The organism is Paenibacillus paeoniae, from assembly GCF_003388735.1.
Classification (GTDB): Bacteria; Bacillota; Bacilli; order Paenibacillales; family Paenibacillaceae; genus Pristimantibacillus; species Pristimantibacillus paeoniae.
This window is the reverse complement of record NZ_QUBQ01000002.1, coordinates 170,938-632,310: the sequence shown is the minus strand read 5'-3', so window position 1 is coordinate 632,310 and position 461,373 is coordinate 170,938. Positions and strand designations below refer to the sequence as shown.

352 protein-coding genes, 2 pseudogenes and 2 riboswitches (1 of these 356 only partly in view) are annotated in these 461,373 nt (G+C 49.2%); of the genes and pseudogenes, 267 read left to right on the top strand and 87 right to left on the bottom strand.

Annotated features, from left to right (window positions below; all coding sequences use genetic code 11):
* The first annotated feature begins 33 nt into the window (after positions 1–33).
* From DX130_RS15095 to DX130_RS15065, 7 genes are all read left to right on the top strand, one after another.
* Positions 34–1,707 carry an alkaline phosphatase gene (locus DX130_RS15095; RefSeq protein WP_116047230.1) on the top strand — a complete coding sequence of 558 codons (1,674 nt, stop codon included), beginning with the start codon at positions 34–36 and terminating at the stop codon, positions 1,705–1,707.
* A 97-nt stretch (positions 1,708–1,804) separates the two neighbouring features.
* Entirely contained in the window at positions 1,805–2,542 is a 738-nt protein-coding gene (locus DX130_RS15090; protein ID WP_240644522.1) for an ABC transporter ATP-binding protein, read from the top strand.
* Positions 2,539–3,801, top strand: a complete 1,263-nt coding sequence (locus tag DX130_RS15085) for an ABC transporter permease (protein WP_116046721.1) — start codon at positions 2,539–2,541, stop codon at positions 3,799–3,801. Before DX130_RS15090 ends, DX130_RS15085 begins: the two co-directional genes overlap by 4 nt.
* A 15-nt stretch (positions 3,802–3,816) precedes the next feature.
* Positions 3,817–4,806 (top strand): hypothetical protein, encoded by a 990-nt coding sequence (locus DX130_RS15080; RefSeq protein WP_116046720.1) that lies wholly within the window; start codon positions 3,817–3,819, stop codon positions 4,804–4,806.
* Positions 4,807–4,892: 86 nt separating this feature from the next.
* Positions 4,893–5,336: a MarR family winged helix-turn-helix transcriptional regulator gene (locus DX130_RS15075; RefSeq protein WP_116046718.1), complete on the top strand. Its 444-nt coding sequence runs from the start codon at positions 4,893–4,895 to the stop codon at positions 5,334–5,336.
* A gap of 62 nt (positions 5,337–5,398) precedes the next feature.
* Positions 5,399–5,953: an NADPH-dependent FMN reductase gene (locus DX130_RS15070; protein ID WP_116046717.1), complete on the top strand. Its 555-nt coding sequence runs from the start codon at positions 5,399–5,401 to the stop codon at positions 5,951–5,953.
* Between the two features lie 394 nt (positions 5,954–6,347).
* Positions 6,348–6,815, top strand: coding sequence for a hypothetical protein (locus tag DX130_RS15065; RefSeq protein WP_116046715.1), 468 nt, complete (start codon positions 6,348–6,350; stop codon positions 6,813–6,815).
* A gap of 16 nt (positions 6,816–6,831) precedes the next feature.
* Here DX130_RS15065 and DX130_RS15060 read toward each other — a convergent pair whose 3' ends face one another.
* Positions 6,832–7,605, bottom strand: a complete 774-nt coding sequence (locus DX130_RS15060; RefSeq protein ID WP_165861298.1) for a MerR family transcriptional regulator — start codon at positions 7,603–7,605, stop codon at positions 6,832–6,834.
* A 230-nt stretch (positions 7,606–7,835) separates the two neighbouring features.
* On the opposite strand from DX130_RS15060, the gene DX130_RS15055 reads away from it, so the two are divergent.
* Positions 7,836–8,600 (top strand): SDR family NAD(P)-dependent oxidoreductase, encoded by a 765-nt coding sequence (locus tag DX130_RS15055; RefSeq protein WP_240644521.1) that lies wholly within the window; start codon positions 7,836–7,838, stop codon positions 8,598–8,600.
* 17 nt (positions 8,601–8,617) lie between these two features.
* Positions 8,618–8,977, top strand: coding sequence for a Lin0512 family protein (locus DX130_RS15050; RefSeq protein ID WP_116046709.1), 360 nt, complete (start codon positions 8,618–8,620; stop codon positions 8,975–8,977).
* Between the two features lie 70 nt (positions 8,978–9,047).
* Here the strand turns inward: DX130_RS15050 and DX130_RS15045 are convergent, their stop codons facing one another.
* Complete coding sequence (locus DX130_RS15045) at positions 9,048–10,244, bottom strand: acyltransferase (RefSeq protein WP_116046707.1); 1,197 nt, start codon at positions 10,242–10,244, stop codon at positions 9,048–9,050.
* Between the two features lie 105 nt (positions 10,245–10,349).
* On the opposite strand from DX130_RS15045, the gene DX130_RS15040 reads away from it, so the two are divergent.
* The gene (locus tag DX130_RS15040) at positions 10,350–12,278 is read left to right on the top strand and encodes an FAD-dependent oxidoreductase (RefSeq protein WP_240644520.1); all 1,929 of its coding nucleotides are present in this window, start codon (positions 10,350–10,352) and stop codon (positions 12,276–12,278) included.
* A gap of 236 nt (positions 12,279–12,514) precedes the next feature.
* Here DX130_RS15040 and DX130_RS15035 read toward each other — a convergent pair whose 3' ends face one another.
* The 3 genes from DX130_RS15035 to DX130_RS15025 form a co-directional block, all read right to left on the bottom strand.
* The gene (locus DX130_RS15035) at positions 12,515–14,371 is read right to left on the bottom strand and encodes an ABC transporter ATP-binding protein (RefSeq protein ID WP_165861297.1); all 1,857 of its coding nucleotides are present in this window, start codon (positions 14,369–14,371) and stop codon (positions 12,515–12,517) included.
* Entirely contained in the window at positions 14,368–16,158 is a 1,791-nt protein-coding gene (locus DX130_RS15030) for an ABC transporter ATP-binding protein (RefSeq protein WP_116046704.1), read from the bottom strand. Before DX130_RS15030 ends, DX130_RS15035 begins: the two co-directional genes overlap by 4 nt.
* Positions 16,159–16,320: 162 nt before the next feature.
* Complete coding sequence (locus tag DX130_RS15025; RefSeq protein ID WP_116046702.1) at positions 16,321–17,157, bottom strand: aminoglycoside adenylyltransferase domain-containing protein; 837 nt, start codon at positions 17,155–17,157, stop codon at positions 16,321–16,323.
* Positions 17,158–17,416: 259 nt separating this feature from the next.
* On the opposite strand from DX130_RS15025, the gene DX130_RS15020 reads away from it, so the two are divergent.
* A complete protein-coding gene (locus DX130_RS15020; protein WP_116046700.1) occupies positions 17,417–18,100 on the top strand; it encodes a TIGR00266 family protein in 684 nt (227 codons plus the stop codon).
* Positions 18,101–18,178: 78 nt separating this feature from the next.
* Here the strand turns inward: DX130_RS15020 and DX130_RS15015 are convergent, their stop codons facing one another.
* Positions 18,179–18,934 (bottom strand): exodeoxyribonuclease III, encoded by a 756-nt coding sequence (locus tag DX130_RS15015; RefSeq protein ID WP_116046699.1) that lies wholly within the window; start codon positions 18,932–18,934, stop codon positions 18,179–18,181.
* A 30-nt stretch (positions 18,935–18,964) separates the two neighbouring features.
* A complete protein-coding gene (locus tag DX130_RS15010) occupies positions 18,965–19,357 on the bottom strand; it encodes a DUF4190 domain-containing protein (RefSeq protein ID WP_116046697.1) in 393 nt (130 codons plus the stop codon).
* A gap of 124 nt (positions 19,358–19,481) precedes the next feature.
* Here DX130_RS15010 and DX130_RS15005 point away from each other — a divergent pair, with 124 nt between their 5' ends.
* Both DX130_RS15005 and DX130_RS15000 read left to right on the top strand, forming a co-directional pair.
* Positions 19,482–21,239 carry an ABC transporter ATP-binding protein gene (locus DX130_RS15005; RefSeq protein WP_240644519.1) on the top strand — a complete coding sequence of 586 codons (1,758 nt, stop codon included), beginning with the start codon at positions 19,482–19,484 and terminating at the stop codon, positions 21,237–21,239.
* On the top strand, positions 21,236–23,005 hold the full coding sequence (locus DX130_RS15000) for an ABC transporter ATP-binding protein (protein WP_116046696.1): 1,770 nt from the start codon (positions 21,236–21,238) through the stop codon (positions 23,003–23,005). Before DX130_RS15005 ends, DX130_RS15000 begins: the two co-directional genes overlap by 4 nt.
* 109 nt (positions 23,006–23,114) lie before the next feature.
* Here DX130_RS15000 and DX130_RS14995 read toward each other — a convergent pair whose 3' ends face one another.
* The 3 genes from DX130_RS14995 to DX130_RS14985 form a co-directional block, all read right to left on the bottom strand.
* Positions 23,115–25,352 (bottom strand): MMPL family transporter, encoded by a 2,238-nt coding sequence (locus DX130_RS14995; protein ID WP_116046694.1) that lies wholly within the window; start codon positions 25,350–25,352, stop codon positions 23,115–23,117.
* A 77-nt stretch (positions 25,353–25,429) separates the two neighbouring features.
* Positions 25,430–26,806 carry a sensor histidine kinase gene (locus DX130_RS14990; protein WP_116046692.1) on the bottom strand — a complete coding sequence of 459 codons (1,377 nt, stop codon included), beginning with the start codon at positions 26,804–26,806 and terminating at the stop codon, positions 25,430–25,432.
* A complete protein-coding gene (locus DX130_RS14985) occupies positions 26,803–27,483 on the bottom strand; it encodes a response regulator transcription factor (protein ID WP_116046690.1) in 681 nt (226 codons plus the stop codon). Before DX130_RS14985 ends, DX130_RS14990 begins: the two co-directional genes overlap by 4 nt.
* A 133-nt stretch (positions 27,484–27,616) precedes the next feature.
* Between DX130_RS14985 and DX130_RS14980 the strand changes: the two genes are divergently transcribed.
* The 8 genes from DX130_RS14980 (at position 27,617) to DX130_RS14945 (ending at position 39,886) form a co-directional block, all read left to right on the top strand.
* Complete coding sequence (locus tag DX130_RS14980) at positions 27,617–29,491, top strand: LTA synthase family protein (protein WP_116046688.1); 1,875 nt, start codon at positions 27,617–27,619, stop codon at positions 29,489–29,491.
* Between the two features lie 122 nt (positions 29,492–29,613).
* Positions 29,614–30,993: an MATE family efflux transporter gene (locus DX130_RS14975; RefSeq protein WP_116046686.1), complete on the top strand. Its 1,380-nt coding sequence runs from the start codon at positions 29,614–29,616 to the stop codon at positions 30,991–30,993.
* Positions 30,994–31,095: 102 nt separating this feature from the next.
* A complete protein-coding gene (locus tag DX130_RS14970; protein ID WP_116046685.1) occupies positions 31,096–32,496 on the top strand; it encodes an aldehyde dehydrogenase in 1,401 nt (466 codons plus the stop codon).
* Between the two features lie 291 nt (positions 32,497–32,787).
* On the top strand, positions 32,788–33,759 hold the full coding sequence (locus DX130_RS14965; RefSeq protein WP_116046683.1) for an ABC transporter permease: 972 nt from the start codon (positions 32,788–32,790) through the stop codon (positions 33,757–33,759).
* Positions 33,760–33,791: 32 nt separating this feature from the next.
* The gene (locus DX130_RS14960) at positions 33,792–34,688 is read left to right on the top strand and encodes a carbohydrate ABC transporter permease (RefSeq protein WP_206098825.1); all 897 of its coding nucleotides are present in this window, start codon (positions 33,792–33,794) and stop codon (positions 34,686–34,688) included.
* A gap of 69 nt (positions 34,689–34,757) precedes the next feature.
* Positions 34,758–36,434: an extracellular solute-binding protein gene (locus DX130_RS14955; protein ID WP_116046682.1), complete on the top strand. Its 1,677-nt coding sequence runs from the start codon at positions 34,758–34,760 to the stop codon at positions 36,432–36,434.
* A 114-nt stretch (positions 36,435–36,548) separates the two neighbouring features.
* On the top strand, positions 36,549–38,117 hold the full coding sequence (locus DX130_RS14950; protein ID WP_116046680.1) for a response regulator: 1,569 nt from the start codon (positions 36,549–36,551) through the stop codon (positions 38,115–38,117).
* Complete coding sequence (locus DX130_RS14945) at positions 38,114–39,886, top strand: sensor histidine kinase (RefSeq protein WP_165861296.1); 1,773 nt, start codon at positions 38,114–38,116, stop codon at positions 39,884–39,886. Before DX130_RS14950 ends, DX130_RS14945 begins: the two co-directional genes overlap by 4 nt.
* Positions 39,887–40,854: 968 nt before the next feature.
* Here DX130_RS14945 and DX130_RS14940 read toward each other — a convergent pair.
* The 7 genes from DX130_RS14940 to DX130_RS14910 form a co-directional block, all read right to left on the bottom strand.
* The gene (locus DX130_RS14940) at positions 40,855–41,706 is read right to left on the bottom strand and encodes a carbohydrate ABC transporter permease (RefSeq protein WP_116046679.1); all 852 of its coding nucleotides are present in this window, start codon (positions 41,704–41,706) and stop codon (positions 40,855–40,857) included.
* 12 nt (positions 41,707–41,718) lie between these two features.
* A complete protein-coding gene (locus DX130_RS14935; RefSeq protein ID WP_116046677.1) occupies positions 41,719–42,627 on the bottom strand; it encodes a carbohydrate ABC transporter permease in 909 nt (302 codons plus the stop codon).
* A gap of 77 nt (positions 42,628–42,704) precedes the next feature.
* Positions 42,705–44,057, bottom strand: a complete 1,353-nt coding sequence (locus DX130_RS14930; protein WP_206098824.1) for an extracellular solute-binding protein — start codon at positions 44,055–44,057, stop codon at positions 42,705–42,707.
* A 249-nt stretch (positions 44,058–44,306) separates the two neighbouring features.
* Positions 44,307–45,146 carry a PRD domain-containing protein gene (locus DX130_RS14925; RefSeq protein ID WP_116046676.1) on the bottom strand — a complete coding sequence of 280 codons (840 nt, stop codon included), beginning with the start codon at positions 45,144–45,146 and terminating at the stop codon, positions 44,307–44,309.
* 17 nt (positions 45,147–45,163) lie between these two features.
* Positions 45,164–46,696 carry a PTS transporter subunit EIIC gene (locus DX130_RS14920; protein WP_116046674.1) on the bottom strand — a complete coding sequence of 511 codons (1,533 nt, stop codon included), beginning with the start codon at positions 46,694–46,696 and terminating at the stop codon, positions 45,164–45,166.
* A 157-nt stretch (positions 46,697–46,853) separates the two neighbouring features.
* Complete coding sequence (locus DX130_RS14915; RefSeq protein ID WP_116047219.1) at positions 46,854–47,762, bottom strand: DMT family transporter; 909 nt, start codon at positions 47,760–47,762, stop codon at positions 46,854–46,856.
* 206 nt (positions 47,763–47,968) lie between these two features.
* The gene (locus DX130_RS14910; RefSeq protein WP_116046673.1) at positions 47,969–48,871 is read right to left on the bottom strand and encodes a 3'-5' exonuclease; all 903 of its coding nucleotides are present in this window, start codon (positions 48,869–48,871) and stop codon (positions 47,969–47,971) included.
* A 175-nt stretch (positions 48,872–49,046) separates the two neighbouring features.
* Here DX130_RS14910 and DX130_RS14905 point away from each other — a divergent pair, with 175 nt between their 5' ends.
* Positions 49,047–49,859, top strand: coding sequence for an undecaprenyl-diphosphate phosphatase (locus DX130_RS14905; RefSeq protein WP_116047218.1), 813 nt, complete (start codon positions 49,047–49,049; stop codon positions 49,857–49,859).
* Positions 49,859–51,040 (top strand): MFS transporter, encoded by a 1,182-nt coding sequence (locus DX130_RS14900; protein WP_116046671.1) that lies wholly within the window; start codon positions 49,859–49,861, stop codon positions 51,038–51,040. The genes DX130_RS14905 and DX130_RS14900 overlap by 1 nt, the downstream gene beginning before the upstream one ends.
* A 174-nt stretch (positions 51,041–51,214) precedes the next feature.
* On the opposite strand, the gene DX130_RS14895 is transcribed toward DX130_RS14900, so the two are convergent.
* On the bottom strand, positions 51,215–51,706 hold the full coding sequence (locus tag DX130_RS14895) for an SdpI family protein (RefSeq protein ID WP_116046669.1): 492 nt from the start codon (positions 51,704–51,706) through the stop codon (positions 51,215–51,217).
* A gap of 122 nt (positions 51,707–51,828) precedes the next feature.
* On the opposite strand from DX130_RS14895, the gene DX130_RS14890 reads away from it, so the two are divergent.
* On the top strand, positions 51,829–53,052 hold the full coding sequence (locus DX130_RS14890; RefSeq protein ID WP_116046668.1) for a multidrug effflux MFS transporter: 1,224 nt from the start codon (positions 51,829–51,831) through the stop codon (positions 53,050–53,052).
* Positions 53,053–53,287: 235 nt separating this feature from the next.
* Here DX130_RS14890 and DX130_RS14885 read toward each other — a convergent pair whose 3' ends face one another.
* On the bottom strand, positions 53,288–53,962 hold the full coding sequence (locus tag DX130_RS14885; protein ID WP_116046666.1) for a class I SAM-dependent methyltransferase: 675 nt from the start codon (positions 53,960–53,962) through the stop codon (positions 53,288–53,290).
* 277 nt (positions 53,963–54,239) lie between these two features.
* Complete coding sequence (locus DX130_RS14880; protein WP_116046664.1) at positions 54,240–55,424, bottom strand: winged helix DNA-binding domain-containing protein; 1,185 nt, start codon at positions 55,422–55,424, stop codon at positions 54,240–54,242.
* A 152-nt stretch (positions 55,425–55,576) separates the two neighbouring features.
* On the opposite strand from DX130_RS14880, the gene DX130_RS14875 reads away from it, so the two are divergent.
* The 8 genes from DX130_RS14875 to DX130_RS14840 all read left to right on the top strand — a co-directional run bounded on the left by DX130_RS14875 (position 55,577) and on the right by DX130_RS14840 (position 67,268).
* On the top strand, positions 55,577–56,245 hold the full coding sequence (locus tag DX130_RS14875) for a bifunctional 2-keto-4-hydroxyglutarate aldolase/2-keto-3-deoxy-6-phosphogluconate aldolase (protein WP_116046663.1): 669 nt from the start codon (positions 55,577–55,579) through the stop codon (positions 56,243–56,245).
* Positions 56,246–56,362: 117 nt separating this feature from the next.
* Positions 56,363–57,748: a class II fumarate hydratase gene (fumC, locus tag DX130_RS14870; RefSeq protein WP_116046661.1), complete on the top strand. Its 1,386-nt coding sequence runs from the start codon at positions 56,363–56,365 to the stop codon at positions 57,746–57,748.
* A 258-nt stretch (positions 57,749–58,006) separates the two neighbouring features.
* Positions 58,007–59,941, top strand: a complete 1,935-nt coding sequence (locus DX130_RS14865) for an ABC-F family ATP-binding cassette domain-containing protein (RefSeq protein WP_116046659.1) — start codon at positions 58,007–58,009, stop codon at positions 59,939–59,941.
* 181 nt (positions 59,942–60,122) lie between these two features.
* Positions 60,123–60,758: a fumarylacetoacetate hydrolase family protein gene (locus tag DX130_RS14860; RefSeq protein ID WP_116046657.1), complete on the top strand. Its 636-nt coding sequence runs from the start codon at positions 60,123–60,125 to the stop codon at positions 60,756–60,758.
* 881 nt (positions 60,759–61,639) lie between these two features.
* The gene (locus DX130_RS14855; RefSeq protein WP_165861295.1) at positions 61,640–62,344 is read left to right on the top strand and encodes a response regulator transcription factor; all 705 of its coding nucleotides are present in this window, start codon (positions 61,640–61,642) and stop codon (positions 62,342–62,344) included.
* Between the two features lies 1 nt (position 62,345).
* On the top strand, positions 62,346–63,734 hold the full coding sequence (locus tag DX130_RS14850; protein ID WP_165861294.1) for a sensor histidine kinase: 1,389 nt from the start codon (positions 62,346–62,348) through the stop codon (positions 63,732–63,734).
* Positions 63,735–63,825: 91 nt separating this feature from the next.
* A complete protein-coding gene (locus DX130_RS14845) occupies positions 63,826–64,512 on the top strand; it encodes an ABC transporter ATP-binding protein (protein ID WP_240644518.1) in 687 nt (228 codons plus the stop codon).
* Positions 64,509–67,268 (top strand): ABC transporter permease, encoded by a 2,760-nt coding sequence (locus tag DX130_RS14840; RefSeq protein WP_116046652.1) that lies wholly within the window; start codon positions 64,509–64,511, stop codon positions 67,266–67,268. The genes DX130_RS14845 and DX130_RS14840 overlap by 4 nt, the downstream gene beginning before the upstream one ends.
* A gap of 106 nt (positions 67,269–67,374) precedes the next feature.
* Here DX130_RS14840 and DX130_RS14835 read toward each other — a convergent pair whose 3' ends face one another.
* The 3 genes from DX130_RS14835 to DX130_RS14825 all read right to left on the bottom strand — a co-directional run bounded on the left by DX130_RS14835 (position 67,375) and on the right by DX130_RS14825 (position 71,999).
* Entirely contained in the window at positions 67,375–67,812 is a 438-nt protein-coding gene (locus DX130_RS14835) for a Dps family protein (protein WP_116046650.1), read from the bottom strand.
* A 1,183-nt stretch (positions 67,813–68,995) separates the two neighbouring features.
* Positions 68,996–70,966, bottom strand: coding sequence for a glycoside hydrolase family 15 protein (locus tag DX130_RS14830; protein ID WP_116046649.1), 1,971 nt, complete (start codon positions 70,964–70,966; stop codon positions 68,996–68,998).
* 4 nt (positions 70,967–70,970) lie between these two features.
* The gene (locus DX130_RS14825) at positions 70,971–71,999 is read right to left on the bottom strand and encodes a LacI family DNA-binding transcriptional regulator (protein ID WP_116046647.1); all 1,029 of its coding nucleotides are present in this window, start codon (positions 71,997–71,999) and stop codon (positions 70,971–70,973) included.
* Between the two features lie 521 nt (positions 72,000–72,520).
* On the opposite strand from DX130_RS14825, the gene DX130_RS14820 reads away from it, so the two are divergent.
* The 4 genes from DX130_RS14820 to DX130_RS14805 all read left to right on the top strand — a co-directional run bounded on the left by DX130_RS14820 (position 72,521) and on the right by DX130_RS14805 (position 77,725).
* Positions 72,521–73,828, top strand: coding sequence for a sugar ABC transporter substrate-binding protein (locus DX130_RS14820; RefSeq protein WP_116046646.1), 1,308 nt, complete (start codon positions 72,521–72,523; stop codon positions 73,826–73,828).
* Between the two features lie 81 nt (positions 73,829–73,909).
* Positions 73,910–75,223, top strand: a complete 1,314-nt coding sequence (locus DX130_RS14815; protein WP_116046644.1) for a carbohydrate ABC transporter permease — start codon at positions 73,910–73,912, stop codon at positions 75,221–75,223.
* A gap of 2 nt (positions 75,224–75,225) precedes the next feature.
* Positions 75,226–76,065 carry a sugar ABC transporter permease gene (locus DX130_RS14810; RefSeq protein ID WP_116047214.1) on the top strand — a complete coding sequence of 280 codons (840 nt, stop codon included), beginning with the start codon at positions 75,226–75,228 and terminating at the stop codon, positions 76,063–76,065.
* A gap of 4 nt (positions 76,066–76,069) precedes the next feature.
* Complete coding sequence (locus tag DX130_RS14805; RefSeq protein WP_116046642.1) at positions 76,070–77,725, top strand: alpha-amylase family glycosyl hydrolase; 1,656 nt, start codon at positions 76,070–76,072, stop codon at positions 77,723–77,725.
* Between the two features lie 132 nt (positions 77,726–77,857).
* On the opposite strand, the gene DX130_RS14800 is transcribed toward DX130_RS14805, so the two are convergent.
* From DX130_RS14800 to trxB, 4 genes are all read right to left on the bottom strand, one after another.
* Positions 77,858–79,129: an MFS transporter gene (locus DX130_RS14800; protein ID WP_116046640.1), complete on the bottom strand. Its 1,272-nt coding sequence runs from the start codon at positions 79,127–79,129 to the stop codon at positions 77,858–77,860.
* A gap of 238 nt (positions 79,130–79,367) precedes the next feature.
* Positions 79,368–80,303 (bottom strand): LacI family DNA-binding transcriptional regulator, encoded by a 936-nt coding sequence (locus DX130_RS14795; protein ID WP_165861292.1) that lies wholly within the window; start codon positions 80,301–80,303, stop codon positions 79,368–79,370.
* A gap of 94 nt (positions 80,304–80,397) precedes the next feature.
* Positions 80,398–82,350, bottom strand: coding sequence for a glycoside hydrolase family 13 protein (locus DX130_RS14790; protein WP_116046637.1), 1,953 nt, complete (start codon positions 82,348–82,350; stop codon positions 80,398–80,400).
* A gap of 234 nt (positions 82,351–82,584) precedes the next feature.
* Entirely contained in the window at positions 82,585–83,526 is a 942-nt protein-coding gene (gene trxB, locus DX130_RS14785) for a thioredoxin-disulfide reductase (RefSeq protein WP_116046635.1), read from the bottom strand.
* A 241-nt stretch (positions 83,527–83,767) separates the two neighbouring features.
* On the opposite strand from trxB, the gene galU reads away from it, so the two are divergent.
* From galU to DX130_RS14770, 3 genes are all read left to right on the top strand, one after another.
* Complete coding sequence (gene galU, locus DX130_RS14780) at positions 83,768–84,652, top strand: UTP--glucose-1-phosphate uridylyltransferase GalU (protein ID WP_116046634.1); 885 nt, start codon at positions 83,768–83,770, stop codon at positions 84,650–84,652.
* Between the two features lie 151 nt (positions 84,653–84,803).
* Positions 84,804–86,054 carry an FxLYD domain-containing protein gene (locus DX130_RS14775; RefSeq protein ID WP_116046632.1) on the top strand — a complete coding sequence of 417 codons (1,251 nt, stop codon included), beginning with the start codon at positions 84,804–84,806 and terminating at the stop codon, positions 86,052–86,054.
* Positions 86,055–86,067: 13 nt separating this feature from the next.
* Positions 86,068–87,180, top strand: a complete 1,113-nt coding sequence (locus tag DX130_RS14770) for a S1C family serine protease (RefSeq protein WP_116046631.1) — start codon at positions 86,068–86,070, stop codon at positions 87,178–87,180.
* A 44-nt stretch (positions 87,181–87,224) separates the two neighbouring features.
* Here the strand turns inward: DX130_RS14770 and DX130_RS26485 are convergent, their stop codons facing one another.
* Positions 87,225–88,241, bottom strand: coding sequence for a hypothetical protein (locus DX130_RS26485; protein ID WP_165861261.1), 1,017 nt, complete (start codon positions 88,239–88,241; stop codon positions 87,225–87,227).
* A gap of 206 nt (positions 88,242–88,447) precedes the next feature.
* Between DX130_RS26485 and DX130_RS14760 the strand changes: the two genes are divergently transcribed.
* From DX130_RS14760 to DX130_RS14740, 5 genes are all read left to right on the top strand, one after another.
* Complete coding sequence (locus DX130_RS14760) at positions 88,448–89,773, top strand: extracellular solute-binding protein (protein WP_116046629.1); 1,326 nt, start codon at positions 88,448–88,450, stop codon at positions 89,771–89,773.
* Between the two features lie 67 nt (positions 89,774–89,840).
* Positions 89,841–90,734 carry a carbohydrate ABC transporter permease gene (locus DX130_RS14755; protein WP_240644517.1) on the top strand — a complete coding sequence of 298 codons (894 nt, stop codon included), beginning with the start codon at positions 89,841–89,843 and terminating at the stop codon, positions 90,732–90,734.
* Positions 90,735–90,753: 19 nt separating this feature from the next.
* Entirely contained in the window at positions 90,754–91,584 is an 831-nt protein-coding gene (locus DX130_RS14750; protein ID WP_116046628.1) for a carbohydrate ABC transporter permease, read from the top strand.
* 27 nt (positions 91,585–91,611) lie between these two features.
* Positions 91,612–93,453 (top strand): cache domain-containing sensor histidine kinase, encoded by a 1,842-nt coding sequence (locus DX130_RS14745; RefSeq protein WP_165861291.1) that lies wholly within the window; start codon positions 91,612–91,614, stop codon positions 93,451–93,453.
* A 31-nt stretch (positions 93,454–93,484) separates the two neighbouring features.
* Entirely contained in the window at positions 93,485–94,660 is a 1,176-nt protein-coding gene (locus tag DX130_RS14740) for a response regulator transcription factor (protein WP_116046624.1), read from the top strand.
* Positions 94,661–94,727: 67 nt separating this feature from the next.
* Here the strand turns inward: DX130_RS14740 and DX130_RS14735 are convergent, their stop codons facing one another.
* Positions 94,728–95,339: a superoxide dismutase gene (locus tag DX130_RS14735; protein WP_116046623.1), complete on the bottom strand. Its 612-nt coding sequence runs from the start codon at positions 95,337–95,339 to the stop codon at positions 94,728–94,730.
* Positions 95,340–95,781: 442 nt separating this feature from the next.
* Here DX130_RS14735 and DX130_RS14725 point away from each other — a divergent pair, with 442 nt between their 5' ends.
* The 7 genes from DX130_RS14725 to folE all read left to right on the top strand — a co-directional run bounded on the left by DX130_RS14725 (position 95,782) and on the right by folE (position 100,221).
* The gene (locus DX130_RS14725; protein ID WP_116046620.1) at positions 95,782–96,204 is read left to right on the top strand and encodes a GNAT family N-acetyltransferase; all 423 of its coding nucleotides are present in this window, start codon (positions 95,782–95,784) and stop codon (positions 96,202–96,204) included.
* Between the two features lie 303 nt (positions 96,205–96,507).
* Complete coding sequence (locus tag DX130_RS14720; RefSeq protein ID WP_116046618.1) at positions 96,508–97,068, top strand: DUF402 domain-containing protein; 561 nt, start codon at positions 96,508–96,510, stop codon at positions 97,066–97,068.
* Positions 97,065–97,592: a signal peptidase I gene (gene lepB, locus DX130_RS14715; RefSeq protein ID WP_116046616.1), complete on the top strand. Its 528-nt coding sequence runs from the start codon at positions 97,065–97,067 to the stop codon at positions 97,590–97,592. The genes DX130_RS14720 and lepB overlap by 4 nt, the downstream gene beginning before the upstream one ends.
* Before the next feature lie 15 nt (positions 97,593–97,607).
* Entirely contained in the window at positions 97,608–98,042 is a 435-nt protein-coding gene (gene rnhA, locus DX130_RS14710; protein ID WP_116046614.1) for a ribonuclease HI, read from the top strand.
* A gap of 3 nt (positions 98,043–98,045) precedes the next feature.
* Complete coding sequence (gene queG, locus DX130_RS14705; RefSeq protein WP_116046612.1) at positions 98,046–99,194, top strand: tRNA epoxyqueuosine(34) reductase QueG; 1,149 nt, start codon at positions 98,046–98,048, stop codon at positions 99,192–99,194.
* A gap of 176 nt (positions 99,195–99,370) precedes the next feature.
* The gene (locus tag DX130_RS14700; RefSeq protein WP_116046610.1) at positions 99,371–99,592 is read left to right on the top strand and encodes a YneF family protein; all 222 of its coding nucleotides are present in this window, start codon (positions 99,371–99,373) and stop codon (positions 99,590–99,592) included.
* 35 nt (positions 99,593–99,627) lie between these two features.
* Positions 99,628–100,221 (top strand): GTP cyclohydrolase I FolE, encoded by a 594-nt coding sequence (folE, locus tag DX130_RS14695; RefSeq protein ID WP_116046609.1) that lies wholly within the window; start codon positions 99,628–99,630, stop codon positions 100,219–100,221.
* A 94-nt stretch (positions 100,222–100,315) separates the two neighbouring features.
* Here the strand turns inward: folE and DX130_RS14690 are convergent, their stop codons facing one another.
* The gene (locus DX130_RS14690; RefSeq protein ID WP_116046607.1) at positions 100,316–101,386 is read right to left on the bottom strand and encodes an alpha/beta hydrolase; all 1,071 of its coding nucleotides are present in this window, start codon (positions 101,384–101,386) and stop codon (positions 100,316–100,318) included.
* A gap of 311 nt (positions 101,387–101,697) precedes the next feature.
* Here DX130_RS14690 and DX130_RS14685 point away from each other — a divergent pair, with 311 nt between their 5' ends.
* Positions 101,698–102,441, top strand: coding sequence for an IclR family transcriptional regulator (locus tag DX130_RS14685; RefSeq protein WP_116046605.1), 744 nt, complete (start codon positions 101,698–101,700; stop codon positions 102,439–102,441).
* A gap of 121 nt (positions 102,442–102,562) precedes the next feature.
* Here the strand turns inward: DX130_RS14685 and acnA are convergent, their stop codons facing one another.
* The gene (acnA, locus tag DX130_RS14680) at positions 102,563–105,277 is read right to left on the bottom strand and encodes an aconitate hydratase AcnA (RefSeq protein ID WP_116046603.1); all 2,715 of its coding nucleotides are present in this window, start codon (positions 105,275–105,277) and stop codon (positions 102,563–102,565) included.
* Positions 105,278–105,550: 273 nt separating this feature from the next.
* Here acnA and DX130_RS14675 point away from each other — a divergent pair, with 273 nt between their 5' ends.
* The 7 genes from DX130_RS14675 (at position 105,551) to DX130_RS14645 (ending at position 112,454) form a co-directional block, all read left to right on the top strand.
* Entirely contained in the window at positions 105,551–106,810 is a 1,260-nt protein-coding gene (locus tag DX130_RS14675) for an amidase domain-containing protein (RefSeq protein WP_240644516.1), read from the top strand.
* Positions 106,811–106,856: 46 nt separating this feature from the next.
* Positions 106,857–108,029, top strand: coding sequence for a D-alanine--D-alanine ligase (locus tag DX130_RS14670; RefSeq protein ID WP_116046601.1), 1,173 nt, complete (start codon positions 106,857–106,859; stop codon positions 108,027–108,029).
* 96 nt (positions 108,030–108,125) lie between these two features.
* The gene (locus DX130_RS14665; RefSeq protein WP_116046599.1) at positions 108,126–108,443 is read left to right on the top strand and encodes a hypothetical protein; all 318 of its coding nucleotides are present in this window, start codon (positions 108,126–108,128) and stop codon (positions 108,441–108,443) included.
* Between the two features lie 3 nt (positions 108,444–108,446).
* Positions 108,447–109,469: a UV DNA damage repair endonuclease UvsE gene (uvsE, locus tag DX130_RS14660; protein WP_116046598.1), complete on the top strand. Its 1,023-nt coding sequence runs from the start codon at positions 108,447–108,449 to the stop codon at positions 109,467–109,469.
* A gap of 2 nt (positions 109,470–109,471) precedes the next feature.
* Complete coding sequence (locus tag DX130_RS14655; protein WP_116046596.1) at positions 109,472–110,290, top strand: sulfite exporter TauE/SafE family protein; 819 nt, start codon at positions 109,472–109,474, stop codon at positions 110,288–110,290.
* Between the two features lie 131 nt (positions 110,291–110,421).
* Positions 110,422–111,276 carry an inositol monophosphatase family protein gene (locus DX130_RS14650; RefSeq protein ID WP_116046595.1) on the top strand — a complete coding sequence of 285 codons (855 nt, stop codon included), beginning with the start codon at positions 110,422–110,424 and terminating at the stop codon, positions 111,274–111,276.
* Positions 111,277–111,299: 23 nt separating this feature from the next.
* Positions 111,300–112,454: a PQQ-dependent sugar dehydrogenase gene (locus DX130_RS14645; protein ID WP_116046593.1), complete on the top strand. Its 1,155-nt coding sequence runs from the start codon at positions 111,300–111,302 to the stop codon at positions 112,452–112,454.
* Positions 112,455–112,757: 303 nt separating this feature from the next.
* On the opposite strand, the gene DX130_RS14640 is transcribed toward DX130_RS14645, so the two are convergent.
* From DX130_RS14640 to DX130_RS14630, 3 genes are all read right to left on the bottom strand, one after another.
* Positions 112,758–113,240 (bottom strand): GNAT family N-acetyltransferase, encoded by a 483-nt coding sequence (locus DX130_RS14640; protein WP_116046591.1) that lies wholly within the window; start codon positions 113,238–113,240, stop codon positions 112,758–112,760.
* 18 nt (positions 113,241–113,258) lie between these two features.
* On the bottom strand, positions 113,259–114,569 hold the full coding sequence (locus tag DX130_RS14635) for a glutamate-1-semialdehyde 2,1-aminomutase (RefSeq protein ID WP_116046590.1): 1,311 nt from the start codon (positions 114,567–114,569) through the stop codon (positions 113,259–113,261).
* 118 nt (positions 114,570–114,687) lie between these two features.
* Entirely contained in the window at positions 114,688–115,767 is a 1,080-nt protein-coding gene (locus DX130_RS14630) for an LCP family protein (RefSeq protein ID WP_116046588.1), read from the bottom strand.
* 267 nt (positions 115,768–116,034) lie between these two features.
* On the opposite strand from DX130_RS14630, the gene DX130_RS14625 reads away from it, so the two are divergent.
* From DX130_RS14625 to DX130_RS14525, 21 genes are all read left to right on the top strand, one after another.
* Positions 116,035–117,063 carry an ABC transporter ATP-binding protein gene (locus DX130_RS14625; protein WP_116046586.1) on the top strand — a complete coding sequence of 343 codons (1,029 nt, stop codon included), beginning with the start codon at positions 116,035–116,037 and terminating at the stop codon, positions 117,061–117,063.
* On the top strand, positions 117,060–117,854 hold the full coding sequence (locus DX130_RS14620; RefSeq protein WP_116046584.1) for an ABC transporter permease: 795 nt from the start codon (positions 117,060–117,062) through the stop codon (positions 117,852–117,854). The genes DX130_RS14625 and DX130_RS14620 overlap by 4 nt, the downstream gene beginning before the upstream one ends.
* A gap of 6 nt (positions 117,855–117,860) precedes the next feature.
* Entirely contained in the window at positions 117,861–118,652 is a 792-nt protein-coding gene (locus DX130_RS14615; protein ID WP_116046582.1) for an ABC transporter permease, read from the top strand.
* Between the two features lie 82 nt (positions 118,653–118,734).
* Positions 118,735–119,202 (top strand): thioredoxin-dependent thiol peroxidase, encoded by a 468-nt coding sequence (gene bcp / locus DX130_RS14610; protein WP_116046580.1) that lies wholly within the window; start codon positions 118,735–118,737, stop codon positions 119,200–119,202.
* A 980-nt stretch (positions 119,203–120,182) separates the two neighbouring features.
* Entirely contained in the window at positions 120,183–121,685 is a 1,503-nt protein-coding gene (locus DX130_RS14605; protein ID WP_116046579.1) for a polysaccharide deacetylase family protein, read from the top strand.
* A 171-nt stretch (positions 121,686–121,856) separates the two neighbouring features.
* On the top strand, positions 121,857–122,900 hold the full coding sequence (locus DX130_RS14600) for an AAA family ATPase (protein ID WP_116046577.1): 1,044 nt from the start codon (positions 121,857–121,859) through the stop codon (positions 122,898–122,900).
* Positions 122,897–124,216, top strand: a complete 1,320-nt coding sequence (locus tag DX130_RS14595; protein ID WP_116046575.1) for a DUF58 domain-containing protein — start codon at positions 122,897–122,899, stop codon at positions 124,214–124,216. Before DX130_RS14600 ends, DX130_RS14595 begins: the two co-directional genes overlap by 4 nt.
* Positions 124,203–126,953 (top strand): transglutaminase domain-containing protein, encoded by a 2,751-nt coding sequence (locus DX130_RS14590; RefSeq protein ID WP_165861290.1) that lies wholly within the window; start codon positions 124,203–124,205, stop codon positions 126,951–126,953. The genes DX130_RS14595 and DX130_RS14590 overlap by 14 nt, the downstream gene beginning before the upstream one ends.
* A gap of 308 nt (positions 126,954–127,261) precedes the next feature.
* Complete coding sequence (guaA, locus tag DX130_RS14585; RefSeq protein WP_116046572.1) at positions 127,262–128,800, top strand: glutamine-hydrolyzing GMP synthase; 1,539 nt, start codon at positions 127,262–127,264, stop codon at positions 128,798–128,800.
* A gap of 244 nt (positions 128,801–129,044) precedes the next feature.
* Positions 129,045–130,046, top strand: a complete 1,002-nt coding sequence (locus DX130_RS14580; protein WP_116046570.1) for an AI-2E family transporter — start codon at positions 129,045–129,047, stop codon at positions 130,044–130,046.
* Positions 130,047–130,391: 345 nt separating this feature from the next.
* Complete coding sequence (locus DX130_RS14575; RefSeq protein WP_165861289.1) at positions 130,392–132,155, top strand: stalk domain-containing protein; 1,764 nt, start codon at positions 130,392–130,394, stop codon at positions 132,153–132,155.
* A 110-nt stretch (positions 132,156–132,265) separates the two neighbouring features.
* The gene (locus DX130_RS14570; RefSeq protein ID WP_116046567.1) at positions 132,266–133,117 is read left to right on the top strand and encodes a helix-turn-helix transcriptional regulator; all 852 of its coding nucleotides are present in this window, start codon (positions 132,266–132,268) and stop codon (positions 133,115–133,117) included.
* A gap of 121 nt (positions 133,118–133,238) precedes the next feature.
* Entirely contained in the window at positions 133,239–134,210 is a 972-nt protein-coding gene (locus tag DX130_RS14565) for an N-acetylglucosamine kinase (protein WP_240644515.1), read from the top strand.
* Positions 134,211–134,283: 73 nt separating this feature from the next.
* On the top strand, positions 134,284–135,591 hold the full coding sequence (locus DX130_RS14560) for a 6-phospho-beta-glucosidase (RefSeq protein ID WP_116046566.1): 1,308 nt from the start codon (positions 134,284–134,286) through the stop codon (positions 135,589–135,591).
* Between the two features lie 184 nt (positions 135,592–135,775).
* Complete coding sequence (locus DX130_RS14555) at positions 135,776–136,765, top strand: alpha/beta hydrolase (RefSeq protein ID WP_240644514.1); 990 nt, start codon at positions 135,776–135,778, stop codon at positions 136,763–136,765.
* Positions 136,766–136,990: 225 nt separating this feature from the next.
* Positions 136,991–137,389 (top strand): GntR family transcriptional regulator, encoded by a 399-nt coding sequence (locus tag DX130_RS14550; RefSeq protein WP_116046564.1) that lies wholly within the window; start codon positions 136,991–136,993, stop codon positions 137,387–137,389.
* Positions 137,390–137,391: 2 nt separating this feature from the next.
* Entirely contained in the window at positions 137,392–138,501 is a 1,110-nt protein-coding gene (locus tag DX130_RS14545) for a DUF1648 domain-containing protein (protein ID WP_116046562.1), read from the top strand.
* A 264-nt stretch (positions 138,502–138,765) separates the two neighbouring features.
* Positions 138,766–138,866: riboswitch (purine riboswitch) on the top strand.
* 121 nt (positions 138,867–138,987) lie between these two features.
* Positions 138,988–140,334 (top strand): NCS2 family permease, encoded by a 1,347-nt coding sequence (locus DX130_RS14540; RefSeq protein WP_116046561.1) that lies wholly within the window; start codon positions 138,988–138,990, stop codon positions 140,332–140,334.
* A gap of 108 nt (positions 140,335–140,442) precedes the next feature.
* Positions 140,443–141,213: a LamB/YcsF family protein gene (locus DX130_RS14535; RefSeq protein WP_116046559.1), complete on the top strand. Its 771-nt coding sequence runs from the start codon at positions 140,443–140,445 to the stop codon at positions 141,211–141,213.
* 13 nt (positions 141,214–141,226) lie between these two features.
* Positions 141,227–141,973: a 5-oxoprolinase subunit PxpB gene (gene pxpB / locus DX130_RS14530; RefSeq protein WP_116046558.1), complete on the top strand. Its 747-nt coding sequence runs from the start codon at positions 141,227–141,229 to the stop codon at positions 141,971–141,973.
* Positions 141,970–142,983, top strand: a complete 1,014-nt coding sequence (locus DX130_RS14525) for a 5-oxoprolinase subunit C family protein (protein ID WP_165861288.1) — start codon at positions 141,970–141,972, stop codon at positions 142,981–142,983. The genes pxpB and DX130_RS14525 overlap by 4 nt, the downstream gene beginning before the upstream one ends.
* A gap of 58 nt (positions 142,984–143,041) precedes the next feature.
* On the opposite strand, the gene DX130_RS14520 is transcribed toward DX130_RS14525, so the two are convergent.
* Both DX130_RS14520 and DX130_RS14515 read right to left on the bottom strand, forming a co-directional pair.
* On the bottom strand, positions 143,042–144,121 hold the full coding sequence (locus DX130_RS14520) for a phosphodiester glycosidase family protein (protein ID WP_116046554.1): 1,080 nt from the start codon (positions 144,119–144,121) through the stop codon (positions 143,042–143,044).
* Complete coding sequence (locus DX130_RS14515; RefSeq protein ID WP_116046552.1) at positions 144,118–144,549, bottom strand: hypothetical protein; 432 nt, start codon at positions 144,547–144,549, stop codon at positions 144,118–144,120. The genes DX130_RS14520 and DX130_RS14515 overlap by 4 nt, the downstream gene beginning before the upstream one ends.
* A gap of 325 nt (positions 144,550–144,874) precedes the next feature.
* Here DX130_RS14515 and msrA point away from each other — a divergent pair, with 325 nt between their 5' ends.
* The 3 genes from msrA (at position 144,875) to DX130_RS14500 (ending at position 147,900) form a co-directional block, all read left to right on the top strand.
* The gene (msrA, locus tag DX130_RS14510) at positions 144,875–145,843 is read left to right on the top strand and encodes a peptide-methionine (S)-S-oxide reductase MsrA (protein WP_116047206.1); all 969 of its coding nucleotides are present in this window, start codon (positions 144,875–144,877) and stop codon (positions 145,841–145,843) included.
* 14 nt (positions 145,844–145,857) lie between these two features.
* The gene (locus DX130_RS14505; RefSeq protein ID WP_116046551.1) at positions 145,858–146,475 is read left to right on the top strand and encodes a nitroreductase family protein; all 618 of its coding nucleotides are present in this window, start codon (positions 145,858–145,860) and stop codon (positions 146,473–146,475) included.
* 177 nt (positions 146,476–146,652) lie between these two features.
* The gene (locus DX130_RS14500) at positions 146,653–147,900 is read left to right on the top strand and encodes a TraB/GumN family protein (RefSeq protein ID WP_116046549.1); all 1,248 of its coding nucleotides are present in this window, start codon (positions 146,653–146,655) and stop codon (positions 147,898–147,900) included.
* Between the two features lie 59 nt (positions 147,901–147,959).
* Here DX130_RS14500 and DX130_RS14495 read toward each other — a convergent pair whose 3' ends face one another.
* Positions 147,960–149,243, bottom strand: a complete 1,284-nt coding sequence (locus DX130_RS14495; RefSeq protein WP_116046547.1) for a glycosyl hydrolase family 18 protein — start codon at positions 149,241–149,243, stop codon at positions 147,960–147,962.
* A gap of 241 nt (positions 149,244–149,484) precedes the next feature.
* A riboswitch (purine riboswitch) is annotated at positions 149,485–149,583 on the top strand.
* 291 nt (positions 149,584–149,874) lie between these two features.
* On the opposite strand from DX130_RS14495, the gene purE reads away from it, so the two are divergent.
* The 20 genes from purE to DX130_RS14395 all read left to right on the top strand — a co-directional run bounded on the left by purE (position 149,875) and on the right by DX130_RS14395 (position 173,927).
* The gene (gene purE / locus DX130_RS14490) at positions 149,875–150,360 is read left to right on the top strand and encodes a 5-(carboxyamino)imidazole ribonucleotide mutase (RefSeq protein ID WP_116046546.1); all 486 of its coding nucleotides are present in this window, start codon (positions 149,875–149,877) and stop codon (positions 150,358–150,360) included.
* Positions 150,357–151,568 (top strand): 5-(carboxyamino)imidazole ribonucleotide synthase, encoded by a 1,212-nt coding sequence (purK, locus tag DX130_RS14485; RefSeq protein ID WP_116046544.1) that lies wholly within the window; start codon positions 150,357–150,359, stop codon positions 151,566–151,568. The genes purE and purK overlap by 4 nt, the downstream gene beginning before the upstream one ends.
* Positions 151,569–151,575: 7 nt before the next feature.
* Positions 151,576–152,871 carry an adenylosuccinate lyase gene (gene purB / locus DX130_RS14480; protein WP_116046542.1) on the top strand — a complete coding sequence of 432 codons (1,296 nt, stop codon included), beginning with the start codon at positions 151,576–151,578 and terminating at the stop codon, positions 152,869–152,871.
* A 16-nt stretch (positions 152,872–152,887) separates the two neighbouring features.
* On the top strand, positions 152,888–153,787 hold the full coding sequence (locus DX130_RS14475; RefSeq protein WP_116046540.1) for a phosphoribosylaminoimidazolesuccinocarboxamide synthase: 900 nt from the start codon (positions 152,888–152,890) through the stop codon (positions 153,785–153,787).
* A gap of 581 nt (positions 153,788–154,368) precedes the next feature.
* The gene (purS, locus tag DX130_RS14470; protein ID WP_206098834.1) at positions 154,369–154,614 is read left to right on the top strand and encodes a phosphoribosylformylglycinamidine synthase subunit PurS; all 246 of its coding nucleotides are present in this window, start codon (positions 154,369–154,371) and stop codon (positions 154,612–154,614) included.
* A 3-nt stretch (positions 154,615–154,617) separates the two neighbouring features.
* Complete coding sequence (purQ, locus tag DX130_RS14465) at positions 154,618–155,313, top strand: phosphoribosylformylglycinamidine synthase subunit PurQ (RefSeq protein ID WP_116046537.1); 696 nt, start codon at positions 154,618–154,620, stop codon at positions 155,311–155,313.
* Entirely contained in the window at positions 155,291–157,534 is a 2,244-nt protein-coding gene (gene purL, locus DX130_RS14460; protein ID WP_116046535.1) for a phosphoribosylformylglycinamidine synthase subunit PurL, read from the top strand. The genes purQ and purL overlap by 23 nt, the downstream gene beginning before the upstream one ends.
* Complete coding sequence (gene purF, locus DX130_RS14455; protein ID WP_116046533.1) at positions 157,519–159,000, top strand: amidophosphoribosyltransferase; 1,482 nt, start codon at positions 157,519–157,521, stop codon at positions 158,998–159,000. Before purL ends, purF begins: the two co-directional genes overlap by 16 nt.
* A gap of 45 nt (positions 159,001–159,045) precedes the next feature.
* Positions 159,046–160,089: a phosphoribosylformylglycinamidine cyclo-ligase gene (purM, locus tag DX130_RS14450; RefSeq protein WP_116046531.1), complete on the top strand. Its 1,044-nt coding sequence runs from the start codon at positions 159,046–159,048 to the stop codon at positions 160,087–160,089.
* On the top strand, positions 160,089–160,703 hold the full coding sequence (gene purN, locus DX130_RS14445) for a phosphoribosylglycinamide formyltransferase (protein WP_116046529.1): 615 nt from the start codon (positions 160,089–160,091) through the stop codon (positions 160,701–160,703). Before purM ends, purN begins: the two co-directional genes overlap by 1 nt.
* A 116-nt stretch (positions 160,704–160,819) precedes the next feature.
* Positions 160,820–162,367, top strand: a complete 1,548-nt coding sequence (gene purH, locus DX130_RS14440; RefSeq protein ID WP_116046527.1) for a bifunctional phosphoribosylaminoimidazolecarboxamide formyltransferase/IMP cyclohydrolase — start codon at positions 160,820–160,822, stop codon at positions 162,365–162,367.
* A gap of 37 nt (positions 162,368–162,404) precedes the next feature.
* Positions 162,405–163,670: a phosphoribosylamine--glycine ligase gene (gene purD, locus DX130_RS14435; protein ID WP_116046525.1), complete on the top strand. Its 1,266-nt coding sequence runs from the start codon at positions 162,405–162,407 to the stop codon at positions 163,668–163,670.
* Between the two features lie 995 nt (positions 163,671–164,665).
* A complete protein-coding gene (locus tag DX130_RS14430) occupies positions 164,666–165,745 on the top strand; it encodes a polysaccharide deacetylase family protein (protein WP_116046523.1) in 1,080 nt (359 codons plus the stop codon).
* Positions 165,746–165,768: 23 nt separating this feature from the next.
* Positions 165,769–167,238, top strand: coding sequence for a VCBS repeat-containing protein (locus DX130_RS14425; protein ID WP_116046522.1), 1,470 nt, complete (start codon positions 165,769–165,771; stop codon positions 167,236–167,238).
* Positions 167,239–167,242: 4 nt separating this feature from the next.
* Positions 167,243–168,064 (top strand): response regulator transcription factor, encoded by an 822-nt coding sequence (locus tag DX130_RS14420; protein WP_116047204.1) that lies wholly within the window; start codon positions 167,243–167,245, stop codon positions 168,062–168,064.
* The gene (locus DX130_RS14415; RefSeq protein ID WP_165861287.1) at positions 168,061–169,464 is read left to right on the top strand and encodes a sensor histidine kinase; all 1,404 of its coding nucleotides are present in this window, start codon (positions 168,061–168,063) and stop codon (positions 169,462–169,464) included. The genes DX130_RS14420 and DX130_RS14415 overlap by 4 nt, the downstream gene beginning before the upstream one ends.
* A gap of 342 nt (positions 169,465–169,806) precedes the next feature.
* Positions 169,807–170,640, top strand: coding sequence for an alpha/beta hydrolase (locus tag DX130_RS14410; RefSeq protein ID WP_116046519.1), 834 nt, complete (start codon positions 169,807–169,809; stop codon positions 170,638–170,640).
* Between the two features lie 314 nt (positions 170,641–170,954).
* Complete coding sequence (locus DX130_RS14405) at positions 170,955–172,034, top strand: DUF3048 domain-containing protein (RefSeq protein WP_116046517.1); 1,080 nt, start codon at positions 170,955–170,957, stop codon at positions 172,032–172,034.
* A 261-nt stretch (positions 172,035–172,295) separates the two neighbouring features.
* The gene (locus DX130_RS14400) at positions 172,296–172,907 is read left to right on the top strand and encodes a DUF47 domain-containing protein (protein WP_116046515.1); all 612 of its coding nucleotides are present in this window, start codon (positions 172,296–172,298) and stop codon (positions 172,905–172,907) included.
* Positions 172,908–172,931: 24 nt separating this feature from the next.
* Positions 172,932–173,927 (top strand): inorganic phosphate transporter, encoded by a 996-nt coding sequence (locus DX130_RS14395; protein ID WP_116046513.1) that lies wholly within the window; start codon positions 172,932–172,934, stop codon positions 173,925–173,927.
* Positions 173,928–174,007: 80 nt separating this feature from the next.
* Here DX130_RS14395 and DX130_RS14390 read toward each other — a convergent pair whose 3' ends face one another.
* Positions 174,008–174,565, bottom strand: coding sequence for a tyrosine protein kinase (locus DX130_RS14390; protein ID WP_116046511.1), 558 nt, complete (start codon positions 174,563–174,565; stop codon positions 174,008–174,010).
* A gap of 229 nt (positions 174,566–174,794) precedes the next feature.
* Here DX130_RS14390 and DX130_RS14385 point away from each other — a divergent pair, with 229 nt between their 5' ends.
* The 12 genes from DX130_RS14385 (at position 174,795) to DX130_RS14325 (ending at position 187,146) form a co-directional block, all read left to right on the top strand.
* Positions 174,795–175,085, top strand: coding sequence for a YerC/YecD family TrpR-related protein (locus DX130_RS14385; RefSeq protein WP_116046509.1), 291 nt, complete (start codon positions 174,795–174,797; stop codon positions 175,083–175,085).
* 14 nt (positions 175,086–175,099) lie between these two features.
* Positions 175,100–175,873: a sirohydrochlorin chelatase gene (locus DX130_RS14380; protein ID WP_116046507.1), complete on the top strand. Its 774-nt coding sequence runs from the start codon at positions 175,100–175,102 to the stop codon at positions 175,871–175,873.
* Between the two features lie 26 nt (positions 175,874–175,899).
* The gene (locus tag DX130_RS14375) at positions 175,900–176,808 is read left to right on the top strand and encodes a diacylglycerol kinase (protein WP_116046505.1); all 909 of its coding nucleotides are present in this window, start codon (positions 175,900–175,902) and stop codon (positions 176,806–176,808) included.
* 39 nt (positions 176,809–176,847) lie between these two features.
* A complete protein-coding gene (rlmD, locus tag DX130_RS14370; protein WP_116046503.1) occupies positions 176,848–178,320 on the top strand; it encodes a 23S rRNA (uracil(1939)-C(5))-methyltransferase RlmD in 1,473 nt (490 codons plus the stop codon).
* Positions 178,321–178,717: 397 nt separating this feature from the next.
* Complete coding sequence (locus tag DX130_RS14365) at positions 178,718–180,034, top strand: DNA cytosine methyltransferase (protein WP_116046502.1); 1,317 nt, start codon at positions 178,718–178,720, stop codon at positions 180,032–180,034.
* Positions 180,035–180,106: 72 nt separating this feature from the next.
* The gene (locus DX130_RS14360; RefSeq protein WP_116046500.1) at positions 180,107–181,699 is read left to right on the top strand and encodes an ATP-binding protein; all 1,593 of its coding nucleotides are present in this window, start codon (positions 180,107–180,109) and stop codon (positions 181,697–181,699) included.
* Between the two features lie 16 nt (positions 181,700–181,715).
* Entirely contained in the window at positions 181,716–183,881 is a 2,166-nt protein-coding gene (locus tag DX130_RS14355) for a Z1 domain-containing protein (RefSeq protein ID WP_116046499.1), read from the top strand.
* A gap of 18 nt (positions 183,882–183,899) precedes the next feature.
* Positions 183,900–184,880: a PD-(D/E)XK motif protein gene (locus tag DX130_RS14350; RefSeq protein WP_165861286.1), complete on the top strand. Its 981-nt coding sequence runs from the start codon at positions 183,900–183,902 to the stop codon at positions 184,878–184,880.
* Positions 184,873–185,175: a hypothetical protein gene (locus DX130_RS14345; protein ID WP_116046495.1), complete on the top strand. Its 303-nt coding sequence runs from the start codon at positions 184,873–184,875 to the stop codon at positions 185,173–185,175. The genes DX130_RS14350 and DX130_RS14345 overlap by 8 nt, the downstream gene beginning before the upstream one ends.
* Positions 185,176–186,218: 1,043 nt before the next feature.
* Complete coding sequence (locus tag DX130_RS14335) at positions 186,219–186,407, top strand: Spo0E family sporulation regulatory protein-aspartic acid phosphatase (protein WP_116046494.1); 189 nt, start codon at positions 186,219–186,221, stop codon at positions 186,405–186,407.
* Complete coding sequence (locus DX130_RS14330; RefSeq protein WP_116046492.1) at positions 186,404–186,706, top strand: hypothetical protein; 303 nt, start codon at positions 186,404–186,406, stop codon at positions 186,704–186,706. The genes DX130_RS14335 and DX130_RS14330 overlap by 4 nt, the downstream gene beginning before the upstream one ends.
* 221 nt (positions 186,707–186,927) lie before the next feature.
* Entirely contained in the window at positions 186,928–187,146 is a 219-nt protein-coding gene (locus DX130_RS14325) for a hypothetical protein (RefSeq protein ID WP_276310896.1), read from the top strand.
* A gap of 93 nt (positions 187,147–187,239) precedes the next feature.
* Here the strand turns inward: DX130_RS14325 and DX130_RS27455 are convergent, their stop codons facing one another.
* On the bottom strand, positions 187,240–187,467 hold the full coding sequence (locus DX130_RS27455) for a S26 family signal peptidase (RefSeq protein WP_420818527.1): 228 nt from the start codon (positions 187,465–187,467) through the stop codon (positions 187,240–187,242).
* Positions 187,467–187,604 carry a S26 family signal peptidase gene (locus DX130_RS27450; RefSeq protein ID WP_420818526.1) on the bottom strand — a complete coding sequence of 46 codons (138 nt, stop codon included), beginning with the start codon at positions 187,602–187,604 and terminating at the stop codon, positions 187,467–187,469. Before DX130_RS27450 ends, DX130_RS27455 begins: the two co-directional genes overlap by 1 nt.
* Positions 187,605–188,017: 413 nt before the next feature.
* On the opposite strand from DX130_RS27450, the gene DX130_RS14315 reads away from it, so the two are divergent.
* Positions 188,018–190,618, top strand: coding sequence for an outer membrane protein assembly factor BamB family protein (locus DX130_RS14315; RefSeq protein WP_116046488.1), 2,601 nt, complete (start codon positions 188,018–188,020; stop codon positions 190,616–190,618).
* A gap of 515 nt (positions 190,619–191,133) precedes the next feature.
* Here the strand turns inward: DX130_RS14315 and DX130_RS14310 are convergent.
* Positions 191,134–195,378, bottom strand: a complete 4,245-nt coding sequence (locus tag DX130_RS14310; RefSeq protein ID WP_116046486.1) for an InlB B-repeat-containing protein — start codon at positions 195,376–195,378, stop codon at positions 191,134–191,136.
* A gap of 365 nt (positions 195,379–195,743) precedes the next feature.
* Here DX130_RS14310 and DX130_RS14305 point away from each other — a divergent pair, with 365 nt between their 5' ends.
* Together DX130_RS14305 and DX130_RS14300 are read left to right on the top strand one after the other, a co-directional pair.
* Positions 195,744–196,157 (top strand): hypothetical protein, encoded by a 414-nt coding sequence (locus tag DX130_RS14305; protein ID WP_116046485.1) that lies wholly within the window; start codon positions 195,744–195,746, stop codon positions 196,155–196,157.
* Between the two features lie 230 nt (positions 196,158–196,387).
* Positions 196,388–196,609 carry an S-layer homology domain-containing protein gene (locus DX130_RS14300; protein WP_240644546.1) on the top strand — a complete coding sequence of 74 codons (222 nt, stop codon included), beginning with the start codon at positions 196,388–196,390 and terminating at the stop codon, positions 196,607–196,609.
* Between the two features lie 216 nt (positions 196,610–196,825).
* On the opposite strand, the gene DX130_RS14295 is transcribed toward DX130_RS14300, so the two are convergent.
* Positions 196,826–197,467, bottom strand: a complete 642-nt coding sequence (locus tag DX130_RS14295) for a hypothetical protein (protein WP_116046481.1) — start codon at positions 197,465–197,467, stop codon at positions 196,826–196,828.
* A gap of 583 nt (positions 197,468–198,050) precedes the next feature.
* Positions 198,051–198,806, bottom strand: coding sequence for an SDR family NAD(P)-dependent oxidoreductase (locus tag DX130_RS14290; RefSeq protein ID WP_116046479.1), 756 nt, complete (start codon positions 198,804–198,806; stop codon positions 198,051–198,053).
* Between the two features lie 219 nt (positions 198,807–199,025).
* On the opposite strand from DX130_RS14290, the gene DX130_RS14285 reads away from it, so the two are divergent.
* On the top strand, positions 199,026–199,913 hold the full coding sequence (locus DX130_RS14285) for an AraC family transcriptional regulator (protein WP_116046478.1): 888 nt from the start codon (positions 199,026–199,028) through the stop codon (positions 199,911–199,913).
* Between the two features lie 538 nt (positions 199,914–200,451).
* A complete protein-coding gene (locus DX130_RS26210) occupies positions 200,452–200,643 on the top strand; it encodes a hypothetical protein (RefSeq protein ID WP_133297933.1) in 192 nt (63 codons plus the stop codon).
* 387 nt (positions 200,644–201,030) lie between these two features.
* On the opposite strand, the gene DX130_RS14270 is transcribed toward DX130_RS26210, so the two are convergent.
* Complete coding sequence (locus DX130_RS14270; protein ID WP_116046472.1) at positions 201,031–201,588, bottom strand: hypothetical protein; 558 nt, start codon at positions 201,586–201,588, stop codon at positions 201,031–201,033.
* 136 nt (positions 201,589–201,724) lie between these two features.
* Between DX130_RS14270 and DX130_RS14265 the strand changes: the two genes are divergently transcribed.
* The gene (locus tag DX130_RS14265) at positions 201,725–202,333 is read left to right on the top strand and encodes a TetR/AcrR family transcriptional regulator (RefSeq protein ID WP_116046470.1); all 609 of its coding nucleotides are present in this window, start codon (positions 201,725–201,727) and stop codon (positions 202,331–202,333) included.
* Positions 202,334–202,343: 10 nt separating this feature from the next.
* Here DX130_RS14265 and DX130_RS27445 read toward each other — a convergent pair whose 3' ends face one another.
* The 3 genes from DX130_RS27445 to DX130_RS14250 all read right to left on the bottom strand — a co-directional run bounded on the left by DX130_RS27445 (position 202,344) and on the right by DX130_RS14250 (position 204,814).
* Complete coding sequence (locus tag DX130_RS27445) at positions 202,344–202,520, bottom strand: LuxR C-terminal-related transcriptional regulator (protein ID WP_116046468.1); 177 nt, start codon at positions 202,518–202,520, stop codon at positions 202,344–202,346.
* Positions 202,521–202,984: 464 nt separating this feature from the next.
* Positions 202,985–203,926 (bottom strand): aldo/keto reductase, encoded by a 942-nt coding sequence (locus tag DX130_RS14255; RefSeq protein WP_116047203.1) that lies wholly within the window; start codon positions 203,924–203,926, stop codon positions 202,985–202,987.
* A gap of 48 nt (positions 203,927–203,974) precedes the next feature.
* A complete protein-coding gene (locus DX130_RS14250; RefSeq protein WP_116046466.1) occupies positions 203,975–204,814 on the bottom strand; it encodes an oxidoreductase in 840 nt (279 codons plus the stop codon).
* 160 nt (positions 204,815–204,974) lie between these two features.
* Here DX130_RS14250 and DX130_RS14245 point away from each other — a divergent pair, with 160 nt between their 5' ends.
* The 7 genes from DX130_RS14245 to DX130_RS14210 all read left to right on the top strand — a co-directional run bounded on the left by DX130_RS14245 (position 204,975) and on the right by DX130_RS14210 (position 213,355).
* On the top strand, positions 204,975–205,361 hold the full coding sequence (locus DX130_RS14245; RefSeq protein WP_116046464.1) for a MerR family transcriptional regulator: 387 nt from the start codon (positions 204,975–204,977) through the stop codon (positions 205,359–205,361).
* 556 nt (positions 205,362–205,917) lie between these two features.
* Positions 205,918–206,505, top strand: a complete 588-nt coding sequence (locus DX130_RS14240) for a DUF6985 domain-containing protein (RefSeq protein ID WP_240644512.1) — start codon at positions 205,918–205,920, stop codon at positions 206,503–206,505.
* Between the two features lie 277 nt (positions 206,506–206,782).
* Positions 206,783–207,745, top strand: coding sequence for a helix-turn-helix transcriptional regulator (locus DX130_RS14230; RefSeq protein WP_116046463.1), 963 nt, complete (start codon positions 206,783–206,785; stop codon positions 207,743–207,745).
* 109 nt (positions 207,746–207,854) lie between these two features.
* Entirely contained in the window at positions 207,855–208,481 is a 627-nt protein-coding gene (locus tag DX130_RS14225; RefSeq protein ID WP_116046462.1) for a type 1 glutamine amidotransferase family protein, read from the top strand.
* Positions 208,482–208,783: 302 nt separating this feature from the next.
* Positions 208,784–210,193 (top strand): TQXA domain-containing protein, encoded by a 1,410-nt coding sequence (locus DX130_RS14220; protein WP_116046460.1) that lies wholly within the window; start codon positions 208,784–208,786, stop codon positions 210,191–210,193.
* Between the two features lie 241 nt (positions 210,194–210,434).
* A complete protein-coding gene (locus DX130_RS14215) occupies positions 210,435–210,632 on the top strand; it encodes a hypothetical protein (protein WP_116046458.1) in 198 nt (65 codons plus the stop codon).
* Positions 210,633–211,054: 422 nt separating this feature from the next.
* Positions 211,055–213,355 carry a glycoside hydrolase family 97 N-terminal domain-containing protein gene (locus tag DX130_RS14210; RefSeq protein WP_116046456.1) on the top strand — a complete coding sequence of 767 codons (2,301 nt, stop codon included), beginning with the start codon at positions 211,055–211,057 and terminating at the stop codon, positions 213,353–213,355.
* 168 nt (positions 213,356–213,523) lie between these two features.
* On the opposite strand, the gene DX130_RS14205 is transcribed toward DX130_RS14210, so the two are convergent.
* The 3 genes from DX130_RS14205 to DX130_RS14195 form a co-directional block, all read right to left on the bottom strand.
* Positions 213,524–213,976 (bottom strand): HEAT repeat domain-containing protein, encoded by a 453-nt coding sequence (locus DX130_RS14205; RefSeq protein ID WP_116046455.1) that lies wholly within the window; start codon positions 213,974–213,976, stop codon positions 213,524–213,526.
* A gap of 129 nt (positions 213,977–214,105) precedes the next feature.
* Positions 214,106–215,848 carry a sensor histidine kinase gene (locus tag DX130_RS14200; RefSeq protein WP_116046453.1) on the bottom strand — a complete coding sequence of 581 codons (1,743 nt, stop codon included), beginning with the start codon at positions 215,846–215,848 and terminating at the stop codon, positions 214,106–214,108.
* Positions 215,845–217,428: a response regulator gene (locus DX130_RS14195; protein WP_165861284.1), complete on the bottom strand. Its 1,584-nt coding sequence runs from the start codon at positions 217,426–217,428 to the stop codon at positions 215,845–215,847. The genes DX130_RS14200 and DX130_RS14195 overlap by 4 nt, the downstream gene beginning before the upstream one ends.
* A gap of 282 nt (positions 217,429–217,710) precedes the next feature.
* Here DX130_RS14195 and DX130_RS14190 point away from each other — a divergent pair, with 282 nt between their 5' ends.
* The 5 genes from DX130_RS14190 (at position 217,711) to DX130_RS14170 (ending at position 226,216) form a co-directional block, all read left to right on the top strand.
* A complete protein-coding gene (locus DX130_RS14190; protein ID WP_116046450.1) occupies positions 217,711–218,679 on the top strand; it encodes an ABC transporter permease in 969 nt (322 codons plus the stop codon).
* Positions 218,680–218,713: 34 nt separating this feature from the next.
* Positions 218,714–219,655: a carbohydrate ABC transporter permease gene (locus DX130_RS14185; protein ID WP_420818522.1), complete on the top strand. Its 942-nt coding sequence runs from the start codon at positions 218,714–218,716 to the stop codon at positions 219,653–219,655.
* Between the two features lie 148 nt (positions 219,656–219,803).
* Positions 219,804–221,417, top strand: a complete 1,614-nt coding sequence (locus DX130_RS14180) for an extracellular solute-binding protein (RefSeq protein WP_116046448.1) — start codon at positions 219,804–219,806, stop codon at positions 221,415–221,417.
* A gap of 120 nt (positions 221,418–221,537) precedes the next feature.
* Positions 221,538–223,634 carry an alpha-galactosidase gene (locus DX130_RS14175; protein ID WP_116046446.1) on the top strand — a complete coding sequence of 699 codons (2,097 nt, stop codon included), beginning with the start codon at positions 221,538–221,540 and terminating at the stop codon, positions 223,632–223,634.
* A gap of 29 nt (positions 223,635–223,663) precedes the next feature.
* Positions 223,664–226,216 carry a glycoside hydrolase family 97 N-terminal domain-containing protein gene (locus DX130_RS14170; protein ID WP_116046445.1) on the top strand — a complete coding sequence of 851 codons (2,553 nt, stop codon included), beginning with the start codon at positions 223,664–223,666 and terminating at the stop codon, positions 226,214–226,216.
* Positions 226,217–226,253: 37 nt separating this feature from the next.
* Here the strand turns inward: DX130_RS14170 and DX130_RS14165 are convergent, their stop codons facing one another.
* On the bottom strand, positions 226,254–227,147 hold the full coding sequence (locus DX130_RS14165) for an AraC family transcriptional regulator (protein ID WP_116047199.1): 894 nt from the start codon (positions 227,145–227,147) through the stop codon (positions 226,254–226,256).
* A 154-nt stretch (positions 227,148–227,301) separates the two neighbouring features.
* Here DX130_RS14165 and DX130_RS14160 point away from each other — a divergent pair, with 154 nt between their 5' ends.
* The 5 genes from DX130_RS14160 (at position 227,302) to DX130_RS14140 (ending at position 237,463) form a co-directional block, all read left to right on the top strand.
* The gene (locus DX130_RS14160; RefSeq protein WP_116046443.1) at positions 227,302–230,652 is read left to right on the top strand and encodes a DUF5107 domain-containing protein; all 3,351 of its coding nucleotides are present in this window, start codon (positions 227,302–227,304) and stop codon (positions 230,650–230,652) included.
* Between the two features lie 298 nt (positions 230,653–230,950).
* Positions 230,951–231,916, top strand: a complete 966-nt coding sequence (locus tag DX130_RS14155; RefSeq protein WP_116046441.1) for an aldose epimerase family protein — start codon at positions 230,951–230,953, stop codon at positions 231,914–231,916.
* A 15-nt stretch (positions 231,917–231,931) separates the two neighbouring features.
* Positions 231,932–234,241, top strand: coding sequence for a glycoside hydrolase family 95 protein (locus DX130_RS14150; RefSeq protein ID WP_116046439.1), 2,310 nt, complete (start codon positions 231,932–231,934; stop codon positions 234,239–234,241).
* A gap of 374 nt (positions 234,242–234,615) precedes the next feature.
* Complete coding sequence (locus DX130_RS14145) at positions 234,616–236,763, top strand: ATP-binding protein (RefSeq protein ID WP_116046437.1); 2,148 nt, start codon at positions 234,616–234,618, stop codon at positions 236,761–236,763.
* Positions 236,726–237,463, top strand: a complete 738-nt coding sequence (locus tag DX130_RS14140; RefSeq protein WP_240644511.1) for a response regulator transcription factor — start codon at positions 236,726–236,728, stop codon at positions 237,461–237,463. Before DX130_RS14145 ends, DX130_RS14140 begins: the two co-directional genes overlap by 38 nt.
* Positions 237,464–237,555: 92 nt before the next feature.
* On the opposite strand, the gene DX130_RS14135 is transcribed toward DX130_RS14140, so the two are convergent.
* Positions 237,556–239,013: a chitobiase/beta-hexosaminidase C-terminal domain-containing protein gene (locus DX130_RS14135; protein ID WP_240644510.1), complete on the bottom strand. Its 1,458-nt coding sequence runs from the start codon at positions 239,011–239,013 to the stop codon at positions 237,556–237,558.
* Between the two features lie 558 nt (positions 239,014–239,571).
* Between DX130_RS14135 and DX130_RS14130 the strand changes: the two genes are divergently transcribed.
* Positions 239,572–239,871 (top strand): hypothetical protein, encoded by a 300-nt coding sequence (locus DX130_RS14130; protein WP_116047195.1) that lies wholly within the window; start codon positions 239,572–239,574, stop codon positions 239,869–239,871.
* Positions 239,872–240,130: 259 nt separating this feature from the next.
* Positions 240,131–242,179 carry a serine hydrolase domain-containing protein gene (locus tag DX130_RS14125; protein ID WP_116046434.1) on the top strand — a complete coding sequence of 683 codons (2,049 nt, stop codon included), beginning with the start codon at positions 240,131–240,133 and terminating at the stop codon, positions 242,177–242,179.
* A gap of 161 nt (positions 242,180–242,340) precedes the next feature.
* On the opposite strand, the gene DX130_RS14120 is transcribed toward DX130_RS14125, so the two are convergent.
* Complete coding sequence (locus DX130_RS14120) at positions 242,341–242,913, bottom strand: hydrolase (RefSeq protein ID WP_116046432.1); 573 nt, start codon at positions 242,911–242,913, stop codon at positions 242,341–242,343.
* Positions 242,914–243,263: 350 nt separating this feature from the next.
* Between DX130_RS14120 and DX130_RS14115 the strand changes: the two genes are divergently transcribed.
* The 12 genes from DX130_RS14115 to DX130_RS14060 all read left to right on the top strand — a co-directional run bounded on the left by DX130_RS14115 (position 243,264) and on the right by DX130_RS14060 (position 260,004).
* Positions 243,264–244,289: a LacI family DNA-binding transcriptional regulator gene (locus DX130_RS14115; protein WP_116046430.1), complete on the top strand. Its 1,026-nt coding sequence runs from the start codon at positions 243,264–243,266 to the stop codon at positions 244,287–244,289.
* A gap of 33 nt (positions 244,290–244,322) precedes the next feature.
* On the top strand, positions 244,323–246,581 hold the full coding sequence (locus DX130_RS14110) for a DUF6259 domain-containing protein (protein WP_116046423.1): 2,259 nt from the start codon (positions 244,323–244,325) through the stop codon (positions 246,579–246,581).
* Positions 246,582–246,663: 82 nt separating this feature from the next.
* Positions 246,664–248,016, top strand: a complete 1,353-nt coding sequence (locus DX130_RS14105; protein WP_116046422.1) for an extracellular solute-binding protein — start codon at positions 246,664–246,666, stop codon at positions 248,014–248,016.
* Positions 248,017–248,125: 109 nt separating this feature from the next.
* Positions 248,126–251,062: an extracellular solute-binding protein gene (locus DX130_RS14100; RefSeq protein ID WP_240644509.1), complete on the top strand. Its 2,937-nt coding sequence runs from the start codon at positions 248,126–248,128 to the stop codon at positions 251,060–251,062.
* A 59-nt stretch (positions 251,063–251,121) separates the two neighbouring features.
* A complete protein-coding gene (locus DX130_RS14095; protein ID WP_240644545.1) occupies positions 251,122–252,015 on the top strand; it encodes a carbohydrate ABC transporter permease in 894 nt (297 codons plus the stop codon).
* Between the two features lie 4 nt (positions 252,016–252,019).
* Positions 252,020–252,889 carry a carbohydrate ABC transporter permease gene (locus DX130_RS14090; protein ID WP_116046419.1) on the top strand — a complete coding sequence of 290 codons (870 nt, stop codon included), beginning with the start codon at positions 252,020–252,022 and terminating at the stop codon, positions 252,887–252,889.
* A gap of 16 nt (positions 252,890–252,905) precedes the next feature.
* The gene (locus DX130_RS14085) at positions 252,906–254,363 is read left to right on the top strand and encodes an NHL repeat-containing protein (protein WP_240644508.1); all 1,458 of its coding nucleotides are present in this window, start codon (positions 252,906–252,908) and stop codon (positions 254,361–254,363) included.
* The gene (locus DX130_RS14080) at positions 254,344–254,964 is read left to right on the top strand and encodes a Yip1 family protein (RefSeq protein WP_116047192.1); all 621 of its coding nucleotides are present in this window, start codon (positions 254,344–254,346) and stop codon (positions 254,962–254,964) included. Before DX130_RS14085 ends, DX130_RS14080 begins: the two co-directional genes overlap by 20 nt.
* 19 nt (positions 254,965–254,983) lie before the next feature.
* Entirely contained in the window at positions 254,984–257,530 is a 2,547-nt protein-coding gene (locus DX130_RS14075; protein ID WP_116046416.1) for a DUF5696 domain-containing protein, read from the top strand.
* Positions 257,531–258,430 carry a carbohydrate ABC transporter permease gene (locus tag DX130_RS14070; protein ID WP_116046414.1) on the top strand — a complete coding sequence of 300 codons (900 nt, stop codon included), beginning with the start codon at positions 257,531–257,533 and terminating at the stop codon, positions 258,428–258,430. It begins immediately after the preceding gene.
* A gap of 19 nt (positions 258,431–258,449) precedes the next feature.
* Positions 258,450–259,445, top strand: a complete 996-nt coding sequence (locus DX130_RS14065; protein WP_338068641.1) for a carbohydrate ABC transporter permease — start codon at positions 258,450–258,452, stop codon at positions 259,443–259,445.
* Between the two features lie 370 nt (positions 259,446–259,815).
* Positions 259,816–260,004 (top strand): aspartyl-phosphate phosphatase Spo0E family protein, encoded by a 189-nt coding sequence (locus DX130_RS14060; RefSeq protein ID WP_116046412.1) that lies wholly within the window; start codon positions 259,816–259,818, stop codon positions 260,002–260,004.
* A 78-nt stretch (positions 260,005–260,082) separates the two neighbouring features.
* Here the strand turns inward: DX130_RS14060 and DX130_RS14055 are convergent, their stop codons facing one another.
* Entirely contained in the window at positions 260,083–261,441 is a 1,359-nt protein-coding gene (locus DX130_RS14055) for an Nramp family divalent metal transporter (protein ID WP_116046411.1), read from the bottom strand.
* A 298-nt stretch (positions 261,442–261,739) separates the two neighbouring features.
* On the opposite strand from DX130_RS14055, the gene DX130_RS14050 reads away from it, so the two are divergent.
* The 5 genes and pseudogenes from DX130_RS14050 to DX130_RS27440 form a co-directional block, all read left to right on the top strand.
* Entirely contained in the window at positions 261,740–262,003 is a 264-nt protein-coding gene (locus DX130_RS14050) for a hypothetical protein (protein WP_116046409.1), read from the top strand.
* Positions 262,004–262,335: 332 nt separating this feature from the next.
* Positions 262,336–262,959 (top strand): hypothetical protein, encoded by a 624-nt coding sequence (locus DX130_RS14045; protein ID WP_116046408.1) that lies wholly within the window; start codon positions 262,336–262,338, stop codon positions 262,957–262,959.
* Positions 262,960–263,197: 238 nt separating this feature from the next.
* Complete coding sequence (locus tag DX130_RS14040) at positions 263,198–263,836, top strand: TetR/AcrR family transcriptional regulator (protein WP_116046406.1); 639 nt, start codon at positions 263,198–263,200, stop codon at positions 263,834–263,836.
* Positions 263,837–263,880: 44 nt separating this feature from the next.
* The gene (locus DX130_RS14035; RefSeq protein WP_116046405.1) at positions 263,881–264,672 is read left to right on the top strand and encodes a VOC family protein; all 792 of its coding nucleotides are present in this window, start codon (positions 263,881–263,883) and stop codon (positions 264,670–264,672) included.
* A 150-nt stretch (positions 264,673–264,822) separates the two neighbouring features.
* Positions 264,823–264,909 (top strand): annotated as a pseudogene (locus tag DX130_RS27440) (hypothetical protein); the annotation flags it as partial.
* 124 nt (positions 264,910–265,033) lie between these two features.
* Here DX130_RS27440 and DX130_RS14030 read toward each other — a convergent pair.
* Both DX130_RS14030 and DX130_RS14025 read right to left on the bottom strand, forming a co-directional pair.
* A complete protein-coding gene (locus tag DX130_RS14030) occupies positions 265,034–266,647 on the bottom strand; it encodes a response regulator (protein WP_116046403.1) in 1,614 nt (537 codons plus the stop codon).
* Entirely contained in the window at positions 266,644–268,455 is a 1,812-nt protein-coding gene (locus DX130_RS14025) for a cache domain-containing sensor histidine kinase (protein WP_165861283.1), read from the bottom strand. The genes DX130_RS14030 and DX130_RS14025 overlap by 4 nt, the downstream gene beginning before the upstream one ends.
* A gap of 136 nt (positions 268,456–268,591) precedes the next feature.
* Here DX130_RS14025 and DX130_RS14020 point away from each other — a divergent pair, with 136 nt between their 5' ends.
* From DX130_RS14020 to DX130_RS13905, 23 genes are all read left to right on the top strand, one after another.
* Positions 268,592–269,470 carry a carbohydrate ABC transporter permease gene (locus DX130_RS14020; protein ID WP_116046399.1) on the top strand — a complete coding sequence of 293 codons (879 nt, stop codon included), beginning with the start codon at positions 268,592–268,594 and terminating at the stop codon, positions 269,468–269,470.
* A gap of 1 nt (position 269,471) precedes the next feature.
* Positions 269,472–270,308, top strand: a complete 837-nt coding sequence (locus DX130_RS14015) for a carbohydrate ABC transporter permease (RefSeq protein WP_116046398.1) — start codon at positions 269,472–269,474, stop codon at positions 270,306–270,308.
* A 145-nt stretch (positions 270,309–270,453) separates the two neighbouring features.
* Positions 270,454–271,725 carry an ABC transporter substrate-binding protein gene (locus tag DX130_RS14010; protein WP_206098833.1) on the top strand — a complete coding sequence of 424 codons (1,272 nt, stop codon included), beginning with the start codon at positions 270,454–270,456 and terminating at the stop codon, positions 271,723–271,725.
* A 22-nt stretch (positions 271,726–271,747) separates the two neighbouring features.
* Complete coding sequence (locus DX130_RS14005) at positions 271,748–272,698, top strand: sugar phosphate isomerase/epimerase family protein (protein WP_165861282.1); 951 nt, start codon at positions 271,748–271,750, stop codon at positions 272,696–272,698.
* 140 nt (positions 272,699–272,838) lie between these two features.
* Positions 272,839–274,017: a Gfo/Idh/MocA family protein gene (locus tag DX130_RS14000; RefSeq protein WP_116046393.1), complete on the top strand. Its 1,179-nt coding sequence runs from the start codon at positions 272,839–272,841 to the stop codon at positions 274,015–274,017.
* Positions 274,018–274,402: 385 nt separating this feature from the next.
* On the top strand, positions 274,403–274,972 hold the full coding sequence (locus DX130_RS13995; protein WP_116046391.1) for an SF0329 family protein: 570 nt from the start codon (positions 274,403–274,405) through the stop codon (positions 274,970–274,972).
* Between the two features lie 99 nt (positions 274,973–275,071).
* On the top strand, positions 275,072–275,734 hold the full coding sequence (locus tag DX130_RS13990; protein ID WP_116046390.1) for an MBL fold metallo-hydrolase: 663 nt from the start codon (positions 275,072–275,074) through the stop codon (positions 275,732–275,734).
* 355 nt (positions 275,735–276,089) lie between these two features.
* Entirely contained in the window at positions 276,090–279,245 is a 3,156-nt protein-coding gene (locus DX130_RS13985) for an S-layer homology domain-containing protein (RefSeq protein ID WP_116046388.1), read from the top strand.
* 182 nt (positions 279,246–279,427) lie between these two features.
* Positions 279,428–279,832 carry a MerR family transcriptional regulator gene (locus tag DX130_RS13980; protein ID WP_240644507.1) on the top strand — a complete coding sequence of 135 codons (405 nt, stop codon included), beginning with the start codon at positions 279,428–279,430 and terminating at the stop codon, positions 279,830–279,832.
* Positions 279,833–280,000: 168 nt separating this feature from the next.
* Positions 280,001–281,101 carry an MBL fold metallo-hydrolase gene (locus DX130_RS13975; protein WP_116047188.1) on the top strand — a complete coding sequence of 367 codons (1,101 nt, stop codon included), beginning with the start codon at positions 280,001–280,003 and terminating at the stop codon, positions 281,099–281,101.
* 39 nt (positions 281,102–281,140) lie between these two features.
* Positions 281,141–281,272 (top strand): hypothetical protein, encoded by a 132-nt coding sequence (locus tag DX130_RS27225; protein ID WP_276310895.1) that lies wholly within the window; start codon positions 281,141–281,143, stop codon positions 281,270–281,272.
* A 263-nt stretch (positions 281,273–281,535) separates the two neighbouring features.
* A complete protein-coding gene (gene hisD / locus DX130_RS13965) occupies positions 281,536–282,852 on the top strand; it encodes a histidinol dehydrogenase (protein ID WP_116046385.1) in 1,317 nt (438 codons plus the stop codon).
* 29 nt (positions 282,853–282,881) lie between these two features.
* Positions 282,882–283,463 carry a DUF4256 domain-containing protein gene (locus tag DX130_RS13960; RefSeq protein WP_116046384.1) on the top strand — a complete coding sequence of 194 codons (582 nt, stop codon included), beginning with the start codon at positions 282,882–282,884 and terminating at the stop codon, positions 283,461–283,463.
* A gap of 172 nt (positions 283,464–283,635) precedes the next feature.
* Entirely contained in the window at positions 283,636–285,591 is a 1,956-nt protein-coding gene (locus tag DX130_RS13955; RefSeq protein WP_165861281.1) for an AraC family transcriptional regulator, read from the top strand.
* 963 nt (positions 285,592–286,554) lie between these two features.
* A complete protein-coding gene (locus tag DX130_RS13945) occupies positions 286,555–287,196 on the top strand; it encodes an NAD(P)H-dependent oxidoreductase (protein ID WP_116046379.1) in 642 nt (213 codons plus the stop codon).
* A gap of 96 nt (positions 287,197–287,292) precedes the next feature.
* Positions 287,293–287,670, top strand: coding sequence for an ArsR/SmtB family transcription factor (locus DX130_RS13940; protein ID WP_240644506.1), 378 nt, complete (start codon positions 287,293–287,295; stop codon positions 287,668–287,670).
* Positions 287,671–287,684: 14 nt separating this feature from the next.
* Positions 287,685–288,134: an SRPBCC family protein gene (locus DX130_RS13935; protein ID WP_116046378.1), complete on the top strand. Its 450-nt coding sequence runs from the start codon at positions 287,685–287,687 to the stop codon at positions 288,132–288,134.
* A gap of 963 nt (positions 288,135–289,097) precedes the next feature.
* Positions 289,098–289,682, top strand: coding sequence for an RNA 2'-phosphotransferase (locus tag DX130_RS13930; protein WP_116046377.1), 585 nt, complete (start codon positions 289,098–289,100; stop codon positions 289,680–289,682).
* Positions 289,675–290,472, top strand: coding sequence for a TatD family hydrolase (locus tag DX130_RS13925; RefSeq protein ID WP_116046375.1), 798 nt, complete (start codon positions 289,675–289,677; stop codon positions 290,470–290,472). The genes DX130_RS13930 and DX130_RS13925 overlap by 8 nt, the downstream gene beginning before the upstream one ends.
* A 189-nt stretch (positions 290,473–290,661) precedes the next feature.
* Positions 290,662–291,108: a hypothetical protein gene (locus DX130_RS13920; protein ID WP_133297931.1), complete on the top strand. Its 447-nt coding sequence runs from the start codon at positions 290,662–290,664 to the stop codon at positions 291,106–291,108.
* A 451-nt stretch (positions 291,109–291,559) separates the two neighbouring features.
* Positions 291,560–292,744 (top strand): bis-aminopropyl spermidine synthase family protein, encoded by a 1,185-nt coding sequence (locus DX130_RS13915; RefSeq protein ID WP_116046372.1) that lies wholly within the window; start codon positions 291,560–291,562, stop codon positions 292,742–292,744.
* 124 nt (positions 292,745–292,868) lie between these two features.
* Positions 292,869–293,123 (top strand): DUF7667 family protein, encoded by a 255-nt coding sequence (locus DX130_RS13910; protein WP_116046370.1) that lies wholly within the window; start codon positions 292,869–292,871, stop codon positions 293,121–293,123.
* Positions 293,124–293,366: 243 nt separating this feature from the next.
* Positions 293,367–294,296 carry an alpha/beta hydrolase gene (locus DX130_RS13905; RefSeq protein WP_116046368.1) on the top strand — a complete coding sequence of 310 codons (930 nt, stop codon included), beginning with the start codon at positions 293,367–293,369 and terminating at the stop codon, positions 294,294–294,296.
* Positions 294,297–294,313: 17 nt separating this feature from the next.
* On the opposite strand, the gene DX130_RS13900 is transcribed toward DX130_RS13905, so the two are convergent.
* On the bottom strand, positions 294,314–295,903 hold the full coding sequence (locus DX130_RS13900; protein ID WP_240644505.1) for a histidine kinase N-terminal 7TM domain-containing diguanylate cyclase: 1,590 nt from the start codon (positions 295,901–295,903) through the stop codon (positions 294,314–294,316).
* A 236-nt stretch (positions 295,904–296,139) separates the two neighbouring features.
* Between DX130_RS13900 and htpG the strand changes: the two genes are divergently transcribed.
* From htpG to DX130_RS13870, 6 genes are all read left to right on the top strand, one after another.
* The gene (htpG, locus tag DX130_RS13895) at positions 296,140–298,020 is read left to right on the top strand and encodes a molecular chaperone HtpG (RefSeq protein WP_116046366.1); all 1,881 of its coding nucleotides are present in this window, start codon (positions 296,140–296,142) and stop codon (positions 298,018–298,020) included.
* A 238-nt stretch (positions 298,021–298,258) separates the two neighbouring features.
* Entirely contained in the window at positions 298,259–299,299 is a 1,041-nt protein-coding gene (locus DX130_RS13890; protein ID WP_116046365.1) for a hypothetical protein, read from the top strand.
* A gap of 221 nt (positions 299,300–299,520) precedes the next feature.
* Positions 299,521–304,053, top strand: coding sequence for a non-ribosomal peptide synthetase (locus tag DX130_RS13885; protein WP_240644543.1), 4,533 nt, complete (start codon positions 299,521–299,523; stop codon positions 304,051–304,053).
* Between the two features lie 16 nt (positions 304,054–304,069).
* Entirely contained in the window at positions 304,070–315,028 is a 10,959-nt protein-coding gene (locus tag DX130_RS13880) for a non-ribosomal peptide synthetase (RefSeq protein WP_116046362.1), read from the top strand.
* Positions 315,029–315,049: 21 nt separating this feature from the next.
* Positions 315,050–326,896, top strand: coding sequence for a non-ribosomal peptide synthetase (locus tag DX130_RS13875; protein ID WP_116046360.1), 11,847 nt, complete (start codon positions 315,050–315,052; stop codon positions 326,894–326,896).
* Between the two features lie 16 nt (positions 326,897–326,912).
* Positions 326,913–327,737 (top strand): cupin-like domain-containing protein, encoded by an 825-nt coding sequence (locus DX130_RS13870; protein WP_165861280.1) that lies wholly within the window; start codon positions 326,913–326,915, stop codon positions 327,735–327,737.
* Between the two features lie 147 nt (positions 327,738–327,884).
* On the opposite strand, the gene DX130_RS26700 is transcribed toward DX130_RS13870, so the two are convergent.
* Positions 327,885–328,481, bottom strand: coding sequence for a hypothetical protein (locus DX130_RS26700; protein WP_206098823.1), 597 nt, complete (start codon positions 328,479–328,481; stop codon positions 327,885–327,887).
* A 110-nt stretch (positions 328,482–328,591) separates the two neighbouring features.
* Positions 328,592–329,176 carry an ATP-dependent Clp endopeptidase proteolytic subunit ClpP gene (clpP, locus tag DX130_RS13860; RefSeq protein WP_116046356.1) on the bottom strand — a complete coding sequence of 195 codons (585 nt, stop codon included), beginning with the start codon at positions 329,174–329,176 and terminating at the stop codon, positions 328,592–328,594.
* Positions 329,177–329,355: 179 nt separating this feature from the next.
* On the opposite strand from clpP, the gene DX130_RS13855 reads away from it, so the two are divergent.
* Entirely contained in the window at positions 329,356–330,075 is a 720-nt protein-coding gene (locus DX130_RS13855) for an RNA polymerase sigma factor (RefSeq protein WP_116046354.1), read from the top strand.
* Between the two features lie 69 nt (positions 330,076–330,144).
* Here DX130_RS13855 and DX130_RS13850 read toward each other — a convergent pair whose 3' ends face one another.
* The 3 genes from DX130_RS13850 to DX130_RS13840 all read right to left on the bottom strand — a co-directional run bounded on the left by DX130_RS13850 (position 330,145) and on the right by DX130_RS13840 (position 336,103).
* Positions 330,145–331,062 carry a helix-turn-helix transcriptional regulator gene (locus DX130_RS13850; protein ID WP_116046353.1) on the bottom strand — a complete coding sequence of 306 codons (918 nt, stop codon included), beginning with the start codon at positions 331,060–331,062 and terminating at the stop codon, positions 330,145–330,147.
* Positions 331,063–331,116: 54 nt separating this feature from the next.
* Positions 331,117–332,658, bottom strand: coding sequence for a gluconokinase (gene gntK / locus DX130_RS13845; protein WP_116046351.1), 1,542 nt, complete (start codon positions 332,656–332,658; stop codon positions 331,117–331,119).
* A 70-nt stretch (positions 332,659–332,728) separates the two neighbouring features.
* On the bottom strand, positions 332,729–336,103 hold the full coding sequence (locus DX130_RS13840; protein ID WP_116046349.1) for a DEAD/DEAH box helicase: 3,375 nt from the start codon (positions 336,101–336,103) through the stop codon (positions 332,729–332,731).
* 425 nt (positions 336,104–336,528) lie between these two features.
* Here DX130_RS13840 and DX130_RS13835 point away from each other — a divergent pair, with 425 nt between their 5' ends.
* The 8 genes from DX130_RS13835 to DX130_RS13795 all read left to right on the top strand — a co-directional run bounded on the left by DX130_RS13835 (position 336,529) and on the right by DX130_RS13795 (position 344,700).
* Entirely contained in the window at positions 336,529–337,962 is a 1,434-nt protein-coding gene (locus DX130_RS13835) for an MDR family MFS transporter (protein WP_116046348.1), read from the top strand.
* A gap of 56 nt (positions 337,963–338,018) precedes the next feature.
* Positions 338,019–338,909, top strand: coding sequence for a class I SAM-dependent methyltransferase (locus DX130_RS13830; protein ID WP_116046346.1), 891 nt, complete (start codon positions 338,019–338,021; stop codon positions 338,907–338,909).
* 478 nt (positions 338,910–339,387) lie between these two features.
* Positions 339,388–339,669, top strand: coding sequence for an ArsR/SmtB family transcription factor (locus DX130_RS13820; protein WP_116046343.1), 282 nt, complete (start codon positions 339,388–339,390; stop codon positions 339,667–339,669).
* Between the two features lie 77 nt (positions 339,670–339,746).
* Positions 339,747–340,814: an LLM class flavin-dependent oxidoreductase gene (locus DX130_RS13815; protein WP_116046342.1), complete on the top strand. Its 1,068-nt coding sequence runs from the start codon at positions 339,747–339,749 to the stop codon at positions 340,812–340,814.
* A 129-nt stretch (positions 340,815–340,943) separates the two neighbouring features.
* Complete coding sequence (locus tag DX130_RS13810; protein ID WP_116046340.1) at positions 340,944–342,116, top strand: MFS transporter; 1,173 nt, start codon at positions 340,944–340,946, stop codon at positions 342,114–342,116.
* A 189-nt stretch (positions 342,117–342,305) separates the two neighbouring features.
* Positions 342,306–343,064 carry a DUF4184 family protein gene (locus DX130_RS13805; protein ID WP_116046339.1) on the top strand — a complete coding sequence of 253 codons (759 nt, stop codon included), beginning with the start codon at positions 342,306–342,308 and terminating at the stop codon, positions 343,062–343,064.
* A 162-nt stretch (positions 343,065–343,226) separates the two neighbouring features.
* Positions 343,227–343,682, top strand: a complete 456-nt coding sequence (locus tag DX130_RS13800; protein ID WP_116046337.1) for an RrF2 family transcriptional regulator — start codon at positions 343,227–343,229, stop codon at positions 343,680–343,682.
* Entirely contained in the window at positions 343,675–344,700 is a 1,026-nt protein-coding gene (locus tag DX130_RS13795) for an LLM class flavin-dependent oxidoreductase (RefSeq protein WP_116047183.1), read from the top strand. Before DX130_RS13800 ends, DX130_RS13795 begins: the two co-directional genes overlap by 8 nt.
* A gap of 350 nt (positions 344,701–345,050) precedes the next feature.
* Here DX130_RS13795 and DX130_RS13790 read toward each other — a convergent pair whose 3' ends face one another.
* Complete coding sequence (locus DX130_RS13790; RefSeq protein WP_420818521.1) at positions 345,051–345,695, bottom strand: M15 family metallopeptidase; 645 nt, start codon at positions 345,693–345,695, stop codon at positions 345,051–345,053.
* Positions 345,696–346,063: 368 nt separating this feature from the next.
* Between DX130_RS13790 and DX130_RS13785 the strand changes: the two genes are divergently transcribed.
* Positions 346,064–347,332 carry a TraB/GumN family protein gene (locus tag DX130_RS13785; RefSeq protein WP_116046335.1) on the top strand — a complete coding sequence of 423 codons (1,269 nt, stop codon included), beginning with the start codon at positions 346,064–346,066 and terminating at the stop codon, positions 347,330–347,332.
* 193 nt (positions 347,333–347,525) lie between these two features.
* Positions 347,526–348,422 carry a S41 family peptidase gene (locus tag DX130_RS13780; RefSeq protein WP_165861279.1) on the top strand — a complete coding sequence of 299 codons (897 nt, stop codon included), beginning with the start codon at positions 347,526–347,528 and terminating at the stop codon, positions 348,420–348,422.
* A 242-nt stretch (positions 348,423–348,664) separates the two neighbouring features.
* Here the strand turns inward: DX130_RS13780 and DX130_RS13775 are convergent, their stop codons facing one another.
* Positions 348,665–348,976, bottom strand: a complete 312-nt coding sequence (locus DX130_RS13775; protein WP_116046332.1) for a thioredoxin family protein — start codon at positions 348,974–348,976, stop codon at positions 348,665–348,667.
* A 334-nt stretch (positions 348,977–349,310) separates the two neighbouring features.
* On the opposite strand from DX130_RS13775, the gene DX130_RS13770 reads away from it, so the two are divergent.
* The 9 genes from DX130_RS13770 to DX130_RS13730 all read left to right on the top strand — a co-directional run bounded on the left by DX130_RS13770 (position 349,311) and on the right by DX130_RS13730 (position 366,435).
* A complete protein-coding gene (locus DX130_RS13770; RefSeq protein ID WP_116046331.1) occupies positions 349,311–350,093 on the top strand; it encodes a TerC family protein in 783 nt (260 codons plus the stop codon).
* A gap of 35 nt (positions 350,094–350,128) precedes the next feature.
* Entirely contained in the window at positions 350,129–350,719 is a 591-nt protein-coding gene (locus tag DX130_RS13765) for a thymidine kinase (RefSeq protein ID WP_116046329.1), read from the top strand.
* 156 nt (positions 350,720–350,875) lie between these two features.
* The gene (locus DX130_RS13760) at positions 350,876–358,342 is read left to right on the top strand and encodes a glycoside hydrolase family 3 N-terminal domain-containing protein (RefSeq protein ID WP_116046328.1); all 7,467 of its coding nucleotides are present in this window, start codon (positions 350,876–350,878) and stop codon (positions 358,340–358,342) included.
* Positions 358,343–358,595: 253 nt separating this feature from the next.
* Positions 358,596–360,401 (top strand): sensor histidine kinase, encoded by a 1,806-nt coding sequence (locus DX130_RS13755; RefSeq protein ID WP_116046326.1) that lies wholly within the window; start codon positions 358,596–358,598, stop codon positions 360,399–360,401.
* Complete coding sequence (locus DX130_RS13750; RefSeq protein WP_116046325.1) at positions 360,394–361,467, top strand: response regulator transcription factor; 1,074 nt, start codon at positions 360,394–360,396, stop codon at positions 361,465–361,467. The genes DX130_RS13755 and DX130_RS13750 overlap by 8 nt, the downstream gene beginning before the upstream one ends.
* A gap of 123 nt (positions 361,468–361,590) precedes the next feature.
* Positions 361,591–362,883 (top strand): ABC transporter substrate-binding protein, encoded by a 1,293-nt coding sequence (locus DX130_RS13745; protein WP_116046323.1) that lies wholly within the window; start codon positions 361,591–361,593, stop codon positions 362,881–362,883.
* Positions 362,884–362,926: 43 nt separating this feature from the next.
* Positions 362,927–363,808 (top strand): carbohydrate ABC transporter permease, encoded by an 882-nt coding sequence (locus DX130_RS13740; RefSeq protein WP_116046322.1) that lies wholly within the window; start codon positions 362,927–362,929, stop codon positions 363,806–363,808.
* Between the two features lie 47 nt (positions 363,809–363,855).
* A complete protein-coding gene (locus DX130_RS13735) occupies positions 363,856–364,713 on the top strand; it encodes a carbohydrate ABC transporter permease (RefSeq protein WP_116047178.1) in 858 nt (285 codons plus the stop codon).
* 45 nt (positions 364,714–364,758) lie between these two features.
* Positions 364,759–366,435, top strand: coding sequence for a glycoside hydrolase family 5 protein (locus tag DX130_RS13730; RefSeq protein WP_338068642.1), 1,677 nt, complete (start codon positions 364,759–364,761; stop codon positions 366,433–366,435).
* Between the two features lie 59 nt (positions 366,436–366,494).
* Here DX130_RS13730 and DX130_RS13725 read toward each other — a convergent pair whose 3' ends face one another.
* Entirely contained in the window at positions 366,495–368,132 is a 1,638-nt protein-coding gene (locus tag DX130_RS13725) for a helix-turn-helix domain-containing protein (RefSeq protein ID WP_116046319.1), read from the bottom strand.
* On the bottom strand, positions 368,122–369,939 hold the full coding sequence (locus tag DX130_RS13720; protein ID WP_116046317.1) for a sensor histidine kinase: 1,818 nt from the start codon (positions 369,937–369,939) through the stop codon (positions 368,122–368,124). Before DX130_RS13720 ends, DX130_RS13725 begins: the two co-directional genes overlap by 11 nt.
* 259 nt (positions 369,940–370,198) lie before the next feature.
* Here DX130_RS13720 and DX130_RS13715 point away from each other — a divergent pair, with 259 nt between their 5' ends.
* The 9 genes from DX130_RS13715 (at position 370,199) to DX130_RS13675 (ending at position 381,653) form a co-directional block, all read left to right on the top strand.
* Entirely contained in the window at positions 370,199–371,545 is a 1,347-nt protein-coding gene (locus DX130_RS13715; RefSeq protein ID WP_165861278.1) for an extracellular solute-binding protein, read from the top strand.
* 107 nt (positions 371,546–371,652) lie between these two features.
* Positions 371,653–372,537, top strand: a complete 885-nt coding sequence (locus DX130_RS13710; RefSeq protein WP_116046314.1) for a carbohydrate ABC transporter permease — start codon at positions 371,653–371,655, stop codon at positions 372,535–372,537.
* 17 nt (positions 372,538–372,554) lie between these two features.
* Entirely contained in the window at positions 372,555–373,373 is an 819-nt protein-coding gene (locus DX130_RS13705; RefSeq protein WP_116046312.1) for a carbohydrate ABC transporter permease, read from the top strand.
* Positions 373,374–373,670: 297 nt separating this feature from the next.
* Entirely contained in the window at positions 373,671–374,555 is an 885-nt protein-coding gene (locus tag DX130_RS13700) for an ABC transporter permease (RefSeq protein ID WP_240644541.1), read from the top strand.
* Positions 374,556–374,592: 37 nt separating this feature from the next.
* On the top strand, positions 374,593–375,495 hold the full coding sequence (locus tag DX130_RS13695; protein WP_206098822.1) for a carbohydrate ABC transporter permease: 903 nt from the start codon (positions 374,593–374,595) through the stop codon (positions 375,493–375,495).
* A gap of 81 nt (positions 375,496–375,576) precedes the next feature.
* Complete coding sequence (locus DX130_RS13690; protein ID WP_116046307.1) at positions 375,577–377,235, top strand: extracellular solute-binding protein; 1,659 nt, start codon at positions 375,577–375,579, stop codon at positions 377,233–377,235.
* 93 nt (positions 377,236–377,328) lie between these two features.
* A complete protein-coding gene (locus tag DX130_RS13685) occupies positions 377,329–378,888 on the top strand; it encodes a response regulator (RefSeq protein WP_165861277.1) in 1,560 nt (519 codons plus the stop codon).
* A 27-nt stretch (positions 378,889–378,915) separates the two neighbouring features.
* Entirely contained in the window at positions 378,916–380,673 is a 1,758-nt protein-coding gene (locus DX130_RS13680) for a sensor histidine kinase (protein WP_116046304.1), read from the top strand.
* 101 nt (positions 380,674–380,774) lie between these two features.
* Entirely contained in the window at positions 380,775–381,653 is an 879-nt protein-coding gene (locus DX130_RS13675) for a DUF72 domain-containing protein (protein ID WP_116046302.1), read from the top strand.
* Positions 381,654–382,559: 906 nt separating this feature from the next.
* Here DX130_RS13675 and DX130_RS13670 read toward each other — a convergent pair.
* From DX130_RS13670 to DX130_RS13660, 3 genes are read right to left on the bottom strand one after another with little or no spacing between them, the layout of a single operon-like run.
* On the bottom strand, positions 382,560–383,714 hold the full coding sequence (locus DX130_RS13670) for a DHHW family protein (protein WP_116046300.1): 1,155 nt from the start codon (positions 383,712–383,714) through the stop codon (positions 382,560–382,562).
* A 21-nt stretch (positions 383,715–383,735) separates the two neighbouring features.
* The gene (locus tag DX130_RS13665) at positions 383,736–385,130 is read right to left on the bottom strand and encodes an MBOAT family O-acyltransferase (RefSeq protein WP_116046299.1); all 1,395 of its coding nucleotides are present in this window, start codon (positions 385,128–385,130) and stop codon (positions 383,736–383,738) included.
* Positions 385,131–385,145: 15 nt separating this feature from the next.
* On the bottom strand, positions 385,146–385,742 hold the full coding sequence (locus tag DX130_RS13660; RefSeq protein WP_240644503.1) for a DUF4358 domain-containing protein: 597 nt from the start codon (positions 385,740–385,742) through the stop codon (positions 385,146–385,148).
* Between the two features lie 263 nt (positions 385,743–386,005).
* On the opposite strand from DX130_RS13660, the gene thrC reads away from it, so the two are divergent.
* Positions 386,006–387,406 (top strand): threonine synthase, encoded by a 1,401-nt coding sequence (gene thrC, locus DX130_RS13655; protein ID WP_116046297.1) that lies wholly within the window; start codon positions 386,006–386,008, stop codon positions 387,404–387,406.
* Positions 387,407–387,480: 74 nt separating this feature from the next.
* Here the strand turns inward: thrC and DX130_RS13650 are convergent, their stop codons facing one another.
* Positions 387,481–388,353, bottom strand: coding sequence for an AraC family transcriptional regulator (locus tag DX130_RS13650; RefSeq protein ID WP_116046295.1), 873 nt, complete (start codon positions 388,351–388,353; stop codon positions 387,481–387,483).
* 153 nt (positions 388,354–388,506) lie between these two features.
* On the opposite strand from DX130_RS13650, the gene DX130_RS13645 reads away from it, so the two are divergent.
* The 7 genes and pseudogenes from DX130_RS13645 to DX130_RS13615 form a co-directional block, all read left to right on the top strand.
* Positions 388,507–389,565 carry a Gfo/Idh/MocA family protein gene (locus DX130_RS13645; RefSeq protein WP_116046294.1) on the top strand — a complete coding sequence of 353 codons (1,059 nt, stop codon included), beginning with the start codon at positions 388,507–388,509 and terminating at the stop codon, positions 389,563–389,565.
* Positions 389,562–390,419 (top strand): sugar phosphate isomerase/epimerase family protein, encoded by an 858-nt coding sequence (locus DX130_RS13640; RefSeq protein WP_116046292.1) that lies wholly within the window; start codon positions 389,562–389,564, stop codon positions 390,417–390,419. The genes DX130_RS13645 and DX130_RS13640 overlap by 4 nt, the downstream gene beginning before the upstream one ends.
* Positions 390,420–390,474: 55 nt before the next feature.
* Positions 390,475–391,365 carry a sugar phosphate isomerase/epimerase family protein gene (locus tag DX130_RS13635; RefSeq protein WP_116046291.1) on the top strand — a complete coding sequence of 297 codons (891 nt, stop codon included), beginning with the start codon at positions 390,475–390,477 and terminating at the stop codon, positions 391,363–391,365.
* Positions 391,366–391,482: 117 nt separating this feature from the next.
* The gene (locus DX130_RS13630) at positions 391,483–393,204 is read left to right on the top strand and encodes a methyl-accepting chemotaxis protein (protein WP_116046290.1); all 1,722 of its coding nucleotides are present in this window, start codon (positions 391,483–391,485) and stop codon (positions 393,202–393,204) included.
* 188 nt (positions 393,205–393,392) lie between these two features.
* Complete coding sequence (locus DX130_RS13625) at positions 393,393–394,325, top strand: manganese-dependent inorganic pyrophosphatase (protein WP_116046288.1); 933 nt, start codon at positions 393,393–393,395, stop codon at positions 394,323–394,325.
* Positions 394,326–394,436: 111 nt separating this feature from the next.
* Positions 394,437–394,736 (top strand): DUF6509 family protein, encoded by a 300-nt coding sequence (locus DX130_RS13620; protein WP_116046287.1) that lies wholly within the window; start codon positions 394,437–394,439, stop codon positions 394,734–394,736.
* Positions 394,735–394,842, top strand: a pseudogene (locus DX130_RS13615) (aldehyde dehydrogenase family protein); the annotation flags it as partial. The gene DX130_RS13620 and the pseudogene DX130_RS13615, both read left to right, overlap by 2 nt.
* 53 nt (positions 394,843–394,895) lie before the next feature.
* On the opposite strand, the gene DX130_RS13610 reads toward DX130_RS13615, so the two are convergent.
* Both DX130_RS13610 and DX130_RS26475 read right to left on the bottom strand, forming a co-directional pair.
* Positions 394,896–395,540, bottom strand: a complete 645-nt coding sequence (locus DX130_RS13610) for a metal-dependent hydrolase (RefSeq protein ID WP_116046285.1) — start codon at positions 395,538–395,540, stop codon at positions 394,896–394,898.
* A gap of 123 nt (positions 395,541–395,663) precedes the next feature.
* Positions 395,664–395,825 carry a hypothetical protein gene (locus DX130_RS26475; RefSeq protein ID WP_165861276.1) on the bottom strand — a complete coding sequence of 54 codons (162 nt, stop codon included), beginning with the start codon at positions 395,823–395,825 and terminating at the stop codon, positions 395,664–395,666.
* 192 nt (positions 395,826–396,017) lie between these two features.
* On the opposite strand from DX130_RS26475, the gene DX130_RS13605 reads away from it, so the two are divergent.
* The 3 genes from DX130_RS13605 to DX130_RS27220 all read left to right on the top strand — a co-directional run bounded on the left by DX130_RS13605 (position 396,018) and on the right by DX130_RS27220 (position 397,985).
* Complete coding sequence (locus DX130_RS13605) at positions 396,018–396,386, top strand: ArsR/SmtB family transcription factor (protein ID WP_116046283.1); 369 nt, start codon at positions 396,018–396,020, stop codon at positions 396,384–396,386.
* Positions 396,387–396,637: 251 nt separating this feature from the next.
* Positions 396,638–397,720, top strand: coding sequence for a cation diffusion facilitator family transporter (locus DX130_RS13600; RefSeq protein WP_116046281.1), 1,083 nt, complete (start codon positions 396,638–396,640; stop codon positions 397,718–397,720).
* 139 nt (positions 397,721–397,859) lie between these two features.
* The gene (locus tag DX130_RS27220; protein WP_276310894.1) at positions 397,860–397,985 is read left to right on the top strand and encodes a hypothetical protein; all 126 of its coding nucleotides are present in this window, start codon (positions 397,860–397,862) and stop codon (positions 397,983–397,985) included.
* An 8-nt stretch (positions 397,986–397,993) separates the two neighbouring features.
* Here DX130_RS27220 and DX130_RS13595 read toward each other — a convergent pair whose 3' ends face one another.
* Both DX130_RS13595 and DX130_RS13590 read right to left on the bottom strand, forming a co-directional pair.
* Positions 397,994–399,115 (bottom strand): ABC transporter permease, encoded by a 1,122-nt coding sequence (locus tag DX130_RS13595; protein ID WP_240644502.1) that lies wholly within the window; start codon positions 399,113–399,115, stop codon positions 397,994–397,996.
* 4 nt (positions 399,116–399,119) lie between these two features.
* On the bottom strand, positions 399,120–400,049 hold the full coding sequence (locus tag DX130_RS13590) for an ABC transporter ATP-binding protein (protein ID WP_116046280.1): 930 nt from the start codon (positions 400,047–400,049) through the stop codon (positions 399,120–399,122).
* Between the two features lie 223 nt (positions 400,050–400,272).
* Between DX130_RS13590 and DX130_RS13585 the strand changes: the two genes are divergently transcribed.
* The 14 genes from DX130_RS13585 (at position 400,273) to DX130_RS13525 (ending at position 417,385) form a co-directional block, all read left to right on the top strand.
* Positions 400,273–401,202: an EamA family transporter gene (locus tag DX130_RS13585; protein ID WP_116046278.1), complete on the top strand. Its 930-nt coding sequence runs from the start codon at positions 400,273–400,275 to the stop codon at positions 401,200–401,202.
* 101 nt (positions 401,203–401,303) lie between these two features.
* The gene (locus DX130_RS13580; RefSeq protein WP_116046276.1) at positions 401,304–403,034 is read left to right on the top strand and encodes an ABC transporter ATP-binding protein; all 1,731 of its coding nucleotides are present in this window, start codon (positions 401,304–401,306) and stop codon (positions 403,032–403,034) included.
* Positions 403,031–404,935: an ABC transporter ATP-binding protein gene (locus DX130_RS13575; RefSeq protein ID WP_116046274.1), complete on the top strand. Its 1,905-nt coding sequence runs from the start codon at positions 403,031–403,033 to the stop codon at positions 404,933–404,935. The genes DX130_RS13580 and DX130_RS13575 overlap by 4 nt, the downstream gene beginning before the upstream one ends.
* A gap of 15 nt (positions 404,936–404,950) precedes the next feature.
* Positions 404,951–405,082, top strand: a complete 132-nt coding sequence (locus tag DX130_RS27215; protein ID WP_276310893.1) for a hypothetical protein — start codon at positions 404,951–404,953, stop codon at positions 405,080–405,082.
* 267 nt (positions 405,083–405,349) lie between these two features.
* A complete protein-coding gene (locus DX130_RS13570; protein ID WP_116046272.1) occupies positions 405,350–405,922 on the top strand; it encodes a hypothetical protein in 573 nt (190 codons plus the stop codon).
* Positions 405,919–407,421 (top strand): methyl-accepting chemotaxis protein, encoded by a 1,503-nt coding sequence (locus DX130_RS13565; protein ID WP_116046270.1) that lies wholly within the window; start codon positions 405,919–405,921, stop codon positions 407,419–407,421. Before DX130_RS13570 ends, DX130_RS13565 begins: the two co-directional genes overlap by 4 nt.
* A gap of 268 nt (positions 407,422–407,689) precedes the next feature.
* Positions 407,690–407,872, top strand: a complete 183-nt coding sequence (locus tag DX130_RS13560) for a YezD family protein (protein ID WP_116046269.1) — start codon at positions 407,690–407,692, stop codon at positions 407,870–407,872.
* A gap of 177 nt (positions 407,873–408,049) precedes the next feature.
* Complete coding sequence (locus DX130_RS13555) at positions 408,050–408,982, top strand: AEC family transporter (RefSeq protein ID WP_116046267.1); 933 nt, start codon at positions 408,050–408,052, stop codon at positions 408,980–408,982.
* Between the two features lie 170 nt (positions 408,983–409,152).
* Complete coding sequence (locus DX130_RS13550; RefSeq protein ID WP_116046266.1) at positions 409,153–409,734, top strand: PadR family transcriptional regulator; 582 nt, start codon at positions 409,153–409,155, stop codon at positions 409,732–409,734.
* A 2-nt stretch (positions 409,735–409,736) separates the two neighbouring features.
* Positions 409,737–411,566, top strand: a complete 1,830-nt coding sequence (locus DX130_RS13545) for an ABC transporter ATP-binding protein (RefSeq protein WP_240644501.1) — start codon at positions 409,737–409,739, stop codon at positions 411,564–411,566.
* Between the two features lie 294 nt (positions 411,567–411,860).
* A complete protein-coding gene (locus DX130_RS13540) occupies positions 411,861–412,553 on the top strand; it encodes an ABC transporter ATP-binding protein (protein ID WP_240644500.1) in 693 nt (230 codons plus the stop codon).
* Positions 412,528–413,556: an efflux RND transporter periplasmic adaptor subunit gene (locus tag DX130_RS13535; protein WP_165861275.1), complete on the top strand. Its 1,029-nt coding sequence runs from the start codon at positions 412,528–412,530 to the stop codon at positions 413,554–413,556. Before DX130_RS13540 ends, DX130_RS13535 begins: the two co-directional genes overlap by 26 nt.
* A gap of 76 nt (positions 413,557–413,632) precedes the next feature.
* Positions 413,633–416,509 carry an ABC transporter permease gene (locus DX130_RS13530; RefSeq protein ID WP_116046262.1) on the top strand — a complete coding sequence of 959 codons (2,877 nt, stop codon included), beginning with the start codon at positions 413,633–413,635 and terminating at the stop codon, positions 416,507–416,509.
* A 3-nt stretch (positions 416,510–416,512) separates the two neighbouring features.
* Entirely contained in the window at positions 416,513–417,385 is an 873-nt protein-coding gene (locus DX130_RS13525; protein WP_116046260.1) for an ABC transporter ATP-binding protein, read from the top strand.
* Between the two features lie 111 nt (positions 417,386–417,496).
* Here the strand turns inward: DX130_RS13525 and DX130_RS13520 are convergent, their stop codons facing one another.
* The 3 genes from DX130_RS13520 to DX130_RS27210 are packed head-to-tail and all read right to left on the bottom strand — an operon-like array spanning position 417,497 to position 419,760.
* Complete coding sequence (locus DX130_RS13520; RefSeq protein ID WP_116046259.1) at positions 417,497–417,745, bottom strand: hypothetical protein; 249 nt, start codon at positions 417,743–417,745, stop codon at positions 417,497–417,499.
* A gap of 43 nt (positions 417,746–417,788) precedes the next feature.
* Entirely contained in the window at positions 417,789–419,147 is a 1,359-nt protein-coding gene (locus DX130_RS13515; RefSeq protein WP_116046258.1) for an MATE family efflux transporter, read from the bottom strand.
* 19 nt (positions 419,148–419,166) lie between these two features.
* Positions 419,167–419,760, bottom strand: a complete 594-nt coding sequence (locus DX130_RS27210; RefSeq protein ID WP_116046257.1) for a maltose acetyltransferase domain-containing protein — start codon at positions 419,758–419,760, stop codon at positions 419,167–419,169.
* A gap of 124 nt (positions 419,761–419,884) precedes the next feature.
* Here DX130_RS27210 and DX130_RS13505 point away from each other — a divergent pair, with 124 nt between their 5' ends.
* Complete coding sequence (locus tag DX130_RS13505) at positions 419,885–420,766, top strand: helix-turn-helix domain-containing protein (RefSeq protein ID WP_165861274.1); 882 nt, start codon at positions 419,885–419,887, stop codon at positions 420,764–420,766.
* Between the two features lie 63 nt (positions 420,767–420,829).
* A complete protein-coding gene (locus DX130_RS13500; RefSeq protein ID WP_116046254.1) occupies positions 420,830–421,189 on the top strand; it encodes a winged helix-turn-helix transcriptional regulator in 360 nt (119 codons plus the stop codon).
* Between the two features lie 55 nt (positions 421,190–421,244).
* Here the strand turns inward: DX130_RS13500 and DX130_RS13495 are convergent, their stop codons facing one another.
* The 3 genes from DX130_RS13495 to DX130_RS13485 form a co-directional block, all read right to left on the bottom strand.
* Positions 421,245–421,772, bottom strand: coding sequence for an NAD(P)H-dependent oxidoreductase (locus DX130_RS13495; protein WP_116046252.1), 528 nt, complete (start codon positions 421,770–421,772; stop codon positions 421,245–421,247).
* A 162-nt stretch (positions 421,773–421,934) separates the two neighbouring features.
* Positions 421,935–422,942, bottom strand: a complete 1,008-nt coding sequence (locus DX130_RS13490; RefSeq protein ID WP_116046250.1) for an aldose 1-epimerase — start codon at positions 422,940–422,942, stop codon at positions 421,935–421,937.
* A gap of 125 nt (positions 422,943–423,067) precedes the next feature.
* Positions 423,068–423,400, bottom strand: coding sequence for a LytTR family transcriptional regulator DNA-binding domain-containing protein (locus tag DX130_RS13485; protein WP_240644499.1), 333 nt, complete (start codon positions 423,398–423,400; stop codon positions 423,068–423,070).
* Positions 423,401–423,564: 164 nt separating this feature from the next.
* On the opposite strand from DX130_RS13485, the gene DX130_RS13480 reads away from it, so the two are divergent.
* The 3 genes from DX130_RS13480 to DX130_RS13470 all read left to right on the top strand — a co-directional run bounded on the left by DX130_RS13480 (position 423,565) and on the right by DX130_RS13470 (position 426,470).
* Positions 423,565–424,659 (top strand): lactonase family protein, encoded by a 1,095-nt coding sequence (locus DX130_RS13480; protein ID WP_116046247.1) that lies wholly within the window; start codon positions 423,565–423,567, stop codon positions 424,657–424,659.
* 132 nt (positions 424,660–424,791) lie between these two features.
* Entirely contained in the window at positions 424,792–425,964 is a 1,173-nt protein-coding gene (locus DX130_RS13475; protein ID WP_240644540.1) for an MFS transporter, read from the top strand.
* 59 nt (positions 425,965–426,023) lie between these two features.
* The gene (locus DX130_RS13470) at positions 426,024–426,470 is read left to right on the top strand and encodes a hypothetical protein (protein ID WP_240644498.1); all 447 of its coding nucleotides are present in this window, start codon (positions 426,024–426,026) and stop codon (positions 426,468–426,470) included.
* 67 nt (positions 426,471–426,537) lie between these two features.
* On the opposite strand, the gene DX130_RS13465 is transcribed toward DX130_RS13470, so the two are convergent.
* Positions 426,538–427,800 carry a BaiN/RdsA family NAD(P)/FAD-dependent oxidoreductase gene (locus tag DX130_RS13465; protein WP_116046244.1) on the bottom strand — a complete coding sequence of 421 codons (1,263 nt, stop codon included), beginning with the start codon at positions 427,798–427,800 and terminating at the stop codon, positions 426,538–426,540.
* Between the two features lie 94 nt (positions 427,801–427,894).
* On the opposite strand from DX130_RS13465, the gene DX130_RS13460 reads away from it, so the two are divergent.
* The 10 genes from DX130_RS13460 to DX130_RS13420 all read left to right on the top strand — a co-directional run bounded on the left by DX130_RS13460 (position 427,895) and on the right by DX130_RS13420 (position 436,410).
* Positions 427,895–428,740: an alpha/beta hydrolase gene (locus tag DX130_RS13460; protein ID WP_165861273.1), complete on the top strand. Its 846-nt coding sequence runs from the start codon at positions 427,895–427,897 to the stop codon at positions 428,738–428,740.
* A 31-nt stretch (positions 428,741–428,771) separates the two neighbouring features.
* Positions 428,772–430,451 carry a two-component system sensor histidine kinase NtrB gene (locus DX130_RS13455; RefSeq protein WP_116046241.1) on the top strand — a complete coding sequence of 560 codons (1,680 nt, stop codon included), beginning with the start codon at positions 428,772–428,774 and terminating at the stop codon, positions 430,449–430,451.
* Between the two features lie 54 nt (positions 430,452–430,505).
* Positions 430,506–430,646, top strand: coding sequence for a hypothetical protein (locus DX130_RS26470; RefSeq protein ID WP_165861272.1), 141 nt, complete (start codon positions 430,506–430,508; stop codon positions 430,644–430,646).
* Positions 430,630–430,806 carry a DUF3905 domain-containing protein gene (locus tag DX130_RS27435; protein ID WP_420818525.1) on the top strand — a complete coding sequence of 59 codons (177 nt, stop codon included), beginning with the start codon at positions 430,630–430,632 and terminating at the stop codon, positions 430,804–430,806. The genes DX130_RS26470 and DX130_RS27435 overlap by 17 nt, the downstream gene beginning before the upstream one ends.
* 175 nt (positions 430,807–430,981) lie before the next feature.
* Positions 430,982–431,416: a BrxA/BrxB family bacilliredoxin gene (locus DX130_RS13445; RefSeq protein WP_116046240.1), complete on the top strand. Its 435-nt coding sequence runs from the start codon at positions 430,982–430,984 to the stop codon at positions 431,414–431,416.
* 13 nt (positions 431,417–431,429) lie between these two features.
* Positions 431,430–432,239: an ammonia-dependent NAD(+) synthetase gene (gene nadE, locus DX130_RS13440; protein WP_116046238.1), complete on the top strand. Its 810-nt coding sequence runs from the start codon at positions 431,430–431,432 to the stop codon at positions 432,237–432,239.
* Between the two features lie 244 nt (positions 432,240–432,483).
* Positions 432,484–433,548 (top strand): DUF4198 domain-containing protein, encoded by a 1,065-nt coding sequence (locus DX130_RS13435; RefSeq protein ID WP_116046237.1) that lies wholly within the window; start codon positions 432,484–432,486, stop codon positions 433,546–433,548.
* A 3-nt stretch (positions 433,549–433,551) separates the two neighbouring features.
* Entirely contained in the window at positions 433,552–435,672 is a 2,121-nt protein-coding gene (locus DX130_RS13430) for a copper resistance CopC/CopD family protein (RefSeq protein ID WP_116046235.1), read from the top strand.
* Between the two features lie 53 nt (positions 435,673–435,725).
* Positions 435,726–436,124, top strand: coding sequence for a holo-ACP synthase (acpS, locus tag DX130_RS13425; RefSeq protein ID WP_116046234.1), 399 nt, complete (start codon positions 435,726–435,728; stop codon positions 436,122–436,124).
* Between the two features lie 58 nt (positions 436,125–436,182).
* Positions 436,183–436,410 (top strand): hypothetical protein, encoded by a 228-nt coding sequence (locus tag DX130_RS13420; RefSeq protein WP_116046232.1) that lies wholly within the window; start codon positions 436,183–436,185, stop codon positions 436,408–436,410.
* 200 nt (positions 436,411–436,610) lie between these two features.
* On the opposite strand, the gene DX130_RS13415 is transcribed toward DX130_RS13420, so the two are convergent.
* Complete coding sequence (locus tag DX130_RS13415) at positions 436,611–436,967, bottom strand: c-type cytochrome (protein WP_240644497.1); 357 nt, start codon at positions 436,965–436,967, stop codon at positions 436,611–436,613.
* Positions 436,968–437,089: 122 nt separating this feature from the next.
* Here DX130_RS13415 and mutY point away from each other — a divergent pair, with 122 nt between their 5' ends.
* The 3 genes from mutY to DX130_RS13400 all read left to right on the top strand — a co-directional run bounded on the left by mutY (position 437,090) and on the right by DX130_RS13400 (position 440,274).
* A complete protein-coding gene (gene mutY, locus DX130_RS13410; protein WP_116047168.1) occupies positions 437,090–438,295 on the top strand; it encodes an A/G-specific adenine glycosylase in 1,206 nt (401 codons plus the stop codon).
* 23 nt (positions 438,296–438,318) lie between these two features.
* Complete coding sequence (locus tag DX130_RS13405; RefSeq protein ID WP_116046230.1) at positions 438,319–438,954, top strand: bifunctional 4-hydroxy-2-oxoglutarate aldolase/2-dehydro-3-deoxy-phosphogluconate aldolase; 636 nt, start codon at positions 438,319–438,321, stop codon at positions 438,952–438,954.
* A gap of 132 nt (positions 438,955–439,086) precedes the next feature.
* Positions 439,087–440,274: a transglutaminase domain-containing protein gene (locus tag DX130_RS13400; RefSeq protein ID WP_116046229.1), complete on the top strand. Its 1,188-nt coding sequence runs from the start codon at positions 439,087–439,089 to the stop codon at positions 440,272–440,274.
* Positions 440,275–440,347: 73 nt separating this feature from the next.
* Here the strand turns inward: DX130_RS13400 and DX130_RS13395 are convergent, their stop codons facing one another.
* Entirely contained in the window at positions 440,348–441,496 is a 1,149-nt protein-coding gene (locus DX130_RS13395) for a virulence factor (RefSeq protein WP_116046227.1), read from the bottom strand.
* A 218-nt stretch (positions 441,497–441,714) separates the two neighbouring features.
* On the opposite strand from DX130_RS13395, the gene DX130_RS13390 reads away from it, so the two are divergent.
* The 4 genes from DX130_RS13390 (at position 441,715) to DX130_RS13375 (ending at position 447,287) form a co-directional block, all read left to right on the top strand.
* Positions 441,715–442,806 (top strand): MBL fold metallo-hydrolase, encoded by a 1,092-nt coding sequence (locus DX130_RS13390; protein WP_240644496.1) that lies wholly within the window; start codon positions 441,715–441,717, stop codon positions 442,804–442,806.
* Between the two features lie 241 nt (positions 442,807–443,047).
* Positions 443,048–444,667 (top strand): ABC-F family ATP-binding cassette domain-containing protein, encoded by a 1,620-nt coding sequence (locus DX130_RS13385; RefSeq protein ID WP_116046226.1) that lies wholly within the window; start codon positions 443,048–443,050, stop codon positions 444,665–444,667.
* Positions 444,668–444,934: 267 nt separating this feature from the next.
* A complete protein-coding gene (locus DX130_RS13380; RefSeq protein ID WP_116046224.1) occupies positions 444,935–445,852 on the top strand; it encodes a cation diffusion facilitator family transporter in 918 nt (305 codons plus the stop codon).
* Positions 445,853–446,204: 352 nt separating this feature from the next.
* Positions 446,205–447,287, top strand: a complete 1,083-nt coding sequence (locus tag DX130_RS13375; protein WP_240644495.1) for a C40 family peptidase — start codon at positions 446,205–446,207, stop codon at positions 447,285–447,287.
* A 69-nt stretch (positions 447,288–447,356) separates the two neighbouring features.
* Here the strand turns inward: DX130_RS13375 and DX130_RS13370 are convergent, their stop codons facing one another.
* Positions 447,357–447,998 (bottom strand): YqaA family protein, encoded by a 642-nt coding sequence (locus DX130_RS13370; protein WP_116046222.1) that lies wholly within the window; start codon positions 447,996–447,998, stop codon positions 447,357–447,359.
* Positions 447,999–448,353: 355 nt separating this feature from the next.
* On the opposite strand from DX130_RS13370, the gene DX130_RS13365 reads away from it, so the two are divergent.
* Positions 448,354–449,553, top strand: a complete 1,200-nt coding sequence (locus DX130_RS13365; protein ID WP_116046221.1) for an MFS transporter — start codon at positions 448,354–448,356, stop codon at positions 449,551–449,553.
* 677 nt (positions 449,554–450,230) lie between these two features.
* On the opposite strand, the gene DX130_RS13360 is transcribed toward DX130_RS13365, so the two are convergent.
* Both DX130_RS13360 and DX130_RS13355 read right to left on the bottom strand, forming a co-directional pair.
* Positions 450,231–451,646, bottom strand: a complete 1,416-nt coding sequence (locus tag DX130_RS13360) for an NAD-dependent malic enzyme (protein WP_116046219.1) — start codon at positions 451,644–451,646, stop codon at positions 450,231–450,233.
* Positions 451,647–451,737: 91 nt separating this feature from the next.
* Entirely contained in the window at positions 451,738–452,850 is a 1,113-nt protein-coding gene (locus DX130_RS13355; RefSeq protein WP_116046218.1) for an MGDG synthase family glycosyltransferase, read from the bottom strand.
* A 166-nt stretch (positions 452,851–453,016) separates the two neighbouring features.
* Between DX130_RS13355 and kapB the strand changes: the two genes are divergently transcribed.
* A complete protein-coding gene (kapB, locus tag DX130_RS13350) occupies positions 453,017–453,415 on the top strand; it encodes a sporulation phosphorelay system protein KapB (RefSeq protein ID WP_116046216.1) in 399 nt (132 codons plus the stop codon).
* Here the strand turns inward: kapB and DX130_RS13345 are convergent.
* On the bottom strand, positions 453,412–454,758 hold the full coding sequence (locus tag DX130_RS13345; protein WP_165861271.1) for a stalk domain-containing protein: 1,347 nt from the start codon (positions 454,756–454,758) through the stop codon (positions 453,412–453,414). The genes kapB and DX130_RS13345 overlap by 4 nt on opposite strands.
* Before the next feature lie 321 nt (positions 454,759–455,079).
* On the opposite strand from DX130_RS13345, the gene gltB reads away from it, so the two are divergent.
* From gltB to DX130_RS13330, 3 genes are all read left to right on the top strand, one after another.
* Positions 455,080–459,684 carry a glutamate synthase large subunit gene (gltB, locus tag DX130_RS13340; protein WP_116046213.1) on the top strand — a complete coding sequence of 1,535 codons (4,605 nt, stop codon included), beginning with the start codon at positions 455,080–455,082 and terminating at the stop codon, positions 459,682–459,684.
* A 186-nt stretch (positions 459,685–459,870) separates the two neighbouring features.
* Positions 459,871–460,791: an ABC transporter ATP-binding protein gene (locus DX130_RS13335; protein WP_116046211.1), complete on the top strand. Its 921-nt coding sequence runs from the start codon at positions 459,871–459,873 to the stop codon at positions 460,789–460,791.
* Positions 460,784–461,373, top strand: partial view of an ABC transporter permease gene (locus DX130_RS13330; RefSeq protein ID WP_116046209.1) — the 5' portion only. The gene runs 205 nt beyond the window's last position; only the first 590 of its 795 coding nucleotides appear in the window; it begins with the start codon at positions 460,784–460,786; its stop codon lies off the right edge, out of view. Before DX130_RS13335 ends, DX130_RS13330 begins: the two co-directional genes overlap by 8 nt.

The window sequence follows — 461,373 nt, the reverse complement described above, 5'->3', positions numbered from 1 at the left end:
AAAAAGGCAGTACGCACGATTCTCGCAGGCTTTATGGCATTATCCGTTCTATCGGCATCAACGGTATCCGCTGAAGACGTGGCTCCGGTCAAAGCCTCCCCATCGAAGAATTTGATCGTACTCATCGGCGATGGCATGGGTCCTGCGCAAGTGAGCGCGGCACGCAACTATCTGATGTACAACAAAGGCATTGATCATCTGACGCTCGACAGCATCTATGTCGGACAAGCGACGACTTACGCGGACCGCGGCGAAGATGGCGGCACCATCGTATCCGGTGTCGTGACAGATTCCGCTTCTGCGGGCACAGCTTTTGCGACGGGCAACAAGACATATAATGCAGCAATCAGCATTTCCAATGAAGATGTGGCCGTTCCCTTCGCTTCTGTTATCGAAGCGGCTGAGCTGGCTGGCAAGTCGACAGGCCTTGTTACTACGGCACGCATCACACATGCAACGCCCGCTGTTTATGCTTCCCATGTAAGAAGCCGCGACAACGAAGTGGCTATCGCTTCGCAATATCTGGAGAGCGGCGTAGACGTGCTTCTGGGCGGCGGCAGCTCCTTCTTCCTGAGCAAGGATGAGAAGGGCAAACGCTCCGACAAGAGCATCATCGCAGATTTTGAATCGAAAGGCTACGCTTATGTAAGCGACAAAGCGGGTCTTAACGCATTGAACGCTGATAAAGGCAAGGTGCTGGGATTGTTCGGCAGTTCCCACGTCTCTTATGTGCCTGACCGTACGGATGCGGTTCCTACTTTGGCTGATATGACGAACAAGGCGCTGAGCATTTTGTCCAAAGAAGAAAAGGGCTTTGCTGTCATGATCGAAGGCGGACGTATCGACCACGCTTCCCATGCCAACGATTTCCCGACAACGGTGCAAGAGGTGCTGGACTTCGACGCTGCGGTTAAAGTAGCGCTGGATTTCGCGAAGAAGGATGGCAACACTTCCGTTGTGATCACAGCCGACCATGAGACAGGCGGCTTGTCCCTGTCCCGCGACAATATCTATGAGCTGAACCTGGACCTGTGGGACCAGCAGAAAAATTCTTCCGAATTTATTGCAGGCAAGCTGAAAGAAGCTAAAACGATCGCAGACGTAAAGGCGATTGTACATGCCAACACGTGGATCAAGGATTTGTCGGATGAAGAAGCAGCATACATCCTGGCAGGCGACGGTTCTTCCTATGCACAAGAGGGCGGCTATAACGCGGTTATTAGCAAAAGACTGCTGATCGGCTGGAGCGGTCATGGCCACTCCGCAGTGGACGTAGGCGTATGGGCATACGGACCAATCGCGGATTTGGTGAAAGGCCAAATCGACAATACACGCATCGCAACAGCATCTGCAGAAATCATCGGCGTAGACCTGGCTGATGCGACGGCTAAGCTGCAAGCTAAGTACCTGTATCCGAAATTCAAAGTGACAAGAGACGGTCAAGTGCTGTATCCTGCAAAAGCGCTAGCCGAGACACTTGGCGCGAAAGTAGCATGGAGCGAATCGACACGCACAGCATCCATTACACATGGCGGGAATACGTTGACGGTTCATTTGGACACGAAGAAAGTAACAGTGAATGGAGCTGCATCCAGCCATGCAAGCGATGTGGACAACGGCAAGCTGTACTTGCCGCTGGAAGCCTTCAACGCACTGACTGGTCAAAACATGAAGTGGGACACATTGTCCGAGAGAATCGTAAAGTAGCAACAAGCTCAGAAACAGGGTAGATCACAAACAGGGGAGCATCGCTCTCCTGTTTGTTGTTTGGATCGGCAAGGGAGCTAAGGCAGGGGGGAGCGGTATGTCAGATATGATTAAAGTAAAGGGCTTGCAGAAGTCATTCCGGCATCAGCATGGCACGCAGCTCATTATTGATATGGAGGAATGGTCGGCAAAGAGCGGCGATGCAATCGCATTGCTTGGCCCAAGCGGCAGCGGAAAGAGCACATTTCTTCATTTGCTAGGCGGCGTGTTGCCCATAGACGAAGGCATACTTGAGGTAGGCGGGCAAAGCGTTAGCGGGATGAGAGAATCGGAGCGGGATGCTTATCGGGCCCGCTTGGTCGGCTATGTCTTTCAAGACTTTTATCTTATGCCGTCGCTGACCGTCCGCCAGAACGTCGAGCTGGTGCTGCCCCGCGGGCTTGGAAAAGCGGAGCGCGACGGGCTGCTGGAGAGCTGGTTCGAGCGGGTTGGGCTGCTGGAGAGGATGAACCAGCTGCCGTCCAAGCTGTCCAGGGGCCAGCAGCAGCGGGTGGCTATCATCAGAGCGATGATTAATCGTCCGCCGCTCATACTGGCAGATGAGCCGACAGGAAGTTTGGATTGGGAGACGGCTGCGGATATTATGGGGCTGCTGCTTGATATATGTGCGGAGAGCGGATCGACGCTCGTAACGGTGACGCATGATCGCCATTTGGCGGAGCTGTTCAAGACGAAGCTCGACTTCGCTAGCATAAACCAATGCCTGAGCGTTCATCAGACTGGTCTGACGCCAATCGATAGTCGTATATCTGAGGCTGGAGGTGTCAGGGCATGAGCGGCTGGACCTATGTATGGAGCAATATGAAGCATCGCGCATTTCTAACGGTGTTGACCGTCATGGCTGTCACTATTACAGTAGCCTTGTTTTCATTGCTGCTAATGAGCAAGGACGGTGTGGAGCAAGGTGCCCGGAAGGGCTACGGACCATTCGAGCTGGTTATTGGCGCGGATGGAAGCGAGTCACAGCTCGTATTGAACACGTTCTACCGGGTAGGCGCGCCTACGGGCAATATTCCATTGCAGCTGTTGGATGAAATCCGCAGCAGCGGAGAAGCGGACACGGCATTCGGCATGACGACTGGCGATAGCCATAACGGTTTTCCGATTGTAGGGGTAGATCCGGCTTATTTTATGACACGTTACGAGGATCGGACGCTCGCTGCCGGGAAGCTATATAGCGGTCAAGGTGAAGTTACAGTGGGTGCGGCTGCTGCCAAAGCGTTGAATCTGAAAGTCGGTGATTCCTTCAGCGGAGCGCATGGACTGGTAGCCCATGCTTCTGGAGGACATATAGATACGGGACATTCGGAAGATGACCATGACGATGAGGAGCATGAGGAAACTTCCGCTCACATGGATCATGCAGGTGACGCTCATGAAAGTTTTCTTTATACGGTCGTTGGTATATTGCCCAGGCTGAATACGGCAGATGACCGGGCGATCTTCACGACGATGGACTACGCATGGGCGGTGCATGCGACGGATGAAGCCCATCGCGAAATTACAGCGATCATGATCAAGCCGGGGTCGCTGCTGGGCGCACAGTCGCTGAAGCTTGAATATGACGCTCTCGACAACGTTCAGGCAGTCTACTCCAGCAAAGCGGTTGCCGATGTGTTGAATGTGATGGACAGCGGATCGCAGCTCCTAATGATCGTTATGCTGATTTGTGCGCTTCTTGCTGCGTCTACGTTGCTGCTGGCGCTAACGTCTTCTATACAGGAGCGGAAGCGGGACGTAGGCTTGCTCCGTCTAATTGGAAAGTCGAGGGCTTATATCTTATCGTGTCTGATCGGGGAAGGGATTGCATTGACAGCAGCGGGCATCGTGCTGGGGCTGGCATTGAGCAGATTGGCGGCATGGTGGCTGGGTGACTTCATGTTCACGGAAACTGGCGTTCAAGTGCAGCCTTTGCAGATGGCTTCGAACGAATGGCAATTGATTGCAGTCGCTTTGCTTCTGGGTTTAGTCGCCTCTGTTGGACCTGCATTCCGTGTGTATCGGACAGATGCACTCACATTATTCAGAAATTAAGGAGGGGCATGGATAATGAATTATCGCAATCGTATAGTTCGGACTGGCATGGGAGTGCTGGCCGCGTTAATTATGCTGAGCGGCTGCGGAGCAGCCAAGCCCGAAGGGGGCGACGCTGCTTCTTTTGGTGATGCAATTGTTTATGCTGATGGGGAAAGCGCTGCTGGAGCAAATGGAGATGCTGGCGACGCGTTCAAAAGTGACAGCGATGAGCACGCTTCTGGTTCTGACGAGCCCCCTGCTAATGAAGGGGATGAGCAAGTCGGCTCAACGCAGCCTGGCAAGGATGAAATCCAGACTAATGGAAGCGCTGAGGACGCGGTGGATGATGGGAAGAAAAACAGCTCTGCCGATACGGAAACGGGTGCCAAGCATGCTGGTGAGGGTAAGAGTCAGGATGCTGAAGGATCAGATGTGAAAGCACCTGCGGACTCAAAGCCGGGCTCGGGCCATTCAACGCAAGCAGACGTAAACCCAGGCAACAAGACAAATGCAGGGACGGCGAATCAAGGAACAACTGGCAAAGCGGATGAATCGGCAGGCAAAGGGGCTGGCACTGCAGGGAAGCCAGGCTCTGCGAATGGAACGAAAGGGGAGCAGTCTGTTAAGTCCGGGGGGACGTCCTCCAGCAAATTTGCGCAAATTGGATGGAATGATTTTTTCGATAACGGGGATCAGACAACGCCGTCAGACCGATTCTGGGATTTATCCGAAGAGCGGAAGTCGGTTCAAATTAAAGGGTTTATGGGCGAAGTGCTTTCGTTTAACCAAAATTGGTTTCTGCTTATTCCCGAGCCTGGAGCGGAGTGTCCATTCGACAATGGGGACGAGACGTATTGGAACAAAATTATGATCGTATTCGTGAAAGACGGCTCCAAATTACGCTATACGTCAAAGCCGCTCAAGCTGACGGGGCGTTTGGATGTTGGCGTCAAAGTGGACGAATCCGGCTATAAAACGATGTTCCGCTTATATGATGCCAAGTTCGAAGAAATAAAGGAGTAGGGGACGCTGTTTGTTGACAGAGAGTTATTGCATCTGGCATACTGGCGAGAGATGATTGATATATCAACTAAATGAGGCGGTATGCGATGAGCGAGCAAGGGACAGAGCATGTCGGCGTGATGATTCATACGATTGACCTTGAAATAACGAATTATTTGAAGCATCGTCTTGGCAAGTTTCAGCTTGCGCCCGAACAGCATTTGGTGATGGCTTTGCTGCTCAAGCAGCAAGGCTTGACTCAGAATGAGATTGCGGATCAGCTCCGCAAGGATAAGTCTAGCATGACCCGTATGCTGGCCAGTTTGGAGAAGAAGGGCTTCATTAAGAGAGAGGGCTGTCCGAATGACCGTCGCTGCATGAAGGTTTATTTGACGGATGAGGGCGAGTCCCTTAGAGGTTATATCGATATGATCACAGAGACGACAAAGGAACAATTCGAACGTGATTTCTCAAAGGAAGAGAAGGAAGAGCTTATTCGCTTGCTTGCGAAATTTCGGATGAATGTCCAGTCCGCTGACCGGAAATCGTAGTCCTTGCTATCCGACTTGAAGTTGATCGATCAGCCAGATCATACATGATGGAGGGAACCAAGATGAAAGTAGCAGCAATTATCGGCAGCGTCCGCAAAGAGTCATACAACCTGAGTTTGGCCCGTCATATGCAAAAGCGTTACGCTGGTCGTCTCGATATCGAAATTGTAACGTTGAATGAAGTTGAAATGTACAACCAGGACATTGAAGCGGTGCCTCCGACGGGCATTCAATCTGTTGTAGATAAAGTGAAGCAAGCGGATGCGGTACTGTGGGTTACGCCTGAATACAATGGTTCTATCTCCGGCGTTCTGCATAACGCGATCGATTGGTTGTCCAGAGGCGAGAGAGTGCTTGTAGGCAAACCATCCATCATCGCAGGGGCTTCCATGGGGCTTCTCGGCACGGTGAAAGCGCAAATGCATCTTCGCGATATTCTCTTCGCTCCTGGCGTGAACTCGCCGCTGCTGCCTGGCAACGAAGTATACGTAGGCGCAGCTCACGAGAAATTCAATGCAGAAGGCGAATTGACGCATGAGCCTACCATTGCGTTCCTTGATCAAGTGGTGAACAACTTTATCGAGTGGCATGGACGCCATGCGAAAGGCTTCAACTAATAGAGGAATCCCCCCATTCATCCGCACATCGCTGCGGATTGGATGGGGGATTTTTTTTACAGCGGATTGCGAAGTAAGCTATTGTCCTCGCTCGTCTTGTTGTTCTTCTGCGTACGATTCGATACAAGGTTGACGATTAGAAGGAGCAACAGCCAACCTCTTATACCTAAAGTGATCCCTCAAAAAATAAAGCTACTCATCCATCTTTTGGATGGTAAAATTGTAAGTATTAGGTTCGCTATGAACATAGCTTCTTTATTACGCCATTTTTTAGCATTCTATATAAATTCTTGACGAACCTTGCCGATTAACAAGGAGAGGTTTGTTTTTGTATGCGGCTTTTTGACGGCATATGAACAGGTGTGCATATTAATGAACAGGGGAGCATCTAACCATGAATTTTTTGGAGCAGCTTGCGTATGAATGGTATTCGTATTCGGGATATTTCGTCAGAAGCAATATTAAATATGATAAGCGTCCAAATGGAGGATATGGCGGGGAGATGGACGTCGTTGCATTGGACTACAAGTCCAACAAGCTGATTCATGTGGAAGCCTCGATGGATGCCGATTCCAATGCGATACGAATAGAGAGATTTACCCGGAAATTTGCTATATCCATCGAAAAATACAATCTGTATCTAAATACGGAAGTGTCGACGGTCGAGCAAATTGCTATTGTGGGCACCGCGAAATCCAACATTGATTTCGGGAATGGCATCAGGCATCTCACGATTCCAAGCTTCCTAAACTACATTACCAGGGAAGTAAAAGACATTGATCCCATGAAAGCTGCGATTCCGGAAGGCTATCCTATTCTGCGAGGCATTCAATTCTCGAACTACTATATTTTCAGAGAATAGTGCTAGGGTTGAATGACTACAGCATGCCGTTTTTTCTCATAAAAAAGTCATTCGCCTGATGGAGCCATTGCTCTTCTTCGGGCGTGAACGGCGATGGCATCATGGCCTCCAGCTCCTTCAGCTGCTCCTCGTTAATTTCCGATAATACGGTCAGGTCTTGGACATTCTCGGTGCCGACGTAATTCAAGCTGATCTTTAGCTGCTCGGCTATCAGTGCCTGTACTTCCGGATCGTCGATAGGCCTGCCGAAGAGGCGCTTCACTTCATTGACCATCTTTACATATTGTTTGTCCAACTGCTCTTGCTCTTCGAACGGCTTGTCGAACAGCTCGTGAACAAGAGCAGGCTCCAAAAATTGCTGCAGCCATTCGCGCTGCTCATCTTCGGTCTGAATGCTTTGAATAATGCCGATCATAGTTTGGCTGTCGACTTCCTTCTTGTTCTCGAGCAGCGTGGCAGCTCTAGTAATTGCCTTAATAGCTATATCAATTCGCCTGCGCTGTTGCTCCAGCGCTTCCTTCTGTGCGCGGAACGATTCCAGCAAGCTGGTGTCGAATCGGGGATGCTGCAGCAGCGCTTGAATATCTTCCAGGCTGTAGCCCAGAAACTTCATAGTAATGATCTTTTGGAGAGCGACGATGTCGTCATCTCCATAATGCCGATGCCCGCTCTGGGGGTCCTTGTAAGCTGCGAGCAAGCCGATCTCGTCGTAGTAATGAAGCGTCCGAATGGATAAGCCTGTAATCTTGGCCAACTCTCCAACGGTGTAATGTTTTGATGAATTGTTCATATTCATCTCCCTTTCCTTTATATGGATGTGGCATGACTCCATCATAGCTCCTCACGTAACGTGAGGTGCAACTTTTTTTTGAAAACCGGGCTTACAGTACAGACCCGGCAACCATTGGCGCTGGCATTATGATCCCCGCAAAATGGCTCCGCGAACGATCCTTATGATAAAATATGCGTATCCGTAACTTATTGAAGGAAGCGTAAGCGAGAGATAAAGGAGCGATGAGATTGAAGGGGCCAAATTTCAGTATAGAAGGCAAAATCGCTATAGTTACAGGTGCGAGCAAAGGGATCGGCTATGGGCTGGCGAAGGCACTTGCAGCCTCCGGGGCGATTGTAGCGGCAACAGCTCGCAAGAAGGAGGACCTGGCTTCACTAGTGGATGAAATCCAGAAGGCTGGTGGGAAAGCGGCGGCTTATGCGCTGGATGTTCGGCAAGTTGCCGGGATTAAGGAGACCTTCGGACAGATTGCGGCAGACTACGGGCGCATTGATATTCTGGTCAATAATGCGGGACTTGGCGAAGGAATGCTGGCAGAGGATGTAACGGAGGAATATTGGGACGATATGCTCGACGTGAATCTGAAGGGCGTGTTTTTCTGCTGCCAGGCGGCAGGGAAGTATATGCTGGAGCAGGGCTATGGCAAGATCGTTAACGTTAGCTCACAAGTCAGTATCGTTGGGATTCCGGAGGGCGTCGCCTATTGCGCGTCGAAGGGCGGCGTGAACCAGCTGACGAAAGTTCTGGCACTGGAGTGGTCAAGCAGAGGCGTCAATATTAATGCTGTTGGTCCCACATTTATTTATACGCCTGGAACGGCGGAGAGACTGGATACTCCAGACTTCCGCGACAATGTACTCTCACGCATTCCGGCAGGCCGCATCGGATCGATTGATGACGTAGCCGGCGCTGTCATCTACCTAGCTTCTCCTGCCGCTGATTTGGTGACAGGCACGCTGCTGCTAGTAGACGGCGGCTGGACATCGCAATAAGGAAGGAGGAATACCCGATGGAGCAACTCATGTTCGTGGAGATCGGAATGGGCATTGACCTGCATGGGCAAAATGTGACGAAAGCGGCCGTTCGTGCTGTGCAGAACGCGATTCACCATAACTCCATGCCCGGCATTCGCACCGTCTTGCCCCACGGTGATTTGAACCGGATGAAAGTGAATGTGCGGCTGGCCGTCCCTGCCGATAAGGAGAAGCTGGACCTGGATGAAGTACGGGAAAAGCTGCCATATGGACAAGTGACATTCGAGGTAGTAGACGGAGGCATGCTGACGACAAGCGGTATCGTGCTGCCAGACAAGCAGGATGCGAATGATCTGGCTTATGTCGTTATTGCTTCGGTAGAGGTGGGATACTAATCCTTCTCTGAGCTGTCATAGAACATCCGGCTCGCGATGATGCGAGCCGGATTTTTTGGTGCGGCGACGGTTATAAGCCGGTTGAAGCGGCATTCGATTTTACGGGATGGGCAGAGAGCGCGGGCAGCTCGTTTTTGCCGAAAATAAGACTGGATACAGCAGGCAGGAAACGATGCGCGAGCCGTACCGTCAACCATGAACCCCCTAGCGCGAGCAGAAATCCGCCTGCATACCATAGATGCAGCAGCATCTCCGATGCGTCTGCCGGGCGAAGCTGGCGGTAAGCGGCCAGAAACAGCGGGTGGATCAGGTAAATGCCGAATGAAAGCGCGCCAAGCTCCCTCATTTTCGTCAACCAGAAGCGATTTGGCGTAATGGAATGGATTAGCCTGGAGGCCGCCCACAGGAACAGAAGCCCCGAGAGCATCGTATAGATGTTCCACAACAAGGTATAGACGTAGGTGGGCCGAACGGTGGCATGTATCCGCAAATCTAGCCATACGCCCACATGCCATAGTCCGGCAATCAGCCATAGGCACCAGAAGGCTGCAAGTGCCCATTTTCGCATAGCAGAGACGGCAGCTTGTCGGTTAACGGTCCATTTTTGGATAGCGGGATATCGAATACCCCAGTAAGCGCCCAGCATATAAAAGCTTATGTAGGATAATGCCCAGCTGCTTGCGCGTTGGATGTCGAGCCACTCGTTCAAGCCTACAAAAAGCCATTGGAGAAGCAGTCCAAGCGGAATAATCCACGGCATATATCTAGGCCAGCGCTGAAGCGACCATAGAACGAGTGGAAATAAGAGATAGAATTGGATGCTGATAAAGACGAAGTACAGATGAGAATAAGCGTCTCCTGTCATTAGCTTTGCTGTAAAATCATAGAGAAGATTAGGCGGAAGGGCGGTAGGATCGCGGGTAACGATCACCAATAAGTAGTAGATTGTCGAAAATACAAGATATGGTATAATGATGTGAATCAACCTCTTCTTGTAAAAGGAAAGGATCATTTCCTTCGACATGGGGCGGCGATAATAATTGAAAAACAGGACAAAGCTGCTCAGGAAAATAAACACGGGCGTACCAAATTTCAGAAATATATTGATGAAGTTATAGATGGAATAAGAATTTGGATAAGCTAGCATCTCGATTGTGGAGAAAGAAGTCGCATGTACGGCAAGCACGCCGATAATAGCAATCGCGCGCACAAGGTCGATTTCAGATAATCGGCTTCCTTTTGCTTGCTTGACTATGGCAGGGTCCATGATTGTCTCTCCTAATAGAGTAATAGATTTCCAGATAAGCCTTAGACCCATTATTGGATAAAGAGTTAACTTTAGTCAAGAGGTTGCATAGAGGGAGGCATTAGGTTGAGGAGAAACAGGAAGTTGGCAGCCGCTGTCGTTGTCCTAGTTATCTGCTTGCTGGCGGCAGGGGCCACGGCGGGGTGGATGCTGTACAAGAAGAAAGGCGATACGCGCAATTCGCATCCCAGGCAAGCGCTGATTAAGGTGGAGTCCGTTGAAGTGCTAAAGCCATCTTATGATGTGATTGTGGCGGGTACCGATCCGGAAGGGATCGTAGCGGCCTTGTCCGCTGCTCGCAACGGATTATCAGTTTTGTTGACAGACGGACGCGAACGGGATATAGTGGGCGGCCTTATGACGATGGGATGGCTTAATTCGCTCGATCTGAATTATGCGCCGGAGCAATCCAAGCTGTCGGACAAGCATCAATTTTTGAACAAAGGCATATTCCAGGAATGGTATGACCAGATTGAAGGGACATCATTCGATACGCATACAGCAGCCAATGTGTTCTACAGAATGCTGCTGGCGGAGCCAAATGTTGATCTGCTGTTAAAGGTCCAGAGCATGGCGCCTATCGTGGAGCGATCCGGCGAATCCAAGCGTATAACCGGCTTAAGCCTTGTGACCTCAGAGGGCATTGCCAAGCAAGTTAAGGCTGCCGCCGTCATCGATGCCACGCAGGATGGAGATATTGCCGCCGCTGCGGGCGTACCCTATACGATCGGACGCGCCGATGTCGGCAGACCAGACGCGCAGATGGCGGTAACGCTAGTATTCCGGCTAAGCGGCGTCACGCAAGAGGTATGGGATTCCTTCGCGACGGTCGGCGATGGAACAGGCATCGACAAGATGAGCGCATGGGGATTCATGGCAGCTCGGGATTATGTCTCGTCCAATCCGGATCGGGTTGGCATCCGAGCGCTCAACATCGGCAGGGAGAACGACGAGACGGTGCTTATTAATGCCATGCACATCTTTGATATTGATCCGCTGGACCCGGCGTCCGTACAAGAAGCGCTGGAGATCGGAAGCAAGGAAGCGCCGCTCATTACAGATTATTTGCGCAAGACATTCAAGCAGTTGGCGAATGTCGAGTTTGCGGGAACGGCGCCGGAACTGTACGTTCGCGAGACGCGGCATATACACGGCGAATACCGGCTGTCTGCGGTTGACGTCGTAGATAATCGGGATTTCTGGGATGCCGTTGCTTACGGTTCGTACAGGGTGGACATGCAGCGGATCAACTCCGTAGACAGAGGGGCTATTATCGTGGCGCCCAAGCAGTATGGCGTTCCGTTCCGATCGCTTGTACCGCTGGAGATTGATCAATTGCTTGTTGTAGGACGGGCAGCCAGCTTCGACAGCATTCCGCACGGAAGCGCCCGCGTTATTCCGCTGGGAATGGCAACAGGTCAGGCGGCAGGCGAGGCAGTCAAGTTGGCAGCGGAGAAGGGAATGACTTTCCGTGAATTGTCGAAGTCCGAGGGAGCGATTGCCGAACTGAGGGATCGGCTTACCGAGAAGGGTATGGACTTAACATGGGCCAGCTTCAAGCAGCCGGACTATACGAAGCATAAGCATTACAAGGGATTGCTGGCGGCGGTCAGCATGCTTCTGACATTCGGCGGCGATTTTAACGAAGCGTTCCAACTGGATGCCGAGGCGAAGGCAGGACATTTCTCGAACAGCATGTTGATGGTGAAGACGATTCATTCCGATTTCTTCTCAGGCAATCCTTATGCAGCGTTAGAGGGGCTGGAGGAGCCAGGTCAGGTGCCGCTCACTTTGGAACAGCTTGCTTATACAGCTGCTGTTACGGCAGGTGTGGAAGTTAATCGCGATTCCGCGCTGGATGAATTAAAGAAGCGCGGGTGGCTGACGGAAGAGACGATCGGATCTATTGCCAACCCGAATAACCTGACATACGGAGAGACGTTCTCTCTCGTGCGGGATATAGTTCAATATTATGTTGGAGTTGTATATGAATGAACGAATAGCCTTGGGCCGATCGATGGCTCAGGGCTATTTTTTTCTGTGCGGCAAGTCTCCAAATCATGCAAGGAGCAGGACGAACATTCGATGGGGAGGGACATGTGTCGGTATTGCCCCCTCTTGTAAGCGAGCTATTAAGGTTAATCCGGAACCGTATAAGCGGAGATATGCAGCTTGGCGGCAATCTCCTGGGTCGAAGCGACCCGGAAGTATACAGTCCCGGTTGTCGGACGTTATGCGGAGTGCAAGGCCGTTTCACGGCTGCCATCCATTTGCCTCCAAAGGCTGCGATAGAGTCCATCTTCCCGGTGCAGCAGTTCGGCATGCGTTCCGGTCTCGACGATGGAGCCATTCTCCATCGCGACAATCGTATCGGCTTCTTGAACTGTCGTCAGTCTGTGAGCGATGACGAGCACGGCACTTCCGCGTTCTTTGGCCCGCTTGAGTATGGCTTCCATGACCTTGCGCTCCGTCTCCAGATCCAGCGCGGAGGTCGCCTCATCGAAGATCCAGACAGGTCGGTCTGCTAGTACAGCTCTGGCAATAGCGAGCCGCTGCTTCTGGCCCCCGCTTAATGAATTGCCATGCTCGCTCATGACGGTATGATAGCCGTCTGGCAGCTCATGAATGAAGGTATGGGCTTCAGCAATCGTCGCCGCTTCGATCAACTCTGCCTCGCTTGCTTCCGGCTTCGCCAGCAAGAGGTTATCCCGGATCGACCCGGCATATAGATAAGGGCGCTGCGGCACATAGGACACATATTGTCGAGCCTGCTCGGCGCTCTCCATCGTCGCCGCTCCACATACCTCTACGGTGCCGGAAGCAGGGAAGAGCAGCCCTGCCCCAAGCTTGGCAACTGTCGACTTTCCTGAGCCGCTTGATCCTACTATAGCCATAAACGATGCAGGTTTGAGCGAAAGTCTGAACTGGTCAAGCAAAGGAGGGCTTGGCGTATTATCTTCCTCTGCCGCTTGCTTCTCAGCTTCCTGTATTCCGGCATGCTCATCGTAGCCGAAGCTTACGTTGTGCCAAGTCAGGCTGGCTTCCTGGACTGCGCCGGCTGCTGGCATTACGCTCTCCTTATCGAGCTCGCGCTCCGGTTCTTTCTCTGCATTCCATATGCTGGCGATCCGGATGGCGGCTCCTTTTGATTCCTGAATTTCTCCCCATAGTTTTCCGAGTGAAAGCAGCGGACCGTACACTCTCCAAATAAGAATGAAGAAAGCCATTAGTGCTCCGATATGAATTTTGCCCTCTACGGCTAGCCAGGCGACGACAAGGATCGTTCCCCATGCAATTAGCAAAGCGGATGTGTCCGACAGGGTCTGGACAAGCAGTTGCCACCACATTCTGCGCATATACAGCTTGTTAAGCTTTTTGCGCTCCCGGACGAAGCGCTCGCTCATCCAGTCCTGGACATCAAAGGCTCGCAGCATATCCATGCTCTGAAGGGCGTCCTGCTGACACTGCTTCATCACGCTTTCCTGATCGGCCACACGCTTGCCGATGTTCATGAGACGGTTGCGCAGGAGATGGCTGCCTAGCAGACAAAGCGGCATCAGCAGCAGGACGCCGAGCGCAACCTGCCATTGCAGCGTGAACATATAGATGCAGGCAAAGAAAAGCATTAGAATTTGAGTGCCCATGCTGTTGAAGATTGTGGCAAGCAGGGAGGTGACTTTGTTCGAATCCCAATAAATACGCTGCTGCAGGTCGGCCGAATGCGAGGCCTGCGCTTTCTCAAGCGGCAGCCGCTGCGCATGATCAGCCAATTCGAGCGCAACATTGCGGTGCAGGATGCTGATTTGGTTTTGCTTCAAATAATGTCCGATCAGTCCCAATACAGTTAGTGCAAGCAGGGCGACGTTAAAGCCGATAAGCAAGTATTTGACCTTGACCAGTTCGCCCGTCTCCAAAAAATCAAAGTAAAATTCCATCATCATCGGAATAATCAAGTGTATGACCATATCGGTCAGACAGAGCAGGATCGCCAGTATGAATAACATCCGGCTGTTGCCGAGCCGGCTCCAAAGGAGCGGAATAAGTTCCCGAATACGCGGGGTGGCGCTAATTCGCGGTGCTTGTTTCATTGGGCAATCCTCCCTTCCGTATCGGTGTCCTGCCATTCGCCTGCTTGAACGAGGGCGGCATAACGGCCTTGCTGATGCATTAACTCCTGATGTGTGCCGGATTCCACGCACTGGCCGTCTTCCACGTAGAGAATACAATCTGCATCCCGTATGGTAGAGAGACGATGGGCTACCACAATAACAGTGCGGCCTCTCGCAATGGTTCGCAGCGCTTCTTGCATGGCCGCTTCATTGGCGGCATCGAGGGCGCTTGTGGGTTCGTCAAGCAGTAATACGCGGGGATTGCGTATGTAAGCCCGCGCCAAGGCAAGCCGTTGTTTTTGCCCGCCGGAGAGCCGTCCTCCGCCCTCACCTAGACGATGCTCATATCCGCCTGGCAATTCCTCGATAAATGTATGCGCATTGGCCAGCATGGCCGCTTGTCTAATCTCTTCATCACTGGCATCGAGCTTGCCGATGCGGATATTGTCTGCGACGGAGGCGTCGAGGATGACAGAGTCCTGCGGCAAGTAAGCCGCCAACTCCCGCCAGTCCTTCCAGTTGCCTTCATGAAGCGGAGTCGAGCCATACCGGATTATGCCACCATCTGGCGGATACAGTCCGAGCAGCAGTTTTAACAGCGTGCTCTTACCGCTTCCGCTGGGGCCTACGATCGCCGTCTTATGTCCGAAGCGGAAGGTCGCAGAGAAGTTCTGAAGTACAGGCTTGTCGCCATAACGAAACGTACATTCTTCAAGCCGGATGTCCGCTTCTTCTTGCCAAGCCGCTATTTTTTGGACGATGTCGGATCCTTGTGCCCTGGAGTCTGAGTCTGCGGGCTGTTCTGCCAATTCAAGCACGCGACCCGCATGGGCGATTGCATCCTGGACGGCCGCCCACGTGTTGGCTATGTGGGCAAGCGGGAAAATGATTCGTTCATAGGAGAGAATGAAGGCTGCGATCGCACCGATGCCCAGCGTGCCTTGAACGACCATCCAGGCTCCCATGCCGAAAATATAGGTTTGTCCGAGGAGGAATCCGACCACAATGGAGGAGTTCGTCACAGCACGGTACATCTCGGTTCGAAGCCAGCGCCGTCTCGTTTTCTCTACCTGCTGTACCCACTTCCTATTAAAATCTGACCGCTTGTTGAAGCTGCGGGTAACCTCCGCGCCTTGCAACTGATCAAGCAAAGCGGCATCCGTCACAGCCTGCTCCGTGTTCGTTCGCTCCTGGTTCAGACGAATAGGCTTGCCAAGCAGGTTGCTGAGCAGAGGGATAAGCAGAGCAATGACGATTGCGCCCGCCATGAGCTGCCAGGAAAGCACGGTCAGGTAAGCAAACAAGAAAACGATGGACAATACGTTTTGCAGAAGCTCCGGCAGTTTCTCATTCATGCCGGTCTGGGCGCTTTCCGCTGACTGATTCATTCGCTGTAGCTTATCGCCGGTATGCCAGCTATTATATTTGGCCAGACGCATGAGAAACAATCCATTTAAAATATCGCGTTGCAGATTGAGCGTTGTTCGATTGGATAGGCGCTGCATCAGGAACGCTTTTGCGAACGAGATGATGAGCTCGGCTGCGAATATGGCTCCGAACCAAAGCGCCGCCGTCGATAACGCGTTTCCGTCCAGTGCATAAGCCGCATCGAAGAGCTGCCTCATAGCTTCAGCCCAGCCGACCGGGAGGAGCGATGCGAAAATTGCGATCAAGCTGACGCTGGCATAGGAGAGCCAATGCTTCTTTGCGCGTCTTAGCATATGAATAATGATAGATAGGGATCTCTGCTTCGATGAAGTATTCAAATTCGCACCTCCGAAAGTGTTCTATAACCAATAATGTCATAAATGGGAAGAACTTAATAGCCCCTTCGGAATGAATGAACCTACATCTTTAGGCGGAGGTTATGGGTAGTTGAAGCAGGATTTTGCATTGTAATTAGGCTAATATACATATATAGGGCAGCATTAATCGGTATGTGAAAGCGGACAAGAGGTCAGAAGCACTGCCCGCAGCTCATTCCAATCCGAGATCGGACATGGATAGGAGTCGATTGTTCCTTTATAAATCTCCATTGCTCCGCTAACAATGGGACGAAGCTTTAGCGGAAGACGGGAGACCGCCCATTCCGCAGCTTCCAGCTTGGAATAGATCAAACTTTCCTCGCGATAAGAGCAGATACGTACTAGTGTCAGGACGCCCAACGCATCCGTCGTATGCACAGTCCGATCTTCCTCATCCTGGGATATATATGAAGTCATCTGATCTTCGGCATCGCTGCGAAGCGAATCCCAGAAGTCGGAATGTGGCACAGCTGAGGATATGACGGCAAGTGGAGGACCGTACAAGGCGACGCCAAGCTGCCGGGTAAGCGTAACATGGCAAGCCAGATCGGGATCGGTGCGTTCTCCATCATATTGCCAGAATTCACGATTTCCCCAGTAGGCCATATCAGCATACCGTTTTCTCCAAAAGTCGCTGAAATGAAATTGATAGGGAGCAGGATGTCTCCATAGCTTCAGATCATGATGCACCACAAAGCTGATTTCGATCGGTGCCGGCGTACGGTGGAAGCTAAGAAAAGCGATCATAAGCCGTTCTTTTTCATCAAGCGTTAGCGGGCGATTGATGACGGCAAGCATATCGAGATCGCTGCGTCCGGAATAATAAGCGCCGAGACATAGCGAGCCGTGCACATACAGGCCAACCAGCGCATCTCCCAAGTAATCTTTTATATAGTTGTTGATGATAAGGGCTTGACGCCTAATGTCCGGTGGACTGTTCTCCCAGTGGGAACCTTGCATGATTAGTTTTCTCCTTTTTCTTACGGTGACTGCAGCCGAGCGACCGAATGACAAATGATAATTTGAACTTTAAGGCAAGTGGTTCTAACCACGCAAGGTAAAACAAACGCTATAGTCAATCTCTACCTTGTCTGGATGACAGTCTAGACATACAATGAAAATAAATACACGTGTTCGTGTATATCGTTTATACTGAATCTGCATCAGGATGAACACAACAAACATTGATCTATAGATACTATTGAAGGAGGGAGATCGCTTGCAGTACGAGGTGCTGAACAAAGGAGCCTTTGCCATGCTTCGTCTGAAGCTTGAGCAAGGCGAACGTGTGAAGGCGGAATCCGGGGCCATGGTATCCATGTCCACATCGCTTGAGCTGAAAGGAACGACGGATGGCGGCATCATGCGAGGGCTGGGCAGAATGCTTAGCGGTGAGAGCTTCTTCTTCCAGGAAGTGAACGCTATGCGGGGCGGAGGCGAGCTGACGCTGGCTCCCAAGACACTTGGCGATATTGAGGCTGTGCAACTGGACGGCTCCTACACATTGCTAGTGCAGAAGGACGGATTTCTGGCAGGGACAGACGGAATAGAAGTCAGCACCAAGATGCAAAACTTGAGCCGAGGCTTGTTCTCGGGCGAAGGTTTTTTTGTAGTGGAGGTGAGGGGGCGCGGAACAGTGTTTCTGTCTTCCTTCGGCGCGATTCATGAGGTGAAGCTGGGTCCGGGTGAAGAGATAGTCATTGATAACGGACATCTTGTTGCCTGGCCGAGTACGATGGCTTACAGTATCGAGAAGTCCTCGAAGGGTTGGGTATCCAGTTGGAAGAGCGGAGAGATGCTGGTTTGCCGATTCCGCGGTGAAGGGACTATTCTTATCCAGAGTCGTAACCCCGGAGCCTTTGGCAATTGGATACAACGATTTATCCCTACTTCATCCAGCTAACCTTCAATAGGCATGACAAAAAGGTCCCTCTTCATCCAGACGGGTACGACCAGTCTGCATTCATGAAGAAGGACCTCTTTATTCGAGAACCAGACCAATGGGGCAATGATCGCTGCCCATTACAGAAGCATCAATGCGGGCGTCAGCTATTTTCGAGGCCAGCCGCTCCGAGACAAGGAAGTAGTCGATACGCCAACCGACATTTCGCTCCCGTACCTTAGGCATGTACGACCACCAGGAATAGGCGTCCGTCTGATCAGGATGGAGATAGCGGAACGAATCGACAAAGCCAGATTCCAGCAGGCGCGTCATGCAGGAGCGTTCCTCTGCGGTGAAGCCGGAATTGCCATGATTGGACTTGGCGTTTTTCAGATCGATTTCCTGATGGGCGACATTAAGGTCACCGCATAGGATAACGGGCTTGCGGCTATCGAGTTCCTTGATGTAACCAAGGAAGCGATTCTCCCATTCGAGTCGATAGTCGAGTCGAGAGAGGTCACGCCGCGCATTAGGCGTATATACATTAAGCAGGTAATAGTCTTCGAATTCGAGTGTAATGACCCTGCCTTCGAACTCATCGTTTTCTTCCAGGCCGTACCAGACCGATAGCGGCTCTTTTTTGGTGAAAATCGCTGTGCCGGAATAACCTTTCTTCTCGGCATAGTTCCAATATTGGCGGTACTGATCTCCAAGCGGAAGCTCAATCTGTCCAAGCTGGAGCTTTGTCTCCTGCAGACAGAAGAAGTCGGCATCGCTCGATGCGAAATAATCCATAAATCCTTTATTTACGCAGGCTCGAAGACCGTTCACGTTCCATGATATAAATGTGGTCATCGGGTAAGGCTCCTTCTTGAATAATGCCATTTAGTAATAATAGCTGCTGCTTTCTGAAGCGAAAAAGGCGATTGCCAGTAATATGATCAGCAGGACAATGCCCCAAAGAATGGTGCCGATGATGCTGCAGACCATTCCGGCGATAGCAAGTCCGCGGCCTTGCTCCTGATTGCCAGAATTTTTAATCTCTTTCAGCGAGAGAGTGCTGAGGATGATGCCTACGATGCCGGATAGAAAGCCAATATAAGGAACAATGATCGAGCAGATGCCAAGAATCAAGGCCGCAATTGATTTGCCATTCGTTTTGGGCTGCTGATAATAAGGTTGAAAATGCGGGGGCTGCTGATAGTTCTGCTGTTGCTGCGAGTAGCCGCCCGATTGATAGTGTTGCTGCTGTTGATCGTTATTCGGATAGTGACTCAAATCGGTTCCTCCTTTTGTCTAACCAGGCGAGTATCGTCATTGACGCCTAATCTGTAAAAATCATATCAAACATGTCTATTGCATACAACAAATTATTGTCAGGCAAGAGAGGAAAGGAATGGTCATGAAGAAGAAGGCAGGGACGGAAGCCGTCAATCATTATTATAGTATGTTAAGTCGCTATTTGCTGCCCCAGAGATCAACTTTGATTGGACTCGCCCTATTATTGTTCATCTCCATAGGGTTGCAACTGGTCAATCCCCAAATTATTCGATTCTTTATCGATACGGCTCAGTCGGATAAGCCGCTGGAGCTGCTTATGTACGCGGCACTTATCTTTATTGGTTTTTCTTTAGTAGGGCAAGTCATCAACGTTATCGCTACATATGTAAGCGAGAATCTGGCATGGCGCACCACGAATAAGCTCAGAGGTGACTTGGCGGAGCATTGCCTCCGGCTTGATATGTCCTTCCACAAGTCGAATACTTCCGGGTCTCTTATAGAACGGGTAGACGGGGACGTAAATGCGCTGGCGAATTTTTTTTCCAGCTTTATTATTCATCTTGCCGGCAACCTGATACTGATGATCGGGATTATTGTGCTGCTGTTCCGCGAAAATATATGGATTGGAGCCGGGATGCTGCTGTTCGTCGTATTCGCGATATTCATTATCCAATGGATTCGGAAGTTTGCGGCTCCCGTCTGGCAGCAATGGCGAGGTGTGAATGCAGAGTTCTACGGGTTTATTGGCGAGCACCTGGAAGGTACAGAGGATACTCGTGCCAATGGCGCGTCCGGGTTCGTCATGCGTCGGTTCTATTCGCTGCTTCGCCGCATGCTTCCGCTTCGTAGGAAAGCGTTCCTGGGTTTCGCTTCGATGTGGATTACGACGATTATCATCTTTGCGCTCGGCAATGCCATGGCTTTTGCGATTAGCGCCGTACTATGGAAGTCGGGAAGCATAACACTTGGAACCGTTTATTTGATTTTCTTCTATACGGAGCTGCTGGCGAAGCCAATCGAGAAAATCAGGACACAAATTGAGGATCTTCAGAAGGCGGACGCAAGCTTGCAGCGGATTAAGGAGTTGTTCGCGCTCCAGCCCAAGGTGCTGGACGGTCGAGGCGAATCGCTCCCGGACGGGCCGCTTGCCGTACACATCGACAACCTCACCTTCGGTTACGACGAACAGCCAACGCTCTCGAACTTGGATATTCAGTTGAAGCCAGGCGAAGTATTGGGCTTGCTCGGACGAACGGGCAGCGGCAAGACGACGATCGGCCGACTGCTGCTTCGGTTCTACGATCCGCAACAGGGCAGCGTTAAGCTTAGCGGAGTTGATATTCGGGATTGCCGCTTGTCGGAAGTCAGAGACAAGGTAGCCATCGTCACCCAAAATATCGAGATTATTCAAGGCAGCGTCAGAGACAATCTGACCTTTTATAATGAAGAGATTCACGATGAGAAGATTGTAGAGGTATTGAGTGATTTGGGCTTGAGCTCTTGGTATGAGGCGTTGCCAGAGGGGCTTGATACGCGGCTTGACTCGGGAGGCGGCAGCTTGTCTGCCGGGGAGGCACAGTTGTTGGCCTTTGCGAGAGTGTTCCTGAACAACCCTGGTCTTGTCATTTTGGATGAAGCCTCATCACGTCTTGATCCCATTACTGAGCATCGACTGGAGAAGGCGATTGACAAGCTGCTGCGCGAGCGAACTTGTGTCATTATTGCACATCGTCTCGCCACGATTCAGCGGGCGGACCGCATTGTGATATTGGAGCAAGGGCGTATGGTGGAATCCGGCGGCCGTGCCGAATTGGCAAGCGATCCGACCTCAAGATTCAGTCGTATGCTGGCGGCAGGATTGGAGGAGGTGACGGTATGAGTTCCTTTCAATTTATGATGCGTTTGATCGGCTATCGGAAGGGCTGGTATATAGCCAATGCCTTGATGTGGACGATTATTTATTTGATGCCCATTTTCCCTGGCCTTATTATGAAGATGTTTTTTGATTCCCTTGAGCTGAGCGGCGCTGCCGCAATCGGCACGGGGACGATTATTGCCCTGCTGCTTGGGGCCGCGATGGCAAGGAGCGCCAGTATATGGATCGGTTTTATAACGGATGTGAATTTCCGTTTCCGTATGGGTATGCTGCTTCGTCGTAATCTATTAGAGCATGTGCTGAAGGAACCTGGGGCCAAGGCAATCCCTTGTTCGCCAGGCGAGGCTATTAGCCACTTTCGTGACGATGTTGATCAGTCGGAGGAAGCGGTGAGCTGGTCAGTCGATGTGTTTGGCATGACATGTTTTGCAGTGGTATCCTGTTTTATCCTCGTTCGGATTGATGCGCAGATGACGATGCTGGTATTCTTGCCGCTTGTGCTTATAGTTATTGCAGCCCAGCTTGCGACAACAAGATTGCAGAGGTATCGCTCCGCAAGCCGCGAAGCGACCTCCCAAGTGACGGGAGCCATTAGCGATATGTTCGGCAATGTACAGGCTATTCAGGTGGCTGGAGCGGAGAAGCGGGTCGTAGACCGCTTCCGCGCGTTGAATGACACTCGCCGCAAGACGATGCTGAAGGACAAGCTGATGACAGAGGGGCTCGATTCGATTTTCTCCAACACCGTTAACTTGGGAACCGGTCTCATACTACTGCTGGCGGGTACCAAGATGCGCGGAGGAGAGTTTGCTGTTGGCGACTTTGCGTTGTTTGTCTATTATTTGACCTTCGTCACGCAGTTTATCGCCAACTTCGGCAAGTTTCTGACGTACTTCAAGCAGATGGGTGTTGCGATATCACGACTGACCTGGATATTGCAGGGGGCTCCGGCCAAGCTGCTGACGGCATTCAAGTCACTACATCTTCGCAAAGACAATAGTGCGGCAGATCCCCATTCAGAGTCGTTGTCATCTAGCGAGAAGTTGCAGATGCTATCTGCGCAAGGGCTGACGTACCGATATCCCGAGACGGGAAGAGGCATTGAGGGCATTGATTTTCAGTTGAAAAGAGGATCGTTTACGGTCGTGACCGGACCGATCGGCTCAGGCAAAACAACGCTTGTCCGCGCACTGCTTGGATTGCTGCCGAAGGATGCCGGTACGGTATGTTGGAACGGCAAGCCTGTGGAAGATGCGGGTTCGTTCTTCGTTCCTCCGCGAAGCGCCTATACCGCTCAAGTGCCAAGGCTCTATAGCGATACCTTAAAGGAGAATATTCTGCTGGGGCAGGCCGAGCAGGGGGATCAATTGCAGCGGGCCATTCATACAGCGGTTATGACCGAAGACTTGGCAGGCTTGCCGCTCGGACTTGGGACTGTGATAGGTCCGCGTGGCGTCAAGCTGTCGGGAGGTCAGGCTCAACGTACGGCAGCGGCAAGAATGCTCGTTAGAGAAGCAGAGTTATATGTGTTCGACGATCTGTCCAGCGCGCTGGATGTGGAGACGGAGCAGAAGCTATGGGCCAGATTATTCCAGGAGCGCGGAGATGCGACTTGTCTTGTGATCTCGCATCGAAAGGCTGCGCTTGCGCAAGCTGACCATATTCTGATGATGAAGGACGGGCAAGTGGAGGCGGAAGGGAAACTGGAGGATCTCCTAGCTTCAAGCGAATCGTTCCGCCGGTTGTGGCAAGGCGACGAAAATCATTAATCGACGCTAATAGAAACATAAGAAAGCCGCTTCGCGGCGGACGATTAGATCGTCTGCACGAAGCGGCTTTCTTTTGAATGGAGCAACAGCTGATGGAAACAGCCTGCATTTAAGACCGTTCAGAATGGGATGGGCTCGGTTTAAGTTTTACCGAATGAGAGATGGATAGCCGGTTGCGCATGAGTACCAACAGAGAGGGCAGCAGCATGCCGCGTACGACAAACGTATCCAGCAAGATGCCAATTGCCATGATGAACCCGAATAAGAAAAGCTCCTGCAGCGGCTGTGTCATGAGTACGCAGAAGGTGGCTGCCAATATAATGCCTGCGGACGAGATGACGCTGCCTGTACGCGATACGCCGACTCTTACGGCTTCCCTCCAATCCCGCTTGCGCGATTCCTCTATAATGCGGGATACCAGCATAATGTTGTAGTCAACGCCCAGCGCAATCGAGAACACAAAAGCGTAAAGAGGAAGACGGTAGCTGATTGTGTCATACCCCAGTCCATAGTGCAGAATAGCCCAACCGATGCCGAAAGAAGCGACGTAGGAAAGCAGCATCGTACCCATCATTGTAAGTGCAATCCATATAGACCTGGCCTGGAAGATCAGCATGACGGTAATGAGTACGATCACAATCGAGAATACGACGATAGTGTCTTGCCGGTTCATGTCCCGCACATCGAGCTGCTGCGCAGTGGCTCCGGCATAGTGAAGCTTCGCGCTTCCTGGGCTGAAGCCGCTGCTCTGAAGCATATCGTCGCTTGTGTCGCGAAGCTGCTTCACGGTTGACAGAGCTTCTGCTTCATAAGGATGCTCGGTCAGCGTCAGCTCCAGCTTGATCGCCCCTCCATCGCTCGACAAGAAGTCGCGCGGCAGGGAAGCCGCGTCGCCGGCTGCGGCGATGGCTGCCGGATCAGGCGTCAAGCTCTCCACGCCGTTCACAGCTTTTATCCGGTCGCCAAGCGCTCTGAGACTGTTCAGCCATTCCTCCGACGGTTCAATCTTGCCGCTGCTCTCCAACAATACGGTTACAGGAGCCAGCCGTCCTTTGGGATAGTGTTCCTCCAGAAGCTCGAAGCCTTGTCGGGAGGAGAGTTCTTGAGGAAAGGATTTCATCAGATTGAATGAAAAAGAAATGCTTGCCACATTGGCTGCAGCGAGCAACATGAATATTGTAACGCTGATGGCCGTGAATGCGGATCGTTTGGTCACGAAGCGCCCGATCGCTGACCACAGTCCTTCGCGATGCTTAGCAGGGGATACCAGCTTCGGCTTGAACGGCCAGAAGGCGGCTCTGCCTGTAAGCGTGAATACGGCAGGAATAAGCGTCAGTCCGCCCAGTAACAGGACGACCATCGCGATCGCGAATACCGGAGCGAAGTAGTGGTAGGGCTGGAAGACAGCGGCGAAGAGAGAGATGACGGCCAGCAGCACGGTTCCGCCGCTGAATAGAATCGGCTCGCCGACGCCCGTCATCGCGGCCTTCATGGCATCGTGCTTGGAAGCAAGTCGTGCCAGTTCCTCGCGATAGCGGGAGACTACAAACAAACAATAGTCAGTCAGGACGGCGAAGAGAAGGATCATCATAATGGAGATGGCTTGCTTATCCACTACAATCCAGCCATTCGAAGCGGCAATGCCGATCACCCGATCAACGACGCCGTATACGATGCCGGCAATAACGAGCGGGAGGACGGCCAGCAGCGGTGAACGATAAATGATGACCAGTATGACCAGAATGAGTGCAACAGTCGAGAAAAGCAGGACCATATCCGCATTCTGGAACAGCTTGGTCGTATCTGCAGCAATGCCGGCTGGTCCCGTCACTTCCAGACGCATCCCGTGAAGGCCAATGGAATCCGCATAGCCCCGTATTTCGTCCAGCGTAGCGCTGATTGCCTTGGAGTCGGCTCCTTTCTGAAGCGCGGCGCTCAATAGCATCGTGCTGCCGTCCTCGGCATACAAGCGCTTTTGAGTTTCTTCCGGGAATAAATGATAAGGCATCGCGCCTGCGAGATATTCTGGTTTCTGATCGGAAGACAGCCACTCGCTTATCGTTGAGATGGCAGTCCGTTGTTCTTCCGTTAGGGCGGAATCGTCATGAAATAGCAATAGAGCAATAAGTCCGTCATTGGAAGGGAAATGCTCTTGTGCCAATGCGCGAGCTTCGGCAGAAGGCGTATTCAGGTGAATACTGTCTTCGCTGCTGCTGATTGCGTGTTCTCTGGAGCCTGGAGCTAGCGCAGACAGTATAATGACAAGGGCCAGCCAAATGATGAGAATCGACAGGCTGCCCTTGCGGCTGCTGACGACGCGAGCCAATCCATAAAAAAAGGAATGCATGAGTATACGTAATACCTCCTGTTCTAGCGATATGGCTCATCGTAGAACAGGAATATGAACGATGGATGAACGGAGTATTACAATTGGGGGAGCGTTACGGTAAAGCTTGTTCCTTTGCTCGGCTCGCTGCTTACCGTAATGGTGCCGCCGTGCAGCTCGACGATCTTGCGGCTGATCGACAGACCCAGGCCGCTGCCTGAATGCGAGCGACCTCTTGACTGGTCTGCTTTGAAAAAACGGTCGAAGATGTATGGAAGCTCCTCCTGCGATATGCCGATCCCTGTATCGGAGATGGTGACGACGACAGCTTGACGAACGTTGATGTCTATCGTAATGCAGTCGCCGGGACGGGTGAATTTCATTCCGTTCCCAATCAGGTTCATCCATACTTGATACAGCAAGTTCTTATCGGCGGCAATCATCACTTCCGGAAGCTCAAGCGCTAATTCGAGCTGCTTCTTCGACCATTGCCATTCCGTCATGATCAACACCTGGCGAATCTGCTCATCTAGCCGAAAAGTCTCTCTCTGAATCAGTGCTGTTTCCTTGTCCAGAGCTGCAAGGGTAAGAAGCTGCTTGCTGAGTGACGATAATCGTCCCGATTCCATATGGATAATGTTCAAATAATCGCGCTGCTCCTCTGCTGAGGTCTTGTTGTCCAGGATCGCTTGGGCGAAGCCTTGAATAGTCGTGACTGGCGTCTGGAATTCATGCGACACATTAGCCACGAATTCCTGCCTCATGTCGTCCAGCCGTTCCAATCCCTGAGCCATATGGGAGAAGTCTCTCGCCAGCTCGCCGATTTCATCTTTGCGCTTTACGTCCAGCTCGATGCGGTAGTCGCCTCCGACGATTTTGCGGGTGGCCGCCTTCAGCGCTTTTAGCGGCTTCACAATCGTGCGGGTCAGAATGACAATAAGGGCTAGAATAAGAAGGAAGGCATGACCTAGCAATATGGCTAGAAGAATACGAATTTCGCCTAGCTGTTGCAGCAAGTTTGGACGGAGGAACATGGCGTAGACCCCGTCCTCGGACTGAAGCGGTATACCGACAGTATTGCGAATGCTGTTCTCGAAGTAACCGATAATTTCCAGAAAACGTCTTTCGCCTTGCAAGCCCAGATACGTTTTTCCGGCGAATACGGATTCCGCAATCGCAGGATCAAAGGCGGTATGCTTGAATGGCGCTCCGTAGATGTGTCCCGTTAAGTTCTCATCTACCAAATAAATCTGAAATCCCATGGCGCCCACGCGGTCAAAGTATGCATCAATATCCATATCCGGGGCTGCTTCGTATAAATCGCGAACCTGTATAGCAACAGGCAGCAGTTGATCTTCGTTGTAGGTTTTCAGGCGGTTGGCATAATAAGCGTTGGCGATAAATAGGGCGAGTACGGAACTAATAGCTGCAATCAGAATAAAGATAGCGACAATTCGGACATAAAGCGTCTTCATCCTACAGGAGCCTCGAGCTTATAGCCGATGCCTCTCACCGTCTTAATGACTACATCCTCGCATATATCGGCGAACCTCTCGCGCAGCCTCTTAATATGGACGTCGATGGTACGGCTGTCGCCCCTGTAGCCTTCTCCCCATACCAGCCGCAATAGCTGCTCCCGGGTAAACAGCTGTCCGGGATGGGCGGCAAGCTGGGCCAACAGCTCGAACTCTTTGAGCGGGAGCTGAAGCGGCTCGCCGTTAACAGTGATTTCATAGCTTCTGCGATTGATGACCGTATTCCGAAGAGTGATCAAATCAGATGATACCATCTGATAGCGGCGAAGAAGCGCCTTCACGCGAAAGAGCAGTTCCTCCGGCTCGAAGGGCTTCACGATATAATCGTCCGTTCCGGAGCGAAAGCCTTTTGCTTTGTCCCGCTGCTCTCCCTTGGCAGTGAGCAGGATGACTGGAATATCGTAGTAACGGCGGATTTCCTCGCATAGCTCCCAGCCGTTCTTCAGCGGCAACATGACGTCGACTATAGCCAAATGCACCGGCGTATGCTCAAGCAGCCTTGCCGCTGCTGCTCCATTCTCCGCTTCTTGCACGGAATACCCTTCCTTCCGTAAGTAGAATCCTAGAAGCTCACGAATGTGCGGATCGTCATCTGCCGTCAAAATATGAACTTTCATGGTGAGGCCTCCTATCATTCCCTATTTATTTCTCTCTCAAAATACGTTAATATAGTGTTAACATTTGTGCTGCGTGAGACCGTCAATTGGGACGGTTTTTCTTTTTGGCAAGGGATTATAGGGAGTGAGAACAATGAACTCAATATTGAACGTTTACCGCAAAGCGCCCTTCTGGACAACCTTTATTCTTATTATGTTGAAAATGACCTTATTTCGTCAATTTACCTTTGATGGGGTACAAGTAGGCCGCTTGCTGTCTGATGCGGCAGCGGTGCTGGTGCTCCTGTGCGTACTTGAGCTTATCACAACTTCGAGATGGAAGACGCTGGTCATGGGCGTCTGCAATGCAATCCTTTCATTTATTTTATTTGCATGCTCGGTTTATTTCTCTTTTTTCGGCAGCATTCCGACCTATACGGCCCTGCATGGTCTGGGTCAGGTTGGACAAGTTAAGGATAGCGTCGAATCGGCGATCGAATTGAAATTTTATGTTCTGTTTTTGGATTTGGCTATTCTGCTCGTCTTATACTTGTTGTCGTTCTGGAGTAAAGGCGATAAGTCGGCAAGTCGGCCGGCAGCAAAACCTGTGTATGTCGGTGTAGCGCTAATGATTGCGATCGGCGCTTCATTCTTCTATATTCGTTCGGACCTCGATATTCCTAACGAGCTTGTGCAGGCGGAGCGTCTGGGCGTATTGAATTATCAGGTAGCTACGGCAATGAAGGAGAAGAACGAGAACGACTTAATCAAGCACGGGTCTGCCTCAGAGACTAGACAGGCGCTGGAGCAGCTGGAAAATAGCTTTTATGGCAGCGCGGTGGAAGCCGGCACTCCGAACTATTATGGCGTAGCCAAAGGAAAAAACGTCATTGTTATCCAATTGGAGTCGTTCCAGAATCTGATGATCGGTCTGAAGGTGAACGGGCAGGAGGTAACTCCCGTTCTGAATGATCTGATTGCCAATGGAAGCTTCTACTTCCCGAAGACATTCCAGCAGATCGGACAAGGCAACACGTCCGATGCCGAGTTTATTTCCAATACCGGCATTTATCCAACAGGGTCGATTGCGATGTCCAAGGGGTATGGGGATCGGGAAATTCCTAGCATGCCGCGTTTGCTGGCGGAGCACAATTATGTTTCCAATACGTTCCATGTGAACGATGTTACGTTCTGGGATCGGGATAAGCTATATCCTGCCCTTGGCTTTGACAAATATTACGACAGACCATCGTTCAAGGATGATAAGTTCAATGGCTTTGGCGCTTCTGACGGGGAGATGTACCGTGTAGGACTGGAGAAGCTGACAGAGCTTCATAACCAAGGGAAGCCTTTCTATGCGCAATTCATTTCGACGTCTAGCCATCATCCATTCTGGGTGAAAGCAGATTTTCTGAACATCAAGCTGCCGACGGAATTGAGCGGCACACAGATGGGGCATTATGTGACAGCAATCAATTATACCGATAAGGCGCTTGGTGAATTTATCGAACAATTGAAGGAAAAGGGCATCTGGGAAGATACGATTCTTGTCGCGTACGGAGACCATTTTGGACTGCAGATCAAGGAAAATGATTCGGATTGGATTGAAGAAGTGCTGGGCGTGAAGTACGATGATCAGGCTAGCCGCTTCAACATTCCGTTGCTCATTCATGTTCCGGGAGTAGAAGGCAAGACGATGGAAGGCGTAGCGGGACAGGTCGATATGATGCCGACTGTAGCCAATCTGCTCGGCATTTCCTTGAAGGAAGAAGATCATACCGTCTTCGGCAAGGATTTGTTGAATACGAAGAAGAATGTGATTGGCATGAGATATTACATGCCGACAGGATCTTTCTTTAACGATGATATTATGTTCGTTCCTGGCAAAGGCTTTGAAGACGGCACAGCTATTGACTTGAAGACACTGGAACCTGTAAAGGATTTCAGCAAGTACCGTGCAGATTACGATTACGTACTGGAGCTCATGAAGCTGTCGGATGAATATATGAAGCTGCTGCCAAAACGTTAACTCGCGTAATAGCAAGCGAACGAAGCACCCTCCGACGTATGAATTGGAGGGTGTTTTTGGTATGTTTTCGATAACCAACAGATTGGCATGAAGCAGCATTTTAGACATAAAGGGGAATGGATATGTATCATGCAGAGACATGGAGCGAGAAAACAGGGCTCCTTTTCAAAATATTATGGCCGATTTTGGTGACTCAACTAGGTCTCTATGCTATGAATCTAACCGATATCATCATGTCGGGCTGGGTGAGCAAGGAGGATCTGGCAGGCGTTGCGATAGGCTCAAGCCTGTGGATGCCTATTATTACAGGGATTAACGGTATTTTGCTGGCGGTAACGCCGATTGTGTCGCAGATGATCGGTAGCGGCAAGCGGAATGGAATTGCCAAGTTTATTAGCCAAGCCCTGTATGTCTCGTTGATTGTGGCGCTGACGGTCATCATAGTTGGCTCCTTCTTATTTAAGCCAGTGATTGGTTTGATGGGCTTGGAAGATAAGGTCGCCCATATTGCCTTTTATTATTTGATTGCGCTGTTGTTCGGCATTGTACCGCTATTTGCTTCGAATGTGCTGCGGTACTTCTTTGACGCACAAGGCTTTACTCGAATCTCGATGTTTATAACACTGCTAGCCGTTCCGTTTAATGTCTTGTTAAATTATGTGTTCATATTCGGGAAGTTTGGTGTTCCTGCTTACGGCGGTATTGGTTCGGGATACGCTACAGCGATTACGTATTGGCTCATATTCATTATTAGCGTGGTTATGACGTTCAAGGTGTCTGCTGTACGATCCTATAGGCTGTTCATCGAGTGGGCTGCACCTTCTTTGAAAGTCTGGAAGGAAATTTTAACGATTGGCATACCGATTGGGCTGGGTATCTTTTTTGAAGTGAGCATCTTCTCTGTCGTTACGCTGCTAATGGGGCTGCTGTTCGATACGGGGACAATTGCTTCGCACCAGATCGCATTAAGCTTTTCGTCGCTAGTATTTATGGTGCCGCTGAGTATATCCATGGCTCTTACGATCGTTGTCGGTTATTCCGTTGGAAGCGGGAAGATGAAAGCTGCCCGGCAGTACAGCCTGCTTGGAGTAGGCGGTGGCGTAGGACTTATGGGCTTATCCGCATTCGTATTGTTTTTCCTGCGCGAGCCGATTGCATACCTGTATACGCAAGATTCGGACGTAGCCAAGCTGGCCGCCCAATTTCTGATTTTTGCGATCTTCTATCAGATTTCGGATGCGGCGCAAGCTTCGCTGCTTGGTGTACTTCGCGGCTATAAGGATGTACAGAAGCCGTTCCTGATTGCCTTTGTCTCTTATTGGATTGTGGGGCTGCCTTCCGGGTATTTGCTGGCAGTCTATACCGATATGAACGCTTACGGTTTCTGGGCGGGCATTATAATCGGACTTACATTTGCAGCCGTAGGTTTCCTGCTGCGGCTTATGCGTGTGCAAAAGGGGCTTCAGGGTGGGAATGGGTCAAACGTCATCGAAAGTGTATAAGAGGGGCAACTAGTCAAGGAGCATGGAAGGAATTGCAATGTCCCGCGGAGAATCCAACTAGTAGCGTAAGAGGACTAGCGACGGATGAGGGGGACAAGGGATATGACAGGTAATCTCGGAGTAACGGAAATGTTGGAGCAGCATAAACAATTTTTTCGGCTAGGTGCAACTGCAGATGCGGCTTTTCGGATTGCACAGCTGAAGAAGCTGAAAGCGGCTATCCATCTTTATGAGCGGGACTTGCTGGATGCGCTATACAAGGATTTGCGCAAGAGCGAGACGGAAGCCTACAGCTCGGAGCTTGGGCTTGTGCTGGGCAGCATCTCCTATATGATTAAGCATCTCCGCAAATGGATGAAGCCGAAAAAGGTGAAGGCTCCCCTGCATTTGTTCGGGACGAAGAGCCGGATTATTTCGGAGCCCTATGGAACGGTTCTGATTGTGGGTCCGTTCAATTATCCGGTCCAGCTAGTGCTGGAGCCGCTGCTTGGCGTTATTGCGGCGGGCAATTGCGCGGTCATCAAGCCATCTGAGACTGCGCCTCATGTATCGGGAGTCATTGCCCGTATGATAGGAGATACATTCGACTCGTCCTATATAAGGGTTGTAGAAGGGGATAAGGACGTGACGTCGGAGTTGATTCATGCGCCCTTTGACTATCTCTTTTTCACGGGTAGTGTCGCTGTCGGGAAGATCGTGATGGAAGCTGCGGCCCGCAATTTGGTTCCGGTTACGTTGGAGCTTGGCGGCAAGAGCCCGGCCATTATCGACGGGACCGCAAATCTGGAGCTGGCGGCAAAGCGCATTGCATGGGGCAAATGGATGAACGCCGGTCAAACTTGCATCGCCCCGGATTATCTCATTGTTCATGAGTCGGTGAAGGAGCCTTTTATTCGCAAGCTTCGGGAAGTTATCCGCTCCTTTTACGGAGATGATCCGCAGGCAAGCACTGATTACGGCCGAATCGTTAATGATCGGCAGTTCGATCGGCTCGCGACGATTCTGCAGCAGGATCAGGGTGGGATCGCACACGGAGGCCGCACCGACCGAGATGATCTTTACATAGAGCCTACTTTGATTGAAGCGGGAAATGCAGCAGATAGCAAGATTGCGGCTGCTTCCATGGAGGATGAATTGTTCGGCCCGTTGTTGCCGGTGCTGACCTACTCTGATCTCGAGGACGCAATAGGACTAGTACAGAAAAAGCCTAAGCCGTTGGCGCTTTATGTGTTTTCGGAAGATCGCAACGTGCAGAACCGCGTGATGGGAACGTTGTCCTTCGGGGGAGGCTGCGTGAATGATACGCTTTCGCATCTTATTAATCACCACCTTCCTTTCGGAGGTGTTGGCCATAGCGGTATTGGCGGCTATCACGGCAAACATAGTTTCGATCTGTTCTCCCATCGGAAGAGCGTACTCAAGCGCACGACCAAGTTCGAGCCGGGCATTCTATTTCCGCCATATGAAGGCAAGTTGAAGCTGTTCCGCAAAGTGTTGAAGTAGACCCTGTTCTTTGGTTTCTCTCGAGTCATATGTTTATGATTCTATTCAACGATTGGATAAACCGCAGTCCATGACGGAAATTGCGGTTTTCTAGTTTTTCATATCCGCTTGTGTCAAAACGTGGCTTCTAGGCTGACATTGCGGGAAGTTGTTATATTTTTCTGGGGCAATATGACTATCTTTTATACATAATCGTTGTAAAGTATCATTTTTTGTTGATCAGGCAAATAGTATCCCTCCGAAGCTGTCCGTTACAATAAAACTATCAACTATGCAGCAAGGAGGATACAAATGGCGCAAGCAACAACAGAGCAACGCACGCGGTTGGAACAACAACCAAAGCCTAAAAAGAATATTTTCGTGCGCTTCTTGAAGCAATGGGATATTCAGCTTATGGTATGGCCGGGTATTTTGCTCATTTTCGTCTTCGCGTATTTGCCGATGTACGGAATTTTAACCTCATTTATGGATTACAACATTTTCACAGGTGGCAACATATGGGCTAACCCTTGGGTAGGATTCAAGCATTTCCAAATGTTTTTTGATTCACCCGAGTTCTATAATGTTATGCGCAACACCATTGTAATCAGCTTACTGAAATTTGTAATTGGCTTCCCTGCTCCGATTATCTTGGCACTTATGCTGAATGAAATCAGGCATATGATGTTCAAGCGTATCGTACAGACAGTTACGTATCTTCCACATTTTATGTCGTGGGTAATCGTAGCTGGCCTCGTTATGTCGATGCTATCCACGGAGAACGGCAGCGTAAACATGCTGCTCAAATCGGTTAATATGATCGATGAGCCTATCAACTTCCTCTCCATGAAGGAGTACTTCTGGTCGATTCTGATCTCGGCTAACGTATGGAAGGAAATCGGCTTTGGCTCAATCGTATACTTGGCGGCAATCTCAGGCGTCGATCCGCATCTCTATGAAGCGGCTGATATCGACGGTGCAAGCAAATTTAAACAAATTTATCTCATCACAATTCCGACAATCATGCCGGTTGTTATTATCTTCATGATTCTGTCGATTGGTAACCTGTTGAACGCAGGCTTCGAGGATATCCTCTTGCTCGCGAATAACCCGGTATTAAGGCCGGTCTCAGACGTTATTGATACGTATGTCTATCGCGTAGGTTTGTCCAACTTCCGCTATTCCTATGCTACAGCGGTGGGGCTGTTCAAGGCTGTTATCAGTATTGGATTGCTCACGATGGCGAATTACATTGCTCGCAGATCAGGCAACAGCTTGTGGTAGAAGGAATTTGACGAACAAGGAGGCGAACAGCTTTGGCGCGATTGGGATTTAGCGATAAACTCATGATGATTTTTATCTACGTATTTTTGATTGTACTTTCATTCAGCGCATTCTATCCATTCTGGAACGCGCTTGTCGTATCCTTCAACTTGGGTATTGATACAACTAAAGGTGGCGTTACGTTCTGGCCAAGGGTTTTCACTTTGGAGAACTACCAAATTGTATTTAAGGATGATCGACTCATTAATGGTTTCTTTGTATCGGTTTCCCGTACAGTTGTCGGCACGATTACGGCCATCCTGATGACCGCGATTCTGGCTTACGGTATGACAAGACGTGAGCTGATCGGCAGAAACTACTTTATGTTCTTCTTCGTATTCACGATGTACTTTGGCGGCGGCCTCATTCCGTCGTACTTGCTCATCAGCTCCTTGGGCCTGATGAACAAATTCCTGGTTTTCATTATCCCAGCGCTTATCAGCGTATGGAATATGATCATATTCAGAACCTTCTTCAAGAGCTTGCCTTTAGGTCTCGAAGAATCGGCTCAAATTGACGGCGCGACGAACTGGGGAATCTTTTTCCGAATTGTACTTCCGCTCTCCGGTCCTGTTATTGCAACTCTATCGTTGTTTACAGCGGTTGCGCACTGGAATGACTGGTTTACTCCAAGTATCTACATCACGAATGAGAATTTGATTCCGATTCAGACGATGCTGCGCCAGATTTTGAATGCGAATATCGTAACGGATATGGCAAGCAATATGGATACGGCATCCATTGCCCGTCTTGACCAAATGAGAACCATTACAACCAAATCACTCACCATGGCGACGATGATGGTCGCGACTCTGCCAATTGTAATGGTGTATCCATTCGTTCAGAAGTACTTCGTAAAAGGCGTGCTTATCGGCTCGCTGAAAGAGTAGTATTCCGTTGGTTTGAGGCGGCTAACCGCTTTGGACATAAAAAAAGTTTACGAGAGGGGTAGTACAAGCATGACGAAAGCTAGAAAGACAACGATGCTTATCGTATCCGCAATTCTTGTGCTTGCAACAGTACTTGCAGGCTGCAGCTCTGACTCGAAGAACAAACCAAGTCCTTCGCCGTCGAGCAATGCTACTAACACACCGAGCAACAACCCTGAAGAGCCGGCTTCTGACGTATGGGAGTTTGGTTCCGAGGCGCTTGAGTTCTCTATGTATGGCCACTACAGCTGGTACGACGTTCCTGCATGGGACAGCACAGTTGCTGGCAGATGGTTGAAAGAAAATAAGAAGCTTAACATCACTCCAATTTCTGCTGGTGGCAACCCAGAGCAAAAATTGAGCACAATGATCGCTTCCAAATCGCTTCCTGACGTAATGTGGATGGACCGCGGCGCTGACGTTGAAAGACTTCGCGAAGCTGGCCAACTGGTTGCATTCGACGATTACCTGGACAAATACCCTAACCTGAAAACATGGATGGGTAAAGACCTTAACCTGCTTCGTTCTTCCGATGGCAAGCTTTATCAGTTCCCTAACTGGTACACTGGCCGTGCGAACGGTAACGCTGGTTATGTAATCAACAAAAAGATCTACGACGAGCTGGGTCAACCTAAGTTGGAAACAACTGACGACCTGTACAACTACCTTGTAGCTGTTAAAGCTAAATACGGCGACACTGTAGTACCATTCGATCCAGACCTTGCAAAAGATAGCCAAGGACTTGGCGTACTGTATACAGCATTTAAGGAAAATGCTTCGTACACACATCTTCATGCAAACGTACGTGCTGTACCACAAGGCGACAACTTGACTTCCCTGTTCACGGATCCAACGTTCCGTGAAGCACAGAAGTATATCGCTAAGCTTTACAGAGAGAAACTGATCACTCAAGATGCGTTCACGCAAACTCGTGACCAAATCGAAGAGAGAATCATGCAAGGTCGCGTTGCAGTATATGCTGGTGCAAACCCAACAGTTGTTGCAATGAATGCACACCAAGAAATGGTTAAGAAAGATCCTGAATCAGGTTATTTCATGATCTGGCCTATCCACAAAGAAGGTTTGGATAAAAACAAAATCTTCCCAGGTACTTACACGGCACTTGGTTGGAACGTAAACGTTATTACGAAGGCTGCAAAAGATCCAGAGAAAATCTTCGCATTCCTTGACTGGTATACTGGTCCAGAAGGTCAATCCCTGTTGTTCTTCGGTCCTGAGGGCAAGAACTGGAAAGGTTTCGACTCTGAAGGTCACCCGATCTTCACTGACGACTACAATGCTGAAGAAGTTCTAGAGCTTCAAAAAGCACATGACCCAATCATGTGGAACGGTAACACTGGTTTCATCGATCCAGCGAAAATGAAATACGAAAGCAAACTGCCAGCTCATGAACAAAACTGGGCTGCTCGTTACCAAAGTGAAATCACATGGCCTACTCAATCCAATGCTACTGAGTTCATCAACTTGGTACCACAACCGGACAGCGAGCTGGGTATCGTGAAGCAACGTGTAGATGATATCTATACTCAAGCTTACGCTCAATCCGTAATGGCTAAAGACGATGCTGAAGTTGAAAGCATCCTCGACAAAGCGGAAAAAGACGCTCAAGCAGCAGGCTACGGTGAGTTGCTAGAATGGCGTACTGTTGAGTGGAAGAAAAACATCGAAATTATCGCTGGTGGCTAATTAAAAAATGTTGTCCGAAAGGGTATACTATAATAGTATACCCTTTTTGGATTATGGCTTAGTCCGAATCCATTACTATTCGTGATACTAGCCGAAGATCTGGAGATGATGCTAATGTACAAGGTGCTGCTGGTCGATGATGAAATTCTCGATTTGAAAGGGATGCAGACATTTATTCCTTGGCAGGAGCTTGGCATGGAAGTTTTCGCAGCCGTAACGAACGGTTTTGCGGCAAGCGAAGTGATAGAGAGAGAAAAAATTGATATTCTCATTACGGATGTTCGGATGCCGAACATGTCTGGTTTGGAGCTGGCGCGTAAAGCGCTTGATCTGTATCCAACTATTAAGATCATTTTTGTAAGCGGTTATCAAGACTTTCACTATGTCAAGCAAGCGCTGTCGCTGAATGCATGCAGCTATGTCGTCAAGCCGATGGACGATAATGAATTAATTGAATCTCTGCGCAAGCTTCAGGTTGACCTGAATGAAGAACGCAAGCAGTTAGAGACGGAGCAGCTTTATAAACGGATGTTCCCTATTGTAAAGACGGAGTATTTGCTTCAGTTGCTTGAAGGTACCTGGGACAAAGAATCGATAGATTCACTGCTGGATAATTACCAATTCAATCAATTGAAATGGCCTGTTCGTGTGGTCGTAGTGGAACGTGATGATTGGATGCGCAAGCGGAATGTTGAAGAAAACTTCGATGAAACCGAGTTGTCCAACGCTTTTTGGAATGGCCTTTTTTCTTTATGCAAAGATTTGGACATCCTACATTACTGCAGAGTAACGGATAAACGGATGGCGCTCTTAATCGAAAACGGCATGGAATTGGACAAGCTCAGAGATAAGTTTAATGAAGTGTCAGGTCCAACACCAATTTCGGTGACGACAGGCGTAGGTGGCGCAGTATCGCAAATAACGGAGTTAAAGGATTCCTATCGCAAGGCGCAGACGGCACTTGATTATAAGGTTTTTTATGGTAAAGGGAAAATCATTCATCATGATGCTGTTCAATCCACGCAAATGAAGGATGTACAAAGTCTTGATATTCAGCTTGACGCATTGTTCGAAGCGATGACGAACTATGAATTGGTAAAGGTTCATGACGAACTGGAGATGCTCTACAGTCTGGCTAATAACATGAGATCCAAGTTTACGATACAGAACTTTACGATGTTTTTGCTCATGAAGCTTGATGCGTATTTACAAAAAATGAACGAAGATCTGTTCCGAATGCTGAACCTGGATTTGGGCAGTTTGGATATATTGCTGCGTTACGAGACCATGGACGAGATTCATTCGTGGCTTCGCTATCGAGTGTATGAGCTGTCAGAGATGCTTCAAACGAAGAAGCATAAGAAGAATTGGAAGCTGGTTCAAGATATTGTTGATGATGTAAAACTGCGGCTGCATGAAAACATCACGCTTAAAGATGTAGCCGAGAAATATTCATTCTCACCAAACTATTTGGGACAGATTTTTAAGGAAGAAATGAAGACCAACTTTAGCGATTATGTATCCATGCTAAGAATGGAGAAGGCCGGTGAACTCTTGGTCAATACGAACTTAAAGGTATATGAAATCGCGAACTTAATCGGCTACCGCTATCTGCCTTATTTCAGCCGCCAATTCAAAGACTATCATGGCAAAACGCCGTTAGAGTATAGAAGAAAGCTATGAAGATGATCCGCAAATACCGCTACTTACCGTTCGGCTATAAGCTGATGCTGTCTTATTGTGTCTTTATTATTATTCCGGTAATTGTCATCAGTTTTTTCGCTAACTCTGTATACGTGAAGTCGATTCGCGAACAGCTTGAGAGCAGTGTGCATGGTACAGTCAGCCAAATGATCGATAATGTATCCTATAAAGCCGGGGACGTTATCCGTGTATCGAATTTTTTCTACTTTGACTATACGATCGCTAGACAGCTTCGTAATTTTGAAGAGGGCTGGGTCGGTTATGAAGCTACGACTAACTTCTTTTATCCGAAGATAGAGGCTTATAAGCAGGCGTCGAGTGTAAATACGTGGCTGTCGATTTATTTGCATAACAAGTTGTTCTCAGAGATGTATAGAAATTACCAAGGGAACGATCCGCTGAGGGGCAATTCGGACAATCCCTATGATATTTATCATATCGACCGTATCCAGAAAAAAATATGGTACCTGAACCATTCAGAAGAATTATACGGTGAGACGATGGTGTGGAAGCAGATCGAGGACGATACGAAGTTCGGCCGCATCTCGCTCCTTCGCAGACTCGTAAATATGCAAATATCCGGGAAGCTTCAAGAAATAGGCTTTATTCGTCAAAGCGTGTATTTGTCCGATTTGTTCCAGGCGATTGATTATACGAAAATTGGCAGCGATGCGACGATTTATATTATTGACGAAGACGAGAGAGTTAAGATGATATCCGGTCCATCAAGCTATCGGTCGGGCGATGTATGGGATGCAACGGATTTCAAGGACTACATGGTCATTGAAAATGTCGTCCCATCGTTGGAATGGAATGTCGCTGCAGTTATTCCGAACACGATCTTCCAGGAGAAGATCAATGAAGTTCGGTTGTTGACCTTTATTATTTGCTTGATCTTTACAATCGTTTATTTTGTATCCGGAGCGCTCTTATCTAATTATTTCTCCAGGAAAGTAAACAAAATTGTATCCGTTCTGGATTCCTTTCAGGAAGGTAACTTTCATAAGCGGACGAACTTCAAAGGAAATGACGAGTTTAGCCAAATATCCCGTGCGCTCAATGAAATGGGGCAAAATATCGGCGAGCTGATTCACAAAGTTTATGTGGCTGATCTGGATAAGAAAGAGGCGGAGCTGGATATGCTGCAAGCGCAGATCAATCCGCATTTCTTGTACAATACGTTGTCTTCGATTAGCCGTCTGGCCAAATTCGGCGAGTTGGATAAGCTGCAGCGTATGGTCATCGATTTGGCGAAGTTCTATCGTTTGTCTCTGAATGAAGGGCGTATAATGCTGCCGATTGGCGAGGAATTGGAGCAGGCGAAAGCCTATATTAACATCCAGAAGATCAAGTATGAGGAACGAATGGGTGTCACGTTCGATATCGATCCGCAGATTCTTCAGTATTCCACGATCAAGCTGATTATTCAGCCGTTTATCGAGAATGTATTGGAGCATGCATGGTGCGGCGACCGCATTCATATGCGCATCGTAGGCGAGATGGAGGATAATCATATCGTGTTCAAAATCATCGACGACGGTGTCGGCATCAGCGCTGATCTGCTAGAGCAGATGAATGATCCGGAAGAGAGCATAAGCGTGGGTTATGGCATTCGCAACGTGAATCAAAGAATCAAGCTGTATTATGGACAGGCCTTTGGCGTTAGTATTTTCAGCCGACTGGGGATTGGTACGACGGTACTCATTCGCATTCCGACAGAAAAGCCTGCAAACTTGAAAATTAATTAATGGTCGACGTTGAATAGATAAGCAACACAAAAGAAGCCCCCTCACGAAATGGTAGCTAGAAACGCCCATTTCCAAGGTACGGCTTTTTTTGCTGTTCGTTTGACCTCCATAAGACCATTTAAGTCGATCTCATCGATCTAAATCGCACACGTGACCTCCATAAGACCGTTTAAGTCGGTCTCATCGACCTAAATCGCACGGATGACCTCTATAGACCATTTAAGTCGGTCTCATCGACCTAAATCGCACGGATGACCTCCATAAGACCGTTTAAGTCGGTCTCATCGACCTAAATCGCACGGATGACCTCCATAAGACCGTTTAAGTCGGTCTCATTGACCTAAATCGCACGGATGACCTCCATAGACCATTTAAGACGGTCTCATCGACCTAAATCGCACACATGACCTCCATAAGACCGTTTAAGTCGGTCTCATCGACATAAATCGCACGGATGACCTCCATAGACCGTTTAAGTCGGTCTCATCGACCTAAATCGCACGGATTCCATAGACCATTTAAGTCGGTCTCATCGACCTAAATCGCACACGTGACTTCCATAAGACCGTTTAAGTCGGTCTCATCGATCTAAATCGCACACGTGACCTCCATAAACCGTTTAAGTCGGTCTCATCGACCTAAATCGCACACGTGACCTCCATAGACCGTTTAAGTCGGTCTCATCGACCTAAATCGTACACGTGACCTCCGTAAGACCATTTAAGTCGGTCTCATCGACCTAAATCGCACACGTGACCTCCATAGACCGTTTAAGTCGGTCTCATCGACCTAAATCGCACACGTGACCTCCATAAGACCATTTAAGTCGCTCACGTCGACCTAATTCGCCTCTACAAACATGCCTGCCACTAAACTAACAGATCAGGAACTATTACTAAAAAAGCAAGTAATCAGAAAAACGGTTGGTTGCGCAGGCTACAGATTCAGACACTGTATAGTTGCATGGTTTATTTGACAGCGCCTGCCGTTATGCCGCCTGTAATTTGTCTCTGGAACAGTGAATACAGGATGATGATCGGAACCATGGAGATGACCAGTCCTGCGAAGAGAGGGCCCCATTCTGTACGGTATTGCATCTCGCCCTGCATAACGGCGATACCGACAGGTAAGGTATAGATCTTCTTCAGCGGGTCATTCATAATGACCGTACCCAAGATGTATTCGTTCCAAATGGTCAAAATGTTCATGATGGCCACCGTTATCAGTCCCGGCTTTGAGAGCGGAAGCATGATCCGGAAGAACGTGCCTGCCTCCGAGCTTCCGTCGATGGCCGCGGCTTCCTCCATTTCCTTCGGCAGTGACTTGTAGAAAGCGACTAGCACGAAGATTCCAAATGGAAGTGCGCCTGCGCCATAGACGAGTATGAGGCCAAGGAGATTGTTCGTCAGTCTGATGCTGTCCAAGAGGAAGAATAACGGAATCAGACTCAGAATTAGCGGAATCATCATAGCCGACACATAAATAAAGTACAGGACACTGCTGCCTTTGAACGGATACCGGGCGATGACATAAGCGGTCATGGCCGAGAGCAGCACGGCAAGCGTCGTAGCTGCAAAGGTGACGCCTACAGAATTCAAGAAGTATACGCCGAATTTATATTCTGTCCACACGTAGGAGAAGTTGGACCACTGAAGCGGGAACTCTGGCAGCACCCAAGGCTTGTTGCCATAGAACTGTTTGTTGTCCTTCAACGATGAGAGCAGCGTCCATATGAGTGGATACACGACTGCGACTGTCCATATCAGGAGCAGCAAGCGGACGACCCATGTGACGAGCCATTCTTTTTTGGTCAGTTTCATTTGCAAGGCCTCCTACATTTCGATCGTTTCCCGCTTGAGCAAGCGGTTCAGTATGAGGGACGTAATCAGCGTCAGCGTCAGAATGAGCACGCCGATAGCGGAGGCATATCCCATATGGTATTGCTGGAAGCCGATTTGGTACAGATAGGAGCCCATAACTTGCGTTGAATTGTCGGGACCGCCCTCAGTCATCAGGAAGATGATAATGAAGGAGCCATTCAGTGTTGTGATAACGATATGGATGATAGATACTTTCATCTGCTCCCAGATAAGCGGAATGGTAATATGTTTGAACTGATGCCACCTGGAGGCGCCGTCGATACCTGCAGCCTCGTACAGCGACTCAGGAATGTTCATGATCGCGGCCATGAGCAGAATCATATAGAAGCCTATACCGGCCCATACAGCAGGTGCTAGAATGGACCACATGGCTGTATTAGTCTGGCCTAGCCATACGGTCGTAACGGCTTCACTCGTGAACAGGGAAAGAAAGGCATTAAGAAATCCGATATCGGATGGGTTATAGATATACCTCCATAGGACGCCGATAACAACGACAGAGATCAGGTTAGGAAAGAACAGAATAACCCGGAACACACCGGTTCGCTTGATACTCATACGAGTCAGCGCTACCGCCAGAAAGGTTGCAATAGCCAATATGAATACCACTTTCCAAAATACGAGGAAGTAGTCGTTGAAGATGGCTGTGCCGATAATGTCGTCCTTGAGCATTCTCTTGTAATTATCCAGACCGATAAACGTCATATTGCCTGAATATCCAGACCACTTGAATAAGCTGATGTATAGGCCTCTTAGCATCGGATAAGCGGTAATCACACTGAACAGGATGAAGGTCGGCAATATAAATCCCAGAATGAACAGGGAACGTCTCAGTCGATAGGATGTTGGTTTGGCTGTCATGGCTTACACGCCCCTTGTGAAATCATTATGCGGGCAGGGAGGAGAGAACCTGCCGCTGCCCGCCATGCAATCCAATATTATCTAGCCGCTGCTGCTGCCTTCTCCAGTCGGTCGCCCCACTCTTCCGGCGTGATGCGTTTGTCCAGCAAGGCGATGATGCTGTCTTGCAGAGCCGTCTCTACATCGGCATTCACGATCAAGGCTGGCGCTACGACCAGATTATCGCTGTTGAAGTAGTTCATAGCTGTCTTCACGACCGGTCCGGCTGTAGAGTTCTCCAGGTCTGCCTTCACGTTCATGATGGCGCCTGTCATCTCAGCCCAATCTACCGCGAATTGCTTCGTGAAGATGAACTCGAGGAACGCTTTCGCTGCTTCCTGATTTTTGGCTTTTGCTGCGATAGCTACAGAAGCAGTGTAAGGAATGGCTACATATTTCTCGCCTTTGTCTTGCATAACGGATGGAATGAAGTCGAACTCAAAGCCTTCCGGCACATCTTTGCTCATTTCATTCTCCAACCACAGTCCATTCGGGATGAATGCCGCTTTATGCTGGAGGAATGCCATTTGGGAGTCGGTATGGTTCAGCGCAATCGCGCCCGGATCGACAAAGCCGGCGTCGCGGACTTGGACGATTCTGTTCAGAGCCTTCATAACCGGCTCACTCTTGAAGATGCCTTCCTCCAGGCTTGCCATTCTGGAGATGATGGAAGTGTCTCCGCCGTTAGCCGCAACGATTGCGGAGTTGACCAAACCGCCGTTGATGTAGTAAGGGTAGACGCCTGTATGGATGTACGGGGATACGCCAGATGCTTTGATCTTTTCGCTGACAGCCATGAAGCTCTCGAAGTCAGTTGGAGTGTCCCAGCCTTGTTGTTTGAACCATGCTTTGTCGTAGAACGTTCCCCATGAACCGAATACGAGCGGCAGTGTAAAGTTCTTGCCACTGTAGTCCGTTGGCCCTGCGATAGCGATGTCGAGAATTTTTTCTCCGTCGCCGTTCGTTGCGCCTTTCAGGAAATCGGTTAGATCCAGCAGTTGTTCGTCCGTTACCATTTGAGCCTCGTTGGAGCCTGCGCCGTCGATGTAGACGAAATCCGGCGGGTTGCCTTGAATCCAGCGTGGTCTCATTTGATCGTTGATTTGGGAGCCTGCGGTCTGCTTAATGTTAAGATTCGGGTTCTGTTTCTGGAACTCCCCGATTACATGCTTCCACCATGTGTCGCCGTAGCCGCCGACAAAGTATTGAATTTCAAAGTCGCCTGTCAATCCTTCAGATTTGCCGCTGTCATTGCCGCCGTTGCTGCTTCCTTGGTTGGTGCTGCTTGGAGCGGGCTTCTCTTTGTTAGCGCCTGAACAGGCTGCCAGCATGCTGAATGCCAGCGTCAGAATCAAAGCGATCAGGATGGACTTGTTTTTCCAAGTGTTCATAGATTCAATCTCCCCTTAGATATGTTTGGTGTGGAAAACGCTTGCAATGCGGATTGGTCATGCTGCCTGTGTACCTGTACGATCACGATCCTCCCTTCCTCACGTCAAAAAAGGACATTAGAAACGAAGCGAGTCTTGCCTGCTTCGATAACTAATGCCCTTTCGGTAACACATTATCGTGAAATGTATGAGGTTTTACGAGTCAAATACTAATAAATAATAACTAATCTGTCAATCATTTATTTTTTATCATGGGTGCTCGCGTTGATTCAGACGTTCAATATGCAAGGTGAGAAAGCCGATTTCATCGTCAGGAACGGGCTTTTTAAGTTGCTCCTCCAGAATGGCGCTAAGCGTAAGGGAGCGGCTGTAGGACAGCGGATATTCGATCTTGATTTTGTGCAGGAGCGGGTTTTTAATATGCGCTTCCTTGCGGATGCGATCTATTAATCCCTTTAAATGCGAAAGAAAACGGATGGAGGAGAAGGAGTCGCTGAATACGAGGCCAAGCTCCTTCGCTTCGTCCATAATTGTGGCGACAAGTCTGACCACAGCAAGCGTTTCAGTGCCGCGCTCACGGTTGCGCGCGCCATGAAAATGCATGGCCAAAAATGCGATCTCGTCCTCGGGGAGTCCGGCGTCCAGCTTATCATTCAAGTAACTGACTGCTTCGGCAGCAACGTCGTATTCGTCTTTATACATCAATCTGATCTCATACGAGAAGGGATTCGTAATGAGGACACCCTGGCGACAGCGCTCAATGGCAAAGTTGATATGGTCGACGAGCGCGGCATGAATCCGCTCGGAGAACTCGCCCTCCAGCCGCTGCTGGGCCATGGCGATGACCTCTTCCGTTACGCCTACGATACGGGTATCGACATTGTTCAGGATTTGCTCGTAGTGTTCGATGGTTTCCATAGTATGCAATAAAAACTCCTGTGAAATTTGGGATTCGGCGATGGCCATGCCTGGCTGCCGTTTGAAGCCGATTCCTTTGCCGAACGCAATGGAATTTTTGCCGGAGGATAGCTTGGTCATCACGACATTGTTGGAAAGCACATGAATGATCTTTCTTTCAATTGCGGTCATCTTTACTTACCCTCCAATCACTCTGGGTTATGGTTGACTTGGGCTTTCAGAATCTCTTCCTTGATCAGCTCGGAATCTGTGCCGAAGACGACATGAACCCCATTTTTTCCAATGCGGATGATCCCGGCCGCGCCTAGTTCACGAAGCTTCTGCTCCTGGACCAGGCTGGGATCGTGAAGTGTCAGGCGCAGCCTCGTAATACAAGCATCGATATCGATCATATTCCCGTATCCGCCGATCAATTCCGTCACTTCTGCAGCTTTGTAGACAATCAGCTTGATATTGGGTGTTCTGAGCGCCGTGACGACCGGTATAGAGCCAGAGGCCGCCGCCTCAGAGACAGCCTCGTGAAGAGGCTGGGATGAAGGGACGGATGATAGGAGATTCCCTTCCGCAAGCGCTTCCGTTTTGTCGTCGGCTCTACCTGGCGTAGCAAAGTTAAAGGTGCGAATCAAGATGTAGAATACAAAATAATAGAGGATAAAGTAGGCTGCTCCAATCGGAAATACCAGCCAAGGATTCGTCGACTGGCTCCAGTTGATGGCGAGGTCAATGAAGCCGGCGGAAAACCCGAATCCAACCTTAACCTCCAGCAGGTGCATGATCGTCATAGATAAGCCTGTCAGAACGGCATGAACGATGAATAAGGCAGGAGCTACCAGCATAAAAGCGAATTCAATCGGCTCCGTAATGCCCGTCAGGAACGAGGTTAAGGCAGCGCTTAGCATGATGGACATGATGACCTTGCGGTTTTCCGGCTTTGCGCATCTCGCCATTGCGATAGCGGCGCCCGGCAGGCCGAACATCATGATCGGGAAGAAGCCAGTCATATACGTGCCCGCTGTAGGATCACCTGCGTAAAACCGGGTCAGATCGCCCTGTGCGATCTTGCCGCCGGCTTCCGCGAATTCACCAATCTGGAACCATAAGATATGATTCACGATGTGATGGAGTCCGGTCGGAATAAGCAGGCGGTTAATGGTGCCGTACAGGAACGTTCCGATGCCGCCAGTCGATTCAAGCCACAATCCGAAGCCGGTAATGATGTCCTGTATCGGCATCCAGATGAAGCCGAGCAGTCCCCCGAGCACGGTCATGGTAAGTGCTGTAATGATGGGCACAAAACGTCTGCCTGCGAAGAAGCCCAGCGCCTGAGGCAATTGAATATCTTTGAAACGGTTGTACAAATATGCGGTAATGCCACCAGTAATCAATCCGCCGAGTACACCCATCTGCATATTGGTTTCCGCCAGATCATTCGTTTGCATGATTTCGAATGTGCGCATGACTTCCTGGAAAACCATGTAACCGAGTGCGGCGGATAATGCAGCGACGCCTTTCCCCTGTGTCAGGCCAATCGCGATGCCGATGGCGAAGAGCAGGGGAAGATGGTCGAAGATCGCCCCACCAGCCGCTTCGCAGATCGCCGCAAGCTTGATCAGAAAAGGGTGCTGGAACTCAATCTTTCCGAAGCGGAACAATATCGCAGCCGCAGGCATTACTGCAATGGGAATCATGAATGAACGTCCGATGCGCTGAATATAACTCATTTGTTGGTATTCACCCCATTTTATGTAAGAAAAAAAGGCATAGCTCAAGAATGCTATCTCTTCTTGAACTAATGCCCATGCGGTAACACGTTCGGAATTTTATTCGATTATTCACAAAAATTATACAATTTTGTTCTCGTTTCTGTCAAAGCAAACTTCATGATTCAGATGCGGGAACAGAGCGATTGGACTTCTCGCCATAACGAAGAAACAACCATACGCCAAACAAAATAAATACTCCTGCTCCAAGCTGATAGGCGGTTAACGACTCCTTCAGCAGCAGCCATGCCAGCAGAGAGGCGATGACGGGCTCGCCAAGCACGGACATGGAGACGGCGGTTGCATTCATATATTTCAGCAGCCAGTTGAACAAGTAATGCCCGAAGAGCGTAGGGATGATAGCGAGAAGCAGGAAGATACCCCATTCGGAAGCTTCATAGCCGGTAAAGGCATTGCCTTGCGCCACATTATAGACAGCCAGGAAGGACGCCGCGAAGGCGAATACCCAGAAATTATAAGGAAAGGCATCTATACCTTCACGCAGCTTCTTGCCAATGAGCATATGGAGCGCAACGGCGATTGTGCCGAAAAAGGAGAGAGCATCTCCATAGAGTGCCGTCCCGGATAACTGAAAGTCTCCTGCGCCAATGACAATGGAGCCGGCAATGGCGATGCCCATTCCCCATAACATCATCGCGTTCGCCTTTGCTCGGAATAGCCAGTAGGAGCCCAGCATAACCATGAGCGGCTCCAGCGTCAGGATGACGGTGGAGCTGGCTACGGTCGTATAGCGGAGCGAAGCCATCCACAGCAGAAAATGAAGGGCAAGCATAGCCCCGGAAACGGCAAGCCAGCCCCACTGCCGCTTACTCAGCCGGAAAAGCGACGAGCGATACTTCCATACAAAGGGCAGAAGCAACACATTCGTCAGATAGAGTCGGTACATGGCAATAACAGCTACATCAGCCTCAGACCACCGGACAAAAATAGAGGAAAAAGATATCGCTACAATACCGACCAGATACAGAAACTCAATACCGGTAAAGCTTTTCAAACGGCGTGTCATAGATGTTACTCTCTCCAGTCGTTGATCAATAGTTGTATAAGGCACAACGAAGATCATACTCCCGCAGCCTTTCTGCTGTCAAAGATAATTTTGCAGATAAGAACAGGCGTTATTGACTACCTTAACCGGGCAAAAAGAAAGCTCGCGAATGCGCCACTGTAGGCATATTCGCGAGCTTATTGCGCTGAGAGGAAGAGAGGATATCCTTAAGCCTTGTTTGAATCAGAGGCATCCGAAGAGGAAGCAGAAGGGGAGCGGTCATCCGGCTGACTTAAGCCCTCTGTATCGGATGTGTGCTCTGTGTGCTCTCGTACAGATTCCTCGGTTGGCAAGGCAGCATCTTCTTTCTCCGGCTTGTTCGCCTTCTTCTCCAGTTCCGCAAGGAAATAATTCTTCAACTCGGCTTCCTTGCGAGGGTCTTCCAGCTTCACTTTATCCTTCAGAACATGCTCAAGGAACGATTCCCATGTCGGCTCCAGCTTCTGGGAGCGAAGAAGACGGATGGAATTCTTAACCAGCCTGCGCTCCTTGGCATTTGTATACAAGTCTTTGTAATGTTGCGTATAGCTGAAGTCCAGCTCTTTATATACGCTGCGCAAGATATCGGCCGTCATGCGTGCATCATCCAGCGCGCGATGGGCCGAGCCGTCCGAAGACAAACCAAGCTCGGCTAAGGCAGCCTCGACGCTTACGTCGTTGGTCAATCCCTTGATACGGATATACCCTTTGAGCAAATCGTAGTAAGGTGTGGCGAGCCAGTAGGCATCGTCCATCTTATGCATGCGCGTATCCAGCACAATCCGCTTCAAGTCTTCGCCGCCCCAAGTGAAAAGCAGGGGTTGCTCGCTTTTGCCAAGCCATTCAAGAAATTGGCGTATGACTTTGGGAAATCCGGATGCCGTATTAATGGATTCCTGCGGGATACCCGTTTTTTTCTGAATAAATGAGTTCAGTTTGGAAAAGTAGACCGGTTTGATGAATGCGGTAAATTCGTCTATAGGTTGAAGAGAGGCGTCCAGGCGTACAGCCCCGATCTCAATCACTTCCATGGGCAAATCGCTGGCGAATTTGCGACCGTTAAATTCAATGTCCAACACGATGTAATCCAATTCGATAACCTCCGCTTAGTGACGTGCACTATACATTTTAGCAGATTTGCGCCATGAATGCTTAGCCTTGACATCGCAATGTGACAGTATTGTAATTTCAATGGCTATTGAAATCGTATATACTAGGAACGGTAGAAAGCTTAAGAGGCAGAGAGTGGAGGAAGCGAAAAAGCATATGGAACAGGTTATTTTGTGGCTGAAGTATTTGGTGCTGGGCGCGGTTCAAGGCTTTACGGAGCCGATTCCGATCTCGTCGAGCGGACATGTAATTATTGCCCGGGAGTTAATGGGCATGGAGCAGGAAGGTCTTTCATTCGAGGTGTTTCTAAATACGGCATCCTTGATCGCGATTTTATTCATCTATCGGGCGATGATCGGTCGACTCATCGTGAATGGATATCGATTCATTCGTACTCGCAAAGGGGAGTACAAGTCGGACTTTATGTTTATCGTTTACGTTATTCTGGGCACAATTCCTGCTGGATTAATCGGTTACCTCTTCCAGGATCACATCGAGCGCATCTTCTCCCACGCGAAAGTGGTGGCGATATCGCTGCTGGTGACGGGCCTAGCCTTGTGGCTGATACGTAACTTGCGAGGAAAGAAACGCGAAGGCGATCTGAGCGCGAAGGATGCGATCATCGTCGGCTTGGCACAGGCAGTAGCGCTTATTCCCGGCATTAGCAGATCCGGCTCGACCGTAATCGCTTCGATTGCGGTAGGCATGAGACAAGAGACGGCATTGCGCTTCTCCTTCATGCTGTATATTCCGATCAGTCTGGGCGGTGTCGTATTGGGGCTGAAAGACTTCTCCAGCGATCCGATCTCGTCATCATTGGTTGGCCCTTACGCGATCGCCTTCTTGGCTTCGCTTGTCTTAACTTATTTCGCAATGAAGTGGCTGATGAACATCATGGAGAAAGGCAACTTGAAATATTTCGCCTATTATTGCTTTGCGGCAGGTATTTTGTTGCTTCTATTCTTGTAATGAAGGGATCCTACAACGTCATTAAGGCGTTTAACTTCTTCATCTATGGCGCTTTGTCAGTATACAGCACGTTTTTTGCCCTATATTTGCAAAAGATCGGATGGTCAACGCTGGAGATTGGCACGCTGCTCGCAGGCGGCCCTATCGTATCGATCATCGCTAATCCACTATGGGGCTACTTAAGCGACCGATTCCGGAACATTCGGTTAGTTATTCTCATTATGATGGCTGGCGCAACGGTCATTATGCAAGTCGTGTTTCTCACCCAATCGTATACCGTCATATATACAGCGATGCTGTTTTTCTTCTTCTTCCAAATGCCGATGTTCTCGCAGACGAACAGTCTGATTCTGAATGCAATTGAGGGAACGAAGTACAAATTCGGCTCATTCCGGTTATGGGGTTCGATGGGCTGGGCCGTTCTGGCGGCTGCATCAGGACCGATCATCGGAGTGATTGGCGTGGAGCGGCTGTGGATTTTATATACGGCCATGATGGTTATTTCTATTGTATTCGCGTTTGGCTTGCCGAAGGGAGAGTCCAAGATTGTCGTCAAGACAGAGAAAACGAACTACCGCTCTATTTTTGCGAATCGGGCGTTTCTGTTCTTCCTCCTCTTGGGACTTGTATTGTCCATCCCCAATTCGATGAACCATACTTTTATCGCCTTGTATATCGCCGAGCTTGGCGGACAAGCCGACATGATAGGGTGGGCGGCGTTTTTCTCTTCGATATTCGAAATTCCGGTGTTCCTGCTGCTGGATCGCTACTTGAAACGAAATACGAAGACGATGATTTTCTGTATGATCTTCATCAGCGTGTTATTCATCATTAGATGGGCGTTGATGGCGGGGGCGGCCAGCGGCATGCAGATCATATTCGTGCAATTGCTGCACTGTGTGACGTTCGGTGGATTCTATTACATCGGCACGCAGCTCACAGCCTTGCTTGTACCGGCGCAATATCGCGCATCGGGACAGGCTGTGTACGCACTGATCTATGGAGGCATCTCCGGAATGGCGGCTGGCGTCATCGGCGGCTGGTTGTTCCAGAACATGGGCGCCCAGTCGATGTATATCTCGGGTGTGATTTTGGCGGCGATCGGCGTAGTTGGTTTTGCCGCTTTGTATGTCATGGTGCGCCGCTCTGGCGTAGCAGCGGAAGGCACGGCCGCTGGATAACCTGTCTGAACGAAAATAAGCTCGTCTCTCCCGGCGTGGGAGCGGCGAGCTTATTTTATTGGAGAATTGTGGGATGGAAGTCTGCGCACTTAGGTTAATTGCATTCTATCTTGCGGTGCGCTTTTAAGATCGCAGTATGAATTGACCAGTGCTGATTCGATTCAGGGTTTCTGTTCATTCTTTGGCTATTCGGACGGTGAAATAAATGATGGTACCAAAAATAACGATGAGCGCAGCGGGCATTAACCAGCCTAAGCCTCCGGATTGACCTTGAGCGGTACGAATAACATTCCATAAAATGAAGCCGAAAAGCAACGAGATTTGGAACTTCATCCAGGCAATCAATTGAATGGAGAGACGGTACTTTTGCTCAGCGTTTTCTTTAGTTAGCGCGACGGGATAGTTGAAATGATGAGGAATTTTGCGCAGCAGTGTAAGTCCGCCATATAGGAGAAGTCCAACAATCGGAAGAATCAGGGAGATACCTTTGCTGCCCCATCCGTCAGGCTCTCCAACTGCGTTGAAATGAATGGGCACTTGTGCCGGAAGCTCCGCCCATACGACAAATAAATAGATTACAGGCAGCAGCAAAGCAAGCAGCGACAACCCATCGAGCAGCCATTCAAACTTCGTCTTAGGAATGCGTATGATTGGTCGATCGGTCATGAAATCACCTCTTTCTGGGAAATGTATGATTCCCTCTACGCGGTTGTCAGATTAAAGTTTCAGGAGTACAATTGGACTTATGTTTTTTGTGCTGCTATAGAGAAGAGAGAAGGGTTGCTATCATGAATACCGCAAAGTCTGCCCTTAATCAGGCGACAACTACACCAGTCGGTCGATCCAAGCGGTTATGGATTGCGTTAATATTAGGAGCGCTGTCCAGTATCGGACCGCTATCCATTGATATGTATCTGCCTGCGCTGCCTGCGCTTGCCGGAGATCTCGGAGCTTCGGCTTCAATCGCGCAGCTCAGTCTTACCGCCTGCTTGCTCGGCATTGCGCTAGGGCAGCTGATTGTCGGACCTATAAGTGATGTGATAGGGAGAAGAAAGCCGCTTCTAATTGGTATTGCCGTCTATGCGGTCGTATCTTTGTTATGTGTTATTTCTCCGAATATATGGTCATTTATCGCCCTTCGGTTCATGCAAGGTCTTGCCGGTGCGGCGGGTATTGTCATTGCCCGTGCGAGCGTGCGGGACTTGTATTCCGGAGTAGAGTTGACGAAGTTTTTTGCCTTATTGATGCTTATTAACGGGGCTGCCCCGATCCTCGCTCCAATGATTGGAGCAGAAATATTGAACTTCACTTCGTGGAGAGGCGTATTCGCGGTTCTTAGCGTATCCGGACTGCTGATGTTGGCTGCGATCTACTTTGGTATGAAAGAGACGCTTCCGATGGAGCGCCGTCAGTCCGGAGGACTTGGGAATACGCTTCGGATCTTCCGCAAGTTGACGGGCGATCGCGTCTTCATGGGATATGCCACGACGCAAGGTTTTATGATGGCAGCGATGTTCGCGTACATTTCGGGCTCATCCTTCGTGCTTCAAGAAATCTATAACGTTACGCCAAGAACGTACAGCTTAATCTTTGGTCTGAACGGGATCGGCATTATTATTGCCAGTCAAATAGCTGGGCGTCTGGCAGGAAAAGTGGAAGCGCGCAAGCTGCTAATTAGCGGACTCGCGATGGCGGGCTGCGGCTCTGTGCTGCTGCTTGTGACTGCTTTTATGAAGCTGGATCTCACGATGATGGTCGCGGGCTTCTTCTTGGTCGTATCCAGCCTGGGCATTACATCCGCTACCACCACTTCGCTGGCGCTGCAGGATCAGGGGCAAACCGCAGGCAGCGCTTCGGCCTTGCTCGGTATGCTGTCCTTTATCTTCGGCGGCCTTGCTGCGCCGCTCGTAGGATTAGGCGGTGAAGGCACAGCCGTGCCGCTCGCCATCGTCATGTCATCGCTCGTGCTGGCTGCCTTCATCTGCTACGCGTTGCTGACGAAACGGAAGTAGTTGAAGTGAAAAATAATGTGATAAAGTAAAGACAATCAGAATGAGCCGCACCGGTAAAGGTGCGGCTCATTCTGATTGGTAGCGGGGGAGCGATGTGTGATACGTTTAATCGTCCGCTCAAGTTGGAATGGTCAAGATGGCGAATTAGTGTCGTGAGAAACGCTTAATCGTCTGACAGCGCTCAGAATGGCGAAATATCTCTGTGAGAAACTCCTAATTCCTCTACCCACTAACCTCAAATCCTAGCCACAAACACGGTGAACTCACGGTTGCGGTATACGCAATCGACCTCAGCGAAGCCAGCATCGCGCAGCCATTGCAACTGGTCGGTGAGCGTGGCATCGATGTCCAGTAATCTGCGTTTCTTCGAAGCTTCAATATCTTCCGGATCCAAATCGGTGGCGGTTACCGACTCCACCCATAACCGCTTGAACTCAGCGACGAAAGCGGGAGAGGAACCGGCTGCCTGATCTGCATTGACGAACACTCCGCCGGGTTTAAGCAACGAGTGGATTTTTCGGAATAAGACCTGCTTGTCTTCATGAGTAAGATGGTGGATGGAGAGTGACGATACAACAGCATCATAAGTACGTCCGAATTCATAAGTTAAGTAGTCCGCAGCAATATAGGTTAGGTTGTCATTATCTGCAAACCTTGCTTTGGCTTTCTCCAGCATATCCTCGCTGAAATCGACCAGCGTCACTTGCGCACCGGGATATTTGTTGAGCATCATGGCGGACAGCCTTCCCGTACCCGCGCCTAAATCCAGAATAAGAGGCGAATCGCCAGCTACTTCCGTCCAGGTAACCGCAGCACCGTAGAAATCCTGATAACAGGGGATTAGCTTTCCGTGTTTATCATCATAGGTTGGCGCGGCTTGATCAAATTGCTTTTTTACGTTATTCTCCATGTTAAATCCTCCTCGTCTTTTGAAAGCTTTTAACTTCAGAAAAAGGACTGGCCGTTACATGTCGAATCGATTCGATACCTTCATCATAACTGTATAAAACTCATAGTTGAAATATATAAAACTAATAAAATATATAGTTTATAACTATAAACAAACTAATAGCAGCCTCGCTACCGCATTGATTCATAAAGTCAATACAATAACAAGTCTGCGATCTGAAAAAGCGTTTTACATGTGTCAATGCTGTATAGGATAGAGCACTATTCAATCCCGTTGATCAACTCTCAGCATCAACCTCAAAATAATGCTGCTTGTCCGGTGCGGCGAAACGAAGCAAGCGCACTCCTTCCTCCCGAAGCGCCACGAGATCGTCATCGCTGACCGGTTCGAAAGGCTGGAGTCGAAGAGTCGCCGCGTCTTTGTTTTCTTCGATCGTCCAAGTACCGCGCACGAAGCCATCTGTCAGAAACGTCGATCTGACCAAGCCGTTGATCGTAATAATTTTAGACTTATAAGCTGCGGGCATAATCCGCTTACGGTCATAGTAGGAGAGCAGCATGTTGTCAAATTCGGATAGATAACGCGGTGGAGCAGGCGTATCCTCTGGTGGAAGCGGGGCACCGGGCAGATCATACAGCTCGTTGCCTGCTTCGTCCTTGAAGCATTCGAGCTCCGATGACCATTCCTCGATATAAGGCTTTAGCCTGGTCAACCCCGACCACACCTGCATATCTTTGATGGAGGCGGGTCCGAACGCACCCAAATACCGAAACAACATCGACTTAATAGCGGCGTCCGTGTCGCCTCGAGCTGTGCCTGCGAGGTTAATTGTGCACACCTTGGTGATTCCCTCACTCGTTTGATGATCACGCCCGCTCGCGAGCCAATGAGCTAGAGGCACGTGTCTGGCAGCGCCGCCTTGTCCCCAGAGTCCCCGGGGCGGGATTTGAGCGAGCGGTACGAGATTGCGTGCCGTCGACGAGAGGACGGAAGGTTCATGCTCCGGCCAATACTGGTGCAGATGCTTGCCCAGCTCTTCAAAGGTAACGGCATTTTCTGTAGCGTAGCTAATGGTTTTTACAGCCAGTTGAGTCAGATCCACACCGTGCAGCTTTTTGCCATTAAAGCTATTGATCGTGCGCTCCATCATCGGGGTAAGTGCCGCCCGAAATAATCGGGCATCCCGCGCGGACACCAGATGGATCGTTGATCGCATCAAAGCGATGCGAATGGCTTGTCGGCCAGCCAATAATTTCACAAGTGACCCTGGCTCGAAGTTCTCCAATCTGCTCCACAAAGCGTAATAGGGTGGCATTGGCGCTTGAGATTGAATGCCGGCCAGATGTTCGATTGCTTCAAGCGGCGAGATTCGGCTTCGCTGCAGCAACAGCTGGCGTTCCAGCAGAGCGCGGTTTAATCTTTTTAATGAAAGTGTGCGGTTAGTCGGAAGTAAATCGCCCATTATCCATCGCATCCTCACCTATCGTTTTTCCACGGCATGACAAGTTCCGCAAGTCTTTCGGATTGATGCGCTTCCCGAAAAGGTCTATAATGGGCCGTAGGTTAAGTCTATTATCGAACAAAGAAGCACATAAAGGGAAGAGGGATTGGATCATGAAAAAGCTTAGAGTATTGCAGCAACTGACGGAAGCGGGAGTTGTTGCGGTTTTGCGCGCAGATTCGGCGGAAGAAGTAGCGGAGATGGCCCGTCGTGCCATCAAAGGCGGAATTAAAGCGATTGAAATTACGATGACGGTGCCGTTCGCGCTTAGAGCGATTGAGCAATTGTCCAAAGAATATTCCAGCGACGTATCGCCGGACGCTGATAACTACGCTATTATCGGCGTTGGTACTGTCCTTGATCCGGAGACGGCTCGTGCTGCAATCTTGGCTGGAGCAGAATATGTCGTAGCTCCTGCACTGAATGCTGATACAATTAAGCTTTGCAATCGTTATGCGATACCGGTTATGCCAGGTACGATGACGATTCAGGAAATTCAGACGGCACTTGAGCTGGGCGTTGATGTCGTGAAGCTGTTCCCAGGCAACCTGTACTCGCCAAGCGTCATCCCATCCATCAAAGGTCCGATGCCGCAAGCGAACATTATGCCAACAGGCGGTGTATCGCTGGATAACCTGAAGGATTGGATCAAGGCTGGTGCTGTTGCAGTCGGAATCGGATCGGATCTGACGAAGGAAGCCGTAAAAACGGGAGACTTCTCCATTATTGAACAGAAATCTGCTGCTTATGTTACAGCATACCGTGAAGCGAAGGGCATCTAGCCCTTCCTTCCACGGATGAGTCTTGGGAGCGCTTGCTTCCAATGGCGATTAGCGTTATAACAGAAACAGATGTATAAAGCTGGACTAATCTTAATAGGTAAAGGAGTCGTTTGTTGAATGGATTACCGTATTGAGAAGGACACAATGGGCGAAATCAAAGTTCCTGCGGACAAGCTATGGGGCGCGCAAACGCAGCGCAGCTTGCAAAACTTCAAAATTAGCGGCGAGCGCATGCCGATCGAAGTCGTATACGGAATGGCGATCGTGAAAAAAGCGTCCGCGTTTGCCAACCACAAGCTGGGCGTTTTGGACGAAGAAAAAGCTGTCGTAATCGGTGAAGCCGTCGATGAGATTCTAAGCGGCAAGTGGGACGAGGAATTCCCACTCGTCGTCTGGCAGACTGGCAGCGGTACGCAAACGAACATGAACGTGAACGAGGTTGTCGCTCGCCGCGCCAACCAATTGCTTGAGGCAAGGGGCAGCGACACGCGCATCCACCCGAACGATGACGTGAACCGTTCCCAAAGCTCCAATGATACATTCCCTGCGGCCATGCATATTGCCGGCGTCATCGCGGTAGAGGATCGGCTGCTTCCGGCGCTGGACCTGCTGAACGGCACGTTGTATGCGAAGGCAGAGAAGTTTAACGATCTGGTTAAAATCGGCCGTACCCATCTTCAAGATGCGACTCCTATTACGCTTGGCCAAGAAATTAGCGGCTGGTACTCCATGCTGGACAATACGCGCGCGATGCTGATTCAAAGCGTCGATACGATGCGTGAGCTTGCTCTGGGCGGCACTGCGGTGGGCACGGGACTTAACGCGCACCCGGACTATGCTATTGCGGTTGCTGAGGAAGTAACGGCGCTGACAGGCAAAAAATTCATCACGGCGAGAAACAAGTTCCATTCCTTGACGAGCCATGACCAAATGGTCTACACGCACGGCGCAATCAAGGCGCTGGCTGCGAACCTGATGAAGATCGCCAACGACGTCAGATGGCTGGCAAGCGGTCCACGCTGCGGTATCGGCGAGTTGACGATTCCGGAGAACGAGCCGGGCAGCTCCATCATGCCGGGCAAAGTAAATCCGACGCAAAGCGAAGCGCTGACGATGGCTGTATGCCAAGTCATCGGCAACGATGCGGCAATCGGCATGGCGGCAAGCCAAGGAAACTTCGAGTTGAACGTCTTCAAGCCGGTCATTCTGTATAACTTCATTCAATCCGTAGCCTTGATGGCAGATTCGATGATTTCCTTCAACGACAACTGTGCGGTAGGCATCGAGCCAAATGAAGAAGTAATCAAGCGCAATCTGGATCAGTCGTTGATGCTAGTTACAGCGCTGAACCCGCATATCGGCTACGAGAATGCGGCGGCAATCGCGAAGAATGCCCATAAGAAAGGTCTGACGCTGAAAGAATCGGCGATCGCAAGCGGCCTTCTGACTTCGGAGCAATTCGATGAGTATGTTCGTCCTGAGAACATGATCGGGAAACGCTAATCATAAACGATAGAATAAGCTAGTGGCCATCTCCTGAAGCGTAATGCTTTGGGGGATGGTTTTTTTTGAAAATGGGTGTGTCGCCCAGGGCATGTTGATGGTTTCAGCTCGGATGCTCCTATACTGTGCGCAGCTCCGAGCGTGCGGTGATTGGTTCTTTCATTGGCGGAGTATGCGGTGCGGAAGAAAGACGATCTGTGCTATGATACAAATAGCCGGATTTTACGGCTCTATTACGGGGTAAAGTAGGGTAACGACATGCATTTATTATCAGTTGAACATATATCAAAAACCTATGGCGAAAAAGTACTGTTCCAGGATGTAACGTTCGGCGTAGAGGATGGCGACAAGATTGGTATCATCGGCGTCAACGGAACGGGGAAATCGACGTTTCTGAACGTTATTGCAGGCGTCGACCAGGCCGATTCCGGCTCCATCTCCATCGGTAACCGGGTTGTCGTGCGGATGCTGGCGCAGGACCCGCTGTTCCAGCCCGGTGAGACGGCGTTGGAGCATGTGCTGGGCGGCGATTCGCCGCAGCTCAAAGCTGTACAGGGCTATGCAGCAGCGATGGAGGCTATTGCGCTGAATCCTGAGAGCGAAGCGCATCAGGCCGCGCTTATTGCCGCGAACCAGCGCATGGATGAGCTGGAGGCTTGGCAGCTTGAAAATGAAGCGAAGACCGCGCTCTCGAAGCTCGGCATCCAGCAATATGATGCTAAGGTTGATACGCTGTCAGGCGGCCAGCGGAAGCGGGTTGCGATGGCGGCGGCGCTTCTGCTGCCGTCCGATGTGTTAATCCTCGACGAGCCGACCAACCATATCGACAATGATTCTGTCGCATGGCTGGAGGGGATGCTTCAGAAGCGCAGAGGCGCACTGCTGATGATTACGCATGACCGGTATTTCCTCGACCGTGTCAGCAACCGGGTCATCGAGCTTGATCGCGGAGAAGCGCATTTCTATCAAGCCAACTATAGCCGCTTCCTGGAGCTGAAGCTGGAGCGGGAGGAGCGCGAAGCCGCTTCCGAGTCGAAGCGTCAAAACTTGCTCCGCAATGAGCTTGCATGGATTCGTCGCGGCGCAAAAGCACGGACGACGAAGCAGAAAGCGCGCATCGACCGCTTCGAGACATTAAAGGCGGCAGGACCGAAAGCTTCGGACGGCAAGCTTGATCTATCGGTTGCCTCTTCGAGGCTAGGCAAAAAAATCGTAGAGGTCGAAGTGATCTCGAAGGGCTATGGCGATCGTACGCTAATTCGTGACTTCAGCTACATAGCGGTACCTGAGGATCGTGTCGGCATCGTAGGCCGGAACGGGAGCGGCAAGTCGACGCTGCTTAGACTTATCGCGGGCAAGCTTGCGCCTGACTCCGGCACGGTAGAGCTTGGTACCACGGTTAAGCTGGGCTGGTTCTCGCAGGAGCGTGAGGAGATGGATGATACGCTTCGAGTCATCGAATATATTCGCGAGGAAGCGGAACAGGTAAAGACGGCAGACGGAACGACTATCTCAGCGGGGCAGATGCTGGAGCGTTTCTTGTTTTCTCCAACGATGCAGTGGACGCCGATCGCCAAGCTGTCGGGTGGAGAGAAGCGCAGACTGCAGCTTCTGCGCGTCTTGATGAGCGCGCCCAACGTGCTGCTGCTCGATGAGCCGACGAATGATTTGGATATTGCGACGCTCACCGTTTTGGAGGATTATTTGGATGACTTCCCCGGCGTCGTGTTCGTGGTCTCCCATGACCGTTACTTCCTGGATCGTACGGTAGAGAAGATTATTGCTTTTGAGAATGGCGTCATTACGCATCATACGGGCAACTATTCGGACTATCAAGCCGGTGCGGAGAAACGGGATCAGGCAGAACCCGCAGCAGGCAAGACAGGAGCTGGCAAAGTTGCAGCGGCGTCGGGACAGGGCGAAGCGGCAAAAGGGCAGCCAAGAGAACGGGCGCTTAAGATGTCATACAAGGATCAGAAGGACTTTGAGGCGATCGATGGCTGGATTGAAGACGCTGAGGGCGAACTATCCCGCATAGCCGCAGCGATGGAGGCAGCCAGCAGTGATTCTGCAAGGCTGCAAGAGTTGTCTGCTGAGCAGCAACAGGCAGAAGAGAAGCTGGAAGCGTTGATGGATCGTTGGACGGAGCTCAATGAGCTTGCGGAGAAGATTGAAGCTCAGAAACGCGGGTAGTAGGAAGATAGGCAAAACGTGTGGATGGAAGGGGCAACCGACCAGGTTTGATCGCCGACGTGTGACCGAGCACCGCGTGCCTGATGATACCGCGCGCCAGGAGCACGTGGTGCGGAAAAAAGCGGTGAGCCTATGAGGAAGAGATTGTACACATTATGAACGACAGGGTGGTCATACGGACGTGGCAAATAATACAAGCATTCGGAACATCTATTGCATTGGCCGGAATTATCGGCTGCATGCGTTGGAACTTGGCAATGAAGTGCCGGAGGAGCCGCTCGTATTTACGAAGCCATCCCATGCGGCAACGGCGATGAATGGCAACGAGATCGTATTGCCCGCTCATGTCGGCGAGGTGCATTTCGAGCTGGAGATCGTGCTGCGCGTAAGCGAATCTTATCGTCCCGGAGCAACGGATAGCGAGTGCTTCGACGCGATGACGCTTGGACTGGACATGACGCTGCGCGATGTGCAATCTAAGCTGAAGGCGAAAGGCCAGCCTTGGCTCCCGGCCAAAGGCTTCAAAAACTCCGCTCCGCTTGGACGCTGGATTCCGTATCCGGGTGAAGCTGCACTTGCGGAGAGTACATTCAAGCTGGTGCGTAATGGAGAGGACGCCCAAGTTGGCTGTTCCAAAGACATGCTGTTCGGCATTACTGAGCTGGTACACTATATTGAGGAGCATTACGGCCTTGGAGCCGGAGACCTGATCTATACAGGCACGCCTGCCGGTGTAGCGGCGCTGCATGATGGCGATGTGCTGGAAGCGATCTGGGCGGGAGAGAAGCTTGGCGATTGTCGTATCGCAATGCGGTAATGCGGAATAGAGGAATACTGGAATACTGAAATAGCGGAAGATTAAATGTGGTGAGAATAAATGACCGGTCGATTCATCGACCGGTCATTCTGTTGAGAAGTCCCCTCCCAACACGCAATAATTTGAGAATACCTGAAGTGGCCTGACATAGAGCCAGGAGCTGGGTTTTGGTAATGGAAACTGTCACTGACGGCGATTGAGATGACGCTATCTTTATGAGGTTGGTTGTAGTTTTTTTAATCGGTTCAACGCCTTAATCTCCTTTATGTGTTTTTGGGAGGCGCTCTAAGTCGGTTTCAACGCCTTAATCTCCTTGATGCGCTTCTCGGGTGCGCATTAAATCGGTTTCAACGCCTTAATCTCCTTGATGTGCTCTCGGATGCGCATTAAGTCGGTTTCAACGCCTTAATCTCCTTCATGTGCTCTCGGAGGCGCTCTAAGTCGGTTTCAACGCCTTAATCTCCTTCATGTGCTCTCGGAGGCGCTCTAAGTCGGTTTCAACGCCTTCAGTCTGGAGAGAAGCCTATTATTTTTTATCAAATGAGAGAAACAAAAGGTGGTTATAAGTTTCGTAATCTGAGCTTCGTAATCTGAGTTTCGTTATTACAAATTAATTCTCAGTGCTTAATTCCCAGAACGGTTTACATTAATTTCCCTTTGCAAGTGGAGTCCTCCCACTCTATAAAAATAAGGTGTCGAAAAGTCCATATGACTTTATCGACACTCTGGCCGGTCGATTCATCAACCGGTTATTTTTGTTGTTCTGTGAGAAAAGAGCTCTGCGGCTGCGCCCCTCAGCCAGCGCAATACTCCGCCCCCTTAATGACAGCTTGCAAGACTTATGCAATAATTTACCTGTCTACAGAAAGGAGCTGGATCTGGTGCATATCGTATGGATTGAAGATGAGCATGCCCTGCTGCAAGAATGCGCGGATTATCTCCGCAGGGAGTCGATTGAGGTAACCGGAGCAGTTGAGTTTGAAGAGGCGCGAACCGTAATTGAGCGCTCGCGTCCGGATTTGCTATTGGTGGACTGGACGCTGCCCGGCGAGATGAACGGTATTGATATATGTAAATACAATTTGAAGCACTGGCAGCTTCCCCTTATTATGGTGACCGCCAGAGGCGATGAATTCGATAAAGTGCTGGCTCTGGAGCTTGGAGCCGATGATTATTTGACCAAACCTTTTGGACTGAGGGAATTAAGTGCCCGAATCAAAGCCGTGATGCGACGAGCAAGCCAAGGCGGGCGAAGCCTAGATCCCGGTATACGGGAGGAGAAGGTACTGCGCCGAGCGGAACTGACCCTGGATATGGACCGCTTCCTTGTCCAAAGAAACGGTGAGAAGCTGGAGCTGACCCGGACCGAATTTCTGCTGCTGTGGAAGCTCGCCTCATATCCGGGACGAGTATTCACAAGAGCGCATCTGATGGATGAGGCGCTGGGCGAGGGCTATATTGGCTACGAGCGGACGCTTGACTCTCACATACGCAACCTTCGCCGCAAGCTGGGCGAGCATGAATCGGACTCGCCGTTCGTACAGACCGTATATGGAGTCGGCTACCGATTCGCCGAGGGGAACTGAAATGTCAATTGCGGACCGGAGCGGGGAGAGGCATCTGACGATAGGAATGAAGAATGAACGGATCAAGAGAATGTTGCTGATCGGAGTGAGTCTGGCGGCAGGCTTGGCCATCTTCCTGCTCACGCAAGCTGCGCTTCGCAGTTGGCATAGCGACGAGCTGCAACGGATTGCGTTGTTTTGGAACGGCTATGCCAAGCTGTATATCGAGGAGAGCGGCGGTTGGAATGGACTACAGGAGCGGCTGCAACTGGATGGCTACATGTATGCCGGACAGTCCTCGATGTCGATCAGCTTCTATGAAGGCGCAAAGCCGGAGAAGCCTGTAGCGGAAGTGAAGGGCGAAGGAATGGCGTTTGCAGAACGCAAGATGCCCGTGTTGACGGATGGAGGAGTTGTCGGCTATACGGTTGTTCGTATGTCGACATCTCTGCAAACGTATGGGTATGTCCTGTTGGGGGGAGTACTGACTGCGCTGCTAGTCGGCTTTGCAGGCTTGTGGCATAGGAGACGTCTTGCAAGGTCGCGCGAGGAGTTAGCTTATGAGGTGGCTTATTCTTGCTTGAAGCAGTTGGATACGACGGAAGACAACCAAGCAACAGGCAGATTCATTGAGGATATTAAAGCGCAGGGAGCGATGCGGAAGGGTGCGGAAGCGGCAGTTGCAGCCGTTCACGAGGCGATCGGAGACTTGAAGGTGCGGAAAGAGAAACTGGAAACGGTTCGGCGTACAATGGTAGCTGATATTGCTCATGAGCTGAGAACGCCAATTGCCATTATGCGAACCAAGCTAGATCATGCGATTGGGGCAGGAGAGGCTCTTCCGCTGGAGAAGCTGCTGCCGCTTCATGATGAGACGATCCGATTAACGCGCCTTGTGCGCGACATGCAGGAGCTTGCGCTGGCGGAGAGCGGACATTTGCCTCTGTCTAAAACATGGTTTTCACTGACGGAGCTGGCTGGCGATGTGTTGGAGACGCTCGCCGTTCAGGACGACCCGTCTCTTGTCGAAACGGAATGGTCCTGCAGCGGAGACATTCGGGTATACGCCGACATAAATCGGATCAGAGGCGTGTTAATCAATCTGATCGGTAATGCGTTCCATCATGCGAAGAGCAAGGTGTCGGTCCATGTGGGCTTAAGCTCACTTGGTGATGTGTATGCAAGCGTAAGCGATGACGGACGCGGTATTGAGGAGGAAGAACGCAAGCGTGTATTCGACCGATTCTACCGGGGAGAGACGCATCGCGACCGCCGCCGCTCATCGGGGCTGGGCCTGGGTCTTGCGATTGTCAAGGAATTGATAACGGCCCACGGCGGGGTGGCCGAGGTATCCAGTGTCTATGGAGAGGGCACGACTTTTACGATCACCTTGCCTGTCTTTGCCGAATGACAAATCTGCACAAGTTCTGCATATTGGCTTCATCAGGTATGCATATCTTTTTGCTAGAGTAGAGGCATATAGAGGATAGAGGTGAGCATGCATGTTGATCCGGGTATCGGAAGTATCCAAAACGTACGGTAAAGGTGAGGCGGCGACGAGGGCGCTCAGGGACGTCTCGCTGACAATCGCTAAGGGAGAGACCGTTGCAATAACAGGGCCGTCCGGCTGCGGCAAAACGACGCTGCTTCATCTGTTGGCAGGACTGGAAGAGGCCGAGAAAGGCGAGATCTGGGCGGGCGAAGCTCTGATTACGCAATTGGATGACCAGGAGATTGCGAAGATCAGGCTGTCTCGCATGGGCTTCGTCTTTCAGACCTATCATCTTGTGCCAGTCTTGACGGCTTGGGAGAATGCCGCATTGCCGCTTATTGCATCGGGTGTATCTACCAAAGAGGCACGTACGCGGGCAATGGAAGCGCTGAAAGAGGTTGGCCTGGCAGATAAGGCGCATCGGTATCCCTCTCAATTATCGGGCGGACAAAACCAGCGGGTCGCTATTGCTAGAGCAATCATAGGCAAGCCCAGTATTATCTGGGCGGACGAGCCGACTGGCGCACTGGACAGCGATACGGCCGATCAGATCATCGGTCTGCTGGAAATGCTGAATCGGCATTACGGCACAACGCTTGTCATCGTCACTCACGATCCGAAGGTAGCCGATCGCATGTCAAGAATTATTAGGCTGCAGAACGGAAGGATCGTCCATGACGGAGGCGCTGCGTTATGATTGATTCCAGCATCGTATGGCGGATGGCGCTGGGCAATTTGCGCAAGCATTGGAAGGAGACGCTGCTCACGGTATTCGCGGGATCGATTGGAGCCATTCTGATCGCGATCAGCTTCGTGAACTACACGTCTGTTCAGCAAAGCGGCAAGGACTGGATGGAGACAAGACTTGGCCCAATTGACTGGCGCATTGTCCCGGAGAACCCGGATAGCGGCGAATTTACAACAACGGAAATAGGAGCGATACGTAATCGTATCAAACAGGAACGATCGTTTTTCATGCTGCCGTATGTTGCGGCGGAAGCCGCTCTTGTCGCTCAGGAAGCGGATGGGGGCGGTGAGGGACGCGCGCTTAAGTCGGTCATGCTGATGGGGTTTCAGCATGAGGATGCCATCCGGGCGGATCCGCAGCGGGCAAGGCTGTGGGGGAGCGGTCTCGGCGACGATGAGCTTATCCTGAGCAAGCGGATGGCGGACCTGCTAGCCGTCCGCAAGGGAGATGCGGTGAAGCTGGTATCAGGTGAACAGAGCTTGCTGATGCGGGTCAAGGATATTGCGAATGAGCAGGGACTGACCGGTTACCGGGATTCGGGAAGGTTTGTCGGGAACGCCATTGCTACGGAGAAGACGATCCGTATGCTGAAAGGGGACTTGAAGTCTACCAGTTATCCTGCTATTTTAATGGGCAACCATGATTTGGCCAGGTCTAAAGCCGGCATGTTCTATCTGAACGAGGTCAAGTATCAAATCCAGACGATTAAAGTGGAGTATCAAAATAAAGTAGCGAAAATGAATCTATCTATCATCATGGGGCTAATAAGCGCGGTTGCGATTGTATCCAGCCTGCTTTTTATGAGGCAGTCGCTTATTATGGTTGCAGATTCCAGGCGCGAGATGTACGGCATGTTCAGAGCCATTGGTATGCCGAAGCGCAGTGTCGGCATGATGTTTCTAGTGGAAGCTTTTATCCTTTCATCGCTGTCGGCTTCGGCAGCTGTCATTGTCGGAATGGGAGCGGGTTATGGACTCGTACGTTTATTCTATCAATCCTTTAGCGACCAATTATCCCGCATGACGGGGGAAATCATTCCAATCGAGCCTCATCTTACACTTGGAGGAGCAGTAATCGTATTCGGGACCATCTTCTTGTTGCTGGTCATTGTATCGTTAATGGCAGAAGCCAAAGCAAGCCGATTCAGCGTTGTCGAGACACTGCGCGGAGAGACGCCTGAGGAACATTCGGGCGGACGCCCGATGCGCTACGGGAAGAAAGTGATGCTTGGCCTCGGTATTTTTATGACTATTTCACATTTATTGATGGTTTTTGTAGCTCCGCCGAGCTTGGAGGGAGGGGCTAGCCTATTGTGGATTGTGCTGTTCTGGATTGCGTCTTGTTGCACAGTGCTGTTTTTGGCTATCCGAATGCTGAGGCTGCTGGAAAAACCAATGATTATGCTGCTGTCTTTGATGGGCATACCACGGATTTCCGCCATGCTGGCTTTCAAGTATCCAAGGGTGCACGGGGGAAGAACCTATACGATCGGACTGCTGTTTGCGCTCGTTATGATGATTGTTTCATTTACCGTTGCCATTACGTCCATCGTTATGAGCTCCAACGATGTGAACCGGGTGGATCAGACGATATTTGGTTACGGTGGATATGCGGTTTATCAGCATGAAAGTGAGCGAACAGCTCTAATGAATATGGCCTCGGAGGATAAGGGGATTTCAGATAAGCTGACCGGCATGACTTATGTAGAGCCCTTTATGATCAGTTTTGTGAAAAATGGAGCGGCGCAGGCTGTTGTTCCGGTATCGGAAGATTTGTTGCGCGGACCTGAGCTGCCGCTGCTCGAACGATCTGGTGCGTTCAAGAGTGACCGCGAAGCGTGGGAGGCGGTAGCGGCCGATCCTTCGTATATCATTTTGCCGTCCTCCTATTTGGGAAACACGACGTTTTTTCCTGATGTGGGGCCACTAAAAGCGGGAGATACGTTCACGTTCCCGGTCTATGAAAATAAGCTGCGAGGGCTGAAAGAGGAATGGACACCCGTCTACGAAAAGGCATTTACGATAGCAGGCATCATTCAAGGTGTAGCTGGCCGAATCCATGTGAGCGACCTGTACGGGGTCACGTTTGTGAACCCGGCAACAGTAGAAGAACTGAAGCCCTTCGGATTTAAGTGGGTGAATCAAACGGCGAAAGGATACGTGCTGTTCCGCTTTGATCATACGAACATCTCATTGGCTCAGGAGCTTGAAAAGAGGTTTATATTGAACGGTTTTATGAGATTTACCGTGCCGTATGTCAACAATAGCGCCGAACAACTGATGAATAAGCAGCTTAGTGTGGCGTTTATCGGTTTTACCGTTTTTTCGGGATTAATCGGCTTGATGGGGCTTGCCATTATTCAGTATAGGGCGGTAAAGGAGCGGAGCAAAGGGATCGCCATGATGCGTTGTGTCGGAGTGGCGGGCAAACAAATTTATTGGATGTTTGTAGTTGAGGGCTTTGTTATTGGCGCAATTGGATTATTGTCGGGCTGGGCGATCGGGGCAACCGGAAGTCGGTTGTTTATTGAAGCAACGATGAAGGATCAGCCTTCGTATGAGCAAGGGGCAGTTAACTATCCACATGAATGGATTTTGCTTATTTTGACCGGGCTGCTCATCGTCTCGCTGTTGATGAATATCGCACCTGCGAGAGCAGCGCTGAAGCTGAAGGCGGCGGATGCGCTTAGGATGAAAAACGAGTAAGGATGAGGGATAGTAGATCACTCGAAAAAGGGAAGGCGGGCCAGTGTGATCTGGTCCGCTTTCCCTTTGGTGGATGCCTGACTGTAGGCGGGACATTCGCTCTTGTTTATCTGCCGTTAAATGCGCTCAGCATCCAGACATGTTTCTCCAGAGACGTATGGATCGCGAGCAGCATATCAGCTGTCGTCTCGTCTCCGGAATGCTGCGCCACCTCCATGCCTTGCTTCAACTCGTCGATAATGACGGTGAAGTCATGGATCAGTTGGTCTACCATCTCGACGGCTGTTTCGTTGCCTGTCGCTTCTTTGATACTGGACTCTTCCAGATAGTCGCTCATTTTGGCGATCGGTTGACCTTTTACCGCAAGGAGACGCTCTGCAATCTCATCAACATGAAGTGCCGCTTCTTCGTAAAATTCCTGGAACTTGGCATGCAGCGTGAAAAATTGCGAGCCCTTTACGTACCAATGGTAGTTGTGGAGCTTAATATATAGGACGCTCCAGTTGGCGATTTGACGGTTTAGAGTAGATTGTACAGTATGCATAATGATCATCCTTTCGGTTGGTGAAATATTAAGTTTGCTGTTGCTTCGACCGCCGTTCAATGCGCTTTATATTCCGTTCTCCCGCTAGTTTGTGCCAAATGAAGGAGGGGAATACAAGTGTGATGAACGAAACGAATGAACCTTTAATTGATGAATTTAGATCAATTCCTTGTTTATAATTATTACAAAATAATAGTTATTTGTCAAGGGTGAGTGGCAGCAGCACTTTTTAAGGATAACTAGTTGGTTGGACACGTTTTATTGTTTACCCCAATGGATGGGCTTTGAAACGGCGGGAGGCAGCGATGAATGGTTTTGGGATACTGGTTGAGGTAGAAAGGTTGAAGTGGTTGAGGAAAAATGGTTGAGGAAGAATGCATAGGAGGGTTGTTGTGCCTATACTGAAACGAAGCTGCAACCTTGTTTTTCATAAGCAAGGTTGCAGCTTCGTGAGCTTAGTATGGGGTGCTATACTCTTATCACACATTTGGTACAAATAAGTTGGTGTGATCGCCTTGCATGGTGCTCGAGTGCAGATTTGACGATTTAAGTCGGTGTGAACGCCTTGCATGGTGCGCGAGTGCAGATTTGACGATTTAAGTCGGTGTGAACGCCTTGCATGGTGTGCGAGTGCAGATTTGACGATTTAAGTTGGTGTGAACGCCTTGCATGGTGCGAGAGTGCAGATTTGACGATTTAAGTCGGTGTGAACGCCTTGCATGGTGCGCGAGTGCAGAGTTGACGATTTAAGTCGGTGTGAACGCCTTGCATGGTGCGCGAGTGCAGATTTGACGATTTAAGTCGGTGTGATCGCCTTGCATGGTGCGCGAGTGCAGATTTGACGATTTAAGTCGGTGTGATCGCCTTGCATGGTGCGCGAATGCAGAGTTGACGATTTAAGTCGGTGTGATCGCCTTGGATGGTGCGCGAATGCAGAGTTGACGATTTAAGTCGGTGTGAACGCCTTGCATGGTGCGCGAGTGCAGATTTGACGATTTAAGTCGGTGTGATCGCCTTACATGGTGCGCGAGTGCAGATTTGACGATTTAAGTTGGTGTGAACGCCTTGCATGGTGCGCGAGTGCAGATTTGACGATTTAAGTCGGTGTGAACGCCCTACTTGTTGAGCAGGTGCTGGCTTCAGGGGGATTAGGTCGACCTAATCCCCTTAAATCGCTCACAGCTTAATTTGCAACCGTCCCTGCCGCAGACACTGCTTTTTCCTCGGCTTCAGCAAGCATGAAGATGGTGAGTACGAACATGGCATGCGACCAGGTCAGCGGTACGACCCAAGCAGTCTCGCCGGTCACTTTGTCAATTTGCTCGGGCAACAAGCCGACCTCAGTGCGATGGGCAACCGCCCAGTCGAGCAGCTTGCGCGCGGCTGCCAAGTCGCCAGTTGCCACACGATAGTGGGCAAGCCATAGCGTTGTCAGAATCCATGGATTGCCGCCGATGTAGATGTCGTCCTCGTAGCGCTTGATGCCGCCTACACCAGGTACGGTCAATGCCGCTTCAATCGTATCGGCAGTACGGCGCATGCGTTCATGCTCCGGTGCTACCGCGCCGAACGGAACAGCGATGCCGAGCAAGCTGATATCGATGATCGGGTCATGCTTCAGGACATGCTTCGCATAACCCTTGTCCAATTGCTCGATATGGCCGCTTAGGCCGGAGGCGATCGCAGCTTCGTATTTGTCCTCGCTTACTTTCAAATTCAGACCGCGATAGAAGCTGCTCCCTTCCTCGTTCCAGCATTCATCCATTATGACGAATGCGACACGGGCTGCAGCGCTTCGCCATTCCTTCGCCAGCTTAGAGTGGCCCAATAGCTCAGCGAAGCTCGCTGCGGACGTTAGGCCGCCATATACGGCCGCAGAGGAGTACGTGTGGGAAGCTTCGCGCTCCTCCCAGAGATCGATGCTTGGCTTCGGCAAGCCGCTCTCTTCCTCGATGAAGGACAGCAGGAATCCGGCGCCTCTTTCTACAGACGGCCATACTTCGTTGGCGAAAGCGAGATCCTGCTTCTCGATATAATGCTGCCACATGCCCCAAAGGATGGAGGAGCCTTCATCAATTTGCAGCCCCCACGACGGGGCAAGTCCGCCATCGTGATAATGGCGCTGCTGCCACGAGCCGTCGGGCGATTGTGCCGTCAAGGTCCAGGCATAGAAGCGGTCGGACAGCTCCGAGAGCCCTGCCTTATCGAGCGCAGTCGTAATGAACGCCGCATCGCGGCCCCAGCAGAAGGAATAGCCGCCGCAGCGCTGGAAGTTTTCATCGAATTCGGGAGCGGCTATAATGCTTCCGGTCTTCTCGTCAGACATGAGCTTGAACATGAGTACAGAACGCTCATACAGTTCTTTAATATCCTCGCCTTCAATTGGACAAGGCGCTGCCGCATCGACAAAATCATTCCAATAGCCATTTGTCAAAACCAGCAGCTCTTCGCTAGTTTTTCCTTTGGCAGCCGCCAATTCCTCCAGCGCCTGCTCCTCATTGCGTCCAGCCGCAATGTATACAGGGATTGTGACACTCTCTCCCGGCTGCAAATCCGACACATCCCATGACATTGCGCCATCAGGACGCATATCGATCTTATTGCCATTCAACTCGCCGAGTTGCACTTCATCCCAGGATAGTCCGGCCTGGAACTTTGCGCATACGTTTGCACTTGAAAGCGCAAAAAAGTACCCGTTACGGAAATGAATCAAGGCATCCGCTGATGGCTGGAACATCGTTGTATTGTAGAGTCCATTTTCACTGATGAGGAAGCAGGAGTGAAGCAGGAAGCGGAAGCTAACCGTCTCTTCTCCCTCATTTCTGAAGGTATACTGACGCACGATAACGTTGCCTTCCGGCACGGCGAAATGCAGGCTTTCCACCGAAATCGGCTGCTCGGAAGAACGAGCGTCTACTCGAAGCACGTTGCTGCGCTTGACATATGCAGTGTCATGCTGCCAGCCATCCTGTTCGCCGTCGAACCATGTGAGCGCTTTACCTTCTACTTGCAAACCGACACGCATGGCGTCGACATGCTGCGGCGTATCAATGTTCGGCCACCAGAGACGATACATTCGTCCAGTCCGGCCGAGTGATGCCAGAAATGATGAATTGCCAATAATGGCGTCCACTAAAAAAGGTTTGTTGTTCATGTGTTTAGCTCCTTTTGTGTACAGCTTGTATGGAGGAATCCCGTACAATTAGCCGGTGAGGGATGATCATGCGCGGCTGATGGATATCTTCTCCCATGATGCGTCTAATGAGCAACTGCGAGGCGGTATATCCCAATTGGTAGGTACCGATGTCAATGGAACTGATAGGCGGTGTAGCCAGCTCGGATAATGCGATATTGTTAAAGCTTACGAGACTAATGTCATTCGGTACGGAGTAGCCAAGCTCATTGAGCCCGCGAAGCACGCCGAAGCCGACCACATCGTCGATGACAACAAGTCCGCTTGGCCGCTCCGGCAAGCTCATCATGAAGGACATGGCGCGATAGCCGCTTTGCTGCAGAAATTCGCCTTCGACAATCCATTCGGATCGCATAGCAAGTCCGGCATCCTTCATCGCTTTTCGGTACCCGGCCATTCGATCATGCGATACGGTCAAATTGGGCGGTCCGCTGACAAAGCCGATCCGCTCATGTCCTTGAATAATCATATGTTGGGTTGCATCGTAGGCTGCTTGTTCATTGTCATTGTCCACCGAGAGAATATTTTGGTGGCCTTCCGAGCGGCCGATCAGAACGGTAGGAAAGTTATGATTGTTTAATATATCGATGAGAGGGTCATTCGTTCTTGCCGACAACAAAATAACGCCATCGACTCTGCGGCCAAAAACAAGGCGAGAAATCGTTTCGTTCTCATCTTGTGGAGAAGTGGCCGCCGCAAGCAGCATATCGTAACCCGCTCTCGTGGATTGCGTCAGAATACCGCGCAACAATTCGCCGAAGAAGAAGTCTTGGAAGAGTTCCTCTGCAGGACGCGGAAGCATAATGGCAAGCGTCCGTGTCGACTTGGACACGAGGCTTTTCGCCATAAGATTGGGGTGATAGCCCATCTCATCCATAATTTTTTTTACTTTCATAGATGTCGCTTTACTAATTCGGGGATGGTTCGAGACCACCCTGGATACCGTGGAAGGCGACACTCCTGCAGCCTTCGCTATATCTTTTATTGTAACCATCTTGCGAGCCCCCACTCGAGCAACCTTAATTGACTGCGCTAATAATGAATATTATGTTCATCCTAATGCAACTTTTGCTCATATGTAAATATATATCTTGGAGCCATCTTTCACAAATGACAAAAAACTGAGTAAAAGAGAGGAAAACAAAGAAAAACGAAGCGAACCTAGAAAAGTTGATTGAAAATGAACTGTGCAAACGTTTTAACAAATGACATGGCATGTTGTATATTGATTACACGAATAGAACGCTTTCAAACGGTGATATTTCCAAAAAGCAAGCGATTTCAATACTCGACATATTGAAATTCGCCATTTTTTGAGAAAAGTGTACAAACGTTTGCGCATTTTGCACGCATGAGATTCTGAATGAACAGGAGAGCTTCACAGAGCTTCTCATGCTGAATCGCATAAGATGCGGGGGAATATCGCATTTTAAGGATAGAAACGTTTGTGGCTGTGACAGAAAGAAAGCGAATTCATTCGATCATATCCACATATTTGGGAAGGGGATCACTAGAATGAAAAAATGGTTTGTTATGACGCTGATCGTTGCTTTGTTCGTTGTTGCAGCTTGCGGCAATGGGAATAAAGGAGGCAATACCGGAACGAACACTCCGAGCAACCCCGCAACGAACGCTCCTACGAATAACGCTGGCGGCGAGGACGACGAAGAGCTTGCACCTGAGCCTGGCGCAAAGCTGCTCGTATGGGAATCCAAAGAAGAGCGTCCATTCGTGGAAGCTATCGCAAAGGAATTCACAGAGAAATATGGCGTTGAAATCAAGTTCGAAGAACTGGGCGCTGGCGATCAAGTCAACAAGCTGATTTCCGACGGACCGGCAGGCCTTGGCGCCGACGTTGTGCTGTTCCCTCATGATAACCTTGGTAAAGCGGTATCCGCTGGACTTGTGCTGCCGAACGACTATTTCGGTGAGGAGTCCAGCAGCGAAAACTCCGAGCTTGCCGTTAATGCGGTATCCTATGATGGCGTGTTGTACGGCTACCCGCGTTCGGTAGAGACATATGCACTGTTCTATAATAAAGCGCTAATCCCTGAAGCGCCGAAAACGTTTGAAGAAATTGTTGAGTTCGCAAAAACATTCAACGAACCGAAGAGCAACAAATACGCCTTAATGTGGGAAGTAGGCAACTTCTACTTCAACTATCCGTTCATCTCCACTGGCGGTTACGTATACGGCGACAATGGCCAGAACAAAGACGACATCGGCTTGAACAACGAAGGCGCAGTTGCAGGTATGGAATTTTACGGTTCTCTGAAAAATATCCTTCCTATGAACTCTGGCGATATTACGTATGACATCAAAAAAGGCTTGTTCACTGGCGGAACGTTGGCACTCGACATTAACGGCCCGTGGACAATCGCTGATTACAGAAATGAAGGCATTGATTTCGGTGTAGCTCCGCTGCCAAGCATCAACGGCAAGCCGGCTTCTTCCTTCTCCGGCATCAAAGCATGGTACGTCAACAGCTTCTCGGATTATCCGAATGCGGCTCGTCTGTTCGCTCGCTTTGCATCCACGAAAGAAGCACAGCTGAAAGACTTTGAAATTACGGGCGCGCTTCCAGCGAACAAAGAAGCAGCCGCTGATTCTAGCGTCCAAAGCAATGAAATTGTAAAAGGCTTCTTGCAGCAGTTCGAGCAATCGACGCCAATGCCGTCCATTCCAGAGATGGGCAATGTATGGAGCCCGATCGCTGCGGCGTTCTCCGATGTATGGAACTCCGGCAAAGGTGCGAAAGAAGCACTCGATAATGCTGTACAGCAAATTAAAGACGCCAACAATGGCGCTAAAGCAGCTCAATAAGACGATGAAGCATCGCGATCACCCGTCGATCCATTCGGCGGGTGAACCGATGTCTACATGAAAGGAAGGGAGCCAGGCGGTATGAATCGTCATCGCGGCATTGCGGCTACTTTGTCTGTTCTCTTTATGGGACTTGGCCAATTGTATAACCGCCAGATCATAAAAGGCTTGTTTTTGATAGCTGTCAAAGCGGCAGCTTTATTCTACTTTATACCTAATCTCGGCAAAGCGATTTGGGGCGTTGTGACGCTAGGGGAAAATACTCAAAGACTTGAGGTTGTCGGAAAACTCACCGTCCGTGTGGCGGGAGACCATTCCATTTACTTGTTGATCAGTGGACTTATTACGATTTTTGCGCTGTTTGTTTTTCTGGTTATCTACATCATGAATATCCGCGATGCGTATCGTACGGGAAGCCAACGAGACAATGGGGAGATGCCTGCAACGTTCAGACAGTCGTGGGCACATATGACGGATAAGAAGTTTCCATATCTGATGCTGTCGATTCCCGTAATCGGTGTTCTATTCTTCACGATTATGCCGATTATCTTCATGATCATGCTGGCGTTCACCAACTACGCAGCGCCTAATCATATTCCGCCGAAGTCTCTGGTGGACTGGGTCGGATTTGATACGTTCTTGAACCTGCTTACGCTGAAAACATGGAGTAAAACGTTTTTTGGCGTATTTACCTGGACCATTATATGGGCAATCATAGCGACCGTTACTACGTATTTTGGCGGTATGCTTGTCGCATTGCTGGTAGAATCCAAGGGTATTCGTTTCAAAAAAATGTGGCGCACAATCTTTATTTTGCCCTATGCCATCCCGCAATTAATTTCCTTGCTGGTGATGCGGAATTTGTTCAACGGCCAATTCGGACCGATTAACCAATATTTGAGTTACTTTGGACTTGGCAAGCTGCCATGGCTGACTGATCCTTTCTGGGCGAAAGTAACGGTTATTATGGTTAACATGTGGGTGGGCATCCCGGTTTCCATGGTTCTGATTATGGGCATTTTGACCGCGATTCCTAGAGATATGTATGAAGCCGCTGATGTGGATGGCGCAACAGCCTTCCAGAAGTTCAGGATTATCACGATGCCGTTCATTCTATTCTCGACGGCACCGATTCTGATTACGCAATTTGCCGGAAACATCAACAACTTCAACGTCATCTTCTTGCTTACGAACGGTGATCCGGTCAAAGGCGATTATCAATATGCAGGCAGTACCGACTTGCTCGTTACCTGGCTGTATAAGCTAACGCTGAACAATAGCCAGTTCAATATGTCCGCGGCTATCGGCATTATTATATTCATCATCGTGGCATCGCTGTCGATCTGGAGCTATCGCCGGACGAAATCGTACAAAGAGGAGGATATGATCCAATGAAAATGGGACGGAAATCAGGTACCGCGTTGCGTCTGACCTTCAGCTACATCATACTCATCCTGATTGCGGTCTGCGCTTTATATCCGGCTGTATGGGTTCTCCTCTCCTCGCTTCGTCCGGGAACGAGCTTGTTCAGTGAAACGCTTATACCTGAGAAATTTACGTTTGTTCATTATAAAGAGTTGTTTACGAATCAAAGCTTTAAATACGGCGTTTGGTACTTGAATACGCTGAAAATTGCTACGCTGACCATGGTCTTTTCCACGATTCTGGTTACATTGTCCATGTACGCGTTGTCCAGATTCCGCTTCCGCGGGAGAAAGTCTTCGCTTACGCTTATGCTCATTCTGGGTATGTTCCCGGGCTTCATGAGCATGATCGCGATTTTTATCGTATTGCTTCAATTGAATTTGCTCGACACGCATGCGGCGCTTATTCTGGTGTACTCGGCAGGATCTGTGCTTGGCGGCTTTGTGGTGAAAGGTTTCTACGATACGATTCCGCGCAGTCTTGACGAAGCGGCCCGAATTGACGGCGCCACACATCTGCAGGTGTTTCTGAAAATCATGCTACCGCTGTCAAAGCCGATGCTGACGTATGTCGCGCTGACGACATTTACAGGGGCTTGGGTCGACTTTATCTTTGCTCGTCTCGTATTGCGGAGCAAGGAGAATTGGACGCTGGCAGTCGGCATGTGGGATCTCGTCAACTCTTATCAAAACAGCAACTTTACGTTGTTCGCAGCCGGCGCGGTGTTGATCGCAATTCCGATTACGCTGTTGTTCGTCTTCCTGCAGCGCTTCCTGGTGCAAGGTCTGACATCCGGCGCTTCGAAGGGATAACGGAATGAAGCGCCATGGGAGAAGGTTGCTGACCGCTTGTCTTCACGCAGGTCTAGTATTTGTTCTGTTGACAGGCTGTGCAAGCGGTGAGAACGTAGGGCCAAGCGGTTCTAATGATGGTTTAATTGAAGGAAGCAGTAATCCGTCATCGGTTGTGCAGACAGGTTATGATGTCGATGAACAGCCGTCGCGGATTTATTATGAAATCTTCGTCCGATCATTCTACGATAGTGACGGGGACGGAATAGGGGATTTGAACGGGGTAACGGCGAAGCTTGATTATTTGCAGGAGCTTGGTGTCGGGGGAATTTGGCTCATGCCGATCAACGAGTCGCCGAGCTATCATGGATACGATGTAACGGATTATTATGCGATAAACCCCGAATACGGCACGTTGGATGATTTGAGACGGCTGTTGGACGAAGCGCATAAGCGGGATATCAAGGTTATTATGGATCTTGTCGTCAATCACTCCAGCAGCGAGCATCCTTGGTTCAAGGAGGCGCTTGCGGATGGGAGCAGTCCTTACCGCAACTGGTATTCCTTCGCTGAAGCAGGAGATAAGCTGCAGACGGACGGAGCGGTAGACGGCAATCCATGGCATAGCTATGGCAGCCAGCGCTATTTGGGCATCTTTTGGGGCGGCATGCCGGATCTGAATTTTGACGAGCCGAAGGTTCGCGAGGAAATGATCAAGATCGGCCAATATTGGCTGGAGCAAGGCCTCGACGGCTTCCGGCTTGATGCGGCCAAGCATATTTACGGCGACTTCAAGTCAACGGTCAACTCACCCGAAGTTCAGGCAGCCAACAAGAAGTGGTGGCAGGAGTTTCGGGCGGGCATGAACGAAGTGAATCCGGATGCCTATTTAATAGGTGAAGTGTGGGATTCGCTCGCCATCATCGCACCGTATTTCGATCAGGCGCTGGATTCTGCGTTCCACTTCGATCTGGCCGATAAGCTGATCGGCGCGACGCGCAGCGAAAGCGATCCCGATCTTGCCTTTTCGCTGGAGCGGGCGTACAAAGTGTACGAGAAGTCATCGGGCGGCACGTTCGTAGATGCCCCATTCTTAAGCAATCATGACCAGAATCGGGTGATGAGCGAGCTGCGCGGTAATGCAGACCATGCGAAGATGGCGGCGGCGCTGCTGCTGACCTTGCCGGGTACTCCCTATGTGTACTATGGAGAAGAGATAGGCATGCAGGGGATGAAGCCGGATGAATATATCCGCGAGCCAATGCTGTGGCACCGCGATCCGGCAGGGGGAGTAGGGCAGACGTCCTGGATCGCATCGAAGCATCATAAGGAAGCGGGAGATGTATCTGTCGAGGCGCAGCTTGGCCAAAGCGGTTCGCTTCTGGAGCATTACCGGACATTGATTGGCTGGCGCAATGATGAAGCGGCTCTTCGCAATGGCACGATCGGGGAGTATAAGCTGGAGCCGGTGAACGGTAAGCTAAGCGCATTTGTTCGCGTTACGAAGACGGAGCGTGTACTCGTCATTCACAATCTGTCGAGTGAAGCGCAGACGGCGGAGCTGGCAGCGACTGCTGCGTATGGCGAGTTTACTCAGCTTACACGGAGTACGGCAGCAGATGCCAAGCTCAGCGGGACAACTTTGACGATACCGCCTTATAGCACTGTTGTGTTGAAGTAACGTTGAATGAAGAAGGGCATTCCCGATGATGTGGGAATGCCCTTCTGTCATGAAGCAGCTTACAGATAACTGCGATTATTCATTTTGAATGGGCCATCATACTGGTTATTATCGGTTCGTTTAGTTCGCTAGCTAACTGTACTCTCGCATCGATCGCAATCCCATATAAGCTGCGATGCCTGCGACTAACATGGCTGCACCACTATACATCATAATAATGGCCGGCCCGAAGCTATCGGACAAAGCGGAGAAGACGGCAAGCCCAACAGGCGGTGCGATGCTCGTCAGTGTGCCAAGCAGGCCGAATACGCGGCCTTGCAGGGAGGGATCGATGGCGACTCTTAGCAAAATAAATAGGATGGTCGTACTGAATGAGAACAGCACGCCAACGAGCCCGATAAGAGGGAGCGCCGCGGCTGCGGTAGGAAGCCATGATATCGCAACAAATAATGGCCCCATTAGTGTAATACTAATCAACGCGAGCTTACCGCGATGACGTATCCGCTTGTCAAACTTCATAATGATGATTGAACCAAGCACATAACCAAGAGGGATGCAGGCTTCGAGCAGGCCGAAGACGAATGGCGAGGCTTGCCATACTTGCACCGCCATAACTTGAATTAGCATAAACGTCGACAGAAAGAAAAACATGACGAGCGGTAGCAGCGCCACAACTCCCCGAATAAACCGGTTATGCCATACCACGCGGAAGCCTTCGATAAAATCGGTGCGAAACGACGTTTTTTCCCTGTCCTGCCGCTCAGGAGCTGCATATGGGAAGCGGCCTGCGAACAAGAGCAGCATGCCGGACAAGAGGAAGGTGGAGGCGTCGATGGCTACGGCAAAAACGCCCCCGAACATAGCAACCGCCGTACCTCCCGCGGCGAAGCCTGCAATGCGAATCAAGTTATCGGATACGCTAATGGCGGCTACCGCTTGTGCAACGCCCCTCTTTCCGACAACTTCAATTAAAGAAGCTTGGAACGCTGGGCCGCGGAATGCTCCGGCCAAGGCGACGATGGCGGTCAGCAGCAGGATGAGAAAAAACGGGATATCAGGGAGCGCCATGCACAAGGCAATTCCTCCGACGATGATGAAGCGGAACAAGTCAGTCGCAACCATCAGACGGCGGCGATTCACGCGGTCTGCCACCGTACCGGCGATGGAGCCGAAGAGCATGCTGACGACCAGATGGGTAATGAGAACAAGCGACATCAGCTTGGCGCTGCCAGTCGTCTGGAGCACCCACAGGTTCAGCGCAATGCTGTGAAAGGTATTGCCTAGCAGAGATAAGCTGTAGCTGGCGAAGACAGTCCGGAATGTCCGGTTGCGCCAGATGCTCACTTCCTCGGGCGCCGATTGAATGGGATGATGGTCAAGCACGATTCTTACTAATTCCGACATGAAAGCCCCTCCTAATGGTTTATTTAACTATGAGAGAAATGAAGGTCAAATCCAAGCTTAAACGTTTAAGTTATTATGAAATGATGCAGAGCTTGGCGTGCTCTGCATGAGGTTTGGGTATGATTTCTGATGTGAACAGGGAGTAGTGAACAGGCGATGCATAAGCTAATAGCTGATTCGTGAGTCGAAGGAGCGAGTTAAGGTCTATAGCCGGTTCAAATGCTATAGAATAGTGCTTTCAGGTAAGCGGCCGTATAAGGATGCTCTTGTGGGGCGGGCCGGAATAGCTGTCGTTCCGCAGGGACTGCATAAGCTCCAGCGCCGCAAGATGTTTCCGATCCTCGAACAATAGGGAGGAAGAGCTTGGAAGCGAGCGGAGCAATTCCGGCGTTCCCGCCGTACAGATGACGGTGTAGCGGGAAGGGGCCATCCACCGGGAAGCGAGCAGACCGACGTATTCGTTCAGGATGAGACCATCTCCCGTTTGCCTAGCGAGAAAGGGTTGAAGCTGCTCCTCCGTCTCCAGCACAAGCACTTGGGATGTAGGCAGGGAGAGCAACGCCGTCAGTTGGGCAGCAGCGTCTATGGAGCCGCGGTCAGCGACAAGGAAACGGCAATGCTGATTGTTCCGTTCAATTGCGGTTAATGCTGCTCGTTCATAATCATACTGAACACGATAAAATAGCGGATCTTCAATATGACTGTCTATGGCGACAAGCGGTACTCCGGTAGGGAAATGGCGGGATATTTGATGAAAGGTATCCTGCACCGCCCCGAGTACAAAGACGGCATCCAGCTTTCGTTCCGCGATAATAGCCATATTAGGGGCTTTGGCATCCAGACTGGATAAGACGACGTGATAGCCGAGCGAGGTCAGCTCCCTTTCCATCGCATCGATGAACGGAGAATAGGCGGCGCGCTCCCACCATTGCTCATCATGACGGCGGATGACGAGAATGCCCGCAAGTCCGGATTGCCGCTTAATGAGTGAGCGAGCCGCCAGATTAGGTACATAGTTCAGCTCGCTTGCAGCATCCAGCACGCGCTGCCTTGTTTCTTCAGGTATCGTCTGACCAGATACGTTGTTCAAAACATAGCTGACCGTAGCAACCGATACCTGGGCTGCTTTGGCGATATCCTTCATCGTTGCTTTTTTAGCGCCGGATTGGTTCATGAGCATAACTCCATTCATTGACTTAATCGTTTAAGTTGATTATGGCATAGGGCCGTCTTGTCTGTCTATGACAAGACGGCCCTTTAAAAACTGCTTATTTTTGCGTTAGAACGATATAGCCGTAGCCGCCAAGCTGCAATTGGAGCTGTCCGTCTCTGTTTGTCTCAAGCTCGGTGCCCTTTGCAACGGCTTCTACATTAGAGTGAAGCACGGTCCACTTCGAGGAGCCTAAGCTTGCGGGCAGGTTCGTTGCTTGAGCGGAAGCTCCAGCAACTGCCGTTGCTGCTGCAAGAGCCTCGTCTTCAGCAATGACGGTAGCAGCAACGGATGCTGTATCAGCAGCCGCTTCAGCAGCGGGGGCAAAGCCGCGGAATGGAATCGTATGCGCTGCTCCTGCCGACTCTACTGCCGAAGGGATCGTAAGATCGAGCGTTGCTTCTGCCTCGCGCGCATTAAGGGCAATCAGGATACGCTCTCCGTCCGAGCGACGCTCGTAAGCGAGCAGCCCGTCCTCTTGACCTGCATATGCGAAAGCCAGATGGGTCGAGCGAAGCGCCTCGGAATTGTGGCGCAAGCCGATCGTATCCTGATAGAAGCGGAGCAGCTCCTGATCCTGATCCTCCTCATCCCATACCATGCATTTGCGGCAGTCGGGGTCGCCTCCGCCGTTCATGCCGACTTCGTCACCGTAGTAGAGGCAAGGCGTGCCGGGGTATGTGAACTGGAACAGAGCCGCCAGCTTCAGCTTGCCGATATTGTCCCCGCAGATCGTCAGCAGTCTCGGCGTATCGTGGCTGTCCAGCAAATTGAAAGTCGCTTCCGTTACTTGCTGCGGATAGGCGGCAAGCTGCGTTCCAATCGTATGGGCGAATGTTGAAGCGTCAATCGTGCCGTAAGCGAAAAAGTCCAGCACGGCATTTGTGAACGGATAGTTCATGACGGCATCAAATTGGTCGCCTTGCAGCCAAGTCATGGAGTCATGCCAGATCTCGCCGAGAATGTACGCCTCCGGATTAACCGACTTGACGACTTGGCGGAACTCGCGCCAAAATTGATGGTCGACTTCATTGGCTACATCCAAACGCCAGCCGTCGATGCCGATTTCTTCGATCCAATAACGGGCTACCTCGAAGAGGTACGCTTTCACTTCCGAATTCTCCGTATTGAGCTTTGGCATAAGCGGCTCGAATGCGAAAGTATCGTAGCTTGGCACGCCGTCTACAACTTGAAGCGGCCACTCTCTGACGTGAAACCAGTCCGCATACTTGGATTGCTTGCCGTTCTTCTGCGCGTCCACGAATGGAGCGAAGGTTCGCCCGGAGTGATTGAACACCGCATCGAGAAGCACACGAATGCCGCGCTTATGACAGGCGTCCACCAGTTCCTTCAATTTCTCATTGCTGCCGAATTGAGGATCGACCTTCAAATAATCTTGCGTGTCATATTTATGGTTCGTCGTTGCTTCGAACAACGGCGTAAAGTAGATGGCATTAATGCCAAGGCTGCTTAGATGATCCAGATGGTCGATAACCCCTTGCAGATCTCCGCCGAAGAAATTGCTTGGCGTCGGCTTGCCGCCCCAAGGCTCTACGGTTTCCGGATTAAGCGAAGGGTCGCCGCTGGCGAAGCGCTCCGGGAAGATTTGATAGAAGACAGCGTCCTTCACCCATGCCGGCGGTTCGAAAACATCTACTGGATTGATGAAAGGGTAGTCGAAAAACGTATTGGGATTGTCCGGAAGCTCGCGAACAAATTCCTTTTCGGTCATAATGATCGTTTCCTCGCTGCTATGAAAACGGAAGGCGTAGCGCAGTCGGCGGAATGGCGGCTTAACGGAAGTTTCCCAATAATCGAATTTCTCATCAGAGCTAAGCAGGCGCATATCCACAGAAATGACCGTTTGATTCCAGGCGTACTTGTCACCTACAATGGCTTCAACGCGATTAACATCATTACGTTTGGAACGGACACGTAGGTGGATGGTTTGCCCGTCGTAGGCATAGGCCCAATTTTGCTTGGGGCGATGATACATAGCTTCTAATAACATGATAGTTCCCCTTCCGAAAGTTAGTGGAAAAACGAAAAAAGGCACAACCTCCGCTTACTCAGCCGAGGTTGTACCTTTTCCTGAAAATGTTCAGCGCCGCTCTCGAGAAGCGTATATCGAACAATAGGTATGCGGTAGCAGTGCCTTTATATTTTGAACTCTCAACGTGTTTAATTATACATGAATTGCACATTTAACGCCAGTAGCTTGGGCGAAAAAAATCAGGATTTTTGATCAAGAATGAACCGCTTCATGCGCTGCCGCTTCCAAATACCGCTCGCAGTCGAGTGCCGCCATGCAACCGCTGCCTGCTGCTGTAATGGCTTGGCGATAAATATTGTCCTGTACGTCGCCGCAAGCGAACACGCCGGGAATATTTGTCTCCGAGGTGCCAGGCTTAACAATAATATAACCTTGCTCATCCGTCGTAACCTGGCCGCCGAGGAATCCGGTATTCGGCGTATGACCGATCGCTACAAATACGCCATCCGCCTGGAGCAGCTCTTCTTCGCCGGTTTCGTTATTGCGGACACGGAGTCCCTGAAGTCCGTTCTCGCCGCCGACCACTTCCAGCGGTGTACGATTCAGGCTCCAGGAAATTTTGTCATTCCCGCGGGCGCGGTCCTGCATGATCTTGGACGCGCGCAATTCCTCGCGGCGATTAACAAGCTGTACATCCGTTGCGAAGCGGGTCAGGAAGCCGGCTTCCTCCATGGCGGAGTCGCCGCCGCCAATGACGATGAGCTTTTTGCCGCGGAAGAAAAATCCATCACAGGTTGCGCATGTGCTGACGCCGCGCCCCAGATTTTCCTGCTCGCCAGGGATGCCCAAGTATTTGGCCGATGCTCCAGTTGAAATGATGATGGATTCCGCTTGCAGTTGACCAAGCCCTTCAACCTCCAGCGTATAGGGGCGCTTGCTGAAGTCGACGCTTTTCACAGAGCCTGTTTTGAACGTTGCGCCGAAGCGTTGCGCTTGCTTGCGCATATTGGACATAAGCTCGCTACCCAATATGCCGTCCGGGAATCCAGGGAAGTTCTCCACTTCCGTTGTCGTGGTCAATTGTCCGCCAGGCTGCCAGCCTTCAATAACAAGCGGCTCCATATTCGCACGGGCCAGGTAGATAGCTGCTGTCAATCCGGCAGGGCCGGTTCCGATGATTATAGTTTTGTTCATGGGATAATCCTCCAATGTGGGAATGGAATAATGAGTTGAACATTTGTATAATCTAAACCTATTATAAACTGTAACGAATGTCAATACAGTTCATCCAACCTTCATGATCAAGCTGGGGATAAGCGGAAATAGGGGGGACTTTCTAATAAGATAGGCGCCTTCCAATGGCCCTGGCTTAGCAGAAATGATATGATAGTTGAAAGCAGCAACTCTTAAGTGAAGAGAGGAGCATGTCGTAGCCATGACGAACAAAATCAGAAAAGCGGTCATTCCAGCGGGCGGTCTCGGCACAAGGTTTCTCCCTGCGACGAAGGCGCAGCCGAAGGAAATGCTGCCTCTCATCGATAAGCCGGCCATTCAGTATATTGTAGAGGAAGCCGTCGAGTCCGGCATCGAGAGTATTGTCATCATTAGCGGCCGGCATAAGCGTGCCATTGAGGATCATTTTGACAAGTCAGTGGAGCTAGAATCGGAGCTTGAAGCGAGGCATAATGAAGAAATGCTTTCCGTTGTGAAAGCGATCTCCCAATTAGCTGATATTTATTACGTTCGTCAGAAGGAACCGCTTGGGCTTGGGCATGCGGTGCTGTGCGCAAGGCGCTTCATCGGAGACGAGCCGTTCGCCGTGCTGCTGGGCGACGATATTCTGACTTCGGAGAAGCCCTGTCTGAAAGAAATGATGGATGAGTATGAGCAGTCGCAGTCTTCAATTGTTGCCGTTATGGAAGTGCCGTGGGATCAGACTCACAAATACGGCATTGTTGATATCGAGCAAGGAAGCCATTCCTTCGCTCCCGTTAGAGATATTGTGGAGAAGCCGGGCCCGGGTCTGGCGCCGTCCAATTATGCGGTTGTTGGCCGTTATGTGCTTCATCCCGCGATCTTTGGCTTGCTGGAGGGGGCACAGCCTGGCAAGGCGGGCGAAATTCAGCTGACCGACAGTCTGCAGGAGTTGAACCGTACCAATGGCCTCCAAGCTTTCCGCTTTGGCGGGCGTCGTCATGACGTGGGCGATAAGCTCGGGTTCGTGCAGGCGACGATCGATTTTGCTCTGGAGCGGGAAGACTTGGCTGCGGATGTGCGAAAATATATGCTTGAGCGACTGGGACAAATGAGCAAAGGTTAAGGATAACAGGCGTCGTCTTCCGATCTCCTAATCGAGGACGGCGCTTATTTTATCTTCCACTATTTTAAAATGGAGATTATTTACTATTTGTTATAAAATAGAGTCTGTATTCATAGAGAGAAGAGAAGATAGGACTGGGAGTTGAACGCAGGTGTATTGCCATCATTGCGTAAGAAGCTATACGGAGGATGCCAAATATTGCAGTCAATGCGGTAGAAGGCTCTATTCTCATAGAATTATAGAGGCAGTCCACTGGGAAGAAGCGCTCTCCGAAGGAGCAGCGTCGCTTGAGCTAGCGGGAGAAGCTGCTGTCATAAGCGGACAGTCTGTACCGACTGAAGGCGAGAGCAAGCGCGGCTTGACTTGGCCGCTTCCGATTGGGCTTGTCTTGCTTGCCTTTCTCGTCACCACCTCTGTCTTTCTCTATTATCATTACGAGAAGAATGTGAACGAGACCGTGCTCCGGCTTCAGTCGGAAGCGAGGACGGCCGCTCTGAGCGGCGAATACATAGTAGCGCTTGAGAAGCTGGAGGATGCCTTGGAGGCCCGTCCCAAATTCAATGCGCTTGCTGCTGATGTAGAGATTATTGGACATGTGCTGGAGCTTGAGCGTATGATCGCCCAAATCGGGACGAGGCTCTCCGTAGGAATGACGGATGAGGCAGAGGCTGGCCTGAATCGGCTGAAGACCGAGTTTGGGGGCCATAAGGAGCCGATCTACGATAAGCTTAGAGAAAAGCTGGACGAGCTTAATATGAAGCTGACGCTTCTGAAGCTTACGAAAGAGTACGAGGCATTAACGACGGTCAAAGAGCTTGGCGAGATGCTCAACGTCGTGAATGGATTGATTGGAGAGGAAGCGGCAGAGCTTCGCCAGCAAATCGTCGGCTCTATACGAGACATTACGGCAAGAGAAATCGAGCAGCTGCTGGTTAGGAAAAATTACACCGGCGCCATTTCTGCCGTCAATCGTTCTCTGGCATGGGCGAGAGAGGATAAGGAGCTGCTTGGTCTGCTCAAGAAGATCAAGGATGAGCAGGCCAGATATGAGCGACTGGAGCAGCAGCGGATTGAGCAAGCCATGCAGCGAGCGGCTGAGGAAGACTTGATCAATCGAACGGCTGCCGTCGAAGTGATCAGTCTGGAGAAGACGCTGGATGAATTCGGCGATCTGACAATTGAAGGAACGCTCAAAAATATTGCTACAAGAGCGATCTATTCCGTAGCGGTAGAGGTCATCGTCCAGTCGAAGGATGGAGATGTGCTCAGCAGAGGAAAAGCGACTGTAACGCCGGAATATATCGAATCCGGGGAGCTTATGACATTCACGACAACGGTCTACGGCATTTATTCAGAAGATACGAATATTGTGGTGGACAAAGCAGAGTGGTATCTGGATTAGGAGGGGTGGCAGAATGAACAAAAAATTATGGATCGGCATTCTGGGCTCCCTTCTTATCTTAGGAGCGGGCACTGCTGCCGGCTTCGCTGTCCGGACGGAGATGCCCAAGCAACTGGAAGGCTCTCCTTTGCTTGCTGTGGGTGAAGTGAAGAAGCTGCTGAAGGATGTCATCTTCGAGACTCAAAAGCTCGTTGTCATGATAGAGACGGATACCGGATCGCAAGGCTCTGGATTTCTCTACAACCATGAGGGGGATTTGATTACGAATGCCCATGTCGTATCGGGCGTGAGACACGTGAGGGTGAAAACGTCGGATGCCCGCGAACTGGATGGCGAGGTTATCGGCATCAGCACAGATACGGATATAGCTGTGGTGCGTGTGCAGGAATTGGCCGGAGTGGAGCCGCTTTCGCTTGTGAAATATGAGCGTGGGGAAGTAGGAGACGACGTGCTGGCTGTCGGCAGTCCGCTTGGATTTCAGAATACAGTAACAACCGGTATCATTAGCGGTGTCGGCCGCAGCTTCCATATTGAGCCGTATACGTATAGTGATCTTTATCAGATTTCGGCGCCTATCGCACCGGGCAATAGCGGCGGTCCGCTTGTTGATATGAAGACCGGCGCTGTGCTAGGCATTAATTCGGCTGGTTTGGAGGAAGGGACGATCGGCTTCAGCATACCGATATCCGCCGTGCTGGCAATGGCGGAGGGCTGGTCGCGGGAGCCGATGGAGATGCTGCCGAATCTATCGCTTGCAGAGGATAGAGAGGAGCATCAGAAGGAGGCAACGCTGGAGCAGCTTGCGGACTATTTGGTCCGGCATTTCTACGACAGCTTGAACAGCCGCGACTATGTGTACGCCTATTCCCTGTTGGGCGGCACTTGGAAGGAAGGCACGAGCTATATCAAGTTCCGCGAAGGATATCTTACGACGCGCAATGTCGTCATTGACAACCTGCATGTCTCGAACAGTGGCGATGAGGCGACGGTTACAGCGGTGTTGTCCGTAGATGAGCGTAAAAATAGCGAAAACGTGCTTAGCAAATACCAGGTAACGTACAAGGTCGGCTATGAAAATGATCAGCTTAAGCTGCAGTCCGGCAAAGGGAAAGCGATACGCAAATAAGGTAAACGCCGAGAGCGCAGGCTCTCGGCGTTTTTTTGTTCTGATTATCGGTATATGATATCTATCGCAACTGTGTCGGATGGCTGGATGGGCAGATTAAGCGTAGTGGACGGTATAATACGACCGTTCAATCGCAGCTGATAACCGATATTGCCGGAAATCGGATATCCGCTAATGGCAGTGATAGTGCTGTCGGCAGCGAACGTAATGACGCCGGATTGGGCCAATGCGCCGCCTATGGTCAGGCCTGGACGGAAGCCGATGGTATAGCTGTTCGAGATCGCGGGATAAATATTCCCACCGTTCACAACAACCGATATGAAGCCCTGCTGTACGGGTCCAGGCGGACCGGGAACAGGAATAGGTACTGGAATCGGGAGCGGCAGGGCGAACGGTCCTCCCCACGGTCCTGGGCCCCAAGGACCCGGACCCGGCCAAGGTCCGTGATGGTGTGGATGATGGGGCGGGCCAGGGTGATGCTGTCCATGGTGTCCTGATCCATGCTGCCCTGATCCATGGTGTCCAGAACCCTGATGTCCAGAGCTATGCTGCCCTGATCCATGCTGCCCAGAACCTTGATGTCCAGAGCCATGCTGTCCGGGAGGATGCGCAGGCGGCCGGGAGTCCGGCAGCTCTAATGGCCTCGGTCCGTGGTGTCCGCCAGAGCCCGGCCCGTGAGGACCGCCCGGTCCTCCAGGCCCCCAAGGTCCATGACCGTGAGGTCCGCCTGGTCCAGGCCCCCAAGGTCCATGACCGTGAGGTCCGCCTGGTCCAGGCCCCCAAGGTCCATGGCCGTGAGGTCCGCCCGGTCCAGGTCCCCAAGGTCCATGACCATGAGGTCCGCCTGGTCCAGGCCCCCAAGTCCCCGGTCCCCAAGGCCCTGGTCCCCATGGTCCTAGTCCAGGTCCCCAAGGTCCCGGGTAGTAAGGTCCCGGCAGAACGCCGGGTATAGGCAGCAGTGCACGTTCTCCGCCGCAGCCGCAGCCGTTCTTCACGGTGTAAGTCTGTGCCTGTTGCGGAGGTACAGGCAATTCATTGGTCGTGTCGTAAGTATCCGTCATGCGATCCTTCCATCTCCTTCAACATTGGGCGTTTATACTCCTGCATCTTATGCGGCATCCCTAATCCGGTGTGCTTAACTGATCATGTCCGGAGAACAATATAGAAAAATTCAACACAAGAAGTTGATTTTTTGTATTTCGAAGCAGGGGGCTAAAAGGGTAGAGTAATACTTGTAAGCGATATCAACTCGAGGGGGATTTTAAAAATGAAAAAAAGACGCGCGATCAGCTTGGTGCTCGCAACAGCACTGACCTTTACGCTTGCCGCATGCGGAGGCGCCAAAGAGCCAGGCTCGACCAATAAACCGGCTGACGGAAAGTCGGAGGGCAAAAAAATAACACTGACTCTCCAAACTCTGCAAACGGACAAGTCGACTCCTCAGTATCAAGTGGAAGAAATAATCGTAAACAACTACATGAAAGAAAACCCGAACGTCAAAATCGAATGGGATCGTCTAGATACGGAGCAGCAAAAGGTTAAGCTGAAAACGCAAGCAGCTTCCAGCGAAGTAGCTGACATTACGATGGTTAACCCGGGCGCGCAGCTGCAACCGTTCGCGAATGGCAAAGTGCTTGCTCCGCTGAACGATCTGCTAGACGACGCCGAGCTGAAAGGCACGTTCCTGGAAGGCGTACTGGAATACTACTCCTTCGACGGCAACGTATTCGCACTTCCTTACAACATGAACCTCGCAGGCATTTTCTATAATAAAGAGCTGTTCGAGAAAGCTGGAGTACCGGTGCCAACGACATTCGAAGATCTCGTCGCTTCGGTTCCGAAGTTCAAAGAAGCCGGCATTCCAGCAATGATGCTGGGCGGCAAAGACAAATGGCCGCTATCCTTCATGTTCACGAACGTATTGCAGCGTGTGAACGGCGGACCGAAATTCCTGGATGAAGTTGTAGCTGGCAACAAGCAATTCACGGATCCGGTATTCGTGGAAGCTCTGCAAAAAACAAAAGAGCTAATCGATGCAGGCGCTTACCAAGAGGGCGCAGCCACGTACGACAACAATACGGCTTCCCAGCAGTTCCGCGACGGTAAAGCAGCTATGTACTTCATGGGTACATGGGAAATTTCCTCCATTGACGCATCCGAGACGGTAAGCGGCAAAGTTGGCTTCCTGCCATTCCCGACAGTAGGCGGCAAAGGCGATTCGAAGGATTATGTTATTGCACCGGGTACAGCTTATGCACTGGGCGCAAACAGCGATCATTTGGATGAAAGCAAGAAATTCCTGAAATACTTGCTGATTAACTACCCGAAAGTGGCATTTGACAATAAAGCGGCTGTAGGTCTGGCTCAAAAAGTGGACGGCGACTTCAAGGCTGCTGGCTACTCCGATCTGGCAGTTGACGCTATGCAACGCTTTAATGAAGTTCAAGGCGGCGACATGAACTTTGACAATGTGATCGAGCCGGCTACGACTCAAACTCATCTGACAGGTCTGCAAAGCTTGCTGATCAAAGATGTGAACGTTGAGGAGTTGGCAGCTGAGCATCAGAAAACATGGGAATTGAACAAAAAATAAAGAGGCGTGACACAAAGGGAGCCGTGAGGTTCCCTTTGTGGCTCCAAGCGTATGGGAGGGTAAGCTAGTGAACGGAGTATTGAAAGTAGGCAAATGGACTTTAGCGGTGTTCGTCCTTCCCTGTCTGTTGTTTTATCTGGCGTTCGTATTTGCGCCAATTATGGTATCTGTCTATTACTCCTTAGTGGAATGGGCAGGAATGGGCGATCAAGTATTCGTCGGACTGAACAACTACAAAGTATTGTTCACGCAGGACCCGATCTTCTGGCCGTCCGTGTTGCGGACGCTTTATATCTCGCTCGCATCGTTGCTGCAGGTACCGATTGCTATCGTAGTCGCTATTCTGGTCAGCCGCTATGTCAGACGTCCGAATTTCCTCATTTCGAGCTATTTTCTTCCGGTCATATTGTCCGTTGTCGTCATCGGTCAATTGTGGAAGTCGATCTATAACCCTGCATCGCTTGGGGGTATGCTGAACCAGATGCTCATTAAGTTCGGATTGGAGTCATGGACAAAAACATGGCTTGGAGACACCGACTGGGCGATTTTTGCGCTCTGCTTCGTTATTTTCTGGCAGTACATCGGCTATCATGTGTTGATCCAATTTACCGGCGTGCAAAATATTTCGAGCGATATCTACGAGGCTGCCAGCATTGACGGGGCGGAAGGCTTCAAGGCCGACCGTTACATTACGCTGCCGCTGCTCTCGCCCGTTATTAAAATTTCAGTTGTTCTGGCCGCTATCGGCTCGCTCAAAGCCTTTGACCTGATCGTGGTCATGACGGGCGGAGGACCAGCCAATACGACAGAGGTTATCTCGACGCATATGTACTACATGACGTTCAATTCCTTCAAATACGGATATGGAAGCGCAATTTCTACTTTCCTGGTCGCCTTCTGTCTTGTGATGACGGTATTGTTGAATCTGGCGTTCAAGCGCGCGGAAGAAGCCGCTTCTTAGAGAAAGGAGAATGACGAGGATGGATTTCCGAATTGCAAGGCGCGCGGGCGCATGGATTTTTATGAGCATATTGGTCGTTACCCAGCTGTATCCGCTGGTTTGGCTTTTGCTGTATTCGTTTAAGACGAGCAGCGAGATTGTCTCGGGGCAATTCTTTGCCTTGCCGAAGAGGTTTATGTGGGAGAACTATGTAGATGCATTTACTTCGGGCAATTATTTGAAGTATATTGGCAATAGTATATGGGTGACGGGCATTACACTCGTGCTTACGCTTGTGCTTAGCGGAATGGTATCTTATGCCATTACCCGATTCAAATGGCGTTACGGCAACATCGTGATGCTGGTATTCTTGGTCGGCATCATGATTCCGATCCAGTCGACCTTGCTGCCTTTGATGGTCATTTTCAAAAATATGAGTATCCTGAACACGCATGCTGCTATTATCATTCCATATGTCGCCTTTTCCATACCGCTTGCGGTATTTATTCTATCGGGCTTCCTGAGAGGAATTCCGCATGAAATCGAAGAATCCGCCATGATCGACGGAGCTTCTATCTATCGGATCTTTTTCAGCATTGTGCTTCCGATTACGGTTCCGCCGATCATGACCGTTACTATACTGACTTTTATCTCCATCTGGAATGAATACATTATTGCGGCTACCTTCCTGTCGGCAGATTCGCTCAAGACACTGCCATTCGGCGTGAACAGCTTTGTGGGGCAGTACACGGCGAATTATGGCTCCATCGGGGCATACCTGGTGCTTGGAGCGCTGCCTGTCATCACGTTCTACTTCATCCTTTCGGACAAAATCACGAAAGGCATGGTGGCAGGAGCCGTCAAAGGGTAAGCGGCCCGTATGCTGGGAGGCAACGCTTTGTTGGGAATTCGACTGAATACGTTTCGCGCGCGTCTCTTATTATGGATATTATTGTCTACGCTCACTTTGTTGATCGTTCTGACCGGCGTTTTTTATCAATACACAGCTCAACAGATCGATATGCGAGTCGGCGAAGCCGCGCAGCGGAACGTGTCTCAAGCGATGGATAACTTCTCGTTGCTTGCCAGAGGTTATGACAGTCTGACCAAGTCGATTATGAGCAATGCGGAAATTCAACGCTTGCTGTCTCGCGAAGAGCCGACGGTCATGGATGAGTTCAATAAGCAGCTGCTCATGATGGGGGCGCTGGGAACGATTTATTACAGCTATAACGATGTGAAGAGCATTCATATTATTTCACCGGTGGGCAATGTATATAGTTATGAATCGACCACGCACAAAATTAACCATAGCTTCATGAAAAGCGAATGGCTGAAGGAGCTGCGCGAATCGGATGGCTCGCTCGTGTGGGGCGGGATGCTCGGCGAAAGTTCTTTGACGATCCGGGAAGAGCAAGAGGACCCTGTCTTCACTTTCGGACGTGTCATGACGAATCTCTATACGACAAGGCCGCTTGGCATCCTCGTCATTGAGGCGGACCCGCGTACCTTCATTTCTTCGATGAACAATCTGATGATCAAGCCTGAGAGCCGATCCTACGTCTATTCGGCATCAGGCTCCCTGCTTGTCACCTCGCATCCGGATGAAGAGCAGGCTCCTGTGGAATTCATGGATTTGGATCGTTTTCCGTTCATGGAAGATGCAACTGACGCCAGCGATAAAGATCGTCTGATTGTGACAGCTATGGACCCCAAGCGGGGGTGGAAGCTGCTATCGGTCACGCCGAAGCCCGTTGCTAAGGTCGAGCAGGCTGCGGCGAACCGATATTTTGTCATTGTATCGGTTGTCATTGTGATTGCCGCCATCGTCATTGCATTTCTGTTGTCCCGCTCGGTATCCAAGCCAATCAAGTCAATCGTGCAGGAGATGAGACGAGTGGAACGGGGGGACTTGAGTCCGCAATTGCATACTCGCGCTTCCTATGATGAGATTAACTATATGAACGAGCATTTCAACCGGATGGTTAGTGAAATTAACGGGCTGGTAGAACGCAATAAAATCGCTACAGCGAGTGAGAAGAACGCCCAGATTCATGCGCTGCAATCACAGGTCAATCCGCATTTTCTCTACAATACACTGGAGATGATCTACTGGCTGCTCGATGAGCAAGAGAACGAGAAGCTGGCCAATCTGATCAACTCGCTCTCCCGCATGTTCCGCTACAGCAGCGATTGGCGCAGTTCAACAGCCATGCTGAAGGAAGAATTGGAGCAGATTCATTACTATATGACCATTATTGGAGCCCGGTCTGACGGACGCATACATGTGGTGCACCGGGTGGATGAGGATTTGATGGATACCCTTCTTCCTAAGATGACGCTGCAGCCGCTTATTGAAAACGCGGTGATTCACGGGTTGTCAATCAAGTCGGGCGAAGGAACGATTACGATAACGGCAAGCGGGGAAGGGCAGACGGTTTTTATCCAGATTCACGATGATGGCGTAGGCATCCCTCCCGAGAAGCTGAAGGAGCTGCAGCTATCTCTGAAGCGTGCGGAACGGCTGGAGTGGAGTCAATTGAAGGAGGAAGAGCGCCAAAGTCTGAGCGTGGAGCCTGCCATCTATGGCGAGTCGCAAGGCTCCGGAGCGGGATTCCTGAATGTGCACCGCAGGCTTGTGCTGGAGTATGGGGCAGGGTATGGTCTGCGAATTGAGAGCGAGGAACAGGCAGGCACTACCGTAACCGTCATGGTGCCTTCGATCATGTCTAGAGCATAGCGTTACTTAAGTTCGTCAAGGGGGGAGAGGCATGCATATACTCATCGTTGACGATGAAAGGACGATCCGGGAAGGGTTGAAACGAACGATTGGCAGCGTGTTTCAGGACGTCAACGTCAGTACGGCTGCATCGGCGGATGATGCGCTCCAATTACTTCTTCGCGAGCACATCCATGTCGTCTTCCTGGATATTATGATGCCGGGCATGAATGGCCTCGAGCTGCTCGCAGAGGCGCGTCATACCCATAAGGGAATCAAATGGATCGTCGTATCGGCTTATTCCGAATTCGCCTATGCGCAGGAAGCGCTGCGATTGGGGGCGAAGGATTACATACTGAAGCCGTTCGGCAGGGATCAGGTTGTCCAATCGGTTACGACGCTGCTGGAGGAGTGGAGGCTGGAGAAGGCCAAGCCTACGGGCAGGGGATTGCTGGAGCAGAATCTGAACTATTTGCGCGAGGCTGTGTTCCGCAGATGGGTACAGGGGCTGGACATTGGAAATTTTGACCTGCGATCGATTCGGGAGGAGCATGAGCTGTTTCATCTGCTGGCGATTAAGCTCAATAGCAACCCGGAGCTGACGCTGGGCAATTTCATCGTAGAGAATGTGACGGCCGAGCTGATCGAACGGCATGGGAAAGGATTTCTCGTTAATCTGGACGGCGATTTCCTCGTCGGTGTCATTACACTTGCGGGAGATATGAGAGGCGAGGAATTCAAGCAAGAGGCAGTGAAGCAATTGGATCGTTGCCTGCAAGTCCCTTACCAATTCTATATGAGTGAGCTGCTGCTCGACTTCTATTCCATTCCAGAGGAGATTCGCAAGTTTCATAAGACGGATAAGGAAGCGGAGGCCGACGAGGATCATGTCCCTGCAGGCAAAAGCGATGTGATCGACATTGCCATTCAATATATGAAAAGCAACTTCCAAGAGAATCTGTCGCTGGAGATTGTTTCCTCCGTTGTGTATTTGAATCCCGTCTACTTCAGCAAGCTTTTCAAGCAAAAAACAGGAACCGGGTACAAGGAATATGTAACGAAGCTGCGGATGGAGAGGTCGGAGGAATTGTTGAGCGATCCTGAGTTGTCGATCACTCGGATTGCAGAGCTTGTCGGTTATCCCGATGTACGCCATTTCACACAGGTGTTCCGCAAACATTATGACTGTACGCCCAGTCACTTTCGTGCAGAGAAGTCGAACATCTAATGGATGCTTACAGCAAAGAAAAGCCTCCTTCCGCTTAGCGGAATGGAGGCTTGTTTGTATGGTTCGATTATTTAACGGCAGCTTCGTAACGCTTGCCAACTTCGTCCCAGTTCACTACGTTCCAGAAAGCTGCAATGTAGTCAGGGCGTTTGTTTTGGTAGTTCAGGTAGTAAGCATGCTCCCATACGTCCAGACCAAGGATTGGCGTTTCGCCTTCCATGATTGGGCTGTCTTGGTTCGGAAGGCTGTATACTTTCAGCTTGCCGTTCGCTACAGCTAGGAATGACCAGCCGCTGCCGAAACGAGTTGCAGCCGCTTTTGCAAAGTCAGCTTTGAACGCTTCGAAGCCGCCCAGCTCGCCCTCGATTGCCGCTGCAAGTGCGCCAGTAGGAGCGCCGCCAGCGTTAGGAGCGATTGTTTCCCAGAACAGGCTGTGGTTCGCATGGCCGCCGCCGTTGTTGCGCACAGCTGTACGGATGGACTCAGGCACGCTAGCCAGGTCGCCGATCAGCTCTTCGATCGATTTGCCTTGCAGCTCAGGAGCCGATTCCAGAGCAGCGTTCAGGTTCGTCACGTATGCGTTATGGTGACGTCCGTGGTGAATTTCCATTGTAGTCGCATCGATGTGCGGCTCAAGTGCATTGTGTGCATAAGGCAAAGCAGGTAGTTGATGTGCCATTATTATTACCTCCCGAATATGTAGTTGGACAACTCCATTATCCCTTATCGGAGCGAATAAATCAACATTTATGTTGAAAAAGTCGCGGGCCGTTGCGGGCGGTTATGCAGGGCTCTCTATAAGCCCGCAAAGTAGCGTCTCCTATTCAATAGACAATTATGCGTCTGGCGAAACAGGACAACGTAAACAAGGAACGATTGGCGCAGGATCGGAAGCATTGTATGGAATTAGCTCTTCAGAACGGCAGCTGCATTTGGGAGAAAATATTATGAATTAATAGGATTAATAATTATGTAAGCGTTTATTATTAAGCGCTTACATGAAAAAAGGGGCGATTTTAAACATTTTTTAAAGAATTTTAAAGAAAAAAGAAGGAATACGTATCATTTCGTCGTATTATATACGGGTACGAGACTATGACATGGTAGAAGGTGTTAATTGAATGAATGTTCGTTCCTTCCAGTTGTCCGACTACAAACCGCTTACGGAACTGCTAGAGGAAGTTCTGACAACGGAATGTTATGAGCAAACGATGGAAGCATTTGCTCGTCAATTATCATGGGATAGCGATCTTGTTCTTGTCGCTGTCAAGGATTCAGAAATCGTAGGCATGATTATCGGCACGATCGATAACAACAAAGGCTATTACTACCGAATTGCGGTATCGCCCGAGCATCAGCGAAGCGGCGTAGGCAAAGGATTGGTAACCGCTTTGCGCCAGCGCTTCGTTCAACGCAATGTATCCAAGATTCTGATTACGGCGGACGAGCATAACGAACCGGTTCTGCCGCTCTATGAATCAATGGGTTTTGCAACCTCGGATTTTTTCCGGGCGTTCCAAAAGCTTAGTATCGTAACAGGTTAGATAGAGATTGTTATTCATTCGTGTTTTACATGGGCATATCTGTAAGGCCATTGCATTTGGCTTGCGGATATGCTTTTCTTATTACTATAAGAGGTTGTTCAAAAAGTCCACTTTTGATTTTGATCACGAAGGGGATCGGGAAGCTGACTCGACATCGAATATGGCATTCAGCCGGAACTTTCGGTGCTCACGTAGCCTCCACTACGCTCCGCTCCTCATTTCCTGGCTTCATCCCATCTTCTCGGTGCTGAAAACCGGACTTTTTGAACACGCATTATAAGGAATTTGAGGAGCACGAAAGGTATGGAATCCGTATATGAACCCTGCATCATCAAAAGCTTCAAGCATGATGGTCATATTCATCGGCTTTGGCAGCAGAATTGGATCGTGCCAAGCCATTTGCTCATAGAAGAACATCAAGAGGAATCCGTTATCGTCCTCATTAACCGGCAGACGCCGATACAGGAATCGGATGGGAAGCAGTGGGTAAGCCGGGTGCCGGCTGTCTCTTTTTTTATCCCAGGACAATGGTTTAATGTCGTCGCGCTGCTTGAACGGGGTGGCGTACGTTATTATTGCAATATCGCATCGCCTCCTTATCTTCATGAAGGCACTCTGACTTATATCGATTATGATCTGGACGTAATCCGGACGGCCGACGGCAACCGACATATCGTCGATCAGGATGAATTTGAGCTGCACAAGCAGCAGTACCATTATCCGCAGTCCGTTCTTCTTAAGGTAAGGGAGGGCATGAACGAGCTGCTGGGGCGTGTCGAGCGCGGCTCTTCTCCTTTCTCGGACATAACGGCTGTCACTTATTACAAGCAATGGCTGTCGTGCTGCAATGAGGTGAGTGAATGAGTCTAAAGACTATGCTGCTGGACTGGGTGAAGACGATTGTCATCGCCATTGCTATCGTATTGTTTCTTCATTATTTTGTTTTCCATCTGTCTACGGTCGAAGGGCATTCCATGGAGCCGACCCTTCAGGAGAAGGAGTGGCTGTACGTCAACAAATTTGTCTATCTGTTCGGAAGTCCCGATATTGGCGATGTCGTTGTGCTGAAGGACCCGTACGTTGCGGAGGACGGGAAGCGTCTGCTTGTGAAGCGCGTCGTAGGCAAGGAAGGCGATCGAATCGAGATTGCGGGAGGACAGCTGTACCGGAATGGAGAACTCGTAGACGAGAGCTATACGGATACGATGATAGAAGGAGAAAGCTACGGACCCGTTGTCATTGGGAAAGGACTATATTTTGTGCTGGGAGACAATCGGCATGAGCGGGCGAGCCTGGATAGCAGAAGCTTCGGTCCCGTGCAGAGCGATTGGATTACCGGCAGGGCTGACTTTATTGTGTGGCCGCTCAAAGAAATCAAAACGCTGTAGCAGGAGGTGCGGAAGTTGAAAGATGTGATGATCTATACGGACGGCGCCTGCTCAGGCAATCCCGGTCCCGGTGGATGGGGGGCTATTCTGTTCTACGGCGCGCATAAGAAGGAAATCTCGGGCGGAGAAAAGGCGTCGACGAACAACCGGATGGAGATTCAAGCGGTCATAGAGGGGCTCAGGCTGCTCAAGGAGCCTTGCAGAGTGCATGTATACAGTGATTCCGCTTATGTCGTGAATTGCTTCCAGAAGGGTTGGATTCACGGCTGGCTGCGCAATGGCTGGAAGAACAGCAAGAAGGAACCCGTGGAGAACCAGGATTTGTGGAAGCAGCTATGGGAGCTGATGAAGCTGCATACGGTGGAGTATGTGAAGGTGAAAGGCCATAGCGATAATGAATACAATAATCGATGCGATGAGCTCGCACGAGAAGCGATAAAGCGGTTATAGCCTATGAATTACGACTGGATTAAGCTAAAGCAGGAAATGAAGGACGCTGCCAAGGAGCTGGGTATCGATTCGATTGGCGTTGCGTCGGCAGAAGTATTCACAACGTTGAAGGCCCGGCTCATCCGGCACCGGGAGTTAGGGAGAGAGTCGGGCTTCGAAGAGCCCGATCTGGACAAGCGCACCGATCCGTCGCTTCTCTTCGACGATCCGCAGAGCATCATTGCGATTGCAATTGCTTACCCCTCCAAGCTGATGGATCCGCCGAAGTCCGAGCCTGGCGCCAGGAGAGGCATTATGGCGAGGTCGGCATGGGGCGAAGACTATCATAAGGTGCTTCGCAACCGATTGGAGCGGCTTGAAGCTTGGCTGAGAGAGCGCGTGCCGGAGACCCGGGTGGAGAGTATGGTCGATACGGGCGCCCTGTCTGACCGTGCTGTAGCGGAGCGGGCAGGGATCGGCTGGAGCGCAAAAAATTGCGCCATTATATCGCCCGAATTTGGTTCCTGGATCTACCTGGGCGAGATGATTGCGAATTTGCCGCTGCCTCCCGATCAGCCCATAACGGAGAGCTGCGGAACATGCACCAAATGTATCGATGCCTGTCCGACCGGAGCGCTAGTCGGACCGGGTCAGTTGGATGCGAAAAAATGCATCTCCTTCATTACACAGACCAAAGGCATGGTGGAAGACGAATATATGCGCAAGATCGGCAATCGGCTATACGGCTGCGATACCTGTCAGGTCGTCTGTCCCGTGAATCGGGGCAAAAACTGGACGCATCAGCCCGAGCTGCAGCCCGATAATGAGCTGGCGAAGCCGTTATTGGTACCGATGCTGACGATCGGGAATCGGGAGTTTAAGGATATGTACGGATTCACCTCCTCGGCCTGGAGAGGCAAGAAGCCGATTCAACGGAATGCGGTCATCGCACTTGGCAACTTTAAGGAGAAGACGGCTGTTCCCGATCTGATCGGCGTGCTGAAGCATGATCCGAGGCCTGTGCTTCGCGGGACGGCGGCGTGGTCGCTGGGCAGAATCGGCGGGGAAGAAGCTGCCACGGCACTGCATGAGGCGATGCGCGGGGAGAGCGATGCGGAAGCGCGCGACGCGATTGCTTCTGCGATTCATATGCTGGCTTCGGAGCAGGAATAACGTACCGCTAATCGAGCCATTCGCCCTGATTTGTATGCCTGGGGTATGGCTTGATTTTTTCTGTATGATGTCGTGTTTGATTCGTTGCGGAACAAGCACGAACATGCTATGATACAGGGATGTTAGGTTCAAAATGATAATCTATCGACAAATATTGAAAGGGCTAGGTGACATAGATGGCATGGTATAATATCGTAATCCCTATCGTAACGCTGATCGTCGGTGCTGTAGGCGGCTTTTTTGTAGGCGTATTCTATTTGCGCAAGCAGCTCGAGAAAATGCAGAACGATCCTGAGATGATTCAGCGCATGGCTAAGCAAATGGGGTATAACCTGAATAAACAACAAATGACGCGTGCCCAAAATATGATGAAAAATCAAAAACTTCCTCGCAAATAAGAATTATTGGAGGAGCCGGAAGGAGCGGAAGACGAATGGCGGGCAGAAAAGACTACGTCAATTCGAAGGTATCGGACAACCGGGAGCAAATTGAGTTTCATGTGAAAGAAATTTTGAAGCTGATCGGGGAAGATGTAGAGCGTGAAGGCCTGCTGGATACACCTGCACGCGTAACTCGTATGTACGAAGAAATATTCGCCGGTTACGAAGTAGATCCTCGCGAGGTGCTTGGCGTTACGTTTGATGAACAGCATGAAGAGCTGGTTATCGTCCGGGATATCGTCTACTACAGCCAGTGCGAGCATCACATGGCTCCGTTCTACGGTAAAGCGCATATCGGTTATCTTCCTAGCGGCAAGATTGCCGGGCTTAGCAAGCTGGCGAGACTAGTAGAAGCTGTTACTCGCAAGCTTCAGGTACAAGAGCGCATCACATCGCAGATCGCCGACATTCTGGATGAAGAGCTTGCGCCTCATGGCGTTATGGTCGTCGTGGAAGGCGAGCATCTCTGCATGTGCGCCCGCGGTGTGAAGAAGCCGGGAAGCAAGACGGTAACCTCTGCCGTACGCGGAGAATTCCGCTCAAGCTCTGCACTTCGTTCCGAGTTTCTGGCTTTGCTTAAGCAATAGATCATTATGATTACTTAAACAGCAAGCGAGCATGCCTTCCTACTCCGCAAGATGCGGTCAGGAGGGCATGCTCGTTTTTATGCTATCGTAATTATTATTCATGGCTCTTGGTTCCCACTTGTCCGTCCACTTGACTGAGGAAAAGCGCGGTGCGCTGGACATACTCCCGAGGGTGGGCTCGGAACAGCAACTCATGCTGTCCGTCCTGCACAATCCAGGATCGCGATAGGGCGTTGCTCTGATTCGCAGCGATGGCTTCAGCTATATCGAAAGGCGCTTTCACATCATTTGTTCCATGAATAATATAGAGGGGCATATCATAGGGCGTGCCGACAACTTCTTCAGCGGGAATGGAGCCGAAGCTGCTTCCTGTCCAAAGCGGTATCATCGATTCGATCAAGGGCAGCGAAGGGAATTTCGGCAGCGGAACAAATTGATTAAGATTATCAAACAAAGCCTCTGAGCTTGGAATAAAGAGACTATCAAGAATCATCGCATCAATGTCGTCTGTCAAAAGCGCGGTCTGCAGTGCTGTGCCGGCACCCATGGAGAAGCCCCATACGACGACGTCTTCAGCGCCTCGTGACTTGGCGTATTCGACAGCCGCAAGCAGCTGCTGGGATTCTTCTCTCCCGCCTGTTGCAGGAGCCTTGTAGTGCTTGGAAGCATAACCGTAGTCAAAAAGCAGCACATTATATCTCAAATCGTGCAGCAGTTTCGTCAAGTCGTACATGGGTACCCAATTTTCCTCGCGATTGGCCCCATATCCATGGCTGAATATGACCGTTCTGGCGGAATATACGTCTTGCTCGCCGTCTGCAGCAGCAGGGACATACCAGCCGCTGACGGTTGTCTCGCCGCTGTGACTAGGGAACACAACATCCTCATAGGTTGTGCCGATTGCGTCCTGCGGATTCGATGACAGCGGAGCAACGTAAGGATTAGCCAGCATCCAGGCCACATAACCGTGAAATACGATGATGGCAATGAGGATGGTCGCAAACAGGGCGGCAATAGCAGCGAATAGGAGATGCTTGCGTCTCCCGCGGGTCTTCTCCCGAAGAAGAGCTGCGACCGAATCGGTCTGCATGAGGGGAGCGGGCAGCGCCGGATGCGCAGGAGCGAAGCTCTCCAGAGGGCGTGTCGTCGTGATCGTGGTGTCCATGCTAGCATCCCCCTTGTCGAAATCTATCATGAAAGCGTTATCGTATCGTCTACTATTAATGGTAGTAAAGTCCCGGCAGCCTGTCAATTCGTTTCATTCGATTGTAAGGGCTCTGTAATCGATCTGTAATGTTGAGAAGCTGCTTTACGATTGCTGATCGAATGAGGTATACTAATTGAGAATCAATTTCAATAGTTTTGAAAAAGGGTTTCAGACGGTGAAACTCGAAATGTAAGATATAGATTTAAGAATAGATCCTAACAGGATGCCAATAAGGGGCTTAATCAGAAAGAACAAGGAGGTGCTGAGAGTTGGAAGAGGGAAAGTCTACGGTCCGGGCAGTGGATCGCGCGCTTGATATATTGCTTTGCTTCACATCGAAGACAGACTGGGCGATGACGGAAATTGCGGAGCATGTCGGTCTTCATAAGAGTACCGTACATCGAATGCTCGCTACGCTTGAAGAGAAGGGATTCATTGAGCGTGACCGGGAGACAGATCGCTATCACCTGGGCCTCAAAGTATGGGAGCTGTCTGCGAATCTGTCGCGCTCGGACGATCTGGCCACGATCTGGCTTCCTGAGATGGTCAGACTTCGCGATCAATTGGGCGAGACGGTCAGCATCTACGTGCGGGATGGCGCAGAGCGGATCAGGCGTCAGGCCGTTCAGAGCAACCAGGCGGTCAGAAGGGTTGCTCCTGTAGGCGTCAGATTGCCGTTGTATGCGGGCGCCTCCAGCAAGGTACTTATTGCCTACGCTGATCCAGCGACGCAAGAGAGCATCTTGGAGGCACCGACATGGCCCTCTGCCATTGAGATGGAGCCATATAGACAGCAGTTGCAGGAGGTTCTGGCTCAAGGGTATGCGACTAGCTTCGAAGAGCGGGAGGAGGGAGCAGCAGCGCTATCCTCGCCAATCTTTGACCGGTCGGGCGCTATGATCGCTGCCTTGTCCGTATCCGGTCCCGCTAGTCGGCTGAAGATTTCCACGATGCGCGACTATGCGCCCGTTATGATGGAATCGGCTAGACGAATGGGAACGATGACACGTTAATCATGGTGAGGAGTATCTTCTCGATGTACAAAAAACTCCGTTCCTTCGCATAAGCGATGGAACGGAGTTTTTGTATAGCGGTGACAGCGGCAGGGCGAAGCCGAGCAGCTATCCGCAATTATTATTGCATATTGGCGATCATTTGACGAAGCACCGTTTGCAGGATGCCGCCGTTACGGTAGTAGTCTACGTCAACGAGGGAGTCCAGACGAACGATAGCCAGGAATTCGAAGGTCGAGCCGTCTTCGCGAGTAGCCTTAACGGTTACCGTCTGACTAGGCTGAACATCGTTGGAAAGTCCGGAGATGTCGAACTTCTCTGTTCCTGTAATGCCAAGTGTCTTCCAGCTTTGGCCCGCTTGGAACTGAAGCGGAAGTACGCCCATGCCTACCAGGTTGGAGCGGTGAATACGCTCGAAGCTTTCTGCGATAACGGCTTTTACGCCAAGGAGGTAAGTACCTTTGGCAGCCCAGTCACGCGAGCTTCCTGTGCCATATTCTTTGCCGGCAATAACAACAAGGTTTTTGCCTTCTTCCTGATACTTCATGGAAGCGTCGTAGATGGACATGACTTCGCCGGTAGGCAGGTAAGTCGTTACGCCGCCTTCCGTGCCCGGAGCTACTTGGTTACGGATACGGATATTCGCGAATGTACCGCGCATCATTACTTCATGGTTACCGCGGCGGGAGCCGTAGGAGTTGAAGTCCTTGCGATCTACGCCGTTGTCGATCAGGTATTTGCCGCCTGGGCTATTAACCGTAATGTTGCCGGCAGGGGAGATATGATCCGTTGTAACGGAATCGCCCATTAGCGCCAGTACGTTAGCTGCAGGAATATTGGCAATGTCATTCAGCTCGGAGCCAAGGCTCTCGAAGAATGGAGGGTTTTGGATATAAGTGGACTTCGCATCCCACTCGTAGCTTTCGCCTTCCGGTACGTCGATGGCGTTCCAACGCTCGTTTTGCGTAAATACGTTCTCGTACTTCTCGTTAAACATTTCTGGGTTCAAGGATTTGGCTACAGCTTCCTTGATCTCAGCGTTTGTCGGCCAGATGTCTTTCAGGTATACAGGCTGTCCGTCTTGGTCGTGTCCGATTGGATCATTAGCCAAGTCGATGTTCACTGTTCCTGCCAGCGCATAAGCGACAACAAGCGGAGGAGAAGCCAAGTAGTTCGCTTTCACTTGAGCGTGAACGCGGCCTTCGAAGTTACGGTTACCGGATAATACAGCCGCTACCGTCATATCGTTGTCTGCGATCGCTTTGCTTACTTCGTCAGGAAGCGGACCGGAGTTGCCGATACAAGTCGCGCAACCGTAGCCTGCAAGGTGGAAGCCAAGCGCTTCAAGCGATTCAAGCAAGTTTGCTTTTTTCAAATATTCCGTAACGACCAGGGAGCCTGGCGTCAGGGAGCTCTTCACGTAAGCTGGCTTAGTCAGGCCACGCTCAACGGCTTTTTTCGCCACGAGACCTGCGCCCAGCATTACGCTAGGGTTGGATGTGTTCGTACAGCTTGTGATCGCAGCGATCACAACTGCGCCAGTGCCCATTTTGGACTGAACGCCGTCATTGTGCTGTACAGGAACCACTTGCTCGATCTTCTCATCGGACAGGCCATAGCCGCCTTTGTCGATCGGCGTGCGGATAATACTGTTGAATGCTTCTTTCATCGCAGTCAGCTCTACGCGGTCCTGCGGACGCTTCGGTCCAGCCAGGGAAGGCACGATTGTCGACAGGTCAAGCTCGATGACGTCGGAGAATACAGGATCTGGCGTAGCATCGGTGCGGAACATGTCTTGTGCTTTGTAGTAAGCTTCAACGAGCTTGATTTGCTCTTCTTGGCGGCCAGTCTGGCGCATGAAGTCAAGCGTCTCGCTGTCAACCGGGAAGAAGCCGACTGTAGCGCCATACTCTGGAGCCATGTTGGCAACCGTAGCGCGGTCAGCCAAGCTGATGTTGGACAAGCCTGGGCCGAAGAACTCGACGAACTTGCCTACAACGCCTTTTTTACGAAGTGTTTCTGTAACCGTCAGAGCCAGGTCAGTCGCTGTGGAGCCTTCTGCCAGGCTGCCTGTCAGCTTGAAGCCGATAACCTCAGGCATAACGAAGTATAGCGGCTGGCCAAGCATGCCGGCTTCCGCCTCGATGCCGCCTACGCCCCAGCCCACTACGCCAAGACCGTTGATCATGGTGGTATGGGAGTCCGTACCTACCAGGGAGTCCGGATAGACGACCGTCTCGCCGTCAATCGTTTTCGTAGCTGCCACGGATGCCAGGTACTCCAGGTTAACCTGGTGAACGATACCAGTTCCAGGAGGAACAGCGCGGAAGTTATCGAATGCGGTTTGTGCCCAGCGAAGGAAACGGTAACGCTCTTCGTTACGCTCGAATTCTACTTTTGTATTGTATTCCAGAGCTTCTGGAGTACCGAAAGCATCAACCATGATCGAGTGGTCGATAACGAGATCGACAGGGACGAGCGGGTTGATTTTCTTCGGATCTCCGCCGGCTTTCTTCACCGTGTCGCGCATAGCGGCAAGGTCAACGACAACCGGTACGCCCGTAAAGTCTTGAAGCACGATACGTGCAGGAATGAATGGAATTTCTTTGTCTTCGCGACCGTTAGCCCAGTTGGCAAGCTGCTTCACATGCTCAGGCGTGATGGCGCGTCCGTCGAATTGACGTACCGCTGCTTCCAGCAATACTTTGATTGAGAAAGGAAGCTTGGAAATGTCGCCAAGGCCTTGCTCTTCCAATCCGCCTAGACGGTAGTAGGCGTACGATTTGCCGCCCGACTCCAGCGTTGTGCGAACAGAATATTGATTTTGTTTAGACATCGCTATTCTCCTTTTCGTGTGCAAAGATTGTTGTTTCATTAGACGAAACACGATTTCAAAAACCTTATGTTTCTAGTATAACGTTAAAAGCAGGGGTACGTAAAGTCCCATGTTAGCCTTTCTCCGCTTATGCCATGCCCCGATTAGAGGTTCCTCGCTTACAGAAATATCACATGAATGGTCGTGTGTCTTCATATAATGAAGCAGTCAATCCTTGCCGCAGGGGCGTTCAGGCAGAAAGCGCCTACGCCAGGCAGAATCGGAGGGAACACGATGTCCAAATCAAGTAGCCGCCCATCCGCAGGCGGACGGAAGAAGCGCGCGGAGCGTGTGCCCAAAAACCGTGCCGCCGCGCCATCTACTGTGCTTGAACGGGAGTGGAAGCCAGCGGCCCCCGCCGCCTCTGTCCGAATGGAGCAAAGTGCCGGGCACGACATTCATGAGACACGTCCAAAACCAACAACCCTCATACAGGCATCCCCTCCGCGCGTTCATATTGCCGGAGACCGTGAGGAGTGGAAGTCCTCCATCCATCGATATGTCAGTCTTTATAATCAAGCTGAGACGGAACAGCATTCTCGCGTGCTTACCGATTATATGACTGATCTAGTCCACGGTCACAGGCTAACGAGCAGGCTGGAGAGGATGCGCGAGCGGGATTTGCTGCGCGGCGCTCTGTCCGCCGGCAGCGAGACGAAGGCGGAGCTTGTGCGGGTGAACGAATCCGCAAACGAAGTGTCCGTGCTGTTGAAGCTGCATGTAAAGCGCAGAGTAGAGCAGGGCGGGAGTTATTATATGGAAGAGCGTTATGAATACGAGCGGCTGTGGCTCTCTGCATCAGGCCGTCATTGGGATGTGCTGCAGGTCGAGCCGATCATTGCGGAGCGCAGGCCTCGCTTTGGTGTGTCGACGCTTGATTGGCACTCGGAGTCGGATTCGCCTTCGCATGACGAAGTCTACCTCATGCCGTCATTACCCTACTTAAATTATGACCTAATGCCTCCATTCAAAAACCGGATTACCGGCATTCGCTACAGGAGAGATTTGGCTGCGGCCTATGCGGACAGATGGTGGAATGACGGGAATCCATCCTATGAGCTATTCGACGTGAATTGCACGAATTATGTGTCCCAGTGTATCTTTGCAGGCAATGCCCCTATGAACTATACTGGTAAAAGGGGAAGCGGATGGTGGTACAAGGGACGAAGCAAAGGCGAGGAATGGTGGAGCTACAGCTGGGCGGTCTCGAACGCGCTGACCCAATATCTGTCGACTGCGCGCAAGTCAGGTCTTCGGGCCGAGCAAGTGCAATCGGCCGATCAATTGCAGCTTGGCGATGTCATTACATATGACTGGGCCGGTGACGGAAGGTATCAGCACAGTACGATTGTGACGGCCTTCGATGCAACCGGTCAACCTCTTGTAAACGCTAATACGGTTGCCAGCAGGCATCGTTATTGGGATTATCGGGATTCTTACGCTTGGACCCAAAGAACTCGTTACCGTTATTTTCATATACCCGATCTACTTTGAGCATGTAAGCTTGTAATGGAAATTATATTATACCGGAGGATAGACTATGGGGAGCAAAGCAAAAGTCGGACTCGTGTACGGAGGGAAATCCGGAGAGCACGAGGTTTCGCTGCAGACGGCATTCGCTGTCATGCGCGAATTTGATTACAACCAATACGAAATCAAACCTTTCTATATTACGAAACAAGGCGAATGGAGAAGCGGTGAGACGTTTCTGGCGGCGCCTGAATCGGTGGAATCGCTGCGCTTCGGAGATGTACAGGGCGCAACGTCCAGCCATTCGCTTGCCCCATTGTTCAGCGCGTTGGACCAGTCAGCCTTAACCGCTCTTCCGGCGGCAGGTCAAGCAAAGATCAGTGGACAACCGGCGGTGACCGAACAGAGGAGCGAGAGCGTGGATGTCATGTTCCCGCTCCTTCACGGCACATTCGGAGAAGACGGCACCATCCAAGGCTTATTCGAGATGGCCAACGTTCCTTATGTCGGAGCAGGAGTTCTGGCTTCTGCTGTAGGGATGGACAAGATTATGATGAAGAAGGTTTTTGCGCAGGAAGGCTTGCCGCAATGCATCTATCGTCATTTCAATCGGACGCAATGGGAGAAGGATGCTTCCTTCTTTGTGATGGAATGCGAAATTTCCCTTGGTTATCCGTGCTTCATTAAACCGGCCAATCTGGGGTCCAGCGTCGGCGTATCCAAGGCGAGGAACCGCGAGGAATTGATCGCGGCTGTCAATTACGCATTCCAATTCGACCGCAAGGTCATTGTGGAGGAATTTGTTGATGCGCGCGAGATTGAAGTCAGCGTGCTGGGGAACGATGAAGCAAAGGCGTCCCTTCCGGGCGAGATTGCTCCATCTAATGAATTTTACGATTATAAGGCCAAATATATTGATGGCAAGTCCACAATGGCCATTCCGGCGGAGCTGTCTCCTGAATTGACGGAATCAGCCAGGGAGATGGCCGTCCGTGCTTTCCAGGCTATAGATGGATCGGGGCTGTCTCGCGTCGACTTTTTCTTGCGGAAGGAAGACAATCAACTGCTGATCAATGAGGTGAATACGCTGCCGGGCTTTACCCCATTTAGCATGTATCCGCTGCTGTGGCGCGAGACAGGCGTTTCCTATAAGGAGCTTTTAAGCACGCTGATTCATTTGGCGCTTGAGCGGCATAGGGACAAGCAGCGAATCGATTTTACGGGAGAGTCGCTTAAAGGCTAAGACGTATGTTGGTTTCGAAACAAGCCGCGCAATGCTCCCGACAAGGAGTCTGTTGCGCGGCTATGCCATTATAGAGTGAAGAGAGGATGAAGTTGCATGGGATTTCAGACGGAGTTTAATTCGGTATGCAAATTCAAGTCGGAGCAGGAGCTATATGAATTGTTGGAATACGGCAAGGGTAAAATGGTAAAGAGCGGATTCCGCGTCTATCCGACGGGACAGAAGGTCATTGCCTACACGCCTAATAACGAGGCGATTGCGATTGTGCGCATTTCGGCTTCGATAGCAGAAATCAACTTTCAAGGCGAAGAAGTGACACAGGTCGAGATGGGGCTGGTGCGCAAGCTTACGGATGAAGAGGCGCGGGTGCAGACTGCGCTGGCATATGAGATGTTTTTCGGAGAGCGGGGCTAACGTATGATAGTCAGATTCGGCTTCGTGGCCATGACCCTGTTGCTGGAGAACGTCTCCCCATCCCGGACAATGACGTACAAAACGTTGTCCGGGATGGACGATCGGGAAGCTGGCCTGAGGCGGCTTGAGCGAATTGCGGAGGAGAATCTGGCGAGCACGCTGCGCATTTTGAAGCATAGCCATGCTCATGAAATTGCGATGTACCGTTTTTCATCCAAGCTGATTCCGCTTGCTACCCATGAAGGGGTGGCGGATTGGGACGCTTACGCGCCCTTGGCACCGTCCTTTCGGGATGTTGGCGATTACGTGAAGAAGACCGGAATGAGAGTGTCGTTCCATCCTGATCACTTCTGCGTATTCAGTACGCCGAGACCGGAGGTGCTGGTGAAATCGGAGCTGGATTTGGAGCATCACGTCCGCATGCTTGAGCTTATGGAACTGGACGAGCGAAGCAAGTGCAACATCCACATGGGCGGCGCCTACGGCGACAAGATCGTCTCCGGCGCCAGATTCATCGAGCAATTCGGCGCATTGTCCGCACGCATCAGGAACCGGGTTACGCTGGAGAATGACGACAAGACATTCAATGTCGCAGAAACGCTGGCAGCCGCAGAGACGGTTGGTGTCCCGATGGTGCTGGATATCCATCATCATGCCGTCAATACGGGCGGTATAGAGGAGGACGAGCTTCTAAGCGGCTTCTGGCCTCGTATTATGCGCACTTGGGAACTGGAGCGTAAGCGGCTTGGTCTTGCTAAAGAGAGCGATTTGCCTCCGAAAATTCATGCATCCAGTCCGAAAAGCTTGTCCGACCCCAGAGGTCATGCCGATTTTGTGGAGGCTGAGCCATTGCTCCGGTTTCTGAAGGGGGCTGCACGAAAGGCTTCAGCGGTCGATTGCATGCTGGAGGCGAAGAGCAAGGATGCTGCTCTGCTTCGGCTTATGGAGGATATGAAGGAGCTCGAGAAGAGAGGTGTAGGAGTTAAGGTCTTGGACGGAGCAAGCGTCGAGATTTCTCCTGATTAGCTATGGAATGGATATTACTCGTCTTATTGGGCGTTGTAGCGGCCATGTTCGGCAGCATTGTTGGGCTGGGAGGCGGTATTATTATCGTTCCCGCTCTGTTGTACATCGGCCCGTCGCTTATTGGAGCCCCTATCGACCATGCGGTTGCGGTAGGGGTATCTCTGTCCGTACTCGTTGTGACAGCGCTTGCATCTACGGTATCCTATGCTAAGCGGGGACTTGTAGATAAGCGGAGCGCATGGTTGTTTTTTGCGACGAGCGGACCGGGAGCCTTGGTGGGTGCAGCTATAACGGGCATGCTGCCGATGGGCGTGTTTCAGCTCGGATTTGGCATTTTTATGTTCGGTATGGCTGGTTTATTGATTGCTCGGGATTATATGAAACCGTTTACGAAAGAGTGGCCGATTAAGCGAGAGCTGATCGATGCATCAGGTGTTCGACACAGCTACAGCTATGGAATGCTGCCAGCGCTGGCTATCGGATTTGGCGTTGGCCTTATATCTGGACTGTTCGGAATCGGGGGCGGGTCGCTGTTCGTGCCCTTGATGGTATTATTGTTCCGGTTTCCGGCGCATGTGGCGACGGCCACGTCTATGTTTGTTATTTTTCTCTCGTCCATATTGGGAAGCGGCATGCATGTCGCGCTCGGGGAGATGAACTGGCTGCTCGTATTGGCCCTTGCTCCCGGTGCATGGATAGGCGGGAAGCTGGGTGCATACATAGCGATGCGCATGAGCGGGAAGGGGCTGTTGTGGCTTCTTCGGGTAACGCTGCTCGCTTTGTCGGTTCAGCTGATTTGGGAAGGAATCGCTCATTGGTGAGGCCCGATCTTTAGCGCAGCAGGCGAAACGCAGCACGGGCAATCTACGTATAGAAATAAGATAGATGTATTGTTGCAAATTCATAAATGATAGTGGGATGCCAAATTGTTAGGCAAGGAGAGTGATTGAAAGTGACGGAAGGGAACAATGCCTTCGTGGTTGGAAGCAAGAGCTTTACTGCTGTTGCCATTAATTGCGCAGCGAAGGCCGGGGAATGGATCATGACCAAGCTGGGCAATTACGCCAGCCTTGAAATAAAATATTCGGAGCACGACCTTGTAACTGAGGTGGACAAGGGTTCCGAGCGGCTTATCCGTAAGCTGATCGGTACACATTTTCCCCACCATTCTTTTCTGGGGGAGGAAGGATGCGAGCCTGGTCCGGAAGCTTCAGCGAAGGCGCTGGAGGAGGCACAGGATTCGGAATACTTATGGATTGTGGACCCTATAGACGGCACGACTAATTTCGTGCACGGCTTCCCTTTCTTCTGCGTGTCTATTGCCCTCGCTTATCGAGGAGAGGTCATCGTTGGCGTCGTGTACGACCCTATAAAGGATGAGCTGTTTATTGCTGAGAAGGGCAAAGGCGCTTACGTGCATGGCAAGCGAATGCAGGTAGCTGAGGATGCATCGCTGAAGGAAAGCTTGATCGCTACAGGATTGCCTGCGGAGAGGGAGTATGCACTGCCGCTTAATTTAAAGGGAATCAGTGAACTGGCCCCTCAGGTACGCAATTTGCGAGTGGCGGGCTCGGCCGCGCTGCATTTGGCCTATGTCGCCTCAGGACGACTGAGCGGTTTTTGGGAGATCGGACTGAATAGCTGGGATATGGCAGCAGGCGTGCTGCTTATTCAGGAGTCGGGCGGAGTGGTGACGGATACGAGCGGGGCGCCGTATACGCTTGGCGTACGCGATGTTGTAGCCAGCAACGGGTTATTGCATAAAGAGCTGGTGGAAGCATTGAAGAAAGCGGAAGCGGCGGAGTAGATTCGGAAAGGGAGGTCGATGGGATGAGCATTCGTCTGGTGAAGCTTGGGGCAGTTCTATTGCTGCTGTTTGTTACGCTAATTGCGTGCAGCGGTACAGGAGATAAGCCTAGTGAAGGGAATACGATACAAGCACCTGTCGCTACGGATCAGAAGTCGCCAGTCGTCTCCAATCCGGAGGAGCCTAACTCGTCTGAAGGGGCAAAAGAATCGTCCCCAATTCAGATTAGCGCTGGTCTTCGCATACCTTGGTCGATTGTATGGGATGGCGACGATATTTATTTGAGCGAACGGGAAGGCAATATCGTTCAAGTAAAGGATGGCGAAATCAAACGCCAAGCGGTGCGCCTCGGCAAATCCGTTCATCATGACGGAGAGGGCGGGTTTCTAGGCTTGCTGCTCGCTCCTGATTTTCACGATTCGGGACTTGCTTATGCCTATCATACTTATCGCGGATCAGAGGGTACGATGAACCGGGTTGTTCTGCTAAAGCGGGAAGGCTCGGAATGGGCAGAGGAACGGGCATTGCTGGAGGGCATTCCGGGCGATATGTACCATAACGGCGGACGAATGGCCTTTGGTCCTGACGGCATGCTTTACGTGACGACGGGGGATGCGCAAGTGACCTCGCTATCCCAGAATAAGGACAGTCTGGCCGGAAAAATCCTTAGGATGACGCTGGAAGGCGGCGTTCCTGACGATAATCCGATTCCAGGTTCTTATATGTATTCATACGGTCATCGCAATCCGCAAGGACTGGCGTGGACGAAGGATGGCATCATGTACAGTACGGAGCACGGGCCATCGGGCAGGCCGGGCGGACATGATGAGATTAACCGGATTGAGCGGGGCGGCAACTATGGCTGGCCTGTCGTCATCGGGGATGACCATTCAGAGGGAATGATTGCGCCGCTCTATCATACAGGTGATGAAGCGATCGCGCCGTCCGGTACGATTATCGATGACCAAGGCAGACTACTCATTGCTGCACTGCGCGGTGAAGCAATCTATCGTTATACGCCGGAGAGCGGTGAAATAGAAGCGATTCATGAAGGAGAGGGCCGGATACGCGACCTGGCGCTGAGGAATGGGACTTTATATTTCATAACGAATAACCGTGATGGTCGCGGTCAGCCATCCAGTACGGATGATCGACTTATCGCTATACCGTACCAATAGCAAGCTGCAAACGATAGAAGAAATAGAAAGAGACGCTGACCCCAAAGTAGGTATGTTTGCTTAAGGAGACAGCTCGCTTGATAAAAAATCATACGAGAAAAAGAAATAGCGATTCGGGGTAGTTCTCCCTGTCTCGCTATTTCTGCTTTCCGTTTGTTTGCCGCCTTCTTCCCTTTTGGGGCGATTCCGAGCATTTAGCATTGCTCTGCGATACTTTTTCGGTTTTCTGTCCTTTTGGCGCAATTAGTAGTGTGTGGCACGGCTATTCCGGATTTTGGGACAGACCCTTTCGTCCCTTGCTGATTAGGACTCAATTCTCTTGTACATGAAGATGTCATCTACGTACTGGCCGTTAAGGAAAAACTCTTCTATCAGCCTGCCCTGTATGTGGAACCCGCATTTTTCATAAAAAGCGATAGCAGACGTGTTGGTTGCCAGAACGCGCAGGGACAGCTTGCGCTTGCCGTGCTGCTTCCCCCAGTCATAAGCTGCATCCAGCAGCAGTCTTCCGGCGCCTGCTCCTCTGAATTGCGAGTCGACGCCAATGGCCAGTGTAATTACATGGATGTTCGAATCCATCTTGCCTTGTTGAAGACTAACGTAGCCGCAAAGCTGACCGTCGCACAGGGCCACAATCTCAGAACCGGGCGGATTGAACTTCCCGTATTCCTCTGGACTGTCCCAATGAATGGGGAGCGGTGAGTTTTCTTCGTTCCATAACACATTGTTCAGTTCGACTAGAGATGGAAAATCATCAGCTTCGGATAAGCGAGTGATAATAGTCATGTTGGATACATCTCCTTTCTATAGTGCAGCCATAGCGCGTTCCGCTGCTTCGATAGTCGCTTCAATATCCTCATCCGTATGAGCAATCGTCAGGAACCAGGCCTCGTATTTGGAAGGGGCAAGATTAACACCCTGATCCAGCATCAAGCGGAAAAACTTGCCGAACCGCTCGCCGTCGGTATCCAGCGCTTCGTCGTAATTCGTGACGGGATGATCGCAGAAGTGAGCGGAGAAGGAGCCGCGGATCTGATTGATCGTCAGCGGGATGCCATTCTTCTTGGCTGCCGCATGTAGGCCATCAGCCAGCTTCGAAGCGAGCCGATCCATTCGGTCATAGATGCCTGCTTCCTGCAGCACCTCCAGACAAGCGATGCCTGCGGAGATGGATGCAGGATTGCCGGCCATTGTGCCTGCCTGATAGGCAGGACCAAGCGGGGCCACCTGCTCCATAATATGGCGGCGTCCGCCATAGGCGCCGATCGGCAGCCCGCCGCCGATGATTTTGCCCAGCGCCGTCAAGTCTGGTTCGATTGCCGCATGGTCGGCGAAAGCGTGATAGGTTTGCGACGAGCCGTAGTGGAAGCGGAACGCGCTGATTACCTCGTCATAGATGACAAGCGCCCCGGCTTCGCGGGTCAGCTTGCACAGGCCTTCTAAGAAACCTTCATGCGGCATGACCATACCGAAGTTGCCGACAATCGGCTCTACCATAACCGCTGCCGTGTCGTCGCCCCAACGCTGTAAGGCTTGCTCTAGGGCGGCCAGATCGTTGAAGGGCACCGTAATGACTTCGTTTGCGATGCTGGTCGGGATGCCTGCGCTGTCCGGGATGCCGAGCGTGGAAGGGCCCGAGCCTGCGGCTACCAGAACGAGGTCGGAATGACCGTGGTAGCAGCCGGCGAATTTAATGATTTTGTTGCGTTTGGTATAGGCTCTGGCTACCCGAATAGTCGTCATAACCGCCTCTGTACCGGAGTTTACGAATCGCACCTTGTCCATCGAAGGAATGGCTTCCTTCAGCATGTGGGCCAGCTTGATCTCAAGCTCCGTCGGGGTGCCGTAGAGCGTCCCGTTTTGTGCAGCGCGTACGATAGCTTCTGTAATATGGGGATGGGCATGTCCGGTAATAATAGGACCATAAGCGGCCAAATAATCGATATAGCGGTTGTCATCTACATCCCAGAAATAAGCGCCTTCGGCACGTTTCATGAATACTGGAGCCCCTCCGCCTACGGCTTTGAATGAACGGGAAGGGCTGTTTACGCCTCCTACAATATGCTGCAGAGCCTCCTCATAGAGAAGCTCGGATGTGGGTCTATGTTTGGACATGACGATCATTCCTTTCGGTGTGCAAGCATTCTTTCAACTTAACTAGTTTAACCGAATCGGAGAAAGAGAAAAAGAAAAAGAGCACGGGATGTGCTCTTTTTCAAAAATAGATGATGAACTACCTGCTGCTTACCGCGCTGCCTGTGCTTCCCGATACGCCGCCGCCGCTTGCGGAGGTGCCGGCATTACTGCCATTCTCGTCAGGCGTCTCGGATGGCTCCGGAATCGAATCGTCCTTGGAGAGTACTTCCTGTACGTATCCCAGGAGCGCATCGGTGTCCCTAATTCCGATGACAGATGCGCCGGCGACTATTTTCTCTTGTACCAGCTCCATTGGCGGGATTTGTGCGGTGCCGCCTACATGGCTGTCGAGGCCAAGCTGAGCTAGCTTCAGCATATCGGATACACTCAGATTCGTTTCGATATAAGGCGAAATGCTGTTCAAAATTTCCTTCATGCGAATCAGGTTCCACGTGGACTGAAGCTCACCGGCTAGAGCCTTTAGGAAATTGCGCTGGCGCTCTGTCCGTGTGTAGTCGCTCATTGCGTCGTGACGGAAGCGGACGTACTGAAGCGCTTTGTCGCCGTCAAGCAATTGATAGCCTTTTTTCAAATTAATATCGTAGCGGTTTTTGTCCGCATTGTCTGTGTAACGCATGTCCTTTTCAACCTCGAAGTAAATGCCGCCGATCGTGTCGATAAGCGATTTGAATCCTTCAAAATCGGTATAGACAAAATATTGAATTTCAAGGCCGAGCAGATCGCCAACCGTCTTCATAGCCAGTGATGGTCCGCCTATCGTAATAGCGGAATTAATTCGTCCTTTGAAGCCTTTTTCACCGTAAGTATCCCGCAGGACAGAGAATAGATGGGCTTTTTTCGTAACGGGATCGAAGGAAGCAACCAATATAGAGTCCGAGCGCGCTACTTCGCCTTCTTTCGCATCACGCGCATCTCCACCGAGAAGCATGATGTTGACTCGCTCTTTGCCTTCCCATTTTGGAATTTCGACTGTTTTCTCCGGTTCTATGCCTTTGAATATCGATTCTTCCGGGTCCTTTTGGAAGCTATCCAGCCCGCTGATGATACCGGCGCCCCAAACGGCAGCTCCCGCTAGAAGAAGCACCACAACGACAGAGACGCTTATCCAAATCCACTTCCAATTGTTATTGTCTTTGCTGCTTGACCGTGTACGCATTGCGTTCGTTGGTCTCCTTTCACTCTACGCCGATTAGAATTGTTTCGTCTTCGATAGTGTCTGCCTGCTAGAGTACTACATATCCGTATCCTGGAATGGAACCTTGGGATCGGTTTAGCACAGTTTACGCATCGAGATAACTGATGTATGATTACATATCATAAAATTATAAAGCTCAGGACCAACCTGATGCAAGTTTTATCAATTAGGGAACAATATAGTCGCTATTTCCCAGGAAATGTCGAAGCGAGAGGAGCTGTTAACAGTATGCTGGCGATAGACGTTAAGGATCTGCGCAAAGAGTTTCGCGTACAAAAAAACCGCGAAGGCTTATCAGGCGCACTCAAAGATCTGTTTAAACGTGAGTATAGAGAAGTAAGGGCAGTCAAAGATATTTCATTCCAAATTCCGCAAGGTGAGATTTGCGGTTACATTGGAGAGAACGGAGCGGGCAAGTCAACTACCATTAAAATGCTGACCGGCATTCTTGTGCCGACTGCGGGCGAGCTGAAGGTGAACGGCTATGTGCCTTATAAGGATCGCGAAAAGTTTGTAAATGGCATTGGTGTCGTATTCGGTCAGCGATCGCAGCTATGGTGGGATATTGGCGTTATCGAATCGTTCCAACTGCTTCGCAAGGTGTATAGAGTACCGGAGGCCGACTTCCGCAAGCGGCTTAACAATCTGGTGGAACGGCTGGAGCTTGGCGATCTGCTGAATCGTCCTGTCCGGAAGCTAAGTCTTGGACAGCGGATGCGCTGTGAGCTTGTGGCATCACTGCTGCATAATCCCTCTATCCTGTTCTTGGATGAGCCGACCATCGGCCTTGATATTGTGGTAAAGACGGAGATCAGAGATTTTCTGATGCAGATGAACCGAGAAGAAGGCACGACCATTCTGTTGACCACGCATGATTTGCAGGATATTGAAGCACTGTGCTCGCGGGTTATTATGCTCGACGACGGTCGTGTTATCTATGACGGCGGATTGGACGAGCTGAAGACGAAGTGGAGCAAAGGGCGGGAGATCCAGTTCCAATTCGCCAATCAGACGCCAATCGCGAAGCTGAAGCAATTAACGGAAGGCATCAACGTGGGCTGGACGATCGAAAACGACGTAACGGCCAAGCTGTTCGTTCCGCATGAAGTAAGCGTTTCGGAGGCGATGGCGAGAGTCGTCGGCGGAGCGGATATTCGCGACATTAAAATATTTGAGACGAATACGGACGAGATTGTCCGGGGCATCTACCAGTCGGGTTCGGCAGATGTTGCTAAGAAGGAAGTCGCCACGTCATGATGAGCGCGTATTTCGATTTCATACGAATCCGGTTTCTGATGATGCTGGCTTACCGGGTCAACTATTACAGCGGGATTATTATTTATGCCATTAATATTGGTGCTTATTATTTCTTGTGGCAGGCCATCTACGGAAGCCAGGATACGCTAGCTGGCTTTACCGTGGCGCAGATGACAACCTATATCGCCGTATCATGGATGGCACGTGCGTTCTACTTCAACAATCTCGACCGCGAGATTGCGAATGAAATTAGGGACGGCAGCGTAGCGGTGCAATTGATCCGTCCGTATAACTATTTGTTTGTGAAGATGATGCAGGGCTTTGGAGAAGGGTTGTTCCGACTGCTGCTCTTTATGGTGCCTGGCTTGTTCATCGTCTGTCTGATTTTCCCGGTATCACTACCTACAGATCCGAAGGTATGGCTGATTTATCTCGTCATGCTGTTTCTAAGCTTTCTGATCAACTCCCAGATCAATATTATGACCGGCCTGTTCGCGTTCTTCGTGGAAAATAACGAGGGCATGATGCGGATGAAACGTGTCATGGTCGATCTGTTCTCCGGCGTAGTTGTGCCGATCGCGTTTTTCCCCGGCTGGCTGTCGGGCATTATGGAGTGGCTGCCGTTCCAGGCCATCACCTATTTGCCCAGCTCGTTCTTCACCGGCAGAACGCCGCTTGAAGAGGCGGGGAGCGTTATATTGCTGCAGCTGTTCTGGTTCTTGCTGCTGCTAATTCCGATCTGGCTGACATGGCGTTCAGCGCGCAAGCGTCTGTTCGTGCAAGGAGGGTAACCGAGAGTGAGATATGCATCGTTATTTTGGGAGTACATTAAGAACTACGCCAAAACCCGGCTTACCTATCGTGCCGACTTCTGGATCGAGGTGATCTCCGATCTGCTGTTCCAAGGGATGAATCTGATCTTTATTCTGATCGTGTTCCAGCATACGGCTTCGCTTGGCGGATGGTCAGAGCTTGAAGTGGTATTCGTCTATGGCTTCTTCATGATTCCGTACGGCATCTTCGGCACACTGTTCAGTATCTGGAACTTCAGCGAACGCTATATCGTAAAGGGAGAGATGGATCGGGTTCTGACTCGGCCGGCTCATAGCCTGTTCCAGGTGCTGTTCGAGAATGTCGATCCGCAATCGCTGATTGGTTCGCTCGTTGGCGCAGGCATTATGGCGTATTGTTGGGGGCAGATGGGACTGCCGTTCAGCTTCATGGATTTAGTCATGCTGTTCTTGTTCATTATCGGGGCGGTCTTGATCTATGCGGGCTTGTATACGGCGCTCAATGCGATTTCGTTCTACAGCGACGCGCCGACGGGCATTGTACCACTCATGTACAACATACAAAACTATGGCCGATATCCCGTTAATATTTACAATAAAATTATCCGTTTTATGCTGACCTGGCTGCTGCCATTTGCTTTTGTCGGCGTTATTCCGGCTTCTTATTTCCTGGAACAGAAGAGCGATGATCTTTCCCAGTTGGCGCTGTTAACCCCGGTTATGGGCTTGATCGTATTCGGGCTGGGTCTAGCTTTCTGGAATCATGGCGTGAAGCGATATCGCGGAGCGGGTTCATAGCACGCAGAGCGGGGACCAGCCAAGCGGTACAGGGTCCTGGCCAAGTGGAGCGGGGTCATAGCAATAGGAAGGAGAGCACGCAATGTCACTTGAATTGGGGAAAAAAGCACCAAAGTTCAAGCTTCCTGCTTCAAATGGGGAGACGGTATCCCTTATCGATTTGAGAGGGCGCAATGTTGTCATCTTTTTCTATCCGAAGGATATGACGGCGACCTGTACGGTGCAGGCTTGCGATATGCGAGACGTCTACTCGGAGTTTGTCGATGCGAATACGGTTGTCCTTGGCATAAGCGGGGACAGTGTCAAATCGCATTTGAACTTTATTGCGAAGAAGGAGCTGCCTTACTTGCTGCTGGCTGATGAGGAGCATCGGGTATGCGAGCAATACGGCGTATGGCAGCTGAAAAAACTGTACGGTAGAGAGTACATGGGCATCGTTCGTTCTACGTTCCTTATTGACGCCAAAGGCAATCTTGTGCGCGAGTGGCGCAAGGTAAAGGTGAACGGACATGCTCAGGAAGTGTTGGAAGCGGCGCGAAGTTTGAAGTAACTTACTCTTCCATGGCTATTAGCTGGTAATTAGCGGTTGTGCTTACTGCAAGCTGCCCTCTGCTGCCGTGGGGAGTAATATCATGTAAATAAGAGCGAGATTCGACGTTGTAACAGCGTCGAATCTCGCTCTTTTTGTTTAGTAAGTAGTATGAGGGTGGGACAGCTTGAGGGTGTGAGCGCAGAGAATGAGCGTGTGGCTGCGGAAAAGTAGTTAGGTCGTTGAAAACGACTTAGATACTCCGATGTGGCGTTCGAACGGTAATTAGGTCGCTGAGAACGACTTAGATGCACGGATGTAGCGTCCGAGCGGTGGTTAGGTCGTTGAAAACGACTTAGAAGCACCGATATGGTGTTTGAGCGGAAGTTAGGTCGCTGAGAACGTCTTAGATGCACGGATGTAGCGTCCGAGCGGTGGTTAGGTCGTTGAGAACGACTTAGAAGCACCGATATGGCGCTCGAACGGTAATTAGGTCGCTGAGAACGACTTAGATACACGGATGTAGCGTCCGAGCGGTGGTTAGGTCGTTGAGAACGACTTAGAAGCACCGATATGGCGCTCGAACGGTAATTAGGTCGCTGAGAACGACTTAGATGCACGGATGTAGCGTCCGAGCGGTAGTTAGGTCGTTGAAAACGACTTAGAAGCACCGATATGGTGTTTGAGCGGAAGTTAGGTCGCTGAGAACGTCTTAGATGTTCTGACGAGCAGTAGGATGGGAGTTAGGAAAAACGATAATTAGCTCGATTAATCAATAGAGTGATGAAATAAGTCGTCAAAATGGGCTGAGGCGGATTAATAGGGTGAAGCAATGTGTGAAAACAAGTCAGATAACAGCGTGTGAACGTTGAAGAATAGGCGTGGGAGTAGGCTTTTGGCGTTAGTGCGAAATATGATAATTAGTGGCATTTACTAGAGGCTTGTTTCATATACTCTATCAATTCGAATAAGAACCATTTTGATGATAGAGAAGGGTGGAAATGACGATGCAACGAGTAGTGAAAGCATCCATTTGTGCGGCAGTATTTTGGTTTGGTGTGATGGAGTTTGGTGGCAGTCTGTTGTACAAAAGTGAAGCGGCTCGCAATTTGGAGCATTCCAGCTATGTCCAGACCGTCTCCCACCAATATGATGCGCGTCCGTTGCTTGGGGAACCGTCCTCCGGTGAGGTTCAGGGGAATCGGGAGCCTATTGAGGCTAAAAACGGGAAGGAACAACTGATCTTGCTCTCCAGAGGCAAGAAAGCCGATATCGGTAACATTCCACAAAAAAATGGACATATAGAGAACGACAGCGACGATCGGTCGGTTACTCAAGACGGCAGTGTCAGCAACAAGGCGGAAGGGGGCCATAGCAACCATGGAACGACAGGCGAGGGAGACAGTGTTAATCAGACCTCCAAAACAGCGAATCAACCCTCCGAGCCGGAATCTGCGGTAAACAAAAAAGTTATCTATTTGACGATTGATGACGGTCCGAGCAAGCACACGCCTGAGGTACTTGATATTTTGCAGCGCGAGGGGATAAAGGCGACGTTTTTTGTACTGGGCGAGCAAGTGGAGCGCAATCCAGACATAGCCAAAAGGATCGTAGAGGAAGGCCATGCCATCGGCAATCATACGTACGATCATCATTATGATAAGCTTTATGGCAGCTTTTCTGAATTTGCCAAGCAGGTGATGCGGACCGACGATGCGATCTATGCCGCAACGGGAGTGCGGACGACGTTGGTTCGGGCGCCGGGTGGCACTTATTCGAACTTTGATCAAGGTTACTTTGATGCGCTGGGAGCAGCAGGATATCGCGTACATGATTGGAATGTGGATAGCGGTGACTCCAAGCGTCGAGGCGTTCCGTCTTCGGAGATTATGGCGAACATTAAAAAGTCCAAACTGCCTGACACACTTAATGTGCTTGTCCATGACAGCGCAGGCCATGAAGAATCCGTAAAGGCATTGCCTGCCATTATTCACTATTACAAACAGTTAGGATTTTCATTTGAGACCCTTGACCACAACGTGAAGCCTATACAATTCCAATTGGCAAGCAAGTCGAAATGGGCGAGAGGGAAAGTGAAAGAGGGAGATAAGACGGCGATTGTCCAATTCGGCAAAGCGCTCGACGCAAGCGGTGCGCGTCAACAGTGGGCAGATAAAGAGCCTTCTCTCATTGTTCATCGCGGCGAGGAGTCCTTGGTGCTCCGGGCAGGGCAATATCAACTCATTAAAGGCTCTATCCATGTTCCGCTTATGGAACTGGTGGAATGGATGGGAGGAGCTGCTGAGCAAGATGAGCAATCCGGAGTTGTGGAAGCAAGTCTGTCAGGTAAAAAACTGTTCTGGATGATGGATTCATGGCCGCCGTCCGATCATGAAAGTGCACGTCCAGAGGTGCCATTGCGGTCCATGCTTGGACAGTTCGGCATTGATATTGAGGATTATGCGATCACGAAGGATCGACGCGAGGTCTGGATCAAACAATAGAGGATTTGAGAATTAGATAGGTAAAAGCGAGTTTGAGAATTAAAGAAAGAATGGGAGAGTGGCAATTGAGGCGTTTTTATGGGACAGAATACGAATCTAGCAGGTCTAAAGGGTGATAAAGCTGGCGACACTGAAAAATAGATAGATTTATTTTTCAGGAGGCGAGAGTACATGATCACTTCCCATTTATATGAGGGCCATGAAGACAACCCGCGACCGGAGCATGCGATTCATTGGGCCGAGCCGCCGCAGACGCTGCTTCGCCGGCTATTGCACAAGGTAGATTCGGTGCTGCTGGGCAAACAAGATACGATTAAATATACGCTGACAGCTTCGCTGGCAGGCGGGCATGTGCTGCTGGAGGATGTGCCGGGCGTTGGCAAAACGCTGCTGGCGGGTGCTTTTGCGCGTGCGGTTGGCGGTGAGTTCAAACGGATACAATTTACATCCGATATGCTGCCTGCGGATGTGATTGGCGGCGTCGTATTGGATACGCGCACCCAGGACTTGGTCTATCGGCCGGGGCCAATTATGGCCAATGTCGTGTTGGCAGATGAGATTAACCGTGCTTCATCACGCACGCAATCAGCGCTGCTGGAAGCGATGGAAGAGCGCAGAGTAACCATTGAAGGCAAGACGAGAAGGCTGCCTGTGCCATTCATGCTTATTGCTACACAGAACCCGCTTAGCTTTGAAGGAACGAGTAGCCTGCCGGAAGCTCAGCTTGACCGTTTTATGATGAGATTATCGATCGGTTATCCCGGTGTGGAGCATGAACAACGTATGCTGGAGCAATATGCCGATGGAAAAAGACTGGAGCCAGAGCGGCTGCGGCCGGTCGTCGCTGTACAGGAATGGCTGCAAATGCAAGCCGAAGCGAGGCAAGTTCATGTCCATCCCGCACTTATGCGCTACATGGTAGCAATTGGCGAAGCGACAAGAAGATCACCGGACGTGTTGCTTGGGCTAAGCCCACGCGCGCTTAGGGATTGGCTTCGCGCATCGCAGGCTCATGCCTATGTGGAGGGCAGAGGGTATGTCATTCCCGATGATTTGCTTGCTGTATCCGAGCCAGTGCTGGCTCATCGCATGGCGTTGCGCGCCGGGTCCGCTCGTCAAGGGGGAAGCGCTGCGGCGCTGATCCGCCGTATTACGAGAGAGACGCCGTTTCCGAAGGAAGTATCCCCCGGCTCAGGAAGAGGGAGACGGCCATGACAAGCGGTGTCCGATACCGTACGAGATGGGCGGCGTGGACGGTCTTGGTAGTCGGGCTGATAGGCGCGGGGTTTGCGGCTGTCATCCGGGGCGGGGCTGTGGAGTGGTTTATGTTTGTATTATTAGCTGGCATAGCGGCTTTAAGCGGCTGGTTGCCGCTAGCAGCTTCCAGAAGCATAACGTTAGAACGCCTGGTGTCCGAGACGGAATTAACAGCCGGAGAGTCGGTTCAAGTCTCTTTGCGCATAGAGCGTATGTGGCGAATCCCGATGGTGTGGATAGCAATCGAGGAAAGTGTGAGGAATACGAGTTCGCTGGGTGAACGGACCGTTCCTTATACTACGGTCATAGCTCCGATGTTCGGCAAAAGGGCCGCTTTGCACTATTCGATCAAGGAACTGGCGCGCGGTGTTCATCAGTTTGGTGCAGTTACGGTTACTTGCGGCGATCTCTTTGGGCTGACAGCCTTTCGAAAAGAGATATCGCTTACGACGGAGTTCGTTGTGCTGCCTTCATTGCCGCTGTATGAAGAAGGGGGACTGTTTCAGCCATCGGGTCAGGGGCAATCGGACTCGTCCGCATATGCGGTGTCTGCCAGAGGAGGCGGCGAAGGTACGGATGCGTACGCGGGGTTGTTGGGCAAAGCTGGGTTGGGGCCGGATAGCCGTCCCTATCGCGAAGGAGACTCGCTTCGGCATCTTGATTTCAGAGCGGCGGCAAGAGGGCGCGGCATGTATACCAAGCTGTATGATGGCGATGAGACTAGGACGGAACGGTTCGTTGTCGTGGATTCATTCAAGGCATCTTTTAAAGGAGACAGCGGACTCTTCGATGCTTGTATTAGCCACGCTTTGCTTGATGTTCAGCAAAACGTAGAAGCGGGCGCCGCTGTCAGGCTGTATGCGGATGAATGGACTTATCATGTATCGGGAGTCTCTGGCCACGAACAATTGGCTCGAATGTCAGAGCTGAAGCATATGCTCGCTCGCTTGACCCCTTCGGAAGTGGGGTCGGAATGGCCGGGAGTTGCCGATTTGGATGAGGACCAAACTAGCAGGGATCGTGTGTTAACCGTGTATTCAGCGGACTGGCATCATGCGGGGCGCTGGCTGAAGCTGGCGGATCGTGTCAGCGAATGGGGCTGTACGCTGGAGTTGTATTGGATATCGAGAAGCGCTGTTCCGTCATATGCCATGCGAGAGACGGGGCGTCTTCTGGAGGCAAGCGGCATGGACTGTTACTGGCTGCATGTTACGCAAAGCAAGGAAGCGTGGACTTCCGCCGGTAAGGGGGAAGACGCCTATGCTTTGGGATAAAGGAGGGGGTCGCTCGGCCTCAGAGGATTCCATCTTCTTCAGATTCATGACGAGCCTGCTGTTGTTCGGCTTGCTGGCGGAATGGCTGCTTCCATGGACGACCGCCGGAGAGTGGCCGGTTATCTATCGGCCTGTGCCTTTGCTTGCTGTCATCGGTTGTATATTGGCGGCTGGCATATTCCGTATGAAGGGCTTTTGGTCCGTTGTGGTACATACGGTGCTAATAGTGCTTAGTTTAATGTGGCTGTTCAAAAGCCATGATCAGAGCATGATGGAATGGATAGTGAGCTTCCCTGTTCTTATAGGCGAGCAAGTAGCGATGATTGTAAAAAGCGGGCTATGGGTCATGTCGGGAGAATTACGGACATTGATGTTATTCGTAGGTTGGGCGATGCTTGCGCCGGCCTTGCAGTCTTTGATTTGGCTGCGCCAGGCGGCGCTTGGGATCGCTGCTGTGACCATCGTTTACTTGCTGACGCTGCATGCTTGGCTTGGCATGGATGTGCTGGGGGGGCTGATTCGCGCAGCGGCAGAAGGGCTGCTGCTGTCAACGATCGTATCGTTGCCCAGGGCCAGACGTATTTTGGACGCGGGTATGGAGAGATTGAAGCAAGTGGAGGGGAAATGGTTAGCCGGCTCCTTGTTCACTTTGATTATTATCGTCGGTATCGCGCTGCTTGCTGCAGGAGGCAAAGAGCGGACGATGGAGCCGGCGCGATGGACGTCCTCTGTGACGGAACGGCTGGAACGCGGCATCGCTTCGCTAGGTCGTGATGGAGGCAGTGTGACGACGCTTAGAGGGATGAATTCCACAGCGCTAGGCAGCGGTCTGACCGGCTATGGCTTTGATGATACAGCTTTGGGCGGGGCGATAAGCGATCAAGCGAACGTAGTATTTTGGGGTTACTCTCCTCTGCGTACTTATTGGCGCGGCGAGGCAAAGGCGGTCTATGACGGGAGAGGCTGGAGCAACTCTGATAGCGAGCTTGGATTGCTGCCGGTTCGGATGAAGGATGAACAAGCAATTTCGGACGCAACAGCCGGAGAAAAAGGGGAGCGTAATTCGGGTGCGGTGAAAAGCGAGTTCATCTCGCAGACGATTATGTGGGATCGTCCAATTCCTGCTATGCCGATCTTTATGTCGGGAATCGAAGGCAAGGTAACGGAGCTGATCGCCTCTGACCCGCGGCGGAAGCTGAGCAGCTATGCGGTTAATGAAAAGCTGGATGCTTTTTATGCACAGTCGGAAATGGTTAAGCTGGAGCAATATACGGTACAAAGCCGGCTGCCCGTCACGGACGCAGAGACATTGAGAGCTCTGGAGCCCGATTCGGAGCTTGCGCAAGGACAGGGGGGTGGAGGGAAGGAGCTGGCGGAGGAAGAGCTGGAGCCCTTCCTCCAACTGCCGGATACATTGCCTGACCGTGTTCGCGCGCTGGCCTCGGAAATTGCAGGTGGCGGGGTTACAAGCCGTTATGATCGAGCGAAGGCGATCGAGCAGTATTTGAAGTCTTCGTACCGTTACTCCAAGTCGGAAAGCCAGATCCCGTCTGTTGGCGAAGATTTTGCAGATCATTTTCTGTTCGAGCAAAAGAGCGGGTATTGCGTCCATTTCTCGACTGCGATGGTGGTGATGCTTCGAGCGGAGGGCATACCTGCCAGATGGGTTAAAGGGTTTGCGCCAGGCACGCCAGTTAGCGAAGAGAATGCCCGGAAAGCAAGCGGAAGCGCAGCAAAACAAGCTGCGCAGCTCTACGAAGTGAAAGGCACGGATGCCCACGCCTGGGTAGAGGTGTATTTCCCAGGCGCAGGCTGGGTGCCGTTTGATCCGACGCCGGGTTATGACGGCGTCGCCGGGGTTGCTTTCGCTGCCAATGGTTTCAGCGGCGGGCAGGGTATTGCGGCAGCGGCGGGGAGCGGTGCCGCTGCCGGAAGCGCTGCGACCGGCGCGGGCAACGCCTCGCTGGTCGAGCGCCTGGAGGCGGCTGCGGAGAGAAGCGCCGCAGCCATCTCCCGCGGAGCGCGCGCCGCCATGGGCGCAGCGGCGCAAGCTTGGGACCGCGCAGCGGAGGCGCCGATTGCGGCTGCCGCGGCGGTGCTTGTTGCGCTGGCGCTAGTCGCCGCCGCGCTTATTGGCGCGCAGCGGCAGCAGCTGCGCCTGCTGCTGGCGCTGCGCCGCTATCGCGCGGCAAGCGCCGAAGTAGCGGCGCTTGCCCGCGCATCAACTAAGGATGAAGCAGAGGACATTCGTCCTGCTTCATCAAACGATCCCTCGGCGTGGAGCGAGAAGAGGTCTTCAGCTCCATTGTCATGGAGTGAAGATGGAGCAGGGAGCCTCGGGCCAAGAAGACCAAGGGCCGCTATCGCGGCTATAGCTGCCGTGGAGTGGCAGCGCAGCAGTTTGATCGATGTCGCAGAAGCTTCTCTCGAACTGCTGTGGCACAGGCGCAAAAAACTTCTGCGCAACAGAAACGAAGAGCTGGAGCAATTAACTGACGCGATTACGATCCGCGAGTTAGCCCGTTTGTTCAGCTTGCGTATGGATGCGGAGACGGGGCTGGAGTTAAACAAACTGTCTATGTGGCTAGAAGCGGCAAGTTTTGGTGCGCCGGGGCAGTTAGCTAATATGCCCGCATACGAAGAACTGCGCGCCGTCTGTACGAAGCTTTCTGCTTGGAAGGACACTAAGCACGACAAGAAGCAATCATCACCCATGTTCACTGGCGACGCTCAGTAGCCAGGTAGCCTGAACTTAAAAACTGTCCCATCGTTCCTTATTGTTGACGGGGCAGTTTTTTTGTAGGGCAGCTTGGAGGAGCGGCACACAGATGTATACGAACAACAGATCCATTCCAGAGACGGCGATATCATCATTACATACACCAAAAACGCACCATATTTCGGTAATCAATCCAACTTGGCAACAACGAAGGCAACCGCCCGATAGTCAAAATGGTCATCTTATAGAAATGGCAAGTTATATCGCCTTGACTCCCTCGAAGGGCCTTATATATAATTACTACATCAATTGAGGGAGGCTCGGTAATGACGAAGCAAAATGAAATGATCGTTGTTCTTGATTTTGGAGGACAATACAACCAGCTGATTGCACGCCGTATTCGCGATTTGGGCGTATATAGCGAGCTGCTGCCTTACAACACGTCGGTAGAACGGATCCGTGAATTGCAGCCTAAGGGCATTGTGTTCTCGGGAGGACCGGCAAGCGTATATGAAGAAAATTCTCCACTCGTCGACCCGGCGATTTATGATCTGAACATTCCAATTTTCGGAATCTGCTACGGTATGCAGCTGATGTCCCATCAGCTGAACGGCAAAGTCGAGCGCGCAGGCAAACGCGAATACGGCAAAGCAGAGGTTGAATTCATAGAGGGCAGCCACATCGCCCATGGCCTTGACCGTGTCCAAACGGTATGGATGAGCCACAGCGATCTTGTTATCGAGCCGCCTGCCGGCTTCAGCATAGATGCGAGCACGGAGCATGCTCCGATCGCGGGCATGAGCAATGCAGACCGTAAGCTGTATGCGGTACAATTCCACCCGGAAGTGCGTCACTCCCAGTTCGGCAATGAGATGATCCGCAACTTCCTTTATAATATCTGCGATTGCGATGGGGATTGGACGATGGAATCCTTCATCGATGATACGATACAAGACATCCGCAACCAGGTAGGCAACAAAAAAGTGCTGTGCGCGCTTTCCGGCGGCGTAGACTCTTCAGTTGTTGCGATCCTGCTTCATAAAGCAATCGGCGATCAACTCACTTGCATGTTCATTGACCATGGTCTTCTCCGCAAAGGTGAAGCTGAAGGTGTAATGGAGACATTTGTGGGCAAATTCGATATGAAAGTGCTCAAAATCGATGCGAAAGACCGTTTCCTTGGCAAGCTGAAGGGCGTCGAAGATCCTGAGCAAAAACGTAAAATTATCGGCAACGAATTTATTTACGTGTTCCAGGAAGAATCGGATAAGCTGGACGAATTTGAATTCTTGGCGCAAGGTACGTTGTATACGGATATCGTAGAGAGCGGTACAGCTACTGCCCAAACGATCAAATCGCATCACAACGTAGGCGGGCTGCCTGAAGATATCAAGTTTACACTTGTTGAGCCGCTTAAGGCTCTGTTCAAGGATGAGGTTCGTAAAGTCGGCGAAGAGTGCGGATTGCCTGAAGCTATCGTATGGCGTCAGCCGTTCCCAGGTCCGGGTCTTGCGATTCGCGTACTTGGTGAAGTGACGGATGAAAAACTCGAAATCGTACGTGAATCCGATGCTATTCTGCGCGACGAGATTGCGAAAGCGGGACTGGATCGCGAGATCTGGCAATACTTCACGGCTCTTCCTAACATGAAGAGCGTTGGCGTTATGGGCGATGCTCGTACGTATTCCTACACGGTAGGTATTCGTGCTGTTACGTCCATCGACGGCATGACAGCGGACTGGGCGCGTATCCCTTGGGATGTGCTGGAGAAAATCTCCGTTCGTATCGTCAACGAGGTCGACAACGTCAACCGTATCGTGTACGACGTGACTTCCAAACCGCCTGCGACCATTGAGTGGGAGTAGATCAACCATCTACATTTTTCAAACCTGTCATATGCTTTGCAATATAAGCTGTATGACATCAAACTCAGTCTCGAATACGCTCCTTTATCTGCACGGTTTAGCAGATAAAAGAGCGTATTTTTTAAAAAGAAGGCTTTTAGGAACAGATGAACATTGCGCACGTAAGCAGTATAATAAAGCTACATATAAGTAAAAATAGTTTATAACCTATTTGGAAAATTGATGCGAGAAGTGAGGAAGGCTAATGGTATTTTTAAGAGAGTTTTTTACCCATCACATTGTGAAGAGAATAATGTTTTTAGCACTAGTTGCGATGCTGCTATTTATTTTTAGGAGTATGATCAATTTACTGCTTCTATTATTCCTCGTTACGTTTGTATTGGGGCGCTTAGAGGGATTTATTACAAAGAAACTCTCTCGCTTTTTTCCTGTCTCTCCTGTAGCAGTAAATATTGTACTGTACGTGCTCCTTATTTCAAGCATAGTCATTGGCTTTTTAAATTATGTGCCTAAGCTCGCGAATCAAGTTGCAGACATGTATAACTACACCATCCGTTTTCTCAATTCACCGCAACAAAATGATGCTGCTCAGATGATTGTCGCTATGCTTGAGAAGCTGGATTTTCAAAAGTATTGGGGCAGCACAATCAACTATGTTTTAAAGCTTGGCAAATGGGTTGAAATGATTCTTTTTGTCATTGTCCTAAGCTTCTTTTATTTAATACAAAAAAAGAAAGTTACTCAGTTTACAGAGAAATTTCGTGATAGCAAAGTAGGCTGGCTGTATAAAGAATTTGAATATTTCGGTAGAAAATTCACATCTTCTTTCGGTAAAGTAATCGAAGTGCAGCTCATGATTGCCCTGTTTAATACGGTTTTAACCATCATTGGTTTATGGATATTAGGTTTTCCGTATCTCTTTGCACTTACCATTATGGTGTTCCTATTAAGCCTCATCCCTGTTGCAGGTGTTATCATTTCTTTCATTCCAATAGGTATTATTGGATATCAAATTGGCGGAATTACATTGGTTATTTGGACAATTGTGATGATTGTCTTTATTCATGGAGTGGAGACTTATGTTCTAAATCCAAGACTATACGCTCAAAAAACAAAATTGCCTATGTTCTATACGTTTATTATTCTTATATTTGCACAGCATTTCATGGGCATATGGGGACTGATTATCGGAATTCCAATCTTTATGTTTTTGCTTGATGTGCTCAATGTTGATCAATCTACTTAGAACGATAGATGGCAAGCAGCACAAATTATGCATCTACTGCAGCAATGAGTGATGATGCAAAAATATTCATGTATCATGATGCCACCACCAGCGACGATCAAGTGAGAATAGTATATATCCATTAACTTTACACCCTCTTTTATTTGCTAATGAGCAAATAAAAGAGGGTGTTTCTAATGTGGAAAAAAAGAAGATCAAAGTTTTGGTCGAAATTTATGAATCGTTATCCAATGTTTCACGAAAATGCTCGACTTTAAGCAACATCAATAATTTTAAAAATATCCATCATATGCCGATAAGAAGATAGGATGAAGGAAACTAACAAGCATAATGGAGGAGAAGGTAATGAAGAAGTTATGGATTGTATTAGTAGCTGTACTATTGTGTACGCCGCTTTTGCAACACGCAAATGCCAGTGAAAAGGTTATTACTGTTTATATTGATGGAGTGAAAGTCAACTTTAGCAGTGATCCTATATTAAAAAATGGAACGACATTTGTGCAATTCAGACCTATTTTTGAAACGCTTGGATATGAGATAGCATGGGATCCTGCAAAAAAACGAATTACTGCTCATAATGATGAGACTGAAATGATTTTGACAGTGGGCAGTACATCCGTAGCCATTAATGGAGTCGTTAAGGAGATCAAAGACCCGCCTTACATTACAAAAGGGAATACGCTAGTTCCTGTCAGATTTATTAGTGAATACAGCGGGAAGCTCGTGAAATGGGATTCGATAAAAAGAGAAATTAAAATCACATCAAATGATGATCAAAACAATATTGCTTGTAAAACGCTAACCAATTGCATAGATTTGGGTAATGAAAAATCGGTAAAAGAGATGCTGAAACCAAATACAATCGTTACCCATAAACAATTTGAATTGTCGGTAAAGAATGATAGAACGGTTATAGCCAAATTATTAATTACACATGGATATGATCTTAGAAAATTATCGGTAGAAGAACAAAAAACACTATTAAAAATAGCTTTAGATAATCGTTTCTTTGACACGATGTCAATGTTAATAGAAAACGGCATATATGTTGATCTTGAGTTGAATTATTTAACAAGTTCTGCGCTTGTAATGGCGATTAAGAACAAAGACAAGGAAATGGTCCGTTTGCTATTAAGCCATGGTGCAGATCCGGCCAAAAAGTATTCAAACGGAACAGGGAAAGAAATCAACAACTTTTACTTCACGCCAATGAACCTGGCTTATGAAATGAAAGAAATGGATATTTATGATCTGTTAGCCCACAAAGCAAAAACTATGGCTGAAGTTCCGGTTCCAAATGGAGTTTCGGTGAGAGATATCAAGGAGCTTAGAAATTATTTGGATGCGTATCATACTAGGTTAAGCACAAATTTAGGTATTGTGAGATTGGGGTATTCAATTGATGAGAATACGAGTAGACTTTACTTGTACGATATTAAAGTTAATTTTTCAGGCGAGGTTTTGGTCGATAATAAACTTGAAACAGGCATGAACCATATTGCCATTGAGAATATATTCGACAATATAAAATTTACAGAAACACAAAAAGTGGAGTTCTTTAGGCAATTAAGAGAGTTTACGGAGGACACAGCCAAAATAACGATGGCATGGATGCCGGGCAAAAAAATAACGGGAGGTTTCTATAAATTCACTTCCTATGTCCCCCAAGGTATACCTATTGAACTACGTCAACTTGCTCTGGAAGTATACGGTTCCTCTATTAATCAATTTTTGACCTGGTCAAACTATACGCCTGACCAAGCGTATTACTACCATGAAACAGAAATAAGTGATTTTCACTGGTATGGTTTTCTTGATGATCAAAATGTAACGACAGATGTTCCCTTAAAGAAGATTTCTATTCCAGCCGGAAATTATAAAATAGCAGTCGGCGAATCATTAGCTATCCCTTATCAATTGTTGCCTGAAAAAGCAACCGATGTTGAATTGGTATGGGAAAGCTTTTATCCGCATATTGCTAGTGTAGATTCCAATGGGGTCGTTGTAGGCTTAAAAGCAGGGCTAGCCTCAATTAAGGTTTATTCAAAGCACGATCCCGGAATTTTTGCGAACTTCCTTGTATGGGTTGGAGATCCGTTGAAGATGTAGTCAAACTATACTTTTGAATTTTTGAGCTTGAACGAGCAGCCATGGCTCCTCCGGCCACTCCTCTGCTATAATGAAGTAATTGCAGGCATACTAACAGGAGGCACCATTTCATGAAGCTGTCACCAACCGTTGTCCGGGATCATATTGATTTGCCGCAAGGCTTTCCGATTCTTGTGTCGCAAACCGAAGGTGTAAGTCCGCCGTTCCAGCGGCTGCATTGGCATACTCCATTGGAAATCAATTTCATCTATAGCGGAAGCGGCTATTATCTGATCAACGGCGGCCGGTATGACTTCCGGCAGGGAGATATTGTTCTGATTAACTCCAACGATCTTCACCGGGCTGTGGAGACGGAGTCGCTTGTGATGGGTATCGTCATGTTCGATCCTGCCTATCTGGCGCTGGAGCAGCGGTACGATACAGAACTGCTGGTTCCATTCCGCGAGATGGGCTTCCGATTCGATAATGTACTCAACAGAGATCATCCCGAACTCATGAAGCTTTGGTCGCTGCTGGCAGAGATGAGGGAAGAGTACTTGCGCAAGGAGCCGCATTACGAAGCGGTCGTTCGGGCTCAACTTGTTCGATTCCTGGCGTACGTTAACCGATATTTCTCCAAGGATGCCGGCAATGGTTCGCTCCATGCAAGAGGTACGGAGACGATCCGGAACGTGCTGCATGAGATGGAAGTGAGAATGGATCATCCATGGACACTGAAAGAATTGTCGGATCGCGCGCATCTCAGCACCTCGCGATTCAGCTCGCTATTTACGCAAGTTGTTGGCACCTCACCAATGGACTATCTGATTCAGCTTCGGTTATCGAAGGCGGTGGAGCTGATTGAAACCACCGATGGGAAGATCATTGATATTGCCTCGGAATGCGGATTCCGCAATTTGTCGAATTTCAACCGCTTGTTCAAGCAGCATATCGGGAAGCTTCCCTCCGAGCTAAGGATATAAAACAGTAAAATAGTATTAGAACATCGTTCTTTCTTATTAGAGAGACGGTGTTTTTTGTTTTATGATAAGTACAGTAAGATAAAAAGCTGACGAAGAGCAAGTTATCGAATAGCTAAGGAGCGTGGAACATATTATTTTTCTTGGTATAGACGCAGGAGGCACCAAGACGCATGCCTTGCTGGTAGACGAGAAGGGTAAGGTGCTTGGCCAAGGCCTCAGCGGCAATGGCAATCATCAGACGGCGTTTGAAGACGCGCGCACCAATATCGAATCCGCATGTAATGCTGCATTGAGTGAAGCAGGCATCACGAAAGAGCAAGTGACTTTTGCCTATTTTGGCCTTGCCGGAGCGGATCGCGAACCGGATTACAACATTTTAAGACCAATGATTGCTTCATTGGGGTATGATAGACATGCGATTGCATGCGATACAATGATCGGCATGAGAGCTGGCACTAGCCGCTCGCACGGCGCGGTTATTATTAGCGGGACAGGCTTCAACGCCGCTGCGCGCAATGCGAATGGCGAAGAATTGCAATATGGCGGCTTCGGCTACTTGTTCGGCGACGGACAAGGCTCGGGCTCCGATCTGGCTGTACATGCATTCCGTACGGCAATCAGAAGCTGGGAAGGACGCGAGGAATATTCCATCCTAACCAAGCTGGTGCCTGAGACGCTAGGCTATGAATCGGTACAAGCGATGTACGACGACGCGCTGGACAACGGCAAGCGTCCTCCAAAGGATCTGGCGAAGCTGGTATTTGAAGCGGCGGGCCAAGGCGACGCGGTTGCGATTCGCATTTTGCGCGAAGCTGGATTCGAGCATGCCAATGCGGTCAATGCGTTAATTAAACGTCTCGGCATGGAAGAGGATACGTTCGATGTTGTGCTGATCGGCAGTGTGATGTCGCGCGGCAGTTCGCCGCACATGGTTGACGCGATCAAGGAAGCAGTGGCTAAGACGGCTCCGAATGCCAGCATAGTAAGGCTGAATGTTGATCCTGTTATCGGCGCCGTTATGAGTGCGATGGACAGCAGCGGCGTTAAGATCGACGACGCTACGGATGCAACACTGAGAAGCATTACTTTTTAATAACAAACAACAGTCACCCGCAACTATAGATGCCAGGGGCACAAACCACATTATTAAGGGAGGCAACACTGATATGTCTAACAAAAAAGCATTGAAAATCGCCGTTATTGGCGGCGGCTCTTCTTACACACCGGAAATCGTAGAGGGCTTTATCAAGCGTTACGACGAAATGCCTATCCGCGAGCTTTGGCTCGTTGATATTGAACAAGGCAAGCACAAGCTTGAAATTGTAGGGGATTTGGCAAAACGCATGGTTAAAGAGGCTGGCCTGCCAATCGAGGTTCACCTGACGCTGGATCGCCGCGAAGCGATTGCAGGCGCAGACTTCATTACGACGCAAATGCGTGTCGGATTGCTGGAAGCTAGAAAGCGCGACGAGCATATTCCAATCTCGCACGGTGTAATCGGTCAAGAAACAACAGGCCCAGGCGGCATGTTCAAGGCGCTTCGTACCGTTCCGGTTATTCTGGATATCTGCAAAGATATCGAAGAACTGGCTCCGGACGCATGGCTATTCAACTTCACGAACCCTGCTGGTATCGTAACAGAGGCTGTTCAAAAATACAGTAAAGTTAAAACAGTTGGCCTATGTAACTCGCCAATCAACTTCTACAAGTTCCTGGCGAAGGAATACGGTGTAACTGAGCGTGACGTATTGCCGGAATTCGTAGGCATCAACCATCTGCACTGGGTAACGGCTGCCTATGTAAACGGCGAAGACAAGCTGCCTGAGCTGATCGGCAAAGGCCGTGAGTACACAGCTTCGAACGTAACAGCATTTGACTGGGATGCTGATTTCCTAAGCTCGCTTGGTTCGATTCCGACATACTACCTGCGTTACTTCTACATGACTGACAAAATGCTGGAAGACATGAAGGAATCGATGGAGAAAAACGGCACGCGCGCTGACGTTGTAAGCCGTGTGGAGTCCGAGCTGTTCGAGCTGTACAAGGACGTTAATCTGAAAGAAAAGCCGAAGCAATTGGAGCAACGCGGTGGAGCTTACTACTCCGAAGCTGCGGTTAACCTGATGCATTCCCTTTACACGGACAAACGCGATATTCAGACGCTGAACGTTCGCAATGGCAACATCATCGACTTCTTGCCAGAGGACGCAAGCATTGAGGTTAACTGTGTCGTAACGGCGCAAGGACCAATCCCGATTCCACTGCAAAACGTGCCTGCGCATGTGACAGGCCTGCTGCACGCTGTGAAGACGTATGAGTCTTTGACTATCGAAGCAGCTATCTCCGGCGACAAAGGCATCGCACTGCAAGCGTTGGTTCACCATCCGCTTGTACCAAGCGTATCCGTAGCGAAAACGCTGCTTGAAGAGATGCTGGAAGCAAACAAAGAATACCTGCCTAACTTCTTCAAATAATATAAACCTTTAATGGGCTGACCTGAAAGCGGCGAATAGCTGGCTTTCGGGTCAGCCTTTTTTTAACGAATGATTACAAGTTGGTGACATGTTTATGGAGAATCGGATACATCTTGCAGGTATGCTTGGCTCTTGATGAGATTCACAGGAGTCCAATAAGAAGCATCCATAAGGAGGAACTTTCATGTTCACGCTCAAGAATGTATCCACTCCATTATACAGCCACAAGGACAAGGCAGTAGAATGGCGCCTGAAACAAGGGATATGGGGATCTATCTGCATCACGTTGCTGTTCCTATTGATAACCGCTGCGCTTGCAGGTTGTGCCATTGCTCCGGCAAACCCGGACAATCCGTCCATTCCGAACGGTGAGACATCAACTCCGAACCTACCGGACGAAGAAAAGGAGACGGTATCTCCGCCTGCTGAAGAAGCTAATATTCCATCGAATCCGCCGGTCGAGTATAAGACGGCTTGGCCGGACTTAACGGTTACTTCGTCCAGCGGGCATCTGGTCAATAGTTGTGTTCCGGACAGTCTTAGGGACAAGGCAACCACACTGACGACCAGCGACGGGGTGCATCTATCGGCGCTTGTACTGGGCAGCGGCACCAAGGGAGTATTGCTTGCCCATGAGCAGGGCTATAATATATGTTCCTTTCTTGATATGGGGGTGGAGCTTGCCGATCACGGCTATCTGGTCGTTATCCCGGAATACCGCGATCATGGCGCCTCTCAGAGCACGGGAGACACCCAGCCCATTGACCTTGATGCAGACGCTGCGCTGAGCGAACTCGCCCGGCTTGGCGCGGAACGAGTCTTTCTGGCGGGGGCATCGTGCGGCGGCTCCACGGCTATCATCGCAGGCGTTCGTCAAGAGCTGCCCATTGAAGGCTTAATCATTCTCTCTTCGCCTGCCCAGTGCGGTTCTCATGATGCCATACCGGGCGTCAAAGAGATAAAGGTGCCATCCCTGTTTGTTTTTTCGCCTGGCGACTACGGCGGTTCCATTGAGAAGCATGTGCGTCAGCTGTACAAAGCGTCCGGAGCAGCCGATAAAACATTGATTGTGGATAAGAGCGGCTACCACGGAACGGATATGTACCATAGAGGCGAAGAAGGTGAAAAGCTGAGAAGCGAGCTTATCTCGTTTATTAAGGCGGCATTGGATTGAGACAAGCGTCCCGTTCGTTAAGAGCAAGCATAGGAGAGCGCTACACTAAATGGCGAGCAAAGAACGAAGCAAAAGGCGATGGTCCTGAACGTATAGGACCGTCGCCTTCTTCTGTATAAGTACAATGTATGCCGATCTGTCTTTTGATAAAAAAGGTTATTGCGTATATTCGTTATAGTTGTTATACTTGAAATATAACAGACAAACAATTGAGGTGATGAGACTTTGATGCTTGATATCGATCTCCAGTCGGAGACACCGATTTATACGCAGCTGGTTAATGGCATTATTGAAGGCATTGCCAGAAGACAGCTGCTGCCCGGTGAAGCGTTGCCTTCGGTCCGATCACTGGCTGCCGATCTTGGCATTAACCTGCATACCGTCAACAAAGCCTATCATCTGTTGAAGCAAGAGGGCTATGTGCAGATCAATCGGAAGCAAGGGGTCGTGATCGAGCCGGATGCTTTCCCACCTGCAGACGAAGCGTTCAAGGATCGACTTGCCCGGCAGCTTCGGCCGCTGCTCGCGGATGCGATCTGCAGAGGCATGACGAAGGCTGAACTCGAAGCAGTATGCTCGGCTGTATACGATGATATGAGAGCTAATGAACAGGGAGGCGTTTAAAGATGAATGATGGATGGATGATGATACTGGTATTGACGCTCATGTTGCCAATCGTTTTTATATCGACGGTTATCCCGTTTCTTACCCGGCGGATTGAGAGTTTCGGCGTAACGGTGCCGGAGGCGGCGCAGCAGGATCCGGATATTAAAGGGCTCCGCAATCAGTTTTTATGGCTAAACGGGAGTGTAGGCGTCCTTCTTACGGCTTCTCTGTTTTTCCTATCTAGCGGAATGTCGGATGAAAAGAAGTGGAGTATAGTGCTGCTGGCGCATGTATTTGGATATCTGATCTTCTCATTTGCGATGTATCTGAAAAATCATTATGCCGTCAAGCGTATGAAGTCCAGCAAAGGATGGAAAACGGAGAGTGTGCAGCGTGTCGTTGTAAGCACGAAATTTCGTAATTCCAAGCTCACGCTTTCGAATTTTTGGTTCGCTCCCCATGTGCTTCTCATTTTGGCGACGGTGCTGATATGCGTATTGTATTATGATCAGTTCCCTGCGCAAATTGCGATGCAATACGGTATAGATGGTGAAGTGACGCGCAGCGTAGAGAAAAGCTATATGGCTGTCATGTGGCCGGTTATCGTGCAATCCTTCTTGCTCATTGTATTTCTATTCTGCAATTACGCGATCAGCCTTAGTAAGCAGATTGTGGAGGGGAGCGATCCTGAAGGCTCGTTGGCCCGCAATATCAAATTCCGCAGAATATGGTCTGGTTATATTATTTTTACCGGCTTTGCCGTTATGGCCCTTATGGCTCTGTTTCCAATTGGTCAGCTGCAAGAGTGGAGTATTAACGCAACGATGATTGCGACATTCAGCATTGTCGGCTTTATTACGATCTCGTCCATTGTCCTCTCCTTTGTTACCGGGCAAGGGGGCAGCAGGCTGAAGCATTCGTCGGATCATCAAGGCCAGACGGTAGCGACGCAGGATATGGACCAATATTGGAAGATGGGACAAATTTATTTCAATCCCAAGGATCCAGCAATCTTCGTCGAAAAAAGGTTCGGAATCGGATGGACGCTCAACTTTGGCAATAAGCTGGGCTGGTTGTTTATCATCGTCATCGTGGGACTGTCGATTTCACTGCCTTACATTATTGAATAACATATAAGCCCGCAGAAGCGCTCTTCTCGCTTTCGAGTGAGAGGATGCGTCCTGCGGGCTTTGTCGGCTCTATCAGTAGTATATGACGGTTTTAGGAGGGGGATAAGCTTAGTCCGACATGGAATAGGGATAAAAAAGCATGACTTTTGTTGAAATACGATTGAAAACGCTCTTTTTACGAATGATTGTAGAAATTCCATGGTGAATATTCGTGAAAAATGTTGACAAAACGTTCACATTCTCTTTAAAATTGATTACGGATAACAACAACCGCATAGAACTTTTCGTATAATCTCAAGAATCGGCTTGAGAGTCTCTACTCGATCACCGTAAATGATCAGGCTACGAAGAGAGTGGAAGCCCATCGCAGCGGCCCTGCGCATGGCGTTTCCCCTTTTTGCAGAGCCTAGTCGAAATGCGCATTCCAGCATTTGAAGCTAGGTTTCTTTGTTTGTTCCAACACAATTTTGGGAGGGTATTATCAAAATGGAACGTTTCTTTCGATTGAAGGAACTGGGAACAAATGTCAGAACTGAAATTATGGCGGGGCTGACGACTTTCATGACGATGGCCTACATACTAGCTGTCAACCCGGCAATCTTGACGCCGACTGGCCTGGACTGGACAGCGGTCTTCCTGGCTACGGCGCTTTCCGCAGGTATTTTCACCATCGCAATGGGTTTATTCGTAAACTTCCCGGTTGCTTTGGCGCCAGGTATGGGTCTTAATGCATATTTTGCTTCCGTCATCTTGGCTTCGGCCGCTTCGGATGTTCCGATTTCTCCGGCTATGGGACTTACAGCCGTCTTTATTTCCGGTATTCTCTTTATCATCCTTACCGTAACACAGGTTCGCCAGTTGTTAATTACAGCTGTACCGGACAGCTTGAAGCATGCGATTACGGTCGGTATTGGTCTATTCATCGCTGTAATCGGTCTTAAAAACAGCGGACTGATGACGATTATCGCATTCGACAACGGAGATACGCTGATCTCCCTTGGCAGCTTCCATAATGAAAATGTTGTGTTCACGGTCATTGCGATCGCGTTGATTGCGATTCTGATGGTGCTGCGCGTGCCAGGTGCCATCCTATTCGGTATTCTGGGTACGACGATTATCGCACTAATCTCGGGTCACGTGAACATTAGCGAAGCGTTAAACGGCAAGACTTGGATTCCTGACTTCTCCACGATGAACGTATGGCATTTCGATTTTGCCGGCGTACTGGAAGTAGGTCTGATCACCGTCATTCTTACCTTTACGTTTGTTGAATTGTTCGATACATTCGGCACACTTGTCGGCACGGCAAACCGCGCAGGCATTATGAAGAACCCTGAAGAAGGCAAGAAACGCGTAGGCAAAGCGATGATGGTTGACGCAATTGGCGTTGGCGGCGGCGCTATTCTCGGTACAAGCACCGTAACGGCTTTCGTCGAGAGCTCCGCAGGTATCGCGCAAGGCGGCCGTTCCGGTCTGACGGCTGTGACGACGGGCATCTGCTTCCTGCTTGCGATCTTCCTCTCTCCTCTTGTAGCGTTGGTGCCAGGTACAGCTACGGCTGCTGCACTGATTATCGTCGGCGTGCTGATGATGCAATCCGTGAAGGAGATTGACTTCTCCGATATGGTCTATGCAATTCCAGCGTTCCTGACATTCGCTATGATGCCTTTCACGTACAGCATTGCAAACGGCATTTCCTTCGGTATCGTTTCGTACGTACTGTTGGCGGCTGTAGCCAATATTGCTGGCAAAGGCAAATACAAAATCCACGTGCTTATGTGGATACTAGCCATTCTGATTATCGCTCGCTACGCCTTTATGGGCAGCGAATAATAGAGTTTGGCAGAGGCAGCGCTGGGCCGGCGCTGTCTCTTTTTTTTATGCGGGTAATGCCATACGTTATAATGAAGGAAGACGATGGGCAGGAGTGATGGGGAGAGCATGAACCGTATAGATTTGAATTGCGATATGGGAGAGAGCTTCGGCGCCTATCGATTGGGGCAGGACGAGATAATCATGAAGCATATATCTTCGGCCAATATAGCTTGCGGCTTCCACGCAGGAGACCCAGGCACGATTAGAAGAACGGTCCAGCTTGCTATGAGCTGCGGGGTAGCCATTGGCGCGCATCCCGGCTTGCCTGATCTGGCGGGCTTCGGGAGACGGAGAATGGAGATTGCGCCGCGTGAAGCTTTTGAGATGACGGTGTATCAGATCGGGGCAGTGCAAGCTTTTGTTCGAGCGGAGGGCGCTACCCTTACGCATGTGAAGCCTCATGGCGCGCTGTATAATATGGCGGCTCAAGACGAAGCGCTGGCGGAGGCGATCGCCGAAGCCGTGTACAAAGTAGAGGGAAATGCGCTGCTGTATGGGTTGGCAGGAAGTGCGCTTATTCGTGCAGCGGAGAAAATAGGTCTTACGGCTGCTCAGGAAGTGTTTGCAGATCGTTCCTACGAAGCGGACGGTACCTTGACTCATCGGTCGCTGCCAGGGGCCGTTATTGCCGATTCAGCCGTTGCGGCGTCACAGGCTGTTGACATGATCGTCAAGGGCCAAGTAATGACGAGGCAGGGAACTCCGCTAGCGCTTCAAGCGGATACCGTATGTGTGCATGGAGATACGCCTGAGGCGGTTAAGCATGTACTGGCATTAAGGGAGGCGCTGAGTAAAGCGGCCATTGGGGTCCAGCCACCCGGCAAGCTGCTGCGATAAGGGGGAGTTTTTCATGAATCAAAGCCTGAACGATTCGTTTTTGCCATTGGGAGATTCAAGCGTACTTATTCGTAAGGGAACAACCATTGATAAAGGTACACATCGATGGATTATGTCTGTCATGCAGCTTCTTGAGGCTCAGCGATTCGATGGGATGATCGAATGTGTGCCGGCATTCGCCTCTATTGCCGTTCATTACGATCCTCTTGTCGTATGGCGCAGCCGATCGCTGCAGGAAAAAGGACATGCGTCGGTATATGAAACGGTATGCAAGCGTTTGGAGCAGTGTCTATCCCTTTTGTCGGAAAAAGAGGACAATAGATTGCCGGAACGAGTCGTTACGATCCCTGTCTGCTACGGGGGCGATTACGGTCCTGATCTGCAGGAGGTTGCCGAGCATTGCGGGTTATCTGCTGAAGAGGTTGTCTCGCTTCATACAAGCGGTTCATACAGCGTCTATATGATTGGGTTTGCGCCGGGTTTTCCATATTTGGGCGGTATGCCGCCCAGTATCGCTGCGCCTAGACATAAGACGCCGAGAATCGTCATACCGGCCGGAAGTGTCGGCATAGCGGGTGCGCAGACGGGTGTATACCCGCTGGCAACGCCCGGCGGTTGGCAGTTGATCGGCAGAACGCCGCTCCCCCTATTCCGGCCGGACCAGCAAATTCCGAGCTTGCTTGAAGCGGGAGATCATGTGAGGTTCGAGGCGATCAGCGAGCAGCAATATAAGGAATGGGAAGGGGCAGAGCAGCTATGAGCTTGACGGTGCTAAAGCCCGGACTGCTGGCGACCGTGCAAGACCTTGGACGCTACGGCTATCAGAAGTATGGCGTTGCAGTAGGCGGAGCGATGGATGAGCCGGCGGCGCGAGTCGCGAACTGGCTCGTCGGCAACGAGGATGCCGAAGCTGTGCTGGAGCTTACTTTGACTGGTACGGAGCTAAGGGTAGATCAGGATATGTGGCTCGCTGTATGCGGCGGCGATATGGGAGCCCGGACGGATGCTGGAGAAGTCGTACCGCTATGGCGTCCGGTATGGATAGCCGAAGGAACGATTCTGTCGTTCCGTCACTATCAATCCGGCTGTCGAACGTATGTGGCCATTGCCGGAGGGTTGGAGGCAAATGTGAGCATGGGCAGCCGCAGCACGTACTTGCGCGGAGCAATAGGCGGCTTGGATGGCAGAACGCTGGGAACCGGAGATCGCCTGGAGATCAGACAGAGGGGTAGAGAAGCTTTGGCGATTGATAAGCTGGAGGTATCGTCATCGGGCAGGTTGAAGTGGCCGTTATGGCATGCGGGCGGATTTGCGGTCGCCCCAAGAGAGGTGCATACCGTACGGCTGATGCAGGGCGAGCATCAGAATCTGCTGACAGCCGAAGCACTTCGGAATTTGTATCATGAGGTATTTCGCATTGGCCCTTCGTCTGACCGTATGGGATATCGTCTTCAAAGCGAACGCAAGTTGAAATTCGGAGAGCAGGCATCGGAACTTATAACCGAACCTGTCGTCCATGGCACGATTCAGCTGCCGCCGGACGGGAATCCGATCGTGCTGCTGGCTGATCGGCAGACAACAGGCGGATATCCGCGCATCGGCCAAGTCGCATCGGTCGATATTCCGGTATTCGCCCAGTTGAAGCCTGGAGATCGCATCCGATTTTATTCGGTTACGCCTATCGAGTCCGAGCGGTTAAAGCTGGAGTCAGAGCTGGACATGAATCAACTGCGCACGATAATCGCTTTAAAGCTGCATCATAAAACATAAGGGCGGAGTGCCTGGCCGGAGAGCTTGTTGATTCTCTCCGGACCGAGGCGTTCCGCCCTTATTTGAAGAATAAGAAGTGCGTCGGCAGCTTTCGCAGCTTGCCGCCGTCTGATGGTTTGTTAATTACTTTGCCATTAAAGATAAGGGAAGAAGATCCGCCGCCGTCGAGATTATAGGCATCTATTGTGCCGTATCCTCGAAGCAGCGTCTGCAATTCGGCGAGCGTAGCGCCGGAGCTGCCAGCTTCATTGTAGCCGTCTGTTACTAGCAAGAGGAGCTGATCGTCCTTGTAATTGGCGATAACAGTCCTTGGCGCACGCTTTGGACTCGTCTGCCACTTGGCTGGAATCTGCTGCGACACGCCTCCTTTTAACAAGACCGGTACGAAGGAAGCGCCGAATTTCGGTTTTTTGGCATCCAATTGATCCTTGCTTGCAAACAGGCCGCCGATCAGCTTGTTCTTCTCACTCAACCCCACGAAGAAGAGATCGGAATAGGAAGCTTGGAAGCCGGATACATATTCGCCATCCGCAATCGTGGTGCTCAGCGGATATCGCTTGCCGCCGCCGTCCGCGAAGCCGCCGGCATTGACGCCGACCGCCGCTTTATGCTGCTTGACCGCGTCCAGTGTGGTCATGGACGTGCCGATTTCTGAGCCGCCCATGACCATTTTCATCGCATCATCCGATTTCAGCTGGATTTTGACCGCATAGCTCCGGAAATTGTCATTCTTGAGATAGAAGAGCTGGGCTCTCAGCTTGTCGGAATTAATAGTAGCTGCGGGCTTGCCAAGCTTGGCTGTTATGTTGTTGTCATAGATTTGAAGAGGACGTTTGGCTTGAGCGGTTGCCGTCTTGGCGATCGCATTCATTTCCGCATTGGTTTTGTTGTACAGCTCGATCTCCGTCTTAATCGATTCGCTGGTATGTACGGCGGTGTCTCTTGCCTGGTCAAGGCCTGCTGCAGCTTCATTCATATACACGCGGTCTGGAGCATGCTCCTCCGCGCCAGGCTCGGTGATGCCGCCTTGCGTCAACTCGATAGCTATCGTGGAGAAGAGCAGCCATAGCAGTATGCCGATAAAGGGAGAAAGCGCCAGCAATGCTGTACGGTTCAATGTTTTTACGGTTATGTTCATTTGAGGACATCCAAGCTTTTTTTCAGTTCGTTCAACTGTTTCTTCACTTCATTAAGCTGCGTATACAGCTTGTTGCTATTATCCGTTTTATTGTCGGCATTATCCTTCGTGAAGGTAAGAAGCTCGTTAAGCGCATCTATCTTTTCTTTCAGCAGCGCAATCTCGCCTGCATACGTGGACTCCAGAGCAGTTAGCCGGGAATCGTAGGTCTTCTGCATATCGGCGATTTGGGCCGAGGTCTGCCGTTCGATATCGGCGGTGATATCGCGCTGCAGCTTGTCTGTATAGAGCTTGGCGCCCAGCAAGCCGCCTCCGATCAATAGAATCCATATGCCGATAAAGATCAGTAACGGGGCCTTTCCTCTTTTCTTGCGTGTGCCCGTGGACTGACGGCTTACAGTTGCACTATCTACTTGCAAATCATTCATTGTGTTCATTCACCTCTTTATTCTGTCAATTCGGGTACGCTGTGATGGATGAACGAACGTGAAACGGGATGTCCTTATGAAATGCGGCCGCACCTTTACACGGCATAATCATCTGTCGCTGCTTGTCCATCTCTACTACTAACGACAAAAAGCGGCAAAAAGGTTGCGAATGTCATCCTATTGTAACAAACGGCAGGATGGCTGTCGCCACCAACGGACAACTTGACGGAAGACAATTATTGGTTATGCGAGAATTGCTTTTTTGTAGGGCGCGAGTTCGTGTTGTATAATGAAAGAGTTAAGCATGAAATGCCAAATGGAAAGGATGATCCTCATGGGACAGCAAAATAAAGAGTTGGCCATGTTCGCGGGAGGCTGCTTCTGGTGCATGGTTACGCCGTTCGAGGAAATGCCGGGTATTCTATCCGTCGTATCAGGTTATACGGGCGGACATACCGTCAACCCAACGTACGAGGAAGTATGCTCCGACACGACTGGACATACCGAAGCCGTACAGATTGCCTATGATCCTTCTCTGTTCTCATACGAGCGGCTGCTCGACATCTTCTGGCGTCAGATTGATCCGACGGATGCAGGAGGACAATTCCATGATCGGGGCTCCTCTTACCGGTCTGGAATCTATTATTATACGGAAGAACAGCGTCAACAAGCGGAAGCATCGAAGGGAGCTCTTCAGTCCAGCGGCCGTTTCGATAAGCCGATCGTGACGGAGATCGAGCCTGCCGGAGACTTTTATCCCGCTGAAGATTATCATCAGGACTACCATAAGAAAAATCCGTACCGTTATAAAATGTACCGCAAAGGCTCCGGTCGCGACAGCTTCATCGCAAGCAATTGGAAGCTGAAGAAGGATCTTGGCGAGTTGAAGAAGAACCTGACACCGATTCAATATGAAGTGACGCAAAATAGCGGCACTGAACGTCCGTTCACCGGCGAATATTGGGATCATATCGAAGAGGGCATCTATGTCGACATCGTATCGGGCGAACCTCTGTTCAGCTCCAAGGATAAGTACGATGCAGGCTGCGGCTGGCCTAGCTTCACGAAGCCATTGCAGAAATCGGCTGTAACTGAGCATTCGGACAATAGCCATTTCATGGTCAGGGTTGAGGTGCGCAGCCAAGAAGGCGACTCCCATCTAGGTCATGTATTCGATGATGGACCCCAGCCAACCGGACTTCGGTATTGCATCAATTCCGCATCCTTGCGGTTTGTATCGAAGGATAAGCTGGAGGAAGAAGGGTACGGTCAATATCGCTCGTTATTTGAATAAAGGGAGAGACGGAAATGACTACAACAGATTTAGGGGAGCTTCATATCAAGGCGAACGCAGTAGGGGTGCTGGACGCTATCCGAGGCCGCCGTTCCATCGGCCGGCTTAAGCCGGATGCTGTAGAGCGGGAGATTATTGAAGCGTTATTGGAGGCGGCGTCCTGGGCGCCGAGCCATCATAATACACAGCCTTGGCGTTTTGTCGTTATGACGGGAGAAGGAAGATCGCTGTTAGGCGAGGGCTATGCCAGAGTAACAGCAGCGAATGTGCCTGAGCTGGAAGGCGAGGAGCTTGAGGAGCGGCTGCGGAAGGAACGTGTGAAAGCGAATCGTGCGCCTGTTGTCATTGCAGCGATTTGTTCTCCGGCTGACGACCCGAGAGCGGTTCGCGAGGAGGAGCTTGCGGCTGCGCAGGTCGCGGTGCAGAACTTGCTGCTTGCCGCGCATGCTTACGGACTTGGCGCCATCTGGCGCTCGGGAGCGCCGATGTTCCATCCGCGTATGAAAGAAACGTTCGAGCTTCGTGAGGATGAAGAGCTTGTCGCATTCATCTATCTGGGTTATCCCGATATGACTGCGCCAGAGCCAAAGCGTACGCCGGTTACGGACAAGACGATTTGGGTGCAAGGATAAGCGTAACGTTAATAGGTCGTGTGACAAAGGGCTTCGCCGAGTGCGGGGCTCTTTTTTTTGAACACCACTATACAAAACTATAGCTACCCTTCCATTTAATTCCTCGGTATAGTTAGAGGTGGTGTTGCTACTTTTGGAGCAAGACTATTATCCTATTAAAGAGAAAGTAGGCATCAAATGAAAAAGTTTATTTCTATTCTTATTGCCATCGTTATGGCACTCAGCTTTGCAACGGGCACTCAAGCCGCTTCGAACCCATTATCCATTTGGGTAGACGGCGAGCAAGTACAATTCGGCTCTAATACGCCGATTGTGGAGAAAGGCACCACGCTAGTTCCAGTTAGAATGCTTCTGGAGAAGCTGAGCTTCAAGATTGACTGGAATGAAGAGAACCGCGTCGTAACGGCGACAAGCACTAATCCTAGAAATCAAGCAATCATCAGCTTGCAGATTGACCATACAACAGCATACGTCAACAGCCAGCCACAGCAACTGGCGGTAGCGCCTAAGATTCAAAACAAAGCGACTTATGTGCCGCTTCGCTTTATTGTAGAAGCAACAGGCTATGAGATCGATTGGAATGATGCAGAGCGTAAAATCTCCATCGACACCATTCAGGAAAGCCGCGGCTTCATGTGGAAGGTTGAGAAAGGCGGCAATACCGTCTATATGCTCGGCTCTATCCATGTAGCGAACGAAGCGATGTATCCGCTCAGAGACGAAATTATGGATGCTTTCATGGAAGCCGATCATCTAGCACTGGAGATTGACTTTACTTCGGAAGAAAATATCTCTGACTTTCTCAATAGTATAAGCACTTATAATGATGGGACGACGCTGCAAAATCATATCTCAGCTAAAACGTATCAATACGTCGTCGAGTTGCTAACGGACCTGGGCTACCCAACGTATGCGCTCGATCAATTTAAGCCATGGTATGCATCCATGCTTCTTGACGCCGAAAGACGAGAAGATAGCGAATATAAGTCAGAGCTTGGCATTGATGACTACTTCATGAAGCTTGCGGAAAAATCGAAACTGCCTATTATCGGTCTGGAGTCTTCCAAGTCCCAACTGAATATGCTGAACAACTTCTCGGATCGTATTCAAGAGGAGATGTTGTTTGGTTCTATCGTTAGCTTCTATGTCGAAGAAGAGCCAGTGAAAGATTTGTCCGATATGTGGATCGACGGAAACCTCGACATGCTTACTGATATGGCTGTACAAACTCAGAAGAGCGATGCGGAGTATTACAAAGCGATGCTGCAAGACCGCAACGTGCTGATGGCTGAGAAGATCGACGCTTTCCTTAGCGGCGACAAATCCGAAACTTATTTTGTCGTAGTTGGAGCGCTCCATATGGTAGGCGAGCATGGACTGGTTCCTTTGCTTGAGCAGAAGGGTTATACCGTAACAAGAGTATAGACAATTGAAGGGCCGACGGCAGATGATGCCGCGGCCCTTTTCTTTTTGAGGGAATAGACTTACACCAGCTTCTTGATGGTGAAGTTTTCACCAAGGACGAACCAGTTTTGCGGGAAGTTGACGCCAAGCACCCAATAACTCACGCCCCGCAGTTTATAGGCTTTGACGATATCGAACTTGGCTTGCACGCTGCGGGCATCCTCGTACCAGACGACATGCTCCCTGCCTTCCTCGTCATAATAATGATAGTAAGGAGACTGTGACTCCTCGTCATAACGAATCGTAGCCCCATACTTGGCGGCGCGGTTGACGGCTTCGTACGGACTGACCGTCGGGGCCCATCCGCCTCCTTGCACGTAAGGCAGCTTCCAGTCATAGCCGTACAGGGGCATGCCCATCACAATCTTCTCCGAAGGGATGACGGAAAGAGCGAAGTTCAGCACTTTGACGACCTCGTTCAGCGGAGCAACCGCTCTTGGCGGACCGCCGGACCAGCCCCACTCATAGGTCATGAGGATCACGAAGTCAACAATTCTGCCGTGTGCGGCGTAATCATGCGCTTCATATAAGGTCCCCGTTTGATTTGCTGAAAGTTTGGGGGCAAGTGCCGTAGATACTTGTAAGTTGTAAGGATGGAGGGCATCGACTAAACGCTGCAAAAATTCATTGTAAAGTTCGCGATCAGCCGGGGGCACATATTCGAAGTCGACGTTAATGGCGAGGTAGCCCTTCTCTCTCATCACATTCAGTATGTTAGCGATTAAGGAGGACTGATAGTTGGAATCAGAGAGAACGGCGTGTGCAATATCGGGCTTGAAGGTTCCATTCTCGAAATTAGTAATGACCATCATCGGAGCAACCCGCTTGCTATATGCGGCGTTGATTATAGCTGAATCGTCGAGCGGGGTAAGCGAGCCGTTCATCTGCACTCTGTAGCTGAAAGGGCTGAGGTAGGTAAGATAATCGCCGATTTGGTTGACGAGCTCAATGCCATTGCTGCCCAACTTCTCGGTGTAGGCGTTCACTTCTATGATGGGCTTGGCAGCCTTTGGAATGGTTAATAGCTGTCCGGGCATGATAAGGGCAGGATTTGTAAGATGATTGGCTTCCACAAGTTGCCTGATGGATACACCGTACCGCTGCCCAATTTTCCATAAAGATTCGCCAACCAGCACTTTATGCTGGAGTCCGTCGCCAGGAGACGGGATGATGACGGCCTGGCCGATGACAAGCGGGCTTTGCGCCGTGAAGCTATTTGCGGCATAAATATGCTCAAGCGGCACGTCATACCGCTGCGATAGCTCCCATAACGAATCCCCTTTTTTGACCGTATGGATCTGCATACGAAACCCTCCCAAAAATTGCTCTCTACTTTCATCTATATTCACCAATGCAGGCTCGTAGTCATAAAGATCAAAAAGGGATGATTTAAGCAAGCTACCGTTAGTGTTGACAACTAATTACAGTTTTCACGGCTTTAAAACGACTAAAAAACGAACTTTAACAATTGATCTCCTTTTAATGTTCGTATTTTGTTGACAGGCTAGTGACGATTCGATAAACTAGAATAGGTTTGAGGCGGAACATGCCGCCCATTCGTATTCTCGTATATATTCGGGGCAGGCCCGAATGTCTCTACCCGGAACCAGTTATTTCTGGACTACGAGTTTGAATAATCTACATGTGTTAGCTAGAGGTGATCAGTCATCTATGCACCCCGATTGCGGATGTATGGAGGCTATATATCGCCAGAACGTATCGATCCGCAAGCCGATAGAGGGGTTGCTCTCATCAGGAGCAGTTTTTGCTGTTTATAGCGGGCGCGTACAGGGCAAATGTAGCATTCATTCATTTGAAGCTTTCCTTAAAGGAATGTTTCCTCGAGAGGTCCTTGGCATATCGTCGTTAAGATTGCTTGGGGTCTTTTTTATTTGCTTATAAGATAATCTCAATAAAGAAAGTGGGTTTGAGCACATGTCTGCTAAGGTGGGCGTCATTATGGGCAGCAAGTCGGATTGGGACACAATGAAATTAGCCTGCGACGTTCTGGAGGAATTGAATATTCCTTATGAGAAAGGGGTCGTCTCGGCGCATCGTACGCCGGACCTTATGTTCGAATATGCGGAGTCAGCTGCGGAGCGCGGACTTAAGGTCATTATCGCGGGAGCAGGCGGCGCCGCTCATCTACCCGGCATGGTCGCATCAAAAACGACTTTGCCGGTTATTGGCGTTCCCGTTAAATCTTCGAATTTGAACGGTCTGGATTCCTTGCTGTCAATCGTACAGATGCCAGGCGGTATCCCGGTTGCGACTGTTGCGATTGGCAATGCAGGAGGCACCAATGCAGGCTTGCTGGCAGCTCAAATCCTGGGCGCTTTCGATCCGGCAATTCAAGATCGTGTGCAAGCGAGACGCGATCGCATTAAGCAGGAAGTGCTGGAAAGCAGTGAAACTTTATGATCGAAGGCACGGATAACGTGAGCAGGGAAGCTGCTGCTGAGGCTGCCGCTTCATCGAATGCCGCAACGATTCTCCCTGGAGCAACTATCGGCATACTTGGCGGCGGTCAACTGGGCAGAATGCTTGCGAACGCTGGCAGTGCGATGGGCTACCGATTTGTCGCACTCGATCCCACTCCGGACGCTCCGATGGGACAAGTTGCTGACCAGATTGTTGCCGCGTACAACGACAGAGACGCTGCTCGCGAGCTCGCAGCCCGCTCGGACGTCATCACATACGAGTTCGAGAATGTGGACGCGGATGTAGCGGCTATGCTGATGTCGGAATCCTATGTTCCGCAAGGCAGCGAATTGTTGTATACGACGCAGCACCGTCTTCGCGAGAAGCGGGCGATTGAAGCGGCAGGCGTACAAGTCGCTCCCTATAGCGAGATTAGCAGCGTGGAAGAGCTACGTGAAGCGGTAGAGCGATTCGGTACGCCATGCGTACTGAAGACGGCGACAGGCGGCTATGACGGCAAAGGACAATGGGTGATCCGCGATTCCTCGGAATCGGATGAAGCGTTCGCGACTTTGTCCAAAGCAGGAACGCAGCTTGTTTTGGAGCAGTTCATCGACTTCGCGATGGAGATATCTGTCATTGCGGCGAGAAGCTCCAAAGGGGAAATAAAAGCTTTCCCGCCTGCGGAAAATATTCATGTGGAAAATATTTTGCATCTTTCGATTGTGCCTGCTCGGCTGGAGGATAGTGTGCTTCGCGAGGCAGAGCGCCTTGCGATAAGACTGGCAGAAGGACTTGGCGTCGTTGGCCTGATCGCGGTGGAGATGTTCGTGACGCGAGATGGCGAGCTCTATGTGAACGAGCTTGCGCCGCGCCCGCATAACAGCGGCCATTATACGATGGAAGCTTGCCGGACGTCGCAGTTCGAGCAGCATGTAAGAGCCGTATGCGGCTTGCCGCTTGGCGACACAGCGCTGTTAAGCCCCGTCGTTATGGTGAATGTGCTGGGCCAGCATGTAGAGCCTTTGCTTGAGAGATTGGCCGTGAGAGACGAGGCGGCAGAGCGGCTGAATGTGGCACCGAAAGTACATTTGTATGGAAAAAAAGACGCCGTGTACAAACGGAAGATGGGGCATGTGAATGTGCTTGCTGAATCGACGGAAGCGGCGCTTGATTGGATAAACGAAACTAAGATTTGGAAGGTGTGAAGGTTCAATGTTAGAGCGTTACAGCAGACCGGAAATGAGAGCGATCTGGACCGAGGAGAACAAGTTCAAGGCATGGCTGGAAGTTGAGCTTTGCGCATGCGAGGCATGGGCGGAGCTGGGCATTATTCCGAAGGAAGACGTAGTCGCGCTTCGCAAATCGGCAAGCTTCGATATCGACCGTATCTATGAGATCGAGCAAGAGACGCGTCATGACGTAATCGCGTTCACACGCGCCGTGTCTGAAACAGTAGGACCTGAGCGCAAGTGGGTTCACTACGGACTGACTTCAACCGACGTTGTCGATACGGCAACGGGCTATCTGCTTCGCCAAGCGAACGAAATATTGCTGAAGGACATTGAGCGCTTCATCGCTATCTTGCGTGAGAAGGCTATCCAATACAGGGATACACCGATGATGGGACGTACGCATGGCGTACATGCGGAGCCAACGACTTTTGGTCTGAAAATGGCACTGTGGCATGAAGAAATGAAACGTAATCTGGAAAGATTCCAACATGCGGCGAACGGCGTGCAATTCGGTAAAATGTCCGGCGCGGTAGGCACTTATGCCAATATTGATCCGTCTGTTGAGCAATTCGTCTGCGAGAAGCTGGGCATTACGGCTGCTCCGATCTCCACACAGACGCTGCAGCGTGACCGTCATGCCGAATATATGGCGACGATCGCTCTAATTGCGACATCGCTGGATAAGTTTGCAACTGAGATTCGCGCTTTGCAGAAGAGTGAATTCCGCGAGGTGGAAGAGCCGTTCGCGAAGGGTCAGAAGGGCTCGTCCGCGATGCCGCATAAGCGCAACCCGATCGGCGCTGAGAACATGTCCGGCCTGTCCCGCGTTATTCGCGGCCATATGCTGACAGCATACGAGAACGTGCCGCTGTGGCATGAGCGCGATATCAGCCACTCTTCGGCGGAACGCGTTATTTTGCCGGATGCTACGATGCTGCTGAACTACATGCTGAACCGTCTGGGCAACATCATCCATAACTTGACCGTTTTCCCGGAAAATATGAAGCGCAATATGAGCGCGACGTACGGTGTGCCATTCTCCGGACGAGTCATGACGAAGCTGATCGACAAAGGTCTCAGCCGCGAGCAGGCATACGACACGGTTCAGCCTCGTGCGATGCAGGCTTGGGAGGAGCAACGCCAGTTCCGCTCTATCATTGAAGAAACGCCTGAAATTACATCGGTGCTTAGCGCCGAGGAGATTGACGATTGCTTTAACCCGACATGGCATCTGAAGCATGTTGACACGATATTTGCACGTTTGGGCTTGAACTAAGGGGGAGTTGGAGTTCATGGCTGTTCAATCGCAAGCTTTGTCCACCGCTGTGGATTATGTGAAAGCTCCGCTTGTCTACAAAGGCAAGGTACGCGAGCTGTACGATTTGGGAGAACACTTTCTGATCGTTGTGACGGACCGTATCTCCGCATTCGATTATGTGCTGGAGCCGGCGGTGCCGGACAAGGGCAATGTGCTCAATCGGTTGTCCGCATTCTGGTTCGACGTTACGAAGGAGATGCAGACGAACCATGTCGTGCACACAGACGTGGAGCTGCTGGGCGATGTTGTTACTGCGCCTGAACTTCTGAGGAACCGGATTATGGTGACGCGCAAAGCAGAACGCATCGATATCGAATGCGTCGTGCGCGGCTATATAACGGGCGGCGGCTGGAGGCAGTATGAGGCGACATCGGCAATCAACGGCATCGAGCTGCCCGAGGGCCTTCGCAAAAACGAGCGTTTCCCGGAGCCGATCTTTACGCCTGCTGCCAAGAACGACGTCGGCCACGACGAGGACATCTCGTTCGAGCGGATGAGCGAGCTGGTGGGAGCCGATCTGGCTGCTGAGCTTCGCGATCGCAGCTTGGAGCTATATCGCTTCGCGCATGAATATTGCAAGGAACGCGGCATCATTCTAGCGGATTGCAAATTCGAGTTTGGACTTATTGATGGCAAAGTCATTCTGATTGACGAGATTTTCACGCCGGATGCCTCGCGCTTCTGGTCCGAGGGCAACTACGCGTTCGATGTGGAGATTGACAGCATGGACAAAGAGCCGGTCCGTACTTACCTGCTTGGCTCCAATTGGGACCGCAACAGCATGCCGGATCCGCTGCCGGAGACAGTCGTCATCGCGACGACTGCCCGCTATCGCGAGATCTACCGCCGCTTAACTGGCGGCGAGCTGAAGTAGTCATTGGCGTCGGAGTGCTGTTTGACACGGTGCTGGCATGGCTGCTTCGGCCGGAGCGCTGAGCCGAGAGCTTCGGCTCGTAGGTGGATATTCAGTTACTTTCCGTTAATTAAGTCGGTCAGACCGACTTAAAAGTTACAGAGACACGGGTAAGAGTCGAATAGGTCGATACAATCGACTTAACTGACTCAGTGCGAGCTACAGTAGTGAATTAAGTCGGTCAGACCGACTTAAAAGTCACAGAGACACTGGTAAGAGTCGAATAGGTCGATACAATCGACTTAACTGACTCAGTGCGAGCTATAGTAGTGAATTAAGTCGGTCAGACCGACTTAAAAGTCACAGAGACACGGGTAAGAGTCGAATAGGTCGATACAATCGACTTAACTGACTCAGTGGGAGCTATAGTAGTGAATTAAGTCGCTCATACCGACTTAATGAAATCGGCGAGTCACATCAACTAGCTATAAGTCGATTTCATCGACCTGCCTTGCACTGATGAGCAAAGCAGCGCACCAAGCTGCAATCGTCCCGCAAGCTATAGGAATACTTATCCAAAATTCAACCATACTCAGGAGGCAATTATGAAGGCAACCGTCTACGTCACGATCAAGGAAAACGTATTGGACCCGCAAGGAACAGCAGTACAAGGCGCGCTACATTCCATGGGTTTTGCAGAAGTGGGCAAAGTGCGCATCGGCAAATATCTCGAGGTTGAGCTAGACACGAACGACCGCGCTGAAGCCGAGGCACGCCTGAAGGAAATGTGCGAGAAGCTGCTGGCCAATACAGTCGTAGAAGATTATCGCTTTGAGCTGGAGGGATAAGACATGAAGTTTGCCGTACTCGTATTTCCAGGCTCCAACTGTGACATCGATTGCTACAAAGCAGTAGAGTCCACCATCGGCCAACCGGTTGATTATGTGTGGCATACTGCAACAGACTTGTCCGCCTATGATGGGATTCTAGTGCCGGGCGGCTTCTCCTATGGCGACTACCTTCGTTGCGGCGCAATCGCGCGCTTCGCGAACGTGATGAATGAAGTGAAGAAGGCGGCTGAGCAAGGCAAGTTCATTCTCGGCATCTGCAACGGGTTCCAAATCCTGACGGAAGCAGGCTTGCTCCCGGGCGCCCTGATTCGCAACAATGGACTTAAATTCCGATGTCATAACACGCCTCTTGAAGTGGTGAACAACGCAAATCCATTCACGAACCAATTCTCGCAAGGCGAGATTATCGATATTCCTATCGCTCACGGCGAAGGCAACTACTACTGTGACGATGCGACATTGGCTGAGCTGAAAGCGAACAACCAAATCGTATTCCGTTACGCAGGCGATACCAATCCGAACGGCTCCGTCGACAAAATTGCCGGCGTTAGCAACAAAGCGGGCAACGTAGTCGGCATGATGCCGCATCCAGAGCGCGCGGTTGATCAATTGCTCGGCTCAGAAGACGGCAAACGGATGTTTACATCGATTTTGAATGCATGGAGGGAACAACATGGCGCAGCAGTTAACGGCTAAGGAGCCGACAGCGGAACAAATCGCAGATCAACGCATTTACACGCAATTCGGCGTGACAGACCATGAATATGAACTGATTTGCGGATTTTTGGGCCGCAAGCCGAACTACACGGAGATTGGCGTATTTAGCGTCATGTGGTCGGAGCATTGCTCCTACAAGAACTCCAAGCCGATCTTGAAAAAGTTCCCGATCACAGGCCCTCGCGTCCTGATGGGACCTGGCGAAGGCGCAGGTATCGTCGACATCGGCGACAACCAAGCGGTCGTGTTCAAAATCGAATCGCATAACCATCCCTCGGCGGTTGAGCCGTATCAAGGCGCTGCTACTGGCGTGGGCGGTATCATTCGCGATATCTTCTCGATGGGCGCGCGTCCAGTAGCTTTGCTGAACAGCTTGCGCTTCGGCAACCTGAAGAATGACCGGGTGAAATACCTGTTCGAAAATGTAGTCAGCGGCATCGCAGGCTACGGCAACTGTATCGGTATTCCGACGGTCGCAGGTGAAGTCATGTTTGACGAGAGCTACGAGGGCAATCCGCTCGTTAACGCGATGTGCGTAGGCTTGATCGATCACGATAAAATCCAGCGCGGCGTCGCCAAAGGTGTAGGTAACCCTGTATTTTACGTCGGACCGGCTACGGGCCGCGACGGTATCCATGGAGCGACATTCGCATCGGTCGAGCTGTCCGAGGAGTCCGAGGAGAAGCGTACGGCTGTCCAAGTTGGCGATCCGTTCATGGAGAAACTGGTTATGGAAGCAACGCTTGAACTGATCAACTCCGGCATCGTGCTTGGCATCCAGGATATGGGCGCAGCAGGCCTGACATGCTCCAGTGCGGAGATGGCTTCGAAAGCAGGCAACGGCCTTGAGCTGTATCTCGACGAAGTACCGCAACGCGAGACGGGCATGACGCCTTACGAGATGATGTTGTCCGAATCGCAAGAGAGAATGCTGTTCGTTGTTGAGCCGCGGCATGAAGAGCAAGCGAAGGAGATCTTTGATCGTTGGGGCATCATTTGCGCCAAAGTAGGTAAAGTAACGGATGACGGACGTCTTCGCTTGTTCCATCAAGGTGCAGAAGTGGCTGACATGCCGGTCACAGCACTTGTTGACGAGTGCCCGGTATACAACAAGCCTTCTGAAGAGCCTGCTTACTTCCGCGAAAGCGCATCAATCGATACGGCTGATTTTGCGGAAATTACCGACCTGAACGGCGCTCTTGAGAAAGTGCTGGGTTCCCCAACGGTGGCGAGCAAAGAGTGGGTTTACAACCAATATGATTATATGGTTCGTACAGCAACGGCTGTTCAGCCAGGCTCCGACGCAGCTGTCGTAACAATTGACGGTACGCGCAAAGCGCTGGCGATGACAACGGACTGCAACGGACGTTACGTATACCTTGATCCAGAGATGGGCGGACGTATTGCTGTTGCGGAAGCAGCGCGCAATATCATTTGCTCCGGTGCAGAGCCGCTCGCGGTTACAGACAACCTGAACTTCGGCAGCCCGGAGAAGCCGGAAGTGTTCTGGCAGCTGGAGAAATCCGCCGATGGCATGTCCGAGGCTTGCGTGGTGCTGGATACGCCGGTTATCGGCGGCAACGTCAGCTTGTATAACGAGAACGCAAAAGGCGCGATCTACCCGACGCCGGTTATCGGCATGGTAGGCCTTGTGCATGATCATGACCATATCACGACGCAAAAATTCAAGTCCGAAGGCGATGTTATTATCCTTGTCGGCGAGACAAAAGCGGAGTTCGGCGGCAGCGAGCTGCAATACGTATTGAACGGCGCTGCTTCCGGCAGACCGCCAGTCATTGATCTGGCCCTTGAGAAAAACGTACAAGGCGCAGTCCTTGGCGCGATTCAAAAAGGTCTGGTCGCTTCGGCGCATGACTTGTCCGAGGGCGGCATCGCTGTCGCATTAGCTGAGTCTTGCATCAGCGGCAGCATTGGCGCGAGCGTATCGCTTGCAAGCGATCTGCGTCCTGACCATCTTCTATTCAGCGAATCGCAATCCCGCATTCTGCTGTCGGCTAAGCCGGATCAAGCGGACGCTTTGACAGCTTGGTTGTCGGAGCAAGGCGTGACACATGCGACTATCGGAACTGTATCAGGTAGCAGCCTGACCATTAACGTCAATGGCAAAGCCGGCGTCAACGCACCGGTACAACAACTGGAGAAGGTCTGGAAGGATGCGATTCCATGTCTCATGAAATAAAGTCTGCTCCAGTACTCTGGACAGGCGATCATTATAATGAAGGCATCGGCCGTGACGATATTTTTGACAAGCTGCGTGAGGAGTGCGGGGTGTTCGGCGTGTTCGGACATCCCGACGCTGCTGGCCTTTCGTACTATGGCCTTCACGCTCTGCAGCATCGGGGCGAGGAGAGTGCAGGCATCTGCACCGCGGATTCGAAGGACAGCGGCAAGTTCAATTACTACCGGGGCATGGGATTGGTGAAGGAAGTGTTCACCAAGGATCAGTTGGAGCTTCTCTCTGGCGATCGCTCTATCGGACATGTCCGCTATTCCACTGCTGGTGAAAGCCGGCTGAGCAATGCTCAGCCGCTGATCTTTCGCTATCGCGACGGTGATCTTGCAGTTGCGACGAATGGTAATATCGTCAATGCGCCGGAGATTCGCCGCGAGCTGGAGATGAGCGGCTCTATCTTCCAAACGTCCAGCGACACGGAAGTTATCGCGCATTTGATCGCTCGCTCGTCCAAAGATTTTGTGACAGCGGCTAAGGAAGCTTTGCAGCGTATCGTGGGAGGATTCGCATTCCTCATCATGACGAACGACAAGCTGCTGGTCGCTTCCGACCCGCATGGTTTGCGACCGCTGGCTATGGGCCGTCTTGGCGACAGCTACGTGTTCTCTTCCGAGACATGCGCATTCGAGACGATCGGCGCAGAGTATGTGCGTGACGTACAACCTGGCGAGCTGTTGATTTTGGATGACAGCGGCCTGCAAATTGAACGATACGCAACGATTGAACGCCGCGCTACTTGCGCGATGGAATATATTTATTTTGCCCGCCCGGATAGTGATATTAACGGCATCAACATCCATTCCGCACGGAAGCGGATGGGACAACAGCTGGCCATCGAGTCCTTCATGGACGCGGATATCGTAACCGGCGTGCCGGATTCCAGTATCTCTGCTGCAATCGGCTACGCTGAGCAGACGGGCATTCCTTATGAGCTTGGACTGATCAAAAACAAATATACAGGACGCACGTTCATTCAGCCGTCCCAAGAGCTGCGCGAGAAAGGCGTCAAGATGAAGCTGTCCGCCGTCCGCAAGGTCGTGGAAGGCAAACGCGTCGTCATGATCGACGACTCCATCGTTCGCGGCACCACTTCCCGCCGCATCGTGAACCTGCTGCGTGAAGCGGGAGCGACTGAAGTACATGTGCGCATTACGTCGCCTCCGTTCAAAAACCCATGCTATTACGGCATCGACACGCCGGATCGCAAGGAATTGATCGCTTCGTACCGTACGATTGAGGAGATTCGCAAAGAGATCAACGCGGATTCGCTGGCGTTCCTAAGCGATAATGGATTCGTTGATTCTGTCGGCGGCAACGAGGGCGCCTACAATCGCGGGATGTGTCTCGCTTGCTTCGACAATGACTATCCAACGCCGGTGAACGAAGAGTCGGAGAAGAGTTGCAGCTGTTAACAGGGATAATTTCATGATTGATATACACTAAAGGAGTGGACCCATTTGTCAGAAGCGTACAAAAAGGCCGGCGTTGATATTGCCGCAGGCAACGAAGCCGTCGAACGGATGAAGAAGCATGTGAAGAGAACGTACCGTCCTGAAGTGATGGCGGAGCTGGGCGGCTTCGGCGGTCTGTTCGGCCTGAACAAGGATAAGTACGAGGAGCCGGTGCTCGTATCGGGAACGGATGGCGTTGGCACGAAGCTGATGCTGGCTTTTGCGATGGACAAGCATGATACGATCGGCATCGATGCGGTCGCGATGTGCGTCAATGACATTATCGTACAAGGCGCGGAGCCGCTCTTCTTCCTCGACTATCTGGCATGCGGCAAGGTTGTGCCGGAGAAGATCGAAGCGATTGTCAAAGGCATCTCTGAAGGCTGCGTGCAAGCCGGTTGTGCGCTGATCGGCGGAGAGACGGCGGAAATGCCGGGCATGTATTCCGTAGACGAATATGATATGGCAGGGTTCACGGTCGGCATCGTCGACAAGAAAAAAATGATCGACGGCTCCACAATCAAGCCGGGCGACGTCGTATTGGGCTTCGCTTCAAGCGGCATCCACAGCAACGGCTTCTCGCTTGTTCGCCGTCTGTTGCTGGAAGAAGCGGGCTACTCGCTGGAGCAGCAGGTGGACGAGCTGGGCGGAGCAAAGCTGGGCGACGTGCTGCTTGAGCCAACGCGCATCTATGTGAAGCAAGCTTTGGCGTTGATCGAGAAAGTTAACGTTAAGGGTATGGCTCATATTACAGGCGGCGGCTTTATCGAGAACATTCCGCGTGTCCTGCCTGAAGGCGTAAATGTGGAGATTAATTACGGCTCGTGGCCAATTCTGCCTATCTTCGACTTGATGCAGAAGAAAGGCAGCATCAGCAACCGCGATATGTTCACAACTTTCAATATGGGTATTGGCCTGGTTATTGTCGTTCCGGAAGAGCAAGCGGAGCAAGCGCTTAGCGTTGCAGCCGAGCTTGGCGAGAAAGCGTACCGTATCGGTACCGTTACGGAAGGCAGCCGGATCGTAACGTTCCAAGGAGCTGACGTGTAATGGCGGCGCTTCGCATCGCGATATTCGCGTCGGGACAGGGAACGAACTTCCAGACGATTGCCGATGCGGTGCGGGAGGGGAAGCTCGATGTCACAATCGAGCTTCTTGTTTGTGACAAGCCGTCTGCTCCCGTCATCGAGCGGGCGTCGCAAGCGGGAGTAGACGCCTTTGTATTCAAACCCAAGGATTACCCGTCGCGCGAGGCTTACGAGAGTGAGATTCTGGAGGAGCTGCGGGCACGTCAGGTGGATCTGATTGTCCTGGCCGGCTATATGCGCATTCTGACTCCTACGCTGGTGGAGCCTTTTATGGGCCGCATGATTAATATCCACCCGTCGCTCCTGCCATCATTCCCAGGCATGAATGCCATTGGACAAGCGCTGGAGCATGGCGTGAAGATTACAGGCGTCACCGTTCATTATGTCGATGGCGGTCTTGATAGCGGTCCGATCCTTGCACAGACGGCTGTCGCGATTACGGAAGAGGATGACGAGGCTTCGCTTACCGTCCGGATTCAGGCGGCTGAGCGGGAGCTGTATCCTGAAGCGATCCGGCTCATCGCGCAAGGCACCGTCACGATCGAGGGTCGCAGAGTGGCCGTTGGCAAGCGCTAATAGCATGTATGGGTTGGTTCGTCAGTAATACCCGAAAGCAAAGCTTCAAATGAGAGGCTATTCGATAAATGAAAGAACATCATATCCAATTGGTCAAATAAAAGGAGGACATTGGCGTGGCTATTCGCAGAGCGTTAATTAGCGTTTCCGACAAGACGGGCATTGTAGAGTTTTCCAGAGAGCTTGCGAACCAAGGCGTTCAAATTATTTCGACAGGGGGCACGTTCAACCTGTTGCAAAAGGAAGGCGTACCGGTCATCGGCATCTCCGACGTTACTGGTTTCCCGGAAATTCTCGACGGACGCGTCAAGACGCTTCATCCGGCTGTCCACAGCGGACTGCTGGCTGTGCGTGACGACGAAGAGCATCAGAAGGCGATGAAGGAGCTTGGTCTGGATTACATCGACCTTGTTATCGTCAATCTGTATCCGTTCAAAGAAACAATCGCCAAGCCGGATGTGACTTATGAGGACGCCATCGAGAACATCGATATCGGCGGTCCGACTATGCTTCGCTCCGCTGCGAAAAACCACGCGTTTGTAACGGTTGTTGTGGATGCTTCCGATTATGCTTCCGTACTGGAAGAAGTGAAGGAGCAAGGCGATACGACGCTCCAGACGCGCAAGCGCCTCGCGGCAAAAGTATTCCGCCACACTGGATCTTACGATGCGCTTATCGCCGATTACCTGTCGAAGCAGACAGGCGAGCCGCTGCCTGAATCGTATACGGTTACCTACGAGAAGGTACAGGATCTTCGTTATGGAGAGAACCCGCATCAGAAGGCTGCCTTCTACCGCAAGCCGCTTGCCGCTTCCGGCAATGTGACGACGGCGGAGCAGCTGCACGGCAAAGAATTGTCCTATAATAATATCAATGACGCCAACGCGGCACTGGCTATTCTGAAAGAATTCGATGAGCCGGCTGTTGTGGCGGTTAAGCATATGAATCCTTGCGGCGTAGGCATCGGTGCAACGATCCATGAAGCCTACCAAAAAGCGTATGAAGCGGACCCGACGTCCATCTTCGGCGGTATTGTAGCGGCGAACCGCACAATCGGCGCAGATACGGCTGAGCTGCTGGGGAGCATCTTCCTGGAGATCATCATCGCGCCTGACTTTACACCGGAAGCGCTGGAGATTTTGACGAAGAAAAAGAATATTCGTCTGATGAAGCTGGGCGAGCTGAAGGCAGCCGCTGAGCGCAAGCCGGAATGGCTCGTAACTTCGGTAGACGGCGGCATGCTCGTACAGGAGAGCGATGTGCATAGCCTGACAGAGGCCGATCTGAAAGTGGTCACGAACCGCAAGCCGACAGAAGAAGAAATGAAGCAGCTTCTATTCGGCTGGAAAGTCGTTAAGCACGTGAAGTCCAATGCTATTCTGCTGGCGAAAGGCGATACCACGGTAGGCGTAGGCGCAGGCCAAATGAACCGTGTAGGCGCAGCTCGCATTGCCATTGAGCAAGCCGGAGAGAAAGCTGTTGGCTCTGCACTGGCTTCCGATGCGTTTTTCCCAATGGGAGACACGGTGGAACTGGCGGCAAAAGCAGGCATTACAGCGATCATTCAGCCAGGCGGCTCCATTAAGGATGAGGAATCCATCGCTGCGGCTAACGCGAACAATATCGCAATGGTGTTCACAAGCGTAAGACACTTCAAGCACTAAGAGAAGTTCCGTTCAATTATTTGGGAGGTTTGCGAACATGCGTATTTTGGTTATTGGCGGCGGCGGACGCGAGCATGCGATTTGCTGGGCATTGAAAAAAAGCGAAAAGGTGAAGGAGCTGTTCTGCGCACCGGGCAACGCGGGCATCGGGCAAATCGCGGAATGCGTGCCGCTGGCTGTATCTCAATTCGACGAATTGACTCAGTTTGCAAAAGAAGCTTCGATCGACCTCGTATTTGTAGGTCCGGATGATCCGCTGGCAGATGGCATTGTGGACGCGTTCGAAGCGGCGGGCATTCCGGCTTTTGGACCGGATAAGAAAGCGGCTGAAATCGAGGGCAGCAAAATCTTTATGAAAAATCTGCTCAAAAAATACAATATCCCAACGGCCAAATACGAGACGTTCACGGAGTATGAGTCGGCGCTGGCTTATTTGAAAGAGCAAGCGACTCCGATCGTCATCAAGGCAGACGGTCTTGCAGCAGGCAAGGGTGTGACGGTCGCAGCAACGATGGAGGAAGCCGAGAAGGCGCTTCGTGAGGCGATGGTGGACAAGGTGTTCGGCGACGCTGGCAACCAGATCGTGATTGAAGAATTCCTGGAAGGACAAGAGATGTCCATTCTGGCGTTCGTAGACGGCGAGACGGTAAAGCCAATGGTGCCGGCGCAAGACCATAAGCCAATCTTCGATGGCGACAAGGGTCCCAATACAGGCGGCATGGGTACATACACGCCGCTGCCGCATATCGAGCAAAGCATCATCGACGAGTCAATCGTCAACATCATTAACCTGACAGCCAAAGCGATGGTGAGCGAGGGACGTCCGTTCCGCGGTGTACTGTTCGCAGGCCTGATGATTACGAAGGACGGTCCGAAGACCATTGAGTTCAATGCGCGTATGGGCGATCCGGAGACTCAGGTTGTATTGCCAAGACTGAAGACCGATTTGGTAGATATCGTGCTTGCGGCTATGAACGGCAGATTGGCCGATCTCGATATCGAGTGGAGCGATGAGGCGGCAGTGTGCGTCGTAGCGGCATCTGAAGGCTACCCGGCAACTTATCCGAAGGGCCGCGTCATTACGGGCATTGCCGACGCGGAAGCACAGGGAGCGCTTGTGTTCCATGCAGGCACAGCATTGAAGGACGGAGAATTGGTCACAAGCGGCGGACGCGTGCTTGGTATTGTCGGCCTCGGCCGCGATATCGCAGAAGCTCGCGCAAGAGCTTATGAGGCAAATAGCGTTATTCAGTTCGAAGGTAAGCAGAACCGCACGGATATTGCCGCGAAGGCGCTTGTCTAACGCATATCACAAACGAATAAGGGACTTTTAAGAAAAGCTCGTTCTTTCCTGATTTCAGGAGAGAATGGGCTTTTCTTGTGAATTATTGCATGGTCTGCAACTTTATTGGTCGTTAATAGGTTCTAAGGAGAGGAGCACCAGTCTACACAATTGAACATGTTTCTTAACCTACAATGAAGGGAGATGAAATAAGGCTTAACCTACTAATCCGTGCTTGATAGTCAAGCTATCAATCGATCGCGGTTAAATTTTACGAAAATGTCTGCTTTATAGCGGTGTGTCATCGCTATTTTCACATCGGCGAGGGCAACAAGTGCCCTAATGGTCACCGTAGTCCGTTAGAAGCGAAAATGCAGCAAAATGAGATGATAACGGTCACGGATGACCCTTACAGGCTGAAAAGGGACGATTGCGGGGAAAAACGTTTTCTAATGGCCGCGGATGTCCTTTAGGATCGGGAGTATGTAAAAATCAGCCTCTAAAGGTCAGCGGTGACCGTTAGAGTTAGATGCTGGCCCTTTCTGTATTTGGAAGACAACCTATCTTTCGTCGTTGTGATAGACGAACTCTGCATCGTCTATGCAGAGAATACTACGAATGCACTGACTCAATCACCTGCTCTTCTGTCACAAGGAAAAGTGCTCATGCAACAAGCTATTTTTGATTTGATTTTCAATTAGTGCATGCGGATTGGGCAAAAGAACAAATTAAAGAATTTAATTATGAAAAAAAGAAAAATGATGGAGCCTCAGAAACTGAAGATGATGTTGTGAGTCATTTTATGAGTCATAGTATGATTTATTTAATTGGTGATTAACAGGCGTGTGATTGCGTATGGCGAACAACTGAAAATGGCGGTGACAAAAAGGTCCGAGCTCTCGTGCAGCAGTGGGACCTTTTTGTCATTTATTCCCGAAAGGTGTTACTAATTTGTAACTCTCTCATTGTTCTAATTTACTATGATAGATGTATCAGCGGAATAGAAGGTGAATGAGATGAAAACAAGAAGAAAACAACATCGCAGACTGGCAGCTTTCATCATTATGGTCGCAATTGTCGCTTGGGTTGGAGGATGTACGGCAGGAAGCTCATTTGGATTATCGGCCATCATACCTTCGAAGGAAAAAGGCTCGCAGGTTATTGGAGAGCATGCATCGGGAGGGGGAAATAACGTTGACAAGGGAGGCACGACCATTGGTTACGTGCCCGGAGAAAATAAGGGAAATGGCAGTAAAGGACAATCAGGTGAGCAAGGCGGAAACACGGAGAAGCCTGGAGATGATGGAAGCAACGGTCATCAAGGGGAGCAAGGGACAGGAAACAAGGATGGGCAAGGCAAGGATAACAACGAATATAATGACCCTGATGAAAAGGGCGGAAGCACTGGCTCTGGATCAGAAGGGAATGAACATAATGGCAATACCGCTGGCAATCAGAATGGAGAGGGAACGACGGGCGGCAAAGATGACGGCAAATCTGTCGTCACACCGCCAGGAACGGAAGAGAAACGCGTCGCGCTTACGTTCGACGATGGGCCGGATTTGAAGTATACGACAGCGATTCTGGATATTTTGAAGGAGAAGGGTGTCAAAGCGACTTTCTTTGTAGTAGGCACACAGGTGGAGAAATATCCGGAAATCATGAAACGCATGGAAGATGAAGGCCATGCGATCGGCAATCATTCACAGTCTCATAAGGATCTTAGCAAGCTGGGCAAGTCAGACATTCTATCCCAAGTCAGTCTTGCCGACAAAGCGCTTCACGACGCTTTGGGCTGGACACCGACACTATTCCGCGCACCGTACGGCGCTGTATCAGATACGCTGAAAAAAGTGATGAAGGAACAAAATCGCCGATTAGTGGGCTGGACAGTCGACACACGGGACTGGGCAGGCACGTCTGTCGCTGATATGAGAGAGATGATTCGAAAAGGAACAAAGGCTAATGGTATAATATTGATGCATTCATTCGGTGGGAAACATATACGCAATACGGTGGATATGCTTCCGGGTGTAATCGACGATCTTCAGAAGATGGGATATACGATGGTCACCGTTGACGAGATACCCCACTAGCCGCCAATTGAAAAGGAGACTCCATGGAGAAGCGCTTCCGGCATCAGAAAATAGATTCACGTATCAGGAGCGGGAGCCGGTCATCCCTGCTCCTCTTCGCGTTGCTTGCGCTTGCGTTTGTTGCTGCAGGCTGCAAATATACGGCAGCTCCGGCGGATTTGCTGCAGAAGCCGGCTATTGCAAAGGATAAAGAGGAGCTGTCTGCTGCCATTGAGAAGGCGTTGCCGCGGTTCAGCATGCTGATGATTCCTCATCGAGACGACTACAAGGAAGCGATCCGATTGCTGGACCTCAATGGCGACGGCATCGATGAAGCAGTGGTCACCTACTACAATGAATACAGTACGCCTGAGATTGTTGTGCTGCGGCAGACGGAATACGGCTGGCGTCAGTCTGTTCTGGTGGAGCAGCCGCTCGCAAGGGACATCGCTTGGCTCAAGCTGGTGGATATGGACCGCGACGGGGAGTACGAGCTGCTAGTTGGCTGGATTGGAGCGTTCGACAGTCCTAATGTGCTGGAGCTGTATTCGTTCAATTCCAAAGCGGTGCGCAACGACAAGGGCCGACTGACGCTGAAGCCGATTCAGTCGTTGCCGTACAGTCAGGCGGAGGTCGGCGATTTGATCGGCAACAGCAGGCAAGAGCTTGTCGTCATCGATTCGCTTGGCACAAGCGGCGAGTATGAGATGCCATCGCATTATTTGAGCATATACTCCTGGCAAAAAAACACGCTGAACCGTGTACTGAATATGTCACTGCCACAAGGAACCAATGCGTTCGAGCGTCTGCTTGTAGGCAGAGTGTCGGAGTATCATAACGGCCTCTTGCTTGAAGGAGGCACAGGCGCCCATAGTACGCTCACCTATATGTATGCTTGGGAGAACGGGGGGCTGAAGCTGGTTTATCCCAATGAAAGTCGCGGTCTGGACGGCTTGAGCGGAAGGCCTACTGTCAGCGGAGATATGAATGGAGATGCCATCCTAGAGCTGCAATGGACGAAGGAATCGCCTGGCTTTGAGGAAGTGCCCTACGCGGACAGCATCTGGATGAATGAGTGGGTGCAATGGGACGGGAAAGACGATTTTGAATTAGTTGCGGAGCAATTCCTTGATTATACGTATGGCGTGAAGCTGGATATACCAGAGGAGTGGACGGGAACCTATACCATGAACAGGCCTTCGGCGGCATCGTATGGCATTGTTACGTTTCACTACTGGAATGAGGCTGCGAGGCTAAAGGCGGAGCTGGCTACGCTGTATGTCGTCCCGATCAAGCAGTGGGGCAACGTGGAAGCGGCCTGGAAGGAAGAGCATCGGTCTTATCGTCAGATTGCGTTGGACAGCGGCAATGTCTATCTGGTTTCGTTCGCAGCAAACGTGCCGGATTCGCTCCTGGAAGGGGACAAGGAGATTTGGCTGAATATGAAGAAGGTTGAGATGCAATTCTCTTCCTACTTGAAAATAGTGCATGATGACAGAGATGAATGGCGGTGAAACAATGCGTATCTTGTTGCTGGAAGATGAGGAGTCTATACGCGGGTTTGTTCGAATTAATTTGAAAAGAAACGATATGGAAGTGACGGAAGCGGAGAACGGGGAGGACGCGCTTGCGCTGGCCGACTCGGAAGGGCCATTCGATATTGCGCTGCTGGATGTCATGCTGCCCACGATCGACGGCTTCGAAGTATGTGAGCAACTGCGGACAAAGTATCCCCGCATCGGAATCATTATGCTGACGGCCAAGTCGCAGGAAGAGGATAAAATTAGGGGACTGGAGCTTGGCGCAGATGATTATGTGCAGAAGCCGTTCAGTCCGGGAGAATTAATCGCCAGAATTAAGTCGCTTCATCGCCGCATGCACGCCGATGTATTGCCAGCCCACGATACCGCTGAGCCAGGTGGGGCAGAAGTGAGCGAAGCCGGATTGGCGGAGCAGCCAGGAGGAAGCAGCAGCGTCTCTGAGCAGCGCAGCGGGCATGGGGCGGATATAAAGAAACTGTACGTGGAGCGGGAGCTTGTGAGCGGTCGCTTCCGGCTGTCGATCGCGGAGAGAAGACTGTGGAAGAACGAGGAAGAAGTGATTCTGACACCTACAGAATGGACGCTTGTGCGGCTGCTTATGGAGCGGGAAGGAGAGAGCGTCAGTCGAGACCATATTCTGACCGAGGTCTGGGGACGCTATTATGTAGGCGACTTGAAGGTCGTAGACGTCAATATTCGCAGAATTCGGCAAAAAATCGAATTCAATCCCTCGGTGCCGTCTATCATTGAGACGGTATGGGGGTATGGCTACCGCTGGAAACGGAGCGTGCCGGAATGAGAAGCGTTCAGACCCGGATGGTTTGGAGCTATTTGTTGCTTATTGTGCTGGTCGTCAGCGTGCTGGGTGCAGCCTTCGCAGCTTTGATGTGGAATTATTATTATGGCAGCGCGCAAAGCTCCGTCAAGCAGCGGGTGGAGTCGGCAATGGCTCTGCATAGCCGGTCATTGTCTTCCTTGACGCTGCAGGATCAAGCGGATTATTTGCTCCAGTACATGTCAGAGGGAGGACCTACCCGCATTCAATTGCTGAATAGCGCAGGCGAGCTGCGCATTGATTCGGATGGCTTCTCACCCAATATCCGATACACGACAGGCGACGTCAGGTCGGCGGCTACCGGTGAGGTGGGAAGCTGGACAGGGGTGGACCCCTACTTCGGCCAACGGGTCATATCGGTGACGGCCCCTCTATGGAACGAAGCGAGAGTAGTCTCAATGATTCGATATACGTCCTCGCTTCAGCAGGTGGATGACATGGTTGCTCAGCTTATTCGGATGACGTTCATTGTAGGCGTCGCGGTCGTTCTGTTGTTCCTTGGTTTGAGCCTGTTCCTGGCTCAGCGAATTGTCATGCCCATTCGGGAGCTCACAAGAGCAGCCCGCTATATGGCGGAGGGCGATTGGTCTAAGCGGGCAATGAAACGAGGCGATGATGAGATCGGGCAGCTGGCTGAGACGTTCAACACGATGGTGAGTGAGCTGAACAAAAGGGAAAAGCTCAAAAACGATTTTATCTCTTCTATCTCCCATGAGCTACGCACGCCTCTTACCTCCATTAAGGGCTGGAGCGAGACGCTTAAGGAAAGCGAGCCCCAAGAGGATGACGAGGAAGTCAAGATGGGCCTCTCGATTATTAGCAAAGAAACAGAGAGGCTTGCGGGTCTGGTTGAGGACCTGCTGGACTTTTCGAAGCTGTCGGCAAGTACGATGGAGCTTCACACGGAGACGCTGGATTTGAACGGACCCGTCAAGGAGACGGTCCGTCAGCTTGCCGTACGCGAGGAAGGGACGAAGGTTAAGCTGATCGCATCCTATGTCAACGGTTCGCTCGTTGTGAATGGAGATGCGAACCGTCTGAAGCAGGTTATTATTAACCTGATCGACAATGCGTTCAAGTTCACGCCGGCAGAGGGAACGATTCGAGTATCGACCACCCTGGAAGGGGGATCGGCGGTTGTGACAGTGAGCGACACAGGGAGCGGAATTGCAGGGGAAGATCTGCCGCATGTGATGGAGAAGTTCTACAAGGCGAGCAACAGCCACGGCGGTTCAGGGCTCGGACTGGCAATTTCGAAGGAGATCGTCGAGCTCCACGGCGGCAGGATGTCGATTGACAGCGAACGTGGAGCCGGAACGATTGTAACGATTCATTTGCCGCTCTTGCAGAGGGATGACGGCTAGCCGCGCTATTCTTTATAGAACAGCAGCTTGCGGTTTGCGATGACGTAGATGACCGCAATCAGAGCTCCTGCTCCTAACATAATGGACAGCCAATTTTCTTTGAGCCAAGCAACCCAGGGGGGCATATAACACCTCCGTATAAGATGGACCTCCTCAATGGGAGGTCCTGATTTATGGGAAAAGCCGAGGAAATCTTCTCTAGGTTACCCCTTTTTACTAATGCGATATGCAGAAGTTATTCTTAGCATTGACAGTGAAAACGATCGATGTTACTATAGCTTTAGTTAATTCATAGTATACGGGTAGGAATTATTGTATATATAGGAAAGCGGAGGTATGGACATGGAGAAGCAGTTGATCTTACGACATGAGGGATTGGAGCTTACGGCAACGCTTCACTATCCAGTAGAGGTCGAGAGCAAGAAGGGCAGCAAGGATTCGGGCAAGCGGCAAGCGATCATTATCTGCCATGGCTTTATAGGAAGCCGAGTCGGCGTTGATCGATTGTTCGTGAAGACAGCAAGGGCGCTGGCTGAGCAAGGCTCCTTCGTGCTGCGATTCGATTATGGCGGCTGCGGCGAGAGCAATGGCGATTACGGATCGCTTGGCTTCGACGCTATGGTGGACCAGACGAGAACAGCTATTGATTATATTGCCGGCATGGACTGCGTGGATCCCCGCCGCATCGTATTGCTCGGCCACAGTCTGGGCGGCGCCATATCCATAATGACTGCGGTTAAGGACAAACGGGTTAAACGGCTAGTGCTGTGGTCTCCAGTCGCTTATCCATTCAACGATATTGTACGAATTGTCGGACGGGGCAGCTATGACGAAGCAGTCCAATCTGGCAGCACCGATCATGCCGGCTATACGCTGCAGCCGGTCTTCTTCGATTCTCTTATGCAGCATCAGCCGTTCCAGTCCGCGACACGCTTCGGCGGAGAGGTACTGTTGGTCCATGGCACAAGCGACGAGCTGATCCCGGTCGATTACAGCTTCCTGTATCAGAAGGTGTTCTGGACGCGCAGCGAGGGGCTGTGCGACAAGGAAATTATATTCCAAGCCAACCATACGTACTCCAGCCGCCCGCATCAGGAGGAAGCGATTCGGGTCACCACGGAATGGCTGGAGAGACTTGACCGCCAGCAGCAAGAATGGCATCACTGGTCTATCTAATGACGACTGCAATAATCCGAACAATCCCAAGACGCGTCTTCCTTCTGGAGGGCGCGTTCTTCTGTAGGCAGCGTCGTAGAGATGCACTTGTACTTTCAGTTGCAGGGAATTGAGAGCTGTAAATCGATTTGCCTGATGGAGTTTTCGTTGGGAGATGGAGGGAATTAACTCGGTTAATGGAATTTTAATCAAATAAACCGTAATTTTGTCGAGACAAGCCGCATCATTCTATGATTAAATAAAAATGAGGTGTAAGCGGATTCGAAAGTGCTGTGTGATGTCCTACTATTAATCTAGTAAAGGCGGGTTATGGAATGAAATTCGGATTGCGAACTTCTACGGCTGCCGCACTGGCAAGCCTCTTCTTGTTATTGGCGGCATGCAGCGGCGACAAAGCGGCTATTACGAATCCTACTGATTCGCCTGCCCCCATTGAGACGGAATTGCCAAGTACGGAGCCGACGCCGAAGCCGTTCTCTGCCCCGCTAACTGGCGTGGAACGAGATGATGAAGCTAAGGATCGTCCCATTGCGGTATTAATCAACAACTTCTCGGCAGCTCGACCGCAGTCAGGTCTGACCAACGCGGACGTGGTGTGGGAGGTTCTGGCCGAGGGAGGCATAACAAGGCTGGTAGCGGTCTATCAAAGCACGGATGCTATGGAGGATACGGTTGGACCCATTCGAAGCAATCGGGCTTATCTGATCGATATCGCGGATACATACGGCGCTGTAATGGTTCATGCTGGCGGCAGTCCAGAAGCGTATGGCATTCTACAAAAGCAAGGAAAGCCGTATTTGGATGAAATTACGAACGCAGGACCTTACTACTGGCGTAGCAAAGAGCGAAAGGCCCCGCATAATCTGTACTCCAACTTGGAGAAGATGCATCAAGGTGCGGAGAAGAAAGGCTATAAGAACGATCTTCCAGTTGCGACGTATCCGTTCACAGCGGAAGGAGCCATTACGGGAAGCGCAGAAGCTGCTGCGGAATCGGCTACAAAAATCGACATAACCTTTTTGATGCAAAGCTATAAGGTAGGATATCTGTATGACGAAGCAACCGGACTTTATAAAAGAAGCATCAATGACGAGCCTCATATTGATCTGAACAATAATGAACAGCTTAGCGCCACTAATCTCGTCGTGTTCGAGACCGGTCACAAGACACTGGACAACGTCGGCAGGCTAGCGGTAGATCTGCAATCTGGAGGAGCAGGCTATTTGTTCCAAAAGGGCAAACGAATCGATATCGAATGGGTTCGCAGTCCCGATGGCATGGTTCGATTCAGCAAGGATGGCAGCGAGGTTCCGTTCTTGCCGGGTAAGACGTACATTCACATTGTACCGAATAAGCCGGCCCTCGCCGACCATGTGGTTCTAAATCAGCAATAATTAGGATGCAATGGGCAATACTAAGAACGAAGCGAGTTTGCCTCGCATGCGTTCTAAAGATCGGCGCGAAGATGCGATCCCGGACGGGATTGCATCTTTTTTCGTCATTTTGGGACAAAAATATATTTTTTTATTGTTAAGGTTCAAGAAATATGATTAAATTTTTCATGAACGTTTACACTCCGTTAACAATTCGGTAGTAAACTGATTCAGGTATGTGTCACAGACAGCTTAACATTCTAAGTCGATAAGGGGATTGACATGTTCAAGAAGAAGGATATTTTCTTTAAAACGCTCGAAGAGATGGCAGACACAATAGTTGAGGCGACGGAATACTTTGCGAAAGGTGTATCCGATTTATCTGACGTATCGGCTTTCGCCAAAAGAATGAAGGAATTCGAGAGCCAGTGCGATCAGTACACGCATACGATACTGAAGGAATTGAACAAGACGTTCATTACACCAATCGAACGTGAGGACATTATGGCACTCACGACTTCCCTTGACGATGTACTGGATGGTATCGAGGCATGTGCTTCCCGATTCGAAATGTACCACATCCGTGAGAAAGACGAGTACATTACGTTGTTCGCGGACGTTATCGTACGTTCTACGCATCAGATCAAGAGCGCAATCTACCTGTTGACACAGAAAAAACTACTCGCGATCCGCGAGCACTGTATCGCTATTAATGAGCTTGAGAATCAAGGCGATGATGTGCTTCGCGTGTCGATTACGACATTGTTCGCTAACGTAAAGGATCCAATTGAGCTGATCAAGCGCAAGGAAATCTATGAAAGACTTGAGCAGACGACCGACTACTGCGAGGATGTAGCCAATACGCTGGAATCGATCATCATGCGCAATAGCTAACTTTAGGGAGTAGGGGTCGTCATTATGGAATTGTATATATTATGGATCGTTGTTTTTTTGGCGCTTTCGTTTGACTTTATTAACGGGTTTCACGATACAGCCAATGCGATTGCCACATCCGTATCTACTCGTGCGCTGAAGCCAAGATTTGCGGTATTGATGGCCGCTGTCATGAACTTCCTCGGCGCGCTTACCTTTACGGGTGTCGCCAAGACGATCGGAGGCGGCGTTGCCAATCCTGCTGACCTGGAGTTCGGGGTCGAAATTGTCATTGCTGCGCTTCTTGCCGCAATCGTTTGGAATTTAATCACGTGGTGGTTCGGCATTCCTTCGTCCTCCTCTCATGCGCTGATCGGCTCCCTTGCCGGAGCGGTTATTGCGGGTGCAGGGATGGGCTCGATCAATGCATCGGGTTTTACCGATATCTTGAAAGCTCTGCTCATATCGCCGCTGATCGCTTTTGCAGCAGGTTTTATCCTCATGTGGGTGCTTAAACGCGTATTTGCGAATGCCAGTCCGCATACCGTGAACAAAGGCTTCCGCTCTGGTCAGGTCATTACAGCCATGTTCCAATCGTTCTCGCATGGTACGAATGACGCGCAGAAGGCAATGGGTATTATCGTATTTGCCCTTGTTGCGGCTGGCGTTCAGACGAATATGGACGTTCCGCTGTGGGTTAAGCTCTCGGCAGCGACAGCTATGGCGCTGGGAACTTCCGTGGGCGGCTGGAAGATTATCAAGACGATGGGAACGAAGATTTTCAAAATCGAGCCAATTAACGGATTTGCCGCAGACATGGGCTCTGCAGCTGTTATTTTGACCGCGACGCTATTCCATCTTCCTGTAAGTACAACTCATGTCATTACCTCGTCCATTCTGGGCGTAGGCAGCGCCAAGCGGTTCTCCGCAGTGCGTTGGGGAGTAGCAGGCCGAATTCTCGTTGCTTGGGTCATTACGATTCCAATCACCGTATTTCTTGCTATGATTTTCTTCTGGATTATTAAAGCGTTGTTCTTGTAAAATCGGACTTCGTAAGAAGACGAAGGACAGCTGCTCCCAGGTATGGGCGCAGCTGTCCTTCTTGCGTGCTTCTGAGGAGCTTAACGTTTTCGTCTGGAGCCGCGCCTTCTGCTGGTCGTGCCGCTCTTGGATCTTCCGCTGCCGGTACCGCTTCGGCGGCTCTTGCGCCTGCTCGGTCTGCGCTCACTGCTTGAGCCGCCGCTGCTTTCCTTGGATTTTTTGCCGAATGTGCCCATAAATACTTTCGCCAGCGGAGCCATCTGCGTGATGCTGCCGACAACCTTTTGAACTTTGGTGATGGTAGTTAGTATGCCGTCCAGACCGCCCATCCGGTCGACAAAGCCTTTGATTTCATTCAGATTGGCAAGACTGGTCAGATTAGAAAGCGAGAAGCCCTTCTTCGGCTGCACCTCCAGTGTCTGGCTCGGCGGTATAACGGCCGGCAGCAGGCTCGGGCTTGCCTGTGTCTGCGAGATATGGACGTTTTGCGGCGGTGTGGCATCGCCGGTATGATGAAAGGCTTCTTGCTGCCCGTTGTAAGGACGGCTTAACGGATTTTGCCCTTGCTGCTGCGCATAATCCTGGTTGCGCCCAGCGCCTCCACGATTGCCGACGCCGGGATATTGATGATAATTCAAGGAGATCACAACCCTTTTTTTAATAGTCTATGGGATAGGCGATACAGTGGATTGGACGAATGCCCGGATTTGGAATAAAATTATAGATATATGCCCTGTCGCAGGATGACAATGCCGCATCAGACGGGCTTTCTTCTTACATCCTATAAAGCGTGAATACGGTAACGTTTGAAAAATAATCCTTAAACCTTTACAATGATAGCAATAGTACTCATGGGAGTGAATGCGAATGCAGCTGAAGAAGCTGAATGATAAAGCAATAGACCAATTATTTGAAGCCATCCTTACATTGAAATCGGTTGAGGAATGTTATGTTTTCTTTGATGATTTGTGTACGGTTAATGAGATTCAATCGTTGTCCCAACGACTGGAGGTAGCCCGTATGCTTGGCAAAGGCAGCACCTATAACCAGATCGAAGCGGAGACGGGTGCCAGCACAGCGACAATCTCGAGGGTTAAGCGTTGTCTGAACTACGGCAACGATGGATATAAGATGACATTAGAGAGACTGGGCCGCTAGGGGAAGGGCTCCATATGAATCCCGGCATTCTGGTCGTTAGTCACGGTTCCAGGGAAAATAATTGGGTTAACCTTTTAGATGAAGCCGTACGCCAAGCATCGGGCAGCATGAACGTGCCCGTTGTTTCTGCGTTTCTGGAGATCGTCGGAGGAAGACTTATTCAGGATGGTATAGACGAGCTAGAGAAACAGGGAGTAACGGACATGTTCGTACTCCCGTTATTCGTTTCTTCCGGCAGCACCCATGTCGATGAGATCGGTCAAGCGTTTGGATTTTCCCCGTTGACTGATTTTGAAGGAGACTTGGGTTTGTTTCGTGTGGAGGCGAATGTGCATTACGGCTCCCCGATTGACGATGACGAAGACATCGCAGAGATGCTGTGGTCGCATATTCAGGAGCTGTCGACGTGCCCGGAACGGGAGGCCGTGCTGCTGATTGGCCATGGCAGCAAGGAGCCTGTCTTCCATGAGCGTTGGCAGACCGGATTGTCCGGTCTTGCCGAGCGTGTAGGGAGGCGCGGCGGATTCCGTAAGGCGGATTATGCGATGCTGCTGCCCGATCAAGCAGCGGGCAAGCTGGATGCGCTCCAGCAGCAGAGTGAAGTCGATGATGTCATCGTTGTACCTGTTTTTCTGAGTCAAGGATATTTCACGAATAAAGTAATACCCGCAAGGCTTCAAGGATTAGCCTACCGGTACAACAGCCGCGCCATGCTGCCTCATCCAGCTATCGAGAATTGGCTCAAACGGCAGATGACCGACTGGCTGTCCCGAAACGGTTATTGCTAGTGTTCCATAAGGAGGAGCGAGTTGCAATGAAACGCGCGAGGCTAATCTATAATCCGACATCCGGAAGAGAAGAGATGAAAAAACGGCTCCCGGATATTTTGCAGCGGCTTGACCAAGGCGGTATTGAGGCGACCTGTCATGCTACGATTGGAGAAGGTGACGCCACGCTTGCTGCTGCCGATGCGGCGGATCGAGGCTATGATATGATCATCGCGGCGGGCGGCGACGGGACGCTCTATGAGGTCATCAACGGTCTGGCGAATAAGCCGAACCGTCCGCCTCTGGGCATACTGCCTGTCGGAACAACGAATGACTTTGCGCGAGCGACGGGCATTCCGAAGCATTGGGAATACGCATGCGATCTCATCATCGGCCAATATACAAGACCAGTCGATGTGGGCGTGGCGAATGAGCGTTATTTCATTAATATTGCCGGCGGCGGATCACTAACAGAGCTGACCTATGATGTGCCAAGCAAGCTGAAGACGATGGTTGGGCAATTGGCTTATTATATGAAGGGTCTGGAGAAGATGACACGTCTGCGTCCGACCGAGCTGAAATTTGTGGCAGAGGGCGTCGGTGAATTTCACGATGAGTTTATGATGTTCCTGATCTGTAACAGCAACTCCGTAGGGGGCTTCGAGCGTCTTGCACCGGATTCCAAGCTGGATGACGGCTTGCTCGACGTGCTGCTGATTCGGAAGATGAACTTGGCGGAGTTTATCCGGCTTGTTACGCTGGCTCTTCGAGGCGAGCACTTGTCAGATCCGCATGTCATTCATTTGCGCACGAATAGTCTGAAGGTAACGACACCGGATTACGTACAGATTAACCTTGACGGTGAATACGGCGGCGTATTGCCAGCCCACTTCTCGGTGCTGCCTTCGCATCTGCGTATCTTCGCAGACGAGACGGGTGTATCGACGTACCGTTAATAGGACAGTCCATAGCAAGCTAGAGAGAACGGAGAAATTATGACTAGAAAATCTGGAAGAAGCGCGAGGAGCGTAAGACCGACTAAGGCGAGCTACAACACTCCGTTTCAAAAAAATGAAGAAGTCACAGTCGACCTGGTCGGCCTGACACATGATGGTGACGGGGTGGGCCGGGCGAACGGCTTTACCCTTTTTGTTCAGGGAGGGCTTCCCGGCGAGCAGGCGCGCGTGCGTGTTATGAAGCTGAAGAAGCAATACGGCTACGCTCGCTTGCAGGAGCTGGTGAAGGCCAGCCCGGATCGCATTAACCCGCCATGCGATATCTACAAGGAATGCGGTGGCTGCCAGTTGCAGCACTTCGACTATGAAGCGCAGCTAGCCTGGAAGCGGCAGCATGTCATCGATAACTTGACGCGCATTGGCAAGCTAAGCGTGGTTGGTGAGAAAGACGCTCAGGATGGCGTTATCGTACATCCGACCATCGGTATGGATGATCCGTGGCGCTATCGCAACAAGGCGGCTGTGCCTGTCGGTGCGGCAGGGGAGAATGGCGAGCTGGTTGCCGGCTTCTACGCGCGCGGTACTCACCGCATTATCGATATGGATGATTGCCTGATTCAGCATGAGCATAACGACGAGGTCGTTCGCGTCGTGAAGAAGGTTGCGCGTGAGCTGCGTATCCAGCCGTACGATGAATCGACGGGCAAGGGTGTCCTGCGCCATATTATGGCTCGGACCGGCGTTGTGACGGGCGAGATTATGGTCGTGCTTGTGACGAACGGCAAGAGGCTGCCTCGCCAGCCGGAGTGGATCGAGCATCTGCGCGCTTCGCTGCCGGGACTGAAGAGCATCGTGCAGAACGTGAACGAAGAGCATACGAACGCGATCTTCGGTGATGAGACACGCGTCCTGTGGGGAAGTGAGTTCATCTATGATGAGCTGGATGGGATTCGATTCGCGATCTCGGCGCGCTCGTTCTATCAGATCAATCCGGCTCAGACGGTGGCTCTGTACCGCAAGGCGGTGGAATATGCGGCGCTTAGCGGCAAGGAGAGGGTCATTGACGCGTATTGCGGCATTGGTACGATCTCGCTATTCCTGGCGAGACAAGCCGGCCATGTCTACGGCGTCGAGATTGTGCCGGAGGCGATCGAAGACGCGAAGCGCAACGCGGCGCTGAACGGCATCGATAACGCCAGCTTCGAAGCGGGTCCCGCCGAGGTCGTCATGCCTCGCTGGCGCAAGGAAGGCGTAGAAGCCGACGTCGTCGTCGTCGACCCGCCGCGCAAGGGCTGCGACCCGGCGCTGCTGGAGACGATCCTCGCGCTCCAGCCGAAGCGCGTCGTCTACGTGAGCTGTAATCCATCCACGCTAGCGCGTGATCTGCGCATCCTGGAGGATGGTGGGTATAAGACGGTGGAAGTGACTCCGGTGGATATGTTTCCTTGGACGGTTCATGTGGAGAGTGTGGCTTTGTTGGAGCGGGATGGTATAGAGGATGAGAAGGTTTGATGTACAAGGGATTCATGTTGTACAGTTTTTCTAAAATGAGTGTAACAGGACGATTTTAGAGAGTTGCCTTAAATTTGCCGTAAACTGTAGAGAGAGCAGAGTAAAAGTGAATAAGGGAGAATGAAGAAGCCGACGTTGGATGACCACTATCCAAACGTCGACTTTTCATTTTTTAATATTATTTATTGATTGTAGCAGCATAACTCTATAAAATAAAAGTATACGAACTCCAGTTCGATTTTTATCACCGATTTTAATAACTTTTTTAAAATGCGTTGATTGTACAGGAATTATGAGGAAAATGTAGAATTATGTAATTATCCATCTCTGTTGAGTTTTTTGCTCTGGAGAGAGAAATTTATACTTCTTCTGAATAAATTAATGGCGGTGGAAATAAATGAAATTCATAGATTTATTTGCAGGTTTGGGTGGGTTCAATTTAGCATTATCGAAGGATGGTCATGAATGTGTATTTGCATCAGAAATTGATGAAGGTTTAAGAAAAATTTATTTACAAAACCACGGTTTATTACCTGGGGGAGACATAAAAGCAATTAAAGCTAAAGAAGTACCTGAACATGATATTTTATGTGGTGGCTTTCCCTGCCAGCCGTTCTCAAAAGCTGGTGAACAAAATGGCTTTAAAGATGAAAAATCAGGAGATCTTTTTTATCATATTATCAAGATATTAAGACTACGTAAACCAACTTATATTATGCTTGAGAATGTTGCAAACTTTGAACGACACGATGATGGCAGGACTTGGATAATTGCCAAAAAAATTCTAACTGATTTAGGTTACGAAGTAGACATAAAAAAAATATCTCCACACTGGTTTGGGATACCCCAGATACGTGAACGTGTTTTTATAGTTGGGAGCAGAAAGGGACTTGCTCACTTTACATGGCCAGAAAAGCAAATTGGTGAGAGGGAGATTACAATTAGGTCTGTACTTGATTCCTTACCAGCTGGCGCTAGATATTTATCTGACCAAGTAATTAGGTGTATTGCTGCATGGCAACTGTTTCTTGATACTTATCCTGAGACTGTAAATCTTCCTTCGTTTCCAATCTGGTCAATGGAATTTGGCGCAACGTATCCATTTGAAGAAGAGACCCCTTGGAAGATGGGTGCTGAAAAACTTAGAAGGTATTTGGGGGCCCATGGCAAGTCTCTAGAATCCCTAACTGATGAGGAACTCTTTTCAACTCTCCCGTCATATGCACGGACAAAAGAAGATAAATTTCCTGACTGGAAAATTCGTTTTATTAAACAAAATCGTCAACTATATGAGGACAATAAAGAATGGATTGATGAGTGGCTCCCGAATATTTTAGACTTTCCTTCAAGTTTTCAAAAGTTTGAATGGAATTGTAAGGGTGCAGAAAGAAACCTAACTAACTTAGTATTGCAATGTAGAGCATCGGGACTTAGAGCCAAATGGCCGACTACTTCACCTTCTCTAGTTGCAATGACTGCCACACAAGTCCCTATAATTGCCTGGGAAAATAGATATATGACTCCAAAGGAATGTGCCCGGCTTCAAAGCATGGAGGATTTGAGATATTTACCAGAGGGGTTAACATCTGCATATAAAGCTCTAGGCAATGCTTTAAATGTTGAAGTAGTTCATAGAATTGCTCGATCTTTAATATTAGAGGAAGAAAAAGAAAACGCTAATCCTATATCAAAGCAGCAGATACAGGCTGTTTAAAGATACGATGGGGTAATTTTGAGAATTAATCTTTCTTTTTTTATTGGAATAATTAGAGAGAAGGTGTGCTTAATGGCGAAGATTAATATTCGTCCCACTAGTGCTGTTTATGCAACATATAAGCGACTTAGTTATCAGCCATGGACGGCTATTGCAGAATTTGTGGACAATTCCACACAAAGTTATTTTGACCATAAAGAAGAATTATTGGCATCATCGGACTTCCAAAAATTAGCTATTAATATCTCTTATGAGAGTAACGCTGATGGTAATGACATTTTAACAATTACGGACTCTGCATTTGGGATGGAATGGGAAGATTTTGAGAGAGCAATAATCTTGGATAAGACACCTCAAAATACGGAGGGGCGGAATGAATTTGGCATGGGGCTAAAAACTGCTGCATGTTGGTTTGGGAAAAAATGGAGTGTTGTTTCAACTCAGTTAGGTTCAGAATTTGGATATAGCGCAACTATTGATGTAGATAAGCTAAGGGACGAGAGTATTGATGAAATAGACGCAGATATTTTTGAAGCTAATACTTCTGAGCACTATACTATAATTAAAATAGAAAACCTGAATAAAAAGCTTACAGCTCCTCGAACGGTTTCAAAGATTAAAGAACTTTTGGGTAACATTTATAGGCATGATTTAAGAAGTTGTGAGGTAGTTATTACTTATAATGGAACAGAATTAAAATATATTGATCCCGTTATTTACGAAGAAGAGTTGGCTGACGGTAGTGTGGAACGCTGGAAAAAAGATATTGATTTTAGTATAGACCATGAAGGAAAAGAACTTACAGTTAAAGGGTTTATTGCAATTAGAATACCTGCCAGTGTAAGAGATGCTGGATTCACCCTTCTTAGAAGAGGGCGGGTTATTGTGGGAGGACCAGAAAAGAATTACAGGCCGATAGAGCTTTTTGGCGATTCAAATTTATACCCATCCCAGCGGCTTTTTGGTGAACTTCATATGGATAACTGGCCTGTCACGCAGGCAAAAGACGACTTTGACTGGCATACAAGTGGTTTGGAAGAAAAATTTATAGAAAAGTTACAAAAATATTCAAAGCCTTTTCGGGCAAAGGCAGAACAAATTCGGGTACGGCAACGAGTCCAAACAACAGATGTTATTGGGAAAGTTGTTGAGGGGTTAAAAAAAGCTCATATCATTCAGCAAGTTAGCGTGGAGCCTTTTATAGGCGCAAGTAGTGAGATTGCATCTTCAGAAAATTCAAATTCCAAATCAGATAAGGATCTTAATCAAACTGAAGCAAGTAATATGAAACGCGATGTTAATGAAAGCGCTATCGATAGAGGTTTAATAATTAGTGGACCAACTAGTTATCAAACAAATTTTGAATACATGAAAATTAAATATACTTTCATCGTTGAGTTTGAAACATCTAACCAACTGTCTCCATGGGTTACCTTGTCTAAATCGATGGATGAAGTATATAAAATTAAATTAAATATGAGGCATACCTTTTTCAAACCATTTATAGACAATAAAGAGTTCAGTGTGGTTATGACGAAATTAGTAATTGCAATCATTTTAGCAGAAATTGAGGCTCTTAAAATATCACACGATGGGCGAGTAGAGGCAAGTTCAATTAGAAATAAAATGAATAATATTTTGGCGGATCTTGCATTACAATCTTAGAAAGGAGGCTTCATTGATGGAAAATACTATTGAAATGAAAATAAAAAGTAATCATAATAACTGGCCTATTATTTCTGATGGTTTTTTTCGTAAGAAGATGACAGAACAATTGATTAAGGATGAAATACCTTTAAATGCCATAGATAAAATTTTTCAAAATTCAATAAATATCCTTTCGAATTGTCCTAATCCTAAAGATGAGGCTCCAAATTCAAAAACTGGGATCGTAATTGGAAAGGTACAGAGCGGAAAAACGTCAAATTTTATCTCATTGATGGCTTTAGCTTTCGACAATAACTACGATATTATTGTGGTCTTAGGTGGTACAAAGAATATACTTTTAGGACAGAATGTAGCACGGATCAGCTCTTACTTTAGCAACATTCCAGTAGAAAAACTAGTGATTTTGGCTACAAACGCAAATGAATCTATTCTTAATCCAGCAGCGATAAAACAATTTATAATTGAAAAGAGAAAAGTTGTAATAGTTGGTTTAAAAGGTAGGGTTAGAATAAATACAATTACAAGGATTTTTTCTGACCCTATATTATGCAATGTTCCAACATTAGTCATTGATGATGAGGGGGACCAAGCAACACTTAATACGCAAGTATCTCGTAACTCTATGAGTGCAACATATGAAGCAGCTGTTACCCTAAAGGAACGTCTAAAGAGACATTGCTTTTTATCTATTACTGCAACTCCACAAGCAAATATTCTAATAAAAACATGTGATCAATTATCGCCTGATTTTGGTTCATTGGTATACCCAGGAGATGATTATTGTGGACTAGAAGAATTTCATGGTGAGAATCAGGATACCTACATTAAATTAATTCCTGACAGTGAGCCAAATATTTTAGAAGATATGGGTTTGCCCATCTCCTTCTACAAGGCCCTTGCTACTTTCTTTGTCGGTGGTGCAGTTAGAAGATATCGTGCAGATAGTGGTAATCATGCTATGTTAATTCACCCGAGCCAGCGGAAATTTGACCATCAAATTGTATTGAGAAAAGTAAATAGTGTACTAAATGAATGGACGGATATAGCTCGGACTAAGCTCGAAGGCATAGATGATATATCATATCAAAGTCTTTTAACTCATTTATATAATGCTTATCTTGATTTCAAAAATGATGGAGTAATACTCCCAAGTTTCAATGAATTAGAGAAGAATATTCTGGAGTGCATTGTAATGTGTCCGGACGCTCATATTTGTAACGGGGATGAAGACGCAAGTGAGAATTCAAGATTTTACAAAATTAATATCTTTGTAGGCGGTAATTTAGTTGAACGTGGATTAACAATCAAAGGTTTAGCAGTAACGTACATTATTAGACGAGCACGTGGAGTATCAAATGTAGATAACACAGAACAGCGAGCAAGGTGGTTTGGTTATAAACGCAGTTTTCTGGATGTGTGCAGAGTTTTTACAACACAGCCTATTAAAGATGACTTTTCATCTATATTAGAACATGATGATGACCTATGGGCAACAATTGAACGTGCGGAACATAGAGGAATTCCTTTTAAGGAGATACCTCGAGTTTTTGTTTTAGCTAACAAAATGCTTACTATGACTCGAAAAAATGTAGCTAAAGCTGAACGATTTAGTTTTTCTGAATGGAATAAACAAGATTTACTCTTGTTAAATCGCTCAAGTGTAGAACGTAACATCGCGTATATTAATGATTTTAGAGAAAAGCATCATGATTTAATTGAGTTATTAAATCATCGCGGAGTAAATAAACATGTATTGATAAAAGGATTAAATTTCTTTGAAGTTAAAAATAGTTTATTAGGAAACTTGTTTTTTCCACAGAGTAGCAATTTAGATAGTGCCTTTTTCAATAAACTGGAGGAAGCAATAATAAAGAGTGAAATTAATCCCGTGGTTGATATCTTATGGATAAGAGACAAAGAGCATGAAACTCGTACTATAAGTAGTACAGGAAAAATAAATCAATTATTCCAAGGTAGAAACTCTACTCCAGGAAGTGAGACTTACTACCCAGGAGATAGTAGCATGGTTTCTGTCTCAAGAAGTGGAGTAATGCAGTTACAGATACACTTTATCAGACCCAAAAATATGCCTGAAATAAATTACTACAGCCCTGCTTTTGCGCTTTATGTGCCAGTTCAATATGCTGAAAAAATGGAGCGACTAGTTGGACAAATATAAAAGATAGGAGGAGAAAATGTGAATACTGAACTTATTTTAAAACAGATAAATGTACTTCAAAGTACTAATCCATTTGACAAATTCGTTCTGTTTCGAATACCTGATATATCTTCGAATGTCTATTATGGTATTAATAGTAGTAAGAACCTTGTTTTTGTAATAGAATCTACAAATCCACAAATGAGTTCCCAAATGCAGAGTACAAAAAAGTTATTTTTTAGTTCGAATACTAAATGTGAAATGATAATAAGTGATGCAACGTTTGAAAAAACAGTTCATATTCTTACATGCTTGAGTGAAGTACAAGAAGAGCAATTAGCATTTATACGACTAACAGAAGCCTTTTCAAAACATCTTGTTTCAAATAATTCATATATGTTGAATGAACTTTTTTCTGCTTTGGTAAGCCTATTTGATCAGGGTAGAAAAACTGCTGACATTGAATTACAAGGAATGTATGCTGAACTTTATGTTATTAAATATTTTTTTAATTTAGGCATTAATATAAGTTCCTTTTGGCAAAAAAATAATAAGATGAACTTCGACTTTACAATTAATCGTATCAAGCGGATGGAAGTTAAATCTACAACACAAGGGACTAGAATTCACCATTTTAAGCATGAACAATTACTATCAGAATTATATGATATCGTGATTGTTTCCTGTCTTCTACGAGGCGATGATGCGGGATTATCATTGTATAAATTAATTCAAGAGGTGAGAGCAATTGCAGCAGAGGATTTTAAAACGCTGCTTTATATTGAACAGTTAATTAAAAATATTCCTGAAGAAGTCCTTAGCGGATTCATGTATGATGAAATCTATCTTGAAAATAATATCCGTTTTTATCCAGCCTCCAGCATTCCTAAATTTAATGAGGCCCAGCCAGAAGGAGTAACTCAAACGGAGTATAATTCTAATTTAAGCACATCTTCGCCTCTTTCTCCTCACTTAGTAATTAAATGGCTTTATGAAAGGGGGGAAGTGACAGATGTTTAAGACGTTTGATTTATTTGATCACCGCAATCTAGATGATTTAATTCCAGAAATTATGTATTATTATTTATTTCAAGGTCTTAGCTTGACTCAAATTGAATTAAAGCTTTTTAAGACGGAAAACTACAAAGGTTGGTTAAGTAAAACGTTTTTAAACTATTATAGCATAGATACGGAGGGGGATAACAAAGGCATTTTTGAAGGAAAGACTATTCCAGATGTAGTGGAAGAATTATATAATAGTTCCAATGTTGCTCATGTAGGGGTTGCCAGACTTCTAAAAAATAAATACATGTAGAAAGTGTGTAATGAGGCCTCTTTTCTGTAAGAGTCATAGTTATACGTAGTAGGTGGATTTCAATTCTTTTTGAATCTCTTAATTATTCCTTAGAGGGCTGATAGAAACTATTGGTCTAACCAGTTGTAATAACTAGTCTTAAGATGCTGGGAAACCACTAACCCAACGTCTTTTTTTCTTTTGCATCAATGTAAACAGGGTTCTAAACTTGTCGGCAGCGGTTTGACCGTAGATGTACATCGTCGTGGTGATACTGTCGTGTTTTAGCAGTTTCTGCAATGACCTTGAATGTTGATATGCAGGGTAGATGGTGTATGGCGCAGATCGTGGAAGCAGATACAGCGCAAGTCATATTTTAGACGAAGCCGCGAAACTGGTAAGGGAGTTTGTGATGAAACGACGTCCCTACTACTTGACAGAACACGAACTAACGTTTATTATCCTCGCTCTTACAGTCCTTCCAACCATATTCTATATTGTCCAACTCATTCATTCGGTAGGCATATTGGTTATGCTATTTCACCAGATCCGCGAAGAGTTGTGATATTTTTTGGATTTTCTGGTCTACACTTTGCTGGAGCAGCGAGGTATCCAGTCGAAATGCCTCCATTCCAGTCTGTATATATCGGGGGAATTGATCTTAAATGTACTTCTCGTTCATTGTTAAGGATGGCAGATCGTATTGCGCGATGAATCAAGTGATTGTAGAAATGTTGTCATTACTCCGTTTTCTCTCCTAGCATTTCACCTACATAAATTTCTAAAGCCTTGGCGATGATTAATATTTCATAGTCTTGAACAAGTTAATGCTGGCCTTCCAATCGTGAAAGGCTGGTTGGACTGATATCTAGCCAATCTGGCCAAGGCTCCATCCCTTTAAACCTTACGTATTGAAGACTTGTGGTCCGATAATATTTTATTGTTTTAATGCGATATTCGCATTAAAACAATAGTGTCTTTTCGTACAATTAGTAAACGCGAGGAGACACATAATGAAGCATCCAAAAGAACCTCCTAGCAGATGAGAAAAAGGAGGTTAATCAATGATCTATTTGCATAAAAGAATAGAGCAGGAAAGGCGCAAGATGAATACGCTTGGTGAAGCGTTGATTGAACAAGTTATTCCTTTGTCTGAACATGAAGAGCTTCTAGCCATTAGTCGCAAAGTAGATAAGTTAATGCTGCGACTACATCTAACAGAAGGACACTACGCGAGGAGGAAAACGCCTTGAAGCTTCCGACATGGTTTAAAAGTGTCCTGCAAAGCAGACTGGATGATGTTTTTGCTCGCGTAGCACTGGATCCTGAGTTTAGGAGAATACGGGAAGAAAAGGACTTGGCATTTCAAAGGCTATTTTCAGATCCAACTATTATAAATAAACCAGAATTCTCTGAATGGGAAGATATAAGTCATTATAAGCAAGAAATAGAGAATGAATACTTGTACTGGCAGGGGATGCAGGACGGAGCACAGCTTGCATATGTCATCATGGCGTTGATTATGGATGATGAACAGGAGAAGGAAGAATAAGATTATTAATGAAGGAACTGCCCTGTTTGAGCAGTTTGTACATCAGGTGTTTTTGGGGAGTAAATAATTTTACAATGAAATCCAAGGTGTTGCTAGAAAAAATCTCATTATGAAGGAGATAATACCGGCGATTGATATCCTTGCTGATGAACACAGTCGTTTTCAGTCCATACAAGCGATCAGCGGCGTGAAAATTATAGGTTCAGAAGCAATGGAATAAAATCCTTAATGCGTCACTTAAGCGCTACACCTCGACGCCGCAGAAGACAATCTCGAGCTCCAGCCGAAGCGCCTACGTCCGCTGCAACCCGTCCACACTCGCGCGTGATCAGCGCATCCTGGAGGATGGCGGGTATAAGACGGTGAAAGTAACTCCGGTGGATATGTTTCCTTGGACGGTTCATGTGGAGTGCTATGTGTCTCTAGTAAGAACGCAGTGATGTAGAGCCACATTTAACCTACTCGTTGAAGTTCTATTTCACGAAATCATCGACTCATCTCGTTAACAGAGCGAAGCTGAAATAGTAAAAAGTTTACCTTAGATCCCTTTTATCAATTAAATGCGTTGAAATTTTTAAAACTACCTTCCCTATCAACTTTTCTTTATGCACGAAAGGGTTAGCCCACAAATGAGAGTCCGAACTTTCATTACGGTTGTCACCTAAAAAAAAGTATTTGTTTTCGGGGACTGTAATCGGACCGAATTCATACTGAATTGGCTCGTTTAAGTAACTTTCCAATACTTTTACACCATTATGAATCAGTACTCTGTTCTAATTTCAATCACATCACCAGGAATTCCTATGAGTCTGTATACATACCTTTCGTTAACTTTCTCGGGTATAGGTGGATAAAATACAACAATATCACCAAACTGATAATCATCCATCCATATTATTTTCTCAACAATAAAGTCTATTATTTTTTACAGTGCCAGTTTCCGTGTAAACCTGTTACCGTTAGGCTTGACGACTTTCTTCCTGGCTTAACGAGCAAAGGCCTCTTCGCACACAAGCAAACAGGCAACATATCTTCATTCTGACGCGTCTATTGAATAGGTGATAACGACGAAGCAAAACGGATTTCCGACTTACTTAAGCGAGAAAAAGAGCGAATTAACGGCTCGATGCTGAACAGAAAAAAGGGAAAAACGTTCAGAAAAGAGAGCGGGAACCCCCTATGGTTGACTCCTAGCCGGAAATTGGTTCATCGGAATGGCAAATTACGTTCGAGCGAATGGATTGCATATGAAAGAGGGCATTTCTTAGCAAGCTCTAAGTATTAAATATAACGTTGGACGGAGGCGCGGTGATGGTGCATATCAGGTGGATTGCGGTTCTAATGATAGGGTTGACGGCAGCGGCCTTAGCCGGAGGATGCGAGGACAAGCGACCTGCGGCGGACGACCCGATTGGCGTCCGGCCGGATATGACATTGCGGGATGGTCAGGCGGATTGGGAGCAACCGTTGCAGTCTTCGGCAGTAGAGGGCAGTGCGCTGCGAACGACAGCCCAAATCAGCCGTCTTCTCCATGCTGGGATGACGCAGCAGGAAGCCACGCGACAATTGGGCCCGGCTTATGATGCCTATACGTTGAGCGATTACCTGAACGGACAATGGATCGAAGTCGATGTATGGCGCTATGATTACGCGAATAAGGATTACCGTTTTGATTTTCGGGAGGGTGAGGGCCTGATTACGCCGGATTTAACCGCATTTCAGAATGACGTGCTGCAGGCGCAATTGTTCCTTGAATGGTCCAAAGAAGGCAAGCTGATCTATGCGGTCTTATATTATGAAGACGCGGACGGCAATGTACATAACTATATTCCGGCCTTCGGAAATTTACCCGGGTCATCGTCGGAGGACAGCCGGCTGGCCGCCAAGAACGGGATCAAGATCGGACAAACCGTCGGCGTGAAGCGCAATGGAGCGGCGTACGACCTGAAATCCGCGCCAACGCCGCAGTTTGCATTCCTGACAAGCATGTCGGAATCGTATCAAATCAAATCGTTGATGGCGCACTTCGCCGAGTTGGACCTAGAGGGTAGCCGCGGTTGGGTGCCTTTATGGTATCTGACCGAGAAAGCGATGGAAATCAGAGAGATCAAACCGCAACGAATGATTATGACCGGATCGGGCACGGCGGAATGGTACCCGAATTCGGGGTTGTCCGTGGCAGAACTGGTGCAGGGGGATTCCATCTATATCTTTGAAGAGTACGGTGATTATTATGGCGCCATCGCGCCGTTGTCGAAGAAAGCCGGCCAATCTCCCGGATTGGTATGGATCAAGAAGTCACTCTTGCGATCAGATGATGAGGCGGGCAGCCGATATACGCCGCTCTTGTCCGCAGACACAGAGCTTGATTCCACCTTGCTGGAAATAGCCGTGAACAGCCTGTTGCGGCTTGGGGAGTCCAAGAAGCACATTCGCGAAGTGTTCGGCGAGCCCCATTTTATCGAGACTTCTAATAATGTGATGTCTACTGGCGAGCCGATGAAGACGCTGGAACAATGGCGGTATGAACATGCAGACACGCTGCTTGTCGTGACGTGGGATGAAGACGGGGGACTTCGCGATTACGTCTTTGAAGCAGAGGATGCCGAGCATCCATCCATCGCATCGCGTAGACTCGATTGGCAATGGCGCGTTCAAAGCGATATGGCGTACAATTTCCTGATTGGGCAGGCGGGAAAATTGCTGCTCATCGCCGGTCATGACGGCGGATTCAGCGGGATGCATTACGACTCCAACTTGTATGCGGTTAATCGTCACTCGGGCGCGAAGGTATGGCAGGTCGATCTGGATTACAGTCTCATGGGCTATGTGATGTCTGAGAATGAGAAGCATATCGCCTTCATGAGCTATGATTCCAATCCTAAATATGAGGGGAAGACGATCTACAGAGTCCATGTGATCGACACGCAGACCGGGAAGAAACGCTGGGAGAAAGAACTGCGATATGCGACCGATAAAGACCGGGTTTGGGGCATCGGGATCGCCGCAGCCGGGCAGACGCTGGCTGTAGGCGTGGAGCTTGGCGATGACTCCGGCGGCAGGCGAGGGAAAATTGAGACGTGGGAGATGGATAGCGGTGAACCGATGTGGGAGCGCTCCTTCGATCAGGCCGTCTATCTGCATACCGGCTACTTTGCCGAGTCGCGCTTGCTGGCTCAGATCGGGCAGTCCGGACTCGATGGCGGCATTAGCGCGGGTGTGATCGGGCTTGACCCGATCAGTGGCAAGACCGCATGGACGAACAGGAAGAGGGAACTCAGAACCTTACACGGTCTTGACGGTGACGGGCGGAACTTTAAGCCGAGAACCGGAGAAGTATGGACGTTTTCTGGAGACGCGTGGGTGCTGACCGAAATCGCAACAGGCAAGGCGAAGCTGAGTTTGCCTTACGAAGAAGGCCATTATATGTACTCCCCTATCAATGACCGGTATATCCTTCAGGTGAAGTCGCGGGACGGTAAGCCCTTGCACTTGAGCGGGGACACCGCTACGTCCCTAATTGAAACCAAGAGCGGCGACGCGATCTGGACGGTTAACGGCAGCGGGTGGCGCGGAAAAGTGGACGGCGGCTATATCTATTATTCGATAAACGAACACGTTCGAATGGCGCAGCTTGCGACAGGCAAAGTCATTTGGGAGGCGGATGTAAACAGCATTGCTTTTGTGCCTTATCGGGACTATTTGCTTGTCAACAATCATGCCGGGGATGTAGTCGCCTTGAACAAGGCCGACGGGTCGATTGCCTGGAGACTGAGCGATGCCAGAGCAGGCGGGATTGATTCGCCTTATCCGTATTTCGAGTACGGGATGATCACCGGACTGGACGGCGTAATATATCTGGGTTCAAGCAATGGTTACTTTACGAAGGTTGCGAATTTTGACGCTGAGTGATGGATTCGCTCAGATCAAACGGATTATATCGCACAGTCGCTTTCAGATACCTATCTATTGATTTCCTTGCATATGAATTCGATATAAGTGAATACCCAAGGCGTCTGTCCGACGGTGCTGCTTGCGAATGATGCGTGAGTTATACAAGTTGCGGTTTTCGTCGGACAGACTCCTGGAACATCCTCTTATTGCGAAGCTGATGTAATGAAGAACGATAGTTAATAATTAATCACTCTTATCATAGACGGATTTTTATTGTTTAAAAAGCATATGACGAAAGTGTCAACACTATGGATAACACACGGAAAGATGCCACTGTCTTTGTTGCTGTTACTTCCTTTATAATCATCTCTGTGGTATCCCAGTTATTCGCATATAGGAGAATAAAACTTTAAGGCATCTAGAAAAAGCAATTCCTCGCCCAGCCCTTTTATTTTGGTACTTTCCGGACAGCCCCTATTTTTGAATTCATGTCGTTATGGTCGAAATGAAAGATCCTTGATCAAACCGGCTTACTAAACCTCTTGTGCGACTTCTTGCTTTAGCTGCAATGCCCTGTACATCATTGCGACAAACTGCGCGCGCGTAACGGGTTCATCCGGGTTGAATTTGCCGTTATCGCCTAGTAAAATCTCTAGTTCTGCTAATGCAGCGACATAAGCATAGCTCCAATGCGTAGATGGCACGTCTTGGAATGGACTTGTTCCGCTTAACTCGATCTTAAGGGCAAGCGCCACAATTTTTGCCATCTGCGCCCGTGTTACGGGTTCGCTTGGATTAAATCTGCCATTTGTTCCATCTACGATTCCGGCTTGCTGCAGTAACGCGATGGCTTCATAATTCGCATGGTTAGGCGATACATCAGAGAACGATTCCAATTCACGTACGGGCTCGAGCTCGAAAGCACGCATGAATATCAGAGCCATATGTTGTCGCTGAATGGATTCATTCGGTTTAAACGAGCCATCTGCGTACCCCGTTATGATACCTTGACTAGCCAATTCCTCAATCATTTCTTGTGCCCAATGTCCCGAGATGTCTTTAAATTTCACAACCGGCTTCGGATCTGGTGTCATGACTGCAATCCATTTCGCATACAATGTGGTGTTTGTTGTCACACGATCCTTTTCATAATCCCACTTTTGGGTCAATGCTGTATCGTGATACCAGCCTCCAAAAATAAATCCTTCCTTAACTGGTGTTGGAAGCTCCGTTAACTTTGAATCATTCACAATAACGAGACTGCCTATAACGTCCGCGCCATTTGTTTCAAAATGTACCGTATAACGAAGTATTGGCGGTGGCACATAGCCCCCAGAGGAATTATTCGCAGTCCACTTTGCATACAACGTCGTATTCGCCGTGACCCGATCATTGTCGAAGCTCCATTGGTTTGTTAATGTAATTTCTTTATACCAGCCACCAAATGTAAATCCCGACTTCGTTGGTACATCAGGCTCTGTTGCCCATTCATTGTATGATTTCGTCTGATTTGCCACGACATTTCCTCCATCGGACTCAAAAGACACTGTATAATGATTCATTTCCCAGGTTGCATACAGCGTGACATTAACTGTGCTTATCGTAAAAGTATCATTGGCGACATAGCTTGTCCCGCTTCCATCTGCTTCAGTATTCCAACCAATAAACGTAAATCCAGTCTTTACGAGACTTCCTATATGATTAACGACTGAAACGGTATTCCCGGTTTCATAAGTTTGAATATCAACGGGTACAAGCCCTTCCGTAGCTCCATTTCCGTCGTAGCTTACTCGATATTTGAAGATACTGAACGTAATGGTGATTGAATTACCTGCTTCATCCGTAACGATAAGCACATAGGAGCCCTCGGCGCTCACAGTCGAGCCGTTTATAAAAACGTTGCCGTTTAATGTTGCTGTCCCTTCATTAAAGGCAATTGTTCGCAAGGAGCCATAGCTCTCTCCATCCGCTACGCCCGTAACGATTGGCGCAGTGTTGTCCAGTGTTATACTTGATTGATCCAAACCTGTATTTCCTGCCCGGTCAATGAAACGAACATAAACCGCCTTGTTGCCATCGCCTGCCGGCAGCGTATAGCTCATGCTTGCGCTAAAGGCCTGTTCAGATGACCACGTAAGGTTATCATTGGAGAACTGTACGCTTACCACATCCGTTACACCTGCTCCTAAAGTGAAATCAAGCGTCACTTCTTGGTCTGTTGCATAAGTAGCTCCTCCATTAATCGCCACTGTTCCTGTTGGCGGTTCCGTATCTAACGTCACATTTGAGCTGTATACAGGGGATTCATTGCCTGCATGATCAATGAGACGAATGGTAATTGCCTTCAATCCATCTGTGCTACCTACGTCTATCTGGAAACTGCTCGTATAAGCAATTGTCGTTGCTGTTCCTCCGTTGATGCTATAGCGAATATTTGCAATATCCGTTACGCCTGCATCTGGCGTTATATCCACGATAACATTCGAATCAATCGTGTAGGCATTGCCATTATTGACGGACACCGCACCTGTTGGAAGCGTGCGATCAAGCGTTACGTCCAACGTAAGCACGGTTGTATTCCCTGCCAGGTCAGATAAACGAACCTGTAAAGTTTTCACGCCATCCACTGTTTCCTGCAGCGTATACGACTGTGGACTAGCGCTATAGGCTGCTAAAGCACCGTAAGCTAGACCTGTCTCACCAAACTCCATATAATCGGCATTACTGCTTGATACCGTAAATGATACGTGAAGTGAATTCGTTATACTTGGTGTTAAAAGCGTTATCGTACCTGTCGGCGCTGTCGTGTCCAGTACAATACTTGCTTGAGCCGTGCCCGTATTTCCTGCCCGGTCAATGAAACGAACATAAACCGTCTTGTTGCCATCGCCTGCCGGCAGCGTGTAGCTCATGCTTGCGCTATAGGCCTGTTCAGATGACCACGTAAGGTTATCATTGGAGAACTGTACGCTTACCACATCCGTTACATCTGCTCCTAAAGTGAAATCAAGCGTCACTTCTTGGTCTGTTGCATAAGTAGCTCCTCCATTAATCGCCACTGTTCCTGTTGGCGGTTCCGTATCTAACGTCACATTTGAGTTGTATACAGGCGATTCATTACCTGCATTGTCAATGAGTTGAAGAGTAATTGCCTTCAGTCCATCTGTGCTGCCTACATGGATGGTAAAACTGCTTGTATACGCAATTGTAGTTGGTAATCCTCCGTTGATACTGTAGCGAATACTCGCTATATCCGTTACACCAGCATCTGGTGTTATATTAACGTATACGTTGGCATTATTTGTATAATCACTACCATTATTCACAACGACCGTACCAGTTGGCACTGTTGTATCCAAAATAATACTGTCTTGTATTATGGTAATATTATCTGCTCGATCGATTAAACGTACATACACCGTTTTATTTCCATCTCCTACTGGTAACGTATAGCTTTTTATGGGACTAAAGGCTTCAACTCCTGACCAAGAACTATTGTTATCAGAAAATTGTACCCCTACCACATCTGTTACACCGTTGCCTAAAGATAGATTAAGCGTTACTCCAGAAGTAGTTGTATACACGTTGCCATTATTAATAACAATAGAGCCTGTTGGCACTTCGGTATCCCGTGTTATAGTTCTTTCATATTCAATGGATGCGTTCCCTGCACCATCAACTAACTTAAATTTTAAAACTTTATCTCCATCATTATTTCCTATTGATAGCATAAAGCTTGGTACATAAGGCATCTGTGTAAATGGGTTTCCGTTAACCGAATATTGGATATGCGTGATATCAGTTACTCCGGCATCTGGACTTATTGAAATAGATACAGCCGAACTATTCGTGTATTGGTTGCCTAGATTTACAATGATCGTCCCTGTCGGGGGAGTCTTATCTATTCGAAATTGTACGGTTTTTTGTTGGCTGCCAGCCGTGACGGTTAACGTATAGGCGCCTTCACTGGAGACTGCCGTTCCGCTTACAAAAGGACTACCATTTAATGTTGCTGTTCCTGCATTAAATTGAGGCGTAACATTCGTGTTGTAAAGACCGCCGTCCGTCACGCCTGTTATTTCAATAGTAGGGAGTTGTGAATACGAAATAATTAAATACGGACCCAAAGTACCATTGCCTACATTCGTTTCGGTCATCTGAATATAATGTTCAAGATTGTTGATTCCATTACTAGCCGCTTCTTGAGCATTCATTCCCGATAAAATAAAGGTTGCTTTAGGATTAGCCTTCAAGGATTCATCTACTATGTAGCTGGTAAAATTAAAGGGAGCTAGCGTAGGTTTTAGTAGGGGGGCATTATTGGCTAATATTCTTGTTTGTGTAGAACCCGAAGTTGGAGCTGGCGGCGAAGTTATATTGCTATCCTGGGTCCAGCTATGATTGGTGCTCGTAGAAATCTTTAGCGAAAAATTAGTTGTTGGTTGTAAATTGCCGCCTGATACAGGAATATATAGACTGGCCGTTTCAATCTCGTATCCTGCAGGGATTGGCGGTAAATCATACTTAAGCAATACTTGAGCCTCCACAGGAACACCAAATGTTCCCCGATAGCCAACATCCAGATATCCGAGATCTCCATTCTCATAAATCAAGCTAGCATTAATACCCTCGTAAATGATCGTTGTATCTTCAGATGCAAAGATAGGTGTTGGAGGTATGTTAGCTGAAGCTACGCTTTGACTATTTAAAAATACGATAATTGCCATACAGAAGATTACGAGTAGCATGCTTCCTCTGGAAACAAACTTTTTGCCCATCACATGTTCTTCCTTTCCGTATTAGAAATATTTTCAATGATTCGTATGAAGTGGTCATCTTTTTTCTTCCTGCATAGAGTTAATTCGCAAAATTAACACAATTTTAACCATATTTCGACATATCCTTAATTACTATACTTCATAATTTATTCTTTTCATAGAGTTAGCTTTCATTCCTATTGGCGCGGACATAAAGTTTTCTTTACATTTCATATATGGAGCAATCCATCATGATAAATTAGAAGTAATATTTGTAGGTTTTTGACGAAGAAGAGTTAGCTGTCGTGGGAGACGGCAGAAGCAGCTGTGTGCTTGGGCCAAGGCATCGTTGCATATGACGATATTTGTAATTAGGGGGAAATGGCGTGAATGTAAAATCTGTGCAGCTGGTCAGTGATTATTTCAAAGCGAGGCAGCAAGGCAAGGACGCTCATGCGACGAATGATCAGACGCGTTTGGCATCTATTCGAAATATACTCATACAGGGAAAGATGCTGCGCACCGACGAAATGGACTACTTGCAGCGAAAGGATTCTACTTTATATAATCAAGCAATCAGCCTCTCGATGGAACGCCAAGCGTATAAAGACGCATTGCAGCAAAGTCGGAGCAAAGCGGATGCGAGTTATTACAAAACCTTCAAGCTGATGCAGATTGCTGGGCAACTGAAGCATGGTGGTTCCGAGGAGCAGTTGATGCGCGTGAACTCGATTCAGGAAGCCCATCGCGAGTTCATTCGATCGAGCAAGTATGCCTCGCTGAGGTCAGATGGGGCGTAACTGCCAGTGAATGGTTAATAAGCTCCAGTTGAGCAGCGACAAAACAGGAGCGGATAAGGCATCCCTCGTTGATTATTTGCGTTAACTTTGCTTATCCACACATGTGAAGTGCGTAGTGTCAATAAATCGTATTGACGAATAACGGGACGCTTAAAGCGCGTCAATATCTAATAAAAGCCTAGCCCTCATTTCGTCCAGATGCAGAAATAACGCGCGCAGAGATGGCAGTGATGATCGCGTATGCGCTAAAGTTGACGATCGAAGAGAATGAGCCAACCGGCTTTACAGACGAAAAGAACATCCCGTCATGGGCGAAAGGTGTGGCGGCGGCAATGAAGAGGCTTGGCATTATGCAAAGACAAGTAGCAAATAGATTTGATTCTGATGCGAAAGCAACCAGAGCTGAAGCAGCAACCATTCTGTTGAGAATGTTGGAGCAACAGAATAAATAGTTTAACTAATGGCGGGTTACACTGAAGGTGGTTCACCAAACTGCCTCAGGGTAACCCTTGCTTTTTCGAGGAAGGTTGATACATGCCGGACGAAGTTAACAGTAAATCAACGTTTCAATAAGCTGATCAGATACCGTTACCTTGTTTACCCTAATTAAATAATAGCCCGCCAACCATTAGGTTTAGCGGGCTTCAAACCTTTAATTAAAGAGGGAGTTAATCTGTAAGAAAGTCTGGTTCATCTTCTAGACGATAATCCCTTTGTGGTGGATTCTTTTCATTTTCTTTCATGATCTCCTTGATTTGTTTATTTATTTTATTAAGTTTAAATCCATATTCATTATTTGATTCACTTTCTATTGACTTGTTATTATTTATTGAAAACTTGCCTTGTGCTTGACCTACTACATAATAGCCAAAATCATCCCTGTCAGGGCGTGTTCCTTTTTGGCTAGTTAAGAAAACGATAACGTCCTCACCCATTTTGAAGCTGGGTATAGAATGTGAATCAATACTAAGAATTGTATCGTTTGTTTCTCCGCCAATAGTCCGAACCTCGACTTGCACTTCTGGCTTACCTTTGTATACCTGAGTTACTTGAATGAATGTATCTGTTGCCGGGAAACCCATATAATCCGTTTGTACTTCTTGTGATGTGACTGTTCCTCTAATTATCACATCTGCTATTTCTACTAAAGAGTGTTTATCCCGTTTTAGAATACTTACATCAGTAGAAACAACATTTTTATCAATTACGTTTTTATTTTTATCAATTACGTTTTTATTTTTGTCTATTCCGCAAGCGACTGCAATTAACATAATAAGTATGATAAGAATTATTCCACTTACTTTTTTCATAATTTATAACCCTCCTTTTATTCTACCATCTAATAAATGACTCAAATGCTCGATAACAAGACCATCTATCCTTGAATTATAAGCATATACTATTCCCCAAAAAGTAGTAAAACCCTCATAACCAGTAGTGATGGTATTGCTACCATTTTGACTGGGGGCAGTGTCTGTTGTACTTTAGTCAATTCACATGTTAAACGCTTCCAGTTCCTTTTTAGTTTCTATTAATTTCAAAAATATAAAAAAATGGAATCTAAAGAAGGGGACGTGAGCAGTAGAAGTTAAAAGGGAAAGGACAACTAAAGAAACTAATGATATTCGTTAGCGAATCAACCCGCTGTTCTTGAGTTAGGGCAGATACTTTGGAAATGGCCTGAGTCATTTAATCAGCAGACCATTGTTACTGCGAGGCTATTTGGAGAAAAGGAAAAACTATAGGTTAGTTATGGAGCCCCCGAAAAATTATAGGAAATATCTTTGAAGCAAGACGTCACCTTCGGCGTCATAATGAACAAATAGCGGCCTAGGGATCAGTTCCCGTAAGCCGCTATTTTTTAGGTTAATTCACATGGGGAATACCGAGTTCTTACAGCAAATGTCCGCCAGACACTTCAATGTCCTGTGCTGTAACCCAGCTGAAATCGTCGGATAATACGTTCACAATGACCTTCGCCATATCTTCGGGTTGGCCGATTCGTCCAAATACAGATTGCTCAGCCAGCGGCTGAATGAATTCAGGATGTTTATCGAATACTCCATCACCAAAATTGCTGTGCGTAGGACCAGGCGAAATTGCGTTGACCCGAATTTGTCGAGGTGCAAGTTCTTTGGCGATGTAGCGAGTCCAAGTTGAAAATGCTGCTTTTAACGAGCCATAGGTGGAGTATCCTGGGAATGATTGGTTTTTAGACGAACTCGTAGTATTTACAATGGCTCCGGCATCATTCATGAATCCGACAAGTTGTTGTGTCAAAAAAATCGGTCCTTTGAAGTTCGTATTCAGAATCTTGTCGAAGTATTCTTCGCTCATCTCAGTAAACATCATTGGCCCACCGATACCGCCATTATTAACCAAGTAATCAAATGTTGTTCTGTTCCAAATATCTTTGAGGCTCTTTTTTACTTCTACAACAAAACCTTCGAAGGTTGATATTTGAGTCAAATCCAGCTTCAATGCGAATGCCCGAACTCCATGATTCTTCTCAATTTCCTTAACGACAGCTTCTGCACGATCCTTATAGGAATTGTAGGTGAGAATGACGCTAATTCCGCGCTTGCCAAGCTCAAGAGCCGTCGCTTTTCCAATGCCATTACTTCCGCCGGTTACAATTGCAATTTTCATAAAGATCCTCCTTAATAATGTGTTCGATCTGAATTCAATTTTAGTCGGATCTGTTGAATCAATATAGATCTAATAATGCCTTTTGATTGCCTAAAAGCACCTCGTTACTGTTATATTAACCTGTATTATTGCTTATTTATGTAACATGAAGTGCCTAAAAATGCCGTGGTGCTTCAGAGTTGTGTTGAGGGGCAAGAAGTCATGTGATAACATAAGGACATGAATAAAGTACTTGATGAAATCATTGAACTAATGCAAGGCGCGGACACTCGACAAATTGAAACTGGAGTACCGGGGTTAAGTAAGATTAAGGGAGACATTCCAGCACATCAACTCGCAGCGCTCTACGAGCCGATGATAGGTTTTACGGTCCAAGGAACAAAGATCCTTTCAATCGGAGAGCGTAGCATTAACCTGAATGGACCATCCTATTTTGTGTTACCGGTACATGTTCCTGCAACTGCCAGTGTACACCCAGATCGCGATGGACGGCCTTACATGTCCCTTGGTCTTAAATTGAATCAGAATGTTCTTCAGAGTTTGTTAAGGGATCTTCCTGACAATTTAATACCAACTGCTTCTGAGCATTTCGCAGCTTGTGAAATAAACGTTGAATTTATGGAGGCATGGCTGCGCTTATTAAGATTATCGAAAACAACAAGAGATATTCCAGCTCTTGCACCGGCTTATGAGCGCGAAATTCTTTACCGCGTTCTAATGGGACCACAAGGAGGGTATCTGAGGCAATTTGGTCTGAGGGAAAGTAATTTATCCAAGATTTCTCAGGTTGTAAAATGGTTTCGTCATAATTTTACGAGGTCAATAGATATTGGCGAGATGGCATCAAAATCCGGCATGGCTATCAATACCTTCCATCGTCAGTTTAAAAAGGCAACGGGTTTAAGTCCTATTCAATTTCAAAAGCAATTAAGGCTATTGGAGGCAAGAAACCTCATTGCATTCGAAGGCTATCCAGTAGCCAGCGCCGCATATCATGTTGGGTATCAGAGTCCCTCACAGTTTAATCGAGAGTATTCTCGCTTCTTCGGTTCATCTCCAGCCAGGGACACGGAGAACCTAAGACGAATCGAAAGTATGAGGGATTAGATAGTTGGCGTATTTTTTTGTACAACTCCACACATGTGGAGTGCTTAATATTGATGGTGCTAAAAGAATAACTGAGATGTGACAGTAGAGCTCATAGCCATACAGTGTGAAACGCATCACAAACACCTTAAGTAGTCAGCTGCCATCAATGCCTAAGCGCGTTCCAGTGCTCCTCATGAATGTGTTTGTTCTCGCCGTGAGCCATGTTTCAGACTGGTGATGGTAACAGTATGGCCACGCTCCTAGACGCCCCGAGTCCACTCAAGAACAAACGTACTCACGCCAAACCAGCGCTGTCGGATCTCACAATAAAAGCGTTCATTCTCTAAGGGACCGAACCGCGCTGGGCCATTTGTCGCTTAGGCAGGTTACGGGGGCGTTGCCTTTTGCGGTACTCTCGGTCATTTGTTTGTCATCGTAGAAAATACGACAGGTAATGAAACTAGCCGAAGGGGATGCTGTGGCTGAAATTTTCGCGGACTTGAAGTTGAATGGTTTACTATAGTCAACTGAGAGCTCAAGAGTATAGGGAAGTGCTATGTCGGCTTCTTCTCGCGAGTCCGTGCCGTCTCGCGTTGTCAATTCGACGGAGACACTATCCGCAGTGGGTGCATCGCTCTCGATGACGTACTTCACGATGCCGCTCTTAGCCACGGATCCGCTGCATCCGAGCAGAGAGATCGCCATCGTGACAGTGACGGCCCACCTTGCTGCACACCAAATCATATGAATTGATTTACTTATTCTGGCTGAGGTTCTCATGAAATCTATCCTTTCAGGAAAAGAATCATCTAGTCGGTCGTCCTACTGAATTCGTTACCACATTAACATGTTGACAGGAACATCATTTATGGCCGTTCCGTTTCTCTTTAGAACGAAGATACATACCGTAAATTACAAATCCAGCTCCGAAGATGAGCAGGAATCGTCCCGTCCCTGGAAGGTTTGAGAGGATGAAATGGTTGCTTTCGTTTTTTTTTTTTGGCATAAATTGGAGTATCGTACCAGTGATGAGAAAGATTGTACCCCAAATAAACTCAATACTGCTTTTGCTCATTGTATCTACTTCCTTTCATATAAATTGTGATGCGCCAAACTAAAGTGACATCAGTCATTTTCAGTCATTGTTTTTATGCCGGATAGGTGCTTTTTTGGGCCAAACAAAATAGGCGATGGTAATTAACAGATCGATGCCCAATACCCGTGACCACCAACGTATCGTACTCGTTAGTGCTTCGGTTCGTTCCGGGTCCTGAACTAGGTAAATGAGTCCGAACAGGCAGCCTATACCAATTGCGTACGCAAGAACATGTTTGAGCCAGCTCTTTAAATAATGACGTGCATAGTCATTCCCATAGCGTTTGATCGGTTTATCTCCCTGTTTGACGATATAGTAGCGGAATCGTTCGTCTGCCCATGCAATTATGCTTTTGCCGAAAACGATGGATACACCGATATAGACGGCTGCAATCGCATGCGCGGGTGTTGCAATAGAGCCACGATACAGGTCAAATCCTGTAATAATAAGCAGAATTAAATCAATTATGGGAGTAAACGCAAGCAGAAGGAAGCCTAATCGTTCCTTGCGCAGCAGGTACCGTACCGTTAAACCTAGAATGATGACAACCCAGAAAGCAACCTCGCATGACACAATCATCCAAGCAACAAAATTCAATAAAACACCCCTATCATAATACACACGATTAATACACGTGTATTATTTGAATTGAAAAAAGTATATCATCTGCACTCAAATAATACAACTGTATTATTTAGTTGTGTGTAAAAGTTACCTTTGCTACAATGGAGACATGACAAAAATTGTAGATCACGATCAAAGAAGATTACTAATTGCCGAGGCTACTTTGCGTATTATCAGACAGATGGGCATGAAAGGAGCGACCGTTAGAAATATTGCTCAGGAGTCGGGCTTGTCGCTTGGCGCCTTGCGCCATTATTTCTCGACCCAGGATGAGTTGCTTAATTTTTCCATGAGGTTGGTGAAGGAGCGGGCAACAGTTCGTATTAATGAACTTGTCTCTATAGACATGCCGCTGTTTCAAAAGGTGCTGCGGATTTTGCTGGAACTGTTACCTACAGATGACAACAAGCTGGCAGAAATGGAGGTGTGGTTTGCATTCACAGCTCATTATAGAAGCAGTGGCACCACATATGACGCGCAGCACGATGGCGTGCAGGACCTTGTTGAGCGTCTGCTTCATAGCTTGAAAGAGTCGGGATTGCTGCGGCCTGAACTTGACTATACACTGGAGACGGAACGGTTATACGCTTTTATTGATGGCATAGCGCTGCACGCATTGCTGGATACGAAGCGAGTAGATTATGAACGAATCGTAAATGTGGTGACCTATCATATGAAATCTATCTGTACTGAAGAATCTTTTCTTCTTGAAAGATAAACATTTTTCTTTAACTGAACAATCCCCGCACATGGAACCTAACGGTATTTGGCGACATGTTCAATGCTTCCGTAATTTGGTTTCTTGTGTAACCTTTGACTAGAAGATTCAGCACCACTTTTTCGGTACGGGTTAAAATCCGATTCAGCTCTGCAAGTCTTAGTTGGCTGATTGCAAGGTCTAACATAGTAGTTTCATATTACATGAATACGGTAGGTACTGATAAAACAGCATTTACCGTATTTCTGTCATCCAATAAAATTTCAAAAATCCTTTGTTAATGTGGCTTAAGTTGCCCCCTTGCAATTTTTTTATATTAAGCATACAACACATGTGGAGTGCTTAATATTGATGGTTGGAAAATGAGGTGTGGCAGTATTGCTCAACACGTCTATAAGTCAGTTCATTGAAACTGTGGGCTAAGCGGCGATAATGGATAGGAAATCAACGGATGGGAAACAGTATGGGATCGTAAGATAATTTATTCAAATGGAAACATTACAAGGTGGAGATGATCCTATTAGCAGTACTTCGGACCTGCCTCTATAGTAATTGGCGACTCATCTTGAATGTGTTTGTAAAAATCAAAAAAACTCCTATATAGGAGTTTTTTTGATAAGCAATGTTAGCGCATGAATGGCTACTATAAATTTAGAAACGCCCCCCGGCAGCGAAGCCTTTTGGAGAAATACGATCAATTTCTTCGAAATCCGCTGGAGTAAGTTGAACCTGCAGAGCGTCAAGATTCTCCTTCACCCGATCTATTCGCTTTGTACCAGGGATTGGCACAATGAAGTCTCCTTGGGCGAGCAGCCATGCCAATGCAAGTTGAGCAGATGTACACCTTTTTTTTGAAGCCATCTCTTCAATCAGCGTTGCGACTTCCACATTTTTAATGAAGTTATCGCCTTGGAACCGTTCATAATGCCGCCTATAATCATCCTCTGCCAAATCCTCGAACTTCTTAATTTGTCCTGTTAGGAATCCCCGTCCCAGCGGACTATAAGGTACAAAGCCAATTCCCAATTCTTTGAGAACCGGAAGCACTTCATCTTCCACTTCTCTACTCCATAAAGAATACTCCGTTTCCACTGCAGTAATGGGATGAATGGCATGCGCACGACGGATGATATCAGCAGGTGCTTCGGATAGACCGATAAAACGAATTTTCCCATCTTTGACCAAGTCGGCCATCGTTCCAATGGTTTCTTCAATAGGGGTATTCGGATCGTAGCGGTGTTGGTAATAGAGGTCGATGTAATCCAATCCGAGATGGTATAAGCTAGCATCCACAGATTTTTTGATATACGCCCGATCACCTTTGGGCCCCTGGGTATGCGTTACACCAAATTTCGTGGCAATTACCGCTTTATCCCGTCTATTCTTAAGCGCTCGCCCTACCAGCTTCTCGTTTTCTCCAAACCGCTGCTGAGAAAATTCACCATAAATATCCGCTGTGTCAAACATAGTGACGCCGATATCCAGCGCCTCATGAATCACGCGAACCGATTCCTCGTTATTCGGCATCATCATGGTTCCAAGGCCCAATGCTGAAACCTCTAATCCCTCACGCCCAAGCGTTCTTTTCTGTATAGCTTCCGAACTCATCCAGTCTACCTCCTAGAAATAATAATTTGGTAATTAAATAAAATCTGTGGATGTACCAAGAGTTTCCCATTCAGTCAAATCTTTTTGAACATTTACGATTTTATTGTTAGCTACATCATAGGCATCCTGTCCAAGGAAAAGATGTACGGGTGGATGCTCTGACTCTGTTACTTTGATCAATACATCCATCGCTTTTTCTGGATCACCGGGTTGGTTCTTATCAAAATCTTTCAGAAAAGCTTCTTGTCCATCCCGCATGGTTTTATAATCGTCAATTAGGTTTGTGGTAGTTCCACTAATTGAGCCCTCAGAGAGGAAATTCGTACGAAAATACCCTGGTTTAATGGCAGTTACATGAATTCCGAATGGCTGAAGCTCTTGAGACAGTGCCTCACTAATCCCATCTACGGCAAATTTAGTTGCTCCATAAATACCACCTCCCGCAAAGCCATAAAAACCACCTACGGAAGAGAAGTTAATAATATGCCCAGATCTTTGCTTTCGCAATTGAGGGAGTGCTTGCCGTAAAACGTTAAGTGTACCAAACACATTAATTTCAAAGTTTTTACGGACTAATTCATCCGGAACCTCCTCAATAAATCCTATTTGACCATAACCGGCGTTATTGACGACGACATCAAGCCCGCCAAAATGTTCAATTGTTGCAGAAATGGCTGTTTGGACTTCCTTCTCATCTGATAGGTCGAGGTTTATAGGAAGAAAGCGATCATGGCTTCCGACTACTTTTTCCAAGTCAGCTTTGGTTCTTGAGGTTGCAGCTACTTTATATCCTTGCTCTAATAGCTTTCTGACTAGTGTCAATCCCATTCCCTTGGAAGCACCGGTTACAAACCAAATCTTATTACTGCTCAAAATTCTTCATCTCCCTTTCCTGATCCTTGTTTTGGATTCTTTATAATCATATCTGTTAAAGTATTGTCTAAGTCAAATAGGCCATTATCGTTGAGTAAATAGTCATAAAAGTGTAAAATTTGTTAGAGTAACTATAACTATTAAGGAGTGTGATAAATAAATGGCCTATACCATCAAGGATATTTCAACAAGAACAGGGATAACAGCTCATACACTGCGTTTCTATGAAAAACAGGGAGTCCTGCCTTATGCAGAACGAACTGAACAAGGAATCCGAATGTTTGGCGAGTCAAGTATTGAGTGGATAGAAACAATTTTGGCGCTGCGTTCGACTGGAATACCTTTAGCTGAATTAAAACTATATGTAGATTTATATAAAGAAGGGGATAGTACTCTAAAAAAGCGAAAAGAGATAATGAACGATCACAAAGTAAAAGTCGAGGAACAAATACATCAGTTAATTAAAACCTTAGGAAGAATCAACTACAAAATGGCATTGTATGACGTACAATTGGAAGAATTGGAAAGGTCGTCTTGCACTTTGTGATGTTATGCAAAAAATAGCATCTAGCGATTATTATCGAGTCTGCTTCTACCAAACAAGCGATTTGGATTTACCCGAAGCTAGTATTGAAACGGCATTCTTAGATGAAGCAGGACGCGTCATTAGCTCGGTCATGATGGCCGTAAATTTTCGTGTGAGAAAGGGAGCGTTTTGAGCTAGCCAATAATTGGAGGTTCCATCTGTGATATAGCTTCGCCCTTTCTCGTTCCCTCAGCCATCGGAATTTTCTCAATCCTTGAACAGGGTCAGAAACAGGGCATTCTCCGGGAAACGGATATCATATTATGTTGTCAACTTGTCACTGAAATGATCAACTCTGTCATAAAAGGCTATTTGGCAGGAATTCCTCAACAAGTGCCTATAAAGTGATCCTTAACGTCCAACAAGTGGTTCGGCGCCAGATTTCCCTGCTGAAAATCACAGATGGCTTTTCAAATATAAGCACTCATCCCATGTAGAGTGCTGTGTGTTGCTGGTGAGAGAGTAGTTGTGAATAGCAATCAAAGTCATCTCACAGCCTAAAGGGGTATAAATGAGAATGTCGAATCTACTGCAAAGTAGTTTCCATCAGTTATCGTTTTATCGCTACTATTATTTTTGGAGGGAATATCCGATTAATAGAAAATTTCATTTAGAGAATGTTGGAAAAGAGGATGACATTTACGCATCAAACGGAGAAGCTACTTCAGGATTCGGCTTGTTTGTTTTGTCTAATGAACGCATTGAATACCATTTTAGAGAGGAGGACATGAGTTTAGACGAAGCGGAGTCTTATATCGAAAATTTTTTAAATCATTTACCCGATGAAACGGTCGACGAATTATGTGAAAAAATGTGCGTTTGGAAAGATCATATACTGACAGATTGTTATCCAGATATGAAATGTCCAAATGGTTTGGCGGATGCTCAAGGCAGAGATATCCTACGTTTTATTTCAGTAAGCGATATTTATATCTACAGAAATCCTTATGATAAAAATGATCCCCTATTTGGAGCAAGCGTTTCGGCTGGTATGGAATGGGATTTTGAAGATGGTATTGAAATTATTATCAAAGCCAAGGAAGTTCTTGAAGTACGTGAGTTTCTAGGTTATGGGGAACATGCAATTTGGAAAGAAAACGACTAGGTGCAGACCATAATCATGCGGTCATATTGATGGTTCGAAAATGAGATGTAACAGGTTCGCTCAAATGTAATGTTGATGAAGGTTTAGAAGACTTAACTCAGCTGAGAGAGCTTCGCTGGCAGCGATGAGGTCAGGGGTTCGATCCCGCTAAGGTCGACCATACACGATAAACGCACGTAGTCCGTCGGGGCTGCGTTTTTCAACATTGGGGCGTTCCGTGTGTTAAAGTATTTGTTAGAATTTAAGTATAGTGTTAATCAAAGGTGAGGGTTATGTTATGCCAAAAAACGATAATATGCTAACTATTCTATGGATGTTGAATTCAGGAGAGAAATGGACGGCAAAACAAATATCCGAAAAGTTAGAGATAAATATAAGGACAGTTTATCGTTACATTGATGCTCTATGTGCCAGTGGTGTCCCTATCATATCTGACGCAGGTCACAATGGCGGATATAGCTTACTGCACAAATTTATCAAATCTCCCCTGCTATTTAGTATGGATGAAAAAAAGACACTGCTTCATGCTGCACTATTTGCAAAAGAAGCTGGATATCCTTTGAGTGAGACATTAGAGAATGCAACATCCAAGTTAAAAATGTATTCGAATCAGGAGCAGGAAAGTATATTAAGCCATCATATAGCTGGATTTGAAGTCATAAACCGCAGGGGATATCCTGCGGTGCAGCCGGTATTATTGGAATTGGAGCACGCTGTAGCAAATGAATGGTCTGTAGAAATTTCTTATCGCAACAGTCGTGATAAGCAATCTCAAAATAGGGTAATAGACCCCTATGGTGTGGTTAACTGGAACAATAAGTGGTACACCGTTGCATTTTGCCACTTACGGAATGAGATTCGCAGCTTTAGGGCAGAACGAATTCTGAACATCACACGCACGTCATTCTCATTTAGGCGTCCCAATGAGTTTTCAGCGCGTACTTTTTTTATGAAAAATCTGTTGCCAGAAGTACTAGGTAAATCGGGATTAGTTTCCGTAATTATAAGTGGCAGGGAAGAGGCGTTAGATGATTTATGCATGCATTGGTTTTTAGAGCATCATTTGCAAGAGCGAACTTCAACGCAAGCAAACTTTTTACTAGAGGAAGAAATAATGTATGCACATATGCCTTACATGATTTTATCTTACGGGAAATCCATTAAAGTAATTGAACCACAAAGTCTAAAGGATAAGCTTGTGGCTGTTGCTTCAGAGATCATGGAATATTATCAAGCGTAACAACTTCACTGACAGTAGCTGTCAGTGAAGTTGTTTTATTATAAAGATAACCACTCATTATAGATGAAAGGTTGCTGTTACCTAACGAACTTTATGAGGAGAGCTGAAAATGAATAGTAAAGTATATCTTTATGTGTTTGATACCATGTCCGATTGGGAAATCGGTTATTTAACCGCCGAACTGAACTCTGGAAGATACTTCAGACAGGGGCTGGCTCCAGTAAAAATAGTCACCGTTGGATTAGAAAAGACTCCAGTAACTACAATGGGCGGATTGAAAATAATGCCTGATGTTAAAGTGGATGAGTGCAGCATTAAAAGCATAGATGCCCTAATTTTACCTGGTGGAAATACATGGACAGAAGCTGTTCACGCACCCATATTAAAAATTGCCGAGATGTGTTTAAAGGAAGGGATAGTAGTTGGAGCAATTTGCGGTGCTACCATAGGACTTGCTCAAGCAGGATTGTTAGATTCACGTTGGCACACAAGCAATGATTTGGCCTACCTTAAAATGATTTGTCATTCTTACACGGGCGAAGAATATTACAAGATGGAATCTGCTGTCACCGATGAGAGATTGGTCACTGCATCCGGAGTAGCTCCATTAGAATTTTCTGTTCATGTTTTAAAAGTGCTAGATGTATGTTCTCCCAAAACATTAGACGCTTGGTATCGTCTTAACAAAACTCATGAACCTAAATACTTCTACGAGCTAATGAGCTCAATCCAATGACAGCATAGGGATACAACAACACATGTGAAGTGCAGTGTATCGCTCGTGAGCAAGTAGTTCAGAGCCGCATCCCAGCATAGCAATGAATTGGTTTACTTCCATTAGCAACTTCAATTAGTCCGTGTGTTATTTGTATTTTTTGGAATATCGAAGAAGGTGGAATACATATCAAACCATTAATTGTTAATCATATTCGATAAAAGCATTCAAAAAACGATATCGATAACCGATATAAATAATAACAGAACACTTTCTAGAAGTGTTCTGTTATTTACTATGATCATAGAAGGGAGAGCTGTCAAATGAGTAACATAAAAGTGAAGTTAACCGTATTTCTGATTATTCTACTAGGATCAACCTCATTTCAATTTATCCAAGCAGCTCCTCAAGCTGTTGATAAGTTTGAGGTCGTAGAGTATTGGTTTCCTGATGTGCTAATGTACCCTATCATTGTTTTAGCTGAAAATAATAACGGGGTTTATGAAAGAAGGCCGAACGGAGCAGGTCTTCCTGACGGCATTTTAGCTTATTGCTTTGATAGGTCGAGTGATTATCCACTTACGAAATATCTTCACGGTTATCGTGCCGATGAAGAGTTCTTTTCGCCTCTTGAAGAAATTAATAACTACTCCATTAACGGAAGGGCGATTAATGGGGATATGATAAGAGCGATTCTACTCAATGGTTTTCCAACGAAAAGTGTTGCAGATATACAAGCGGCCACTGGTATTACTGGTTTGGACGACAGCATGGCACTTCGGGCCACGCAATTTGCCATTTGGCATTACACGAATGGAGCAACTTTGGCTAACTGGCGTATTCAGCATTTTCCGCCAACACAAGCGGGAGAGGATTTGTTTAATTACTACATCAGTTTAAATCCTATGGGTCCAACGTATGCAGAAACGGATGTAAATGTATTTGATCAGCAATTATCATTTGATGCGAGTGATAACCTTGTTGTATCGGTATCTTATAAAGCGACAGAGAAGAACTATGATGGAACTGTCATTTTACCATCAGTCCAACTAGATAGTGCTACGGGGGCTAGATATCCAAATGCCACTGTAGTTGAATCAATGTACAACAATGTAAGTCCTGACAGTAGGACGATTACGATTACAATCGCTAACGGTGATTATGATAATACGGCTTCGAATGTAGATATTGGACTCCAATTTATGCTGCGTCAATCTGTCAACGATGTGTTCGTCACTTCGTCAGTGAAATATGCCGATGATGTTCAAGATTTAGGTGCGTTCGCAGTCAATGTATTGGATGTGCAAAGGAATATGCTATTGAACTTTAATATTCCCGTGACGCCAACGCCAACGCCGACGCCAACGCCGACGCCAACACCGACGCCAACACCAACACCAACGCCAACACCGACACCAACGCCAACACCGACACCAACAGAAGAACCAGAACTAGTAGGAGAGCCAACACCAACACCAACGCCAACAGAAGAACCAGAAATAGTGGAAGAGCTAACACCAACACCAACGCCAACGCTAACAGAAGAAGCAGAACTAGTAGAAGAGCCAATACCAACGCCAACACAATCTGCACTGACAATCGAGCAGGAAGAAATAAACGTCCTTCCTAAAACGGGTGAGGCAAGTAAAGCTTTATTTTATGTTGTAGGAGCGGTATTTATTGTCGCAGCTTTGTGGTTATTAAGAAGAGGAGATAGCGTGGGTAGAGGTTGAATAAATGATGTGCTTTGAAAAAATAGCCGAAAGCTACTCGAAAGAGAACTGATGGAACTAGAGACCTTGAAGTAATGGCAGAATTGATGTCAAGTTACAGGCTTAGCAAAGCTCAAAGATCCTCCTGCATTAAACCCTTCTTAAGGAAAAAAAACCTTTTACAACCACTTTCAGTGCGTTATAATATAATCACCAAATAGCTTGTGCCGCTTATCAAATAGTAGATATTGGAGGTATGGTCATGGTCAATCGCAATAGAAATAGGTTTTCCATAGCCCTCAGCACGGCTCTAGTCGTGTCTATACTGGTTACAGGCAGCATACTTAATGTTCAAAGTAAAACAACAGTTTCAGCAACGGATCAGTCTGCTACAAATCAGACTACGATAGTGTTGGAGAAGTCAGCAGGAGCTAAAAAGGTTGAAGTTATTAAAGGATAATTGTTAATGAAATAACATATTAAACGGCGAAGACAGCCTTGCATTCATGAGGGCTGTCTTTCTATTTCCCCAGAATTCATGTCAATTAACATCTAACGCTCATATAAGATTGTTCGTTTCCGATAGATTTCAGAGGAAATTATTATGGAATCTCTCTCTTTGTTCCACCGATAATAGAGTTAGGTGATCGGTCTTAGGTGTGAAAAGGAGGGGGTAAAAATGAAAGCGCTTGCCCAACTAACCCTTGCAAAACAACCTAACAAAATTACTTTCCTACGGACCGATGCTTTGACTTTATAGGGCATTCGTAGATGATCAGCCAAGCTTCCGAAAAATCTGGTCTTTCTTAGCAGCAAGTTTGCACGGTTCGATTGGTTTTGGTACTTCTTTAGCTTTGAGCGATTAATTGAGGAGGAAAAAGAATGTCATTTAAGAAAGCAGTAAGTCTCATACTAGTATTGACTATGATCTTTACGTTTGTTCCTTCAGCCTTTGCCATTGATACAGGAACGGAGTACTCCACATCCTCGCCTGATGGCTCACTCACGGCGACTATGTACTTGGAAGGTGGGGGATTATACTACACCATTACAAAAAATGGTGCGACAATCGTCGAAAAATCGCGGTTGGGCCTAAAGACCAGCGATACGGACTTCTACTCGGGAATGTCATTCGTATCCACCAGCACAACCTCTTGGAACAATACTTATTCTATACCGGGCGGCAAAAAAAGTGAAAACCAAGATAACGCGGTACAAAGGGAATATGCCGTGTCGAAAGGCTCGGCTCAGCTTATCATATACATGAGGGTATATGATGATGGATTCGGTTTCAGATACGCTATTCCTGGGATGGGAGAGGCTTTCATCGAGAAGGAATATACCGAATACAATTTCCCTAACGGGACAGGCGGATGGGGTCACCCGCCAGTAAATACTTACGAGGGAACTTGGCAGTATTACAGTCCCACAGCGTTAAATACCAGTACGATTTCAATGCCTTTTTTGGCCTCGATTAACAACAACTCTTATTGGGCTTTATTTACCGAAGCGAATGTATTTAACGCTGACGGGACTTATTGCCCCTCGATTCTCACCGGGAGCGCAGGACAGAACATGAGATTTTCCTGCGGTGCCGACCAAGCTTTGTATGGAACACAGATTCAGGTTGCTTTGCCTTTTCAGAGTCCCTATCGGGCAGTGATAGTCACTGACAATCTGAATGATCTGGTCAATTCAACCCTGGTGCAAAACCTGAACCCGGAGTCAAAAATCGATGACACCAGTTGGATAAAACCGGGTATCTCAGCATGGTCTTGGTGGAGCGAGGATTATTACGGCGACCCGAATGTGCCTGAAGGCTATCGTGAAGTGCCTTATTCCTACGAACGACAAAAAGATTATGTGGATTTCGCAGCTTCAATGGGATGGGATTATGTTTCCGTTGACGCCGGATGGGTGAAATGGACTGACGGTACGATCGAGGATCTAGTCCAATACGCCGCGACAAAGGATGTGGGCATATTCATATGGGCAAGTCCGTATGTCCATACCCCATATGGCGCGAGCAGGATGAATCTGCGTAAATGGGCGAGCTGGGGCATTAAAGGAGTAAAAGTGGACATGACGGCTAATGAATCGCAGGTCGGAATGAGCTTTCTGGAGACGGTAGCTGATTATGCTGCGGAGCTTAAGCTTATGGTATATTTCCACAACTCCACAAAACCGGGCGGAGAAGAGCGTACTTGGCCTAATGTCATAAGTTCGGAAGGGGTGCTTGGCTCCGAGCGCTATAAATTGTATTGGCCGCCGGCTCCAACCGCTGCACACAATACCACGCTTCCGTTCACAAGAAACGTGCTGGGTTCAATGGACTACACACCGGTTGCTCTTAGCAACACGAACAAAAACACAACACAGGGTCACCAATTGGCGATGTCTGTTGTGTATGAATCCAAAATTCAAAACTATGCCGACTCCATAGACATATACGCAAATTGGAAAGGTACGGAGCTTCTGCGGGTTGTGCCTGCCTCATGGGACGAGACAAAGCTCCTTGACGGTTTCCCGGGGACTCACGCTGTTATGGCAAGGCGAAGCGGTTCGGATTGGTATATCGGGGCGATGACCGTCGGCGCGAGGACCATAACGATTCCTCTTTCAAGTCTTAACCTTGATCCGGGCGACTACACGGCTTATGTGTATAAGGACGGAGCGACAGGAGAATCCATCACTAAAGAAATAAGTACAGTGACAGCCTCTTCAACGCTGACGATTCCTCTTCTAGCAACTGGAGGAGCCGCGGTTTTGATTTCAAAGACTACCGTACCAAGTATGCCTGATGATCCTTATACTTACTATGAAGCGGAAAGCGCTACTCTTACCGGTTCTGCCAATGTTGTAAGCTGCGTCAATTGCTCGAACGGCTATAAAGTTGGCAACATGGGCAGTAATGCAGGCGCTGTGGAATTTAATGTGACCGTACCAACAGCGGGTACTTACAAAGTGAAGATAAATTATCTGGCAGTGGGCGAGAGGTGGCCCAACTACAGTCTGAATGGCGGCCCTAACACATTACTTAAAATTAGGCTGGATTCAGGAAGCTGGAATGTTGTTCGAAGTCATGTTACAACGATGAACTTGAACGCCGGTAGCAATACGATTAAGTTATCCTATCCGAATTGGGGCGCTGAAATCGACAACATCGGAGTTCTGATACCGTAGGCAACTGACAAAAGGGGCCAATAAGCCCCAAAAATAAAAAAGCTGGACGAGAAAACGTAAAGTTTTCCGTCCAGCCTTTTTGTGTTTCTGCTTTTGCAGGCATGCAGCGAGGCGGAGGCCCGCCATTATTTTAGGCAGGTTGTGGGCTAATATCCCCCGACTTGGCGGCTATCTTCTAGCAGGCGTCTCCCAAATTTCACGAAGCCAGGAGTCGAACTCAGCACCTTTGTCGCCCTCGTAAGTATCATAAATATCCAGACGCGTCTTTTGCAGTTTTTCCTTAAATTGCTCGAAGGTGTGACCAACAGGTAGGCTTTTCTTAATCCGGAGCAAAATTTTGTTGAGGCCTTTAAACAGCTCGCCCTTATTTTTGGCAGGCATTTGCACATCTTCACCCAACTGCTTCAGCTTGCGGTATGCGGCTTCGCGTACCTGGAACACTTGATCACCTGTCAATACATGCTGCAGCAACTTAATGGTAGGGGCTGTATCCCAGTTCCCTAATTCGTTCACCGCATTCAGTCTTTCTCTCCAGCTTCCCGTTCGATTGGAAGCTCGTTTGAGCTCCTCGAAGTTTTCCGGCAGTTCGCTAATTGCTCCAGCATTATGGTTGTTTGTCAACGTTTAATCTCCTTAATCATCGCCATCTCGGCAGAATGATGAATGTTAGTTATGTGAACACCATTATAGCACGAACTTGACTATACTACTCCTATGAAGCCGATTGACCAGCCTAAAAATCACATTTACTCAATTTTGCTGTTGCAAAGGCAGCATAATGGTAATTTTTGTGCCCAATCCAGCTTCACTATGAATGGTTACACCGTAGTTTTCTCCATAAGCAAGCTGCACACGTTCATGAACATTTTTGATGCCATATCCTGCTTTCGATTCTGAGGATAACAGTGTTTCTACTTGTTCAGAAGACATTCCGCAACCGTCATCTTCTACTTCAAGTAAGAGCGCTGGGACACCAACGTGCATGGATTGGTAGACACGGATGGAGATTTCCAGACATTGTTGATCATCATCTATGGCGTGATTAATGGCGTTTTCGACAAAAGGCTGCAACAACAATTTTATCGTTTCATAGGTTGACAAGCTTTCGTCAACTTCCCAGCGTTCAATAAAGCTATCCTCAAAGCGCATATGCTGGATGGCGAGATAGTGCTTGGTAAGGGCGATTTCTTTTTCCAGCGTAATATATTGATGCCCCATATTTAGCGATGTTTGATAAAATCTTGCGAGATGGTTTACAATTTTGCTTACTTCAATATCATTATTTTGGATGGCGAGAGAGGAAATGCCTGACAGCGTATTGTACAGAAAATGCGGATTGATCTGGCTTTGCAAGGCATAAAGTTCCGCATCGCGCTTGGCAAGTTCCTTGACATACAGCTTTTCAATCAAATCTTTGAGACGTGTGCTCATCTTGTTGAAAGCCGCGCTTAATTGACCAATTTCATCCTTGCTGGAATCAGTGAGCAAGGGGGTGAAATTTCCTTGCTCGACTTGCGCTGCTTGACGGTTTAATTTACGCAGGCGGAGCGAAAGGTATTTGGCAATGACAATGATCATTAAGATGGATAAGACAAGACTAAAAAGCGCAATGACAACAATTTGCATAGCGGTTTGACGAGATGAACGCATGATTTCGTCAATGGGTGTGAGAGAAACGGTTTTCCAACCATGAAGCATGGTGTTATACACAAGCAAATGGGGATCTCCGTTAATGGTGACAACCTCTTGATTGACGGACAACTCAGGGCCGATGGCTGCGCTGAATGACAGGTTTAAAAGCGATTTATCAGATGCTGAGATAATTTGATTTTTTTCATTGAGCAAGTAGACACTTTTGTTCTGCTCTTCTTTTTCGATTAACTTGTAGAGTAATTCTTCATAAAGACCGATCGTCACCATGCCGTAAAATTGGCTTTGTGTATTAAAGTTGAGAATACGCCCAAGATAGATCACATTTTTCCCATTTTTGTCCTGAATCACGTTACTGAATATATTGTTGCCGTAGGTTTGTTGTAATTGAATTAAGTACTCAAGCGGTAAATTTTCAAGTGTAATATGTTTGAGAAACAGACCATCCTCCGGAAGCGTTTTATTGTCTACATAAAGGTTGATGCTGGCAATGTTGTTGTTCGCAGTAAGCAAGCTGTATAAGAGTCCATCGATATATCGGTAAGCTTCGACAAAAGAATAGTCATTTGTATAAGTTTGCGTAAGATAGGCTTGTAAGGTTTCATCTGTATAAATCAGAGATGAAATTTGGCGAAGATTATTCAAGTGAGCGTTGACATTACTGCTGATTTGTTGGTTGCTGCTAGACATATTTTCATAAGTCAATTCGAGCAGCCGTTGCTCCGTACGATCATAGAAGAAAACCGTAATAAATATAAGTGGGGTGATCGTGACGGTAAGAAATATGACCAGCAACTTCTGCAGCAAAGACGAATTGTTGAACAGCTTTTTCAATGTCTTCATGTTCGTTGTCTCTTTTTGGCGTGTGTACGGTATTGGTTAGGGGTGAGCCCCGTGCGTTTGAAAAAGACAGAGCCGAAATAGGACGGGCTTTCATAGCCGACTTGTTTGGCAACCTCATGAATTCTATGATTGGTTTCCTGCAGCATGAGGCAAGCATGATCCATGCGGATCTGAGTTACATATTCGAGTAATGTTTTTCCGGTAACATCTTTAAATATCGTTCGGAGATAGTTGGGTGAAAGGTAGATGAGTTCAGCAAGCACATCAATCGAAATCACCCCTCCATAATTTTTTTGTATGATATCACATACTTCGTTGACAATCTCGATATGTCGATCGACGGGAGATGCTTCCAGCTCATCCATCATAATGCTCAGTAATTGCCGCATGTGTGTCTTCATAGATTGCATGCTTTCCATCAGGGAAAGGCGCTCTAAAAATTTGGAATCGCTTTCAAATATTTCTTGCAAAGGACGGTTGTTAGCCGCAACCGCAGACAGTACCGCATTAAATACGGAAACGCTGTCTACAAAAACTTGACTGATATTTCCGGGTGGCAGACCACCATCAAAAAAGTCATGGAGCCATTCTTCCACTTGGTCTCTGCGATTTTGTTGCACGGCGGCAATCAAGTGCTCTGTTCTGGGAAATGGTTCCTTGCGCAATATGGCGTGCATGTTCTCCCAGTTGTCATGGATCAGTCCTGTGCCGTGAATAGCAACCAGTTGATTGCGTGTTTGCAGCATCTTTGGCCATTGTTTTGTAAAGGAGAGCAGGGTTTGCGGGTGGTCTGTCAGGAATAGGGATATCCAACGTTGCGCATTCGCTGACTGATCTCTCCAATGCGTAAACACGGTACGGTCTGATTCCTTTGTGACGAAAAGCCATTGGCCATCGCGCAGTTTGGTCAGTACACCGGGAGAGTGGCTGGACAATCCGGCGATGAAAAATTCTAATCTTTCCACAGTGGAAAAATCACCGGAAGGCGCGTCGAATACAAGCGGATTCTCTGCGAGCAGAGTATATTCGTCTATACTGATAAATACAAAGTGGAATGTTTTGTTATCCGCAGGAAGATGCAAATAGTGGTTGTATACAGCAGTAACTTCGTCCGCTAAGCCGGAGAGCAGATTACCCCCGATTTGAAGAAGTTCACGCAGGTATTCTCCCGACGTTAATAAGGTGGAATTGAATCGATTTTTCTGCTCTTCACAACGTTGACGAACCATCCTCATCGTGGCAGCCAGTTCTTCGTGGTCAATGGGCTTCAGCAAATAGCCGCAGGCACCATGTTGCAGTGCGGCACAAGCATATTCAAATTCATTGTATCCGCTTAGAAAAACAATTTGAATGTTAGGGAAGCGAGTATGAACTTGTTTACAGAGTTCAATGCCGTCCATGACAGGCATTTTCACGTCGGTAATGAGAATATCCGGTTGCAGGGACTCTATTTTGCTCCATGCATCTCGTCCGTTGCTGGCAGTGGCAATGACACGGCAGGACATTTGTTCCCAATCTATATAATTTGCAAGAGTGTCTAAAGTGAGTCGTTCGTCATCAACTAAAATAATCGTGTACATAGATCCTCCTTGCATAATCATATGTCGTTATAGATGATAGCTTTGCTTAGAACAGAGTATAAGTTCCAATGTAGGCAATGTCAATTGAAATAGATCGGGTACATTAGCCCTCATCTAATTGAATAGGCGGGGCTATTTGACGTTGCTTTTTAACTAAAACACTTGCTATTGTGATAGTTCGTTTTATTGTGATAGAAATCGGAAAATCGTGATATAGCGATACCATACAAGATTTTATATGATGAATTCATAAACTTAAATTGGAGATAAGGAGGCGGGAGAATGGAAGTTGAGATGGATAGAAGCAACAAGAAAATTCCGTTTCTTAAACATCCTACAATTAAAAAAATGGTGCGACAGCGATATTTTTATTTGCTTCTAATTCCGGGAGTTGTATGGGCAGCATTGTTTGCTTACGCTCCAATGGTTGGTTTGTACATGGCATTTGTAGATTATCAGCCGACGTTAGGGGATTTCTGGGGCTCGCTTTTTAAAGCGGAATTTGTGGGATTACAGTGGTTCCAATACTTCTTTTCAGGACAAGATTTTTGGATCGTGATGCGCAATACGTTGGTATCGAGTGTGTTAACGCTCTCGATAGGGTTTATTCTTCCTATTATCATTGCCATCATGCTGAATGAAGTAAGAATAACCTGGTTCAAACGGACGGTCCAAACAGCCTCCTATTTACCGTTTTTTATTTCATGGGTTGTTGCTGCAAGTATTGTGATTACCTTGTTGTCCGCTGAGGGACCTGTCAATCAGCTGCTGATGAAAATCGGATTTATAGAACAGGGTATTTTGTTTATGCAGGAAGGCAAGATGTTCTGGATCATTATAGCCCTTTCGAATGCTTGGAAGGATATGGGTTACAATTCCATCATGTATATGGCTGCTATCGCTGCCATTCCAACGGAGTTGTTCGAAGCTGCGAAAGTGGACGGAGCCAATCGTTTGAAGCAAATCTGGCACATTTTACTGCCGATGCTGCGGCCTACCATTATTATTCTGTTGATTTTGAACATCGGCAACTTGATGAATACCGGATTTGATCAATATTTCTTACTTGGTAATTCACTGAACCGATCCTATTCTGATGTCATTGATACCTATGCGTTCCGTTATGGCATTCAGAATGGCATGTTCTCCTATGCAGCTGCTGTAAGTATGTTCAAATCAGTTATAGCCTTTATTCTGGTGATAACGGTAAACCAAATATCTAAAAAAATGGGCCAAACGCATCTGTTCTAACCATTGTGCATACGGCTGGGAGAGGAATGGAAAAATGAATAATGAAGTTGCACGGTGGAACAAGACAGGCGCTAGAAGCAAGTGGTCACAGCGCTATACGCTGGCAACCATTACGGGGAATATGATCGTTTACGGATTTTTATTGTTATTGTTCATTGTTACATTCTTTCCGTTCTGGCATATTTTCATATTGTCCCTGAATGATGCTTCTGACCCAACATACGGACAATTTATGCTGTGGCCAACCGAATTCAGCCTCGACAGTTACAAAACGGTTTTGAAGGATTCAGAAATTTTGAATTCCATCGGAGTGACGGTCGCTCGAACGGTGATTGGAGTGCCTCTTACGCTGGCTTGCATTTCCATGCTGGCTTACTCGCTAAGTAAAAGAGAACTGGTAGGCTGGCGCAGCATTAATTTATTTTTTGTATTTACGATGTATTTCAGCGGCGGATTGATTCCCACTTACATGGTCGTTCGCAGCTTGAATCTGATCGACAGTTTCTGGGTTTTTATCTTCCCCGGGATTATGAGTATATTTTGGATGATATTAGTTCGCACCTACATGGAGGGTTTGCCCAAAGAAATGGAGGAAGCGGCACAACTAGAAGGTGCAAATGACATTCAGATTTTTTTAAAAGTCATTATACCTGTATGTATTCCGGTACTGGCTACGATCACCTTGTTTTCAGCTATTGTTCATTGGAATGCATGGTATGATTCTTACATTTACACCTATAATCCTAATTTGAAAACGTTATCAGCTGTTTTGGTGAAAATTCTGAATCAATTCCAGACCAATGACATGTTAAGTGCGGCACAGCAGCTTGCCAATGAACAGCGTAAGATGCCGGTATCCAGCGAGAGTATCCGTATGACTGTTACGATGGTAGCGACATTGCCCATCATTCTTATGTATCCATTACTGCAAAAGTATCTCCTAAAAGGAATGCTTATTGGGGCAGTAAAGGGCTAAGCGTTACTAATCAAAGATTGTGCTTTCGCCCATATCCCGAATCTGACATACGGTTCAGGTTATGGTTGAAATATATATCCCCCTGCATAAGCAGAGGGAAGCAAGTTGGAAGCTCAAGAAGCTATTTCATTCATAGGAGGGTATCAGAATGAGAAAAAGAATCGTTATGGCAGCGCTACTTGCATGCACTATGCTTATGAGCGCATGCAGTACCGGAGACAAAAATGAAAACGTTCCCAAAGGGGGAGAAGCAAACGGTACAACGAAGAAGCCTATTACATTAACGTTGTTTGACAAAAATGTGGGCGATCCGTTTACTAACCCTGTTGCAAAAGAAATTACAGAACGTACAGGTGTTTTTATTGAGATTCAGCAACCTACCGGTAATCCGGATGAGAAACTGAATTTGATGTTAGTCAGCGGAGATTTGCCTGATATTGCTGTCATTGACAGACGTGAAGCAACCATGAACAAATACATTGCCGGTAAAGCATTGATTCCGCTGAATGATTTGATTGAGGAGCACGCTCCGAACATCAAGGCGCGTTATGGTGACGTGCTTTCCAAAAGCGTCTATGAGGATGGCAAAAATTATTACTTGAACAACTGGTACGGCTTGGATCCAGATCCAAACTGGGCAATCAATATGCGTATGGATATCCTTGAAGAGTTCGGATATGGCGAGCGCGCATTGGCCGGAGATTCCTTTACACAGGATGAATTTCTGGACTTGCTAAGAAAATTTAAAGCGAAATATCCAACTGTAGACGGAAATCCTTCTATACCGATGACCGTGAACGCCGATCATATGCCTACTATCATTGGTTCATTCAAGGCGATGTATGGGATGAAAACGTATTATGAGAAAGATGGCCGGCTTGAGTTTATAGTAAGAGATCCGCGTTACTTAGAAATGATAAAGTTCATCAACACTCTTTATGCAGAAGGGTTGCTTGACCGTGAATGGGGCATCAATAAAGCTCAAAACTATGAGCAGAAAACAGTCAGCGGACGTGTGTTTGCGACGGCGGGCGGTATCGTGAATGAAGCCAACACGGCATTCCGCGCTCAACACGGCGAGGATACCAATCAACTGTTCTACGGGTTTAAAGTAACGGCCCCAGGCGTTGATCCGGAAAAAACAACATTTGGACCTCGCAGCTCCTTGGGTTGGGACGGTATTGGTATTACAGTAGCGAATGAGCATCCGGTAGAAACGATCAAATTTCTAGACTTCCTTGCAAGCGAAGAAGGTCAGTATTTGCTGATGTGGGGTAAAGAAGGCATGAACTGGAATATAGAGAACGGCGTTCATGTACCGACGCAAGAAGCGCTCGATTCCATTAGAGCTGACTGGCAAGAATTCTCAAAAACAACAGGCGCACGAAAATGGACATGGATGGTTAAGAATGGATTGGGCGAAGACGGCACTCCTTATGACTTAATGTTCCGTTACAACAGAGATAATGTGAATCAACATGCACTGAAATCAATGGAAGGTTCCACTTGGGATACTGCGCTTTATGATGATCTAGGTCCAAAGGGAGGCTCACCCGACGCATTGAGTGAGCAAAAAATCAAGGATATTATCGACAATAGCTTCTCCTCTATGGTGTATGCAAATTCACAGGGTGAAATTGACGGTATGTATGCAAAAATGATTACTGAGCTAGAAGCCAATAATGCAGTGAAGATTGAAGATATTTATACAGCTAACTACAAGGTTCGTATGGATTTGTACAACGCTGCCGAAAAGAATTAAGCATGTAGCAATTCAAGAAAGTTTCGCTATGATGACGGGGCGGAGTGCGACAAGTTGTACCCTGCCCCGTGTATTTTAATCTAGGAGAATGTGAATTCGCTTTCTAAGGAGACATATAAGATGGCTATAATCATAGGAAAAAACAATGTTTTTTTGTTAAACACAAGAAACTGCTCGTATAGCTTTAGTGTAGATCAGGAAGGACTCTTGCGGCATCTCTATTGGGGTGCACGCATAGATTCGGTTGAGGATTTCAAGAATGAGCCCTATATATGGGAGCAAGGTTTTCATCCCCTCAATGATGTCAAGCGAGAAGAATGCTCCTCTTTTGGAACCATGCGGTTCAAAGAAACTTCTTTCAAAGTAACGTTTGCCGATGGTGTCAGAGATTTTCGTTATCGTTATGCGGGGCATACGATTGACAATGACGAACTCACCGTGATTCTGGAAGATACGGTATATCCGCTTCAAATGTCCTTGCACTACAAGGTGTATGAAGAGGTAGATATTATTGAAAAGCGTCGCACCGTGAAAAACAGTGGAACCGAAGTCGTTTCTGTGGAGCGTTTGCATTCGGGAGAATGTTCGTTGCCTGGAGCAGGTTGGAATCTGAAAAACTTTAACGGCATGTGGAATGCTGATTTTGATGCTTTCGAGCAAAAAATTACGGGCGGAAAAACGGTGTTGGAAAGTCTGCGCGGTGCAACGGGTCATGTAGCGAATCCGAGCTTTGTTCTGCATCAAAATGCGGGAGAAACATACGGAGAGGTCTATTATGGGGCACTGGCATGGTCAGGAAATTTCAAAATCGTATTGGAGCAAACACCCTACGAATATTTAAATATTTTGGCGGGGATGAGTGATACCGACTTTGAATGGCGATTGGCAGGCGGGGAAGCTCTGGAAACACCGGCTCTGTATCTGGGGTATTCACCGGATGGGTTTGACAGAATGTCGAATGCAATGGGCGAGTTCTCACGGGCATATGTCATGCCAAAGCCGTTGGCAGATAAGCCGCTTTCCGTTTTATATAACTCCTGGGAGGCCACCTATTTTGATGTGAATGAACAGGCGCAGCTTCAGCTTATCGAAAAGGCTGCACAAATCGGTGTAGAGCTGTTTGTCATGGATGATGGATGGTTTGGACAGCGCAGCGATGATCATGCGGGGCTCGGAGATTGGGGAGTAAACACAGTGAAGTTTCCAAACGGACTGGCTCCCCTGACCCAAAAGCTGAAGAGCTACGGCATGCAATTTGGTTTGTGGATTGAGCCTGAGATGGTGAATCCCGACAGTGACTTGTATCGCGCTCATCCGGACTGGGTGTATCATTACGCAAGTCGTCCGGTGATGGAAGGGCGTTACCAGTATATGCTTGATCTGACAAGGCAAGATGTACAGGATTATATCATTGCGGAGATTGATCGGTTGCTTACGGAGAATGATATCTCCTATATCAAATGGGATATGAACAGAGGGATAAGCGAGGTTGCTTCTGCTGTGTTGGATCGCAGTGAATTTAAAACCATTTGGTATCGGCATACGAAGGGGTTTTATCATATTATTCAATCGTTAAGGGCGCTGCATCCTGAGGTAGAGTGGGAAGCTTGTGCAAGCGGCGGCGGCCGCGTGGATTATGGCGCTATGCCATACTTTGACGAATTCTGGCCAAGTGATAACACGGATCCTCTGGACCGCTTGTCTATTCAAGAAGGGTATAGCTATCTATATCCAATCAAATATATGCGCGCCTGGGTGACGGATTCAGGAAGCAATGGCAAACGCGCCATGCCGCTGTTGTTCCGATTGCATGTCTCCATGTGCGGTGCGCTTGGCATTGGACTTAATTTGAATGAGAGTACGGTAGAGGACATGGAGCTTCTGAACAAATATGTGGCGCTCTATAAAGAAGTTCGTTCCATTATTCAGTTTGGGCAATTACACCGCTTGGCTTCGTTACCGGTGGATGGATTGCAGGCCGTGCAGTACGAGAATGGAGAAGAAAGCGTATTGTTTGCATTCCTTGATCATCCCTCTCGCTGGCGCACAGCATTTACGATTCGTCCAAGAGGGCTGGATGCGAAAACTAGTTATCGGGTCGACATAGAAGGGCAGCAACAGCAGAACTATTCAGGCGCGTTTTTGATGAACAATGGTCTCACGATTACACTTAACCATGATTATGCAAGTTGTATGGTGCGCTTGTTGCCGGAATAAAAAATACGAATGGACAGGGGATTGCATCTATGTGGAAACTGTATTCGCCTAATCATGCTATTAGTTTCACAGTGTTTGAGAATGCCGAGAAGGAATTATGGTACGCGGTTGAGCGCAATGGCCAAGCGGCAATTGAGCAAAGCAAGCTTGGCTTTGAAAGTGATTTGGAGGATTTCACAGGAGGCTTTCGTTTTGTAAAGGAAGCTCGTGCTGTTGTTGACGAGAACTATTCCATACCAGCGGGTAAAAAAGCAGTTTATGAGAATCATGCGAATGAGATGATGCTAGAGTTCCAGTGTGGCGCTTATACGTTTGTACTGTGCGCGCGTGCTTATGATGATGGGGCTGCTTTCCGCTATCAAGTACTGTCTAATGAAGAAAAACCGATGAAAGTATTACGTGAAGCAACAAACTTTAATTTGGCAGAGGCCTACAATGAATTGTGGCTGCAGCATTGGGTGAACAGTTATGAGGGTACCTATGACCGTACCGGCTGGGAAGACAAAGAAGGCAGAGATTACGGGATGCCAAGCTTGTTCCACGCTGACAATGGCGGCTGGGTCATGATTACAGAAGCAGAGGTATACAACACGGATGGCAGCTATTGCTCTTGTCATTTGCGCGGAGCCGGAGAGCGAAGCATGTCCTTGGAATTCGCTCCGGAAGAAATGGGGCGACCGCTCTCCTGTAAACTTCCGTTCGCCTCTCCTTGGCGCGTCATTGTGGTGACAGACGACTTAAACGAATTGGTGAATACAACCATCAACTATAACTTGAATCCGCCTTCTGTCATGGAAGATACAAGCTGGATCAAGCCGGGGCGTTGTTTATGGGGTTGGTGGGAATATATGAATAGCGCACAGCTATATACAGAGCAAAAGCGCTTTGTAGATTATGCGGCAGCGGTCGGATTTGAAGGACTCACCGTGGATGCGGACTGGGATATTACGTGGCTGAAAGAGCTGTGCGATTATGCCCACTCGAAAGGGATAGTCGTATGGCTGTGGAGCGCCATGCAGTATATCGACACCCCTGAAAAAGCGCAAGAGAAAATTCCGTTGTGGGCAAGCTGCGGGGTAGACGGGCTTAAGGTCGATTTCTTCCAGAACGATTCTCAGCATACGATGTGGCAATATGAAATGATTGCAAACTTAATGACGGAACATCGGTTGATGATTAATTTCCATGGGTCAACCAAATGTATGGGCGAAGGACGCACATGGCCGAACTTTATGACGGCAGAAGGGATTATGGGAATTGAACATTATATGTGGAGCGGCTTGCCGGACGCAAGGCACAATTGTACGGTTCCGTTTACACGCAATGTCATCGGTCCGATGGATTATACGCCGACCGGATTCTCGAACAAAAACCGCAATACCACGCTAGGGCATCAAATGGCGCTTTCCGTCGTTTATGAATCAGGCGCGGCCCATATTGCAGCATCCATTTATTATTTGGAAGCATGGAAAGGGACTGATTTTTTACGCCGCATGAAGCCTGTTTACGATGAGATCAAGGTGTTGTCTGGTTTTCCAGGCCATCATGCAGCCATTATGCGCCGTTCCCAAGAAGATTGGTTGATTGGCTGCATTACAGACGAAGCGATGATCCTGCGTCTGAGTATGGATTTCCTGCCTGAAGGTGAGTTTGAAGCTGATATTTATGAGGATGACTACAGCGGCGAATTGATGAAAGTGAAGCGCATCAAAGTGACTTCTTCTGATGTTATAGAGCTTCCACTGCTGAAAGGCGGCGGTGCCGGCATTTATATCACAAAAGAAATCTCTGACCTGCCAAAAGGGATTTGTTCCGGTTACATGAGTGATGCAAGAACCGAGTACTTGGCAACAGCGGGACAAACTCGGCAAGGCAGCGAGCCAGTCGTTTATGAGAATGAACAGGAAGCGGTATTGCTGAATGGCAGCCTTGTGTTTTCAGTGAAAACAACGGATACGCCTCATACCATAAGACTGTTCTATGCAGCAACAGAGCCTTGGACACTGCGAGTCAGTGACGGAATCAACAAAGTGGACATGGCCATGCCGCAAAGCGGCTCTAATAAAATATTCATGACCAAAGATGTAATATTTCCTTTCTCTGGCGGCGAGTGCGCGTTGGTCTTGGAGCGTATTGCAGGAACGGTGCCGGCTTTGGAAAGAATCCATATTATTGATAACAATCCGCCAAGAGAATGGTATGTTCCTGTTGGAAAAGGCAGCCTGAGCGGTGGCGCAGAATTTGTGTTGGACGCAGCAGGCGCGGAGAAGGTTACAGGTCTTGGCAATGGTGGCGAGCTTAAGTTTGACCGTATTATGGTGCCTAGGGATGGCTATTATTTAATGCGCTTTGACTACTGTGCAGGGGAAAGCAGAGACCTCAGCATAGAGCTTAACGGAGGAGCGCATACGTACAAAACCAATTTGCACAGCACAGCCGGCTGGGGCTTCCCTGTTTGGGATATCAAAGATCAGCGTGAAATTCGCATCTGGATGCAAGCGGGCAGCAATACATTCCGTCTATACCATGATGAAGGCCGGGCCGTTCATATATACGGTTTTGCTATTATTGCAGATGAGTAAGAAGGCTTTGACGTAAGCGGGAAAAGAATGGGGGAAGTCACCCCTTTCGTGTATTTCGATACACGAGGGGAGCCTTCCCCATTATTTTTTTGAAGAGTCGTGAGAAGTAATAGGGATCCTGAAACCCGAGGCGAATGCTAATTTCCTTAATACTCTGCTCGGTCAGGTCCAGATATTGGCATGCGAGTTGAATCTTAAGTCGTAAATAGTAATCGATGGGGGAGTAGCCTGTCGTTTTTTTGAACACATGCGTATAATGCGGAACCGACAAATGGGCTTGATCCGCTAATTCTTGTAGGGATATATTCTGCTCCAAGTGATCGCTCATGAATTGGAGCGAGAGCTCCAGATCGTGCTTTTTCTTCTGCTTCCCTGGCACATGGGGTTGTTGCTGCGAGAATCGTATGAGCGCCGCGAGATGAGATGCCAGTTGCGAGACATAAATAATGCGGTTGAGGGAGTAGCCTTTCTGCAGAAGATCATAACATTGATGAAACAGCTCGATGATTTTGGCGGAATTTTCAACGGATACCTGTGTTGGTATCGTATATTGATCTATGCCTTCAAAGAAGGAATCGGCATTCTCTCCTTTCATATGAAACCAATAAATAGTCCATGGATTGGTTTCCGAGGAGCCGTATTCATGGGGCATATTTGCTGGGATAACCATGACGGAGCCTTTCTGCAGGATCTGTTTCTTCTGACCACTCAGGCTAACCCAGCCCTCACCAGCCATACAATACATAACGATATAAGCAGCGCTGCCCGCAGGACGTTCACGGTAGTGATGCAGTGCCTGCGGAAAGTAGCCTATATCGGTTATATACAGTGGACGAATGAGCGGGTGAGTCGCGTATTCGGCAATAATATCATCAGGCAGCACAATCAACTTTTGGGACATGAATCCGTCTTGTTTTTTCATAGTATCCATAATATACACTATGCTTTTTCCAGAAACGCTTGTCAACTCTTAAACGCAACTAAAATCATAATATAATCCATCATCTTCATTTGATAGTGAATGGTCTTGAGTGATGAAACCTCGTAGGATAAGAGTAACGAATATACATCTTGTATACGAAGGGATGAGCGAATTGACACAACAAGACGAAGTTAAGGTATGGGAAGAAAGGATTGAAATTCCTACTTATGAAGTAGGGGAGCCAGATAAAAATCCGATGTTTCTGGAGAAACGCGTCTACCAGGGGAGTTCAGGCCGAGTCTATCCTCATCCAGTTATTGATAAAATCTATGATGATAAGGTTATGAAGCCCTATCAAATGGTGTACCTGGAAAACGAATACGTTCAAATTCAAATGATGCCTCAAATTGGCGGACGAATTTATAGAGCGATCGATAAGACGAATAACTATGATTTTGTCTATCACAATCAAGTGATCAAGCCTGCATTAGTTGGTCTGATTGGACCATGGATCTCAGGCGGTATTGAATTTAACTGGCCGCAGCATCACCGTCCCAATACGTATGGACCTGTTGAATACAGCATAGAGGCCAACGAGGATGGCAGTAAAACGGTATGGGTAGGCGAAATCGACCGGATGTACGGTACGAAAGTAACAACAGGCTTCACGCTGTACCCTGGAAAAGCTTACTTAGAGATCCATGCGCAAATGTACAACCGCACACCGGAGCCTCAGACGTTCCTATGGTGGGCGAATCCGGCATTGGCTGCCAATGATCATAGTCAATCGGTATTTCCTCCCGATGTACATGCCGTATTCGATCATGGGAAACGTGATGTATCCAAATTTCCAATTGCAACCGGAACGTACTACAAGATGGATTACTCAGAAGGCGTTGATATTTCCAAATACAGTAATATTCCCGTACCTACATCCTATATGGCTTATCAGTCAGATTACAATTTTATTGGCGGCTATGATCATAAAGTCCAGGCAGGGCTGCTGCATATTGCGAATAAACATGTCTCGCCAGGCAAGAAGCAATGGACATGGGGGCATGGCGAATTTGGTCAAGCATGGGATCGTAATTTAACAGATGAAGATGGTCCTTACATTGAGCTAATGACCGGTGTCTACACAGACAACCAACCCGATTTCACATGGCTTCAACCGTATGAAGAGAAGAGCTTTAAGCAATATTTTATGCCATACAAACAAGTCGGCATGGTCAAGAACGCTTCTATTGATGCGGCTGTGAATTTGGAAGTGACCGGTCAACAAGCGACCGTACATGTCTATGCAACCTCGGTATTCGAGGATGCGCATGTCATTCTCAAAAGCGCTCGTCAAACGTATTTGGACAAGACGCTTAAGCTTTCACCCGTTGATACATTCTTGGCTGAAATGGAGATCGATAAGAATGAACTTGAGGAAGATTTAATCCTTACGGTCTTAACTGCAAGTGGCAGAGAACTGATCTCGTATCAGCCGAAGCCGAAGGGAATCGAGCAAACGCCAGCTCCGGCGAAAGCGATCGGCGCGCCGGAAGAGTTGAAGAATACAGAGGCTTTATATTTAGCAGGTCTTCACTTGGAGCAGTATCGTCATGCTACGTATGAGCCTGACGCTTATTATTTGGAAGGATTAAAACGTGATCCAGACGATATTCGCCTGAATAACGCATACGGATTATTGCTGCTGCGCAGAGGGCTGCTGGAAGAGAGTGAAGTGTACTTTAGAAAAGCGATTGAGACGTTGACTCGCCATAATGCAAGACCTTATGACAGTGAGCCGTTCTACAACTTAGGGAAAACCTTGAAATGGCAAGGCCGCTTGGAGGAAGCGTTCACGACATTCTATAAGGCAGTCTGGTCCGCAGCATGGCAAGCAACCGGGTATTATGCGCTAGCGCAAATTGCTAGTGAGAAGCAGCAATATGAAGAAGCGCTTGAACTGATTGACCGTTCTCTTACGATGCAGCAACGCAATTACAAAGCTCGTAATCTGAAGAGCGTTATTCTGAGAAAACTCAATCGTCTGGCTGAAGCAAAGGGGCTGACAGAGGAAACCATACGTCTTGATCCGATTGAATTCGGTTCAAAGAATGAATTGATCTACATCTATGAGCAATCCGGCAATCAAGAGCAAGCAGATCAAGCGAAGCAAACATTAGTGAACCTGATGCGGGACGACGCGCATAACTATATTGCGCTTGCACAGGATTATGCGGATGCTGGGCAATATGTCGAAGCGCTGGATGTATTAGGCCGCATTGCTGAACGTACAAGCGGCAACGTGTATCCAATGGTTCGTTACTATCAAGGGTACTTGAACATGAAGTGTAACAATCCCGCTGCATGTGATTCCTATTATGGCCTTGCGGAGGAAGCGAATCCTGCGTATTGCTTCCCCAACTCGATTCAGGATTATGTCGTATTGAAGCATGTGACAGCATTGCGCGAGAATGATTCAAAGGCACCCTACTATCTCGGCAACTTGTTGTTTGATAAGAAGCGACATAATGAAGCTGTATCCTGCTGGGAGAAATCCGTAGCGTTGAATGATACATTTGCAACCGTATACCGTAACTTGGCTTTAGCTTATTTCAATAAAAAGCATCATTCAGATGCAGCGCTTACTGCCTTAGAGAAAGCATTTGCTCTGAATACATCCGACGCTCGAGTATTTTACGAGCTGGATCAATTGTATAAGAAGCTTAATTATCCATCGGAGCAACGATTAGCCCAATTGGATCAATACAAGGAATTAGTGATCATCCGTGATGATTTGTACCTGGAGTATATTACCTTGCACAACGCCTTGAGCCGTCATGAAGAAGCGATTGCGTTGATTATGAATCGCAACTTCCACCCGTGGGAAGGCGGCGAAGGTAAAGTGCCGACACAATATGTGTTAGCGCGAGTAGAGTGGGCGAAGAAGCTGCTAGAAACAGGCCAAGCGATGGAAGCAATAGAGCAATTGCTCGCAGCGAAGCAGTACCCGTTGAATGTGAATGAGGGGAAATTAGAAGGGGCCCAAGAAAATAACATCCATTATTACTTAGGTCTCTCTCATCAACAGCTTGGAGAAGAGGAGCAAGCTATGCAGTATTTTGCGGCAGCTTCCCAAGGGTTGGATGAACCGACAAGCGCGATGTACTATAATGACCAACCGCCGCACATGATTTTCTATCAAGGTGTTGCTTTACGTCAATTGGGTCATGAGAAAGCGGCTCGCAGCCGGTTCAACAAGCTAGTGGACTATGGAGAACAACATATCTTCATCGATCAAAAGATTGATTATTTCGCAGTATCTTTACCAGACTTCCTGGTATTTGATGAGGATCTGAATAAGAAGAATCATATCCATTGTTACTACATGATGGGGCTGGGTCATTTAGGTCTTGGAAACCAAGCAGAAGCGGTGAAGAACTTTAAGCTGGCACTTGAACTCGAGCCGAACCATCAAGGTGCTGCCATTCATATGGAGCTTGCGCTTCAGGGTGCTTCATAAATTAATTATGCTCAAGAACGCTGTTGAACCGCGTTCTTGAGTGATTTTTACTATAATCCAAAATATGCAAAGCTGCCTCTACATACGGTCGTTCCTCAAGAATGTCTGTGATAGAGGTTTTCTCACCACATAAGAATTTATAAGTTTCGGGGTGACGAAATATAAAATTCTTATTGGCGATAAAACCTACCGATGCTTACGAAGTGAGTTTGCTTTGCAAACTTTCAGGTCGCTCATCTACGAAAGGCCTCGATAGGGGTTTTCTCATATTTATCAGAGGAGAAAGGGGAAAGCAACCATGTTGCAGTGGAAACAACATCAGATGGATGACCAAGTGGTATGGACAGGTACGAACTCAATCATAGAACTCACGATTGCTGCTAATCTAGGGAGCAAAGTCATTTCATTGAAAAATCTGAAGACTGGAAGAGAATGGTTATCGAGATCAGATAACCCGCTTGGCAACAATGGGTATGCGAGTTCATTCGCAGATAGTGACGGCAGCGGCTGGGATGAGATGTTCCCGACGATTAATGTATGCCAGTATCCGGAATTTCCTTGGCAGGAGGTACAATTGCCTGATCATGGAGAGGTGTGGTCGATTCCTTGGCATGTCATCGCACATGAAGGAAAACTCAGTTGCGATGTATATGGGGTGAGGATGCCGTATCATCTGAAGAAAACCTATTCGTTTACGAAAGAACAGCGATTACGGATTGATTATTCGGTTCTAAATCTTAGCCCATTTCCCTTTTCGTTCTTATGGGCAGCCCATCCGCTGTTTCAAGTTGAAGAAGGGATGGAAATGATAGTACCCCGCGAAATGAATACCATTGTTGTCTCCTATTCACAAGATGGTCGATTGGGCCAGAGGGGAGATGTCCAGAAGTGGCCAATCCCCTATGGGGATCAAGAACAGATACGATTGAACGTGGTGGAAGCGGCCACGGCTCGCACGGCAGAGAAGTATTATTTTCAAGGTGAGTTGCCCGAAGGGAAGGCCTCGCTTTTCGACCCGGTTACAGGAGAACAGTTAACGATGCTATTTCCAAAAGATAAGGTTCCTTACCTGTCCATCTGGGCGAATGCTGGCGGATATCAGGGACAGTATCATGTGGCGATCGAACCGGCTACCGGCTTCCTGGACGATTTATCTTATGCAATGGAGCACAAGTCTGTTGCTGTTGTAGAAGCACACGGTACTTATGAATGGTTTTTGGAAATCGAGTTGGCGACTGGAATGCACGATTCAGAGTATAGATAACAAGGAGAGTGCACTATGAGTAAATATAAACTATGGTATAGACAACCCGCCTCGAAATGGTCAGAGGGACTTCCTCTCGGAAATGGAAGAATGGGTGCTGTCATTTATGGGGGCGCAGATTCAGAGACATGGAGCATGACTGAAGTAACCTACTGGTCGGGACAATCGGAAGCAACCATTACCCCGTCTAAGGGGAAGGCTGACCTTGAAGAGATGAGAAAGCATTTTTTTGCGGGAGACTATCCAACAGGAGATAGACTTGCCAAACAAGTGTTGCAGCCGAAAAAAATGAATTTTGGAACAAACCTGCCCCTGTGTGATATAAAGTTTCATTTCGAAACGGTTGTTGATTCCGATAGCTTCATGCGCGAGCTGGATTTGGATGAGGCTATTTCGCATACATCCTACAAGGTGAATGGCCATACCATCCGACGTGAAGTTTTCGCTACACATGCGGATGATCTCGTGGCTTCCCGTTTATGGGGAGATCATCCGGGTTCGGTTTCTTTCACGTTGGGTATCGAAGGGCGTACAGAAGCCTTCCAAACGGAGACAGTGAACAACGACACCCTAACATTCAGAGGCCAGGCTACGGAGCAAGTACACAGTGATGGTACATGCGGCGTATGGAGTGAAGGTCTCATAAAGGTGGTAGTATCCGGCGGCACTCTCCGCAGTGAAGCGGGAGGGCTGGTTGTATCGGGAGCCGATGAAGCCTGGGTGTATTTTGCAGTGAATACGGATTACCGAAGAGAAGCCCCTTGGGAGGAAGATGCCAAGCGCCAAGTAGAAGGAGCACTTGCCAAGGGATATTCACAGCTTAGAGAGGATCATATATTGGACTATCGTGAACTTTATGCACGAGTTGATCTGGATTTGGGTACGTCCGCACAATCCTCTCTGCCTACGAATGAAAGAATACAGTTGTTCAAACAGGGGCAAATCGATGATCCTGATTTGTTTGTTTTATTTTTTCAATATGGCAGATATTTGACGATTGCAGGCTCGCGGGCGGACTCTCCATTGCCGTTGAACTTACAGGGAATATGGAATGATGGTGAAGCTTCTCGTATGGAGTGGAGCTGTGATTATCATTTGGATACGAATACGGAAATGAATTATTATCCCACCGAAATAGCCAATTTGAGCGAATGTCATCTGCCATTAATGCGTTATATTGAGGAGCTTTCGCATGCAGGACGTTCTACTGCGAGTAATTTCTATGGCAGCGAAGGCTGGGTAGCGCACGTATTCTCGAATGCATGGGGATTCACGGCACCAGGATGGGACACGTCATGGGGACTTAATGTGACCGGCGGGCTATGGATTGCTACACACCTGATGGAGCATTACGACTATACGCTAGATCGTACATTTTTGGAAGGGCAAGCTTATCCCGTGTTAAAAGAGGCAGCTGCTTTCTTCCTGGATTATATGACGATTCATCCCTCCTACGGTTGGTTGGTTACTGGGCCATCCAATTCACCTGAAAATCATTTCTATCCAAGCAATAAGAGTCAGGGTGTTCAGCAATTATCGATGGGATCTACCTTGGATCAAGTGCTAGTTCGTGATTTGTTTACCTTTTGTTTGAAATCAGCACAATTATTAGACAGAGATGTGGAGCTGCAGAAGCAGTTAACGGATGCCATAGCGATTTTGCCTCCATTGCAAGTAGGCAAGAAGGGGCAGCTGCAAGAGTGGTTGGAGGATTATGAGGAAGCACAGCCAGAGCACAGGCATTTGTCGCATTTGTTCGCATTATATCCTAGTAATCAAATCACTCCACAAGGGACGCCGGAATTGAGCGCTGCCTCAAGAGTTACGTTAGAGAACAGAATGCTGCAAGATGAACTAGAGGATATTGAATTTACAGCCGCTCTATTTGGCCTCCATTTTGCCAGATTGCATGACGGGGATCGTGCGCACAAGCATATTGGACATTTAATCGGTGAATTATGTTTTGATAATTTATTAACGTACTCCAAACCTGGGATCGCAGGTGCGGAGACGAACATTTTTGTTATTGATGGCAACTATGGCGGGACTGCTGCGATCGCAGAGATGCTGCTACAGAGTCATAATGGAGAAATTCATTTGTTGCCTGCACTGCCAGAGGTTTGGTCGAGGGGATCGATCAAGGGATTGCAAGCGAAAGGCAACATGGAAGTGGATGTGTCCTGGGAGAATGGCCAATTGGTAGAAGCGACCATTTATTCGCATACCAAAGGCAGTATATTCATACGTTTTGGGAATGATAGGATATTTGTCAATCTGGAAGCGGGAGGTACATACTGCTTCAATAACCAATTGCATATGGTCTAGAGATTTAGTAAAAAGACACAGTAAGAGTGAACACGGACTACTGCCCCCCTTTAATGGACATTTAGAAAAAGCCCTACCCAACTCTCCTAACTTTAATTTAATGTGTTCATATAAGTGCTGAACCTCGACGCCGCTGAAGGTGTGTTTCTCGTAGAAAGTAGTAGTAAAAGGCTGTGTCTTCTTGCATACAACTTGGATTTTCACGTTAATGAACCCGTCCGAGGGGACGGGTTTTTCTTATTTTCAAAAAAAGACCTCGTCGTGTTGTTTGTGTTCAACGCCTCGCAGATATTTGCAGGGTACATTTCCCTTTAATGATGTTATTATTTAGATAATCATTATTGCGAATTTTGTAGATTGGAGTCGAATTCATCATGAGGGGTATTCTCCGATTCGGTTCTCGTCCTATCTTGCTTTATATAGCTGCTGCAATTGTTGTGGGGTTGGTTGTAAGCTATGCCGTCATCTCTGCACCGGACTCCCCTAAATTCCAAAGTGAAGAAGGCATTCTGGATATAACGCAGGTTCATGTCAGTGAGAATCCGATAAAGTTAAACGGGGAGTGGGCTTTTTACTGGCAAGAGCTGCTGTCGCCTGAGGACATACAGATTCGTTCTACAAGGGACGGAAATCATGACCACTGGATTAGCATCCCGAGCTCCTGGCTAGGCTATCGATTAGATGGTCAGCAACTGCCCGGTACAGGCTTTGCAACCTTTCGGGTGGTCATAGAGCTTAGCGAGCAGGATAGGAATGAGCGACTTGCTCTACGGCTGCCTACCATTTTTCATGCGTATAAATTATGGGTTAATGATGAGCTGTTGGAAGAAGTTGGTGTTGTTGGTCAGGACAAGAGTGGCGCGACACCGCTTCTGTCAACGAAGCTGGTGTTCTTCCAGCCCGAGAATGATAGGGTGGAGCTGGTTATGCAAGTAGCCAACTTCCATCATAAGCGAGGCGGCATCACCAAGTATATAGAGCTTGGCGGCAGCGATGTGTTAACGGTCAGGACAAATCTGAGAATCGCCGCTGAAATGTTCATCACCGCAAGCCTGCTAGTGATTGGCGTGTATCATCTGCTGTTGTTTGTCCTGCGACGCAAAGACAGGGCTACATTGTATTTTGGTCTGTTCACCCTGTTGTTCGGTATCCGGTCGTTGCTGGTTGGCGAGCTCATGATTACACAATTGTTTCCTCATTTTCCGTGGGAATTGCAGTTCAAGATCGAGTATTTGATTCTTTGCATCGGTGGTTACATCATCACAAAGTATTTTGATTACATTTTCCCGAATTATGTGTCGCGATGGTTTCGTCTTGGCAGCCGGATCGCAACTGGCACACTCTGTCTAGTTGTTGCGGTGACCCCTGCACTAATCTATTCAAAAATACTACTGATTATCGGTGTGATCGTTGTTCTGCACATGGTGTATCTGATGGTTGGGCTGGTCCACTCGGCTGTGCGGCGTAAAGAGGGAGCGCTGATCTTCCTGTTGGTGTCGGTGGTTGCTTTAGTTACGGTTATCAACGATTTTTTATATTACAACGAATGGTCGCTCATTGGAAATACATCTCCGCTTGGTCTGTTGGTATTTACGATCGCGCAGATGATTCTGCTCTCTTCAAGATTTACGAGGGCGGCATCGAACGAGGAGAGAATTGCACGAGAGCTGCAGGACGCTAACAACAAGCTGACTGAAATGAATATGAATTTGGAGAGGACCGTGCAGGAACGTACACAGGCCTTATCCGCAGCTCACAATGATCTCCGCACTTCGTATGACCGGTTGCTTCACTCCGAGCAAGGGAGGAAGAAGCTCCTTGCCTATATTACGCATGATCTGCGTATGCCGTTGTCCAGCATGCTTGGTTATGTAGAAGCTGTGCAGGACAGGGTCAAGCCGGAACGTAATGAACAGTACCTGAAGTATATCCGGGATAACACGATAAGAGTTAACCGCATGATCGAGGAGTTGTCCTTCTTGTCGCTTTTGGAGACGGGACAAGTCTCGTACCGAATGGAGCCGGTTTATGTGAGTCACTTCTTGCGTGGCTTTTATGAACAATATGAGCTGGTCGTGCGTGACGCAGGGCTCAATCTCATACTGGATATCGGAGATGCGGAAGATCAACGAACTGACTTGCCTGTTGTCGAGATGGATGCGCAAAGATTAGAGCAGGCTTTGTTTAATCTAGTGTCGAACGCGATGAAGTTCACCTCTAATGGTGGGCTGGTGCGTATTGCTCTGGCTGTGGACGAGGTGAATGATACCCGTTACACCATAATTAGCGTACAAGATTCTGGCATGGGTATTCCTCCAGATCAGCTTGAGCAAATCTTCGATCGCAATTATAAGTATGATCGACCTGGCGTGGAGAAGGAAGTAGAGGGCAACGGGCTCGGGCTGGCGATTTGCAGGGAAATCGTACAAGCGCATGGAGGGACGGTTCGAGCGGAGAGCGACGGCAAGTCGGGATCGATATTCTATGTATCGCTTCCTTGTATTGTACATGAAGGAAGGTGACAGCGTCGTGAACGCTCATAAAATATTGATCGTCGATGATGATCCCCATATATGCGAGATTGTTCAGGTATATTGCGAGAGGGAGGGTTTCATATCATCCTGCAGTCATAGCGGGACAGAAGCCATGAAGCTGCTCCCGTCCTTCGAGCCGGATTTGATTGTACTGGATGTACTGCTGGCTAATGAAAACGGCATTGATTGGTGTATGAACGCACGCAGTTATACGAATGCGCCGATCGTCTTTCTGAGCAGTCTTGAGGAAGACGAGGTGAAAATTAGTGCATTATCCTATGGCGGCGACGATTATGTGACCAAGCCGTTCAGTCCGGGAGTACTCATGGCCAAGATCAAGGCTCATCTTCGCAGAGCGTCGACGGGCAGAAGGGAACAACTGCTGGAGCTGCCAGGTTTGACGCTGGATTTCTATGCACAATCCGTCATCATGGGCAGTGAAGCTATCTTTTTATCGAAAAAAGAGTTCAGTTTACTGTCCTATATGGCACAAAACGTTAATCGTGTGGTCAGTGTCGATGCGTTATTTCAGCTTATCTGGGGAATGGATAGTCTGGAGGATACGAGAACGGTCGCTGTACACATCAGTAATTTACGCAAAAAAATCGAGACTGATCCTGCCAATCCTGAGAGAATCATAACGATTCGAGGGAGCGGATATATGTTGGTTGTTAAACCTAGAGATTGAATTCATTCATAAATAGCGGCGCAGGGATCACCTCCCTTACGCCGCTATTTTTCCAGAAAATATGATTTTCTCGTTCGCGAGCGGTCTTCAACTCAAGGTTGAATAAGCAAACGGTCAACAACATTCTGGATATCTTGTTTAGTAGACATTGGCGTTGTGCCAAATTGACCGGATCTGCTATCCTGATAGGCCCAACGAAGTTCAGCTAAGATTTCATCAAGGTTCGAAGCTGTCACTCCGGTTATACCAGCAAGGGTGAACACTTGTAAGGTAGGAGCAATTTCACCGCGGAAAGGATTTAAATAATCATAGATTGCAGTTACCATAAGTGTCTCAATAGTCTCGCTGACAATCGCTTGAATTTGTGACAATGTTCTTGGATATGGTGCTGAATCGATTTCCAATGAGATTTTAATGGCGGCTAGATGCTCTAGTGTGACACCCGTAACACCTGCATCGCCAAAAGTCGTCACATTCACATCGGTCCAGTTACCGGATTCCGACGCTTCATTGATGGAATCCAGTGCCGATTTCGGTACGCTAATCGTGTACGACGCTGACAAGATACCACTGTCTCTCTTACCGTTTTGTACGGCAAGAGCTTTAACCGTCATTGCCCTATCCACTACGATCGGAGCGCTATATACGAGGCCATTCGTCCTCGTCGGCGTGCTGCCATCTGTTGTATAGTAGATCGTTGCGCCCCCCGTTGCGCTAAGCGATACTTGCGTATCTGACACGACAGCACCGCCTGCAGGAAGCGCGGTAGGAGTCTCAACGGTAGCTTGTACTGGCGGCGAAGTTGGATACCAAATCTGCTCTTCCTGCTTTTCCTTTTCTTCTTCCTTCTTTTTCTCTTCTTCCTTCTTCTTTTCTTCTTCCTCTTTCTTCTTCTGTTCTACCTGTGCTACGTATTGCCCCTTGGCTTCATATGAGCCTAGCACAAGCAAATCGCGCGTTGCGTTGGTCGTACCGCCGAACTTACCGTCGGCGTCATTGGACAGCACTTTCAAATTCAGCGCAAGCGCAACATATCCTTTCGCCCAATCGGATACCGTGGCGTCGTTAACGCCTGGCGTGGTCTTGGCGTCCGTGTCCTTGCCGAGTCCGCGAATAAGGAACGTCGCGAGCTGCTCCTTCGTCACTTTACCGGCAGGGTTGTAGCTCCCCTCGCCATAACCATCTGTAATGCCGGCAGCTTTAACAGCCTCGATATAAGGCAAAGCGTAACCGTTAGATGGGTCATCGGCTTTGACGTCTTTGAATGAAGAGGTCGTTACGCTCGTATCCACCTTCAAATCGAAAATCGACGCTGCAACCTTGGCGAATTGCGCCCGGTTCATCTCTTCTTTGAGACCGAAATTGCCTTCGCTCACACCGTCGAATACACCAGCGGAGATCAACGCATCGAACTTGGCTTTCGTTGCAGCATCCAGATCCTTCAAGTCTGTAAAGTCGGCTGAAGTCTTCGTTGCGCCTGCTGCAAAGCTGACGGAAAGATGAAAGCATAGCAGCACCGCCATCAATAATCCTACCATTTTTTTCCTCATCGTTTGTCCTCCTGAAGTATGATATCGAGTTTCCACCTTCAATCTTATCATGGTTGATTAGTCCATCTATGAAACATAAAGAAAACTTTAAGTTCGCGAAGCTGTTATATACAGTCGTTCAGGAAATAGTGATGAATTTGCGCCTTGGCAATGATTAATATTTATCTAGCCCGACTGTTTGCAATCTGGCCAAGAATTCCTTTTGCTTCATGAACCGATAATATTTTGTCGCCAGGAGTACTGTTAATTGTTGATCAGAAGAAACTAATAGTTGACATGTATTGAGGATATATTAAAGAGCGGCGGAGAAACCGACTTTTTTGTTCAGTATCGTATAATGTTAATTCCTGAACAGTAATATGACGATCAATTTAGGAATAGGTATTCCTTAATTACATATGAAAAATGAAGCTATTTAAGCGGTCAAAGGGAGTTTTCCTCAAAACGAAGCAACAGCTTGTACCTCAGTTGTTTTTCGAGAGCAAAAAATTGTACAATGAAATCCAAGGCGTTGCTTGCAATACTCTCATAAAATTTATTGTGAAGGAGATCGTACCCATGAACTTAAGAATGGAACAACTGGAACGTAGGCTGGTCGAACAACATCATAAAGATTTGTTCCTGCAAACGAAACATACTTTGGCTGCGATTGATGTCCTTGCTGATGAACACCGTCGTTTTCAGTCCATACAAGCGATCAGCGGCGTGAGAATTATTGGTTCAGAAGAGGCATTATTTTATGAGACACTGACACAAGTCAAGGAAACCATCGTTGTAACACTTGAAAAAACGCTTGATGATCTTGAGCATAAAGGTGATAAGCACTACAGTAATAACTTCAAGGACGGCGTAGAATAATCGTCGCTTCTGTCTATTTCATCAATGAATTGATCAGGCTCCTGCTGTTGGCAGGGGCCTTATTTTTATACATGTGGGATGCTTGCCTTAACACAAGCTTAACTGACTTATACATATGCAGATAGAATTAAGGTTAACTTTAATAGCGCGTAAGACTGGAATGCTAGAATACGGTAAGAAAGGAGAATCAGTACAAGCTGGAAATGAACCATGCAAATTCGTAATCAATCAAAATACGAGACAGAAGGATGTGTGTGACATGAAAAAACGAATCATTTGGACGCTTGCAGCGGCTTTAGTGCTGACCCCGCTTATTCCTACAGGAGTAATGGCTTCCAGCAGTACAGTTTCTAATTCTGTAAAGACACTAGATCAGATTGCCTCCGAGAAGGCAGTAATTATAACGGAATATGGGGTACCCAGCGTCCAGTATGCCTTGATCGACAATGGAGTGATCAAAGTATCGGGACAAACAGGATTTAACGACATAGAAGGAAAAATTCCTTTAACGAAGGAAACCATCTATGGTATTGGCTCTACGAGCAAAGTGTTTACTGCGGCAGCAGTCATGAAATTAGTAGATGAAGGCAAGATCAATCTAGATACTCCCGTCGTTCAATATATTACGGATTTCAAGATGGAAGATGATCGTTATAAACAGATTACCCCTCGTATGTTGTTGAATCATTCATCGGGTTTCCTAGGTTCTAGTTTAACTAGTGCATTTCTATTTGATGATCCAGACACCTACGTACATGATACCCTGCTTGAGCAATTGTCTACACAGAAATTAAAAGCAGCGCCTGGAGCTTTTTCGGTTTATTCCAACGATGGATTCACGCTGGCAGAGATTTTGGTAGAAAGAGTAAGCAAAATGACATTCACCGCATTCATTCAACATCATTTTGCTGCACCACTGGGTATGAAACATACTATGACGCCACAAAATAAAGTGGATTCAGGCCAATTTGCCGGACTTTACTCTCCCGCATATGAGGGTCAGCTGCCAAATGAAACGACCAATGCGATTGGAACAGGCGGAATCTATTCTACTGCGGAGGATTTGGTTCGATTCTCTCAGCTCTTTACTGGGCAGAGACCAGATGTACTTTCTATCGAATCAGCAAAGGCAATGGAGCAAGAAGAGTTTAGAAGGGGATTTTGGCCTAAAGACGGGGATAACTCGATGGACTTCGGACTTGGCTGGGACAGCGTGCGATTATTCCCGTTTAATGATTATGGCATAAAAGCGCTTGTTAAAGGTGGAGATACACAGATGTATCATGCCTCCCTTGTCGTGCTTCCAGAACAGAACATGGCTGCAGCAGTCATTTCCTCAGGCGGGAGCGCGGCTATTAATCAATTGCTGGCGAGTGAACTGCTCCTTCAGGCGATGAAAGAGAAGGGCACCATTAAAGAGATTAAACCGGAAAAATCATTTGGAAAGCCGGTTAAGGCTGACATGCCAAAGGATATCGAGAAGTACGGCGGAAATTACAGTACGCAAGGCGATCAGTGGAATGCGGCTATTAAAGACGGAGAGCTCGTTCTGACAGGATTGACTGCTCCGGCTCAGACATTTATTTACACCACGGATGGAACTTTTGTCGATGAGGATGGCAGTACAAAGGTTAGTTTTGTAAAGGAAAGCAACGGACGTACTTATTTCTGGATGAGCCAGTATATTTCGGTTCCTGAATTAGGGCAGCTTGCGTACTCCGAATACAAAGCAGAGAAATTAGAAGGCGCAGCATTGAATAAAGAAACAGCAGATGCGTGGGCAAAAAGAGAAGGCAAGTTCTACTTTCCAGTTAATGAAAAATTCACTTCCACCGCCTATATGAGCTTGAATCCACCAATGATACAGACAAACGGTGGGCATTTCAATGATATGAAAATTACAGGTCCAAATACTGCCGAGAGCAAGCATCAAATTCCTGGCGTAGCAGGACGAGATGCATTGAATATTCTTTTCTATGAAAAAGACGGTAAAGAGTACCTTACAGCAACATCATCCGTGTATATGAGCGAGGACGCAGTAAAGCCGCTCTATAACGGCCAATCGTCAAAAGCTACGGTACAAGCTGATGGTTATGCCAGATGGTTCAGCATTCCAGAAGCAGCTGCTGGCAAGAAAATGGTAGTTGTGATGCCGGAAAAGGGTGCTTTTATGGTATACGATGAAATGGGAGCACTGGTCAATAATACGGTCATTAGCGGTAAGAATGAAGTCGTGTTGCCTGCGAATGGATATATCGTATTTGCCGGAAATGCGGGCTCTTCCTTCGGTATTACGCTAGTGAAATAGAGAATAGATTAACATAGACTACTCATATACAATTTGGGGGCTGTTCCAAAAGTCATGATGACGGAGGAACGCCCCTTTTTCCATATTGTCAGCACCTTAAACCAAAACAGCAGAAAAGCAGTTTTGGTTTATTGATCCGGAATTGTTTCCTTGTTTCCAGCTCAAGCTTCCGCAAGGGCTGAAAGGATTTCCTGTGTAGTGCGAGTACGTCCGATACGTGGGAAAATATAGTTTTTTACGTGATCGTGCTCTGCTTGGGAAAATCCGGTCATGGCATCGATCGCCAATATGAGCTGATACCCATGCATGAACGCTTCGCGGGCTGTTGTATCCACGCCTAACCCAGTGGCAATGCCGCATAAGACTATGGTGTCGATTCCCCGGCGTCGCAATTGTAGATCCAACTCCGTTCCGTAAAATGCTCCCCACTGCTTCTTAGTAATGATATGGTCCGTCTCGGTGACCCGCAATCCAGGGACGATTTGATCCCATCCCTCAGGCAGATTTAGTGGTGGCGCAGGGGAATCGAGCTTGGGTCGCGGGATATCCTTTAGATCCTTGCTCGATACCCGGATCAGAGCAACCATTGCGTCTAACTCACGGAAAGCATCTGCCAAGGCTGCTGCGTTAGATATCACCTTCTCGGCGGAATAAGGTGCATATTGATTGCCAATCCAATTTTGCAAATCGACTACAACCAATGCTGTTTTTTGTGGATTCAACAATTTTTCCATTTGGTATGTTCTCCTCATTAAATAAATTCGACAATCTTTAGAAATCTGAAACAGTTGGTATAAGTAGTATTGTAAATAATAATGTAATGACTATTATATCCAGTAAGGTACTCTATCTTACATTTGTGTTCGGAACTGATCATCCTACGCTCAACTCGGACATTTGTTGAAGAGCATCCCGATTAAAAAACATGAAAAACAGACATAGGAAATTAAAATGATGAAACGTTTTATTAAATGATTGACACCTTAAAAGCGTAGAATGTATAATCACCTTATCCTCAACAAGACCATACATAATGAAATGATGATAAAACGTTTTATCAAATATTGGATAAAAGGAGAATGAAATGTATCAAGATTCAAAAACAACGATTAAATCCATTGCAAGTGAAGCAGGCGTCTCGATAGGTACCGTATCCAATGTAATGAATGGGACAGGCCGTGTGGCGGAAGAGACGATTCTTAAGGTTAAGCGAATTGCCAAGGAACGCAACTACATACCGAACAGCTCCGCCCGCAATTTGAGAGCGAAAAAATCACATCTCATTGCGCTGATCGTCCCTTTTTTGGAAAAGTCGACGATCCACGATTCGCCATTTTACTGGGAGCTGGCCACGAGTATCGAATCCGGTGTGCGTGACCACAATCTGCATGTCATTTTTACCGGACTGGATCATGATCAGGATGTTTCCTTTGTGCGTGACCGCAACCTGGATGGAGTAATTGTAATCGGTACAAGCGACGATTCGCCGATCGTCTCACAGCTCAAAAGCTACGGCGTGCCACTCGTGGTGCTGGACAGTTATTTGTCCGATCCGACAGTACATCAGGTACATCTGGACGATCAAATGGGCGGTTATGTGGGCACCAAGCATTTAATCGATCTCGGTCATAGGCGTATCGCCTTTGTAACGGATTTACTGCTGGACAGAGGGCTGAACTACATGCGCTGGCTGGGTTACAAAACAGCCTTGGAAGAGCATGGTATTTCTTATGACTCGAATTTGATCATTGAGAGCAATCTGTCTTTTAATAGCGGCTATCACGCTGCGCAGCAGGTCTTTCAAAAAGGGCAGGATGTAACGGCCGTATTTGTATTGTCAGATGTTACCGCTATCGGTCTAATTAAAGGGCTTAATGAGCTCGGCTATTCGGTGCCGGAACGCATGTCGGTTCTAGGTTTTGACGATATTCGCGTTACAGAATTTTCCGCTCCTCCGTTAACGACCATTAATCAAAACATCGTAGATAAAGGACAGCAGGCTACGCGGTTGTTAATGAATCAGATTGAAGGCATAGAATCGGTCCAGAAAAATATCGTTCTTCCAGTGACGCTTAAAGTACGGCAAAGCACAGCCCGCATTAACGGCTAGTGCCGATGGATAGGAAGAACAAGGAGGCGACTCATGCACACAGCATTGAAAAATCGCATATTGCTCTATTGTTTTTCGCTAGTGCTCATTATTTTGATGACAGGATGTGAAAGCAAGATGGTTTTTGATCAAAGCGATGAGCATGTGGTGAAATTGCAAAATGATTATTTTGAAATCGCTTTCTCCAAAGCCCGTGGTGAAATTATATCCATTAAGGAGCAAGGGCAGGAAGAGGCAGTGTCGGCAGGGAACAGAGAGGGAGCGCTTTGGAAAGCGTTCCTCTCCGATGGGCGAACGATCAGCAGCAGCGATTACGAGCACCATTTCAACTATCACTGGGAAGATAAGGGCAAACGGCTTGTGCTGGAGTATGAGGGCGAGCTGGCCGTGAAGGTAACGATTGAGCCGACCGAGGAGAAGGCCATATATATGCAGGCCTCAGTGGATAATCGTACGGATCGAGTGCTGCAGAGATTCAGTCTTCCACACGAGCTGTCGATTGCAGCTGAATCGATAGAAGATGGACTCGTGCCGTTAATGCCGGGGGCGCTGCTCTCCAGAGGATATTTTGACGCTAGACAGACCTTCAGCGCATTATATCCCGGTGTCATGTCAGCCGATTACGTCGGCGTACGTGCTGCGGTTGGACGCTTGTCCGTGTACGGGATTAAGGGTGATGTACTGCAGCCGGTGCAAATCGGATTCCGGCTAAGCCCGACGGACCCGACGCAGGCTAGCTTCATACGAGAGTTCCGAACGGAGGCGAAGACGACATGGACCTCACCAAAGGTGGCTATCCGGATTGGAGAGGATTATCCAGAGGCGATCACAGGCTATCGAATCGATAACGGCTTTGACAAGTTTGACAGCTTGCAGGAAAAACTGGGATCGAAGTATCAGGCGTACATGGAATCGGCGATGTACAAGCTGGATCTGGAGCGGGTTGGCCTGACCTTTGAGGAATTGATGCCGCAAGTGATTGACCGGATCGATATACCGGGCATGGTGCATCCGGTAGCGTTCCAGCAGCGCGGACATGATCAGAACTATCCTGACTTTGTTCCAACGGACGAACGGTGGGGGACAAATGAGTCATTCAAGGCTTTTACAGCTTATGCACAGCAGCGGGGCAATCTGGTTGCGCCATACACCAACTTCTCCTGGTGGGATGTAGATTCGCGCTATGTCAACGACCTGACGGCTGATGAGCTTAGGGCCATGATGGTATCTGGGGATGATGGTCAGCCGGTGATTGAGCAGTATGGACCGCACCGGGGCTACGTTGTTAATCCGCATCATGAGCAGGTTAAGCGAATCATTGCTGAACAGCATGATGTATTGATGAAGGAGATCGGGCTGGACGGCATCTTTGAAGATCAATGGGGAGCGCGAACTGCGCCGCTGGACTGGAATCCGAATAGACCGGAGAATCTGGATGCGTCAACCGCATACTTTGAAGGGGTGCTGGAGCACGCCCGGACGCATAAAGAACATCACTTAATGACAGAAGTCGGCATTGATATCCTTGCGGAACATGAAGTCGGATTCATGGGAACGAATTACTTATGGGATATGTCCGGCTTTCGGAAAGAGACTGCCCCATACACCCAGTACTACCCTTTGATGGGGATATTGGCTAGAGATAAAGTGTTGATGTATCAGCATGATCTGGCTGCGGAGACGTGGACGGACGACAAGGAAATGTTCAGGTGGAACCTGGCCCAGGGCTACTTGCTAAGCGGAGAAATAACCGGACCGTCGAGCTTTGAGATTAATCCTTGGCTGAATCTGATCGGCACATTCCAAAAGTATGCGCTTTCACGTTATGCGGATGAGCTGGTTAGCAGTTTTGAGCCGGCAGGAGACGGATTGACCAAAACGGACTTTGATACCTTTGAGGTTATGGCCAACTGGAATGAGAAGGCAGCGGCCCAGTGGGGCAGCAATGTCATCTCCCCTGGAGGTGCAGCGATATTGGCCAAGGACGGTTCTGTCACCGGCGGGGTGTTCGATTCTTACAATGGCAAGTCGCTTGATGCCAAGGAGCATTATATACTGGAAGTCCGTTCGGAAGACAGCATCAAAGTGTTTCAGCCGGTCGGATGGGCGACAAATCTCACGATTTCATTGCCGTCAGCCTGGAAGGACGCCCATATATCCGCCTATACCTATGCGGATAGTTATATAGGCGAAGTGGAGGGCAAGGTCGAAGGCTCGACTATTACTTTCAAATATAAATCGCTCCATAACCAGAGCAGTGTTGGGTATTACCAAATTACTAAAAAGGGCTAAGCAAGGTCTCTACCGGCGGCTTTCTTCTCGCAGGCCGCCGGTTCAGATAAATATAGGCATAGAGAAAGGGAGGAAGTAAGAAATGAAAAAGACAAAGAAAGTTGCCAGTCTGTTATTGTTGCTCAGTCTTGTGTTTGTGGCCGCGTGCAGCGGCTCCTCAAAGCCGGCTCCTACGTCGTCATTGGCACCAAAAGCCACTGAAGCGGCAGAGCCAAATGAGGAAAAGGAAGAGCCTGCCTACGATCTTAAAGGCGATAAAATTAGGCTCGCTATGTGGTGGGACGGCGCGCCGGTAGCCGGAACAGAACTGGGTGACCGCAATATTGAAAGACACAATGAAATTAAGAAAAAATACAATGCAGAAATCGAATACATCAATATTCCGTGGGGAGAGCTTGAAGAAAGAGTAACGTCCACGGTTATGGCGGGCGAGCCGTTTGCGAATATGGTTCGTCTGGACCTGAAGTGGATGCCTGGCCTGGTGGCGGGCGGCTACTTGACTCCGCTTGATGAATTTGTAGACGTTAGCCAGGAATCGCTGCTTCCTGATTCTGTAAAGAGCGTTGGCAAGTTTGGAGGCATGCAATACGGCTTCGTAGATACGTTTAATCCAAGCAGCGGCATAGTGTACAACAAGCGCATGTTTGCGGAAGCGGGTCTGCCAGATCCATACGAGCTGCAAGAGAAGGGCGAATGGACTTGGGAGCAAATGCTGAGTGCAGCGAAAGCACTGACCAAGGACACAGATAATGACGGTGTAATCGATCAGTATGGACTGAGCTTTGACCAAGCGGTTGCTGCGGAACACTTTATTTTGTCTAACAACGGTAAAATCGTTGATGCTGACAATGGAGCAGTAGCATTTGATTCCTCGGAATCCATGGAAGCGCTTCATTTCATGAATGAATTGTACAACGTGCATAAAGTCGTGAAGCGCAATGAGGGCAACGACTGGCTCGATCCGAAAAACTTCTTTACCCAAGGTCAGGTTGCCATGACGCAGGCAGGCGTATGGGAAGGCGAAGAGCGGATGAAAAACATGACCGACGAGTGGGGCTATGTGTTCTTCCCGAAAGGTCCGAAGGCAAGTGACTATGTCGTTCCAGTTACGATAGCAGACATGTTCTTTATTCCGAAGGGTGCACCTCATGCCAAGGAAAGCTATGAACTGTGGAAAGACCTTGTGCTGTGGGATTCCCTGAACGAAGGCTACCAGGATTTCCTGGAGACGAATCTGCCAGATGAAAATTCAATCAAAACAGCGCAGGCAATGGTCAACAAGGGACGTTTTGAGGGCTGGAGAGGCTATCGGTTTGAAGGAGAGTTTATTGAAGCCGTCCTCAATATTTCTAACGGAACAGAGCCGCCGGCTACTGCTGTAGAGCGTATCAAACAGGTTGCCCAAGGCAAGATTGACGAAATTCTGAAGAAGTAGTTATTGAAATGATAAGAGCCCCGGACCATACTTTGCCTGACATGCAGGCATAGGTTATGGGGCTCTATTTTGTTCTGATTATGTAATGAATGAGGGGCGTTGCAAACGTATGAAAAGTATGTTGAACCGATCCATGCGCTTTTGTTGTCTCGTCCTCCTGATCACATCCATCCTCATGCTGTCGATCGGATCGGACACCCGAAATGAGCTGTATGCAGAGGGCAGCGAGGCTGCGAATACGGAGACGGACGATTTCGTTTCATTTCGCAAGGACGGATACGATTTCTACCTGCGCGAGCATGAGCAGCAGCCGCGTCCACAGCAGCAAATCATTATTCCGGCCGATTCATACAGCCATGCCGAGGGGATGACGGTAGAGAAGCTGCATGATTATGAAGGAGCTGCTGCGCCTTCGATTTTGACCGGCGAAACAGGTTCGGTCAGCTGGGACATCGACGTGCCGCAAGAAGGCATGTACAACATTGGGTTAAGTTACTTCCCTGTAGCAGGCAAAAGCTCGGCCATTGAGCGCGAGTTGTTGATTGACGGGCAGTCGCCATTTGAAGGCGCGCGCACGTTGACCTTCTCCCGTGTTTGGGTCAATACCAAGTCTGAAATTGAACGCGATAATCGCGGCAACGATCTGCGCCCGGGCCAGATGGAGAAGCCGATGTGGATGGATGTAACACTCAAGGATCATCAGGGCTATTACAATGAGCCGTATCTGTTTTACTTTTCCGCAGGACGCCATACTCTTACGCTTGTTTCATCGCGCGAGCCGATGGTCATTGGAGATTTGATGCTCTTTCAGGAGGAAGAAATCCCATCTTATGACGATGTGCTCAAAGCCTATGAGCAGGCGGGGTACCGCAAAGCGGAGCAGCAATTGATTAAAATTCAGGGACAAGATGCGCTGCGCAAATCTGACCCAACACTATACCCGATAAATAACCGAAGCAGTCCTTCGGTGGAGCCCTACGACGTATCCAAAATTCGCATGAATACAATTGGCGGGTTCAACTGGCGGATGCCATCACAGTGGATTGCCTGGGAAGTGGATGCGCCGGAGGATGGACTCTATGAAATTCATTTGAAGGTGAAGCAAAATATGCTTCGCGGGCTGTATGCTTCCAGAAAGCTTTATATTGACGGAAAAGTGCCTTTCCGCGAAGTGGAGAGTGTAACGTTTGATTACGATAATCTGTTTCAAATGAAGTCGCTAGGCGATGCTGACCCCTATTTGTTCTATTTGACAAAGGGAAAGCATGAAATCAAGCTGGAAGTTACGCTCGGGACATTGGCGCCCCTGCTGCGACAAGTGGAGTCTAGCGTCCTGGAGCTCAACACTATATATCGTAAAATTCTGATGGTGACCGGCGCTGTGCCGGATCGATTCCGAGACTACAATCTGGATAAGCAAATTCCGGATATGATCGAGGTGTTCGAGCGTCAGAGCGAGCAGCTGTTTGATGTGGTCAACACGCTGAAGCTTCTGACAGGGGAGAGCAGCGACCGCGTTGCTATATTGAATACCATGGCCCACCAGCTTGACGGCATGGCGCAAAATCCGGAATCCATTCCACGCAGATTGGAAATGTTCAAGGTCAATGTCGGCGGCCTGGGCACCTGGATTCTGCAAGCGCGCGAGCAGCCGCTGGAGATCGACTACCTGCTTGTCACCTCGCCGGGGCATAAGCTGCCAAAGGCAGAGGCGTCTTTCCTGGGTAGAATGTTTCACGAGGTATCGGCGTTCTTCCACTCATTCAAGGAAGATTATAATAGCATCGGCGATGTGGTGGATGGAAAACAGGCCGTCGAAATCTGGATCGGAACCGGCCGCGACCAGGCACAGGTGCTGAAGGCGATGATTGACGATACCTTTACGCCGCAGACGGGTATTCAGGTCAACCTGAAGCTTGTCAATATGGGTGTCCTGCTCCCGGCGACCTTGAGCGGACAGGGTCCCGATGTCGCTATGCAGATCGGCAACGATGTGCCGGTCAACTATGCGAGCCGCAAGGCGGTGCAGGACTTGACGATCTTCCCGGACTATGAGGAGGTGGCGAGCCGGTTCAAGCCTAGCGCGCTCGTGCCTTATGCTTTCGAGGAAGGTGTCTATGCGCTGCCGGAGCAGCAGCTGTTCAGTATGCTGTTCTTTCGCAAGGACATTCTGGAAGAGTTGGGATTATCCGTTCCGCAAACCTGGGATGATGTCTATGCCATGATTCCTGTTCTTCAGAAGCATCATCTGGAGTTTGCATTGCCGCTCGCCCAGCCGGTTCAGGGCCAAATCGCCATGAATCTGGAGCCGAATGCGACGCTTGCGATGCTGCTCTATCAAATGGACGGGGAATTCTATTCGCCAAACCATCAATACAGCGGTTTGAATAGCGAAGTGTCGATGCAGGCATTCAAGAAATGGACCGAGTTCTATACAAATTATAAATTTCCAGTGCAGTTTGATTTCCCTAATCGCTTCAGAACCGGAGAGATGCCGATTGGCGTCGCTGATTATACCTTCTATAATCACTTGTCGGTATCGGCGCCGGAAATCAAGGGATTGTGGGACTTTGCGCCGATTCCGGGCACGGAGCAAGCGGACGGCACAATCCGGCGCGATGTCGCAAGCGGCGGAACCAACGTCATCATGCTCCAGGGCAGCGAGCAGAAGGAAGCTGCATGGGCATTTATGAAGTGGTGGACCGACAAGGATGCACAGGTGCGCTTCGGCCGAGAAATGGAAGGGCTGATGGGTGCGGCGGCACGTTATCCGACTGCGAATGTTGAAGCGTTGGAGCAACTGCCATGGCCAGTTAAGGATTATCTCTCCTTAAGCGAACAATGGAAATCGGTTCGCGCAATTCCGGAAGTGCCGGGCGGCTACTTTACGGGCCGTCACCTCGATAATGCATTTCGCGAGGTGATAACCAACGGCATGAATCCGCGCGAGGCACTGTTTGATTACGTACGCTATATTAATGAAGAAATTACATTGAAACGCAGAGAGTTTGGCCTGCCGGCAGAAGGGGAGGAAGTTGCTCGATGAAGTCGTCCGATACATCTGTCGTATCATCCGGCAGTCCTGTCGGCAAACCGATAGGAAAGATGGCGCTGCTGCTTCATGATATCAAGCGTCAGAAGCATTCTTATATCTTACTGGCTCCTTATTATCTATTGTTCTGTTTGTTCACGGTGCTGCCGGTCGTTCTTTCGTTTTTGATCAGCTTCACTCATTTTAATATGCTGGAGTTTCCGCGCTGGGTAGGGTGGCAGAACTATACCAGGCTGTTTTTGGAGGACGACGTCTTTTTGATCGCTTTGAAAAATACGCTGCTGTTTGTCGCCGTTACAGGGCCGCTCAGCTATATCATGTGTTTTATTTTTGCCTGGTTGATCAACGACTTGCCGCCTAAGCTCAGAGCATTCGTGACGTTAATTTTTTATGCGCCATCGATTTCAGGCAACATCTATTTCATCTGGTTAATTATTTTCTCAGGTGATATGTACGGTTACTTGAACGGCTTTCTGATGAAGGCGGGCTTTGCGGATGAGCCGATCCTGTGGCTGCAGGACCCCCAGTATATCCTGATCATTATTATGATCGTACAAGTATGGCTAAGTCTGGGAACCAGCTTTCTCGCATTTATTGCCGGCCTTCAGAACGTGGATCCATCACTCTATGAGGCTGGCGCAATGGACGGTATTCGCAACCGCTGGCAGGAGCTGTGGTTCATTACGCTGCCGAGCATGCGTCCTCAGCTGATGTTTGGCGCGGTCATTCAGATTACCTCATCCTTTGCTGTGGCGGAAGTATCGATGAACCTTGCCGGCTTTCCGAGTGTACAGTATGCCGGTCATACCATTGTCACGCATCTGATTGACTATGGCTCTATCCGGTTTGAGATGGGCTATGCTTCAACGATTGCCACGGTCCTGTTTGCCATCATGCTCGGCACGAACCTGCTGACACAAAAGCTGCTCAAAAAGGTAGGTGAATAACAGCATGAAAATTCTCTCGTCGCTCAGGGGAAAGACGAAGGTAAACCGCTCCGTGTGGGGCAATGTGTTGTTGTTTCTGTTTCTCGGGGTATTCGGGTGCTATATGGCGCTGCCACTGGTCTATTCGATCAATAATGCATTCAAGCCGTTGGACGAGCTGTTCTTGTTCCCGCCGCGCTTTTTTGTCCGCAATCCGACGATGAGCAACTTCTCAGATTTGTTTCACCTGCTTTCTAATACGTGGGTACCGTTTCTGCGTTACGCCTTTAACACAGTATTCATAACCATGGCAGGCACGATCGGCCACGTCCTGCTGGCTTCAGCTGCCGCTTACCCGCTGGCTAAGCACAAGTTTCGCGGCACGAAAATCCTATTCTCGGTTATTGTGCTTGCACTGATGTTTTCGCCGCATGTTACCGCTATTCCGAATTATATGGTTATTGGCAAGCTTGGCTGGATCGACACCTATTGGGCGATTATTATTCCAGCTTTTGCATTTCCGCTTGGCCTGTATCTGATGAAGCAGTTTATGGAGCAGATACCGGATGCCTTGCTGGAGGCCGCCAAAATCGACGGCGCCAATGAATACCGCATTTTCTGGACCATTGTTATGCCGCTGGTCAAGCCAGCCTGGCTGACGCTGACCATCCTGCTGTTCCAGCTTCTATGGGGAACGGATGGAGGCACCATGATTTACAGCGAAAATCTGAAGACGCTGAACTATGCGCTTGGCCAGATTGTGGCTGGCGGCATCGCGAGAGCGGGAGCGGGCGCTGCCGTAGCGCTGCTGTTGATGTCTGTGCCGATTCTTCTATTTATATTTACGCAGTCCAAAATTATCCAAACCATGGCGACATCCGGCATGAAGGAATGATGAGGGAGGGATGAACATGAATCAAAAGGTTTGCTTACTCATGCTTGCCCTGATCATTGCTTTAAGCGGTTTGGAGGCGCCGGCGGCGCAAGCCGCTGGTGCTCAAGACTACATGTATTCCTATTGGGGTGAATCGGTTCCTGGGCCCTCGGCGTATGTGCCAAGCCGGACCATCGACGGCCGCACGCTGGGCGTAGGGCCGCTCAGCGGGCCGTCCGATTTGGTTGCAGCTGACCGCATCTACATCCTTGATGCAGGCAACAACCGAATTGTAATGGCGAACCGTGACTGGAGCGGAGTGAAGGTCATCGATTCATTCGTGCGAGACGGGAAGCCTGACCACTTCCGCAATCCGCAGGGCATATTTGTAACCGGTCAAGGCATGATCTACGTAGCGGATACCGAAAACCACCGGGTGGTGCAGTTGGATAAGGATGGCTCCTTCGTCCGGACCATCGAGACGCCTGTATCGGATGTATTGCGCAAGGGATTTGAGTTTTTCCCGGTCAAGGTAGCCGTCGACAAGGCCAATCGGATGTACGTAGTGGGACGAGGCGTGTTTGACGGATTGATCGAATTTGATGCCGACGGCAAATTCACCAAGTTTACAGGCGCTAACCGCGTAAAGGTAGACGTATTAGATTATTTCTGGAAGTCGCTGTCGACTAAGGCGCAGCGCGAGCGGCTGGAGCAATTTATCCCGGTTGAATTCAGTAATCTGGATCTGGATGCCGAGGGCTTCATTTATACGACAACCTCCGAGAGAGGCTCGCTTACGCCAATCAAGCGTCTTAATCCAAGCGGAATCGATATATTGCGCAGAGAGGGCTACTATTCGCCGCAAGGCGATCTGGAGTACACCTACACCAGCAACGGCGGCAGCTCCATCTTTATGGATATTGACGTAAATGAGTATGGCGTATACAGCGCGCTCGATATCAAACGGGGTCGTATCTTCACCTACAGCGACGACGGCGACCTGCTCTATATCTTCGGCAAGCTCGGCAAGCAGGAGGGTACGTTTAAGGTTCCTGTCGCTATCGAGCGGCTGGGTGAGGACATTATGGTGCTGGACCGCGATTTGAACGAAATTACGCTTTTCGAGCCTACGCTGTTCGGACAGCGCGTCAACGCTGCTGTCCAGCTCTATTATGAGGGCCGCGAGCAGGAGTCGGCGCAGGCTTGGGAGGATGTGCTTCGGCTGAATGCCAATTATGAAATTGCGTATATCGGTATCGGCAAGTCGCTGCTCAGGCAGGAGAAGAATGAAGAGGCCATGCATTACTTCAAGCTGGGTATGACACGCAGTTATCACTCCAAAGCATTTGAGCGCCACCGCAAGGATGTGCTGCGCGACCACTTTGGCAGCGTCTTGTCGGGAATCAGCGTGCTTGTGCTGTTGATTGTATTCTATCGGATTGTCAAAAGAAGAAGGAAAGCGAGGTTGGATGCCCATGTCCATGGAACTTCTTAAGCAGTCGTTTTATGTTATTTTTCATCCGTTCAATGGATTCTGGGAGTTGAAGAATGAAAATAAAGGCAGGCTGACCCTTGCGCTTTCCTTGCTGTTCCTACTTGCCATCAGCAATATTCTGAATCGTCAGTTGGCCGGATTTCATGTCAATTTCAACCGCCTGTCAGATCTCAACAGCATTGAAGAGCTGCAATTTGTCATTCTGCCCTTTGTATTGTGGTGTGTGGCTAACTGGTCTCTTACAACGCTCATGGATGGCGAAGGCAAATTTCGGGATATTGTGATTGCAACAGGCTACTCGCTGCTTCCGTTCATTCTGATTTATATCCCACTTACGATTATAAGCAACTTTATTACGCTGAAGGAAGCGACATTCTATTATTTGATGCAGAACATTGCATTTATCTGGTTTATATTTCTATTGTTTGTCGGTACGATGAACGCGCATCAGTATACGGCTGGCAAAACGGTGGTTACGATGCTGCTGACACTTGTTGTGATGGGGATTATTGTATTTCTCGGTCTGCTGTTCTTCAGTCTGGTGCAGCAGATTACGAACTTTATCACCACCATTTACTACGAACTTATTTTCAGGGTTTAGGACAGGAGGTGCTATGAGCATGAACCGCATGAAGATGCTGTCTAGTCTGCTTGTCCTTGCTATTCTAGTCAATTTACTGATACTTGGATCGGTCATGGGCGACGGCGAGGCCGTTGCAACGAATCCGACAGAGTCGGTCGAGACGGTGGAGCAGGCAGTTGCACAGCCCATAGACCCCGTGTCGGGCATGAGAGTAGTAGCGGAAAATGAATTTTTGACGCTCTACTTCGATACGGAGACGACAGAGGTGGCTGTTAAAGACAAAAAGTCGGATTATGTGTGGCAGTCCAATCCGCCGCAACGGGAAGAGGATGCCATTGCTTCGGGACCCAATAAGGCTAAGCTCAGTTCTCAGCTGACGCTGGCGTATTACAACGCGGCCGGACTGATGCGGGAGTACGACAGCTTCACCGACAGCGTTCGCGAGGGACAATTTGAATCGGACATCAAGGACGGCGTGCTGAGCGTCCATTATACGATTGGCGATATGTCTCTGGGCATTGATGTCGTTCCAAAGCGAATCAGCGTGGAACGCATGGAGAGTAAAATATTGAGCAAGCTGCAGGACGAGAGTGTCCGCAGAGATGTGCTCAAGCGCTTTAAGCTTATTGAAGCTGAGCAGGTCTATGAACGCAGAGACAACGGCATCCAGGAGGTTCATCTGAAGCGATTGATGAATGTTTTTGCCGAAGTGGATTACACGCTGGAGGATGTACGGCAGGATAATGCTGACAATGGCTTTAATTCGGAAAATGTGCAGGAGAAGCCGCTATTTAGCGTGACGGTAGAGTACCGGCTGGACGGACCTGATCTGCTGGTCACTGTTCCGGGGGACAAGCTCAAGGGCCCGTCGGCGTATGTGCTGCAATCACTGCGGCTTCTGGAATATTTCGGTGCAGCCGGCCAAGCGCGTCAGGGCTATATGTTTGTGCCGGACGGTTCGGGGGCATTGATCCATCTGAACAACGGCAAGCTGAAAGCCGACCGTTATCAGGCGGCGCTGTACGGCACGGACAATAGCCGCTACCGGATGGAAAACAGGCAGTATGACGAAGTTTCGCGCCTTCCTGTTTTCGGCTTGAAGCAGGACGATAATGCCTTTCTAGCCATCATTGAGAAGGGCGATGCGCTGAGCTCGATTGAGGCGGATATTAGCGGGCGACGCCATGCGTACAACACTGTATTCTCCAGCTATCAGCTGACGGCAAAGGATGAGCTGACGCTGACCGGCAACGCGACGACCCAGACAACGTCCATCTTCCAGACCGCCCGCTATGAGGGGGATATCCAGGTTCGTTACGGCTTCTTGTCCGGCGATTCCGCCGACTACTCGGGCATGGCGGCTATGTACCGCGATTATCTGGTCAATCAGCACCAGCTGGATCGGCTGCCGGAGGGAGAAGATCTTCCGTTCTTCTTGGAGCTGGTCGGAGCCATTACGAAAAAGAAATCAATGCTTGGTATACCGTACCAGTCGTTGGAGCCGCTTACGACTTTCAAGCAGGCACAGGAGATTATGAACCAGATGAAAGAGGACGGAATCGGCAATATTCAGCTGCGCTACACCGGTTGGTTCAACAAGGGCATTAACCATAAAGCGCCTTCCAAGCTATCGGTGGACAAGCCGCTTGGCGGGGCGCGCGGGCTGGCTGAGCTGGCGGACTACGCCAGTGAAAATGACGTCAGGCTGTATCCGGATACGGCTTTCTCGACGATTTACGGCAAGTCTAACGGCTTCAGCCCATCCAAGGAAGCGGCTCGATTCATCAACCGCAGTCCGGTCAAGCTGTATCCGTATTCCCGGGCTACCTATGAGTGGGACAAGACGGCCGATCCTTATTACATTCTGTCGGGAAAAGCGCTCCCGGACTACGTACAGTCCTTTATGAATCAGTATGAAAAGCAGGGCATCAGTGGCCTGTCGCTGCGTGATCTGGGACGCGATGTCAACGCGGATTACCGAGACAAGGGAATCGTGGATCGTCAGCAGACCAAGGATATGATTAGCGAACAGATCGCTGAGATTGACCGGAGAGTAGAGCATGTGATGGTCGTTGGTGGCAATGCGATGTCCCTTCCGTACGCAGACAGTGTCGTCTTTGCGCCTTTGACATCGAGTAAATTCGATATTACAGATGAGAGTGTGCCGTTCTACGGCATGGTCATTCATGGCTATATCGATTATGCTGGCGAACCGCTAAATGTGATGGAGGATCAGAATGTGCGCAAAAATATGCTGAAGCTGCTGGAGACAGGAGCAGGCATCTATTACCAATGGTATTATGCGCCATCGCATGCCGTGAAGGAGACGCGCTTCAACGACATGTTTGCTTCCCATTACGGCGACTGGATCGCAGAAGCGGCAGACCTGTACCAAGAGCTTAGCCCGATGCTGCGCGATCTGCGTGCGCAAACGATCGTCCGCCACGAAAAGCTGGCTGAAGGCGTGTTCGAGACGACCTATGAAGGAGGCGCATCCTTCATTGTCAATTACAATAAAGAGGCCGTGCAGATTAATGGGGCGCGCGTCGAGGCGTTAAGCTACGTGCAGAAGGGGGGAGCATAGATGGCCAGGACTCGTTTGACACAGAACCAGCGGAAGGGCAGAATGGGCATTTTGTTCCTCGCCCCTTGGTTAATCGGTTTTATACTGCTGTTTGCGCTGCCGATTGGAGAGTCGCTGCGCTACAGCTTGAGTCAACTGGAGATGACCACCGAGGGCATGTCGATGAATTTTATCGGATTCGATAACTTTCAGGCGGCGTTTACGCAGCATCCCTCCTATAATCGCGTATTGACGGAAGCTGTTATTGATATGGTAGTCAATGTGCCGCTCATTATCTTTTTCAGCCTGTTCTCAGCTACGCTGCTGAATCAGAAGTTCAGAGGACGCGGGCTGGCCAGAGCGATTTTCTTCCTGCCGGTTATTCTCGCATCAGGAGCGCTGCTGGGCGTAGAAGGCGGAGATATTTTGCAAAATGTGATGCAGTCGGCTAACAGCCAGCAAGGAGACAGCATGTCTCTGTTGAAAAGCTTCGAGCTGGAGCGGATGCTGATTGAATCCGGAGCGAACGAATCGATCGTTTCCTATTTGACGGACGCCGTCAACCGGATCTACGAAATTATCAGCCGTTCCGGGGTGCAGATTCTGATCTTCCTTGCCGGCCTGCAGTCGATTTCGCCTTCGCTCTATGAAGCTGCCAAAATTGAAGGTGCGACAGGCTATGAGGCGTTCTGGAAGATTACGTTTCCAATGATTAGCCCTCTTATTTTGACTAACGTTATTTACACAGTTATCGACGCCTTCTCCAGCAGTCAAATGACCGTATTAATTCAGGATACAGCCTTCAGAACTTTCCAGTTTGGACTAAGCTCCGCTATGTCCTGGATTTATTTCTTGTGCATATCCATTATCTTGTTCATCATGTACTCGCTTATTTCGAGAAAAGTATTCTACTATGACTAATGTATAAGAGGTGAGGCTAATGGAGCCAATGCAACAAAAGTCCGTGACAGCTGTCAACCGCAGCGCCTGGCTGACGCGTTTTATGACCGGATTTCTGTGGAAGCTTGTGCGTCTGGTGCTGCTTGTCGGTATCTCTTACGTCATCCTTTATCCGATTATCCTGAAGATATCGATTGCCTTCAAGGACAAGCAGGACCTATATAACAAAACGGTAGTGTGGATTCCCAAAAACTTCACGCTGGATAATTTTAAGCTTGTTCTGCAAGTAATCGATTATCCAAAGGTGCTGCTGAATACCGTTCTGCTCTCTGGCGGCACGATGATATTGCAGATGATTACCTGCGCACTGGCGGGCTATGCGTTTGCGAAGCTGAAGTTCAAGGGAAGCAATCTCTTATTCATCCTGGTTGTTTTCACCATTCTGGTACCTCCGCAAACGATTATGGTACCGACCTATGCGCTCTACAAAAACTTTGATATTTTCGGCATTATTGAGCTATTTACCGGCAAACCGGGCATTAATCTGATCGGGACGTACTGGCCGTTCATTATTTCCTCGGGGCTGGCGATGGGACTCAAAACGGGGTTGTTTATTTATATTTTCCGACAGTTCTTTCGCGGTATTCCGAAAGAAATTGAAGAGGCGGCCTATATGGACGGAGCGGGCATTCTGACGACCTTCTTGCGGGTTATGCTGCCTAATGCGGTACCTGCTATTGTCACCGTTATGCTGTTTGCGTTTGTCTGGCAGTGGAATGATACGTACTTTTCGACGCTGGTGCTGATCAATCCTGATCTGATGTCGGCCAAGGTAGCGACCGTAGCCGGTCAGATTGCCTCGTATCTTGCTACGGAGGCGGGCATGGTAACCAGTACGGGCAATATAGATCCGTTCTATCTGTCCATGCTGTCCAATACGCTGATTTTGCTTGCTATTCTGCCGCTTGTCGTCATGTATTTCTTTGCGCAGCGCTACTTTGTAGAAAGCGTGGAGAGAACGGGGCTTGTAGGCTAAGTTTGACAAAACACGGAGCCGCATCGATTCATGTCAAGGCGCATGGAGTCGTGCGGCTCTGCTTGTTTAATAGTCTAGATAGCTTTCGAATATCGCATGACATGTATGGCTTAACCTAATAATCCGTTCTTCACAGTCAAGCTACCCATTGATGGCGGTTAAATACTAAGGGAATGCCAGCTTTCTTGCAGCCCGGAACTTGTCATTGCTATTTCATATCGGTGAGGGGTAACACGTGTGCTTATGGTCACCGCAGTCCAACCTTGATTTATTTCGTCAAGAACTGATTTTTGTTTGGAGACAAATTTATACCTACAATTTCGGGTACTGGGTGCCTGCGTTGCTCAGATGAGAAAAGGGAGGCTACATAATGGTCTATTTGCATGAAATAATAGAGCAGGAAAGGCGCAAGATGAATACACTTGGCGAAGCATTGATTGAACAAGTTATGCCCCTGTCTGAACATGAAGAGCTACTGGCAATTAGTCGGAAGGTAGACCGATTAATGTTGCAATTACATCTAAAAAAGCACGGAAAATCAGGTAAACACGATGGATGAAGAGGCAAAAGCCTTTAAGCTTCCGACTTGGTTTAAACTGTCATACATGGCTTCAGTCAGAAGATACCGTTACAGAAGTTAACCTAATTCATGACCGGTAATGAGGATGTATGCGACTAGAAAAATATTTAAAGTTACAATGATCACAGTAGAAAGCCAAGATAATAATTTAACCCATTTTCGGTTTGCAAACTCGCCCATCTTCCTTTTATCGCTTGTAAATAAGACGAGTGGAATTACGGCAAACGGCAATTGTAAACTGAGCACTACTTGGCTCCATAAGAGTAAATCCCCTGTCCCCTTTGACCCGGCAATCCATGTAACAACAAAGGCAGGCACGACTGCTATTAATCGAGTAACGATCCGACGGAGCCAAGGAGAAATTTTTAAGTTTATAAATCCCTCCATTACAATTTGCCCTGCTAATGTTCCGGTGATGGTTGAATTTTGACCAGAGGCAAGCAAAGCAACCGCAAATAATGTACTTGCGATACCTATACCTACAGTTGGGCTTAACAGCTCATAGGCTCCTTCAATTTCAGTCACATTCAACCCGATTCCGTGGAAAGCAGCTGCGCCTAGAATGAGAATGGCGGAGTTGATCAAGAAGGCGAAAAATAATGAAATGTTGGAATCCCATACCGAAAACTTCAAGGCTTCTTTTCGTCCTTCTTTATTTCGTTTGTATTGTCTGGTTTGCACGATGGATGAATGCAAATAAAGATTATGCGGCATAACTGTTGCTCCTAATATTCCTAGAGAGATAAACAGCATCTCTGGATTTGTAACAATTTCAAATTTCGGTACATAGCCGCCTAGTAACGCCGTTATTTCTGGTTTTGAGAAGATGACTTCAAAAACGAATACAACGAATATTGTCGCCATTAATACGATGATGAGGGATTCAATAATACGAAATCCTTTCTTCTGTAAAAGCAACAAAAGCAGCACATCCAGCGTTGTAATTAAAATTCCGAGTAATAAAGGTATCCCGAATAGTAAATGAAGCGCAATGGCTGATCCAATGACTTCTGCCAAATCACATGCAATAATCGCAACCTCTGATAAAATCCAAAGAATAAAGGCCGTTTTTATGCCAACGGCATCTCTAGTCGCTTGGGCTAAATCTCGACCCGTCACAACTCCTAATTTCGCTGCCAATGACTGGAGCAACATCGCAATTAAATTTGAAATTAAAATAACGGATAATAAGGTGTAGCCAAAACGTGCCCCTCCTGCAATCGATGTCGCCCAGTTGCCAGGGTCAACATAACCTACAGCCACTAAAGATCCCGGCCCGGCAAAAGCAAAAAATTTCTGCCAAAATCTCGCTTTGTTTGGAATGCGGATGGAATTATTAACTTCCTCCAAGCTTACAGTAGAGCTATGTCGGAGCCATCCTATATCTGCCTTGGTTTGCTCATCTTGACCATTCATTGTAACAGCACTCCCTCACAATGCTTAAATGTTTCCCTAGGTAAACTCTTTTTGTGGTAACCAAATATTATTCCTATGAGAAACTAATTGCAAGTGTTTTTTTATCGATCAGGAAATAACCGCTAACTAGTAGTTATAAGTATGTATTTTGCCCGAAGCCAACATTTTAATGACGACCATAAATATCCATTAGAGAAGCAAGCAAAGAGAGTGAACGGCAACCTGTCCATTCCAAATGAATGGTCTCGCATAAGATGTATGGAACTTATTTGAGATAATGGGGAAGGGGTGGGGGATTATGAGAAAAACGCAAGCTAAGGGATTTGAAAACCAAGTTTATTCGAATCGAGTTGTGAGGTCGGAATTCGATAAAAACTGGAGAACAACGGTGAGTAGAAGCGGGTATGTCATCTATACGGCAACCAGAAATCAGGCCAAAGTAACGGTACTGCTTAGCACCGGGGCAAGTAAATTACTCATCTTCAACAAAGGAGGCAAAGTTCTAGTTGGTTCTGGAGGAACCAGTCATTATAGTAAGCCGCATATTGCCAAGGATCTTTAAGTAAGTATAAATTCTGATAAAGTCTAAGCAGTCACCCCGAGAATCAAAAGACATCTCTACAGCTTTATGTTTCAGAAGTTGATGTTTTTATTGTGTTATCTATAATAATATGTATACTAGCATCATTTGTTTTTTATATATCCTTTTCCCAAGATAAAGATACTTAGAATTAAGTACTCCAAAAGTAAGCATTCAATTGCTCAATTGAGCGATTGAATGCTTACTCTGATTTTCGGACATTCACTATAGGGTCGAAAATGAAGATTGGAATGGTTAATTATAGATATGCATCCATTAAAGTGAAATGCCTAAACGATAAAGGAGAAAAAGGGATGACCATAATCGACAAATTAGCAACGTTACTTAATCGCAAAGACGAAGCTCCTAACCAGGAGCTGGCGAGAGATATTGCCGAACGAGAAGATAGAGAAGCTGTAAGAGAGCACATTGATCACTTATCTAACCAGGACAAGAACATTCAGAGCGATTGTATTAAAGTCCTCTATGAAATTGGACATCTCAATCCGTCTTTAGTTGCTGAATATAGCAACGAATTTGTTGCATTGCTTGATCATAGGAACAATCGACTGGTTTGGGGCGCTATGACAGCACTAGATGCGATAATTCTTGAAAATCCGGAAGTCATCTATGCTGCGCTTGAAAAAATTGTTGATCATACAGACAAAGGATCGGTAATCACCAAAGATCACGGAGTGAATATTCTGATTAAGCTTTGTTCTGTCCAACCATATGCGGATCATGCATTCGCCTTACTCATCGAACAGCTTAAGAGATGTCCCACAAACCAACTTCCCATGTATGCGGAGAATGCCATATCCATCGTTAACGATCAAAACAAAGCACTATTCACAAAGACGCTAATTTCACGACTCGACGATATTGAAAAAGAGACAAAACGAAAACGAGTAGAGAAAGTGATTAAGAAATGGAGTTAATGCTATCGTTTCTCCTACGCGAAAACAATCATCCGTTTCATGAATCCTGACTGTAACCGGACCCCAGTGCAACGAAGAGTCTTCCAACCGCCTGAACAGCGGAATGAAGGCTCTTTTGTCATTTTACTGGACCCGAAAGGGCGACCGCGAGAAGAGTTGTTTAGTAAACAGACTGGAATAGCGGCAGGTTGGTATGATAAAATAACGTTGTTATCTTTTTCGAGTAGAGGTGCGAACTATGAGCAAAAAAGCTGAGCAGACGGAAAAAAAGCTGCTTCAATGCGCAAAAGACGAGTTTCTGGAGAAAGGCTTCTTGGGGGCGAATGTACGGTCCATAGCCCAAAGAGCCGGAATGACGACAGGCGCCATTTACCGTTATTACGAAGATAAAAACGCGATGTTCGAAGCCATAATGAAGCCCGTGTTGGATGAATTCGATGTTTTGTTCCAGGAAGCCTCAAGCGTTCAATCCGAGTTATTGGACAACAACGAGCTGGAGTCGAGAATGCCCGTTGCATCGCGTAGGCTGCTTGAATTCGTCGACTATATGTACCAACGGTTTGATGAATTCGATATGTTGGTGAACGGCTCGGCAGGCTCGTCCCTGGAGAATTTCGCGGAGAAATGGATTGAAGCCGACATTGAAGCAACGCGACTTTATATGGAAAAACTCGTGGCTATGGGACTGCTGCGAAATGATCCTTCCATGCGTGTTATCGCCATTTTTGTCAAACAGGGCTATTGGGCTATATTGGAAGTCGTTGCGTCCAGAATGACCTACGAGGAAGCGATGGACTACATGCGCTATCTGATTCCCTTTTTGCATGCGGGCTGGAAGACTTTGCTGGAAGAAGGGGAAGAAACAGCCCCGAATTAAAGGAAATTGCGACAACGAGCAAAAAATCGAAGGGAGAATATAGCATGAGCACATTTGCAATAGGGCATGTATTAATCAAAACCAACCGCTTAAAGCAAACCGCAAACCGTTATGAAAGTCTGGGCTTTACGGTAACCTACCGAGTATCGCCTGAGAAAGCTCACAATGCGTTCATTTATTTTCGGGACGGCTCTTTTCTTGAATTGTTTAATCCCAAGCCGATTAATCTGGCCGACAATCTGATTCTCGCATTGCTTAAGCTTCTTCGACCCATTAATCCGGCTATGATCAAGCGTTATATGCACTACATCGCAAGCAAGGAAGGGATTACGGACTACGCCTTGGATAGCGTGCCTGTTGAAGAGGCTGAGGTTAATCTCGAAGTAATCAAGCAAGCCGGTGCGCGGGTGGGCAATAAAATCAAGCTAAGCAAAAAACTGCCCGATGGCATCAAGCAAACGTGGTGGATTTCGGTATTCGAAGAATATACGATGCCTTTTCTAATGAGTGCCTACGATCCTCCGATTGCTTGCCTGGAGCATGAACTTGCTCATCGCAATGGCGTGCATGGCATCGACTGTCTGGTGATCGACGTGCCGGATCTTGAGGCATGGATATTACAATATGAACCGCTTCGGCCCAAGGTCAATCGCTCCCAACAAGGAAATCAATGCGAGCTGATTTTTGAAAAACAACATAAAATCATCCTTCGCAAGTCTAATGAATACCGAATGGCGGAAATTCATTTGATAACTTCCGATTCGCTTGACGAAGACTTGGTCATTCAACCTCAGGAGAGCCATGGAGCGACCCTTGTCCTCAAGCAACGGCCATAACGCAAACTTTTTTCAATCAGCCCATACATTTGATTCAAAGAAGAGTGTTGCCGATAGAGGCAGCGCTCTTCTTTTTTCATGCAGGGAGAAATTTTTCGGGATTTGATCGTGTTATTGCTAAACATGTCGGAATAGAATTGCAATCATGAAGATAATCCTGACCGACAAACAGGCTTAAACCTTGCTGAGCAATATGGTTTGGACGGGATCATTGCAGTGACGAATTGCTTTATCTTTTAAGATTTTAGACGCTTAACATTTCGCTAAAAGAATGTCAGTTGATTTATGAAAACTTACCTCTACCACAACCTTATACTCTATTAATGGCAAGAAAATTGAAGACTAAGCAAAAGGCTCGGTTTTATCTTCTGAGATTATTTTCGTTTCGGTATTGATTCGGCGACTTGCCGACCGCTTTTTTGAACACTTTGCTAAAATACTTCTCGTCTTGGTACCCGATCATTTGCGATATTTGAACCATTTTGTATTGCGGGTTAAGCAGTAGCAGCTTCGCTTTCTCAATCCGGATGCTCTCGATAAATTCGGAAATATTTTTTTGGAACTGCTGCTTGAACTTTCTCGAAATATATTCGCGGCTCAGAAAGAACCGGTCCGACAAATGTTTAAGCGTAATATCTTCCTGATAATGTTGTTCAATATATTCAGCAATATTAAATACGGTATTGTTCTCCTTCTCCAGATGGTTGAATAGTAAGGCCGAAATCGTCAGCATTTCTTGCGTAAATTGATCTCGCCAGTGATGCAGCTTCAGACGGCCCCGTTCGTCGAGAGGAATCGCAAATGACTGTGAGGCCAGTGTGTCAGGCAGCGATTGCGGCTTGATTCCTTTCAACAGTCCCATCTTCAAGCTCGTATATTCATGCCACCACAGCTCCAATTCCTCGGTCGAAATATGGGGCAATTGCAACAGCGATGCAATCCAATCCGTTATAGATGCCCGAATCTGCTCGGTGTTATTGCTGCGAACGGCAGTTTGAATATTGGCCTTGAAGGAATCGAAGGAAATCGCCGGTACTTTGACAGCTTCGTGACTTGCATATTTATGAACCCATATGCCTTCGCTCATCAAGTTGCGCTGCTTGAGCACGCTGCGGGCTTCCATATACGAGTTCATTAATTCGGAAGGGAGGCTCTTCATAGTGCCGATTCCGATATGGAACAACTCTCGAAGCACTTGCTTTATTCCGTCGTTTATCCTCATTAGCACATCATAAGCCGCGTCATGATTGTCCCAAAAGATAACAAGCAGCTCATTGCTGGTACCCCAAAACCTGAACGCATATCCCATTCGTGCCTCTCTCAAGTATTCGTTGGCAATATTGGCAAGCGTATAAAACAACATGTCCATATTATTCGAATATTTGTTCCGAAGTGACTGTGACATCATGTCAATGTTCAAAATTGCAATCATACCTTGCTCTCTTGTATGTGAAAATCCAAACTCGGACTCCAATTGATTGGACATGGAATCATACACCTTTGGGTCCTGAATCATGTTGGAAAATACTTTGTCCCAATAAACTTGCTTGATTTGGTTTATCTCCATCACACGCGCTTGTTGCCGGTTCCGAAGCTGCTCCTCTTCAACCCAGTTTTCGACGGCTGTCCTGAACGTTTCTTCCAGCTGTTGCGGATCGATCGGCTTAAGGAGGTAGTCCATCCCACCGAATTTCATCGTATGTCGCACGAAATGAAAGTCGTCATGTCCGCTGATGACAATCGTTTTACTTCTCGGGGCGTGCCAATGGATCCATTCCAACAAGTCCATACCATTCATGAGGGGCATCATCATATCGGTGAATATGAACTCCGGATTTTCCATACTAATCAGTTCCTTCGCCTGAATGCCATTGGCTGCTTCCAGTACAGTATGGACTTGATAGCGCTTCCAATCCACCAAAATTTTGATGGCTTCCCGAACATGTTTCTCATCATCCACAATCAACGCTTTCATACGGAATCTCCCCCTTCCGATAACGGAATCTGCAGCGTTACCTTCAGCCCCCCAGAGCTGCCAGGCTGCACAAGCATCTGCGCATCTTTACCGCTATTCAGTTGCAATCTCGACTGTACGTTCATCATTCCGATCTGTTCCGACTGTTGGCCGTCCAATGCATGCTGCGGACGGTTTAGCGCGGATTGAATAAGCTTCAGCCTATCCTCTTCGATGCCCACTCCATTATCTTCTACCGTAATCTCCAACTTGTTTTGATCAACCAGTTTGCAAGCTATCATCAGCAAGTTATCGCTGGTCAGAGAGTCGGCAAACCCGTGCTTGAAGCAATTCTCGACTAGCGGTTGAATAATCATCTTCGGGATTTGAATAGAAAGTGTATCGTCATCCGCTTGAATGTCAAATTGCTGTTTGCCGTCAAAACGCTGCTGCTGTAGCGCTAAATATGATCTGACATGATCGATCTCCTTCTTGAGCGGAACAAAAGTTTCATTCGTATTCATCGTGTATCGCATCATCTTTCCAAGCGAAGAAATAAGACCGTAAACCTTCTTATCGCCATGCTGCAACGCCAACGTACCGATCGATTGCAATGCATTGTTCATGAAATGGGGATTTACTTGTGCCTGCAATGTTTTTAGCTGCTGCGTCTTGTTTGACAACTCCCAGCGGTATTCACGAATAATCAAATGGTTAATACGTTGCATCATCTGACGGAATCGTTTCGACAAGATCCCGATTTCATCGGTACGATTGCTGTCAAAATGTACATCAAGCTGCCCGATTTCAATTTTGCTGATATAACGGATCAATTGCTTGATTGGCGCTGTGAAACGAAAGGAAATATAGACAGTTGCGATAACCGCAATGACAAGAAAAAGCGTAATAATTAAGCTGTTTATTAAGGTGCTCATTCGAGCGTTCTGGTACAAATATTCATATGGAACACGTTTAACGATTGTCCAACTCACATCCGGAGTCTCAACCTTCTGATACATATGAATTCCTTTAAAGGAGCTGCTGTTGTATTCATAATGACCTGATTGTCCAGGCATATTAATCGCTTCGCTCACCCAGTCTTCATTCATACGACCGCTCGCTTCATTCGGTTCGGAGGAATAAATGACGCCTCCAGTTTGATCCACAATATAGAACTGTTCATGACCTTTATTAAATAACATGCTGCTGATTTTATCAATGGCTTCGGTCGTCACGTCAATGGAGATGAAGCCCATAATATCGGGAGACGGCGCATTCAAAATTTGCCGGTGGAATGATATGACGTTCTCGGGAGTATCGAAGGAATTGTTGAATCCATAGTGGTGACTGGTATGTGTCGCATCCATACGTACATGGTCACCCGTCTCAAACTTGGGGTCATACGTCTGGGATGCCATTTTTCGTGGCAGGCTGTTGGCGACCCGAAATGACTTGTCCTGTTTTTCAAGATACAAGTAAATCGAGTGAATTTCCTCCGTCGTGTTATAGATGAACAGCAGATTGCTCTCTATTTCCTTATCGTATGCGAAACCACTGGCGCCGGTCAGGATAATGTTGTACAGGCTGTTCGTGATGGAGGGGTTGCTATAAATGAGCAGAGAGGCCTGATTGAGACGATCCAGATAATTGAGCAGGTTGGAGGATCCTTGATAGATCAGTTTTGTATTGTTTTGGATCGATTCCTTTTTGAACGCCTCTTTCGTATAGACATACGAGATGATTATGGAACAAGTAATTGGAATGATGATGGAGAAGAGCAGAAAGACGATTAGTTTATTGCGAAGACTGCCACGAATTAATTGTATCAACTTCATCACCTCGCTAGATCAATAAATTCCACCTATTACATCACATTAGTCTGTGTTGCTTAACAGGCGCGACCTCTATAATCAAATTCATGAACGGTCGCACTATTGCAACGAACCAAAAGAGAGGAGGGAAACTATGCGATTCAATCGTTCTGAAATGCAGCAACAGCTCGTATTCGTAGGACCAGCGTTGTTATTCTTCACCCTGATTGTACTTGTGCCGTTTCTGCTAAGCATTTATTACGGTATGACGAATTGGAACGGCGTCAGCTCAACCGTAACGTGGGCAGGGTTCGACAATTACAAGCAGATTATAATGCACGACACTGATTTTCGCAATTCATTCTGGTTCACGGCGCGCTACAGTGCAGTGACGGTCATATTGATTAACCTGATCGGACTGTCGCTTGCATTGCTTTTGACCAAGGCGCTTAAATCACGTTATCTGCTGCGAAGCGTATTCTTTATGCCAAATGTCATAGGCGGCATTTTGTTGGGGTATATCTGGCACTTCATATTTGTGAAGGGCTTCGCGTCAGTAGGCGAATGGACGAACATTGGGTTGTTCCAGCTGCCTTGGCTAGGTACTTCGTCAACCGCTTTCTGGGGGCTTATTATCGTGACGGTATGGCAATATTCCGGCTATTTGATGATTATCTATATCGCGGCGCTGCTCAATATCCCTAAGGATCTTAAGGAAGCCGCACAAATCGACGGAGCATCCCGACTGCATATGCTGCTCAGAATTACCTTGCCGTTAATTATGCCCGCATTCACGGTCTGTTTCTTCCTAGCTATCTCCTGGTCGTTCAAGGTGTTCGATCTCAATTTGTCGCTAACTGGCGGCGGACCGTTCAACTCCACCAAATCGGTAGCGCTCAATATTTACAACGAAGCGTTCCGCAACAATCGGTATGGGCTTGGCACCGCGAAAGCGCTCATCTTCTTCGTTGTCGTTGCGCTAATCACTATCCTGCAAGTGAAATATACGAAGAAGAAGGAGGTGGAGGCTTAACGTGGAAGAAATAACGCGTTATACTGCGCGCAAGTTGGCGCTGGAGGTGCTCGCTTGGGCTGTTGCTTTACTTTTTCTCATCCCGTTTTATTTCATTGCCGTCAACTCGGTAAAATCAATCGGGGATCTGCTGACGAATGCCGTAGCCTGGCCGAAGTCCTTTCATTGGAGCAATTTTGTCCGTTCGTGGGAGCTTATTGGATTCTCCAAGGCGTTCATGAATTCCTTGCTGATTACAGTGCTGAGCAACGTCGGATTGATCGTCATCAGTTCGATGGCCGCTTATCGCATGGTGCGCCGTGCGACCCGTTGGAACTCGTTGCTGTTCACCGTATTCGTCGCAGCGATGATTATCCCTTTCGAGTCGGTAATGATTCCGCTTGTTAAAGTTATGGGGGAGCTCGGACTGACAAACAACAGGTTCGGACTTATTGTAAGCTACTTCGGCTTCGGAGTGTCGCTCAATCTATTCTTGTACCACGGCTTCATTAAGTCCATACCGAAGGAGATCGAAGAAGCGGCTGTTATTGACGGTTGTACGCCATATGGGGTGTTCTGGCGCATGATCTTCCCATTGCTTAAGCCGATGTCGATTACAATTGTGCTGCTGAACAGCCTGTGGATATGGAATGATTTCCTGCTTCCCCTGCTCGTATTGTTCGACCCGTCCATCAAGACGATCCCGCTTTCGATCTATACCTTTATCGGTGAGCGAACGAAGCAATGGGACTTGGTGCTGCCTGGACTCGTCATGAGTATCATCCCGATGCTTGCCTTCTTTCTGCTCATGCAGAAGTATATTATTGCGGGTGTCATGAGCGGTTCGGTGAAAGGATGAGGGGGTGGTCACAAAACACATTCAATTGTTTAAAATTATGCGTTTGTTTTCAAAGGTCTATTCGTACAATAGAAAAACAGAAGACATATTGCAGAGGTGATAGCAATTGCGGAGAAGTAAAAGGTATCCAATCCTAATTGGAATTATGTTGTTGATCACGGTGCTATTGGCGGCATGCGGGCAAAATAATGCGGCAACCGGCGAGTCGGGCGGTACAGAAGGCGGAGAGAAGAAAGTTACGATTCGATATTTATCGTTCGAAGTAGAAATTGCCGAACAACTGTCGAGGATGTTTAAGGAATATGAAGCACTGAATCCCGGCGTAACCATTATGTTCGAGACGATTGGCAGCGGTGCTGATTCTGCTTCGGCCTTGCGGGCCAAGTTCAATTCCGGTAATGAGCCTGATATTTTCCAGAACGGCGGTTATTCCGAGTTGGATCTGTGGATTGACCATCTGGAGGATTTGTCGGACGAGCCCTGGGCGAAGAATGTTGTCGAAATGGCGCGCGAGCCGATTACACGGGATGGAAAGCTGTACGGCCAACCATTGAAGGTAGAAGGCTACGGCTTCATTTACAATAAAGATCTTTTTAAGAAAGCGGGCATTACGAAGGTTCCGGAGACGTTGGCTGAATTAGAAGAAGTTGCAAATCAACTGCAGAATGCTGGTATCACTCCATTCCTTAACCCTTACGGCGAATGGTGGATAATCGGCAATCATCTTGCGAATATCCCGTTCGCGTATCAAGAAGATCCGAATTCTTTCATTAAAGGATTGAATGAAGGCACGAAATCGTTTGCCAGCAATGAAGTGTTCAATCAATGGCTGGATCTTGTTGATCTGACTCTGAAATACGGCAACAAAAACCCGCTTCAAGTCGATTACAATACGCAATTGACCGAATTTGCAACGGGAAAAGCCGCGATGACACAGCAAGGGAACTGGGCGTCGATTCCGCTGCTGAAAGCGAATCCGGATCTCAACATCGGCTTTCTGCCTATGCCAATTAACAATGACGCGGCAAGCATGAACAAATTGCCTATCGGCGTGCCAAATTACTGGGTTCTGAATAAAAAATCTGATCCTGAAGTGAAAAAAGCCGCGAAAGCACTGCTCAACTGGATGGTTAGCAACGAAGAAGGCCAGCATTATCTAATGAGTGAGTTCAAACAGATCCCAGCCATCGAAACGGTTCGAGGCGATAAGGAAGTTCTTGGACAGCTTGCTGGTGATGTTATGCGCTATATGGATGAAGGCAAAACGATTAGCTGGAACTGGTTCAAGTTCCCAGCGGCGGAAGCGACCAGCCATTACTTTGCGGATGCGCTTCAAGCGTATTCTGCAGGAAAGATGACAAGGGAAGAGCTGTTGGCAGCATTCCAAAACGCATGGAAGAACTTAAATAATTCTTAATTTAAATGGGAGGATGTTAACAATGAAATTAGGATTCTATGGGGAATATTCGGAGGAGACGGTACGCTTTGCGGCCGAAGTTGGATTCAAATGCATGGAGCTATCCGCCTGGCCGGATTCTTCGCTCAATGCCGACACCATTACGGACAAGCGTCTCGCAGAAATTCAGAAGGATCTGGAGAAACACGATATTGAAGTATCAACGCTCGGCTTCTATCCTAATTACTTGGACCCGAACAAGGAGGAAAGCGAGAAGGCGCAACGTTACTTCCTAAATGTGCTGAAGCTCGCGGAGCGGATGAACGTACCAGTCGTATCGACATTTGCCGGCAGAGATCCTTATAAGTCGGTCGTGGACAATATTCCAGCATTTAAGGAAGTGTTCTCTAGATTCTGCGAAGAAGCGGAGAAACGGAATATACGAATTGCGATCGAGAATTGTCCAATGGTCGAAAACTACAAGCTTCAACACTCGTTAAATATTGCTCATAGCCCTGAAGTGTGGGAAGTGATGTTCCAAGAGGTTCCTTCGGATAATTTGGGACTTGAAATCGATCCGGCGCACATGGTATGGCAAGGCATTGATTATGTGCAGGCGATTCGTGAGTTTGGTCACAAAATTTTTCACGTACACGCAAAAGACGTCGAAATATTGCATCACGTTAAAGCGCGTACTGGACAATACGGTACGTTATTCACTAAGGCGGACGGTCTCGGTCATGGATGGTGGCGCGGGAGAACGCCAGGATGGGGCGACGTTAATTGGCAAAAACTGATTTCAGCGCTCATCGAAGTAAACTATAAAGGCAATATTGATATTGAACATGAAGACGATGTATTTGTAAAGAATATTGAAATTGCTGAAATCAAGGAAGAGTCCGATATTGTGAAGCAATATGCCAAGGACAAAAGTGCACTCATTCTCGGGTACAGACATTTAAGCAGGTTGATTCCTTCGGCAGCGATAAAGTAATCGGACAATACTCCCATAACTGTCGCTTGTCACCGTAAAAGATCCGGATAGGACGAGGAAATAAGAAGTGGTGCATCGAGGGGAGAGTGATTATCCCCTCTTTGCAATGTCTCGCTAGCATGTAAGGGGAGGTTGTTGGGATGAAAATTAAAGCAGGCGTTATTGGTACCGGATTTATAGGCGAAGCGCATATCGAAGCACTGCGCCGATTGGGCATGGTTGATGTAGCGGCTATTGCAGGATCAAATTCTCGGCGTGCTGGCGAGAATGCCGAACGACTGGGTATCGCGCAGGCCTATGGGGACTGGAGAGAGCTAGTTCATGATCCGGCAATTCAGGTCGTCCATATATGCACGCCCAACCATCTGCACTTTGAAATTGCCGAGGCGGCTCTCCAGAGCGGAAAGCATGTGATCTGCGAGAAGCCGCTTGTATTTCATGCGGATGAAGCAAGGAAGCTGATCCGTCTCGCCGAAGACCGCGGACTTGTTGGCGCCATACACTTTAACCTTAGATATTATCCGCTCGTTCAACAAGCGCGTGCTATGATGATCAAGGGTGAAATCGGTCGCATGCTTGCGTTCGGCGGCTCCTACCTGCAGGATTGGTTATTTCACGATACAGATTACAATTGGCGGATTGAACCCGGAATTGGAGGTCCCTCGAGAGCTATGGCGGACATCGGCTCGCATTTACTCGATCTGGCGGAATATGTGTCCGGAGAACGCATTAAGGCAGTGTGTGCGCAGCTTGCGAACTTCCATCCCATACGTAAGAAGCCGCTTCAAGCGGTAAAAACTTACACGGTGTCAGAGATGAGCGACGGTAATGGCGAACTGCTGTCGAATGAGCCTGAATATGAAGAAATTCCGATTGGAACGGAGGATTATGCATCCGTTCTGTTGGAATTCGAGAGTGGAGCACGGGGAAGTGTCACTGTAAATCAGGTAGCTGCAGGCAATAAAAATCAGCTAAGATTCGAAATTAATGGCTCTGCATGCTCTGTCGGCTGGCAATCTGAAAATCCGAACGAGCTATGGATCGGTTGGCGCGATCGTCCGAATGAACGTCTGGTGAAAGATCCGCAATTAATGGATGCCAGCGTTAAATCCACAGCCTCGTATCCCGGCGGTCATAGCGAAGGGTTTCCGGATACGAGCAAGCAGTTGTTCAGGCAAGTGTACGACAACATAATGCGAGAGGATTACAAGCATGGTGTCAAACCTGCTTTTCCGACATTCGAAGACGGTTTGCGCGAAATAGAACTATGCGATGCGGTGTTGCGCAGTGCAGAGTCGCGGCAGTGGATGAATGTGTAGCGGTAGCAGATTTCAGGTTCTATTATAAGCATAACCAATTGAGATGTCCCACAAATCAACTTCCCATGTATGCGGAGAATGCCATATCCATCGTTAACGACCAAAACAAAGCACTATTCACAAAGACGTTAATTTCACGACTCGACGATATTGAAAAAGACACAAAACGAAAACGAGTGGAAAAAGTGATTAAGAGATTGAGTTGATTCTATCCTGTTTTAATCAAGAGGGCTGTCTCATTAAGCAGGCAAACCTGCCTGAAATGCACCCCTTGGAATAGACATTGGAACCCCCTTTCCGATGAAATGCTAGGGGGTGTATTTTTTATGCCGGCAAAGAAAGGTCAGAAATAAGGTATAATGGATAAAAAACATCGGAGGATTTCATGTCCTGGAGCAAATTGAAGCAAAATCTGGAGAGTTTTCTCTGCCCTGCATTAGATGGAAAGGTTGAATACAGTTCCACCAGCTACCGTTATGTAGCTGATAAAGCGGGGCTTTGTTATATTACGGTAGATAAAAAAAACATACTCAATATGAGCGATAAATCTAACGTAATTAAATGGTACCAGTCGGAGCAGGAAGTAAAGAATGATTCAGATATCTATATTCCGATTAGCGATGAAGAAATCGAAGCGATCAGAAAAGCTATGAACGGAAAAGTTCCTGAGGATCGTCTAAAAGTAATGGCCAGAAGTAAAAAAAAGTCCGAACTAGCAAAGGAACTCTTGTCAGCGCAGTCTACACTTAGCAAATCCAATTTTACAGTTGTAGCTACAAAGTTTTTAGCTACCTCTATAGAGGAAAGTATAGAGAGCAAGGATATCTTGTTGAATATTCTAGCTTTGGTGGACAGACGAGTTGGGAAAAAACGAATTATAAACATGTCCGATACGATAAAGTTAAAGCATCCCATTGTACAGTATTTTTATGAACTGCGGCTTAGTACGTTTTGAAAATAAACCATTTATTCACCAAGAATAGAATGGTTCTGAACTTATAGTTCGGATGCGATAGTACGGTTCAGAAGCATTATTTTATGGAGGTTCAAGATTATGGAAGTATCTTCGGGTGTAGCAATGCTTCATCTAGATTTTCAAGGGATTATTATTCACCCCACTCTATTGTGGGATCAAGAAAGTGCTGTATTAATAGACACTGGATTCCCAGGGCAAATGGAAGATTTACGCGTCGCCATGGAAAAGGCAGGAGTGCCGTTCGACAACCTAAAAGTTGTCATTTTGACGCATCAGGATGTAGATCATATAGGTAGCCTCCCTGAGCTTTTAAAGGAATCCGGCCATGATGTAAAAGTATATGCACACGAGTTAGATAAGCCGTATATTCAGGGGGAGCTACCTCTTATAAAGGATGGTCACCTTGAGAATCCTCCAAAGGGCAAGGTGGATGAAACTCTGATAGATGGGCAAGAACTGCCGTTTTGCGGCGGAATTCGCGTCATTCACACTCCTGGGCATACTCCCGGTCATATCAGCCTTTATTTAAGGAAAAGTAAGATTCTCATTGCCGGGGATTCGATGTACAGTGTAGACGGGACTCTCGGGGGAATTCATGTTCCGACCACACTGGATATAAATGAAGCGCGTCTTTCTTTGGAAAAATATGTCGACCTTAACATTACATCCGTAATTTGTTATCACGGGGGACTAAGTAACGTAAATGTAAATGATCAGATATGGAGACTTAGCCAAGGATAATGGGCATTCTATACAAGTAGAGTGCTGCGTGTTACTAGTACATGTAAGCCACATTGACCAGTCAAATCGAAGCTCAGGCGTAGTTAACGCTTGGGCTTTTTGTGTGATAGAGAACTTTAGTAGATTTTATTGCGTTTGTACTACTTTCGTATGACTCTTTTTTCTTCCGCACTCACTATACTGAAAGACGATGCAGGTTCACAGGCTCAGTAATCGTTTCGAGCGGTGGAAAGGAAGCAGTCGTATTCACTCGTTCGGCTGACTGAATACATCATTCATCTTGCGGCACCGCCAACATGAGAGAAGAAGTTGGCAACCACAAGAAAACTATTAATTTATAATGGGAGCGTAAAGAATGAAATGGATGCAGAGATGGAATTACTTTATGAAAAAGGCAGTAAGTACAATTCTCGTTTTGACGTTACTGGTCGGTACACATTCAGTGGCTTGGGCTGATGGAGGGAGTGGAGTTATTCCGATTACTCAAACTCAACAAATTTTGCTTGATCGCCCCGTCGCTATAGAGATAGACAACGGAGGCAATATGTATGTTGCAAATTACGGTAACCACCAGATTGTTAAATTGGACAGTAACGGAGGCTTTCTTACCGAGTGGGGGGGATTAGGAAGCGGAGATGGTCAGTTTAATTATCCAAGTGGAATCGCATTTGATAACAATGACAATGTCTATGTAGTGGATAGGGAGAATCACCGAATCCAAAAATTTGATTCGGAAGGCAATTATCTCACTAAGTGGGGAAGCCGTGGTACCAATGATGGGGAGTTTTTCAGTCCAGTAAATATCGAGATTGACCGCAGCGCTAATATTGTCTATGTTACGGATCGGGATAACCATAGAGTTCAAAAGTTTGATTTGAATGGTCAATTTTTGGGCAAATGGGGAAGCCAAGGCAATGGAGCTGGGGAATTCAATCGACCATATGGTGTTGCGATTGATCAGGATGGGATTGTTTATGTAACCGAAAGTGAAAATCATCGCATCCAAAAATTTGATGCGGATGGCACTTATATTAGTCAATGGGGAAGCCTAGGTGTTGGAAATGGTCAATTTAGGTATCCTTTTGATATTGCGATAGACAATAGCGGCTATGTCTATGTTCCTGACGCTCAAAATAATCGAGTCCAAAAATTCGATTCCAACGGTGCCTATATTAGTCAATGGGGAAGCTCCGGCAATGGAGATGGTCAGTTTAATTTTCCTAACAGTGTGGGAGTAGATAGCAGTGGTCATATCTATGTAACGGAAGCCAGTAACCATCGGATCCAAAAATTTGATCCGAATGGAGTCTATCTGGGTAGATGGCCCAGAAGCGCACCGTTGATTACACCTGACAGCGTAACTTTCGATAAGAATGAGGCAGGGTCACACTACCGGGATGTTAACGTGATCTTGGAAACAAACGGTCATATCCTATCCAGTATTCTGAACGGAACCGTAACGTTAATCGAAGGAAGCGATTATCTGCGAGCGGGAAATACGTTCACGATCAAAAAGGAATATTTGACAGCATTGCCGATCGGACAGGTCGTATTGACATTTGATTTTAGCACAGGAACTCAGCTGCCTTTCACGATAGACATTAGTAACTCGACGCCACTACCGGAAGCGCCTCACTTGCAGCCCGCTATTGCTGGTGATGGGCAAGTTAGCTTGAATTGGAATTCTGTAGATGATGCTACGAGCTATAAAATTTATCAAAGCTTGAGTAATTCTATGAATGGAACCGAAATAGGTGAGGTGGGCGGTTCAGTGTACGATTATACGGCTACGGGATTGGCAAATGGGACGACTTACTATTTTACAGTTAAGGGAGAGAACGTCCAGGGAGAAGGTCCTTCCTCCAATATCGTAAGTGCAACTCCGTTTACCGTACCAGGAGCACCAACGAACGTTGCGGCTGTGCCAAGTGATCGTCAAGCGACGCTTACCTTCGATGCACCGGTGTTTGACGGAGGCAGTCTAATAACAGATTATGAGATTACCGTATACCCGGGAGGACAGAGCGAAAGCGGAGCTAGCAGTCCGATAGTTGTTACGGGTCTGACGAACGGGGAAGCATACACGTTTACTGTAAAGGCGATCAATGCCGCAGGCAGCAGTGTAGAGTCGGCGGCTTCCAACAGCATCAAGCCTGTGGCGCCAACACCGACACCAACACCGACACCAACACCAACACCAACGCCGACACCGACGTCAAAGCCCATCAACCCAGAGTGGCCGGTTACAGAAGTGGACTTACGGATGAATGGGAAAGAGGCGGCAGCAGGAACAGTGTCGGTAACCCGATCGACACGAGAAGGCCGCACTGAACTTGTGATCATACTGAATCAGAGCAAGCTAGCGGAACAATTGGCGAATGTGGATCCAGGAGCTGTAATAGAGGTTGGGGTTGGCGGTCAAATAGATGCCGAGGTCTACCTCGAGCTAGGTGGAACACAGCTTGAATACTTAAATGAAAAACAAATTGTGCTGGAGCTTCAATCTCCTAAAGGTATCTATCGACTGCCTGTTGGAGCGATTGATCTTCATCGCATTCATGATGAAGCGGGCAAGCCAATTATGATGTTGCAGGAGTTGCAAGTGCGTATGGGTGTGGCAGAACCGGAGGAGGCCTTGCTGAATTTTGCTGTGAAAGCAGGGGAAGAGAATGGCATGACTCTCCTTGCAAAGCCAGTCAGCTTTACTTTGTTGGCTTACCACGGAGACAACCAATGGGAGCTAGCGGAAGATCGTTTTGTGCAGAAAATGATCAAGCTGCCGGACGGCATACTACCCGATCAAGTGACGTCAGCCATCGCTTTGGAAAAGGATGGAGCGATCAGGCATGTGCCGACGAAGATGTTGACGGTAGACGGCAAGCGATACGCAGTTGTAAGCAGCTTAACAAACGATACCTATGTCTTAATGTCTCATTCACTTACGTTTAAAGATGTACAGGCTCAATGGGCAAAATCTGCAGTGAATGAGTTGGGAGCGCGACTCATTATACAGGGAGACAGCCTGGGGCTCTTCCATCCAGAACACGAAATCACACGTGCCGAGTTTGCAACGATTCTCGTAAATGGCTTAGGACTGAAGATGAAAGGGGAGCCATTATCACCTTATTCTGATGTACAGCCCTCTGCTTGGTACAGTGATGTAATCCAAATCGCATATGAGTACGATCTTATTTCTGGATTTGAGGATGGTACATTTCGTCCAGAAGGTAAGCTGACACGAGAGCAAGCGATGAAGATACTCTCTAATGCAATGAAATTGACAGGGGTGAGTGTCAAACTCCCTGCACAAGTCGAGGAACAGCTATTGGCAGCGTTCAACGACGCCCATGAGGCTGGGGAATGGGCACGGAGCAGCATTATAGACAATCTTAAAGCTGGCATCATCACGGGGCGAGACAGCCATACACTTGCTCCAAAGGCATTCATCATGCGTGCGGAAGTTGTGGTTATGATTCAGAGACTATTAAGAGAGTCTGAGCTTATTGATTAAAAAAAGCTAACGCAATTCGGCGAATTGTGGTTGTGTACAGCCACGGTTCGCCTTCACCATGTAAATCCACAACCGCATGAGGTTGTGGATTTTTGCTTACCTGGACCTATAAATTTATAATATTGTGTACTAAAATCTAATGAGGTAAGTAGAAGTAATCACTTGAAATGAGGGAGAACGAATTGTTTACCATAAAGGAAGCATCGGAAAAATTAAATTGTCCTGCACATACTATACGTTATTATGACAAAGAAGGGCTGCTGCCCAATATTCGCAGGGACAACAAAGGCAACCGCCTGTTTGATAAGAGGGATTTGGACTGGATTCGATTAATGACTTGCTTCCGAGCTACGGGAATGAGCATTGCGGGAATCAGAGAAATTGTCGAACTTGCCATGCAGGGAGAAGCGACGATTGCGCAGAGAAGGGCTATTTTGGAAGCGCATCAAGCTGAGATCGTAAAAAAGCAGCAGGTATTGAGCGAAGCTTTTGAAGCGGTAAGTCAAAAGCTGGAGATTTACAATAACGTTCAAAACGGCAGTCCGGAAGAGAGTTTTCTTGAGTATATAGAGAAGCTGGATGAGTAAGTGAATAATGTTTTGAAGTAAATACTAGCGAAAAGCTATTGACTTAAAGTGAACTTTAACGTTTAAAATGTAGGTGGTTTGTAATAAATAATCCATAAGGATGGAGATGCGGTGCAATGGAACAGGATGTTCAGTTATGCAACAAATAGAAAGTTGGGATCAAAGAGAATGAAATTATTCATTTTAGTCGCTATTATCGCTGTTGTCGCATTGGTCATTTATCTGATCCTCAATCATTATCCTCCGCTTGGCGGCAAAAGCTCAGCAGAAAGTCAAAAAAGAATTCAGGCATCCCCGCAGTTTAACAACGGGAAGTTCCAGAATCAAATTCCAACGCCGATGGACTATAGCTTAAAGGATACCACCGATGCGCTGATCAAAACGATAAAAGGCACTCCGAACAGCAGGCCAAAAGGAAGTATGCCTGTCGAGCCATTTGATTCGAAAGCCTTCACGGAAAATGAGGAAGATCAAGTGATCTGGTTCGGACACTCCACGTTATTGCTGAAGGTGGGTGGGGTGAAGCTATTGATAGACCCTGTTTTCAGTCCATATGCCTCCCCTGTCCGTTTCTTCGGTCCGAAACGCTACAGCGACAATCTGCCGGCAGAGATAGAGGATTTGCCTGAACTGGACGCCGTCATTATATCTCATGACCATTATGATCATCTGGACTATGCGTCCATCCGTAAGTTGAAAGGAAAAGTGAAACACTTTGTTGTTCCGTTAGGAGTGGCTGGACATCTGACGAAGTGGGGAATCGATTCTGACCGTATTACGGAACTTGATTGGTGGGACGAGCATCCGATTCATGGGGTGACGTTAACCAGTACGCCAGCAAGACATTTCTCAGGGCGGGGAGGCAGCGCTGCCGGGGCTACACTATGGAGCTCCTGGGTGATTGACAGCGGTCAAACACGAATATACTACAGCGGGGACAGTGGATACGGGCCGCATTTCAAGGAGATTGGAGATAAGTTCGGACCGTTTGACCTCACTCTTATCGAAACGGGACAATATGACGAGAAGTGGGCGAATATTCATATGACTCCCGAAGAGTCGCTGCAAGCTAACCTGGATGTGCAAGGCAAAGCCATGATCCCTATCCATTGGGGGGCTTTTACTTTAGCGCTGCATAGTTGGACAGACCCTATAGAGCGAGCGACACGGGCAGCTGAGCTTCAGAACGTTGTATTAGCCACACCTAAAATAGGTGAAATCGTAACCACAGGAGCATCGGAATATTCTTCTGTAAACTGGTGGGAGTAGCTTTCAGGCCTATCGTAATGACCCAAAGTGGGCTCACGGATGAGTGTTTTATTGTACCCGTCGTTCCTTGTAATCGGCATTCAATTGACTCCACTTGCGTTGGCTGCTTTCTTTCAAGTTACTGCGTGGGCGCTGCCGATGAACTGGTGCTTAAGGAATCAAGAAAGTTAAAGAACCTCTTTACATATATTGGATTGCAATATATACTATGTCCAAGTGTGGCTTAGGGGGATAACGGAATGAACCGTTCATTGTTTGTATTAACCAAATCCTATAACCATCATCACAGTTAGGCGTTTGTATTACGGATTTTTTTCCGTAGGTACAAGCGCTTATTGGCGCTATACCTACGGACTTGAAGCATAGAGTCATGTAGGTGTTTTTTTATCCTGCATGGCTCTTTTTGTTTTATTAATAAACGGGGGTTGAATGAAATGAACAATCAAAGAATCGTATTCAGAGTTCCAGAACAGAATGAACAACTTACAGAACGTTTCAAAACACATAAGACGCTATTCAACAGAGATGTACTTCATGGAGTTTTATCCATTTTCGATGAGGTGGCCCATAAGGGCGATGAAGGAATCAGAAGTCTCACAAAGAATTATGATGAGATTGATTTGGAGGAACTGGTTCTTTCACATGATTATGTTGAAGGGTGCATTGCTTCGCTTTCACCATCATTACGTGCAGCTATAGAACAAGCAATAAGAAATGTGGAAGATGCAAATTTAGCTATGTTACCGAAAACGTGGGAAAAGGAAATTAGACCTGGAACCGTAATCGGTGAACATGTGGTTCCTTTAGACTCGGTAGGCATATGGATACCAGCAAGGAAAGGACCGTTAATCTCTACTGCAATCATGCTGGTTGTAGCGGCAAAAACAGCTGGTGTTAAGAAAATCGTTGTAGGGATGCCGCCAACAAAGAATGGACTTGGGGATCAAGGCACGGTAGCTGCAGCCAAGCTTGCGGGAGCAGACCAATTTGTGATTGGCAACGGAGTATCCATCATTGCTGGGTTTGCACAAGGTACGGATTCCATTCCGGAAGTTGATGGGATTTTTGGGCCGGGACCAGGTGGAATTGCGGCGGCAATGAGTGTAGCTATGACATATGGCAAAAAGAGTGTATTAGGCCTTGGTCCGACTGAATGTATCATTTTCGCAGACGAAACTGCCGATCCGTTGAAAATAGTCTATGATTTAATCAATGAAGGGGAGCATGGTCCCGATTCTTCTTCAATTTTGGTTACAACCTCAACAAACCTTGCTCAAGAAGTAGAAGCTCTCCTTTGGAAATGTATGAATGAAGTCGATGAAAAACGAAGGCTATACTTGCAAAATGTTTTTGGTGTTAACGGTAAGGGAGCAATTGTTATAGCATCAGAGGATGACGAAGCTTTTGATTTTATGAATGGGTTTGCACCGGAACACTTGATGATCGTATGTGATAAAGAACTTGAAAGTCGTACGATGGCGCGCATAAAGAATGCAGGTGAAATTCTTATCGGCGAATATACCCCTTTTTCTGCAGCCAACTATGGGATAGGAATTACAGCCGTATTGCCGACTAACCATTTTGCAAGAGCCTTTTCGGGTGTGACATCTAAGGATATGGTCAAGTATTCAACAATCGGGAAACTGAGCAAGGATGCTTTACAAGAAATTTATCCGATAATAAAGGAGATGGGGAATTACGAACAATTGCCTTGTCACGTAAAAGCGGCTGATATAAGGTTGTTTGAGTAGGGGAATACACATAAGAAGGAGAATCACACATGTCAAATAAATACGAAGTCGGCAACAAAACGGAGTTCACGCCGGAAGAACATGAAGGACTGCTGAAAGCATTAAAAGCCCGCTTTGAGAAAAATATGCATCGTCATGAAGGTCTCACATGGGCTGATATACAAGCAAAGCTCGAAGCGCATACGGAAAAGCTGTGGTCGCTCCATGAAATGGAGAAGTCCGGCGGCGAGCCGGATGTCGTTGGCTACGAGGAGAAGACGGACGAGTATATTTTTTACGATTGTTCGCCGGAAAGTCCCAAAGGCCGGAGAAGTATCTGTTATGACCGCGAAGCACTGGAATCAAGGAAAGAGCATAAACCGCATAATAATGCTGTTGAAATGGCGGCAGACATGGGCATTGAGCTGTTAACGGAGAAGCAATACCAGGAGCTTCAAGAGCTGGGGAATTATGATCTCAAAACATCAAGCTGGGTAGTTACGCCTGCTGCTATTAGAAAGCTTGGCGGAGCTATCTTCTGTGATCGGCGTTATGATACAGTCTTTGTTTATCACAATGGAGCTGAATCTTATTATGCTGCAAGGGGATTCCGCGGCTCGTTAAGGGTCTAGGCCTGCGGGGAAATATGAAAAGAAAGAATACAACGATCCGTCGGGAGCTTACCTGGTGGGTCGTTTGTCTATGCCTTGTACAAGCAAATAGCGAGTGCATGGAGCTTCTGTTTTAGGTATCATTAAGAATGATAAGTAAGAGTAAGCAAATCGAATGCTTGGTGGTGAAGGCTTGGACTGGAATCAACACGCTTTGCTATGGAATCATGCTCTGATTCGAATGATGGATATACGATTTTTAACACTGCCCCGAGGGTCTGAGCCTTACATCTACCGATTGCCGGCAAGCGGCTTCATGTATGTAGCTAGCGGGCAAGCGAAAGTCCATGCAGAGGCTGATACTTACCAGGTAGAACAACATGACCTGCTGCACGGAGGTAAAGGGATAAGGCTTGTCATTGAGCCCGATGAGGAATGGTTTTCTTTTTATCTGATATTGTACAAAGCTACGCTCACGTATCCCCGCAGCCGACAAATACATCGTTTGTATGCAGAGATCAGACCGTTCGATATTCCTTACGTTTGCTCGTTGACATCGACATCTTTGTTGCAAGGCCTTCTTGCCGATATGATCCGGCATTGGCAGCATCCATTGCCAGTTTATAAGCTAAAAGTGAAGGCTTCATTCTATCAATTTGTGTTCGAATTGATGCGAATGTTAGATGAACAGGAGAGAGAAGGAAGCAAGCCTGATCTGGTTGAGCTGACTGTGCGCTATTTGCAGGAGAATTATCAGAAGTCGATTACGATGGACGAGCTTGCAGTAATGTTCAACTGCAGTGTCTCGCATTTGTCTCGAGCATTCAAGCATCAGATGGGAGCAAGCCCCATTCATTATTTGATTCAAATACGGATGGAGCATGCCAAGGAATTGCTGCTGGGCAGCAAGGCCAGTCTGAAGACCATCGCTGATCGAATTGGCTATCCCGACGGTTTTTATTTTAGTCGCATGTTCAAAAAGCATACCGGCTATTCACCCCAGCATTATCGTAATCTGTTTACGGGGACGACGGATATGCATCCTGTCCCGTATTCTCCATTCAATAAAGCAGGAATTGATATGGAACAGGGCAGCTTCTCGCAGTATACTGAGAATTATTATCAGTACATACAAGGAGAGAAGCAAATGAAAAAGATGTATACGAAACCCTCAACTGTCGCAATGACGATGCTACTGTGCTTTGCTTTATTGCTCGGGGCTTGTCAGTCGACGGCTAACAACGCAGCAACGAGCACCATACAGGGCTCATCTTCTCCTGCGGCACGAGAAACTGCTGCTGCAGGAGCAGTGGAGGAGCCGGCGACAACGCGGATCTACAAGCATCTGGATGGCGAGACGGAAATTCCGTTAGAGCCGAAGCGGGTATTCACCGATCTGAAGGTGGGCCAAATGATGGCATTGGGCGTCAAGCCAATTGGCAGCGCCACTTATCCTTTGCAGACCGGCTTTATTAATAGCGAAGGCATTGAAGATGTGGGTATATATCCTCTGAATCTGGAGAAACTGGCTGCTCTGGAGCCGGATTTGATTATTTTGACGGAAGCCTGGCGTGATGGAGGGGGCTATGAGGTATTTAGCAAAATTGCTCCTACAGTGGTCATTCCGAACCATGCTGAAAGCATGGCCGACGAGCTTCGAATGTTCGGGGACCTATTAGGCAAGAAGGAAGAAGGCGAACGTTGGTTGGCTGATTTCGAAGCGAAGGTAAAGACCGCCAAGGAGAAGGTTGACGCTGTTATAGGAGGGGAGGAAACCTTCACAATCCTGAATGTTCGTAAGGACGCGTTCTTTATATACGACGATGTGAATATGGGTGGGTCGATCATTTATAAGTATCTGGGCTTGAAGCCTCTGGAGAAGGTGCAAGCTGATGTCCTCGACGGTGAGGTGTGGGAGGTTTCTGCCGAGGTCGTTCCCGAATATATCGGTGACCATCTACTGCTGGCGACCAATAAGGACGCGGGGGAAACACTTGAGCGCTACGAAAAATTGTGGACCAATACGTCTGCGGTGAAGAACGACAAGGTATATCAAATTGATTTTGAGCAGTTCCTGCTTAGCGACCCCATTAGTCTGTCTCATCAACTGGATATTATAACGGATTTGTTGGTAGAAAAAAATAAATAGTAACTGAGCTCTGTTTTAATAACCAGTCGCCTGTAATCAATCGGTGACTGGTTATTTTGCTTCGTTTGAAATACAAGTAATTGCCAATGAATGTATCCATGTCTCTTTTTTTACAGTATCGTGTGAATCGTCTATACTGATCGTAGACACTAATGTTCTAAACTCTCTAACGATTTTTCGACGTTGTTTTTATTAGATCGTATGGCGTTGTTGTTATTAGAAAGGACGGGTGTTTTTATGAACAAAAAACATTTCATAATAACTGTGTTATTGTCCCTATCCAATACGACAATTCTTTCTCTGTTACTCCAGCAACTATTCAAGTAAACAAAGTTCTATACGGTGAAACAGATGAGCAATCCATCACGTTACTGCAGCATGGTACTAGGGATGATGAATTTGATCGCATTAGAATGGTTAATCCATCAGAAGAAGTACTCCTAATTCTGAACAGAACAGAAGCAGGACCGTATTGGTCATATAACTTCGAAGATGGCGTTTGGATTATAAATAACGGAAAAGTAAAGTCACTATCCCAACAAGAAGCACTAACGTCCGGAAAACCGGAACAAGACTTGAAGAAATTCGTAGCTAAAATAACTGCAGCAGCTAAAAATAAGAAAATACCCATAACCTCCGAATAATGTCTTTGCTTTTCTAGAGAAGGATCGTCATGCTGGTGAAAAACCAGACGTTGACGATCCTTTTTTTTGTCATACTTCATAAGCCTGTTACTGCTTGACAATCGATTAAATCCGCCCTATACTTAACCACATAGTTAAATAACCAAAAGGTTAAATAACTGATTGGTAAAATACCGATCTAGTTGTTGGATTAGTCTCAGTGAAAGAAGGAATGGAGGAGACAATTCGGAAGAAACATGAGGCACGTATAGCGAAAGGTTACTTTTTTTGATTGTTTTTGATTATCCCACACTAAAAAATGAAGGCAGGTAATTTCATTATGACAACCGTTCTATATATCACAGCTAATCCCAATAATCATGAAACATCTTATAGCATGGCAGTAGGAAAAGAGTTCGTACAGGCTTATCAATCCGCAAATCCAAATGATGAAGTTGTACATCTGGATCTATACAAAATGGATATCCCTGCCATTGATGCCGATATTATTAGCGGGTGGGGCAAGCTTGGGGCAGGTACTGGTTTTGATCAGTTAACGGATGCAGAAAAAGCGAAAGTAGGCAGGCTAGGTGGACTGGTTGATCAATTTGTCGCCGCAGATAAATATATTTTTGTAAATCCGATATGGAATTATTCATTTCCTCCCGTTATGAAAGCCTATATTGACTCCATTTGCGTTGCAGGCAAAACCTTTAAATATGTTCAAGATATAGGTCGGGTTGGTCTGTTGAGAGATAAAAAGGCGGTTCATATACAAGCGAGTGGAAGTGTTCTATCTCCGGGTTCAGCTCTTGGGGATTTTGAAATGGGGCATCGCCACCTGAAGGCTATTATGGAGTTTTTTGAGGTTCCTAGCTTTGAAGGGATCTTCGTTGAAGGTATGGCGGCAAATCCAGATCATGCGTCTGAGATCAAAGAAAAAGCAGTCCAACAAGCGCGTGAAGTTGCTCGAAGCTTCTAACGATTGCAAACAAGAGCCAACGAGATTCAGGTATCTACCTCGATCCGTTTGGCTCTTTTTTGTGCCTATCTAGATGGATAATGAGGGGATATTTTCTTGACATTAGATAAAAACCTGCCTAAACTTAAACGTATGGTTAAATATGACGATGGAATGTTAAATGATGTTTTCCAAGTTCTCTCGGATCCGACGAGAAGAGAAATTATAAAAAGTCTAGCCGTTGGAGAGATGACGGTTATGAATTTAGCTAAACCTTTTCAGATGTCACTGCCAGCCGTTTCTAAACACTTGAAGGTGTTGGAAAAGGCGGGCTTAGTTTCGGTTCGAAAGGAAGGGACGTATCGGTATTATTATCTAAATCCAAAGCTGGTCGAAAACGCTCACGAGTGGTTAATGGACTTGAGGAAGTTCTGGACTGCGCAAGTGTATAACCTTGAACATTTTTTGGATAATCAATCTAAAGAAGACGAGTAACGGAGGCACGATTAATGATATCAGCGTCGAATGGGAAGTTCTTTCTTCAGCTTGAACATGTATATAACGCGAGTAAGGAAAGAGTGTTCCTGGCTTGGACGAAGAAAGAACAGTTGGGTCAATGGTGGGGACTGACAGGCTTTACGACGACCATTGAACAAATGGACGTTTCAGTTGGAGGGAAGTACTTGTTTCATATGACAGCTCCCAATGGCAAGGTTCATACTTTGGAAGGTCGATATGTTGAGATCATTCCGAATGAAAAGCTGTCGTTTACTTGGAAATGGCTGAATGAAGGAGTCGATTCGGAGGAAACGCTTGTTACAATTGATTTTGTCGAGATGGACAATAAGACAGAGCTTGTGATTACGCATTCCAATTTCTCCACGATGAAAGTGGCGAAAAGACACGATAATAATTGGACAAATTCGTTGGAGCGCGGCTTGTGCAACTACATTAATTAACGTGTAGCGCACCCTCTAATACAACTCAATTAAAAATCGCTCATGCTGAAACGGCATGGGCTATTTTTGTTGGGATTTAATCAAGTAGTACAGAAATTAGGGAATATAATTACCGATTGTATTGAAATTGTAGCATGATCAATTAAATGGTAAAATTAGGTTATGAGGAGACCAAGCGATTACTAAAGTATACAGTCCCCATGCATTCGGCCTATTAGGAATGACTAGGACTGGAGATATGATTGGAGAGTTGTCCGTTGCGAAGAGATCATTATCTGCCGTTAATGAAGCATTCCCGATTGAATATACACATGAAATAAATGAAAACTTGCTCTATGTGGTGTATAAAGTTGAAACTGATAGAGCAGGCACTGATTAATGGTGGCTTACCGGACGCGTAATGTTTGCGGCAAAAGCCTTATCGCATAAGGATTTTGAACACATTAAAGCTGGTGTGTCGCTTTCAGAAATTAGGAAAGTTGATCCAATGACCAACCAATATAGACCTCAAGATGTTGAGCCATATCAAGCACAACTGTACGATGAAAACCTTTAAAGCTCATCATTTATTAACTGACGGCATACTGATTGTCTGGTACGAGCGCAATAGGCAATAGGCAAGAGGAAGAATTTGTTGTATCCAACGTAGAATTTAATGATTCTTCGGAGATTGCTTCTACTTATCATACGGGTACATTGCGCATTGAAATAAACGCAGCCGATTTCCCGCAATAATCGGGGTAATAGGGTCATAATCTATATGGTGATTTTGACGAGAGAACAGTTTTTATTAGATTAAGGAGCGAGATAGCCCCACGCTTCTTTTTTAGTCCTAGCATATTCAAAGCATTGGAATATTTAAATCTAACCAAACATTCCCGTTCTTATTCCAATCGGAAAGGCTATAATGCATTTAATAGCAATCGGTAATTGAGAATTAGAACTAGAAAGCGAAGTGATCATATGTTGGATCAAGCTAAGGAGAAATCCTTAAGTAAATTGATAAGCAAGATGCTGAGACATACGCCTGAGGAATTCGGGATTGTTTTGGATCAGGAGGACGGATCGTGTTCAATAGACACATTACTGACAGCGATACAAGCTCAGCCCAAGTGGGCGTGGATTGTACAGGAACATATCGAGCAAGTCGTAAGTCAATCCGAGAAACAGCGTTTTGAAATGATAGATGCTCGTATCAGAGCAAGGTACGGACATAGTCACGATAGAGTCAGCTATGCTCCAGCCGATCCGCCGAGTATTCTCTATCATGGCACCAATAAGAAAGCTCTAGCGTCGATTTTGAAAGAAGGGCTGAGTCCAATGAACAGGCAGTACGTACATATGTCGGAAGGCACACATTTTGCGATTGTGGCGGGGAGCAGGCGAGGCGAGTTAGTAATGCTTGAGGTGGATACGTTAAGCGCCAAACAATCGGGAATTACGTTTTACTATGGGGGAAATGAAGTATGGTTAGCGGATCATATACCGGCAGCCAGTTGCTCAGTTATGAAAGGAACGAAAGAAAAGGAGGAGTCGATTCATGAATGATCCCAATCTTCATCCGATTATGGATATCGGAGTCAACTTAATGCATCGTTCATTCCATCAAGACCGTGAGCAGGTTGTACAGAGAGCGATTGAGCAGGGGGTTACACCTCTGATCATTACAGGTACGAGTGTAAGAAGCAGTGTGGAGGCAGCACGTTATGCAAGCCAATATCCCGGGAAGCTGTACGCCACTGCGGGCGTGCATCCGCATGATGCCAAGAGCTGCACAAACGAGACGATTGCGAAATTAGGAGATCTTGCTGAAACGCCGCAGATCGTGGCTATTGGTGAATGCGGTCTGGATTACAACCGGGATTTCTCGCCGCGTGATGTTCAGCGCAAGTGGTTTGCGGAACAAATTCAGTTGGCGAAAGAGCTCAACATGCCGCTGTTTTTGCATGAGCGCGATGCTTTCACAGACTTTATAACAATTCTGAAGCAGCACTCCGTGTCAAAAGCAGTGGTTCATTGCTTTACGGGCACTCAGTCTGAGCTTAAAGCTTACTTGGATATGGGCTTCCATATCGGCATTACAGGCTGGATTTGCGATGAACGAAGAGGCAGACATTTGCAGGCACTCGTGCGTATGATCCCGTTGAATCGCTTAATGATCGAGACGGACGCGCCGTTCTTGACCCCGCGGGACTTGAAAGAAAAATTAGCGGACGGACGGAACGAGCCGTCGATTCTACCGCATATTCTTCATACCGTTGCACGGTGTATCGGCAGACCTGTAGAAGAGGTTGCAGAAGCAACGACAGAGACAACAAAAGCATTTTTCCGCATTTGACGTTGTATGTTGGGGAGATATTTCCAGAGCTTTTGTGATGGCAAGCCAGTCCATTCCCCAATTCGCTCTTCTAAACTAAGTCGATTTTCCCATGATCGCCTAACTAATGGGGTATAAAGACCGCTGTCCCTAGCGAATAGGAAATCTAAAATAACCTAATCGCTATTGTATTCTTTGCATGCTTTAGTCATGACAGAGGTAGATAAGTTGACGAGACAGTTGGAGAAATTAAATGAAAACAAAGACGATAGCGAGTGGCTGCATTATATTCAGAGGTTGTATGCGCCAGTCTGGCCCATTATTGTGTTAGCTTTAATGGTTTTGTTCATTTATATGGTCTTCAAACTTGTGAACATTGGGCAAACTCTATGGGTAAAAACAAATCTCTTGCTTTTGGGCATTACGATATTAATTGCTATAACCATTGCTATAAGCATAGTGTCCTTTTTTGTGAAACGAGAGCTAGGCAAGCAAGGGGCGACGCGATGGGCTGTTATTGCATTGATTATTTTTTCTCCCGCGCTTATCTTTGTCATAAACCGTATAGATGCTTCTATTTATGTATTCGTTGTTCAGGTGATAGGGCTGGCCTACATCTTCAATAGCAAAAGACCACGAGAAGTCATACTACCTTAATTCCAAAGTTGACTCCATCAAGCAAAGTAGGATAACATAAAACTAATTCCCACTAAGGAGAGAGTTTATGAATCAGGTCGTTCTTAACTAACCAAATTCCATATTAGAGGTATTACGCAGGCTAGATGGACCTTATGCTCATTTTGAGGATGGTTTATTTATTCATGGTCATGCTGATGCTTCGGAATTAGTTAAGAACAACGGATTATTCTAAACCTTAGGGGACGCCTATACCTATGCGCCTTTATCCGTACTGTTTTCAGTGCGGATTTTTGCGTTTTGGGGAGTTTATATAGGTATCGCAATATAGGGCAGGGATGACGAATGTTCATCCCTGCCCTTTTTGCGTTTCACACAAAAAAGGGAGTGATGATATGTCAGTGTTAATTGTGCGAACGAAAGTAAAGCGGAGAACAGCCATTTTTATATACGAGTCAGGAGGATGAAAAGAATGAAAAATTACGTGGAACAAGTGAATGAACGGATGACACTGCAAGAAGGGACGCAAGTGGTTGAGCAATTGCTGCTTGAGAGCTATTTGCACCCCGGTATATCTACGAAAGAGTTAGCGAGAAAGACGCTGCTTCCCGTTCCGGTAGCTGCTGCCGTCAAGCGGGAGCTGATCAAAACGGGGGCATTGATTCAGGAGCGCGGCGTCCGGTGTACGGGAGAGGGAGCGGAATGGATTGAGCGGGAGTGGGGATATGAGGGACTTGACCGTTCCTTTCATCAGGCTCTGCTCCAGAAGACGGAGTGGGATGATGAGCTGAACGCCATATTGGCAGAGCTGGAGACGCTGTTCCCGCTGCGTCCAACCGTAGATGTGCGCATCGATCAATCCAAGTGCACGCCTGAAACAAGCTTGCGCCGTGCTATCCTTTGTCTGAAGCAGCATTCGCTAATTGGCAAACGAATATTGTGCATTGGCGACGATGACTTGGTTAGCGTAGCGATTGGATTGCTGCTCCAGAGGTTATTTCCGAGTGGTGGTCATACAGCGACAACAATCGATGTGATGGATATCGATGATCGGTTTATTCGTTACATTGAAGAGGTGGCGAAGGAGTATCATCTGCCTATTCATTGTCACCGGGTCGACTTCAGGGAGCAGCTTCCGCTTAAACTATGTGGTCAATATGATGCTTTCTTTACCGATCCGCCATATACACTGCAGGGCATGAGCTTGTTCGTGTCGCGCGGCATTCAGGCCATGAAGCGGATAAAGGGTTTGCCGATCTTCCTATCTTTTGCGCATAAATCGCCGACTTTTATGTTGGCTATGCAACGAGAGTTTGTTCGTATGGGTCTAACAGTCTGCGCGAACTTCCCTCATTTCAACGAATATGAAGCAGCCGAGATGATCGCGAACCGCAGTCAAATGTTTATCCTGCGTACGACGGATCAGACAGAGCCAGAGCATATCGGGATATTCACCGACGCGTTGTATACTGGCGAAGTCAGACAGACGCTGCGAACCTATCAATGTAAGCAATGCGCACAGCAGATCTATGTTGGTATACATGGACAGATTTCAACGATCGAGCAGTTGAAGAATGAGGGCTGTCCCTCCTGCTCCAATGATACGTTCGATATGATCGAGAAGCGGGCGGTATCCGAATTTAAGGATTTCACCTAACGCTACAATTCTAGCTTCTATAAGATTCTTTTAGAATAAAACGCCAATCCATGAATGAACATCGTCAGACGGGCTATCCTGATAGTATTGGCAGGTAATCCGGTATGAAGGTAGGGTGGGAAATATGATTGGCATTCACTCGGCTCACCGCAGGCTTGCGGAGCTTACCCTTAAGGCGAAAGCAGCAGGCGGGAATTACGATCGATTGTCTGCGGTTGAAAAGCAGGAATTGGCTCATTGCTTGACGGTGAATCTGGAGCTGGTCCGTAAGCTTGATTCATTGAAGTCGCTAGCTTTTGTAGCTTATGAACAAGGAGATATGGTATGGCATAATGAGATCTGCGAGAAGCTCGATGAGATGGAGGCTAGTTTATTGTAAGGGGCTGCAACTGCAAAGTCCTCCAACTGCAAAGTCCTCCAGCATCCCATTGGCGTTCTCTCCAGCTCCGAATTTGACCCTCAGATGCTTCATCAGATCGATCGCAGTGAAGAACGAAGTGCGCTTAAGTTTGTGGCTAACTGACTGAATGGCAGGTTTCTATAACTTGCTATTCGGTCAGTTCTTTCTTTATCATGAAGAATACAGGCAACAGATTATATAAAGACAAGAAGGGTGTTGCAAATGTTCATCACGATAATTGTGCTCCTATTGGCTGCTGTCATCGTTGGGGCCAGCTTTTATTTCTATAATGTTGCCATTGCACGTGCCGACAAAAGCTTCCTGAGCGGAAATCCGGATCTTGAGGTTGGCGCAAGCGCCGAAAACCCTTATGAGCGCAGCGAACAATGGTGGGAGGATCAGCTATTCCAGGAATGGCATATGGAGTCAGAGGATGGACTGCGCTTGCACGCCTATTATTTGAAGGCGAAGCAGCCGTCCGATCTAACAGTCATTATAGCCCATGGTTATTCCGGTCATGCTGCATTGATGAGTAATCTGGCTCAAATGTACCATGAGAAGCTGGGCTGCCATATCCTGCTGCCGGATGCCAGAGGGCATGGACGGAGTGAAGGACGCTATATTGGTTTTGGCTGGCCGGAGCGAAGGGATTATGTAGGCTGGATTAGAGAGGTCATCGCTGCGAACGGAGAGAATTCGCAGATCATCCTGCACGGTGTATCTATGGGAGGGGCGACAGTTATGATGACCAGCGGCGAATCACTGCCTTCCCAGGTTAAGGCGATCATTGAAGATTGCGGCTATACATCAGCGAAGGATCAGCTGGCTTACCAGTTGAAAAGGATGTACAGGCTCCCGTCCTTCCCGTTAGTTCAGACCACAAGTCTGGTAACCAAATGGAGAGCGGGCTACAGCTTCGGCGAAGCATCTGCGCTAGAGCAGGTGAAGAAGTCAAAGACACCGACTCTGTTCATTCACGGTGATACGGACCTGTTCGTTCCGACGGCTATGGTGAAGGAGCTGTACGAGCATGGCCCGGAGCAGAAGGAACTGCTTATCATACCGGGGGCCGGTCATGGGCTGGCCAGACATACGGATCCGGAAACCTATGATCGTATCGTGAGCAGCTTTATTGCAAGTCATACCGTTTAACCGACTTCGTGCTGCGATTAAGAAGAAATGGGCTGGGACTGGGTTAGAGACTGGTTAAAATTAGCGGTACGAACCGTGTTTCGGCCATTTCGCTTTGCCTCATATAACGCTGCATCTGCCTCGCGCAGCAAATTCTCCAAGCTGTCATAGTCGTGTTCGGCCGTCGTTACACCGAAGCTTGCTGTGACGGTAAGCGGCCCATGCGAGGAGGCTAGCGGTGCAGCAGGCAATGCTTCGCGAATCTGGTTCGCCAAGCTAACCGCCTCTTCTAGAGTATAACCTGGCAAGCCTACCACAAATTCTTCTCCGCCATAGCGGCCAAATAGAGCATCTTCAGGCAGAAGAGTGCGGCATGCTGTAACGGCATGTACAAGGACGGCATCCCCGGTATCATGTCCGTAGGAGTCGTTGAATTGCTTGAAATAATCGATATCGAACAGAACAAGTGAGGCGGGCTGCCCTTGAGAAGCAGCAGCTTGCAGCATGGCCCTTGCTCTACGAATGAACTGCGCGCGATTGTAGATGCCGGTCAGGCCGTCATAATAGGCCTGTTGCCTCAACTGTTCTTGCAGGCGGTAACGTTCGGTGGCATCAATCAGCATGAGCAGACTGCCGACACTATCACCGCGTTTTCCTTTAATAACGGATGAGCGAACTTCATAATCCGAGCTTGAATGCTGGAGCTGCCACTTCACATGTCCTTGAATACCGCCTGCTTCCCGTTCAATCGGGAACTTGCTTCCAGACATTCTCACCCATAGCTTATCTAATGTATCTCCAATCATGGATGCTTTCAATTGCGGCAGCATCCGCTGCGCTGCTCCGTTGTAATCGACCAGCTTTTCGGACAAATCAAGCACAAGAACGCCTTCCGCCATGCTTTCGAACAGGCTTTCCTTTGCAATCGGCGAAATTCTGAGCATATGCGTGGACATCATAGCCCAGATATACATGGTGGAGGTTATGCAGAGTACAAAAGGCACAGGATCCATCCCGTCAGGGGTTATGCCCATCAAGTAGAGGAAGGATGCGATCATCGGCACAAACTGTCCGCTAATCAGCGTGAAGAGCTGAAGGCGATAGGCGCGATTCGTTTTCCTCCACTGGCGAATGAGCAGCAGTCCACCTGCAAGCAAGCACCCGAATGTAAAGGCGCCTTGAACAATATACCATTGGCCAATGACGACATCGGCCATCGGGGTCGGCGAATTTTCTCTCAAATAGACAAGCTTGTAGAAGAGATGATGACGCTCGTTGGTGGCGGCCATGAATAGAGTGATGGTCGGTATAACAAATAAGGAATAGGTCAGAAGACGGGGCAGCACCGCTCCGATATAGCGGAAGACGAGCAGCAGCCCAAGTACAGGAGCGAAGCCGATGCCGATATATTCGACGACGATCCAGCGCTTGATCTCCTCAAGCGTATCGCTGGCCAGCTCGAAGGCAAAGGCGAAGATATAGACGGCTTGCAGCGCCGTCAGTAGAATTAGGTAATGGGAGCCCGGAATGTCCTTTCTTTTGTATACCGAATACAGGCACAGAAAGATGCTGAGCACCCCGGATATGGCGACGAGCGTAATATAGACGGTAATGCGAGATTCTATCATAATCAGGCTCCATGTCTTTGGTAGGATCGCCGCGATAAATTGTCGAACCGAGTTGCAAATTGTCGGCAGCTCTATCGTATCATAAGATGTGTACAGGCTGTCAAAGCTTGAAGGAAATAACACGGAGAGCCGCTAAAAAGTTGACATCTTTTTTCCGGTTATGGTATATAAAAAGGTAGAATTAGCACTCTGACAATAGGAGTGCTAACGATCAGATTGAAAGGAGCAAGTGAGCAATGGCTAAAAAGCAATTTAAAGCAGAATCCAAACGGTTGCTAGAGATGATGATCAATTCGATCTATACGCAGAAGGAAATTTTTTTGAGGGAGCTAATCTCCAATGCGAGCGATGCGATCGACAAGATATATTACAAAGCATTATCCGATGACAGCCTCGTATTCAACAAGGAAGACTATTACGTAAAAGTGGCAGTCGATCCATCGAAGCGCACACTGACGCTGACCGATACGGGTATCGGCATGACGCAGACTGATCTGGAAAATAATCTGGGCGTCATCGCGAAGAGTGGTTCCCTTGCGTTCAAGAAAGAGAACGAAGCGAAGGACGGCCATAACATCATTGGCCAATTCGGCGTCGGATTCTATTCCGCATTCATGGTGGCTGACGAGGTTATCGTTACGTCCAAGGCGCTTGGCAGCGAAGAAGCGTACCGCTGGACGTCAAAGGGAGCGGACGGCTACACCATCGTGGCTGCAGAGAAGGATAGCGTCGGTACAGAGATCGTATTGAAGATCAAGGAGAATACCGAAGACGAGCAGTATGACGAGTACTTGGAGTCGTACCGCCTGCGCGCCATCATCAAGAAATACTCCGACTTCATCCGTTATCCGATCAAGATGGATATGACGAACCAGCGTCCGAAGGAAGGCAGCGAGGACGAACTGGAGGAAGTAATAGAAGAGCAGACCGTGAACAGCATGGTGCCGATCTGGCGCCGCAACAAAAACGAGCTGACGGAGGATGACTATTCCGCTTTCTACAACGAGAAGCGTTACGGCTTCGACAAGCCGCTGAAGCATATTCACATTAGCGCGGACGGCGCTGTTGTCTACAACGCGATCCTGTATATTCCGGAGAATACGCCTTTCGATTATTACACGAAGGAATATGCCAAAGGGCTGGAGCTTTATTCCAATGGCGTGCTCATCATGGATAAGTGTGCGGATTTGCTTCCGGATTACTTCAGTTTTGTGAAAGGAATGGTCGATTCCGAGGATCTCTCGTTGAACATCTCCAGAGAGCTTCTGCAGCATGATCGTCAACTCAAGCTGATTGCGAAGAACATCAAGAACAAAATCAAAGGCATGCTCCAAAGCATGTTGAAAGACGAGCGCGACAACTATGAGACCTTCTACCAGGCGTTCGGACGCCAATTGAAGTTCGGTGTGTACAATGATTACGGCGTAAACAAAGGCGATCTGCAAGACTTGCTGCTCTTCACTTCCTCGAAGGAGAAGAGGCTGGTTAGCCTGGATGAGTATATTTCCCGCATGCCTGAAGATCAGAAGTACATTTATTACGCAACAGGTGATTCCATCGACCGGATCGAGAAATTGCCGCAAATCGAGCTGGTACTCGACAAAGGGTATGAAATTCTGTACTTCACGGACGATATTGACGAATTCGCAATCAAGATCATTGCGAATTACAAGGAGAAGGAATTCAAGTCGGTATCCAGCGGCGATCTCGGTATTGAGTCCGATTCAGAGGATGACAAATCCGAAGCGGAGCAAAATGATAATAAAGAGCTGTTCGAAGGCATGCTGGCCCAGCTTGGCAGCAAAGTTGTCTCCGTCAAGGCGTCGAAACGCCTGAAGAGCCATCCGGTATGCTTGTCCTCCGAGGGCGAGCTGTCCATCGAGATGGAGAAAATCTTGAAGGCAATGCCGGACAGCGGCAACATGAAAGCTGACAAAGTGCTGGAGATCAACGTGAATCACGAAGTGTTCCAATCTTTGAAGAGAGCGTACGGCAACGACACAGAGAAATTTAATCTCTATACCCAATTGCTGTACAATCAAGCGTTGCTGATCGAGGGCTTGACCATTCAAGACCCTGTTGAGTTCACGAACGATATTTGCAAAGTAATGGTGTAAGCCTGCCCAAAGCGATAGATTGCATCGCGATCTTGACGGGCTTCCCCCTTGTTGGGTATTGTAAGAGTACAAGAAAACTAAATAATGCAAGCCGATTGGTTTTGAACGTGTTACCGAAAGGGCATCAGTGATGAAACGAGTTTTCATTTCTGATGTCTTTTTTGCATGATTCAAACCTGCGGCGTAAGTCAGACAGCTCAGTCCTAGCATCCGTCATCCGCGAATAGGAGGAAATTGCTTGTCTACAAAAAAACAGCTGCCTATCCATCTTAAGCCCGAAATCGTCTGCTACTCCTCTCACGCCAAAATCTTGTCCATCCTGGCTACCGACGATTGCTTCAAAGGCTGGTTTCACAACAACTACATTCATATGTGCTGCCAAAAGGACTTCAAGACCGGGAATGGCATTCATCTCGATTTTTATATGGGTCCCGCCAAGGATTTCACTTTTTACCCCATTAACCCCTGGCTCTTCTCGCAGGTGATCAAGAAGGATCTCCTGAATGGCATGACGGATAATGTGGTTGATTTTGTTATCCAATGTATTGATTTGGGTTACTATGTTGACATTCATCTAGACCAATATCATCTTCCCAAGGATGAGGAATACGGCCATGAACCCACTCATTTTTATCATGACACCTTAATTTTTGGCTACGACAGAGAGCAAAGATCATTCGATATTCTAGGGTATACGCCTTTCTTCAGAGCGGAGAAGGTATCCTTCGACCAATTCGAAAAGGCATACCGGGATTGTCCTGTGGAGCGTTGGTATACCGTGTTCTATTTGTATTCGTACCAGCCGATGCCGGACTCCCGGAAAAGCCGAGAAGGGCTGGATGTGCCTCTGATCAAAGAATCTCTGGAGAGCTACTTGGGCAGCCGGAATATAAGCAGACAGTTTGCGATGATTGAATTCGAGTATCGAGACTTCGCTTACGGCATGGAAACCTACACGTATTTGCGCAAGAACTATGGAACAGGAGAATATTGGGGGGATATCCGTCCGATGTACGCGCTCTGGGAACATAAGAAGTGTATGCTGCAGCGTATCGAGGTTTTATATGAGAGAGGACATCTGAGCACGATCGGATACGAAGCTAGCAAGAAGGAATATGAAGAAATCAAGCACCTGACTGAGCTAATCAAGCAAGCCCAACTGAAGTCGCTTATGCTGGAGGATTTCTCCCTTATCGAGAAGAAGTTCGATACGCTGATATCGGAGATCGAGGAGCGGGAGGGCAACGCGCTGGTACGGTTAATCGAATCGTTGGATTAATCAGTTGTCTATCATCTGGCGATATATACATTGATAACAAGAATTGGAAAGTGTATAGTGAAATGGCAAGATTATATTATGCGTGTCACTCCGCCTGGAGGCATTAGCAAAGCAACCATTCCTGAGAATGATGGCTTTGCTATTTTTATTTTTAACTCCGTACATTCCCCATGAGCTGACAGAACGAATATTCAAGAACAGGAAGCGAGGACTTGAATTCGATGCTGGATTGGAAACGATACCCTTTGTCACATGCACAGAAGAGAGTATGGTATACCGAAAAGCTCCACCCCGGTACTTCAATCTATACGGTACCTGCAACCCTTAGGCTCACACAGACCGATCGCGACATTGATTATTCCCGAATGGAAGAGACCTACCGGCACTTTATGGTGCAGACGCCGAGCTTGCGCATTCGAATTGCAGAGCGCGGAGAAGACGAGCCAGAGCAATATGCGGTTCCGTTCAACGGCGCGCCACTGACTGTGCTGGATGGTGCCAGGCTCGATATCGAGATGTGGCTTCGGGAGCAATCACGCAAGCCCCTGTATGCAGAGCATGCTGATCTTTGCGCATTCACCTTAATAAAGCTGACTGATCGGGAATGCATGGTTTTTATGCGGATGCACCATTTGCTATGCGATGGCTACACGCTCGATTTAATGGCTAGACGATGGATTGAACTCTACCAGGCATTGATGGAAGGAAGAGAAATCATAGAAGGTGGAGGCGCTTCCTACAGTCATTTTCTGGACGCGGAAGCCGACTATGAACGATCGGACAAGTTTCAGCAGGATCGCAAATTTTGGCTGGCGGAATGCTCGGACCTACCTCAAGTTCCATACTACTGCCCATCCTCTGCTTCTACGACAAGCGCTCGCTTCACCAGATTGCTGTCGAGCGAGAGGAGTGATGCGATCTTCACGTTTTGCAGCGACAATGGCATTACTCCCTACTCTATGTTTATTTCACTCCTGTTTCTGCTGCAGTCCAAATTATGGAGAACGAATGATCTCGTTCTTGGAACCCCTTATGCCAATCGCATGCGTGATGAAGAGAAGTCGATCATTGGCATGCTGGTCAGCACCATTCCGTTCCGTATGACCCTGGATCGGCAGATGCCGATTGTTGCTTTTATGCAAAGTGTTGACGATAAGAAGAAAAATATCGCCAAGCATCAGCAATATCCGTTTAATCTTCTTTATCAGGAAGTAAGAGGACTGACGGCAAACCATGATCCGATGTTCCGGGTGTCCATGGAATACCGCGCAAGCGGTCTCTATCAGACAGATCATATCAAATACGAGCTCTTGCATATTTTCCCCGACGAAGAAGAGAATGAGCTGGTGGTCCGAGTGAACCATCATAGAGACAAAAATCGGTTATGCATGGAAGTGGACTACAAAACCGAGCTCTTCACCAAGAGCGATATTGAACGTCTGCACGATCAGCTTTTATTCCTGGTAGACCAGACTCTCAATAACCCGGATATGCTTCTGGAGGCGATGAGCATTTGCCTGCCTCAGGACGAGGCCCAGATTGCCGGATTTCATGGTACCTCTGCGGCGAGCGTCCAACCGGCGACCCTTCACGGACTGTTCGAGAAGCAAGCGGCATTAACGCCGGAATACGAAGCGATCATCTGCGGCGATGAGCGATGGACGTACAGGAGATTGAATGACACGGCGAATCAGCTCGCATGGACGTTGAAGAAGCATTACGCAATGGCTCCCGACCGGAGTGCGGCGGTGCTGATGAACCGATCTCCTCTCATGATTGCCACTTTGTTGGCTGTTATGAAAGCAGGGGGCTGCTATGTTCCCATCGATCCCGATTATCCGGACGAGCACATTCGCTTTATATTGCGGGAATGCGAGCCGCAGGTGCTACTGACCGACACGGCGAATGTCGGCTCTATAACAGAGGGGTTCCCGACCTGCCTCCAGGTGGAAGAGGCTTCCGCGTATGACCGTGATGCCTCAGAGCCGCCGCAGTTGGCCGCTCCCGGACATTTGGCGTATATCATCTACACTTCTGGCTCCACCGGCCAGCCCAAAGGGGTCATGATTGAGCATGGCTCGATCTGCAACGCTCTGACATGGCGGGTTAAGGAATACGCTCTGTCCCCCGACGCCAGAGCCCTGCAATTGTTTTCATATGCCTTTGACGGCTTTGTGGCTAGCTTATGGACGCCGCTCCTGTCAGGCGCGGCTGCCGTTGTATTACGGCAGGATGCTGCCAAGGATGTACTGTCCATTCGCGAATCGATACGGGCGGAGCATATCACACACCTCATCACGACTCCTTCCTTATATAACGCCTTGCTGGAAGACTGTACACCAGACGATATGGCGACCTTGCAGGTCGTTACCTTGGCAGGGGAGAAGCTTGCTTCCTCACTCGTTGCCAAGAGCAAGCAATTGTATCCCAGTCTTGAGTTAACCAATGAATACGGTCCGACGGAGAACAGTGTGGTCTCCACGTTCTATCGTCATCTAAAAGCTGATGACCTCCTCCCAATCGGCAAGCCGATAACCAATGTGATTGTACGTATTCTCGATCAGGATGGCCAACGGCTGCCGATGGGTGCTGTTGGCGAAGTTGCTCTAGAAGGTCCGGGGCTTGCACGAGGCTATCAGGCTCGCCGCGATCTGACGGAAGAGAAGTTTGTCCCTTCGCCGTTTCGCCGCGGAGAGAGGATGTACAAGACGGGTGACCTCGCCAGGTGGCTGCCCGATGGAAACCTTGAGTATATAGGAAGAGAAGACGATCAGGTGAAAATCAGGGGATACCGGATTGAGCTGCAGGCGATCCAGAGCAGATTGCTCGATATAGCAGAGATACAGGAGGCGATCGTGACCGCGCCCGAGGCGGGTGGTCAGCGTCAGCTATGCGCCTATGTGAGACTGACTGAGCCGATAGGAGAACAAGCAATCAGAAGTCGCTTGGCGGAATCGCTGCCCAGCTATATGCTGCCAGCATTCATCCTGATTCTGGATCAGTTCCCGCTGTCCCCTAACGGGAAGATCGCTCTGAAGCAGTTGCCCGCGCCTTCAAAGGACAGCCAGGAGAGCGGCCGTATCTACCGGGAGCCGGTAACGGAGGTCGAGAAGCACCTTGCCCGAATTTGGAGCGAAGTGCTGGGAGTCGAGGGAATCGGAGTGGAGCACCACTTCTTTGAGTGGGGCGGGGATTCCATTAAAGGCATGCAGATTGCGTCCCGCCTGCACCGGGCAGGCTACAAGCTGGAGATGAAGGATATGCTCCAATATCCAACGATTGCCGCCGCAGCCTCTTACGTGAAGCCAGTGGCCGCATGGGCCGATCAAAGGCCGGTTGTCGGGGAGGTTCCGTTGTCGCCGATCCAGAGATGGTTTTTTGAGAAGCGATTCCATGACATTCACCACTGGAACCAGTCCTTTATGTTCGCTAGCAAGGAAGCTCTGGAGCCCGAGCTAGCAAGGAGTGTGTTGAAAAAACTGGCCGAACATCATGATTCGTTAAGAATGGTCTATCCGGACAGCGGCGCCTATGACGGGCGGCAAGTAAGCCGAAGTCCCGACTCAGAAGCATTCGAGCTGACGGTCATGGATCTGAGAGGAAGACGTGACTTCTCGGCATGGATAGAGCAGGGGGCAGATCGGCTGCAAAGATCATTGAGTCTGGCCCAGGGACCGCTTGTCCATGCCGCAATCTTCCAGACGGATGAAGGGGATCATCTGCTGCTGGTGGTTCACCATCTGATCATGGACGGGGTATCATGGCGCATTCTGATCGAGGACTTTATCGAGGGATACGAGCAGGCGCTGCAAGGCAAGCCCTTGGAACTGCCTGCCAAGACACTCTCGTTCCAGCAATGGGCATCTTGGCTTCAAGACTATGCCTATAGCAGTGAGCTGCATAGGGAACTGCCCTATTGGGAGGAGATAGCCAGAGGGTGCAGAGAGGAAAGGCCGCTTATTCAGCCGCTGAGGGATGATTGGCAGAAGGATGCATGCAGGCTGGAGGTCCGTTTGTCAGAAGAGGATACGGGGCTGCTGCTGCGAGGGGCGAATCAGGCATACCGGACGGAAGCAGTGGAGCTGGTGCTGTCAGCGCTTGGTCTGGCGCTTAGAGCATGGAAGGGCATACGGGAGCGGATTGTTCTGATGGAAGGCCATGGGCGCGAGTATATAGGGCGCCATGCGGACGTATCTAGGACGGTAGGCTGGTTCACCTCCATCTATCCCATTCGGCTCGAAGCTTACGCGATGGATGACGTATCGGGCCAAATTCGAGCAACCAAAGAGATGCTGCGCAGCGTGCCTAACAAGGGAGTCGGGTATAGTGCACTTCGTTACTTAGCCAAGGAGCAGGCTGTGAGGAGCTCATTAGCGGCACAGCCGACGATTGGCTTCAATTACTTGGGGCAGTTCGACCAGGAATTCCGCAGCGACAGATTCCAGCCCTCTTCCTATAGTACAGGGACCGCGATAGGCGGCGACAACAGGCGTACCGAACCCATTGAAGTAATCGGGATGGTCGTGGACCAACGATTGAAATTTGAGATTGGCTATAATCGCAAGCTGCACGATGTGGAGGACATGGAGAGATTGGCAGAGAGCTTCCATTCTATGCTGAAGCAAGTTCTTCATCACTGTCTGGGCTTGGAGGAGAGCGTGCATACGCCAAGTGATTTCTCCGCAATAGGATTGACCTCAAGAGATATGGAACAGGCTTTTCTTATGCTTGAGCAAGGCGGAATTTTCAAATAGGATGTGATGTGAATCGATGGAACTGAGTCGAGATAATGTGAAGGACATGTACCATTTGACTCCGATGCAGAAAGGGATTTTTTATCATTATTTAAGGGATAGGCAGTCACTGGCTTATTTTGAGCAAATGACCCTATCACTAGCGGGTTCCATAAGTTTGGACAGGCTTCAATTAAGTTTTCAGGCATTGGTAGAGAAATATGATATGTTTCGAACTGTTTTTTTGCATCAAGGATTGGAGCAGCCGCTGCAGGTGGTCATGCATAAGCGGATTTGCGGCTTGGCCTATGAGGACGTGTCGCATCTACCCCTTCCGGCAGCGGACGAGTACGTAAAGGACTATCAAGAGAGGGATCGGCTTCGGGGCTTCGACCTGTCCAGCGATGTGTTGATTCGGGCAGCGTTGATTCGTACCGGGGAAAGTGACTATCGGCTTCTCTTAAGCCATCATCATATTCTAATGGACGGTTGGTGCGTGCAGCTTGTGCTTGGCGACCTGTTCGGCCATTACCGCAGGCAGCGAATGCTACAGCCTCAGTCGATCGAACGATCCTATTCTTTCAGCGAATATATCAAATGGCTGGGCAAGCGGCCCGTGTCGGAATCACTAGACTATTGGGAGAGGACCTTAAGCGGCTACGGGCAACAAGCGACACTACCCAGACGGATGAAACAAGAAGGAACTTATCGGCAGGAACGGATTTCACTTACATGGGATCGGGAGGTCACAGCCGCTTTAAAGGAAACGGCAATGCGGCATCGCGTAACAGTCAACCATGTCATGCAAGCATTATGGGGATTGCTGCTGCAACGGTATGCCGGGACTGACGATGTTGTGTTCGGTACAGTCGTCTCCGGCAGGCCGCCGGAGATTGAGGGTATCGAGCAGATGGTAGGACTCTTTATTAATACCATCCCAGTCCGAATGAAGAGCGAGCCTGGAATGTCATTCTATGAGTTGGCCGCTTCTGTTCATGGGCAGCTTAGCGGATCGCAAAATCATCATCATGTGTCTCTGGCGGACATTCAGCAGCGCACGGGCTCCCGACAAAGCTTGATTGACCATCTGTTTATCTTTCAAAACTATCCGTTAGATATGGACGCGCTATCCGGAGATCCGGATGAGACGGGGTTCCGAATCTCCGGCATGGACGTATTCGAACAGACCCATTACGATTTGCACGTCATGGTGCGTGCAGAGGAAGAGACATCGATTCAATTGACCTTTAACTCCAATGTCTATGATCCTGCAATGATGGTATTGGTGGGGGAGCATTGGCTTCATACGGCCAAGCAGATCATATTGAATCCATCTATCAAGGTAGAAGAGCTGGACCTGCTTACGGCAAATGACAGGACGAGATTATCCGAATTTCAAGGTGTCCTTTCGCCAATAGAACCAAGAAGTACCGTGCATGGTCAAGTTGAGGCACGGGCTCTGCTTGCTCCCGAGTTGACCGCTGTCGTCCAGGGCGATCGCCGCATTACTTACAATGAACTGATCCGGCGTGCATCGGTATTGGCTGCGGAATTGCGCCGTCAAGGCATGCAGCCCGGCAGTGTCGCGGGCATCATGATGGATCGTTCTATTGAATTTGTTATCAGTATTATAGCTGCGCTGAAAGCCGGAGGCGCGTTTCTTCCGATTGAAGCGAATCTTCCACAGGAGCGCATTCGCCATATGCTGGAGGATTCCGGATGCAGCTTCGTGCTTGTATCGAATCGTCAGCCAGAATCGATGCCGGTCCTGAACGATCGAACCATCATTCGTGTTCCTGATGCCGGCGCGCATCTAGTTGAACTTGTGGAATGGGATGATTGGAAGGAGGAAGAACGTTCCGCTTTCGAGCTGTTTAATGTCATCTATACGTCGGGAACGACGGGGCAGCCGAAGGGCGTAATGCTGGAGCATCGGACCATGCTCAATCTGCTGCAGTCCCAGAACGATCTTTCGGGAATCGACTTTAGCGGTAAAGTGACTCAATATGCGGCAAACAGCTTCGATGTATGCTATCAGGAAATATTTTCGGCGCTTGCCGCAGGCGGAGAACTGCATATTGTGCCGGATTCGATGAAAAAGGATTTGCCAAGCTTGTTTGCGATGGTGCAGCGGGAAGAGATCGGAGTGCTGTTCCTTCCCTCGTCGCTTGTGAAGTTTGCAGGGCAAGACAGCGGAGTGCTGGACCTGCTTCCTGTCTGTATTGAACATATCGTGGCAGCAGGAGAACAGCTCATTGTTGGAAGGCAGCTTCGGCAGTGGCTTAGGCATAACGGCGTACGGCTGCATAATCATTACGGTCCTTCGGAGACGCATGTGGTGACGATGCTTACGCTTGAACCGAAGCAGGACATCTCCGAATTGCCGCCGATAGGAAAACCTATCCATAATACGCGCGCCTATATAATGGATACGGATTACAAGCAGCGTCCAGCCGGTGTACCCGGAGAGCTATGGATCGCTGGCGATAGTGTAGCAAGAGGGTATATGAATCGCCCGGATCTGACAGAGCAGCGTTTTTCTCCCGATCCGTTTGTGGGGGGCGCTCGCATGTACCGGACGGGCGATCTTGCCCGCTGGCTGCCGGATGGCACGCTGGAGTACCTGGGCCGAATGGACGATCAGGTGAAAATACGCGGATTCCGCATTGAGCTAAGCGAGGTAGAGCGCGCGGTGCTGCATGTGGAGGGTGTCAGCGCTGCCACAGTGCAAGCCTATTCAGATGCATCCGGCGAGCGGTCTCTTTGTGCTTATTACAAGTCGGAAGCTCCGATTCCAGTCAGCGATTGGAGAGTCGGGTTATCCCGTACGTTGCTTGAACCTATGATTCCGGCTTACTTCATACGAATGGATAGCATACCCGTGACTCTGAACGGCAAAATCGACAAGCGAGCGCTTCCGAAGCCCGCAGAACATGAGGAGAGGCTAGTCGACTATGTTCCTCCGACGAATGAGACAGAGAAGAGCCTTGTACACATATGGCAGGATGTGCTCGGGAGCGAGTCGATTGGCATTGACGATCATTTTTTTGATTGCGGAGGACATTCGCTTAAAGCTATGCGTGTCATAAGCCGTATCCATCAAATCATGAATCGTACAGTACCAATCTCGGCTTTGTTCGAGCATGAGACCATTCGGAAGTTAGCTTCTTATATGAATGAGGCATTACAGGAACGATTCCCGGCATCAGAGGGAATGAACGAATCAGCAAGAAGGGGAGAGTCTGCCAGTCCATCCATTCGCGAAGCGCCGAAGCAGGCTTATTACCCTGCAACCTCTTCGCAGAACCGGATCTATGTATTAAGCGGAATGCAGGAGAATTCGACGGTGTACAACATTCCTAGCGCTTTGCTGCTGGAAGGGACAGTTGAGAGCGAACGGCTGTCGAAGGCGCTTGCGGCGCTTGTCCGGCGTCATGACATTCTGCGTACGGCGCTGGTTATGCAGGAAGGGGAGCCGGTACAGGTGATCCAGGAGGAAGCAGAGCTGGTGCTGGAGGAGATCGCTGGCGAAGGGCGAAGCGAAGAGGAGCATATCCGGTTATTTCTGCGGCCGTTCGACTTGTCGCAGGCGCCGCTTGTGCGGGTCGCGCTCGTCCATTTGGGGCAGGCGCGCAGCCTGCTGCTGACGGACATGCATCACAGCATTGCCGACGGGGTCTCGATGGGCATCTGGGCGGAGGAGCTGATGCAGCAGTACGACGGCGGGCCGGAGCGGGCCAAGCCGCGCATTCAGTACAAGGATTATGCGATCTGGCAGCAGGAGCAGCTTGCCGGCGAAGCGATGCAGGCGCAGGAGCGGTACTGGCTGTCGCAGTTCGCCGGGGAGCTGCCGGTGCTGGAGCTGCCGACGGACAAGCCAAGGCCGCCTCTCCGCAGTTTCGCGGGCGACCGGATTACGTTCAGCTCGGGAGCAGAGCTGGGCGGCAAGCTGAAGCGGCTGGCGGAGGAGACGGGTGCGACGCTGCATATGCTGCTGCTCGCAGCGTACAACGTGCTGCTGTCGCGGTACACGGGACAGACGGACATCGTCGTCGGCACGCCGGTCGCAGGCCGGGATGCGCCAGAGACGGAAGGTTTGATCGGCATGTTCGTTCATACGCTGGCGTTGCGCAATAAGCAAGAGCCAGAGCAGACATTCCGCGCCTTCGTGGAGAAGGTGAAGCGCCATGCGCTGGAGGCTTATGAGCATCAGCATTACCCGTTCGAGAAGCTGGTAGAGCGGGTGCAGCCACAGCGGGACATGAGCCGTCATGCGCTGTATGACGTCATGCTGGTTGTGCAGAACATGGAGCTGCCGCCTTACCGGCTTGGGGGCTTGAAAGTCACGCCGTATCCGGTGGAGATGAAGGTGGCTAAGGCGGATCTGACGCTGGAGGCGTGGGAAGCGGAGGGTGAAATTCGGTTTACGCTGGAATACAGCACGGCGCTGTTCGAGCGGACGACGATGGAACGCTGGAGCGGCCATCTCTTGCAGATGCTGGCATCGGCAGCGCAGAGCCCAGACGCCAAGCTGATGGATCTGGAAGTGCTGAGTGAAGAGGAAAGAATGCTGCTGCTGGAGGGGTTCAACGCGACGGAGGCATCCTATCCGAGGGAGAAAACGCTGCATGCTTTATTCGAGGAACAGGCGTTACGGACGCCAGGCCATATTGCGGTGGTGCACGGTGAAGACAAGCTCACTTATACGGAGCTGCATCACCGGGTAGTCAGCCTTGCAGCGGAACTCCGAGAGTACGGGGTAACAAAGGGAACGCTGGTATGTGTACTGACGGATCGTTCGGTCGGAATGATCGTCGGACTGCTGGCAATCTTGGAGGCGGGAGGCGCATACGTGCCGATCGATCCGGATTATCCGGAGGAGCGGATTCGCTACATCCTGGAAGATAGCGGAGCCAGCTTGCTGCTTGCACGAAGCAGTCATGATCTGACGCAGGTGCTGCCCATCGGGATGAACATATTGGAGCTGCGGGAGGATGGCCGATCGGTAGAACGGAAGGCATGCTTGGACGTCGATGAGCGCCGATTATCTTGTTCGGAGGATCTCGCTTATGTGATCTATACATCGGGTACGACAGGCAAGCCGAAGGGCGTCATGATTGAGCACCGGAATGTGGTGCGTCTGCTGATGAACAGCGGCAATCGCTTCGACTTTGGCGATACGGACCGCTGGACGATGTTCCACTCCTATTGCTTTGACTTCTCAGTCTGGGAGATGTACGGAGCTTTGCTCTACGGAGGAAGTTTGCATATCGTGCCGAAGCCGGTAGCGCAGGACCCGCAAGCGATGGCGGAGCTGCTTGAACGAGAGGGCATTACGGTGCTGAACCAGACGCCGACAGCGTTCTATCCGCTTATCCAGGCGATGAGCGAATCTGCGGCGAGGAAGCTGGCGCTGAGATACGTCATCTTCGGCGGCGAGGCGCTGACTCCGTCCCGATTGAAGCCGTGGCGAGAAAGCTATCCGGGTATCAAGCTGGTGAACATGTACGGCATTACAGAGACGACAGTCCATGTCACTTACCGAGAGCTGGAGGAGGCGGACATGGAAGGGACCGCCAGCCCAATCGGAAAGCCGCTGCCGACCCTGCGCGCGTATGTACGGTCACCAGAGAATGGCGGGCTGGCTCCAATCGGGACGGCAGGCGAGCTGTATATAGCGGGCGAAGGGGTCGCAAGAGGTTATCTGAACCGGGCAGAGCTGACGGCCGAACGATTCTTCCCCGATCCGTACCGGCCCGGCGAGCGGATGTACCGGACGGGCGATCTGGCCAGATGGCTGGCGGACGGGACGCTGGAATACAGAGGGCGGATAGACGATCAGGTGAAAATCCGGGGACACCGGATTGAGCTGGGCGAGGTGGCGGCGCAAGTGCAGCGGGAGCCGGGCATTCGCGGAGCAGCAGTCATCGCCATCCGGGATGCATCGGGGCAGCAATCGCTCTGTGTCTATTATGAGGCGGAAGAGACGATGCCCAAAGGAGCATGGAGGCGGAGCTTAGCGCAAAAACTGCCGGAGTATATGTTGCCGGGCTATTACGTGCGAATGGACCGTATTCCGCTGACCTCTAATGGCAAGGTCGATCAAAAGGCGCTGCCAATGCCGGAGGATGCTGCCGAGCAGGATGATGTTTACGAGCCGCCTGGAAACGAGACAGAAGAGCAGCTGTGCCGTATTTGGCGCGACGTGCTGGGCTTGAAGCAGATTGGCATAGAGGATCATTTCTTCGAGCTCGGCGGCCATTCACTAAAAGCGATGAACGCGATAACGCGTATACAAGCTGTGTTCCGCAAAACGATTCCTTTGCAGGAGTTGTTCAGGAAGCCTACCATCAGAGAATTGGCTCACTATTTGGATCAAGTGGAGAGCGGGGAACGGAAGGCAATCTTATCGGCGCAGCCAAGGCCTTATTATCCGCAATCGTCGGCGCAGAAACGGATTTTCGTAATCAGCCAGCTGGAACAAGAAAGCTTTTTATACAACATCCCTAGCGCTCTAATGCTGGAAGGGGCGGTAGAAAGCGAGCGGCTGTCGAAGGCACTTGTGGCGCTTGTCCGGCGTCATGATATCCTGCGCACAGCACTGGTCATGCAGGAAGGAGAGCCGGTTCAGGTGATCCAGGAGGATGCTGAGCTGGTGCTGGAGGAGATGGACGGCGATGGACGGAGCGAGGAGGAGCATATCCGATTATTTCTGCGGCCGTTCGACTTGTCGCAAGCGCCGCTTGTGCGGGTTGCGCTCGTTCATCTGGGGCCTGCGCGAAGCCTGCTTCTGACGGATATGCATCACAGTATTGCCGACGGCGTCTCGATGGGCATCTGGGCCGAAGAGCTGATGCAGTTGTATGATGGCGGGCCGGAGCGGGAGAAGCCGCGCGTTCAGTACAAGGATTATGCAGTCTGGCAGCAGGAGTTGCTCGCCAGCGAAGCGATGAAGGCGCAGGAGCAGTACTGGCTGTCGCAATTCTCCGGGGAGCTGCCGGTGCTGGAGCTGCCGACGGACAAGCCAAGGCCTCTTATCCGCAGCTTCGCGGGCGACCGGATTGCGTTCGGCTCGGGAACGGAGCTGGGCGGCAAGCTGAAGCGGCTGGCGGAGGAGACGGGGGCGACACTGCATATGCTGCTGCTCGCAGCGTACAACGTGTTGTTGTCGCGTTACACGGGGCAGACGGATATCGTCGTCGGCACGCCGGCCGCAGGCCGGGATGCGCCAGAGACGGAAGGTTTGATCGGCATGTTCGTTCATACGCTTGCGCTGCGCAACACGCAAGAGCCGGAGCAGACATTCCGCTCCTTTGTGGAGAAGGTGAAGCGCAATACGCTGGAGGCCTATGAGCATCAGCAATACCCGTTTGAGAAGCTGGTGGAGCAGGTGCAGCCGCAGCGGGACATGAGCCGTCATGCGCTGTATGACGTCATGCTGGTCGTGCAGAACATGGAGCTGCCGCCTTACCGGCTTGGGGGCTTGAAAGTTAAGCCGTATCCGGTAGAGATGAAGGCGGCGAAGGCGGATCTTACGCTGGAAGCTTGGGAAGCGGAGGGCGAAATCCGATTTGCACTGGAATACAGCACGGCGCTGTTCGAACGGACGACGATAGAGCGCTGGAGCGGCCATCTCTTGCAGCTGCTGGCATCGGCAGCGCAAAGCCCATACGCCAAGCTGAAGGATTTGGAAGTGCTGAGTGAAGAGGAAAGAATGCTGCTGTTAGAAGGGTTCAACGCGACAGAAGCCCCCTATCCAAGGGGGAAAACGCTGCATGCCTTGTTCGAAGAGCAAGTCACCCGAACGCCTTCGCGTACGGCAATTGTCTTCGGGTCGGAACGGATCAGCTACGAGGAGCTGAATGCGCGATCCAGCCGGCTTTCATGGGAGCTTAGGCGGCAGGGTGTGCGCAGAGGAGCGACGGTCGGCGTGCTTGCAGAGCGCTCGGCAGACTTGATTGTCTCATTCCTTGCCATCTTGAAGGCAGGGGCCGCTTATGTGCCGATCGATCCTGATTATCCGGCAGGGCGAATTCGCTATATATTGGAGAATTCCGGGGCCAGCTTGTTATTGGCCCGAAGCGGACATGAAGCGAAGGCTATGTTGCCCGCTGCCTGCAGACTGCTAGAACTTCATGAGAAGGGCGAAAACGGGGATGCGATCTATGAGGCGTCCAGCTGGAATGATGATGTGGCCTATCTGCAGGCTGCTGCGGTAGAAGCCGTATCCGATGATACAAGCGTGATGACCGATTTATATGAGGAAATAGGGGATACATGCGGTCCAAGCGATCTTGCTTACGTGATCTACACGTCGGGTACGACAGGAAAGCCGAAAGGCGTCATGGTCGAGCATCGCGGTATCGTCAATACGGTATGGTGGAGAATACGCAGCTATGCATTTGGCATAGACAGCGCGGTGCTGCCGCTACTGTCAGTGGCATTCGATGCCTTTGCCGCAGAGCTGTTCGCACCGCTGCTATCGGGTGGCAAGGTAGTGCTGCTGTCACAGGAGCAATCACGTAATCAAGACTCAATTCAACTGCATATCAGGCAAGAGGGCATCACCCATATAACCGCGACGCCAAGCTTATTCGAGGCTATGCTGCATGATCTTGATTTGAGCCGGATCTCCCTGGACACGGTTGTGCTTGGCGGAGAAGCTGCTCGTCCCGGACTGATTGCCCGTTTTGCCGGGACAGGGATCAAATGCTACAACGAATACGGACCAACGGAAAATAGCGTCGTCACCACCTTCGCGCCTATTGATCCGACGTCTGTGAAGATGTCGATCGGCAAGCCGATTGCCAATACACGCGTCTATCTGCTGGATGCATACGACCGACTAGCGCCAATCGGCGTGATCGGGCAACTGTGTGTAAGCGGAGCGGGACTTGCCAGAGGTTATCATCGTCTCTCCGAATTAACGGAAGAAAAATTCGGTTCCCATCTTTATCTGGAGGGGGAGCGGCTATATCGAACAGGTGACCTGGCCAGGTGGAACGAGAAAGGGGAATTGGAGTTTTTCGCCCGATTGGATGAACAGCTCAAGATAAGGGGACACCGGATAGAAACGGGTGAGATTGTACAGGCTCTATTAAGCTATTCTACTATTCGGAACGCGGCTGTGAGTGTCAGAGAAGAAGGGGAGAACCGAATTCTCTGCGCCTATTATGTTTCGGCAGAGCTGCTTTCCGAAGAGGAAGTGAAGCGTTATCTGTCCAGTGAGCTGCCCTACTACATGGTTCCTGCTCATTTAACGAGGCTGGACCGAATTCCGATGACGCCAAACGGCAAGGTGGATCATCAAGCGTTGCCAAGTCCGAACATTAGCAGAGCGTCTTCACCATCAGCGGCTGACTTGACTGAAGAGGAGCGACTATTGATTTCCGTGTGGGAGAACGTGCTGGGACTAGAGGGCATTCAAACGAATGAAAACTTTTTTGAATTGGGAGGAGACTCCATCAAGGCTATCCAAATTTCGTCCCGGTTGAAAACAATGGGCTTCAAGCTGGAGGTCAGAGATATTTTCCTCCGTCCTGTCATCCGTGAGCTGGCAGGTCATGTTAGAGCCTCTGATGGGGATATGGATCAGCAGGCAGTTACAGGCGAAGTGCCGCTTACTCCTATTCAGCATTGGTTCTTCCGGCATGGCTTCGCGCAGGAGGCGCATTGGAATCAGTCGATGGTTCTGCGCGGCAAGCAAGGGTTTGATCCGGATAAGGTAGCTGCCGTGTTCCAGCGTATGACCGAGCATCACGATGCGCTGCGCATGACTTATTCACGGGCGGATGGAAAAGTGACGCAATGGAGCCGGGCAGCCGATGCGCAAGGCTATACGCTGAGTATCTGTGATTACAAGGGACTGGGCTGGCAGCATGAGCGAATGGAAGCAGCCGTGAATGAATGGCAGGCGAGCTTCGATCTGGTGGGCGGCCCGCTTGTGCGATTGGGTTTATTCCAGACGGATGACGGCGATCATCTCGTCATCATTATTCATCATCTGGTTGTCGATCTCGTTTCCTGGACAATTATTTTGGATGATTTCGCAGCCGGTTATGGAGGGGCAGTGAGAGGCGAGCGCATTCATTTCCCGGCCAAGACACATTCGTACCGTTACTGGGCGAAGCAGCTTGAGCAGATGGGATCTGGCAGACGGCTTGCTAGAGAAACCTATTATTGGGAGAAAGTAGACCGATTAGTGAAGCAGACGCTGGGCTCGCCTGGCGAGCTGGTTGCAGACCAGCTGCAACGCGGGGAATCGGGACATGTCTCTGTTGCACTTCAAGCAGAAGAGACGGACCTGCTGCTGAAGAAGATTCATCACGCTTATGGCACGGTTGTCCAGGATATTCTGCTGGCTGCCTTGGGTACAGCAATCACCCATTGGTCGGGTTCAGAGGCGGTTGCGATTGAATTGGAAGGGCATGGGCGCGAATTAGGGATACCGGACGTGGACGTGTCGCGTACGGTCGGATGGTTCACTGCAGCCTATCCCGTCGTCTTACGGGGGGGAGAGCCGCATAGGTCGGTACCGGAAACGAAGGAGATGCTGCGACAGGTCCCTTACAAGGGAATCGGTTACGGCATTCTGAAGTATCTGACTTCAAGGGGAACCCCTGCGGAAGAGGGTATGGGAAGTCTCGCTCCGCGCATCAGCTTTAATTATTTCGGACAGCTGGACCAGGATATGCGCTCGGACTGGTTCGAGCCTTCCGCCCTGCCAATGGGACATATGATCGGGGTTCAAAACAAGAGGACACATGAGATTGATCTGAATGGAGCTGTGCGGAATAAGCAGCTGCAATTCCAAATCGGTTACGATTCCAGCCGGTATATGGAAGAGTCGATACAGCGGCTTGCGGCTTGTTACAGGTCCTCGCTGCTAGCGATTATCGAGCATTGCATGCTGCAAGGAGACGCTGCTGCCAGGCCTATAAGCGACGAGGAGCTGTCTATGGATGATCTAACGGCTATTCTGGATGTGTTGGACTAACGAATCGTGAGGTGAAATGAGATGAAGACAAACGCGATAGAGAGCATTTATTCCCTATCCCCAACTCAGGAAGGCATGCTGTTCCATTCGGTGATGGAACCGGATTCCCAAGTCTACATTCAGCAAATGATCTTTGCTGTGAGGGGTCGTTGCGACCGCGATATGTTAGAGGAAAGCCTTAATCTGCTCATTCAGAAGCATGATATATTAAGAACCTCTTTTATCCATGATCGTGTGCAGAAACCGAGACAAGTATTGCTGAAGGAAAGGAGAACCGCCGTCCCTGCTGTAGATTTGCGTGGGATGTCCTCTGAGGAAGCCGAAGCTGGAGCCGATCAATATGCGCTCAACGATCGCGAACGCGGATTTGATCTCGCCAAGGATGTATTGATTCGCGCAGCCTTATTGCAGCTAGGGGCTGATCGTTTCCGAATCGTGCTTTGCCATCACCATATTGTAATGGACGGCTGGTGTATCCAGTTGATCTTGGACGATTTATTCGGTTTCTACCGTGAGCTAGCAGCGGGCCGGCGGATTGCGATCACACCGTCGGTTCCCTACAGCGAGTATATTCATTGGCTGGGCACCAGGTCGGCAGATGATGCTCTTGACTACTGGGATAGTTACTTGGACGGATTCGACCAGTCGTCCGGCATTCCAATGCTGGAGCTCAGTCCGGTCCATCATCGCGAGTATGAGCAAAGCCATTGGCAATTCGTTTGGAGCGAGGAGAGCACGGATAACCTGGTGAGGTTAGCCAGAACCCACCAGGTCACGATTAATCATGTCCTTCAAGCGATATGGGGCGTGCTGCTTCAGAAGTACAACGACACACGCGATGTAGTATTCGGCTCTGTCGTATCGGGTCGACCTACCGACATTGCAGGCATTGAGCACATGATCGGCTTATTCATCAATACGATCCCTGTACGGGTAAAATCCGATCAAGGGATGACTTTCCTGGACCTGCTCGACAGGGTAAGAAAAGGGAGCGTCGCTTCGGAACAGTTCGATTATGCTTCGTTGGCGGATATTCAAGATTTGTCGGCACTCAAGCAGCAACTGCTCGATCATATTTATATTTTTCAAAACTATCCTCTGGAACTGGATACGGCAGAGCAATCTGCCCTTTCCGGGCTCTCCTTCACCGTAGACGATATTCAAACCTACGAACAAACCAACTACGACCTCAACATTATGATTGCGCTTCATAAGCAAATTACCGTCAGACTTATTTATAACCGGCACGTGTATAAAGAGCGTCAAATGAAGGCAATTGAAAGCCATATGACCGCTATCATGAATCAGATTATGACTAACCCCAATATAGCTGTTGAGCGGATTGAGCTATTGACGGCTGAAGAAAGCGAATGGCTGAAAGCCTGGAATGCAGGCGCGATGGCAGACTTAAGTCTATCCCGCCTTGTACACAAGCAATTTGAGGAAATGGCTGATCGGCATCCGGACAAACTCGCAGTTATATTCGAGGGCAAAAGCGTGACCTACCGGCAGCTTGACGAGGAGTCCAATCGGATCGCGGCCTTTTTTGATGAGCGGAAGGGAGAGCCCGGGGAGGGGCCGGTCGGCCTATGGCTGGAGGGATCGGTCCATGTCCTGGCTGCGATGCTTGGCTGCCTGAAAGCAGGCGTCCCTTATATTCCAATCGATCCCTTATTCCCAGAGGAACGAGTGGCATCTATTATCGAGGACTCCGGAATGGAGTTGATGATATCCAGCAAGTCCAATATCAAATCGTTGAACAGGCTTCAATGGCAATGCCCTTCCCTTCATAGCTACTTATGTCTGGATTCCCTTCATATCTATGACGAGCAGGAGCGGGTAAATAATGAGCTGATGGAACGGGAGCTATGGGAGCATGTGGGAGCTGAGGCTGCGGATGATATTTCAGGGGGAGGCTGGCTAAGCAGCTATACGGGCGAACCGCTTGGAGAGGAGGAGATGGAGGAGTTTTCCGTTAATGCCTTTCAGAAGTTGCAGCCTTACTTGAGAATGGACTCGCGCGTGCTGGAGATCGGCTGCGCCACGGGACTAACGATGTTCCGGATCGCCCCCCATGTCGGCAGCTATGTAGGTACGGATATGTCGGCAGCCACTATTGAGAGGACAAGGCGCAAGGCAAGGGAGTTGTCCCTGTCCCAAATAGAGCTGCATACCCTGGCCGCACACGAGATTGGCCAATTGCAAGGGCAACGCTTCGATATCGTTATATTGAATAGCGTCATTCAATATTTCCATGGCCATCAATACTTCAGAGGAGTGCTGGAGCTGGTAATCGGATTGATGAAAGACGAAGGCGTTATTCTGGTCGGCGATGTGATGGACATGGACAAGAAGCCTGAGCTGCTCGCTTCTTTGCGTGAGTACAAGCAACAGTATCCTCAGGCGCGTACCAAACTCGATTACAGCGAGGAGCTATTCCTCCCGCGAGCTTATTTCACGGATCTGGTTCACAGCTTGACCGGGCTCCGCTCGGCTCGCTGTTCGAATAAAATCCATTCGATCGGCAACGAGCTTACCCGGTTCCGTTATGATGTGCTGCTGGATATCAACTTCAAAGCGGATAAGGAAATCGAAGGGAGCAGGCATAAATGGCAATACGACCGCAATGCGATCGCTCCCTATTCTGCCCAAAGGGTTCATCGCCCTATCGCTTCTGATCAGCTTGCTTATATCATCTATACTTCAGGATCTACCGGCAAGCCAAAAGGAGTGATGATCGAGCAGCAGCCGTTGAGCCGATTTTTGGCCAGCATGGTGCAGGCGCTGCCGATTGAGGACCAGGAAGCAATCCTATGTCTGACCACGCCCGCTTTTGATATTTTCACAGTGGAGTCGCTGCTTCCGCTTGCCTATGGCATGACGGTTATCGTTGCGAATCAAGAGGAGCGGTATGATGCCCAAGCACTGAATCGGCTGCTGCAAGCGCATCCGGTTACGATGGCTCAAATGACCCCGACGCGCATACATGCTTTATTGCAGGAGGGAGCGAATGATTGGATGCTGCGCCTGGAGCTGCTGTGTATCGGCGGCGAACCGTTTCCCCATTCGCTGCTTCATGGCATTCGCAAGCATACAACGGCGAAAGTATACAACATGTACGGCCCTACGGAGACGACGGTATGGTCGACCTCGCGATTGCTTGATGATGAGAAGGAGCAAAGATATATAAGCATCGGCCGTCCGCTCGCGGGAGAGACCGCCTATATCGTGGATGCAAGCGGTAATCTGCAGCCGCCAGGCATCGTCGGAGAGCTCTATATAGGAGGAACCGGGCTTGCTCGGGGTTATGTGAATATGCCGGAGCTGACCTCCGAGAAATTTGTATCGCTTCCCGCAGCAGGCGAGAGGGCGTACGCGACAGGAGATCTTGCGCGCTGGCGCGAGGACGGCTTGCTGGAATGTTTGGGACGGAAGGATCATCAGGTCAAGGTGCGGGGTTACCGAATCGAGCTTGACGAGATCGAAGGCAAGCTGAGAAAGATGAGCGAGCTGCAGGAAGCGGCAGTGCTGGCTCATAAGGATGAAGCGGGCGAGACGGAGCTGTACGCCTATGTTGTAGCCAAAGGCGAGTGGCAGCCTTTGGAGTGGCGAGAAGCCTTGCGTAAGGAGCTGCCGGATTATATGCTTCCAACGCACTTTGTCAGGCTCGATGCGATGCCTACAACCGTCAGCGGCAAGCTGGACCGCAAGGCATTGCCGGGACCGGATGGCAGGGGCAATCAAGCTGTAGATTATGCCGCCCCGGAGACGGAGATGGAGGAGCAGCTTGCGCACATCTGGCAACAAGTGCTTCAAGTATGGCCGCTGGGGATTGATCATAGCTTCTTCGATTGCGGGGGCCATTCGCTTAAGGCGATGCGTGTCGTCAGCCGCATTCATCAGACGATGAATCGTGCCATTCCAATCTCGGCCTTGTTCGAGCACAGCACGATTCGAAAGCTTGCCAGGCATATGGAGGAGACCGAACAAAATCGAGCTCTTCAGGCAGAGGAAGCTGAGCTGTCAGAGCGGAAAAACCAGCCGATTCTGAAAGCATCAGAGCAGGCATTCTATCCCGTTACGTCGATGCAGAAACGGCTGTACGTACTGAGCGGGCTGGAAGGAAGCTCGACGGTCTATAACATCCCGAATGCCTTGCTGCTGGAAGGGACAGTTGAGAGCGAACGGCTGTCGAAGGCGCTTGCGGCGCTTGTCCGGCGTCATGATATTCTGCGCACGGCGCTGGTTATGCATGAAGGGGAGCCGGTACAGGTGATCCAGGAGGATGCTGAGCTGGCGCTGGAGGAGGTTGCCGGCAAAGGGCGGAGCGCGGAAGAGCATATCCGGCAATTCCTTCGGCCGTTCGACTTGTCGCAAGCGCCGCTTGTGCGGGTTGCGCTTGTTCACTTGGGAAATGCGCGCAGCCTGCTGCTGACGGACATGCATCATAGCATTGCCGACGGGGTCTCGATGGGCATCTGGGCGGAGGAGCTGATGCAGCAGTACGACGGCGGACCGGAGCGGGCGAGGCCACGCATTCAGTACAAGGATTATGCGGTCTGGCAGCAAGAGCAGCTTGCCGGCGAAGCGATGCAGGCACAGGAGCGGTACTGGCTGTCGCAGTTCGCCGGGGAGCTGCCGGTGCTGGAGCTGCCGACGGACAAGCCAAGGCCGCCTCTTCGGAGCTTCGCGGGCGACCGGATTACGTTCAGCTCGGGAGCAGAGCTGGGCGGCAAGCTGAAGCGGCTGGCGGAGGAGACGGGTGCGACGCTGCATATGCTGCTGCTCGCAGCGTACAACGTGCTGCTGTCGCGGTACACGGGGCAGACGGACATCGTCGTCGGCACACCGGTCGCAGGCCGGGATGCGCCGGAGACGGAAGGCTTGATCGGCATGTTCGTTCATACGCTGGCGTTGCGCAATAAGCAAGAGCCAGAGCAGACATTCCGCGCCTTCGTGGAGAAGGTGAAGCGCAATGCGTTGGAGGCTTATGAGCATCAGCATTACCCGTTCGAGAAGCTGGTAGAGCGGGTACAGCCACAGCGGGACATGAGCCGTCATGCGCTGTATGACGTCATGCTGGTTGTGCAGAACATGGAGCTGCCGCCTTACCGGCTTGGAGACATGAAAGTCACGCCGTATCCGGTGGAGATGAAGGTGGCGAAGGCGGATCTGACGCTGGAGGCGTGGGAAGCGGAGGGTGAAATTTGGTTTACGCTGGAATATAGCACGGTGCTGTTCGAGCGGACGACGATGGAACGCTGGAGCGGCCATCTCTTGGAGCTGCTGGCATCGGCAGCGCAGAGCCCAGACGCCAAGCTGAAGGATTTGGAAGTGCTGAGTGAAGAGGAAAGAATGCTGCTGCTGGAGGGGTTCAACGCGACGGAGGCGTCCTATCCGAGGGAGAAGACGCTGCATGCTTTATTCGAGGAACAGGCGTTGCGGACGCCGGGCCATATCGCGGTGGTGCACGGCGAAGAGAGAATCAGTTATGTGGAGCTGCAAGAGCGTGCAGCCAAGTTGGCTTCGGACCTAAGAAGCTGCGGCATCAGACGGAAGTCGCTTGTAGGGGTGCTGTTAGACCGCTCGGTCGGAATGATTGTCGGGCTCTTGGCGATCTTGAAGGCGGGAGGCGCATACGTGCCGATCGATCCGGATTATCCGGAGGAGCGGATTCACTACATCCTGGAAGATAGCGGGGCCAGCTTGCTGCTTGCGCGAAGCGGAAGTAATCTGCAGAACGTGGTGCCTGCCGGCTGCAACTTGCTGGAGCTGCTTGCGGATGGTCAGATCGGGGGGCAGAACAGTAGCGCTTCACCAGTATGGGAAGATGTAGTCGCGTTGCAAGCCGCGGCAATAGAAGCTGCTGTGGACGATGTGAACCTTCAGTCGGAAGAGGATTTGTCCGACTATACCGGCCCTTATGATCTTGCTTACGTCATTTATACGTCAGGAACGACAGGTAAGCCCAAGGGCGTCATGATCGAGCACCGGAATGTGGTGCGTCTGCTCATGAACAGCGGCAATCGCTTCGACTTTGGCGATACGGACCGCTGGACGATGTTCCATTCGTATTGCTTTGACTTCTCGGTCTGGGAGATGTACGGAGCTTTGCTCTACGGAGGAAGTTTGCATATCGTGCCGAAGCCGGTGGCGCAGGACCCGCAAGCGATGGCGGAGCTGCTTGAACGAGAGGGCATTACGGTGCTGAACCAGACGCCGACAGCGTTCTATCCGCTTATCCAGGCGATGAGCGAATCTGCGGCGAGGAAGCTGGCGCTGAGATACGTCATCTTCGGCGGCGAGGCGCTGACTCCGTCCCGATTGAAGCCGTGGCGAGAAAGCTATCCGGGTATCAAACTGGTGAACATGTACGGCATTACAGAGACGACAGTCCATGTCACTTACCGAGAGCTGGAGGAGGCGGACATGGAAGGGACCGCCAGCTCAATCGGGAAGCCACTGCCGACCCTACGCGCGTATATATGGTCACCGGAGAATGACGGGCTGGCTCCGATCGGGACGGCAGGCGAGCTGTATATAGCGGGCGAAGGGGTCGCAAGAGGTTATCTGAACCGGGCAGAGCTGACGGCCGAACGCTTCCTTCCCGATCCGTACCGGCCCGGCGAGCGGATGTACCGGACGGGCGATCTGGCCAGATGGCTGGCGGACGGGACGCTGGAATACAGGGGGCGGATAGACGATCAGGTGAAAATCCGGGGACACCGGATTGAGCTGGGCGAGGTGGCGGCGCATGTGCAGCGGGAGCCGGGCATTCGCGGAGCGGCAGTTATCGCCATACGGGATGCGTCAGGACAACAGTCGCTCGCCGTCTATTATGAAGCCAATGAAGCAAGAGCGCAGGCCGAATGGCGCCGTATACTGGCGCGCCGATTGCCGGAGTATATGATTCCGCATTATTTTGTGCGGGTAGAACATCTTCCGCTCACAACCAACGGCAAGCTCGATCGGCAAGCCCTGCCGAAGCCGGAGGATAGCGTAGAGCGCGATGCTGTCTATACACCGCCAGAGAATGAGTTGGAGGTGAAGCTGTCGCAAATTTGGCAAGAGGTATTAGGCGTGAGCAGAGTTGGCAGAGGTGACAGGTTCTTCGATATGGGCGGAGACTCTATTAAAGCGATACAAGTTTCTGCACGGCTGTATCAGGCCGGATACAAGATGGAAATTCGTAATTTGTTCGCCTATCCCGCCATTCAAGAACTCAGCCGATGGGTCCAGCCTCTGCGAAAGCAAGAGTACCAGGGCGAGATTGTCGGCAGGGCGCCGCTGACGCCTATCCAGCAACGGTTTTTCGATATGCAGTTGGCCCGTCCTGATTATTATCACCAGGCTGTTGTTTTATTCCGCAAGGACGGATTCGATCCAGAGTTTACGAGACAGGTATTACAGAAGCTGCTTGAACATCATGACGCGCTGCGAATGAGCTTTCAGAGGGAGGATGACGGCGTTATGAATGCTTGGAATCGAAGCATCGCCGACACAGCGCCTGTCGCCTTTGAGACCTATAGCTGCAGGGACGATTCTGATGTGAGACAAACGATAGAGCGGGCAGTGCCTGACATTCACGGGCGTCTGCGGCTCCAGGATGGTCTGCTGCTAAGTGCTGGACTGTTCCAAGCTGCAGACGGCGATCATTTGATGATTTCGATCCATCACTCCGTAGTGGACGGAGTTTCGTGGCGCATCCTGCTCGAAGATTTCAACCGGGGCTATCGACAGAAGCTGCTGCTGGAGGAGATTTATTTTGATGCCAAAACAGACTCGTATTTGAAATGGGCTCAGTCACTGGCCGACTATGCCCACAGCGATCGGCTAGCTTCCGAACGAGACTATTGGCAATGCCTGCAGGGACAGCAGGATTATCAATTGCCCGTCGACTTCGAATCGCTCGATGAAAGTCTGATGGGAAGCGATCAGCAAATCGTACAATGGAACGAAGAAGATACAAGACTGCTGCTGACAGGCACGAATAAGGCATATCGTACGGAAGTAAATGATATTTTGCTTGCAGCTTTGACGGCAGCGTTATCTGAATGGTCGGGAGAAGAGCGGTTTATCATCCATCTGGAAGGGCATGGCCGGGAGGAAGTGCTGCCAGATGTGAATGTCACGCGAACGGTCGGTTGGTTTACGAGTTTATTTCCGTTCGAATTAGTCCTGCCGCATAACAAAGAGCTTTCCTCTCTGGTTAAGGAGACCAAAGAGCGTCTTAGAGCCGTTCCCAACAGAGGGATAGGATACGGAATCCTTCGCTATTTGGCTGCTGACAAGATAGAGCCGGCGCAGGGGGATATTTGCTTCAATTATTTGGGACAATTTGATGACGAAGGGAACGATGAGCAATCGGTATTTCTCTGGTCGCCTCATTCCAGCGGACCGTCACTGTCACCGGAGGATCGCAAAGGAAGGACCTACAAGATCGAGCTTAACGGCGCGGTTCGGGAAGGGAAATTAGGGATTACGGTTGATTATTGCCGCGCCCGCTTTGCACCGGATACGATCAAGCGCTTATGCGATGCCTTGCAGAGCAGCCTGGTTGCGATCATTCGCCACTGCCATGCAAGGTCGAAGCCCGAATTAACGCCAAGCGACTTGTCGTACAGCCGATGGTCGATAGATCAATTGAAAGATTTGGCCGAAAGCTATGAGCATCGGGGGGAGCTGGAGGATATCAGTCTGCTGTCTCCCATGCAGGAAGGTTTGCTATTCCATAGTGCGAACCATCCTTTGTCCGAAGCTTATTTTGTCCAAAGCGCCTTTGCACTCGAAGGCTCTCTGAATCCGCTCTGGCTTGAGGAAAGTATGAATGAAGTCATTCGCAGGCATCAGGCACTGCGAACGAATTATTGCAAGGGCGACGGAGAACGTCTCTACCAGCTTATATTCCAAAGCAGGGATATCACTTTCCGCCATATGGATTGGCGCGGCTCGGAGGAGCCAGTCGTGCGAGAACGTTTGGACCAATATAAGCAAGAGGATCGGACCGAGGGCTTCAATCTGGCGTGCGGCGACTTGATGAGGGTGGCGCTTATCCGGACTGGCGAAGACAAGCATTGGGTCGTATGGAGCTTCCATCATATTATTCTGGACGGCTGGAGCATGCATCTAGTGCTGCGGGAATGGCTGCATATTTACCGCTCCTATCTGAAGCAAGAGCAGCCGCGCCTTCCGCAACCAGAGCGGTATACCGGTTATCTAAGACGATTCGCAACCGAAGAATTGCCGGAATCCGCAGCTTTTTGGTCGGACTATCTGCAAGGCTTGGAGCAAACAACCGTATTTCCTCAAGCTATTCAGACTCGCATGGAGCGGAAGGCTATGCCCAAACAATACGGCTGCTCTCTCAGCTCATCCTTAACGGAGAGCATCGACAGGGAAGCGAGAAAACTCGGTGCAACGGCGAACAGCCTCATGCAAGCGGCTTGGGGCGTGGTGCTGCAACGATACAACGATTCGCGCGATGTTGTATTCGGCAGTGTCGTGTCGGGGCGTCCGGCAGAACTGCTTGGCGTAGAGAATATGGCAGGACTATTCATTAATACGATTCCGGTCAGAATGAACAGCCGCCCAAATCAGACCGTTAGGGAAGCCATCATGGAGATGCAGCAGCACCATCTCGCCTCTCAATCCCATGACCATTGCCCGCTGTATACGATACAGTCGATGACGGCGCTTAAGGAATCTTTGATTAACCATTTATTCATCTTCGAGAATTATCCGGTTGATCAAGCGGCAGCGGAGCTTCACGATGAGCTTGGTTTTCATATTCAAGCTGCCGAGCTCTACCAGCCGACTCATTATGATCTGAATATCATGGTAATTCCGGATTCTGTCTATCGCGTGCAGATCGATTATAACGGGCATGCCTTTACCGAGATGATGATCCAGCAAATGATAGGGCATTACACCGAGGTGCTGGAGCAATTTGCATGTACAAGCCATTCTGACAGGCTGCTGGATGAAGTACATCTGCTTTCCTCTGAGGAACGGGAGCAAATACAGGCATTTAATGAAGCAGCTTGCCTCAGTGAGCCGCCGAGCGAGACCATTCATGAATGGGTTGAAAAGCAAGCCGGTGAACATCCGGGGAGAATAGCCGTTGTATTCGAAGAAACAAGCATGACCTATCATGAGCTGAACGAACAAGCCAATGGCCTCGCCAGGATGCTGCAAGCCCGGGGAGCCCGGCCGGATGATCTTATCGCTATCGTGATGACAAGATCGGCTCAGTTCATAGTTGGTCTGTTAGGTATTATGAAATCGGGAGGCGCTTATGTGCCAATCGATCCCTCCTATCCGGATGAGCGCATCCGTTACATGCTGGAGGATAGCGGAGCCTGTATCTGGATCATCGATCATGATCAGGCTGATCGGGCACGAGGCTGGCAAGCAGGGGATGCTCCAAGTGTTGTTATCGACTCCGCTGAACTGCCGGGCTGGTCTGCGGCAGCCAATCCCGATAGTGCCGCTAAAGCGAATCATTTGCAGCATGTTCTGTATACATCCGGTACGACTGGCAAGCCGAAAGGTGTCCAGCAGGAGCACCGGTCGCTAGTGAATCTGATTCACTATCATCAAGAGATATTACAGATGGACGCAGGGAGAGTGATGCAATATGCATCATTAAGCTTTGATATGTGTTATTTGGAAATCTTCTATACGCTTTGCTCGGGCGGCACGCTGTATATGCTGGAAGAGGATAAGAAAAAGAAGTGGCCTGCCATCGCATCCTTTATTGAGCAACATCGATTGCGGACCGTATTTTTCCCGACGGCGCTATTCAAGACCATGCCTGCTTCTCTTTACGATCCGTTGCTGGGTACAGTGAGACATATAGGCGTTGCGGGCGAGCAGCTTGCGCTTACTCCATCCTTTATCGAGGCGCTGCAGCGCAGCGATGTTCATTTGCATAATCAATATGGACCAACGGAGTCACATGTCATTACCAATCTGACATTGAAGCAAGGAGATGCGATTACGGCAACTCCGGGTATCGGAAGCCCGATTGCGAATACACGCATCCACTTGCTGAGCCGCAGCGGTCAGCATCAGCCTGTGGGGATACCCGGAGAGCTGTACGTTTCCGGACCTGGCATCGCTCGCGGCTACCATCAGTTGCCTGAGCTCACGGAAGATCGCTTCACCATGGCAAAATCCTCATCGGGTGAGCGCTTATACCGGACGGGAGATATGGCCAGATGGCTTGGCGATGGAACTTTGGAGTATCTGGGCCGAAGTGATGATCAGGTGAAAATCCGTGGTTATCGCGTAGAGCTTGGTGAAGTAGAAGCTGTGCTTATGAGCTTGCCGGGAGTATCCGAAGCATTCATTCTTTATACCGGGGAAGACGATGGCGATCGACAGCTTGTCGCCTATTATGCCGCGGAGACGGCGATTGAACCGTCTTCCATCAGGAAGGGAATGAATAGCTTGCTGCCGGACTACATGGTGCCCGCGCTCTATGTGTGTCTGGATTATCTGCCATTGACCCGAAATGGGAAGGTGGATCGGCTCGCGCTGCCAGATCCGCTTGCCATGCAGGCGCGGGACGAAACGGAAGCGACAGACGCAACAGCAGAGGAAATCCGGATTCGAAAGCTATGGGAGAAAGTGCTGAAGAGAGACGGAATTGGATTGGCCGAAGATTTCTTTGACTTAGGCGGGCATTCTCTTCTCGCCATAAGGCTGGAGATTGAGTTGGAGAAGGAAGGCCTCGATACAGAGGGGCTGAATATTTACAAGCATCGCACAATTAGGGAAATGGCAAGGTACCTGTACAAGGCTAATGACGAGCAAGAGGACTCACATGCCGTTTCTATTCATCATTTGGTTGAAGAACCGAAATAAGAAGAGGAGTGACGATATGGAAGAGATCACGCGTATTCAGAAGCTGTCTGCCGAGGAGTTTTTCCAAAAATACTATTCTCCCTATCATCCCGTAGTTATTACGGACTGGATGGAAGAATGGGGGGCGACGAGCAAATGGAGCAATCCGGACTATCTGAAAGAGAAGGTCGGCAATAAAGTGCTGCCAGTAGCCAGATCGGACAAACGGCTGACGCTGGGTGATCTGGAGAAAGGATACCAGACGATTAAAGTCAATCAAATGGATTTTCATGCCTTTATGGATACAATTACAAGTAACGAGCGGGATGCAGATTTGTTTTATTACTTGCAGCAGATTCCGATTTCAACCTTTCCGGAGCTGGCGGGGGATTTCCAAGTTCCTGAGTTCATTCAGGGGAAGGACATTAAGGTTAATCTTTGGCTTGGCTCTGGCGGAAATATTACGCCTACGCACTTTGACCCTGCCTCCAACTTCCTGGCTCAGGTTAAAGGGGAGAAAAAGCTGATGCTGTATGCGCCGAACCAGACGTCGAGATTGTATCCATTCCCGTTCCATTCGTCTAACGGCAATCTGAGCCGCGTCGATGTATTGAATCCCAATCTGGATAGGTATCCGAGGTATAAAAAAGTACAAGCGATCGAATGTACCCTTAAGGCAGGGGAGATGCTGTTCCTTCCGGCTTTCTGGTGGCATTCAGTGGAAACGATCACGCGGGATTATACAATATCGCTCAATTTTTGGTGGGACCCGCCGATGAAGCAGTACATGACGCCGCTAGGCCTGAGGACGAAGATGACCATTTTGTATCACCGAACCAGGCTGTTACTGAATGCGAAATGATCTTGCTCAATGACTAGACAGGTGCGACAGGCAGTCATTTAGGATAGACAGGTTGTCCAATTTATTCATGAGAGCAGAGGCTATCCCCAAGCTGAATCAGCAGATCAGCGGCATGGGAGATAGCCTCTTTGTTCAACTTACCTTATCTTAGCGGTGTCCGAACACGGATACATCGATGACATCGAAGCCTCTTAGTCTGCGGTTCCCTTTGCAGAGGGCATGTGCTCTAATATGAAGCACTTCGCCAGGCACACGGAATGTCTCGGAGAACGATTCGCCTGGAGCCAGCTTGATTCTTCTCAGACGGCCTACGGCACGGCCGCGCTCCGAGCTGGAGAAGATCGTGATGATGACACAGGATACGGACTCAAAGCGATTGTCTGCATTAACCCGAATGGTCTCGAAGTTGCGGACATCGATACCTTCACGACGACGGCGACGGTCACGGTCTCTATCGCGGTCACGATCTCTGTCACGATCACGGTCACGGTCTCTATCGCGGTCACGATCTCTGTCGCGGTCACGATCTCTGTCGCGGTCACGATCTCTGTCACGGTCGCGATCTTTGTCACGGTCCCGATCATGATGGTGGTGATGGTGATGATGATCGTGGTCGTGATCATGGTCATGGTGATGGTGGTCATGATGACCATCGTGACGACGGCGAGTCAGCAATTTGGTTTGACCAGGACGAAGGAAAACACCTCTACGGGGGGTTGTGAACAATAATCTGTTATTTGACATGTATACACCTTCTTCTTATAAAGTACTACATGCTATGAGCGAGCTCTAGCAATTGCTTGTACTCTTGACTAAAGGTGAATGTCACAACCTTCGCAGAATAGGATTGTTAGTTAGGCTTTTGCAATCACTTTATCGATGATCCCGTAAGCCAGTGCTTCCTCCGCCGACATGAAATAGTCGCGGTCCATATCTCTCTCGATACGCTCTAGAGGCTGCCCGGTACGCTCCGAGGTAATCCGGTTCAGCTTCTCTCGATTAGCCAATATCCGCTTGGCGCTTATTGCGATATCGGCAGCCTGACCTTGAGCGCCGCCATGCGGCTGATGAATCATAATCTCGCTGTTCGGTAACGCGAGCCGCTTGCCTTTCTCTCCAGCCAGGAGCAGAATAGCTCCGAAGGAAGCAGCGAACCCTGTGCAGATCGTTTGAATTTGCGGCTGAATATACTGCATCGTGTCATAAATGGCAAGACCTGCTGTCACCGAGCCGCCTGGACTGTTAATGTACATATGAATGTCCTTCTCCGGATCATCAGCGGTCAGGAACAAGAGTTGGGCAATGATACTGTTGGCGACTGCATCGTTAATTTCTGAGCCGATAAATACGATCCGGTCCTTAAGCAAACGGGAATAGATGTCGTATGAGCGCTCTCCGCGATTAGTTTGCTCTACGACATAAGGTATAGGAATGTTCATCGTTTGGCCTCCGTTCAACTAGTGAAAGTGTTGTAGCGAATGATAAACGATTCAGAGTGCTTGAAAGATACGGTGCATATTAAATAAAATAAAGAAGAAAATGCGTATCTTTTGGGATGCTTCATTCGTTTATCCTATAAAGGGAGAGGCTTATCTTCGCGCGAGGAGGCTGTGCAATAATGAAGATGATTACGAAGGACATGACGGAGCAGCAAGAGCTCGATTGGGAGAGCTTGCAGACATCCCTATACCGTTACTGTCTGGTGCTGACCGGCTCGGAGTGGGATGCGGCGGACTTGTCGCAGACGGCCTGGAACAAGTCTATTCGTCGACTGCGGGAGCAAGGACATGACAATCCAGAAGCGTTCCTGCTTCGTACGGCCAAAAACAGCTGGATTGACGATTGCCGCAGGAAAGCGGCGTACAAGGAGCTTTTGGATGGAATGGTGCATACGTACCGGCAGGATGCTGCCATGCCGAAGACGCATGATTCCGAGCTGGCGATGCAAGCACTCTTCCGTCATCTATCCCCGATCCAGCGGACAGTCTTCGTACTAAGAGAAGCGCTCGGTTACTCTATTGCAGAAACAGCCGAATGGATGGAAACAACGGAAGGCGCAGTGAAGGCCGCGCTCTATCGCGCGCGTCAATCGCTTGGAGCTGTCAGAGAGAACATCAAAGGGGAAGAGTCTGTCGTTCTTCTAGATTCGGAGGATCGTGAGGCCGCAATTCGTTCAGTTAAGGCGCTGGAAGAAGGGCGAGTGGCGGATCTGGTCTACCTGCTCTATGGAGAGCCGTATTATACAGCTCATGCCGTGCAAGGCTACCATGCTCCCTTCCGGGCGAATCATACGTCCGGACAATCGTATTCTACAACATCCATGCGGATGTGTGCATAAGGTTAACGAGCAAAAAAAGACTAGATGTCGGGGCTATTCTTACAATAGCAGCCTCGCATCCAGTCTTTTTTATTGATATTTGCCAAGCATTTGCTGCAGCCTCTGTGCGATATGGGACCTCAGTGCTGGCGGTTCGATGACTTCGGCGTCTTCGCCAAAGCCGAGAATGAGATGCGGCAGCCAGCTCGTCAGCGATCGCTCATCCGATTGAAAACGAACGGTTAAGGAGCCGTCTTCATGATAGTCCTTCTCCGCCTGATGAAGACGATCAAGCGCCCTGGCCAGAGAAGTGGCGGAGAAATGGATCACGACCGTAATCGCTTTGCTTTCTTGCGAGCGGTAGTCGCTCCATTCATCGCGTTCGGCTTGCGGCTGATGCCGGTCTGCAAAGTGCTGGCCGATTGACTTCAGCTCTTCCATCCGGGACAGCTTGAACTCGCGGTAATCTTGACGATTTCGGCAATAGCCGTACAGATACCACGAATCGTTGCGGTATAACAGCTGCACCGGCTCTACGGTCCGCTCCAGCCGCTCGTTTTTCAAGCTGATATATTGGAAACGGACGACTCTGAGCTCGGAAATACTGTCTCGAAGCAATTGCAAGGATTTGCGGTAGACGTTGCGTCCCCCGATATCCAGGGACAGGGGGGAGGCTTGCTGTCCGCTCTGAATGGTCTTGAGCCTGCGAATGGTCTCGGCCGCTCGCTCGTCCTGGAAGACGGTAGACATCGACTGCAGCACGGTGACGAGCGAGTCAACGTCATAGCTGCCGAGCAGACTGCGGTCCATCTTGTATTCCTCCATAATGCCGTAACCGCCGTTGACGCCTTGATACGACACGACAGGGATGCCTGCGGCACAGATGGTCTCAATATCGCGGTAGATCGTTCGTTGCGATACGTTGTACTTGTCTGCCAGCTCGGATGCGGACAGAATTTCATTATTAAGCAGCATATAGACCAAGGAGATCAGTCTCTCCAGCTTCATGGGATTAGCTCCAATCGTATAGGGATGACACCTGAATCATGGAAGAGAAATAGGTTATCCCTGTTCCTTCTGAAAGGCGGCGATGGCGGCATAAGGTTCTTCCAGCAATCGCGGCAACTGAGCGAAGAGGGGAAGCAGCTTGCGGTAGGCTTCAGATGCCGCTTCGTCTGGCTTATGCGTATGAATGCCGCCGACCATTCCCTTTACTTCGTCAAGCGATTCGATCTCTCCTTGTCCGTACATCCCAAGCACAACAGCGCCAAGACAGGAGCTCTCGAAGCTTTCCGGCACGGTCACGTCCTGGCCGAACACATCTGCCAGCATCTGTCTCCATAGCTCCGAGCGGGCGAAGCCGCCTGTTGCAAGTACATGGGCAGGCGGGCCGATCAGCTCTTGCAGAGCCGATAATACGGTATATAAATTCATGATGACGCCTTCCATGGCCGCTCGGATCATATGCTCTTTCTTATGATGCATACCGAGGCCAAAGTAAGAGCCGCGCGCATTGGAATTCCAGATTGGCGCGCGTTCACCTGCTAGATAGGGGTGAAAGAGCAGTCCGTCCGATCCCGGCGGCACCTTAGCCGCAATGCCAGTCAGCAACTCGTACGCATCAATGCCCAGCCGCTTGGCTGTCTCCACTTCGGCGCTTGCCAGCTCATCCCGAACCCATCGAAGAATCATGCCCCCATTGTTCACAGGACCGCCGATGACCCAATGCTTCTCGGTAAGCGCGTAACAGAAGACGCGGCCTTCCGGATCGGTAACAGGTCTGTCCGTCACCGTTCGGACCGCACCGCTAGTGCCGATAGTGACCGCTACAACGCCGGGATCGATAGCAGCTACTCCAAGATTAGAGAGGACGCCGTCATTAGCGCCTGTAATAAACGTCATATCGGCGGGAAGCCCTGTTGCTGCCGCATAGTCTGGATGAAGTCCTGACATGGCGTGGGTAGTAGCCACCGGCAGTGATAATTGTTCGCGGGTTATGCCAGCAAGCTGGAGCGCTTCCTCGTCCCAGTCCAATGTCTCCAGATTGAGCAGCCCGGTTGCGGAAGCAATGGAATGATCGATCACATATTGGCAAAGCAGACGATGGAAGACGAATTCTTTGATAGAGATAAACTTATGGTTCGGCTTGAACAACTCCGGTCTCTCGTTGCGCAGCCACACAAGCTTGACGAGCGGCGACATCGGATGGATAGGCGTGCCTGTGCGCCGGTAGATTTCATGGCCGTTATGATGGGTCTTGATCCTATCGGCATAGGCCGCGCTGCGATTGTCCGCCCATGTAATGGATGGTGTGAGCGGCAGGCCGTCACCGTCTACGACAATGAGACTGTGCATGGCGGAGCTGAATGCAACAAATCCGACTTCCTCGCCAGCTGCGCCGGCTTGCTCCAGACAGCCTCGGATGGAAAGGATGACGGCCTGAAAGATAAGCTCAGGATCTTGCTCTGCGACTCCTGGCGCGGGAGTCAAGAGAGGGTATTCCATTCCGTGGCGGCTAAGTGCATGGCACTTGGTGTCAAATAATACCGCTTTCGTGCTGGTTGTGCCGATATCGACGCCCATCCGATAAGGTTTCATCTTCATTATACCTCCTGCATAGTGAAGCAAAGAATAAGTAGCTTGTCTTGCTCTTCTTGCTGCAGAACCCCATTTACTAGGGCTCTAGCGATAGAATTTCGCGGAGATCCTGTTCAGATAAGGAAGAGATGGATTCATTTCCGGCTTCAACGATGTCGTCTATCAGTCCTTTTTTGCGCAGCTGAAGCTCAACCATCTTGTCTTCTACCGTTCCTTCCGCAACGAGGCGGATAATCTGGACGACATTCTTCTGTCCGATTCGGTGTGCGCGGTCAGCGGCTTGCTGCTCAACGGCGGGATTCCACCATAGATCATACAGAATGACAGTATCCGCCCCTGTCAGATTAAGCCCGGTACCGCCAGCCTTGAGCGACAGCAGGAACAGCTCTCGCTCGCCCTCGTTAAATCTGCTGCAAAGCTCCACACGCTTCTTCGCCGGCGTAGTTCCATCCAGATAGAAGTAGCTGACGCCGCGATAGCCGAGCTCCCGCTTGATAATGTCCAGCATCTCTGTAAATTGGGAGAAGATAAGCGCCCGCTTGCCGGAATTGCGGCATTCCTCTACCAGCTCCATTAACTGCTCGAACTTGGCTGAGCTGCCGTTATACCCTTCAACGAATAAGGCTGGATGGCAGCAGAGCTGGCGCAATCTCGTAATACCAGCCAATATTCGGATGCGATTTCGCCCGTAATCTCCACTGTCCAAATGCTTCAGAGAGTCCTGACGCAGCTTCGCCAGATAAGCGGTGTATAGCTTCTTCTGTTCCGGCAGCAGCTCGGTGGAGATTGTCGTCTCGATCTTCTCCGGCAGCTCCTTCAGCACATCAGACTTGAGCCTGCGCAAGAGAAAGGGTCTGCTGCGCTTCGCCACGACGTCTCTCGCCAGCTCGCCGAACGCCTTTTTGGAAGGGAACAGCTCAGGGAAGACGACTCGGAAGATGGACCATAGCTCGTCCAGCCTGTTCTCGATCGGCGTGCCTGTCAGTGCAAAGCGATAGGTTGCCTTAATCGCTCTTACTGCGCTTGCGGTCTGGGTGGTGTCGTTCTTGAAAGCTTGGGCTTCATCGAAGATCACTGTATGGAAAGGATGCTTGGCATATTGCTCAAAGTCTCTTCGCAGCAGCGGATAAGAGGTAATGATGATATCGGGCTTAGCTGCTGACTCTGATTCATCGGCATATTCACCAAGACTGGTCGCGGTTCTGGCGGTATGAATATCATAAAGCACGCCATTGCGTTCTTCCTTGCTCCCATCGGCTACGATAACATGCAGCTCCGGTGCGAATCGCTCCAGCTCATTGCGCCAATTGTAGATGAGTGATGCAGGCGCAGCGATTAGCGCAGGCTGTCCGGAGGCCCGAATGGCCGGTGCAACAGAGAGGAGATAGGCAATGCTCTGAACGGTCTTGCCTAGTCCCATCTCGTCGGCCAAGATGCCGCCGAACCGGTAATGCGCGAGCGTCTTCATCCATTGATAGCCGTATCGCTGATAATCGCGCAGAACGGGCTCCAGCTTCTCGGGAACCGGAAAGTCGAGCTGATCCGGATGACGCATATCGTCCAATAGCTCGCGAAGCGATCGTCCAAGTTTGATAGTGGCATGCTCGATCGGCGTATCCAGCAGCGCCATAGCACGGCCCACAGGAATGCCTGTACCTTCGCCGAACAGAGTCGGGTGATGCAAGCCTACTCCGTTCATGACCCGCAAGAGAGCATCGAACTGTCCGGTGTTTAAAGGGAGGAGCGATCCACGAGCTAGTTTGTAATACGGCTTCTTCTCTTCGACGGCTCGTACGATCGCCTTAATCTCCCCTTCGCTGATGCCGTCCATCTGGAAGCGGAAGTGAAGCCAGTCGGTGCGTTCCTGCCATGTAATGTGCAGCTTGGGCGGCGGTATATCCGTGGCGAGCCGCAGCCTTACAGCGGAGGTGGCGTATACAGCCAGATGCTGCTCCAGCAGTGGCACCACTTCATGAAGAAAGTGAAACTCCGCATCGTCGCCCTCAATCAAATATCCGCCTTCTGTCTTGCCAAAGCGCTCATCCTCCATCATGGCGAGGATGTCCCCTTCCTTCTCTTGCTCCCGCATGAGGATACGGTCAGCTCCTCTTGGCTTGTCGGGTTCAAGCGGATTAAGTACGATATCGCCGTACTGGAATTCGAGCCCTGCAAGAAGCTTGCCGCGAAGCCTGTCCAGGTACATACGAGCTTGCAATGGCTGATAAAGTATCAGATTGGCAATCGATTCGGATACTTGGACAAAGCCCAGCTTCCTAAGACCGGGCAATACGCGCTGCATAAAAGGTTCGATCTGCTCATGAGCGATCGTGACCCGGCTCATCTTCTCCGATTCACGGGTGTCGGAGTAGAAGATGGCGTTCAGCCTTGCGAGCTGAGCCAATTGCTGGTGATGGACTCGATAGAAAATTCCTTCTGCGAACAGCATGCCGTAAGCATCCAGTACGACCAACTCGCTTAAGCCTTCAGCGGCAAGCTCATAACCTTCGGCGTCAGCGGCAAGGCCGAGGTGAAAGCGAAACGGAGCTTTCTCCTGCTCTTGAGCTAGCGTTAGTATTGGATAATCTTGAAACCCGCCGCTGTAATCGGACGGAATACTAACTCGGACATGGGATGCTTGCATAAGCGCAGCTAATAGTTCATTCCAGGCAAAAGGTGGAATATTGAGCAGCCGCTCGCTATCCGATGTTCGCCGAGGGGCTGTACCTGCATGTGCAAGCGAGTTCTCATCCTGCTTCTCCTGCTCGATCATCCGAATGAGTTTGTCCAGCACAGCATGATCTTTGCTTGAGAAGCGATGGAGCGCAGGATTATAAGCGAACAGCTTGGTGAACGGGTAGGATTGACCGTCCCGGATTCGCTCCAGCAGCTCCTGAATCCGCTGGACGACATAGAACCGTCCGGAGCCAATCTTTAGTTCGATGCCAACCCGATGCTTCCCATTCCCAATGGGCATAAGGCGGCAGCCGAATTCGACCGTCAGTAAGTCGCGGTCATCGCGCAGCTTGCCTGCCGCCGCTGTTCGCGAGATACGCGCCTCTTGGAACAGACCTAGCAAATGCTCCACGACGTCATGATCGGAATCGCTGCTCAAATATACTTTGCCCTTAGGCTCACCCACTCGTCTTGCTGGCTGGCGGGAGTCTGTCATAGATTTCGAGAGATGAATTAAAGCTGCAGCTGTATGCTTACAGTAATCATCATCGGTATAGAAGGCGAGGCATGTACACTCCGCTTGAAAGGAAGAGTCAGCCCTCTGCCATAGACTTACTTCATAGTTTCGTTTGCCGCTAGCGACAAGGGCAACATAACGCCCCTCACCCTCTTGACGATTGGATAATACTTGTCCGTTCCGTTCGATTACGGCACCGTCCGCAAAATGATCGGGACCGCATAGCTTCAGGATGAGGGCTTGATTGATATGAAAACTCATTGCGATCTCCTTTATGGAAAATGGTAGGATTGATGTTTGATCGAGATACAATACCGTCATCCTTCATTATAAATCATTTTTGAGAATAAGGAGCAACTTAGGTATTGCGAACTTGAACTGAATCCTTTATTATGGACATTAGAGATACTTGTTATCTATAATTATAAAGAGGAGGTAAAACACGCCGTTTTCTAAAAGAACAGATTATTCCCTGCACGACGTCAAATATTTGGAGAACGCGAAGCTTGTGCTTACGTCGAGATATTCGGCACTTAGGTTTTTGAAAGTTACATGGAGTGTGAAATCTAGTATGGCAGCTTTAGGAAATCAAAAAATCAGACACTTCTTCTGTTCTAATTATGGATATTAGGGATCTATAAAGAATTATTAGATGAAGTGAAAACAGAGGCTTGGGGGAAAAACGAATGAGTAATTTGCACAATATGAAGCGCGGCCCGATCATGTTTGCTCTGATTATCGGCATGTTTGTTGCAGCTTTAAATGAGACGCTAATGGGCAATGCCCTTCCCGAATTGATGAAATCTTTTGACGTGTCTGCGGCGACGGCTCAGTGGCTTTCCACTGCTTACATGCTCGTTGTTGGCGTGCTTGTTCCTGTGACTGCAATCCTGCAGCAATGGTTCACGACCCGCCAAATCTTTTTGTCGGCGATGGTACTGTTTTTCGTCGGAACGGTCACCTCGGCGATTTCGCCAGAATTCAGCGTGCTGCTGGTCGGACGGGTCATTCAAGCGATAGGAACGGGCATGCTGCTGCCGCTTGTCATGAACGTCATCATGACCATTTATCCGCCGGAAAAGCGGGGAGGCGCAATGGGAATGTTAGGACTCGTCGTTATGTTCGCGCCAGCGATTGGCCCGACCATATCGGGTTTAGTAGTTGATGGGCTTTCGTGGCGGTGGCTGTTTTACCTTGTAATACCGTTTGCGCTGCTCTCTATTATTATAGGAGCTGCGGTCTTGAAGAATGTGTCGGAAGTGACCAAACCGAAGGTAGACTTCCTATCCATCGTGTTGTCGACGATCGGCTTCGGCGGAATCGTCTATGGGTTCAGCAGTGCTGGTGAGCATGGTTGGTCGGAACCTCAAGTCATCTGGACGATCGCCGTTGGCGGTGTTTCTTTGTTGCTGTTCATCTGGAGGCAGCTATTACTAAAGCAGCCTGTCATGGATTTGCGTGCGTTTCGTTATCCGACATTCGCACTTGTCGCAGTGCTGCTTTTTGTACTCATGATGACATTTTTCTCTTCGGCCATTATGCTCCCGATGTTTATGCAAGGCGTGCTTATGGTAACGGCGTTCAAGTCCGGATTGATCCTTCTTCCAGGAGGAATTGTGAACGGGATTATGGCTCCGATCTCAGGCAAGCTGTTTGACAAGTTTGGGCCTCGTGTTCTGGTCATTCCAGGGTTGGCCATTGCCGTCATTTCGTTGTGGCAATTCACCCGATTCGACGAAACGACAAGCACGAGCTTCCTGGTAGCCGTTCATATTGCTCTGATGATTGGCATCGCGCTAGTCATGATGCCTGCACAGACAGCTGGACTTAACCAGTTGCCAAGCCATTTGCACCCCCACGGAACTGCGATCTTGAATACGCTGCAGCAGGTATCCGGCGCAATCGGCACTGCTCTGTATATCAGCATTATGTCTGGTGGACAGAAGCAGTACTTGAACGAAGCGAACGATCCACAGGCTCCGGCAGAAATCGCGAATGGGCTCGCGTTCGGTATTAACAACGCATTTTGGTTCGGTGTCATCATCGCACTCATTGCGCTCGCACTCGGTCTCTTTCTCCGTAAAGAGAAGTCGCCGGAGCATGAACAGGCGGCAGGATGAATTAGGCCGATCGTCTAGAGACATTCATAACCATAAGAAAAGTGAGGAAACTATATATGAACGATTTTTTTAATGCATCCATTTGGGAAAAAGTGTGGAAAGACGAATCCGATTTGAAAATCAACAGGATGAAAAAGAATGGAATCGATCCTACCCGAACGTTTGATCAAAAGGCCAAGACATTCAACGAGCATTCGTTTAGCGAAGAGGGAAGAAAACGAACGAAACGAATCATGAACTGGCTGGAAGGACAAGGCGTGCCATTCGAAAATGCCTCTATTCTGGATATTGGCGCCGCATCGGGCGTGTTCTCGGTGCCGTTTGTGGAGCGAGGGGCCCGTGTAACCGCGGTAGAAACCTCTCCTCCGTTGATCGAATTGCTGGAACAAAACATTTCGAAAATCGCTGAAGGCCAGGTGAAGATTGTACCCGAACCATTTGAAAAGATTGATGTAGAGGCCATCGGCTGGAGCAAGGCCTTTGATCTCGTCTTTGTCTCCATGAGTCCGGTTATTCACAATTGGGAGAGCGTCGAGAAGGTGCTTCAGTGCGCTCGAAAGTTCTGTTATATCAGTATGCCTATAGTTCCAACGGAGCACAGCCTAGTGAGTGAGATTTGGCCGCTCGTCACAGGTCAACCTTTTCATTCGGAACTATCGGAAATGGGATATTTGCAGCATCTACTGTATCTAAAGGGTTATGCATACGAATCATTGATTACCCGGGAAGTGAAGACGAGGGAAGTCTCCAGAGAAACGGCGTTGCAGGAAGCGATGACATGGCTTGGCCATCGTCGTCTGCCTGTTGATGAGCGGAATGAGAAGATCATTACCGATTATTTGATGCAAGCGTACCCTTCGGGCAAAGTTGTCATCCAAGAGGGCGGACGCTTTGGCAAGGTACTGATTCGATTGCAGGATCAGCACATGTATACGAGAGAGGTTTGAAAAATGATCCATTCATGGGAGGAATAGGATCGCGCATACCTTTCTCAACGCTTGGATATCGCCGACCATAGTGTGCTTGTTTCCTTGGGGGTGAAGAGGGGTTAAATGAACAGCGCGTGGTGGTATGCTTGAATCTGATGAATATAAAGATGTGGTCAAAAGGGACATTGTCGAGGCTAAAAGGTTGAATATTACAAGAGGACGTTTTTTAAGTGCACTGAACTCGATTTGGGAAGAAGAGAAATATCAAAAACCGGAATTAATGGAGCTGTCAAAGGAGGGTGATAGCTGCACTATCGGGACTTGCAGTATATAATTTGGTTCGTAAAAATTAAATGTTGTTGAACGGCTCCCGTCATTTAACGGATAGGGTCGTTCAACTTACGAATCTCCAACCTCTTTACTTTTAAGAAGCGTGATGGTATATTGAGTTCTATAGATATAGAACTATAGAAATGAAAGTTGGGAGGTGACATGAATGGGAGTAAATCGAGAAGATATGGGACAAGCGGTTAAAGTGTTTAAAGCTTTAGGGGAACCTACCCGGTTGAAAATCGCCTTGCTGCTCGCGAAAGAGAGTAATTTATGTTTTACCGCCATCGGTGAACAGCTTGAATCGGTTGCAGGCTCGACGCTATCTCATCATTTGAAGCAACTGACGGAGTCTGGCTTGATTGATTTTCGTAAGAGTGGTTCGTTTATTCACTATAACGTCAATCGAGACATCGCGGAAAAATTTGCGCCCTATTTATTGGCGTAATTTTTTTGATCATCATTTCTATATTTTTAGAACTATAGAATTAAAGGGTATACCCTATTAAGAAGGAGAGAATGATTATGAGCGTTCAAACGAATACGATGGAGATTGGAATTAGCACATTCCTCCATGCAAATCCCGGAAATGGCGGTGTCTCGCACGCCCAGAGGCTGCGCCAGGCGATAGAAGAGATTCAATTGGCTGATCAAGTCGGCCTGGACGTCTATGCCATCGGCGAGCATCATCGCATCGATTATACAAGCGCGTCGCCAGCCGTCATTCTGGCAACCGCTGCTGCTACAACGAAGAGGATTCGGCTCTCTAGCGCAGTGACGGTGCTATCTTCAGATGATCCGGTGCGAGTATATCAGGACTTTGCCACGCTGGATGGTCTAACGAACGGGCGAGCGGAGATCATGGCCGGACGAGGTTCATTCATTGAGTCGTTTCCGCTATTCGGCTATGATTTGAAACATTACGAGGAACTGTATGAAGAGAAGCTAGAACTGCTGTTAAAAATCCGCGCTTCCGAAAAGGTGACCTGGCCCGGCGGTCATCGCCCTGCTATTGATAACATGGGTATTTATCCGCGTGCACAACAGGAGCTTCTGCCTGTCTGGATTGGTACGGGCGGCAGTCCGGAATCCGCCATTCGGGCTGGCAGGCTGGGACTTCCGATTATCTTCTCCATCCTGGGCGGGATGCCGGAGAGATTTGCACCTTTGGTGCAGTTGTATAAGGAAGCAGCGATGAAAGCTGGTCACGATCCCAGCAAGTTGCAAATCGCTACGCATTCGCATGGCTTTATTTCAGATAAGACTCAAGAGGCAACAGAACGATATTACTCGGTTATGGCCGCTCAAATGAACAAGATTGGACGGGAACGAGGCTGGCACCCTTACTCACGTGACACATACGATGCGGCCAGCAGCCTTCACGGCGCTCTTTATGTCGGGGACCCCGAATATGTTGCAGAGAAAATCGTACTGCTGAATCAGAACCTAGGCTTAACCCGATTTTTGATGTACGTTGATTTCAGTTCGTTGCCGCATCGTGACTTGCTGCGGACCATTGAACTTCTCGGAACCAAAGTAGCGCCGATTGTTCGGAAAGAGCTCGCCCGTCAGTCCGATAGCCGTAACGCTTAAGCCGCGAATGAATGTTGGAGTAAAGAGTCTGAATGAGCTTGAAATAGCGTTGGCGAGTAGAACAGCTTATTTTTTTAAACATGATTTCTATAGATTTAGAACTATAGAAATAAAGAGGAGATCATTTAGATGAGAAATTCACGGAAAATTTATATTCTTGCCATAATCAGTTTTTTAGTCGGAACTTCGGAATTTGTAATTGCCGGCATTTTGGATATGCTGGCAAGTGATCTTGGGGTGTCAGTAGCGGCGGCCGGACAGCTGATAACTGTCTACTCGCTTGCTTATGCCGTCGGTACTCCGATTCTTATTGCGCTCACGGCAAAAATGGATCGAAGAAAGCTTATGTTGTTGGCCTTGGGTTTATTTTTCGTAGGAAATTTGATTACTATTACATCTACAGGATACGGCATGTTGATTGGAGCAAGAATTCTGTTGGCGATCAGCACGGGGGTATTTATGGTCGTCGCTCTGACCGTTGCGGCCAAGATATCTCAACCTGGAAGACAGGGCAGCGCTATCGCTACCGTACTCTTGGGCTTTAACCTTGCGCTGATTCTCGGGGTTCCGCTGGGAAGGATTATTGCGAACTCGTATGATTGGAGAATCATCTTCATGGGGATAGGAGCACTCAGCTTGCTCGCGATGTTTGTCCTATTGCTGACGATTCCGAAATCGGAAGGAGAGGTTCCCGTTCCGATTCGGGAACAGCTCGCTTTATTAAAAAATCCAGGCATCCTGATCGCCCTGTCCATCAGCTTTTTCTGGATATTAGGATATATGATTCTGTACACCTATATAACACCGTTTCTTCTGACAGTTACGGGGATGAGCGAGCGGATGGTAAGCGTCGGGTTGTTTGCATTTGGTCTGGCCAGTCTCGTAGGCTCCCAAGTTGGCGGCTTCGGTGCAGATAAATGGGGTATCCCCCGCACGATGATTGGTAGCTTGCTCTTTCACTCCGCGATCCTATTTTTATTAACAGCGTTTGCCCATTCGACCATCTTCGTATTGCCGTTGCTTATGTTGTGGTCCTTCTTCGCTTGGTCGATGGGGCCGGTTCAACAAGTTTATTTAATTGGCATGGCTCCCCAAGCTTCGGGGATCATCTTGAGTTTGAACAGTTCTATCATTCAGTTGGGCATGGCCGTAGGTGCTGTAATCGGCGGCGTCGTTGTAGAAAACATCTCTCTGAACGCAGTCGGTTGGCTTGGCGGAATTGGCGTCGCAATTGGGCTCATCCTGGCTGTCTACTCCTTATCCATGCGTCGTAGAGCTGCTACGAAACAAAATGGAGCGTAACCGATAAACCGCATAGCTATTAGGGTACTGCTATTTGGATCATTATGTAATATAATCACTTTTGTATAACGATGAGCAGCTATGATTTTACGGGAAGCATGTATCGAAGGACAGCACGATCTCGTATGTGATATTTGCGAAGTTCAAGATCGACCTATTTGATAGTCACTTAGAAAGAGAGGCGTTGTCATGCCTTTTACATTCGCACATCCGCTGTATGCAGCGCCTCTAAAGCTGGTGAAACCTGGAATGGTCAGTTTGACGGGGTTGATCCTGGGCAGCTTGTCGCCTGATTTTGAATATTTTATAGCTTTAGAGCCTTATCAGACAATTGGCCATAGCGGGCTTGGCTTGTTGATACAAGCAATACCGTTAAGTCTTCTTTTGGCATTATTGTTCCATTATCTGATCAAAGCACCCTTGGCCGATCACTTGCCCGGATTCCTCGGGCTTTCGGGGAAGGCAAAAGGAATTATTGACCGTTATCCTTGGCGAATGAAGAGATGGGGAGACTGGTCAATCTTCCTTGTGTCGGTTGTGATTGGCTTTGCGACTCATGTGTTTCTGGATGCCTTTACCCACTATGGCGGATACTTTGTTGTGAGGTGGACGATACTGAGGGAGACATTGTTCGGCTTCCCTGTATTCAAACTGCTACAGCATGGCTTATCGTTAACGGGCTTGGCGGTGTTCGCCATTATGGCGTTGGTCTGGCTGAGACGGCCGTCATCCGAAGATTTAAGGGATATTGGCCGAGGTCGTGTATCCGCTAAAGCAAAGCTGTTGTATTGGGCTATCGTTGGGTTGACCGTTGTGGCAACTTCTGCGAGCAAGCTTCTTTTCTCTACGTCCGGCAATTACATCGGAATGCTTGTTGTGTCGCCGATAAGCGGATTCTTTTTGGGACTGGTCCTGGCTTCAATTTGTGCTCGTTTATGGAGGAAATAGAGATAGAGAAGGATAAGGAATTATGGAAACAGATGATAGAATTAATCTGAGCCGTTCCACCAACAAGATTGTTTGGAGATCATGATGGAAATGGAACGGGTTTGACTTTGCTAACTGTATGAAATATTATTACAGTATAGTTTGAAAGGAGGCCGCGGTACGATGCGAAGCGAATTTACGGTAGCGGTCCATTGTCTGGCGCTGCTTGCCTATTTGCCGGAACATCGGGCCAGCAGCGAGCTTCTTGCCCATAATGTATCCACGAATCCGACGCGTATTCGGAAAATTATGAGCACGCTCAAAAAGTCCGATTTTGTGAAAACAAAAGAAGGGATCGGCGGAGGTTACGAATTGAATTGTAATCCGGCCGAGGTTACGCTGGCAGTCGTGTACCGGGCGATATGCGGAGGCACCTTGAAGCCGCATTGGTCGTCGGGCAACCCGGAGGAACAGTGTCTGGTATCCGCTAATATGGCGCTTGTTATGGACGGTTTTTTTCGGGAAGCAGAACTTCATTACGAGGAATATCTGGAGCGCAATACGCTTCAGACGGTATTGGAACGATTGAGACAATGCCAACAGAAAACAGCAAGAGGTGAGTCCCATGTCCATGATTAATGAAAACAAGGATGGTGCAAAAGCAGGCCCGTCCTTCAGCATACCGCTATCCGTTCTTGACGTATCGCCGATTGTGCAAGGTGGCACGGTAGCGGAATCGTTGCGCAATACGCTGGATCTGGCACAGCATGCGGAGCGCTGGAATTATAACCGTTATTGGCTTGCGGAGCATCATAATTCACCGAGCATCGCAAGCTCGGCTACATCGGTCGTAATCGGGCATGTCGCTGCCGGCACATCAAGCATTCGAGTTGGATCGGGAGGCATCATGCTGCCCAATCACGCACCGCTTGTTATTGCGGAGCAGTTCGGTACGCTGGAAGCTTTGTTCCCAGGGCGTATCGATTTGGGGCTGGGCCGTGCGCCGGGCACGGATCAATTGACGGCAACAGCGCTGCGCGGCGTAAGGGGCAGCAATGGAGGCAACTTCCCAGAGCAGCTGGAGCAGCTTCGGGCTTATCTTAATCCCAGCGGAGCAGAGGTAGCGATGCCGGTCAGAGCGATTCCAGGCGAAGGAGCAAACTTGCCGATCTGGCTGCTTGGTTCCAGCGACTTCAGCGCCATGCTGGCGGCACAGCTTGGCTTGCCGTTCGCCTTCGCGGGCCACTTCTCGCCTACGTATACGGTTCCCGCTATGAATCTGTATCGCAACAACTTCCAACCGGGCGTGCTGGACAAACCGCATGGTATGGTTGCGGTCAATGTGGTAGCTGCAGATACCGATGAAGAAGCCACATATCTGGCTACTTCGATGCAGCAGCTATTCCTCGGATTCGTCCGCAATCGTCCGGGTCCGCTGCCGCCTCCAGTCCGGGATATCGACCAACTGTGGACAACGCAAGAGAAGCATATGCTGCAGCAGCAGCTTGGCTCCTCCATTGCCGGTAGTCCAGAGACGGTGAAGGCGAAGCTCGATCAATTTATCGAGGCGACTGGCGCTGACGAGATCATGATGGCCGCTCATATCTATGATCACGCGGCGCGTCTGCGCTCCTATGAGATCATTGCCGGATTGTAACACCGATTCATTCAAATAAAATGGAGGCTGTCTCTAAGGTCAATTGCATTGACCTTTTGAGACAGCCTCTTTGAGTGGGGGGAAGACTTTTGCGGGGGATAGTTGTAATTGAACACCGCTATTACGCTCCAATCGACGACGGAGCTTAATTAGGTTGCCATACACTACTAATTCGCTCCAATCGCCGACTTTGCCCAATTAGTTGTGCCACACACCGCTAATTTACTCTATTAGTCAACTTAGCCTCTTTAACGTTGCCATGCACTACTAAGTTCGTTCAAGCCGAACTCCGAATAACTTACCGAACGAAACATCGCGGCAACTGTTTTTGATCCTTGTATGGGATCATATTATTCTGCTGCCATAGTTGAATCGTCCGGCGGGCGAAAGCCTCTTCGCAACTCCGCTATAGAGAAGCCAAAATCCATCTGAAGATGCGGATAGTCCTTAAATCCCTCCCAGTCGCCTCCCCAACTGAAACCAAGATCTTTGGCAATCGCTACGACTTCCATCCAATCCGGCTTTCCGTTTCGGTTTCCATCGTACTCCAGATCCCATATGGCTTTTCCTTTAGGTGTCAGAAGCGCAAAGTCGATAGCAAGTCCATAATTGTGATAGGAGCCACCACCCTTGACATGAGTAACAATGGGTCCTTTGGTCGTGCGTCCTTGTTCATACAAAGCATCTTGATCTTCATGACTGCGATGTCCGTCCGTAATGAGTATGCGAATGCCAAGTTCGGCCGCTTCAGCGATTAGTTCTTCTTTTTTCAATAATACATACGGATGAAGCTCTGTAATGGGCGGTGCTTCTTTAGTAATAAACGGGATAGAGCGCTCCACACGGTCGCTCCAACTTCTGTATATGGAGGCTGCAAGCATCAAAATAAACAAGAAAATAATCCAGTTTCGAAGCTGCTTTCGACGTCGAGGAATGCGTTGCTGCGGCCAATGAGGAGGCAGCGGCGGAGGCGAGCTTTGTTGCATTTGAGCCATTCACGATCTCCTTTTACTTAAATAGTTGGTTCTATCGTAATGGACACCGGGTCTGAACGCAACGTGCGGAGGTCGAGGATATGTCATTACACGGCTTGTCTGATTCAGCATATGTTGAGGTTGTTCAAGACATCAAGCTGAGCGAAGGAATGAATATTGCTTCTAACTGAATAGAAACTGTTTGCAAATGAACTAATCATCATTGAAATTATTACATTTGGCAAGAGAAAAAACGCGTTGCTGTTCTAGGTCTTTTGTTATAAAAAAAATGTATTTTTACATCAATAGATATAGGTATATAAGAGAATATGTGGTATATTTCAAATTGTGTGTAGCCAAATCTATCATTTATCTAAGGAGTGGAAGTTTTGAAGAAGAAATGGACATCGCTATTGGCTGCTTTTGTCATGGTTTTTGTATTGGCAACAGGCGTGCAGGCACAAGGCAACACTGCAACTGCAAGTGAAGCAGTGAAAGTATGGATTAACGATGATGAAGTTCAATTCGGCGCGAACGCCCCTGTTGTAGTAAACGGGACAACGCTGGTTCCGGTAAGAGCTGTACTGGAATCGTTAGGCTATGCACTGGCTTGGGATGAAGATGAGCAAGTAGTAGTTGCTGAAAAGTACGGCTTTTCGATTGCGGTACAAATTGGAAACCCGGTGGGAGGCGTTAACGGGGCTTCAAAGGAACTCGCGATTGCTCCTCAAATTCTAAAAGGTTCCACGTATGTCCCAATTGCTTTCATAAGTGAAGCTATCGGTTACGAGTTGAAATGGGACGCTGCAAGTCGCACTGTTCTATTATCCAAAGAAGCAAGCAAAGGCTATCTATGGAAAGTAGAGAAGGACGGAGCAGAGGTTTATCTGATGGGTTCCATCCATGTAGGTGACCCTAATCTGTATCCGTTGCGCGATGAAGTGGAACAAGCCTTTGATGATGCCGATCATTTGGTAGTGGAAGTTGATATAACCAAGGCAGGAGAAGAGTCGGTACAAAAAGAAATTGCAGCGATTCAAGTATACTCAGATGGTTCAACATTGAAGGATCATGTAAGTGGAGATACTTATGCGCGCGTTCAATCTTTTCTTGAAGAGATTGGTTTAGAGAGTAATGCATATGATACTTATAAACCTTGGTCTGTAAATCTTGATATGACGAATTACGCAGCAGCAGTAGCCGGCTACCAAGGCGGAATTGGCATCGATATGTACTACTTGAACAGAGCTCTCGCAACTGAAAAGCCAATTTTGGAGCTGGAGTCATTTACTTCTCAATTGGGATTGTTCGATAGTTTTTCGAAGGAATTGCAAGAGTCGCAGTTGAACGAAACCTTAGACGGAATCTTCGGTGTGAAGGAAACAACAGAACCGACAATAAACGCATTGGCCGACTTATGGATCCAAGGCGACGATAAAGGACTGGAAGCTCTAGTTTCTGAGATACAAAAACAAGAAGAGTTTTACGAGAAGCTGATCAAGAAACGTCATACTGGCATGCTGGAGAAAATTGAAGGTTACTTGAATAATGAGAAGAAGGAATCTTATTTCGTAGTAGCTGGATATCTTCATATGCTGGGCAAAGACGGCTTGGTCACGCTGTTGCAAGAAAAAGGATATACAGTTACACGTATCTAGTGTCTTTAACTTTATGAAACAAGGCGGTCCAGTTGAATGGGCCGCCTTTGCTTTGCGCTTGAGGATTATCTTAATTGAGGAGTTGCTTTAAGAAATAGTGAAACATAAACTAAAACGAACCTTTAAACATATTGGAATGGTCATACTTGGTGTATTCATCGTATTTATCGTATTGATTATCAAGGAAACATGGATGGATCAAAATAAATTAAGTCTGATGCGAACGGATATTGTACAAAACTATTATGATGAAACGAAACTTCGCGACATCATGAAGGAACAACTGGGCAAGGATTACTTAGGTGAGTTGGAGCAGGATTTCGACCATTTTGTAATGAGCATTGTGACCGAAAGATTATCCGAATACGAACCTGAGAGGAATAAACGCTATAACACCTTTATGTCGAGCGATAGAATGCGCGAATTTCATGAAGATGCTACCGACCAGTCGGCAAGCACTAGCGGTTATGCATCAGATGAACACACGTATTACTTGCAACTCCCACGATTTTATAACGGAATTACTTATAAAAAAGTAAAGTCGCTCGTTCCTGAGATGAAACGCTATAACCGTTTAATTATTGATCTTCGCGATAATGGCGGTGGGCATGTTACAGAATTCGCAAAGGTTGCAGAACTGTTTGTCCCCAAAGACGCACATTTGTATAGCCTGACCACCAGCAAAGGTGTAACGAAAATGTACTCTTCTAATGAATCTCCTTTGATGTTTGAACAAATTGTCATTCTTATCAACGATAATACCGCCAGTGTATCCGAACTGTTTATTCTAGCGCTAACTGGAAATCTGGATAACGTGACCCTTATCGGTACAGAAACGTACGGGAAGGAGGTTGCCTACTCCATTCGCGAATTCAAGGATGATTCTGCACTGCTATTTATTACCTCTTTGATGGAGGGCCCCAATGGGATGAAAATTGATGGACCAATCAAACCAGATGTATATATCGGACGTACGAAGGATGAATATCAATCTATTCTGGATGAGGCCTTGCGCAAAGAAGTGAGTGAGAAGGATAAGGAGGAGCAACTTCATGCGGCTATTAAGTATTTGAACCAAGGCACTCCATAATTGGCTAACGACCCGTATGAAAGAGTAGTTCTGAAGCAACAAGAATACTGGATCAGCAATAAACCAATCATAGTATTCAAGTTAATAGAGAATGCTTGCTTATAACATATGACCGCTGTTTGACTAAGAGACTGGCAATGTCGCTTGTTGTAATGGATGGCCTGTCCAAGCCGCAAGTATTCGACGGAACTTTCGATGAATATGAGGCCAGTCAGCGGCTGAGGGACATGCCTGCAGAACAGTTAGTCTTTTAGCAACCGGTATAAATAGTCCACAGAGCGCATAGCATATTCCTGTCTGATCAGTTTGCCGTTTCTCAGCACGATCAGGCAAGGGACGCTTCCGATTTGCCACTGCTCTCTTAGTCGGGGAGTAAAGTTGATGTTAGTCTTATATAGCGGAAAATCGATACCAGCGGCTTCGGCAATCTCCAGCATACGTTCCGCGACTTTGCAGGTGCCGCACATTGGTGTGGTGAACAGAATAGCCGCCCGGGCGATATCGGCGTGATTGAGTTGAAGCAGTTCCTTCTCGGCAAGCTCTTGAAGAGGCAATTCGTGATGCTCCTTTCCGTCAAGGGTTTATGTTTTTCATCATATCAAATTTTTCATTTTTTTTCGAAAAAAAATGAAACCAGATGAAACGTTGCCCCGTATAGATCACATGTACAGCACAAAACCATGAATGTTATATACTCCAAAGGGGAGTAGCTCATACAGTAAAGTCGTCATTACGAGAATAATTTTATTCTCCGGCTTTATTGGCAACGCATGAAGCTTGCGTTGTTTGCGAGACCTTTGTCTAGTGTTTTTTTACACTTAGGCAGAGGTCTTTTTGTGTTCATGGACTGGTGGGGTTAGGGAATAACAAATTGTAGGAGGAATAGTCATGGATGTTGGATTATTGTTGGAGTATGGATGGGTACTGCTGGTGCTCATCGCGCTGGAGGGCTTGCTTGCCGCGGATAATGCGCTTGTGCTGGCGATTATGGTTAAGCACTTGCCGGATCAAGAGCGGAAGAAGGCTCTGTTCTATGGCCTCGCTGGCGCGTTTGTATTCCGATTAGCTTCGTTGTTCGTCATTTCGTTCCTCGTAGATGTATGGCAAGTGCAAGCAATAGGCGCATTGTACCTGTTATTTATTGCACTTAATCATATTTTCCGAAAGGTTATTGTCAAGAAAGGCGAAGAATCGGCGGATAAAAAAGAAGGCAAGGGACGGAAAAAGAGCGGTTTCTGGATGACCGTATTCAAGGTGGAGATTGCAGATATCGCCTTTGCGGTGGATTCTATTTTGGCAGCCGTTGCACTCGCGGTTGCATTGCCCACAACGAATCTGCCGAAGATTGGCGGTATGGATGGCGGACATTTCATCGTTATCTTCCTGGGCGGATTTATCGGATTGCTTATTATGCGTTTCGCGGCAACTTTGTTTGTCAAACTGTTGGAGAGCAGACCGGGACTGGAGATTGCGGCATTCTGCATCGTCGGCTGGGTTGGCGTTAAGCTGGCGGTTCATACACTCGCTCATCCGTCAATTCATGTTATCTCGCATGATTTTGCAGAATCCACAGGCTGGAAGCTAACCTTCTATGCGGTTCTGATTCTTATTGCGACATTGGGCTGGTTTTTGTCCGGAAGTAAAGACAAGGAATCGGTCAAAGCGGTATAATGAATCGACTCAAAGGATAGTGGAGGAGATTTCAATTGGCACAGCTCTATTACAAATATGGGACGATGAACAGCGGCAAATCGTTCGAAATTATTAAAGTAGCGCATAACTATGAAGAACAGGGCAAGTCGGTACTCATCTATTCGCCGGCCGTTGGCGCCAGAGAAAGCGCCTATCGCGTCGGCTCGCGGGTCGGCTTCGAGCGCGAGGCGATTCCGGTGGAGGAGTCGACCAATCTGTTTGAGAATGTGAAAGAACAGGTTGCGGCCTCCGGACGCATCTATTGCGTCTTAATCGACGAAGCGCAATTCCTGATGCGACATCATATACTAGAGCTTACGCGTGTTGTCGACGAGCTGAACATTCCTGTTATGGCCTTCGGCTTGAAAAATGATTTCCGAAACGAGCTGTTCGAGGGCAGCTACAACCTGTTGGTGCATGCGGATAAAATTGAGGAAATTAAAACAATCTGCTGGTATTGCGATCGCAAGGCAACGATGGTTATCCGGTTCCGCGACGGGAAGCCGGTCAACTCCGGCGAGCAGATTCAGATCGGCGGCAATGAGGATTACAAGCCGGTCTGCCGGAGATGCTACAATCAGGCGTTCCAAAATTCGAATGGTTAGCATTTCACAAAAATGGTACAGGTCATCAAAAAAATGAAGCATATAAACACCCTCCTATCAATTTTATACTTGTAAGGAGTCCCGATTTTTTGTCCTTGACCATCAACAACTGGACAAGCCCGGGAGAACTTACAAGGGTTGAGGAGGGTTTTTGCAATGGGAAGAAAGGTTAGGAAACTGTTATCATCCTTTCTGGCATTCACGCTGGTAACGGGGTTATTCGCTGCCGCAGGAGCACCATCCGCGGAAGCGGCAGTTGGTCTGCCCGTCTATTTGAATCCGGCGAAGAGCGTGGATGAGCGGGCAAAAGACTTGCTGGACAGAATGACGATTGAAGAACGGGCGGGACAAATGATCCAGCCAGAGAAATCAAATATTACCCCGCAAGAGGTTAAGCAATATTTTATCGGTTCGGTGCTTAGCGGCGGCGGATCATTCCCGAACAACAGACAAGCGGACAGCACGGAGGCGAAGTGGCGTGAGCTGACGGACAGCCTCCAGGATGGGGCGCTGTCAACGAGACTCGGCATTCCGCTCCTGTATGGCGTGGATGCGGTCCACGGACACAATAATGTGATTGGAGCGACGTTGTTCCCACATAATATTGGTCTGGGTGCGGCCAACAATCTCGATTTGATGCGGCAAATCGGACAAGCGACAGCGAAGGAGATGCGAGCTACGGGCACGAACTGGGATTTCGCGCCAACGATCGCAGCGCCGCAAGATATTCGCTGGGGAAGAACGTATGAGGGCTTCAGCTCGGACCCGAACAGAACGGGCAAACTAGGTGCTGCGTTTATCGAAGGGCTGCAGGGAAAGACAGACGCTGAGCGTCGGAACCCTCTCAGAGCCGTAGGTACAGCCAAGCATTTTATCGGCGAGGGCTTTACGGATAACGGCAGAAACCAAGGTGACATTACAGGATATACGGAAGAGCAGCTTTTAGCTCATGATCTGCAAATGTACAAGGAGGCCATTGCAGCTGGCGTGCAGACGGTTATGGCTTCCTACCACAGTATCGCAGGGCTGAAGATGCATGCCAACAAGCGATTGCTGACGGATGTGCTGAAGGACGAGCTGGGTTTCAAAGGGTTCGTCATTTCGGACTACAACGCGATTCAGCAAATTAACAGAGATCAAGACGGAAATCCTGTAAGCGGTCTCAAAAACCAGGTTCGCGTCTCAGTCAATGCTGGCGTTGATATGTTCATGCTGACAGGAGACTGGAGGAGTGCACTGAATCATCTGATCGCGCTGGTAAATGAAGGCGCTGTCACAGAGGAGAGACTGGATGATGCGGTTCTGCGCATCTTGAAGGTCAAGATTGCTTCTGGTCTGTTCGAATATCCGAAGGCGGACAAGGATTTGGCAGGCAGCGTCGGCGCGGCGGCACATCGGAATATCGCTCGCCAGGCTGTCGCGGAATCACTGGTGCTGCTGAAGAACGACAAGGTTGGCAATGAGCCGATTCTATCTCAGCTTCCGAAGATGAACAAGCTGTATCTAGCAGGTAAAAGCGCGGATGACATCGGAATTCAGTCCGGCGGCTGGTCGATTACTTGGCAAGGCGCAACGGGCAAAATTACAGAAGGAACAACGATTCTGAAAGGGTTCCAAGATGCGGTAGCCGGAACTTCGAAGACGGTAACATACAACAGGCATGGACGCGGCGCAGCGGGTCATGACGTAGCAATTGTCGTGATTGGCGAGACGCCATACGCGGAATCTGACGGAGATCGGACGGCGCTGGATCTGGATGTAGTGGATAGAGAGACACTTCTTAATATCCGAAAATCCGATCCGAACATTCCAATTGTCGTAGTGCTGGTGAGTGGTCGTCCGATGACGATCAGCGAGCATCTCAGCGATTGGCAAGGCCTCGTGGCTGCATGGCTTCCAGGAACGGAAGGCCGAGGTGTAGCTGATGTGCTGCTTGGCAGCAGGGACTTTAAAGGAACGAATCCTATTGAATGGCCATTTTATGTGAACGCGAACTATCCGTTGACTGCGAACAGCGACAATCTGCTGTTCGACGTTGGATACGGTTTGAAGCGCGGCGTTGAAACACCGGAGCTGCCGGTAGCGCCTGCATTGCCTCAACCTCATGCCGAGAAGATTCCAGGCAAGATCGAGGCGGAGGCATTTGCGGCGAAGAGCAACGGGCTTAACACGCAAGTTGCGGAGGACGAAGGCGATGGCCTCAATATTGGTTGGACATCCGCTGGAGCGTGGCTGGATTACCGAGTCAATGTTGAGGAAGCGGGTACGTATAAGGCAGCATTCCGCTATGCGGGCAATGGAGGAGCGACGGGCATTCGCGTGAAGAGGGATGACGGCGTGACAGCGGGCACGCTGAATGTCGGTTCTACAGGCGGCTGGCAGAGCTGGGCTACTGCAGAGGTAGAGGACATCGTGCTGCCGAAGAGCGGTGTGCAGACCTTGCGCCTGGAGTTCATTGCAGGCGACATGAACTTCAACTGGGTAACGTTCACTCGTACCGGTGATGTACCGGCAGATGGCGGTGGTAATGGCGGCGGAACCGATCCGGTAGGCAATGAAGGCACCGGCGATGTTATCGTAGCGGGCGGCGTTGAAACGTGGGTGTCCAGCGAGCGCGATGCTGCCGACCGTAAGTGGTATTACGACGACCGTTACCAGCCTGGCGACAAGAAGCTGGAGCCGGGGGCTAATCTGGATCTCCGATTGCCGGATAGCGGTGATGTTACAGCCATTACTCTGGATCCGGACAAAACCTATCAATCGATGCTTGGTATTGGTTCTTCCATGGAAGAATCGACGATCTACAACTTGGTCAAAATGTCACCGGAGAAGCAGAAAGAATTGTTGGTTAAGCTCGTTCATCCGGAAGACGGCATAGGCATGAGCTTGATCCGTCTAACGATCGGCACGTCCGATTTTACGGCGCAAAAGTTCTATTCGTACAATGATATGCCGCCGGGACAAACGGATGTAAATCTGGATAACTTCTCGATCCAGAAGGATATTGAGTTGGGCATTATCCCGACAGTCAAGAAAATTCAGGAAATTAATCCGGATATTCAATTTTTTGCTTCTCCATGGAGTCCTCCGGGCTGGATGAAGACGACGGACAGCATGATTAGAGGACAAGTCAAGGAAGAGTACTTGCCGCTAGTAGCCAAATACTATGAAAAGTTTTTGGAGGCTTATGCCGGGCACGGCATTTACTTCGAAGGCATGACTCTTCAGAATGAGCCGCTGCTGGAGATCGATTATCCAAGTACGGCAATGTCATGGCAGCAGACATCCAGACTTGCTAAGCTGCTAAGAGATAGACTGGATGCGAACAGCAATCCGCGCATTCAATCGGTGAAGCTCTGGATGTTCGACCATAACCCGGGCGACACGATGGCATTCCCTGCATTGGTACTGGGTGATGAAGTTGAAGGCGCGTACGACGCAGTCGAAGGAACGGCGTTCCACGATTACGGCGGCGAGCTGTCCATGATGAGCGTGCTGCAAGAAATGTTCCCTGAGAAGAGCGTCTATCTGACGGAGAGAGCAGTATGGGGAACAACAGGCGCAGATCGAATTGCGCAATACTTCCGCAATTATGCAAAAAGCTATAACAGTTGGGTTACGATGCTAGACAGCGATATCGCTACTCATCAGTGGGTAGGCATTCCTGACCCGACTCCCATTATTCAAGACTCTTCGAATCCGGACAACTACTGGATTTTGCCGGAGTACTACCTGATGGGGCACTACACCAAGTTTGTGAAGCCGGGCTACGTCCGCATTGACAGCAATTACGGCTCCGCATCGACGGTGACGAACGTTGCTTTTGCAAGCCCGGACGGCAAGGAGATTGTAACGGTAGTTATCAACCGTACAGCCGATCCGCAACCGTTCAAGATTTTGATAGACGGCCTGCAGATGAACGCTACACTACCGGCTAAATCGGTAGCAACTTACCGCTTCGATCGCGCCCAGGCGCTTCAACCGAAGACGGCAGTCGCTGCCAGCGCATTCGCAGCGGCAGAAGGTCAATACGTGGTTCAAGGCGATTCCATCGGCGGCTTCTCCGAGACGGATCAAGCAACCTTCCGCTATGTAACAGAAGTGAAGGAAGGCGGGACGTATTACGCGGATATCGAATACATCGGTTCGCCGCAGGAAGCGGAGCTTCAGATTGGCACGGGCGAAGTCATTGCGCTTGTGCAGGATACAGGCGGCAGCGCCGCAAAGGTTCGCAGCCTGATCGATCTTCAAGTCGGCAAACAGTTGCTGACCCTGAATGCTTCCGGCAGCGGCTACAGCATCCGCAGCATCTCGCTGAGCGCAGCTGATTCTGGGATTACGGTATTGCCAGGCATGATTGAAGGCAGCCGCTACAGCAACGCTTACGGCGTAGTGGCACAAGGAACTTCGATTGTGGGCGGGGACCAGGATGATTGGGTACAATACACGGTTGATGCTTCCGCAGCAGGCATTTATAACGTAACCTACCAGTACGCGGCTCCTGAGAGCGGCGGTGAGCTCAACGTTATAGTCAATGATGAGGAAGGGTTCGTCGTATCCTTACCAAGCACGGGAGGAACGGTCGGCCGGGCAACGGGCACGATAACATTGGAGGATGGCATTAACCAAATTCGTCTGGAAGTCACAGGGACGGTCGATCGTCTCGACTTCATAGCGATTGGAGCAGCTCTTGTTCCAGAGCAGCAAGCCATTGTTGAGGGCAGCGAAGCCGGTAGTAAAATTACGGTACATCTGCTCAATGGCACCTTTGCCCCAGAGCTTGCTCCAAGCAACTGGTCCGTCGTCGGACTGGACGGCATAACTGTTGCGGGCGTGGAGCGAGACAATGATACGACAGCGGTTGTAACGCTTGGCGGCGCTGCTGTAGAGGATTACGATTCAGATCGTCGCGCCCTGCTCTTCGTAACTTCGGAGGAAATAGATGGAGCAGTCTCGGGCGCATCGCTCACAGCTTCCATTCTGTTCACAGCGGTTAATGATCCGGAATCCATTTCCTTGTCACCTGCACATGTTGCATATGATGTGGAAGGCAAAGAAATAGTGTTGAACATTAACGGCGGCAAGCTGTTGGCCGATCATGTGGATGCGATTACGGTATCCGGTCCGGCTGTTACGCGCGGCGGTGTATCTCTTGCATCAGCCCAGTGGGTATCGGCTGCGCAAGTGAAGCTGACACTGGCTTGGAACGGTACGACTTATTACGATGACCTCCAATTGAACGTTCATGTGCCGGTAGCGGCTTATGGCGATTCCGCAGGAGGAAGTGAATTGACGGCCCATACCCTGTTGACAGGAACGGTCAACGTGACTGATCCAATCGGATTGCTGGATCTGAATGCGCTTGATCAATTCCATCAAATGAAGGGTCTAACCGTGTCGGGCTCCGGCACAACAAGCCGCTTCTCGGGAATTGATGCGGGAGACTACGTTGAATATTTGGTGGACGTGCCGGAGGACGGCCGTTACGTTGCGTTGCTCACAGTGACCTCCAATTCTCAGGCATACAACGGAATTATATGGCATACGAATGGCGGAGCGGACAAGAAGGCAGTCACTGTTCCACATCTGTACAATCAAGTTGTGCAAATGCGCACAGAGCTGGAACTCTCCAAGGGAGAGCAGCGTATCCGGCTTGCTGCTGGAGCGGGCAATTACGAGCTTAGAGGCATCAAATTCGAGAAGCTTACGGTTCCTGCGACAGATGCTGCGAACGGACCGCTTAAGGTAGAAGCAGAGACGTACACAAGTGCGAGCAGCGCTGCTGTTCAAACCAATAATCCAGGAACGGCAACAGAATTCCGCAATATCGGGTTCACGGTTGCGGGCGGACATGTCGATTATGCTGTAAATATTGGGGAGGCCGGTTATTACAAAGTCGTATACCGGTACGCGACACCACAGTCAGGTGTTAGAATGACGATTGGCAACGAGGAAGGCGCACCGTACGGATCGGTGCCATTTGGATCAACAGGCGGATGGAACAACTATCAGGAAGTTTCTCATGTTGTACAGCTTCCTGAAGGCGTGCAGACGCTCAGATTGAACTTTGGCGGCGAAGGAGCGAATCTGGATTGGTTCACGCTGGAGCCATCGGAGCCGGTAGAAGAGGTTATTGGCGGTACTGTTGCGTTGACGAAAGCTTCTCTCAAAGTCGGCGTCTATAACGGATCGCGCAGCGTCACACTGAGCTCGGCTACAGAGGGAGCCGAAATCTACTATACGCTTGATGGCAGCTTGCCTAGCAAGGACAATGGCGTGAAATACAGCAGAGCCATCACACTGAGCGAATTGACCGTTATTCGTGCCATCGCTGTGAAGGAAGGCATGGAAGACAGCTTTGTTGCACCGTTCACCTATCAGATTTCACGGAGCTCGGGCGGAGGAGAAGTCATTACGCCTCCAGTCACAGAAGAGCCGGAAGTAGTGGATGGCAAGGAAATTACAGCGCCTGTACCTGTAGTTGATGAGGCTACCGGAATGGCAACAACCGCGATTACAGCCAAATCACTGGAAGATGCTTTGTCAGGCGGCACATCCGGTACAGTGCAGCGAATTACGATTCGCGTGCCGCAAGCCGACGGAGCGAAGGGCTACGAGGTTGAACTGCCGACCGACAGCATCTCGCACAGCAATCTTGATTATTACCTTGTGATCGTGACACCTTCGGGGACGATTGAATTGCCTAGCCATATGGTGAGCAAGGATGCTGTTGCTGATGCTAAGAAGCTGTCCATCATTATTCGAGATGCTGACATAGCAAGATTTAGCGATGAGTTGAAAGCTCAAATCGGCACACGTCCAGTCGTTGAGCTGCTTCTCGCAGTTGACGGCGTTCCGATCGCATGGAGCAATCCGGATGCACCGGTACAAGTATCCGTGCCTTATCAGCCAACCAATCAAGAAAACAACAACGAGCTGCTGACCATCTGGTATATCGATAACCAAGGTGCAGTCCATGCTGTACCAAGTGGTAAATACTCAGCCTCCTCGAAGGCTGTGACGTTCACAACTTTGCACTTCAGTTCGTTCGCGGTCGTCTATGTGGAGAAGAGCTTCGGCGATCTGCAGCGTTATGACTGGGCGAAGCGTGAAATCGAAGTTATGGCGTCCAAAGGTGTTATTAATGGCATCTCGGAGCAAGCCTATGCTCCTGAACGTCAGGTGAAGAGAGCAGATTTCCTGCTGTTGCTCGCAAGAGCGTTAGGTTGGGAAGCAAAGGCAAATGTTAATGGCATGATCGGCTTCTCCGATGTGTCTGAGGATGATTATTACTATGATGCAGTATTAGCGGCCCAAGCTCTTGGTATCGTAACTGGACGCGCAGATGGAACGTTTGATCCGGGCGCATCCATTACAAGACAAGAGATGATGGCGATGACGGCCAGAGCGCTTGCCGTGTCCGGCAAATCGCTCAAGGGAGGAGACGCATCCTTGCTGGACGGCTTCTCCGATTTGAAGGAGCTGGCATCGTATGCGAAGGAAAGCGCATCGATTCTGCTGGCGAATGACATTGTAAAGGGAAGCGACGGCAAGCTGAATCCGCTGGGCCATACAACCCGTGCTGAAGCAGCTGTAATCGTATACCGTATCTACAACAAGTAGTAATGGATTCATGATGTATGGCCGCCGCAAAAGGAATCCCTTTTGCGGCGGTTTTTCATTAGCAGAAAATACCCGCTCATGGACGTTTCTATACATCTGCATCAATATTGTGCAATAAGGAAGGCTAATAAAGTAGATTGCACCCGCTGCATTCATCGTGTATATTATCTCAATCATCAGCAGGAAAACGCTTTCTTTTAGTCGAAGAAAGAGGCATCCGATTATACCCGTAAACTGGGAGCAGGAGGAGATTATGCCGTTCAAAGGAATCAGCATTCGCTTCCGTCTCATGCTGCTTATGATTTGCTTGACGACGCTGCCTGTCATTACGATTACATGGCAGGCGACCAACAATACGAGGGATTCCGTAGAGAAAGAGATGAAAGACGCCAATGAATCCCGTATGATGTGGGCCAGTCAATATTTAACCGAGCTCATCCAGCAGATGGATACGTTGTTCTATTCGCTTCATATCCATACGGATCTGATAGAGAGATTGTCTGCCGTCGATGAGTTGGGTGCGGGAGAGAGGATTCAATTGCAGAATCAGTTGTTCGGTACGTTGAATACGGCGTTTTATTCGTTTTCTCGTAAAATCGATCAGTTGACGCTGTACATTCATGCGACGGAGCGAGCCTACTCCGTCCATTACGCCAGCAGCGGCATTTTGCATTCGCTTGATATTAGACAAGGGCCATGGAGCAGCATGCTTGCGGAACCGGCCGGTATTTATTTCAAATCTTCAGGCGATACGCTCAGCGCTTACCACTCCATGAATGAATTTATGGGTCAGGCGCTCATCGGGGGCATTTCCGTACGCATTAATGACAAGGTATGGGAGCAAGCGTCCACCATCCTCCAATCTGAACCTGAAAGTGTTATTTTTCTCGTTAATGACGAGGGCGAGCTGCTGCCAGGCTCCTCCTTGACTGTCCTTTCGGACGAAGTGAAGGATAGTCTGTCGGCGCTGGATATAGAGCCGGCTTCGGTCTCTTTCTCCAGAACGGAAAATTATTATTTGTTCGCAAAGCGTGTGGGCAGCGGACAGCTAGATGTGGTCAAAGCCATTCCGGTGGCGACTGTGAACCAAAGCGCCCAAAAAACGATGACGGCAGGGCTATGGACAGGGGCCGTATTTACGGCGGTATCCATTCTGCTTTCTATTATTGTGTCCCTTCGAATCAGCCGGCCGATTGTCAGCCTGGCTAAGACGATGCGCAAGTCGCATATTCACGACTTTGAGATGAAATCCGTGCAGAGCAGGGACGAGATCGGGTTGCTAGAGGCAGGCTATAACTTCATGATGGGGCGGATCAAAGCCCTGATCGAAAATGAATACCAGCAGCAAATCGAAGTGAAAAATGCGCAATTGATTGCTCTGCAAGCTCAGATCAACCCGCATTTTCTGAACAACACGCTTCATATGATCGGCGGAATGGCCTTAACCAAAGGGGCGCCGGAGATTTACCGCATTACGCATGTCATCGGCGATCTGCTTCGCTACTCGATCCGTTCCGATGATGACCAGACGGTGAACTTAAGCGAGGAGCTTGCCCATACTGCGAACTATTTGTTCATCCAAGAGCAAAGGTTTATTGGCCGCTGCACAGTCGAGATGGTCGCACATGAAGCTGCCGGAGACGTTCGTATTCCGAAGTTCACGCTGCAGCCGATTGTTGAAAACGCATTTGAGCATGGCTTACAGAGAAAAGAGGGCAAGTGGCGTCTGGATGTGCGAATTCGTATCATTGGCCAGCGTCTGGTTTTGATGGTCAAGGATGAGGGACTCGGGATGAGTGTCTCCAAGCTGGCAGAGCTGCGAGCGGAATTGTATGGAGGAGAACGGGAGTCTTATCCGTCAAGGGGAGATCGGACAGAGAGAAAAGGAATCGGTCTGCAAAACGTTCATGCCCGCCTGCAGCTTCGCTTTGGAAAGCAGTATGGCGTACGGATGTTCAGCAGAAGCGGAATTGGAACGATGGTGATTTTGACGATGCCCGTCACAAGAAGCAAGCCCGATATGGAACAAGCAGCAGAAAGGGGGGAGCACCATGTATAAGGTTCTCATTATCGATGACGAACCGTGGTCCAGAGAAGTTGTGAAAGCGCTTGGCCATTGGTCCCGCCTGGAGCTTCTCATCGTCGGGGAGGCAGAAGACGGCAACGAGGGGCTGCGTAAAATCGATGAGCTTCGCCCCGATATCGTCATTACGGATATGCGCATGCCGGGAACGGATGGGGTTGAGCTGCTGCAAGCGATGCATGAGCGATATCCGAAGCTGAAAATTATTGTAATGAGCGGTTATGACGATTTTGTCTATTTGAAGCAGGCGATCCGATCCAAAGCGGTAGAATATTTGCTAAAGCCGATCAAGCCGGATGAGCTGGATGCCGCTCTTGCACAGAGCAAATCCGAGTTGGAGCAGAGCCAATCGACCCCGTGGGTGGAGCTTGCTCCAATATTCTCAAGCGTTGCCGATATGCAGCGGTACGGGGAGCTGCGCGAGCGTATGTACACCTATCTCATGGATCTGAACAGGGACGCTGTTGCCTCGTCATTTGAAAGACTGATGAAGGAGTTTAGCATAGAAGAAGCTGGCTTGGAGGCAGGCAGCATGCTGCGGATCGCCAATGATCTGTTGCTTATGCTGGAGCAATTTCTGTCAGAGCAGGAGCTGTCGCTTGCCGCACTTCTGTCAGAAGCAGTACCGCACATCGGCCATGACTTCGGTTCAGGAGATGCAATTCGGGAAGTTGGTGTCCTATACGCGAAGGTGATAGATTCGCTGCTTGCGTTCAGACATTCACGGAATCGTCTGGATATGACCGATGTCAAACATTACGTGGACGCTCACTATCAAGAGGCGATATCGCTTGAATCCGTTGCGGGACAGTTTCTTGTCAGCAAGGAGCATCTTAGCCGCATGTTCAAGACATCTATTGGGGAGAATCTTACGGAATATATTGTACGTAGGCGGATGGAGAAGGCAAGGGGACTAATCGTGGATGAAGGCATGTCGATCAAGCATGCTGCACAACTTGCGGGGTATGAGGATATTGCGTACTTCTACCGCGTATTCAAGAAGCATTACGGCATGACGCCTGGACAGATTCGGAGCGACTAAGCCCATGGATCTCCCTGGTGACGAATCAATATCGTACAAAAGCAAAGGTTAACATTGTAGAAAGAAAGCGCTTTATTCCTTCGGTATACTGAAGCTGCAACTTACTCATAGGGGGAATGAACAATGAAGAGAGCGCTTCAATTACTGCTTGTGTTAACGATGATGGTCGCACTTGTATCCGCATGCGGCTCGGGGAATAAAGGAAACGGAGAAGGGTTGACGCCGACGGGCGGTTCGGTCACGACGGCTCCCAAAAAGGTGGAGCTAAAAGTATTTATGACCTTCCCGCGGTTCAAGGATCAATTCGAGCAATACTTTGCCCGGTTCAAGGAGAAACAGCTCGCGGAGAAAAACATCGATGTTACGATCCAATTGGAGATGCCGAATGCGGACCAGGCGAAACAAATTTTGCAATCGAGGTTATCCTCTGGTGACTCGCCGGATCTATTCACCCTGCATGCCAATGATATCCCTACGTATTATGAAGCTGGCTATATCGCAGATTTGACGGGACAGCCGTTCGTCAGCAAGTTGTATGAAGCTGTTGCCGAGACGGTGAAATACGATGGCAAGGTTGCTGCGCTTCCGATGGAAAGCTTATCTTGGGGGTATTTGTACAATAAGACGATCTTCAAGGAGAACGGTTTGACGCCTCCTCAGACGCTGGATGAGATGAAGAATGTGGCTGAGAAGCTGCAGGCGGCAGGCGTAAAACCATTTTTGCTGGCGTTCCAGGAATCGTGGATTCCACAGCTGATGATGGCGCTCTCTCTTGGGGGCACTGTCTCGTCGTCGCATCCCGACTGGATTGAGAAGATGAATGCTGGCGAAGCGTCGTATGCCGATGTGCGATCCGTATTTGACATCATCGACCTCATTATGGCGAACGGTTCTGACAAGCCTTTTGAGACGGGCAATGAAGCGGGTTCTGCTGATTTTGCTAACGGTAAAGCGGCGATGTGGGTACAAGGTCCGTGGAATGCGGAGACGATTCTGAAGGTGAATCCGAACATGGAATTTGGGGTCGCTCCTCTGCCAGTCAGCAACAATGCCGCTGATACGATGATTAACCTGGCGACTTCGACCTCCCTTGCCCTTTCTCCGAAGAGTGCAAACAAAGAGGTGGCGCAGGATCTTCTCAATTACATGCTGGACGATCAGGATTCCTCAGCCTTATTCGAAGAGCTGAAGTTCAATCCAATCTCTACGGTGCATACGTACGAAGTATTCCCATGGGTGAATGAAGCCAGCGAATACGTCTCCAAAGGAAAAGCTTATCTCGATCTGAAGCTGCCTAATGGTGTGACGGACGAGACGGCGAAGCAGCTTCAAAGCTACTTTGTAAAAGATGCTACACAGGATGATGTCATAGCTGCGCTCGATAAAGTGTGGCGGACGGCCGTGAAGAGCAAGTGACGAGCCAAATGCTAAGCCAACCGGCCAGATTGGAGTGAGCCTTATGACATCAAGAACATGGAAGCGAAACGCCATACTGCTTGTATTCGTGCTGCCGGCGCTTGTCTTCTACGCTGCGTTTACCCTTGCCCCCGCTTTCGGGGGCATGTGGTACAGCTTCACCGATTGGAATGGCCTGGGTCCCTCCTATAAGGCAATAGGCTTGTCTAACTACGTGGAGGCAATCGGGGATCGTTATTTTTTGAAATCGTTATGGTTTACCGTGAAATTCGTACTGTATATGCTGGTGCTTCAGAACGTTCTGGCGATCTTGCTGGCGGTGCTGGTGGAATCACTGGGGAGAAGCAAGGTGTGGTTCCGAACCATATTTTTTATGCCGAACATGCTTAGTCTGATCATTGGCGGATTCATGTGGATGTTTATCTTCACCAGAGTGTTTCCGTATTTGGCGGACAAAACGGGTTGGATGCTCTTTGATCAGTCTTGGATTGGCGATCCGAACTACTCCTTTTTTGCCATACTGGCTCTATCCTTATGGGGGGGTGTCGGTTACTTGATGATCATCTATATCGCGGCTATTCAAGGCGTTCCCAAGCAATTAAAGGAAGCGGCAGCGATTGATGGAGCCCATGCGTTCCATATCTTCCGCCATGTGACGCTGCCCATGATCTACCCGGCGCTGACCATCGGCGTATTTCTAACGCTGAACAGCTCCTTCAAAGTATTCGATTCCGTCTATGCCTTGACTGGCGGAGGACCGGGGCGGTCTACACAAGTGATTGCCATCAATATCTATGAAGAAGCCTTCAGCTTCAGCAATCGTTACGGCTATGCCAGTGCCAAGGCTATGATTTTGTTCGGCATTGTCCTTATCATCACTATCATTCAGCTTGCCGTGATGAAGCGCCGGGAGGTGAGGGCATGAACACATATAGAGCTAGCAGGGCCGATCAGAAAGACAACAAACCGAAAATGAATTCCAGCGGCAGAGCAGGCAGTCCGCGCCTCGGCAGACGCATTGGATCAGGAGCCGTATTGTTGTTCCTGCTAATCGCCGCTATCGTGACGCTGTTTCCTATTTATATGGCGCTGCTGAACTCCGTGAAAACGCAGGGAGAGATGTTGACGAATATATTGGCGTGGCCATCCATGCCGGAGTTTGGCAACTATGTGGATGCCTTTCAGAAAACCCGATATTTGCGCAGTCTGGGCAACACGATCATCGTCGTTGCGGTAGGGCTCACAGGCATTATTTTATTTTCTTCGATGGCAGGCTATAAGCTGTCTCGGACACCTGGCAAGCTTAGCGCCATATTGTTCGGCTTGTTCGTCATGTCAACTTTAATTCCGTTTCATTCGATCATGATTACGCTCGTTACGATAAGCAAGGAGCTTCGCCTCCAAGGCTCGACGGTAGGGCTTGGCTTGTTGTATATCGGTCTTGGCGTTGCGGTTGCGATTTTTTTGTACCACGGATTCGTCAAGTCCATTCCGAGGGAACTGGACGAAGCGGCAGTTATGGACGGCTGCGGGGAATTTCGATTATTTTTTACGATTATCCTGCCGTTGCTGATGCCGATTACAGCGACGATTGCAATCTTGAATACGTTGTGGATGTGGAATGACTTTTTGCTTCCTCTTTTGATGCTGACAAATTACAAAAGTTACACGCTGCTGCTCTCTACCAATATGTTGTTTGGAGAGTACAACAATGACTGGTCCGCGATATTGGCATCGCTTGTGCTGGCCATGCTTCCGGTCATTATCTTGTATCTGGCGCTTCAAAAGTATATTTTGCACGGAATCGCCGAAGGGGCGATCAAAGCTTAGCTTGACGCAGAACTCATAATGACAGGAGGGAAATCGATTTTGACAGTGGACAAAAAACGGGAAGTGACGGGATTTGTTAGAGCCGATGGAAAGGTGCTTCGCAACGGAGCAGGAGAGGCGTTCATTCTTCGTGGTGTTGGCTTCGGCAGCTGGCTGCTGCCGGAGGGATATATGTGGAGATTTCCGAATGAAGGGGATCGTCCTCGCCGGATCGAAGGCATGATTGAGAATTTGGTTGGCCCGGAAAAAGCAGAGCAGTTCTGGTCCTCTTATTATTATCGCTACATTGCGGAAGAAGACATTGCAAGAATTGCAGACGAAGGCTTTAATTCCGTACGCTTGCCTATCAATAGCAGGTTTCTGATGTCTTCGGATTCCGGACAGGCAACGAATAGCTTGACCTCTTATCGAGAGGATCGGCTGGTCCTGCTGGATCGAGTGATCGACTGGTGCAGAATGTATGGCCTGTATGTCATTCTGGATCTGCATGGCGCACCCGGCGGACAGACGGGAACCAACATTGACGATTCTGAATTTGACCGACCGGATTTGTTTACGGATGAGATCCATTGGCGTCAAACCGTCGATATATGGCGCATGCTGGCGACCCGGTATAGGGACGACTGGATAATCGCAGGCTACGATCTGCTTAATGAGCCGCTTCCGGAATGGTTCTCTTCTCATAACGACAAAGTGATGCCGCTCTACCGGGAAATCGTGCAAGCGATTCGCGAAGTGGACCAGCGCCATATGATTATTTTGGAAGGGGTGCATTGGTCGACAGATTGGTCGATCTTCGAAGAAGCGTTCGGGGATAACCCTATCGACGGCAATGTATTGCTGCAATTCCACAAATATTGGAACAATCCCGATACGGAGAGCATCGTACAGTATCTGGAGCTTCGCGACAAGTGGAATGTGCCGATCTTTATGGGCGAGGGCGGCGAGAACAATAAGGATTGGTATACAGGCGCGTTCCAGCTATTCGAGGATCATCGCATATCTTGGAACTTCTGGACGTGGAAGAAGCTGGATACGACCAATTCGCCTTGCTCGATTCCAAGACCGGAAGGATGGGAGCTGCTGATCGACTACTTACAGGGCGGCGAAAAGCCGGATTCGGTCACGGCAGAGCGGATCCTATGGGATTATTTGAATCATATGAGACTTGCTCATTGCGATTACTTCCCGGAAGTCGTCAGAGCGCTGTTGCGTCGAGCTCCGGTACGTATTCCGGCTATCTTCTACGGCTACAAGGGCGAGGGAGCCAGCTACGGATTCGGTTCCGATTCGGGCAGGGCGCTGGATGATACATCCTCTACAGGCTTCCGCATCGGGGATCGCACGAATATTCGGTTTGTCGATAGCGAGCTTCCGGCTGCTACCTTCGCGCATGGAGGCGGCGAGGAATGGGAGCAGGATCAATGGCTGTGCGTTGAAATGGCGGATGGTGATTGGCTCAGCTATGATTTTATCGGTGATGATCACGATTCTGACGCTGAGCTGACCCTGCAGTTGAAGCTGCAGGCAGCGGGCGGGAGCGGAGAATTGAGGTTGACACTGGACGGAGAGCTAGCAGGCCATCTAGTGATGACGGACGAGAAGTGGTATACCACGGACAAGATTGAACTGGGCAATGTTAAGCCTGGCGATCATCACCTCTCGCTTCACTGCTCCGGCGGTTCAATTAGAGCGAAGTGGCTTCTATTGGAGAAGAAGTGAACGAATAAGCAGTTGTTATCCAATACGACGGCAACATCATTGCCGCACAAGAGGGCAGCCTATGGGCTGCCCTCTTGTGCGTTTCCTTTCTGGTATTGGCTTGGCGTCATCCCGGTCCACTTCTTGAAGGTGGAGCTGAAATGCCGCTCTTCTCCGTAGCCGACGAGCTTGGCGACCGCATAGATTTTGTAATGCTGCCGCAGCAGCTCCTTGGCGCGTTCAACCCGATACTGATGCAAGTAATCGAGGAAGTTGACGCCAAGCTCTTGCTTGAACAAGGAGCTTAGGTAGGAGTTACTGACGAAGGTTTCTTTGGCCGCAAGCTCCAGCGTCAAATTGGTATCATACTTGGTTTTAATCAGCTCCAGCGTAGCCTGTACGGTGCGATGCAGTTGTTTTTGATTGGAGGAGGTCTGCGCGATGTTCTGCACGATCTTCTGCAAAATAACGGAGCAGTCGTCCAGCGTTTCCATATTGGGCACACTTTCGATCCAGTTGATGGGATGGTTATGCCATTCAATCGTCCCGGCGAGGCGCTCCTTCACAATGCGCTGCAACTCCATGACAATACCGCTTACACGCCATATAATTTCGGGGCGAGAATAAGTAGTTCTTTCCTTCAGATAGGCGATGCCCGCGTCAATCGCATCCACGGCTCCGCCGTACTGGCTTACCTGCAAATGAGAAAGCAGCTCCTTCTCGATTCGCTCGAGGAAGGGGTCCTCCATAATGGACAGCTCTCCCGTACGTTCGCTCTTCAGATCGGTGAAGAGAAAGATGCCGCCCTTTCCTTGATAGAAGCGAGCCTCCATCGCCTTGCTGGCTTCCTCGTAGGCTGCTTTGGCATCGTTGACGGACGGCTGGACGGAACTGAGTGATATGCTGACTGTCAGATTGAGATAACTCTCCAGATTTTGCTTCAGCAGCCGCAATCCCTCCAGATAGAAGGCGTCCGAATGATTGCTTGATCCATTCGCCATCCAGAGCAATTCGTCGCCGTGCCGGAATACTTCAAGCTTTCCGCCGAACTGGGGATGAAGCGTCTCGTCCGTAATGTTGAGAATAGCATAGCGCATTAGCTCCAAATCCCGGTTGCTTCGAATGCCGGTGCCTTTCTCTCCGGCGTCTATCTCAATTCGGCCGACGATGATAGGCTCAGGCTGAAGCGACAGGTTGAGCTCGCGCATGGAGACGGTTCGTTCCTCCAGCGGCATAAGCGGCTGTTGAATCCATTGGGACAATATCCCGTTCTTCAGCAGCTGGATGCTGCGATTCCAAGTACGGCTCAGCTCAGAGAGCATACGGCCTTTGTGCTCGGCTGTCTCAATCTTCTTCTTCACATCCAGCACGACGCGCAGGATATCATGCGGCATGCATGGCTTTAGCAAATAGTCGGATACACCAAGGGAGATCGCTTCCTTCGCGTAGTCGAATTCATTATAGCCGGTCAGCAATATGGAGTGGAAGGACATGCCTGCATCTTGGGCGGCTCTTATGAGGTCAAGCCCGTTCATAAAGGGCATCCGAATATCGGTCAGAAGCAGGTCGGCGCCAGCTTCGTGCATCAAGTCGAGTGCCTGGCGCCCGTTCTCAGCTTCACCGACTATCTCAATATCGTATAATTTCCAATCGATAGAGCCGACAATGCCCTCGCGGAAAAATTGCTCGTCCTCGGCAACGATCATTTTAAGCGTCATGACCTGAATCCCCCTCTTTGATTCGTACTTGAATGCGGGTGCCAATGCCTTCCCTGCTCTCAATCTCGAAGACGGCTTCCTTATAGAACAGGGCCAGCCTCTCCCGAATATTGGCGATCGCCATCCCGGATTTTGATCCATCGCTTTGCAGCTTGGCGGATAACGGAGCGCCAGAGGCGTTCAGGCGTTGAACCAACTCGTTGGGCATGCCGGGACCGTTGTCGGTGACCTCAAGCACGATCCATCCCTCTTCACGGCTTGCCCGGATAAAGATATTGCCTGTGCCCTCCGCCTGCTCAATGGAATAGATGATCGCATTTTCTACCAGCGGCTGGAGCAATAGCTTCGGCATGCGGAAGTGCTTCAGCGACGGCTCCATCTCAATTTCAAAATATAATCGAGCAGGATAACGTTTTTTCTGTAGGAACAAGTAGTGTCGCACCAACTCTACCTCCTGCTCCAGCTCGACAAATTCGTTGCCGCTGTTCAAGCTGAGACGGAACACCTGGGAGAGCGAGACGACCATCTCGGATATTTCCTTATCGCCCTTCTGCAAGGCGCTCCAATTAATCATATTCAATGTGTTGTACAAGAAATGCGGGTTAATCTGGGATTGCAGCGCCTTAAGCTCGGCTTCCCGCTGCTTTAAGCTGGATGCATAGACGTCATCAATCAACGCTTTGATCCGCCCGACCATGGAATTGTACAGATAGCCCAGTCGTCCGAATTCGTCGTTGCCCTCAATATCAACCCGTTGCGAGAAGTCGCCGATCTGCAATGCTTTCATGGAATGCATCAGCTTTTTCATGGGATTCGTAATAATGTTAGCGATGATCCAGGACAAGAAAATGGCAATGAAGCAGACGGCAATCGTGATGGAAATGGTGGCGGAGCCGATGTTCTTCAGCTCGGCGACCAGCTTGCTGCGATCCTGTATGACGACGGAATGCCAACCTGTAATAGTGGAGACAGCATCCGAGACGATTAAGTCCTCTCGCTGCTTTAGCTTATCCAGTGTCTCCGCAGGCGTGGCCGATTCCGTCGCTCCCTCAAGCGGATAAATGGGCAGCTCGTTGACAGATAAGCCGATCCACGCTACATTGGTGGCGGCGAGTACCGTGCCTTCATCGTTCATGATGAATTGGGTCGCGTCCTTGGCTTCGTGGAACAGGTTGCGGCTGAGCTTGTCGGCGTCCATACCGACGACCAGAAGCCCGCTTGGCTGATAGCGGTAGTTTTTGTACTGTTTGATAAATACGAGCTTATGGTGATAATCGCCCGGAAGCACATTATCCTCGGGGCGAAGCATATCCCAGAGCTGGTTGCCAGGTGAGGAACGAACCCTCTCGTAATAGGGTGTTTCCTTGAAACGATCATAACTGATAGCGCTTGCAATTCCGGTCTGTGTAATGACGAAGGGGTTGCTTGCCGAGCTTTCGTTTTTCACTGCATACAGAATGAGCGACTGAATCGTCTCACCCGTTACCATGAGCGGCAGCAAGCTTTTGAACACCAGATCACGCCGGTAGGGCGAGTCTCCGTTTAATACCATCTCCTGAACGGATGCGTTCAGGAAGAGATAGTTCGTGAAGCTGACGGAATTTTGGGCAAAGTGGTCGAGTTGGTCTTTGGTCTTCACAGCCATGTTCAGCTGAGCTTGGCGAATTTTGTCTACGACTTCACGGGATGCGATGGAATAGGAATATAGCCCCGTTATGCCGACCGTTACGATTAACAGCGGAACGACGAGTGCCAGCAGCTTCCGCTGCAGGGGCATATTGCGAAAGAAAGGAGCGAACTTGCTCATGCCGGATCACCTGCTGTCATCATAATAAGAAGAACGAATTTCTTAGGCAGCGGCCTTGTATGGCAGACGCCAGCTATTGGACATTTCGTACAATCAGTATAGCAAGAATTGGATGACCAGGGGCATATTTTCTCTTATGATCAAAAAAATGAAGCACTTCTTCTAAAATATGAAGCATATTTTTGTCGAATTCTTTCGAGCTATAATGAGGGCAGAACAGGACAGCGACTTGTTCAACATTAGAAAAGGTGGGGTATCCATGAAAAAATGGCTTACGATCTGTGCAGCTATTATTCTTGTTTTTACAATGGCGGCATGCGGCAACAAAACTACAAACAATGGGACGGAAGGGGCTACAAAAGCACCTGAATCAACACCGTCCGAAAATAATGAGACTCTAGAACAGATCACGCTGAAGTTCTTCTCGGCGCTTGCTGACCGTTCCAACGGCATGGGCAAGATCGAGCAAGCCATTATCGACTCCTATATGCAAGAAAATCCGAATGTCAAGATTGAAGTAGAAGCACTGCAAGATGAGCCTTACAAAGCAAAGGCGAAAGTATATGCCTCGACGGAATCACTGCCTGATATCATGCAGTCATGGGGCCAGCCTTCCTTCATTAAGCCGCTTATCGACAGCGGACTTCTGCTTGAGCTGAACTCGGCTGATTTCGAATCCAGCGGTTTCATCGCCGGATCGACAGACGGCTTCTCGCAAGATGGCAAGCTGTATGGCCTGCCGCGCAATACTGACTTCCTGGTGCTTTACTATAACAAAAAAATGTTCGACGACAATGGCATTTCCGTACCGACTACTGTATCCGATCTCGTTGAAGTATCCAAGCAATTCCGTGCTAAGGGCATTAACCCGATTACGACCAATGCGATGGAAGGCTGGTCCCTTCCGATCTGGTTCGAATATGCACAACAGCGTACTAGCGGCGACTTCAATAAAGTAGACGCGGTTCTGAACGGCGAAGGCACGTTCTCCGGCGATGCGGACTTCCTGGCTGCTGCGCAATCGATTCTTGATCTGGCGGATGTCAAAGCTTTCGCAGACGGCTTCCTGACAGCAGACTACGGCACTTCCCGCAACCTGTTCGGTCAAGGACAAGCGGCTATGTATATCATGGGCAACTGGGAAGCAGGGCTTGCGACTGACGAGAACTTCCCAGCTGAATTCCGCGACAATGTAGGCGCAATCTCCTACCCGACATCCGACAAAGGCAAAGCAAGCGACCTGGCGGCATGGTTCGGCGGCGGCTACTCCATCTCGAAGAGCACGAAGCATCCGGAAGAAGCGGTTAAATTCATGCAATACTTCTTCAAGCCTGAGAACTGGGCGAAGCAGCTGTGGCAGACTGGCTCCGGCACGCCTGCACAGAAGTTCGATGAGTTCCTGACTGGCGAAGAGTCTGCTCTGCAAAAAGGATTGGTAGACGTATTTGGTTCCACGACTTCTGCATCCAATACCCCTTTCCACGATCTGGGTACGGATGAGTACAAAACAAAAGTGATGGATGCGCACCAAAAGCTGTTCGGCAAGTCGATTTCTCCTGAAGACTTCTTGAAAGAGCTTGATGCAGCGGTTGCACTACTGCCATAACGTAAAGTGAAGCAACCGGGAGCAGTGAAAATCCTTTCGCTGCTCCCGTTTTTCAAAAACATCAAGGCACAAGCAAAGAAAAGCAAAGCCGGGAGGCGGAGAGAACGATGCATAAGCTGCTAAGTAACCGAAGAACAATCTTCGCGCTGGTCGCGCCGGGACTATTCCTGTTTTTGTTCATGGTATGTTTTCCAATTATGATGAGCGCCTATTACGGCATGACGGATTGGCGGGGGATTGGCTCTTACCAGTTCGTAGGCCTTGATAATTATATGAAGATTTTGTTCAACGACCCTGTATTCTGGCGGTCGCTTATGAACGCTCTGCTGCTATTGGCGGCGACCTTGCTGCTCCAGCATCCTATTGCCTTGCTGTTCTCGATTCTAGTGACGAACGCAGGCAGATTCGAGAAGCTGTTTCGCACGATCTTCTTTATACCGGCCGTCATTTCCATTGTCGTCACGTCCAAGATGTGGGTCAGCGTATTCCATCCCAACTATGGGGTGCTGAACAAATTTCTGACCGCTGTCGGGCTGGAGAGCTGGAAACAAGATTGGCTTGGCGATCCTAGCATTGCAATCTGGTGTGTCATCTTCGTTATTATGTGGCAGGGCTTCGGCTATGCGCTCTTGCTCTATTATGCTGGACTTCAAGGCATTCCGAAGGATCTCTATGAGGCGGCTGAGCTGGACGGCGCGGGCCGAGTCAAGCTCTATACGAAAGTGGTTATTCCGCTGCTGACGCCTATGGTGCGTGTAGCTGTCGTCATTGCGGTAACGGCCTGTCTGAAGCAGATGGAGACGATCTTCCTCATGACGAACGGAGGACCCATTAATACGACGCAATTCATCGGCAACTATCTCTACAAGACGGCATTCACGTCATCTCTGTACGGCTACGGCAATGCGATCTCGGTTATATTCGTCATCGTCTGTCTCATTATTACTGTCATCATGAACCGTGCATTCAAAAAAGACGTAGGCGAATTTTAAGAGAGGAGACCGTAACCATGGTGAGAAAAATAACATTGCACACGTTGCTATGGATTGTCGCCTTGCTTCAGCTTTTTCCGCTTATCTGGCTGATCAACTATTCGTTTCTGAAGAGCGGAGACTTCTTCGGCAGCAGCATTCTGAAGTGGCCGGAGAAGCTGGAATGGTCCAACTATATCAATGCATTCACTTACGGCAGCGTGCCGAAGTTTCTATGGAACAGCGCATTTATTACGACCGCAGCCATCTTGGTGGCAGCCGTCTTGTCTCTTATGCTTAGTTATGCGTTTACTAGGATGGAGTGGAGACTTCGGGGAGTGACGATGGCATTCATCATGCTAGGCATGATCGTTCCGATCCATGCGACGCTGCTGCCGAACTTCATTTTGTTTAATTGGCTCGATCTTCTGGACAATCCATTGTCGCTGATTTTGCCGTATATCGCGTTTTCTCTTCCCATCAGCATGCTCATTATTTCAGGCTTCCTGGTGACGATACCGAAGAGTATCGAAGAATCGGCTGTTATGGACGGTTGCTCCGTCTATGGGGTGATCTTCCGCATTATTTTACCGATGACCAAGCCTGCCTTGGCGACAGCTTGCATTATGAATTTTATCAGCTGGTGGAATGAATTCATCATGGCCAATACGTTCCTGACCTCGGAGAAGTTCAAGACGCTTCCATTCTCCATCATGAAGTTTGCCGGGCAATATTCATCCAACTACGGCGCGCAGTTCGCCGTTATGACGATGATTGCTTTGCCAACTGTCATTATCTATCTGATGTTCACAGAGCAGATGTCGCGCGGCATTACAGCAGGTGCAGTGAAGGGGTAGTAACTGCTCTGGTAGTGAAATAATACGTTCTATATGGATTGAGGTACTGAATGGCATTAAATTGTTATCCAACAATTTAATGCCATTTTTTCATTCTATTGAAAAAATATGCGTCAGCGTTGATATACGATACTTTTCGTTGAAACCGGGAGTAGTTTCGCCCTTTTCGTCCTCTTATAATGAAGTTAAATTAGTGGTGGCGGGAGGAAGTGCAGGATGCAAAGAGAAACGATTACTTCGGCGGCGACGGGCGCTGCCGTCTCCCACAAGGAGAAGCCCTTATGGAAGCGCTTCATTATGCAGTGGCAAGTACAGGTTATGATTTTCCCGGCATTGATTTTCATTTTAATATTCAATTATTTTCCGATGTATGGTGTATTTATGGCTTTTCAGGATTATAGCTTGTTCAAAGGTTTTTTCGGTAGTGACTGGGCGGGTATGAAGCATTTTGAAGCCTTTTTCAACTCACCGGACTTCTTCCGTGTCATGCGCAATACGATCGTCATCAGCTTGCTGAAGCTGTTCATCGGATTCCCTGCTCCGATTCTGCTTGCCCTAATGCTGAATGAAGTCAGGAATATGGTGTTCAAGCGAGTTATTCAGACGATCAGTTATCTGCCGCATTTCTTGTCATGGGTCATTGTATCGGGCTTCGTCATTTCTTTACTGTCAGTAGACAACGGGAGCTTGAACATCTTGCTCGACAAGCTGGGATTGATAGACAAGCCTGTCAATTTCCTTTCTCTGCCCGAATACTTCTGGACGATTATCGTGACGACAAATGTATGGAAGGAAGTAGGCTTTGCGACAATCGTCTACCTGGCAGCCATTGCCGGCGTTGATCAGAGTATGTACGAAGCAGCCTCCATCGACGGCGCGAGCAAGCTGAAACAAATCTTTCTCATTACGCTGCCATCTATTATGCCGGTTATCATTATCTTCCTGATTCTAAATATTGGCAGCTTGCTTAATGCCGGGTTCGACGATCTGCTTCTGCTTGGCAACAGCGCCATGCTCAGAGATGTGGCGGATGTCATCGATACTTACGCCTACCGGGTAGGCATTATCAATAACCGCTTCTCTTATGCGGCAGCAGTCGGATTATTCAAGGCAGTGATTAGCGTGGGACTTCTGACACTGGCCAATTTCTTAGCCAGAAGGGCGGGCACAAGCTTATGGTAGGACACGAACGGATTATTCGGAAAAGCGGTGAGGCATCATGAAGCTGAGTACAGGCGATAAGACGCTGCATGTCGTCATCTACATTTTTCTCGTCATATTGGGTTTCCTGACGCTGTACCCATTCTGGAACTCAGCGGTCATCTCCTTTAATTTGGGGCTTGATACGGCGAAGGGCGGCATTACGTTCTGGCCGAGACAATTCACGTTCGACAATTACGCTATTGTCTTTCAGGATACACGAATCGTACAGGCCTTCTACGTTTCGGTTCTCCGAACTTTGGCAGGCACGTTCCTATCCATTTTGTTCACGTCAGTATTCGCTTACGGCATGTCAGTCAAAGGCGTGTTATTCAAAAAGTTTTATATGGTGTTCGCTATTATTACCATGTATTTCAGCGGGGGACTCATTCCCTTCTATCTCGTCAATCGCGAGCTTGGTCTTATGAACACCTTCTGGGTTATGGTGATCCCGACAGTTATCAGCGTCTACAACATGATTATTTTCCGGACCTTCTTTATGGGCTTGCCCAATGGACTGGAGGAGTCGGCTCGAATAGACGGCTGCAGTACGTTCGGTGTTTACTTCCGAATTGTGCTACCACTTTCTGGGCCCGTTATTGCAACGTTGTCACTGTTCACAGCGGTGTATCACTGGAACGATTGGTTTACAGCAACGATATTCATCAATAAGTCGGAGATGTTCCCGATCCAGACGATGCTTCAGCAAATATTGAACTCCAACATTATGACAGAACAGCTGTCCATGGCGACCAAAGGCAACGCCGCAGCGGCCGATGCGATGAGTCGCATGCAGAGTGTAACCACCAAGTCGCTCACGATGGCGACGATGATGGTAGCAACGCTGCCGATCATCCTTGTGTATCCGTTTGTGCAGCGCTTCTTCGTCAAAGGCGTGCTAGTGGGTTCATTGAAAGAGTAAGCGTGTATGCGTTATTCGACTTTGCCGTTCGGTGGAGATGAATATAGATTGAATATTTATCATTAGGGGAGGTTCATCTGAATGAAGAGGTCAAAGAAACTGCTCTCCGGCGTGTTCACACTTGCGTTGGCTGGAGCACTGGCTCTTAGCGGCTGCGCAGGGAAAAGCGAGCCGGTGAAGACAGGCGGGACGAACACAGGAACGAATAAGGGTGAGCAAACGGATCAAAAGCCGGATGGATTCCATTTCGGAGAAACGCCATTTACCTTTACGTACTATGTCAATTATGACTGGTGGACAACAGAGCCATGGGGCGCGAGTCCGAATAGCAAGTGGGTGCAGGAAAACCTGCATGTCTCAGTTGAACCGATTCAATCCGGCGGCGCTGCTGCCCAGAAGCTGAGTACGATGATTGCTTCCAAAGAGCTGCCAGATGCAATGATGATGGATCGCGGCCCTGATGTGGAACGTCTTCGTCAGGCAGGCGCGCTCGTACCGCTTGACGATTTTATTGATAAATATCCGAACTTGAAGAAATGGGCCGGGGAAGAGACGCTGAATATGCTGCGCTCGCCTGACGGCAAAATCTATCAATTCCCGAACTGGTATACAGCAGCACCGACAGGCAATGACGGCTGGTTCGTCAATAAGAAAATTTATGATGAGCTTGGTAGACCTAAGCTGGAGACGTTCGACGACTTGCATGCCTATCTGAAAAAAGTACAAGAAACGCATCCGGAGGTCATTCCTCTGGAAGTCGGCCGCGAAGGTCAGGGCGTTGAGGTTATGTTCGCAGGTTTCGCGAATGACCACCCAAGCCAATTCAGTTATATGAAAGCCTTTACACAAGGCGATAAACTCGTTACGATTTATGATAACGACGCCTACAAAGAAACGATGACATACGCAAGTCAGCTGTTCCGTGAAGGATTGATCACGCAAGATGCTCTTACACAGAAAGAAGATCAGGTCAAAGAAAAGCTGGCGACGGGCAGAGTAGCCGTATTTGTCGGCGGCAATGCAACGAACTTGGGTCGCGAAGGCCATAACGCTTTAAGAAGTACAGATCCTACAGCAGCCTATGAATTTATATGGCCGCTTATCAAGCCAGGCGTGGACAAAAACAAAGTATATCCAAACGGATATAACGCACTCGGTTGGAACGTAAACGTCATTACAACAAACGCAGCAAATCCGGAAGCTATCTTTGCTTATCTGGACTGGCTGACGGGAGAGGAAGGACAGCGCATTATGTTCTTCGGCCCTCCAGGCTCTTATTGGGATGAAGTGGACGGAGAAGGCGCGCCAATCCCGAATGACAAGTGGTTCTCTACACCGCAAGAAGAGAAGGACAAGGATAAGCTGGAAGCTTACGTATGGGCAGGCAATGCAACGTATGTCGATACGACGAAGTCCAAGATCGAAGCCAATCTGCCTGAAGAGCAGCGTAATTGGGGTGCTGTCGCCCAGCTCAATGTAGCTTGGAAGACGTCGCATAACAATACTCAATTCAACAACATCGATCCAGCTCCGGATACGGATGAAGGCATCATTCTTCAACAAGTGAATGATCTTGCAAAAGAATATTTCGGCAAGATGCTGTTCGCGAAGAGTGATAGCGAAGTGCTGAACTTCATTGAGGCTGCGAAGAAGGACACGAATGGCCTTGGCTACGACAAGGTGCTCGACTTCAGAACGAAAGTATGGCAAGAGAATCTTGCGAAGATGAGCGGCAAATAAGCAGGATTAGCCCATAGCAAGAGGATATACGGCGACGTATATCCTCTTCTTGGGCTTTTGCGTTCCATGATGTCCGAAAGGCGGGAGGAGAACATGTACAGAGTCGTACTAGTAGATGACGAGGAATTGGAGCTGACCGGCATTCAAAGGCTTGTACCCTGGAAGGAGCTGCATATGGAAGTAAAAGCAGCTTGTCCTGACGGCTTCTCGGCACTTCAATATTTGGAAGAGAACGAGGTCGACGTGCTTGTCTCCGATATTCGGATGCCGATTATGTCGGGTCTGGAGCTGGCGAGTAAAGCCCAGCGCCTTCATCCTAATCTGAAAATATTGTTCATCAGCGGTTATGAGGATTTTCAATATGCCAAACAAGCATTGTCTATGAAGGCCAGCGGCTATGTTCTCAAGCCCATTAACGATGACGAGCTATTAGGTGCGCTGCAATCGGTCCGTTCAACGCTGGACGGAGAAAATCGGCAGCAGCAGCGCGAGCACTCCATCCAGCAATCCATGGTGTATTTAAAAAACGAACTACTGGAGCGATGCCTGGAAGGTACGCCGGACCGAGATGCTGTCATTGAGCTCATGGCGCAGTTCCGCTTGGGTGTACAGGTCGGCAGTTTGAGGGCAGCCATTATCGAGATTGAAGAAAAGGATTGGCGTACAGAGAGTCAGCATTCGGAAGCCGCTCAGGCGGAACTTCTGGTAGCCCTTACTTCACTATGTTCCAGGAATGGACTGGAGATGTACTGTCGCCAATCCTCGCGACGGCTTGCAGTTGTGATGGAAGAGTCGCATGATACGGCGATGTTGGAGAGGATGATGGAAGAGCTGTCTGCTAGCCATAATGCAACCTTGACGATTGGATTGGGACAAGCGGTAGAGGAGCTTGAGCGGCTTCATCTGTCATATGAAGAAGCGACCAAAGCACTCTCCATGAAGATGTTCCAGGGCAAAGGGAAAATCATAGCTTACTCGACGACTAAAGAAGAAGCGCGGGAGAGCGTATTAAATATTGAGACGACCGTAGATGCCTTGTTTGCGGCAATGACGCAATACGAGCTAGTGCGTATCGTCGATTGTATGGAGGACTTGTTCCAGCAGGTCAAAAATATTAAAAACCCGTCGGCGGTGCGCAATTATTCCTTTTTTGTCATCAGTCGATTAGACGGCTATTTGAATAGCTTGAATGAAAGCTTGTTTTCAATAACCGGACAAAACGGATTTGCGCTGGATAAACTGTTCGAATTCGAGACCATCGACGATATCCATTCCTGGCTGAGGCGGAAAATATTTGAGCTGTCTGAGCAGCTCCATAATAAGAGACAGCGGAAAAACGTCAAGCTGATCGGACAAATCCAGAACTATATCGATCAACGGCTGGGAGAGAGTATCTCGCTTAAGGAGGTTGCGCAGGCTTTTTCGTTTTCCCCAAATTACTTGGGCCATCTCTTCAAGGAGGAGACGGGCGAGCTGTTCAGCGATTACTTGATGCGCAAGCGAATGGAACTGGCGAAACGGCTGCTGGCCGATACGGGCAAAAAGGTGTATGAAGTAGCCGATCGGGTTGGCTCCGGCACGCTCGCCCACTTCGGCAAGCAGTTCAAGGATTATACCGGCATGACGCCTGGCGAATACCGGAAGCATCTCTAGCATCTATGTGATTAGGAGGCATATGCCTTGAAGAAGAAGCCAAACTTGCCGTTCGGATACAAGCTAATGGTCTCCTACTTAATGATGGCATTGATTCCGGTCATGATTATCGGGTATTACGCTTATACGACATCGGTGAAGTCGATTAGGGAGCAGGCCGCTTCCTCCATAGAGGGCACACTGCAGCAGACAAAAGAGAATGTACTTTTCCGTTTTCAGCTCCTTAGCCGGACGTCTGATCAAATCTATTGGGATTTCGCGTTGCAGGAAGATTTGAGATTGAGAAATAACGGCTGGGCTATTTACAATACGACGATCAAGTCGATAGAGCCCAAGCTGCAAAATGCAGTTAATCTGACGCCTCATCAGGCGCTTCTTCGAGTCTATATCAGCAATAAGGAATTCCCGGAGATGTATGCGCTGCATCCACCGGGAGCTGATCCGCTGCAGCGGATGGAGACCTTTGAGCTGTTGCATCTAAATCGGATAGAGGACAAGTATTGGTATAAGGCACTGCCCAGCATGGATGCGGGAGAAATCGACAGCTCTCAGTACTGGCAGCAAATAGAAGAGGACCGTCTCGTAGGCAACTTGTCTTTAATGAGGCGCCTGTATGACTACCAGAAGCGCGGTCAGATCGGCTTTATGCGGGTCGTGACCAAAATCAATCAGCTGCTCAGCGGTGTCCATTACGAGAAGCTTGGTGAAAATAGCGCTGTGCTTGTCCTCAACGAGTGGGATGAAGTGATCTATGCTTCCGCGCCTAACAGCCAGGATTATCCGCTGCTGCAGAAGTGGAATCCGGAATGGGAGAAGGATAATCTGTCCATTCGCTTGGAGCTCCCTGATATCGATTGGACGATGGTTGCCCTCGTCCCCGATGTTCAATTGGAGAAGCAGATCGGGAAAGTGAAGATGATGACGATTCTGATCTGTATCGGCAGCTTTATTATGCTGGCGGTGAGCAGTTTGGTCGTATCGAAATTTTTGACGGTACGCATCACCAAGATCATTCAATCTCTTAATGCGTTCCGGGAAGGGCGGTTCAATAAACGGATTCAGTACAGCGGCAATGACGAGTTTTATTATATCGCTGAAGCGTTTAACGAGATGGGCGGCTATATCAATACACTTATAAAAGAAGTGTATGTGGTACAGATGGAGAAGAAAGGCGCGGAACTGAAGGCGCTTCAGGCGCAAATCAATCCACATTTTCTGTATAATACGTTATCCTCCATTAGCAGGCTGGGCAAGCTTGGCGAGATCGGCAAGCTGGATCAGATGGTAATGGGACTTGCGAAGTTCTACCGATTGACGCTGAATAACGGCAAATTTATTATTCCGGCTCAGCTTGAGATCGAGCAGGCGCAAGCCTATATTGCCATACAACAAATCAAATACGGCAGTCGTCTGGACGTCATGTTCGATATAAGCGCCGAAGTGTATGGTTACCGGACGGTGAAGCTTATCCTGCAGCCCTTTATCGAAAATGTGCTGGAGCATGCGCTGTACCAGCCTCGCATTTATATCAAGGTATGCGCGCACGTACATAATGGAGAGCTGGTGTTTGCGGTTGTGGATGACGGAATCGGGATGAAGCCGGAGACCGTGGATCACATTTGGTCCAATGACGATACTCGAATCGGATATGGCATCCGCAATGTAGATGATCGAATCAAGCTGCATTACGGAGAGCAATACGGCGTCACGATCGGAAGCGTCTACGGGGGCGGCACGGCGGTCCGCATATCCGTACCGCTGAGCAGACAGGACGAGACCGCTTGAAATATGCCTGACCTTCCTTCATGATGAAAGAAAGACAACGGCATGGAGGAAGGACCGAATGGCCCGCATTCTCCGCTTACCGGTGATTGTAGGAGGCAGCTATGAGTATAGGAATTGGACTTGCAGGCTGGGGAGATCACGACTCGTTATATCCGGAGGGCACGAAGCCGGGCGAGAAGCTGAATATATATGGAAGCCACTTTCCGGTAGTAGAGGTGGACAGCACCTTTTACGCGATTCAGCCGCGGGAGCGGTTCGAATCTTGGGTGAACGGAACGCCAGACAGTCTTCGATTCGTTGTCAAGGCGTACCAGGGGATGACAGGCCATCTGCGAGGCCCTGCGCCTAAGGGAGACGATCCTGACGCTATGGCTGAAGCTTTCCGCCGGATGCTGGAACCGGCTATGGAGGCGGGAAGGCTGACTGCAGCATTATTTCAATATCCGCCGTGGTTCGATTGCATTAGCGCTAACGTGAAGCTGTTACGTGAGATGAAGCGTAGGATGGAAGGCATTCCATGTGCGTTGGAATTTCGCCATCAGAGCTGGTTCGAGGCGGGCATGAAGGAGCGGACGCTTCAGTTCATGCGGGAGGAAGGCTGGATACACAGCATTTGCGACGAGCCCCAAGCGGGCATTGGCAGCATCCCGACCGTGCTGGAGGCGACAGACAGGGAGGTCTCCATTGTTCGTTTCCATGGCCGCAACGCGGCGAACTGGAACAATGGCGGCGGTCCTAATTGGCGTGAGGTGCGATATCTCTATCATTATTCCGACGCGGAGCTGTCGGAATGGCGGGAGAAGCTGGAGAGCCTGCTTCAGCAAAGTCGCGATATCGCGGTCATCTTCAACAACAACTCAGGCGGTCACGCCGCAGGCAACGCCAAGACGATGATGACGATGCTGGGACTAACAAGACCGGATGGCAGAGAGCCCTTTTACTCTCCACCGCCCGGTCCGGAGCAGTTGGAATTGTTTTGACGCAATAGTTGTTATAACGTAGTAGTAGATTTGAAGAAGCTGAGGTTTGATGAAGTAGCACTTTGAAGTTTCAGAGGTTTTAATGTGGCTCAAAATAGAAATCAGTACTTGACGAAATAAACCAAGGTTGAAAACGGAAAAACAGCTGTTAATCCTGTATGGTTGAACGTCCTGCCCAACAACAAGAGAGGAATAGACCGATGCAGAAACCGTCTACCCTAACGACGAAAGATAGGTTGTCTTCCAAATACGGAAAGGACTTACCTCTAACGGTCACCGCTGACCTTTAGAGGTTGATTTTTACATAATCCCGGTTCTAATGGACATCCGCGGCCATTAGAACACGTTTTCCTCGCAATCGCCCCTTTTTCAGCTTATAAGGGGCATCCGTGACCGTTATAGTCTCATTTCGCTGCATTTTCGCTTATAACGGACGACGGTGACCATTAGGGCATGAGTTGCCCTCGCCGATGTGAAAATGGCTATGACAAACCGCTATAAAACTGGCATTTTCGTAGAATTTAACCGCCATTGATTGTTAGCATGAATGTCACGCACTGATTAGTAGGTTGAACTTTTATGTAGTAGCAGTTTTGAAGAAGCAGCATGATGTTTAGATTTGAGCTTGTGATTGGATTGAAGCAGGCTGTTGAGGTTTTTAGAGAGTAGTCCTCGGACTGAAGAAATAGAAGTTAATTGAAAAGCTATGCAAGTGGAGTGGAGTGCGGGATTGTTCTGGAGAAACGGAGTGCTCGCCTTTGTAGACGGATTCTTACCCTATGAGGGTTAAGGAAATCAAAAGAATCCGTCTACAACAGCGATCGGAAGAACTATCCCGCGCGCAGCGCCCGTTTGGATCAGCATATTCTGTTTCATTTTATTTATCGATATTAGCATACTCCCTCATCAATACTTCAGCTTCAGCAAACTTCTCTCTCCCACAAAAGTGGACGTATTGAACAGCAACAGTGCATCGTCGATTCCATTCTGCTCCATATAGTCACCGATATTGCCATTGTAAAATCGGATATCGATCATATGAATTTCCTTCACATGGTTCGTCAGAAACGGCAGCATAGAGTGCGCATACGAATCTTTGACGATCAGCAACTTGTCCAGATCGACCTGATCCGGCGCGAGATCGGTTTTCACCGTTACGAGGGCATGTACACCGCCTTGGAAGTAGCCGTATTTATCTTTCTTCGCAAGGTAGCTCTCATCGTACAAGCTATCCTTAGTCGTGTCCGTATCGGCGATGTACATTTCCGAATGCACCTTGTTTTTCGGCTCGTACACCTCAATAGATTCAGGCTTCGCCGATCCGAATTGTCCCCGCGTATGATAGCTGCCCAAGAATGAATCTGTAAGCGTGCGGATATGGAACTCCTCTTCCGTCAGTGGTTTCCAGCCCATGTCCGAGGCATACGCCTTGTAAGCTAGATAGGCGCCATATGAAGTCCAGTGATGATCCGTTTTGTAAAAGAGCTCGCGCTTTTCTTCCGGACTATTCGCCGTCTTGAAGAAATCGAATCCATCCAGAAACGCTACATCATTCCCGAGCCTGTCCTCGATAAAGTCATGCACAATCGCTTGCGGATAAGCGGCTGCTTTCCAAGGCAAACGCTCCGGATAGACGCCCACCGAGTTCGGCGACAATAACAGCTTCACATCGGCATTGGGATGATTGTCTGCGAATTGCCTGATCGCGTCCGCATAGTTGCCTAGCTCCTCAAAATCCGGCTCCCCGAACTTCTCGAACAAATAACCGTCCTTCCCCAAATAGATGCCGTTGTTTTCCTTCTGCAGTCTGAGTTGCTCCATCGTAGACTTGGCTCTCACCCAATCGGAACGGAACGGGAAGTGATCGGTCACGAACAGCTCGGAGTCATCCGCGAACTGCTTCGACCAAAGCCGCTCCCCAGACAGCTTCGGGGCTTCCTGCAAATTACGGTTCTCCGTCTCAGAGAACGCTGACTTAGGCAAGAGGAAAAATAACGCGGATATGATGCCAAGCAGCGATAGGAATCCCCAGGTATAGAACCCGTCCATAACTTTCTTCATAAGCAGCGAACTCCCTCTCGGTTAGAACCGGAAATACAGAAATGGGTTAAAGGTTGCGTCTACCAAATAAGCGACAGATACAAGGAACAATACGCCATGCCAGATCAGAGTCACTATGGGATGGAGCAATGTGCCATCTGCTTGGACGCCTCGCGGCCTTTGCATCGATGCGACGATAAGCAATAGTAGCAGAATAGCGTTTGTGTACAACAAATAGATGGTTTGCTGGTCCCAGAGCGGGCTGCCGTTCGCACCGAACATAGCGCCGAAATATGCGGTCATGTCCGGCAGCTTGTCGAAGGCGAAGAATACCCAGCCGATCAATATGAGCAGCAGCGCATAGCTGTGGCGCAGCCATCTTGGCAGCTTCGAAAGCAGCTCTAGCGCAAACCATTTCTCGATTATCAGTACAGTGCCGAAATACAAACCCCAGAACAGGAAGTTCCAGCTGGCGCCATGCCAGATGCCGGTGAGTGCCCATACGATCAAGATGTTGCGAAGCTGGATAAGCAGTCCGCGTCTGTTGCCGCCGAGCGGAATATAGACGTATTCCCGAAACCAGGTGCCAAGCGAGATATGCCATCTTCGCCAGAAATCGGTGATGCTTTGCGCGGTGTACGGCTTGTTGAAATTTTCGTTAAAGCGGAAACCGAACATAAGCCCCAGACCAATGGCCATATCGGAATAGCCGCTAAAATCGAAGTAAATCTGGAACGCAAATGCGATAATCCCAAGCCAAGCGGTCAAGACAGGCATCGTATTCAGATGTCCGGCAGAAATTTCATTCCACAGCAAGCCGATATTGTTCGCCAGCAGCACTTTCTTGGCAAGGCCGATCGTGAATCGGCGCACGCCTTCTGCGAATATCTCGTTGTTCACGAAACGCTCGCGAAGCTGCTCCGCAATCGTGTTGTATCGGACGATTGGGCCAGCTACAAGCTGCGGGAACAGAGCTACGAAAGTGGCAAAATCCAGCCAGTTGCGCTGTGCCTTTGCTGTGCGGCGATAGACGTCAAAGATATACGACATCGATTGGAACGTGTAGAAGGAGATGCCGATCGGCAACGGCAGGTCGGTCGGCGGTATGTTTGTGTCAAACAGCGCATTCACATTCCCAATTAGAAAGTCCGCATATTTGAAAAATCCGAGTACGCCCAAATTCACGATAACGGACGCCGTCAGAATCCATTTTCTAGCTGCCTCGCTCCTCTTCTCCCCGTCCAGCAACAGTCCGAAGACATAATCCGTACATGTTGAGAACAACATGAGCGCAATGTAGATCGGCTCTCCCCAAGCGTAGAAGATCAGGCTCGCAATGAACAGGATGACATTCCGAATGCGTTTTGGGGAGAGATGATAGACGAGCAATACAGCCGGCAAAAAGATAAATAGGAATAACAGGCTGCTGAATACCATCGTCTAGGCCGACAATTACTTCACGAGGGTTTCAAATTCGGCCACGATATCATCTGCCGATTCTGAAATGACAAACAGCACGTAGTCGCCTTTTTTCACAACCTGAAAATTTTTGGCGTTCTCATACTGGTCTTGCAGGTACGTTTCGAATTGCTTTTGCACATCGGCAGCACGTTTCTTAACGGCTTCTTCCACAGTCGCAATATCTTTGGCGTCCTTCACCTTCAGAACTGCAACCTCATTGGTCTTCACATTCATGAGCGGGGACATAATGGCATAGTCTTCAAGGATGGACGGATCGAGATGGTAGAGGTCTTTCACCATTTCGCCTTCAATTGGAGCTAGTGCAGGCTGCTCCACTTTGGACAAAATGGCGTCCACGATTCCTTTGGCCGAATCGGCTTTCACGATTCCTGTGCTTTCGTCTTCTTTATTCGCTTCGTCGCCCGGAGTGGTCTCTTCACCCGCATTGGAACCGCTATTGCTGCCGTTTTGCGACGTGTTCGTTTCTTTGCCGGCATTAACGTTTTTATCGGAATTGTTTCCTCCGCATGCTGTCAGGGCAACCCCCATAGCTACAATCATCAACAGGTTCAGTACTCTTTTTTTCATGTGATTCATCTCCTTGGTGTGTATCTGGTTTGTTTGTGAATTTACACTGGTACAAACGTGGTGCTGTCCGTTAATGTTGCACTTTGTATGACAATGGGAATAACTGCTGCACATGATTTGCGCTGTAATGGCGCGTTTGGACGGTATAGTAAAAAAATTAGCCCAAATGCAAATAGTTATTCGATTTTCAGAGCAAACGATGATAAAATGCATAAAAGAGCTATTCCACGCGTTAAAGCGACGGCATGTAGGAGGAAGGACAAATGGAGTACATCAGTACAAGAGGCAAAGTAGGCAAAATCGGATTTATTGATGCTTTTATGATGGGACTTGCAGATGACGGTGGCTTACTGGTGCCAAGCGAAATTCCGCAGATTTCGGCAGAGACGCTGAAGGCATGGCAGGAGCTAAGCTATCAAGAGCTAGTCTTGGAGATTTTCTCGTATTACACGAATAATGAAATTCCGGAAGCGGACTTGAAAGCGATGGTGGAGGCGAGCTACTCTACGTTTCGCGATCCTGAAGTGACGCCGGTGCGTCGCCTTCATGACGGCTTGTATTTGCTTGAGCTGTTCCATGGTCCGACCTTTGCGTTCAAAGATATTGCCCTGCAATTTATGGGCCAATTTTATTCCTATGTTGCGGCGAAGCAAGGCAAGAAAATTCATATTCTAGGCGCAACTTCCGGAGATACCGGTGCTTCGGCTATCGAAGGGGTACGAGGCAAGGACGGTATTAAAATTTGCATTCTGCATCCGAACGGCAAGGTAAGCAAAGTGCAAGAATTGCAGATGACGACGGTGAAGGAAGATAATGTGCTCAATCTGTCGGTTGAAGGCAACTTCGATGATTGCCAGCGGATGATCAAGGAGCTGTTCGCCGATCTGGACTACAAGTCGTCCAACCATCTCGCAGCGATCAATTCCATTAACTTTGTGCGTATTATGGCGCAAACCGTTTATTACTTTTATGCTTATTTCCAAGTGGCAAAGGCAAACGGCGGCGATGTTGGAAAAGTTAACTTTAGTGTACCTACGGGCAACTTTGGCGATATCTTTGCCGGTTATCTTGCGAAGCGTATGGGTCTTCCGGTAGGCAAGCTGATTCTGGCAACGAATGAGAACAACATTCTGGAGCGCTTCATCCAGGAAGGCGTCTATATGCCTGGCGATTTCCGCGCCACATACAGCCCATCCATGGATATTCAGGTTGCTAGCAACTTCGAGCGTTATCTGTATTATGTACTGGGTGAAGATGCGGAGGGAATTGAACGTCTGATGGCACAGTTCAAAGCTGAGGGCGAAATCTCGATCTCTGAGGATGCGCTGCGCAAGGTGCAGTCCGAATTCGCTGCGCATGGCGTATTGGGCCAGGAGTGTTTGGACACAATTGCTGATTATCAGACCAAGTACGGCTACTTGCTTGACCCGCATTCCGCTTGCGGGATTGCAGCCGTTCAGCAATGTGCGGACGAAGGCGAGATCAGCATCTCGCTTGCTACGGCTCACCCGGCGAAGTTCGATGAAGCCATCCGTTTGTGCGGAATTGAGCAATCATTTCCGAACGAGATCTCCTCGCTGTTCGACAAGCCGCAGAGTCAGATTCTTGTGGACGGCAAGCTTGAGGACATTGTAGCGCAACTGGATCAATTTTATAACGCATAAGAGATAGGAATAGAGAGAGCCGTCGACCTGCTGCAGGTCGACGGCTCTTTGCTAGTGGCAAGACATATACAATGTTAGGCATCGCGTATTTTGGAAGGGGATATCTTCTTATGTTTCTTGAACGTTCGGCTGAAGTAATAAATATCATTAAAGCCGGATGCCGTCGCTACCTCGGAGACGGTAAGAGGTGTATGGCGGAGCAGATGATCCGCTTTGTCCAGACGTGCTGCGGTGACATATTCCGTAACGGTTCGTCCAGTGAGTTCCTTGAACAGCCTGCTGAAGTGATAGCGGCTTAGTCCCGCAATGCCGGACAATTGCTCTACCGTCAGCTCTTCCCGGTAATGCTCGGCGATGAAACGGAAGACAGGCTCGAAGCGCTCTACATTTTTCATGCGCTCAGCGTATTCGTCTTTCGTCAGAACGGTTGTGACATGTCCTCGCAGCAGCAGCGCCAAGAGGCGATACAGCTCGGACTTGATTGCAAGCTCGTAGCCGAATTCCCGGTTTTCCAATTCACGAATCAAATTATGCATGCAGGCAATCGTGATTTGATCTCCTCGGATATGATTGCGCAGCAGCAGCTGGTTTTGAGAGATTGGAGCGATGAATTTGGTCTCCGCCGCGTCGACGGAGCCGCTTTGCAGAAGTGAGATATCGGCAATCAATACATAATAAATCAGGTTCGGCGTAAGACTGACGCCGTAATGAAGCTCATTGCTGTTCACGACAATCAAGTCGCCCGGCTTGGCGTGAATCGTCGTAGAGCCGCATTCGATAGAGGCTTCGCCCGTCTCGAAGTAGAGGAACTCCAGATGCTTGTGCCAATGATGGTGGAACAGGAGCATTCCCTCCTGGCTGTAGCGCGAGCGATGCACTTTAATCGGAAAATGCGGATTGGGCATGCTCATCTGTTCCCGCAACGATTCGTTTTTATTGAGCTTCATATGTGATCATTCCCTCCAAATAGCACATTTGTACAAACAAACCGCACGCCGTTGCATGGCCTTCACACCTGTATTCATTATAATACGAAAGTATATACCTGCAAAGGTTGCAGCATCGTGTTCGCTATCATTCTACTAAAGGAGAGATGGGTCATGTCTACTGTCCAAATCGGAGTCATTGGTACCGGTTCAATCTCGTCACTGCATCTTGATGCTTACAAAAACAATAAGGAAGCCCATATTTACGCTGTATGCGATTTGAATGAGGAACGCGCGCGGGCAGCCGCAGAAAAGTACGGCGCTGAGAAAGTATATACGGATTATAGAGAGTTGCTGGCTGATCCTGTTGTTCAGGCGGTAAGCATCTGTACTTGGAACAATACGCACGCTGAGATCAGCATCGCGGCGGTAGAAGCGGGCAAGCATGTACTGGTTGAGAAGCCGCTTTGCCGGACAGTTGAGGAAGCGCTTAACGTACAACGCGCGGTTGAAGCATCGGGCAAGATTTTGCAAGTCGGCTTTGTTCGCCGCTATGACACAAATGCACAACTCTTGAAATCGCTTGCGAACGAAGGTGAATTCGGGGAGATCTATTATGCGAAGGCAACAGCTATTCGCCGGCTTGGCAATCCGGGCGGCTGGTTCTCGGATATTGAGCGTTCCGGCGGCGGTCCGCTGATCGACATCGGCGTGCATGTCATTGACCTGTGCTGGTACATGATGGGCCGTCCGAAGCCGGTATCCGTCAGCGCTAATACGTACCGCAAGCTTGGCAACCGCTCCAACGTGGAGCATCTGTCCTTCTACCAAGCGGCGGATTATGACGCATCAAAAAATACGATCGAAGATATGGCGAATGCCATGATCCGCTTTGAGAACGGAGCATCCTTGATGGTCGATGCGAGCTTCACGCTGCATGCCAAGAAGGATGAGATGTTCGTGCGCCTGTATGGAGACAAGGGCGGCATGGAGATTGATCCGGAGACGGTCATCGTCACGGAGAAGAACAATACCATCGTCAACATTTTGCCGCAGACGGATCATGCGGGCTTCCACTTCCAAAGCGCATTCCAAAATGAGATCAACCATTTCATCGAAAATGTGCAAAATGGTACGAAGCCGCTCAGTCCGGTAGAGGATGGCGTTGAAATCATGAAGATTCTATGCGGCATCTACGAGTCCGCGGCAAGCGGTCAAGAGGTGAAGCTATGAAACTGGGCATCAGCACATACAGCCTATATAAGGCATTTGCATCAGGAGAGCTGAGCCTCACAGGTATGATTGAGTATATTTCGAGCATCGGGGCGGAGCATGCGGAGATTGTGCCGCTGGGCTTCTCTCTAACGGATAACCCCGAGCTGATCGACGATATTCGGAATGCGGCGAAGCAGCATGGCATCGAGCTGTCCAATTATGCAATCGGCGCAAATTTCGCGGGGCTTGAAGGCGAGGCTTATGAAAACGAGATTGCGCGCGTGAAGCGAGAAGTTGATGTATGCGCAGCGCTCGGAATTAAGCTCATGAGACATGATGTTGCGTCTTCTCAGGATCTGTCTATTGGCAACTTCCTGTCGCAACTGCCTCGACTTGCAGATGCATGCCGCGAAATTGCGGATTACGCGAAGCCGCTGGGCATTACAACAAGCGTAGAGAATCATGGCTTCTTCATCCAGCAAAGCGATCGCGTACAAGCGCTTGTGCAGGCGGTCGGACGCGATAACTATCGGACAACGCTTGATGTCGGCAACTTCCTGTGCGCAGACGAGGATTCGGCGACAGCGGTCGCTAATAATGTGAAGCTGGCCTCCATGGTGCATGTGAAGGACTTCTATGTACGTCCTTCCTACCGTTATCCCGGCGAGGGCTGGTTCAAGTCTTCCTCTGGCAATTGGCTGCGCGGTGCGATCGTCGGCCAAGGAGACATCGATATGCCGCATGTGCTGCGCATCGTGAAGGAGAGCGGCTATGACGGCTATATCTCGATCGAATTCGAAGGCATGGAGGATTGCTTCGAAGGAACGAAAGCAGGCTTCAACTACGTAAAGAAGCTCTGGTCGGAGATTTAACGCTTGTGACTCGGCAGATTCAGAGATTGATTATGATGGTGAGGAGATGATAGAAGTGACAGCACCAATAATGACGAATAAAATCGGGGTAATTGTAGACAGCTTTCACGTTGGCGTGAAGGAAGGTCTAGTGAAGGCGAGCAAAGTTGGCGCGGACGGCGTACAGATCTACGCGGTCAAAGGCGAGATGGACCCGGCGAATCTCTCTCCTGCGGCGAGAAAAGAGTGGAAGTCCTATATTGAATCGCTAGGTTTGGAGATATCTGCTCTCGTGGGTGATCTTGGCGGGCATGGCTTCCAGGACCCGGTGCAAAACCGGGAGAAAATCGAGAAGTCCAAACGTATTCTGGAGCTTGGACTGGAGCTTGGCACCAACATCGTGACGACGCATATTGGCATCGTACCGGCCGACCGCAACAGCCGGGTATATGAGACCATGCATGTGGCGTGCGAAGAGCTAAGCCGGTTTGCGAGCGACAATAACGCTTACTTCGCGATTGAGACAGGACCGGAAACATCCGCTCACCTGAAGTCGTTCCTTGACGGCCTCGGCTCGAAGGGCGTATCCGTCAACTTCGATCCCGCGAACATGGTTATGGTGACGGGAGACGATCCAGTGCAAGGCGTTTATCATTTAAAGGATTATATCGTTCATACGCACGCAAAGGATGGCATTAAACTGGGACATATCGATCCTCGTGATGTCTACGGCGATTACGGCTACGAGGTTGAACTTGATCATGAGAAGATTGCTGCGATGGCGGAGTCGGGTTCAGCTTTCCGTGAAGTGCCGCTGGGCGAAGGCGGTGTCGATTGGAACGGATATCTGCAGGCGCTGAATGATATTGGCTACAAGGGTTACCTGACAATTGAGCGCGAGGTAGGCACCAATCCGGAAGTTGATATTCAGCTTGCCGTTGATTTCTTGAAAAAATTCAGAGGGTAATGAGCGAGGAGCGTCTTATTATGGGCGCTCCTTTTTTATTTGCTATAGCGCGAAATGGCCCGAATCCTGTAAGATAGTGTCATGTGGTTTTTTCCATTTTCGGGAAGGGGTATTCGTTTGAATCGATTGTTGACCAGAATGGTATTATTTTTTTCGTGCTTGATTATCGTCGCGGTGGCGGTGCTTGGTATTACGATCTACCGCTCGTCGATGAGCCTGGTAGAGAATTCGCTTGGCGCACAGGCACAGATCGTAGCGGAGAGCGCTGCTTCGCTGATTGATAAAGAGAGATATGCAGAGTTGTCAGTAGAAGCTGGAGAGACGCCTTATTATCAGGAGCTTCGGGCAAAGATGAATGCGCTAAGGGAAATCAATGGACTGAAATATTTGTATACGCTTGCACAAGGCGAAGAGAACGGTGAGGCCTATTATTACTATATGGTAGATGGGGCGCCCGAGGATGTAGCGGAGGATGACTTCTCCCCTATCGGTACGCGGGAGGAGATCGGCTATGGTGGCATGATTCAGGCTTTCGCTGAGGGCAAGACTGTCGTAGGCGAGCTGACGAATGATTCGGAATACGGGGCCGCGATTACGGCTTATGTGCCGCTGAGAGACAACTCGGGCAAGCTAATGGGCATTATGGGGGCGGACTTTGACGCAACAAATGTGTACGCGCTTATGTCCAACAATACGAGAATGACATTGTGGGTGGCCCTTGGGATTATATTGGCTGGAATTGCGCTTGTTGTTGCCTTGGCCAGTTATCTGACCAGGCCGCTTAATCAATTGACGAATCAGGTTGCCAAAGTACGAGAGGGCGATATGACTGTAGACATCGCCATTCATCGCAAGGATGAGATCGGGATTCTGGCACATACGTTTCAACAGCTTGTCACGAATACAAGATCGGTCATCAGGAGTATGAAAGACAATTCGGAACGCCTGCTCTCTGCGTCGGAGGATGTATCGCAGCATGCTAGGTCCACGACAGAGGCCAGCCGGCATATTGCCGTCAGTATAGAGGAAGCGTCTGGGGGTGCCCATACGCAGGTGAATCGTGCGACAGATATGACCAAGGCGGTCGAAGGCATGACCCGCAGCATGCTTCGCATTACCGAGTCGGCAAGCATCGTATCGGATGTCGCACAGGAGACGAAGGAACATTCCGATCGCGGCAACGCGCTGATCGGACAAGCGATGATGGAGATGGAGACCATCGGAGAAGCAGCAGAAGCGATGCTTGCAGCTACGAAAGAACTGGAGAGTAGATCGGATGAGATTGGCGAGATCACGACGATTATGTCGGATATTGCGGATCAGACCAATCTGCTCGCGCTGAATGCCGCTATCGAAGCGGCTCATGCTGGTGAGAACGGGCGTGGCTTCGCAGTTGTAGCGGAACAAGTACGCAAGCTGGCGGCGCAGTCCCAATCCTTCGCTGTTCAGATTGCAGAGCTGATCTCGAAGACGCAGGAGCAGACCGCGCGACTCTCCGCAGGAATGGAGGGCAATGCGGATAAGGTGCAAGCCGGGCTTGTCAGCGTGAGAGAGGCAGGCATGACCTTTAACTCTATTGCGCAAGGGCTAGAGCAAGTTCATGAGCAACTGGTGGAGGTATCGTCCGCATCGCAGGAAGTATCCGCGGAATCGGAGGAGGTTGCGGCATCTGTAGAGGAAATGGAACAGATCTCACGAAGAGCTGCACAGCATTTCCAAGGGATTGTGAGTAACTCCAATACGCAAATTGCATCCATGGACGAAGTAACCGCCTCTGCGGAATCGCTTAAAGCTATGTCCAATGAGTTGACGTCTTTAAATAAGCGTTTTATTGTTTAATAGTAGCAGAGCTTATCGCGGTTGCCCTCATGAGGACGACCGCTTTTTTTCGTTTAATTCGGTGTAAAGGTATAGGAATAAGGTGCACTTAAGGTTATAATCGGTAATAGTGTATAATCAATTCAAATGGGCTGACGCGAACCAACGGTCGCGGGGAGTCAAATTCTATTCATTAAGGAGCAGGGATCATGGCAAAAACGCTTATTTTCGGGCATAAAAACCCGGACACGGACACCATCACATCGGCTATCGCTTATGCGGAGTTGAAAAGCAAGCTTGGCGCAGACGTTGAAGCAATTCGCCTCGGGGAAGTGAACGGCGAGACGCAATATGCGCTCAATTATTTCGGCATTGAAGCGCCGCGTTTGGTAGAGAACGTAGCGGACGAAGCGAAGGATGTTATTCTTGTCGACCATAACGAGCGCCAACAAAGCGCGAACGACATCGATAAAGTGCGTGTGGTTGAAGTCATCGACCATCACCGCATCGCTAACTTTGAGACGGCAGGCCCACTGTACTTCCGCGCAGAGCCTGTTGGTTGCACAGCTACAATTCTGAACAAGCTGTACAAAGAAAACGGCGTGGCGATCCGCAAGGAAACTGCAGGTCTGATGCTTTCTGCTATTATCTCGGATTCCCTTCTGTTCAAATCCCCAACTTGCACGGAGCAAGACGTTGCGGCAGCTCGCGAGCTGGCTGAAATCGCAGGCGTGGATGCCGAAGCTTACGGACTGGACATGCTTAAAGCAGGCGCCGATCTGAGCGATAAGACGATCCAGCAGCTGATCTCTCTGGATGCGAAGGAATTCGCAATGGGCAGCTACAAAGTAGAAATCGCGCAAGTAAATGCGGTTGATACCAATGATGTGCTGAACCGTCAAGCGGAGCTTGAGAGCGCGCTGAATGAGATCATCGCGGCGAAAGGTCTTGACCTGTTCGTGCTTGTCGTAACAGACATTCTGAACAACGACTCTATCGCGCTTGCTCTAGGCGGCAAAGCTGAGGCAGTCGAGAAGGCATACCATGTAACATTGGAAAACAACACAGCACTGCTGAAAGGCGTTGTATCGCGCAAATCGCAGATCGTTCCCGTTCTGACGGAAACACTGAGCGCGCTATAAGAGTCTTTTACTAGGTAGCAGCCCAAAGCTTCTTTTATGAAGCTTTGGGCTGTTTTTTGCGTTATACTTGTATGTGCAAATGAAGTTGAAGCAAGATCAGGAGGATTTGACATGTTCGAAATTAGAGAATTCACCATTGAACGGATGAAGGACCCGTTCGGCATTTTGTCCGGGGAGCGTTATGAGCTGCTACTGGATCTAGAGGTTGACGAAGAGGATGAGTTATATTCGGAAGAGGGCGTAAGGCTGCGTGTTGTCTACGTAAAGGATAACGAGGCTTCACGAATAGTGAAGTATGAGTTTTTGAATTCAGCCAAAGGCACCTATGTCGATATGGAAATGACAGAGGAAGAGGAGCAATTCGTCGAAGCATTTTGCAAGGAACAGATTTCCTTGCCGATCGAGGAATAGGATCACGCAGGAGGAGATATTTGGGCCGGTGCTCGCCTTTATCAAGGCCGCTAATTTCGATGCGGCGCTTGATATTGCGAATAATACGGAGTATGGCTTGACAGGAGGAGGGGATTATCTGCCCTTGTTGATGCAAGCCAAGGTTGTCTCGGAACGATTCTAAAGCTTCAGCTTGAAGGACTTCTTCATTAGCGGATACAGCCACTTCACGCCGCTTGGCGTGAGGGTGTCCGCTGCGAGATGGGACAAGTACCCCAGCATCGCGGTGAAGGCGATTCCGTCTAGTTTCAAGTATTGCTCCAGTCCGAGTCCCAGCCACCACCACAAGGGGAGCATCCAGACGGTATGGGTCATGCCGCGATGCTTCAGCCAAGGTGCAATGATGACAAATACGCCAAGTCCAGTCAGCCATAATTCTTCCATAGTAGTGCCTAATGATACGAGATACAGCCCGACTGCGCTGACGAGCGCATTGCGAATCACGCCTTGCTTCATCGTGAGTCCGATTAGAACGGCGGCGAGGCTTCCGCCTGCTGCGAGCGGCGAGATGGGTTTGCCGGTTAACCATAAATAAAGAATGATGCCGATGTACAATAAGCCGCCCCAGAGCGCGACTTCTCTGATTTTTTTGCTCACTTTCGTAATCTTGCTGCTCAGGATGCTGGGACCGTCAAGGTCAGGGCATAAAGCGGAGAAAGCCGCAATGCCGATATACATATGACTTTCCGACAAATCGGACGAATAAAAGGCCGCAGCTCCAGCGCCGACAGCCGCTCCGATTGCCAGATGGGTTTTTCCTCTCATGAAACCTCCAGTAGTTGCGTAGTTGCTCTCTTGATGATTCTGCTAACGGTGATATGCCTATGCGCTTGTATAACGGGATAGACTTGCATAACGGAATAGGACAGATTGCCGGTGTTGATTCTATCAGAGATGCTCTTGGTTTACTTGCTCGTTGCGAACCATTTGCTCCAGCTTTTCGACGAGCTGATCGTGAACTGAATCTCTTTTGCGAAAACCCCAAAATGACTTCCGTTTTTCTGATTTAAGCAGCTTTAGTAAGTACAGTTTTTCCTTAAGCGTGAACATAACGGCCGGCCTCCTCTCGTCGTATCCTATGTTCGCTGACAGGTTGACCTGCTTTCATTATAGTAGATTCAGGCTTCTGATGAAATGTTCGGTTCAAGCAAGTGTCGATAAGTCAGTGCTCCTAGTGGCGGTGTCGCAAGCCTAATGCTATAATGGGGGCAATCATTTAGATCAGATGTGGTGGGATGCCGGATGGAAAATGGAATTGCATCAGCAGCATGCGATGATACATGCGCTGGTACGGAAGCGGATATTGATGTCGTCAAGCAGAAGCTAGTTGACGATTCGACCGCAATAGAACTGGCCGATCTCTTCAAGGCGCTCGGCGATCCGACGCGTATACGGATTATTCATGCGTTGCTTCAGTCCGAACTGTGCGTGCATGACTTGACAGAAGTACTCGGGATGGGGCAATCTGCGATATCCCATCAGCTGCGACTGCTCCGCAACATGCGTATCGTAAAGCGCCGCAAGGTTGGCAAAACCGTCTTCTACTCGCTGGATGATGATCATGTAGAGCAATTGATCGTTCTAACACTTCAGCATTTGAAGCATGAGTAAATAGTGGAATGGATACAGAGATGCATTGCCACGCGTATCACCGATTTCCTTGAATGGAGATGGTGGCGCGTGGTTTTTTGTATGCTTTATGGCAAAGCTGATAGGAGTATCAGTGTCAACGTCTTGGGACAGCGGCTTTCAATTCCGGATAATAAAACAATGGTTGCCAAACGGAAATGAATAACATATAATACATATGAACATATATTCATATATAGATATAATGAATGGTCACAAGGGAGGAAAACCGTATGAGCTCAACAAAACCAGGAAACAGTGCCGGCACAGAAAAACTCAGTCCATGGAAAACGAAGCAACATCATCATCCTGATCAGCCATCGACTAAAGCGGCTCATGAACATAAGCATGGTCTTGTACATAATCACCCAAGCGGCGAAGGTCACAAACACGCTGGCTCGCATAGTCACTCACATGGTCATTCACATGCACATGGTCATCATCATGGCCCGAATAATAAGGTGGGGCTGCTGATTGCCTTAATTATTACATCTACAATTATGGTACTGGAGTTTGTAGGAGGACTCGTCACCAATTCATTAGCGTTATTGTCGGATTCCGGGCATATGCTGAGCGATGCGGGAGCCCTTGGGCTTAGCCTTGTCGCCATGTGGTTTGCGGCTAAGCCGGCCTCTCCCAACAAAACATACGGCTTCTACCGTTTTGAGATACTCGCTGCCTTATTGAATGGTGTAACGTTGTTCGTCATAGCGGGATTTATCGTAGCCGAGGCCATTGAGAGATTTCAGGACCCGCCGACCGTTGCCAGCGGCTCCATGATGATTATCGCGAGCATCGGATTGCTTGCCAACCTGGCCAGTGCATGGATTTTGATGAGAAAAGGCGATGTCCACGGCAACCTGAATGTACGCAGCGCATATTTGCATGTATTGGGCGACGCGCTTGGATCAGTAGGTGCAATTATCGCCGGTTTACTAATGATGTTGTTTAATTGGTATATTGCAGACCCGATCATTAGCGTGATTGTTGCTTTGCTTATTTTGAAAAGCGCGTGGGGAGTCATCAAATCCACCATTCATATTCTGATGGAGGGAACGCCTATAACGATTGATGCGGAGAGAGTGAAGGAAGTGCTGCTCGGGATTAGTGGGGTGAAGGATGTACATGATCTTCATATTTGGACGATTACGTCCGGACTAGATTCACTTTCTTGCCATGTGCTGATTGAAACTGATGCGAGCAGTCAAGATGTCTTGCAAGAGGCCATTCGCCGCATCGAGCAGGAGTTCCAAATTCAGCATACAACCATCCAAGTAGAGAAATCGCATCTCCAACATGCCGAGTTAAAAGTGTAGGCCCTTTAGGGCTGGCTGGATTGGGTACTCCTCGGATACAGAAATTGCACAAAAGCAACCAAGTCGTTGTTCTGGAGTCCTGGTGTATTGTTGCTGAAAAACGCTAATGCTCGGAATCGCCCTAAAAGGTGAAGTAGCTTTGCCATACAACACTATTGCACCAAAAGAGCAGTTCCTGACCGCCAGCGACCAGAAACTGCTCTTTATGAACCTGGACGCACCGCACAGCCGATTAAAGCTGCGCGGTAATCGAGCGATCGGCTGATATTGCGGCTACCTCGTAGCCGCAATGGACTTGGAGCGGTAGATTTGCGAGCCGAGGAGGAAGCAGACGACTCCCCACATGGCCATGATGCCCATGCCCAGCCAGAAGCTGCTGGACATCACGCCGTTCGCATAGATGAGACCGTCGCGCAGGCCGTCTACGAAGTAAGTGAGCGGCAGCATTTTCGGAACGGGCTGAAGCCATTCCGGCAACGACTCCAGCGGGAAGAATACACCGCTCAAGAACATCATTAGCATGCTGGAAATATTGGCGACGCCCATGTAAGCCTCCATTGTTTTGCTGAAGGAGGAGAACAGGTAGCCCATTGCATTGAAGACGAGCGAGCCGATAAAAAAGGCGACCGCAAGACTGGCGAAATTAATATGCAGGTTCGCACCAAAGGCAAACACGCCGATCAGTCCCAGAATGACTACCTGTATAATGCCGAGCATGAGCCGAACAATCATGCCTGCAAGCCCGAACAGTCCCATTTTGGCTGGTGTCATCCGCAACCGCTTCAGCAGACCGCGCTTGCGCATATCAACCAGATCGACCATCCCAAACAGTCCGCCTTGAGCCAAGGAAAGGCCAATCATGCCCGTCATCAGGAAGTCTTGGTAATTGGTGTCTTCAGATGCCGAGGTAATGGAGTCCATGCTAATGGTATATGTAGCTGTAGCACCTACAGCGGCAAGGTTCGCCTGCTGGATGAATCGCTCCAGAATGCCGGATATCGCTTGTGTCGTCGCGCTGCCTTCTCGCTCACGATTAACGATTAACCCGACCTCGGATACCCCCTCTGTCTCCGGGAGGACGATCAAGGCGTCGATATCCTTGTTTTCGACCCATTCTCTGCCTTGCTCCAGCGTAATTGGGTTTTCTTCCTTCATTTCAAATACCGGGATCTGCCCCAATTGAGAGAGCAGCATGCCCGAAGAAGCGTTAGGTACGGGATCAGCGACAGCGATTGTAGCCTTGAAGGTGCTGCTGGAGCCGTTGCCTCCGAATATAATCATGAATAAGACCATTAGTATAATGGGAAAAAAGATATTCCAGAACCATACCTGCTTCTCCCTGAACATCATCTTCAGCTGTGCAGTGAACATACTGGCGAATTGCTTGGCGGCCATGGCCTTAATCCCTCCATTCTTTGCCTGTGAAGGCGATGAATACGTCCTCGAGACTTAGTTCCCGAATCGAGATTTGCTCGACGCGGTAGCCGCGATCTTTTGTAAACCCGAACAGTTCATACAAGGTTTCTTCCGGCTTAGTTGTCCATAGCTGTAGAACTTCTCCCTCCAAATGGGTGCGAGCGACCGAATGATGCGCGCGCGCTGCATCTTCAGCAGCGACAGCCGCTGCCGAACCGTCCAGGAAGGACAGCCGTACTTCGCGTTCCTTTGTTAGGCTGTCTATTAAGGCAGAAGGCGTATCGAGCGCCACGATTTTGCCTTGGTCTACGATGCAGACACGATCGCTTAGCTTTTCAGCCTCCTCCATGTAATGGGTGGTCAGAATCGTAGTCTTGCCTAGCGTCTTCAGCTTTAAAATAATATCCCAAATGTTGCGTCGCGCTTGAGGATCGAGTCCAGTCGTCGGCTCATCCAGGAATATGATCTGCGGATCATTCACCATAGCCAGACCGATTGCCAGCCGCTGTTGTTGACCGCCAGACAGCTTTTTGACATGCCGGTTCCGTTGATCCGTCAGGTTGATCATCTCCATCACTTCGGCGGCAGAACGGGACTGCGGATAGAAGGTGGCGAACAGCTCCAAATTTTCCTCAACAGTCAGCAGGTCGAATATGGCGCTGGACTGCGGCTGCACACCGATGTTGTATTTGATCTGCTCGGCATCCTTATCCCAGCTCTTGTCCCCGAATTTAATGGATCCGGCATCCGGGGGCTGCAAACCTTCAATCATTTCCAAAGTTGTCGTTTTGCCAGCGCCGTTCGGTCCGATAATCGTAAAGATTTCACCGGGCTCGACGGAGAAGCTAATGCTCTCTACGGCTCGAACGTCTCCGAATGACTTGCGCAAGTTTTGGACTTCCAATACGGGCATGTCGTTAATCGCTCCTTTTTCAGCATATTGTGGCCTCTCTTTATTGTAGTACTGTTATAAAGACGGCTCCCAGCGTCCAGAGCCTGCTCTTCTCTCGGTCTCGAGACGGATACCGCTGCGGGGCAGTAGGAATCTTGCTTCTATGAATGCTATGATTAGGAGTGTTCTGTCATTCGCAGCACGACTTCATTCGTCTTCTTAGTGGAAGGAGCAGCAATCTTACATGTGGATCACATTTTCCATCTTTGCGGCAATCAGCTTTGGCCTTCGGGGCATTCTCTATCACTGGACCAGCCAGAAGCCGCTTAATCGCAATGCGCTGCTGTGCGGGACGTTCGCCATGGGAGCGCTTGTCAATTTGATCATTTCAATCTCAATTTCATCCTCTTGGTCCCTTGCCTGTCTGATCGGCATTCAAATGGGGCTATTCTCCTTTGGAGGCAATGCCAGCATGTTCAAAGGGTTTGCGGTAGGGAAAGCATCATTGGTAGCGGTGCTGACTTCGCTTCCTTCCGTTGTTGTTGTCATCGTGGCTTATTTTCTATGGAACGAAAAGCTTCATCTTTTGCAGCTCATCGCATTTCTTATTATTGTAGGCGGCGTGCTTCTCGTCCGATATTCCAATGACTTGTCGCTGCGGGATTTAAAGGGGGCGCAATGGGGAATACTGGCAACGCTTCTCTTTGCGGGCAATGACTTATCCGGCAAATGGTCGACGATGATGGGGGCGGAGCTGTATCCCAGTATGTTCATGCTGTTCACGACGGGAGCGATCTGCTTTGGCCTCTGGTGGCTGAAGGATCGGAGAGCAGAGGCGTCATCGGCAACGGCGCAGATTGCGGCATCTTCCGAATCGACCACTTTAACAAGTGGCAGCATTGCGACACCTGCAAAAGCTATCCGCTGGAGCGATTTCCGTACCTTTCTGATCGGCATGGCAGTAGGCACAACGAATACGCTAGGCATGATGCTCATTATTACGGCATTCGGTCTGGGAAAGGCGGGTCTGGTATCGGCCGTCGTCGCGTTAAATGTGCTTATTGTACTTTTATATACTCGATTTATCGTCAAAGATAAGTTTACACGTACCGAAATTGCCGGCATGGTTCTGTCGTTCCTCGGCATTCTCCTTATGCGGCTTTTCGGAGCTTAGGGCGTCTCCTACATAGAAAATTGAAACCGGCCTCTTAATCTGTATAATTAAACTATTGAATAGTTTACAACTAAAGAATTACAGGGAGATGAATCGGAATCATGTTGAAGCTGTTTCGCTTTCTTCGGCCATACCGCATAGTCATCGTGCTAGTGATGGCGCTTATCCTGATGCAGTCGCTTGCAGAGCTCTATTTGCCGACTCTGATGGCCGATATCGTCAATGAAGGCGTCGTGAAGGGGGATACCTCCTACATATGGCGCATGGGCGGCTACATGATGGGGGTGACGATCATCGGTACGGTTGTCTCTGTACTGGCAAGCCTGTATGCTTCGCGAATAGCATCGGGCTTCGGGCGTATCGTCAGGGGAAAGGTTTTTTCGCATGTTGAGAGCTTCTCCATGCACGAGTTCGACAAAATCGGGACGGCCTCGCTCATTACGCGAACGACCAATGACATTAACCAAGTGCAGCAAGTATTGATGATGATGCTCCGTCTGATGGTGATGGCCCCAATGATGTGTATTGGCGGCATCATTATGGCGCTGTACAAGGATGCCGAGCTGACGCTGGTGCTGGTCGTCGCCCTGCCGGTACTGGCAGGCGCAATATGGCTGATTGTGTCCAAAGGGTTGCCATACTTCAAGGCTATTCAAAAGAAGCTCGACCGTCTTAACCTCGTGCTGCGCGAAGGCTTGACCGGTATTCGCGTCATTCGTTCCTTTAATCGGATCGAGCATGAGAAGGTTCGATTCGAAGATGCGAACCGTGATCTAATGAATAACGCGATCAAGGTTAACCAGATAATGGCGGTTATGATGCCTGTTATGATGCTTATTATGAATATCTCTACGATTGCGATTGTCTGGTTCGGCGGCTGGCGCATCGATAGCGGGGCAATGGGCGTAGGAGATCTGATGGCATTCATTCAGTATGCGATGCAAATTATGTTCTCTCTTCTGATGTTCTCGATGATGTTCGTCATGGTGCCTAGAGCATCCGCATCTGCTGTGCGGATTGGCGAGGTACTGGAGCTTCAGCCATCTGTGACCGATACCGCCGAAACGGCGCTGTCTTCTCGCGGATCTTCGGGTGTTGTGGAATTCCACAACGTCTCGTTCAACTATCCCGGAGCGGAGCGTCCTGCGTTGTCAGATATCAGCTTCAGTGCGTTGCCTGGCGAAGTAACGGCTATCATTGGCGGGACGGGTTCGGGAAAAAGCACGCTGTTCCATCTGATCCCGAGATTTTTTGATGCGGCTGGCGGCTCTGTCCAAATTGGGGGAACGGATGTAACGAAATGGCCGCAGGACCAGCTGAGGCAGTACATCTCTTTGGTGCCGCAGAAGGCAGTCTTGTTCTCCGGCTCGGTACAAGACAATATCCGATATGGCAAAGAGGATGCAACGGATGAGGAAATTCGCCAGGCTGCCGAGACGGCTCAGGCGCTTGAATTTATAGAGACTATGCCAGAGGGGTTTCAGTCCGTGCTTGCGCAGGGCGGGACGAATTTGTCCGGCGGGCAGAAGCAGCGCTTGTCCATTGCCCGTGCCTTGGTGCGCAAACCTCGTATTTATCTGTTCGACGATAGCTTCTCTGCGCTTGACTACAAGACCGACGCCAAACTGCGTGCAGCGCTTAAGGAAGTAACGAGCGACGCGGCCGTCCTGATCGTGGCTCAGCGAGTGAGCACCGTGATGGATGCGGATCGGATAATTGTCCTGGATGAAGGACGTATTGCAGGAGTCGGTACTCATCGGGAGCTGATGGAAGACAGCGAAGTATATCGTGAGATCGTGGCATCGCAGCTGTCAGAGGAGGAGAGCGCATGAGCGAGCACACCCAGAACAAAGAGCACGGCAGCAAGCCGGGCGGACCTGGCGGCGGTCCGAGACCGATGGGATTCGGTCCCGGCGGCCCCGGCATGATGCCTGGCCAGAAGCCCAAGCAGTTCAAAGCGTCTTTCAAGCGGCTGGCAGGGTACTTGAAGCCGTTCAGGCTGCAATTGGGCTTGGTTTTTATGGCTGCAATTCTAAGTACCGTCTTTTCCATATTCAGTCCGAAAATATTAGGGAAAGCGACCGATGAGCTGTTCAACGGGCTAATGGACAAAATGAAGGGCGTCCCGGGAGCGGCTATCGATTTTGAAGCAATCGCGTTCATTCTGGCTCTTCTGGCCGGGCTTTATGTCATTAGCGCGATCTTTGCCTTTTTCCAGCAATACTTGATGGCTGGCGTGGCTCAGAAGGTGGTGTACCGGCTTCGGAACGAAGTGAACGAGAAGCTTGGCAAGCTTCCGCTCAAGCTATTCGATGCCCGCTCGAACGGAGATATCTTAAGTCGCGTTGTGAACGATGTCGACAATATTAGCAACACACTCCAGCAGAGCTTAACGCAAATTATTACTTCAGTTGTAACGCTTGTCGGGGTGATCATCATGATGCTGACGATCAGCCCTCTGCTGACGCTCATACTGGTGCTGACCTTGCCGCTTAGTTTTATTGTCATTGCGTTGGTAGCCAAGCGATCTCAACGTTACTTCAAGAGCCAGCAGGCTGAGCTAGGCGAATTGAACGGGCATGTAGAAGAGATGTATACGGGACATACCATTGTCAAGGCGTTCGGACGCGAGCGCCACTCGATCAAGCAATTTGAAAGCATTAATGACAGGCTCTATCAATCAAGCTGGCGCGCACAGTTCATATCCGGCATCATTATGCCGCTAATGAATCTGATTGGCAATATCGGCTATGTGTTCATCTGTGTAGTCGGCGGTTTGTTGGTGACACGTCAAACCATTACGGTCGGCGATATTCAGGCGTTCATCCAATACGCCCGTCAATTCACGATGCCGATTACACAAACAGCGAATATCGCGAACATTATTCAATCCACGATTGCATCCGCCGAACGCGTATTTGAGCTGCTTGATGAAGAAGAGGAGTCTCCAGAGCCGGTTCGCCCAGTCGTATTGTCCTCGCCAAGAGGAGATGTGGAATTCCGCGGCGTCCAGTTCGGCTACAATGAAGACGCCTTGCTGATTGAGAATATGAATATTGCTGTTAAAAGCGGTCAGACGGTCGCTATTGTAGGTCCAACCGGAGCCGGAAAGACGACGCTCGTCAACTTGCTGATGCGCTTCTACGAAGTGAACGGCGGCACGATTACAATCGACGGGCAAAATATTCGCGAGATGGAGCGGGGCAGCCTTCGAAGTCTGTTCGGGATGGTGCTTCAGGATACGTGGCTGTTCAACGGCACGATCAAGGACAATATCGCTTACGGACGCGCGTCCGCTGCGGAATCTGAGGTCATCGAGGCAGCTATCGCAGCTCATGCCGACCACTTTATCCGGACGATGCCCGACGGTTATGATACGATGCTGAATGAAGAAGCTTCCAACATATCGCAAGGCCAAAAGCAGCTTCTGACGATTGCGCGTGCCATTCTGGCAGATCCTTCGATTCTCATTCTGGATGAGGCGACCAGCAGTGTCGATACACGGACGGAGCTGCAAATTCAGCAAGCGATGCAACATCTGATGGCGGGGCGAACCAGCTTTGTAATCGCCCACAGACTGTCGACAATTCGCGACGCGGATCTTATTCTGGTGATGGACAAAGGTTCAGTTATAGAACAAGGCACGCATGAATCACTTTTAGCGGCGGGTGGATTCTATGCCGATCTGTACAATAGTCAGTTTGCGGCAACGAACAAATTAACAGCAGGCTAATGGATTTAATACGGGATGACCATCTTGAAGGGCGGCGGCAAGCCGTTTGTTCAAGGTGGTCCTTTTTCGTTTCAGCAACGCGACAACTTAGAAGAAGCGCCTTATTTTTTGCGGCCCGCAAGCGGAATTTCGGAAAATAGCATTTGACCACAAAATCGAGGGATTGTTATGGTTATGTACAACCCGAACCTTCTAATAATAGCAATCTAGCGGCGCACAGTATGGATGGTCACGTCATAAGTTTTGAACTTGTATAAACAATGGAAAGAAAATAAGTCGAAATAGGCAATTTTATAAGCATTAATTTTTAAATTATTAAAAACAGGAGTTGTTAAACCGATAAATATACAGATCATTCCTGTTTTATATCGATAATTTAATAATTAATCAAGGAAGGAGCATGTTAAGAGATTCATGTTTAAGGAAGTGGAGAATGAGCTGGAGCTGGCCATGTTCAACGGCATATGGACAACCGTATGGAGAGAAAAAGGCTACGAGTTGGAGTTCGCGGATCATGTTCTGGACAAGTATCTAATTCTGACGACAGAAGGATACGGAGGAGGTACAGCTGAGATTAAGCCTTACGATATAGCTCGAAGTCCCATGAATGAAATTGCGCCTTTCCACGACCATCCAAAGGTACAATCAGCAGTGGGAGCCGTAGCGGAGATTGATAAGATTGCTTTGCTTAAAATGTATAGAAGTAAAGGAACGATGCTGTCGGATATTTTGTCAGCTGCCGTATACTGTGCGGAGAAGAGAGGAATGAAGTATTTCGTCTCTTTGCTGGAGCCGGTCTTTCTTCGCGCGCTCAGAATTACGTTTAAAGTACCGCTAGAGAAAGTAGGAGAAAAAGTTTTTTATAAAGGCGACTATGTCGTTCCTGTATTGTTTCATATGGAGGACATATACCGTCATAAGGAAAATTATGATTGGCTAAGTTATCCTACGCTATTAACTATTGAGGAACGGGTGAATGTTAGATGATTGAGGGGTTAACAGAGTTGGACAAGAGAAACAGGCTCCTGGTCAAAATCGTATGGGGATTGCTCGGACTTGGCATATTGACCGACATCGTCATAGGTTTGAGCATGGAGCTTGTCTTGTTGCTTGCCGGTGTAGGCGCGGTGCTGTGCGGCACGGCTACGCTTATGACTTATAAGAAAATGGGCAGCAAGTATGTCAAATATTTAGTGCCTTGCAACTTGACGATCATCGTCTCGTTGCTCATATTGTCTGATCCCAATCCGATCGTAAGCACGTATTTTCTCGTTTACGTCAATCTGGCTATCATGACACTTTATTCGGATTATAAACCTATTATTTTCACCGGAATTCTGGGAGCCGCATTAAGTACCTATTTGTTCCTTGTTCCGGAATTGCAGGAACGACTATTCCCGGGCGAGTCACTTGCTTATCTTTATTTGTATCTGGCTTTCGCTACGATTGGCCTTGCATTCTCCGCTCACTTCAGTCAGCGTCTGCAGAAAGAAGTGACCGAGCGGCAGCGTGAAGCACTTGCTTCGAAGGAGCTTGCCGAGGAATTGCTCTCTCAACTGCGCAATTCGATTGGGGTGCTTACGGAGTTCAGCCGCGAACAGCAGGAGCACGCGCATTCAACTGGCGTAATCTCCCGCGAAGTGACGGGTACCTTCGGCGAGATGACGACAGCTATCGAGAAGCAGACCGGCAACGTGCTGACGATCAATGACTCGGCGCAGCAGATCGAGCAAGGCATCAAGCGTTTGCTGGAAGGCGCAACGCTTCTTCGCAGCTATTCGGAGGAAAATGTTCAGCTTACCGAAGAGAACAAGTCCCAGATGGATGTCTTGTCTACGGAGATGGAAGAACTGCGGAGCATGATTGCAGGAACCGTCGCCATGATGCAATCGCTCCAGCACCAGAATGAACAGGTAACAAGCATCGTAGATACGATCAGCGATATTGCGGAGCAGACGAACTTGCTTGCATTGAACGCTGCCATCGAGGCGGCCAGAGCAGGCGAGCACGGCAGAGGATTTGCAGTGGTGTCCGGCGAAGTACGCAAGCTGGCGGATCATTCGCGCAGATCAACCAATGAGATTGGCAGTATTCTCTCCTCTATCCGCAAAGGGATCAACGATGTTTATTCTCATGTGGAGCAAGAACAAACGACGGTTATCAAGAGCAGCGAAGTGACTCGCCAAGCGCGAGAGCTATTTGAAGGCATGAATGAAAATGCGAAGCGGACGGGCGAGCAATCGATGCATGTTGGCGAATTTGCCGAGAAATTGAACCAGCGCTATGGGACAATGGCTGGGGAAATCAATAGCATCGCCTCAACGACACAGCAAAATATGGCTTCGGTAGAGGAAGTGCTGGCGAGTATGGAGACCCAGCATATGAAGATCGCGAAGATGGTGCAGGAATACATCCGATTGGACGAGCTGGTGTCCGGGCTGAAGCATCTGTCTGAAAGCAAGCCGTCGTCGCGTTCGGCAGGATGATCGAAGGGGCGGCTCACTACCGATTTATTGACAACTAGTAGTGGCGATGCTAAGATAAGGTTCATAAATCAAACTAAAACACTTGGTATTATTGGTTATATAAATGCATTGACCATTCACATGGAGATGTATGTTTTCTTTGTTAGAGCGAATGTGCAGCGCGCGCAGTCGGACAAGGGGGATATGCATCTTTTTTGCGGTTTGCATCGGGTTGAAGGATGATGCATGTTGTTTTAGTTAGGTATGGATGCTGAAGGAGGATGTTGGAATGGGACGCACAGTTGAAGTGAGCGACGTATGGTTGAAGCGAATTATCGGACAAGTGCAGGGCCTGGGATATGGTACGGTGCAAATTACCGTACATGATGGGCAAATTGTTCAAATTGACCGGACAGAACGAAGCCGATTTGATGTCCTGAAGTCTAGGGAGGGAAGCCAGAAGAAGAAATGAATGAGAGATGAGCAGGGGATGTTCCATCCATTGAAAAAGAGGGTGCTAGCATCCATCAGAATCTCAAAATGTTCGCATGCATGGACAACTGCTTCTTTACGAGAGAGCTGGTCAGGTTTAGAATGATAACCAGCGTATTAAAGCGCAACTTCTATCGGAAAGTAGCAGGATGCAGCCATGAGCATTTTTTTTCACATCTTAGTGACAAACGTAGTGCCAATGGGAATTATGGTCGCGCTTGGCATCGTATTGCAGCGCGCTTTTTCACTGGATATTAAGACGCTGTCCAAGCTTAACTTTTATTTGTTTTCACCCGCTATTATGTTTGATCTTATCTATCGGACGGCTATTTCGGTTAGTGTGATTGGCCAGGTGATGCTGTTTTTCGTCATTTTTATGGCTGGGCAGTACATTTTGGTGGAGGCGGCAATTCGAGCGAGAGGCTATGAGCCCAGCATGAAAAGCGCGATGCGCAACAGCGTGTTGTTCTATAATAGCGCCAACTATGGCGTGCCGCTGAACCAATTGGCTTTTGCAGGCAGCAAGGAGACGCTGGCGATCCAGGTACTGATTATGATGACGCAGTCGCTGGTGCCTAATACATATGGAGTATACAGCGTCAATGCTCATAAGACGGATATGCGGCAGGTATGGAAGACTATCCTGTCGATGCCTGTCATTTATGTCATACCGCTAGCCTTTCTGCTGCGCGGCTTCGAGGTGCCTATTCCGCAGCCCATTGCGACGCCGATCGGATATCTGGCGGATGCGTTTATCGGGACGGCGCTCATTACGCTCGGCGTTCAGCTGGGCAGCATGCAGTGGCGGATTAGCCGTCCGCATATGATCGATGTCGGCTTATCCGGTTTTCTCAGGCTCATCGCGGGACCGGCCCTTGCATGGCTGATTGTATGGCTTATGGGCCTGGACAAGCTAACGGCTGCCGCTTTGATCGTCTCCTCTGCGGTGCCGACCTCACTTAGCAGCGTCTTGCTCGCGGTGGAGTTCGATAATGAGAAGGAGTTTGCTTCCCAGACGGTATTTGTCTCCACGCTTATTAGCATATTTACCGTTACTGCGGTCATTTTCTTCCTGCGGATTGAGGTGTAATGAAATTCAAACAGCGCGTATCTATCCAGATGCGAGCTGTTTTTTTATTTATATTTTGTGAGGGGAGCCTGTCATCAAGGAGTAGAGTTTTTCTTTATTGTAAGTTAACGATATATCGTATAGAATAATGGTGAGACAATACGATATATCGCAAAAGGGTGATGTAATTGATGAATATAGATTGGAACGAGGACGAGCAATTGTTTTTGCACCATGAAGACGGCAGAGAATGGAGTTCTTCCGGCAGAAGGTTTTTTTCGAGAGGCGGCGTGAAATACGCCCTGCTGGAATTGTTGATGATAGAGCCTATGCATGGTTATCAAATGATCAAACTTTTGGAGGAGCAATCGGCCGGCACCTATAAGCCATCTGCTGGCTCCATCTATCCGACACTCCAGTTATTAAGTGATCAGGGCTTTGTTTCCTCGAAGAAGGAGTCAGGGAAAAAGATATTTGAAATAACGGAAGACGGCCAAGCGTTCCTGCAGCAGGAACGGGAAGAGCGGATAGATGCAACTGTGGACAACGCTCGATGCTTGGAGTCCGTTGGACATCCTGTTGCGGAGGAAGAACAATGGCCAACGCGTGGCCGCGGCCGTAATCGCAGGCTGACTCCTGCTGGGAAAGAGCTGTTTCACCAGTTGAAGGCAGCAGAGAGGGCGGCGATGGAGGATGGGGCTAAAGCGGAGCGTCTGCGCGTTATTTTGCACGAGTTAAGAGACGCTTTGCACGGATTGACGGAGGGCAAATGAGCATGCTGGGAGAGAGAGGTTACCAAAGTCCTGCTAGAGGCATGGTGGCTCGCAAATTCGGTACAGGGGAAAAGGTAAAGCCGGCGAGCATTTATACCATGTTTCTGCGTATCTTCGAACACGCCCGTACAGAATGGAAGGCGCTTATTACCGCTTTGACCTGCATAATTCTAATCTCAATGCTTGAATTTGTCGTGCCGCAGCTGACCAAATATACGATCGATACCGTTATTGAACAGAAGCTGTTCAACCAATTATTTTATATCGGCGCCGGTATTATCGGTGCGGCTCTCTTGCTCGGCTTGCTGCGTTATTTAAGCACCTCGGTTATGGCGGCGATTGGACAAAAGGTGCTGTATCGGCTGCGCAATGACCTGTATCGCCATCTGCAGAGACTGGATGTTGCCTACTATGACCGCAATCGGACGGGCGACCTAATGTCGAGGGTCACGAATGACGTCAGCGTATTGCAGCAGCTGATCTCGTCCAGCATGATGCAATTGTTTACGGACGTGTTTACATTTACCGCCATTGCCGTCTATATGATGTTTATGGATTGGAAGCTGACCTTGATGCTGCTCGCCACGTTTCCATTCATGATTCTGACTACCCGTGTATTCGGCAAACGCATCCGTTCGTCGTTCCGGAAGGTTCAAGAGTCGCTAGCCGATGTCAGCGACCATCTGCAAAACACGTTAACAGGCATTCGCATGATCAAATCCTTCACAGCAGAGGAATATGAGTCGGGGCGTTTCTCCGAGAGGACGCAGCGCAATATGGATGCGAACGTGCAGGTGACCCGCTTGCGTGCGGCTTACGAGCCCATTATTGATTTTATTAATTTTGTAGGGCTGGCAATCGTACTTGTATTCGGTGCATGGCTGGCGATGAAAGAAACGATGACAGTTGGTACAATCGTCGCTTTTATCGCGTACCTGCGGCTATTGCAAAATCCTGTCCGTCATTTCAGCCGTATTCTCAATTCCATACAACAAGCGGCTGCCGCGTATGAACGAATCGTCGAGGTGATGAATACGGAGCCGGAAATAACGGATAAACCCGGCGCAGTCGAGCTGCCTTCGATGAAAGGCCATATCCAGTTTCGCGATGTGACGTTTTCGTATTCGGGCAACCGGGATGGCGAGGTGCTAAGCGAATTCGAGCTGGAGCTACAGCCTGGCGAAGTGACAGCGCTGGTCGGCTCATCCGGTTCAGGCAAAACGACGATTGCCCACTTGATTACGAGATTCTACGAGGTGGGGGAAGGAAGCATCACGATTGACGGCTACGATGTGCGCGATGTTAAGCTCGATTCTCTGAGGGAGCAGATCGGTATTGTGACTCAGGATATTGTGTTGTTCAACGGCTCAATCGGGGAGAACATTCGCTATGGCAACCAAAATGCGACGGATGAAGAGGTAATGGCTGCAGCGAAAGCTGCGCATGCCGCGGAATTTATCGAGAGTTTCAAGGAAGGCTACGACACGCAGATCGGCGAACGGGGCGTCAAGCTGTCCGGCGGTCAGAAGCAGCGGCTGTCCATTGCGAGAGCGCTGCTCAAAAATCCGAAAATGATCATTTTGGACGAGGCCACCGCCTCCCTGGATACGGAGTCGGAGCAAATGATTCAGACTGCGCTGGCGGAGCTGCTCAACGGACGCACATGTCTCGTCATTGCCCATCGCTTGTCCACGATTCAGCAAGCCAATAGCATCTATGTGCTGGAGAATGGGCGAATCGAGGAGCATGGCACCCATACCTCGTTACTTGCGAGAGGCGGCAGATACAGTGAGCTGTACGATATGCAGTTTCCGGTAGCGAATGGGCATTGACCATTAAGCCTAAAGTAGGAGAATAAGAAGCTTTCAGACTTGCCGGGACGCAAGCTGGAAGCTTTTTTTTGTTGTGGGGCGGTTAGTAACGCGAGTAAAGCATGATTAAATAGATGAAGCCATGACAGAAGATTGATAAATATGGATGATTTTTTATACTAATGGATGATTCCCTGTTAGTGTATTAATGCTAATAAGTTGATATAAAATCACTTGTACTCCCAAGTATGGAAAGGTAGAATGGTAAGAAAAGTATATTGTAAACGTTTTTAACGAGAGATGGAGGCGAAAGCGATGGAGCCAGCATCATCGGACATCATTGTAGCAAGCGGGATCAAACGGACTTTCGGGAGGGGCTCAGGCGCTGTTCACGTATTAAAGGGTGTCAATCTTCACATTCCTTCAGGGGGGCTGATCGCTTTCAAAGGCAGATCGGGCTCTGGCAAAACAACGCTGATCAATCTGCTCAGTGCGCTGGACCGCCCTAGTGACGGCTCTATTTTATTTGAAGGAAAAGAGTTGTCTTCTCTATCGAATCGAGAACGCGATACGATCAGACGAACCAGAATGGGGCTAATCTTCCAATCCTTCGCGTTAATTCCTTTGATGTCTGCTTACGAGAATGTGGAATTTGTGCTCCGTGTATCGGGTTATCCCGCGTCGGAGAGGAAGTCGGCGGCCATCGCGGCGCTGGACCATGTAGGGCTGACCCCTCGGATGCATCATCGACCCTTTGAGATGTCGGGAGGCGAGCAGCAAAGGACTGCTATTGCAAGAGCTATCGCGCACAAGCCCAGCCTGCTTCTGGCAGACGAGCCGACTGCCGAATTGGACAGCAGAACAGGGCTGCAAATTATGAAAGTATTCCGTGACTTGGTGGAAACATCGGGAATGACCATCATTATGACCACCCACGATCCGGCTATTATGGAGATTGTAGATCACGTGTATGAATTGGAGGATGGACAAATTGTGGTTCCGACTTAAATCTCAAGCATTACTGGCACTTATAATCGTAATCTCGTTATCGGGCTGTTCCCTGCTTCCTGCGGAGGAGGAGCCGCTCAAGCCGCCGCTCGTCAAGCCGCCGCAAGAAAATTATCGCACGACGCCTGTCTTGAAAGGGGCGATTGCTCAGGAAGTGAAGGGCAATGGCACGCTTGAATCTTATTTCTCCGACGCTGTCGAATTTACGGCTGAGGGCGGCCGGGTTAAGGAAGTATTGGTCAGGGCCGGAGATGAAGTGAAGAAGGGCGATACGCTTGTCCAATTGGATGTTGGGGATATGGATATCAATTTGCGCACGCATGAGATGAAAATGATAGAGTCCCGAGTGAAGCTTCGGGAAGCCAGACTTGAAGAGGACGAGGAGAAACTGCGCATTGCCCAGCTTCAATACGAAATCGACCAGATGAAATATAACCGCCTGTTGGAGTCTTTCAATAACAAGCAATTGGTTGCTACGATGGATGGCAGGATCACGTTTGTTGCACCGATTGTGGAAGGCGATGTCGTCAAGCCATACGAGACCATTGTCATGATATCCGATCCTTCCAAGCTCCGCGTTTCGTTTCAGATCGATACCTCTTCGGATGCGATGAAGGTAACGGTTGGCTTTAACGTTTCGTTGAAATTCGGGACGGAGCTCGTTGAGGGCAAAGTTACGCAGACGCCAAGCAGCGCGCCACAGACAGATGATGAGATTCTGCGATCCCGTTATGCTTCGCATGTCTACGTAGAAACAGAAGCGCTTCCGGAGTCGGCAACAATCGGCACGAAAGCGGATGTCACGATTCGATTGCAGGAAAAGGAAGATGTGCTGCTTATTCCTCGCAGCGGCTTACGCAACTACTTGGGAAGAATCTTCGTACGCATCCTGGAGGATGGAGACAAGATACGTGAGGTCGATGTCGAGCAAGGCATTATTGGTTCGACCGAAGTGGAAATTACGAAAGGTCTTGAGGAAGGCCAGTTGATCGTGCTCCAGTAGTAGACAGAATACGTGCGGGACGACGGATTCGTTCAGCTGTTTGTTGTAATGCCTTTGGACCTGGGAGGTTAGTTGCATGGCTTTGTTTGTTATGATTATTCGCAAGATGGTGCAGAATAAATGGCTTGTTTTCAGCTTGCTTATCGGCATATTGATGTCCGTGGCGCTTGTAAGCAGCATGCCGATCTATTCGGAAGGCATTCTGTCTCGCATGCTGAAAAAAGATTTGGAGCGTTCGCAGCAATCATCCAATCAATATCCGGGCGCTGTCTATTCGACGATGCATTTCACAGAAAAGCCGGAGCGCTTTAATGGAATGTTCGATCGCTATGATACATTCATCAAGACGGAGGGGGCGCCGGGCTTTCAGCTCCCGATTCAGGAATTGGTCAACGACATGGCATCGTCTTCACTCAGGATGAAGCGAGCGGATGATCCCGAGCCGATTACGGATCGAAATTCGCAAGCGGTCACGGTCAAAACGTTCAGCGATCTGGAGAAGCATATTAAGCTGAAGGACGGCAAAATGGCTTCGTCAAGCCCCGTTGACGGTGTATATGAGGTCCTTGTTACGGAACGGGCGCTTGCCCAGTTCAAAACGGTGCTGAATACCGAGTTTTTGGTGCAAAGCGACAAGATGGCCGGCCCGGTCAAGTTCAAGCCGGTTGGCGTGTTCGAGAAGCTGGAAGATGATGATCCCTATTTCCGCTACGGCAACCTGAGCGATATGAGCACCAGCTTCATTCTGCCGTATGAGACAGGCAAGCAGCTTCTGCTGCACGACCAGAGCATCCCGCTTGCAAGTGCGGGCTGGTTTTTGGTCATGGATTACACGAAGATGGAATTTAAGCATGTAGACGCTTATTTGAATACGCATGATCAAATGCGCCAATCTCTTCTGCGGATAGTCTCTCTCTATCAGATGAAGGTGGATGCGACTGCGTACGATACGATTGATTATTACTTGTTCCGTGCTGCTAATTTGAATTTGTTAATGTGGGCCCTTAATGTCCCGGTACTTATCATGCTTGCCTTCTATATGTTTATGGTTGCCAACCTGATTGCAAGCAGGCAGAAGAGTGAAATCGCCGTCCTGCGAAGTCGGGGCGCCGCGAGATGGCAAGTCATTGCGGCCTATCTCGTAGAAGGAATATTGCTATGCGGCATTGCGCTTCTAATCGGTCCGTTCCTTGGCGGGGGATTGACCCGAGTATTGGGCGCGTCCAACGGATTTATGGAATTTGTTCAGCGCGTCAATATTCCTATCCGCATCACGGAAGAATCTTTCCTGTATGGAACCTATGCCGCAGCGGCTTGCTTGATCATCATTCTGATTCCCATTATTATCGCTACGCGGGTTTCTATTGTCGATCATAAGCAACAGATGGCAAGACTCGTCAGAACACCGATCTGGCATAAGCTGTTCCTGGATGTTATCGCTTTAGGTTTAGCCTTGTATGGCCTGTACTCATTCAAAAACAGATTAAAGGATTTGCAGTCGCTTGGACTGAATACAACGGATCTTAATATTGACCCTCTTCAATTTATTGTACCAGCCCTGTTTATTATGGGCGGGGGCTTGCTGCTTCTGAGGCTATACCCCTGGATTCTTCGACTGGTTTATTGGATCGGCAAAAAGTGGTGGCCGCCATCGATCTACGCCACTCTTATTCAGGTGGGACGATCCAGCAGCCAATATCAATTTCTGATGATCTTTCTGATCATGACGATTGCGACTGGCGTATTCAGCGCCTCCGCGGCAAGAACGATCAATCTCAACTCGGAGGATCGTATTCAATACGGCAACGGAGCAGACGTGGTATTGAATGTGAACTGGATCAACGATGCGCCTCCTCCGCAGTCAATCGGCGGTGGACCAGGCGGTGGCGGAGATTCTACGCCGATTCCGCGACGGGTTAATTACCTGGAGCCTCCGTTCGAGCCGTATCTGAATTTGCCTGGTGTAGAATACGGAGCGAAGGTATTCACCAAGCAGAAGGCATTCTATACGTTCAATAAGGATTCGGCTGAAGTAACCTTGATGGGCATTGAGACAGACCAATTCGGGATGACGACATGGTTCCGTGATTCGTTGCTGGATTATCCGCTCAATGATTACTTGAACCTGATGGCGGCTGAATCGGACGCGGTTCTGATCTCCAGTACGCTTGCAGAGCAGAAGAAAGTCAAAGCTGGCGATACGATATGGATTGGCTGGGAAGGCGTCACCCAGCAGCCATTCCGCGTATTCGGCGTCATCGACTATTTCCCGACCTTTAATCCTTTGCCGACAAGAGGAATTGATTCCTCCGTAGGCGTAGGCAAGACGCCGTTGCTGATCGTCGGCCATCTGTCTCGCATTCAGCTTCAATTGGCAATGGAGCCTTATCAAATATGGCTCAAGCTGAAGCCTGACGCTTCAACAGCGGAGCTGTACAAGGGCATTGAAGAAAATAAGCTGGCCATCAGCAAAATTACCAATACAAAAGAAGATTTGATACTCGCCAAAAATGATCCGTTCCTGCTGGCTTTGAATGGGATTTTAACGCTTGGGTTTGTTATTTCCTTGCTGGTCAGCTTTATAGGCTTCCTGCTTTATTGGGTGTTGTCACTGCGCGGTAGAACCCTGCAGAACGGTATCCTGAGAGCTATCGGATTATCGGTAGGCAATCTGATTGCGATGCTGGCCGTTGAACAAGTGCTTACATCCGGAGTTGCCGTCTTGCTTGGCATTATCGTCGGCAATCTGGCAAGCCTGCTCTATGTGCCGAACTTCCAAATCGTATTTAATCCAAGCAGCCTCGTGCCGCCGTTCCTCGTTCAGATCGATCCGAGCGACATGGTGCGCATTTATTGGATGGTAGGCATCATGCTTACCATTGGCATCGGTATTCTGGCCTACATGCTGTCCAGACTCCGCATCCATCAGGCTCTGAAACTCGGGGAGGATTAAGCTATGATCCATTGCGAAGGACTTGTGAAAATTTATAAAACAGCGGATCTGGAAGTGTTTGCGCTCCAGGGCCTGGATCTTCAGATCGAATCCGGCGAGCTTATGGCGATCATTGGCAATAGCGGAAGCGGCAAGTCGACGCTGTTGAATATGCTTGGCGGTCTGGACCGTCCTACAGCAGGCAAGCTGATTGTCGACGGCAAGGATATGTTGAAGTTCAAGGAGCGCGATCTGGTTCGGTACAAACGCAAGAGCGTTGGTTTTGTCTGGCAGAACAATGCGCGCAACCTCATCCCATATTTGACCGCACAGGAGAATGTCGAGCTGCCTATTCTGCTGACAGGCAGCCGCAAACGATATAGAGCGAAGGAACTGCTGGAGGCGGTGGGGCTAAGCCATAGAGCGAATAATAAGCTGTATCAGCTCTCAGGGGGTGAGCAGCAGCGCGTAGCCATTGCTATTGCACTCGCTAATCACCCTAAGCTGCTCCTTGCGGATGAGCCCACCGGCTCTGTCGATACGAAGATGTCGAATCAAATTCTGGATCTGTTCCGCGAGTTGAACCGCTCTATCGGCATTACGATTGTTATCGTGACGCATGACCCGGAGCTGGCCAAAAAGGTAGATCGGGTAGCGGCCATACGAGACGGGAAAATTTCCTCGGAAATGTTGCGCAAGCGCTCATACGCCGAGGAGCTTGCGGAGCTGGAACTGGAGGGCAGCTCGCATGTGGAATATGCGATTCTGGATAAGGCGGGGCGGCTTCAAGTACCGGCGGCCTATCTGGAGACGATCGGTCTGAAGAATAGCAATAAAGTAAGAGTGGAGATGAATGAAGGCAAGATTGTCATTCTCCCCCCTGAAGACAAGGAGTAGCATGAATTCGGAAGCTTATTCGGCAATGAAAGTCAGGCTGTCTTGCACAGCTGACATTCTGCGGCGAATAAGCTTCTTTTTTTCGCAGTCCTATAGGAACAGATAACTGAATTACAGCCAACTTAATTCATTGCACTCATCCATATACTCATGGAGAGAATCGAAAAAACAAATCGTACTTGAAGGATTGTTGGCGGAATTGTATTCATGAACCATAACATGGCCATTCTGTAACTTCCAAGCGGTATGAATACGAGTTGTATTTTTCCCATCCCAAATGACTTCTTGAGCTTTATGTCGTATTGCTTGATTACTATTCAATTTATCATCCATTTGAATGATAATCGGAAATGTTGCCATACGGACAAACATCCTTCGCTTTTTTTATAATCCCGCTTAGATTTTAACGTTGGACTTGCATTGTTTTTATCCATTTGTATCGATTTACTTTAACAAAGGCTACAAAACATTTCAGAATTTGATCACTCTTAAGCAGGATAAATAGGGTAACGGGCGAGAGATTAAATACGAATGCAGCTAGCAGAGACGCCGGCAAAATGAGCAGCCACATAAAAATAAAATCATTGTACATGACAAACTTTGTATCTCCGCCACTTTGTATGATTCCTGATAAAGCGGGCATTTCGTAAGCGGTCCCTATAGCGGTGATAGAAAGTATGGTCATAAAGGATAGGGAAAGTGCCTTTGCTTCATCAGAAATTTGATACAGGAATAGGACATGATCCTTAGTAACAAATAAGACAATAGCGGTTAATATACCAATAAATAAATATAAAATTTGCAAGGTTCTGCTATAGGCTTTTACTTTCTCTATGCTGCCTTCTCCTATTGTCTTCCCCATAATTATCGCTGTTGAGCTGGCAGAAGCATAAATGATGACTGTTACGAACTGAAATATCGTGGTTGCGACGCTGTTGGCTGCTATTGCAGACGTACCCATATGACCAAGAATACCGCTCTGAACAGCCATTGCTCCAGCCCACGATAGACTTGATAATAAAATGGGGAGGGCGATCTTTGTATATTGCTTAAGAATGGTAGTATCCAGTTCGAAAAAGTGTCTCATTTTTAGCCCTAATCTATGATTGTTTTTTACAATGTACACAATGACAATGATACATTCTAAAATACGCGCGATTAATGTAGCGATGGCTGAGCCAAAGACCCCCATTCTCGGTAATCCAAAATGACCATAAACAAATAGATAATTTAACGAGACATTGATAATGAGCGTGAAGAGGGAAACCAATAAGCCAATCTTTACAATTTCCATACTGCGTAAGGAAGCTAACAGTATAGTAGTTATTGCAAAAAATACGTATGAAAATGATGAGATTTTTAAATAGTGTGCTCCTTCTTGAATCACACTTTTATCAGCAGTTAATAAAGACAACAGTTCCGTCGAAAATAAAATAACCGTTATACTTGTGATCAAACCAATAACAATTGAAGCGGCCATACCCACTCCAATAACTTTTCTAATGAGATGCAGCTGCTTCGATCCCCATAGACGTGATGCAAGAATGACAACACTCTGTGAACAGCCGATGATCAGGAATAATGCGATAAATTGAATTTGATTAGCAAGCGCAGCCGCAGATAATGCTGTTTCACTATAACCGCCCAGAATGATGTTATCCGAAAGGTTAACTCCGATCGTAATTACATTTTGCAAGGCGATGATCAACGTTAATTTAAAAAAATGAATATAGAACATTTTTTCTTTAACTAATAAAGTCATTGTGATGCCTTCTCCTTTGCTATACTCTTCGATTTTTGTAATAAAAGAGTTTATCTTCTGGCGTAATATCTCGAAGAATTCTGCAAGGATTTCCTACTGCAATCACATTCGGAGGAATATCTTTTGTAACCATACTTCCAGCACCAATGACACTGTTTTTCCCAATCGTAATTCCGGGATTAATGATCACACCGCTGCCAATCCATACCCCATCTTCAATAACGACCGGAAATGCATACATTTGCCCCGTAGCACGCAATTCTGGGTCAACGGGATGGCCGACCGTACAAATAGTTACGTTAGGGCCAAGCAAGACGCCATTACCAATAGTGACCGTTGTATCATCAATAATGGTAAGGTTAGTATTTGCGTAAAAATGGTCTCCGATGAACGTGTTCGATCCGTAGCAAAGGTGAAGAGGAGGCTCAATCCAGCTTTTGTTCCCATAGCTTCCGAAAAGCTCTGTTGCTAATTGATTCCTTCTTTCTTTTTCTGATGGTCTTGTATGATTAAAGTCGTACACAAGTTCTTTCCCTTTAAGTCGATCCTCCGGCAATCCTTCGCCCATATCAGTGAAGAGCCGTCCATATTTTATATTTTCACGTTGACTCATAGAATGATGTCCTCCTATATAATAGTTTATTGATCTGTTCTATAATGATAGGGTACAAAATCCATTAAATATATCGAATTTAAGCTTATTTTTATAACAATCGTATTTATGGAGTGTGGTATACGTGCAATTAAACGTAGTTGAAAACTTGTCGGAAATAGTGGAATACGACACGCCATATCTCCCTATTCGTACAAGACAATCCAAATTGTCTTATTTTAATAATCGTAGTGCGAGCTGCCACTGGCATATTGATCTGGAATTCATACTGATTTTGGACGGGGCAATGAATTATTTTGTTAATGGAGAAAATTATCTTCTTCAAAAAGGGGAAGGTATCTTTGTAAACTCTAATCGATTGCACTACGGTTACTCTTATAAAGATGAGGATTGCAGCTTCCTGGTGATGTTGCTGAACCCAAGTCTGCTTGTGCGAAATCCATACATAGAATCAAAGTATATTAAACCCTTTCTGCAGGATTCCAATAGCGACGCTATTGTTTTCCATGAAGGGATACCTTGGCAGAGCGAGGCTCTCCGATTCATACACGCGTTGTATGAAACATGTCATCATCAGGAAGACGGGTATGAGCTAGTAGCTCTTAGTCAATTTGATCTGTTATTTTTACATTTATATCGAAATACGGTAGCGCAACACGGGTTCCATACGGAGCATTCAAAAGACATCACTGCAATAAAAAAAATGTTAGCCTTTATTCAGATACATTATGGGGAAAATATCAGTTTGCAGGATATTTCAACGGTCGGAGCGGTTTGTCGCAGTAAGTGCTGCAGATTGTTTAAAGTTTCATTAAAGAAAACGCCGATAGATTATCTAACCCATTTTCGTATACAGAAAAGCATAGAATTAATGACCAATAATAGTCTCAACATCACCGATGTCTCTATTGCATGCGGTTTTAATAGCTCTACTTATTTTGCGGAAGTTTTCAAAAAAATCATGGGGGTATCACCAACGGAGTATAGACAAATATTATCCAAATAAACAAACCCCGTATACAATATATGCGTAGTGAACTATCATATGGGTCAAAAGGAGAGTGTAATTATGGATGAAACCTGCGTACCGACAGGTATCGATATTAAAGCTACCGGCTTTGGGCATACACTGTCTTTAATAGGCGGCAAATATAAAATGATTATTCTGTATTGGTTAGCTGAAAATAAGGTCATGCGGCATAACGAGCTGAAACGAAGTATCGGAACGATCTCGTTCAAGACACTTAGCTTGATGCTGAAAGAGCTTGAGGCAAACAAGCTTGTTATCAGAAAGGAATATCCTCAAGTGCCTCCCAGAGTAGAATATTCTTTATCTGATCGCGGTCTTACCCTCATCCCATTGCTGAACATGATGTGTGAGTGGGGAGAAGAAAACAGATTACAGGAAGCCACTGCAGCTCAGTTATAGAAATTTTGGCAACCAAGAAGCTTGCCCTGCAGAGGGAAGCCTCTTGGTTGTCAGCTTACATCTGATCAATAAAGCTCATATAGTCTCGTGTGCTTTTTTCCAGGTCCTCTGCTGAAATTCCGGATTCAGTATTATATAAGGCGAAGAATGAACGATAATCAGCCTTGCAATAATGAGCAGTTATTTCAAAGGGTGCCAGAATTTCTTCCAGCGTGTATTTATATGTTCCGTTTTGACTGTAATCTTCTTGTTTGATGCCTGCAGAAACACCCAAGGCAATTTTACGGTTTTTTAGTTTATCTCCCTTCGAACCATATGCCCATCCGTAGAGAAGCACTTCATCCAACCACTTTTTCAGAAGAGGCGGACAGTTAAACCAATAGATTGGGAATTGCAAGACGAGGTCGTCATGCTCCTCAATCAATGTCTGTTCTCTTGCCACATCTATATTTCCATCGGGGTACTCGTTATATAGATCACGGACCGTATATTTCTCGGGGTATTTTTTAAGCTCCTCTACCCATTTTTTGTGGACAATCGAGTCCCCCATATTGGGATGTGTGACGATAATAAGCGTGCTCATCATGTGTTCCTCCTTTTTATATTGCATGATGAGTATATAGCCTTCGCAATGGTTGCGTAAGTACGCACATTTTGTTCATATACTTACATAAAGGTTAGTTTTAGATTTGATTATTGTCGTGAGCCTCATATCTTCGCATAAAAAAACGCCCGGAGGGGCGTTTTACTTAGCAGATCGGAAATACAAGCGGCTGGTCGCCTCCCATATGCCGCCCGGCTCAAGTGCCAGGAGCGCTGTCTGCTCCGGTGGAAGGTTCACATTGGGAGCGTTGACTAGATTAATTTGCGGCTCGGGACAGAAGAAGCCAGGGGTAGCGTCGTTGTTCCAAATCATCCAATGCTTATAGGCTGTCCCGGCGTCATAGACTAGTGTAACGCCTTCTCGCGTATCCGTCAGCTCCATGGCATTGCGGCCGCTCGCGTTCACGTCGCTTATATAATGATTATCCATAGGCTTCCAATAAGGAGACAGACCGGTTGACTTCATAAGCTCCTCTTCCTCCAGAAGCGGCTGGTGCTCCCCTGTGGGCAGCATCCGCTCATCCAGCTCCCAGCGCTTGTCTATCGTCAGGGTATAACGATAATCCCCCGGCAGGCTCTCCGGCGCGAAAGGCGCATTGATCGTCGTATGGAAAGCCAGCATGCACGGCATAGCCTCTTCACCGTTATTTTTGACGATAACATGCTGCAGCAGGCCGTTCGCACTAAGCGAATAACGTAGCTGAATGGAAAAGCGGTGAGGAAGGAAGGCATAGATCGGATGGTCTTCTTCTATCGTGATGCTGAGGTTCACGAAGCTTTCCTGTCCGGTAGAGCCGAAGCCCTCTACACGCCAGACGGAGTCAAGGAAGAAGCCGTGGATATGGTTGCCCGTGCGCTCTTCGTTGATGGGGAACGTATACGTTCGACCATTCCAATTGAATGTGCCGTTCTCATAACGGTTGGGAGGAAACAGGAGCGGTATGCCGTAGATGACGGAATTGCTGCGGAAGAGCTCCATCTCATCGGCGGCGGGCTCTCTTAAGATGGCATAATGCTTCTCCGTATCGCGGAAGGCTATCAGATTGGCGCCTGCGCGGGGTAATACTGCCGCCTGATAAGGTCCCCATTCCAGCCAAATGGCCGGCTCGTCGTAATAGGGTTGCTCATAGGCCTTGCTATGTACTGTCATGTCATGTAGTCCTCCTCGAGTGAAGTAGCTGTATCGCTAGAATAGCAGGGTCCAGGAAATGAAACAACCGCCCGATTCAGTGGAATCGGACGGTTGCCTGTCGTACGAATTCAATTGGACAATGGTTATTGACGCGTAGAGATGAGTTGCTGAATTTCTTGCTGCTTCCTGCGATTGACCGGCAGTTGCTTGGCATCAGAGTGCATCGGTCCGAAGAATACGGTGCCGCTACCCACCGATGAGATCTTTGCTGTGTTAATGTAGCAGGAAGAACTGATTTGAACGAAGTTTCGTTTGGAGATCAGACTTTTCAATTCCTCGGCAGTCATCCTTTTTTTTCTATTATAATTTCTGCCATGAAAGCTGACGAGCCCCTGCATGCCGAGCTTGAAATAGAGTACATCAGACTCCACGTCAAATTCCTCATACACATTCCGTTCCTGTAGCGCTACATTCATCACAAATCCCCCTTAAGAAAATTGATCACCTGAAATGTTAGCGCTTACATTGTAACATATTATCGGCTTTCTGTGAAGCTATATTCTGAAAAAAGACATTGTATGCCTTCATGGCATGTGCTATGTTCACATTAGGGATTTAATAGTAGAAGGGTTGGGTTAATATGAGTGCGGCGACAAACGGTTGGAGCCAAGGGATTTTTTATGTAGGCTCATATGGCGAGAAGAAGGATGCGACAATTCATGTATGTAAAATAGACAAGGAAACGGGAGCGCTTAGCATCGTACAGCGTGTTGCAGGGGTTGAGAACGCTTCGTTTCTAGCCTTGCATCCCGAAGGGAAGCGGCTGTATGCCGCTAAGGAAATCGAGGAATCAGGTGGTGTTGCCGGCGGTGAAGTGGTCGCGATTGCGATTCAACCGGATACGGGATTACTGGGCGACGTAACGAGCTATTCTTCTACAGTGGGCGCACATCCTTGTTATATTAGCGTCAATGAAGCGGGCACAGCGCTCTACGCTGCTAACTATACAGGAGGAAGCATCTCGCTGCATCCGCTTACGGCTGATGGCGAGCTGGAGGCGGCATCAGCCGTCTTGCAGCATGAATGTGAGCCCGGGCCTGTCGCCGACAGACAAGAAAAGCCGCACGCTCATTGTGTCTCGCCAATACCAGGCACGCCGTTTGTATGCGCGGTTGACCTCGGTATGGACGCGGTTGTGACTTATCGGCATGATGCCGATGCTCAAACGCTGGTGAAGACGGATGAAGCGGGGTTCTTCGGGGGAGCCGGACCGAGACATATTGCTTATCATCCATCGCTTGACGTCGCTTATGTAGCCAATGAGCTGGCATCAAGCGTAACACTGTTGAGCATTGATCGGAAGGCTGGCGTTCTGAGTGTAGAGCATACATATTCCACTTTGCCGGAAGGCTATGACGGGTATAATGACTCTGCGGATATTCACATTTCTTCCGACGGACGTTATCTGTATAGCTCCAACCGCGGACATAACAGTATCGCCGTATTTGCGATTTCGTCTGAGAGGGGCGAGCTTACGCCTATTCAGCATATTAGCTGCGGCGGCGAGCTGCCGCGCAACTTTGGCATTACGCCGGATGGCGCGTATGTGCTGGCCGCTAACGGCAAGACGGGTAATATCTACGTACTCCGTAGAGATCAGGAGCAAGGAACGCTTGCTCCGACGGGCCATGGGCTGGAGCTGAACATTCCGGTCTGCATCCGATTTGGCCTGTAGCAATCTGTAGAGAAGCAACCATCAAGTGAAAACACCAAGAGAAGTATGAAAGGCAGGTCCTATGCTTTGGCTATTAATCAACCAGCGGCAAAAAAGGCTGGAGATACGTTGCGATCCGCGACTGTCTATACGATGTTGTTCGCCATCAGCTCCGTACATTTGCTTAATGATGCTATGCAGACGGTCGTTACGGCGCTATTTCCGATTTTCGAGCAATCTTTGAAGCTTACGTACGGTCAGATCGGATGGATCGCCTTTACGTTGAATATGACCTCATCTATTATGCAGCCTGTCGTGGGTGCAATGTCGGACCGCTGGCCGCGCCCCTGGATGCTGCCAGCGGGTATGCTGTGCAGCATGGCTGGCATGGCAGGTCTGGCCGTGGCGCCTAACTATGCGCTGCTGCTGTTGTCCGTCGTATTCGTCGGATTAGGCTCCGCCGTCTTCCATCCGGAAGGCTCGCGTGTCGTTCATATGGCAGCGGGCAACCGACGTGCGTTCGCGCAATCGATCTATCAGGTTGGCGGCAATTTCGGTCAATCGCTGGGACCGATTATGACGGCTGCGATTTTTATTCCATTAGGACAGCGCGGTGCTGCATGGGGGATGCTGTTGGCAGCGATCGCTATTGCTGTGCTGTTCAAAGTAGTGCCGTGGTACGCGGCTAGACTTGCTGAACATGGCGGCAAGGCGCCGAAGAAGCAAGCTGGCGCATCGAATCGGAATGTTGGAAGCATTGCCAATAATAAGGTAGTTGCCATTGCGCTGTCTATCTTATTGCTGGTCGTATTCGCAAGATCGTGGTACGGAGCAGCGATTGGAAGCTTCTATCAGTTCTACGCCAGGGATTCTTATGCGCTGACCATTCAGTCGGCGCAGGTGCTGTTGTTTCTATTCATGATATTTGGCGTGCTAGGTACGTTTTTCGGCGGCATCCTTGCCGACCGGATCGGCCGGAAGAAGATGATGCTTATCTCCATTCTGGGGGCGGCGCCGTTTGCTCTCATTCTGCCGCACTTGCCGCTTGGGTGGGCATATCCGGTTATTGCTTTGCTTGGCTTTATACTTCAGTCTGGCTTCTCCGTCAGCGTCGTGTATGCACAGGAGCTTATGCCGGGCAAGGTTGGCACAGCATCGGGCCTCATCACAGGTCTGGCGTTCGGCATGGGAGCGCTTGGCTCCGTCATTCTGGGCAATGTGGCGGATGCGCAGGGCATGGAATTTGTCATGCTTCTGGCGAGCTTCCTGCCGCTCTTCGGACTGCTGGCGTTATGGCTGCCGAAGGATCGCAAGGAAACGCAATAAGCCCGCGTGCATAACCAGCTCATGTGAATGACATGAAATTGCCCATAAGTTGGCATGCTATGAGAAGCAAGGAGCATACCATTCCAACTGACGAAAGGGAGATGTGCTTGTCACAGCAGCATTCGGCAATTTTATTCGACTTTAGCGACAACCGAAGCGCAGAGTTGGCGCGGGATATGCTGCAGGAGCTGGGTTACGATCCAGTGATGCACAGCGACTTCCGCATGCATATTCATGTAGACGGGAGCGATCTGACGTCCGCACTGGAGATCACACAGTCGCATGGGGGCCAATTGGTGGAGCAGGCTGCTATTGAGGAAGAGGCTATTACCAATACGGCCTATGCGCTCGATAGTATAACGATCCCGGCTCATGTGGTGAACGAGGACTTGATTCATGAAGAGGAGGCTGGGCCTCACAATCGGGATTCCGTATCGATTAATGAGGAGGAATTCCTTCCTGATTCCGAAGCCTATAATCATTTCTCAGGCGATGTTCATACGTGAAGCTCGACCCATGCTTGAAAGAAAGGCGCTGCCGAACCATTAGGTCCGGCAGCGCCTTTTGTTAGGTTTAGGGACGAGTCTCCGCCGCATGCTTGCCGGCATTATACCCGGTTGTGAAAGCAGCTGTAATGTTGTAGCCGCCCGTATAGCCGTGAATGTCCAGCACTTCTCCGCAGAAGTACAGCCCGTGCATTCGTTTGGATTGCATCGTCTTGGGATCGATTTCCTTCAGATTGACGCCTCCGCCGGTAACGAATGCTTCTTCAATGGAGAGCGTCCCGTTCACGGAGACGGAGAACGACTTGGCGAGCTTGGCCAGTTCCATCCAGGCTTGCTTCGGGATATTGTCGTAGGTGATCTCTTCCCTCAGTCCAACTTGTGCTAAGAGAAGAGGTATCAGCTTCTCTGGGAAAAATCCCTTCAACGCATTTTTGACCGCTTTTCGAGATTCATCTCTGCAAAGGGCCAGAGATTGCGCATATACCTCCTCTGCAGACAGCTCGGGAAAGAGATCAATGGTTGTTTTGACAGCCGTTCCACCGTTCTTCTTTTGCTCCTTGACGACAAACTGGCTGCACCGGAGAACGATCGGGCCGGATATGCCGAAGTGAGTGAAAATCATGTCGCCAGTATGCTGGATCAATTTTTTGTCTTTGCCGTTCCACACGGCTAGTGTTACACCGCGAAGAGAAAGACCCTGCAATTCCTTGCTGCGGATGAAGGAAGCTTGCGATGTTAAAGGGACCTCCGTGGGGAACAGCTCTGTGATCGTATGACCGGCTTCCTCGGCCCAAGCATAGCCATCCCCGGTCGAGCCGGTATGAGGGACTGATTTCCCTCCTACTGCGACAATGACAGTGCCGCCGCGAATGGTCTCTCCGGATTTCAGCAAGACACCGACTGCGCGGCCATCCTCGTATAAGATACGGTTCACGGGACTGTTCACCCTTACCTCGACGCCAAGTGAACGGACCTTGCCGACCAGCGCATCGACGACGGTTTTTGCCTTGTCGGTTACAGGGAACATTCTGCCGTTATCCTCTTCCTTAAGCCGAATGCCCAGACCCTCGAAAAACTCTATAATATGCTTATTATTAAAGGAAGCGAGTGCGCCGTACAAAAATTTCCCATTACCTGGAATATTTTTAATTAATTCATCAAGCTCTTTCGCATTCGTTACGTTGCATCGGCCGCCACCGGATATGCCTAGCTTGCGCCCCAGCTTGTCTCCCTTGTCCAGCAGAAGAACCTTTGCTCTGCCTTCGCCTGCGGCTACACTTGCCATCAAGCCGGATGATCCGGCTCCAATTACAATAACATCATATTTCATGACATGGCTCCTATATCAAAACATTCTCTATATTCAAATTCATGGTTTCCAGTATAATTTAATTATAATACTGGGGCAAGGAGGTCGATTCATTATGCTTCGCGAAGAATGGCAAGTGCTTGGGACGGAAGCGAAGGGACTGTATGTCAGAGAATGGCTGCCAGAGAAAGGGAAGCCTCAGGCGCTTGTTCTTATTGTACATGGACATGGGGAGCATGGGGAGCGCTACCGTTATGCAGCCGAGCAGATGACTGCGACCGGATATGCCGTTGTCGTCTACGATTTGCAGGGACATGGACGATCGGAGGGAAAGCGCGGGCATATGAGCGCAATGGATGCGGCGATTGATGACACGCTGCGAGTGATGGAGGAAGCCAGGGAGAGGCATCCTGATATCCCGATTCTATTATATGGACATAGCATGGGCGGTAATATTGCGCTGAATTGCGCGATTCGTCGCAAGCCGGACATTGCCGCACTCATTTTGACCAGTCCCTGGCTCAAGCTCGCCTTCAAGCCGCCCGCTATTAAGGAATGGATAGGGAAAGGCGTAGCGAAATTGTTCCCGACCTTGCCGATGTCGACGGGGTTGAAGCCGGAGGATCTGTTCAGGCCAAGTGATCTAGGCATTCGGCCAATAGGTGAAGATCCGCTCAACCATACGACTATCACGCCTAGAGCTTATCTGGAGGTGCAATCTGCCGGCGAATGGGCGCTCAGAAATGGAACGGAGCTTCATGTGCCGTTGTTGCTTCTTCACGGCGACAGAGACCGGATTACTTCGTTCGAAGCAAGCAGGCGTCTGGCAAGCGATCTGGGCAACAGCTGCGAATGGTACCCCAAAGAAGGCGGGTTGCATGAGCTTCACAATGATATTGATGGCAAGGAAACGTTAAATGTTATCATCGAATGGGTTCGTCGAAGACTTTCATATTACTGACTAACTACTTCTTGAAGGAGGACGGCCTTTTGTGCTGAAGGATTTGCTGCTCCAATTCTTTTTATCCGTACTACCCGTGTTTGCCTTCCTGCTTTGGCATGACAAAGAACGTGGTTGGAGAGGCTTCAGACTGTTTATTACTGCTACAAGCGGCATCTCAATGATCTTGTGCTTGCTGACGACATCATCTATTAGTGAGTATGAAATTGATTTCCGAGTGGTGCCGTATGTGGTCGGTTCATTGTACGGTGGGTATCGCGCATTGGTAGCTCTTACGTTTCTTTATGCAGGGATGCGCGTGACAACCTTGGATAATATGGAAGAAATGTACGGCATTCTTATTTACTTGATCTTTTTTTTAATTATTCTGTTATTCCTTATTGCTCCTTTTCAGAAGGCAGCAGCCGCCAAAAAGGAGAAGATCGGCGTTGGTATCGTCAGTATTTTGATAGTGGTACTGGCGGCCATTATCTACTTTTTCATGCATCAAGCCGGTGTTCCTTGGACGTCAACCGTTACACTTAACGTATTGACAGCTGCGATGGGGCTCTTGCTGGCTGTCTGGTTGTCTATTTACATAATAGAAGGCGTAAAGGAAAAGCAGCAGCTTCATGATAAGGTCATTCAATTGTCGGCAAGCTACCGGAATGAAGTGGAGAAATTACAGCAGTTCATTGACAAAGCGCCGATTGCCGTTATGATGGTTGATCGCGCCGGCATCATTACACACGTGAACGAGGAGAGCTTCAGGCTGCTGGGCATGAAGGACAGCTTCACTTCAGTTGAAGACTTGAAAAAACAGCCGTATGACAATGTGTTTCAGACGGGTGAAGACCATGCTTGTATGCCGCTGCTGGAGCAGGCTTTGAGCGGGAACTCGACGACGACCGTGCCCCAGCTGGAAGAAGGGGCAATGTTGTTATATACGACTGTGACATTGCGCGATACATGCAATCAAGAAGTGGCAGGAGCCGCTTTAATCGCACAAGACGTGACTGAGCTTAGTCAGTTGCGGGATGAGATCGGCAGAATGGATAGACTTAGTCTGGTTGGTCAGATGGCTGCAAGCATTACGCATGAGATTCGTAATCCCATGGCTGTTATTCGCGGGTTCGTGCAGCTTATTCAGGAGCGAAGCCCCAAGAGCCAGCATGATTACTTTCGTATCATTATGGAAGAGCTGGACCGCACCAATCTGATTATTAACGATTTTCTGTCTCTGGCGCAAAACCGCGAGCTCAAGATGGAGCTGGCCTCTATTAATACGACCATTAATGATCTTGCCCCGCTACTTCATGCGGACGCCAACCTGCGCGGACAGTCGCTGGAAGTATCATTGTGCGACGATATGCCGCTAATGAAGCTGAATGCTCGTGAAATGAAGCAGATGCTGCTGAATATCGCAAGAAACGGTATGGAGGCTATGGAAGAGAAGGGTGTTCTCCGCATCAGAACGGATTACCGGGACGAGGAGATCAGCATTTACATATCGGATGATGGGGCCGGGATCCCACAAGACAAGATCAGTCATATGTTCGAGCCATTCTTTACGACGAAAACTAGCGGGACAGGTCTAGGCCTGCCGCTTTGCCTGAGCATTGCCGAGCGTCATGGCGGAAGAATCGATGTTCAGACATCGGAAGGCTATGGCACCACATTCATTGTAACCTTCAACATAATGGAAGCTGCTGCCGGGCATTCTAAGTCTTGATTGGAGAATAGCGGATGTACAGTCATTCGCGATCCACACAAGGAGGCTACTGGCATGACTGATCGAGCAAAAGAAGATGGAAGCTCTCTCGAGCAGAAGGCTCAAGCGGCGAGCAATAAGTCCAAGTCGAATAGAGCTGAAGGCGAAGCGGGCATCGACAAAAAGCTGAACGGTCCGAATCGTCCGTCTACCTGACGGACAGGAGCGATCAGTAATAGAAATCACCAATTCGCCGCTGGAGCAATGGAGCACAGAGGCCGATCCCGCCGTTATAGCTGATGATCAATGGCTGCATCCCTTAAGGACATCGGATTTCTCACTTCGGAGAACGGGATTGGTTCGAGCGGGGCATTGAGCCGGAGCAAGAAACCTTCTCTCATCCGAAGCATGATGCCGCTAGCGGTGTGGAGGTCAATGCTTCGGGGACAGGCCTCCGGGAAAGGAGCAATCGGAGTAACAACTCCGGTTGCTTTATTTTCGTAAGGGACGGTATAATAGCTTAAAATAGTCCTTTGAAGGAGTGTGTTAGCATGTCGATGTCATTCGAAAGATATATGTTGGATATGGTCCAACCGATGCGTGACGATCTGACGAAGCTTGGAATTCAGGAGCTTCGCACAGCAGAAGAAGTAGAAGAGCATGTACCCGGCGCGGAAGGAACGGCGCTGATCGTTATCAATTCCGTATGCGGATGCGCGGCAGGCCAATGTCGTCCAGGCGTAGCTCAAGCTCTGCAGAACGAGAAGCTGCCTAACCATCTGTATACCGTGTTTGCCGGTCAAGATAAGGAAGCTACTGCCAAAGCACGCGAATATTTTGCGCCATACCCGCCGTCTTCCCCTTCCATTGCTTTGATGAAGGACGGAGAGCTGGTTCATTTTATTGAACGTCATCAAATCGAGAATCGCTCCGCAGCTGATATTGCAGAAGACTTGACGGACGCATTCAACAAATATTGCGGTTAATAGGAGCTGCCAGATGACTCTACAAGAGGAAATAATTAATCGTCTCGGCGTACAGCCAGCGATTGATCCGGAAGCGGAAATTCGCAAGCGGGTTGATTTCTTGAAGAAATATGTGCTGGACGCAAATGCGGCCGGTCTGCTGATCGCCATCAGCGGCGGCATTGACAGCGCAGTCGCTGCGGGACTTTGCAAGCGTGCGACCGATGAGCTTCGTGCGGAGACGGGCAAGGATTATTTGACCCTTGGCGTGTTCCAGCCTTATGACAAGCAAGTCGATATTGCCGACAGCTATGCTGTAGCAGAAGCATTCGACCTCAAGCATAAGGTAGAGACGAATATCGGCGAGGCCGTAGACGAAATTGCTCTTGAGGTTGAGCATGGATTCAAGTCGCTTGGCATTCACCGGCATATTAGCCGTGGAGGCAAAGGCAACGTCAAAGCGAGAACTCGTATGGTCATGCAGTATGCCCTCGCCTTCGATATGAACTTGCTGGTGGTCGGAACGGATCATGCTTCCGAAGCGGTTACCGGCTTCTATACGAAGTGGGGCGATGGAGCCGTCGATCTTACTCCATTAAGTACGTTGAATAAACGTCAAGTAAAGCTCTTAGCAGCCCAATTGGGAGTGCCGGACAGCGTGCTGCACAAAGCGCCGACGGCCGGTCTATGGGAAGGGCAAACAGACGAGGACGAGCTTGGCATCAAGTACGATGAGAACAGCGACTACCTGGAGGGCAAAGAGATTGCCCAAGAGGCACGCGAGAAGCTTGAAAAGCAATATTTGAAAACCGAGCATAAGCGGTCGCTCATTCCAGGCATTTAATTGAAATAAAGCACGATAGAAGAGAGCTGTCCCCCGGAACCGTAACTGGTTGCTGAGGAGCAGCTTTTTCTTTGTTTATAGGACTTACAAGAAGATATGCCACTTTTTTGCCGTAAAAAAGGAGGGAAAGACGTTCGTTCACAATTCGTTCACATTTATATGACTCGTTCGGGTCATGTCTATATGGTCGACCCTTGTTACAATATGTAAGTTAATATTAAATGATAATGGAGGTTGATTTAGGATGTCTATTCGCAAAAAAATGACAGGTGCGCTGCTGGCAGCCGTATTGACGGTCAGCGCGGCAATACCCGTATTCGCCCATGACGGCTGGTCGCAGACCAATTCGCCCATAGTGGCGCCGGGGCAAGTATCTTATGTTGAACTTATGCTTGGCAATCATTCCAATGAGCACAAGAGCTATCGCATTGCAGGACAATGGAGCACCGATACATCCAAGGTGTTCGTTACGACGCCAGGCGGCGTAAAGTCCGATATTACGGGAACCAGATTCTACACAGGGGAAGCAGCTACGGAGACTGAGCCTGCGGTCAACAATTATTTTGTAGCATCGTTCAAGTCGAATACGCCGGGCGCTTATATCGTTTCGGTTGAAGGAGACAGCGTCTTCAAGCATGGCGGCGTAGGCAGCCGTACGCTGCGGAGCGCGAAGTCATTCGTTGCGGTGAGCGATATTCCAGTCATTGAGCGCGTGAAGGCACTCCAAGGCTTTTCCAAGGAAGTTAGCCCCGATCGTGCAGAGCTGATCCCTCTCTTTAATCCGGCAGCCGTGACAGCTGGCGAAGAAGTATCCATCCAATTGCTGCTGAAGGGCGAGCCATTGGCGGACACGAATGTGGATGTTATCCGCCGCAGCAACTCCGAGCCGACTCAGCTTGTAACGGACAAGAACGGTACTGTAACGTTTAAGACTGGCGCGGCAGACTACTATCTCGTACGCGCAAAGCCGGCAACGAAGGAAGCCAAGGAAGGCGAATACGATCAGACGAGCTATGAGGCGACCATGACGTTCACTGTCCAGAATGAATCGCCGAAGCTGCCGGGCAAGCCATCCTCCAGTGCTCCGCATGTTTATGTTGACGGAGTAATCGCGCAGGAGGGCGCTGTAAAAGTGGAGAAGGGCGTAACGAAAGCATCCGCTGACTTCATCCGCAACTTTATCGATTCAAACTACGCTTCCCAGGAAGCTGGCGCACTGCGCGCCATAGCAGAGGCGGCAGGCGCGACCGTGGAATACTTCCCGGCCGTTGGCGAATCCAGAGCCGCAGTTGCGATTTACACGAAATAACGCATGATGAAAAAAAGTTATTCCTTACTGGCTATTCTGCTGGTGGTATGGGCATGCCTGCCGAGCTTCGTTTCGGCACATGCCTATATTTATCAGTCCTCCCCGCTGGCCAATGCGGTTCTGGATAGCTCGCCATCTCAGATCAAGCTTACATTTACTGAAAAAATCGATACCAAAATGAGCTCCATTACACTCCAGAACGACTCGGGCGGTGAAGTGAAGGGAACGACGCTCAGCAGTGATGGCGACCAGACGCTTATTCTGACGATACCAAAGCTGGAGCAAGGCGTGTATAAGGTCAAGTGGCAGGTGTTGTCTCTTGATACACATGTGACGGACGGCTCCTATTCATTTTCTATCGGCGTAGAGCTGGAGACGAAGGCGCCTGATGATACAGCTTCGCTGGATGGCGGCTCAGGCGGCAGCGTCAAGCCGTCTGCGACTGCTAAACCGTCGCAGGCTCCATCAGCGACGAGTTCAACGACTTCACCGGGCGTTACTGTAACGCCGAAGCCATCCGTGACTCCGTCACCGGAGGGCCCCCTTAAGCAGGAGCCATCAATGGCAGCCGGCTCGGCGAGTCCGGTGTCAACGCCGACACAGGATGCAAGCGAAGGTGCCCTTCCAACGGGGCAGCCTGACGGTACGGACGGCTCTTCGCCAGATGAGCCGGCAAGCAGCGAGACGTTAGAGACTGACACAGGCAGCGGTCTTGCGCCAGACCCGGCGGATGCTGAACCGACAGACGATGTGGACGGAGCTGAAGAAGCAAGCGGCGTCATCGAAGGCGAGACGGAGGCGCCGACTGGAAGTGAAAGCGGTGGATCAACGGCAACGGGTGCAGGGGGCAGCGACGAGGAGCATAACCATGCGGGAGGCCATTCTCTGATGGTATTCCTGCGTATTGCAGAGGTGCTGGCTGCAATGGCAGCCGGAGGTATTTTGTTTTTCCGTTATGCGTTGTGGAGATCAGAGAGCATCGAGCCTCCTGCTGGCTTCACGCTTCGAGCGGAGCAATTCGTTATTGCAGCAGCCGCGATTATCTGGATTGCGACAGGCTGGAGCCGGATCGATATGCTGGCGTCACAGTTCAGCGGCATTGCCTGGAACGATATTTTATCGCAGACTATGGTAGGCAAGGTCGCCTTCATGCGGCCGACCGCTGCCATCATTATTTTGCTGCTTGCGTTTGCGCCGAAGCGAGAGGCTGTGTGGGCCAATCCGGTCAAATGGCTGCTTGCGGCTGGCATCATCATCACCTTCCCGCTGACGGGTCATGCTTATGCAGCGGCTGAAGATGCGATGGTTGCGATTATCGCTCATACCGTTCATATGGGTACGGCGGCCCTTTGGTTCGGCGGATTGACCGGCCTATGGATGCTCACTTATCGTCCTGCCGGAAGCGAAGCTTTGCTCCGCGCAGGTGACAAGTTCGCGATGTATGCTTTGCCTAGCATCGTCCTCATTATAATTAGCGGAGTATGGCTGACGCTGGATCATCTCTCATCCTGGACCCAGCTGTGGGGCAGCGATTACGGCAGGCTTGCTCTTGCCAAAATCGTATTGCTTCTGCTCGTTGTTGGCATTGCAGCCGTTCATAGGCTGCTGCGCAACAAAGCTTCTGGCGAGCGGGCGCTTATATGGGGCGTGCGCGCGGAAATTGCGGCTGCGATTGCGCTTATTGTCGTTGCCGGCTGGTTATCGACAACGTCTCCGCCGCCTTATTCGCCGCCGAATGCAGCTAGAGAGCCTATCTATTGGCATGTGATGGGCGAGAATGCGCACATGACGCTTCGGCTTCGGGTCAATGAAAGCCAGAGCGGTGCTCAGCATGCGAAGCTGGATGTATGGCTGCGGGAGGATCAAGGCGAACCGGATGAGCTTCGGGTGGAATTTGTTCCGGAGACTGGAGCTGCTGCTGAGTCAATCGCCATTCCTGTCGAGAAACAGCCTGGTGATAAGGATCCATTCGGCTTCCCAGGGTTCAATAAATATACGTACGAATCCGAAGGCGTATATTTCAGCGCAACTGAGGACGGACGTCTACTCGTACGCTTCAAGGATCAAAGCGGAGAAACATTCATGTACGAGAAGCTGGTCAGCGATACGAGCCTTTCGCCTTGACATCCTTAATGCCATCTGCTAATGTCTCCTTCATGGAAAAAGGGGGCGCAGGCATGATATTAGGGATCGGGCATGATTTGACGGATGTAACGCGAGTCTCCGAAATGCTGGAGAGCAAGCTTGGAGAACGGTTCATGCAGCGTATATTGACTCCTGGCGAACGGGACGCTTGTGCAGCGTATACAGGAACGCGTTTGCATCAGTATGTCGCGGGACGGTTCGCCGCAAAGGAAGCGGTCTCGAAGTCATTTGGCTGCGGCATCGGCGCTCAGCTTGGATTTGGAGATATCGACATCGGCCGAGATGCTTCCGGCAAGCCAATCTGCAAGCTGTCATCGGATTCATGGAGTCGATTGGGGCTGCATGAGTCGGGAACCGTCGTTCATATAACGATTACGCATGAACGCACTGTCGCTTCAGCTTTTGCCGTTGTGGAACGGTTAAATTTGTAACCTTTGGCCCATACTGCGAATGTAATAGTAGTAGATATGCGGCGAGAGGAGAATTGCAATGAACAGAGGACGTCAGCAAAGCGCGAAACGACGGTTCAAGACAGGGCAGTGGGTCCAGTATGACGGAATGTATTCCAACGATTGGGGAGATGACCTACTGCTCGTTCAAGGCGACTTATTTCCGGCCCATCCTCAAATGGGGGAAACCCATTGGTTCTACTCGGGTCCCGCAGTCCACTACGACCACAAGTCTCCGAAGTCCAACGGGCATTATATCGGTTATTGATCAAATAGATATGAGCTATCCTTAAGGTTCGCTTAAGCAGAGGGTTCACTTCATGAAAAACGTATAAAAAATGGCGGTGTTCAGGATGATATTCCTTCCTGGAGCCGCCATTTTTTTCGGCTTATGATCGCCTTGATCAGAAAGCAACCTTCGTTCACCCTTTGTAGCTAGTCAGAGCAATTAACGCTTCCGATAGGGCTCTATTGTTTGGTAGCCAGCCATTCGGACAGACCGTCGATTTCGTTCTGTGACAAGGAATCAGCGAAGCCCGGCATAAGTCCTTTTCCTTGCTCGATCTGGGCGGCAATTTCCTCGAAGCTCATACGGGAGCCGACCTGCTGCAAATTCGTATTGGCGCCGACACGGCCTTGCAAATCATTGCCGTGGCAGTTCAGGCAGCGGGATTGGTAGACGGCAGCAACCTTGGATGGAGCGTCCTTCAAGTGTACCGACTCCTTCTTCCCTCCTGCCTTGCCGCCGCACGCAACCAATGCTGCCATCAAGGCAAGAATGGCAAATCCCTTAACCAGTCTGATGCTATGTATAGATGCAATCAAAGGAATTCCTCCTTTCTCTTCCATGTTATTCATAGGAAAAAACGCGTATAATCCGTATAATAGAGTAATGCGCGAGAACAAACAACTACTCCGAGGACGGGAAGGATTACGATAGTATGACAATGCAAGTGGAGAAGCAATATTTTAGTCAGGAGCTGCTGGCCTGGTATAGAAGGGGCAATCGGGACCTGCCGTGGCGACAGAATAAGGACCCGTACCGGATATGGGTATCCGAAATTATGCTGCAGCAGACAAGGGTCGATACGGTTATTCCTTACTTCGAGCGATTCATGGCTAATTTCCCGACTGTTCAGGCATTGGCGGAAGCACCGGAAGAAGAAGTGCTGAAATGTTGGGAAGGCCTCGGCTATTATTCCAGGGCGAGAAATTTGCAGGCGGGCGCGAAGATGGTTATGGAGCGATATATGGGCATTATCCCAGACGATAAGGATGCAGTGTCGAGCCTGAAAGGAGTCGGACCTTATACGACAGGGGCGATTATGAGCATTGCCTTTAATCGGCCGGAGCCTGCGGTAGATGGCAACGTGATGAGGGTGCTCTCTCGTTACTTCTGTCTGGAAGATGACATTGCGAAGCCGTCTACAAGAGTAGGCATTGAGAAGCTCGCTGGAGGCCTCATCCCGGAAGGGGCGGCAGGAGATTTCAATCAGGCGCTGATGGAGCTTGGTGCGCTCGTCTGCACGCCGAAGTCGCCTAGCTGCTTGCCGTGTCCCGTAATGGAGCACTGCGCTGCGCGAATGGCGGGACGCGAGACGGAGCTTCCGATCAAGACCAAAGCCAAGCCGCCTAGGCATGAATATCGCTTGGCGGTTATTGTCGAGGGTGTCGCTGAACACGCAGGCAAGGTGCTCGTTCGCCAGCGTCCCGATACCGGTCTGCTGGCGCAGATGTGGGAGCTGCCGCATTTGCTTCTGGAAGGTGATAAGAGCGGGCTATTCGCGGAATCGGCGCCGAAGGAGCAGGGCGAGCTGGCTGAGGCTGCAATTCGGATGCTGGAGACGGATGCCGGCTTGCTGATTCGCCCGACAGGGTGGTTCGCGGATGCGGACCACATCTTCAGCCATATCCACTGGCGGATGAGGGTGTATGCGGCCGATATGGGCATTGTCGCCAGTGAACTCGCCGCAGAAAGCGCCGCGCTGTATCTGACAAGGGGTCAGACTGATGAGGCGGCAGCCGGCGTTGCAGGCTTGGAGGATGAGCGGCAAGAACGCTATCGCTGGATTGCACGGGAAGAGATGGACAAGCTTCCGTTCCCTAATTTGTTCTTGAAGCTGTTGAATGAGTATTGGATTAGGAAATCATAAGCTGGAAAAGGGGTAGAATGGGGATGAGCGGCATGCTGAATGAATTGCTGAAGCATAAGATTGTTGCGATTCTGCGGGGCATCGAGAATGATAAGGCTGATGATACGGCCAGAGCCTTGCTGGAAGGCGGCATCCGGATGATGGAGATTACAATGAATACGGACGGCGCGGCTGCGATGATCAACCGCTGGCGTGAGCGTTTCGACGGTGAAGCATATGTCGGAGCGGGGACGGTCATTGATCTGGATACTGCCAAGCTGGCCGTTCAAGCAGGAGCCCAATTTCTGATTTCGCCGAATCTGGATGAAGAAGTGATCGCATTCGGCTTGGAACGCGGCATCTCCGTCTGGCCGGGCGTCATGACGCCTACGGAAATCGTAAAGGCGATGAAGGCTGGCGCGGAAGCGGTCAAGCTATTCCCGATGGGCACGCTGGGGATCAACTATTTGAAAGAAATTCGCGGTCCGCTCAAGGAAGTGCCGATTCTTGCAACCGGGGGAGTCGATCTGGACAATATTGCGGAATACTTCCGCTCCGGGGCAAATGGAGTCGGACTTGGCAGCAAGCTGGTCCATATGGAATGGGTGAAGGACGGCCAATTTCTTAAAGTTGCCGAGCGAGCACGCGCATTCACTCATGCGGTCAGCCAGTTGAGTTAGCCTGTGCTAGAGTATCCATTTGCTGCTGGGCTGGCATCATTTCCGTGGACGAACATATGATGTTAGGAAAGCGAGCAAGCTCTAATCATTCGCAGGCATTCATTGCCGTATGAGAGATTGAAGGAGGAACCTATGCGTAAAGGAGCAGTCAGGCTGCTGGTTATTGCGATCGTAGTCGCTGTTGTGTACAGCTTGGATTTGAAACTGAATTTGTTCCCGACCAATGCTGACTCGGATCAGGAGCCGCCCCCCGCTGCGAGAACGGTCGAGGCACCGGGCAAGCTGGCCGTTGCAGAGGTAGAGGAGCCTGGACGTTATGAGAAGCTGGAGCTTGAGCTGGCAAAAGGGTTCAAGGAGCGGGACGAGCGATTCTCAGCCTCTTACACGGGCGACAAATCGGAGCTGTCTGACCAAATGACTACGATTATTAGAGCGGCCCTCACGCATGACGATTACTCCGCTTACTTATTGGAGTCATACTTATATACGATTCGAAGCTGGGGCAACAAATCTACGATTACGGTGGAAGCGAAGTATCGGGAATCGCCGGAAGAGACGGCGCAGGTAGACAGAGCCGTAGAGGATGCGCTTAACGCTATCTTGACACCCGGTATGAATAATCATGAGAAAGTGAAAGCGATCCATGATTGGATCGTCACCAACGTGGAGTATGATCAATCGCTCAGCTACTATACGGCCTATCATGCGATCTCGCTTGGCCAGGCGGTATGTCAGGGCTATTCTCTGCTTGGCTATCGAATGCTGGAGAAGGCGGGAATACCGGTATTAATTGCGGAGGGCAAGGTGAATACCGGAGAGCACGCCTGGAACATGGTGGAGCTGGACGGACAATGGTATCATCTTGATCTGACGTGGGATGATCCAGTTGGCGCGAAAGACGATCGTATCCGCTATACGTATTATTTGAAGACGGATGAGGAGCTTAGAGCCGATCATGAATGGACCCGGACGTATCCGGAAGCTGCTACCCGCTATGCCGATGCCCTGAAGGAGCTGGCGGAGGGAAGCGACGGAACTGAAGCTGATCGTTATGAGAAGCTTAAAATTGCGATAGGGCTGCACTGGCTTGATGAAGAGCATACGGTAGCAGATACTGCCGAGCTGCGAGAGAAGATCCTCTCGGCCGTATCTTCCCGGAAGGGCAAGCTGGAGTTCCGCTACGAGGAAGGCTCTAATTTCCCGGCTGAGCTGAAAGCGGCATTCGAAGGTGTCGGAGTGTCTGTCGGATATCGTGCAAGCTATGAGAAGTTCGGCAGCGGTGATTCACTGCTTGTTCAATTGCATTTGAACTACCCGTAAAAGAATGTCCGCATCATAAAAGAGCCTGCGAGAGAAGTGATTCGATACTTCATCCCCAGGCTCTTCTGTTTCGTTATGACGATTCCTGATTGCGGGCAGCTGTCATCTGCTGCCATACGGAGCCGGCTGCTTCTTCACCCCGCTGAATGCGTTCCAGCGCAATCTGGGCTTGCAGCATAATTTCGAATTCACTGTCCTTCGCTGCTTGCTCAAGCGCCTCGAGGGCAGATTCATCACCCGCCTCGTATAGGAAGCGGGCCGCTCTCCAGCGGACAAGCTTGTTCTTGTCCTTCAGCGCTTCTATCATCGGACCGATTGCCGATGGATCGCCGATGTCGGACAGCGTATCGCCGGCTGTACGTCTTACTGAGGAAGAGGAATCCTTCAGCGCTTCGAACAGCAGCAACAGCGCTTCAGGCGTCTTGAGATCTCCCAAGTAGATGACGGCCAGCCGCTTGATCGAGGCATTCTCGTCGCGAATCGCTTGTCCAAGCAGCGGGATGCCCTCCGGCTCGCTTACATAGCGCTCCAGTGCCGCATAGCGGACCTGCCAGTTGTCGGACTTGAATTGCTCCAGCGCTTCTTCCAGCGATAGGGGCGCAGGTCTTGGAGCGACAGTAGATTCCTGCTCGCCGGGGCCGGCTTGCAGCGAAGCCTCTATGAGCGTATGGAGCCGCTCTTCCGTGTAGGTCGCTTCAAGCTCACGTACAATCTCTTCTGCAATCTCCTCCGGCTCCCCGTAACGAACGCCGAATTCCTCCAGCTTGCGCTCTCGAATCATCGAGGAACCCGCTGTTGCGCTGACGGCGTCAGTGAATTTCGGCGGCAGGGCGGAGCGTACTTCCCGATCATCCATCCGTACTCTGACCTGGATCGGAATACCGCGGAACATCTGCACGAGCACTTGCGCTTCGCCAAACCCTGTAGCTATGCCTTCTCTAGCAGTGGACGACGCGTTGCCGTCCTCTGCTTGCAGCAGTTGCCGAGCATCGGCTAATATCCGTGCCCAATCCGCTCCAGGCTTACGGTCCAGCGCGATGAAATCAGCAGTACGGAACAAGCTTCGCACACCTTCGATAGCGAGCAGGGCTTTGAACGGCTCTGGCGCGTTATCGGCTTCTGACACTTTATAGGTCAGCCTTCTGCCCCGGGGAAGCATCTCGTCCACATTCAGCTTCATGGAGTTGGGACTTGGCGTTGGTTCTATGGATAACAGTTTCATTTGAGCGAAACCTCCTTAAGAATAGGTATATGCACGTACGATGCATCCACTCTACTATACCATGATAGCTGCGGATAATCCCAGCAACCGATACCCTGCGGCGACTAACGTGAGTACATTGGATAGAATATGGCTTCGTTCGTCATGATTTGCATTGTATGCCTTTAACTTGTTATCTTAATGGTATGCCGCAAGCTAGCGAGGAGGGAAAGCGCAACTTGAGGAACAAGAGATTTGCGAATGAAGATCAGGTTGAACAACATAATTCCTTTAAGCAATTTAAAAGATGGCGCCAAGAGAGAATCCGCAAGCTCAAGCTGAAGGATTATTCGTATAGAGTACCCCAAGCGGAACCGGATTTGCCTTTTCTAAAAGACAACAGAGACACTCCGTCAATTACATGGATCGGACATTCTACATTTCTAATTCAACTTGGCGGATTAAATATTGTAACCGATCCCGTATGGTCGGGTCAGATGGCTTTCCAGAAGAGGCTGGCCCCGCCCGGCATTCCGATTGAGGACGTGCCCCCGGTGGATGTCGTGCTCGTCTCCCATTCTCATTATGATCATTTAAGTATTGCTTCGTTAAGGAGGCTTACTGGCGGCAAGCAATTGCTCGTACCTGCTGGACTTAGCGCCAAGCTTAGGCTGAAGGGATTCACCAGCGTCAGGGAGCTGCACTGGTGGGAATCCGTCACCGTAAAGGGTGTTACCTTCACCTTCGTGCCGTCTCAGCACTGGACGCGCCGCAATCCATGGGATACGAACAGCTCCCACTGGGGAGGCTGGGTCATGGAGACGTCAGGAACCCATCGAACGGCCAAGAAGGACCGGGAGAAGCGAGCGAGTAATGAGCAAGTAGCCGCATCGCATGAAGAGACTGCGGCAGCCTCCGCTTGGAAGGCGGGTGATCCCGGAATAACGAGTAACAGCAATAGCCCTGCAGCGCGCCCTGCTGCGCCTGTGTCGCCTACGATCTATTTTGCAGGGGACAGCGGCTACTTCCGGGGCTTCAAGGAGATCGGGAGGCGATTCCAAATCGATGTGGCGCTTATGCCGATCGGCGCTTACGAGCCGGAATGGTTTATGGGGCCGCAGCATGTATCGCCTGAGGAGGCGCTGCAGGCATTCGAGGATACAGGGGCCAAATGGTTTGTTCCCATGCATTATGGCGCATTCAAGCTGGCAGATGATACGCCCCGAGAAGCGCTTGATCGCCTGGAGGCAGAGCGCTGCCGGAGATGTCTTGAGGAGGATCGCGTTATTGTGCTGCCATTAGGCGAGACCTGGAAGCTGACGAAAAGTTGAAGCGACCACACGTCTTAATTTAACAACGAAACGGTATTGTAATTCATGTAAGGCAGGAACCTCTTTACCGGCGATCGCGTATGTATGCCGAGGAGAGGTTTTTTGCATGATGGGCCATAAATATGCTAGAAATCGGTTATCTTTTCGATCTATAGCGGTTTCAACGTTCGTTTCTATATCAGACTATGCTATAATAGTTCGAGAAAATGCGATTTTGTAGTGAAGGACGGGATTAATAACCATGATTAGCACTAGTGGCATAACGCTTCGCTTTGGCAAGCGCGCGCTTTTTGAAGATGTGAATATCAAGTTTACGCCGGGCAACTGCTACGGCTTGATCGGAGCGAACGGGGCTGGCAAGTCGACGTTCCTCAAGATTCTATCCGGCGAAGTAGAGCAGTCCTCGGGCGATGTGCATATTACGCCGGGCGAACGCCTCGCCGTTCTGAAGCAGAACCATTACGAATACGATGGCTTCAAAGTGTTGGAGACGGTCGTTATGGGCCATAAGAAGCTGTATGAAGTGATGAAAGAGAAGGACACACTCTACGCAAAAGCTGACTTCACGGATGAAGACGGCATGCGCGCGGGAGAGCTTGAGGCTGAATTCGCAGACATGAACGGCTGGGAAGCGGAATCCGAGGCGGCAGAGATGCTGAACGGACTTGGTATCTCCACTGATCTGCATGACAAGCTGATGTCTGAGCTGGGCGGCAACGAGAAGGTGCGCGTCCTGTTGGCGCAAGCCTTGTTCGGTTCTCCACAGATTCTTCTGCTTGACGAGCCTACCAACCACTTGGATATTGAATCGATTCGTTGGCTAGAGGATTTCCTTGCGAAGTATGAAGGCACAGTAGTCGTAGTCAGCCATGACCGTCACTTCTTGAATACGGTATGTACGCATATTGCGGACATTGACTTTGGCAAAATCCAAATGTACGTAGGCAACTACGACTTCTGGTACGAGTCCAGCCAGCTTGCTCTCTCGCTTATGCGTTCGGAGAACAAGAAGAAGGAAGACAAGATTAAGGAGCTGCAAGCGTTTGTACAACGTTTCAGCGCCAACAAATCGAAGTCGAAGCAAGCAACTTCGCGTAAGAAGCTGCTTGATAAAATTACGCTGGATGATATTCGTCCGTCGAACCGCAAATACCCGTTTATTTTATTCAAAGGCGAGCGTGAAGCGGGCAAGCAACTGTTGCTTGTAGAAGGCCTGTCCAAGTCGATCGAAGGCGAGAAGCTGATTGACAACCTGACAATCACGATTAACAAAGGCGACAAAATTGCTTTTGTTGGACCAAACGGGTCGCCGAAGACAACATTCTTCCAATTGATCGCAGGCGAGCTTGAGGCTGACGCAGGTACGTATTCATGGGGCGTCACAACGACTCGCGCCTATTTCCCTAAGGACAACTCGACCTATTTTGAAGGCGTTGATATGAACCTGGTGGAGTGGCTGCGCCAATATTCCAAAGATCCGGACGAGACATTCCTACGTGGTTTCTTGGGCCGTATGCTGTTCTCTGGCGATGAAGCGATGAAGAAGGCAAGCGTTCTGTCCGGTGGCGAGAAGGTTCGCTGCATGCTGTCCAAGATGATGCTGGAAGGCGCTAACGTGTTCCTTCTGGATGAACCGACGAATCACTTGGATCTGGAGTCCATTACAGCGCTCAACAACGGCTTGATCGATACGGATTGTACGATCTTGTTCACATCGCATGACCATCAGTTTGTTCAGACCATCGCTAACCGTATTATCGAATTTACGCCGAATGGTGTAATCGACCGTATGATGACGTATGACGAGTACCTGGAGAGCGCGGAAGTGAAAGCAATTCGCGAGCGTATGTACTCTGTCTAAAAACTTGCTAGCCTATGAACCGTTCCGAAGTTACATTTCGGGGCGGTTTTTTTTGCGTGGAGCGGGAATGATTCACTTGCAATGCGCCCATCATAACGGAGATGAAGCCGGTAGTGCTGCTTCCTCGATTCTGGCCCTTGTCTCACTCTTTTGCCCTGAGGCATAAAAGCTCGCATAAGGTCAACACTGTTTCTCTAGACCCACACGGCACTGCTCGGGTATGATATCGAGAGACGTTTTGAAGAGATTGGCAGGAGGCTTGGCATTTTGACACAGTATGAGGATATTAAAGAAGGCGAGAAGGGCGCATGGGTAAGCATTGTAGCTTACGTTGTCTTGTCCGCCATGAAGCTTGTAGCAGGTTATTGGTTCGTATCAGGCGCGCTTGTAGCCGACGGCTACAATAACTTAACGGATATTGTGGCATCCATAGCGGTGCTTGTTGGTCTGCGCATCTCGCAGAAGCCGCCCGACAAGGATCATCCGTACGGCCATTTCCGGGCGGAGACCATCGCGGCACTTATTGCATCTTTCATTATGGCGACCGTGGGCATACAAGTCCTCATTACTGCCGTAAGATCGATTATTGCAGCTGAGCATACGACACCAAATATGATAACAGCGTGGGTAGCGCTATTTTCGGCTGTATGTATGGGCGGAGTATACTTCTATAACAGTCGTCTGGCACGCAAGATCAACAATCAGGCGCTGATGGCGGCGGCGAAGGATAACCTGTCGGATGCTCTGGTGAGTATCGGAGCTGCGGTCGGCATTATCGGCTCCCAGTTCGGGATGCCGTGGCTGGACCCCGTTGCGGCGTTGCTCGTCGGCCTCATTATATGTAAGACGGCGTGGGGCATCTTCTACGAATCAACCCATGCGCTGACGGACGGCTTCGACGAGAAGGAGCTTACAACGCTGCGGGCGACCATTGCCAAAACCAAAGGAGTTATTGCCATCAAGGACATCAAAGCCAGAATTCACGGAAGCAATGTGCTGGTAGACGTTATTGTACTCGTAGATCCCGCATTATCCTTGATTGAGAGCCACCGGATTTGCGATGAAATCGAACAAAGAATGGGTCGGAAGCACAATATTATGGGCGTGCATGTCCATGTGGAACCGCTGGATCAGGCCCAAAAGAGGGCTGATGAGGGCTTGAATCTGCATCCGGAGGGCCGATAATACGGTTGGTAAATAGGACCAAATTCTTGGCGGATATCTAAAAATGAGTCTTTAGTCCCGGTGGTCATATGAGAAAGCCCTAATCTTTATGAGAATTCTCATATTTGGCATTTCGGCCAATCATCGCTTAGCTTATCATGTTTGAAAAAAGTGAAAAAGGAAGGCGTCTCCATGGATGGAGGCGCCTTTTATTAATTTTTTCTTAGCGTTTTTAGGTAATGCAATACTCCCAATTCCAAGGTCCCCTATTTAGGAACATTGGTCGATGCTTGTATGGAGACGCCAAACTTACAATGGTTGATGTACACGCCGAACACCGGCACAGCAATCATTACTCAAGGAGGCGTATTGAATGAAATACACCATGAAGCACAAAGTCGCAGCAGCGACCATATCGGCCGTATTGTTGCTAGGCACCGCAGTGGTGATCCCGGCACCGGCAGCATATGCCGCGCAGTCGGCTGAAGTGATCTGGGGAGTTAACATGCGTACAGCCCCATCGGCTTCCAGCACGGTTATCCGCATGCTGAAGAAGGGCGAGAATGTGAGCATTATCGAGGAGGCGGGCAAAGGCTGGTACAAAGTTAGCGACGCTAACGGCAAATCTGGCTATATCTCCTCTTCGTCCCAATATACGAAAACAAGCTCTTCTTCCAATTCTTCTTCACCGAACTCGGGTTCTTCCTCTGATGAAGCCGTTCCAGCGATGAATGCTGTCGTGAAGAAATCGGTATCCTTCCGCGAGGGTCCTGCCACTTCCGCAAAGCGCCTTCGTTATTTGAAAGCAAATGAGCAAGTACAAGTGTTGGGACAAGCAAGCAGCAGCTGGTATGAAGTTCTTGATTCCAATGGCGTAAAAGGTTATGTGTCGACCCAATCGCAATATCTGTCCCTGGGCAACACACCCGGTTCTGGTTCGACGAATACAGGTTCGAATGGCTCCGGCAGCAACCCAGGCAATGAAGCAGAGACAAAGCCCACTGCACCTTCCTCCAACGCTTCTGTTGAAAAAGTAATCTCGGCCGGTATGAAGTATCTGGGGACGCCATATGAGTTCGGTTCAAACCGCAGCTCTACCAAAACGTTTGACTGCTCCGCATTTACAAGAAGAGCCTTCATGGACGGTGCGGGCATTACGCTTCCGGCGGATTCTCGCCAGCAGGGCGATTATGTGAAGAAAAAAGGCAATGCGACAACCAATATCAACAATCTGAAGCGCGGCGATCTGATGTTCTTTATGTCTTATAAGGGGACAAGCGCGTCCGCATACAGCAGCGTTAACAAATCGACTCAACGTATTACACATGTCGGCATCTATCTGGGGGACGGTAAAATCTTGCACACGTACTCCAAAGAAAGCGGCGGTGTAAGAACGAGTACTATTAAAGGCACACATTGGGAGCACCGTTTCCTATTCGGAGGAAGCGCGCTCTAAGGGCAGCATAATATACCGATATGAAAAAAAGCTATCCCTCATTTCCTTGCGGACATTGAGGGATAGCTTTTATTTAGTTGGATCATGGCTAAGCTCGGTTGCTGCTGCTTGATGTTCAGCCGCAGACTGAGATGCTGCCTCTTGAAGTTGTTTTTTCTTGCGAATCCTGCTGCGAACAAACAGGAAAATAGCAATTAACGGTACGGCGATAATAAAGGTATAGAGCGATACATCCTTCACCATTGATTCTGCCGCGCGGCCATAGAAGTAGAACAATGCGCCTACTGCGTAAAACTTAACGGCACGCCCTATCGCAGCGTAGCCGATCAGTCGCCATAACGGAAAGTTCAAGGCGCCGGATAAAATCGTAAATACTTTAAACGGAATTGGCGTAAACGAACCAATTAATATAGCAGCCTCACCGTTTTTTTGAAACCGGCTTGTAGCGGCGTCTATCCATTCTGTCTTAATAAATCGGTAAAGAATGGATTTACCCATAATTTTGCCCAAATAGTAACCGACCGGTGTCCCGATAAGGCAGGCGATGTATCCGACCGTTGCGAGCCATAAGGCTGTTGTCGGATTCATAATACTTAGCGATACCTGCAAGAAAAAAGCGGGGACCGGAAAAATGACCGCGTCTAGAAAGGAATGAACGAACAGTCCCAAGGGGCCATAATCCTTCAGAAAATCAATAAAAGCTTGGAACATGAGGTAGGCTCCTTTTTGTTCAACATACCTGCTAAGTATAGCATATCCGTTGAGTAGTCGTCGCCTTTTATATAGGACGCAGGTCACAGACACTATGATGGCGTTTTCACAGGCTGTTCATGATGGCATAACAACGCCCATAAGTTAACTTACGTGCGATGGGATTGCTGGTTTCAATATTTTTTGGCTTAAAGGCGCATTCTTATGCGTTAAGCGGAGCTTCGCTAAGGATTGCTCGGGTTTGCTCCCTTTGTTACGTTTTGAACTCCTATGGAAAGGGGCGTATAGTGGTACATGACGCAATGACGTTCGGATGGATTCAGTTTGGTTTTTGGCAAGAAGGGAGTGACCTCATATGCCATCCTGGCAACGAACGATGTGGATCTTATGGTTTGGCGTGCTCTTCTGCAGCGCCAGCTATACGATGTCGGTGCCGTTCCTGCCTTTATTTCTGTATGACCTTGGTGTGGACAAGAGCTCCGTCAATTTATGGGCGGGTATTGTACATTCCTCTGCTTTCCTGGTCGGCGCCGTTATGGCCCCACTATGGGGTATGCTCGCGGATAAGTTCGGCAAACGCAAAATGGTCATTCGGGCAGGACTTAGCCTGGCTATTATTTACGCATTAATCGCCTTTGTACAGACGCCTTGGCAACTGGTAGGTGTACGAATGCTGCACGGCTTAGTCGGCGGATTCGTCCCGGCCTCTATGTCGATAGTGGCGATGATTGCACCGAAGGAGAAGCTCGGCTGGAGTCTTGGCATGATGCAAGCCGGAGCGATGACAGGGGGGATTCTGGGCCCCTTATTCGGTGGATTGCTTGCCGAAGCATTCGGTATGCGCAGATCTTTTATTGTTGCCGCAGTTATCATCTTGGCGGCAGCGCTTGCGGTCATCTTCTGGGTGAAGGAAGGCAAGGGCGGAGAAACAAAGGAGTCAGTGAAGAGCAAGCAACCCATTACGTACAGAATGGCGCTCCGCAATCGGACGCTTATTCATATGCTGCTTATCCTCGTCGTGTTTCAGTTATCTCTTAATATGATTCAGCCGCTGCTGTCTCTCCATATTGCAGAGTTGCAGGGCGGCGAGAAGGGCGCGGCGTTGTCTGCAGGGCTTGTCCTCTCGTTAATCGGGATTGCCGGTATTATTGCGTCTCCGTTATGGGGCAGGCTTGGCGAACGAAAGGGATACTATCGGATTTTGATTCTATGTCTCTTGTGTGGAGGAACAGTTGTTTGTGTGCAGTATTTCGTAGAAGCGCTGTGGCTGTTCGCAATGGTGCAATTTGTATTCGGTTTGTTTATGGCTGGCATCGTACCGATCATTAATACGCTTATGGTGCAAAATACGGATGAGCAGTTCCGGGGTCGCTCCTTCGGCTTGACGGCCGGAGCGAATCAGTTCGGCTCCATGCTTGGGCCGTTGATCGGCGGTCTGCTGGGGCTATTCCTCGGTATCCACTCAATCTTTGTGGCAACAGGGATCATCATGGCCGGCACGGGACTGATCGTCTGGATGAAGCGAAGCCGGGAGCGATCTATCGCCCGCTTATAGCGACATAATTACGTTTTACAGCTCAAAAAGAACCATATCCTTCATGCGGGGATTTGGGTCTGACCCCCGTTTGTGAGACAGGGGTCAGTCTCCTTCTTCCCTTCCATGTCGATATGGTTCTTTTATTATTTTGATGCAAGTTATGCCCAGGATTAGATTAGATCGCTCAGATCGACTTAAAAGTGCGCAGTGTGCTGCGCGATGTCCAATAGATCGCTCAGATCGACTTAAAAGTGCGCAGTGTGCTGCGCGATGTCCAATAGATCGCTCAGATCGACTTAAAAGTGCGCAGTGTGCTGCGCGATGTCCAATAGATCGCTCAGATCGACTTAAAAGTGCGCAGTGGGCTGCGCGATGTCCAATAGATCGCTCAGATCGACTTAAAAGTGCGCAGTGTGCTGCGCGATGTCCAATAGGCCGCTCAGATCGACTTAAAAGTGCGCAGTGTGCTGCGCGATGTCCAATAGATCGCTCAGATCGACTTAAAAGTGCGCAGTGTGCTGCGCGATGTCCAATAGGCCGCTCAGATCGACTTAAAAGCCCGCAGTGTGCTGCGCGATGTCCAATAGATCGCTCAGATCGACTTAAAAGCCCGCAGTGTGCTGCGCGATGTCCAGTAGGAAGCACAGATTGACTTAGTTACATCGCAACATGCTGCAGCCAGCGCCTAGCCCCGCTTAGTCTCGCAGCTGGCGGCGGGATACGCCGCTTTGCTGGGCGGCAGCTACGACTCTGCGCCGGACTTCCTCGACAATCTTGGCGTTGAACACGCTAGGAATAATATACATGCGGTTCAGCTCTTCATCGCTTATGACAGAAGCGATCGCTTCGGCAGCCGCCAGCTTCATCGGCTCATTGATCTCCGAAGCGCGGCTGTCCAGTGCGCCCCGGAAGATGCCGGGGAAGCAAAGCACGTTGTTGATCTGGTTCGGATAGTCGGATCGACCTGTGGCGATGACGCCGACAATATCCTCGATGAGCTCGGGACGAATCTCCGGCTCCGGATTCGCCATAGCGAAGACGATCGGCTCAGGCGCCATGCTTGCGACATGCTCTCGCGTTAACAAACCGCCAGCCGATACGCCAATGAAGACATCCGCTCCTTCGAGCGCTTCCTTCAAGCCGCCTTTGCGCCGTTCCGTATTGGTATTCTCGGCATACCATTGCCACATAGGATGGTCATACGTCTCGTCAGCCGATAGGATGCCTGGACGATCTATGCCGATAACGTTGCGCGCGCCTCCAGCCAGAAGCATCTTTGTGCAGGCTGTACCTGCTGCTCCGATGCCGCATACGACGATATGAGCTTCGCTTAAGCTGCGCCCAGTTAGCTTGAGCGCATTCAACAGACCCGCATAGAGAACAACGGCTGTTCCATGCTGATCGTCATGGAATACGGGAATATCCAGCTCCTCACGCAGCCGCCGCTCGATCTCGAAGCAGCGAGGAGCGGAGATATCCTCCAGGTTGATGCCGCCGAAAGCGGGAGCAAGATGCCTGACAGCCGCAATAACTTCCTCTGTATCTTGCGTATCGAGACAGATCGGGAAGGCGTCTACATCGGCGAATTGCTTGAACAGCATCGCCTTGCCCTCCATGACCGGCATTGCAGCGTATGGCCCGATGTTGCCAAGTCCCAGTACAGCGCTGCCGTCGGAGACAACGGCAACCGTATTGCGCTTGATCGTAAGCGTATGGGCTTTGGATGGCTCTTCATGAATGGCTTGACACACTCTGGCTACGTCAGGTGTGTATACTCTGGACAAATCATCGCGGTTTTGGATCGGCGTTTTGGGTTGAATCGTAATTTTGCCGCCAAGGTGAAGCAGGAACGTGCGATCCGAGACATGAAGCAGCCGGATGCCCGGCACGGAGCTAAGCGCTTCGGTCAGCCTTTCGGAGGCGCCCTGCTCTGTAATTTTGACGGTTAGATCCCGTACGCTCTTATTTTTGTCGGTATGTATAACGTCAATGGCGATGATGTCGCCTTTTGCTCCCTCGATTGCGGTAGCAGCCTTGCCGAATTGGGCTTTTTCAGTGTCGATTTCAAGCCTGAGAATAATCGTTTTGCCATCTGTCATTTGAGATTGCATGTTGGTCACGATCTCCCTTCAAGTATGCTGCTGTATCGAACAAGCCATTTTCAATTATGCCCCAAACCAAGAGTGAAAAACAAAGCCGTCACTACATGAGTTGTAGTACGGCCTGAGGACACTTTTGGGGGTCATATTGAAGCGCGCGCTTCTGCAGCAGACCATCGCGGAATGCGGCTGCTGCTTCGTTGTCATGGATAAGCTGAAACCATCGGTCTACTGTATCGTTAGAATCCAGCATTTCTCCAAAACCGTTTTTAATGAAGTATTCGCAATTCTCTTCTTCTTGTCCAGGTATCGGCTCGTAGAACAACATCGGAAGCGCCTTGCTCATGCCTTCCGTGCAGGTCATGCCGCCGGGCTTGGTAACAAGCAGATCGGCTGCTTCCATCAGCTTGTGAACATCGCGCGTAAAGCCTAGTATGCGAATGTTCGGGTGCTGAAACATGGGATCGCCCAGCATCTTCTCTTTCATCTTCTCATTGGAGCCTACGCAAAAGATTAACTGCGTCGTCTCGCGCCACTTGGTCATGTACGATAAAGCGTTATCTTCGTACAGGATGCCCCATCCGCCGCCCATAATGAGAACCGTCGGCATATTTTTAAGCCCGTATTCCTCGCGAACGTTTTCTTTGCTGTATGTTGTCCAAAAGTTTGGATGAACAGGTATTCCCGTTATCTCTATTCGTTCGGGCAGCACGCCCTTTTCGACAAGACGGCTTTTCACATCAGGGGAAGAAACCAGATAATGATTCACTTCCTGGTTGACCCAGGAGCCATGTGCGTCATAATCGGTAATAAGCGTATATAAAGGAATATCCAATCCAAGCCGCTTCAATCTTGCGACTACTGTATTAGGGACAGGATGCGTACATACGATAAGGTCGGGCTTTAGCTGTGCGATCACTTGAGTAGTTTGCGTATAAAATACACGATGAAGCGCAAGCTGTGCCAAGCGGTTCGTTGGTTTCTTATAATTGCTGCGGTACATGAATCCTACCATCTTGGGCTGAGAGCTTACCGTTCTACGGTAGGCTGACACAATCCAGGGTCCGAGAACCGGGTTTAAAAATTTCCCTAGCTCAATAACCCGAGCCGAGATGCTGGGGCATAGCTGCTTTAATCCTACCGCCAGCGCGGTTGCTGCTTGCGTGTGGCCTGAGCCGAACCCCTCTGAGAGCAGCAGCACTCTCTTCTTGCGCATATACTCACCTACTTTTCTATTTCCATATTACTTCTCAGGTTAGGTTAATACAAGTTCAGATGTTGTTCTTGTCAATAAATTAACGTTCATTTACATTGTAATCACATGGTTGCAAATGGAGTCATTCATCATGAAGTGAAAAAACATTGGATCAGGAGGAAACAAGATGTCTGTTAATGAGGATCAATTCCGCTATGAAGCCGGAAATATAGTGAAAGCAAAGGTTCGTTCGGGCCTATATGTAGGAGAGGTTGTTGAATTAAATGGTCCGCGTGCGCTGGTTAAAGTATTGGCGGTGATCAAGCATCCGGAGCAGGGCGATTTGCATCAGCCCTATAACCCGGACGTCGCGATGTTTCATGAACGCCGCGCATTAAGCTATACGGAGAAAACGACAGTTCTAATAAGAGATTTGCAAAGCTATGCAGGTGCGGTGCCGGATTATCGGGAGTCGCTTCAAGCGGCAGTCGCCGCCGAGATCGAGTCTCTCGACCGTCTGAATCGCTGGACAGCCAAGAGTCTCGAAACCATGATCGGATTGCATAAAGAGTATAAGCTGGATTAACGATTGATAAAGGCGGTTTTCAACGTCTCGCGGTATACAACTTGGAAGCCGAGTCCATCTGAAAGCGCGGCGAGCGGAACGTAGGTTTTCTTCTCTCCGCTGAATTGCTGGAGATAAGCCGGCTCGGCGTTAAGCGGTACACTTTTCCCGTTAATCGTGATCTTGTCTGCACCGACCGTAATGGCGACTGTACGGTCTTCCAAAGTAATGGTAGCGGTAGAAGTAGCGGCATTCCATTTCAGTTCTGCTCCCAGCGCATCGGTTACATCACGCAATGAGAGGAAAGTGCGGCCTTTCTTAATGACGGGAGCATAGTCGGTAACGACTTCTTTGCCGCCTACGACGATCGAGATCGGCACGCCCGATTTACGAGGCTTGACTGTTTTGTATGCGCCCCATAGCGGCTCGGTGAACGCTTGGCCGAGCGCAGTGTAGCCGTATACGGTTGGATGGATGTCTGGCTTCGGATTGCCTTTCTCATCCGTTGCGCGGATGCTTGTGAATTTAAGCGCATCCTTCTCGATTGCGGACGATGCATCGGCAATCTTTACGCTCAATCCTTGCTTCGTAAATTCATTGACAACGGATTGCAAGCGCTCAAGCAGTCGCGTTTGGCCGTCTGTAAGAAACTTGGCGGTCGACTCTGGCACGAAGTAAGTCTTCTGGTCTCTGAATTGGATATATATAGGTAGATATTGGTTGGCGATTACGATTTCAGCATTTGGTTGAAGCTTCTGAATGGTGCCGAGCGAGGCCTTCAACTGCTTCTCGAAGCCCTCAAGAAGTGTATCGAGTTGAGATTTCAGCAAATCCTGCTTGTCGGCAGACAGCTGATGAAAGCCTGTCTCGACACCAAGATCGTTCAGCATCCACAGGAAGTCATTGCCGCCGATTGTAATAAGCACAAGCTCGGCATCCTTCAAGTCCTGAGCGAGCTGCGTCGTTTTGCCGAATAAAGCGGCTGCGCGCGGATCGATCAGGCCAGCTTGAATATCGGCCCCCTTCACGGCTTGTCCCTTGGCCGCGGCATCCAGCCATTTGCTGAGCCCTTCGGAACGCAAGCCAATAATCCCGTAATTGTTGTACTCAGCCCGAAGACCTTGGAACAGAGCTTGCTCGTACACATGCTCGGCAAAGCCATAGGGTACGGATGATTCCGTAAAGCCCAGCTCATAACCCGCCGCCAGCGAATCGCCTAGCACGACAATGTCGTATGTATCGCTTGGTGCTGCACTTGCAGCCGGCTTCGGAGCAGCCGATGCGGTTACGGTGAAGGCCAGACATCCCGCGACGATTGTCGCGATCGCTGCGCGGTTCCACGTATTCCTTAATTTGCTATACAATTGCCACACATCCTTTTGATAAAATAGATGAAAACATAATTACACACCGCTTGTCCCAAGTCCCATGAACCGCCGCCGCCAAACAACTCTTATCACAATTATAAAAATATTAAATTGATTCCGATTTGCCCTGATGTTAAAATCATATAATAATCGCTTAGCAACGGTAGATGGCAAGAGGGATGGCAAGGAGCAGGCCGGTGTGCCTCGCCCCCTACCATTCTATGATAGTTCAAGCCAAAAATGAAGCCAATTAAGTGATCAAGCCTGTTTATTCTACATTGCTTGCCCAAAAATCTTCTGATAGAAAGGTTGCACACAATGAAAGAAAATATTTTGGGATTGCCGCCTAAGCAAGGACTTTATGATCCGCAGAATGAGAAAGACGCTTGCGGAATGGGCTTTGTAGCCAGCATCAAGGGAAAAAAATCACATAAGGTCATTCGCCAGGCTCTGACTCTGCTAGAGAACATGGAGCATCGCGGTGGACAGGGAGCAGAGCCGAACACCGGTGACGGAGCGGGCATCCTGCTTCAAATCCCGCATGCCTTTTTCTCCGCTGATCTGAGCAAGCAAGGCATTCAACTGCCCGCTGAAGGAGACTACGCGGTCGGCATGATTTTTATGCCGCAAGACGAAGCTGCCCGCACAGCAATTGAGCGTGAGCTTGAGAGCATTGTTGCGGAAGAGAAGCAGACTATGATCGGATGGCGCACAGTGCCTACGAACGATGAGAAGCTGGGCCAATCGGCGCTGGCGGTTAAACCGTACGTTCGTCAGGTATTTATTGGCAAAAATGCAGAATTGAAAGACACCCTCGCTTTTGAGCGCAAGTTGTATGTTATCCGCAAGCGCGCGGAGTTGGCTATTCGCTATGCAGGCAAAGAAGGCGGAAACATGTTCTACTTCTCCAGCCTGTCCACCAAAAAAATTGTGTACAAAGGCATGCTTACAACAGAACAAGTACGTTCCTTCTATACCGAGCTTAATGATGAGTCCGTTGTTTCTGCTATTGCTTTAGTGCATTCCCGTTTTAGTACAAACACGTTCCCTAGCTGGGAGAGAGCTCATCCATTCCATTATCTGATTCATAACGGCGAGATCAATACGCTCCGCGGCAATGTGAACTGGATGCATGCTCGCCAGACCTTGTTCGCCTCCGAGCTGTTCGGCGAGGATCTGGAGAAGATTAAACCGGTTATCAACCCGGATGGTTCCGATACGGCGATGTTCGACAACACGCTTGAATTCTTGCACCTGGCTGGCCGCTCCTTGCCGCATGTAGCAATGATGATGGTTCCTGAGCCATGGTCCAACCATGAGAGCATGAGCGACGAGCGCAAGGCGTTCTACGAATACCACAGCACTCTGATGGAACCGTGGGACGGACCGGCTGCGATGGGCTTTACCGACGGCACGCAAATCGGCGCTACGCTGGACCGTAACGGTCTTCGCCCTGCCCGTTATTACGTAACGAAGGACGACCATATTATTCTTGGCTCTGAGGCGGGAACAGTTGAGATTCCTGCGGAAGACATTTTATACAAAGACAGACTGCGTCCTGGCCGTATGCTGCTAGTAGATACAGAGCAAGGCCGCATTATCTCTGACGAGGAAGTAAAGTCGGCGATCGCAGCCGAATATCCTTACCGCGAGTGGCTTGACGAGCATTTGGTGAATTTGGACGATCTGCCTGAAGCGCCTGAGCTTCCGGATCCAAGCCACGACACCGTTCAACTGCGTCAGCAGGCATTCGGCTATACGTTCGAGGATATTCGCAAGGTGCTGGAGCCAATGGCGGGAGGCGGCCAAGAGCCCATCGCGTCTATGGGCTATGACGCTCCGCTTGCCGTATTGTCCGAGCGCCCGCAGCGTCTATACAACTACTTCAAGCAATTATTTGCACAAGTAACGAATCCGCCGATTGATGCTATCCGCGAGGAGATCATTACGTCGACCGCGACTACGATCGGACCTGAGCGCAACCTGCTTAACCCGGAGCCGGAGAGCTGCCGTCACATTAAGCTGGATACGCCGATCTTGTCCAATGAGCAATTCGCCAAGCTGCGTCATATTCGCCGCGAGGGCTTCAAGTCGATTACGCTGCCGATCTTCTTCTTGGCAAGTGAAGGCGAGGAAGGACTTCGTTCAGCGCTGACAGGCATGTGCGAGGCGGCTGACCGCGTTATTGCGAAAGGCCACAACATCATCATCTTGTCCGACCGTGGCGTGGACAAAGAGAATGCAGCGATTCCGGCCCTGCTGGCCGTATCGGCTCTGCATCACCATCTGATCCGTCAAGGCACGCGTACGAAAGTAGGCATTATGCTGGAGTCAGGCGAGCCGCGCGAAGTGCATCATTTTGCTCTGCTTCTCGGTTATGGCGTTAACGTGATCAACCCTTATCTGGCGTTCGAATCAATGGATGACATGATCAAGCAAGGCATGCTTAGAGGCATATCGCATGATAAGGCGGTTAAAAACTTTATTAAAGCTGCTACGAAAGGCGTCGTAAAAGTATTGTCCAAAATGGGCATCTCCACGATCCAATCGTACCGCGGCGCGCAAATCTTCGAGGCACTTGGCCTTCGCGAGGATGTCATCAACGAGTACTTTACGTGGACGCAGTCCCGCATTGGCGGCATTGGTCTGGATGTCATTGCGCAGGAGACGCTGCATGCTCATACCCGCGCGTATGCCGAGCAGGAAGGCGCCGAGAAGGAACTGGATTCCGGCGGCGACTACCAATGGCGCAAGGACGGCGAGGACCATTTGTTCACGCCGCAGACGATCCATACGCTTCAGATGGCATCGCGTGCGAATGATTATAAGCTGTACAAGAAGTTTTCCGAGCTGGTACAGGGCGAGAACAAGAAGCACCTGACGCTTCGCTCGCTTATCGACTTCAAGAAGGATGTTAAGTCCGTGCCGCTTGAAGAAGTAGAATCGGTAGAGTCTATCGTGAAACGGTTCAAGACAGGTGCGATGTCCTTCGGCTCCATCAGCAAGGAAGCGCATGAAAGCTTGGCGATTGCGATGAACCGCCTAGGCGGCAAGTCCAATACGGGCGAGGGCGGCGAAGATCCGGCTCGTTTTATATTGGATAGCAACGGCGATTCCCGCCGCAGTGCAATCAAGCAGGTCGCATCGGGACGTTTCGGCGTAACGAGCGAATACCTGGTCAATGCTGACGAGATTCAAATTAAGATGGCCCAAGGCGCGAAGCCTGGTGAAGGCGGACAATTACCTGGCCTGAAAGTATATCCATGGGTTGCGGAAGTACGGGGCTCGACTCCGGGCGTGGGTCTAATCTCGCCTCCTCCGCATCACGATATCTATTCCATCGAGGATCTGGCTGAGCTGATCCACGATCTGAAAAACGCGAACCCGCGCGCTCGCATCAACGTTAAGCTCGTATCCGAGGTTGGCGTCGGCACGATTGCAGCAGGTGTAGCGAAGGGCCGCGCAGACGTCATTATGGTCAGCGGCTACGACGGCGGCACAGGGGCATCCCCTATGGGCTCCATCCGTCACGCAGGTCTTCCATGGGAGCTTGGTCTAGCCGAGACCCATCAGACGCTGATGCTGAACAATTTGCGCGACCGCGTAACTATCGAGACAGACGGCAAAATGATGAACGGCCGCGACGTTGCGATTGCGGCATTGCTGGGAGCTGAGGAATACGGCTTCTCGACAGCCCCGCTTATCGTTCTTGGCTGCGTCATGATGCGTGTCTGTCAGCTGGATACTTGTCCGGTCGGCGTTGCGACACAAAATCCAGAGCTTCGAAAGAAATTTATGGGCGATCCGTCCCATGTCGTGAACTACCTGCGCTTCATCGCAGAAGACCTGCGCGAGATTATGGCGGAGCTTGGCTTCCGTACCATCGAAGAGATGGTTGGCCGTGTTGACCGTCTGGAGACGAAGCAGCTAACAGAGCATTACAAAGCGAAAGGTCTTGATCTCTCCGGTATCTTGTACGAAGCGGGCGTTGCCGAAGGCGCGAAACGCCACAAAGTACAAGAGCAGAACCATGGTCTGGAGCTGTCGATCGACATGCAGCAGCTAGTGCCTCTGGCAAAACCTGCTCTGGAGAATGGGGAGAGCGTTCGTGGAACGTTCCCGATCTTGAATACGAACCGCGTTGTCGGCACGATTCTGGGATCCGAAGTAACGAGCCGTTACGGCGCGAAAGGGCTGCCTGAAGATACGATCTGGTATCACTTCATCGGAACGGCAGGCCAAAGCTTTGGCGCATTCGTACCGAATGGGATTACGCTATCGGTAGAAGGCGATTCCAATGACTACTTCGGTAAAGGCCTGTCTGGCGGCAAAATCATTGTGGCGCCGTCACCGAAGGCAACCTTTGCTGCGGAAGAGAACATCATTATCGGCAACACAGCCCTGTACGGCGCAACGAGCGGTCAAGCTTACATTCGCGGTATTGCGGGCGAACGCTTCGCGGTACGGAATAGCGGTGTGAACGTCGTTGTTGAAGGTGTCGGCGACCATGGCTGTGAATATATGACTGGCGGCCGCGTTGTTATTCTGGGCGAAACAGGCCGCAACTTCGGTGCAGGCATGTCCGGCGGCGTAGCTTATGTCTATGACGAGAACGGCGACTTCTACAACCATACCAATCTGGAGATGGTTCTTCTGGAGCGTGTAGAGGAAGAAGTTGATATTGCGGAGCTTCGCGGTATGATCGAGAGACATGTCCAATATACAGAGAGTGCAGTAGGCACACGTATTCTGAATGATTGGGATGTAGAGCTAGCGAAATTTGTGAAGGTTATTCCGAAGGACTACAAACGGATGCTGGAGCAAATTCGCAAGGCAGAAGATACAGGCTTGCAAGGCGGAGACGCGTTGCTTGCGGCATTCGAAGCCAACAAGCGTGAATTGGCGCGCACAGGCGGCAAATAAGATATACCAATAGGTCTCGCAATGGAGCATAGCTGCTCTATTGCGAGATTTTTTATATGCGTGGAAGGGTTTATGAATAATCAAGCAGAACGGTTACCAAGGCTTTCCTGAATCGGTTATAATGAGGGAGTTGACCTAAGTTTCTATTGGAAAGCCGAGGTTAGTGGAGGAGGGACATACATAAAGATGGGCAAACCTATCGTTCAGTTGCAAGGAGTAACAAAGCGGATTGGAAGCCGGACCATTATTGACAATCTGACGCTGGATGTGCCGTCAGGAGAAGTGTTCGGATTTCTGGGTCCAAATGGCGCGGGCAAAACAACGACCATCCGCATGATGGTTGGTTTGATGTCCATTACTTCAGGGGATATTCTCATCGATGGACATAGTATCAGCAAGCAGTTCGAGAAGTCGATTCGCCATGTAGGCGCCATCGTCGAAAATCCGGAAATGTACAAGTACATGTCCGGTTATCAGAATCTGATCCACTTCGCGCGCATGATTCCGGGCATAACCTCGCACCGGGTGAAAGAAGTGGTAGCGCTTGTCGGATTGGAGTCGCGCATTCATGACAAGGTGAAGACGTATTCTCTTGGTATGAGGCAGCGTCTGGGGGTTGCGCAAGCGATTCTGCATAAGCCAAAGCTGCTTATTCTGGATGAGCCGACGAATGGTCTGGATCCAGCGGGAATCCGGGAGCTGCGTGATTACTTACGCAATATGGCGCGGCAGGAAGGTGTTGCAGTTTTCGTATCCAGCCATCTATTATCTGAGATGGAGCTGATGTGCGATCGGGTTGCTATTATTCAGAACGGCAAGCTGATCGATGTGCGCTCGATTCAAGGCAGTGATAATAGTGCCAAGAGTTTACGAATCCTATTTGAAGTAGAGTGGCCTGAGAGTGCCTTAGAGGTGCTGGCCGCATCAGGCTTGACGGGTATCAGTGAAGGGGCAGGCGTAATTGCCATAGAGGGAGACAAAGAGCTTGCAGCGCAAGTGAATGAATCCTTTGTCAGAAGCGGTATTAAGGTATATGGCATTCGTGCAGATATCAAGTCGCTTGAAGAACAATTTTTGGAGATGACGGGAGGCGAGGGCATTGGTTGATTTCTTGAATCTGATTCGCAACGAGAACATGAAGATGTTCAGAGCGCCGCGCCTGTTCGTCATGCTGGGGATTGTTCTTGCTCTTGTAATTGCCATTTCCTCCGTCTGGTTTACAGTGGATAAAGGTCAGACCGCCATGTGGGAAGTCATTATTACGGAAACGATGTTCCTTTATTGGATCGTGACGATCTTTGCCGTTATCGTGGCATCAGGAACAGTGGCCGAGGAATTCTCTACGGGAACGATTAAGCTGCTGCTTATTCGCCCGTGGAATCGTTCCAAAATCTTGTTGTCCAAATATATTTCGAGCCTGCTGTTCGCATTGTTTTTCGCGATTGTTTTTCTGGCAAGCTTGCTGCTAGTTAATTGGATTTTCTTTGATTTGTTAGGCAACGGGGAGTCCGTGGAGAGGCTGAGTCAATTTACGAGCATGTCCAATTCCGAATATATGTTCAAGTACTACGGATTGCTGTTCCTCAATACGGTTATGACCGTTACCATTTCCTTCATGCTCTCAACGGTATTCCGCAGCAGCGTTCTTGCTATTGCGATGGCTCTGTTCATCGAGATTGTAGTGAACAA

What these genes read in the sequence shown, in the direction of transcription:
- DX130_RS15095 (WP_116047230.1), top strand. Translation starts at nt 34, where the DNA reads ATGGCATTATCCGTTCTATCGGCATCAACGGTATCCGCTGAAGACGTG.
- DX130_RS15090 (WP_240644522.1), top strand. Translation starts at nt 1,805, where the DNA reads ATGTCAGATATGATTAAAGTAAAGGGCTTGCAGAAGTCATTCCGGCAT.
- DX130_RS15085 (WP_116046721.1), top strand. Translation starts at nt 2,539, where the DNA reads ATGAGCGGCTGGACCTATGTATGGAGCAATATGAAGCATCGCGCATTT.
- DX130_RS15080 (WP_116046720.1), top strand. Translation starts at nt 3,817, where the DNA reads ATGAATTATCGCAATCGTATAGTTCGGACTGGCATGGGAGTGCTGGCC.
- DX130_RS15075 (WP_116046718.1), top strand. Translation starts at nt 4,893, where the DNA reads ATGAGCGAGCAAGGGACAGAGCATGTCGGCGTGATGATTCATACGATT.
- DX130_RS15070 (WP_116046717.1), top strand. Translation starts at nt 5,399, where the DNA reads ATGAAAGTAGCAGCAATTATCGGCAGCGTCCGCAAAGAGTCATACAAC.
- DX130_RS15065 (WP_116046715.1), top strand. Translation starts at nt 6,348, where the DNA reads ATGAATTTTTTGGAGCAGCTTGCGTATGAATGGTATTCGTATTCGGGA.
- DX130_RS15060 (WP_165861298.1), bottom strand. Translation starts at nt 7,605, where the DNA reads ATGAACAATTCATCAAAACATTACACCGTTGGAGAGTTGGCCAAGATT.
- DX130_RS15050 (WP_116046709.1), top strand. Translation starts at nt 8,618, where the DNA reads ATGGAGCAACTCATGTTCGTGGAGATCGGAATGGGCATTGACCTGCAT.
- DX130_RS15045 (WP_116046707.1), bottom strand. Translation starts at nt 10,244, where the DNA reads ATGGACCCTGCCATAGTCAAGCAAGCAAAAGGAAGCCGATTATCTGAA.
- DX130_RS15035 (WP_165861297.1), bottom strand. Translation starts at nt 14,371, where the DNA reads ATGAAACAAGCACCGCGAATTAGCGCCACCCCGCGTATTCGGGAACTT.
- DX130_RS15025 (WP_116046702.1), bottom strand. Translation starts at nt 17,157, where the DNA reads ATGCAAGGTTCCCACTGGGAGAACAGTCCACCGGACATTAGGCGTCAA.
- DX130_RS15015 (WP_116046699.1), bottom strand. Translation starts at nt 18,934, where the DNA reads ATGACCACATTTATATCATGGAACGTGAACGGTCTTCGAGCCTGCGTA.
- DX130_RS15005 (WP_240644519.1), top strand. Translation starts at nt 19,482, where the DNA reads ATGAAGAAGAAGGCAGGGACGGAAGCCGTCAATCATTATTATAGTATG.
- DX130_RS15000 (WP_116046696.1), top strand. Translation starts at nt 21,236, where the DNA reads ATGAGTTCCTTTCAATTTATGATGCGTTTGATCGGCTATCGGAAGGGC.
- DX130_RS14995 (WP_116046694.1), bottom strand. Translation starts at nt 25,352, where the DNA reads ATGCATTCCTTTTTTTATGGATTGGCTCGCGTCGTCAGCAGCCGCAAG.
- DX130_RS14990 (WP_116046692.1), bottom strand. Translation starts at nt 26,806, where the DNA reads ATGAAGACGCTTTATGTCCGAATTGTCGCTATCTTTATTCTGATTGCA.
- DX130_RS14985 (WP_116046690.1), bottom strand. Translation starts at nt 27,483, where the DNA reads ATGAAAGTTCATATTTTGACGGCAGATGACGATCCGCACATTCGTGAG.
- DX130_RS14980 (WP_116046688.1), top strand. Translation starts at nt 27,617, where the DNA reads ATGAACTCAATATTGAACGTTTACCGCAAAGCGCCCTTCTGGACAACC.
- DX130_RS14975 (WP_116046686.1), top strand. Translation starts at nt 29,614, where the DNA reads ATGTATCATGCAGAGACATGGAGCGAGAAAACAGGGCTCCTTTTCAAA.
- DX130_RS14970 (WP_116046685.1), top strand. Translation starts at nt 31,096, where the DNA reads ATGACAGGTAATCTCGGAGTAACGGAAATGTTGGAGCAGCATAAACAA.
- DX130_RS14965 (WP_116046683.1), top strand. Translation starts at nt 32,788, where the DNA reads ATGGCGCAAGCAACAACAGAGCAACGCACGCGGTTGGAACAACAACCA.
- DX130_RS14955 (WP_116046682.1), top strand. Translation starts at nt 34,758, where the DNA reads ATGACGAAAGCTAGAAAGACAACGATGCTTATCGTATCCGCAATTCTT.
- DX130_RS14950 (WP_116046680.1), top strand. Translation starts at nt 36,549, where the DNA reads ATGTACAAGGTGCTGCTGGTCGATGATGAAATTCTCGATTTGAAAGGG.
- DX130_RS14945 (WP_165861296.1), top strand. Translation starts at nt 38,114, where the DNA reads ATGAAGATGATCCGCAAATACCGCTACTTACCGTTCGGCTATAAGCTG.
- DX130_RS14940 (WP_116046679.1), bottom strand. Translation starts at nt 41,706, where the DNA reads ATGAAACTGACCAAAAAAGAATGGCTCGTCACATGGGTCGTCCGCTTG.
- DX130_RS14935 (WP_116046677.1), bottom strand. Translation starts at nt 42,627, where the DNA reads ATGACAGCCAAACCAACATCCTATCGACTGAGACGTTCCCTGTTCATT.
- DX130_RS14930 (WP_206098824.1), bottom strand. Translation starts at nt 44,057, where the DNA reads ATGAACACTTGGAAAAACAAGTCCATCCTGATCGCTTTGATTCTGACG.
- DX130_RS14925 (WP_116046676.1), bottom strand. Translation starts at nt 45,146, where the DNA reads ATGACCGCAATTGAAAGAAAGATCATTCATGTGCTTTCCAACAATGTC.
- DX130_RS14920 (WP_116046674.1), bottom strand. Translation starts at nt 46,696, where the DNA reads ATGAGTTATATTCAGCGCATCGGACGTTCATTCATGATTCCCATTGCA.
- DX130_RS14915 (WP_116047219.1), bottom strand. Translation starts at nt 47,762, where the DNA reads ATGACACGCCGTTTGAAAAGCTTTACCGGTATTGAGTTTCTGTATCTG.
- DX130_RS14905 (WP_116047218.1), top strand. Translation starts at nt 49,047, where the DNA reads ATGGAACAGGTTATTTTGTGGCTGAAGTATTTGGTGCTGGGCGCGGTT.
- DX130_RS14900 (WP_116046671.1), top strand. Translation starts at nt 49,859, where the DNA reads ATGAAGGGATCCTACAACGTCATTAAGGCGTTTAACTTCTTCATCTAT.
- DX130_RS14895 (WP_116046669.1), bottom strand. Translation starts at nt 51,706, where the DNA reads ATGACCGATCGACCAATCATACGCATTCCTAAGACGAAGTTTGAATGG.
- DX130_RS14890 (WP_116046668.1), top strand. Translation starts at nt 51,829, where the DNA reads ATGAATACCGCAAAGTCTGCCCTTAATCAGGCGACAACTACACCAGTC.
- DX130_RS14885 (WP_116046666.1), bottom strand. Translation starts at nt 53,962, where the DNA reads ATGGAGAATAACGTAAAAAAGCAATTTGATCAAGCCGCGCCAACCTAT.
- DX130_RS14880 (WP_116046664.1), bottom strand. Translation starts at nt 55,424, where the DNA reads ATGGGCGATTTACTTCCGACTAACCGCACACTTTCATTAAAAAGATTA.
- DX130_RS14875 (WP_116046663.1), top strand. Translation starts at nt 55,577, where the DNA reads ATGAAAAAGCTTAGAGTATTGCAGCAACTGACGGAAGCGGGAGTTGTT.
- fumC (WP_116046661.1), top strand. Translation starts at nt 56,363, where the DNA reads ATGGATTACCGTATTGAGAAGGACACAATGGGCGAAATCAAAGTTCCT.
- DX130_RS14865 (WP_116046659.1), top strand. Translation starts at nt 58,007, where the DNA reads ATGCATTTATTATCAGTTGAACATATATCAAAAACCTATGGCGAAAAA.
- DX130_RS14850 (WP_165861294.1), top strand. Translation starts at nt 62,346, where the DNA reads ATGTCAATTGCGGACCGGAGCGGGGAGAGGCATCTGACGATAGGAATG.
- DX130_RS14845 (WP_240644518.1), top strand. Translation starts at nt 63,826, where the DNA reads ATGTTGATCCGGGTATCGGAAGTATCCAAAACGTACGGTAAAGGTGAG.
- DX130_RS14840 (WP_116046652.1), top strand. Translation starts at nt 64,509, where the DNA reads ATGATTGATTCCAGCATCGTATGGCGGATGGCGCTGGGCAATTTGCGC.
- DX130_RS14835 (WP_116046650.1), bottom strand. Translation starts at nt 67,812, where the DNA reads ATGCATACTGTACAATCTACTCTAAACCGTCAAATCGCCAACTGGAGC.
- DX130_RS14830 (WP_116046649.1), bottom strand. Translation starts at nt 70,966, where the DNA reads ATGAACAACAAACCTTTTTTAGTGGACGCCATTATTGGCAATTCATCA.
- DX130_RS14825 (WP_116046647.1), bottom strand. Translation starts at nt 71,999, where the DNA reads ATGGTTACAATAAAAGATATAGCGAAGGCTGCAGGAGTGTCGCCTTCC.
- DX130_RS14820 (WP_116046646.1), top strand. Translation starts at nt 72,521, where the DNA reads ATGAAAAAATGGTTTGTTATGACGCTGATCGTTGCTTTGTTCGTTGTT.
- DX130_RS14815 (WP_116046644.1), top strand. Translation starts at nt 73,910, where the DNA reads ATGAATCGTCATCGCGGCATTGCGGCTACTTTGTCTGTTCTCTTTATG.
- DX130_RS14810 (WP_116047214.1), top strand. Translation starts at nt 75,226, where the DNA reads ATGGGACGGAAATCAGGTACCGCGTTGCGTCTGACCTTCAGCTACATC.
- DX130_RS14805 (WP_116046642.1), top strand. Translation starts at nt 76,070, where the DNA reads ATGAAGCGCCATGGGAGAAGGTTGCTGACCGCTTGTCTTCACGCAGGT.
- DX130_RS14800 (WP_116046640.1), bottom strand. Translation starts at nt 79,129, where the DNA reads ATGTCGGAATTAGTAAGAATCGTGCTTGACCATCATCCCATTCAATCG.
- DX130_RS14795 (WP_165861292.1), bottom strand. Translation starts at nt 80,303, where the DNA reads ATGAACCAATCCGGCGCTAAAAAAGCAACGATGAAGGATATCGCCAAA.
- DX130_RS14790 (WP_116046637.1), bottom strand. Translation starts at nt 82,350, where the DNA reads ATGTTATTAGAAGCTATGTATCATCGCCCCAAGCAAAATTGGGCCTAT.
- trxB (WP_116046635.1), bottom strand. Translation starts at nt 83,526, where the DNA reads ATGAACAAAACTATAATCATCGGAACCGGCCCTGCCGGATTGACAGCA.
- galU (WP_116046634.1), top strand. Translation starts at nt 83,768, where the DNA reads ATGACGAACAAAATCAGAAAAGCGGTCATTCCAGCGGGCGGTCTCGGC.
- DX130_RS14770 (WP_116046631.1), top strand. Translation starts at nt 86,068, where the DNA reads ATGAACAAAAAATTATGGATCGGCATTCTGGGCTCCCTTCTTATCTTA.
- DX130_RS26485 (WP_165861261.1), bottom strand. Translation starts at nt 88,241, where the DNA reads ATGACGGATACTTACGACACGACCAATGAATTGCCTGTACCTCCGCAA.
- DX130_RS14760 (WP_116046629.1), top strand. Translation starts at nt 88,448, where the DNA reads ATGAAAAAAAGACGCGCGATCAGCTTGGTGCTCGCAACAGCACTGACC.
- DX130_RS14750 (WP_116046628.1), top strand. Translation starts at nt 90,754, where the DNA reads ATGGATTTCCGAATTGCAAGGCGCGCGGGCGCATGGATTTTTATGAGC.
- DX130_RS14740 (WP_116046624.1), top strand. Translation starts at nt 93,485, where the DNA reads ATGCATATACTCATCGTTGACGATGAAAGGACGATCCGGGAAGGGTTG.
- DX130_RS14735 (WP_116046623.1), bottom strand. Translation starts at nt 95,339, where the DNA reads ATGGCACATCAACTACCTGCTTTGCCTTATGCACACAATGCACTTGAG.
- DX130_RS14725 (WP_116046620.1), top strand. Translation starts at nt 95,782, where the DNA reads ATGAATGTTCGTTCCTTCCAGTTGTCCGACTACAAACCGCTTACGGAA.
- DX130_RS14720 (WP_116046618.1), top strand. Translation starts at nt 96,508, where the DNA reads ATGGAATCCGTATATGAACCCTGCATCATCAAAAGCTTCAAGCATGAT.
- lepB (WP_116046616.1), top strand. Translation starts at nt 97,065, where the DNA reads ATGAGTCTAAAGACTATGCTGCTGGACTGGGTGAAGACGATTGTCATC.
- queG (WP_116046612.1), top strand. Translation starts at nt 98,046, where the DNA reads ATGAATTACGACTGGATTAAGCTAAAGCAGGAAATGAAGGACGCTGCC.
- DX130_RS14700 (WP_116046610.1), top strand. Translation starts at nt 99,371, where the DNA reads ATGGCATGGTATAATATCGTAATCCCTATCGTAACGCTGATCGTCGGT.
- folE (WP_116046609.1), top strand. Translation starts at nt 99,628, where the DNA reads ATGGCGGGCAGAAAAGACTACGTCAATTCGAAGGTATCGGACAACCGG.
- DX130_RS14690 (WP_116046607.1), bottom strand. Translation starts at nt 101,386, where the DNA reads ATGGACACCACGATCACGACGACACGCCCTCTGGAGAGCTTCGCTCCT.
- acnA (WP_116046603.1), bottom strand. Translation starts at nt 105,277, where the DNA reads ATGTCTAAACAAAATCAATATTCTGTTCGCACAACGCTGGAGTCGGGC.
- DX130_RS14675 (WP_240644516.1), top strand. Translation starts at nt 105,551, where the DNA reads ATGTCCAAATCAAGTAGCCGCCCATCCGCAGGCGGACGGAAGAAGCGC.
- DX130_RS14670 (WP_116046601.1), top strand. Translation starts at nt 106,857, where the DNA reads ATGGGGAGCAAAGCAAAAGTCGGACTCGTGTACGGAGGGAAATCCGGA.
- DX130_RS14665 (WP_116046599.1), top strand. Translation starts at nt 108,126, where the DNA reads ATGGGATTTCAGACGGAGTTTAATTCGGTATGCAAATTCAAGTCGGAG.
- uvsE (WP_116046598.1), top strand. Translation starts at nt 108,447, where the DNA reads ATGATAGTCAGATTCGGCTTCGTGGCCATGACCCTGTTGCTGGAGAAC.
- DX130_RS14655 (WP_116046596.1), top strand. Translation starts at nt 109,472, where the DNA reads ATGGAATGGATATTACTCGTCTTATTGGGCGTTGTAGCGGCCATGTTC.
- DX130_RS14645 (WP_116046593.1), top strand. Translation starts at nt 111,300, where the DNA reads ATGAGCATTCGTCTGGTGAAGCTTGGGGCAGTTCTATTGCTGCTGTTT.
- DX130_RS14640 (WP_116046591.1), bottom strand. Translation starts at nt 113,240, where the DNA reads ATGACTATTATCACTCGCTTATCCGAAGCTGATGATTTTCCATCTCTA.
- DX130_RS14635 (WP_116046590.1), bottom strand. Translation starts at nt 114,569, where the DNA reads ATGTCCAAACATAGACCCACATCCGAGCTTCTCTATGAGGAGGCTCTG.
- DX130_RS14630 (WP_116046588.1), bottom strand. Translation starts at nt 115,767, where the DNA reads ATGCGTACACGGTCAAGCAGCAAAGACAATAACAATTGGAAGTGGATT.
- DX130_RS14625 (WP_116046586.1), top strand. Translation starts at nt 116,035, where the DNA reads ATGCTGGCGATAGACGTTAAGGATCTGCGCAAAGAGTTTCGCGTACAA.
- DX130_RS14620 (WP_116046584.1), top strand. Translation starts at nt 117,060, where the DNA reads ATGATGAGCGCGTATTTCGATTTCATACGAATCCGGTTTCTGATGATG.
- bcp (WP_116046580.1), top strand. Translation starts at nt 118,735, where the DNA reads ATGTCACTTGAATTGGGGAAAAAAGCACCAAAGTTCAAGCTTCCTGCT.
- DX130_RS14605 (WP_116046579.1), top strand. Translation starts at nt 120,183, where the DNA reads ATGACGATGCAACGAGTAGTGAAAGCATCCATTTGTGCGGCAGTATTT.
- DX130_RS14600 (WP_116046577.1), top strand. Translation starts at nt 121,857, where the DNA reads ATGATCACTTCCCATTTATATGAGGGCCATGAAGACAACCCGCGACCG.
- DX130_RS14595 (WP_116046575.1), top strand. Translation starts at nt 122,897, where the DNA reads ATGACAAGCGGTGTCCGATACCGTACGAGATGGGCGGCGTGGACGGTC.
- DX130_RS14590 (WP_165861290.1), top strand. Translation starts at nt 124,203, where the DNA reads ATGCTTTGGGATAAAGGAGGGGGTCGCTCGGCCTCAGAGGATTCCATC.
- guaA (WP_116046572.1), top strand. Translation starts at nt 127,262, where the DNA reads ATGACGAAGCAAAATGAAATGATCGTTGTTCTTGATTTTGGAGGACAA.
- DX130_RS14580 (WP_116046570.1), top strand. Translation starts at nt 129,045, where the DNA reads ATGGTATTTTTAAGAGAGTTTTTTACCCATCACATTGTGAAGAGAATA.
- DX130_RS14575 (WP_165861289.1), top strand. Translation starts at nt 130,392, where the DNA reads ATGAAGAAGTTATGGATTGTATTAGTAGCTGTACTATTGTGTACGCCG.
- DX130_RS14570 (WP_116046567.1), top strand. Translation starts at nt 132,266, where the DNA reads ATGAAGCTGTCACCAACCGTTGTCCGGGATCATATTGATTTGCCGCAA.
- DX130_RS14560 (WP_116046566.1), top strand. Translation starts at nt 134,284, where the DNA reads ATGTCTAACAAAAAAGCATTGAAAATCGCCGTTATTGGCGGCGGCTCT.
- DX130_RS14555 (WP_240644514.1), top strand. Translation starts at nt 135,776, where the DNA reads ATGTTCACGCTCAAGAATGTATCCACTCCATTATACAGCCACAAGGAC.
- DX130_RS14545 (WP_116046562.1), top strand. Translation starts at nt 137,392, where the DNA reads ATGAATGATGGATGGATGATGATACTGGTATTGACGCTCATGTTGCCA.
- DX130_RS14540 (WP_116046561.1), top strand. Translation starts at nt 138,988, where the DNA reads ATGGAACGTTTCTTTCGATTGAAGGAACTGGGAACAAATGTCAGAACT.
- DX130_RS14535 (WP_116046559.1), top strand. Translation starts at nt 140,443, where the DNA reads ATGAACCGTATAGATTTGAATTGCGATATGGGAGAGAGCTTCGGCGCC.
- pxpB (WP_116046558.1), top strand. Translation starts at nt 141,227, where the DNA reads ATGAATCAAAGCCTGAACGATTCGTTTTTGCCATTGGGAGATTCAAGC.
- DX130_RS14525 (WP_165861288.1), top strand. Translation starts at nt 141,970, where the DNA reads ATGAGCTTGACGGTGCTAAAGCCCGGACTGCTGGCGACCGTGCAAGAC.
- DX130_RS14520 (WP_116046554.1), bottom strand. Translation starts at nt 144,121, where the DNA reads ATGAACATAACCGTAAAAACATTGAACCGTACAGCATTGCTGGCGCTT.
- DX130_RS14515 (WP_116046552.1), bottom strand. Translation starts at nt 144,549, where the DNA reads ATGAATGATTTGCAAGTAGATAGTGCAACTGTAAGCCGTCAGTCCACG.
- msrA (WP_116047206.1), top strand. Translation starts at nt 144,875, where the DNA reads ATGATCCTCATGGGACAGCAAAATAAAGAGTTGGCCATGTTCGCGGGA.
- DX130_RS14505 (WP_116046551.1), top strand. Translation starts at nt 145,858, where the DNA reads ATGACTACAACAGATTTAGGGGAGCTTCATATCAAGGCGAACGCAGTA.
- DX130_RS14500 (WP_116046549.1), top strand. Translation starts at nt 146,653, where the DNA reads ATGAAAAAGTTTATTTCTATTCTTATTGCCATCGTTATGGCACTCAGC.
- DX130_RS14495 (WP_116046547.1), bottom strand. Translation starts at nt 149,243, where the DNA reads ATGCAGATCCATACGGTCAAAAAAGGGGATTCGTTATGGGAGCTATCG.
- purE (WP_116046546.1), top strand. Translation starts at nt 149,875, where the DNA reads ATGTCTGCTAAGGTGGGCGTCATTATGGGCAGCAAGTCGGATTGGGAC.
- purK (WP_116046544.1), top strand. Translation starts at nt 150,357, where the DNA reads ATGATCGAAGGCACGGATAACGTGAGCAGGGAAGCTGCTGCTGAGGCT.
- purB (WP_116046542.1), top strand. Translation starts at nt 151,576, where the DNA reads ATGTTAGAGCGTTACAGCAGACCGGAAATGAGAGCGATCTGGACCGAG.
- DX130_RS14475 (WP_116046540.1), top strand. Translation starts at nt 152,888, where the DNA reads ATGGCTGTTCAATCGCAAGCTTTGTCCACCGCTGTGGATTATGTGAAA.
- purQ (WP_116046537.1), top strand. Translation starts at nt 154,618, where the DNA reads ATGAAGTTTGCCGTACTCGTATTTCCAGGCTCCAACTGTGACATCGAT.
- purL (WP_116046535.1), top strand. Translation starts at nt 155,291, where the DNA reads ATGGCGCAGCAGTTAACGGCTAAGGAGCCGACAGCGGAACAAATCGCA.
- purF (WP_116046533.1), top strand. Translation starts at nt 157,519, where the DNA reads ATGTCTCATGAAATAAAGTCTGCTCCAGTACTCTGGACAGGCGATCAT.
- purN (WP_116046529.1), top strand. Translation starts at nt 160,089, where the DNA reads ATGGCGGCGCTTCGCATCGCGATATTCGCGTCGGGACAGGGAACGAAC.
- purD (WP_116046525.1), top strand. Translation starts at nt 162,405, where the DNA reads ATGCGTATTTTGGTTATTGGCGGCGGCGGACGCGAGCATGCGATTTGC.
- DX130_RS14430 (WP_116046523.1), top strand. Translation starts at nt 164,666, where the DNA reads ATGAAAACAAGAAGAAAACAACATCGCAGACTGGCAGCTTTCATCATT.
- DX130_RS14425 (WP_116046522.1), top strand. Translation starts at nt 165,769, where the DNA reads ATGGAGAAGCGCTTCCGGCATCAGAAAATAGATTCACGTATCAGGAGC.
- DX130_RS14420 (WP_116047204.1), top strand. Translation starts at nt 167,243, where the DNA reads ATGCGTATCTTGTTGCTGGAAGATGAGGAGTCTATACGCGGGTTTGTT.
- DX130_RS14415 (WP_165861287.1), top strand. Translation starts at nt 168,061, where the DNA reads ATGAGAAGCGTTCAGACCCGGATGGTTTGGAGCTATTTGTTGCTTATT.
- DX130_RS14410 (WP_116046519.1), top strand. Translation starts at nt 169,807, where the DNA reads ATGGAGAAGCAGTTGATCTTACGACATGAGGGATTGGAGCTTACGGCA.
- DX130_RS14405 (WP_116046517.1), top strand. Translation starts at nt 170,955, where the DNA reads ATGAAATTCGGATTGCGAACTTCTACGGCTGCCGCACTGGCAAGCCTC.
- DX130_RS14400 (WP_116046515.1), top strand. Translation starts at nt 172,296, where the DNA reads ATGTTCAAGAAGAAGGATATTTTCTTTAAAACGCTCGAAGAGATGGCA.
- DX130_RS14395 (WP_116046513.1), top strand. Translation starts at nt 172,932, where the DNA reads ATGGAATTGTATATATTATGGATCGTTGTTTTTTTGGCGCTTTCGTTT.
- DX130_RS14385 (WP_116046509.1), top strand. Translation starts at nt 174,795, where the DNA reads ATGCAGCTGAAGAAGCTGAATGATAAAGCAATAGACCAATTATTTGAA.
- DX130_RS14380 (WP_116046507.1), top strand. Translation starts at nt 175,100, where the DNA reads ATGAATCCCGGCATTCTGGTCGTTAGTCACGGTTCCAGGGAAAATAAT.
- DX130_RS14375 (WP_116046505.1), top strand. Translation starts at nt 175,900, where the DNA reads ATGAAACGCGCGAGGCTAATCTATAATCCGACATCCGGAAGAGAAGAG.
- rlmD (WP_116046503.1), top strand. Translation starts at nt 176,848, where the DNA reads ATGACTAGAAAATCTGGAAGAAGCGCGAGGAGCGTAAGACCGACTAAG.
- DX130_RS14365 (WP_116046502.1), top strand. Translation starts at nt 178,718, where the DNA reads ATGAAATTCATAGATTTATTTGCAGGTTTGGGTGGGTTCAATTTAGCA.
- DX130_RS14360 (WP_116046500.1), top strand. Translation starts at nt 180,107, where the DNA reads ATGGCGAAGATTAATATTCGTCCCACTAGTGCTGTTTATGCAACATAT.
- DX130_RS14355 (WP_116046499.1), top strand. Translation starts at nt 181,716, where the DNA reads ATGGAAAATACTATTGAAATGAAAATAAAAAGTAATCATAATAACTGG.
- DX130_RS14345 (WP_116046495.1), top strand. Translation starts at nt 184,873, where the DNA reads ATGTTTAAGACGTTTGATTTATTTGATCACCGCAATCTAGATGATTTA.
- DX130_RS14335 (WP_116046494.1), top strand. Translation starts at nt 186,219, where the DNA reads ATGATCTATTTGCATAAAAGAATAGAGCAGGAAAGGCGCAAGATGAAT.
- DX130_RS14315 (WP_116046488.1), top strand. Translation starts at nt 188,018, where the DNA reads ATGGTGCATATCAGGTGGATTGCGGTTCTAATGATAGGGTTGACGGCA.
- DX130_RS14310 (WP_116046486.1), bottom strand. Translation starts at nt 195,378, where the DNA reads ATGGGCAAAAAGTTTGTTTCCAGAGGAAGCATGCTACTCGTAATCTTC.
- DX130_RS14300 (WP_240644546.1), top strand. Translation starts at nt 196,388, where the DNA reads ATGATCGCGTATGCGCTAAAGTTGACGATCGAAGAGAATGAGCCAACC.
- DX130_RS14295 (WP_116046481.1), bottom strand. Translation starts at nt 197,467, where the DNA reads ATGAAAAAAGTAAGTGGAATAATTCTTATCATACTTATTATGTTAATT.
- DX130_RS14290 (WP_116046479.1), bottom strand. Translation starts at nt 198,806, where the DNA reads ATGAAAATTGCAATTGTAACCGGCGGAAGTAATGGCATTGGAAAAGCG.
- DX130_RS14285 (WP_116046478.1), top strand. Translation starts at nt 199,026, where the DNA reads ATGAATAAAGTACTTGATGAAATCATTGAACTAATGCAAGGCGCGGAC.
- DX130_RS26210 (WP_133297933.1), top strand. Translation starts at nt 200,452, where the DNA reads ATGTCGGCTTCTTCTCGCGAGTCCGTGCCGTCTCGCGTTGTCAATTCG.
- DX130_RS14265 (WP_116046470.1), top strand. Translation starts at nt 201,725, where the DNA reads ATGACAAAAATTGTAGATCACGATCAAAGAAGATTACTAATTGCCGAG.
- DX130_RS27445 (WP_116046468.1), bottom strand. Translation starts at nt 202,520, where the DNA reads ATGTTAGACCTTGCAATCAGCCAACTAAGACTTGCAGAGCTGAATCGG.
- DX130_RS14245 (WP_116046464.1), top strand. Translation starts at nt 204,975, where the DNA reads ATGGCCTATACCATCAAGGATATTTCAACAAGAACAGGGATAACAGCT.
- DX130_RS14240 (WP_240644512.1), top strand. Translation starts at nt 205,918, where the DNA reads ATGTCGAATCTACTGCAAAGTAGTTTCCATCAGTTATCGTTTTATCGC.
- DX130_RS14230 (WP_116046463.1), top strand. Translation starts at nt 206,783, where the DNA reads ATGCCAAAAAACGATAATATGCTAACTATTCTATGGATGTTGAATTCA.
- DX130_RS14225 (WP_116046462.1), top strand. Translation starts at nt 207,855, where the DNA reads ATGAATAGTAAAGTATATCTTTATGTGTTTGATACCATGTCCGATTGG.
- DX130_RS14220 (WP_116046460.1), top strand. Translation starts at nt 208,784, where the DNA reads ATGAGTAACATAAAAGTGAAGTTAACCGTATTTCTGATTATTCTACTA.
- DX130_RS14215 (WP_116046458.1), top strand. Translation starts at nt 210,435, where the DNA reads ATGGTCAATCGCAATAGAAATAGGTTTTCCATAGCCCTCAGCACGGCT.
- DX130_RS14210 (WP_116046456.1), top strand. Translation starts at nt 211,055, where the DNA reads ATGTCATTTAAGAAAGCAGTAAGTCTCATACTAGTATTGACTATGATC.
- DX130_RS14200 (WP_116046453.1), bottom strand. Translation starts at nt 215,848, where the DNA reads ATGAAGACATTGAAAAAGCTGTTCAACAATTCGTCTTTGCTGCAGAAG.
- DX130_RS14195 (WP_165861284.1), bottom strand. Translation starts at nt 217,428, where the DNA reads ATGTACACGATTATTTTAGTTGATGACGAACGACTCACTTTAGACACT.
- DX130_RS14190 (WP_116046450.1), top strand. Translation starts at nt 217,711, where the DNA reads ATGGAAGTTGAGATGGATAGAAGCAACAAGAAAATTCCGTTTCTTAAA.
- DX130_RS14185 (WP_420818522.1), top strand. Translation starts at nt 218,714, where the DNA reads ATGAATAATGAAGTTGCACGGTGGAACAAGACAGGCGCTAGAAGCAAG.
- DX130_RS14180 (WP_116046448.1), top strand. Translation starts at nt 219,804, where the DNA reads ATGAGAAAAAGAATCGTTATGGCAGCGCTACTTGCATGCACTATGCTT.
- DX130_RS14175 (WP_116046446.1), top strand. Translation starts at nt 221,538, where the DNA reads ATGGCTATAATCATAGGAAAAAACAATGTTTTTTTGTTAAACACAAGA.
- DX130_RS14170 (WP_116046445.1), top strand. Translation starts at nt 223,664, where the DNA reads ATGTGGAAACTGTATTCGCCTAATCATGCTATTAGTTTCACAGTGTTT.
- DX130_RS14165 (WP_116047199.1), bottom strand. Translation starts at nt 227,147, where the DNA reads ATGGATACTATGAAAAAACAAGACGGATTCATGTCCCAAAAGTTGATT.
- DX130_RS14160 (WP_116046443.1), top strand. Translation starts at nt 227,302, where the DNA reads ATGAGCGAATTGACACAACAAGACGAAGTTAAGGTATGGGAAGAAAGG.
- DX130_RS14155 (WP_116046441.1), top strand. Translation starts at nt 230,951, where the DNA reads ATGTTGCAGTGGAAACAACATCAGATGGATGACCAAGTGGTATGGACA.
- DX130_RS14150 (WP_116046439.1), top strand. Translation starts at nt 231,932, where the DNA reads ATGAGTAAATATAAACTATGGTATAGACAACCCGCCTCGAAATGGTCA.
- DX130_RS14145 (WP_116046437.1), top strand. Translation starts at nt 234,616, where the DNA reads ATGAGGGGTATTCTCCGATTCGGTTCTCGTCCTATCTTGCTTTATATA.
- DX130_RS14140 (WP_240644511.1), top strand. Translation starts at nt 236,726, where the DNA reads ATGTATCGCTTCCTTGTATTGTACATGAAGGAAGGTGACAGCGTCGTG.
- DX130_RS14135 (WP_240644510.1), bottom strand. Translation starts at nt 239,013, where the DNA reads ATGAGGAAAAAAATGGTAGGATTATTGATGGCGGTGCTGCTATGCTTT.
- DX130_RS14130 (WP_116047195.1), top strand. Translation starts at nt 239,572, where the DNA reads ATGAACTTAAGAATGGAACAACTGGAACGTAGGCTGGTCGAACAACAT.
- DX130_RS14125 (WP_116046434.1), top strand. Translation starts at nt 240,131, where the DNA reads ATGAAAAAACGAATCATTTGGACGCTTGCAGCGGCTTTAGTGCTGACC.
- DX130_RS14120 (WP_116046432.1), bottom strand. Translation starts at nt 242,913, where the DNA reads ATGGAAAAATTGTTGAATCCACAAAAAACAGCATTGGTTGTAGTCGAT.
- DX130_RS14115 (WP_116046430.1), top strand. Translation starts at nt 243,264, where the DNA reads ATGTATCAAGATTCAAAAACAACGATTAAATCCATTGCAAGTGAAGCA.
- DX130_RS14110 (WP_116046423.1), top strand. Translation starts at nt 244,323, where the DNA reads ATGCACACAGCATTGAAAAATCGCATATTGCTCTATTGTTTTTCGCTA.
- DX130_RS14105 (WP_116046422.1), top strand. Translation starts at nt 246,664, where the DNA reads ATGAAAAAGACAAAGAAAGTTGCCAGTCTGTTATTGTTGCTCAGTCTT.
- DX130_RS14100 (WP_240644509.1), top strand. Translation starts at nt 248,126, where the DNA reads ATGAAAAGTATGTTGAACCGATCCATGCGCTTTTGTTGTCTCGTCCTC.
- DX130_RS14095 (WP_240644545.1), top strand. Translation starts at nt 251,122, where the DNA reads ATGGCGCTGCTGCTTCATGATATCAAGCGTCAGAAGCATTCTTATATC.
- DX130_RS14090 (WP_116046419.1), top strand. Translation starts at nt 252,020, where the DNA reads ATGAAAATTCTCTCGTCGCTCAGGGGAAAGACGAAGGTAAACCGCTCC.
- DX130_RS14085 (WP_240644508.1), top strand. Translation starts at nt 252,906, where the DNA reads ATGAATCAAAAGGTTTGCTTACTCATGCTTGCCCTGATCATTGCTTTA.
- DX130_RS14080 (WP_116047192.1), top strand. Translation starts at nt 254,344, where the DNA reads ATGTCCATGGAACTTCTTAAGCAGTCGTTTTATGTTATTTTTCATCCG.
- DX130_RS14075 (WP_116046416.1), top strand. Translation starts at nt 254,984, where the DNA reads ATGAACCGCATGAAGATGCTGTCTAGTCTGCTTGTCCTTGCTATTCTA.
- DX130_RS14070 (WP_116046414.1), top strand. Translation starts at nt 257,531, where the DNA reads ATGGCCAGGACTCGTTTGACACAGAACCAGCGGAAGGGCAGAATGGGC.
- DX130_RS14065 (WP_338068641.1), top strand. Translation starts at nt 258,450, where the DNA reads ATGGAGCCAATGCAACAAAAGTCCGTGACAGCTGTCAACCGCAGCGCC.
- DX130_RS14060 (WP_116046412.1), top strand. Translation starts at nt 259,816, where the DNA reads ATGGTCTATTTGCATGAAATAATAGAGCAGGAAAGGCGCAAGATGAAT.
- DX130_RS14055 (WP_116046411.1), bottom strand. Translation starts at nt 261,441, where the DNA reads ATGAATGGTCAAGATGAGCAAACCAAGGCAGATATAGGATGGCTCCGA.
- DX130_RS14050 (WP_116046409.1), top strand. Translation starts at nt 261,740, where the DNA reads ATGAGAAAAACGCAAGCTAAGGGATTTGAAAACCAAGTTTATTCGAAT.
- DX130_RS14045 (WP_116046408.1), top strand. Translation starts at nt 262,336, where the DNA reads ATGACCATAATCGACAAATTAGCAACGTTACTTAATCGCAAAGACGAA.
- DX130_RS14040 (WP_116046406.1), top strand. Translation starts at nt 263,198, where the DNA reads ATGAGCAAAAAAGCTGAGCAGACGGAAAAAAAGCTGCTTCAATGCGCA.
- DX130_RS14035 (WP_116046405.1), top strand. Translation starts at nt 263,881, where the DNA reads ATGAGCACATTTGCAATAGGGCATGTATTAATCAAAACCAACCGCTTA.
- DX130_RS14030 (WP_116046403.1), bottom strand. Translation starts at nt 266,647, where the DNA reads ATGAAAGCGTTGATTGTGGATGATGAGAAACATGTTCGGGAAGCCATC.
- DX130_RS14020 (WP_116046399.1), top strand. Translation starts at nt 268,592, where the DNA reads ATGCGATTCAATCGTTCTGAAATGCAGCAACAGCTCGTATTCGTAGGA.
- DX130_RS14010 (WP_206098833.1), top strand. Translation starts at nt 270,454, where the DNA reads ATGTTGTTGATCACGGTGCTATTGGCGGCATGCGGGCAAAATAATGCG.
- DX130_RS14005 (WP_165861282.1), top strand. Translation starts at nt 271,748, where the DNA reads ATGAAATTAGGATTCTATGGGGAATATTCGGAGGAGACGGTACGCTTT.
- DX130_RS14000 (WP_116046393.1), top strand. Translation starts at nt 272,839, where the DNA reads ATGAAAATTAAAGCAGGCGTTATTGGTACCGGATTTATAGGCGAAGCG.
- DX130_RS13995 (WP_116046391.1), top strand. Translation starts at nt 274,403, where the DNA reads ATGTCCTGGAGCAAATTGAAGCAAAATCTGGAGAGTTTTCTCTGCCCT.
- DX130_RS13990 (WP_116046390.1), top strand. Translation starts at nt 275,072, where the DNA reads ATGGAAGTATCTTCGGGTGTAGCAATGCTTCATCTAGATTTTCAAGGG.
- DX130_RS13985 (WP_116046388.1), top strand. Translation starts at nt 276,090, where the DNA reads ATGAAATGGATGCAGAGATGGAATTACTTTATGAAAAAGGCAGTAAGT.
- DX130_RS13975 (WP_116047188.1), top strand. Translation starts at nt 280,001, where the DNA reads ATGAAATTATTCATTTTAGTCGCTATTATCGCTGTTGTCGCATTGGTC.
- DX130_RS27225 (WP_276310895.1), top strand. Translation starts at nt 281,141, where the DNA reads ATGAGTGTTTTATTGTACCCGTCGTTCCTTGTAATCGGCATTCAATTG.
- hisD (WP_116046385.1), top strand. Translation starts at nt 281,536, where the DNA reads ATGAACAATCAAAGAATCGTATTCAGAGTTCCAGAACAGAATGAACAA.
- DX130_RS13960 (WP_116046384.1), top strand. Translation starts at nt 282,882, where the DNA reads ATGTCAAATAAATACGAAGTCGGCAACAAAACGGAGTTCACGCCGGAA.
- DX130_RS13945 (WP_116046379.1), top strand. Translation starts at nt 286,555, where the DNA reads ATGACAACCGTTCTATATATCACAGCTAATCCCAATAATCATGAAACA.
- DX130_RS13935 (WP_116046378.1), top strand. Translation starts at nt 287,685, where the DNA reads ATGATATCAGCGTCGAATGGGAAGTTCTTTCTTCAGCTTGAACATGTA.
- DX130_RS13930 (WP_116046377.1), top strand. Translation starts at nt 289,098, where the DNA reads ATGTTGGATCAAGCTAAGGAGAAATCCTTAAGTAAATTGATAAGCAAG.
- DX130_RS13925 (WP_116046375.1), top strand. Translation starts at nt 289,675, where the DNA reads ATGAATGATCCCAATCTTCATCCGATTATGGATATCGGAGTCAACTTA.
- DX130_RS13920 (WP_133297931.1), top strand. Translation starts at nt 290,662, where the DNA reads ATGACAGAGGTAGATAAGTTGACGAGACAGTTGGAGAAATTAAATGAA.
- DX130_RS13915 (WP_116046372.1), top strand. Translation starts at nt 291,560, where the DNA reads ATGAAAAATTACGTGGAACAAGTGAATGAACGGATGACACTGCAAGAA.
- DX130_RS13910 (WP_116046370.1), top strand. Translation starts at nt 292,869, where the DNA reads ATGATTGGCATTCACTCGGCTCACCGCAGGCTTGCGGAGCTTACCCTT.
- DX130_RS13905 (WP_116046368.1), top strand. Translation starts at nt 293,367, where the DNA reads ATGTTCATCACGATAATTGTGCTCCTATTGGCTGCTGTCATCGTTGGG.
- DX130_RS13900 (WP_240644505.1), bottom strand. Translation starts at nt 295,903, where the DNA reads ATGATAGAATCTCGCATTACCGTCTATATTACGCTCGTCGCCATATCC.
- htpG (WP_116046366.1), top strand. Translation starts at nt 296,140, where the DNA reads ATGGCTAAAAAGCAATTTAAAGCAGAATCCAAACGGTTGCTAGAGATG.
- DX130_RS13885 (WP_240644543.1), top strand. Translation starts at nt 299,521, where the DNA reads ATGCTGGATTGGAAACGATACCCTTTGTCACATGCACAGAAGAGAGTA.
- DX130_RS13880 (WP_116046362.1), top strand. Translation starts at nt 304,070, where the DNA reads ATGGAACTGAGTCGAGATAATGTGAAGGACATGTACCATTTGACTCCG.
- DX130_RS13875 (WP_116046360.1), top strand. Translation starts at nt 315,050, where the DNA reads ATGAAGACAAACGCGATAGAGAGCATTTATTCCCTATCCCCAACTCAG.
- DX130_RS13870 (WP_165861280.1), top strand. Translation starts at nt 326,913, where the DNA reads ATGGAAGAGATCACGCGTATTCAGAAGCTGTCTGCCGAGGAGTTTTTC.
- DX130_RS26700 (WP_206098823.1), bottom strand. Translation starts at nt 328,481, where the DNA reads ATGTCAAATAACAGATTATTGTTCACAACCCCCCGTAGAGGTGTTTTC.
- clpP (WP_116046356.1), bottom strand. Translation starts at nt 329,176, where the DNA reads ATGAACATTCCTATACCTTATGTCGTAGAGCAAACTAATCGCGGAGAG.
- DX130_RS13855 (WP_116046354.1), top strand. Translation starts at nt 329,356, where the DNA reads ATGAAGATGATTACGAAGGACATGACGGAGCAGCAAGAGCTCGATTGG.
- DX130_RS13850 (WP_116046353.1), bottom strand. Translation starts at nt 331,062, where the DNA reads ATGAAGCTGGAGAGACTGATCTCCTTGGTCTATATGCTGCTTAATAAT.
- gntK (WP_116046351.1), bottom strand. Translation starts at nt 332,658, where the DNA reads ATGAAGATGAAACCTTATCGGATGGGCGTCGATATCGGCACAACCAGC.
- DX130_RS13840 (WP_116046349.1), bottom strand. Translation starts at nt 336,103, where the DNA reads ATGAGTTTTCATATCAATCAAGCCCTCATCCTGAAGCTATGCGGTCCC.
- DX130_RS13835 (WP_116046348.1), top strand. Translation starts at nt 336,529, where the DNA reads ATGAGTAATTTGCACAATATGAAGCGCGGCCCGATCATGTTTGCTCTG.
- DX130_RS13830 (WP_116046346.1), top strand. Translation starts at nt 338,019, where the DNA reads ATGAACGATTTTTTTAATGCATCCATTTGGGAAAAAGTGTGGAAAGAC.
- DX130_RS13820 (WP_116046343.1), top strand. Translation starts at nt 339,388, where the DNA reads ATGGGAGTAAATCGAGAAGATATGGGACAAGCGGTTAAAGTGTTTAAA.
- DX130_RS13815 (WP_116046342.1), top strand. Translation starts at nt 339,747, where the DNA reads ATGAGCGTTCAAACGAATACGATGGAGATTGGAATTAGCACATTCCTC.
- DX130_RS13810 (WP_116046340.1), top strand. Translation starts at nt 340,944, where the DNA reads ATGAGAAATTCACGGAAAATTTATATTCTTGCCATAATCAGTTTTTTA.
- DX130_RS13805 (WP_116046339.1), top strand. Translation starts at nt 342,306, where the DNA reads ATGCCTTTTACATTCGCACATCCGCTGTATGCAGCGCCTCTAAAGCTG.
- DX130_RS13800 (WP_116046337.1), top strand. Translation starts at nt 343,227, where the DNA reads ATGCGAAGCGAATTTACGGTAGCGGTCCATTGTCTGGCGCTGCTTGCC.
- DX130_RS13795 (WP_116047183.1), top strand. Translation starts at nt 343,675, where the DNA reads ATGATTAATGAAAACAAGGATGGTGCAAAAGCAGGCCCGTCCTTCAGC.
- DX130_RS13790 (WP_420818521.1), bottom strand. Translation starts at nt 345,695, where the DNA reads ATGGCTCAAATGCAACAAAGCTCGCCTCCGCCGCTGCCTCCTCATTGG.
- DX130_RS13780 (WP_165861279.1), top strand. Translation starts at nt 347,526, where the DNA reads ATGGATCAAAATAAATTAAGTCTGATGCGAACGGATATTGTACAAAAC.
- DX130_RS13770 (WP_116046331.1), top strand. Translation starts at nt 349,311, where the DNA reads ATGGATGTTGGATTATTGTTGGAGTATGGATGGGTACTGCTGGTGCTC.
- DX130_RS13760 (WP_116046328.1), top strand. Translation starts at nt 350,876, where the DNA reads ATGGGAAGAAAGGTTAGGAAACTGTTATCATCCTTTCTGGCATTCACG.
- DX130_RS13755 (WP_116046326.1), top strand. Translation starts at nt 358,596, where the DNA reads ATGCCGTTCAAAGGAATCAGCATTCGCTTCCGTCTCATGCTGCTTATG.
- DX130_RS13750 (WP_116046325.1), top strand. Translation starts at nt 360,394, where the DNA reads ATGTATAAGGTTCTCATTATCGATGACGAACCGTGGTCCAGAGAAGTT.
- DX130_RS13745 (WP_116046323.1), top strand. Translation starts at nt 361,591, where the DNA reads ATGAAGAGAGCGCTTCAATTACTGCTTGTGTTAACGATGATGGTCGCA.
- DX130_RS13740 (WP_116046322.1), top strand. Translation starts at nt 362,927, where the DNA reads ATGACATCAAGAACATGGAAGCGAAACGCCATACTGCTTGTATTCGTG.
- DX130_RS13735 (WP_116047178.1), top strand. Translation starts at nt 363,856, where the DNA reads ATGAATTCCAGCGGCAGAGCAGGCAGTCCGCGCCTCGGCAGACGCATT.
- DX130_RS13725 (WP_116046319.1), bottom strand. Translation starts at nt 368,132, where the DNA reads ATGACGCTTAAAATGATCGTTGCCGAGGACGAGCAATTTTTCCGCGAG.
- DX130_RS13720 (WP_116046317.1), bottom strand. Translation starts at nt 369,939, where the DNA reads ATGAGCAAGTTCGCTCCTTTCTTTCGCAATATGCCCCTGCAGCGGAAG.
- DX130_RS13715 (WP_165861278.1), top strand. Translation starts at nt 370,199, where the DNA reads ATGAAAAAATGGCTTACGATCTGTGCAGCTATTATTCTTGTTTTTACA.
- DX130_RS13710 (WP_116046314.1), top strand. Translation starts at nt 371,653, where the DNA reads ATGCATAAGCTGCTAAGTAACCGAAGAACAATCTTCGCGCTGGTCGCG.
- DX130_RS13705 (WP_116046312.1), top strand. Translation starts at nt 372,555, where the DNA reads ATGGTGAGAAAAATAACATTGCACACGTTGCTATGGATTGTCGCCTTG.
- DX130_RS13700 (WP_240644541.1), top strand. Translation starts at nt 373,671, where the DNA reads ATGCAGTGGCAAGTACAGGTTATGATTTTCCCGGCATTGATTTTCATT.
- DX130_RS13695 (WP_206098822.1), top strand. Translation starts at nt 374,593, where the DNA reads ATGAAGCTGAGTACAGGCGATAAGACGCTGCATGTCGTCATCTACATT.
- DX130_RS13690 (WP_116046307.1), top strand. Translation starts at nt 375,577, where the DNA reads ATGAAGAGGTCAAAGAAACTGCTCTCCGGCGTGTTCACACTTGCGTTG.
- DX130_RS13685 (WP_165861277.1), top strand. Translation starts at nt 377,329, where the DNA reads ATGTACAGAGTCGTACTAGTAGATGACGAGGAATTGGAGCTGACCGGC.
- DX130_RS13675 (WP_116046302.1), top strand. Translation starts at nt 380,775, where the DNA reads ATGAGTATAGGAATTGGACTTGCAGGCTGGGGAGATCACGACTCGTTA.
- DX130_RS13670 (WP_116046300.1), bottom strand. Translation starts at nt 383,714, where the DNA reads ATGAAGAAAGTTATGGACGGGTTCTATACCTGGGGATTCCTATCGCTG.
- DX130_RS13665 (WP_116046299.1), bottom strand. Translation starts at nt 385,130, where the DNA reads ATGGTATTCAGCAGCCTGTTATTCCTATTTATCTTTTTGCCGGCTGTA.
- DX130_RS13660 (WP_240644503.1), bottom strand. Translation starts at nt 385,742, where the DNA reads ATGAAAAAAAGAGTACTGAACCTGTTGATGATTGTAGCTATGGGGGTT.
- thrC (WP_116046297.1), top strand. Translation starts at nt 386,006, where the DNA reads ATGGAGTACATCAGTACAAGAGGCAAAGTAGGCAAAATCGGATTTATT.
- DX130_RS13650 (WP_116046295.1), bottom strand. Translation starts at nt 388,353, where the DNA reads ATGAAGCTCAATAAAAACGAATCGTTGCGGGAACAGATGAGCATGCCC.
- DX130_RS13645 (WP_116046294.1), top strand. Translation starts at nt 388,507, where the DNA reads ATGTCTACTGTCCAAATCGGAGTCATTGGTACCGGTTCAATCTCGTCA.
- DX130_RS13640 (WP_116046292.1), top strand. Translation starts at nt 389,562, where the DNA reads ATGAAACTGGGCATCAGCACATACAGCCTATATAAGGCATTTGCATCA.
- DX130_RS13625 (WP_116046288.1), top strand. Translation starts at nt 393,393, where the DNA reads ATGGCAAAAACGCTTATTTTCGGGCATAAAAACCCGGACACGGACACC.
- DX130_RS13620 (WP_116046287.1), top strand. Translation starts at nt 394,437, where the DNA reads ATGTTCGAAATTAGAGAATTCACCATTGAACGGATGAAGGACCCGTTC.
- DX130_RS13610 (WP_116046285.1), bottom strand. Translation starts at nt 395,540, where the DNA reads ATGAGAGGAAAAACCCATCTGGCAATCGGAGCGGCTGTCGGCGCTGGA.
- DX130_RS26475 (WP_165861276.1), bottom strand. Translation starts at nt 395,825, where the DNA reads ATGTTCACGCTTAAGGAAAAACTGTACTTACTAAAGCTGCTTAAATCA.
- DX130_RS13605 (WP_116046283.1), top strand. Translation starts at nt 396,018, where the DNA reads ATGGAAAATGGAATTGCATCAGCAGCATGCGATGATACATGCGCTGGT.
- DX130_RS13600 (WP_116046281.1), top strand. Translation starts at nt 396,638, where the DNA reads ATGAGCTCAACAAAACCAGGAAACAGTGCCGGCACAGAAAAACTCAGT.
- DX130_RS13595 (WP_240644502.1), bottom strand. Translation starts at nt 399,115, where the DNA reads ATGGCCGCCAAGCAATTCGCCAGTATGTTCACTGCACAGCTGAAGATG.
- DX130_RS13590 (WP_116046280.1), bottom strand. Translation starts at nt 400,049, where the DNA reads ATGCCCGTATTGGAAGTCCAAAACTTGCGCAAGTCATTCGGAGACGTT.
- DX130_RS13585 (WP_116046278.1), top strand. Translation starts at nt 400,273, where the DNA reads ATGTGGATCACATTTTCCATCTTTGCGGCAATCAGCTTTGGCCTTCGG.
- DX130_RS13580 (WP_116046276.1), top strand. Translation starts at nt 401,304, where the DNA reads ATGTTGAAGCTGTTTCGCTTTCTTCGGCCATACCGCATAGTCATCGTG.
- DX130_RS13575 (WP_116046274.1), top strand. Translation starts at nt 403,031, where the DNA reads ATGAGCGAGCACACCCAGAACAAAGAGCACGGCAGCAAGCCGGGCGGA.
- DX130_RS27215 (WP_276310893.1), top strand. Translation starts at nt 404,951, where the DNA reads ATGACCATCTTGAAGGGCGGCGGCAAGCCGTTTGTTCAAGGTGGTCCT.
- DX130_RS13570 (WP_116046272.1), top strand. Translation starts at nt 405,350, where the DNA reads ATGTTTAAGGAAGTGGAGAATGAGCTGGAGCTGGCCATGTTCAACGGC.
- DX130_RS13565 (WP_116046270.1), top strand. Translation starts at nt 405,919, where the DNA reads ATGATTGAGGGGTTAACAGAGTTGGACAAGAGAAACAGGCTCCTGGTC.
- DX130_RS13560 (WP_116046269.1), top strand. Translation starts at nt 407,690, where the DNA reads ATGGGACGCACAGTTGAAGTGAGCGACGTATGGTTGAAGCGAATTATC.
- DX130_RS13555 (WP_116046267.1), top strand. Translation starts at nt 408,050, where the DNA reads ATGAGCATTTTTTTTCACATCTTAGTGACAAACGTAGTGCCAATGGGA.
- DX130_RS13550 (WP_116046266.1), top strand. Translation starts at nt 409,153, where the DNA reads ATGAATATAGATTGGAACGAGGACGAGCAATTGTTTTTGCACCATGAA.
- DX130_RS13545 (WP_240644501.1), top strand. Translation starts at nt 409,737, where the DNA reads ATGCTGGGAGAGAGAGGTTACCAAAGTCCTGCTAGAGGCATGGTGGCT.
- DX130_RS13540 (WP_240644500.1), top strand. Translation starts at nt 411,861, where the DNA reads ATGGAGCCAGCATCATCGGACATCATTGTAGCAAGCGGGATCAAACGG.
- DX130_RS13535 (WP_165861275.1), top strand. Translation starts at nt 412,528, where the DNA reads ATGGACAAATTGTGGTTCCGACTTAAATCTCAAGCATTACTGGCACTT.
- DX130_RS13530 (WP_116046262.1), top strand. Translation starts at nt 413,633, where the DNA reads ATGGCTTTGTTTGTTATGATTATTCGCAAGATGGTGCAGAATAAATGG.
- DX130_RS13525 (WP_116046260.1), top strand. Translation starts at nt 416,513, where the DNA reads ATGATCCATTGCGAAGGACTTGTGAAAATTTATAAAACAGCGGATCTG.
- DX130_RS13520 (WP_116046259.1), bottom strand. Translation starts at nt 417,745, where the DNA reads ATGGCAACATTTCCGATTATCATTCAAATGGATGATAAATTGAATAGT.
- DX130_RS13515 (WP_116046258.1), bottom strand. Translation starts at nt 419,147, where the DNA reads ATGACTTTATTAGTTAAAGAAAAAATGTTCTATATTCATTTTTTTAAA.
- DX130_RS27210 (WP_116046257.1), bottom strand. Translation starts at nt 419,760, where the DNA reads ATGAGTCAACGTGAAAATATAAAATATGGACGGCTCTTCACTGATATG.
- DX130_RS13500 (WP_116046254.1), top strand. Translation starts at nt 420,830, where the DNA reads ATGGATGAAACCTGCGTACCGACAGGTATCGATATTAAAGCTACCGGC.
- DX130_RS13495 (WP_116046252.1), bottom strand. Translation starts at nt 421,772, where the DNA reads ATGAGCACGCTTATTATCGTCACACATCCCAATATGGGGGACTCGATT.
- DX130_RS13490 (WP_116046250.1), bottom strand. Translation starts at nt 422,942, where the DNA reads ATGACAGTACATAGCAAGGCCTATGAGCAACCCTATTACGACGAGCCG.
- DX130_RS13485 (WP_240644499.1), bottom strand. Translation starts at nt 423,400, where the DNA reads ATGAATGTAGCGCTACAGGAACGGAATGTGTATGAGGAATTTGACGTG.
- DX130_RS13480 (WP_116046247.1), top strand. Translation starts at nt 423,565, where the DNA reads ATGAGTGCGGCGACAAACGGTTGGAGCCAAGGGATTTTTTATGTAGGC.
- DX130_RS13475 (WP_240644540.1), top strand. Translation starts at nt 424,792, where the DNA reads ATGTTGTTCGCCATCAGCTCCGTACATTTGCTTAATGATGCTATGCAG.
- DX130_RS13470 (WP_240644498.1), top strand. Translation starts at nt 426,024, where the DNA reads ATGAGAAGCAAGGAGCATACCATTCCAACTGACGAAAGGGAGATGTGC.
- DX130_RS13465 (WP_116046244.1), bottom strand. Translation starts at nt 427,800, where the DNA reads ATGAAATATGATGTTATTGTAATTGGAGCCGGATCATCCGGCTTGATG.
- DX130_RS13460 (WP_165861273.1), top strand. Translation starts at nt 427,895, where the DNA reads ATGCTTCGCGAAGAATGGCAAGTGCTTGGGACGGAAGCGAAGGGACTG.
- DX130_RS26470 (WP_165861272.1), top strand. Translation starts at nt 430,506, where the DNA reads ATGACTGATCGAGCAAAAGAAGATGGAAGCTCTCTCGAGCAGAAGGCT.
- DX130_RS13445 (WP_116046240.1), top strand. Translation starts at nt 430,982, where the DNA reads ATGTCGATGTCATTCGAAAGATATATGTTGGATATGGTCCAACCGATG.
- nadE (WP_116046238.1), top strand. Translation starts at nt 431,430, where the DNA reads ATGACTCTACAAGAGGAAATAATTAATCGTCTCGGCGTACAGCCAGCG.
- DX130_RS13435 (WP_116046237.1), top strand. Translation starts at nt 432,484, where the DNA reads ATGTCTATTCGCAAAAAAATGACAGGTGCGCTGCTGGCAGCCGTATTG.
- DX130_RS13430 (WP_116046235.1), top strand. Translation starts at nt 433,552, where the DNA reads ATGATGAAAAAAAGTTATTCCTTACTGGCTATTCTGCTGGTGGTATGG.
- acpS (WP_116046234.1), top strand. Translation starts at nt 435,726, where the DNA reads ATGATATTAGGGATCGGGCATGATTTGACGGATGTAACGCGAGTCTCC.
- DX130_RS13420 (WP_116046232.1), top strand. Translation starts at nt 436,183, where the DNA reads ATGAACAGAGGACGTCAGCAAAGCGCGAAACGACGGTTCAAGACAGGG.
- mutY (WP_116047168.1), top strand. Translation starts at nt 437,090, where the DNA reads ATGCAAGTGGAGAAGCAATATTTTAGTCAGGAGCTGCTGGCCTGGTAT.
- DX130_RS13405 (WP_116046230.1), top strand. Translation starts at nt 438,319, where the DNA reads ATGAGCGGCATGCTGAATGAATTGCTGAAGCATAAGATTGTTGCGATT.
- DX130_RS13400 (WP_116046229.1), top strand. Translation starts at nt 439,087, where the DNA reads ATGCGTAAAGGAGCAGTCAGGCTGCTGGTTATTGCGATCGTAGTCGCT.
- DX130_RS13395 (WP_116046227.1), bottom strand. Translation starts at nt 441,496, where the DNA reads ATGAAACTGTTATCCATAGAACCAACGCCAAGTCCCAACTCCATGAAG.
- DX130_RS13385 (WP_116046226.1), top strand. Translation starts at nt 443,048, where the DNA reads ATGATTAGCACTAGTGGCATAACGCTTCGCTTTGGCAAGCGCGCGCTT.
- DX130_RS13375 (WP_240644495.1), top strand. Translation starts at nt 446,205, where the DNA reads ATGAAATACACCATGAAGCACAAAGTCGCAGCAGCGACCATATCGGCC.
- DX130_RS13370 (WP_116046222.1), bottom strand. Translation starts at nt 447,998, where the DNA reads ATGTTCCAAGCTTTTATTGATTTTCTGAAGGATTATGGCCCCTTGGGA.
- DX130_RS13365 (WP_116046221.1), top strand. Translation starts at nt 448,354, where the DNA reads ATGCCATCCTGGCAACGAACGATGTGGATCTTATGGTTTGGCGTGCTC.
- DX130_RS13360 (WP_116046219.1), bottom strand. Translation starts at nt 451,646, where the DNA reads ATGCAATCTCAAATGACAGATGGCAAAACGATTATTCTCAGGCTTGAA.
- DX130_RS13355 (WP_116046218.1), bottom strand. Translation starts at nt 452,850, where the DNA reads ATGCGCAAGAAGAGAGTGCTGCTGCTCTCAGAGGGGTTCGGCTCAGGC.
- kapB (WP_116046216.1), top strand. Translation starts at nt 453,017, where the DNA reads ATGTCTGTTAATGAGGATCAATTCCGCTATGAAGCCGGAAATATAGTG.
- gltB (WP_116046213.1), top strand. Translation starts at nt 455,080, where the DNA reads ATGAAAGAAAATATTTTGGGATTGCCGCCTAAGCAAGGACTTTATGAT.
- DX130_RS13335 (WP_116046211.1), top strand. Translation starts at nt 459,871, where the DNA reads ATGGGCAAACCTATCGTTCAGTTGCAAGGAGTAACAAAGCGGATTGGA.